At 66.5% G+C, this 454103-nt stretch carries 415 protein-coding genes, 11 tRNA genes and 1 pseudogene (1 of these 427 running past the window's edge); 207 read left to right on the forward strand and 220 right to left on the reverse strand.

The window, feature by feature from the left end:
- Positions 1 to 49 precede the first annotated feature (49 nt).
- Positions 50 to 1030 (reverse strand): helix-turn-helix domain-containing protein, encoded by a 981-nt coding sequence (locus QP552_RS12245; protein ID WP_099553288.1) that lies wholly within the window; start codon positions 1028 to 1030, stop codon positions 50 to 52.
- A 693-nt stretch (positions 1031 to 1723) separates the two neighbouring features.
- On the opposite strand from QP552_RS12245, the gene QP552_RS12250 reads away from it, so the two are divergent.
- From QP552_RS12250 to QP552_RS12310, 13 genes are all read left to right on the forward strand, one after another.
- Entirely contained in the window at positions 1724 to 1927 is a 204-nt protein-coding gene (locus QP552_RS12250; protein WP_099553287.1) for a Flp family type IVb pilin, read from the forward strand.
- A gap of 89 nt (positions 1928 to 2016) precedes the next feature.
- The gene (locus QP552_RS12255) at positions 2017 to 2562 is read left to right on the forward strand and encodes a prepilin peptidase (RefSeq protein ID WP_111111943.1); all 546 of its coding nucleotides are present in this window, start codon (positions 2017 to 2019) and stop codon (positions 2560 to 2562) included.
- A complete protein-coding gene (locus QP552_RS12260; RefSeq protein WP_005413739.1) occupies positions 2559 to 3035 on the forward strand; it encodes a TadE/TadG family type IV pilus assembly protein in 477 nt (158 codons plus the stop codon). The genes QP552_RS12255 and QP552_RS12260 overlap by 4 nt, the downstream gene beginning before the upstream one ends.
- 23 nt (positions 3036 to 3058) lie before the next feature.
- Positions 3059 to 4096, forward strand: a complete 1038-nt coding sequence (cpaB, locus tag QP552_RS12265) for a Flp pilus assembly protein CpaB (RefSeq protein ID WP_286073739.1) — start codon at positions 3059 to 3061, stop codon at positions 4094 to 4096.
- Positions 4097 to 4114: 18 nt separating this feature from the next.
- Positions 4115 to 5470, forward strand: a complete 1356-nt coding sequence (locus tag QP552_RS12270) for a type II and III secretion system protein family protein (RefSeq protein ID WP_111111941.1) — start codon at positions 4115 to 4117, stop codon at positions 5468 to 5470.
- Between the two features lie 28 nt (positions 5471 to 5498).
- Positions 5499 to 6755: a fimbrial protein gene (locus tag QP552_RS12275; protein WP_099484279.1), complete on the forward strand. Its 1257-nt coding sequence runs from the start codon at positions 5499 to 5501 to the stop codon at positions 6753 to 6755.
- Positions 6740 to 8089 (forward strand): CpaF family protein, encoded by a 1350-nt coding sequence (locus QP552_RS12280; RefSeq protein WP_106549495.1) that lies wholly within the window; start codon positions 6740 to 6742, stop codon positions 8087 to 8089. Before QP552_RS12275 ends, QP552_RS12280 begins: the two co-directional genes overlap by 16 nt.
- Positions 8090 to 8091: 2 nt before the next feature.
- Positions 8092 to 9048, forward strand: a complete 957-nt coding sequence (locus QP552_RS12285) for a type II secretion system F family protein (protein ID WP_043035231.1) — start codon at positions 8092 to 8094, stop codon at positions 9046 to 9048.
- Positions 9049 to 9076: 28 nt separating this feature from the next.
- The gene (locus QP552_RS12290) at positions 9077 to 10012 is read left to right on the forward strand and encodes a type II secretion system F family protein (RefSeq protein WP_111111938.1); all 936 of its coding nucleotides are present in this window, start codon (positions 9077 to 9079) and stop codon (positions 10010 to 10012) included.
- Positions 10012 to 10902, forward strand: a complete 891-nt coding sequence (locus tag QP552_RS12295) for a Flp pilus assembly protein TadD (protein WP_111111937.1) — start codon at positions 10012 to 10014, stop codon at positions 10900 to 10902. The genes QP552_RS12290 and QP552_RS12295 overlap by 1 nt, the downstream gene beginning before the upstream one ends.
- Positions 10899 to 11357, forward strand: a complete 459-nt coding sequence (locus QP552_RS12300) for a DUF3613 domain-containing protein (RefSeq protein WP_286073740.1) — start codon at positions 10899 to 10901, stop codon at positions 11355 to 11357. Before QP552_RS12295 ends, QP552_RS12300 begins: the two co-directional genes overlap by 4 nt.
- A gap of 8 nt (positions 11358 to 11365) precedes the next feature.
- Positions 11366 to 13519 carry a TadG family pilus assembly protein gene (locus tag QP552_RS12305; protein ID WP_106549490.1) on the forward strand — a complete coding sequence of 718 codons (2154 nt, stop codon included), beginning with the start codon at positions 11366 to 11368 and terminating at the stop codon, positions 13517 to 13519.
- Between the two features lie 99 nt (positions 13520 to 13618).
- On the forward strand, positions 13619 to 14332 hold the full coding sequence (locus QP552_RS12310; RefSeq protein ID WP_286073741.1) for a DUF2968 domain-containing protein: 714 nt from the start codon (positions 13619 to 13621) through the stop codon (positions 14330 to 14332).
- Positions 14333 to 14410: 78 nt separating this feature from the next.
- Here QP552_RS12310 and QP552_RS12315 read toward each other — a convergent pair whose 3' ends face one another.
- Positions 14411 to 14806: a hypothetical protein gene (locus QP552_RS12315; RefSeq protein ID WP_286075934.1), complete on the reverse strand. Its 396-nt coding sequence runs from the start codon at positions 14804 to 14806 to the stop codon at positions 14411 to 14413.
- 186 nt (positions 14807 to 14992) lie between these two features.
- Here QP552_RS12315 and QP552_RS12320 point away from each other — a divergent pair, with 186 nt between their 5' ends.
- Positions 14993 to 15817, forward strand: a complete 825-nt coding sequence (locus QP552_RS12320; protein WP_286073742.1) for an alpha/beta hydrolase — start codon at positions 14993 to 14995, stop codon at positions 15815 to 15817.
- 122 nt (positions 15818 to 15939) lie between these two features.
- On the opposite strand, the gene QP552_RS12325 is transcribed toward QP552_RS12320, so the two are convergent.
- The 7 genes from QP552_RS12325 to QP552_RS12355 form a co-directional block, all read right to left on the reverse strand.
- On the reverse strand, positions 15940 to 17589 hold the full coding sequence (locus QP552_RS12325) for an MFS transporter (protein ID WP_286073743.1): 1650 nt from the start codon (positions 17587 to 17589) through the stop codon (positions 15940 to 15942).
- Positions 17583 to 18866, reverse strand: coding sequence for an alginate export family protein (locus QP552_RS12330; RefSeq protein ID WP_286073744.1), 1284 nt, complete (start codon positions 18864 to 18866; stop codon positions 17583 to 17585). Before QP552_RS12330 ends, QP552_RS12325 begins: the two co-directional genes overlap by 7 nt.
- The gene (locus QP552_RS12335) at positions 18845 to 20692 is read right to left on the reverse strand and encodes an amidohydrolase (RefSeq protein WP_286075935.1); all 1848 of its coding nucleotides are present in this window, start codon (positions 20690 to 20692) and stop codon (positions 18845 to 18847) included. The genes QP552_RS12330 and QP552_RS12335 overlap by 22 nt, the downstream gene beginning before the upstream one ends.
- A 119-nt stretch (positions 20693 to 20811) precedes the next feature.
- Positions 20812 to 21237 (reverse strand): DoxX family protein, encoded by a 426-nt coding sequence (locus QP552_RS12340; RefSeq protein ID WP_286073745.1) that lies wholly within the window; start codon positions 21235 to 21237, stop codon positions 20812 to 20814.
- 2 nt (positions 21238 to 21239) lie between these two features.
- The gene (locus QP552_RS12345) at positions 21240 to 21896 is read right to left on the reverse strand and encodes a hydrolase (RefSeq protein ID WP_111111929.1); all 657 of its coding nucleotides are present in this window, start codon (positions 21894 to 21896) and stop codon (positions 21240 to 21242) included.
- Positions 21893 to 22336 (reverse strand): AraC family transcriptional regulator, encoded by a 444-nt coding sequence (locus QP552_RS12350; RefSeq protein WP_106549481.1) that lies wholly within the window; start codon positions 22334 to 22336, stop codon positions 21893 to 21895. The genes QP552_RS12345 and QP552_RS12350 overlap by 4 nt, the downstream gene beginning before the upstream one ends.
- 50 nt (positions 22337 to 22386) lie before the next feature.
- Positions 22387 to 22719: a hypothetical protein gene (locus QP552_RS12355; RefSeq protein WP_106549480.1), complete on the reverse strand. Its 333-nt coding sequence runs from the start codon at positions 22717 to 22719 to the stop codon at positions 22387 to 22389.
- Positions 22720 to 22815: 96 nt separating this feature from the next.
- On the opposite strand from QP552_RS12355, the gene QP552_RS12360 reads away from it, so the two are divergent.
- Together QP552_RS12360 and QP552_RS12365 are read left to right on the forward strand one after the other, a co-directional pair.
- On the forward strand, positions 22816 to 25845 hold the full coding sequence (locus tag QP552_RS12360) for a sensor histidine kinase (RefSeq protein WP_286073746.1): 3030 nt from the start codon (positions 22816 to 22818) through the stop codon (positions 25843 to 25845).
- Entirely contained in the window at positions 25838 to 26491 is a 654-nt protein-coding gene (locus tag QP552_RS12365; RefSeq protein ID WP_106549478.1) for a response regulator transcription factor, read from the forward strand. The genes QP552_RS12360 and QP552_RS12365 overlap by 8 nt, the downstream gene beginning before the upstream one ends.
- Before the next feature lie 86 nt (positions 26492 to 26577).
- Here the strand turns inward: QP552_RS12365 and QP552_RS12370 are convergent, their stop codons facing one another.
- The 5 genes from QP552_RS12370 to QP552_RS12390 form a co-directional block, all read right to left on the reverse strand.
- On the reverse strand, positions 26578 to 27894 hold the full coding sequence (locus QP552_RS12370) for an acyl-CoA thioesterase/bile acid-CoA:amino acid N-acyltransferase family protein (protein ID WP_286073747.1): 1317 nt from the start codon (positions 27892 to 27894) through the stop codon (positions 26578 to 26580).
- A 107-nt stretch (positions 27895 to 28001) separates the two neighbouring features.
- Entirely contained in the window at positions 28002 to 28724 is a 723-nt protein-coding gene (locus QP552_RS12375; protein WP_286073748.1) for a LytTR family DNA-binding domain-containing protein, read from the reverse strand.
- The gene (locus QP552_RS12380; protein ID WP_286073749.1) at positions 28721 to 29776 is read right to left on the reverse strand and encodes a histidine kinase; all 1056 of its coding nucleotides are present in this window, start codon (positions 29774 to 29776) and stop codon (positions 28721 to 28723) included. The genes QP552_RS12375 and QP552_RS12380 overlap by 4 nt, the downstream gene beginning before the upstream one ends.
- 155 nt (positions 29777 to 29931) lie before the next feature.
- Positions 29932 to 31389: an amidohydrolase family protein gene (locus QP552_RS12385; protein ID WP_111111922.1), complete on the reverse strand. Its 1458-nt coding sequence runs from the start codon at positions 31387 to 31389 to the stop codon at positions 29932 to 29934.
- 52 nt (positions 31390 to 31441) lie between these two features.
- Positions 31442 to 32143, reverse strand: a complete 702-nt coding sequence (locus tag QP552_RS12390) for an ankyrin repeat domain-containing protein (RefSeq protein WP_111111921.1) — start codon at positions 32141 to 32143, stop codon at positions 31442 to 31444.
- 122 nt (positions 32144 to 32265) lie between these two features.
- On the opposite strand from QP552_RS12390, the gene QP552_RS12395 reads away from it, so the two are divergent.
- Positions 32266 to 33147, forward strand: a complete 882-nt coding sequence (locus tag QP552_RS12395; protein ID WP_106549472.1) for a LysR substrate-binding domain-containing protein — start codon at positions 32266 to 32268, stop codon at positions 33145 to 33147.
- Positions 33148 to 33323: 176 nt separating this feature from the next.
- Positions 33324 to 33761, forward strand: a complete 438-nt coding sequence (locus tag QP552_RS12400) for a DUF3806 domain-containing protein (protein ID WP_111111920.1) — start codon at positions 33324 to 33326, stop codon at positions 33759 to 33761.
- Positions 33762 to 33878: 117 nt separating this feature from the next.
- On the opposite strand, the gene QP552_RS12405 is transcribed toward QP552_RS12400, so the two are convergent.
- Entirely contained in the window at positions 33879 to 35039 is a 1161-nt protein-coding gene (locus tag QP552_RS12405) for an amidohydrolase family protein (RefSeq protein WP_286073750.1), read from the reverse strand.
- A gap of 183 nt (positions 35040 to 35222) precedes the next feature.
- On the opposite strand from QP552_RS12405, the gene QP552_RS12410 reads away from it, so the two are divergent.
- Complete coding sequence (locus QP552_RS12410) at positions 35223 to 35864, forward strand: hypothetical protein (protein WP_286073751.1); 642 nt, start codon at positions 35223 to 35225, stop codon at positions 35862 to 35864.
- Positions 35865 to 35893: 29 nt separating this feature from the next.
- Here QP552_RS12410 and QP552_RS12415 read toward each other — a convergent pair whose 3' ends face one another.
- On the reverse strand, positions 35894 to 36664 hold the full coding sequence (locus QP552_RS12415; RefSeq protein ID WP_286073752.1) for a hypothetical protein: 771 nt from the start codon (positions 36662 to 36664) through the stop codon (positions 35894 to 35896).
- On the reverse strand, positions 36661 to 39387 hold the full coding sequence (locus QP552_RS12420) for a TonB-dependent receptor (RefSeq protein WP_111111917.1): 2727 nt from the start codon (positions 39385 to 39387) through the stop codon (positions 36661 to 36663). The genes QP552_RS12415 and QP552_RS12420 overlap by 4 nt, the downstream gene beginning before the upstream one ends.
- 217 nt (positions 39388 to 39604) lie before the next feature.
- Between QP552_RS12420 and QP552_RS12425 the strand changes: the two genes are divergently transcribed.
- The gene (locus QP552_RS12425; protein WP_111111916.1) at positions 39605 to 40204 is read left to right on the forward strand and encodes a GNAT family protein; all 600 of its coding nucleotides are present in this window, start codon (positions 39605 to 39607) and stop codon (positions 40202 to 40204) included.
- Here QP552_RS12425 and QP552_RS12430 read toward each other — a convergent pair.
- Together QP552_RS12430 and QP552_RS12435 are read right to left on the reverse strand one after the other, a co-directional pair.
- Positions 40201 to 40977 (reverse strand): CDP-diacylglycerol diphosphatase, encoded by a 777-nt coding sequence (locus tag QP552_RS12430; protein ID WP_111111915.1) that lies wholly within the window; start codon positions 40975 to 40977, stop codon positions 40201 to 40203. The two genes, QP552_RS12425 and QP552_RS12430, sit on opposite strands and share 4 nt — an antisense overlap.
- Positions 40978 to 41045: 68 nt before the next feature.
- Positions 41046 to 41702 carry a decarboxylase gene (locus QP552_RS12435; RefSeq protein ID WP_286073753.1) on the reverse strand — a complete coding sequence of 219 codons (657 nt, stop codon included), beginning with the start codon at positions 41700 to 41702 and terminating at the stop codon, positions 41046 to 41048.
- Between the two features lie 170 nt (positions 41703 to 41872).
- Between QP552_RS12435 and QP552_RS12440 the strand changes: the two genes are divergently transcribed.
- On the forward strand, positions 41873 to 42169 hold the full coding sequence (locus QP552_RS12440; protein WP_106549463.1) for a hypothetical protein: 297 nt from the start codon (positions 41873 to 41875) through the stop codon (positions 42167 to 42169).
- A gap of 96 nt (positions 42170 to 42265) precedes the next feature.
- Here QP552_RS12440 and QP552_RS12445 read toward each other — a convergent pair whose 3' ends face one another.
- The 8 genes from QP552_RS12445 to QP552_RS12480 form a co-directional block, all read right to left on the reverse strand.
- Entirely contained in the window at positions 42266 to 43150 is an 885-nt protein-coding gene (locus QP552_RS12445; RefSeq protein ID WP_286073754.1) for a hypothetical protein, read from the reverse strand.
- Between the two features lie 110 nt (positions 43151 to 43260).
- Entirely contained in the window at positions 43261 to 44961 is a 1701-nt protein-coding gene (dld, locus tag QP552_RS12450) for a D-lactate dehydrogenase (RefSeq protein WP_286073755.1), read from the reverse strand.
- On the reverse strand, positions 44958 to 46097 hold the full coding sequence (gene lldD / locus QP552_RS12455) for an FMN-dependent L-lactate dehydrogenase LldD (RefSeq protein ID WP_088026305.1): 1140 nt from the start codon (positions 46095 to 46097) through the stop codon (positions 44958 to 44960). The genes dld and lldD overlap by 4 nt, the downstream gene beginning before the upstream one ends.
- A 4-nt stretch (positions 46098 to 46101) precedes the next feature.
- On the reverse strand, positions 46102 to 46866 hold the full coding sequence (gene lldR / locus QP552_RS12460; RefSeq protein ID WP_111111910.1) for a transcriptional regulator LldR: 765 nt from the start codon (positions 46864 to 46866) through the stop codon (positions 46102 to 46104).
- 53 nt (positions 46867 to 46919) lie between these two features.
- A complete protein-coding gene (lldP, locus tag QP552_RS12465; RefSeq protein ID WP_111111909.1) occupies positions 46920 to 48578 on the reverse strand; it encodes an L-lactate permease in 1659 nt (552 codons plus the stop codon).
- A gap of 232 nt (positions 48579 to 48810) precedes the next feature.
- Positions 48811 to 49263 (reverse strand): MgtC/SapB family protein, encoded by a 453-nt coding sequence (locus tag QP552_RS12470; RefSeq protein WP_111111908.1) that lies wholly within the window; start codon positions 49261 to 49263, stop codon positions 48811 to 48813.
- 126 nt (positions 49264 to 49389) lie between these two features.
- Positions 49390 to 50148, reverse strand: a complete 759-nt coding sequence (locus QP552_RS12475; protein ID WP_106549458.1) for an SDR family NAD(P)-dependent oxidoreductase — start codon at positions 50146 to 50148, stop codon at positions 49390 to 49392.
- Positions 50149 to 50277: 129 nt separating this feature from the next.
- The gene (locus QP552_RS12480) at positions 50278 to 50550 is read right to left on the reverse strand and encodes a hypothetical protein (RefSeq protein WP_146146962.1); all 273 of its coding nucleotides are present in this window, start codon (positions 50548 to 50550) and stop codon (positions 50278 to 50280) included.
- A 45-nt stretch (positions 50551 to 50595) separates the two neighbouring features.
- Between QP552_RS12480 and QP552_RS12485 the strand changes: the two genes are divergently transcribed.
- On the forward strand, positions 50596 to 51549 hold the full coding sequence (locus QP552_RS12485; RefSeq protein WP_099553206.1) for an AraC family transcriptional regulator: 954 nt from the start codon (positions 50596 to 50598) through the stop codon (positions 51547 to 51549).
- 210 nt (positions 51550 to 51759) lie between these two features.
- Here QP552_RS12485 and QP552_RS12490 read toward each other — a convergent pair whose 3' ends face one another.
- The 3 genes from QP552_RS12490 to QP552_RS12500 form a co-directional block, all read right to left on the reverse strand.
- Positions 51760 to 53670 carry a CocE/NonD family hydrolase gene (locus QP552_RS12490; RefSeq protein ID WP_111111907.1) on the reverse strand — a complete coding sequence of 637 codons (1911 nt, stop codon included), beginning with the start codon at positions 53668 to 53670 and terminating at the stop codon, positions 51760 to 51762.
- 222 nt (positions 53671 to 53892) lie between these two features.
- The gene (locus QP552_RS12495; protein WP_111111906.1) at positions 53893 to 54279 is read right to left on the reverse strand and encodes a DUF4440 domain-containing protein; all 387 of its coding nucleotides are present in this window, start codon (positions 54277 to 54279) and stop codon (positions 53893 to 53895) included.
- Positions 54276 to 55637 carry an MFS transporter gene (locus tag QP552_RS12500; protein ID WP_111111905.1) on the reverse strand — a complete coding sequence of 454 codons (1362 nt, stop codon included), beginning with the start codon at positions 55635 to 55637 and terminating at the stop codon, positions 54276 to 54278. The genes QP552_RS12495 and QP552_RS12500 overlap by 4 nt, the downstream gene beginning before the upstream one ends.
- 105 nt (positions 55638 to 55742) lie before the next feature.
- On the opposite strand from QP552_RS12500, the gene QP552_RS12505 reads away from it, so the two are divergent.
- Entirely contained in the window at positions 55743 to 56648 is a 906-nt protein-coding gene (locus QP552_RS12505) for a LysR family transcriptional regulator (protein ID WP_286073756.1), read from the forward strand.
- 132 nt (positions 56649 to 56780) lie between these two features.
- Here the strand turns inward: QP552_RS12505 and QP552_RS12510 are convergent, their stop codons facing one another.
- Positions 56781 to 59576: a glycoside hydrolase family 3 C-terminal domain-containing protein gene (locus tag QP552_RS12510; RefSeq protein ID WP_286073757.1), complete on the reverse strand. Its 2796-nt coding sequence runs from the start codon at positions 59574 to 59576 to the stop codon at positions 56781 to 56783.
- Between the two features lie 336 nt (positions 59577 to 59912).
- Here QP552_RS12510 and QP552_RS12515 point away from each other — a divergent pair, with 336 nt between their 5' ends.
- On the forward strand, positions 59913 to 60347 hold the full coding sequence (locus tag QP552_RS12515) for a glyoxalase (protein WP_106549452.1): 435 nt from the start codon (positions 59913 to 59915) through the stop codon (positions 60345 to 60347).
- A gap of 289 nt (positions 60348 to 60636) precedes the next feature.
- The gene (locus QP552_RS12520) at positions 60637 to 61341 is read left to right on the forward strand and encodes an AraC family transcriptional regulator (RefSeq protein WP_111111902.1); all 705 of its coding nucleotides are present in this window, start codon (positions 60637 to 60639) and stop codon (positions 61339 to 61341) included.
- 9 nt (positions 61342 to 61350) lie between these two features.
- Here the strand turns inward: QP552_RS12520 and QP552_RS12525 are convergent, their stop codons facing one another.
- The gene (locus tag QP552_RS12525) at positions 61351 to 62229 is read right to left on the reverse strand and encodes a sterol desaturase family protein (RefSeq protein WP_286073758.1); all 879 of its coding nucleotides are present in this window, start codon (positions 62227 to 62229) and stop codon (positions 61351 to 61353) included.
- A 141-nt stretch (positions 62230 to 62370) separates the two neighbouring features.
- Here QP552_RS12525 and QP552_RS12530 point away from each other — a divergent pair, with 141 nt between their 5' ends.
- From QP552_RS12530 to QP552_RS12560, 7 genes are all read left to right on the forward strand, one after another.
- Positions 62371 to 63321: a LysR family transcriptional regulator gene (locus QP552_RS12530; protein ID WP_286073759.1), complete on the forward strand. Its 951-nt coding sequence runs from the start codon at positions 62371 to 62373 to the stop codon at positions 63319 to 63321.
- 92 nt (positions 63322 to 63413) lie between these two features.
- On the forward strand, positions 63414 to 64064 hold the full coding sequence (locus QP552_RS12535; RefSeq protein WP_286073760.1) for a DsbA family protein: 651 nt from the start codon (positions 63414 to 63416) through the stop codon (positions 64062 to 64064).
- 35 nt (positions 64065 to 64099) lie between these two features.
- Positions 64100 to 65107, forward strand: a complete 1008-nt coding sequence (locus tag QP552_RS12540; protein ID WP_111111148.1) for a cyclase family protein — start codon at positions 64100 to 64102, stop codon at positions 65105 to 65107.
- Between the two features lie 316 nt (positions 65108 to 65423).
- Positions 65424 to 66038: a translesion DNA synthesis-associated protein ImuA gene (gene imuA, locus QP552_RS12545; RefSeq protein WP_286073761.1), complete on the forward strand. Its 615-nt coding sequence runs from the start codon at positions 65424 to 65426 to the stop codon at positions 66036 to 66038.
- Between the two features lie 9 nt (positions 66039 to 66047).
- Positions 66048 to 67457 carry a DNA polymerase Y family protein gene (locus QP552_RS12550; protein ID WP_286073763.1) on the forward strand — a complete coding sequence of 470 codons (1410 nt, stop codon included), beginning with the start codon at positions 66048 to 66050 and terminating at the stop codon, positions 67455 to 67457.
- A gap of 6 nt (positions 67458 to 67463) precedes the next feature.
- Complete coding sequence (locus QP552_RS12555) at positions 67464 to 70574, forward strand: error-prone DNA polymerase (protein WP_286073764.1); 3111 nt, start codon at positions 67464 to 67466, stop codon at positions 70572 to 70574.
- Positions 70575 to 70940: 366 nt separating this feature from the next.
- Positions 70941 to 71447: a hypothetical protein gene (locus QP552_RS12560; protein WP_286073766.1), complete on the forward strand. Its 507-nt coding sequence runs from the start codon at positions 70941 to 70943 to the stop codon at positions 71445 to 71447.
- 135 nt (positions 71448 to 71582) lie between these two features.
- Here QP552_RS12560 and ptsJ read toward each other — a convergent pair whose 3' ends face one another.
- Positions 71583 to 72869: a transcriptional regulator PtsJ gene (gene ptsJ, locus QP552_RS12565; protein ID WP_286073767.1), complete on the reverse strand. Its 1287-nt coding sequence runs from the start codon at positions 72867 to 72869 to the stop codon at positions 71583 to 71585.
- A 76-nt stretch (positions 72870 to 72945) separates the two neighbouring features.
- Here ptsJ and QP552_RS12570 point away from each other — a divergent pair, with 76 nt between their 5' ends.
- From QP552_RS12570 to QP552_RS12610, 9 genes are all read left to right on the forward strand, one after another.
- A complete protein-coding gene (locus QP552_RS12570; RefSeq protein WP_106550438.1) occupies positions 72946 to 73719 on the forward strand; it encodes a YggS family pyridoxal phosphate-dependent enzyme in 774 nt (257 codons plus the stop codon).
- Complete coding sequence (locus tag QP552_RS12575; RefSeq protein WP_111111160.1) at positions 73716 to 74417, forward strand: glutamine amidotransferase; 702 nt, start codon at positions 73716 to 73718, stop codon at positions 74415 to 74417. Before QP552_RS12570 ends, QP552_RS12575 begins: the two co-directional genes overlap by 4 nt.
- The gene (locus QP552_RS12580; protein ID WP_106550440.1) at positions 74414 to 74638 is read left to right on the forward strand and encodes a hypothetical protein; all 225 of its coding nucleotides are present in this window, start codon (positions 74414 to 74416) and stop codon (positions 74636 to 74638) included. Before QP552_RS12575 ends, QP552_RS12580 begins: the two co-directional genes overlap by 4 nt.
- A gap of 108 nt (positions 74639 to 74746) precedes the next feature.
- On the forward strand, positions 74747 to 75283 hold the full coding sequence (locus QP552_RS12585; RefSeq protein WP_286073770.1) for a hypothetical protein: 537 nt from the start codon (positions 74747 to 74749) through the stop codon (positions 75281 to 75283).
- Positions 75284 to 75485: 202 nt separating this feature from the next.
- Complete coding sequence (locus QP552_RS12590) at positions 75486 to 75995, forward strand: RNA polymerase sigma factor (protein ID WP_106550442.1); 510 nt, start codon at positions 75486 to 75488, stop codon at positions 75993 to 75995.
- Positions 75992 to 76918 carry a FecR domain-containing protein gene (locus tag QP552_RS12595; RefSeq protein WP_286073771.1) on the forward strand — a complete coding sequence of 309 codons (927 nt, stop codon included), beginning with the start codon at positions 75992 to 75994 and terminating at the stop codon, positions 76916 to 76918. Before QP552_RS12590 ends, QP552_RS12595 begins: the two co-directional genes overlap by 4 nt.
- Positions 76919 to 76982: 64 nt before the next feature.
- Entirely contained in the window at positions 76983 to 79454 is a 2472-nt protein-coding gene (locus tag QP552_RS12600; protein WP_286073772.1) for a TonB-dependent receptor, read from the forward strand.
- The gene (locus tag QP552_RS12605) at positions 79441 to 80241 is read left to right on the forward strand and encodes a ChaN family lipoprotein (RefSeq protein WP_286073773.1); all 801 of its coding nucleotides are present in this window, start codon (positions 79441 to 79443) and stop codon (positions 80239 to 80241) included. The genes QP552_RS12600 and QP552_RS12605 overlap by 14 nt, the downstream gene beginning before the upstream one ends.
- Positions 80234 to 80947 carry an energy transducer TonB gene (locus QP552_RS12610; protein WP_106550446.1) on the forward strand — a complete coding sequence of 238 codons (714 nt, stop codon included), beginning with the start codon at positions 80234 to 80236 and terminating at the stop codon, positions 80945 to 80947. The genes QP552_RS12605 and QP552_RS12610 overlap by 8 nt, the downstream gene beginning before the upstream one ends.
- A gap of 216 nt (positions 80948 to 81163) precedes the next feature.
- On the opposite strand, the gene QP552_RS12615 is transcribed toward QP552_RS12610, so the two are convergent.
- The 7 genes from QP552_RS12615 to QP552_RS12645 all read right to left on the reverse strand — a co-directional run bounded on the left by QP552_RS12615 (position 81164) and on the right by QP552_RS12645 (position 90604).
- Positions 81164 to 82066 carry a cation diffusion facilitator family transporter gene (locus QP552_RS12615; protein ID WP_111113394.1) on the reverse strand — a complete coding sequence of 301 codons (903 nt, stop codon included), beginning with the start codon at positions 82064 to 82066 and terminating at the stop codon, positions 81164 to 81166.
- A 28-nt stretch (positions 82067 to 82094) separates the two neighbouring features.
- Positions 82095 to 84383 carry an Orn/Lys/Arg decarboxylase N-terminal domain-containing protein gene (locus QP552_RS12620; protein WP_286073775.1) on the reverse strand — a complete coding sequence of 763 codons (2289 nt, stop codon included), beginning with the start codon at positions 84381 to 84383 and terminating at the stop codon, positions 82095 to 82097.
- A gap of 20 nt (positions 84384 to 84403) precedes the next feature.
- Positions 84404 to 85756: an arginine/agmatine antiporter gene (gene adiC / locus QP552_RS12625; protein ID WP_106550449.1), complete on the reverse strand. Its 1353-nt coding sequence runs from the start codon at positions 85754 to 85756 to the stop codon at positions 84404 to 84406.
- Between the two features lie 76 nt (positions 85757 to 85832).
- On the reverse strand, positions 85833 to 87266 hold the full coding sequence (locus QP552_RS12630; RefSeq protein WP_111113392.1) for a DcaP family trimeric outer membrane transporter: 1434 nt from the start codon (positions 87264 to 87266) through the stop codon (positions 85833 to 85835).
- A 512-nt stretch (positions 87267 to 87778) separates the two neighbouring features.
- Complete coding sequence (dsbG, locus tag QP552_RS12635; protein WP_111113391.1) at positions 87779 to 88621, reverse strand: thiol:disulfide interchange protein DsbG; 843 nt, start codon at positions 88619 to 88621, stop codon at positions 87779 to 87781.
- A gap of 30 nt (positions 88622 to 88651) precedes the next feature.
- Positions 88652 to 89455, reverse strand: a complete 804-nt coding sequence (locus QP552_RS12640) for a TlpA disulfide reductase family protein (protein ID WP_106550452.1) — start codon at positions 89453 to 89455, stop codon at positions 88652 to 88654.
- An 81-nt stretch (positions 89456 to 89536) separates the two neighbouring features.
- Complete coding sequence (locus tag QP552_RS12645; RefSeq protein ID WP_286075937.1) at positions 89537 to 90604, reverse strand: helix-turn-helix domain-containing protein; 1068 nt, start codon at positions 90602 to 90604, stop codon at positions 89537 to 89539.
- A gap of 187 nt (positions 90605 to 90791) precedes the next feature.
- Here QP552_RS12645 and QP552_RS12650 point away from each other — a divergent pair, with 187 nt between their 5' ends.
- The 7 genes from QP552_RS12650 (at position 90792) to QP552_RS12680 (ending at position 92128) form a co-directional block, all read left to right on the forward strand.
- Positions 90792 to 91190 (forward strand): heavy metal-responsive transcriptional regulator, encoded by a 399-nt coding sequence (locus QP552_RS12650; protein WP_099553175.1) that lies wholly within the window; start codon positions 90792 to 90794, stop codon positions 91188 to 91190.
- A 103-nt stretch (positions 91191 to 91293) separates the two neighbouring features.
- Positions 91294 to 91369 (forward strand) — tRNA-Ala (locus tag QP552_RS12655).
- A 54-nt stretch (positions 91370 to 91423) separates the two neighbouring features.
- Positions 91424 to 91499, forward strand: a tRNA-Glu gene (locus QP552_RS12660).
- A 184-nt stretch (positions 91500 to 91683) separates the two neighbouring features.
- Positions 91684 to 91759: transfer RNA gene (locus QP552_RS12665), tRNA-Ala, on the forward strand.
- A 49-nt stretch (positions 91760 to 91808) separates the two neighbouring features.
- A tRNA-Glu gene (locus QP552_RS12670) sits at positions 91809 to 91884 on the forward strand.
- A 45-nt stretch (positions 91885 to 91929) separates the two neighbouring features.
- Positions 91930 to 92005: transfer RNA gene (locus QP552_RS12675), tRNA-Ala, on the forward strand.
- Between the two features lie 47 nt (positions 92006 to 92052).
- A tRNA-Glu gene (locus tag QP552_RS12680) sits at positions 92053 to 92128 on the forward strand.
- Positions 92129 to 92267: 139 nt separating this feature from the next.
- On the opposite strand, the gene QP552_RS12685 is transcribed toward QP552_RS12680, so the two are convergent.
- Positions 92268 to 92684, reverse strand: a complete 417-nt coding sequence (locus QP552_RS12685) for a GNAT family N-acetyltransferase (protein WP_099553174.1) — start codon at positions 92682 to 92684, stop codon at positions 92268 to 92270.
- Between the two features lie 77 nt (positions 92685 to 92761).
- Here QP552_RS12685 and QP552_RS12690 point away from each other — a divergent pair, with 77 nt between their 5' ends.
- Positions 92762 to 93718, forward strand: a complete 957-nt coding sequence (locus tag QP552_RS12690) for an SOS response-associated peptidase family protein (protein ID WP_286073778.1) — start codon at positions 92762 to 92764, stop codon at positions 93716 to 93718.
- 10 nt (positions 93719 to 93728) lie between these two features.
- On the opposite strand, the gene QP552_RS12695 is transcribed toward QP552_RS12690, so the two are convergent.
- Positions 93729 to 94109 carry a response regulator gene (locus tag QP552_RS12695; protein ID WP_049427448.1) on the reverse strand — a complete coding sequence of 127 codons (381 nt, stop codon included), beginning with the start codon at positions 94107 to 94109 and terminating at the stop codon, positions 93729 to 93731.
- A gap of 132 nt (positions 94110 to 94241) precedes the next feature.
- On the opposite strand from QP552_RS12695, the gene QP552_RS12700 reads away from it, so the two are divergent.
- Together QP552_RS12700 and QP552_RS12705 are read left to right on the forward strand one after the other, a co-directional pair.
- Positions 94242 to 94327: transfer RNA gene (locus QP552_RS12700), tRNA-Leu, on the forward strand.
- 201 nt (positions 94328 to 94528) lie between these two features.
- Positions 94529 to 95968 (forward strand): GGDEF domain-containing protein, encoded by a 1440-nt coding sequence (locus QP552_RS12705; RefSeq protein WP_286073779.1) that lies wholly within the window; start codon positions 94529 to 94531, stop codon positions 95966 to 95968.
- Here the strand turns inward: QP552_RS12705 and QP552_RS12710 are convergent.
- Both QP552_RS12710 and QP552_RS12715 read right to left on the reverse strand, forming a co-directional pair.
- Complete coding sequence (locus QP552_RS12710; RefSeq protein WP_286073781.1) at positions 95965 to 97791, reverse strand: methyl-accepting chemotaxis protein; 1827 nt, start codon at positions 97789 to 97791, stop codon at positions 95965 to 95967. The two genes, QP552_RS12705 and QP552_RS12710, sit on opposite strands and share 4 nt — an antisense overlap.
- Positions 97792 to 98046: 255 nt before the next feature.
- Entirely contained in the window at positions 98047 to 98730 is a 684-nt protein-coding gene (locus QP552_RS12715; RefSeq protein ID WP_286073783.1) for a GNAT family N-acetyltransferase, read from the reverse strand.
- Positions 98731 to 98745: 15 nt separating this feature from the next.
- Here QP552_RS12715 and QP552_RS12720 point away from each other — a divergent pair, with 15 nt between their 5' ends.
- On the forward strand, positions 98746 to 99846 hold the full coding sequence (locus QP552_RS12720; protein ID WP_286073784.1) for a DUF5694 domain-containing protein: 1101 nt from the start codon (positions 98746 to 98748) through the stop codon (positions 99844 to 99846).
- A 61-nt stretch (positions 99847 to 99907) separates the two neighbouring features.
- On the forward strand, positions 99908 to 100198 hold the full coding sequence (locus QP552_RS12725) for a putative quinol monooxygenase (protein WP_005410081.1): 291 nt from the start codon (positions 99908 to 99910) through the stop codon (positions 100196 to 100198).
- On the opposite strand, the gene QP552_RS12730 is transcribed toward QP552_RS12725, so the two are convergent.
- From QP552_RS12730 to QP552_RS12775, 10 genes are all read right to left on the reverse strand, one after another.
- Positions 100140 to 100442 (reverse strand): hypothetical protein, encoded by a 303-nt coding sequence (locus tag QP552_RS12730; RefSeq protein ID WP_286073786.1) that lies wholly within the window; start codon positions 100440 to 100442, stop codon positions 100140 to 100142. The two genes, QP552_RS12725 and QP552_RS12730, sit on opposite strands and share 59 nt — an antisense overlap.
- Before the next feature lie 62 nt (positions 100443 to 100504).
- Positions 100505 to 102694: a PAS domain S-box protein gene (locus QP552_RS12735; protein ID WP_286073788.1), complete on the reverse strand. Its 2190-nt coding sequence runs from the start codon at positions 102692 to 102694 to the stop codon at positions 100505 to 100507.
- Positions 102695 to 102902: 208 nt separating this feature from the next.
- Complete coding sequence (locus QP552_RS12740; protein ID WP_286073789.1) at positions 102903 to 105290, reverse strand: Tex family protein; 2388 nt, start codon at positions 105288 to 105290, stop codon at positions 102903 to 102905.
- 207 nt (positions 105291 to 105497) lie between these two features.
- A complete protein-coding gene (locus tag QP552_RS12745) occupies positions 105498 to 105713 on the reverse strand; it encodes a hypothetical protein (RefSeq protein ID WP_005417149.1) in 216 nt (71 codons plus the stop codon).
- Between the two features lie 820 nt (positions 105714 to 106533).
- On the reverse strand, positions 106534 to 106986 hold the full coding sequence (locus QP552_RS12750) for a hypothetical protein (protein ID WP_111113719.1): 453 nt from the start codon (positions 106984 to 106986) through the stop codon (positions 106534 to 106536).
- The gene (locus QP552_RS12755) at positions 106983 to 107186 is read right to left on the reverse strand and encodes a PspC domain-containing protein (protein WP_106551363.1); all 204 of its coding nucleotides are present in this window, start codon (positions 107184 to 107186) and stop codon (positions 106983 to 106985) included. Before QP552_RS12755 ends, QP552_RS12750 begins: the two co-directional genes overlap by 4 nt.
- A 67-nt stretch (positions 107187 to 107253) precedes the next feature.
- Positions 107254 to 107622 (reverse strand): YfeK family protein, encoded by a 369-nt coding sequence (locus QP552_RS12760; RefSeq protein ID WP_111113724.1) that lies wholly within the window; start codon positions 107620 to 107622, stop codon positions 107254 to 107256.
- 33 nt (positions 107623 to 107655) lie between these two features.
- Entirely contained in the window at positions 107656 to 108723 is a 1068-nt protein-coding gene (locus tag QP552_RS12765) for a class III poly(R)-hydroxyalkanoic acid synthase subunit PhaC (protein WP_286073791.1), read from the reverse strand.
- Positions 108720 to 109784: a class III poly(R)-hydroxyalkanoic acid synthase subunit PhaE gene (gene phaE / locus QP552_RS12770; RefSeq protein WP_286073793.1), complete on the reverse strand. Its 1065-nt coding sequence runs from the start codon at positions 109782 to 109784 to the stop codon at positions 108720 to 108722. Before phaE ends, QP552_RS12765 begins: the two co-directional genes overlap by 4 nt.
- A 22-nt stretch (positions 109785 to 109806) precedes the next feature.
- Positions 109807 to 110421, reverse strand: coding sequence for a phosphatidylcholine/phosphatidylserine synthase (locus QP552_RS12775; protein ID WP_049429661.1), 615 nt, complete (start codon positions 110419 to 110421; stop codon positions 109807 to 109809).
- Between the two features lie 350 nt (positions 110422 to 110771).
- Between QP552_RS12775 and QP552_RS12780 the strand changes: the two genes are divergently transcribed.
- Positions 110772 to 111416, forward strand: a complete 645-nt coding sequence (locus QP552_RS12780; RefSeq protein WP_286073794.1) for a class I SAM-dependent methyltransferase — start codon at positions 110772 to 110774, stop codon at positions 111414 to 111416.
- Positions 111417 to 111514: 98 nt separating this feature from the next.
- On the opposite strand, the gene QP552_RS12785 is transcribed toward QP552_RS12780, so the two are convergent.
- From QP552_RS12785 to QP552_RS12805, 5 genes are all read right to left on the reverse strand, one after another.
- A complete protein-coding gene (locus tag QP552_RS12785) occupies positions 111515 to 112879 on the reverse strand; it encodes an MATE family efflux transporter (RefSeq protein ID WP_286073796.1) in 1365 nt (454 codons plus the stop codon).
- Between the two features lie 133 nt (positions 112880 to 113012).
- Positions 113013 to 113639 carry a DUF2239 family protein gene (locus QP552_RS12790; protein ID WP_286073797.1) on the reverse strand — a complete coding sequence of 209 codons (627 nt, stop codon included), beginning with the start codon at positions 113637 to 113639 and terminating at the stop codon, positions 113013 to 113015.
- Between the two features lie 143 nt (positions 113640 to 113782).
- Complete coding sequence (locus QP552_RS12795; RefSeq protein WP_286073799.1) at positions 113783 to 114271, reverse strand: 8-oxo-dGTP diphosphatase; 489 nt, start codon at positions 114269 to 114271, stop codon at positions 113783 to 113785.
- A gap of 42 nt (positions 114272 to 114313) precedes the next feature.
- Entirely contained in the window at positions 114314 to 114823 is a 510-nt protein-coding gene (locus QP552_RS12800; protein WP_286073800.1) for a DUF1249 domain-containing protein, read from the reverse strand.
- 195 nt (positions 114824 to 115018) lie between these two features.
- Positions 115019 to 115840 carry a pyruvate, water dikinase regulatory protein gene (locus QP552_RS12805; protein ID WP_006452040.1) on the reverse strand — a complete coding sequence of 274 codons (822 nt, stop codon included), beginning with the start codon at positions 115838 to 115840 and terminating at the stop codon, positions 115019 to 115021.
- Between the two features lie 144 nt (positions 115841 to 115984).
- Between QP552_RS12805 and ppsA the strand changes: the two genes are divergently transcribed.
- Positions 115985 to 118363, forward strand: a complete 2379-nt coding sequence (gene ppsA, locus QP552_RS12810; protein ID WP_106551416.1) for a phosphoenolpyruvate synthase — start codon at positions 115985 to 115987, stop codon at positions 118361 to 118363.
- A gap of 137 nt (positions 118364 to 118500) precedes the next feature.
- Positions 118501 to 119397 (forward strand): mechanosensitive ion channel domain-containing protein, encoded by an 897-nt coding sequence (locus QP552_RS12815; RefSeq protein WP_111113714.1) that lies wholly within the window; start codon positions 118501 to 118503, stop codon positions 119395 to 119397.
- A gap of 82 nt (positions 119398 to 119479) precedes the next feature.
- On the opposite strand, the gene QP552_RS12820 is transcribed toward QP552_RS12815, so the two are convergent.
- The 5 genes from QP552_RS12820 to QP552_RS12840 form a co-directional block, all read right to left on the reverse strand.
- On the reverse strand, positions 119480 to 120595 hold the full coding sequence (locus tag QP552_RS12820) for an alkene reductase (protein WP_286073801.1): 1116 nt from the start codon (positions 120593 to 120595) through the stop codon (positions 119480 to 119482).
- A 139-nt stretch (positions 120596 to 120734) separates the two neighbouring features.
- Complete coding sequence (locus tag QP552_RS12825; protein ID WP_099551015.1) at positions 120735 to 121610, reverse strand: EcsC family protein; 876 nt, start codon at positions 121608 to 121610, stop codon at positions 120735 to 120737.
- Positions 121611 to 121769: 159 nt separating this feature from the next.
- The gene (gene orn / locus QP552_RS12830) at positions 121770 to 122342 is read right to left on the reverse strand and encodes an oligoribonuclease (protein WP_049444646.1); all 573 of its coding nucleotides are present in this window, start codon (positions 122340 to 122342) and stop codon (positions 121770 to 121772) included.
- Positions 122343 to 122417: 75 nt separating this feature from the next.
- Entirely contained in the window at positions 122418 to 122942 is a 525-nt protein-coding gene (gene tadA, locus QP552_RS12835; protein ID WP_099551013.1) for a tRNA adenosine(34) deaminase TadA, read from the reverse strand.
- Between the two features lie 75 nt (positions 122943 to 123017).
- Entirely contained in the window at positions 123018 to 123377 is a 360-nt protein-coding gene (locus tag QP552_RS12840) for a helix-turn-helix domain-containing protein (RefSeq protein WP_111113711.1), read from the reverse strand.
- 78 nt (positions 123378 to 123455) lie between these two features.
- Here QP552_RS12840 and QP552_RS12845 point away from each other — a divergent pair, with 78 nt between their 5' ends.
- The 3 genes from QP552_RS12845 to QP552_RS12855 all read left to right on the forward strand — a co-directional run bounded on the left by QP552_RS12845 (position 123456) and on the right by QP552_RS12855 (position 124993).
- The gene (locus QP552_RS12845) at positions 123456 to 124223 is read left to right on the forward strand and encodes an NAD(P)H-dependent oxidoreductase (RefSeq protein WP_286073803.1); all 768 of its coding nucleotides are present in this window, start codon (positions 123456 to 123458) and stop codon (positions 124221 to 124223) included.
- 67 nt (positions 124224 to 124290) lie between these two features.
- Complete coding sequence (locus tag QP552_RS12850) at positions 124291 to 124728, forward strand: acetyltransferase (RefSeq protein ID WP_197619816.1); 438 nt, start codon at positions 124291 to 124293, stop codon at positions 124726 to 124728.
- 58 nt (positions 124729 to 124786) lie between these two features.
- Complete coding sequence (locus QP552_RS12855; protein WP_106549104.1) at positions 124787 to 124993, forward strand: hypothetical protein; 207 nt, start codon at positions 124787 to 124789, stop codon at positions 124991 to 124993.
- A gap of 21 nt (positions 124994 to 125014) precedes the next feature.
- Here QP552_RS12855 and QP552_RS12860 read toward each other — a convergent pair whose 3' ends face one another.
- Positions 125015 to 125521, reverse strand: a complete 507-nt coding sequence (locus QP552_RS12860; RefSeq protein WP_286073804.1) for an N-acetyltransferase — start codon at positions 125519 to 125521, stop codon at positions 125015 to 125017.
- A gap of 259 nt (positions 125522 to 125780) precedes the next feature.
- Here QP552_RS12860 and QP552_RS12865 point away from each other — a divergent pair, with 259 nt between their 5' ends.
- Genes QP552_RS12865 through QP552_RS12875 form a run of 3 tightly spaced genes read left to right on the forward strand, consistent with a single transcriptional unit; the run spans position 125781 to position 128471 of the window.
- Positions 125781 to 126452, forward strand: coding sequence for a hypothetical protein (locus QP552_RS12865; RefSeq protein WP_286073805.1), 672 nt, complete (start codon positions 125781 to 125783; stop codon positions 126450 to 126452).
- 40 nt (positions 126453 to 126492) lie between these two features.
- Positions 126493 to 127146: a hypothetical protein gene (locus QP552_RS12870; RefSeq protein ID WP_111113707.1), complete on the forward strand. Its 654-nt coding sequence runs from the start codon at positions 126493 to 126495 to the stop codon at positions 127144 to 127146.
- Positions 127143 to 128471 carry an XVIPCD domain-containing protein gene (locus QP552_RS12875; protein WP_111113706.1) on the forward strand — a complete coding sequence of 443 codons (1329 nt, stop codon included), beginning with the start codon at positions 127143 to 127145 and terminating at the stop codon, positions 128469 to 128471. Before QP552_RS12870 ends, QP552_RS12875 begins: the two co-directional genes overlap by 4 nt.
- Positions 128472 to 128525: 54 nt before the next feature.
- Here the strand turns inward: QP552_RS12875 and QP552_RS12880 are convergent, their stop codons facing one another.
- The 20 genes and pseudogenes from QP552_RS12880 to QP552_RS12975 all read right to left on the reverse strand — a co-directional run bounded on the left by QP552_RS12880 (position 128526) and on the right by QP552_RS12975 (position 147734).
- Positions 128526 to 129803 carry a hypothetical protein gene (locus tag QP552_RS12880; RefSeq protein WP_286073806.1) on the reverse strand — a complete coding sequence of 426 codons (1278 nt, stop codon included), beginning with the start codon at positions 129801 to 129803 and terminating at the stop codon, positions 128526 to 128528.
- A 96-nt stretch (positions 129804 to 129899) separates the two neighbouring features.
- The gene (locus QP552_RS12885; RefSeq protein ID WP_286073807.1) at positions 129900 to 130904 is read right to left on the reverse strand and encodes an XVIPCD domain-containing protein; all 1005 of its coding nucleotides are present in this window, start codon (positions 130902 to 130904) and stop codon (positions 129900 to 129902) included.
- A gap of 57 nt (positions 130905 to 130961) precedes the next feature.
- A complete protein-coding gene (locus QP552_RS12890) occupies positions 130962 to 131498 on the reverse strand; it encodes a hypothetical protein (RefSeq protein WP_286073808.1) in 537 nt (178 codons plus the stop codon).
- Positions 131499 to 131815: 317 nt separating this feature from the next.
- Entirely contained in the window at positions 131816 to 132340 is a 525-nt protein-coding gene (locus tag QP552_RS12895) for a DUF4189 domain-containing protein (protein ID WP_111113704.1), read from the reverse strand.
- 177 nt (positions 132341 to 132517) lie between these two features.
- Positions 132518 to 133060 (reverse strand): DUF4189 domain-containing protein, encoded by a 543-nt coding sequence (locus tag QP552_RS12900; RefSeq protein WP_111113703.1) that lies wholly within the window; start codon positions 133058 to 133060, stop codon positions 132518 to 132520.
- A gap of 32 nt (positions 133061 to 133092) precedes the next feature.
- Positions 133093 to 133638 carry a DUF4189 domain-containing protein gene (locus QP552_RS12905; RefSeq protein ID WP_111113702.1) on the reverse strand — a complete coding sequence of 182 codons (546 nt, stop codon included), beginning with the start codon at positions 133636 to 133638 and terminating at the stop codon, positions 133093 to 133095.
- A gap of 110 nt (positions 133639 to 133748) precedes the next feature.
- Complete coding sequence (locus QP552_RS12910) at positions 133749 to 134267, reverse strand: DUF4189 domain-containing protein (RefSeq protein ID WP_258394105.1); 519 nt, start codon at positions 134265 to 134267, stop codon at positions 133749 to 133751.
- A gap of 14 nt (positions 134268 to 134281) precedes the next feature.
- Positions 134282 to 135439 (reverse strand): type IV secretion system protein, encoded by a 1158-nt coding sequence (locus tag QP552_RS12915; RefSeq protein WP_111113701.1) that lies wholly within the window; start codon positions 135437 to 135439, stop codon positions 134282 to 134284.
- A 74-nt stretch (positions 135440 to 135513) separates the two neighbouring features.
- Positions 135514 to 136341, reverse strand: a complete 828-nt coding sequence (locus QP552_RS12920; RefSeq protein ID WP_146260373.1) for a hypothetical protein — start codon at positions 136339 to 136341, stop codon at positions 135514 to 135516.
- A 24-nt stretch (positions 136342 to 136365) separates the two neighbouring features.
- Positions 136366 to 138813 carry a VirB4 family type IV secretion/conjugal transfer ATPase gene (locus tag QP552_RS12925; protein WP_286073809.1) on the reverse strand — a complete coding sequence of 816 codons (2448 nt, stop codon included), beginning with the start codon at positions 138811 to 138813 and terminating at the stop codon, positions 136366 to 136368.
- A gap of 84 nt (positions 138814 to 138897) precedes the next feature.
- Complete coding sequence (locus tag QP552_RS12930) at positions 138898 to 139206, reverse strand: VirB3 family type IV secretion system protein (protein WP_099550998.1); 309 nt, start codon at positions 139204 to 139206, stop codon at positions 138898 to 138900.
- Positions 139199 to 139621, reverse strand: a complete 423-nt coding sequence (locus QP552_RS12935; RefSeq protein ID WP_111113698.1) for a TrbC/VirB2 family protein — start codon at positions 139619 to 139621, stop codon at positions 139199 to 139201. Before QP552_RS12935 ends, QP552_RS12930 begins: the two co-directional genes overlap by 8 nt.
- A 562-nt stretch (positions 139622 to 140183) precedes the next feature.
- Positions 140184 to 140648, reverse strand: a pseudogene (locus QP552_RS20980) (lytic transglycosylase domain-containing protein); the annotation flags it as partial.
- Between the two features lie 15 nt (positions 140649 to 140663).
- Positions 140664 to 141707 (reverse strand): P-type DNA transfer ATPase VirB11, encoded by a 1044-nt coding sequence (gene virB11 / locus QP552_RS12945; RefSeq protein WP_099550995.1) that lies wholly within the window; start codon positions 141705 to 141707, stop codon positions 140664 to 140666.
- Positions 141708 to 141721: 14 nt separating this feature from the next.
- Positions 141722 to 142975, reverse strand: coding sequence for a TrbI/VirB10 family protein (locus QP552_RS12950; RefSeq protein ID WP_111113696.1), 1254 nt, complete (start codon positions 142973 to 142975; stop codon positions 141722 to 141724).
- On the reverse strand, positions 142972 to 143751 hold the full coding sequence (locus QP552_RS12955; protein ID WP_049402208.1) for a TrbG/VirB9 family P-type conjugative transfer protein: 780 nt from the start codon (positions 143749 to 143751) through the stop codon (positions 142972 to 142974). Before QP552_RS12955 ends, QP552_RS12950 begins: the two co-directional genes overlap by 4 nt.
- A complete protein-coding gene (locus tag QP552_RS12960; protein WP_111113695.1) occupies positions 143748 to 144794 on the reverse strand; it encodes a type IV secretion system protein in 1047 nt (348 codons plus the stop codon). The genes QP552_RS12955 and QP552_RS12960 overlap by 4 nt, the downstream gene beginning before the upstream one ends.
- 89 nt (positions 144795 to 144883) lie before the next feature.
- Complete coding sequence (locus QP552_RS12965) at positions 144884 to 145330, reverse strand: hypothetical protein (protein ID WP_099550992.1); 447 nt, start codon at positions 145328 to 145330, stop codon at positions 144884 to 144886.
- Between the two features lie 430 nt (positions 145331 to 145760).
- On the reverse strand, positions 145761 to 147440 hold the full coding sequence (locus QP552_RS12970; protein ID WP_111111436.1) for a type IV secretory system conjugative DNA transfer family protein: 1680 nt from the start codon (positions 147438 to 147440) through the stop codon (positions 145761 to 145763).
- A 36-nt stretch (positions 147441 to 147476) separates the two neighbouring features.
- Positions 147477 to 147734, reverse strand: a complete 258-nt coding sequence (locus QP552_RS12975) for a hypothetical protein (RefSeq protein ID WP_099550990.1) — start codon at positions 147732 to 147734, stop codon at positions 147477 to 147479.
- A 238-nt stretch (positions 147735 to 147972) separates the two neighbouring features.
- Between QP552_RS12975 and QP552_RS12980 the strand changes: the two genes are divergently transcribed.
- The gene (locus tag QP552_RS12980) at positions 147973 to 149181 is read left to right on the forward strand and encodes an MFS transporter (protein ID WP_106549090.1); all 1209 of its coding nucleotides are present in this window, start codon (positions 147973 to 147975) and stop codon (positions 149179 to 149181) included.
- 16 nt (positions 149182 to 149197) lie between these two features.
- Here QP552_RS12980 and QP552_RS12985 read toward each other — a convergent pair whose 3' ends face one another.
- Positions 149198 to 149677: a MerR family transcriptional regulator gene (locus QP552_RS12985; protein ID WP_111111435.1), complete on the reverse strand. Its 480-nt coding sequence runs from the start codon at positions 149675 to 149677 to the stop codon at positions 149198 to 149200.
- Between the two features lie 89 nt (positions 149678 to 149766).
- Here QP552_RS12985 and QP552_RS12990 point away from each other — a divergent pair, with 89 nt between their 5' ends.
- The 5 genes from QP552_RS12990 (at position 149767) to QP552_RS13010 (ending at position 153076) form a co-directional block, all read left to right on the forward strand.
- Positions 149767 to 151005, forward strand: a complete 1239-nt coding sequence (locus QP552_RS12990; protein ID WP_286073810.1) for an NADH:flavin oxidoreductase/NADH oxidase family protein — start codon at positions 149767 to 149769, stop codon at positions 151003 to 151005.
- A 92-nt stretch (positions 151006 to 151097) separates the two neighbouring features.
- Positions 151098 to 151574: a hypothetical protein gene (locus tag QP552_RS12995; protein ID WP_106549087.1), complete on the forward strand. Its 477-nt coding sequence runs from the start codon at positions 151098 to 151100 to the stop codon at positions 151572 to 151574.
- Between the two features lie 133 nt (positions 151575 to 151707).
- Complete coding sequence (locus QP552_RS13000; RefSeq protein ID WP_111111433.1) at positions 151708 to 152352, forward strand: hypothetical protein; 645 nt, start codon at positions 151708 to 151710, stop codon at positions 152350 to 152352.
- Positions 152353 to 152438: 86 nt separating this feature from the next.
- Positions 152439 to 152708, forward strand: a complete 270-nt coding sequence (locus QP552_RS13005; RefSeq protein ID WP_111111432.1) for a hypothetical protein — start codon at positions 152439 to 152441, stop codon at positions 152706 to 152708.
- A gap of 122 nt (positions 152709 to 152830) precedes the next feature.
- A complete protein-coding gene (locus QP552_RS13010; protein ID WP_111111431.1) occupies positions 152831 to 153076 on the forward strand; it encodes a hypothetical protein in 246 nt (81 codons plus the stop codon).
- Positions 153077 to 153121: 45 nt separating this feature from the next.
- Here QP552_RS13010 and QP552_RS13015 read toward each other — a convergent pair whose 3' ends face one another.
- Positions 153122 to 154651 (reverse strand): FAD-dependent monooxygenase, encoded by a 1530-nt coding sequence (locus QP552_RS13015; protein ID WP_286073811.1) that lies wholly within the window; start codon positions 154649 to 154651, stop codon positions 153122 to 153124.
- An 82-nt stretch (positions 154652 to 154733) separates the two neighbouring features.
- Here QP552_RS13015 and QP552_RS13020 point away from each other — a divergent pair, with 82 nt between their 5' ends.
- Complete coding sequence (locus QP552_RS13020; protein ID WP_111111429.1) at positions 154734 to 155378, forward strand: TetR/AcrR family transcriptional regulator; 645 nt, start codon at positions 154734 to 154736, stop codon at positions 155376 to 155378.
- A gap of 121 nt (positions 155379 to 155499) precedes the next feature.
- Positions 155500 to 157593: a TonB-dependent receptor gene (locus QP552_RS13025; protein ID WP_345782983.1), complete on the forward strand. Its 2094-nt coding sequence runs from the start codon at positions 155500 to 155502 to the stop codon at positions 157591 to 157593.
- Between the two features lie 58 nt (positions 157594 to 157651).
- Here QP552_RS13025 and QP552_RS13030 read toward each other — a convergent pair whose 3' ends face one another.
- Positions 157652 to 157933 (reverse strand): hypothetical protein, encoded by a 282-nt coding sequence (locus QP552_RS13030; protein WP_286073813.1) that lies wholly within the window; start codon positions 157931 to 157933, stop codon positions 157652 to 157654.
- A 210-nt stretch (positions 157934 to 158143) separates the two neighbouring features.
- Between QP552_RS13030 and QP552_RS13035 the strand changes: the two genes are divergently transcribed.
- The 8 genes from QP552_RS13035 to QP552_RS13070 all read left to right on the forward strand — a co-directional run bounded on the left by QP552_RS13035 (position 158144) and on the right by QP552_RS13070 (position 165399).
- Positions 158144 to 158818: a response regulator transcription factor gene (locus QP552_RS13035; protein ID WP_286073814.1), complete on the forward strand. Its 675-nt coding sequence runs from the start codon at positions 158144 to 158146 to the stop codon at positions 158816 to 158818.
- Positions 158818 to 160194 carry a HAMP domain-containing sensor histidine kinase gene (locus QP552_RS13040; protein ID WP_286073815.1) on the forward strand — a complete coding sequence of 459 codons (1377 nt, stop codon included), beginning with the start codon at positions 158818 to 158820 and terminating at the stop codon, positions 160192 to 160194. The genes QP552_RS13035 and QP552_RS13040 overlap by 1 nt, the downstream gene beginning before the upstream one ends.
- 72 nt (positions 160195 to 160266) lie before the next feature.
- The gene (locus QP552_RS13045) at positions 160267 to 160908 is read left to right on the forward strand and encodes a hypothetical protein (RefSeq protein WP_258179457.1); all 642 of its coding nucleotides are present in this window, start codon (positions 160267 to 160269) and stop codon (positions 160906 to 160908) included.
- A 135-nt stretch (positions 160909 to 161043) separates the two neighbouring features.
- Positions 161044 to 162234 carry an efflux RND transporter periplasmic adaptor subunit gene (locus QP552_RS13050; protein ID WP_286073816.1) on the forward strand — a complete coding sequence of 397 codons (1191 nt, stop codon included), beginning with the start codon at positions 161044 to 161046 and terminating at the stop codon, positions 162232 to 162234.
- On the forward strand, positions 162231 to 164192 hold the full coding sequence (locus QP552_RS13055; RefSeq protein WP_286073817.1) for a MacB family efflux pump subunit: 1962 nt from the start codon (positions 162231 to 162233) through the stop codon (positions 164190 to 164192). Before QP552_RS13050 ends, QP552_RS13055 begins: the two co-directional genes overlap by 4 nt.
- Positions 164193 to 164282: 90 nt before the next feature.
- Positions 164283 to 164681 carry a hypothetical protein gene (locus tag QP552_RS13060; protein WP_286073818.1) on the forward strand — a complete coding sequence of 133 codons (399 nt, stop codon included), beginning with the start codon at positions 164283 to 164285 and terminating at the stop codon, positions 164679 to 164681.
- 27 nt (positions 164682 to 164708) lie between these two features.
- Complete coding sequence (locus QP552_RS13065) at positions 164709 to 165086, forward strand: EF-hand domain-containing protein (RefSeq protein WP_286073819.1); 378 nt, start codon at positions 164709 to 164711, stop codon at positions 165084 to 165086.
- A gap of 115 nt (positions 165087 to 165201) precedes the next feature.
- Positions 165202 to 165399, forward strand: a complete 198-nt coding sequence (locus QP552_RS13070; protein WP_080355030.1) for a hypothetical protein — start codon at positions 165202 to 165204, stop codon at positions 165397 to 165399.
- A gap of 69 nt (positions 165400 to 165468) precedes the next feature.
- On the opposite strand, the gene QP552_RS13075 is transcribed toward QP552_RS13070, so the two are convergent.
- The 3 genes from QP552_RS13075 to QP552_RS13085 all read right to left on the reverse strand — a co-directional run bounded on the left by QP552_RS13075 (position 165469) and on the right by QP552_RS13085 (position 168232).
- Positions 165469 to 166791, reverse strand: coding sequence for an XVIPCD domain-containing protein (locus tag QP552_RS13075; RefSeq protein WP_286073820.1), 1323 nt, complete (start codon positions 166789 to 166791; stop codon positions 165469 to 165471).
- A gap of 31 nt (positions 166792 to 166822) precedes the next feature.
- Entirely contained in the window at positions 166823 to 167686 is an 864-nt protein-coding gene (locus QP552_RS13080) for a hypothetical protein (protein ID WP_286073821.1), read from the reverse strand.
- Between the two features lie 198 nt (positions 167687 to 167884).
- The gene (locus tag QP552_RS13085) at positions 167885 to 168232 is read right to left on the reverse strand and encodes a helix-turn-helix domain-containing protein (RefSeq protein WP_049449066.1); all 348 of its coding nucleotides are present in this window, start codon (positions 168230 to 168232) and stop codon (positions 167885 to 167887) included.
- 102 nt (positions 168233 to 168334) lie between these two features.
- Between QP552_RS13085 and QP552_RS13090 the strand changes: the two genes are divergently transcribed.
- The 3 genes from QP552_RS13090 (at position 168335) to QP552_RS13100 (ending at position 172652) form a co-directional block, all read left to right on the forward strand.
- Positions 168335 to 169324 (forward strand): MDR family oxidoreductase, encoded by a 990-nt coding sequence (locus QP552_RS13090; RefSeq protein ID WP_111111420.1) that lies wholly within the window; start codon positions 168335 to 168337, stop codon positions 169322 to 169324.
- 146 nt (positions 169325 to 169470) lie between these two features.
- Entirely contained in the window at positions 169471 to 169791 is a 321-nt protein-coding gene (locus QP552_RS13095; RefSeq protein WP_111111419.1) for a hypothetical protein, read from the forward strand.
- 107 nt (positions 169792 to 169898) lie between these two features.
- Positions 169899 to 172652, forward strand: a complete 2754-nt coding sequence (locus QP552_RS13100) for a UvrD-helicase domain-containing protein (protein ID WP_111111418.1) — start codon at positions 169899 to 169901, stop codon at positions 172650 to 172652.
- Positions 172653 to 173300: 648 nt separating this feature from the next.
- Here the strand turns inward: QP552_RS13100 and QP552_RS13105 are convergent.
- Positions 173301 to 173390, reverse strand: a tRNA-Ser gene (locus tag QP552_RS13105).
- A 124-nt stretch (positions 173391 to 173514) separates the two neighbouring features.
- On the opposite strand from QP552_RS13105, the gene QP552_RS13110 reads away from it, so the two are divergent.
- The gene (locus QP552_RS13110) at positions 173515 to 174588 is read left to right on the forward strand and encodes a DUF4241 domain-containing protein (protein ID WP_286073822.1); all 1074 of its coding nucleotides are present in this window, start codon (positions 173515 to 173517) and stop codon (positions 174586 to 174588) included.
- A 54-nt stretch (positions 174589 to 174642) separates the two neighbouring features.
- Here QP552_RS13110 and QP552_RS13115 read toward each other — a convergent pair whose 3' ends face one another.
- Positions 174643 to 175635 carry a LysR family transcriptional regulator gene (locus QP552_RS13115; RefSeq protein WP_049429058.1) on the reverse strand — a complete coding sequence of 331 codons (993 nt, stop codon included), beginning with the start codon at positions 175633 to 175635 and terminating at the stop codon, positions 174643 to 174645.
- A 127-nt stretch (positions 175636 to 175762) separates the two neighbouring features.
- On the opposite strand from QP552_RS13115, the gene QP552_RS13120 reads away from it, so the two are divergent.
- Together QP552_RS13120 and QP552_RS13125 are read left to right on the forward strand one after the other, a co-directional pair.
- Positions 175763 to 176350, forward strand: a complete 588-nt coding sequence (locus tag QP552_RS13120) for an NAD(P)H-dependent oxidoreductase (protein WP_286073823.1) — start codon at positions 175763 to 175765, stop codon at positions 176348 to 176350.
- 242 nt (positions 176351 to 176592) lie between these two features.
- Positions 176593 to 176943, forward strand: a complete 351-nt coding sequence (locus tag QP552_RS13125; protein WP_111111415.1) for a ligand-binding protein SH3 — start codon at positions 176593 to 176595, stop codon at positions 176941 to 176943.
- A gap of 132 nt (positions 176944 to 177075) precedes the next feature.
- Here the strand turns inward: QP552_RS13125 and serS are convergent, their stop codons facing one another.
- A complete protein-coding gene (serS, locus tag QP552_RS13130) occupies positions 177076 to 178356 on the reverse strand; it encodes a serine--tRNA ligase (protein ID WP_286073824.1) in 1281 nt (426 codons plus the stop codon).
- Between the two features lie 113 nt (positions 178357 to 178469).
- On the opposite strand from serS, the gene QP552_RS13135 reads away from it, so the two are divergent.
- On the forward strand, positions 178470 to 179108 hold the full coding sequence (locus QP552_RS13135; RefSeq protein WP_010480562.1) for an energy transducer TonB: 639 nt from the start codon (positions 178470 to 178472) through the stop codon (positions 179106 to 179108).
- Between the two features lie 119 nt (positions 179109 to 179227).
- Positions 179228 to 179800 (forward strand): energy transducer TonB, encoded by a 573-nt coding sequence (locus tag QP552_RS13140; protein ID WP_286073825.1) that lies wholly within the window; start codon positions 179228 to 179230, stop codon positions 179798 to 179800.
- Between the two features lie 151 nt (positions 179801 to 179951).
- Here QP552_RS13140 and aroA read toward each other — a convergent pair whose 3' ends face one another.
- From aroA to QP552_RS13160, 4 genes are all read right to left on the reverse strand, one after another.
- Positions 179952 to 181259, reverse strand: coding sequence for a 3-phosphoshikimate 1-carboxyvinyltransferase (aroA, locus tag QP552_RS13145; protein ID WP_286073826.1), 1308 nt, complete (start codon positions 181257 to 181259; stop codon positions 179952 to 179954).
- Between the two features lie 76 nt (positions 181260 to 181335).
- Positions 181336 to 182547, reverse strand: a complete 1212-nt coding sequence (gene pheA, locus QP552_RS13150) for a prephenate dehydratase (protein WP_181453941.1) — start codon at positions 182545 to 182547, stop codon at positions 181336 to 181338.
- Positions 182548 to 182592: 45 nt separating this feature from the next.
- The gene (gene serC / locus QP552_RS13155; RefSeq protein ID WP_286073827.1) at positions 182593 to 183678 is read right to left on the reverse strand and encodes a 3-phosphoserine/phosphohydroxythreonine transaminase; all 1086 of its coding nucleotides are present in this window, start codon (positions 183676 to 183678) and stop codon (positions 182593 to 182595) included.
- Positions 183679 to 183895: 217 nt separating this feature from the next.
- Positions 183896 to 184702, reverse strand: a complete 807-nt coding sequence (locus QP552_RS13160; protein ID WP_286073828.1) for an FHA domain-containing protein — start codon at positions 184700 to 184702, stop codon at positions 183896 to 183898.
- Between the two features lie 125 nt (positions 184703 to 184827).
- On the opposite strand from QP552_RS13160, the gene QP552_RS13165 reads away from it, so the two are divergent.
- The 3 genes from QP552_RS13165 (at position 184828) to QP552_RS13175 (ending at position 186926) form a co-directional block, all read left to right on the forward strand.
- On the forward strand, positions 184828 to 185103 hold the full coding sequence (locus tag QP552_RS13165) for a polyhydroxyalkanoic acid system family protein (protein WP_005417302.1): 276 nt from the start codon (positions 184828 to 184830) through the stop codon (positions 185101 to 185103).
- A gap of 80 nt (positions 185104 to 185183) precedes the next feature.
- On the forward strand, positions 185184 to 185675 hold the full coding sequence (locus tag QP552_RS13170; RefSeq protein WP_106549059.1) for a phasin family protein: 492 nt from the start codon (positions 185184 to 185186) through the stop codon (positions 185673 to 185675).
- 237 nt (positions 185676 to 185912) lie between these two features.
- Positions 185913 to 186926 carry a restriction endonuclease gene (locus QP552_RS13175; RefSeq protein WP_286073829.1) on the forward strand — a complete coding sequence of 338 codons (1014 nt, stop codon included), beginning with the start codon at positions 185913 to 185915 and terminating at the stop codon, positions 186924 to 186926.
- Between the two features lie 88 nt (positions 186927 to 187014).
- Here the strand turns inward: QP552_RS13175 and hutC are convergent, their stop codons facing one another.
- Together hutC and QP552_RS13185 are read right to left on the reverse strand one after the other, a co-directional pair.
- On the reverse strand, positions 187015 to 187743 hold the full coding sequence (gene hutC / locus QP552_RS13180; RefSeq protein ID WP_286073830.1) for a histidine utilization repressor: 729 nt from the start codon (positions 187741 to 187743) through the stop codon (positions 187015 to 187017).
- Positions 187744 to 187771: 28 nt separating this feature from the next.
- Positions 187772 to 189142, reverse strand: coding sequence for a formimidoylglutamate deiminase (locus QP552_RS13185; protein WP_286073831.1), 1371 nt, complete (start codon positions 189140 to 189142; stop codon positions 187772 to 187774).
- 67 nt (positions 189143 to 189209) lie between these two features.
- On the opposite strand from QP552_RS13185, the gene hutI reads away from it, so the two are divergent.
- From hutI to QP552_RS13230, 9 genes are all read left to right on the forward strand, one after another.
- Positions 189210 to 190433, forward strand: a complete 1224-nt coding sequence (hutI, locus tag QP552_RS13190) for an imidazolonepropionase (protein ID WP_286073832.1) — start codon at positions 189210 to 189212, stop codon at positions 190431 to 190433.
- A complete protein-coding gene (hutH, locus tag QP552_RS13195; protein WP_286073833.1) occupies positions 190430 to 191971 on the forward strand; it encodes a histidine ammonia-lyase in 1542 nt (513 codons plus the stop codon). The genes hutI and hutH overlap by 4 nt, the downstream gene beginning before the upstream one ends.
- Entirely contained in the window at positions 191968 to 192822 is an 855-nt protein-coding gene (gene hutG / locus QP552_RS13200) for an N-formylglutamate deformylase (protein WP_286073834.1), read from the forward strand. Before hutH ends, hutG begins: the two co-directional genes overlap by 4 nt.
- A complete protein-coding gene (gene hutU, locus QP552_RS13205; protein WP_286073835.1) occupies positions 192819 to 194486 on the forward strand; it encodes a urocanate hydratase in 1668 nt (555 codons plus the stop codon). The genes hutG and hutU overlap by 4 nt, the downstream gene beginning before the upstream one ends.
- A 262-nt stretch (positions 194487 to 194748) precedes the next feature.
- On the forward strand, positions 194749 to 194970 hold the full coding sequence (locus tag QP552_RS13210; protein WP_049443231.1) for a hypothetical protein: 222 nt from the start codon (positions 194749 to 194751) through the stop codon (positions 194968 to 194970).
- 93 nt (positions 194971 to 195063) lie between these two features.
- The gene (locus QP552_RS13215) at positions 195064 to 195720 is read left to right on the forward strand and encodes a hypothetical protein (RefSeq protein WP_143567601.1); all 657 of its coding nucleotides are present in this window, start codon (positions 195064 to 195066) and stop codon (positions 195718 to 195720) included.
- A gap of 273 nt (positions 195721 to 195993) precedes the next feature.
- A complete protein-coding gene (locus QP552_RS13220) occupies positions 195994 to 197430 on the forward strand; it encodes a serine hydrolase domain-containing protein (RefSeq protein ID WP_286073836.1) in 1437 nt (478 codons plus the stop codon).
- A 266-nt stretch (positions 197431 to 197696) separates the two neighbouring features.
- Positions 197697 to 198659 carry a transposase gene (locus tag QP552_RS13225; RefSeq protein WP_286073837.1) on the forward strand — a complete coding sequence of 321 codons (963 nt, stop codon included), beginning with the start codon at positions 197697 to 197699 and terminating at the stop codon, positions 198657 to 198659.
- A gap of 118 nt (positions 198660 to 198777) precedes the next feature.
- On the forward strand, positions 198778 to 200889 hold the full coding sequence (locus QP552_RS13230) for a TonB-dependent receptor (protein WP_286073838.1): 2112 nt from the start codon (positions 198778 to 198780) through the stop codon (positions 200887 to 200889).
- Positions 200890 to 200935: 46 nt separating this feature from the next.
- Here the strand turns inward: QP552_RS13230 and QP552_RS13235 are convergent, their stop codons facing one another.
- The 3 genes from QP552_RS13235 to QP552_RS13245 are packed head-to-tail and all read right to left on the reverse strand — an operon-like array spanning position 200936 to position 203182.
- Entirely contained in the window at positions 200936 to 201454 is a 519-nt protein-coding gene (locus tag QP552_RS13235) for a hypothetical protein (protein WP_111111398.1), read from the reverse strand.
- Between the two features lie 13 nt (positions 201455 to 201467).
- Positions 201468 to 202337, reverse strand: coding sequence for a hypothetical protein (locus QP552_RS13240; protein ID WP_286073839.1), 870 nt, complete (start codon positions 202335 to 202337; stop codon positions 201468 to 201470).
- Positions 202337 to 203182 carry an energy transducer TonB gene (locus tag QP552_RS13245; RefSeq protein ID WP_286073840.1) on the reverse strand — a complete coding sequence of 282 codons (846 nt, stop codon included), beginning with the start codon at positions 203180 to 203182 and terminating at the stop codon, positions 202337 to 202339. Before QP552_RS13245 ends, QP552_RS13240 begins: the two co-directional genes overlap by 1 nt.
- 390 nt (positions 203183 to 203572) lie before the next feature.
- Between QP552_RS13245 and QP552_RS13250 the strand changes: the two genes are divergently transcribed.
- Entirely contained in the window at positions 203573 to 203917 is a 345-nt protein-coding gene (locus QP552_RS13250; RefSeq protein WP_286073841.1) for a hypothetical protein, read from the forward strand.
- Positions 203918 to 203951: 34 nt separating this feature from the next.
- Here QP552_RS13250 and QP552_RS13255 read toward each other — a convergent pair whose 3' ends face one another.
- A complete protein-coding gene (locus QP552_RS13255; RefSeq protein ID WP_286073842.1) occupies positions 203952 to 204527 on the reverse strand; it encodes a TetR/AcrR family transcriptional regulator in 576 nt (191 codons plus the stop codon).
- A gap of 69 nt (positions 204528 to 204596) precedes the next feature.
- Here QP552_RS13255 and QP552_RS13260 point away from each other — a divergent pair, with 69 nt between their 5' ends.
- Positions 204597 to 205142, forward strand: a complete 546-nt coding sequence (locus QP552_RS13260; protein WP_049397600.1) for a thioesterase family protein — start codon at positions 204597 to 204599, stop codon at positions 205140 to 205142.
- Between the two features lie 6 nt (positions 205143 to 205148).
- On the opposite strand, the gene QP552_RS13265 is transcribed toward QP552_RS13260, so the two are convergent.
- Complete coding sequence (locus tag QP552_RS13265; RefSeq protein WP_286073843.1) at positions 205149 to 206282, reverse strand: agmatine deiminase family protein; 1134 nt, start codon at positions 206280 to 206282, stop codon at positions 205149 to 205151.
- A 105-nt stretch (positions 206283 to 206387) separates the two neighbouring features.
- On the opposite strand from QP552_RS13265, the gene QP552_RS13270 reads away from it, so the two are divergent.
- Complete coding sequence (locus QP552_RS13270; RefSeq protein ID WP_286073844.1) at positions 206388 to 207257, forward strand: LysR family transcriptional regulator; 870 nt, start codon at positions 206388 to 206390, stop codon at positions 207255 to 207257.
- On the opposite strand, the gene QP552_RS13275 is transcribed toward QP552_RS13270, so the two are convergent.
- Genes QP552_RS13275 through QP552_RS13290 form a run of 4 tightly spaced genes read right to left on the reverse strand, consistent with a single transcriptional unit; the run spans position 207205 to position 211451 of the window.
- Complete coding sequence (locus tag QP552_RS13275) at positions 207205 to 208011, reverse strand: SGNH/GDSL hydrolase family protein (protein ID WP_111111391.1); 807 nt, start codon at positions 208009 to 208011, stop codon at positions 207205 to 207207. The genes QP552_RS13270 and QP552_RS13275 overlap by 53 nt on opposite strands.
- A 10-nt stretch (positions 208012 to 208021) precedes the next feature.
- Positions 208022 to 209614, reverse strand: a complete 1593-nt coding sequence (locus QP552_RS13280) for an FAD-binding protein (protein WP_286073845.1) — start codon at positions 209612 to 209614, stop codon at positions 208022 to 208024.
- Entirely contained in the window at positions 209614 to 210432 is an 819-nt protein-coding gene (locus QP552_RS13285; protein ID WP_286073846.1) for a hypothetical protein, read from the reverse strand. The genes QP552_RS13280 and QP552_RS13285 overlap by 1 nt, the downstream gene beginning before the upstream one ends.
- A gap of 53 nt (positions 210433 to 210485) precedes the next feature.
- Positions 210486 to 211451: a DUF2268 domain-containing putative Zn-dependent protease gene (locus QP552_RS13290; RefSeq protein ID WP_286073847.1), complete on the reverse strand. Its 966-nt coding sequence runs from the start codon at positions 211449 to 211451 to the stop codon at positions 210486 to 210488.
- 138 nt (positions 211452 to 211589) lie between these two features.
- Between QP552_RS13290 and QP552_RS13295 the strand changes: the two genes are divergently transcribed.
- Positions 211590 to 212573 (forward strand): hypothetical protein, encoded by a 984-nt coding sequence (locus QP552_RS13295; protein ID WP_286073848.1) that lies wholly within the window; start codon positions 211590 to 211592, stop codon positions 212571 to 212573.
- A 15-nt stretch (positions 212574 to 212588) separates the two neighbouring features.
- On the opposite strand, the gene QP552_RS13300 is transcribed toward QP552_RS13295, so the two are convergent.
- The 4 genes from QP552_RS13300 to QP552_RS13315 all read right to left on the reverse strand — a co-directional run bounded on the left by QP552_RS13300 (position 212589) and on the right by QP552_RS13315 (position 217010).
- Complete coding sequence (locus QP552_RS13300; protein ID WP_286073849.1) at positions 212589 to 213476, reverse strand: restriction endonuclease; 888 nt, start codon at positions 213474 to 213476, stop codon at positions 212589 to 212591.
- Positions 213477 to 213525: 49 nt separating this feature from the next.
- Positions 213526 to 213846 (reverse strand): hypothetical protein, encoded by a 321-nt coding sequence (locus QP552_RS13305; RefSeq protein WP_106549037.1) that lies wholly within the window; start codon positions 213844 to 213846, stop codon positions 213526 to 213528.
- Between the two features lie 202 nt (positions 213847 to 214048).
- Complete coding sequence (locus tag QP552_RS13310; RefSeq protein WP_286073850.1) at positions 214049 to 216511, reverse strand: prolyl oligopeptidase family serine peptidase; 2463 nt, start codon at positions 216509 to 216511, stop codon at positions 214049 to 214051.
- A gap of 169 nt (positions 216512 to 216680) precedes the next feature.
- Positions 216681 to 217010 carry a hypothetical protein gene (locus tag QP552_RS13315; RefSeq protein ID WP_049430086.1) on the reverse strand — a complete coding sequence of 110 codons (330 nt, stop codon included), beginning with the start codon at positions 217008 to 217010 and terminating at the stop codon, positions 216681 to 216683.
- A gap of 569 nt (positions 217011 to 217579) precedes the next feature.
- On the opposite strand from QP552_RS13315, the gene QP552_RS13320 reads away from it, so the two are divergent.
- Both QP552_RS13320 and QP552_RS13325 read left to right on the forward strand, forming a co-directional pair.
- Positions 217580 to 218086, forward strand: a complete 507-nt coding sequence (locus QP552_RS13320) for a hypothetical protein (protein WP_258394049.1) — start codon at positions 217580 to 217582, stop codon at positions 218084 to 218086.
- 12 nt (positions 218087 to 218098) lie between these two features.
- Positions 218099 to 219526, forward strand: a complete 1428-nt coding sequence (locus QP552_RS13325; RefSeq protein WP_286073851.1) for an XVIPCD domain-containing protein — start codon at positions 218099 to 218101, stop codon at positions 219524 to 219526.
- An 83-nt stretch (positions 219527 to 219609) separates the two neighbouring features.
- Here the strand turns inward: QP552_RS13325 and QP552_RS13330 are convergent, their stop codons facing one another.
- Entirely contained in the window at positions 219610 to 220218 is a 609-nt protein-coding gene (locus QP552_RS13330) for a hypothetical protein (RefSeq protein WP_111113381.1), read from the reverse strand.
- A 138-nt stretch (positions 220219 to 220356) separates the two neighbouring features.
- On the opposite strand from QP552_RS13330, the gene QP552_RS13335 reads away from it, so the two are divergent.
- On the forward strand, positions 220357 to 221133 hold the full coding sequence (locus tag QP552_RS13335; RefSeq protein WP_286073852.1) for a HipA family kinase: 777 nt from the start codon (positions 220357 to 220359) through the stop codon (positions 221131 to 221133).
- Positions 221111 to 221512, forward strand: coding sequence for a DUF3037 domain-containing protein (locus tag QP552_RS13340; RefSeq protein WP_286073853.1), 402 nt, complete (start codon positions 221111 to 221113; stop codon positions 221510 to 221512). The genes QP552_RS13335 and QP552_RS13340 overlap by 23 nt, the downstream gene beginning before the upstream one ends.
- Positions 221513 to 221739: 227 nt before the next feature.
- Here the strand turns inward: QP552_RS13340 and QP552_RS13345 are convergent, their stop codons facing one another.
- The 3 genes from QP552_RS13345 to QP552_RS13355 all read right to left on the reverse strand — a co-directional run bounded on the left by QP552_RS13345 (position 221740) and on the right by QP552_RS13355 (position 224695).
- Entirely contained in the window at positions 221740 to 223173 is a 1434-nt protein-coding gene (locus tag QP552_RS13345) for a serine hydrolase domain-containing protein (RefSeq protein ID WP_286073854.1), read from the reverse strand.
- A 64-nt stretch (positions 223174 to 223237) separates the two neighbouring features.
- The gene (locus QP552_RS13350) at positions 223238 to 223738 is read right to left on the reverse strand and encodes a DUF4952 domain-containing protein (protein WP_111113378.1); all 501 of its coding nucleotides are present in this window, start codon (positions 223736 to 223738) and stop codon (positions 223238 to 223240) included.
- Positions 223739 to 223789: 51 nt separating this feature from the next.
- A complete protein-coding gene (locus QP552_RS13355) occupies positions 223790 to 224695 on the reverse strand; it encodes a LysR substrate-binding domain-containing protein (RefSeq protein ID WP_111113377.1) in 906 nt (301 codons plus the stop codon).
- A gap of 119 nt (positions 224696 to 224814) precedes the next feature.
- Here QP552_RS13355 and QP552_RS13360 point away from each other — a divergent pair, with 119 nt between their 5' ends.
- The gene (locus QP552_RS13360; protein WP_286073855.1) at positions 224815 to 225804 is read left to right on the forward strand and encodes a zinc-dependent alcohol dehydrogenase family protein; all 990 of its coding nucleotides are present in this window, start codon (positions 224815 to 224817) and stop codon (positions 225802 to 225804) included.
- 733 nt (positions 225805 to 226537) lie between these two features.
- On the opposite strand, the gene QP552_RS13365 is transcribed toward QP552_RS13360, so the two are convergent.
- From QP552_RS13365 to ligA, 8 genes are all read right to left on the reverse strand, one after another.
- Complete coding sequence (locus QP552_RS13365) at positions 226538 to 227020, reverse strand: transposase (protein WP_181358192.1); 483 nt, start codon at positions 227018 to 227020, stop codon at positions 226538 to 226540.
- Between the two features lie 230 nt (positions 227021 to 227250).
- Positions 227251 to 229779, reverse strand: coding sequence for a membrane-bound PQQ-dependent dehydrogenase, glucose/quinate/shikimate family (locus tag QP552_RS13370; protein ID WP_111113375.1), 2529 nt, complete (start codon positions 229777 to 229779; stop codon positions 227251 to 227253).
- A gap of 382 nt (positions 229780 to 230161) precedes the next feature.
- Positions 230162 to 232876, reverse strand: a complete 2715-nt coding sequence (gene gyrA / locus QP552_RS13375; RefSeq protein ID WP_111113374.1) for a DNA gyrase subunit A — start codon at positions 232874 to 232876, stop codon at positions 230162 to 230164.
- A 311-nt stretch (positions 232877 to 233187) separates the two neighbouring features.
- Positions 233188 to 234252, reverse strand: coding sequence for an S-methyl-5-thioribose-1-phosphate isomerase (gene mtnA / locus QP552_RS13380; RefSeq protein ID WP_111113373.1), 1065 nt, complete (start codon positions 234250 to 234252; stop codon positions 233188 to 233190).
- 46 nt (positions 234253 to 234298) lie between these two features.
- On the reverse strand, positions 234299 to 235027 hold the full coding sequence (locus QP552_RS13385) for a DUF3011 domain-containing protein (RefSeq protein ID WP_106551331.1): 729 nt from the start codon (positions 235025 to 235027) through the stop codon (positions 234299 to 234301).
- A gap of 138 nt (positions 235028 to 235165) precedes the next feature.
- Positions 235166 to 236122 (reverse strand): EF-P lysine aminoacylase EpmA, encoded by a 957-nt coding sequence (epmA, locus tag QP552_RS13390; RefSeq protein WP_111113372.1) that lies wholly within the window; start codon positions 236120 to 236122, stop codon positions 235166 to 235168.
- On the reverse strand, positions 236119 to 236604 hold the full coding sequence (locus QP552_RS13395) for a GNAT family N-acetyltransferase (RefSeq protein WP_106551333.1): 486 nt from the start codon (positions 236602 to 236604) through the stop codon (positions 236119 to 236121). The genes epmA and QP552_RS13395 overlap by 4 nt, the downstream gene beginning before the upstream one ends.
- Positions 236605 to 236654: 50 nt before the next feature.
- A complete protein-coding gene (ligA, locus tag QP552_RS13400; protein ID WP_286075940.1) occupies positions 236655 to 239126 on the reverse strand; it encodes an NAD-dependent DNA ligase LigA in 2472 nt (823 codons plus the stop codon).
- Positions 239127 to 239408: 282 nt separating this feature from the next.
- Between ligA and QP552_RS13405 the strand changes: the two genes are divergently transcribed.
- Positions 239409 to 240533: a pyridoxal phosphate-dependent aminotransferase gene (locus QP552_RS13405; RefSeq protein ID WP_286073856.1), complete on the forward strand. Its 1125-nt coding sequence runs from the start codon at positions 239409 to 239411 to the stop codon at positions 240531 to 240533.
- Positions 240534 to 240616: 83 nt separating this feature from the next.
- On the opposite strand, the gene zipA is transcribed toward QP552_RS13405, so the two are convergent.
- From zipA to QP552_RS13440, 7 genes are all read right to left on the reverse strand, one after another.
- The gene (gene zipA, locus QP552_RS13410; RefSeq protein WP_286073857.1) at positions 240617 to 241357 is read right to left on the reverse strand and encodes a cell division protein ZipA; all 741 of its coding nucleotides are present in this window, start codon (positions 241355 to 241357) and stop codon (positions 240617 to 240619) included.
- A gap of 46 nt (positions 241358 to 241403) precedes the next feature.
- Positions 241404 to 244907, reverse strand: coding sequence for a chromosome segregation protein SMC (smc, locus tag QP552_RS13415; RefSeq protein ID WP_111113368.1), 3504 nt, complete (start codon positions 244905 to 244907; stop codon positions 241404 to 241406).
- Positions 244908 to 245167: 260 nt separating this feature from the next.
- The gene (rplI, locus tag QP552_RS13420) at positions 245168 to 245617 is read right to left on the reverse strand and encodes a 50S ribosomal protein L9 (protein ID WP_014647660.1); all 450 of its coding nucleotides are present in this window, start codon (positions 245615 to 245617) and stop codon (positions 245168 to 245170) included.
- A gap of 105 nt (positions 245618 to 245722) precedes the next feature.
- Positions 245723 to 245953, reverse strand: a complete 231-nt coding sequence (rpsR, locus tag QP552_RS13425; protein WP_002804494.1) for a 30S ribosomal protein S18 — start codon at positions 245951 to 245953, stop codon at positions 245723 to 245725.
- Positions 245954 to 245964: 11 nt separating this feature from the next.
- Positions 245965 to 246402, reverse strand: coding sequence for a 30S ribosomal protein S6 (gene rpsF, locus QP552_RS13430; RefSeq protein WP_005410228.1), 438 nt, complete (start codon positions 246400 to 246402; stop codon positions 245965 to 245967).
- Positions 246403 to 246591: 189 nt separating this feature from the next.
- On the reverse strand, positions 246592 to 247134 hold the full coding sequence (locus tag QP552_RS13435) for a CbrC family protein (protein ID WP_111113382.1): 543 nt from the start codon (positions 247132 to 247134) through the stop codon (positions 246592 to 246594).
- Positions 247135 to 247251: 117 nt separating this feature from the next.
- On the reverse strand, positions 247252 to 247590 hold the full coding sequence (locus QP552_RS13440; protein WP_006452998.1) for an iron-sulfur cluster assembly accessory protein: 339 nt from the start codon (positions 247588 to 247590) through the stop codon (positions 247252 to 247254).
- 128 nt (positions 247591 to 247718) lie between these two features.
- Between QP552_RS13440 and asnS the strand changes: the two genes are divergently transcribed.
- From asnS to QP552_RS13495, 11 genes are all read left to right on the forward strand, one after another.
- Complete coding sequence (gene asnS / locus QP552_RS13445; RefSeq protein ID WP_049436745.1) at positions 247719 to 249113, forward strand: asparagine--tRNA ligase; 1395 nt, start codon at positions 247719 to 247721, stop codon at positions 249111 to 249113.
- 33 nt (positions 249114 to 249146) lie between these two features.
- Complete coding sequence (locus QP552_RS13450) at positions 249147 to 249446, forward strand: hypothetical protein (protein WP_005410232.1); 300 nt, start codon at positions 249147 to 249149, stop codon at positions 249444 to 249446.
- Between the two features lie 7 nt (positions 249447 to 249453).
- Positions 249454 to 249768 carry a hypothetical protein gene (locus QP552_RS13455; RefSeq protein ID WP_006453002.1) on the forward strand — a complete coding sequence of 105 codons (315 nt, stop codon included), beginning with the start codon at positions 249454 to 249456 and terminating at the stop codon, positions 249766 to 249768.
- A 7-nt stretch (positions 249769 to 249775) separates the two neighbouring features.
- Complete coding sequence (locus tag QP552_RS13460) at positions 249776 to 250414, forward strand: FMN-binding negative transcriptional regulator (protein WP_111113367.1); 639 nt, start codon at positions 249776 to 249778, stop codon at positions 250412 to 250414.
- A 74-nt stretch (positions 250415 to 250488) separates the two neighbouring features.
- Entirely contained in the window at positions 250489 to 251151 is a 663-nt protein-coding gene (can, locus tag QP552_RS13465; RefSeq protein ID WP_106550249.1) for a carbonate dehydratase, read from the forward strand.
- A gap of 20 nt (positions 251152 to 251171) precedes the next feature.
- A complete protein-coding gene (locus QP552_RS13470; RefSeq protein WP_106550250.1) occupies positions 251172 to 251693 on the forward strand; it encodes a 3-hydroxyanthranilate 3,4-dioxygenase in 522 nt (173 codons plus the stop codon).
- A 169-nt stretch (positions 251694 to 251862) separates the two neighbouring features.
- Positions 251863 to 253137 carry a kynureninase gene (gene kynU, locus QP552_RS13475; protein ID WP_286073858.1) on the forward strand — a complete coding sequence of 425 codons (1275 nt, stop codon included), beginning with the start codon at positions 251863 to 251865 and terminating at the stop codon, positions 253135 to 253137.
- A gap of 31 nt (positions 253138 to 253168) precedes the next feature.
- Positions 253169 to 254536: an NAD(P)/FAD-dependent oxidoreductase gene (locus QP552_RS13480; RefSeq protein WP_106550252.1), complete on the forward strand. Its 1368-nt coding sequence runs from the start codon at positions 253169 to 253171 to the stop codon at positions 254534 to 254536.
- Positions 254536 to 255975: an exodeoxyribonuclease I gene (gene sbcB, locus QP552_RS13485; protein ID WP_111113365.1), complete on the forward strand. Its 1440-nt coding sequence runs from the start codon at positions 254536 to 254538 to the stop codon at positions 255973 to 255975. Before QP552_RS13480 ends, sbcB begins: the two co-directional genes overlap by 1 nt.
- On the forward strand, positions 255972 to 256658 hold the full coding sequence (locus QP552_RS13490; RefSeq protein WP_005410240.1) for a DUF2461 domain-containing protein: 687 nt from the start codon (positions 255972 to 255974) through the stop codon (positions 256656 to 256658). The genes sbcB and QP552_RS13490 overlap by 4 nt, the downstream gene beginning before the upstream one ends.
- 55 nt (positions 256659 to 256713) lie before the next feature.
- Positions 256714 to 257265 (forward strand): DUF2939 domain-containing protein, encoded by a 552-nt coding sequence (locus QP552_RS13495; protein WP_286073859.1) that lies wholly within the window; start codon positions 256714 to 256716, stop codon positions 257263 to 257265.
- An 85-nt stretch (positions 257266 to 257350) separates the two neighbouring features.
- On the opposite strand, the gene QP552_RS13500 is transcribed toward QP552_RS13495, so the two are convergent.
- From QP552_RS13500 to QP552_RS13510, 3 genes are all read right to left on the reverse strand, one after another.
- Positions 257351 to 258295: a 5'-nucleotidase gene (locus tag QP552_RS13500; RefSeq protein ID WP_005410242.1), complete on the reverse strand. Its 945-nt coding sequence runs from the start codon at positions 258293 to 258295 to the stop codon at positions 257351 to 257353.
- A 47-nt stretch (positions 258296 to 258342) separates the two neighbouring features.
- Positions 258343 to 259116, reverse strand: coding sequence for an NAD kinase (locus QP552_RS13505; protein WP_286073860.1), 774 nt, complete (start codon positions 259114 to 259116; stop codon positions 258343 to 258345).
- Between the two features lie 197 nt (positions 259117 to 259313).
- Positions 259314 to 264290: an NAD-glutamate dehydrogenase domain-containing protein gene (locus QP552_RS13510; RefSeq protein ID WP_286073861.1), complete on the reverse strand. Its 4977-nt coding sequence runs from the start codon at positions 264288 to 264290 to the stop codon at positions 259314 to 259316.
- 250 nt (positions 264291 to 264540) lie between these two features.
- Here QP552_RS13510 and QP552_RS13515 point away from each other — a divergent pair, with 250 nt between their 5' ends.
- From QP552_RS13515 to QP552_RS13525, 3 genes are read left to right on the forward strand one after another with little or no spacing between them, the layout of a single operon-like run.
- On the forward strand, positions 264541 to 265197 hold the full coding sequence (locus QP552_RS13515) for a TetR/AcrR family transcriptional regulator (protein ID WP_111113361.1): 657 nt from the start codon (positions 264541 to 264543) through the stop codon (positions 265195 to 265197).
- Complete coding sequence (locus tag QP552_RS13520) at positions 265197 to 266465, forward strand: efflux RND transporter periplasmic adaptor subunit (protein ID WP_111113360.1); 1269 nt, start codon at positions 265197 to 265199, stop codon at positions 266463 to 266465. Before QP552_RS13515 ends, QP552_RS13520 begins: the two co-directional genes overlap by 1 nt.
- Positions 266466 to 266480: 15 nt before the next feature.
- Positions 266481 to 269654, forward strand: coding sequence for a multidrug efflux RND transporter permease subunit (locus tag QP552_RS13525; protein ID WP_049428353.1), 3174 nt, complete (start codon positions 266481 to 266483; stop codon positions 269652 to 269654).
- A gap of 154 nt (positions 269655 to 269808) precedes the next feature.
- Here the strand turns inward: QP552_RS13525 and QP552_RS13530 are convergent, their stop codons facing one another.
- The gene (locus QP552_RS13530) at positions 269809 to 270096 is read right to left on the reverse strand and encodes a hypothetical protein (RefSeq protein ID WP_286073862.1); all 288 of its coding nucleotides are present in this window, start codon (positions 270094 to 270096) and stop codon (positions 269809 to 269811) included.
- A gap of 235 nt (positions 270097 to 270331) precedes the next feature.
- On the reverse strand, positions 270332 to 271480 hold the full coding sequence (locus QP552_RS13535) for an acyl-CoA dehydrogenase family protein (protein WP_286073863.1): 1149 nt from the start codon (positions 271478 to 271480) through the stop codon (positions 270332 to 270334).
- Positions 271481 to 271633: 153 nt separating this feature from the next.
- On the opposite strand from QP552_RS13535, the gene QP552_RS13540 reads away from it, so the two are divergent.
- The 4 genes from QP552_RS13540 to QP552_RS13555 all read left to right on the forward strand — a co-directional run bounded on the left by QP552_RS13540 (position 271634) and on the right by QP552_RS13555 (position 277676).
- On the forward strand, positions 271634 to 272563 hold the full coding sequence (locus QP552_RS13540; protein ID WP_010480432.1) for a metalloregulator ArsR/SmtB family transcription factor: 930 nt from the start codon (positions 271634 to 271636) through the stop codon (positions 272561 to 272563).
- A 13-nt stretch (positions 272564 to 272576) separates the two neighbouring features.
- Positions 272577 to 273668 carry a homocysteine S-methyltransferase family protein gene (locus tag QP552_RS13545; protein ID WP_286073864.1) on the forward strand — a complete coding sequence of 364 codons (1092 nt, stop codon included), beginning with the start codon at positions 272577 to 272579 and terminating at the stop codon, positions 273666 to 273668.
- Positions 273669 to 273725: 57 nt separating this feature from the next.
- Complete coding sequence (gene metH, locus QP552_RS13550; RefSeq protein WP_286073865.1) at positions 273726 to 276410, forward strand: methionine synthase; 2685 nt, start codon at positions 273726 to 273728, stop codon at positions 276408 to 276410.
- Positions 276411 to 276488: 78 nt separating this feature from the next.
- Positions 276489 to 277676 carry an MFS transporter gene (locus tag QP552_RS13555; protein ID WP_286073866.1) on the forward strand — a complete coding sequence of 396 codons (1188 nt, stop codon included), beginning with the start codon at positions 276489 to 276491 and terminating at the stop codon, positions 277674 to 277676.
- A 48-nt stretch (positions 277677 to 277724) separates the two neighbouring features.
- On the opposite strand, the gene QP552_RS13560 is transcribed toward QP552_RS13555, so the two are convergent.
- The 5 genes from QP552_RS13560 to QP552_RS13580 all read right to left on the reverse strand — a co-directional run bounded on the left by QP552_RS13560 (position 277725) and on the right by QP552_RS13580 (position 281682).
- A complete protein-coding gene (locus tag QP552_RS13560) occupies positions 277725 to 278402 on the reverse strand; it encodes a DUF2058 family protein (protein WP_111113356.1) in 678 nt (225 codons plus the stop codon).
- Positions 278403 to 278412: 10 nt separating this feature from the next.
- Positions 278413 to 278655, reverse strand: coding sequence for a SlyX family protein (locus QP552_RS13565; protein ID WP_005410256.1), 243 nt, complete (start codon positions 278653 to 278655; stop codon positions 278413 to 278415).
- A complete protein-coding gene (locus tag QP552_RS13570; RefSeq protein WP_106550264.1) occupies positions 278648 to 279997 on the reverse strand; it encodes a UDP-glucose/GDP-mannose dehydrogenase family protein in 1350 nt (449 codons plus the stop codon). The genes QP552_RS13565 and QP552_RS13570 overlap by 8 nt, the downstream gene beginning before the upstream one ends.
- A gap of 23 nt (positions 279998 to 280020) precedes the next feature.
- Positions 280021 to 280998: an FKBP-type peptidyl-prolyl cis-trans isomerase gene (locus tag QP552_RS13575; protein WP_106550265.1), complete on the reverse strand. Its 978-nt coding sequence runs from the start codon at positions 280996 to 280998 to the stop codon at positions 280021 to 280023.
- Positions 280999 to 281094: 96 nt separating this feature from the next.
- Entirely contained in the window at positions 281095 to 281682 is a 588-nt protein-coding gene (locus QP552_RS13580; protein ID WP_286073867.1) for a glutathione peroxidase, read from the reverse strand.
- Positions 281683 to 282049: 367 nt separating this feature from the next.
- Between QP552_RS13580 and QP552_RS20985 the strand changes: the two genes are divergently transcribed.
- The 7 genes from QP552_RS20985 to QP552_RS13610 all read left to right on the forward strand — a co-directional run bounded on the left by QP552_RS20985 (position 282050) and on the right by QP552_RS13610 (position 286632).
- Positions 282050 to 282289, forward strand: a complete 240-nt coding sequence (locus QP552_RS20985) for a hypothetical protein (protein WP_106550266.1) — start codon at positions 282050 to 282052, stop codon at positions 282287 to 282289.
- Positions 282290 to 282291: 2 nt separating this feature from the next.
- On the forward strand, positions 282292 to 282651 hold the full coding sequence (locus QP552_RS13585) for a GntR family transcriptional regulator (protein WP_005410261.1): 360 nt from the start codon (positions 282292 to 282294) through the stop codon (positions 282649 to 282651).
- Positions 282651 to 283526, forward strand: coding sequence for an ABC transporter ATP-binding protein (locus tag QP552_RS13590; RefSeq protein ID WP_286073868.1), 876 nt, complete (start codon positions 282651 to 282653; stop codon positions 283524 to 283526). Before QP552_RS13585 ends, QP552_RS13590 begins: the two co-directional genes overlap by 1 nt.
- Positions 283523 to 284551 carry an ABC-2 transporter permease gene (locus tag QP552_RS13595; protein WP_286073869.1) on the forward strand — a complete coding sequence of 343 codons (1029 nt, stop codon included), beginning with the start codon at positions 283523 to 283525 and terminating at the stop codon, positions 284549 to 284551. The genes QP552_RS13590 and QP552_RS13595 overlap by 4 nt, the downstream gene beginning before the upstream one ends.
- Positions 284552 to 284576: 25 nt before the next feature.
- A complete protein-coding gene (locus tag QP552_RS13600) occupies positions 284577 to 285464 on the forward strand; it encodes a DUF4097 family beta strand repeat-containing protein (protein WP_286073870.1) in 888 nt (295 codons plus the stop codon).
- A 30-nt stretch (positions 285465 to 285494) separates the two neighbouring features.
- Positions 285495 to 286106, forward strand: a complete 612-nt coding sequence (locus tag QP552_RS13605; RefSeq protein ID WP_106550270.1) for a hypothetical protein — start codon at positions 285495 to 285497, stop codon at positions 286104 to 286106.
- A gap of 100 nt (positions 286107 to 286206) precedes the next feature.
- Positions 286207 to 286632 carry a hypothetical protein gene (locus QP552_RS13610; RefSeq protein ID WP_286073871.1) on the forward strand — a complete coding sequence of 142 codons (426 nt, stop codon included), beginning with the start codon at positions 286207 to 286209 and terminating at the stop codon, positions 286630 to 286632.
- Between the two features lie 126 nt (positions 286633 to 286758).
- On the opposite strand, the gene QP552_RS13615 is transcribed toward QP552_RS13610, so the two are convergent.
- The gene (locus QP552_RS13615; RefSeq protein WP_106550271.1) at positions 286759 to 288198 is read right to left on the reverse strand and encodes a class II fumarate hydratase; all 1440 of its coding nucleotides are present in this window, start codon (positions 288196 to 288198) and stop codon (positions 286759 to 286761) included.
- A 289-nt stretch (positions 288199 to 288487) separates the two neighbouring features.
- Here QP552_RS13615 and purB point away from each other — a divergent pair, with 289 nt between their 5' ends.
- From purB to lpdA, 6 genes are all read left to right on the forward strand, one after another.
- A complete protein-coding gene (gene purB, locus QP552_RS13620) occupies positions 288488 to 289855 on the forward strand; it encodes an adenylosuccinate lyase (protein ID WP_111111846.1) in 1368 nt (455 codons plus the stop codon).
- A 741-nt stretch (positions 289856 to 290596) separates the two neighbouring features.
- Entirely contained in the window at positions 290597 to 292012 is a 1416-nt protein-coding gene (locus QP552_RS13625; RefSeq protein ID WP_286073872.1) for a cupin domain-containing protein, read from the forward strand.
- Positions 292013 to 292020: 8 nt separating this feature from the next.
- Positions 292021 to 292917, forward strand: a complete 897-nt coding sequence (locus QP552_RS13630; protein ID WP_286073873.1) for a GNAT family N-acetyltransferase — start codon at positions 292021 to 292023, stop codon at positions 292915 to 292917.
- A gap of 186 nt (positions 292918 to 293103) precedes the next feature.
- Entirely contained in the window at positions 293104 to 295935 is a 2832-nt protein-coding gene (locus QP552_RS13635) for a 2-oxoglutarate dehydrogenase E1 component (protein WP_111111140.1), read from the forward strand.
- 40 nt (positions 295936 to 295975) lie between these two features.
- Positions 295976 to 297178 (forward strand): dihydrolipoyllysine-residue succinyltransferase, encoded by a 1203-nt coding sequence (gene sucB, locus QP552_RS13640; RefSeq protein ID WP_106550907.1) that lies wholly within the window; start codon positions 295976 to 295978, stop codon positions 297176 to 297178.
- Positions 297179 to 297241: 63 nt separating this feature from the next.
- The gene (gene lpdA / locus QP552_RS13645; RefSeq protein ID WP_008264626.1) at positions 297242 to 298678 is read left to right on the forward strand and encodes a dihydrolipoyl dehydrogenase; all 1437 of its coding nucleotides are present in this window, start codon (positions 297242 to 297244) and stop codon (positions 298676 to 298678) included.
- Between the two features lie 157 nt (positions 298679 to 298835).
- Here lpdA and QP552_RS13650 read toward each other — a convergent pair whose 3' ends face one another.
- The 11 genes from QP552_RS13650 to QP552_RS13700 all read right to left on the reverse strand — a co-directional run bounded on the left by QP552_RS13650 (position 298836) and on the right by QP552_RS13700 (position 312538).
- On the reverse strand, positions 298836 to 299093 hold the full coding sequence (locus QP552_RS13650) for a hypothetical protein (RefSeq protein WP_286073874.1): 258 nt from the start codon (positions 299091 to 299093) through the stop codon (positions 298836 to 298838).
- A complete protein-coding gene (locus QP552_RS13655; protein ID WP_286073875.1) occupies positions 299090 to 299302 on the reverse strand; it encodes a hypothetical protein in 213 nt (70 codons plus the stop codon). The genes QP552_RS13650 and QP552_RS13655 overlap by 4 nt, the downstream gene beginning before the upstream one ends.
- 250 nt (positions 299303 to 299552) lie before the next feature.
- Positions 299553 to 301142 carry an alkaline phosphatase D family protein gene (locus tag QP552_RS13660; RefSeq protein ID WP_286073876.1) on the reverse strand — a complete coding sequence of 530 codons (1590 nt, stop codon included), beginning with the start codon at positions 301140 to 301142 and terminating at the stop codon, positions 299553 to 299555.
- Positions 301142 to 303385: a TonB-dependent receptor gene (locus QP552_RS13665; protein WP_286073877.1), complete on the reverse strand. Its 2244-nt coding sequence runs from the start codon at positions 303383 to 303385 to the stop codon at positions 301142 to 301144. Before QP552_RS13665 ends, QP552_RS13660 begins: the two co-directional genes overlap by 1 nt.
- Before the next feature lie 172 nt (positions 303386 to 303557).
- Positions 303558 to 304988: a replicative DNA helicase gene (locus tag QP552_RS13670; protein ID WP_005410278.1), complete on the reverse strand. Its 1431-nt coding sequence runs from the start codon at positions 304986 to 304988 to the stop codon at positions 303558 to 303560.
- A gap of 347 nt (positions 304989 to 305335) precedes the next feature.
- Positions 305336 to 305896 (reverse strand): NAD(P)H-dependent oxidoreductase, encoded by a 561-nt coding sequence (locus QP552_RS13675; protein WP_099603905.1) that lies wholly within the window; start codon positions 305894 to 305896, stop codon positions 305336 to 305338.
- A 66-nt stretch (positions 305897 to 305962) separates the two neighbouring features.
- Positions 305963 to 307906 (reverse strand): asparagine synthase (glutamine-hydrolyzing), encoded by a 1944-nt coding sequence (asnB, locus tag QP552_RS13680; protein WP_286073878.1) that lies wholly within the window; start codon positions 307904 to 307906, stop codon positions 305963 to 305965.
- A 3-nt stretch (positions 307907 to 307909) separates the two neighbouring features.
- On the reverse strand, positions 307910 to 310189 hold the full coding sequence (locus QP552_RS13685; RefSeq protein ID WP_111111134.1) for a transketolase C-terminal domain-containing protein: 2280 nt from the start codon (positions 310187 to 310189) through the stop codon (positions 307910 to 307912).
- Between the two features lie 77 nt (positions 310190 to 310266).
- Positions 310267 to 310923: a glutathione S-transferase family protein gene (locus QP552_RS13690; RefSeq protein ID WP_111111144.1), complete on the reverse strand. Its 657-nt coding sequence runs from the start codon at positions 310921 to 310923 to the stop codon at positions 310267 to 310269.
- A 105-nt stretch (positions 310924 to 311028) separates the two neighbouring features.
- The gene (locus QP552_RS13695) at positions 311029 to 311571 is read right to left on the reverse strand and encodes a GNAT family N-acetyltransferase (RefSeq protein WP_286073879.1); all 543 of its coding nucleotides are present in this window, start codon (positions 311569 to 311571) and stop codon (positions 311029 to 311031) included.
- Positions 311572 to 311695: 124 nt separating this feature from the next.
- Positions 311696 to 312538 carry a glycine zipper 2TM domain-containing protein gene (locus tag QP552_RS13700; RefSeq protein ID WP_049429434.1) on the reverse strand — a complete coding sequence of 281 codons (843 nt, stop codon included), beginning with the start codon at positions 312536 to 312538 and terminating at the stop codon, positions 311696 to 311698.
- Between the two features lie 163 nt (positions 312539 to 312701).
- Here QP552_RS13700 and QP552_RS13705 point away from each other — a divergent pair, with 163 nt between their 5' ends.
- Both QP552_RS13705 and QP552_RS13710 read left to right on the forward strand, forming a co-directional pair.
- Positions 312702 to 312920: a DUF6116 family protein gene (locus tag QP552_RS13705; RefSeq protein WP_005410285.1), complete on the forward strand. Its 219-nt coding sequence runs from the start codon at positions 312702 to 312704 to the stop codon at positions 312918 to 312920.
- Entirely contained in the window at positions 312917 to 313690 is a 774-nt protein-coding gene (locus QP552_RS13710; protein ID WP_286073880.1) for a TatD family hydrolase, read from the forward strand. The genes QP552_RS13705 and QP552_RS13710 overlap by 4 nt, the downstream gene beginning before the upstream one ends.
- 98 nt (positions 313691 to 313788) lie before the next feature.
- Here the strand turns inward: QP552_RS13710 and QP552_RS13715 are convergent, their stop codons facing one another.
- On the reverse strand, positions 313789 to 314613 hold the full coding sequence (locus QP552_RS13715) for a tRNA threonylcarbamoyladenosine dehydratase (RefSeq protein WP_049429422.1): 825 nt from the start codon (positions 314611 to 314613) through the stop codon (positions 313789 to 313791).
- Between the two features lie 80 nt (positions 314614 to 314693).
- Between QP552_RS13715 and QP552_RS13720 the strand changes: the two genes are divergently transcribed.
- Positions 314694 to 315128: a hypothetical protein gene (locus QP552_RS13720; protein WP_286073881.1), complete on the forward strand. Its 435-nt coding sequence runs from the start codon at positions 314694 to 314696 to the stop codon at positions 315126 to 315128.
- A gap of 136 nt (positions 315129 to 315264) precedes the next feature.
- Positions 315265 to 315759: a glycine zipper 2TM domain-containing protein gene (locus tag QP552_RS13725; RefSeq protein ID WP_005410289.1), complete on the forward strand. Its 495-nt coding sequence runs from the start codon at positions 315265 to 315267 to the stop codon at positions 315757 to 315759.
- A 73-nt stretch (positions 315760 to 315832) separates the two neighbouring features.
- Here the strand turns inward: QP552_RS13725 and QP552_RS13730 are convergent, their stop codons facing one another.
- The gene (locus QP552_RS13730) at positions 315833 to 316042 is read right to left on the reverse strand and encodes a cold-shock protein (protein WP_005410290.1); all 210 of its coding nucleotides are present in this window, start codon (positions 316040 to 316042) and stop codon (positions 315833 to 315835) included.
- A gap of 236 nt (positions 316043 to 316278) precedes the next feature.
- Here QP552_RS13730 and QP552_RS13735 point away from each other — a divergent pair, with 236 nt between their 5' ends.
- From QP552_RS13735 to QP552_RS13750, 4 genes are all read left to right on the forward strand, one after another.
- Positions 316279 to 316764, forward strand: coding sequence for a DUF456 domain-containing protein (locus QP552_RS13735; protein ID WP_106550917.1), 486 nt, complete (start codon positions 316279 to 316281; stop codon positions 316762 to 316764).
- 119 nt (positions 316765 to 316883) lie between these two features.
- Positions 316884 to 318038 carry a phospholipase A gene (locus tag QP552_RS13740; protein WP_106550918.1) on the forward strand — a complete coding sequence of 385 codons (1155 nt, stop codon included), beginning with the start codon at positions 316884 to 316886 and terminating at the stop codon, positions 318036 to 318038.
- The gene (gene arsC, locus QP552_RS13745) at positions 318038 to 318379 is read left to right on the forward strand and encodes an arsenate reductase (glutaredoxin) (RefSeq protein WP_106550919.1); all 342 of its coding nucleotides are present in this window, start codon (positions 318038 to 318040) and stop codon (positions 318377 to 318379) included. The genes QP552_RS13740 and arsC overlap by 1 nt, the downstream gene beginning before the upstream one ends.
- 193 nt (positions 318380 to 318572) lie before the next feature.
- The gene (locus QP552_RS13750; RefSeq protein WP_286073882.1) at positions 318573 to 319517 is read left to right on the forward strand and encodes an IS481 family transposase; all 945 of its coding nucleotides are present in this window, start codon (positions 318573 to 318575) and stop codon (positions 319515 to 319517) included.
- Between the two features lie 126 nt (positions 319518 to 319643).
- On the opposite strand, the gene QP552_RS13755 is transcribed toward QP552_RS13750, so the two are convergent.
- The 3 genes from QP552_RS13755 to QP552_RS13765 form a co-directional block, all read right to left on the reverse strand.
- Positions 319644 to 320279, reverse strand: coding sequence for a glutathione S-transferase family protein (locus tag QP552_RS13755; RefSeq protein WP_049429427.1), 636 nt, complete (start codon positions 320277 to 320279; stop codon positions 319644 to 319646).
- Positions 320280 to 320337: 58 nt separating this feature from the next.
- On the reverse strand, positions 320338 to 320676 hold the full coding sequence (locus QP552_RS13760) for a hypothetical protein (RefSeq protein ID WP_106550988.1): 339 nt from the start codon (positions 320674 to 320676) through the stop codon (positions 320338 to 320340).
- Between the two features lie 122 nt (positions 320677 to 320798).
- Complete coding sequence (locus QP552_RS13765) at positions 320799 to 322316, reverse strand: fumarate hydratase (RefSeq protein WP_049429429.1); 1518 nt, start codon at positions 322314 to 322316, stop codon at positions 320799 to 320801.
- Between the two features lie 158 nt (positions 322317 to 322474).
- Here QP552_RS13765 and QP552_RS13770 point away from each other — a divergent pair, with 158 nt between their 5' ends.
- The 5 genes from QP552_RS13770 to QP552_RS13790 all read left to right on the forward strand — a co-directional run bounded on the left by QP552_RS13770 (position 322475) and on the right by QP552_RS13790 (position 327655).
- Entirely contained in the window at positions 322475 to 323371 is an 897-nt protein-coding gene (locus QP552_RS13770) for an RNA polymerase sigma-70 factor (RefSeq protein ID WP_286073883.1), read from the forward strand.
- 36 nt (positions 323372 to 323407) lie between these two features.
- The gene (locus tag QP552_RS13775; RefSeq protein ID WP_053509636.1) at positions 323408 to 323857 is read left to right on the forward strand and encodes a carboxymuconolactone decarboxylase family protein; all 450 of its coding nucleotides are present in this window, start codon (positions 323408 to 323410) and stop codon (positions 323855 to 323857) included.
- Between the two features lie 362 nt (positions 323858 to 324219).
- Positions 324220 to 326073, forward strand: a complete 1854-nt coding sequence (locus QP552_RS13780) for an ABC transporter ATP-binding protein (protein WP_286073884.1) — start codon at positions 324220 to 324222, stop codon at positions 326071 to 326073.
- Positions 326074 to 326152: 79 nt separating this feature from the next.
- The gene (locus QP552_RS13785; protein WP_006455701.1) at positions 326153 to 326932 is read left to right on the forward strand and encodes a ferredoxin--NADP reductase; all 780 of its coding nucleotides are present in this window, start codon (positions 326153 to 326155) and stop codon (positions 326930 to 326932) included.
- A gap of 198 nt (positions 326933 to 327130) precedes the next feature.
- The gene (locus tag QP552_RS13790) at positions 327131 to 327655 is read left to right on the forward strand and encodes a TlpA disulfide reductase family protein (protein WP_239503958.1); all 525 of its coding nucleotides are present in this window, start codon (positions 327131 to 327133) and stop codon (positions 327653 to 327655) included.
- A gap of 33 nt (positions 327656 to 327688) precedes the next feature.
- On the opposite strand, the gene QP552_RS13795 is transcribed toward QP552_RS13790, so the two are convergent.
- Positions 327689 to 328174 carry a glutathione peroxidase gene (locus QP552_RS13795; protein ID WP_111112308.1) on the reverse strand — a complete coding sequence of 162 codons (486 nt, stop codon included), beginning with the start codon at positions 328172 to 328174 and terminating at the stop codon, positions 327689 to 327691.
- A 168-nt stretch (positions 328175 to 328342) separates the two neighbouring features.
- Between QP552_RS13795 and QP552_RS13800 the strand changes: the two genes are divergently transcribed.
- A complete protein-coding gene (locus tag QP552_RS13800; RefSeq protein WP_106550983.1) occupies positions 328343 to 330511 on the forward strand; it encodes a M3 family metallopeptidase in 2169 nt (722 codons plus the stop codon).
- Between the two features lie 138 nt (positions 330512 to 330649).
- Here the strand turns inward: QP552_RS13800 and cfa are convergent, their stop codons facing one another.
- Genes cfa through QP552_RS13815 form a run of 3 tightly spaced genes read right to left on the reverse strand, consistent with a single transcriptional unit; the run spans position 330650 to position 333006 of the window.
- Positions 330650 to 331765 (reverse strand): cyclopropane fatty acyl phospholipid synthase, encoded by a 1116-nt coding sequence (cfa, locus tag QP552_RS13805; RefSeq protein ID WP_111112309.1) that lies wholly within the window; start codon positions 331763 to 331765, stop codon positions 330650 to 330652.
- Positions 331766 to 331784: 19 nt separating this feature from the next.
- The gene (locus tag QP552_RS13810) at positions 331785 to 332666 is read right to left on the reverse strand and encodes a DUF3298 and DUF4163 domain-containing protein (protein WP_286073885.1); all 882 of its coding nucleotides are present in this window, start codon (positions 332664 to 332666) and stop codon (positions 331785 to 331787) included.
- A gap of 37 nt (positions 332667 to 332703) precedes the next feature.
- Complete coding sequence (locus tag QP552_RS13815; protein WP_005417588.1) at positions 332704 to 333006, reverse strand: GNAT family N-acetyltransferase; 303 nt, start codon at positions 333004 to 333006, stop codon at positions 332704 to 332706.
- A gap of 209 nt (positions 333007 to 333215) precedes the next feature.
- On the opposite strand from QP552_RS13815, the gene QP552_RS13820 reads away from it, so the two are divergent.
- On the forward strand, positions 333216 to 333377 hold the full coding sequence (locus QP552_RS13820) for a hypothetical protein (RefSeq protein WP_005413966.1): 162 nt from the start codon (positions 333216 to 333218) through the stop codon (positions 333375 to 333377).
- A gap of 55 nt (positions 333378 to 333432) precedes the next feature.
- Here the strand turns inward: QP552_RS13820 and QP552_RS13825 are convergent, their stop codons facing one another.
- Entirely contained in the window at positions 333433 to 334059 is a 627-nt protein-coding gene (locus tag QP552_RS13825) for a rhomboid family intramembrane serine protease (RefSeq protein WP_106550980.1), read from the reverse strand.
- A 7-nt stretch (positions 334060 to 334066) separates the two neighbouring features.
- Positions 334067 to 335632 carry an oligopeptide:H+ symporter gene (locus QP552_RS13830; protein WP_286073886.1) on the reverse strand — a complete coding sequence of 522 codons (1566 nt, stop codon included), beginning with the start codon at positions 335630 to 335632 and terminating at the stop codon, positions 334067 to 334069.
- Positions 335633 to 335795: 163 nt separating this feature from the next.
- Here QP552_RS13830 and QP552_RS13835 point away from each other — a divergent pair, with 163 nt between their 5' ends.
- The gene (locus tag QP552_RS13835) at positions 335796 to 336644 is read left to right on the forward strand and encodes an endonuclease/exonuclease/phosphatase family protein (protein ID WP_106550978.1); all 849 of its coding nucleotides are present in this window, start codon (positions 335796 to 335798) and stop codon (positions 336642 to 336644) included.
- Between the two features lie 202 nt (positions 336645 to 336846).
- Here the strand turns inward: QP552_RS13835 and QP552_RS13840 are convergent, their stop codons facing one another.
- Positions 336847 to 337458 (reverse strand): superoxide dismutase, encoded by a 612-nt coding sequence (locus tag QP552_RS13840; protein ID WP_005410310.1) that lies wholly within the window; start codon positions 337456 to 337458, stop codon positions 336847 to 336849.
- A gap of 220 nt (positions 337459 to 337678) precedes the next feature.
- Between QP552_RS13840 and QP552_RS13845 the strand changes: the two genes are divergently transcribed.
- The gene (locus QP552_RS13845) at positions 337679 to 338131 is read left to right on the forward strand and encodes a ribonuclease domain-containing protein (protein ID WP_106550989.1); all 453 of its coding nucleotides are present in this window, start codon (positions 337679 to 337681) and stop codon (positions 338129 to 338131) included.
- Positions 338131 to 338544 carry a barstar family protein gene (locus QP552_RS13850; protein ID WP_049429109.1) on the forward strand — a complete coding sequence of 138 codons (414 nt, stop codon included), beginning with the start codon at positions 338131 to 338133 and terminating at the stop codon, positions 338542 to 338544. The genes QP552_RS13845 and QP552_RS13850 overlap by 1 nt, the downstream gene beginning before the upstream one ends.
- Before the next feature lie 132 nt (positions 338545 to 338676).
- On the opposite strand, the gene QP552_RS13855 is transcribed toward QP552_RS13850, so the two are convergent.
- Both QP552_RS13855 and QP552_RS13860 read right to left on the reverse strand, forming a co-directional pair.
- Positions 338677 to 340440, reverse strand: a complete 1764-nt coding sequence (locus tag QP552_RS13855) for a hypothetical protein (RefSeq protein WP_286073887.1) — start codon at positions 340438 to 340440, stop codon at positions 338677 to 338679.
- Between the two features lie 10 nt (positions 340441 to 340450).
- The gene (locus QP552_RS13860; RefSeq protein ID WP_049429107.1) at positions 340451 to 341050 is read right to left on the reverse strand and encodes an NfuA family Fe-S biogenesis protein; all 600 of its coding nucleotides are present in this window, start codon (positions 341048 to 341050) and stop codon (positions 340451 to 340453) included.
- A gap of 90 nt (positions 341051 to 341140) precedes the next feature.
- On the opposite strand from QP552_RS13860, the gene QP552_RS13865 reads away from it, so the two are divergent.
- The 3 genes from QP552_RS13865 (at position 341141) to zupT (ending at position 342812) form a co-directional block, all read left to right on the forward strand.
- Positions 341141 to 341491, forward strand: coding sequence for a 4a-hydroxytetrahydrobiopterin dehydratase (locus QP552_RS13865; protein WP_005410315.1), 351 nt, complete (start codon positions 341141 to 341143; stop codon positions 341489 to 341491).
- On the forward strand, positions 341488 to 341904 hold the full coding sequence (locus tag QP552_RS13870) for an energy transducer TonB (RefSeq protein ID WP_106550976.1): 417 nt from the start codon (positions 341488 to 341490) through the stop codon (positions 341902 to 341904). Before QP552_RS13865 ends, QP552_RS13870 begins: the two co-directional genes overlap by 4 nt.
- A gap of 98 nt (positions 341905 to 342002) precedes the next feature.
- Positions 342003 to 342812: a zinc transporter ZupT gene (gene zupT / locus QP552_RS13875; RefSeq protein WP_010486740.1), complete on the forward strand. Its 810-nt coding sequence runs from the start codon at positions 342003 to 342005 to the stop codon at positions 342810 to 342812.
- Between the two features lie 615 nt (positions 342813 to 343427).
- On the opposite strand, the gene QP552_RS13880 is transcribed toward zupT, so the two are convergent.
- Positions 343428 to 344402: an RluA family pseudouridine synthase gene (locus QP552_RS13880; protein WP_049433696.1), complete on the reverse strand. Its 975-nt coding sequence runs from the start codon at positions 344400 to 344402 to the stop codon at positions 343428 to 343430.
- 407 nt (positions 344403 to 344809) lie between these two features.
- Here QP552_RS13880 and QP552_RS13885 point away from each other — a divergent pair, with 407 nt between their 5' ends.
- Positions 344810 to 348118, forward strand: coding sequence for an Rne/Rng family ribonuclease (locus tag QP552_RS13885; protein WP_286073888.1), 3309 nt, complete (start codon positions 344810 to 344812; stop codon positions 348116 to 348118).
- Between the two features lie 264 nt (positions 348119 to 348382).
- Here the strand turns inward: QP552_RS13885 and QP552_RS13890 are convergent, their stop codons facing one another.
- The 10 genes from QP552_RS13890 to QP552_RS13935 form a co-directional block, all read right to left on the reverse strand.
- On the reverse strand, positions 348383 to 349267 hold the full coding sequence (locus QP552_RS13890) for an endonuclease/exonuclease/phosphatase family protein (RefSeq protein ID WP_286073889.1): 885 nt from the start codon (positions 349265 to 349267) through the stop codon (positions 348383 to 348385).
- Positions 349268 to 349269: 2 nt separating this feature from the next.
- Complete coding sequence (locus QP552_RS13895) at positions 349270 to 352437, reverse strand: discoidin domain-containing protein (protein ID WP_286073890.1); 3168 nt, start codon at positions 352435 to 352437, stop codon at positions 349270 to 349272.
- Positions 352434 to 353270, reverse strand: a complete 837-nt coding sequence (locus tag QP552_RS13900; RefSeq protein ID WP_049430599.1) for a carbohydrate ABC transporter permease — start codon at positions 353268 to 353270, stop codon at positions 352434 to 352436. Before QP552_RS13900 ends, QP552_RS13895 begins: the two co-directional genes overlap by 4 nt.
- Entirely contained in the window at positions 353267 to 354148 is an 882-nt protein-coding gene (locus tag QP552_RS13905; RefSeq protein ID WP_005410323.1) for a sugar ABC transporter permease, read from the reverse strand. The genes QP552_RS13900 and QP552_RS13905 overlap by 4 nt, the downstream gene beginning before the upstream one ends.
- A complete protein-coding gene (locus QP552_RS13910) occupies positions 354145 to 355485 on the reverse strand; it encodes a sugar ABC transporter substrate-binding protein (protein ID WP_286073891.1) in 1341 nt (446 codons plus the stop codon). Before QP552_RS13910 ends, QP552_RS13905 begins: the two co-directional genes overlap by 4 nt.
- Before the next feature lie 4 nt (positions 355486 to 355489).
- The gene (locus QP552_RS13915) at positions 355490 to 357094 is read right to left on the reverse strand and encodes a glucoamylase family protein (RefSeq protein ID WP_049430595.1); all 1605 of its coding nucleotides are present in this window, start codon (positions 357092 to 357094) and stop codon (positions 355490 to 355492) included.
- Positions 357095 to 357344: 250 nt separating this feature from the next.
- Entirely contained in the window at positions 357345 to 360401 is a 3057-nt protein-coding gene (locus tag QP552_RS13920) for a TonB-dependent receptor (RefSeq protein WP_111112318.1), read from the reverse strand.
- Between the two features lie 76 nt (positions 360402 to 360477).
- Entirely contained in the window at positions 360478 to 361515 is a 1038-nt protein-coding gene (locus tag QP552_RS13925; protein WP_012480808.1) for a LacI family DNA-binding transcriptional regulator, read from the reverse strand.
- A 149-nt stretch (positions 361516 to 361664) separates the two neighbouring features.
- Positions 361665 to 361916, reverse strand: coding sequence for a BolA family protein (locus QP552_RS13930; RefSeq protein WP_049430589.1), 252 nt, complete (start codon positions 361914 to 361916; stop codon positions 361665 to 361667).
- A 20-nt stretch (positions 361917 to 361936) separates the two neighbouring features.
- A complete protein-coding gene (locus QP552_RS13935) occupies positions 361937 to 362236 on the reverse strand; it encodes a YciI family protein (protein ID WP_005410329.1) in 300 nt (99 codons plus the stop codon).
- Positions 362237 to 362610: 374 nt separating this feature from the next.
- Between QP552_RS13935 and QP552_RS13940 the strand changes: the two genes are divergently transcribed.
- From QP552_RS13940 to QP552_RS13950, 3 genes are read left to right on the forward strand one after another with little or no spacing between them, the layout of a single operon-like run.
- The gene (locus QP552_RS13940) at positions 362611 to 363516 is read left to right on the forward strand and encodes a ScpA family protein (protein ID WP_106550038.1); all 906 of its coding nucleotides are present in this window, start codon (positions 362611 to 362613) and stop codon (positions 363514 to 363516) included.
- A 13-nt stretch (positions 363517 to 363529) separates the two neighbouring features.
- The gene (gene scpB, locus QP552_RS13945; RefSeq protein WP_286073892.1) at positions 363530 to 364405 is read left to right on the forward strand and encodes an SMC-Scp complex subunit ScpB; all 876 of its coding nucleotides are present in this window, start codon (positions 363530 to 363532) and stop codon (positions 364403 to 364405) included.
- On the forward strand, positions 364398 to 366032 hold the full coding sequence (locus QP552_RS13950) for a pseudouridine synthase (protein WP_286073893.1): 1635 nt from the start codon (positions 364398 to 364400) through the stop codon (positions 366030 to 366032). The genes scpB and QP552_RS13950 overlap by 8 nt, the downstream gene beginning before the upstream one ends.
- 108 nt (positions 366033 to 366140) lie before the next feature.
- On the opposite strand, the gene QP552_RS13955 is transcribed toward QP552_RS13950, so the two are convergent.
- Positions 366141 to 366929, reverse strand: coding sequence for a helix-turn-helix transcriptional regulator (locus tag QP552_RS13955; RefSeq protein ID WP_111112322.1), 789 nt, complete (start codon positions 366927 to 366929; stop codon positions 366141 to 366143).
- A gap of 90 nt (positions 366930 to 367019) precedes the next feature.
- Between QP552_RS13955 and QP552_RS13960 the strand changes: the two genes are divergently transcribed.
- Positions 367020 to 368150: an MFS transporter gene (locus QP552_RS13960; protein WP_286073894.1), complete on the forward strand. Its 1131-nt coding sequence runs from the start codon at positions 367020 to 367022 to the stop codon at positions 368148 to 368150.
- On the opposite strand, the gene QP552_RS13965 is transcribed toward QP552_RS13960, so the two are convergent.
- From QP552_RS13965 to QP552_RS13975, 3 genes are all read right to left on the reverse strand, one after another.
- A complete protein-coding gene (locus QP552_RS13965; protein ID WP_286073895.1) occupies positions 368137 to 368571 on the reverse strand; it encodes a hypothetical protein in 435 nt (144 codons plus the stop codon). The genes QP552_RS13960 and QP552_RS13965 overlap by 14 nt on opposite strands.
- Before the next feature lie 103 nt (positions 368572 to 368674).
- A complete protein-coding gene (locus QP552_RS13970; protein WP_286073896.1) occupies positions 368675 to 369481 on the reverse strand; it encodes an amidohydrolase in 807 nt (268 codons plus the stop codon).
- 14 nt (positions 369482 to 369495) lie between these two features.
- Positions 369496 to 370644, reverse strand: coding sequence for a pyridoxal phosphate-dependent aminotransferase (locus QP552_RS13975; protein ID WP_286073897.1), 1149 nt, complete (start codon positions 370642 to 370644; stop codon positions 369496 to 369498).
- 180 nt (positions 370645 to 370824) lie between these two features.
- Between QP552_RS13975 and ccmA the strand changes: the two genes are divergently transcribed.
- From ccmA to QP552_RS14030, 11 genes are all read left to right on the forward strand, one after another.
- Positions 370825 to 371454, forward strand: a complete 630-nt coding sequence (ccmA, locus tag QP552_RS13980; protein WP_286073898.1) for a heme ABC exporter ATP-binding protein CcmA — start codon at positions 370825 to 370827, stop codon at positions 371452 to 371454.
- Positions 371451 to 372146: a heme exporter protein CcmB gene (gene ccmB, locus QP552_RS13985; RefSeq protein WP_049430573.1), complete on the forward strand. Its 696-nt coding sequence runs from the start codon at positions 371451 to 371453 to the stop codon at positions 372144 to 372146. Before ccmA ends, ccmB begins: the two co-directional genes overlap by 4 nt.
- Before the next feature lie 43 nt (positions 372147 to 372189).
- On the forward strand, positions 372190 to 372960 hold the full coding sequence (ccmC, locus tag QP552_RS13990; RefSeq protein ID WP_286073899.1) for a heme ABC transporter permease CcmC: 771 nt from the start codon (positions 372190 to 372192) through the stop codon (positions 372958 to 372960).
- On the forward strand, positions 372957 to 373145 hold the full coding sequence (ccmD, locus tag QP552_RS13995) for a heme exporter protein CcmD (protein ID WP_286073900.1): 189 nt from the start codon (positions 372957 to 372959) through the stop codon (positions 373143 to 373145). Before ccmC ends, ccmD begins: the two co-directional genes overlap by 4 nt.
- Entirely contained in the window at positions 373142 to 373603 is a 462-nt protein-coding gene (ccmE, locus tag QP552_RS14000) for a cytochrome c maturation protein CcmE (RefSeq protein ID WP_111202843.1), read from the forward strand. Before ccmD ends, ccmE begins: the two co-directional genes overlap by 4 nt.
- The gene (locus tag QP552_RS14005; RefSeq protein ID WP_286073901.1) at positions 373604 to 375523 is read left to right on the forward strand and encodes a heme lyase CcmF/NrfE family subunit; all 1920 of its coding nucleotides are present in this window, start codon (positions 373604 to 373606) and stop codon (positions 375521 to 375523) included.
- Positions 375524 to 375531: 8 nt separating this feature from the next.
- Positions 375532 to 376149, forward strand: coding sequence for a DsbE family thiol:disulfide interchange protein (locus QP552_RS14010; protein ID WP_049430564.1), 618 nt, complete (start codon positions 375532 to 375534; stop codon positions 376147 to 376149).
- A gap of 4 nt (positions 376150 to 376153) precedes the next feature.
- Complete coding sequence (locus QP552_RS14015; RefSeq protein ID WP_106550050.1) at positions 376154 to 376603, forward strand: cytochrome c-type biogenesis protein; 450 nt, start codon at positions 376154 to 376156, stop codon at positions 376601 to 376603.
- Positions 376597 to 377586, forward strand: coding sequence for a cytochrome C biogenesis protein (locus QP552_RS14020; RefSeq protein WP_286073902.1), 990 nt, complete (start codon positions 376597 to 376599; stop codon positions 377584 to 377586). The genes QP552_RS14015 and QP552_RS14020 overlap by 7 nt, the downstream gene beginning before the upstream one ends.
- A gap of 136 nt (positions 377587 to 377722) precedes the next feature.
- A complete protein-coding gene (locus QP552_RS14025; RefSeq protein WP_106550052.1) occupies positions 377723 to 378835 on the forward strand; it encodes a homoserine O-acetyltransferase in 1113 nt (370 codons plus the stop codon).
- A complete protein-coding gene (locus QP552_RS14030; RefSeq protein WP_286073903.1) occupies positions 378836 to 379180 on the forward strand; it encodes a DUF1294 domain-containing protein in 345 nt (114 codons plus the stop codon).
- Between the two features lie 100 nt (positions 379181 to 379280).
- Here the strand turns inward: QP552_RS14030 and cydC are convergent, their stop codons facing one another.
- Positions 379281 to 380954: a thiol reductant ABC exporter subunit CydC gene (gene cydC, locus QP552_RS14035; protein ID WP_286073904.1), complete on the reverse strand. Its 1674-nt coding sequence runs from the start codon at positions 380952 to 380954 to the stop codon at positions 379281 to 379283.
- Positions 380951 to 382696, reverse strand: a complete 1746-nt coding sequence (gene cydD, locus QP552_RS14040; protein ID WP_286073905.1) for a thiol reductant ABC exporter subunit CydD — start codon at positions 382694 to 382696, stop codon at positions 380951 to 380953. Before cydD ends, cydC begins: the two co-directional genes overlap by 4 nt.
- A 228-nt stretch (positions 382697 to 382924) precedes the next feature.
- Between cydD and QP552_RS14045 the strand changes: the two genes are divergently transcribed.
- The 10 genes from QP552_RS14045 (at position 382925) to pgaD (ending at position 393617) form a co-directional block, all read left to right on the forward strand.
- Positions 382925 to 384514, forward strand: a complete 1590-nt coding sequence (locus tag QP552_RS14045) for a cytochrome ubiquinol oxidase subunit I (protein ID WP_049443555.1) — start codon at positions 382925 to 382927, stop codon at positions 384512 to 384514.
- 15 nt (positions 384515 to 384529) lie between these two features.
- Positions 384530 to 385681 (forward strand): cytochrome d ubiquinol oxidase subunit II, encoded by a 1152-nt coding sequence (cydB, locus tag QP552_RS14050; RefSeq protein WP_106550056.1) that lies wholly within the window; start codon positions 384530 to 384532, stop codon positions 385679 to 385681.
- Between the two features lie 58 nt (positions 385682 to 385739).
- Positions 385740 to 385856 (forward strand): cytochrome bd-I oxidase subunit CydX, encoded by a 117-nt coding sequence (gene cydX / locus QP552_RS14055; RefSeq protein ID WP_005410354.1) that lies wholly within the window; start codon positions 385740 to 385742, stop codon positions 385854 to 385856.
- 55 nt (positions 385857 to 385911) lie between these two features.
- A tRNA-Pro gene (locus QP552_RS14060) sits at positions 385912 to 385988 on the forward strand.
- A 140-nt stretch (positions 385989 to 386128) separates the two neighbouring features.
- Positions 386129 to 386205, forward strand: a tRNA-Pro gene (locus QP552_RS14065).
- A 221-nt stretch (positions 386206 to 386426) separates the two neighbouring features.
- On the forward strand, positions 386427 to 387632 hold the full coding sequence (locus tag QP552_RS14070; protein ID WP_286073906.1) for an MFS transporter: 1206 nt from the start codon (positions 386427 to 386429) through the stop codon (positions 387630 to 387632).
- A gap of 344 nt (positions 387633 to 387976) precedes the next feature.
- Complete coding sequence (pgaA, locus tag QP552_RS14075) at positions 387977 to 390004, forward strand: poly-beta-1,6 N-acetyl-D-glucosamine export porin PgaA (protein ID WP_286073907.1); 2028 nt, start codon at positions 387977 to 387979, stop codon at positions 390002 to 390004.
- A gap of 1 nt (position 390005) precedes the next feature.
- The gene (pgaB, locus tag QP552_RS14080) at positions 390006 to 391892 is read left to right on the forward strand and encodes a poly-beta-1,6-N-acetyl-D-glucosamine N-deacetylase PgaB (protein ID WP_111112337.1); all 1887 of its coding nucleotides are present in this window, start codon (positions 390006 to 390008) and stop codon (positions 391890 to 391892) included.
- Between the two features lies 1 nt (position 391893).
- Complete coding sequence (gene pgaC / locus QP552_RS14085) at positions 391894 to 393150, forward strand: poly-beta-1,6-N-acetyl-D-glucosamine synthase (protein WP_111202860.1); 1257 nt, start codon at positions 391894 to 391896, stop codon at positions 393148 to 393150.
- Positions 393147 to 393617: a poly-beta-1,6-N-acetyl-D-glucosamine biosynthesis protein PgaD gene (gene pgaD, locus QP552_RS14090; protein WP_106550061.1), complete on the forward strand. Its 471-nt coding sequence runs from the start codon at positions 393147 to 393149 to the stop codon at positions 393615 to 393617. Before pgaC ends, pgaD begins: the two co-directional genes overlap by 4 nt.
- Before the next feature lie 135 nt (positions 393618 to 393752).
- On the opposite strand, the gene QP552_RS14095 is transcribed toward pgaD, so the two are convergent.
- The 11 genes from QP552_RS14095 to QP552_RS14145 all read right to left on the reverse strand — a co-directional run bounded on the left by QP552_RS14095 (position 393753) and on the right by QP552_RS14145 (position 405049).
- Positions 393753 to 395024, reverse strand: a complete 1272-nt coding sequence (locus QP552_RS14095) for a glutamate-5-semialdehyde dehydrogenase (RefSeq protein WP_286073908.1) — start codon at positions 395022 to 395024, stop codon at positions 393753 to 393755.
- Positions 395021 to 396178 carry a glutamate 5-kinase gene (proB, locus tag QP552_RS14100; protein ID WP_286073909.1) on the reverse strand — a complete coding sequence of 386 codons (1158 nt, stop codon included), beginning with the start codon at positions 396176 to 396178 and terminating at the stop codon, positions 395021 to 395023. Before proB ends, QP552_RS14095 begins: the two co-directional genes overlap by 4 nt.
- 11 nt (positions 396179 to 396189) lie before the next feature.
- Entirely contained in the window at positions 396190 to 396453 is a 264-nt protein-coding gene (locus tag QP552_RS14105; protein WP_286073910.1) for a YciI family protein, read from the reverse strand.
- A complete protein-coding gene (gene argH / locus QP552_RS14110; protein WP_286073911.1) occupies positions 396453 to 397748 on the reverse strand; it encodes an argininosuccinate lyase in 1296 nt (431 codons plus the stop codon). The genes QP552_RS14105 and argH overlap by 1 nt, the downstream gene beginning before the upstream one ends.
- 20 nt (positions 397749 to 397768) lie before the next feature.
- The gene (gene argC / locus QP552_RS14115) at positions 397769 to 398722 is read right to left on the reverse strand and encodes an N-acetyl-gamma-glutamyl-phosphate reductase (protein WP_286073912.1); all 954 of its coding nucleotides are present in this window, start codon (positions 398720 to 398722) and stop codon (positions 397769 to 397771) included.
- Positions 398719 to 399321, reverse strand: coding sequence for a GNAT family protein (locus QP552_RS14120; protein ID WP_286073913.1), 603 nt, complete (start codon positions 399319 to 399321; stop codon positions 398719 to 398721). Before QP552_RS14120 ends, argC begins: the two co-directional genes overlap by 4 nt.
- A 3-nt stretch (positions 399322 to 399324) precedes the next feature.
- The gene (locus tag QP552_RS14125) at positions 399325 to 400653 is read right to left on the reverse strand and encodes an acetylglutamate kinase (protein WP_286073914.1); all 1329 of its coding nucleotides are present in this window, start codon (positions 400651 to 400653) and stop codon (positions 399325 to 399327) included.
- 25 nt (positions 400654 to 400678) lie between these two features.
- A complete protein-coding gene (locus tag QP552_RS14130; protein WP_286073915.1) occupies positions 400679 to 401767 on the reverse strand; it encodes an acetylornithine deacetylase in 1089 nt (362 codons plus the stop codon).
- Positions 401768 to 401898: 131 nt separating this feature from the next.
- Positions 401899 to 403092, reverse strand: a complete 1194-nt coding sequence (locus QP552_RS14135) for an argininosuccinate synthase (protein ID WP_286073916.1) — start codon at positions 403090 to 403092, stop codon at positions 401899 to 401901.
- 62 nt (positions 403093 to 403154) lie between these two features.
- Complete coding sequence (locus QP552_RS14140) at positions 403155 to 404165, reverse strand: N-acetylornithine carbamoyltransferase (protein WP_286073917.1); 1011 nt, start codon at positions 404163 to 404165, stop codon at positions 403155 to 403157.
- A 320-nt stretch (positions 404166 to 404485) separates the two neighbouring features.
- On the reverse strand, positions 404486 to 405049 hold the full coding sequence (locus QP552_RS14145; protein WP_181358215.1) for a hypothetical protein: 564 nt from the start codon (positions 405047 to 405049) through the stop codon (positions 404486 to 404488).
- A 188-nt stretch (positions 405050 to 405237) separates the two neighbouring features.
- Here QP552_RS14145 and cysS point away from each other — a divergent pair, with 188 nt between their 5' ends.
- The 3 genes from cysS to QP552_RS14160 are packed head-to-tail and all read left to right on the forward strand — an operon-like array spanning position 405238 to position 408366.
- Entirely contained in the window at positions 405238 to 406614 is a 1377-nt protein-coding gene (cysS, locus tag QP552_RS14150) for a cysteine--tRNA ligase (protein ID WP_111202880.1), read from the forward strand.
- 55 nt (positions 406615 to 406669) lie between these two features.
- Complete coding sequence (locus QP552_RS14155) at positions 406670 to 407122, forward strand: SufE family protein (RefSeq protein WP_049435092.1); 453 nt, start codon at positions 406670 to 406672, stop codon at positions 407120 to 407122.
- Positions 407119 to 408366, forward strand: coding sequence for an MFS transporter (locus QP552_RS14160; protein ID WP_005414014.1), 1248 nt, complete (start codon positions 407119 to 407121; stop codon positions 408364 to 408366). Before QP552_RS14155 ends, QP552_RS14160 begins: the two co-directional genes overlap by 4 nt.
- A 646-nt stretch (positions 408367 to 409012) precedes the next feature.
- On the opposite strand, the gene dksA is transcribed toward QP552_RS14160, so the two are convergent.
- Positions 409013 to 410242: an RNA polymerase-binding protein DksA gene (gene dksA / locus QP552_RS14165; RefSeq protein WP_111112348.1), complete on the reverse strand. Its 1230-nt coding sequence runs from the start codon at positions 410240 to 410242 to the stop codon at positions 409013 to 409015.
- 271 nt (positions 410243 to 410513) lie between these two features.
- On the opposite strand from dksA, the gene yidD reads away from it, so the two are divergent.
- The 3 genes from yidD to QP552_RS14180 are packed head-to-tail and all read left to right on the forward strand — an operon-like array spanning position 410514 to position 412964.
- A complete protein-coding gene (gene yidD / locus QP552_RS14170; protein WP_005417723.1) occupies positions 410514 to 410768 on the forward strand; it encodes a membrane protein insertion efficiency factor YidD in 255 nt (84 codons plus the stop codon).
- Position 410769: 1 nt separating this feature from the next.
- A complete protein-coding gene (locus QP552_RS14175; RefSeq protein WP_111112349.1) occupies positions 410770 to 412116 on the forward strand; it encodes a dihydroorotase in 1347 nt (448 codons plus the stop codon).
- A complete protein-coding gene (locus QP552_RS14180; protein ID WP_181453977.1) occupies positions 412116 to 412964 on the forward strand; it encodes a M23 family metallopeptidase in 849 nt (282 codons plus the stop codon). The genes QP552_RS14175 and QP552_RS14180 overlap by 1 nt, the downstream gene beginning before the upstream one ends.
- 160 nt (positions 412965 to 413124) lie before the next feature.
- Here the strand turns inward: QP552_RS14180 and QP552_RS14185 are convergent, their stop codons facing one another.
- The 5 genes from QP552_RS14185 to efp form a co-directional block, all read right to left on the reverse strand.
- Positions 413125 to 413829, reverse strand: a complete 705-nt coding sequence (locus tag QP552_RS14185; protein ID WP_106551228.1) for a squalene/phytoene synthase family protein — start codon at positions 413827 to 413829, stop codon at positions 413125 to 413127.
- 11 nt (positions 413830 to 413840) lie between these two features.
- Positions 413841 to 414536, reverse strand: a complete 696-nt coding sequence (locus tag QP552_RS14190; protein ID WP_286073918.1) for a phosphoglycolate phosphatase — start codon at positions 414534 to 414536, stop codon at positions 413841 to 413843.
- On the reverse strand, positions 414533 to 415249 hold the full coding sequence (ubiG, locus tag QP552_RS14195; protein WP_049429626.1) for a bifunctional 2-polyprenyl-6-hydroxyphenol methylase/3-demethylubiquinol 3-O-methyltransferase UbiG: 717 nt from the start codon (positions 415247 to 415249) through the stop codon (positions 414533 to 414535). The genes QP552_RS14190 and ubiG overlap by 4 nt, the downstream gene beginning before the upstream one ends.
- A gap of 25 nt (positions 415250 to 415274) precedes the next feature.
- A complete protein-coding gene (locus tag QP552_RS14200) occupies positions 415275 to 416618 on the reverse strand; it encodes a TRZ/ATZ family hydrolase (protein ID WP_286073919.1) in 1344 nt (447 codons plus the stop codon).
- Positions 416619 to 416781: 163 nt separating this feature from the next.
- Positions 416782 to 417348 (reverse strand): elongation factor P, encoded by a 567-nt coding sequence (gene efp / locus QP552_RS14205; protein WP_006457340.1) that lies wholly within the window; start codon positions 417346 to 417348, stop codon positions 416782 to 416784.
- A 96-nt stretch (positions 417349 to 417444) separates the two neighbouring features.
- Between efp and epmB the strand changes: the two genes are divergently transcribed.
- Positions 417445 to 418485 carry an EF-P beta-lysylation protein EpmB gene (gene epmB, locus QP552_RS14210; RefSeq protein WP_286073920.1) on the forward strand — a complete coding sequence of 347 codons (1041 nt, stop codon included), beginning with the start codon at positions 417445 to 417447 and terminating at the stop codon, positions 418483 to 418485.
- Positions 418486 to 418553: 68 nt separating this feature from the next.
- Here the strand turns inward: epmB and QP552_RS14215 are convergent, their stop codons facing one another.
- The 3 genes from QP552_RS14215 to QP552_RS14225 are packed head-to-tail and all read right to left on the reverse strand — an operon-like array spanning position 418554 to position 422426.
- A complete protein-coding gene (locus tag QP552_RS14215; RefSeq protein WP_106551232.1) occupies positions 418554 to 420680 on the reverse strand; it encodes a GGDEF domain-containing protein in 2127 nt (708 codons plus the stop codon).
- The gene (locus QP552_RS14220; RefSeq protein WP_111202894.1) at positions 420677 to 421609 is read right to left on the reverse strand and encodes a phosphate/phosphite/phosphonate ABC transporter substrate-binding protein; all 933 of its coding nucleotides are present in this window, start codon (positions 421607 to 421609) and stop codon (positions 420677 to 420679) included. The genes QP552_RS14215 and QP552_RS14220 overlap by 4 nt, the downstream gene beginning before the upstream one ends.
- Before the next feature lie 46 nt (positions 421610 to 421655).
- A complete protein-coding gene (locus QP552_RS14225) occupies positions 421656 to 422426 on the reverse strand; it encodes an RNA methyltransferase (protein ID WP_049426846.1) in 771 nt (256 codons plus the stop codon).
- 120 nt (positions 422427 to 422546) lie between these two features.
- Here QP552_RS14225 and QP552_RS14230 point away from each other — a divergent pair, with 120 nt between their 5' ends.
- Positions 422547 to 423374: an inositol monophosphatase family protein gene (locus QP552_RS14230; protein ID WP_005417749.1), complete on the forward strand. Its 828-nt coding sequence runs from the start codon at positions 422547 to 422549 to the stop codon at positions 423372 to 423374.
- A gap of 669 nt (positions 423375 to 424043) precedes the next feature.
- On the opposite strand, the gene htpX is transcribed toward QP552_RS14230, so the two are convergent.
- Positions 424044 to 424910: a protease HtpX gene (gene htpX, locus QP552_RS14235; RefSeq protein ID WP_106551375.1), complete on the reverse strand. Its 867-nt coding sequence runs from the start codon at positions 424908 to 424910 to the stop codon at positions 424044 to 424046.
- Positions 424911 to 425003: 93 nt separating this feature from the next.
- On the opposite strand from htpX, the gene gluQRS reads away from it, so the two are divergent.
- The 3 genes from gluQRS to phaR all read left to right on the forward strand — a co-directional run bounded on the left by gluQRS (position 425004) and on the right by phaR (position 427413).
- The gene (gene gluQRS / locus QP552_RS14240) at positions 425004 to 425924 is read left to right on the forward strand and encodes a tRNA glutamyl-Q(34) synthetase GluQRS (protein ID WP_286073921.1); all 921 of its coding nucleotides are present in this window, start codon (positions 425004 to 425006) and stop codon (positions 425922 to 425924) included.
- Positions 425925 to 425941: 17 nt separating this feature from the next.
- Positions 425942 to 426682 carry an acetoacetyl-CoA reductase gene (phbB, locus tag QP552_RS14245; protein ID WP_106551377.1) on the forward strand — a complete coding sequence of 247 codons (741 nt, stop codon included), beginning with the start codon at positions 425942 to 425944 and terminating at the stop codon, positions 426680 to 426682.
- Positions 426683 to 426867: 185 nt separating this feature from the next.
- Entirely contained in the window at positions 426868 to 427413 is a 546-nt protein-coding gene (gene phaR / locus QP552_RS14250) for a polyhydroxyalkanoate synthesis repressor PhaR (protein ID WP_286073922.1), read from the forward strand.
- A gap of 73 nt (positions 427414 to 427486) precedes the next feature.
- Here phaR and QP552_RS14255 read toward each other — a convergent pair whose 3' ends face one another.
- The 6 genes from QP552_RS14255 to QP552_RS14280 all read right to left on the reverse strand — a co-directional run bounded on the left by QP552_RS14255 (position 427487) and on the right by QP552_RS14280 (position 435114).
- Complete coding sequence (locus QP552_RS14255) at positions 427487 to 428443, reverse strand: TraB/GumN family protein (protein ID WP_106551378.1); 957 nt, start codon at positions 428441 to 428443, stop codon at positions 427487 to 427489.
- 1 nt (position 428444) lies between these two features.
- Positions 428445 to 429374, reverse strand: a complete 930-nt coding sequence (locus QP552_RS14260; protein ID WP_286073923.1) for a DUF1684 domain-containing protein — start codon at positions 429372 to 429374, stop codon at positions 428445 to 428447.
- An 11-nt stretch (positions 429375 to 429385) separates the two neighbouring features.
- Positions 429386 to 431290: a DNA mismatch repair endonuclease MutL gene (gene mutL / locus QP552_RS14265; RefSeq protein ID WP_111112359.1), complete on the reverse strand. Its 1905-nt coding sequence runs from the start codon at positions 431288 to 431290 to the stop codon at positions 429386 to 429388.
- A gap of 215 nt (positions 431291 to 431505) precedes the next feature.
- Entirely contained in the window at positions 431506 to 433068 is a 1563-nt protein-coding gene (locus QP552_RS14270) for an N-acetylmuramoyl-L-alanine amidase (RefSeq protein WP_111112360.1), read from the reverse strand.
- 82 nt (positions 433069 to 433150) lie between these two features.
- On the reverse strand, positions 433151 to 433633 hold the full coding sequence (gene tsaE, locus QP552_RS14275) for a tRNA (adenosine(37)-N6)-threonylcarbamoyltransferase complex ATPase subunit type 1 TsaE (RefSeq protein ID WP_099497572.1): 483 nt from the start codon (positions 433631 to 433633) through the stop codon (positions 433151 to 433153).
- Positions 433630 to 435114 carry an NAD(P)H-hydrate dehydratase gene (locus QP552_RS14280; protein ID WP_286073924.1) on the reverse strand — a complete coding sequence of 495 codons (1485 nt, stop codon included), beginning with the start codon at positions 435112 to 435114 and terminating at the stop codon, positions 433630 to 433632. The genes tsaE and QP552_RS14280 overlap by 4 nt, the downstream gene beginning before the upstream one ends.
- Before the next feature lie 23 nt (positions 435115 to 435137).
- Between QP552_RS14280 and queG the strand changes: the two genes are divergently transcribed.
- Both queG and xseA read left to right on the forward strand, forming a co-directional pair.
- Positions 435138 to 436208 carry a tRNA epoxyqueuosine(34) reductase QueG gene (gene queG / locus QP552_RS14285; protein WP_111112363.1) on the forward strand — a complete coding sequence of 357 codons (1071 nt, stop codon included), beginning with the start codon at positions 435138 to 435140 and terminating at the stop codon, positions 436206 to 436208.
- 44 nt (positions 436209 to 436252) lie between these two features.
- Positions 436253 to 437584, forward strand: a complete 1332-nt coding sequence (gene xseA / locus QP552_RS14290; protein ID WP_111112364.1) for an exodeoxyribonuclease VII large subunit — start codon at positions 436253 to 436255, stop codon at positions 437582 to 437584.
- 540 nt (positions 437585 to 438124) lie between these two features.
- Here the strand turns inward: xseA and QP552_RS14295 are convergent.
- Both QP552_RS14295 and QP552_RS14300 read right to left on the reverse strand, forming a co-directional pair.
- The gene (locus QP552_RS14295; RefSeq protein WP_100443791.1) at positions 438125 to 439021 is read right to left on the reverse strand and encodes a M48 family metallopeptidase; all 897 of its coding nucleotides are present in this window, start codon (positions 439019 to 439021) and stop codon (positions 438125 to 438127) included.
- 89 nt (positions 439022 to 439110) lie between these two features.
- Positions 439111 to 441003: a formylglycine-generating enzyme family protein gene (locus QP552_RS14300; protein WP_286073925.1), complete on the reverse strand. Its 1893-nt coding sequence runs from the start codon at positions 441001 to 441003 to the stop codon at positions 439111 to 439113.
- An 84-nt stretch (positions 441004 to 441087) separates the two neighbouring features.
- Here QP552_RS14300 and rnd point away from each other — a divergent pair, with 84 nt between their 5' ends.
- A complete protein-coding gene (gene rnd / locus QP552_RS14305) occupies positions 441088 to 442167 on the forward strand; it encodes a ribonuclease D (protein ID WP_286073926.1) in 1080 nt (359 codons plus the stop codon).
- Between the two features lie 150 nt (positions 442168 to 442317).
- Positions 442318 to 444357 (forward strand): DUF4034 domain-containing protein, encoded by a 2040-nt coding sequence (locus tag QP552_RS14310; protein ID WP_258394087.1) that lies wholly within the window; start codon positions 442318 to 442320, stop codon positions 444355 to 444357.
- Between the two features lie 88 nt (positions 444358 to 444445).
- Here the strand turns inward: QP552_RS14310 and QP552_RS14315 are convergent, their stop codons facing one another.
- Both QP552_RS14315 and QP552_RS14320 read right to left on the reverse strand, forming a co-directional pair.
- Positions 444446 to 446776: a TonB-dependent receptor gene (locus QP552_RS14315; protein WP_286073927.1), complete on the reverse strand. Its 2331-nt coding sequence runs from the start codon at positions 446774 to 446776 to the stop codon at positions 444446 to 444448.
- Positions 446777 to 446984: 208 nt separating this feature from the next.
- On the reverse strand, positions 446985 to 447566 hold the full coding sequence (locus QP552_RS14320; protein WP_049437387.1) for a TetR/AcrR family transcriptional regulator: 582 nt from the start codon (positions 447564 to 447566) through the stop codon (positions 446985 to 446987).
- A 101-nt stretch (positions 447567 to 447667) separates the two neighbouring features.
- Between QP552_RS14320 and QP552_RS14325 the strand changes: the two genes are divergently transcribed.
- From QP552_RS14325 to QP552_RS14340, 4 genes are all read left to right on the forward strand, one after another.
- Positions 447668 to 448723, forward strand: coding sequence for a sugar phosphate isomerase/epimerase family protein (locus tag QP552_RS14325; protein ID WP_286073928.1), 1056 nt, complete (start codon positions 447668 to 447670; stop codon positions 448721 to 448723).
- Positions 448724 to 448744: 21 nt separating this feature from the next.
- Complete coding sequence (locus QP552_RS14330) at positions 448745 to 449638, forward strand: alpha/beta hydrolase (protein ID WP_111113473.1); 894 nt, start codon at positions 448745 to 448747, stop codon at positions 449636 to 449638.
- Positions 449628 to 450554 carry an alpha/beta hydrolase gene (locus QP552_RS14335; RefSeq protein ID WP_286073929.1) on the forward strand — a complete coding sequence of 309 codons (927 nt, stop codon included), beginning with the start codon at positions 449628 to 449630 and terminating at the stop codon, positions 450552 to 450554. The genes QP552_RS14330 and QP552_RS14335 overlap by 11 nt, the downstream gene beginning before the upstream one ends.
- A gap of 94 nt (positions 450555 to 450648) precedes the next feature.
- Positions 450649 to 450724 (forward strand) — tRNA-Ala (locus QP552_RS14340).
- 61 nt (positions 450725 to 450785) lie between these two features.
- Here the strand turns inward: QP552_RS14340 and QP552_RS14345 are convergent.
- The 3 genes from QP552_RS14345 to QP552_RS14355 all read right to left on the reverse strand — a co-directional run bounded on the left by QP552_RS14345 (position 450786) and on the right by QP552_RS14355 (position 451818).
- Positions 450786 to 450959 (reverse strand): hypothetical protein, encoded by a 174-nt coding sequence (locus QP552_RS14345; RefSeq protein ID WP_286073930.1) that lies wholly within the window; start codon positions 450957 to 450959, stop codon positions 450786 to 450788.
- 104 nt (positions 450960 to 451063) lie between these two features.
- On the reverse strand, positions 451064 to 451357 hold the full coding sequence (locus tag QP552_RS14350; RefSeq protein ID WP_286073931.1) for a hypothetical protein: 294 nt from the start codon (positions 451355 to 451357) through the stop codon (positions 451064 to 451066).
- Positions 451336 to 451818, reverse strand: a complete 483-nt coding sequence (locus tag QP552_RS14355; protein WP_286073932.1) for a hypothetical protein — start codon at positions 451816 to 451818, stop codon at positions 451336 to 451338. Before QP552_RS14355 ends, QP552_RS14350 begins: the two co-directional genes overlap by 22 nt.
- A gap of 125 nt (positions 451819 to 451943) precedes the next feature.
- Here QP552_RS14355 and QP552_RS14360 point away from each other — a divergent pair, with 125 nt between their 5' ends.
- Positions 451944 to 452429, forward strand: coding sequence for a hypothetical protein (locus QP552_RS14360; RefSeq protein ID WP_286075941.1), 486 nt, complete (start codon positions 451944 to 451946; stop codon positions 452427 to 452429).
- A 6-nt stretch (positions 452430 to 452435) separates the two neighbouring features.
- On the opposite strand, the gene QP552_RS14365 is transcribed toward QP552_RS14360, so the two are convergent.
- Complete coding sequence (locus tag QP552_RS14365; protein ID WP_062606487.1) at positions 452436 to 453197, reverse strand: SDR family oxidoreductase; 762 nt, start codon at positions 453195 to 453197, stop codon at positions 452436 to 452438.
- A 132-nt stretch (positions 453198 to 453329) separates the two neighbouring features.
- On the opposite strand from QP552_RS14365, the gene QP552_RS14370 reads away from it, so the two are divergent.
- A protein-coding gene (locus QP552_RS14370) for a methylated-DNA--[protein]-cysteine S-methyltransferase (protein ID WP_286073933.1) crosses the window boundary here: on the forward strand, positions 453330 to 454103 show its 5' portion. The gene runs 69 nt beyond the window's last position; the window shows 774 of its 843 coding nt (coding positions 1-774); its start codon is at positions 453330 to 453332; its stop codon lies off the right edge, out of view.

Raw genomic sequence — 454103 nt, forward strand, 5'->3', positions numbered from 1 at the left:
CATGGGCAATTCCGGCAGAAACCACCCCGAAACCCTTGCGGCGCTTGATTCAGGCCGGCTGGCCGATCTGCGCGGGAGCGCGCATCAGCGTATCGCGCGGCAGTTCCCCGAAGACCTTGCGGTAATTGTCGGCAAAACGAGAGAGGTCCCAGAGGCCGCAGCTGAGGGCGATCGCCTTCACCGAACGGCGGCTGGAATCGGCCATCGACAGGCTGCGGCAGGCAGCGCACAGCCGCAGCATGGACAGATAACGGTTGGGCGAGGTTCCGAACAGATCCTCGAAGGCATAGCGCAGGCCGCGTTCGCTGACACCCGCCGCGTCGCATATCTCGTTCATGTAGATATTGCGGCGCAGGTTGAGCCGCATGAAGTTCTCCGCCCGCTGCGCGATCAGATAATGCGTGCGCCGCGCGCGGCTGCAACCAGGGCGGTCGGCGGCGCCTGCACCGAGCAGGGCCTGCACGTGCTCGTGCAGCAATCGCTCGGTTTCTTCCGGCTGCAGGCCAGCACCCTGGCCGAGCTGAAGATGCAGCTGCTGATAATGATGGGCGAGTGGTGCCGAATCGTTCGCCAGATTGAACAGTGAAAGCGCCTGGCCCGCGGGCGGCGTGCTGCGCAGGCTCAGCTCGGTCAACTTGCGTTGCACCCGCGCGACCGGCACCAGCATCAGGGTCATGTGCGTACCTGGGCTCAGCGTGAACTCGCTGATGCCCTCGGGCATCACCGTCAGTGCCATCCCCGGTGTAAGCGGCACCCCGTGGCACCAGCTCAGTGTTTCATCGGTCGCGTGCAGATACCCCAGCATCGCCCAGTCGGGTGGCAGCATGAAGCGGCCACGGCAATGGAAGCCGCAACTGATGCTGCAGAACAGGGCTTCCTCATGCACGCGCGAAGCAAAGGCCGCCCGCGGCCCGTTGCCATCGAGCAGCAGCAGTTCGACATCGCACACACGAAGCACGCCACTCAGCGTCGCCAGATCGATCGATCGCAGGCCGCTGTCGTCGCTGTCTTCTACCCCACCATCGACCATGACAGTGTCGTCCCCCCTTTGATCCGCAACACGCTGCGGCCCCCACTGCCTGACAGGGCCACACCATTCCTCCAGGAACCTTCGCCATTGCCGGGATCGCTGCGGCCGGTGCCGCACGACCAACCCGATTGAAAGCAGCAACCTGGAACCGAGTATGCCCGATAATCATCGAAGGTAAACCCGAACCCTGCATTGAAGAAAATAGATACACAGATGAAGAAAATGTGGTCGCCAGTGGCACGATTTTCGCATGCGCCATTTGCGACATCACATTATCTGCACGTCGATGAATCGTTTTGCCGGCGAACGGATATACGTCACAGAAACAGCCTGAAAGTTTAAGGATCGGCGCGTTTCTGCCGAATTTGCATATAGGTTCCGGTTGCAGCCAACCGCCATTCAGGCAAAGTCGATAACACGGTGATCCGGTCGCTTCAAAACGACCACACCTGGGGGAGCGCATGACCACGACCGTATCGCAGAACAGTTCGGCCACCGGCGCAGCGCCGCGTGGTTGCGACGTTGCGGCCGGCATTTCCCCCGGGGCCGATTACCCAGAATGAGCACGGCGGGTCATTCCCGTCATGCCACCCCGCCAGGACGTGCGGGGCCCACGGACGATCCCGGCGGAGCCGGGCCACCGCCCAACAGGTGTCCTGCATCTGCAGACAACAAGTAGAGGGAGACAAGGCCATGAACGCATCCATCCGCAAGTTCCTGAAGGAAGAAGATGGCGTCACCGCGCTCGAGTACGGGCTGCTGGCCGCCGTCATCGCCGGCATCCTGATCGCGGTCGGCAACAAGGAGATCAAGGGGTTCTTCGAGACGCTGTTCAAGAACCTCTCCGACCTTGCCACCAAGGCCTCCGGGTCGACACCTGCGACCGGCGGCGGCTGAGCCTGCGTGCATCGCGCATCCCTGCAGCGGTGCTGGGATGTGCCCGGTGGCAACTGCAGACTGTCCAATGACGGACGACGGAGTGTGCGATGACGTTGCTGGGACTATTGGCCATCGGCGTGTGCCTGCGGATCGCGATCAGCGATCTGTATGCCCGCCGGGTGCCCAATGCCTGGCTGCTGTCTGCATCCGTCATTGCCATCGCATTGATCATCGCGGGGCAGTTCAGTGCGCCGCGCCAGCCGTGGCTTGCCCACGCAGCGGGCGCGGCGCTCGGCCTGGTGGCCCTGCTGCCGTTCTATGCCATCCGCTGGATGGGCGCCGGCGACGTCAAGTTCTTCGCGGTACTGGGCATGATGCTGGGCTGGAAAGCCCTGTTGCCGATCTGGGTGGTGGCCAGTCTCGCGGCCGGCCTGCACGCGGCAGTGATCATTGTTGGCCGCCGCCTGGGCGTGATGCTGCCCATGGGCCTCCAGATGCAGGTCAACCGCGCCAGCAGCCAATGGCAATCGCACCCCGCCCTGCGCGACATGCAGGCCGCCCGCCAGGGACGACACGGCATTCCCTATGCAGCCTACCTGGCCATCGCAGGCATCGGCTGGGTTCTGGCAAGCGTCTATGGAGGTGTGGCATGAACATCCGCAATCCACGGCGTCAACGCGGCGTGGCCAGCATCGAATTCGCCCTGATGCTGATGCTGGGCCTGCTGCCATTGCTGCTGTTCACGTTCTCCGGCGTGATGATCATGGCCGCGCAACAGACATTGGCGACGGCCTCGGCCGAGGGCGCTCGCGCTTCATTGCGTTATGGCAGCGCCAATGAACGGCGTACCGCAGCCTGCGTCGCAGCCCGCAGTTCGATGCAGTGGCTGTTGAAATTCTCTGGACAGGGTGTCGACTGCAGCAATGGCGGCAGCAACGCCATCGTGGTCTCCGCGCAGGCACCCTGCGCGGGCCTGGCCACTGCCCAGTGCATGACGGTGACGGTCAGCTATGACTACGCCAGCCATCCCTTCCTGCCGGGCACCGCCACACTTTACAAGTGGGTGATGCAGGCTCCCATCCGTAGTGTCGCGGTCGCCCAGCTCGACCTCGGCAGCGGCAACTGACGATCGGTACAGGAGACGGTTCCATGCTCAAGTTGACCCGCATCGCTGCCGTCGCCCTGATCGGGCTGGCCGTGCTGCTGGCAGTGATCGCCCTGATGATCGGGCGCAAACCGGCCGCGCCAGCGACGGCCGCCCCTGTCGCGCACAGCGAAGCCCAGGCGATCACCGTGGTCGAAGCCGTGGCCCGGCTGCCTGCCGGTGAACCGATCACCGCCAACAGCCTGCGCCTGGCGCAGCGGACCACGGCGGTAGCCGGTGCCGCCACCAGCATCCCGGCCGTGGTCGGCAAGGTACCGGTGCAGGACATCGCCGAGGGCACCGCCATCAGCAGCAGCGCCCTGGCACAGGGATTCTCGCTGCAGCTGCGTCCGGGCGAACGCGCACTGGCCGTTCCGGTGGACGAACTGGTCGGCGCCGGAAACCGCATCCTGCCGGGTGATTTCGTCGATGTCTTCCTCAACCTGCGCAATGTCCAGCCCAACGCCAGCGGCCCAGCAGAGGCCGCGCAGACCCGCCTGCTGCTGTCACGGCTGCGCGTGCTCAGCTACGGCCAGCAGGACATCGCTCCGGTCACCGGCGATGCCGTCGCCGGCAACGAAGGCGATACCCGCAACGACCCCCGCGCCGCGGACATCACCGGCAATGGCAGCAGCCATGGTTCCGGCAGCGAGGCCACCCAGCCGGCACGCAGCGCGGTGCTGGCAGTGCCGGTGGCCGATGCCAACCGGCTGCTGCTGGGGGCGCAGCAGGGAAAGCTGTTCCTGGCCCTGCGCAACCCGGCTGATACGGGGCAACCTGACCTTGCACTGTTTCCACAGGCGCGTGGCGTGATCGATCCTTTGCGTGGCCTCGATGCCGAACAGCAGCTCGCACTGCAGCGGCCGGAGAACCACGCCTTCGCCGGCATCGATGGTGATGCTCTCGCCGGCCGCGGCAACACCGCGGCCCGAAGCAACCCGGAGGCCCCGGCGCGTGCGCCGGCGGCCCGGCGCAGCGCACCGCGTGCGCCGGGCATCGAGATCATCCGTGGCGACAGCTCCGCCCCCCGTGGTTCCCTTTGACCTGCATCGAGCGCATCCATGACCGAACGCCGCCGCCCACGCCCTTCTCTCCGCCAGCGCTGGCTGGCCCTGCTGCTGGTGCTGCTGGCTCCGGCGACAAGCGTGGCCGCCGACGATCTCGTACTGCAGGCGCGTGAACAGCGCCCATGGACCCTCCCGGCCGATCTGGAACGGGTCGCCATCGCCGACCCGGGCGTCGCCGACATCGTGATGCTGCGTGGGCAGCGCCAGGCGCTGCTGGTCGGAAAGGCGCCGGGTACAACGACGCTCCTGCTGTGGCACCGCAAGCAGGCCGAGCCGCAACGCCTGCAGGTGCGCGTACAGAGTGCCGTGCAGGGCGCTGCAGACGCAGGCTCGAATGGGCTGGTGTTCACCCAGCAGGACAACCAGGGCCTGCTGCAGGGAAACACCGACAGCGTGCTCTCGCACATGCAGGAACAGAAGACCGCCGCCATGGCGCTGGGCAAGGACGGGATGCTTGCCGATGCGTCGACGGTCAGCAGCGGCGGCGTGGTCCAGGTCGAGGTCAAGGTGGTCGAATTCAACAAGACCGCGTTGAAGCAGATCGGCATCAGCTTCCAGAACCGCAATGGCAACTTCGCCTATGGCTTCGCCCGCCCGGGCGGCCAGCTGCCGGGCAATACCGGCATCCTGCCGGGCATGAAGGAAGGCAACTCCGGCAATGAGGCCGAGTCGCCCATTTCTTCGGCCTTCCGCCTGGTGTTCGGCTCGACCAAGGGCCTGTGGAACGCCGATGTCGACCTGCTGCAGAGCAACGGCATGGCACGCGTGCTGGCCGAACCTACCCTGGTCGCATTGTCCGGCCAGAGCGCCAGCTTCCTGGCCGGCGGCGAACTGCCGATCCTGGAGCCGCAGGGACTGGGCACCACCACCATCACCTACAAGCCGTTCGGCATCGGCCTGACCGTGACCCCGACGGTGCTGGCCCCCAACCGCATCGCGCTGAAGGTCGCACCCGAAGCCAGTGATCTGGACTACAGCAATGCCATTGCCCTCAATGGCGTGCAGATCCCATCGATCACCACGCGTCGTGCCGACACCACGGTCGAACTGGGCGACGGCGAGAGCTTCGTGATCGGTGGCCTGGTCAGCTCCAATGTCGTCTCCAACGTCGGCAAGATTCCCCTGCTTGGCGACCTGCCGATCATCGGTTCGTTCTTCCGCAACTTCGACTACAAGCGACAGGACAAGGAGCTGGTGATCATCGTCACGCCGCGGCTGGTGCAACCGCTGGCGCGCAATACCGAGCTGCCGTTGCCTGGCGAACGCGAAGCCAAGCCGAACCTTCCCGAGTGGGGGTCCTGGCTGCTTGGCCCGATCAGCCAGGATCCGGTACCTGGCTTCTCACGCTGATTCCCATGATGCCTGCGATACCACGCCCATGCCCTACGCCACCGCCCAGCCGCTGCATCCGCAAGGACCACCGATGAATCTGGTCCTGTACGGGATGGATCGCGAACTGCTGCCCCGGCTGGCGGCGAAACTGCCGCCGACCACCACCCTGCACTGGCAGGACAGCAGCATGCCGACCTCCGCACAGGACCTGCAGCGCGGGCCACAGAGCCTGGTGCTGCTCGACTTCCGCCCGGAACACGCCGCGGCCTCCAGCCTGCTGGCGCAGCAGCTGCAGCAGACCCAGCCCGACCTGCCCCTGGTCGCGGTCGGCGCCACCAGCGCCGCCCAGGTCGAAGGCGTGGTGATCGCGCTGCGTGCCGGCCTGCGCGATGTGCTGGACCTGGACAGCGACAACATCGGCATCGAGGCGGCATTGCGCCGCGCCCTGTCGCCGCGTCCAGCCGCCACCGCCCAGCATGCGCACAAGGCGCGCCTGATCGTCCTGCTCGGCGTGCGTGCCGGGGTCGGCACCAGCACCCTTGCCGCGCATCTTTCGGTACTGGCCCAGCAGACCCGCGCACTGGCCCAGGGCGAGGCCCTGCAACAGGACGGCCTGTTGATGGAACTGGCGCAGCCGTCCGGCGACCTGGCGCTGTACCTCAACCTGGACAGCCGATTCCACTACGAAGATGCACTGCGCAACGCCAGCCGCATCGACGCCACCCTCGCACGCACCGCGATGGCCCGGCATGACACCGGCCTGGTGCTGCTCGACCGTGCCAGTGGCAATGATGCCGTGCCGCCGTCGGACCCGGGCGCACTGCTGCAGCGCCTGCGCAGCGTGTTCGCCAGCGTGCTGTGCGATGCCGGTGGCTGCCCGCTGCGACAGCTGCCGCCCCTGCTGCTGGACCAGGCCGACGAGATCTGGCTGGTCACGGACGCTTCGATCGCCACGCTGGTATCGCTCGACCAGGCCTTGAAGCACCTGGCCGGCCAGCGTGAACGCGAGAAGCGCCTGCAGCTGGTGATCAACCGCCACGACGACAGCAGCGGCATGAGCCCCGACCAGATCGCGCGCCGATTCGAGGTGCCACTGCTGGCCACGCTGCCCGAGCGCCCGCGCGTGCGCCTGGCCGCCAGCCAGGGGCATCTGCTGCTGCAGGACGCACCGCGCGACCCCTACCTGCGTGCCCTCGCCCCGCTCGTGCCGCGCCTGGATCCGGCTGCCTGCCCGGTCCAGGCCCATGGCCTGCGGGAAAGACTCTCCCTTGCCCTGGGTGGATCGCAATGGAAGACAAGGTAACCCCGTTCCCGCATGCCGCCACCCGCCCGGTGCTGTCCGACAGCGCCCCGGGCCACCTGCCGTTCGCGCAGACCGAGCAGTACCAGAAGGTGCTGTCGGCCGCCCACGAGCATCTGCTCAACAGCATCGAGGACGAGCGCATCGACATCGATTCCTGGGCGCCTGACACCATCGCCCGCTGGGTGCAGGTGCAGACGGTCGGCTTCATCCAGGAATGGCGCATCCCGATCAACGAGGAGGAGATGCAGGTGGTCGCCGAAGGCCTGGTCAAGGAGCTGACCGGCTTCGGCCCGCTCGACGACCTGCTGCACGACCCGACCATCGAAGACATCCTGATCAACGGATTCAAGGATGTGCACGTCTCGCAGGGAGGGCAGCTCAAGCGCGCCACCCAGCGATTCACCGACGACACCCACCTGCTGCGCATCCTGCGCCGCATCCTCGCGCCGCTGGGCCGCCGCCTGGACGACTCCAATCCGATGGTCGACGCGCGCCTGCCCAACGGCGGCCGCCTCAACGCGATCATCTCGCCGCTGGCGGTGGATGGGCCGATGGTCTCCATCCGCAAGTTCCGCAAGGACCCGTTCACCCCCGACGAGCTGCTGGCCAAGGGCACCTTCGATGCGCCGATGCAGGCGCTGCTGAAGGCGATGGTGCTGGGCCGCTGCAACATCCTGGTGTCCGGCGGCACCAGTTCCGGCAAGACCTCGCTGCTGAACGCACTGGCCAGCTACGTGCCGCCGAACGAACGCGTGATCACCGTCGAGGACACCGCCGAGCTGTCACTCAACCATCCGCATGTGGTCCGCCTGGAAAGCCGCATCGGCGGCGCTGAAGGCCATGGTGCGGTGAGCATCCGCGACCTGGTCCGCAACAGCCTGCGCATGCGCCCCGACCGCATCGTGGTCGGCGAGGTGCGTGGCGCCGAAGTACTGGAGATGCTGCAGGCCATGAACACCGGCCATGACGGATCGATGGCGACCATCCACGCCAACTCGCCCCGTGACTGCCTGTACCGCATCGAGATGCTGGCCGGTTTCGCCGGGTTCCAGGGCAGCGAGGACAGCCTGCGCCGGCAGATCGCCAGCGCCATCGACTTCATCGTGCAGATCTCGCGGCTGGGCAGCGGCCGGCGCGTGCTGGTCTCGATCACGGAAATCACCGGTGTCAGCGACAACCTGATCACGACCCAGGAAATGTTCCGTCACGAACTGCAGATCGACGGCAACGGCAAGGAAACCGATCGCTGGATCGGACTGGGCTTCCATCCGCATTCGCACAAGCTGGAACCGTTCCGCCAGCAGTTGCGCGAATCGTTGTACGGAGACTTCTGAACATGGGCACGGGCCTGCTGCTGGGTGTACTGAGCATCATCTCGGTGCTGCTGGCGCTTGCGGTGTGGCTGTGGGGCACCGCCAGCAACCGCGAACAGCGCCAGGCCTCGCTGCAGCACGCCGAGCAGCAGCTGGCTCGCGGAGGTGCCAGCGGCGGCGCGCCGGCCGGGGCATCCGTGGCCGCCGCCAACGATCCGGCGCGTCCGGCAAGTGCCGGGCGCCGGGTGCTGCCGCTGGACGGCCTGCTGCAACGTGCCGGCCTGCAGACGGGCTGGAAGCTGCCCATCATGATGCTGGTGCCGGGACTGGTGCTTTCGGTCGTGGCCATGCTCAGGCTCGGCACGGCGTGGATGTTCCCCCTGACCCTGCTGCTGTACCTGCTGGCCTGCTGGCTATGGGTCATGCGCCGCACCACGAAACTGCGTGCACAGCTGCTGCACCAGCTGCCCGACTTCCTCGACAACCTGGTGCGGCTGACCGCGCTGGGCAACAGCCTGCAGGCGGCCTTCCAGGTCGCGTCGATGCAGACCAGCGCGCCGCTGCGCGGACTGCTGGACACCACCGTGCGCTACGCACGCAGCGGCATGGACTTGGACCGTGCCCTGAGCCTGGCGGCGCAACCCTACCGGATGGACGTGCTCAAGGTACTGTCCGTGGTGATCGGCGTCAGCGTCCGCATCGGCGGGCGCTCCGATCAGATCCTGCAGCGCATGGGCGATTTCATGCGCGACCTGGAGCAGGCCCAGCAGGAACTGGCCGCAACCACGTCGGAAACGCGCATGTCCGCCTGGGTTCTCGGCCTGCTGCCACCGGCCAGCGCAGTGCTGATGGCGATTTCCAGCCCTGAGTTCTTCCAGCCGGTGCTGCACGACCCGCTGGGCCACAAGATCCTGTTGATCGCGCTGGGGCTGGAGCTGTTTGGCGCTTTCCTGCTCTATCGCCTGGCCAAATCGCTATGACCACCGGAATCCACCACGGAGGCGCCCGATGAGTGCCAGCACCTGGTTTGCCCTGTCCCTGCTGGTTCTGGCCGCCGGTGTTGCCCTGCTGGGCATTGCCGGGTGGGTACGCAGCCATCGCGAACAGCGCACCTCGGCCACCTTGAAAACCGCACTGCAACCCCGGGACGAGGCACGCGACACGGAGGTCGCGCGCCGTGATTCGCTGGGTTGGCTGGAACGCTTCGGGCGCGCGCTCAGCGGCGGCCGCCTGGAATCTGCATTGCTGGCCAATGAAGACCGGCTGTTGCTGGACCTGGCGGGCTGGAACACACGCCGTGGCACCGCCATCTATCTTGGCCTGCGCCTGCTGCTGGGCGTGCTGGTGCTGGCGCTGGCCCTGGCGTTCAGCAGCGCCCAGGGGCTGGCCAAGATGATGGTCGTGATCGGTGCGCTCGCAGCTGGCCTGCTGCTGCCGAAGTTCATCCTCTCTTCGTGGGTGAAGCGGCGCCGGCGCGCAGTCGACAACGAGCTGCCCCTGCTGATCGACCTGCTGCGCCTGCTGCAGGGCGTGGGGTTCAGCATGGACCAGAGCCTGCAGACGCTGGGCGACAAGCTTCGCGACGCGTTGCCGGTGCTCGGCGGCGAACTGCAGGAGGCCAACGTCGCGTACACCCATGGCCGTACGCGCGCGCAGTCCCTGCGCCGCCTGAGCGAGGTCTACGCCGATGATGACCTGACCAGCCTGATGCAGTTGATCCTGCAGGTGCACGCACATGGCGGCGCGGTGCAGGAACCGCTGCGGCAGTTCAGCGTCCGGTTGCGGGAACAGCGCCGCAACACCCTGAAGGAAAAGGTCGGCAAGCTCTCGGTGAAGATGACCGTGGTGATGATGCTTACCCTGCTGCCAGCGCTGATGCTGGTACTTGCCGGACCGGCGCTGGTCGCGCTGGCCACCACCATGTCAAAGATGGGATCGCCCTGATGCCTGCCCTGCGCACCTCCTGCCTGTTGCTTGCCCTCGCCGCCGTCGCCAGTGGTTGTGCGTCGACCACGCCGAAGTACCTGCGCGCCCCCAGCCTGGCCGCGCCCGAACCGGCACCGCAGGACAGCCGCAATGCCTACCTGGAATTGATCGGGCGCATGCAGCAGCAGGGTGCCTGGTATGCCTCGCTGGCCCACGTCGATGCCTTCCGCCAGCGCTATGGCGATCCGCCAGCGCTGCGCCTGCTGCAGGCCGACGCCCTGCGCGAGACCGGCCAGGCCGACGCGGCCATCACCCTGTACCGCGAGCTCTCCAATGGCCCGCAGGCCGCTGCAGCCGCGCACGGCCTGGGCCTGATCGCTGCGCGCCGTGACGACGATGGCGGCAGCGAGGAGGCACTGGCCCGGGCCACGCAGCTGCAGCCCCTGAACACCGACTACCTGGGCGATCTTGGCTATGCACGTCTGCGTGCAGGCCAGTTCGAACAGGCGCGTGAACCGTTGGCCAAGGCGCTGGAGCTCTCTCCAGGCAACCCAAAGGCCACGGCCAACCTTGCCCTGTGGGCCGTGCTGCGCGGCGACGCCGCCACCGCAGAGCGCCTCGCCGAGCAGGCCAACCTCAACGAGGACACCCGCCGCAGCATCCAGCAGCAGGCCGCGCAGATCCGTGCTCGCCTGCAGCAGCGCCAGGCCGCCGCGGCGCAGGTTGCCCCTGCGTCCCCGTCCGCCCGCGCCAACCCCGGTGCCACCACCCGCGTGCAGCAAAGCACCACGCGCCTGGCCGCCGAACCACGTCGCGACATCCGTGATGCACGCGACCCACAGCGCCTGCCGCCCTCGATGCTGGAACGTTTCAGCACCTCCGATCAGCCGAACGGGAACACTCCATGAGCGCGATGCCCCTGACCCGACGCCTGTTGCCTGCACTGGCCTGCCTGCTGATGGCCGGCGGCGCGCAGGCGCAGCAGCAACCCCTGACCGGGCAGATGCTCGGCGGCAGCGCACCGGTCGCAGCGGCCCCGCAGCCGCTGCAGTCCGAGGCATTGGCCACGGTGGACCTTGCAGCCCCTGCTCCGTCGGCATCACCGGCCACCGCCCCGGCGATCATTGCCACCGACCACGTCGCACCCGCGCCCCGCCCTGCACGCACGCAGATCGGCGATACCGCGCGCGACCTGTTCCGCCTGCAGGCATCGGGGCAGCAGGCAGGGCAACGCCTGCCGATCCTCGGCGACCAGGCCACGTTGAGCTACGCCCGCTACTTGAAGAGCTTCGAACACGAGATCCCGGACTTTTTCGAAACCGATGTCGCCAAGTCCAAGGGAACATCCTCATCCGGACGCTGAGGTAGGCCATGAAACGCCCACGCCAGTTCAGTTTCAGCCGCCCACGGGGCGGAATGTCGGTCACCATGATGCTGGTCATGCTGGCGCTGCTGGCCATGCTGGGCCTGATCGAGATCGGCTACCTGTTCTGGGCCAAGCGTGACGCACAGAAAGTCGCAGACCTCGCTGCACTGGCCGGTGCACAACGGCTGGAGCTGTGCACGTCTGACAACAGCGACAACAGTGCAGCACGGCAGAGCGCGGTCACCCAGAACAAGTTTGCAGGCACCCTGCAGATCCGCTGCGGCAACTGGAGCGCCGCACGCAGCACCTCGAACCGCTTCGTCACCACCGTCGATGCCAGCAACCCACGCAATGCCGTGCAGGTGGTCGCGCAGCGCAGCGTGCTGCCGTTCTTCGGCCAGAACACCAGCCTGCCCACCGTCAGCGTGGAGGCGGTGGCCCGACGTTCCGAACCGACCGCGGTGTTCGCGGTCGGTTCGCAGCTGCTGCGCACCAATGGCGACTCGGTACTGCTGTCGACCCTGCGCCTGGTCGGCCTGGATGTCACCAATGCCACCGTGCTTTCCTATGACGGCCTGGCCCAGGCCAACATCACCCCGTCGGGCCTGCTGAAGGCGTTGAACATCCCGGTCAGCGCCAACCTCAGCGTGGCCGACTTCAACCGGCTGCTGTCGGTCAACAAGATCTCGCTGGCACAGCTGGTCGATGCCACCGCCACCGTGGTCGGCCGCGATACCACCGTGGGCGTACAGCTGCGCGCGCTGTCCGACCTGGTCGCCACCCAGCTGGACATCAACAAGCTCAACATCGTGCTGGGCAGCCAGTCCGGCGGCGGTGGCCTGTTCGCCGAAGTCGTCTCGCCGGATGGCACCGTCGGCAGCGCGCTGGAAACGAAGGTCAACGTACTCAACCTGATCAGCACCGCCATCTCCATCGCCAATGACGGCAACGGCGTGGCGGTCAAGGGATTGGACCTGCTGGGCATCAACATCCAGGCCGGCGTGGTCGAGCCGCCCTCGATCGCCATCGGTGGTGTTGGTACCCGCGCGTACAACGCGCAGGTGCGGCTGATGGTGGACGTGGACAGCAACAACCTGTTCGCGGTGGGCCCGCTGCTGAACCTGCTCGGCACGCGACTGCACCTGCCACTGCATGTCGATGTCGCCAATGCGATGGGCACGCTGACCGGCATCCAATGCGGCGCCAGCCCACAGAAGGCCACCATCCAGGTCGATTCGTCGGTGCTGCGCGCCTGTGTCGGCAATGTCGACCCGGCGCAACGCTTTTCCAAGAGCAATGTCTGCGACGCCACCCTGAAGAACGAGCAGCTGCTGAAACTGCTGGGGCAACCCTTGATCAATGACAAGATCACCCTGCCCGCCCTGACCAGCTCGCAGAGCCTGACCCTGGCTGCGGGCGAAACCGCCTCGACCCGGATCAATCCACTGGCGGTGGGCAACGCAGTATCGGACCTGGTCAATGAACTGCTGCGCGTGCTGTCGGGCATGCTCAGCTCACCCAAGCAGGGCATGAGCGCCAACGACACCGCCAAGGCACTGGCCGACCGCTACCTGCAGGCCACCTTCCCGCCGAACACCCGCTATGAGGTGGACAAGTTGATTCCACTGCTGCGCGATGGCGACGCGAGCCGGCAACTGGCCCCGCTCAACAGCTGGACCGTACCCGGAGGCCTGCCCTACGCCTGCGGCCTGCTGAACCTGGCCACCTGCCACAAGGACGGTCCGGTCTGGGATGCGTTCAAGGTGACCGTCACCGGCCAGGGACTGGGCGTGCTCGATGGGCTGCTCGGATCGCTGGTCGGCGGCCTGCTGATCAACCGCTGCGACAGCCTGCTCGGCAACCTGATCGACTACAACGGCTGCGTACGCAACAACCTCGCCTCGTACATCCAGACCGCACCGGCCGGCTTCCTCGATGGTACCGGTGGAACCGGCGTCAGCAATCCGGATGGCAGCGTGAGCTGCAGCGGCCTGCTGTGCACGCTGCTCAAGCCGATCCTGGCCGCCCTGCGGCCGGTGCTCAACAGCGTCGGCACCCTGCTGACCAACCTGCTGGCCAGCGTGCTGGGCCTGGAACTCGGCCGCACCGACGTCAACGTGCAGTCGATCCAGTGTAGCGCGGCGCAGCTGGTCTACTGACCCGTGACGGGCGCCCTTGGCGGCGCCCGCGCCCATGCTAGACTCCCGGCGGGGAACCACCTTCATCTCAACCCACACTCATCCGTGGATGGTCTAGACATGCGAGAAACTTCAGGGGGCGCGGTCTTCGCCCGGCACGCGCGCGGCGCGGCACTGCTGGCCGTGGCCATGATGCTGGTGGCACCGGCGGCGATGGCTGCCCGTGGCGACCGTGAGGCAGCCGCAGAGCCGGCCGCACGCAGCGCGCCGGTGGTGCGCAACACCGTTGACGAGCTCAAGCAGCTGATGGATTCGCGCCAGCTGACCGAGCTGCGCACGACCTACAACGGCAACTACGGCGCCAGCCTGCTGTTCAACGCCAACACCCTGACCTACTACGTCGCCCTGTTCCAGGAGAAGAACTTCTGGCGGGTAATCAAGACCGATGCCGTCGACAACGCCGAGCGGGTCTACCGTACCTTTGCCCAGCAGTCCGAACAGCTGGCCCAGGTCTACATCGATACCACCCGCCTGGAAGCCGGCAAGCGCTACACCGAGCGCCTGGTGGCGTACAACGAGGAACGCCTGCGCACCCTGCAGCAGGAAATGGAACAGCAGCAGGCGCAGTCGGCCCAGGTCAGCGCCGCCCTGCAGCAGGCGCAGCAGCAGGCGGTCAGCCTCAGCACCGACGTGCAAAGCACCAACAGCCAGCTGGACGCCCTGCAGCGCCGCATCCAGATCCTGCAGGCCGAACAGGGCAACCCGGAACTGAGCCTGCCCAAGCCGGACAGCGTGCCTTCGCCGGCACCGGCTCCCGCCAGCGACGGTCGCTGAGGCCCGGCCTTCTGCATCCACGCACAACGGCGCCACAGGGCGCCGTTGTCGTTTTCGGCCTTTCGTGAGCCACCACGCTCAGCGGCAAGCGTCGTACACCGCGTCGTCCAGCTGACGGCGTTGCACGAAGTCCAGGCGCTTGCTCCTGGCCAGCACCTCCCCGCGGTGCTGTCGTGCGCGTTCACAGGCCCTGGGGTCCGTATTGATGGGTATCAGCGCGGCCTGCGCCCGCCGCGAGCGCACGGTGCGCGGTGGCGCCAACACCCCGCTGCCCGCCCTGGCCGGCTTTGGCACTGGTCCGCGCGACAGCGATTGCTCCTCCGGCACCTCCCACCGCCATTCCGCATGCCCCTGGCAGGGTGTCTGCTGATAGACCGGATGCGGACCGTCCACGCATTTGTAGACATTGGTCTGCGCGTGGACCGCTGCGGCGAGCAGCAGGCACAACAGTGGGCTGCATCGTACTCTCGACATCGCACGCTCCTGGACAGGACGGCCATCATCGTCAGCGCCGAAGCCGCCGGGTTCCAGAGCGATACGCGTCACACCCCGGTCAATCCAGCACAGCCGTGCAAGCCACTCACCGGGCCGTGCGCTGTACTGCTGACGGTTCCGGCATATCCGCCGGCGCCGTCCCTCCCTTCCGCCAAGGAAACCGCAATGAGCAACTTCGTCACCGTCGCCGACGGCGCGCGCATCTTCTACAAGGACTGGGGAACCGGCCAGCCGATCGTGTTCGCCCACGGCTGGCCGCTGTCCTCCGATGCCTGGGACCCGCAGATGCTGTTCATGGGCCAGAACGGCTACCGCGTGATCGCCCACGATCGCCGCAGCCACGGCCGTTCCAGCCAGACCTGGGACGGCAACAACATGGACACCTACGCCGATGATCTGGCGGCGGTGATCGAGGCGCTGGACCTGAAGGACGCGATCCTGGTCGGCCACTCCACCGGTGGTGGCGAAGTGGCGCACTACATCGGCCGCCATGGCAGCAAGCGCGTGGCCAAGGTGGTACTGGTCGGCGCCGTGCCGCCGTTGATGCTGAAGACCGCCGGCAACCCGGCCGGCACTCCGCTGGAGGTGTTCGACGGCATCCGCAAGGGTACCGGCGGCGACCGCTCGCAGTTCTTCAAGGATCTGACCACGCCGTTCTTCGGCGCCAACCGCGACGGCAACAGCGTCACCCAGGGCATGCGGGATTCGTTCTGGCTGCAGGGCATGCTCGGCGGCGTCAAGGGCCAGTACGACTGCATCCACGAATTCTCGGAAGTCGACTACACCGAAGACCTCAGGAAGATCGACGTGCCGGCACTGGTGCTGCATGGCGATGACGACCAGATCGTGCCGTTCGATGCCTCGGCCAGGTTGTCCTCGCAGATCATCAAGGACGCCGAGCTGAAGGTGTACGCCGGTGCCCCGCACGGCCTGACCGTCACCCACGCCGACCAGTTCAACGCCGACCTGCTCGCGTTCGCACGCAAGTGACGTACCGCGGCGGCGCCCCATAGCGCCGCCGCCCCTTCGGTAGTGCCGGCCGCTGGCCGGCAACACGATCAATTCATCGCGATCTGTGCAGCCGGCCAGCGGCCGGCTCTACCAGGGGCCGCTCAGATATCGCTGTGGTGGTGCGGTACCCCGGTCTTCGGCAGCGGGTCATGCCCACCCACGAAGTGACGCACCACCGGGGCACGCTCACCGCGATGCAACCCACGCAGCACTTCCTGGATTGCCTTGTCATCAGCGGTGATGCGCTCGTGCTGGCGCAGGTGCTCCAGCCACGACGGGGTCACGAAATACTCCAGGTGGATGCCTGGACTGGCCACATCCTCGACCACGCCCCAGACCACCGCACCATCGCGACGACGGATCGTTCCCAACGCGCGCATCTGCGCCTGGAACGCGGCACGATCTGCATCGTCGATGCGGTACTCGATGGTGACCAGCACCGGACCTCGATCGTTTGATACCGGCACCGACAGTTCCGGTGCCGGCCAGTGCCCGGCCGGGCGCAGATTAAGCTCTTCGGTACCGGCGATGCGCACGCGCCACACCAGCAGCCCCCCGATCACCGCGCCTGCGGCAGCCACCAGCAATGCCAGCTCCGGCGAGGTACGCTGTGCGAGCGCGCCCCAGCTCAGTCCGCCGGCCGCCATGCCGGCCGAGAACACCATGATGTACAACGCCAGCGCACGCGCACGTACCCATGCGGGAACTGCCGTCTGCGCGGCAATCTGCAGCGACGACAGCACGGTGATCCAGGCAAAACCGTTGATCAGCATCACCAATGGCAGCACGTACCAGCTGCGGGTCAGCGCCAGCCCGACCAGGCTGAGCGCCAGCGAAAGCGTGGCCAGCAGCACCAGCAGGTCGCGATCCATCTGCGCGCGCAGCTTCGGCAGCAGCAGCGCACCGCCCACTGCACCGATACCGATGCAGCCGAGCAGCATGCCGTACTGCCCCGCTCCACCCTGCATCTGGCCGCGTACCACCACCGGCAGCAGCGCGTTCATCGCCGCGGCGAAGAAGAAGAAGCCCACCGACTTGATCAGTACCGCCTGCAGCCGTCCAGCGCGGCTGGCGTAGCGCAGGCCCGCCTTCAAGCCGGCACCGAAGCCTTCCGGTGGCAGGCTGGACTGCTTCGGATCACGCTTCCAGCCCCACACCACGAACAGCATCGCGGCAAAGGTGATGGCATTGAAGCCGAATGCCCACACCGCGCCCAGCTGCGCCACGATCACGCCCCCAATGGCCGGGCCGATCGAACGCGCGATATTGATGCCGATCGAGTTCAAGGCTACCGCCGAGGCCAGCATCGGCTGCGGCACCAGCTCGGACACGATCGCCGCCTGCGCCGGCATCGCCATTGCCGCACCGCAGCCCATGCAGAAGGTCAACAGCACCAGCAGCTGCGGGGTCAGCATGTCCATCGCCGTCAGTGCGGCCATCACCGCCGCCACCAGCAGCATCCACCCCTGTGTCGCCAACAGGTACTTCCGGCGATCGACAATGTCGGCCAGCGTTCCGGCCGCCAGTGCCAACAGCACGATCGGCACCGTTGTGGCCGACTGCACCAGCGCCACCATCAGCGGCGAACCGGTGCGTTCGGCCATCACCCAGGCGGCGGCCACGTCATTGACCCAGGTGCCGATGTTGCTGGCCAGGATGGCCAGCCAGATCGAACGGAACATCTGGATCTTCAGCGGGGACCAGGCCCCTGCGGCCTGTGCGGGAGGTTGCGACGTGCTTGCGTTCACCATTGCCATGCTCCAACGATCGAGGCGAACAACGTGTCCTGGCCACCGGCCTGCTTCAGAGCAGGACCGGCGTCGACCCAGGCCAGCTGCAGCTGCCATTGCCAGTGTTCGCTGGCCTGCCAGCGCGTTTCGGATTTGTACTGGGTGCCGATGCGGCGCGCACCACCGGCACTGCCCGGCAATGCCACCAGCGGTGCCGGCGTGGTGTAGACCGCATCGGCGCGACGATGCTTCCAGGCCATCTGTACGCCCAGCTCCGTCGTTACCGCGTCGTGCAGGCGCAGCGACAGGGTCGGCTGAACGTCCATCAGGTTGGCCGGCGCCAGCAGGCTCGCTTCGCTGAAGTAGGCCGATTTCGGGAACAACGCGTTGAACGTGCCCAATCGACCATCGTGCAGGTCGCCATCGCCGCTGGCGATGTCGGCCTTCAGCCCCAGGCGCGGCTGCAGCGCCACATCGCTCCAGCGCCAGCCGGTATCGGTCGCCAGCGTCCAGGCGCGGATGTCGAGGTTGCCGGCAGCGGTACGCAGTTCACCGCCCTGCACCACCAGCTCGCTGTTCCAGTCCAGTGAACCGGCCTGGCCGAACCAGCGCGCGCCGAGTGTCTGCCGGCGCTCGTTGCCGGAGCCAGCGGCGAAACGCGCGCCGTCGCGACGGTAGTCGAGCAGGTACAGGTCCCATTGCCCGGGCCAGCGGCCGCGCGCTGTGGTGGCATAGGCCCCCCACAGATGCGCCCCGGACTCACCGCGATCATCGAACGCCCCCGGGCGGTTCTCCACCGGTCGCAGGGCCATCAGGTCAAGCGTGCCGAGCCGCCCCTTCCAGCCCGCCCGCGCGCCATCGAAGGCCAACCGGATGTTCGGGCCATCGCGAACCGACAACAACCGTGAGCTTCCATAGCCGGCCTCCTGCCGTCCCAGCTGCATGTGGAAACCGGCGCGTTGCCAACGCCAGTACGCCTGCTGCACGTCCAGCGCACTGCGGTCGGTCCGGCCTGGGCCGCCCGCCCTGCCATTTTCGCCGTGGACACCCAGCTGCACTTTCGCCTGCCAGTCATCGCAGGCATACGTGGCCGACGCCAACGCACGCAGCAGACCATAGCCATCCTCGCTGCCGCCGATGCCGAACCGGGTCGGGTCGTAATACAACCCGCGCACGCGCAGCGACGCGTCCCACTGCAGCTGGCCGTCGCCCACGTCACTGCAGCGGCCACTGTCACAGGCCAGCGCCAGCGAGGGCGTGGCCAGCAACGCCAGGCTCAGAACGCGAAGCACGAGCATCCCATTGCGCCCCAGAACGCGGTCAGGTCACTGGTCGGCGCCGCGTGCTGCGCGGCATGCCCGTGCGCGCCGTGGGTACTGCAGGCCACGCCGTGATGGTGGCGGTGCGCAGCTGCCAACCCGGTGGCGGCACCGCCGACATGGTAGCCACCGAACCTGTTGACCGGCGACCAGTTGGGCATCGCCGGCGGCAGCTGCGGCGCCAGGCCTGCGTAGTCGCCGTCGGCATGCACGATGCGGCCACCGACCACGGTCAGCATGCTGGTGATGTCGGCGATCTGCGCGTCGTCGACGCGGAAGAAATCGGCCGAGAGCAGGATGAAGTCGGCCAGCTGGCCGGCTTTCAGGGTGCCCTTCACCGCCTCGTCGCCGGAGAACCAGGCGCTGCCCTGGGTCCACAGGCGCAGCGCCTGCTCGCGTTCAAGCAGGTTTTCCTCGCCATACAGGGCCAGGCCACCGACGGTGCGCCCGGTCACCAGCCAGGACAGCGCCACCCATGGGTTGTAGCTGGCCACGCGGGTGGCATCGGTGCCCGCGCCCACCGGTACGCCCTCGGACAGCATCCGCTTCACCGGCGGCGTGTGCCGCGCGGCCTGCACGCCGTAGCGCTCGACGAAGGCTTCACCCTGGTAGGCCATCCGGTGCTGTACCGCGATGCCGCCACCCAGCGCACGGATGCGCTCGATGTTGCGCGGGGTAATGGTCTCGGCATGGTCGATGAACCAGTGCAGCCCATCGAACGGCACCTCACGATTGACCTGTTCGTAGACATCGAGAATGCGGCTGATGCTCTCGTCGTACGTGGCGTGGATGCGGAACGGCCAGCGCTTCTCGACCAGCAGCTTCACCACGTCGTGCAGTTCCGGCTCCAGTTCCGGTGGCAGCTCCGGTCGCGGTTCGTTGAACAGCTCGAAATCGGCGGCCGAGAACACCAGCATCTCCCCGGCACCATTGTGGCGCAGCAGGTCATCGCCCTGCCGCGGCTGCAGGATCTCGCTCCAGCCGCGGAAGTCATCCACTTCCTTGCCCTTGTTCTGGGTGAACAGGTTGTAGGCGATGCGCACCGTCAGCTGATCGTCGCGGTGCAGCTGCTCGATGACCTGGTAGTCCTCGGGATAGTTCTGGAAGCCGCCGCCGGCATCGATCACCGAGGTGATGCCAAGCCGGTTCAGCTCACGCATGAAGTGGCGCGTGGAATTGGCCTGGTACTCGATCGGCAGGCGCGGCCCCTTGGCCAGCGTCGCGTACAGGATCAGCGCGTTCGGCTTGGCCAGCAGCAGCCCGGTCGGGTTGCCCAGCGAGTCACGCACGATCTGACCACCCGGCGGATCGGGAGTGTCCTTGTTGTAACCACAGGCGCGCAGCGCGGCGCGGTTGAGCAGCGCGCGGTCGTACAGGTGCAGCAGGAACACCGGCGTATCCGGTGCGATGTCGTTGAGCTCCTGCAGGGTCGGCAGGCGCTTCTCGTTGAATTGCGCGGCAGTGAAGCCACCGACCACGCGCACCCACTGCGGCGCTGGCGTGCGATCGACCTGCGCCTTCAGCATCGCCATCGCATCGGCCAGCGAGCGCAGGCCATCCCAGCGCAGTTCCAGGTTGTAGTTCAGGCCGCCACGGATCAGATGGGTATGGCTGTCGTTGAGGCCGGGCAGCAGGCGCCGGCCCTGCGCGTCGATCAGGGTCGCTTCGTTGCCCCAGTCGCGCATGATCTCCGCGTCGCTGCCGACGGCGACGATACGCCCTTCCTGTACGGCCAGCGCCTGCGCGTGCGGCTGCTGACGATCAAGCGTGGTGATGCGGGCATTGCGGATGACCAGCGTGCTCATGCGACGCTCCTTGGAAGTGGAATCGAGTGCGGCACCGGCGCGGCCGGCCAGGCCCAGCGCCACGGCAGCGCCGCTGGCCAGCACCACGTTGCGGCGGCCGTGGTCGAGTGGATCGTGACTCATGCGATATCTCCCGGAAGGCGTTGGCCGTCCAGCGCCCAGGCACCGGGACCGGCCAGCGCGAGGGCCAGCAGCACCGTGGTCCACATCAACGGGTACTCGCTGCCGCCGCGCATCCAGAACCAGCCCTTGGGCAGGGCCAACAGTACGGTGAAGCCGATGAAGGCCGCTGCCACGAGCGCGGCGATACGGGTCTGCCAGCCGAGCAGCACGGCCAGGCCGGACGCCACCTGTGTCAACGCCAGCAGCAGCGGCAAGGGCGCTGCCGACGGCAACCCGAAGCCGCGCAGTTCGGTGGCGAACCCGGACAGCCCCGGGCCGCCGAACCAGCCGAACAGCTTGCCCAGCGCGTGGGGCAGCAGGAAACCTCCGGCGGCCACGCGCAGCATCAACAGGGCCAGGTCGAGGCCATGGCCAGCCAGCATGCTCAGTGCCCGCCTTCCTGCGCACCGAACATGCGCTTGGCGTACTGGATGCCGATGCCGTAGCCACCGGCGTGATCGCGTGCGATGCCGGTGGTCAGGTCGTAGGTCTCACTGCGTGCCCAGTCGCGCTGCAGCTCCAGCAGGTACTGCACACTGGTCATCGGTACCGCGCCGGCCTGCACCATGCGGGTGATCGCGCGCTCGTGTGCTTCCTCGCTGACATCACCACAGGCATCGGTGATCACATACACCTCGAAGCCCTGCGCCAGTGCCGACAGGGCCGGGCCGACAATGCAGACGCTGGTCCACAGCCCGGCCATCACCAACCGGCGCTTGCCGATGCGGTTGATCTCGTCGATCACCGGCTGGTCCTCCCAGGTGTTCATCGAGGTGCGGTCGAACACTGGCTGGCCCGGGAAGATCGCCGGCAGCTCCGGGAACATCGGGCCGGAGAACGAGGCTTCCGCCACCGTGGTCAGCAGCACCGGCACGTTGAAGCCCTTGGCGCCCTTGCCGATCAGGGACACGTTGTTGCGCAGCGCGGAGATGTCGATGGTGTGGGTGGCAAACGCCATCTGCGACTGGAAGTCGATCAGCACCAGCGCATGGTCGGTCGGTGACAGCAGGGACGGGGCGGGCGTGGCGGTGGCAAGGTTCATGCGTGGACTCCGTTGGAATCAAGGTCTGGGGGGAGCAGGAGGGCGGCATCACCGGCCAGGTACTGGCCGGGACTGCAGCCCGTCTCTGCGCGGAAGCTGCGGACGAAATGGCTCTGGTCAAAGAAGCCGAGCTGCTGCGCCAGGCAGGACATCGGCAGATGCCGGGCCGACAACAGCTGGCGCGCACGTTCGATTCGGCGGCGGCGTACATAACGCAGCGGGCTGGCACCAGTACCGCTGCGGAACAGGCGCACCAGATGGAAGCGACTGACACAGGCGGCGGCCGCCAGTTCGGTGACCCGCAGCGGCTGCGACAGGTGTTCATCGACATAGCGCAATGCACGCTGCAATGCTGCGACCTGCTGCGGTGCCAGCGACGCAGCGGGGGATTCCTGTGGAGTAACGGTGGCCATCGAGGACGCCGCGAGGGGGTGGCCCATGGTGCGGGGCGCCTGCGCGATGCCCTACCCCCGTCGGTCGAGGCCAGCACCTACCCGAATGGGGGAGGCCGGCGGCCGATCACGCGGCGACCGAACAGCCGTGCGTCCAGCGAATAGGCGCCCGGCCCCAGCACCAGCAGGGCCAGAGGCAGCAACGCCAGTGGCCATGGCCCGGGTAACGTGGACAGACCCGCGGCCGCCATCACTGCCGCAAGTGGCGTCAGCACACCAAGTGCGAGCATCGCCACGGCCAGCAGGCACAAGGCCGACAACCAGCCCCCTGGCATGTCGGGCACGCAAAGTGCGGCCGCCACGCACAGGCGCAGCCACAGCAGGCCGACGCCCGGGCCACGGTCGGGAAACATCACGAACAGGCGCTGCATGGCCGGGCTCCACGGGGCATGCCGGCGTGATACCGGAAGGGGCCGCGTGCCGCCTACCCCGTTCGGGTCACCCTGGCCTGCCCCGCACCTGCCAGAATGCGCACCATGCGTGGCCGCCCCTTCCCGTTCCTGCGTCGCCTGCCGGCGCTGCTGACGTGCCTGCTGTTGATGACCGCCCTGCCCGCGCTCGCCGTGCAGCGTCCGGCGCTGAGCAGCGGGCTGCCCGGCTACGAGCACACCGCATGGCGGGTCGGCCAGGGTGCGCCTGGCGATATATGGGACATTGCGCAGGACCGTGATGGACTGCTGTGGCTGGCGACCGGTTCTGGCCTGTACCGCTTCGACGGCCGCCGTTTTGAACGCCAGGCGCCACCACCGGGCAGCAGCTTCCCGTCCACCAACATGGTCACCCTGGCAGTCGGGCGCGATGACGCAATGTGGATCGGCTACTTCCAGGCCGGCATCAGCCAACTCGCACGCGGCCAACTGCACAACTACGGTCGGCAACAGGGCGTACCGGTCGGCGTGGTGCCGCACTTCAGCCAGGACCGCGAGGGCCGCCTCTGGGCAGCGATCAATGGTGGGCTGCGCTGGTTCGATGGCCGGCGCTGGCAACCCCCGCCAGCCTCCGCCGGGCTGCCGGAACACCGCGTGCAATGGGTGTTGCATGACAGCCGTGGCACGTTCTGGGTACTGGCCGATCTGAAGATATGGATGCGCGGACCGCACCAGGCGGCCTTCATTGATACCGGCATCGCCGTCTCGCAGATGGCAACACTGGTGGAGAACCCGCAGGGTGAAGTGTGGCTGGCCGACCGCGTCCGTGGCGCCTCGCCCCTGGCAAACGCACATGGGCTGCTCGCCGGGCCCGAACGTGAGGCGCGGCGCCTGCCCGATCTGGTCGCTGCACGCATGCAGTTCACCACCGACGGCGCGCTGTGGGCGACGATGAGCCCGCATGGAGGCGTCGCCCGGGTCACCTTCGACGGCACCCGAGCCGTGCGCATGGAGCGCTTCGATTCACCGCACGGCCTGACTGCCACCTCGGCGGTGCCGATCATCGCCGACCGAGAAGGCAACCTCTGGGTAGGTACCAATCTTGGCCTCAACCGTTTCCGCGCGCGCAGCGTGCACACCCTGGCGGTCGGCCCCAGTGATCCCTACCGCTCGCTGGTGCGCACCACTGACGGACGGGTGTACGGCTACGGTGAAGACCTCAAGCCCTACGACCTGCGGCGCTCCCTGCTGGAAGGCAGCGCCGCACAGCTGCAGGCTGCGGCGCGGCAGGCACCTGCGCCGATCTGGCAGTTCGATTGGGTCAATCTTGCGCGCACTGTCGAAGGCCGTACCACGCTGATTCCGCTGCCCGCACCGTTCACCGGGCAACCCTTGCACGCCCTGCTGTTTCCCGACCAGACGCAGGCCTGGGTATGCACGGGCGAACGCGGTGTGCTGCATTACCGGGACGGGCAATGGCAGCGCGCGAGTCGCCTGCCCGAGCAGGCCTGTTCCTCCCTGGCGCTGGACGCCGATGGCCAGCTGCTGCTCGGCTACGCCGATGGTCGCGTGCGCCGGATGGGCACGACGGCCATCGAGACCTTTGGCGTGGCGCAGGGGCTTTCGGTAGGGCCGGTGACCGCCCTGCTGCAGCATCAGGACCTGCTGCTGGTAGCCGGCGAAGCCGGACTCGCCGCACGCATCGGCGAGGGGCCCTTCGTTGCAGTGCGCACCGACATGGCCGGCGTCCTCGAAGGCATCACCGGCATGGTCGCCGATGCGGGCGGGCATCTGTGGCTCAATGGCAGCCGTGGCCTGGTGCGTCTTGAGAGCAGCCTGCTGCGGCGGGCACTGCAGGCAGGGCAGCAGGTGACGCCCCGCCTGTTCGATGCGGTGGACGGCATGCCCGGCATCGCCCTGCAGAGCGGGCCGATCGCCACCGCCACGCTGGCCGACGACGGTCTTCTGTGGCTGGCAACCAACCAGGGCCTGGCCTGGCTGGACACCACGCGTTCGCACGTCAACACGCTGGCACCCAGCGTTCGCATCGGCGACGTGCTGTACGGCAGCGAACAGCAACCACTGCGGGACGGCCTGCGCCTGCCGGCCGGCACCAGCCAGCTGCAGATCGACTACGTGGCCCTTTCACTGGCCCGCCCGGAGCGCAACCGCTATCGCTACCGCTTGTCCGGCGTCGATGACGGCTGGCAGGATGCAGGCAGCAGCACCCGCGCCTATTACACCAATCTGGCGCCGGGAAGCTATCGCTTCGACGTGGAAGCCGCCAATGAGGACGGCATCTGGAGCACGGTCCCGGCCAGCCGCAGCTTCCGCATCGCGCCCACCTTCATCCAGACCGCGTGGTTCAAGCTGCTGTGCGTGGCCGCCGTGCTGGCGCTGCTCGTGCTGGCCGTGCGCATCCGCAGTGGCCAGCTCGCCGCGCTGTTCCGCGCCCGCCTGCAGGAGCGCAATGGCGAACGTGAACGCATTGCACGCGACCTGCACGACACCCTGCTGCAGGGCAGCCAGGGCCTGATCCTGCGCCTGCATGCAATCAGCCAGTCCGCGCAGACGCCAGAAGCAGTGCGCGGCCAGCTGGAGTCGGCGATGCAGCTGGCCGAGCGCAATCTGGCCGAGGGCCGCGAACGCGTCAACGCATTGCGCGACGGCCCGTTCGCCGGTCGCGACCTGGCTTCGGCATTGGCCGATGTGCATGCCGAGTACGCGGGGCATGGCACCAATCCACTGCGCCTTACCGTTGAAGGCGCAACGCCACCACTGCAGGCCGATGCCGCGGAGGAAGTGTTCCTGATTGGTCGCGAGGCCATCCGCAACGCATTGCGCCACGCCAACGCCAGTGCCATTGAAGTGGAACTGTCCTATGGCACGCGCTGCTTCCTGCTGCACGTACGGGATGACGGTGTCGGCATCGCCGATGAAGACGCTGGACACGGCCATTGGGGACTGCAGGGGATGCGTGAGCGTGCGCAGCGGCTCGGGGCCGAGCTGCAGCTGTGGACCCGCCCCGGACTGGGTACCGAAGTAGCGCTGGCGGTTCCCGCACGCCGCCTGTATCACCGCCGCGCGCCCCGGTGGCGCTGGCCCTGGAGCAGACCCGAGCATGACTGAATTCCCTTCCCCGATCGGCGTACTGGTGGTCGACGACCATCCCCTGCTGCGCGACGGACTGGCGGCACTGCTGGGCGCGCAGGCCGATCTGCGCCTGCTTGGCGAGGCCGCCGATGGCGAGGAAGCCATCGCGCGTTACCAGCAGCTGCAGCCGGACGTGGTGCTGATGGACCTGCAGATGCCGCGCCTGGATGGCGTGGAGGCGATCGTGCGGATCCGTGCACTCGACCCACGCGCGCGCATCATCGTGCTGACCACCTACCGCGGCGATGTGCGCGCAGTGCGGGCCCTGCAGGCGGGGGCCAGTGCTTACCTGCTGAAGGACATGCTGCGTCACGAACTGGTCGACACCATCCGCATGGTGGCCGGAGGCCGCCGTGCGCCGATTCCACCAGCGGTGGCCGCCAGCATCGCCGCGCATGTGATCGAAGACCGCCTGTCACCGCGCGAGACCGAGGTACTGCGGCACGTGGCAGGCGGACTGTCGAACAAGCGCATCGGCGAGCGCATGCAGATTTCCGAACAGACCGTGAAGGCGCACATGAAGAGCCTGATGGACAAGCTCGGCGTCGGCGACCGCACGCATGCGGTCACCCAGGCGCTGCGGCGCGGCATCATCAGCCTGGATGATGGAGGGCTGGATTGATACGTGGCCCGCTGTGGTTACCACGCGGTCGGATCCGTTCCTGGATCTGACCCCGCTGTAGGTCCACGCCATGCGTGGATGAGCCGTCACAATGCCTCGGCCAGGAACGCCAGCACCGCCGGCCCCACCTCGCGATCAGCGCGTGCGTGTCCTTCAGGTGTTCCACCCACCTGCAGATACGGTCCCACATCGTGGCGATGGGTGGTCGGCTGCAGGATGGGCGTGATCAGGTGTCCCGCATCGCCGTAGTACAGGAAGCGATCACGTTCACCCCGCCCGAACAGTGCAAGCCTGCGCTGGGCCACCGCCAGCATCACGCCGGAATCGCCAAGGCGGTCATCGCCTCCCCCTACCCACAAGGTGCGCGCAGCGATCCTTTCGATCGGCAGCATGGCGTGCTCCAACGCCCGCTGCCACTGCGGCCCGGGTCGCCCCCAGTCCACATCTTCCCGGTACGGCAGCCAGGGCAACGGCATGCCCTTCCAGCTCAATGGCGAGCGGTCCACGGCGCGGAAGTCCGCAGGCGCGACATCACGGGCAATGCCGCGGAACGGTGCCGGGGTGCCAACCCATGACACTGCAGCACGCAGTTGTGGCATATGCACGGCGATCGCCATGGTCACGATGCCGCCCCATGAACCGCCCATCAGCCCGACCCGCTGAGGGTCCACCCGCGGCTGCTGCTGCAGCCAGAGCACTGCATCACGCACGGTCTCCAACGGCACCTCGATCAGGTCCTTCGGCACCCCCGGCCCCCGGTACCAGGCCACCGACAGCGCAACGTAGCCATGGCTGGCCAACCATGCGGCGTAGGCATCACCTCCGTCGAATCCCCCTTCGGCCCCTCCCAGCGCCACCAGCGCAGGACCGCGCGTTCCTGGTGCGCTTTCCGGCGGCAGATACAGGTGCGCCTCGCGACCGCCCACCTCCACCCGTCGCACCTGCACGCCGGGCAGCATCAGGTGGCGTTGCAGGGTACGCCGTGCCACCACGTTGCCGGCGCGTTCCACTTCCAGTTCGAACGACTGCGGTCGGAAGCCCAGGCCATCGACACTGCGCCGCCACTGCAAGGGCAGCGCGGTGGCCTGCCCGTCCTGTGGCTGCATCGACCAGATCAGGCCACCGGCGTCGATGCCGCGATAGCTGCCCTGTTCCGATCCGCTGCGTGCGATGTCGACGATGCCCTTCGGATCGGCACGCAGCAGGGCCTGCGACTGCCAGCGCTGGCCACGGCTGTCCTGAAGGGACAACCGCAACTGCACCGGCTCGGCGGCCGCCAGGCCTTCGACCGTGATCGAAGGAACGCGGTCGGCGCGCCCCTGGTGATCCTGGACTTCAACGCGCACCTCGGCCATCGCCGGCAGCGCCAATACTCCCAGCAACCAGCCCCAACAATTCCGCATGCCCTGCCCCCGCCTGGAAAACCACAGGGTGCCCCGGCACTGTCCCTCGCGGCGCACGCCGTGCTGCCGATGGCATCAGCCGTGCCAGCGCTGGCACCGGCCGTGACTCAGGCCCGTGCCGCCAGCGCCGTCTCCAATGTGGATCGATAGCTTCGGCTGACCGGCACGCACGCGCCGCCGGCCAGTTCAAGCAACGCATCACCGTTGTGACGTTCGATCAGTGACTGCACGCGCAGCGGATTGACCATCACCGAGCGATGCACGCGCAGCAGTCCGCCATCGGCCAACCGATCGGCCAGCTGTGCCAGCGGTTCGCGCAGGAGATGCAGCTGTGTTCCCACGTGCACGCAGGCATAGTGCCCGGCCATGTCGATGTAATCGATCTGCGCCAGTGGCAGATACTGCACACCGCCCGCTCCGGGCACCGCCAGCGTCCTTGCGCGTTCCGCTCCGGGCTCGACCAACCCGGCCAGCCGGCGCACCCGCCCGATCGCCTCCTGCAGCCGGGGCAGTGCCACCGGCTTGAGCAGGTAGTCGGCCACACCGAGTTCGAAGGCACGCAACGCATGTTGCGGCAGCGCAGTCACGAAGAGGGTGTGCGCGGCCAACGCCGGTTGCTGCTCCGGCAGCTCCCAGCCGCGTCCGTCCGGCAGCACCAGATCCAGCAGCAGCAGGTCGAAGCGCCGCCCCCGCAGGTGCTGGCGAGCCTCGGCCAGGCTGGCCGCCTCGGCGTCAACCCGCACCTCCGGAATGCCCGCCATCAGCGCACGCAGGCGATCACGTGCCAGCGCCACATCGTCTACCAGAAGCACGCTCAACGGGCGCGTCACGCGGCGCGCTCCGGCAGACGCACGCGGGCGCGATAGAACGCCCCTTCGTGCCCACTCTGCAACCGCCCTCCCACCGCCGCCAGGCGACGCTGCAGGGTCATCAGTCCAGTGCCAAGGCCGTCTCCACGTGAGGGCCGCAAGCAGGGATTGCACACGGTCACATCCAGTCCGCCGCCGTCCACTTCAGCCTGAAGATCAATCCGCAAGGGCCCATCACCGGGTTGCCAGCCGCTGTGTACCACCGCGTTCTCGATCAGCGGTTGCAGCAGCAGGCCCGGCACCTGCCACCCCAGCGCGCCAGCACTGGCCTGCAGGCGCAGATGCAGTGCTTCGTCGTGCAGCAGCGAGTGGAGCGCGACATGATCCTGCGCCACTGCCAGCTCGTCGGCCAGGGCACGCTGCGCCGGGCATTGCAGGGTATCGCGCAACAGTGACGACAACTGCACCAGCGCGCTGTCCGCTACCGCCGGCCGCTGCAACGCCAGTCCACCGATGGCATTGAGTGCGTTGAACAGGAAGTGGTGCTGCAGATGCTGCCGCAGCGCTACCTCGCGCGCCAGCTGAAGGGCCTGCGACTGTGCCTTCAGGCGCTGCAGCCACGACAGCCCGTGGCCGACGCCTGCCACGGCGATGAACGTCGGCAGCGCAAACAATGCCGTAATGCCGATTGCGCGTGCCGCCTGGTGCAGCGAGGGCGGCGGTTGCGGTTGCCACAGTTGCAGCAGCAGGTGCCCCAGGCCCCAGCCCAACGCGGTCAGCAGCGGGGTCAGCAGCAGGCCCAGCAGCAGCCAGGCGATCAGATGCCTGCGTCCGGGAAGCGGCCAGCGTGTGCAGGCCGCCCACAACAACGGCGTCGCCAGCATCCACGGCAGTTCGGCGCCCAGAATGAACAACGCCGCCGGAAGCACACCACCGGGTTGCTGGCTCAGATGCACCGCCGGCACTGCAGTTGCGATCAACAGACCCCACAGGCCCAGCATCACCCAGTGCGGGCGTGGCAGCGACAGCGATGCTTCGGGGGCGGGCAGCAGGCAGGCGGGGGCAACGGACATGCGCGGCGTCGAACGGGAACCGGACACCATGCTAGGTGTCCGGCATCGTTCCTTCCCGTGCCGGAAGCAAGGGGATCATCCACGCATGGCGTGGATCTACCGACAGCTGGTCAGTACAGATCCACGCCATGCGTGGATTCCGTCCAACCCCGCAATCAGTCAGCTTTCGCCGCCTCTGCATTCCACGCCGCGACCTTGGCCTTGGTGTCGGCCAGCATGCTGTCCAGCGCGGCGCGGTCATACACGTTGCCGCGCAGGATCACGCTGTCGATTTTTTCCGTGGCGGCAATGTCCTGCAGCGGGTTGGCGGTCAGCAGCACCAGATCGGCGGCCTTGCCCTGCGTGACACCACCGTAGCGGTCCATCTGGCCGAACCAGGCCGGGCCGGAACGGGTTGCGGCCGACAGCGCCTGCGGCGCGCTCAGCCCTTCCTTCACGAACAACTGCAGTTCCTGGTGCAGCGCGATGCCCGGGAAGTTGAACGAATTGAGGAAGCCCGCATCGGTGCCGGCAATGATCGTCACACCCGCTTCCTGCAGCAGCGGCAGCACGGCCGCCACCTGGTTGTACTGCGCGTGGCGCGCTTCGATCTGTGCCGGCGTGGCCTTCGCCGCACGGTCCACGCGCCACTGATAGGTCGCGCGCAGGCCCGGGCCGATGTACGCCAGATAGGGATCGTTGGCGTGGTCGTCCTGGTCGAGGAAGTCGAGGATGCGGCCGCCGTTGAGGGTCGGCGTCACGAACACGCCGCGCTTGGCGAAGTCGCGGTAGGCGTGCATCGCGGTATCGCGGTCGAAGCTGGCGTCGAGGCGGCGGTTGGCTTCGGCGCGGTCGATGCGGCCGGCGCCGAAGTCGGCGGCGATCTGCGCCTCGTCCTTGCTGCCGGCCTTGAACGCGTAGTCCAGGTGCTCGATCGAAGCCAGGCCGGCATCGACTGCCTGTTCCACCGTCAGCGCCATCGGAATATGGCCCGAGGCCTTGAAACCGGCCTTGCGCGCCGCACTGGCCGAGTACAGGAACAGCTCCGGCTTCAGCGTGCTGTCGGTGATCTTCACGAAATCGACCTTGTCGTGCTGCAGTCGCGTGATGGCCTTGTCGACGTCGGCCTCACTGCCCACCTCGATCGTACCCTTCCAGACCGGCTTGATGCCTTCGATCTTCGCACCCGAACTGAGCAGGCGCGGGCCGAACAACGTGCCCTTGGCGATTTCGCCGCGCCACTGCAGCACCTGCCCGGGCAGGTCGCCGGAGCAGTCGCGCACGGTGGTGATGCCGTGCGCGATGTACAGCGGCAGCAGCGCCTTGTTCTCCTCGATCAGCGCCGGGCCGCCGCCGAAGTGCACGTGCATGTCCCACAGACCGGGGATCAGGTACTTGCCCTTGGCGTCGATCTGGCGGGCGGCACTCCACTGGCTGCGCAGCTGCGCGTCCGGGCCGACGGCGACGATGTCCTCGCCACGGATCACCACACTCTGCCCGGCCAGGGTGCTGGCGTGCTCGACATCGACCACGGTGGCGTTGCGGATCAGCAGGTCGGCGCGCTCGGCGGCAGAAGCCGACAGCGGTGCCACCGCAAGAAGGATGGCGAGGGACAACGGACGGGAACGGAACATGGACAGCATCCTGGTGGGCACGACCAGCGTGCGGGGTGGAAGGGGCTCTGTATCAGCGCGTCGCGCCGTGCTGGCGCAGCAGCGTTTCAATGCCGGTATAGCCGCGCTGACGGGCGTGGGCCAGCGGTGTAACGCCATCGCCATCGGCCAGCTCCGGGTCGGCACCGGCCTCCAGCAGGAGCTGCACGATCTGTGCATGGCGCGCACCGCCGTCGCCGAGCAGGATCGCTTCCAGCAGCGCGGTCCAGTGCAGGCGATTGACATGATCCACCGCCACGCCGGCCCGCAGCAGCGTGCGCACGGTGGCGACATGGCCGCGCTCGGCGGCGGGAATCAGCGCGGTGCCGCCATAGCGGTTGGTACTGCGCAGGTCGGCACCATGCGCCAGGGTCATCGCCAGGATCTCGTCCAGGCCACGCGCACCGGCGTACAGGTAGGCGCTGTCCTGCAGCACATCCTTGGCGTTGACGTCGGCACCGGCCTCGATCAACTCGCGCGCGGCATCCACGTTGTTGCCATGGGTCGCCAGCAACAACGCGGAGCGGCCCTGGCCGTCACGCGCCTCCAGATCGGCCCCCTGCTCGATCGCCTCGCGTACGGCATCGGCGTCGCCACGGCTGGCGGCATCGCGCAGGCGCGCACCCCCGTCAGCCTTGGGGGTCGCAGTGCAGGCAGGGGTGACCATGGCCAGAAGGCATAGCAGCAGCATGCGCGCCATGGGTGCGGGCCAGCGAAGGGAACGACGGAAGCGCATGGCAGTGTCTCCTCATGTCCGTCGCCACGGAACGCCGCGTGACGGTAGCAACAGCCGGGCATTGCCGGCCCCTGCCCTGCATGGTAGAAGTCAATCCGGGTATCCAGAAGTGAAATGTTCAAATGCAAGACAGTGCCAAATCGAATAGAACCCTGTTCGAGCTGGACCTGCTTCGGGCGCTGGTGATGGTGGCCGACTGCGGCAGCTTCACCACGGCGGCTACGCGCCTGCATTCAACCCAGTCCACGGTCAGCCAGAAGGTGCGACGGCTGGAAGAGCTGGCCGGGCACCGCCTGCTCGAACGCGGCCACCGCGACGTGCACCCCACCGATGCCGGCCATACCCTGCTCGGTTACGCGCGGCGCATGCTCGATCTAAACGAGGAAATGGCCCAGGCGTTGGCCGGGGCCACGGTTGAAACCGCCGTGCGCATCGGCGTGCCGGAGGACTTCGTCAACGCACAGACCACACGCATGCTGGCTGCCTTCAGCCGCCGCCACCCACAGGTGAAGCTGGAGATCAGCAGCGGGCTGAGCCGTGACCTGGCGCACGGCTTCGACCACGGCGAGCTGGACCTGGTGCTGGTCAAGCAGCGGCGCAACAGCCGCCAGGCCGTGCACTGCCGGCGCGAGCCGATGCACTGGATCGACAGCCTGCGCAGCAGCTGCCTGCTGCAGGACCCGCTGCCACTGGTCACGTTCCCGCCGCGTGGGCTGTACCGCGACGAGATGATCCACGCCGTGGAAGCGCTGGGCCTGCGCTGGCGCATCGCCTTCACCAGTTCGTCGCTGAGCGGCATCCAGGGCGCGGTAGCCGACGGCATCGGCATCAGCCTGCTGCCGCGCCGTGCAGTCACCCGCGAGCACCGCATCATCGATGGCGAGCGCGACCTGCCGGTGATCGACAACTACGAGATCGGCCTGCTGCATCGCCCGGACGCCGATGATGCCGTGCGTGCGCTGGCCAGCGAGCTGTGGCGGCAGGTACAACGCGAACCGGATTGACCACCGCACCTGAGGTGGTGCTGGCCGCTGGCTGGCAACCTCGACAGCCGCATTGTCTGACCCCAACGTGCGTGGATCTCGCGCATTGATCATCGATATCTGATCAATCTTGCCGCACGGCAGGCATGATCGCCTCTTACAGTGCCCATTGTCTCCGTGCCGCACGGCACCTTGCCATGTCCGATGAAACCCCGACCCGCTTCGATCCCCTGCCCGCCGCGCTGCAGGTCCATCTTCAGCACCAGCGTTCGCTGATCGCCGCGCGCGTGGCGGCCGGCTTTCCCACGCTGCCCGTGCAATGGCCACTGGCGGCCACCACGCTGCAACGGGTGATCGACGCCGAGCTGATCGATCGTGACGACTGTGGCGGCTGGGAAGCCTTGGGCGTTGCGTTCGGTGACACCCTGGCCCAGCGCGTGCCGGGCCTGGCCTGGATGCAGGTGACCGATGCCTGGGGCATCGATGCAGTGCTGCGCTATGCCGACAGCAGCCTGCAGATCGGCGCCAGCACGCTGCTGCTCAAGCGCATCGAACAGGGCGAGGTCATCGACATCGCGCATCTGCTGGCATGGCTGGAAGAATTCGTCGCTACCCGCGCTGACGAATACGCCTGAAAAGCCGCCGAGCATGGCTCGGCGCTACAAGGGGATTGGCGCGGCGTGATGGGTAGATCCACGCCATGCGTCGATGAAGGCGACCGCGCGAGGGCTCCATCCACGCATGGCGTGGAACTACAGCCAGCGACCATCAACCACCACGCGGCGCTCCACCGGCACCGCAGCCACCGCGGCCGGGCCGTGGTCGGCGCGCACCACCACGAACGTGGCCGGCAGGCCTTCGGCAATACCGTAGCGCGGCAGACCGATCACCTGCGCGGCATGGGTGGTGATCATGTCCAGCGCCAGCATCAGGTCGTCATCGGTGTAGAAGCCCGAGCGATAGCCGAGCAGCATCGCCCGCTGCAGCAGGTCGCCATTGCCATATGGCCACCAGCAGTCGCGGATGTTGTCGTTGCCGGCGAACACGCGCACACCAGCATCATGCAGCGCGCGCAGCGGTGGGAACGGATGATCGCCGGGTGCATTGCTCATGATTGCCACGCCGGCCGTGGCCAGCGCTTCGCCCACCTGCAGCGCGCGCGCCAGAGACACCTCGCCCATCGAATAGGCATGGCTGACCGCAACGCGCCCCTGCAGACCGGCAGCCCGGGTGCGCGCGGCAATGCGCAGCAACTGGGCCAGGCCGGTCTCGCCCGGCTCATGCAGATGGATGTCCAATTGCACGTCATAGCGCTCGGCCAGGCCGAACAGCACTGCCAACTGGCCTTCGGCATCGCCATCGAGGGTGGTCGGGTCGATCCCCCCCAGCACTTCCACGCCCGCCGCAATCGCCTGCTCCAGCACAGCGGCGGTGCCCGCACAGGACATCACGCCTGCCTGCGGGAACGCCACCAGCTGGATGCGCATGATGTCGGCGCAGCGCAGTGCAGCCTCACGTACCGCTTCAAGGTGGCGCAGGCCGGTGCTGCCATCGATATCGACATGGCAGCGCATCGCCACCGTGCCGAAGCCGCTGCACTGGCGGATCAAGGCCTCGGCGCGATCCACCATCGGTGCTGCGCCGGCCACCGCCGCCTTTTCCACCGCCAGCCGTTCACGCAGGCTGTTCACGGGCTGGTGTGGGTGCCACTGGTCACCGACGAAGCTCTTGTCCAGGTGGATATGGCCATCCACCAGGCCGGGCAGCACCGCGAGACCCTCCAGGTCGATGCAATCCGCCCCATCAGCAGGCCTGGCATCTCCATTGAGGCCGCTGATGCGGCCATCACGGATATGGAAATGCACTGGCGCACCGTTGCGGTCCACACCGCCATGGACGAACTGGAGGGTCATCGGGAACTCCCGGAAAGCCAAGAATGGCGCCATCGTGCGCCTCGGCACAGTCATCGGCCAACGAAATATCTGGATGGCACACATTCACCAGAACGATGATTACACCTGCGACAACCGGTCGCAGCCACGCCGTGCACACCCCTGAACGGGTAACATAGGCGCCTGTTTCCGCTGTGATGCCGCATGGGCCCGTCCGACCGCCACGATCGTCTCCGCCGCTGGCAGGCCGCGTCCCTGCTTGCCGCCGCCCCGATCGCCAGCCTGTCCGCCACCGATGCCGCGGCTGCCGCGCCGCTGCAGTCACCGCCGGGCCAGCAGCGCATCGCCCCGGCAGCGCTGGTCGAGCGCCTGCACCAACGCGTGCTGTCCGGGCAGAGCGCCACCGCCACGCTGGAACACTGGTGTGCCGAACATGGCCTGGCCGAACAGGCCCGTGTACGCGCGGTGCGCATACACGGCCACGACAAGCTGGCCCCGGCCGACGTACTGCAGGCACTGGGTGCGGCACCCGGCGCCGAGCTGCGCTATCGCCGCGTGCAGCTGGTCTGCGGCAGCCGCGTGCTGTCCGAGGCGGACAACTGGTACCTGCCCGGCCATCTCAGCCCGGCCATGAACCAGGTGCTGGACAACACCGATGAACCCTTCGGCCGCGTGGTCAGCCCGCTTGGCTTCCAGCGCCAGACCCTCGCCGACCAGACCTTCTGGCCGCCACGCGGCGAAGGCGACCACGGCGTGATCCTGGAAGTGCGCGCCCTGTTGCGCGACCGCCAGCGGCAGCCTTTCAGCTACGTGATCGAGTCGTATCTGCTGCAGGCGCTGCCGTAACGCGCAGTGATCCCGCGCATGTCCCGCCGCTACTGACCCGTGATGGCGTTGGCGGCCGGGTCCACCGAGAACACGAAACGCCCACCGTGCTGGTCCCTGCCCCACGTCATCGGTGCCGTGGTGAGGCTGTACACCGGACTCGCCTTGTCCAGGCCGAACGCCTCGGACCAGGCGCTGAAATCCTCCTCGGTACGGCTGCGGATCTCGCCGACGCACAGGCTGTAGCCGCAGGCAAAGGACACCAGCGTGCCATCCTTGCCGATGAGCCGGGCCGCAGCGTCCTTGTAGAGACCCGTCAGGTCCTGCACCTCCGGCCGGCGGGACGCATCGCGCTCGAACTGGCCGACCACCTGCGCGAACGCCTTGTCCGAACCCAGCAACGCCTCCCTCTTCTCCGCGGACACCCCGCCATCGGCCATCAGCAGGCGCTCGCCCTCGAGGAAGTGATCCTCGACGTTCGCGGGCCCGCGGGCAGCCGTCGCGCCCGCCGATGCCGATGCCGATGCCGCGCGCGATGCGCCAGCAGTTGCCGCGCGCGGTGCCCCAGCATCGGTCGCTGCATTGGAGTGGGACGGCACGGGCGTGGCCTTGGCCGCTTTCGCCGCATCGTCCGCGCTGGCTGCCTGCCTGCCACTGCAGCCGGCCAGGGCCACCACTGCCATCACACTCCACACTCTCGCATCCATGCGCTTCATCCTCCCGGTAATGGCACAGCATGCCACGCGCGCCGCGGCAGCACCGGTGCGGTGCACAAAGAAAAGCCCGGCATTGCCGGGCCTTTCGTTCGCCTGCCGGTTCAACGGAACCGGTAATCCAGCTGCACCCAGTACTGGCGACCGTACGGGTCGTAGTTGCCGACCGGGTAGAACGGCCAGCCCCCTCCGTTCCGGTCCGCCGGCGGGCGGCTGTCACGCAGGTTGTTGACGATCACGCCCACCGACAGGTTCTCGCCGAACTGGCGGAAGACACTGGCGTTGTAGGTCATGTACGGCGCGATGCGGCCACTGCCATCGGTCTTCGGCAGGGAGCCGAAACGATTGCCGTACAGGGTGGTGGTCCAGTCGCCCTGGTTCCAGGTGATGCTGCCGTTGGCCTTGCTGCGCCACTGGTAGTCATCCAGCGAGTTGCGGATGTCGCGCTCGGGGTCGTCCGAGAACTGCCGGTACTTGTGCTCCAGCACCACCGTGTAGGCCAGGCGCGTGGTGAAGCGGCCATAGCGACCGGCATCGAAACGCCAGTTGCCCTTCAGGTCCAGGCCGCGCACCGACTCAGAGGCGGCGTTGATCGGGTTGATCAGCACACGGGTCACCTGGTCCGGCTGCACCGTGGCATTGGACGGGTTGCGGATCACCCGCGACAGCGCGTCCTGGCACAGCGGTGAACCGATATCACGCGCCTCGCCGCCCAGCGTCTTTCCCAACCGGCAATCAGCCTCGTCACGCAGGATACGGCTGGTATCGAGGCTGGTCACCTCGTTGTCGATGCGGATGTCGTAGTAGTCGGCACTGAAATCCAGGCCAGCCAGCGGCGACCAGACCACGCCGAAACCATAGGACTTGGCCGATTCCGGCTGCAGCTGCGGGTTGGCACGGTTGCTGTAGTCGATCGACAGGCCGTTGTAGTCACAGTTGTCGTACGACTGGCCCGCAGTGCGGCAGCGCCAGTAGTCGGTCATGCCCGGGTTGTAGCCGCGGGTTTCGGTGGCGAACACGTAGTTCATGTCCGGCGCCCGGAAACTGGTCGCCGCCGTACCACGGATCAACAGGCTCTCGATCGGGCGGAACTCGACGCCGAAGCTCCAGGTCGCCTTGCCGATGTGCTCGCCGCCGGCACGATACTGGTCATAGCGACCGGCCAGGGTGGTGGTCAGCGACTGCAGCAACGGCAGCTGCAGCTCCACGCCGGCGGCATAGCGGTCGCGCTCGCCCCCGGCACCGATGCCGGCGCTGGTATTCCAGAACTCGCCGGTGCCCAGGCGCGGGTCCGGGCGGTTGCGGTAACCCTGGCTGCCGGCCTCGACCACCGCAGCCAGCGCGGCGTCGCCACCGGGCAGTGCGAACAACCGGCCGTTGACGCTGGCGCTGAAGGTCTGCAGCCACGCCGCGTTGCGGCTCTCCTGGTAGCCGGACAGGCCCTGGTACTCGTCCGGCGTCAGCGGCTGGAACAGGCGCGCCGGGTCCGGCGCGTAGACCTCCACGCCATTGCGCACGCCCAGCTTCGGGCCCAGCAGGTATTCATTGATGCCGGCCAGCAGCACCGGGCGACGGGTGCGGTTCTCGTAGCGTGAGCGGCTGTAGACCGCTTCATAATCCCAGCCACTGTCACCGATCTGGCCGCGCGCGCCAAGGTTGAACGACCAGGAATTTTCCAGGAAACGGTTGGCATTGCGCGGCAGGCCACCGATTTCCTCGGGTGCAAAGCGGCGGTACCAGCTTTCCAGGTTGCCGGTGGTCTGGTTGTAGAAGTAGTTGCGGGCCGAGGTCCAGGTGGGCGCACGGGTGTTGTTGGTGATGCGTGCGCTGCCCACGGCCAGATCGGCGAACAGGTCGGTGGTCTCGTTGACGTGGAAGGTCAGCAGGCCGTAGCCGTTGAGGTTGCGCTTCTCGGTCTGCACCGTCCAGTAGCTGGCGGCGGCCTCGTTGCTGCCGCAGTACCAGCCCTGGCGCGGGTTGAAGGCGCGGAACACGCTGCCGCCATAGATGTCCGACGCCGCGTCGCAGCCATTCACGCCCGGATCGATGTTGCGGCCGGTGGCAGCGTTGCGGCGATATGCGATCGCGGTTGCCTGCGGCGCCTTGCCGGTCGGATCGTCCTCCAGCGAATCCATGAAGTCGCGCTGGCGGGCATGGATCGCCTTGCGCACGTCGAACTCGAAGCCGAACAGGGCATCCCAGCGCTCGCCGGAACTGCCACCGACCACCTGCGCGCGCTGGTTGTCGCCACCGCCCTGCTGGGTGCCGCCGGCGCGTACGTTCACGTCCACACCTTCAAAGCGGTCCTTGAGGATGATGTTGACCACGCCGGCAATGGCATCAGAGCCGTACACCGCCGACGCGCCGGCAGCCAGCACCTCGATGCGCTCGATCAGGGCACTTGGAATGTTGGCCAGATTGACCACGTTCACCGACCCTTCGTAGGCCAGCGGGTAGTCGGCCTGGCGGCGTCCGTTGACCAGCACCAGCGTGCGGTTCGGGCCAAGGCCGCGCAGGTTGATGGTGTTGGCCGCCGGAGTGAAGGTGTTGCCGAAGTCCTCGCCCTGCACGTTGCCGGTGTTTTCGGTCAGGGCGCTCAGCGCGTCGAACGCATTGCGGTAGCCCTGCGCGTCGATCTGCTCGCGGCTGATCACCGTCACCGGGGACGGCCCCTCGACGCTGGCGCGCGGAATGCGCGAGCCGGTGACCTTCACTTCCTGCAACGAGGTGGGTGCGCTTTCCTGCGCGAAGGCCGGCAACGAGACCAGCATCAGGGACGACAGCGCGAGCACCAGCGGACGCGGGCGCAGCGCCTTGTGAGAGGCGGACATGGGCTTCCTGGGGGAGTTGGGCGGGTGGTACGGGACCGGAGGCCTGCGCGGCACATAACGATCCCGTAACGAAAGTGTCCTGAATGGGTGGTTTCAACGGAAATGACCAGCCCTGATGGGCTTATGCCTGAACCGAATCAGGCCCCGCCCGGCGATCGTCGCGTTTTTGCAATCTTTTGAATGGTCTGGCGGACCGGGCATTGCCATCGTTCCGGGGATGATGACTCCGTACCCCACATCCCTCCTTCCCCCCTTGCGCCCTGTGTCGCGCCGCCACCTGCTGCAGCTGCAGGTGGCACCGGTCACCCTGCGCCCGTTCCAGCGGGCCGACCTGCCGGCCTGGCGCCTGTTCGACGACCGACGCCGGCGCGGTCGGCATCTTCACCCTGGCATCGACGAAGAAGCACGCTTCCTCGCCCACATGCACCGCTCGCGCCTTGAGCAGGACAACGACCAGTTGATGCTGGGCGTTTTCGATGACCAGCACGGCACCGTGCTGGACCAGTTGCACGTCCGCCTGCATTCGCTGCACTCGCGCTGCGCCGAGCTGCTGTCGCTGCAGCATTGGCATGCGCACACCGATGCGATGCTGCAGGCCCTGTGCCCTTTCCTGTTCGAGGATGTCGGCGTGCACCGCCTGTTCGTGATGCTGCCGCCGGACTGCAGCGCCCCCTTTACCCACGCGCTTCGCGCCCGTGGCTTCGAGCAGGAAGGCGTGCTGCGCGACCAGCACCTTGGGCTGGATGGCTGGCAGGATCGCCAGCTGCTGGCGCTGACTGCACCGGTCTGGCGCAGCCGCCAGCAGCCACCGGGTTAGCGGACCCGCTCCAACGCGTCGCCTGCGCCGGTCAACACCGAGCAGGCGTGGTCCTGCAGTTCTTCGGCGCTGGCCTCGTTGCCGGTGCCGGCGTCCACCCGGGTCGCCAGCAGGATGAAGCCCGGGCCAGCCTGCACGTTGTCCCGGCCAGCCACCACCAGGCTCCATTGGCCGACATCGCCCACGCCACTCAGGTCATAGGCGAGCAGGTTGAGCGGATTGGCCGTCAACTCCGCACCCGGCAGCAGCCGGGCCTGGTACTGATGGCCGCGCAGCAGCACCGGCAGTGGTGTCCATTGCGTGCCCAGGGCACCGGCATGTGCGTCGAGGGCCTGCAGCACGTCGGCGCGCAGGCAATCCACATGGATATGCAGCTGGTGCTGCGAGCGGCCATGCGGTGAATTCAGCGCCAGGCTGGCGACGTTGCGCGGCAGCGGTTGGCCCAAGGCCTGCTCGGTATGGCTGCGGGCCTGCCAGGCTGCGGCAAAGTAATTCGGCGCACCGCGCTGGTACAGGGCGATGTTCTCGATCCCGCTGACCTTGTCCAGCGGCATCAGCAGGAACTGGTAGTCACCATGCGCATCCTTGACCAGCACATCGCGGCGGTCCGCTGCTGCTTCCACCCGCAGGCAATCACCCCGCGGGCCTTCGGCGCCACGGCAGTCACGCTCGATCAATCGCCACAGCGCATCGGAATGGGCCGGCGGCGGGGGCGCACTGGCACAGGCGGACAACAGCAGCAGGGACGGCAGTAGGAAGGGGCGCAGGGACACGGCAACGGCTCACGGAACAGGCACGGCAGACGGCGCCGCGACGCATTCTAGCCAGTGCAGTGCTGCAATCAGTAAGTGCCGAACGGCACTTCAACCACGATCGGGGCAGCGCCCTCGCCTGTCTGCAGGGTGTAGCGGTCCAGCGCACCATCGTCGTCGGCATGCGGCTGGCGCTGGAAATGCAGCGGATAGCGGCCGTCACCCAGGCGCACCGCACTGCCATCGGCGTCCAGCGCGGCTCCCTCGGGGATCAGCAGCCCACCCAGGTCGCTGTAGGCGCCCGGCACATCGGCGAAGCTGTAGTCGGCCAGTTCGTCCACCCGCTGCATCGCGTAGACGTGCGGAACATAGGGGCGTGCCGGGCTGCGGCCATTGCTCAGGTCGGTCACCCAGGCCTGCGGCAGGTGGTACTGCTCGCGCAGCGCGGCCACGCCCAGCGATGGACTGGCCACCTGCAGGCAGCACACCGTGCGCTTGCCCTCGCGGTCGAGAACGGCGAAGCGATCACCCCGGCTCGCCGCCTGCGGCAGCATGGCGAAGGCCAGGTTGCGCTGGGCCGGCACATAGCCGGCCTCGGTCTGCAGGTTGCGCCAGGCTCCGAACACCAGGGGGTCGACCGGCACAGATTCCGGTTCGGCAGCGGAGGCGGCAAACGCCATGCCCAGCATCGACAGCGCCAGTGCCATCATCGTCCTGCCCTTGTCGCGGAAACTGCCTGCCGTCATACCGTGTCCAGCACCTGCACCGGAATGGCCCGGCCCGCCCGCTGGCGTGCTGCCAGTCATCCCTCCCACTATGCAATGGCCACGACGTGCCGGCAATGACCATGACGCTGACGCCTTTGCCACATCGGGTGCTATCGTTCCCGCCATCTCCCCTGCGCAGGAGCGCTCGCATGTCCACCTTCCGTCTGTTCCTGTTGCTGCCCGCCTCGGCCCTGCTGCTGTCGGCCTGCGTCAGCACGCCCGGCCCGCAGGTCAAGGGCAGTGGCCACTGCGATGCCAGCCAGCTGGGCTGGGCGATCGGCCAGCCGGCCAACGAACCCAACATCCGCCGCCTGTCTGCCGAAAGCGGTGCCGGCCTGGTCAACCCGATCGGCCCCAGCACCATCACCACCAAGGACATCCGCCAGGACCGCCTGCGCGTGTTCGTGGACAAGGACAACATCATCACCGCCACCCGCTGCGAGTAAGCGCCGCCACGGGGCTTCTGTAGAGTCGAGCCATGCTCGACTGGTCTTCGGATGGGCCGCGCGAAAAGCCAGTCGAGCATGGCTCGACTCTACACTTCAGGGTTCGGTATAGCCGGCGCAGTCCGGCAATGCCTGGTCCGGCTGGAACATGCCCCCGCGGAAACGGAACAGCCGCGTATAGGTGCATGCCGGATCCTGCTCGGCGCGCAGGTCTTTCTTCTTCAGCGGCCCCTTGGCCAGCGAATCCTCGAAACGTGAAACGCCGGCCGGGAACCGGGTTGCCACCGTCTGGTAGCGCAGCACCGGCATCCCCTGCTCTGCAACGTCCAGCGCCAGCTTCGCCGAAAAGCCGTACTCGTCGTGGCAGGCGCCTGCGCGCTGCTTGCTGTCCTGTTCGCTGAAGCAGGCACGGATCATCGCGCTGCCCAGCCATGGCAGGGTCAGCACATCATCGTCCACCTGGATATCGTCCTGCAGATGGCGCACCCGTGCCAACTGCAGCGTGGACGCATCGGCACCGCCACCGGAGTACATGGCGCTGAACGTGACGATACCGCCCACCAGCACGTTCTGGCGGGCGCGCTGCTGCGGGTCGGTCACCGGTTCATCGCTGCCGACACCCGGGGCCAGGCGCACGATCCAGGGCCAGAGTTTCAGCTCGCTTTCCTGCGGCACATCGATGCTGACGTGATAGCTGTGGGGCTTGCCTTGGCCCTGCACCTTTTCCAGCACTTCAAGCATGGTGGGCCGGTCCCCTTCCTCGGAGACCGGCTGCACGCGCACGCACCAGTTGCCGTCCCGGGTGCAGTCATAAAGCCCCGACGGTCCAGTCTCACTCGCGATCAGCACCTGCCCCAGCGGCTCCATCACGTTGCCGGCGGCATCGCGCTGCTGCTGCAGGATCGCGCCTTGGGCCAGCGCCAGCAGCGGGGTCGCCAGCAATGCAGTGCACAGGGTGGCGCGGGCGGCAGCGGTGGGCATGGACGGCTCCTGCGTATGGGCTTCCGATGGTAACCGTTGACCGGGTGGCGTCGAGCCCGCTCGACTGCTTCTCACCACAAACACCAGCTGAGCGCCGGCTCGGCTCTACATCATCCGCAGTCGCAGCCACCCCACCCTTTTTTCTTCGAGGTCTGGCCGATGCCCGGGTTGAACGTATTGCTCGGATCAAGCTGCCGGTAGAAGCCCGCCAGCGCCGGCTTGGCCGGGTAGAGGTGACCGACATTGTGCTCGGCCGGGTACTCGGCACCACGCTGGTCCAGCAAGGCCCACATCGCATGCTCGATCGCCATCGGATCTTCACCCTTGCGCGCAATGTAGTCCTGGTGGAACACGTGGCACAGGAAATGGCCGTAGTACAGCTTGTGCAGCAGGCGGCCATCGATCTCCGCCGGCAGCTGTTCGAACCAGTCGGCATCGTCGCGGCGCAGGGCGATGTCCAGTGCGACGATGTCCTGTACCTGGTCGCGGTGCACTTCACGGTAGCGCACGGCAGCACCGGCCACGGCGAAGCGATGCAGGAACGCCTTGCGGCCTTCCTCTGCCGTGCAGTGGAAATAGCCGCCTTCGTGGCCTGCGAAGAAGTCGCGCAGCCAGGCTTCGGTCTGCGCCGCGTCCTGCGCGGACACCTTCAGCAGCAGGTGATGTTCATAGCGCTGGCGGAACTCGCCCATGCGCTTGGGCAGGTGCGAGGGCAGCAGCCCGGTCAGCCCCTGCATCACGCGGTCGGTCACGCCACGCAGGCCCAGCCGTTCGAACCAGCCATCGACGCGGCTCTTCAGCGCGAACGCGGCCGGCACGCGCGTAGTGCCAAGACGATCGATCAGCAGGAAGCTGTCCTTGCCGTAGCGTTCACCGATGTCATAGGCGTCGCGATGGATGTATTCGCCGGCAATCGGCAGGCGCTCGAAGCCGGTCAGCAGCTGGCGACGGATCGCAGTGAGGCTGTCGGTGCGGTTGCTGCCGATGTAGAACACCTCGGCAGCCTCCTTCTCGAAGGTGTCCAGGCGCACCGCGAACACCGCCAGTTTGCCGGCCGAACCGGCCGCTTCAAAGTGACGGCTGGGATCGGCATTGAAACGCGCCGGGGTCTCGGCGTCGACCCTGCGCACTTCCTCCGCGTAGCGCGGATCGGAGGCCGCACGGCCGTCGCCGTCACCCACCTCCGTCGCCGTGTAGTCGCCGGCCTGCAGGCGCTGCAGGATCTGCTCGGGTGTATCACCCAGCGCGATGTCCAGATGATTGACCAGCTGCAACCGGCCCTCCGCGTCGACCTGCGCGTACAGTGCCAGCTCGGTATAGGCCGGACCACGGCGCACCAGCGCGCCGCCGGAGTTGTTGCAGATGCCGCCGAGTACCGACGCACCGATGCAGGACGAGCCGATCACCGAATGCGGCTCACGACCGAGCGGTGCCAGTGTCTGCTCCAGCCGGTCCAGCGTCGCGCCGGGCAGGCACAGCACCTGGCGCCCTTCGTTCAACAGCTGGATGCCTGTCAGGCGCAGCGTGCTGACCAGCACGATCGGGCGACCGTAGTCGTTGCCATCCGGGGTCGAACCGCCGGTCAGGCCGGTGTTGGCCGCCTGCAGGATGATTGCCGCCCCACCCTGCACCGCCGCCTGCAGCACGCGCCACAGTTCCAGCAGCGTGCCCGGGCGCACCACCGCCAGCACCGGGCCATCGCCGAAGCGGTAGCCGCGACGGAAGCGGCGCGTGGCCTTGTCGCCGGTCAGTACATGGCGGCTGCCGACCGCATCGCGCAACTGCGCGAGCACCGCGTCGTGGCCACTCACGGCAGGCTGACCAGCGAGTCGCGGCCGATATCGGCAATGCGGTGCGCGCCGGTCAGCGTCATCGCCACGCGCATCTCCTTGGCGATCAGGTCCAGCAGGTTGGCCACGCCGGCCTCGCCCTGTGCCGCAAGTGCATAGACAAACGCGCGTCCCAGCAGCACGGTGTCGGCGCCCAGCGCCAGCATGCGCACCACGTCCAGGCCGGTGCGGATGCCGGAGTCGGCGAGTATCTTCAGGTCACCCTGCACCGCATCGGCAATGGCCGGCAGTGCGCGCGCGGTCGACAGCACGCCGTCCAGCTGGCGACCACCGTGGTTGGAGACCACAATGCCATCGGCACCGAACTTCACCGCATCACGCGCGTCGTCCGGATCGAGGATGCCCTTGATCACCATCGGGCCCTTCCAGAACTCGCGGATCCATTCCAGGTCCTTCCATGAAATGGACGGATCGAAGTTGCTGCCCAGCCAGCCGATGTAGTCCTCCAGCCCGGTCGGGTTGCCACGATAGGTGGAGATGTTGCCCAGGTCATGCGGGCGCCCGAACAGGCCCACGTCCCACGCCCAGTGGGGATGGGTGATGGCCTGTCCGATACGGCGCAGCGAGGCGTTCGGGCCGCTCATGCCGGAGTGTGCATCGCGGTAGCGCGCACCCGGCACCGGCATGTCAACGGTGAACACCAGGGTGGTCACGCCGGCGGCCTGCGCGCGCTCAAGTGCATTGCGCATGAAGCCACGATCGCGCAGCACATACAGCTGGAACCACATCGGCCGCTGGATGGCGGGGGCCACTTCCTCGATCGGGCACACCGACACCGTGGACAGGGTGAACGGGATGCCCCGGCTGTCGGCCGCGCGCGCCGCCTGTACTTCACCGCGCCGCGCGTACATGCCGGTCAGCCCGACCGGTGCCAGCGCCACCGGCATCGCCAGTTTTTCGCCGAACAGTTCGGTTTCCAGGCTCAGGTCGGACATGTTGCGCAGGATGCGCTGGCGCAGCGCGATGTCGGACAGGTCGGAAACGTTGCGCTTCAGCGTGTGCTCGGCATACGCGCCGCCATCGATGTAGTGGAACAGGAACGGCGGCAGCCGGCGTTGCGCTGCGGCACGGTAATCGGTGGAGGCGGAGATGATCATGGGGTCAACCGTGTGGGGAAGGTAGACGCGAGGCCCGCGCACGCCGGGCTTCGTTGTCATCGAGGGTGCGCAGCGTGGTGTGCACGAACTCGAGGTGGGCATGCGCGGCGGCGCGCGCGCGTTCGGGGTCGCCGGCCAGCACCGCATCCATCATCTCGCGGTGCTGGTCGGACAGCGGCGAGAAGGTCCTCGCCGAGGTGTAGAGCTTTTCGCGGCTCTGCGAGATGTTGGTCTGCAGCAGCTCGAACAGGCCTCGCATCACCTGCAGCAGCACCAGGTTGTGCGAGGCCTCGGCGATGGACAGGTGGAAGGCTGCGTCAGCCTCGGCCTCGCCGGTGGGATCATCCTTGCCGTGCGCATCCATCATGGTCTGGAACGCCTGCGCGATGCGCGCGCGGTCCTCGTCGGTGGCGCGCAATGCAGCATGCCAGGCGGTGGCGCCTTCCAGTGCGTGGCGGATCTCCAGCACGTCGAAGCGGTATTCCGGGTCGCCCTGGAACAGCGGCAGGTACGGCGCCAGCGGTTCGTCCAGCGCCTGCCGCGCACGTGCCGCCGGCTCGGCCACGTAGGTGCCACCGCCGACCCTTGCGCTCAGCAGGCCCTGGCTGGCCAGCTGCGCGATGGCCTCGCGCAGCGCGGTGCGCGAGACCCCCAGCTGCACCGCCAGGGTGCGCTCGGCCGGCAGCCGGTCACCCGGCTGCAGCCGCTGTTCCTGCACCAGGCCGCGCAGCTGTGCGGCCACCTTGTCCGAAATACGTTGCGTGCTCATGGCGCCATTGTGGCCCGAAGCACGCAACGAAGGGTCAGTCGGCCTGGCATGGCTCAGGGAATCATCCAGGTCAGCCAGTAGGCCTGGGCCAGGGTGATCAGGCCGACCATCGTGGTGAAGATCAGGCTGTGCTTCACCGTGAATCGGAACAGGTCCGATTCCTTGCCGGCCAGGCCGACCGCCGCACAGGCAATGGCGATCGACTGCGGCGAGATCATCTTGCCGGTGACACCGCCGGTGGTGTTGGCCGCGACCAGCAGCACGTCGGACACGCCGATCTGCTGTGCGGTGGTGGCCTGCAGTGCCGAGAACAGCGCATTGGACGAGGTATCCGAACCGGTCAGGAACACGCCCAGCCAGCCCAGGAACGGCGAGAAGAACGGGAACGCATCGCCGGTGTGCGCCAGAGCCAGGGCCAGGGTGGCCGACAGGCCCGAATAGTTGGCGATGAAGGCGAAGGCCAGCACCATGCCGATCGAGTAGATCGGCATGCGCAGCTCTCGCACGGTTTCGCCAAAGGTCTGCAGCGCCGAACGAGCCGGCATCCGCAGGGCGATAATGGCGATCACCGCAGCAAGAATGATCGAGGTACCGGTGGCCGAGAACCAGTCGAATTTGTAGATTGCATCGTAGCTGAGCGGCGCATCCACGATTGGCGGCATCTTCTGCACCATCTGGTCCAGGCCCGGCACCGGGATCTTCAGCACCCAGCCTTCCAATGGACCGCCCGCCGCGAACAGCGACTTGAACGGCTTGATGCTCCACAGGGTGACCATTGCAGTGAGGATCAGGAACGGCGACCACGCCTTGGCGATCTGGCCAACGCTGTAGCGCGGCGCTTCCAGTGCCTGGGCGGCCGCCTCGGCGCTGGTTTCGGTATCAAAGCGGAAGATCCGCACCGGCTTCCAGCGGCGCAGGAACAGGGTCAGGCACACCAGCGACGCCAGCGACGCGGTGATGTCCGGCAGTTCCGGGCCGATGAAATTGGAGGTCAGGTACTGGGCGATGGCGAACGAGCCACCCGCAACCAGCACCGCCGGCCAGGTTTCCTTGATGCCGCGCCAGCCATCCATGATCGCCATGATCCAGAACAGCACGATGATGGTCAGGAACGGCAGCTGGCGACCCGCCATCTGGCCGATCTCGAACGCATCGAGCCCGGTGACCTGCCCGGCCACGATGATCGGAATGCCCATCGCACCGAAGGCCACCGGCGCGGTGTTGACGATCAGGCACAGGCCGGCCGCGTACAGCGGCTTGAAGCCCAACCCGACCAGCAGCGCCGCAGTGATCGCCACCGGCGCACCGAAACCGGCTGCACCTTCAAGGAACGCACCGAAGGCGAAGCCGACCATCAGCATCTGCAGGCGCTGGTCTTCAGTGACCGACAGGATGGAGGCACGGATGATGTCGAACTGTCCGGTCTTGACCGAGACCTTGTAGAGGAACACTGCGCCGATGATGATCCAGGCAATCGGCCACAACCCATAGACAAAGCCGAAGCCGGCCGCACCCAGCGCCTGGGTCAGCGGCATGCGGTAGAACAGCAGCGCCACGCCAAGTGCGATGGCCACGGTGATGGTGCCGGCCAGCCAGCCCTTCATGCGCAGCACAGCCAGGGCAACGAAGAAGAACGCGATCGGCAGCAGCGCGATCAGGCTCGACAACCACAGGTTGCCGGCGGGGTCGTACAGGTGTTGCCAGGGCTGCATGGAAGCTCTCGACTGGGGGCGGGATGTGCTCCACCGCAGGCGGTGGGTCGCCGTGCCTTTCGATCATTGGTCGTACCAATATCGATCTTGATCAGGCCACGTGGAGCGGATTTAACCGCCACACTGACGAAGCGCCTATTAGACCATAGGGCTAGATCACATATTGGTCATACCACTGCAGCTGCCCGTGGTAGTGCCGCCCGCTGGCCGGCAACCTCGTCCGCCCCCTCCCCTACGAGATCTTCTTCTCCAACCGCCGCATCACCGCCAGCACCAGCACGCACAGCACACTGACGCCAATCGCAATCACGTATTTGCCGATACCCACGGCAATGCCGATGGCCGCCGCCATGATCAGCGAGCTGGCCGTGGTCAGCCCGCTGACCTGGTCCTCGCGCGAGCCGCGCAGGATGGTGCCGGCAGCAACGAAGCCAACGCAGGCCACCACGGCCTCGATGAGGCGTACCGGGTCGACCTGCAGCAGGTCGCGGTAACGCTCCTGCTGGAAATGTTCGGCCACCGAGTCGCCGAGGCCAACGATCAGCGCAGCGGCCCCGGCGATCAGCATGTGCGTGCGCAGGCCTGCGGCGTGCTTGCCCATTTCGCGCTCAACCCCGAGCACGCCGCCGAACAGCATCGCTGCAGCCACGCGCAGCAGGATCGAGACATCCTGGGTGAGTTCCATGGGAAAGCTCCGGGATTTTCCCGGAGCGTCGCGTGGCGATCGTGGGACGGGGGTGAAGGCGATGGCACGCCTTCTTCACCCCACGCACTCATCCACGCATGGCGTGGATCCATTGACCGCATTCGCTCACTGCGCCAGGTAGCCACCATCGATGGCGTAATAGGTACCGGTCGCGAACGAAGCGTCGTCACTGGCCAGCCAGGCCACCAGTGCTGCCACTTCTTCGGCCGTACCCAGCCGCTTCAGTGCGTGCCGCCCCTCCAGCGTGGCACGTACCTTTGGATCCATTTTCTCCAGCAGCGGCGTGCTGATGAAGCCCGGGCCAACCGCGTTGACGCGGATGCCATCTGCTGCATGCTCCCAGGCTGCGGTCTGGGTCAGGCCAACCACGCCGTGCTTGGCTGCAACATACGCGGTGGAACCGGCATAGCCCACCTGGCCCAGGATCGAGGCCATGTTGATGATGCTGCCACCCGTGCCGGCCGCACGCATGGCCTGGATCTGCGCACGCTGGCACAGGAACACGCTTGTGAGGTTGACGTCGATCACGCGCTGCCATCCTTCCACCGGATAGTCACCGCTGCTGGCCGCCGGCCCACTGATGCCCGCGTTGTTGACCGCGACATGCACGCCGCCCAGCTCCTTTACCGTACGCTGCACCGCCGCCTCGACGGCGGCATCGTCAGTCACGTCCAGCGCGATGCCGATGGCCTGCGCACCGCTGCCCTGCAGCCGTGCCACCGTGGCATCCACCGCGTCCTGCTTCAGGTCCCATACCGAAACGCGCGCACCGGATGCGGCAAGGGTCTGCGCGACCGCCAGGCCGATGCCGGATACGCCGCCGGTCACGATCGCGGTCTTGCCGGTGAGCTGGTAATCGATCATCTGCATTCTCCATCTGTGGGGGTATCAATGCGGCGTGTCGCCGCTACCCCCCTCACGCTACCCCTTCATCCGTGATGACCCGGCAGAGAGCGCGTCCACGGGTGATCGTTCCACCCATAAAACCTCAACTCAAGTTGATGTATGGAATTGTGTACGGATATGCATGCAAAACGCCGCCGTATGTTCCACGGAAAATTCAACTTGGCCATATTGATCAATCGTTTTGACCATCTCGAAATCAAATGCCGGTGAATCAAGGCGACAATGGGAAACGTTTCCAGTTTCTTCGACACACTCATTCCAATCTGGCGTTTCCCCAGCCATCCAGCGTGCCATCGCCACCGCATCGCAGCGGGTCCGCACAGGCCACGACCGGAACTGCATCTGCAATGCAGAGCGCATGGGCGAGGTACTGCCAGCGTCCACCTCCTGCGCACGTGCCAAGCAATGTCCCGATACTTCACTTTTGCCGATTACCGCCGCTTCGGCCACCGCCACGGCTTTGATTACCGCGCCGACCCGGAACACCTGCGCGACGACCAGTGGGCGGGCCATGGCGAAGTCAACGAGCAGTTCCTGCGCGGTGGCATGAGCCTGATCGCATCCGACGTCCACAATCGCTTTCCATACGTCGCCACTGCCCAGCAGAGTCCCGGGCTGGCCATCCGCGTGATGCTGCAGGGGCAGGTGGATGTACGCATTCCCCGGCGCAGCGGCTTCACCCTGCGCGCGGGTACTGCGATGACCGCGCACCACCGCGAACAGGTCGAAATGACCGGTGCACATCCCGGCGAAACGCGCATGCGCGGCGTCAGCGTGATGGTACCGGCGGAGATCGATCCGGACCTGTTCCAGCTGCCGCAGCTGCACACGGCGCTCAGCACTCACCTGGAATGCCGCCACTGGGCGATTCCGCACACCCTGCTGCCGGTGCTGGGCCAGTTGTTCGACAGTCCCTGGCAGGACGGCATCGATGCGCTGTGGCGCGAGGGCGTAGCCCTGCAGCTGCTCGCCGTTGGCCTGCAGGCCGAGGACCTGCAGACCGAGCAGGTGCGCACCCTGCGTGCCGGCCAGCGCGAACGGCTGGAGCGTGTGCGCGCCTACCTGCATGATGACCCCAGCCATGCCCACAGCCTGGTCGAGCTGGCGCAGCTGGCGTGCATGAGCCCAAGTTCGCTGCGCCGTCATTTCGCCCAGCAGTACGGAAGCTCGGTGTTCGACTACCTGCACGAACAGCGCATGCGCCATGCCGAGCAGGGCCTGCGCGAGGACGGCTGGACGGTCGAGCAGGCCGCTGCCGCCAGTGGTTACCGCCACCCCAGCAACTTCGCCGCTGCATTCCGCAAGCGCTTCGGCCTGGTGCCCAGCCGCTGGCGCACCGGTCCTTCGAAGGTGGGCTGAAGGCATCTGCCCTGGTAGGTATCGACCTTGGTCGACCGGCATGCCATGGCCCAGCCCTGGTAGGTGTCGTCCTTGGTCGACACGCTCTCGCGCCATCGAGGATGCCGGCCAGCGGCCGGCACTACCAACGCCGCCGGGCATGGCCCGGCGCTACCGACACCGCACATGCCTGGGTAGCGCCGGGCCATGCCCGGCGTCACCCTGGGCGCCTCAGTACACCGGCAGATCGATGTAGCTGGCCTGCGCCCCACTGTGCCAGACCCGCTGCGTGGCCTTCTGGTAATCCCCCGGTTTGGCCAGGTAGATGTTCGGCACGTAGGTCTGTGGGTTGCGGTCGTACAGCGGGAACAGGCTGGACTGCACCTGCACCATCACCCGGTGCCCTTTCTGGAAGGTGTGGTTGGCGTTGGGCAGGTCGAAGCGGTACGGCAGCACCTGGTTGGCCGCCAGCGGCTTCGGATCGCTGAAGCTCTCGCGGTAGCGGCCGCGGAAGATCGCCAGTGACACCGGCAGCTCATAGCCGCCCATCTCCGGCGCCGAGGCCTCCTGGTCCGGATACACATCGATCAGCTTCACCACCCAGTCGCTGTCGGTGCCGCTGGTCGAGGCCTGCAGGTGCACTACCGGCGCGCCGCCGATGCGCAGTGGCGCGGTCAACGGTTCGGTGATGAACGTCAGCACGTCCGGGCGGCCATCGACAAAGCGCTGATCCTTGACCAGCCAGGTCGTCCACATGTCACGGTCACCGAAGCGCACCGGGCGCGGCACGAACGGCACCGGCTTGGCCGGGTCGGACACGTACTCCTCGAAGTCGCCCTCGCCCGCTGCCGGCGCCTGGAAGGCCAGCTTGCCGCCGGCCCGCAGGTACAGCGGTTTGCTGCTCGCGGCACAGCCCTTGTCGCAGCTGCGCGGCCAGCCCTTCAGGCGATCCCAGTGATTTTCGCCGGTGTTGTAGATCAGCACCGGCGGCGTGTCGGCCTTCGGCGCACCGTCCACCAGGTACTGGTCGAAGAACGGCTTGAGCACATCGCGACGGAACTGCAGCGCGGTGTCGCCGTCGAACTTCAGCGCGCCCAGTTCGCTGCCACTGTAATTCACCTGGCTGTGCCGCCACGGGCCCATCACCAGGTAGTTGCGGTTGTTGCCGCTGTCGCGCCCTTCCATCGCCTGGTAGGCATGGTTGGCACCCCACATGTCCTCCTGGTCCCACAGGCCCTGCAGCCACATGGTCGGAACCTTCAACGGCGTCTTCGCCATCACCGCGTCCAGCGCCTGGCCCTGCCAGAAGCCGTCATAGGCCGGGTGCTCGACCAGCTTCTTCCACCAGGTCAGCTGGTCCACGCCGGTGAAACGCGCGTAGTCGCCAGCCGAACCGATGCGCAGGAAGGTGCTGTAGTCGTCGTAACCGAGGCTGGGCAGTGGCGTGCCCTTGCCGCGCTTCTCGGTCTGCATCGCGAAATAGTTGAAGTTGACCTGGCGGAACGCACCGTAGTTGAGCCAGTCGTCGCCCATCCAGCCATCGACCATCGGGCTCTGCGGTGCGGCCACCTTCAGCGCCGGATGCGGGTCGGTCAGCGCCATCACCACGGTGAAGCCTTCATACGACGAGCCGAGCATGCCGACCTTGCCATTGCTCTCCGGCACGTTCTTCACCAGCCAGTCGATGGTGTCCCAGGCGTCGGTGGAGTGATCCACCCTGGTGTTGTTCAACGGCCCGCGCAGCGGCCGGGTCATCACGTAATCGCCTTCGGAGCCGTACTTGCCACGAATGTCCTGGAACACGCGGATGTAACCGCCGTCGACGAACACCTCGTCGCCCTGCGGCAGCAGATCGCGCATGCGCGGCGAATCACTGCGGTTGGCGCGACCGGCAGCGTCGTAAGGAGTGCGGGTCAGCAGGATCGGAGCATTGCGGGCACCCTTGGGCACCACGATCACCGTATACAGCCTGGTGCCATCACGCATCGGCACCATCACCACGCGCTTGTCGTAGTCGCGGCCGACATCCGGCGCAACGAAGGGCTTGCCGCTGATGTCCGGGGTCATCGGCGGGGTATCGGCGGCCAGCACGCTGCTGGACAGGCAAAGGGCGATGGCTACTGCAACGGTACGCACACGCATGGACAACCCCTTCCGGCAGGAAAGCCCCAAGCCTACTCCCGCCGGGTGCCAGGGAGTGTGGGTGGGCTTTGCATTCTGCGGCGGATGCGGGCAGGACTGATGGCACATGTGCTGCCCGACGGGCACGCATCGATCTGGCCGTTGTAGAGCCGAGCCCACGCTCGGCTGGGGCCACCGCAACCTCCCCGAAGAGCAGCCGAGCGTGGGCTCGGCTCTACAACATCAGGCAGCCGTCACCTCATGCAGCGCCAGCCAGCGCCAACGGCCATCTTCCTGCCGCAGCACGGCCAGTGCTTCACGCCAGGCCATCACACCTTCAGCAACGCCCTGCCCTTCACGGTAGCGCAGCATCGCCAACGGTGCCGGCACCGCAATGAACTGCAGGGCATCGATTTCGATACGCAAGCCCGGGCGGGCGCCATGGGCACCGGCGAACATGCTGGCAAGGGCTTTGCGGTCCAGGCGCTGCCCGGCAATACCGGCCATGCTGAAGTCGGCGCAGAAATGATCCATCAGCGCATCCAGCGTGCTGGCGGCCGCTTCCGCACGGAACCAGGCCTGCAGCTTGGCGATCAGATCATGGAACTCGTTCTCTGCGGTCATAGTCATTGCGTTGTCTCGGGTTGGGAAAGAGAAATCGACTGCGAGCGGCGCAACAGCGCCATCGGCAACAGCGTCAATGCGGCGGCCAGACCCAGCGCCACGCTGCTGGCGCGTGCCGGCAGCCACTGCATGGCCAGCGCCAGCAGCAGCGCGATGGCGGCGGTGCCCAGGCAGAAGCTGAGCTGGCGGTTGAGGTTCCATAGCGCGCTGGCGTCGCCCAGCGCCTCGCCCTCGACACCATTGAACGCCAACGTCTGCGCGGTGCTGCTGCACAGGCTGCCACCGGCGCCCATCAGTGCGAACAACAACGCAGCCAAGGTAAAGGCCGGCTGTGGCAGCAGTGCCATCAACAGCAGGCCGCTGGCCTGAAGCATCATGCCCGCGCGGAGTACCGTGGCCGGGCCGAAACGGGCCAGCAGGCGCTTGCTGGCCGTGATCGCGATGGCCGAGGCCAACGCCCACGGCAGCATCAGTGCGCCGATGCGCGCGGCGCTGTAACCGGCCTGGTGCAGCTGCAGCGTGCTGACCAGCTGGCTGCCGATGAACACGCCCGGCACTGCCAGATACACCAGCATTGCCAGCCGCAGCCCGCGATGGGACAGCAGCGACCAGCGCAGCAACGGATGCGCCTGCTGCCGTGCGTGCCGCAGGTGAACCGCCGCCAGCAGCAATGCAATCAGCAGCAGTACGGCACCGGCGGCCCGATGGGCGGGCTCGCCCAACCAGGTGAGCGCCAGCAGCAGCGCACCCAGCGCCATCATCGCCGTGGAGAGCGCATAGGCCTGCAGGCGCGGCGCACTGCGCTCACCATCGGCCGGCATCCAGGCCAGCACCAGGCCCATCGCCACCACCGCCAGCGGCAGGCTGGCCCAGAGCACACCGCGCCAGGACAGCCACTGCACCAGCAACCCGCCCAGCGCCGGCGCCAGTGCCGGCACCAGCAGCGCCACAAGCAGGATGCGGCGGGTCAGTGCACCCCGCTGATCCGCCGTACATTGCCGGTAAGCTGCGGCCTGCGCCACCGGAATCAGCAGTCCGCCGGCCAGCCCCTGCAGCAGGCGCCAGCCGAGCAGCCAGCCGATGCCCGGCGCAGTACCGGCCAGCATGGCGGCGACGGCGAACACCAGCAGCGCCACCAGCAGCAGGCGGCGCTCTCCGCAGCGCGCGGCCAGCCACGGCGCCAGCGGAATCACCACGCTCAGGCCCAGCATGTAGGAAGTTCCAACCCAGGCCAGGCTGCCGATGTCGGCGTGCAGGTCCGCTGCCAGTGCCGGATACGCCACCGTGGCGATGAACATGTTGACCAGGTCCAGGGCGAACACCAGCAGGAAGATCACCTCATGGCGCAGGCGGGGGGACGACATCGGCGACGCTCCAGCGGGGAAGCGGGCAGCATGCCGTGCGGGCCTTGTTGGAAAAACACGACGGCAGCTGCAACACTGTCAAATCTTTTTTGACAAAAGGCCGCCATGGTCAGCCTCGATCGCTTCGACATCTTCCGCGCCGTGGTCGAGGCGGGCAGCCTGACTGCTGCAGCCGATCGCCTCGGCCTCAGCCGCGCGGTGGTCAGCTTCAACCTGAAGCGGCTGGAGCAGGAGCTGGGCGTGACCCTGCTGCTGCGCAGTACCCGCCACTTGGCCCTGACCGAAGCCGGCGAGCAGTTCCTGCAGCACTGCGTGCAGGCGCTGGACGCTGCCCAGGCGGCGATCGATGCCGCGCGCCGCGACCAACACCAGCTGCAGGGCGTGCTGCGCCTGACCACCACGCCGGAGTACGCGCAGCTGCGCTTGATTCCGGCACTGGAGGCGTTCCGTGCGCGGCACCCGGCCCTGCAGTTGCACCTTTCAACCTCTCCGGCGCCAGCGGACCTGATTCCCGAACGCTTCGACCTGGCGATCCGCCTCGGCCGCCTGCCGAACTCGGGCCTGCATGCCAGCGAACTGGAGCGCCACCCGCTGTGCGCGGTGGCGGCTCCGTCGCTGCTGGCACGCCTGCCCTCCGCCGATGCTGCCGATGACCCCGTACAGCTGGGCACCCTGCCCCGCCTCGGTTATCCGCGCCTGTCCGACGTACCGGTGGTGGCTCCGGATGGCAGCGATGCGCTGTTCGCCACCAACCCCGGCAATGCAGTCGTGCGCGTGGATGGCGCCAGCAGCCTGCGCGCGTTCGCCGTGGCCGGCGCCGGGGTTACCGTGCTGCCCCGCTGGCTGATCGAGGACGACCTGGCCCACGACCGCCTGCGGCAAGTGCTGCGCCATCATCGCTTCCCGCAGCAGAGCGTGTACGCGGTCTATCCGCACAGCACGCAGCCCTCACCGAAGGTGCGGCAGCTGATTGATTTCCTGCGCGGGTGGTCTGGCAGCGCGCCGGTGTGACTTCCGCGCTCGCCGGGCATGGCCCGGCGCTACCCGATCACCACAGCCCTGGTAGCGCCGGGCCACGCCCGGCGAGCGCAGCGGTACCCCACAAACAAACACGGCCCCTTGCGGGGCCGTGTCTCCATGCACTCAGCGCAGCACCTGCTCCACCAGCTGCACGTCCACGCTCTGCAGCGGTTCGGCGGCATTGCGCGACAGCTGCACCTGGTAGGTGCCGCCGTCGATCTTCCACTGGCGGGCCTGCGCATCGTAGTGGGCCAGGGTCTTCGGCTCGGCTTCGATGCGGATGCGGCGCTGTTCGCCCGGCTGCAGGTTCACCTTGTCGTAGCCGATCAGGCGGATCGGCGTGGTGCTGCCGGCCGGCAGCTTCAGGTACAGCTGGGCCACGTCGGCACCGGCGCGCTTTCCGGTGTTGCGGATGTCGACGCTGGCGACCAGGCGCGAACCTTCCACGCTCACCTTGAGGTTTTCATAGGCGAACGAGGTGTAGGACAGGCCATGACCGAACGCGAAGGTGGGCGTCAGGCCCTTGGCCGCCATCCACTTGTAGCCGACATTGGCGCCTTCGATATCGAAATCGAACACATCACCGAACGGCTTGGCCGGCTTGAAGCCGAGACCGTCGATGTGCGGGCGCGGCAGCTGCGATTCGTCCACCACCCAGGTCACCGGCAGGCGGCCGGACGGGTTGACCTGGCCGGTCAGCAGCGCGGCAATGCCTTCGCCACCGCGGATGCCCGGGTACCAGGCCTGCAGCATCGCCGGCACCTGCGCCAGCCACGGCGTGCGCACCGGGCCGTTGGTTTCCAGCACCAGCACCGTCTTCGGGTTGGCCTTGGCCACCGCCGAGATCAGCGCGTCCTGGTTGTCCGGCAGCTGCATGTCCGGCAGGTCCACCGATTCGGCGGCCCACTGGGTGGCGAACACGATGGCCACGTCGGCCTGGGCCGCGGCCTTGGCCGCTGCGGCGGCGTTGGTGCCGTCCACGTACTTGATGGTCGCGTCCGGACGCGCTGCACGCAGCGATTCCAGCGGCGAGGACGGGTGGAAGATCACCGGGCCCGGCCAGGTGGTCGGCAGCACGCCCGGCACCGCATTGGTGCCCTTGGCGGTCACGCCCACCATCGACGAACCACCACCACCGATCACGCCCTTGTCGGCGTGGCCACCGATGATGACGATGCGCTTCACGCTGTCGGCCAGCGGCAGCAGGTTGCCTTCGTTGCGCAGCAGCACGCTACCCTCTTCCACCGTGCGCTGGGCGACGGCGAAGCCAGCTTCGGCATCGACCTTCTGGTGCTGCGGCGGGTTGTCGAAGTTGCCGTGCAGGAACATCGTGCGCAGGATGCGCGCGACCATGTCGTTCAGGCGTGCCTGCGGCACCACGCCTCCGTGCACGGCCAGGCGCAGCGGCTCATCGAAGAACACGGCCGCATCGAACACTTCACCGGCCGACTGCTGGTCCAGGCCGGCCAGCGCCGCCTTCGAACCACTGTGCACGCCGCCCCAGTCGGACATCACGAAACCAGGGAACTTCCATTCCTGCTTCAGCACCTGGTTCATCAGGTAGCCGTTCTCGCAGCCGTAAGTGCCGTTGATCTTGTTGTATGAGCACATCGCTACGCCCGGGCGACCGGCGTCCAGCGCGATCTCGAACGCCAGCAGGTCCGACTCGTGCATGGCCTGTTCGCCGATGCGTACGTCGTGGAAGTTGCGGCGGGTCTCCATGTCGTTCAGCGCGAAGTGCTTCATCGAGGAGATCACGTGCTGGCTCTGCACGCCCTGGATCAGCGCGCCCACCATCGAACCGGCCAGCAGCGGATCTTCACCGGCATATTCGAAATTGCGGCCGTTGCGCGGGTCACGCTGCAGGTTGACGCTGCCCGACAGCAGGATGTTGAAGCGCTGCTGCCACGCTTCTCGGCCCATCGTCGCGCCACCTGCGAAGGCCACTTCGCGGTTCCAGCTGGAGGCGGTGGACGGGCCCGACGGCATGGCGGTGGCGAAGTCACCCGGGCGGATGCCACCGGGATTGGTCACGCCCACGCCGGCATCGGCCGACTGCTGCGACGGGATGCCCAGGCGCGCCACGCCCGGCACGAAGCCCGCCGAACCGACCGCACCTTCCGGCAGCGGGCCGCCGTCCTTGCCCAGCCCGAAGTAGCTGTGCAGCATCTGGAACTTCTCATCCTCGGTCATCGCCTTCAGCAACAGCGCAGCGCGCGCATCGGCGTTGAGGGTGGTGTCCATCCACGGCGTGTCGCCATGTTTGTCGGCGGCATAGGCCAGGGTCAGCAGGGTGGCACGCAGGCTGCTGCCTTCCACTTTGAACGGTGCACTGCTGGCCGCCTGGAAGCCATCGCTGAAGTAGCTGGCATCAGCTTCCAGCGCGACACGCGCCGGATCGAAGCCGGCGGCCTTGGCCGATTCACCGGCTACCGCGCCGAGCAGCACCGCCGGTGCACCCAACCGCGAACGGGTGACCAGTGCCGGCAACCGGGCGGCGCCCGCGCCGGCGTCGGTATAGACCGCGACGGTGTGGCGGCCATCGTCCAGGCGCAGGTAGTTCAGCCCCGTCTGGTCCGGACCAGACTCGGCGGCGATCGGCAGCCGGGTCAGCACGGCCTGGCCGCGCTGGGTCTGGCCATCGTCCTTGCCGGCGGCGATGAAGCGGTACTCATAGCCCAGGCCATCGGCCAGCACCTGCAGCGGGTCGACCTGGCCGATGCCGCGCTGCACCTGGCGCACACTCACCGCGTCCACCTTCAGGCTCTTCAGCTGCGCGGCCAATGCCGGCATCGCTTCGGCGGTCGGGGCCTGTTCCAGAGTCAGCACGGTGAACGCGGCGGGGTCGGCCCACGCCGGTGCGGCGAGCGCGGCAGACAGGGCGAGGGAGAGGGCAAGCGGCTTTGTAAACGTTTTCATCGGCAGGCGTAATTCCGTTGCCAAGGCAATCGGTCCAGGGAAAGTGCCGCCGAAGGGTGCAGCGTTCATGCCGCGCAGGGGTTGCCAGGCAACGTCCCGCAGGCCGAAGGACGGGCCGGTCTGCGCGCGGGACCCTCCTCCCGGCGTGACAACCTGCCTGCCCGGGCCGCGCAGGGCGACCCAATCGTGTGAAGATTGTGCGAGGGCGTTCACACCTGTCAACAGGACCTAAGTCACAGGCGCATCCCGCGGCCGGTTATCAGGCCATCACCGGCGGTCATCAGCGGGCCCTGCAGGGCTGCCGATAATGGAGGTCCCTGGCCACGAACCGAGCCCATGACCGTACATCGCGACTTCGACCATCTCTGGCGCGACCGCTGTGACACCTCCAGCCAGCGCGCGCCGCGCGTGCTGATCCGCGTGTTCGTGGCCCCCGGTGAGCTGGAGCGCAGTGTGGCCTTCTACGAGCAGCTGCAGGGCCTGGTGGCCGATGCCGGGTTTCCATTCCCGGAGGCCGGGCTGCGCCTGGCGATGGTCGGCGCCTTCCTGCTGATCGAGGGCAGCGAGACTGCGCTGGCGCCGTTCACCTCGACCACCGGCACGCTGCTGGTCGATGACGTTCGGCCCTATCACGACAAACTGGTCGCGGCCGGTGCCGAGATCATCTTCCCGTTGCAGGTGGTGCCGACCGGGGCGGCGTTCAATGCGGTGCATCCCGATGGCACGGTGGTCGAGTACGTGCATCACCGGCCGGATCCGCAGGGGCGGTGAGGGCGCGGCCGGGCGGCGCCCGGCACCCGCAGAGGCGACATCAACGTCAAAAGCCAGAGCAACAGCAAAAGCTGGGTTCCTGCAGGCAGGCGGGGTGGGTCCGGCTGCGGGGGACGCTGCAAGTACGTCCATGTAAGCTCGGTCGCGCCATCCATGGCGCTCACGCCCCCGCAACCGGACCCACCCCGCCTTCGACAGTTTCTCGCGACCTGCAGTAGATCCACGCCATGCGTGGATGCTCTTCGTTTCATTGTCGAAATATTCGATTTCGATGGAGATTCATCCACGCATGGCGTGGATCTACAATCCCTCCATGTCCTCCCCTGCCCTGCCCTGGAATGGCACGTTGCTGCTGGATGCTCACGTGGCCGTGCTGCAGGGCCATGCCGGTGACAGCGATGTACATGCGCACTACGCACACCAGCTGCTGTTGAGCGAGGATGTTCCCTGGCAGGTCGAAATCGACGGTGTGCGCCAGCAGGGCCAGCGGCTGTGGCTGCCTTCGTTCCAGCCGCACGCGATCCTGTCGGCGCCGGAGGCGGGCTGCACGGTGTTCCTTGAGCCGGCACATGCCGACCTCGAACAGATCCAGCAGCACCTGCACGCGCTGCCCGGCACTGCGATGGAACTGCAGGACTGGCTGCCACGATTGAGCCGCGCGCAGCCATTGGACCGGCGGGTGCAGGCAGCGCTGGCCCGCATCGCCCAGCACCTTCCCGGCCCGGTGCCGGCCGCCGACATCGCCGAGGCGGCGCATCTGTCCACCAGCCAGCTGCACCGGCGTTTCCAGGCCGATCTGGCAGTGACCCTGCGCGGCTGGGTGCTGTGGCGGCGCTTGCGTGCCGCGCTCGCGCACCACCTGCAGGGGCACAGCCTGACCGACAGTGCACATGCCGCCGGCTTCGCCGACCTGGCCCATCTGTCGCGCAGCCTGCGCCGCATGTTCGGCATCGGTGCCGCACAGCTGCAGGGCCTGCAGCTTCACGCGGCCTGACATGTTCGATCATTCGCGCCTGCGCAGGCCTTCGGGCAGCTCCGGCACCTCGCCATGTGGCAGTTCGCGGAAGGGCGCCAGCAGCTGCCCGGGGTAATCGCGCGGATAGTCCGGCTGGCTGCCGATGCCGAGGTCGTGCTGACGCAGCCGATAGCCCGGCGCATCGAAGGCGGTCCCCAGCAGGTGATCCCAGACGGTCAGGAACAGGCCGAAGTTGACGTCGCCGGCGGTGCCGTAGCGCATGTGATGGAAACGGTGCAGCGGCGCCCACGCCATCACCCGGCCCAGCAGGCCTGGGCGCATGTCCACGTTGGAGTGCTGCAGCAGCAGCTGGATGGCGATGGCGAATGCCAGCACCGCCGCCACCGGCATCGGCAGGCCCAACAGCAGCAGCGGCAGCACGCCGCCCACCGCTTCGGCGGCCTGGTGCAATGGGTGTTTCATCAGCCCGTTGAAACCGTACATGCGGGTCACGCTGTGATGCACGGCATGCAGGCGCCACAACCAGCCAATGCGATGGCTTGCGTAGTGCACCAGCGTGATGCCGAGATCGGCAGCGATGATGGCAACCAGTACCTGCACCGCGAACGGCCACTGCACCGGCCACAGCTGCCACGGAATGATCGCCGCCAACAGCGGTACCGCGGCGATCGACAGCAGGTTCAGGCCTTCGTTGACCAGCGCATGCAGGGTGTCACGTACACGGTCACCGTGGTCGTGGTTGAACGCAGGGTCATACGGCCAGGCACGTTCGGCGATGAACGAAGCCGCGATGGCGACCGCCAGCAAGGCCAGAAGCCACAGCGGGTCACCGTGACGGTGCCCCACCCAGACGATGGCGGCAGAGACGAAACCAAGCAGGAACAACGGGGCATACAGGCGGAGCATCCAGTGCTTCATGGGCAACCCGGAAAATGAGGGGCCTGCATGCTGGCGTGGCGTGTGGGCTGCTGGCTTGAACAAACGGCGCAAGCGCGTGCCGAGGGTGGATGCCGGGCTTGGCCGGCACCGCGTTTCCTGCATCCACGCATGGCGTGGATCTACAATGGCACCCTCATCGCGCCCGGGACCGGCATGGACTCCTTCAACCTGATGCGCGCCTTCCGCCGCATCGTCGAACGCGGCGGGCTGGCCCGCGCTGCCGAAGACCTGGGCATGTCGCCTGCCGGGCTGAGCAAGCAGCTGCGCACGCTGGAAACCCACCTGGGCGTGGTGCTGCTGCAACGGACCACGCGGCGCATGAGCCTGACCGAGACCGGCCATGCCTATTACCGCGAATGCTGCCGCCTGCTCGACGAACTGGACGCATTGGAACGCGGCATCGCCGAGCAGCGTGGCGAGGTGGCCGGGCGCCTGCGCGTCAATGCGCCGCAGTCGTTCGCGCTGAGTACGCTGTCGCCGCTGCTGCCACGGTTCCTGCAGCAGCATCCGCAGCTGTCGCTGGACCTGGTGATGGAAGACCGCCTGCTCGATGCGGTTGGCGAAGGTTTCGATGTATCGCTGCGGCTGCGTGCCGAGCTGGATGATTCACGGCTGGTGGCACGCCGCCTGGCCTCGCTGCAGCAGATGCTGTGCGCGGCGCCGTCCTACCTGCAGCAGCACCCTGCACCACAGGCAGTGGACGATCTTCAGGCGCACAGCGTGCTGGCCTACAGCCTGTCCGACTCGCCCGGCAGCTGGCCGCTGCTCGGTCCCGATGGCCAGGTGACGATCACCCTGCCGGCGCGCGTGACCGTCAACAACAGCCTGCTGCTGCGCGATCTGCTGGTGGCCGGCATGGGCATCGGCGCGCTGCCTTCGTTCCTGGCCGCTCCGGCACTGGCGCGGGGCGAACTACACCAGGTGCTGCCCGACCACCGCTATCCACCGCGCTTCGTGCATGCGGTCTACCCCACCTCGCGCCACCTGCAGCCCAAGGTGCGTGCCTTCATCGATTTCCTGCACGCCGAGCTGCCCGGTTGCGCCGGTCTGGATTCGTAACCGCCAGCGAAAACTGAGCTGCCCGCGGCCTGCTGTTTCAGCCCTGCCGCGCCACCTAATCTGCCGCCTCCCCTCTCACCGATGGCAGGCAGATGTCTTCCGTTCCTTCCCCCGCCACCGCCGCGCCGGTGGTCGATTTCTTCCATGACGTGGTCTGCGGCTGGTGCTTCGTGCTGGCCCCGCGCCTGCAGCAGGTCTCGGCCGAACTCGGCATCCAGGTGCGCCACCGCAGCTTCGTGCTGCAGGACTCGCGCGCGCAGATGGTCGAGGTGTTCGGCTCGATGGAGCGCGCCAAGGCGATCATCCTGCGCCACTGGACCGACTGCGCTGCGCATGAAGACACCGCGCGCATCGATATCGAAGGCATGCGCGCACAGGATTTCGAATATCCCTCCGGCTGGCTCGGCGCACTGGCCTGCCAGGCCGCCGAGTTGATGGGCGGCAACAACGCCCATGGCGCGATGTTCGATGCCGTGCAGTGGGCGCACCTGCACCAGCACCGCAACATCGGTGATGCCGAAGTACTGCTGGATATCGCCGAATCGCTGGGCCACCCACGTGGCGCCTTCGCTGACCACATGCATAGCGACGCAGTGCGCCAGCGCGTGCAGGCCGATCGTGCCGAAGCCGCTGCCCTCGGCATCCGTTCCATACCCACCGTGATCGGCGGCAACGGCCTGCGCCTGCAGACCCTGCCGCTGCCACACCTGCGCCAGGCCCTGGCGCCCCTGGTCGCGGCCTGAGCCGCACCCTCCCCCACCCTGCAAGGAGACTCCCCATGACCCCACGTACCCTGGCCACCGCGCTGACCCTGCTGCTGGCCGGCACCGCCGCTTCCACCACCGTGTCCGCGCACGAACGCGTTCCCTCCGGCCAGCAGGTCGGCACCAGCCCCTGGGGGCCGAAGGACGAGATCGGCCGCCTCAACCTGATCACCGAGGCCTCGCGTGCGGCAATCCTGTCGCGGGTCAGCGGCGGCAAGGCCTATGACCTGGCCACCGACTACTACGTCGGCATGCCCAGCTGGCAGGATGCCGGCGACCCGCACTACCAGTTCTGGATGACCCACACCCCGCGCGGCACGGTGATGGACGACCCGATGGGCGTGGGCGAGACCATGAACCTCACCCGCAGCTACACCGGCACCGCGTTCTCGATGTACAGCCACACCGGCACCCACATCGATGCACTGAACCACTTCGGCATCCATGGAAAGATCTGGAACGGCTTCGAGGCCGACAAGCACCTCGGCGACCGCGGCTGGAATGTCACCGGCATCGAGAAATTCCCGCCGCTGATCGCGCGTGGCGTGCTGATCGACGTGGCCGCCGCCAAGGGAGTGGACATGCTGCCGGACAGCTACCGCGTCACCCGCCAGGACCTGAAGGATGCGCTGGCACGCCAGAAGGTGAAACTGCAGCAGGGTGACGTGGTGCTGATCCGCACCGGCCGCATGCGCCTGTTCGAGCAGCCCAAGGCGTACATGGCCAACCCACCGGGCATGGGCCTGGACGCGGCGCGCTTCCTGGTCGAGGACAGCGGCGCGATGATCGTCGGTGCCGACAACCTCAGCTTCGAGACCTTCCCCTCGGAGGTGTCCGACGACTACGTGCCGCTGCACACCTACCTGCTGGCCCAGCAGGGCGCGCCGATCATCGAGCTGGTGGCACTGGACGAACTGGCCCGCGACAAGGTCTACGAGTTCGCCTTCATCGGCGGCCCGCTGAAGATCCGCGGCGGCGATGCCGCACCGCTGCGACCGGTGGCGTTGCCGGTGCGCCCGTAACCGGGGGCATACCCGGATAGCGTCGAACCATGCCGGGTGGGTGCCGACCTTGGTCGGCACCGCGCTTTACCGCTATCCACGCCTGGCGTGGATCTACCTATCAGCCCGGTAGATCCACGCCGTGCGTGGATGCTTTACCCCTTCAGCAACCTGAAACCCGACCCGCCGATTTCATTAGTAATTCTACTCACAACGCGAGTAGCATATGCGGTCTCAGCCCCTGATACCGGCCTGTCGATACTCGCTCCATGCCTGCCGTTTCCGCCCGTTCCTGCCGCTTCCAGCCTGCCCGGCACCTCCCCTGGAGGACCGGCTGATGGGTGCCGTCGTCGCCCTCGACCGGCTACTGGACGGCCGCCAGCTGTGGCGCGGCCCGGCCCGTCAGGGGCCCGCCAGCGACCATCTGGCCAGCGGTCATCCGGCACTGGATGCGCGCCTGCCCGGTGGCGGCTGGCCGGCCAGCGGGCTGTGCGAGGTACTGCAGGGCGCGCCCGGGGTGGGCGAGCTGGCGCTGGTCTGGCCGGCACTGGCGAAACTGAGCCAGCGCGACCGCCCGATCGTGCTGGTTGCCCCGCCCTATCGCCCGCATGCCCCGGCCTGGGCCGCAGCCGGGCTGGACCTGGCCCAGCTGCAGATCATCCATGCCGCGCCGAAGCAGGCGCTGTGGGCCACCGAACAATGCCTGCGCTCGGCCGCCTGCGCGGCGGTGCTGTGCTGGCCACACCAGGCCGACGACCGCGCCCTGCGCCGCCTGCAGGTGGCCGCCGACAGCGGCCAGTGCCTGGGCTTCGTGTTCCGCGAGGCGCTGGCGGCGCGCAATCCCTCCCCGGCCAGCCTGCGCCTGCAGCTCGACCATGGCCAGGTACGGGTGCTGAAGTGCCGTGGCGGCCTGCCGCCGGCGCAGCCGTTGCCGCTGGCCATCGCCCACTGAGGCCGCGCCATGCACTGGGCCTGCCTGTTGTTGCCGCAGCTGGCGCTGGACAGCGTGCTGCGCCTGCAGCCGGACCCGCAGCGGCCATTGGTGCTGCTGCAGGGGCCGGCACAGCGTCGCGTGCTGCGTGCGGTCAGCCCGGCCGCCCGCGCAGCGGGGCTGCGCCCGGGCATGCTGCTGTCGGCCGCGCAGGTACTGGTGCAGGACATGCACCTGCACGACTACGACCCGAACGCCGAACAGCACACCCGGCAGCTGCTGGCCAGTTGGGCCTACGCCTACAGCTCGCAGGTCAGCCTCGATTTCCCGCACGCGCTGGTCATGGAAATCGGCGCCAGCCGCGCCCTGTTCGGTGACTGGCTGACGATCGAGAAGCGCCTGCGCAACGAACTGCATGAACTCGGTTTCCGCCATCGCCTGGTGGCTGCACCCACCGCGCATGCTGCACGCGTGCTGGCCAACGTCCACGACGGCCTCGGCATCGATGCACAGCAGCTGCCGGCGGCGCTGGCACAACTGCCGTTGCCGCGCTGCGGCCTGCCCAGCGAAGCGGTGACCGTACTGGGCCGCTCCGGGCTGCGCACGCTGGGTGTGGTGCTCGAACTGCCGCGCGACAGCCTGGCCCGGCGCTTCGCCCCCGAGGTACTGCAGCAGCTGGATGCATTGCGTGGGCTGCCCACCGCGCCACTGCGCTACTACCAGCCACCGGACCGGTTCGATGCGCGCATCGAATTCGAATACGAGATCGAATCCAGCCAGGCCCTGTTGTTCCCGCTGCGTCGCCTGCTGCTGGACCTGGCCGCCTTCCTGTGCTCGCGCGATGGCGGCGTGCAACGCTTCGACCTGCATTTCGAGCATGACCTGCTGCCGGCCAGCGTGCTGACCATCGGCCTGCTGGCACCCGAACGCGATCCCACGCTGCTGTTCGAGATCGCGCGCAATCGCATGGAGGCCTTCGCCCTGCCCGCTGGCAGCCGCGCACTGCGCCTGCAGGCCGAGCAGCTGCCGCCGTTCGTGCCCGCCGCACGCGACCTGTTCGATACCCGGCCGGCGCAGGCGATGCCCTGGAGCCAGCTGCGTGAGCGCCTGCGCGCACGGCTGGGCGATGACGCCGTGCAGCCGCTGGCAGTACAGGCCGACCATCGCCCTGAACGCGCCAGTGGTATCCAGCCCCCGACCAAACCGCCCGCTTACTGGCCACTGCGCCCAGGCTGGCTGCTGGACACCCCGCAACCACTGCGTGATCCGCGCCTGCGCATCATCGCCGGGCCGGAGCGGATCGAATCGGGCTGGTGGGACCAGGCCGACGCGCGCCGCGACTATTACGTGGTGGAAACCGCGCACGGCCAGCGTGGCTGGGCGTTCCGCACACGCAATGACCCGCATGCGCCGTGGATGCTGCATGGCTGGTTCGGCTGAGCCGCGATGCACAGCGAACTGCCCGGCTACGCCGAACTGCACTGCCTGTCGGCCTTCAGCTTCCAGCGCGGCGCCTCGATCGCCGAAGAACTGTTCGCGCGCGCCGCCGGCCAGGGCTACCGCGCGTTGGCGATTACCGACGAATGTTCGCTGGCCGGCATCGTGCGCGCCTGGCAGGCGGCGAAGACGCATGGCGTGGCGCTGATCATTGGCGCCGAATTCCAGGTTGAGGACGGACCCAAGCTGGCCCTGCTGTGCACCGACCAGGCCGCCTATGCGGGGCTCTGCCAGCTGATCACCACCTGCCGGCGGCGTGCGGCCAAGGGCGAGTACCGCTGCCTGCGCGAGGATCTGCTCGGCCTGCCCCGGAGCCTGCTGTGCCTGTGGCTGGACAGGCAACCGGCCGCTACTGACCTGGAACTGCTGCGTGCCGGCTTCGATGATCGCCTGTGGCTGGCGGTGGAGCTGCATCACGAACACGACGATGCACGCCGCCTGCAGCAGCTGCAGTCCTTCGGCGAACGCCATCGCCTGCCGCTGGTCGCCAGTGGCGATGTGCACATGCACGTGCGACGCCGTCGTGCCCTGCAGGACACGCTGACCGCGATCCGCCACCGTTGCAGCGTGGCTGAAGCCGGCTGGCGCCTGTTTCCCAATGGCGAGCGCCACCTGCGCCCGCGCACCGCACTGGCCCAGCTGTATCCCGCCGAACTGCTGGCCGAGACCCTGCGCATCGCCGAGCGCTGCCACTTCACCCTCGAGCAGCTGCAGTACACCTACCCGCGCGAACTGGTGCCGGAGGGCCACGACCCGGACAGCTGGCTGCGCGTGCTGGTCGAGCGCGGCATCCCGTGGCGCTGGAAAGACGGCATCAAACCGGCGCAACGCACGCAGATAGAACACGAACTGGCGCTGATCAAGCAGAAGAACTACGCCTCCTATTTCCTCACCGTGCAGGACATCGTGCGCTTCGCCCGCAGCCAGGACATCCTCTGCCAGGGCCGCGGCTCGGCGGCCAACTCGGCGGTGTGCTTCGTGCTGGGCGTGACCGAGATCGACCCGGCGCGCAGCAACCTGCTGTTCGAGCGCTTCATCTCCGCCGAGCGCGACGAGCCGCCGGATATCGACATCGACTTCGAGCACGAGCGCCGCGAAGAAGTGCTGCAGTACGTGTTCAAGCGCTATGGCCGCGAGCGCGCGGCATTGACTGCAGTGGCAATCAGCTACCGTGGCCGCAGCGCGATCCGCGACGTGGCCCGCGCGCTTGGCCTGCCGATGGACCAGGTCAACGAACTGGGGGCGGCGATGGACCATTGGGGCGGCCATGTACCGCTGCCTGAGACCCTGCGCGAGCGCGGCTTCGATCCGGACACGCCATTGATGCAGCGCCTGCTGGCACTGACCACCGAACTGATCGACTTCCCGCGCCACCTGTCGCAGCACCCGGGCGGTTTCGTGATCTCCGAGCACCCGCTGTCGACCCTGGTGCCGGTGGAAAACGCGGCGATGGCCGACCGCACCGTCGTCCAGTGGGACAAAGACGATCTGGATGCCACCGGCCTGATGAAGGTCGACTGCCTGGCGCTGGGCATGCTCACCGCCATCCGCAAGTGCCTGGCGATGCTGAAGCAGCATGGCCTGCACAGTGGACGCATGGATGCGATCCCTGCCAAGGATACGAAGACCTACGACATGATCTGCGCCGCCGACACCATCGGCGTGTTCCAGATCGAATCGCGTGCGCAGATGGCGATGCTGCCACGCCTGCAGCCGCGCAACTTCTACGATCTGGTGATCGAAGTGGCGATCGTGCGCCCCGGCCCGATCCAGGGCGACATGGTGCATCCCTATCTGGAACGGCGGAGGATCCTGCGCGAGCAAGGCCCGGATGCACTGAACGACCCGGACAATCCGCTCTATCCAGCGCAACTGGAGCGCGTGTTCGCACGCACGTTGGGCGTACCACTGTTCCAGGAGCAGGTGATGCAGCTGGCAGTGGAAGCAGCAGGTTACACACCTGGCCAAGCCGATGCCCTGCGCCGCTCGATGGCGGCATGGAAGCGTCGTGGCGGCCTGGAACCGCATCGCGAGAAGTTGCTGGCCGGCATGTTGAAGAATGGCTTCAGCCGTGAGTACGGCGAACACCTGTTCGAGCAGATCAAGGGCTTCGGTGATTACGGTTTCCCGGAAAGCCATGCTGCCAGCTTCGCCCTGCTGACCTATAACAGCTGCTGGCTGAAGTGCCACCACCCGGCTGCGTTCACCGCCAGCCTGATCAACAGCCAGCCACTGGGGTTCTACAGCCCCGACCAGCTGCTGCAGGACGCACGCCGCCATGGCATCCGCGTGCTGCCGGTGGACGTGCGCCACAGCGACTGGGACTGCACCCTGGATTTCAGCAAGGGCGCGGCGGCGATCCGGCTCGGCCTGCGCCTGATTGATGGCTGCAACGAACCCGCCGTGCAGGCCATCATGCACGAGCGAGCACGGCGACCGTTCGACGATGTCGGCGACCTGTGCCAGCGCACCGCTCTGGACCGCCGCCATCAGGGCCTGCTGGCCGATGCCGGTGCGCTGCGCGGGCTCAGTGGCCATCGCCATCGTGCGCGCTGGGATATCTCCGGCGTGGAGAACCGGTTGCCCTTGTTCGATCAGGCGCGTGCCACTGCCGAGGCCCGCGTGCCGTTGCCGCTGCCCAGCGCATGGGAGGACATGCAGGCCGATTACCGCAGTACCGGCACCACCCTTGGCCGCCACCCGATCTCGTTCCTGCGTGCACAGCTGCGCAGCCGTGGCTGCCTGGATGCCGCGCAGCTGGCCGGTCACGGCCATGGCCGCCGCGTACGCATCGCCGGCCTGGTACGCATGCGCCAGCGCCCACAGACCGCCAGTGGGGTGACTTTCCTCACCCTCGAGGACGAGACCGGCATGGTCAATGCGGTGGTCTGGCGCCACCTGGCCGATCGCCAGCACCGGGTGCTGGTCGACACCCAGCTGATGCAGATCGATGGCCGCCTGGAGCGCGTTGATGGCGTGCAGCATGTCATCGTGCAGCGCATGCACTGCCTGGATGAGCTGCTGCAGGGACTGCGCAGCCACAGCCGCGATTTCCACTGATACCGGGAATGACGGCGTAACGGCTGCTGGGTGATGGCGACCGGATGACTGCGGCTGCGTGTTGACGCCTGGGTGTTGACGCCTGCGTGTTGTCGCCTGGGTGATGGCTACTGAATGATGGCTACTGAATGATGGCTACTGAATGATGGCTACTGAATGATGGCTACTGAATGATGGCTACTGAATGATGGCTACTGGGTAGAGTCGACTGTTAGTCGACTAGCGCGCGTCAGCGCGGGAACTTCCGCGACCTGATCGAACAGCAGTCGACTAACAGTCGACTCTACCCAGCCGACTCTACCGGCCGGCTCTACCCATCCCCTTTTGCATCCGCTATCGTCGGCCTATCCAAGGAAGGACGACCCGATGCCCCGTGTGCTGCTGCTGACCACCCTGGTGGTCTCGACCCTTGCCCTGCTCGTTTCCGGCTGGACCGCCTGGAGCCTGCATCGCAGCCAATCGCCAGAGCGGATCATCGAAGCGCGCGGCCTGGTCATCCACGATGACAGCGGCCAGCCGCGGGTGATCCTCGGCGCACCGGTTCCCGATCCCCTCAGCCAGGGCCGCCCCGTCGGACCGCGTGCCACGGCACTGTCCGGCCTGATCCTGCTTGGCCCCGATGGTTCCGAGCGCGGTGGCTATGGCACCAGCGACCGCGGCGGCGAAGCCCTGCTCACGCTGGACGATGCCACCGGCACCACCGAAGTCTTCAAGGTCGTCGCCAACCCGGACCGTGGCGCCAGCCTGATGGTCAAGCACCAGAACAACACCGGCGCCATGCTCACATCCTGGCAGGGCAAGCCGGAGCTGATGTTCGTCGATGACAGTGGCCAGTCCTACTACGTGCGCCCGGGCGCGAACGCCGCGCCCTGATCGGCTTCTGTAGGGTCGAACCATGCTCGACTTTGCTTCTCTGTAGAGCCGAGCCATGCTCGGCTTTGCTTCACCTTTGTAGAGCCGAGCCATGCTCGGCTCCTGTTGGTAGAAGCAGTCGAGCATGGCCCGGCGCTACACCCCACACACCGCCGCAAGGTCATCGGCCAGCTGCCGCAGCTGCGCCGTCCCCAGCGCCGCGCAGGTGATGCGCAGGCCATGCCCCGGTGCTGCCACCGCGAACACTTCGCCCGCGCGCACATGCCATCCGCGCGAAGCCAGCGCCAGCACCTGCGGATGGCTGTCGGCCTGCAGCGGCAGCCACAGGTTCAATCCTTCCATCGGCTGTGGCGTCGGCACGCCACGCGCACGCAGCAGTTCCTGCAGCGACTGCAGGCGTTGCTGGTAACGCTCCCCCGCCGAGGCGATCTTCGCCCGCTGCGATGCCGACTCCAGCACCGACGTCGCCGCATCCTGCAGCAGGTGGCTGACCCAGCCGGTACCGGACGCCAACCGCAACCGCAACCGCATCGCGGTCTCTTCATCGCAGGCCAGCCAGGCCAGCCGCAGGTCCGGGCCAAGCGGTTTGGACAGCGAACGCAGCAGCGCCCAGCGCCGGCCATCCAGCGGCAGCACCGAGTGATAGGCCTGCTGCGAGAGCAGCGCGTAGTGATCGTCGATCAACACCGCCACCTGCGGATAGGCGGACAGCAGCTGGCGCAATGCGCGTGCCCGCTTCGCATCCAGGCTGGCACCGGTCGGATTGTGCGCCCGTGGGGTCAACAGCACCGCGCGTGCGCCGCTCTCCAGTGCCTGCCGCAGCGATTCGACCTGCATGCCGTGTTCATCCACCGCCACCGGCAACGCCGCGTGGCCCACAGCATTGAGCACATTGAGGCTGCCGAGGAAGCATGGATCCTCCACCGCGATGCGATCGCCCGGCAGCAGCCACGCCGCCAGCAGGCGTTCGATGCCATCGACCGCGCCATGGGTCAGCTCCAGCGCATAGCCTTCGGGGCAATCCACATCCAGCGAGGCCCGCGCCAGCGCCTGCAACCGCGGATCGACCGTGCCCACGCCATACAGCCGTGGCGCGGCCGGCGCCAGGCGCAGACTGGGCAACAGGCGCGGATCCGGATTGCCACCGGCCAGGTCATGCAGGGCCAGCCCGGGCACACTGCCCTCGCGCGCCAGCGTCGGCGGCAGGCCACGCACCACCGTGCCGCGCCGGCCTGCGGTGCTGGCCAGGCCCGCCGCATCCAATCGCTTGTAGGCGGCGGCCACGGTATTGCGATTGACCCCCAGCTGATCGGCCAGCTCGCGCACCGGCGGCAGCACGCTGCCGGCCGGCAGACGGCCCTTGCCGATGCCATCGCGGATGCTGTCGAAGATCGACTCGGCGCTATGCCCGGTGATTTTCATTTTGTCCTATGCCAAAATAATTCTTGTCCTGTGCCAGTGTATCCCACCCTGGCCGCCCTGCATTGGAGGTGCCCGCATGCCCCTTGCCGCCGCCGACTGGCCCGTCGCCCAGTCCGTTGAACAGATCGCCGCCAACCTGGTCACAGTGCGCCAACGCATTGCCGATGCCTGTGCCCGCGTCGGCCGGGATCCGGCCAGCGTCCGCCTGCTGCCGGTCAGCAAGACCGTGGATGACGCCCGCATCCGCATGGCGGTGGCCGCCGGCTGCCACGAACTGGGCGAGAACAAGGTGCAGGAGGCACAGCGCAAGGCCGAGACAATGGCCGACCTGGGCGTGCACTGGTCGGTGATCGGCCATCTGCAGACCAACAAGGCACGCTACGTGGCGCGCTTTGCCAGCGAGTTCCAGGCGCTGGACAGCCTGCGCGTAGCCGAGGCGCTGCAGCAGCGCCTGCAGCTGGAAGACCGCACGCTGGATGTGTTCGTGCAGGTCAACACCTCCGCCGAACCCAGCAAGTACGGCCTGGAACCCGATGCCGTCGGGGCCTTCGTGCAGCAGCTGCCAGTCTTCGACCGGCTACGCGTGCGTGGCCTGATGACCCTGGCCATCTTCACTCCCGAAGTCGAACGTGTGCGGGCGTGCTTCGTGCGCCTGCGTGAACTGCGCGATCAGCTGCAACGCAGCGCCCCACCCGGCCTCGACCTGTCGCAGCTGTCGATGGGCATGTCCGGGGACTTCGAAGTGGCCATCGAGGAAGGCGCCACCGTAGTCCGCGTCGGCCAGGCCATCTTCGGCGCCCGCGCCACTCCGGACAGCTTCTACTGGCCGAACAACGGAGCCCCGGCATGAAGAACGCGGTTGTCCTGCAACACGTTGCCTTTGAAGACCTCGGCACCCTGCAGCCACTGCTGATGGCGCAGGGCTGGCAACTGCAGGTGCTGCAGGCTGGTGTAGATGCACTCGATCCGGCCGAAGCGGCTGACCTGCTGGTGGTGCTGGGGGGGCCGATCAGCGTCAACGATGTTGATCTTTACCCGTTCCTCAACGACAGCATCGCGCTGCTGAAGGCGCGGTTGCAGCAGCAGCGGCCCACGCTGGGCATCTGCCTCGGCGCGCAGCTGATGGCGCGTGCGCTGGGTGCCAGCGTTGTCCCCAGTGGCGGCAAGGAGATCGGTTTCGCGCCGCTGCTGCTCACCGATGAGGGCCAGCGCTCGCCGCTGCAGGCACTGCAGGGCATTCCAGTGCTGCACTGGCACGGCGAGGCGTTCGAACTTCCAGTCGATGCACGCCGCCTGGCCAGCACGCCGGCCTGCCGCCACCAGGCATTCGCCATCGGCAGCTACGCACTGGCCCTGCAATGCCATCCGGAACTGGATGCCCGCCAGTTCGAGCGTTGGCTGATCGGCCACACGCTGGAGCTGGCCCAGGCCCGCATCGACCCCAACGACCTGCGCGCGCAGGCACGCCGCTATGGCGCACCACTGGCCGCAGCCGCTACCGCGATGTTCGACCAATGGCTGCAGGATCTGCCGGAGATACGGCGATGAACTACCGGTTGCAGATCCACCGCGACGGCGCCTACTGGGGCCACTTCGACTGCAGCGGGCCTGATGCCCTGCAGCGCATGGACAGCATCGCCGCACAGCTGCCTGCCCACCAGGGCTTCCAGTTGAAGCGGCAGAAGGGGGTCGGCGAAGAGCGCATCCTGTCCAGCAATGCCGACGGACTGCGTGTGCTGGCCGCGCAGATCCAGTACCGCGACATTTGACCCGACGATGGTAGTGCCGGCCGCTGGCCGGCAAATCTGTTCTCCCGCCTGATGCCGGCCAGCGGCCGGCACTACCCCGGCTGTTCGCCCGCATGCGAAGCTTCACGCATGCTGACCCTGCAACGCGGCAACCACCACGGGCTGCTTGTCGCCCCGCGCTGGCCCTCCACCCATATCCAGATCGAAGCAGAGGTGCTGCAACGATTGCTCGACGCGCAGGCACGCCTGCCTGCTGGACTGCGCCTGCTGCTCACACGCGGCTTCGAATCCCGCCACGGTCGCCTCGGCGGGTTCCGCCGCGCGGTACGGCGGCTCGGCATCGTGGTGTTCCGCACCTGCTACCCGCGGCGCCGCGATGAAGTCGATGCCATCTTCGGTGCCAACGGTCACGACATCGATGGCCGTCACGTCGATGTTTCCATGGTGCTGCGCGGCCAGCGTCTACGGCTGCTGCCACTAGGCGTTTTCACGCCAACCGGCTGGCAGGCGCGCCGCGTCGCCCGCCATGCCGAGGCGATCGCTCGGGTGAAGCACAGCCTGCAGCAGTGCGGCTTCCAGCTGCACCACAACCCGACCGAAGCACTGCAGATCCATTGTGACTACCGCGGGAGCAACCAGCGGGGCGGCGGTAGAGTCGACTGTTAGTCGACTACCGCGCGAAACGCGGGATTCTGCAGTTGTTACGGAAGGAGCGGTCGATCAGAAAAGCAGTCGACTGACAGTCGACTCTACAGTCCGCCCGTCGACGCACATCGACCATGGATGCAAATGATTCTCTTTTGCTGTAAGGTGCAGCCGCTGCCCTTGCCGCCGCGGGCTGTTCCCTTTCCCAGTTGTCGCCCGCCCCGTGTCCACGCCTGTCGAACCGACGGATGTCGCGCATCTGTGCGCGGCCCATTACCGGCCGCTGCACGCCCATGTCCGCCGTAAACTCCCGCAACGCAGCGACGCCGATGACGTCGTCCAGGAAACCTGGCTGCGTGTCGTCAAAGTCGCCGCCAGCGGTCTGCTGAGCAATGGCCGTGCGTACCTGTACCGCGTTGCCCACAACCTGATCGCCGACCACTATCGGCAACGCCAGCGTCGTCGCGAAGAGGCGCTGGAGGACGCGCAGCTGCATGCCATCGCAGATCCCGCGCCCCTGCCGGAACAGCGCCTGCTTGATGCCGAACAGCTGCGCCATCTCGATGCCATCATCGCCGCTTTGCCGCCGCGCTCGCGCCAGGTCTTCCTGCTGGCCCGCGTGGAACAGATGGCATTGGCTGAAATCGGCCGCCAGCTCGGCATCAGCCGGCAGACCGCGCATGGCCATCTGCTGCGCGCCCTGGTCGCCCTGCAGCAGGTACCCGGCACATGAGCCAGGAGGCCATTGCGCGCGAAGCTGCCCGCTGGTGGCTGGATGGGCACGACGGCGACCGCGACGAGAACGCCTTCGAGCAGTGGTGCCGGGCCGATCCACGCCATGCCGCGCAGTACCTGCACCTGCAGCAGCTGTGGCAGGCCGGTGCGACGATGCCCAGCCTGCAGCGGCAGCTGCAACGACGGCAGCGTCGGCGCCTGGGTGAAGCCGGCCTCGCGGTGCTGCTGCTGTGCGCGCTCGGCCTTTACAGCCGCCATGCCTCGCCGCCCGCCGCGCAGGTACTGCGTACCGCGTCCGGTGAGATCCGCGACGAGGCCCTGCCGGACGGCTCGCACGTGCTGCTGTCCCCGGGCAGCGAAGTGCACGTCCGCATCGACGCACAACGCCGCCAGCTGCAGCTGGACCGCGGCCAGGCCTGGTTCCAGGTCACTGCCGATGCGCAACGACCGTTCCAGGTGCATACACCGCATGGCACGGTCACCGCGTTGGGCACGGCGTTCGACCTTGCCGTGCAGGACGACAGCAGCGTGGTGACGGTCACCGAACATCGCGTCAGCGTGGAGTCCGGCAGCGCCACCCGCCAAGCGTCCGAAGGACAACAGATGCGCTTCGACGGGCAGGCATCCACCACGCTGCTCCCAGCGGATGCTGCTGCGATGGCCTGGCGCGAGCGACGGCTGCACTGGGTCTCCGCACCGCTGATCGAGGTCACCCAGGGCCTGGACCGCTGGCATGGTGGGCGCACCTGGATCATCGGGGCGCGACTGCGGCAACAGCCGGTCACCCTGCTGGGAAGTGCAGACGGCGCCGCCGGCAACCGCGACCAGTTGGCCACACAGCTGCAGGTGCGCGTGCTTCGCCTTGGCAATGGCGTACAGGTGTGGATGCCGCCGCGCGGGGATCATCGCGATGGACCCTGACAACCCGCCCATGGCTGCGTCTACCCAGGATGACGACGTTCTGCGTCAGCCCCTGGAGCCCCCGATGCTGTGCCCCCGCCCCCTTGTCCTTGCCCTGTCGCTGGCCTGCGCCAGCACCGTTCCACTGCTGCCCACCAGTGCCCATGCGCAGGCCGCCACGCGCACCTATGACCTGCCCGCCCAGCCACTGCCTGCCGCGCTGGACGCCTACAGCCGGCTGACCGGTATCGACCTGGTCGTCGGCGCGGCGCTTCCCGCCGGTCATGCCGCACCCGCCCTGCGCGGCGATTTTGACGATGTGCAGGCGCTGTCACGCCTGCTGGCCGGTAGTGGCCTGCGCCCACGCTTCATCGATGCGCGTCGCGCCACCCTGGAACCGGCGCCGGCCGAGCGCAGTGACGGCAGCCGCCGCACCGGGCCCCTGCGGGTGCAGGGCGATACCGCGCAGGGCCACGCACCAGGCGCCGGCGCCAGCCAGTACGTGCCGGCCACCCGCGATGGCTTCGCACCCACGGTCGGCAGCGAGCGCGTGGCGATGGCCGAACGCCAGGACGGCAACAGCCTGCTGCGCTCGATGCCCGGTACCCACAGCTTCCATTCGCGTAGCCAACCGGGCCTGCAGGTCAACATCCGTGGCATGACCGGTGCCGGGCGGGTCAACACCATGATCGACGGTGTCACCCAGACCTTCCGCAACAATGCCGGCCATGGCTCGGGTGGTCCCTTCGCCTACGTCGATCCGTTCCTGCTGGCCGGTGTGGACGTGCAGCGCGGTGCGGTTGCCGGCGGTGATGGCGCTGGCACGCTGGCCGGCAGTGCCAACTTCCGCACGCTCGATATCGACGATCTGCTCGGCGAGGACCGCGACTGGGGCCTGCGTGCAGGCTACCGCCACGGCAACAACGGCTATGGCAGCGGCCGTACCTTCGCCGGCGCCTGGCGCCACAGCGAGGACGGCGGCGACCGCCAGTTCGGCCTGCTGGCCGCTGCCAGCAGCAGCCGCAGCAGCGAATACGCCACCGCCCGAGGGCAGAAGAACGACGCCGATCCTGGCAGCCAGCAGCCCAGCAGCTGGCTGCTGAAAGCGCGCCTGCAGCCCAGCGACCAGCATCGGCTCGACCTGAGCCACATGCGTTACGAAAACGACTTCTACCACAACTACCCGTGGCAGATTTCCGCGCGCAACCAGCGCGCCAGCTATCACTACACGCCCTACACGCCGTGGATCGACCTGCGTGCGACGTTCGCCAGCAACAAGACCCGGCTGTTCTACCCGCCTGTGGAGGATTCGAACTACATCGGTCGCCGCACCCACAGCAGCCTGAGCAGCTGGACGCTCGACAACACCAGCCGCTTCGATATCGGCGCAGTGCAGGCGCGCTGGAACACCGGCATCAAGCACCAGTCGGACATCTACGTGGCTGACACCCCTATCCTGCGCGGTGCCAACCCGCAGGGCCGCAGCCAGCTGGACAGCGTGTTCAGCACCCTGGAACTGCAGTACGACATCTACGCGCTGACTGCTGGCCTGCGCCAGGATCGCTATGGCATCCGTGGCCATATCCCGGTGTGCTCCGATGTGCCGGGCCAATGCACGGAGATCAATGGCGGCGACATCGACGTGCGCCGCAGCGAGCGCGCACTCAGCCCCAGCCTGGCGGTTTCACTGCAGGCCACCGACTGGCTGCAGCTGTTCGCTGAAGTCTCGCGCACCTCGCGGCCGCCACGCGTCCAGGAGATGTTCTTCGAGAAGATCCCGCTGGAGGACGCCAGCGTCGCCGACGGTATCGGTGCCAATCCGTTCCTGCGCCGCGAGCGCTCACGCAACCTGCAGTTCGGTGCCAACCTCAGCACCGATTCGCTGCTGGTCGACGGTGACCTGGCGCAGCTGCGCATCACCCGTTTCGACAACCGCATCCGCGACTACATCAAGCCGCAGTACCTGCTGATCGTGCATCCGCCGGAACTGGAGCCGTTCGTGGTGCCGATCGACAGCGATCCGCAGCTTAATGCCTGGACCGATGTGCTGGATGCAGACGACTTCACCACCACCACGCGCTGGATGAACCACCCGGGCGTTGTACGCATGCGCGGCATCGAGCTGGAAGCGCACTACGCCAGCGAGCACTACCACGCCACGCTCAGCTGGACCCGCTCGCGCACCAGCGCACCGGCCATCGAGTTCGTCAACCTGGAAGACATCACCGCCCTGCCCGACCGCTACTGGACGCTGAACGTGGGCGGCCGCTGGTGGCAGCAGCGCGTGCAGGCCGGCCTGCGCGCCGAATACTCCGGGCCCACCGAGGAAGGCTACGACTTCTTCCAGACCCGCAAGACCGGCGGCACCGGTGTGCTGCTCGACTTCTACGCCAGCTTCAAGCCACAGGCCAATACCACGCTGTGGCTGAACATCGAAAACCTGCAGAACAAGTCCTATGACAACAATGCCTCGATCGACAGTATCTTCAGCCCGATCCTGGACCGCGGCAACGGCCGTGGCCGCACCGTCTCGATGGGCATCAATGTGGCGTTCTAGCCGTCGCTGGTTGCCACTGTGCCTGCTGGCGCTGGCGGGCATGGCCGGCGCGCAGCCGATGCCCGGCACGGTGACCGACCTGGCCAGCGGCCAGCATCTGGACGAGACCGCATTCGTGCAGCGTGCGGCCAATGCGCAGCGGCTGCTGCTGGGTGAACGCCATGACCTCGCCGGAGACCATGCGGCCCAGCGCTGGCTGCTGCACGCCCTGCAACAGGTGCGCCCGCAAGGCGCGCTGGTGATGGAGATGATCGCCAGCGAGCGCCAGCCACGCCTGCAACGTGTGCAGCGCTGGCTGGCCAAGGACAACCACGCCGAGGGGGCTCGCCTGCAGGAACTGCTGGACTGGGATGCGCGCTGGCCGTGGATGGCCTATGGCGGACTGGTGCAGGATGCAACTGATGCGGGCGTTCCACTGTTCGGTGGCAATCTGTCGCGCACCGAGGTCAACGCGTTGCTGGCCTCTACCGGAACCGTTCAGTTCCCGGTGACCGCTGCAAAGCAACGCCTGTCTGCAGTGGTGCTGGCCCAGCACGCAGACGCCGCGCCGATGCTGGACGGCATGCTGGCCGTGCAGCAGGCCCGCGACAGGCGCATGGCGCAGGTCCTTGCCGATGCACCCACGCCGGCATTGCTGCTGGCCGGGCGCTGGCACGTGCTGCGGGGCACCGGCGTGCCGGGCTACCTGTCGGCAGATGCTCCGGCGCTGGTGATCGTGCTGGCCTCGCCCGGCGAAGTCGTTGATGCGTCCGACGCCGATCTGCTGTGGGTGCTGGGCGATGAGTGAGCGCGGCCAACACTGGCGGGCGGTCGTGATCAGCGTCGGTCTGCATCTGCTGCCCCTGCTGCTGTTGGTGCACTGGGTCGCCGCGCCGCCGTCACTGCCGCCGCCAGAACAGGATGTGCGCATCAGCCTGCGCCTGCTGGCACCGGCCACGCCGCCACAGCCGGTGGAGGAACGCCAGGCCGATACCGCCAGCCAGGCGCAGCAGGCTCGTGCATCGCAACCGATGAAGTCGCCCCCGCCACCGACGCCCACCGCAGCGCGCGAGGGCGAGTTGGCCGCCAGCGAGACGGGGGGGACGGGCCGAAAGCCGTTGCCGGTCGCCCCGCCTGCGGCCGCGACCGATGCAAGTCCCGCACCGGCATCGATCACGGCCGCGCCGCCCGCTCCGGACGCGCCACCGGCGGACTTCCAGGCCGGCGCCGCCAGCGACCAGTGGGAAGCCCGCCTGATGGCGCGGCTGGAACGTTACCGCTATTACCCCGCCGCCGCGCGCTCGCGCCGGCAGCAGGGCACTGCCTGGGTCAGGGCCAGCATCGACCGCGAAGGTCGCCTGCTGGCCCTGCGGCTGGAGCAGTCCAGTGGCCAGCCGATGCTTGATGACGCAGCCCTGCAGACCTTTCGTCGCGCCCAGCCACTACCGCCCATTCCCGATGAATTGAAGGCACCGCAGGAGCTGGTGGTGCCGGTGGAGTACTACCTGCGCTAGGCGCTGTGGACCTGCGAGGCAGTCTGCGACCTCAACCCGGGTTGAGGTCAAATACACCCCGCGCAACAGAGCAGTCCGCCATGCGCAACGATCGCAGCGTGCTGTATCGCCGGGCCGATACTGGGCTGCTGCATGCGAACGGCAGCCGGGCTTGGGCTCGGCTCTACAGGGGAACGGAACCTGGCCGGGCGAGGCCCCGGCGCCAAAGAAGCAGGGCTACGTCCACGCCGGGTCGGCGGTGAAATCGATGGTCAGCCAGAACGTGCTGCCACGGGCATCCAGGCGTACCGCGATCTCGTCGCGCATCGCATCGACCACGCCCACCGAACCCAACGGCGTCGCCGGGTCAGCCAGCACATGGATCTCGATGAACCGCATGCGCCCCATCTTCGCCACATGGCTGGTGAATCCGGCATAGCCGTGCTCGGCCACGAACGCCTGCATCACCTGCTGCACGCGCCGGTCCAGATCGTCCGGGGCCACCTGCAGCACCTCGCGCATGGCTTTCCAGGCGCTGCGCGCCGGCACCGGCAGCACCGCCAGGCTGATCAATGCCAGCACGATCGAATCAAGGTACGGCACCCAGTGGTGCCACTCGCCGCCGTGCAACGCCAGTGCCAGTACGAAGGCCAGCACCACCGCCAGGCTCATCAGCCCGCCCAGCAGCCAGCCACGCACGTCCAGCCACAGCAACGCCGAGCGCAGGCGCCGCGCACGCTGCGCGACGAACGCCGCCATCGCCAGGTTGCTGGCGCTCAGCAATGCCGCCCACCACAGCGCGGGCCCGAATTTCACTTCGTGCCCGCCGGTGGTCAAGCCGATCACCGCGTTGGCCAGCGCATACACGCAGGCCAGCGACAGGATCACCCCGCCGAGTGCCTCGACCATCGGCTCCAGGTGCCAGTAGCCGTACTGGAAGCGCGGGCTCTGTTCCCGCGCCACCAGCCGCAGCACCGACAACGACACCAGGGTCAGGGCAACGTCGACCAGGCTGTACACGCCGTCGAACAGGATGGCTTGCGATCCGACCAGCAGGCCACCGCTGAAGCCGACCGCGCTGACCGCGATGGTGACCCCGATCGAGAACTTCAGGATGCGTTGCTCGCGCGCGGTATCCATCGTTCGCCGAAGGGCCGACCGTCGCCGGTCAGGCCTTCAGGACCTCCACCTTGTACGAGGTCACGTCGCCGTCGTGCTCGATGATCAGCCCGTGCACGTCCGACTCGAAGCCCGGGAAGCGGGCATTCTGCTCGCGGGCGATGCGCAGCGACTGGATGATCGGCTCGTCGCTGTCGCCGAATCGCTCGCCCGGCATGATGGTCGGAATGCCCGGCGGGTACGGCACCAGCATGGTCGCCGCGACGCGGCCACTGAGCTGCTCGATGTCGACCCGCTCGATCTCGCCCTTGACCAGGTGGTTGTAGGCATCGGCCGGGGTCATCACCGGCGTCGGCAGGTCCACGTACATCTCGCGCATCACCTTGGCCACCGAGAATTCCTGGTTGAACGCATGCAGCGCGTCGCACAGGTCGCGCAGGCCCCAGCCGGCATAGGCATTGGGATAGTCGGCGGCCAGCGACGGCAGCGCCTGGCTCAGCGGCGCATTGCGGTCGTACAGCTCCTTGAACGCCATCAGTTCGGTGACCAGCGTGCTCCACTTGCCCTTGGTGATGCCCATCGAGAACAGGAACAGCACCGAGTACAGATTGGTCTTCTCCACGGTGATGCCGCGGCCCCACAGGAACTTGCTCAGTACCGCTGCCGGGATGCCCAGCTTGCCCATGCTGCCGTCCATCGCCAGGCCCGGGGTCAGCAGGGTCACCTTGATCGGGTCGATCAGCACATAGTCGTCGACCAGGTTCTCGAAGCCGTGCCAGTGCGCATCCGGCTGCAGGTACCACTCCTCGCGCTTGGCCACCAGCGGTGCCGGCACATCGCCCTTGCCCAGGCTGCGCTCGACCTTGGTGGGCTGCCACACGCTGAACCACCAGTCGTCGCGGCCGAGGTCGTCACGCACGTGCAGCATCGCGCGACGGAACGCGATCGCCTCGTCATGCATTTCCTGCACCAGCGAACGACCGGCGTCGCCTTCCATCATCTTCGAGGCCACGTCGCAGGCCGCGATCACCCCGTAATGCGGGCTGGTCGAGGTGTGCATCATGAACGACTCGTTGAAGCGCTCGGCATCCAGGTCACGCTGCGCCGAGTTGCGCACGTGGATCATCGAGGCCTGCGAGAAGGCGGCAAGCAGCTTGTGGGTGGAATGCGTGGTGAAGATGATCGCATCCTGCTCGCGCGGCTTGCCCTTGGCCATGCCGTAGTGGTTCTCGTAGAACGGATGGAACGCGGCATAGGCGTACCAGGCTTCGTCGAAGTGCAGGAAATCGACCGCGCTGCCGATCTCGTCGGCGATCTTCTCGGCGTTGTAGCACAGGCCGTCATAGGTCGAGTTGGTGACCACCGCGATGCGCGGCTTGGAGCCGGCCTGGTAGGCCTTGCTGGCCAGCGGGTTGGCGGCGATGCGCTGCTGCAGCGATTCCGGCGTGAACTGGTCCAGGCTGATCGGACCGATGATGCCGTGCGCGTTGCGGCTGGGGGTGAAGTACACCGGCACCGCGCCGGTCATGATCAGCGCGTGCAGCAGCGACTTGTGGCAGTTGCGGTCGACGAACACCACGTCGCCGCGCGCCACTGTGCCGTGCCAGACGATCTTGTTGGCGGTGGAGGTGCCGTTGGTGACGAAGAAGGTATGGTCGGCACCGAAGTTGCGCGCCGCTTCTTCCTCGGCATCCTTGATCGGGCCGGTATGGTCGAGCAGCGAGCCCAGCTCCGGCACCGAGATCGACAGGTCGCTGCGCAGGGTGTTCTCACCGTAGAACTGGTGGAATGCGCGACCGACCGGCGACTTGGTGAACGCCACGCCGCCGGCATGGCCCGGCGTGTGCCAGGAATAGTTCGACTCGGCCGCATGATGGATCAGCGCCTTGAAGAACGGCGGCAGCAGGTTCTTCATGTAGTCTTCGGCCGCGCGCATCACCTGCCGCGAGATGAAGCTCTTGGTGTCTTCGAACAGGAAGATGAAGCCGTGGATGTACTTGAGCAGCTTGCTCGGCACCTTCTCGATGGTGCGCCGCTCGCCGTACAGGAACACCGGCAGGTTGGCGCGGCGCGCGCTCTGCTCGCGCAGGAAGGCAGTCAGGCGCTGGAACTCGCCATCCACTTCTTCGCTGCCGTCGATCGAGATCAGCACCGCCGACGCCGCCACGTAGGTACGGGCACCGGCGCGGGCATCATCCAGGTTCAGGCCACACAGCACGCGCTGGTCGTTGCTGCGCAGCTCTTCCACCAGGGCGCGGATCAGGATGCCGCCGATGCGCGGCGACTCGTAGTCGTTGTCGATGACAATGACCGGATAGTCCAGGGACTTGAAGTACACGTTGATTCTCCTTGTCTAACTCAGGAACGCTGGGCGCCGGCGCTGATCGCCGAAGCCTCGCGGGCGCGCTGCCGCTGCTGGCGGCGCTCCTCGCTGAAGAAGGGATAGAACACGGTGATGAACAGCACGAACAGGAACGCGTACTGCACGATGGTTCCCGACGAGCCGTAGATCGCCCACAAGCAGTACACGACGGTCAGGCTGGTCAGGGTCCAGAACGCACCGGTATGGATGATCGTGTGCGAGCGTTCGACCACGAAGTAGCAGGCCACGCACGAGTAGATATAGGGCAGCAGGGTCAGCACCACCGCCGCCGATGTGATCACGTCGAACTGCGCAGACGCAGTTTCCGAGGTGGAGGTGACCAGCACCGCCAGGGTCATCAGCACGGCCACGATCAGCACGCCCTTGACCGGCACGTCATCCTTGTTGGTCTTGCTGAAGATGCTCGGGAACAGGCCATCGTCGGAAGCTGCCTTGGCGCTCTGCGCGGTCAGCAGGATCCAGCCGCCCAGCGAACCGGCGGCACCGATGAAGGCACACAGGCTGACCAGCGCACCGCCCCAACCGCCCACTGCCTTGGCCGCGGCCAGCGCGAACGGCGCATCGGAGGTCTGCAGCTCGCCGTTGGGCACCATGCCCATGATCACCGAGGAACTGGCAATGTAGGCGATGGCGGCCAGGAACACGCCGGCCAGGGTGGCACGGGCCACGTTCTTTTCCGGGTTCTCGACCACACCTGCGGTCACCGAGGCCGACTCGACACCAATGAAGGCCCACAGAGTCAGTGCCGCGGCGCTGGAGATCGCGCCGAAGTTGGATTCACCGGACACGTTGTACGCGCCCTTGAAGATGTCGGCATCGAAGAAGAACCAGCCGAAGATGGCGATGCCCAGGATCGGCACCAGCGCGAAGCTGGTAGTGACCGTCTGCACCCGGCTGACGAAGGCCGGGCCGATCATGTTGGCGAAGCTCAGCGCCCACACCAGCACCAGCACCGCGATGCAGCGCACCAGCGGCTCGGACAGGATCGGGAAGAAGTAGCTGAAGTAGCCGACCGCCGCGATCGGGATGGCGACGTTGCCGATCCAGTTGGCGAACCAGTAGATGGTGTTGGTCTGGAAGCCCATGTACGGGCCGAACCAGTCACGCGCGTATGCGTACGGACCGCCCGCCTTCGGTGCCAGCTTGCCCAGCTTGGCGAACACGAACGCCAGCAGCAGCGCACCCGCAGTGGTGATCAGCCAGCCCCAGATCGAAGCGGTACCGATCTTGGCCAGGCTGGAGGGCAGCAGGAACACGCCTGAGCCCATCATGTTGCCGGCGACGAGGAAGGTGGCTCCGACCACCCCGATTTTCTTTGCTTCTGCCATGACAATCTCCTGTACTGGCATGAGCCCGGTGCGGCCGGGCGTGGGGACGGTTGCGCTGGCGTAACGCCGCTGGCGCTTACTTGATGAAGTTGTATTGCAGGCTGCCCTGCACCCGGACCGTGTCGCCGCGCGCGCCGCTCTGCTGTTCCAGGCGGCCGTAGAGCAGCTCCATGCCCATCGTCCACGACGGCGCCGGGCTCCAGATCAGGTTGAATACGCCGTAGCGGCTCTGCCGGAATGCGTCGGCGGCCAATGCGGCGTTACGCTCCAGGGTCAGCTGGCCGAAGATCAGGTTCGAACGCCACAGCTCCGACCAGTAGTGGGTGTAACCCACGAATCCACCGTGCAGGTCCAGCGCATCCAGGCGCCCATCGGCACCGACCACGGCGTCCAGCCCGGAGCCGGTCAAGTCGGCGGTGTAGCGGCTGAGGCCGCGCCCGCCGAGTGCACCAAACAGCAGCAGGTCGCGCTCGCCCACCGAGGCCGAGCCGCTCAGCTGCAGGCCGCCGGCCATGCGCCGGTCGCGCTCGCCCTCGCCGTCATAGGCCAGGCTGCGCGCCACCGCGCCCAGCTGGAGATGGCCCCAGTCACGCTCCATGCGCGCGGTCACGGTTACGTCCGGCAGACGGTTCACCGCAGCCCGCTCATCACTGGCACCGGCAAGTTCAGTCTTCGGATCCTCGGCCGCCACGGTCAGCGTGTTGCCCTTGCCCATCGCGAAGCTGTGGTGGATGCCGGCCACCAGCAGATAGCCGGCGCCGCCGGGCCCGGCGAAGTCCAGCGTGTCGGGCAGGCTGTCCGGGTCCATGAAGCTGGAGTAGCCATAACCGGCGTAGGTATTACCGAGCTGTCCATAGGCATGCCGCAGGCGGAATTCATAGCCGTCGCTGCTGCCGAAGAAGTCGTTCTCCAGATAGAAGCGCAGGTTGCCGTGCGTGGTCGGGCGCCGCGCCTCGAAGCTGAAGCGGGTCTGCTTGGCATGGATGTTGAAGTTGGAGACATCGCGGTGGCTGCCGCCCACCGGCATCGACGAGGGAATGAACTGGTCCTCGTCGCCGGCCGCGCGCGAATCGGCGATGGCATCCAGCTTGGCGTAGCCGCCGATGCGGATCACCGTATCGGTGCCGGGGATGGCAAAGAACCCCTTCAGATCGGGATCGGTCGGGCCGGCCGCACTGTCCGGTCGCGATGCGGCAGTGGACGGATCAGCGACCGAATCGCGCTGCGGCAGTACCGGCTGCGCAACACCCGGCACCTGGGTGCGATGGATCACATCGGAAGGGGCGGCGGAGGCAATCGGCGCCGTTGCAGGCACGGCTGTTGCCTGCGCAGGCGCAGCATCGCGCTGCTCCAGCCGGTCCAGCCGTTGCTGCATGCCTTCCAGCGCCTGGCGCATTGCGGCGATCTCACGCCGCAATGCCTGGGCATCCTCCGCATCACGCTGTTGGGCGTACGCCGGCGTGATCGCCAGTGCCCCCAGACACGCCAGACTCAGTACCGCCAAACGCATTGCATCCTCCCCGGACGAACACTCGCATCACGGTTCCGGAGCGCACGCATGCGCCGCCCTGGCTTCGCGTTGCCGTTGCTGGAAATGCGGGTACTGCGTCGACGACATCGGCCAGCCTGCGCGTGGCAGGCAACAGGACGATGACACTGCCCCGCCTGCACCCATGTCGACTCCATCAAGGCCGCGCTGCCAGAGAGGTGGCGACCGCAGCGGTCTGGGTAACAAGCAGGGAGTGAGAGTGTCGTGAATGGCTGTGCCGTGCTGCCCGCATCGGGGCAGCCTCGGCGCGGCATCCATGGCGCGTTGACGCTGTATTCCATGCGTCAAAGGCTAGTCCACCTGTCGTTTTTGGCCTTGATTGGAATCAAGGCGCGATGCTTGATCTCAGTCACGATTCAGACGTGACCTCGAACAGGTCATGCGCAAGCGGTTGTGTTCGCCTGGGCACAGAACGCGACAGGCCCGCATGTCGCCATGCGGGCCTGTGGACTACGTCATCATTCCGGTACGGATCAACGCGGACCGAGCACCGTCGTCAGGTCGTCGCCCTGTGGCAGTCCGGCGCGGCGCTGCACCTGGCCCTGCGCATCCTGGAACAGGATGCCCGGCGTGCCCTGGAACCCCATCTCCAGCATCAGGACCTGGTTGGCATCAAGCTTGCCTGCGATCTCGCGGCTGATGCTCGGCAGCGCCTTGATACCGCCACGGTCGAACTGGTGTTCGTTCTCCAGCAGCGCCGCGCTCGGATCACGTGCGGCGAGGATGGCGGCGGCCTTGGCCGGGCTGTCCTCGCGGATCACGCCCACCATGATGTGGCGCAGCTGCACCTTGCCGGCGTCGACCCACGGACGGGCCGCCTCCCAGAACTTGTGGCAATACGGGCAATTGGCATCGCTGAAGGTATAGACCACGCGCGGCGCGTCGGCCTTGCCGTCACGCACCCAGGCGCTGGCTTCGAGCTTGGTCCACATCTTGGCCGACATCGGCGCGGCCACCAGCTTCTCCACCGCCTCGGCCGCCACATCATTGCCTTCGGCATCGAACAGGCTGCCCACCAGCACATGCTTGCCATCGGCCGTGACATAGGCTGCGGCCGGCTGCTGACCACCCACCACACCCGCAAAACCACGCAGGCCACCCGGCGCATCGAATTCGGCCACGACCTCAAAGCCGTGCTTTTCGATGCCCTTCAGCACTGCAGGACGGTCGCCTTTGGCGGCAGAGGCCGAGGCACTCGTCGCCGGTGCCGCAGCGACCTTGCCCGGCGGCGTCTGTGCCTGGCTGCAGGCGGCCAATGCCAGCAGGACCGGCAGCAACAGCACCGCCGGGGCGGTGCGCAGGGAAGTCGACAACATGGGAACTCCGTAGTGAGATGCCCGCGCAGGCTACCGCAGCCGGCGCAGTTTGTGTTCAAGACCCGCCGTGGTCAGCTCGCCCAGGTGCAGTTCACGCAGGCGCCCATCGGCATCGAAGAAGAGTGTCGAGGGGTAGGCCTGCACACCCAGTGCTGTTGAAGCGGCCGCGTCATCGTCCAGCAACACGTTGTCCAGCATCAGTCGCTCATCGGCAAGAAAAGCCCGGACCTCATCCAGGGTTTCGCCCTGATTGAGGAATACGAACTGCACGTTGCCATGTGCCTGCTGTGCTGCTGCGAGCACCGGCATCTCCCGTCGGCAGGGGCCGCACCATGTGGCCCACAGGTTCAGCACCACCGGCCTGCCCCGGAACTGCTGCAGATCAACCGCTCCGCCCTGCAGGTCCGCGACCTGCAGCGTCGGCAATGGCATCTGCCGCTCCTGCCAGGCCGACAGCAGCTGACCACCAGCGGCCCAGAGCAGCACACCCACCAGTGCGCTTGTCAGTACCGGTGCACGCAACTGACGCCACGGCCGCAGACGCCATGATCCCCACGCCAGCCCGGCCACCAGCACCACCGTCAGGTGATAGCCACCATCGGTGACCTGCAGAATGCTCCAGGGCTCCGATCGATAGAGCGCGAAATTCAGCGCAACAAAACTGATACGACCACACAGCAGGCCGATCAGCAGCATGTCCAGCACCATGCTTGCTGCCGACGGCAGCGGCATTCCCACTGCCCTGCGCGGCCAAAGACGGGCAACGATCATGGCCAGCAACGTGCACATGAGGATCAACACCACCGGCATCGGTACCGGTCCAACACTCGACATCAGCCCACCTGTTCAAGTTCCACTTGCCTGCATGGTCAAAGCGTCGCGCCCAGGTTGCAAGCGCTCGCCCGCCACCTGTCATCAGGCCGCACTCCGCCCCAACTGCATGCCGGGGGGCGTCTGCAGGCCACGCAGGCTTCCGGCCACCGACGGCATCAACGGTCGCTCCCGCCGCTTGCAGTTGACGTGGCGACGATAGTTGGCCGGTGTCATGCCCACGATGCGGAGGAACAGGCGCCGGAACGCGCTCTGATCAGCGTAGCCCACACCCCAGGCCACCTCTTCGATGCCTGCGCCTTGCTGCAGCAGGGTCTGCGCCTTGGCAATGCGCAGCCGCTGGCAGTATTCGATCGGCCGCAGACCGGTCGCCCGGAGGAAGCGCCGCTGCAAGGTTCGCGGTTCCAATCCGGAAACTTCGCAGATTGCGGCAAGCGTGGCCCCTCGTGCCGCAGTGGTATGCAGCCAGCGCTGGGCCTTCAGTACGTCGCGGTCACCGTGGGCGAAGTTGGCACTGAAACGCTCAAGATCCTGCTGGATCCCCGCGGGCACGACGATCCCGAGCTGTTGCGCGACCGCGCTCGCCACGCCCTGCCCGTGCAGCCGGTACAGCAGACGCAGGCCGAGGAACCGCCAGGCCTGCGATCCACCAACGGTCAGCAGATCACCATCGTCGACCAGCGCCCGCTCACTGGGGACCCAGCTCACCGCCTGCGCCTGCAACCCTGGATGTCGCCCCAGATCGGGGCCGCTGACCGTTCTTCCGGCCAGCAGTCCCGCACGGGCCAGCACACCGACCCCATCGCTGGCGGCAGCCAGCAGGCTGCCACCGTCATAGTGGGCCCGCAACCAGTCCAGCACGACCTCCTCGGCGCGCAGGCAGGCTCCAGGGCTGATCTGGCCGGGAACCGCGATTACCGCAGGAATGGCGGCGTCAAGCATTTCGGCACCCGCGATGCGATGTACACCGGTCTGGCTGGCGGGCACGATCCAGCGGGTGACAAGCACACGCTTGAACGGTCGGCGCTGCTGCTGGGCCAGGCGGTTGGCGACATGGGCCATTTCGGCCAGCACCGAGGCGGCGGAGGGGTCCCCTCCCGGGTACTCGACCACCGCAACCTCGACGAATGCTTCGTTCCTGACTCCCTCCACAGACCACCTCCTCGGTTCGTTGCAGGCCATCGAACGGCCGGTTCAGGCGAAGGGTAGGAACAGGCCCATCTGCGGGGCTATGAAGAAAGTTGCAAAGTGGGCTGAATGCGCGCGCCGGGCTGAAGCCTTGACTCTAGACCAGACTCCAGGCTTCACAATGATCGGCAGGATCCGCTGGAAAACTGCCATGAACATTGGACAACTGGCCCGCCAGGCAGGCGTGCCGATCGATACGGTCCGCTATTACGAGCGGCAGCAGCTGCTGCCGACAGCGGCGCGCTCGGCTGGCGGCTACCGCATCTTCGGCGAGCCGGACCTGCGCCGGTTGCGCTTCATCCGCCGCGCCAAAGCGCTGGGCTTCAGCCTCGAGGAAATCGGCGAACTGCTGGCGCTCAGCGATCACCACCGGCAGGACATGGGAAGCGTGCGCGACACCGCCCAGGCCCGCCTGCAGGACATTGCACAACGGATGGCCGAACTGCAGCGCATGCATACCGCGCTTTCGCAGCTGGTCGATGCATGCCCCGGTCACGGCACGCTCGACCAATGCCCGATCCTGGCGGCGCTGACCGACGACAACGCATAGACATCCCTGGCGCAGATCGGCATTGCAACGCACGTGAAGAAAAGTGCAACAAATGCTTGCCAACCCCCTGGGGCAAGGCTATTATTTCGCTCCTCAGCGACGTGGGGCCATAGCTCAGCTGGGAGAGCGCCTGCATGGCATGCAGGAGGTCAGCGGTTCGATCCCGCTTGGCTCCACCAATCTTTCGGCATTAGGCCGTCGAAAGGTCGCTAAAGAACATTGATGAGAATTGCGTCCCCATCGTCTAGAGGCCTAGGACATCACCCTTTCACGGTGGCGACCGGGGTTCGAATCCCCGTGGGGACGCCACTCATCACGAACAACGAGGACCCGGCCGATAACCGGGTCTTTTTTGTTCACCGCCTACCGGCATTCAGGTTGTGGCGTTGCGGTTCCCCTGCCCTTGTGGCGACGGTTGAACCGGAACGAAAAAAGTTAAAAAAAAGCTTCCACAAACGTGAACACGCAGGTATGATAGGCGGCTCGGTAACACGGGGCCATAGCTCAGCTGGGAGAGCGCCTGCATGGCATGCAGGAGGTCAGCGGTTCGATCCCGCTTGGCTCCACCACTTTCGACATTAGGCCGTCGAAGGTTCTACAACTTGAAGTTTTTCGTGCGTCCCCATCGTCTAGAGGCCTAGGACATCACCCTTTCACGGTGGCGACCGGGGTTCGAATCCCCGTGGGGACGCCAGTTTCAAAACGGACTCTGCTCCCGGCAGATCATCCGGAGTTTCATGGGGCCATAGCTCAGCTGGGAGAGCGCCTGCATGGCATGCAGGAGGTCAGCGGTTCGATCCCGCTTGGCTCCACCACTTCGACATTAGGCCGTCGAAGCATCTACAACTTGAAGTTTTCGTGCGTCCCCATCGTCTAGAGGCCTAGGACATCACCCTTTCACGGTGGCGACCGGGGTTCGAATCCCCGTGGGGACGCCAATTCTTGAAAACCCTGGCTTCGGCCGGGGTTTTTCTTTGCCTGCGACTCCCCGGAACGCCCTATCCACGCATGGCGTGGACCTACCGGACTCTGCAGTAGACCCACGCCATGCGTGGATGGCATCACCTCCGCCGCACCTCAGAACCGGCGATACATCCCGATCGACGCCGGTGCTGTCGGCGCAAAACCAAACTGCGCATACAACCGGTGCGCTTCACCATCGGCCAGCAGGCTGACGTATGCCGATGGCGGCAGATTCGCCTGCATCCACCCATCCAGGCGCCGCATCACTTCCTTGCCAAGGCCCTGACCCTGCAGGCGCGGCAGCACCGCAATATCGCAGACCTGCAGGTGGCACCCACCATCGCCGACGATGCGGCCCATCGCTACCAGCTCATTGCCCTGGTAGGCACACACGCCATACAGGGTGTTGGGCAGCGCCCGCGTCGCCGCCTCGTGGCTCTTGGCACTGAGGCCGGCCAGCACGCGCAGCCGGCAGTAGTCTTCAACCGTGGGCACAGCCTCGCGGAACTGGCAGCTGACGGAATCATTCATGCGGTATCTCCCTGTAGGTCGGGCTATCCTGCCGCATCCACGTCGCAGCGACTGCGACCCAGGCCTGCAGAGTTCCCATGTGCTATTCCGCCCTGATCCGCGCCGACTACGCCACGCTGGTCCGCGAGTTCGGTGCCATCCTGTCGCTGGAGGAGTTCGCCGAACTGTACGCGCACGACCCCGGCAAGAAGCGACCGAAAACTACGAAAGCAATGGATGACGGTTTTGCCGGCGCGCGCACCGGTCAGGGCCGCGACATCGTCGCGAAGATCCAGCACTGGCATGCACTGGAACGCCAGGATCTGGAGACGGAGCTGGTCCGCCAACGCGAGCGCCGCGATATTGCCCATGCAACACTCGCCACCCGCCCCACCCAGAAGGCACGCAACGATCTGCGCGTGGCCGGCAACCGCATCGAGCGCGCCCAAGCCCGGCTCGAAGACCTGCACCGGGTCCAACTGCTGCCGCGCGACAACCGCATTTTCCCCGGTACCTACGCGCCGGTGATGGTCAGCGAGAACGGCCGCCGGGTGATCAAGCCGATGCGCTACCAGTGCCGGCTGCCCGACAAACCGGCACGCAACGACGTGCTCTATCCCGGCACCTACAACGCACGACGTGACAGCCTGGAAGGCTATTGGCGCGGCGCGTTCGGCCTTCGCCACGGCGTTGTGGTAGTGCGGGCGTTCTATGAGCACGTGCCACGCCACGCCATCGCAGGGCGCGCGCTTGGCGCCGCGGAAAAGGAACAGGATGTGGTGCTGGAGTTTCGCCCCGACCCGCCCCGCGACCTGCTTCTGGCCTGCCTTTGGGCGGAATGGGAGGGACCGGAAGGACGCCTGCTCTCGTTCGCCACGATCACCGATACCCCGCCACCCGATGTCGCCGCGGCCGGTCACGATCGCGGCGTGATACCGATCCGCAGGGAGTATCTCGATGCGTGGCTCAATCCCGATCCGGACAACCTGGCCGGGCAGTACCGCATCCTCGACGACCGCGAGGACATCCGCTACGTGTACGAGGAGGCCGGCTGAAGCGCCATTCTCACGCCGTTGCGCTGGAACGGCCCACCGCACGGGTCAGCGCCCGGGTCAGATCCGCCGACAGATACGGCTTGACCAGCAGTATTCCGGCCAGCATCGACTCGGGCAGCTGCTCAGCCAGCATCCCGGTGGCGAGCACGAACGGTACGCCACGCGCCGACAATGCTGCCGCCACTGGCTCGCTGGTCTCGTTGCGGGCCAGGCGATAGTCCAGCAGGGCCACATCCGGGGCCGAGTCTTCCAGCATGCGCAATGCTTCAGCCACGCTCGCCGCCAACCCGACCACGGTCGCGCCGGCATGCACCAGCTGCATCTGCAGCAGGGCCGCACTCATCTCGTCGTTCTCGACCACCAGCACCCTCAGGTCCTGCAACACTGTCATCGGCTATGGCTCCTGGAGGCATTCAAGCCGGCGCAGTATAGCCATCACAGAGCCGATGCCGACAGGAAACGCCCCGATCTGCCTTGCCCCTATGAAAGCCCTGCCCTCCTCGGTTACACTCACGCGCTGCCTGCCGGTGTGGCGGAATGGTATACGCAGCTGACTCAAAATCAGCCGGGGGTGACCCCATGAAGGTTCGAGTCCTTTCACCGGCACCACAGCATCAAAGGCCAGGTCCACGACCTGGCCTTTTGCTTTTCCAGGCGATGCATGCCCCTGTGGCCGCTCCGGCGTCACTGCATTGACGCATAACTGCGACCGCTGACAGCGTTGTCGCTAGACGCAGCGCACACTTTTCTTGCCAGCCTCACGTACATCTGCCTATCGTGATCCCGCCGGATCCGGGGGCGGGGGAATGCATGACGCTGCGTGCTGCACTGTTTTTTCTGGTCACGCACGCACTCGTCATTGCCTTGGTCGGCCCGCAGGACCCTGTCGGCTCCTACCTGTTGCTGATCACCGCCCCCCTGCTGGCCGCACTGGCCTGCGTGCGGCGCGCTCGTGCCAGCCAGGCGGCCTGCAAGTGGCGGCTGCTCGGCGCGGCCGTCGGCCTGTTCTCACTTGCCCTGCTTGCCCTGCTGTACCGCAATGTGGCCGGCCTCGCCCCTGCGCAGATGACCGCCTCAACACTGATCCTGTACGTGTTCTACCGGATCCCCCTGACCTACGTAGCTGCAAGCCCGGGCGGCGGGAACCGCTTCATCCGTGCGGTGGACCTTGCGATCATTGCCCTGCTTTGGCTGCTGTACTACCTGCATACGCGCGCCATGGCGCCTCTCAACACCGCGCTGTGGACGCAGTGCCTGAACACCATGAGCAGCGTGCAGAACAGCCTGGTGTTCTGCTTCGCGCTGATCCGTTTCCTGGCCGAGGACAATCCCGACCGCCGCGATTTCTTCCGCACACTTGCGATCTATGCGCTGGGCTACTTCCTGCTGGCGCTCTACATCAACACCTACCAGCCGCAGACACCTGACGGCAGCTGGGGCGACCTGCTGATCAGCGGGCTGTTCGTGCTGCTGGCCGTCCTGGCCGGCAGCCACCGCCGCCACCCGGCAGTGGAGGTATCCCGCAGCCTGCGGCGCATCGTCGATGCCGGCGTACCACTGATGCTGCCCTTGCTGCTGATGATGGTGGCGCTGCTGGTCGCGCGCCTGCAGCCAAGCCTGGCCACGGTAGGTTTCATCGGTGCGATGCTGGGTTACGCCCTGCGCAGCGTGCTGAGCCAGATCGAGATCCAGCGCCAGCGCGATGAACTGGAAACGCTGGCGCGGCGCGATCCACTGACCGGGCTGGGCAACCGGCGCAGTTTCGATGAGTCGCTGGATGGCGCCCACCGCCGCGCGCGCCGCCAAGGCCAGGGCCTGGCGGTACTGATGATCGACATCGACCACTTCAAGCGGCTGAACGACACCTACGGGCACCCGGAAGGCGATCGGCGCCTGCGTGCCGTCGCCGGCATCCTCGACGGCTGCCTGCAGCGCGGTGACGACCTGCTGGCCCGCTACGGCGGCGAGGAGTTCATTGCAGCCCTGCCATCGCCCGAGGCGATGCACGCGCTGCATCTGGGCGAACGCCTGCGTGCCGCGGTCGAAAGCGCCGCACTGCCCGCTGCCGAGGGCCATGTGACCATCAGCGTGGGCGTGGCCTGGCAGTCCGCCAGCGATGAGTACGCGCCCGGAGACCTGGTCGGCCGTGCCGACCAGGCCCTGTACCGGGCCAAGCATGCCGGGCGCAACCGTGTGCACCTTGCCTCGGCCATGCAACCCTCTGGCGAACCAGTCGGCCCGCACGCCTAGACGACCCGCAGGGCTGCCCCTCCATGCAGATGCCCTGCCCCGTCCTGCACCCGGAAACCGGCGACGGTCTGCAGCAGCTGTGCCGACTGCTCTTCCATGCTGCGCGCCGCCGCCGACGCCTCCTCGACCAGGGCAGCATTCTGCTGCGTGCCCTGGTCGATCAGGTCAACCGCATGGTTCATCTGCTGGATGTCGTCGCTCTGCTGCTGCGAGGCAGTGCTGATCTCGGTCATCAGATCGCTGACCCGGCGGACGTTGGTCACGATCTCGTCCATGGTACGGCCCGCGCTTTCCACCTGGGCGGTGCCGGCCCCGACGTTGGCCACCGACTCATCGATCAGATGCTTGATCTCCTTGGCGGCACTGGCCGAGCGCTGGGACAGCTCGCGGATCTCGGTGGCGACCACGGCAAATCCACGGCCATGTTCACCCGCGCGCGCGGCTTCCACCGCTGCATTCAACGCCAGGATGTTGGTCTGGAACGCGATGCCGTCAATCACGCCGATGATGTCGACGATGCGCCGCGAAGACGCGTTGATGACCGCCATCGTCTCGACCACTTCATGCACCACACTGCCGCCGCGCGCAGCGACATCGGCGGCTCCGCCGGCCAGCTGGCTCGCCTGGCGCGCGTTGGTGGCGGTGCGCTGCACGGTCTCGGCCAACCCCTTCATCGACACCGCGGTTTCCTCCAGCGAGGCCGCCTGCTGCTCGGTGCGCTGCGACAGGTCGCTGTTGCCTTGCGCGATCTCGGTCGCACCCACCGCAATGGTGTCGGCAGCGAACTTGATCTGGCCGATGATCGCGGCCATCGCCTCGACCAGCGAATTCACGCCCTCGCACAGTTCGGCGATGGAACCCTGCTTGTCGGCCATCGCCACGCGCCGGGTCAGATCACCCTGCTTCGCGGCGGCCACCACCTCGCGGGTCTGCGCCACGGCGCGCTGCATGGCCTGGTTTTCATGCACCTGTGCGGTGATGTCGGTGGCGTACTTGACGACCTTGAACGGCTTGCCGTTGAGGTCGAGGATGGGGTTGTAGGAGGCCTGGATCCAGACCTCGCGGCCGCCCTTGCCCAGGCGCCGGTATTGCCCGGCATCGTATTCGCCGCGCCCGAGCTTTTCCCAGAACTGGCGATACTCGGCACTGCTGCAATGCTCGGGCTCGACGAACAGCGAGTGATGCTGCCCGCGTACTTCATCGAGGCTGTAGCCGGTGGTGGCGAGGAAATTGTCATTGGCCGACAGAATGCGCCCGTCCATGCTGAATTCGATCACCGCCTGCGACTTGCCGATCGCTGCCAGCTGCCCGGCCGAATCGGCCGCCTGCAGCTTCTGCGCGGTGATGTCGGTGGCGAACTTGACCACCTTGTACGGCCGTCCCTGCCGGTCCAGTACCGGGTTGTAGGAGGCCTGGATCCAGATCTCGCGCTGGCCCTTGCCGAAGCGGCGGTATTGCCCGGCGTCATACTCACCACGTCCCAGCCGCGCCCAGAAGTCGCGGTACTCGGCGCTGCGCGCATGCTCCGGATCGACGAACAGAGCGTGGTGCTTGCCCTGGATTTCCTCCAGCCGATAGCCCATCGCCTGCAGGAAATTGTCGTTGGCCTGCAGGATGGTGCCGTCGAGCGCGAACTCGATGACGGCCTGCACGCGGTGCAGCGCCGCGACCTGCGCCTCGAGTTCTGCACGGTCGGTCGCTGCCGGTTCGGTGCCGGTGCGGTGCTGCGGGGCCAGGACGCCCAGCAGGGCACGCCACGGCGACCAACGGGTATGCAGCTCGGCCGGCGCCTGCGCGCCCGCCGTGAAGCCTGGAATGAGCATTGTCTGATCCTCGGTGTCCGACAAAGGGTTGCGACCCGACGGGCGGGATGCCCGGCGGCAACTTCAGTTGCTAAGGACTACAGGTGCCGGCAGGCACCTCTCGAGCGGCTGGCAAGAACGTCTGGTGCGGGTGCGATCGGCATCTGGGAGCGGCGGAACACACAGCGCGGGCCGCCCATCGGGGGCAGCCTGGGGTCCTGCAGCGGGCGACTGGAGCGGGATCCAGAGGGGATATCGGCGATGCCGTCGGCCGCTTTAGCGGGATTCCGCGACGTCCGTCGCAACTCCGTGCATTGCAGCAGGAACGCGATAGATGATCGTCGTGTACTTCACGCCCTGCTCACGTGCTACAGGCTGTCCCCCGAGGGACTCGGCAAGCGAACGGCTGGACCGGTTCTGCTCGGCCACCGGATAGCGGAACGCCGCGCATGACAGCCGCTGCGACGCCGAGGACCACACCGCCGCCACCGCTTCCCGCCCGTAGCCATGGCCATGCATTGCTTCAGCGATCCAGATACCCAGTTCGGGCTCTGCATCACCGGTGCGATGCAGGCCGGCCAGTCCCAGGAACACGCCATCCTCGCGCCTGCGGATCACGAACGTAATGTCGGTCCCATCGGCAATGGCAGGCACCCACGCCTGCCAGACGGCGGCAAATGCCTCGTGCGACGGCGGCGGCTCGAAGGCCATGTAGCGGGTCAGCCCGGGGGTGATGCCCGCAAACGCCTCGTCAGCGTCACCGGACGTAAATGGCCGCAGGCTCAGCCGCGGACTGTCGATGCTCCAGTGATCGGATGTCATGTTCTGCATTGCCTGGGCAAGGAATAGAGCATCGCTCGGCAGATGGATGCAACTCAAGGCAAAAAGGTTTGCATGACCAACGGGGGGGGCACTGCCGGGCGAAAATGGCGAGCATGCAGCGATCCGCAGGATGTTCATTTACAAGGAGATCGTATGTTCGCTCGCCTGACCAGCGTCCTCATCTTCGGCCTGTGCAGCGCCGGCGCGCTTGCCGCCGATGCCACCTATCGGCCGGCGTTTCATCCCGATCAGCTGAAGGGGCCGCCCGCAGGCCGCCCCAACGAGGTGCTGGTACTGGGCAGCCCACATCTGTCCGGCCTGCCGAAGGCCTTCACACCGGACATTCTGCAGCCGTTGCTGGAGCCTCTGCTCGAGCGCCTGCAGGCATGGCAGCCCAATGCAATCGCCGTGGAGAACCTGTCCGGCCTGCAGTGCGACTTCATGCGCCGCAACCCCACCCGCTACGCTGACAGCGTCGAGACCTACTGCATCGACCCGGCACCGGCCCAGGCCGCGACCGGCCTGGACGTTCCCAGCGCCAATGCCGAGATGGAGCGCCTGCTCGCGCAATGGCCGAAAGCCCCGACGCCGGCCGAGCGCCGCCGCCTTGCGGCCGTGTTCCTGGCCGCAGGCGAGAACGGTTCGGCTCTGGTGCAATGGCTGCGCCTGCCCATCGACGAACGTCGCGCCGCCGACAGCCTGACGCCGGAGCTGGTGCAGTTCCTCGACAAGCGCATTACCAGGCGCGACGAAGCCGGCATGATCGCCGGCGTCCTCGCTGCACGCCTGGGCCTGGAACGGCTGTGGTCGGTCGATGACCACACCGCCGACGCGCCCACTGCAAAGGACAAGGAGAAGGCCTATGGCGCGGCCCTGCAGGCGGCCTGGGACAACCCGGCAACCACGGCGCGGTTCGCCGCCGACGAACCGCTGCACGCCAATCTGGCCAAACCCGATGGAATGCTTGCGCTCTATCGCGACTACAACGCACCGGAAACGGCGATGACCGTCTACCACAGCGACTTCGGCGCCGCCCTGGTCGAGCCGTCACCCGAGGCCTTCGGACGCAATTACCTCGGCTACTGGGAAACCCGCAACCTGCGCATGGTCGCCAACATGCGCGACGTGCTCGGCCAACACCCGGGCACCCGCATGCTCACCATTGTCGGTGCCTCGCACAAGGGCTACTACGAGGCCTACCTCAACCAGATGCACGATGTGCAGCTGGTCAGTGCGGACGTAGTATTGCGTTGATGGGATGGGTGCCGGCCACCTGCCGGCACTATCCTGCAGGGCCCCATCCGCAGGTGCCTGCATGCTCAAGGTCATCGCCGAAGACTTCATCCATCCCGATGCCGTGGACACCGTGCTTCCGCTGTACCGGGAACTGGTCGCGTGCACGCAGCGCGAGCCGCTCTGCCTTGGCTATGAACTGTTCGTGGACCAGAAGGATCCCGGGCATTTCGTCTTCATCGAGCAATGGCCGGACCGCGCCGCCCTGGACATCCATTGCGCCAGCGAGCATTTCCAGCGGCTGGTGCCGCAGATCAATGCCTTCCAGCGCGCGCCATGCCGGTTCCTGCTGATGGATGCTGCGCCTCTGTAGCGCCGGCATCAAGGCGACCGTGATCCCGGCGACTGTGCCGCCACAGCATCAGGCTGGCCGCCATCGTGCACGCCAGGGTCAGGGCCAGCAGCGCCACCACGCTTCCCTGCAGCACCGGCAGCATTGCCTGGGCCAGACGATCATCACGCACCTCCTCCAGCCGCAGCCAGGCGGCCAGGGTCAGGCACCAACCGACCATGGCCGGGGCGAAGGTGCGCACCGTCATCGGGTTCCAGACATGCATGGGATCACCTGTACGAGAGGAGGTGGGCGGAGTATTCGCGCCCGCCTTCTCACTGGATGAGATCAACCCTCGGCCGCGTCGATGTCATCGCCTGGTAGCTCGCTGGCTTCGCCCTGCACCTGCACGTTGTTGCGGCCCATCGCCTTGGCCCGGTAACACTGGGCATCGGCCGCGGCCACCGCCTGGTCCACGCTCATCCCGCCGGCCAGCGGCGCGATGCCGATGCTGGCCCCTACCCGCAACCGGTTCTGGTCCCACGGAATCGACAGCGACGCCAGGGTGTGCAGCAGCTCACCGCCAATGCGGGCTGCGCGACGCGGCGTACAGCCGGACAGGATCACCGCGAACTCATCGCCGCCCAGCCGCGCCACCACATCCGAATCGCGCACCCCGTGACGAAGAACGCTGGCCACCGCCCACAGCACCGCATCGCCAGCCAGATGGCCCCAGGTATCGTTGATCGGCTTGAACCGGTCCAGATCGATGTACATCAGCGACGCGGCCTGGCCGGTACGTTCAACGCGGGTGATCGCCTGCTGCAGATGCACCTCGAAGCCACGGCGGTTGCTCAGTTCGGTCAGCGGATCGATCTCGGCCAGATGACGTGCCTCGCGCTGGCGGGCACGCTGCTGGGTATCGTCGCGCAGCACCCAGACCGCGCCGCGAACGTGGCCCTCGTCATCGCGCAACCAGGCGCGGGTGAGGTCCACCGGCACCGTGGCGGTACCCAGGCGCAGCAGCAGGTCGGCATGCAGGTCCACCGCGTTGCTTTCCGGATCCAGCAGTACCGACACGTCCAGCACCGAACCCGGCGCGTACTCGGTGGTCAGCGCCAGCACATCCTGCACCTTGTGCCCGGCCAGCGACAACGCGCCATCACCGGCCAACGTGCGTACGGCGGCGGCATTGGCGTAGTCGATACGGCCATCGAGGCTGACGCTCAGCACCAGGTCGGCTACTGCGTCGAGGGTGATGCGGCTGCGCTGCTCGCTTTCGAACAGCCGCTGCTCGCTGCTGCGCTGGGCGGTGATGTCCTGGATCTGCGACACGAAATGCAACGGCTCGCCATGCTCGTTGCGCACCAGCGAGACCGACAACCGGGCCCAGATCACCTTGCCGTCGCGATCAAGATAGCGTTTCTCCAGGTGATAGTGGCTGCGTCGCCCAGCCAGAAGGTCCTGCACCAGCGACAGGTCGGTCTGCAGGTCATCGGGATGGGTCAGGCGCTGGAAATCCACCTGCAGCAGCTCTTCCCGCGGATAGCCGAGGATCCGGCACAGCGCATCGTTGACGTCCAGCCATCGCCCTTCCAGCGACACCAGCGCCATGCCCAGCGCAGCCGAGGTGAACGCACCAGCGAACTTCTCCGCGGACAAGCGTGCCTCGGCCCGCGCCTGCAGGATCTCGGTGATGTCGATGGCCATGCCGACATAGCCGATGCGTGCACCGTCGGCACCGTCCATGCGGCTGATCGACAGGCGTACCTGGCGTGGCTGGCCGTCCTTGCGCAGCAGCGTCCATTGCCGCGAATAGGTCTGGCCATCGGCACGCGCACTGAGTGCCTCGAACACGCCTGGCAGATGGCCATCGGCATCGGCCAGCGGTCGCAGCCAGGCGTTCAGTTCCTGCGGATCGTGGAAGGCATCCAGCCGGCGCTGGCCAACCACCTCGGCCGCGCTGTAGCCCAGCAGACGTTGCGCGCCGGTATTGAACAGGGTGATGGTGCCATCGGTATCGGTGGCGATCACCGCCACCTCATCGGAGGCATCGACCACAGCCTGCAGGCGTTGACGGGTCTCGGCCGCATCATGGCGGGCCTGCTGCAGTTCGGTCACGTCGGCATGCGCGCCGGCCATCCACAGCGGCCGGCCCTGCCCGTCCCATTCGAAGACGCGGCCACGGTCCTGGATCCATATCCACTGGCCGTTCTTGTGGCGCATCCGCAGCAGGCACGCGTAGTTGTCGGTGCGTCCCTCGAAATGCTCGTCCAGTGCCGCGTCGGACAGCGCTATGTCATCGGGATGGACCAGCTTCAGGAAGGTCTTCTGGCAGATCGGCTCCAGCTCTTCCAGGCGGTAACCGACAATCTCGGCCCAGCGCGCATTGACCCGCATCTCGCCGGTCTGCACGTTCCATTCCCAGGTGCCCGCAGCGGTGCCATCGATGATCATCGCCAGCCGCCGACGCTCTTCGGCCAGCTCCTGCAGGCGACGCTCCAGCAACCCGTTGCCGTTGGTACCCTGGCCCGCCATCAACGCTCCCTCCGGCCCGCGCAGGCAGGCGTTGGCCGCAGCAATGCGCTGCAGCGTGCAACGAAGACGACGGGTCGTGCTGGCGTCATGGCCCTCCCCAGCGACAGCGGGGGGGCCGAACGCCTCCCCTCCAGCGCAAGTGTGCGCAATCACGGGGAAAACCGACAAGTCCCCCGCCGCGGATCAACCGTGACGTGGGGCACGAACCTCAGCCGCGCTTGGCCCGGGCGAAGGCCTCGGCCAAGGCGTTGTTGGCCGGCGGCGCCGACTGGGCGGGCCGTCCGCTGTTGCCCTGGCCACGGTTCGGCCCGCGGTTCTGCCCGCCTGCGTCGCGGCGCGGCCCCTGGCCCTGCCCGCGCTCCTCGCGCTGGCCCGGGCGGCTGGTGGCCTGCCCCGGGGTGTCGTCCAGGCGCCGGGTCAGCGCGATGCGCTTGCGCGGTACATCCACTTCCAGCACCTTCACCTTGACGATGTCGCCAGCCTTGACCACGTCGCGCGGGTCCTTCACGAAGGTGTCGGACAGCGCCGAAATGTGGATCAGGCCGTCCTGGTGCACGCCGATATCGACGAAGGCACCGAAGGCCGCCACGTTGCTGACCACGCCTTCCAGCACCATGCCCTCGCGCAGGTCCTTGATGTCCTCCACGCCTTCGGCGAAGCGCGCGGCCTTGAACTCCGGACGCGGGTCGCGGCCCGGCTTCTCCAGTTCCTTCAGGATGTCGCGCACGGTCGGCACGCCGAAGGTGTCATCGGTGAACTGCTCGGCCTTCAGTCCGCGCAGGAAGCTGCCATCGCCGATCAGCGCCTTGATCGGGCGCGCGGTGCTGGCGACGATGCGCTCAACCACCGGATAGGCTTCCGGGTGCACCGCCGAGGCATCCAGCGGCTGGTCACCGTCAGCGATGCGCAGGAAGCCGGCGCACTGTTCGAAGGTCTTCTCGCCCAGGCGCGCGACCTTCAGCAGGTCCTTGCGGCGCTTGAACGGGCCGTTGTCGTCACGATGCCGCACGATGTTCTCGGCCACCGTGGCCGACAGGCCGGACACGCGCGACAGCAGCGCGGCCGAGGCGGTGTTCACGTACACGCCCACGGCATTCACGCAGTCCTCCACGCGTGCGTCCAGCGCCCGCGCCAGGCGGTACTGGTCCACATCATGCTGGTACTGGCCCACGCCGATCGCCTTGGGCTCGATCTTGACCAGCTCGGCCAGGGGGTCCTGCAGGCGGCGGGCAATCGACACCGCGCCACGCAGCGACACGTCCAGGCCGGGGAATTCCTTGGCCGCGAACTCGGAGGCCGAGTACACCGAGGCGCCGGCCTCGCTGACCACCACCTTCTGCAGCTTCGGGTTGCCAGCGGCCTTGATCGCTTCACCGGCCAGCTTGTCGGTCTCGCGGCTGGCGGTGCCGTTGCCGATCGCGATCAGCTCGACGTTGTGCTTCGCGCACAGCTGCTTGATCGTCTGCAGCGACTGGTCCCACTGGCGGCGTGGCTCGTGCGGGTAGATGGTGTCGGTGGCCACCAGCTTGCCTGTGGCATCGACCACGGCGATCTTGCAGCCGGTGCGGATGCCCGGGTCCAGCCCGAGCACGGTCTTCGGGCCCGCCGGTGCGGCCAGCAGCAGATCCTTCAGGTTGTCGCCGAACACCGCAATGGCTTCGGCTTCGGCCTTTTCGCGGGCCTGGTTGAACAGGTCCAGCAGCAGATGGGTGTGCAGCTTGGCGCGCCAGGTCAGGCGACAGGCGTCCAGCAGCCAGCGATCGGCGGCACGCCCCTGGTCGGCAATGCCGGCCCTGCGCGCCACGCGTCCTTCGGCGTACTGGTGACCGGCTTCGGCATCGCTGCCCGGGTCCAGCTCCAGGAACAGGATCTCTTCGCGGCGAGCACGGAACAGCGCCAGCAGCCGGTGCGAGGGGATCTTCGCCAGCGATTCGGCGTGCTCGAAATAGTCGCGGTACTTGGCGCCTTCGGTTTCCTTGCCCTCGGCCACACGGGCACGGATCACGCCGGTGTCGCCCAGCCAGGTGCGCAGCTCGCCGACCAGCGCGGCGTCTTCGCCCCAGCGCTCCATCAGGATCGCGCGCGCGCCTTCCAGCGCGGCCTTGGTGTCGGCCACGCCCTTGTCGGCATCGACGAAGGTGGCGGCGAAGACCTGCGGATCCTGCGTCGGGTCGGCCAGCAGGCCATCGGCCAGCGGCTCCAGGCCGGCCTCGCGGGCGATCTGCGCGCGGGTGCGGCGCTTGGGCTTGTACGGCAGGTACAGATCTTCCAGGCGGCTCTTGGTATCGGCCGCCAGAATGTCGTTGCGCAGTTCGTCGCTGAGCTTGCCCTGTTCGCCGATGCTTGCCAGCACCGCCGCGCGGCGTTCCTCCAGCTCACGCAGATAGGTCAGGCGTACTTCCAGGTTGCGCAGCTGGGTGTCATCCAGGCCCCCGGTCACTTCCTTGCGGTAGCGCGCGATGAACGGAACGCTGGCGCCCTCATCGAGCAGGCCGACGGCGGCACGTACCTGGGCGGACTGGGCACCGATCTCGTCGGCGATGGTCTGGGCGATCTGCTGGGCGAGCGCGCTCTGGGCGTTCTTGGCGTCGTGCATTGCTTCAGGTCTGTGCCGCGTTACGGGAAGACCCCATTCTGGCAATCGACGACGCAGCCGGACAAGGCATTGACAGGGGGCAAGGTTCAGCGGCGAGGCCGGATTGGACGCCGGCATCCTGGCGGAGAGAGGGCTCGGACTGGCCCGGGGCTGGGATGCCGGCGCGGGCGCGCGATGGTGGGCGCGCCCTGCCGCGTGTTGCGAAGGTCAGCGGTAGTGGCGGGCGGCGCGCTGCATGACGATGTCGTCACGCATGCCTTCCAGGGCCATCAGGCGGACCTTGCCGACACCCTGCAGTTCCATGAACCGCTCCGTGTAGAACTCCGGCCCCAGCGCGGTGTCGGCGCGGGATTTGCTGAAGCCGTAGGGCACCACGCCCTTCTCGCCATCCTTGCTACCACCGACATAAAGAACGATTGCCATGTGATGTCTTCCTCCAAATTGCTACTGCGTACTGCACTCGATGAGCGATGCTGCGAGCTCATCGAGGGAGAGCTTACCGCGTCGAACCTGACTGGAACGTCACGAAGGCTAATGACGATCGGTTGCATGCAGATGACTGCGGGATCGCAGCAGAATGCTTACGGATCTTTAACTTTTGGCTAACGAATCGCGGGGATTCAAGCCAACGGCGCAGCCCCTCGTGGGTGGCCGCGTAACGCGGGTCATGTGATTGGGGCGGGCGGGGTGGGCGCGCGGGACACGCCGTAAACCCGTCCCTGGGGGCTCGATGGCGCCATCCATGGCGCCAACGGTCCCACGAACCCACCCCGCCCGCCCCGGACAGTTTTTCGGGCACGTTCACCCACGGAAAAGAAAAAGAAGATCAAAAGCAGAAGCAGCCTGGCTGGCCGCTTTTTGTAGAGCCGAAGGCAGCGGCAGGAGCCGCTGCCAACGTCGCGCATGGCGACGGCCCGAAGGGTGCCGGTCAGGACGACCGGCATAGCCCACGCTCGGCTGCTTTCTGGCCCGGTCGCGAAGCCGAGCGCAGGCTCGGCTCTACACGAGCAAGCGCAGCGCGCGACCCGCTTCTGCTGTTCTTTTCTCTTCCGTGGCTGGACGCGGCCGGGAACTGTCAGGGGTCGGGCGGGGTGGGTTCGCGGGACCGTTGGCGCCATGGATGGCGCCATCGAGCCCCCAGGGACGGGTTTACGGCGTGTCCCGCGAACCCACCCCGCCCGACCCGATCACATGAAACGCATTCCGCGACCAAGCCACGAGGGGCTGCGCCGTTGGCCGGAAACTACGGCCACCAGCCGTGCCCGAACCGGGCGTAATGATCCGCCGCACGCTCGAACGGGTTGCGCGCACTCACCCCGCCACACAGCAGGTACACCGGCAGGTACAGCGGCCCCAGCACCATGTACTGGTAGACGTGTGCACGTTCGTGGTCATCCAGCCGGATCAATGGCTCCACGCCCCATCCCGCCTGATGCGCATAGGTCCGGCAGCAAATGCCCAGGTCGTGCCCGGTGTGCAGGATCACATTGCCCAGCGTGATCGCCCCGCCCGGCCCCCATGGCCAGCGGTCGAACACCAGTGCGCGGTCGCGTCCGCTCCAGCGCAGTGTCGCGCCCCCCAGCATCCCGGTCAGGCCGGCGATCAGGCCGATCAGGGAATTGGGCGATGTCCATACTGCGCCCAGTATCTGCAACGCGCACAGCCAGATCGGCCGGGGTTCCGCGGCCGTCTTCAATCGGCCTCGTTCGGCATCAGCAGCCACAGGATCAGGTAGACCAGGATGCCGGGAAAAGCTGCAGAGGCCAGCGACAGCAGCACGTAGATCACCCGCAGCAGCGTGGCGTTCCAGCCGAAGCGATGGGCGATGCCCCCCATAACGCCGGCAATCATGCGGTCGTTCAATGAACGCGACAGCGTCTTGGGCGTGGTGTTCATGGCGGTGTCTCCTCAGCTTGCGGGCAGAGCCAGTCGAGCATCGCTCGACTCTACACCGCCCCCATGTCTACGGCGTGCGTTGGCGCAGGGCCTGCAGGCGTGCGCCGAACCAGGCGGCCGCGGTCTGTTCAGGCTGTCCCGGGCACTGGATGCGATACGGCTTGCCGCTCATGCTGCTCTGGCTGGCGGCTCGCTCGATGAACTGCTCGGCACTGTCCACCTGGTTCTTCTTCAGCAGGTAATCGTACTTGCGCTGCAGGTGTGCGCGCGCGTCACCGCCGTCATACCAGCTGCCATTGCGCTGGAACCGGCACTGCGAGTCATCGAGGCTGGAGATCAGCTGGGCGATCTCGCGCTGTGCATCCGCACTGGGTGCGGCGTGGGCAAGCGGCGCTGCCAGCAGTGCCGCAAGAATCAACAGAATCCGGTACGTCATCATCCCCCCAGGTCAGTCGAGCATGGCTCGACGCTACAGGTCCCGTGCCTTCAGCCAACCATCGATCGTGGCCGGCACTTCGCGCTGCGCTCGGCCGGACACGTAGATGCCGATGTGGCCACCGCGGAAACTGGATTCGGTGTAGTCGGTCGTGCCCAGCCGGCCACGCATCGCACGCGAGGCATCCGGCGGCACCAGATGATCCTGCTCGGCGTAGATGTTCAGCACCGGCAGGGTCACTTTCGAGAGATCCACCGCTTCCTCGCCGATCCGCACCGTGCCCTTCACCAGCCCGTTGCCCTGGTAGAACTGCTTGATGAAGTCACGGAACGCTTCACCGGCCAGGTCCGGCGAGTCGAAGATCCACTTCTCCATGCGCAGGAAATCCTCCAGCGCCGCCTTGTCATCGAGGATGTCGAGCAGGCCGACATACTTCTGCACGTTCAGGCGAAATGGCTTGAGCATCAGGTAGCTGGCATTCATCAGGTCGGCCGGGATGTTGCCCAGCGTGTCGACCAGCAGATCCACATCCACCTGCCGTGCCCAGTGCGAGAGCATGTTGTCGGCGGTCTGGAAATCAACCGGGGTGACCATGGTGATCAGCTTGCCCAGCTTCTGCCGGCGCAGTGCCGCATAGCACAGCGCGAACACGCCCCCCTGGCAGATGCCGAGCAGGTCCACCGGGCCACCGCTGCGCGCGCGCAGCGCATCCACCGCGCCATCGATGTAGCGCAGCAGGTAGTCCTCCAGGGTCTGGAAGCGCTCGGAGCGGTCCGGGTAGCCCCAGTCCAGCACATAGACGTCCTGGCCCAGCGCCAGCAGCTTCTGTACCAGCGAGCGGTCGGCCTGCAGGTCCACCATGTACGGCCTGTTGACCAGCGCATAGACAATCAGCAGCGGCGTGCGGCGGGTGGGTGCCTGCTCGCCGACGAAGCGGTACAGCACCACCTTGCCGTCGCGCCAGACTTCTTCGCGGGCGGTCACGCCATAGTCCACGTCTTCCACCTGCGGCAGCAGCTTCAGCCCTTCCATCAGCTTGCGCTGCATGGCGAGGGTTTCCTGCATCAGGTCATCGGCGTTGAAGCCCAGCGGTCCTTTCATCGGTCACGCGCCCGTGAGGTGGTGCGTGCGGCAGCCTTCTTCGCCGGTGCTTTCTTCGCGGCCGGCTTCTTCGCCGGCGCGGCCTTCTTCACGGCTTTGCGTGCGACCGGCTTCACCTTCGCAGGTGCCGGCTGCGACACCGGATCCACCGCGGCGGTCCCCGCCAGCACCGCCACCTGTGCCTGCAGGCGGCGAAGGCTGCGCTCCAGTTCGGCAATGCGGCGATGCGCAGCGTCCATCTCGCTGCGGGTCGGCAAGCCGATACGTTCACTCATCTGTTCCACCTCGCGCTGCAGGCCGGCGCGCAGGCGCATCTGTGCGTTGCCCAGCGAGGCATACACCTGCTGGAACGGCTCGGACATCGCGACCTTGGCGTAGGCTTCCTCCGCCACCTCAATCCACAGGTCGAACATCGCGCGGGCGCTGGTCAGCTGGCTGCCCGGTTGTTCGTGCTCCGCCAGGCGCTGCTCGAACAACGCGAAGGCTTCGTCCAGCGCCTGCTTGATCTGCTCGACGTAAGCACGCGAATGCTGCTGGTACTCCTCCTGCGCACGCAGCAGGGCCTGCCAGCGTGCCTGGTGCTCGCGGCCGGGCCCGAACGCCGGGCTCTGCAGCCACGGGCCGGCCTGCAGCTGGAACTGCTGCAGCCACGCGGCGAACTCGGGTACGGCGGCGCCGGCCTGGGTGCTGCCCCGTGCGCCCTGCAGCATCCACTGCAGCATCCCGTCGCCCTGCCCCTGCACCGCCTCGCGCCAGGCCTGGGCCACATCGGCACTGCTGGCATCGCGGCCAGCAAAGCGCGCCGCCACTTCCTGCATCGTGCCGTACCAGCTACCCGCCTGCTCGCGGAAACGGCGCACGGCGTCCTCCGGTGCACCCTGCCCCTGTTCGGGCAACAGCTGGCCCCACCAGTCGAACAGGCGCTGCCAGCTGCCGGGATCATCGCCGGCCGGTGCACCGGGCGTGGTCGCATGGCGCAGGGCATCGCCCCAGGCACCGAAGTACTGCCGGGCAAGGGTCTCGAAATCGCTGCTGCCGGCGTCGTGGGCCGAGCTGGTCATCGCAGGCCTCCGCAGGGCTGGCTCATGGCTTGGGAATGCGCAGGGTCTTGCTGATCATCAGCGACCCGGACAGGGCGAACAGCAGCACCATCGGGTGCAGCTGCCAGGGGCCGATCTGCCACTGGCCAAACCAGAGGTCCTGGCCGATGGCATCGGTACCGGCGGCGATCGCCAGCACGATCACCAGCACCAGGCTGGTCGGGATCGGAGTGCCCTCGAAATACTTGACCTTGCCCTCGTCGCCGGCCAGCGCCTCGGCGGTGACGTTGTAGCGCGCCAGGCGGCTGACGCCGCAGCAGACGAAGTAGCTCAGCACCAGCCAGTCCCAGCCGCCCTGCATGCCGCACGCATAGGCCAGCGCCGCCGGCGCCACGCCGAAGGAGATCACGTCCGACAGCGAGTCCAGCTCGCGGCCCAGGGTGGAGCTGGATTTGCGCCAGCGCGCGATGCGCCCGTCAAGGGCGTCGAAAATGAAGGCCAGCGGGATCAGCGCCATGCCGAACAGCAGGTAGCCGCGCTCGCCGTCCTGCAGGAAACGCATCGCGGCGAACACCGCACCGGTGCCGCAGAAAGCATTGGCCAGGGTGAACCAGTCGGCCAGCTGGAATTCGCGCAGCATCGAGAAGTGACGTTTCATGGGGTCTCACGGAGCATCAAGGCCCACAGGTTACCGCGAGCGCCGCCATGGGTGACAGCGCCTGCCAGGCCGATTCTTCACCATGCGCTCACCCATCCTCACCAGCGGTGAATTTTTCGCCACCCATCTTGACAGCCTAGGGGGGTGGCGCCTGTCGCGGCTTATCCACAAAGTTGCCCACGCGTAATCCACACCCCCTGTGGACAACCAGATCTCACCGACTGCGACACTGGACATTTCCTCATCACCCTGCAGCGGGGTTTCCCTACTTCCCAAGCCGCAAGGTCAGCGCTATGGTCACCGGCGGACCCGCCGCCGCCGCGTCCGAATCTCTTCGATGGACGACGACGATGCTGGATGCTTCCACCCTGGCCGCACAGCTGCGGCAGCCCCATGGCGACGCCGCGCTGGCGGTGGCCGACTCGATGAACCGCAGCAACAGCGCCCTGAACCTGGCCGCGATCGGGCTGCTGGCGGTGGCGGCCGGCGAGCGCATCCTCGAGATCGGCCCCGGCAATGCGGCCTTCGCGCCACAGCTGTTGCAGGCGCCGGGCAGCCAGTACCTGGGCGTTGAACTGTCCGCCGCCATGGTCGAGGCCGGCAACCGGCGGCTGGCCAGTGCCGGCATGGGCGACCGGGCCGCGATGCGGCTGGGCGATGCCCATGCGCTGCCGGTGGACGAGGCATCCGTGGATGCCGCACTGGCGGTCAACACCCTGTACTTCTGGCCCAACCTGGCCCCGGTGCTGGACGAGCTTGCGCGCGTACTGCGCCGGGGAGGCCGGCTGTGCCTGGCGTTCGGCGATGCGGTCTTCATGCGCAGCCTGCCGTTTGCCGCCGATTTCCAGCTGCACGAACTGGACGCAGTTGAGCTGGCGATGCGCGTATCGGGATTCAACATCTCGGCCTGGCGCAGCCATCGCGAAACCGCCGCCGGCAATGACGGGCAGACGCGGGAGAAGCATTTCCACCTGCTGTTGGCACATCGGCGCTGATTGCCGCCGGGCATGGCCCGGCGCTACCCGACCCGCATCGGCGTGGATTTTCGCCGGATGCGATCCGACCGAGCGGTAGAGCCGGCCGCTGGCCGGCACTACCCAGCTTGAGTCCGTCGCCGCCATCGCGCGAAACAGAGCGCCTGCAACACCAGCATCGCCACCAGTCCCAGCGGCCACGCCCACCACAGGCCGGTCAGCCCGTGCCGCGCCTGCAGCCACATCGCCAACGGCAGCTCCAGCAGCAGCACCGCTGTCATTCCCAGCAACGCCGGCAGCAGCACAGTCCCGCTGCCGCGCATCACGCCGACCAGCACCGTGGTGCCGCCCATCGCCAGCACGCCCCACGCCACCGTGCGCAGCTGCAGTGCCGCCAGTTCGCGCACCTCCGGCGCCGCCAGGATCAGGCCGGTCAGCCACGGCGCCAGCGCCATCACCAGCAGCACCACGACTGTCAGCATCGCCAGGCCCAGCATCACGCCGGTGCGGGCAATGGCGGGCAATCGTGCCGCACGCCCTGCCCCCATCGCATGCGCGGCGAGGATGGTGGCGGTGATGCCCAGCGACATGGCCGGCAGCTGCACCCAGCTCATCAACTGGTTGACCGCACCGTAGGCCGCCGTGGCGGTGTAGCCATAGCGATTGATCCAGCCGAGCAACACGATCTCGGCAATGGCCAGGCTGAGCATCTGCAGCGAGGACGGCACGCCGATGCGCAGCATCGAACGAATGATCGCGCCATCGAAACGGATGGCCCGCAGCAGCTCATGGCCGGGTGCCAGCGGATGCCCCAGGCGATGCCAGCGCCACAGCAACCAGACCAACGCAAGCAGCGAGGCTGATGCCGCCGACACCGCGGCACTGGCCGCGCCCAGCTGCGGCAGGCCGCCCCAGCCGAGGATCAGCAGTGGCGTGCACAGCAGGCCGAGCACGGTCGCCAGCAGCAGCGCGTGCAGCGGCGTCTTTGCGTCACCCACCGCGCGGCTCACGGCCGTCGCCAGCCACAACAGGAAGAACACCGGCGCACTCAGCAGCAGCACCCGCGCATAGACGATGGCCTCGCCGAGGACCGGCGCCGGCGTCCCCAGTGCCGCCAGCGTCTGCGGCGCGAACACGCCGCCCACGCCCATCACCAGCAGCGACAGCAGCAGGGCAATCGCCACCGCGCTGCCGGCCACGGCGCGTGCCCGCTGCGGTTGGCCTGCGCCCCAGGCCTGGCCGATCAGCACCATTGCGCCCGTCGCCAGGCCCATCACCAGGGCCATCAGCAGGAAGAACACCGGGAAGAACGCAGCGGCGGCAGCCACCGCCTGCGTGCCAAGCAGATGGCCGAGGTAGACGTTGTCCAGCGTGCCGGCGGCCAGCTGCAGTGCATTGGTCATCAGCATGGGCAGCAGCAGGGCCAGGTAGGTGCGCGACAGCGGCGGCGCAACCGGAGGTGTCGCGTGTGCGGAAAGGCTCATGGGGTTTCTCTGGGCAAGGCGCTGCCCTGCCCGGCGTTTCCGCCAGCAAAGCAAGCACGAGGTAAGCGGGCAGTCGCCCGCGATCAAGCGGCGCCGTCGTTCATCCACGGCGCCCTGGGTCGAACGTCAGTACTTAAACAGGTGGGATATCGAAGGCCAGCCGCAGGGCGTGATCGCGCACGTCCCCGGGCCAGCGGTACAACGCCGCTTCCAGGCCCGCGCGGTCATGCGCGAACAGGAGGCGGATGGCTTCCTCGAAGCCGGGCAGATCACCGGCAATGGCCTGCAGGAAGTGATAGGCACGCTCGGTATCGCGGCGCTGCCGGTCCTTGTCTGCACCCGCTCGGCAGGCCGCTTCCACCAGCCTGCGCAGGACCACGGAGGCCCCACCCGGCTGTTCGGCCAGCCATGCCCAATGGCGCGGCAGCAACGTCACTTCGCGCGCAACCACGCCCAGTTTCGGCCGACCGCGGCCACGTGGGGGTGACGGTGCATCTCCGGTTTCTTCGGCGTGGGTTTCAACGTCCGTCTGCAGCGGCGCCGGAAACGCCTCGGCGACACGCGCCACAAGTTCCGCGTCGCTGCCGCGCGTATCGAAATCACGGGTGCGGCCGGTGGCATTGTCGAACACCAGCAACGGACCTGCGGCGTTGTCGGCGCGCAGCTGTTTGAGGGCCAGCGCGGCCACTTCCGGCGTACCGGAAACGACCAGGCGATGGCCGTCGAAACAGCTGAAGGGGGGCAGTCGGGACGCAGGCATGGCATTGGCATCGGGGGCGATGCGCAAATATTGCCCGGGTAATTTGCGCTCGTCAATATCACCCGGGTATTAATAGGCCAGAAGAGCGTTCCAACCAAGGTTGGCACCCACCGGAATGGTTGGCGCCCACCCGATCCGCCGGCTCACAGGCGGCTGTAGGACCAACTGACCATGCGCCCGTCCTTGTACGGCATCACCCCGTGGAACGGGCGCGGGTCGGTGTCGAACACCAGCGGCAGGAAGTTGTGGTCGCCCTCCCACATCGGCAGCGTGTCCAGCTTGTCCAGGTCCACCCACTCCAGCGTGCCTTCGTGGTTGCCGCCGTGCGGCGTGCCCTCGAAGCTGTCGATGACGAACACGAAGCCCAGCCAGTCCTCGCCGTGCTTGCCGAAACCCGGCCAGCTGATGGTGCCGCGCAGGCGCATTTCCGTGCAGTCGATGCCGGCCTCTTCCTGGATCTCGCGGCGCATGCTGGCGGCCACGTCCTCGTCCGCTTCGATCTTGCCGCCCAGCCCGTTGTACTTGCCCAGGTGATGGTCACCGGGGCGGGTATTGCGATGGATCATCAGCACCTGGCGACGATCAGGCGACAGCACGTAGCCCAGGGTGGCGACGATCGGGGTATACGGCATGGGGCAGCATCCAGCGGCAGGTCAGCCGTGGATTATGGCCGATCAGCGCACCAGCGACAGGCGGCGTTCGGTGGGTGTGCCTGCGCCATCGGGATCACGGCGCAGGGTGGGCACGCCGTGGCCGCGCTCGGCCAGGTATTCCAGCCACTTGCCGAGGAAAGTATTCATCCGCATGCGGTGGCTGATCAGCTCCGCCGGCGGCGGGTACAGGCCCATGGTGTCCTGCCAGCGGCGGCCGACGTAACAATGGGTGGTCTCGGCCTGGCGCGCGTCACGGTACAGGCGCACATAGGCCGACGGATCGGGCTCGCCGGTGACCGGATCGGCCAGGTCGTAGGTCAGGCGCAGCTCCACCGTGTAGCGGTGGCACTCGATCACGTCCAGGCGCACGTCCAGGCCGTCGCCGATCGAGGAGATGTAGCTGCCCGCCGCCAGTCCGGCCGGTTCGAACAGGCGCACCAGATGGCGGTAGTTTTCCGCGTACAGGCCCATGAGCCAGCTCAACCGGCTCAGGCGGGGAATGCGTTCGGTACGGGGCAAGGCTCGGGCCATGGGTCGATCCTACACGTTGGTGCTTCAACGTGGGGGCGCGCATGCGCAAGCCAACCCCGGGGGTAGTGCCGGCCGCTGGCCGGCAACACTGCGTCGTGGCCGAGGGTTCATCGATCAGCCGGCCAGCGGCCGGCACTACAGGGCGCAGCATCCACTGGTGGCGCCGGGCCATGCCCGGCGAACGTGGCGCGCGCCTCAATACAGCTCGCGCTGCAGCCCCAGCGTGGCCAGCACCTTGCTGGAGATCTCCTCGATCGAGGTATGGGTGGTGCTCAGGGTCGGGATCCGCTCCATCTGGAACATCACCTCGGCCGCGGCCACTTCGCGCTTGCAGGTGTCCAGGTTGGCATAGCGCGAATTCGGACGGCGCTCCTGGCGGATCTGCTGCAGGCGGTCCGGGTCGATGGTCAGGCCGAACAGCTTGCGCCGGTAGTTGCGCAGGCGCGGCGGCAGGCGGTCGCTTTCCAGGTCCTCGTCGGTCAGCGGGTAGTTGGCCGCGCGCACCCCGTAATGCAGGGCCAGGTAGATGCAGGTGGGCGTCTTGCCGGCACGCGACACCGCCACCAGGATCACGTCGGCGTCGTCATAGTTCACCGCAATGCCGTCGTCGTGGGTCAGCGCGAAGTTCATCGCATTGATGCGGCGGTGATAGGTGTCGAAATCGACCATGCCGTGGGCCTGGCCAACCCGGGCCAGGCGCGGGCTGGCCAGTTCACGCTCCAGCGGCTCGATGAACGGTGCGAACACATCCAGCATCAGTGCCCCGCTGTCGGCCAGGATCAGGCTCAGGCTCTGGTCCACGCAGGAGTTCACCACGATCGGCCGGACCTGGTACCGCTCCCCCGCCGCCTGGATCCGGGCACAGGCTTCACGCGCTTTTTCGGGGTCGTCGACAAACGACATCCGGTCGGTAATGAAGCTGAACCCGGAGAACTGGGTCAGGAGGCTATGCCCAATGGTTTCAGCGGTGATACCGGTTCCATCGGAAACGTAGAACACCGGACGGATGGTCGACATGCGCGCTTTTACCCCCTACGAAGCTTAAAAAGGCCGCCAGCACAAGCTTGTGCCGACGGTGCTCTGCCCGGCATCATATCGGCTTCTTCCTACGGACGCGGCCACTCAGCCCGCCTCGGGCGATGGCCAAACGGAGCATCGCGCTTGAACGAGAACATCCTGTGGTTGCACGAACTGCGTCTGGCCGATCTGGCCCGCGTAGGCGGCAAGAATTCGTCGCTGGGCGAGATGATCGGCAACCTGGCCGGTCTGGGCGTTTCGGTGCCGGGCGGTTATGCCACCACCGCTGAAGCCTTCAAGGACTTCATCGCGCACAACGATCTGTCCAAGCGCATCTTCGACAAGCTGGCCACGCTGGACGTCGAGGACGTCAACGCGCTGACCGCGGCCGGCAAGGAAATCCGCACCTGGGTGATCGATGCCCCGCTGCAGCCGCAGCTGGACCAGGACATCCGCACCGCCTACGCCAAGCTGAGCGCCGACAACGGCGGTGGCGACGTGGCCGTTGCCGTGCGTTCGTCAGCCACCGCCGAGGATCTGCCGGATGCGTCCTTCGCCGGCCAGCAGGAGACCTTCCTCAACGTCACCGGTGCCGACGACGTCGTGCACAAGGTCAAGGAAGTGTTCGCCTCGTTGTACAACGACCGTGCCATCGCCTACCGCGTGCACCACGGCTTCAAGCACGAGGACGTGTTCCTGTCCGCCGGCGTGCAGCTGATGGTGCGTTCGGGCGTCGGTTCCTCCGGCGTGCTGTTCACCCTGGATACCGAGTCCGGCTTCCGCGACGTGGTGTTCGTCACCTCCTCGTTCGGCCTGGGCGAAATGGTCGTGCAGGGTGCGGTGAACCCGGACGAGTACTACGTCTACAAGCCCACCCTGCAGGCCGGCAAGCCGGCGATCCTGCGCCGCTCGCTCGGCAGCAAGGCGATCCGCATGGTGTATTCGGATGTCCCCGGTGAGCGCGTGAAGATCGAGGACACCCCGGTCGAACTGCGCAACACCTTCTCGATCAGCGACGAAGACGTGCAGGAGCTGTCCAAGCAGGCCCTGGTCATCGAAAAGCACTACGGCCGCCCGATGGACATCGAGTGGGCCAAGGACGGTGTCAGCGGCAAGCTGTTCATCGTGCAGGCGCGCCCGGAAACGGTGAAGTCGCGCAGCCACGCCACCCAGATCGAGCGCTTCGCGCTGACCGAAAAGGGCGGCAACGTGCTGGCCGAAGGCCGCGCCGTCGGCGCCAAGATCGGTTCGGGCGTGGCCCGCGTGGTGAAGACACTGGATGACATGAACCGCGTGCAGCCGGGCGACGTGCTGATCGCCGACATGACCGACCCGGACTGGGAACCGGTGATGAAGCGCGCTTCAGCCATCGTCACCAACCGTGGTGGCCGTACCTGCCACGCGGCGATCATCGCGCGCGAGCTGGGCGTGCCGGCCGTGGTCGGTTCGGGCAATGCCACCAAGGTCATCGAAGATGGCCAGCTGGTCACCGTCAGCTGCGCTGAAGGCGATACCGGCTTCATCTACGAAGGCAAGCTCGGCTTCGAGCGCACCACCACCGATCTGGGCAACATGCCGCCGGCACCGCTGAAGATCATGATGAACGTGGCCAACCCGGAACGTGCCTTCGACTTCGGCCAGCTGCCGAACGCCGGCATCGGCCTGGCCCGCCTGGAAATGATCATCGCCAGCCACATCGGCATCCATCCGAATGCGCTGCTGGAATACGACCGCCAGGACGCCGCGACCAAGAAGAAGATCGACGAGAAGATCGCCGGTTACGGTGATCCGGTCAGCTTCTACGTGGACCGCCTGGCCGAAGGCATCGCCACCCTCACCGCCTCGGTTGCACCGAACGCCGTGATCGTGCGCCTGTCGGACTTCAAGTCCAACGAGTACGCCAACCTGATCGGCGGCAGCAACTACGAGCCGCACGAAGAGAACCCGATGATCGGCTTCCGCGGCGCCAGCCGTTACGTCGACCCGAGCTTCTCGGCCGCCTTCGCGCTGGAGTGCAAGGCCGTGCTGCGCGTGCGCAACGAAATGGGCCTGGACAACCTGTGGGTCATGATTCCGTTCGTGCGCACCCTGGAAGAAGGCCGCAAGGTCATCGAGGTGCTGGAACAGAACGGCCTGAAGCAGGGCGAGAACGGCCTGAAGATCATCATGATGTGCGAAGTGCCGTCCAACGCACTGCTCGCCGATGAGTTCCTGGAGATCTTCGACGGCTTCTCGATTGGCTCCAACGACCTGACCCAGCTGAGCCTGGGCCTGGACCGCGATTCGTCGATCGTCGCGCACCTGTTCGACGAACGTAACCCGGCGGTGAAGAAGCTGCTGTCGATGGCGATCAAGTCGGCACGCGCCAAGGGCAAGTACGTCGGCATCTGCGGCCAGGGCCCGTCCGATCACCCGGATCTGGCCGAGTGGCTGATGCAGGAAGGCATCGAGTCGGTGTCGCTGAACCCGGACACCGTCGTCGATACCTGGCTGCGCCTGGCCAAGCTGAAGGCCAACGGCTGATGCACTGACCGCCGCAGGCTGACGTCGTGTTCATCGGCGTCAGCCCATACTGCTGCTGCACGCAAGCCCCGCCTCTGCGGGGCTTCGTGTTTCTGGCGTGCACGCACGCCCTGCCCTTCGCAGCAAAGGATGTCCGCATGATCGCCGCCGCAGCACCCGCCACTCCCGTCGCAACGCCCTGGTTCCACTCACTCGACTGGGAACGCCTGCTGGAAACCTATGGAGTGCCGTTGCTTGCTGCCATCGTGGTGCTGCTGGTCGGCATGTGGGTGGCACGTCGTCTGTCCAACGCGATGCCGCGCGCGACCGCGCGCATGGGCGTGGACCCGATGCTGGGCAGTTTCCTGCGCAACGTGGTCTACGCCGCATCACTGGTGATTGTGGTGGTACTCGCCATCGGCACGCTGGGCGTGCAGATCACCCCGCTGCTGGCCGTGCTCGGTACCGCTGGCCTGGCGGTCGGTCTGGCACTGAAGGATTCGCTGTCCAACATCGCCTCGGGCGTGATGCTGGTGACGCTGCGCCCGTTCCGTGTCGGCGACGTAGTTACCGTGGCCGGGCAGACCGGCACGGTCCGCGAAGTGCGCATCTTCCAGACCGTGCTTACCGGTGCCGACAACCAGCACACGACCATCCCGAACACGCTGATCACCGCCGCGCCGATCATCAACCTGACCGCCGAACCGACGCGCCGCGTCGAACTGGTGATCGGCATCGGTTACGAGGACAACATCCAGCTGGCACGCGATACCGCGCTGGCACTGATGAAGGCCGACCCACGCGTGCTGCAGACGCCGGCCCCGGACGTGGTGGTATACGAACTCGGCGCGCACGCGATCAACCTCGGCATCCGCTGCTACGTGAAGTCGCCCGACTGGTTCGGCACCAAGGTGACGCTGCTGGAGCAGCTGAAGCTTGGCTATGACAAGGCCGGCATCAACATTCCGTACCCGCAGCAGGACATGCACCTGTACCTGCATGGCAAGGATGGCGGCGTGGTCGAGGCGGATGCGCTGGTGCGCGACAAGCCCTGATCCATCCCCGGGATGCCGGCCAGCGGCCGGCACTACCGACGCCGACTGGGTAGGTGCCGACCGTTGGTCGGCACTGGCTCTTTCAGGCCCCGGCAACCTCTTCCAGTACCGGGTAATCGGTGAAGCCCTCCCCTCCACCGCCGAAGAACGTGGCGCGATCCGGTGGATTGAGCGCCGCACCCGTACGCAGGCGCTCAGGCAGATCCGGATTGGCGATGAACGGCCGGCCGAACCCGATCAGGTCGGCCCAGCCTTCGGCCAGCGCCTGATCGGCGCGCTCGGCGGTGTACTTGCCGGCATAGATCAACGTGCCCGGGTAGACCATGCGCAGCGCCTGCTTGAACGCCACCGGCATCACCGGCGCATCCTCCCAATCGGCTTCAGCAATGTGCAGGTAGCCCACGCCCAGCTCGCCGAGCAGGTGTGCAGCGGCCAGATAGGTCGCCTGCGGCGTATCGTCCACCGCGCCCTGCAGCGTGGTCAGCGGCGCCAGGCGCACGCCAACGCGATCACCGCCGGCCACTGCCACTACCGCCTGCACCACCTCGCGCAGGAAACGCAGCCGATTCTGCAGCGAACCGCCATAGCCATCGGTACGCTGGTTGGCCTGCGAATCGATGAACTGGTTGATCAGGTAGCCGTTGGCGCCATGCAGTTCGACGCCGTCGAAGCCTGCCTCCAGCGCATTGCGCGCGGCCTGCGCGTAATCGGCGACGATGCCCGGGATCTCGTCCCCGCGCAGCGCGCGCGGCATCGAATGCTGGATCATCTCGCCCACGCCCGCTTCCGGGCCTGCGCCCGTGGGGTCGACGAACACCTTCACGCCTTCGGCCAGCAACGCCGACGACGACACCGGCGCTGCGCCATCGGGCTGCAGGACCACATGCGAGACGCGGCCGACGTGCCACAACTGCGCGTAGATGCGGCCACCGGCGGCGTGCACGGCATCGGTCACCTGCCGCCAGCCCTGCACCTGCTCGGCACTGTGGATGCCCGGGGTCCAGGCATAGCCCTGGCCCTGCGCGCTGATCTGGGTACCTTCGCTGACGATCAGGCCGGCACCGGCACGCTGCGCGTAGTAGGTCGCCATCTCGGCGGTGGCAACGTTGCCTGCAGCCGCACGCGAGCGGGTCATCGGCGGCATCACGATGCGGTTGGGCAGGGTCAGCGGGCCCAGACGGTGGGAGGTGAACAACATGGCGGACATCTCTTGCGGGGGGAGTGCCGGCAAGAATGGGGACCGCCTGCGAAAGGCAACAGGCGTGTTGTGGCAAAACAGTTGTGCCCGGCAGGCAAGGATGGCCTTGCATGAAGGCTCATCCATGCACGGCGTGGATCTACTCCAGGCTGGGCTCGATCCTGATCGCGCCGTGCGCCACCCGGTCATAGCAGGTGCGCACCACGTCTTCCCCGTACTTCAGCTCCAGCCGGCGCACGATGAAGTGGCCACGCGCCATGTCCTGGTAGTAGTCGGTGAACATGGTATTGAGCGTTGCACCGGCAGCGGCGCCGACAATCGGCACCGCCTGCGCGGCGAACTTCTCGGTGACCACCACGCCGAAACGCGCCGCCACCTTCTCCACCATCTTCGCCAGCAGCTTGCCGGCTTCCTTCGGTGCCACGCCCAGGGTCAGGTCGCGACCGGTCACCACGCGCCCGGCCAGTTCGGCCGACAGGTGGCGCATCACGTCGGTGGTGAAGCCGCGGGCCAGGTAGTAGCCGGTCTCGCTGGCGTCATCGCGCGGCGAGTTGCCACCCAGCGCGAACACCTCCAGGCATGCCTGGCGGGTGCTGAACTCGGACAGGTCGAAGCCCTCGCTGCGGGCCACGTCGGCCACCGCGCGCATCATGATGGTGGTCGACACCGGCAGCTCGATGAACAAGGCCGCGAAGCCGAACGCCCCGCCGACCGCGCCGGAGGTGGCCGCCGCCAGTTTGTGCCAACGGGTTGAAGCGCCTTTGCCCGGCGTGTTGTCCATGCTCCACAGCGCGGCCTGCGCGGACTTGGACAGCGCCGCCTGCACGGCACCATGGATGCGATTGGAGACCGAGCTGGGCAGCGCCTTCACCGCGAACTCCAGCGGCGTGCCGACCAGGTTGGCCATGCGCGCGGTCAGGGTCGGCGCTTCCAGCAGGGCCACCGCCCGCTGCAGGTCGGACCAGTCGCGGGCGTCATGGGCAATGTCGCGGGGGAGCAGGATGGGCTCGTTCATGGCGCCGATCTTAGCGCCAGGGAGTTGAACGGAGGGTAGTGCCGGCCGCTGGCCGGCAACCCGATACACCTCACGAAAGCCGCCGAATTGCCGGCCAGCGGCCGGCACTACCCGTTCGCGTGTCATCCGGTAGCGCCGGGCCATGCCCGGCGCCGTTGTTCAGGCCGTGGGCAAGCCCGACAGCGCCCCCATGAACTGGCGGTAGTGGCGCAGCTCGGCGATGGAGTCGTGCACATCGCTCAGCGCGGTGTGGTTGCTGTTCTTGCCGACGCCGGCAGCCACGGTCGGCGCCCAGCGCTTGGCCAGCTCCTTCACCGTGGACACGTCCAGGTTGCGGTAGTGGAAGTACTTCTCCAGGCGCGGCATCTGGCGGTGCAGGAAGCGACGGTCCTGGCAGATCGAGTTGCCGCACATCGGCGACAGGCCGGCCGGAATCCACTGGGCCAGGAAGTTCACCGTCTGCGCCTCGGCCTGGCCAAGGGTGGTGGTGCTGTCCACCACGCGCTGCCACAGGCCCGAACGACGATGCTGGTTACGGTTCCACTCATCCATCGCCTCCAGCGTTTCCAGCGGATGATGGATAGCGAATTCCGGACCTTCGGCCAGCACGTTGAGCTGGGCGTCGGTGACCACGGTGGCGATCTCGATGATCGAATCGTTGTCGGTGTCCAACCCGGTCATTTCCAGGTCGATCCAGATCAGTCGTTCGTTGGCCGCGCCGGTGTCCGCCATTGTGTCGCCTCGTTGCTGGGCAGGCGCGCGGCCTACCGGTGAAGGAAAGAGGCGCCCATCATACCCGTTCGCCCCTCAGCCCTCGCCGACGTGGTCTTCCAGCAGCAGCGGCGGCTTGCCGCGCTTGGCACGGAAGTAATTGGTCAGGCGCGTGCTGGCTTCCTTGGCCAGCACCCCGCCGTGGATCTCGACCCGGTGGTTGTGGCGGGCATCACCGAGCAGGTCGAACACGCTGCCGCACGCACCAGTCTTTGGATCGCTGGCGCCGTAGACCAAGCGCGATACCCGTGCATGCACGACCGCCATCGCGCACATCGCGCACGGCTCCAGGGTCACGTACAGGGTGCTGCCCAGCAGGCGATGGTTGGCCAGTAGCTTCCCCCCTGCCCGCATGGCCACGATCTCGGCATGCGCGCTGGGATCGTGCGAGGCGATATTGAGGTTCCAGCCCTCGCCCAGCAGCTGGCCATCGGCGCTTACCAGCACCGCACCAACCGGGATCTCGTCGAACTCACGCTGTGCGCGCTCGGCCAAGGCCAGTGCATGGCGCATCCAGTGTTCATCGGCGTCGTGCACCGGTACACCCAGGACATCGGTCATGGCGGTTCTCGCTTTTCAACTGGGCCAGGATGGCCGCCGGGGCCGCATTGTACGCCCCGGGTCGTGCAGGCGCCGCTAACGTGCGTCGAAGCGCTCACGGGCGGCGTCCAGCACAGGAAAGTTGTGCTCGGCCCAGCGGTCCAGGGCAGCCAGCGTGTCGACCAGGCCGCGCGCAACCTCGGTCAACCGGTACTCCACATGCAACGGCTTGCTGCCCCGGTCGCAACGCTCGACCAGGCCATTGCGCTCCAGCTGCCGCAGGGTCTGGGTCAGCACCTTCTGCGAGATGCCTTCGATCTTCCGCAGCAACGCGCCGTTGCGAAGCGGGCCCTGCGCCAATGCCGGCAGCAGCAGCATCACCCACTTGCCTGAAATCAGCGCAAGCGCATCGCGTGCGGAGCAGTCGGCGGCATACACGTCTCCGCGATAGGCCATGGTTACCTCAAGGTGCGTAATTGCCGGGGCAGGTCGGCATCACGAGGATGGTCGCACACTCCACGAGCCCCTCGACCCATGCGCGCCCTGATCCTGCTTGCCCACCCCGAGCCCCGCTCGTTCAATGCACATCTGGCCACGCAGGCCGCCGAGCAGCTGCGGCATGAGAACCTGCAGGTGGACGTGGTCGACCTGTATGCGGAAGGCTTCGACCCGCTGGAAGCGGCTGACCACCATCCGCATCGCCTGCATCCCGACCACTTCGACGCCCAACGCGAACAGCGGCACAGCGCCGAGCAGGGCCAGCTGCCCGTCGAGGTGCAGCGCCATCTGCAGCTGCTGCGTGCCACCGACCTGCTGATCCTGCAGTTTCCGCTGTGGTGGTTCGCGGCTCCGGCCATGCTGAAGGGCTGGCTGGACCGCGTGCTCGTCTACGGGCCGATGTACAACAGCCGGCAGCGCCACGAGCACGGCGTGATGCAGGGCAAGCGCGCGTTGCTGAGCGTCACCACCGGCTCGTCGGCGCGGGCATGCGCGGTGGACGGCCGCGAGGGCGACACCCGGTTGCTGCTGTGGTCGTTGATGTACAGCCTGCGCTACGTCGGCTTCGAAGTGATGGAACCGTTCGTGGTGCATGGCGTGCGTTCCGGGCTGCCAGCGGATCGCGTGCAGGCGCACGACAAAGCAATAGCGGCGGCCACCAGCGACTACCGCGAGCGGCTGGCACGCTGGCAACGATGGCCGACCGTGCCCTTCAACGACAGCGATGATTTCGAGGATGGGGTGGTGCTGCGCGCCGACGCAGCTGCGCACAGCCCCTTCATCCGCCACCGCGACGCGGGATGAATCTTCGCCTGCAGGCGTTACCGGAAAGCCTCATACTTCGCACTCCCCGAAGCACCTTGGTGAACCCATGACCACCCTGCGCCCCTCGCGCGCCGACGAAGGCGCCGCCCTCGTCGACCTCTGGCGTCGTGCCGTCGACGCCACCCACGACTTCCTCAGTGCCGAAGACCGCCAGGCCATCGATGCCGAAGTGGCCGGTTTCCTGCCGCAGGCGCCGATGACCGTTGCTGTCGACGCACAGGATCGCCCCCTCGGATTCATGCTGATCGACGGCACCCACATGGAAGCGCTGTTCATCGATCCGGACGTGCGTGGCACCGGAGTTGGTCGCCAACTGCTGCAGCACGCGTTGACCCTGTGCCCACAGCTGAGCACCGACGTCAACGCACAGAACGCGCAGGCCGTGGGCTTCTATCTGCGCATGGGCTTCGTCGAAACCGGTCGCTCACCGCTCGATTCGCAGGGGCGTGCGTATCCACTGATCCATCTTCGGCATAACGGCTGACATCTGTCGGCCGCAACCGCGTGCTAGCGTGGCTGCCTTCGATCAAGGAACGCCGTGCATGGATGGTGCAAAAGCCCTGTTGACCCTGTTTGCGCTGGGCATCAGCCTGGTCTGGATCCTGGTGCCATTTGCCATCTTCGCCGTGCGCAGCCTGCTGCGTGAGGTACTGGCGGAACAACGTCGCACCAATGAACTGCTTGAACACATCGGCGGTTATCGCATTCCAAAGCCACAACCCGAACCCACCGTCTGGCGCGCGCCCTGACGGGCACGCGCTCGCCGTGGATCAGGCCGTCGCCTCGAAGGCCGGCGAATACTGCACCTCGCCCTGCGCCAGCGGAGGCTGCAGGCAGAGCGCCTGGAAGTACTCCGCAGGCACACCCGGCAGCACCAGGCCTGGCTCGGCACGGAAGCCGAAGCGGCCGTAATACGCCGGCTCGCCCAGCAGCACGCAACCCTGTGCGCCCAATCCACGCAGCGCGTCGAGTGCCGCGCGCATCAGCGCCGCGCCAATGCCCTGCCCCTGCCACGACGGCAGCACTGAGATCGGGCCAAGGCCGAACCAGCCTGTACTTCCATCGCTGATGGTGACCGGCGACAGCGCAATGTGTCCGACCACCTGGCCTTGGGCTTCGGCGACCAGCGAAATGCTCAGCTCCCCACGCGAACGCAGCGCATCGACGATGAACTGCTCGGTGTGGCTGCTGTGCGGGGCTTGGCGGAAGGCAGCTTCAGTGAGCGCATGGATCACGGCGTGGTCGGCAGAGGATTCGGGGCGGATCGTGTAGTTCATGGTGGAAGACTTCGCTTGGTGATGATCGCGTGAATTAATGATCGATGTCACAGAACGGCGGCAGAATGTTGAATGCGGTACGCAGTCGTTCCGATGCCGGCAAATCGACTGTGCCGCAAGCGCTTCCACACCACCGCCCAATCCTGAATGCGTCAAATTTCTGGCACTTATGCCCACTCGCTGCTGGCGCCGGGTTTCCCGGGCACCCCATAATCGGGAAACCTGTCACCAGGGAAGGATATATGGACATGGATGCACGATGCAGGAACACGCTTTGAGCACGGCAACGCCATCGCGCAGCGCACGATGCTGGCTGCCGGCGCCCCTGCTGCTGGCACTGGCGGCGTGCTCGCCTTACTCAGACGCAGAGCGCGATGTCGCCGCGGGTGGACGCGGCCTGGCCAAGCTCAATCCCGCACCGAAGCAGGCCTATGAGCTGGTGCTGACACTGAAGGACGCGCCGGGTCCGTTCGCGATCGTTGAGGGCGTGGCCCAGTACGACGTCAGCAACTACGCAGATTGTGGTCGGATCCTGCCTGCGACCGGCACTGCAGGGCGCATCACCAGCCAGGAACCCGTCGAGCTACGCAAGGTCGGTGAGAACGAATACCGCGGCACGTTCTACCTGGACCGTATGCAGGACGAGGACTACTACGGGCGCGGCGTCTGCCATTGGACGCTAACTGGCGCCGGTACGATGTTGCGCGCTACGAACGGCGAGGCGGATACGCGATTCCTGACGTATTTCAAGAAGGAACGCATGAACGCTGGATCGCCGTTGACTCTCTACTACCCGAAGGTCGCCTATCCTCGCGCCGAACTTGCCGCCAACTATCCTGCAAGTGGCAAGGAAGATCCTTCAGCGTACAAAGAAGAGCTGCGCGGCGCGCTGTTCTCAACCACCACCACTGTGCAGAAACTCGCGCCATGAGCTGCCAGTTCAACCATCCCTACCCCCAAGGAGGCCGACATTGCGCCACAAGATGATCCCGTGCCTTGCTCTGCTTCTATTGACCGCCTGCAACCCGGAGACCGCCATGAACCAGGAACGTGCCGCTGCCGAAGCCGATGTCGCCCAGGGTGGGCGCGGCCTCGCCAAGCTCAACCCCAGCCCGCGCAAGGCCTATGAACTGGTGCTGCGCCTGAAGGATGCCCCCGGTGATTTCGCGGTGGTCGAAGGTGTCGCGCAGTACGACGTGACCAACGAAGACCAGTGCGGCCACATCGAACCCGCCACCGGCACTGCCGCCCGCATTACCAGCCAGGAACCGGTGGAGCTGCGCAGGGTCGCTGAGGGCGAGTATCGCGGCACCGTGTACCTCGACCGGATGCTGGATGAGGACTACTACGGTCGTGGCGTCTGCAAGTGGGAATTCAGCGGCGCCGGCGCGATGCTGAAAGCCACCGGCGCCGAGGGTGAAACCCGCTTCCTGTCGTTCATTGAGGCAGCGCCCTTCGTCAAAGGCGAGACCGAGACTCGCCACTATCCTCGCGCAGACTATCCGCGCGTAAATGAGATTCCTGATTACGGCGCAAGCGGCCAGGAAGATCCCACCAAGTTCCGCCCAGAACTGCGGAATGCGCTGTTCTCCACTTCGCTTGAAGCCAGCGAGGTCCGCCAATGAGCCTCAACAGCCAAGACTACGCTGCGCTATCCGAAGATGCATACAAGGATTATGCGGTCGGTCGTCGTGCACCTGGTCAAGAAGAGATCGTCCCGATCAACGGGCACAAGTACAGGATTCTCGAGCACGTTGATAATCGACTGAACGGTTATCAGGGAACGATCTACCAGCGAGTCGACACCAATGAAATTGTCGTCGCACATCGCGGAACCGAACAGATCGCACGCGATGCGATTCTGACCGATGGTGGCATGGTCGTTGCCCGCACCAATGTGCAGGCTCCGGATGCCATCGCGCTGACTCAACGCGCCATCGCTTACGCCAAGAAGGAGGGGCAGGATCTCGGGCAGCGTCCACCAGAAGTCACCGTCACCGGCCACTCCCTCGGCGGCGCCCTGGCCCAGATCACCTCGCACCATTTCAACGTCAAGGGCGAGACCTTCAATGCCTATGGCGCGGTCAGCCTCAGCTACCGCATCCCCGAAGGCGGCAACACCATGATCAACCACGTCATGGCCTCCGATCCGGTCAGCGCCGCGTCGCCGCATTTCGGCCAGGTCCGCATCTATGCGAAGCCGGATGAAATCAAGACACTCGCCGCAAACGGCTTCAGCAACCATCCGATGCGCGCCCTGATCCCGGACAGCCCGCTGATTGCAGCAGGCAGCTCGTTCGGTGCGCACAAACTGGGCAACTTCCTCGACCAGGGCTCTGTGCTCAAGCACCCGGAAACGCAGAAGCTGGCCAAGGACAACGCCAAGATGATCGAGGAGTACCGCGACGACGTGGAATCACTGCGCCGTGGCGTTACCCGTGCAGCGCGTGGCATCCCGGGCGGCGCCATCGATCTGTACGACCACATCCGCGGCCCACTGCAGCCCGGTGAACCGGCACGCCGCGAAGCGGAGAAGAACGGCCATCACACCAGCATGCTGCGCATGGACGATGCCAACCACCTGGGCAACCCGTTGTTCAACGACGCGATCCGCGGCGTGCATGCGCAGGACGTGCGTGTCGGGCGCGTGCCGGACGTGATGAGCACGCAGCTGGCTGGCAGCCTCGCCGCCGAGATGCATGCCGCTGGCGGCAAGCGGATCGACGAGGTGGTCATGAATGCCGATGCCTCGCGCAGCTTCGCGGTGCAGGGCCAGGGCGGCGACCCGGCACACCTGCGCGTGTCGGTGGACACGGCCATGGCGATGAACACGCCGCTGGAGCAGAGCAGCCAGCGCATCGACCAGCAGGCCGCCGGTCAGCGCCATGCACTTGAGCGTGACCAGCAACTGGAACAGCAGCAGAACCAGACCCGCAGCATGCAGGCCTGATGGACTGCACGGGAGCCGGTCATTCCGGCTCCCGCTGCACGTCGGCACTCCGGCTCAGGGACCGGAGGCAGCCATCGGCGCGGAGGTACCGGCCGTCACAAATAGATCCGGACCGGAATCTGGGAAGCCGCCACAGGCCCGATCCCCCGGTGCCACCGGGTCGCAGGGCCACTGGCTACGCGAAACCTTTTCGCGCAGCTCGAAGCGATCTCCGGTCCAGACCACGAATGCCAGGTGCTCACGGTTCCAGTCACTGAACGCACGCGGGCCACCCTTCTGGGCGGTCTCCGGGTACTGCACGAACCAACGCATGGCCGGGCCATACTGCAGCTTGCTTTGATCCAGCGTGATCCGGCCTTCGCGCGCCAACTGGCGTGCGCGATCGGCTTCCGTCAACGGCGGCATGGCCGGCATCGCCTCGGCGGTAACATCCCGCGGTGCGGCATCGCCACGCACCTGGTACACACGCTGGGCCACATAGGCCTCGCGGCAATCCCCCGCTGGCAGGCGTACCGGCTCCGCGCCGTACTCGTCGCGGTTGGCGACCCGGTCGCTGCAGGTGAACGGCGCCGACACCAGGTAGAACGTGCTGTCGGCGTCACGCCCTTCCAGCGAACGCACCCAGATGTCACCCATCCGCACGATGAAATCAGGGCGCTGGCCGTAGCCCGGCACCGCCTTGAACCAGGCCTTCTGCTGCACCTCTCGCTCGCGCCAGCCGCGTGGCAGGTGGATATCATGCGCGGGCAGCGCGACCAGCAGCGTGGCCAGATGCGCCGGCATCGCGCCCTGGCAGGCGCCGATCAGCAGGTCGCCCTGGGTCGCGAGTCGCCCGGCCAGATCCACCGGGCAGCGGGCACCGAGTGCACGCTCGGTGGCCTGTTCGGGCGGCAACGGCACGATGGCCAATGCGGGCGGCGCAGGTGCTACCGCCGGAACGGCTGGCTCGACGGTGGCAGGCGGTGCAGCCACAGGCGCCGCCGCTGCCGGCGCAACGGGCGCAACCGGCGCAGGCACCAGGTCCGCGGCCGGCGCCGGCTGCGCGCCCACCCCAGGTGTCGCAGGAGGTGTCACGGCAACCGGTACTTCGGGAGCCGGCGCCGCGACAACGGCTTCGGCCGTCATGGGTGCTGCAACGGGCGCCGCCCCTGCGGGCGAGGCAACGGGCGCCTCGGCAGCGAGGGGCGCCTCCGCGACGGGTACCGATGCCTCCTGAGCCTGCGCCGACGCTGCGGCTAGTCCAAGTGAAAGCAGCCAGAGCTGCGGCAGGCGGTGCGCGGATGCATTGCAGCGGGCAGCAGCGTGCCGGGCATTCAAGGGAACGATTCGCATGTGGTGTCCTTACGTTGGTTTTCCATGTCGGCGCCACAGGGCGCCACGCGTCGTACGTAACTCACCGGCGGGCCCCCTGCCCGCCGGCATCAGGTGTTACATGGATCGAGAACGCTGCTCCTGCTCGCGGGCGAGCGCGGCCGTCGGGTCCTGCTGCGTAACACTGGCCGCCAGCTGCTGACTACTCTGCGCCAGTGGCTGCTGTGCGGCCTGCTCGCGGTCTACGGACGCACGCAGCATGGCCGGATCACCCAGCGCGCCCTGCACCGCAAACAGCGTGCGGCCGTCGTTGCCGGCCAGCAGATGATCGATGCGCGACAACCCCACCTTCTGCGCGCCCAACGCCAATGCGCCAGCGGTATTGTCGAGTTCCTGCGCACTGCGCAGCCCGCTCTGCGGTCCCAGCTGCTGCAGATGCCTGCGCGCATCCTCGAACAACGCATTGCCGGGCTCACCGGCATGCGACATGTCGCGTGCAACGGTCTGCGCCGGCGCACCGACTTCGCCACGATCCAGGCGCGCCATCACGTCCGGCGTCAACTTCTGTTGCCAGATCTCGAAACGTTGCCGGCGTGCCTCGATGCCATTGAGCGCGCCATTGAGCGCATGCGTTGCCTCGCGCACGTCCTGGCGCGCCGCCTCCGGCACCCGTGTCTGCCATTGCCATACAGCAATACGACCTGCGTGCTCAGGCTGCGCGGCCAGTTCCGGGTGATTCACCAGGTCCAGATCCAGCGCCTTGCCGGCACGCTCGTAATTCTCCTTGCCGACCAACGGCAGATAGCCGCGGCCGTGGTACTTCAGCGCGTCACCAGGCGCGTCGTTGCCCATGCGCCCGCCGTACATCAGCTCGGCCAGGTTTTCCGGCCGGCCACGCAGCGCTTCCTGGCGGGCGCTCTCCAGCACAGCGTTGCCATTGCGCCACGCAGCCTCCACCGGGATCTGCGAGATTCCCCGGGTGAAGTTGAAACTCTCGTTGAGCCGGCTCAAGCCGCGCGACTCGTGCCCTGCCTGGGCCATGAAATTGGCCAGTTCAAGCGGGGAGTCGATGCCGGCTTTGGTCGCCTGCCGCAACAGCTGCGACTCTCTATCGGTCGACACAGTGCAACTCCTGAATCTTCATCAGCGCGGATTCCCTTCCGCCGGTTGGAGCTTGGCTCATGGAAGCGACACCTCGGCGACACTGGACGGGTCGAAGTCCTCGAACCGCACCCTGCCCAGCTCCGCCACCGAGTAATCCCGGATGTTGGTCGCTTCGGTCTCGATATCCACGACCTTGCGTCTCACCCCGTCCACCCAGCAGGCCTTGTCCGCGGGCGCATAGCGGAACCGGTAGGTGCTGCTCCAGCGCTCGCGGCTACCGCCGTTGGTGATCACGCTGAAGGTGCCCTTCTCGACCATTGCATACGCAAAAGGGTCGCCGGCCAGGCCACCTCGGGTGGAACACGGCACCAGCGTGTCGTTGCGCGCGGCCAGCTGCCAGCGCCCGCGCCCATCACCGCGCAGCAACAGCAGCACCCGGTTTGGCCCGTGCTGGCCGGGCACCAGCCCTTCCGGCGTCGGCTGGTCGATGACCAGCAGCTGATACTCGATGCCATCGCCGTTGAGCTCGCCCCTGACAGCTTCCAGCAGGTTCGCACCGGACGGAACGAATGCCAGGGCATCGTCCATGTGTGCGCCAACCCTGTCTTCCATCCCCTCCCACTCCTTCAATGTGGTCATGCCGATGCCCGCCTCCCTGCCCAGCCGGAACGCGTTCCGGCTTATCCGCGCCTGCGCGGACAGGGATCATAGCCTTGCGTACGGCAAGACCGCGATGATGGCGAGCGTCACCCGATGCAGGGGCTGACAGCGTCCTCATTGGACGGAAGAACTCCTGCATTCGGCGGCACTGGCGCGTCATTTTCATGACGCGCGGGGAGCTTACCGCGAGGCGTTCTGCCGCGTCGAAGTGCGAGGAAATCGAAAAGCGGAATTGATCACAGAAAACGGGGCTTAGCGTGAATGGCGCCTTACCTGATGAACAGATCCGCCGTACAGGCCGTTCTGGCGATCCCGCATTGACCCTGCGGCAGCTGCTTCCATGCAGCCTTCGCGCTGCATTGCTGCATCGCGACAACGACCGCTCCCTGTTCGGACATGGCGGTGGCGACGCTGGTGGTTTCAGTGCCCAGACCCGCGTGGGCGACCGCCACGCATTGCGCCTGGAACAGGGTCGCCAACCTACATTCGCCTTTCCCGAACTCCTTGCACTCCTTCATGGATGCACGCTTTGCCTTGCCCCGCGAGCGCATCGAGTTGCTGATGAAGGTATCGCCGCGGGTATCCATCGCCACGCCGCGCACGGTCTGCGCCCAGTTGGGGCGATTGTTGTACGGGGATCCTGAGCTGCTCACCGGAATGGGCGCACAACCCTGTACACCCTGGCCACCGATCGGATACATGCCCTGCGGGCAGTTGCCTTCGGCGAGCGCAGTGAACGGCAGCAGGCCTGCAATCAGCAGACACGGAAGAAAAGCGAGGTGGATCCGTTTCATGGGGAGACTCATTCCTTTGCTGCCCATTGTGGGAGATGGGACGGCCTGAGCAGACGATCGTTGCCCACAGCCGATGCTGGAGCCAAGAGAACAAACGGAGCTGCACCCAAACACATGAAGCTCTTCGCCGCCATCTCGAGTTGCACTGGCTGCCAGTCCGACAATCCGATCAACGGGTCAGAATGACTCATAGACCGGCTTCGTACAGTCCTCGTATGCAACCTGACACGCCTTTCCACCGGTGTCGACGCACGACTGCTGGGCAAACTTCCGCGCTTCGGCGGAGTCCTTGGCGCTGGCAAGACCGGCGCGGGAAGCCCCGCCCTGGCTATTGGGAACCAACCATGCAACGCACTGGTTTCTATACGTGTAGATGACTCGGCAATCGGAAGCACCGCGCCTACCGCAGTCTGCCAGAGCAAACTGCTCCGCGTTCTCCTTGCTCGGCCGGCCCGTTGCAACACCCGCATCTGCGGTCGCGTCGGACGACGCAATCGCCCCCCAGGTCTTATGCCACTGACCCGCGGGCCCGGGTTCGCGGGCAGTCGCCCCTGCCCCAGGAATCGGGGCACACCCACCAACCCCTTGATCGCCGATGGGGTACTGGCCGGACGGGCATCGGCCCTCGGCATTGGCGTTGCTGGCAACAAGTAATGCAGCGAACAGCAGAGCAGAAATCACGAAAGCTGAATCACCACGCAGAGATTTGAAGTCGGCCATTGCCTTGAATCTCCGTGTGATGTCACAACCGATCAGTCTTGCTGGAAGAACGGCTTGGTACAGTCAGAATGGAAAACGGAGCAAGCCTGACTTCCCAAATCCTTGCAGTCCTTGGTTGCCCGCTCCTGCGCCTGTTCTTTCGTCGCCCCGGTGTTGAATCTCATGCCATTGTCCGGTCGTGCAGCCCGGACAACCGCATAGCACTGGTTGTAGTAGGTAAAAACGACTGTGCAGTCGGTAGCTCCGCCCTGCCGGCATCGCTCGACGGCTTGGCGCTCTGCCGAAGCCTTGGCCTGATGCCCAGTGGCAGAACCTGCATCTCCTCCAGGCGAGCTGGCGACTGCACCCCATGTCTTGACCCAGTACCCGGGATTCTCCTGCGGGGCGCTCTGAGCCGCGCCGGGTATGGGTGCGCAGCCTCCAACGCCTTGGCCACCAATCGGGTACTGGCCCCCAGGGCAACGGCCTTCGGCATTGGCATTTTCAGTAACGACGAGCACGGCAAACGTCAGCGTCAAAACCCTAAAGAATGTTACCCAAATGCTTGAAGCCGGCCATTGCCAAGACTTTTGGGACATCACCGTTGATCACTCTGTGGTCTGATGCTCCGCACCCGTCATCTTCCTTGAAGCCTTCCGCAGTGCTTCAAGCGACATCCAAAGAACGGGAGGCAATATGATTCGCCATATCAGCCCTCCTGAAAGAAGGGCTTGGTGCAGTCCGAGTGGACGAACGTGCACTCCTTGCTTCCCGAATTCCGACAATCCTGCGTCGCCCTTTCCAGCGCCTGTTCCTTGGTAGCACCCGCGTTGAACATCGTTCCATTGTCCGGCCGGCCGGTTCTGATGGACGCATAGCACTGGTTGTAATAGGTGTACAGAACCTTGCAATCGGTTGCTCCCCAGTGACCGCAGCGCTCGATCGCCTGTCGCTCGGCCGAGGCCTTGGCCTGATGGCCAGTCGATGCACCCGCATCGCCATTCATGGATCCCGCAACGGCTCCCCACGTCTTAACCCAGTGCCCGGGATTCTCATCAGGCGCGCTCCGGCCTGCACCAGGGATGGGAGCACAGCCGCCCACCCCCTGATCGCCGATCGGATACTGGCCCGGCGGGCAGCGACCTTCTGCTAACGCAGAATTGATGTATGCAGAACCCATAAACACGAAGGACAAGCAAAGATATTTCAGAAAACCGTTGGCGCTCATCGTCAGTCCAGCCTCTAATTTCCTTGATTGGCGTTCGCCGCGCCACGTTGACCAGGTGTGGTTCCTCCCGCCCCGCCCGTGCCGTCAAACACTCGGCCCAGACTGTTCTGAGGATTTGCTGCATTGTGGCCCGACGCGGCCTCTGGAGCCGCCGGCGGCGGAGCCGACATGCCCGGCGGACGACCATCAGCACTTGGCGAGGCACTGGCGCCACCACCTATCTGCGAATATGCCATGAAGGTGCCCAAGGTACCCTGGAAGAACATCGCTGCCATTGGGGGTGTAGTCAGGATCAACGCGGTGAGGATCAGGCCCATGCCTCCCTGCTGCATTGCCTGGCTGGTCATGCCGTCGGACATGCTTTCCTTGAGGATGAACTCCTGCACCAGCGCCGTGGTCCAGAAGGTGGCCGCTACACGTACCACCATGTCGAGCGCGATGGAGACCATCGCTGCAAGTACGGCCATCGAGAACATCGTGCCGATACCGTAGAACAGCCAGCGCTGGAACAGCTGCTTGGTCTGCTCGAACAACAGGCAGAGGATGAACAATGGGCCGAAGCCGATGAACAACGCCATGGCGATTTCATAAAGCATCAGCATTGCACCAGCGGTGATGGCCGGACCTGCGGTGCCCATCCCGATGAAGAACAGTGCCCGCTTCTTGTCCTCCAGCAGCTCCCCGTCATTCATGATCTGAATGGCGTCGATACTGGAAAGCGCGACCTGCATCCATGCCAGGCTCTTGTCGATCTGATCCTCGGGCGATTCGTTCGAACCCGTCACGACCTTCGTGATTTCTTCCTTGACGTCGTGGGTGAGGAAGCTCTGCAGATTGGTGCCGAACGCGCCCATGGTGGTGGCCGCGCTGACGATCAACGCCGCACGCGCCATATTGGTCACCAATACCATCATTGAGTCCCGGCTGCGGCCGGTCACGATGCGGAAGCCCTGCACCAGCACCCACAGGGTCATGAGCGTGAGGGCGATGCCGCCGACCCACTGCATCATTTCCCCCATCATGTCGATGCCAAACTTGTTTATCTTGCTTCGCAGGAAGTCGAAGATGAACTTGAAGAACACGAAATCCCCGATCGACTGGACACGTGCCACGTGACCCATCAAATCCTGGAATCCGCCATTGAAGTCAAAACTGGCAATCGACCTGATCATTTCCGCAATCCCTTGATGTATCCCTACCGGACAACCTCATGAGGCAAGTGCTTATACCCCTGCCCCGAACGACGTCAGTCGATGTGCAAAGCACCTTTCAACGCAGCGGTCTTGACCAGCTGCGAGATGACGCCCGGCTTGCCCTTCAATGCCACGCGCGCCAACACGCGCTGATTGGCCTTCATTGATTCCTCATAGGCGTCGTAGGACCGCATGCGCGCCTCCCACTCCTGCTGCAGCTTGGCAATGTCGTTTGCCGTACGCAGGGAGTCACTGTTCACTGCGGACATCGTGCCGGCCAGGTTTCCGTCCCCGCCAAAACGCCAACCCATGATCTCACCAAGCGTCGAATTGATGCTGGGGATGGTCTTCTCAAGAAACTCAACCGTTTCGTTGCGCTTGCGGTTTTCCATCATCTGGATGTTCACGCAAAGCTGCTGCTGCTGCGCATACAGGTCGCCAGAGGTGTCGAGGACGAACTTCTTCAGCAGGCTTCCTGCACTGAAGCCTGCTGAAGTACGGCAGACGTCTGCAACCATGTAGTCATCTGGAACACGCTCGAGCGTTGCCCCGGGTGGCAGCCCAAAATTGTTGATCAGACCCTGGATCTGGACCAGCGCGTCCTGATATTCCTGGAACGTCCTTTTCCAGCGAGTCACCTGAGCCGCGTACTCCAGCCCATCAGCCTTGATCTGCGCCTTTCCTTGAGCAACGTCCTTCAGCGCCTGCATCAGGTTGCTGAGGTCGAAAACAGGGTAACCACCGGCTGATACCGACGTCGTGGAGAACATGACCATGCTCCCCAGCAGGATGGCTGCCAGGCGCTTCTGACGCAGACCGCGTTGGCGCTTGTTATTACGGGATGTCATGTTCATGTTCTTCTCCAATGGAATGGATTTCATTCAGCGCTGTTTGATCGAAGGCTTTCAAGCCGCATCGGTTTCGGCAGAGACCTTGGCTTTACCAGAGCCCTTTCGGTTCTTGTAGAAGTCCTCCAGCCACTGTTCCGGCGTGAGCTCGTCCACAGTGATCCGATTGCGGACCGCAGCCGTCTGCAGCACCCGATGCATGATGTCGATGTTGTCGGTCGAGGCCGAGATCACCGACAGGATGTCGTCCATGCCGCGCAGGTTGAGCTGGCAGACACTGGAAGCATGGCCCTGCTTGACCAGGAAGCAGCGCGAGCGCTCGTCCAGCGCGGTGACCACCTTGAACTCCGCCTCGGTCAACTTCAGGCCATCCATGTAGTCACTCTTGCTGGCGTTCGGGTTCGGCAGCAGGATGAGCGTGGCGGTCTGCTCGATCAGGGCAGCGGAGATGTCACTCTTCAGCGCATCTTCCGGGCTCTGGGTGGCGAAGATTCCCAGGCCGTTCTGCTTACGGATGGTCTTCTGCTTGTTCTTCGCGAACTCCTTCAGGCCACCCTCGCCGTCCAGGATCTTCCAGAATTCGTCCATCACATAGATCAGCGGACGACCGTCGATCAGCGACTCCAGGCGGTGCAGCAGGTAATTGATGACCGGCACGCGCACTTCGGGGTTGTCGATGATGTCGGTGTAGTCGAAGCCGATGATGTTGGCCTTGCTCAGATCCACCGTATCGATCGGATTGTCGAAGACCCAACCCAGCGAATTGCCCGAGGTCCAACGACGCATGCGCGCATAGAGGCCGTCGTCGCCCATGTTGGGCAGGCTCTTCTGGAAGTTGGTCATGCTGCGCAGGTGCATCGGCGTATCGAGCATGCTCTCCACCGCGCGGTAGATGTCCTCTTCCTCGCGGGCGCTGTACTCGCGCTTGCCAGCCAGCACCTTGATCAGGTCGGCCAGGAACTGCACGTTGGATTCGTTGTTCTCGCACTGGAACGGATTGAAGCCGGTCGGCGCACCATTCTCCAGGGCCAGGTAGTTGCCACCACAGGCGCGCACGAAGATCTCGGCGCCGCGGTCCTTGTCGAAGAAGAAGATGGTCGGCGACGGTTCGTACTTCTGCACCTGGCTGAGCAGGAAGTTGATCAGCGCGGTCTTACCGGTACCGGACTTGCCGATCACCATGGTATTGGCGATCGCCTTCTCACCCAGCGAATTCTCGGATGGATGGGTCGCGTGGAAATTGAAGTAGTACGGCTGGCCGTTGGTGGTCTGCAGCGTGGTCACGCAGTCGCCCCACGGGTTGTTGTGCTGCTTGCCGGTGGCGAAGTTGTGCAGCGGCGACAGCCCGAGGAAGTTCAGCGAGCTGACGTTGGCCAGCCGCGTGCGGAAGCGCCAGTTGGCCGGCAGCTGCGAATAGAACGACGAGGTGACCGCCAGATCTTCCTTGGTCGACACGAATCCGGCGTTGGACAGCTCGGCACGGGTCGAGGCCACGTTCTGCGACAGCTTGGCCTGGCTGTCACCGTAGACCGCCATGATGAAGTGGTACTCGCCCAGCACGAAGTTGCCTGACGACAGATGATCCATCGCCTGGTCGAGTTCAACGATCTGGCTGACCGCCTTGTCGCCCGAGGAGATCATCATACCCTTGGTCCGGTCCAGCACCTTCAAGGCATCCTGGCGCCCCATCGGGCTGAACGAATGGGTGATGACGTACTCGTAGTCCAGGTACTTCAGACCATTGAGGATTCCCGGATAGGTTCCCTCGGCATACTCCTTGATATTCAGGATCGCGCCGAAATGATTGACGCCATTGGGCGTATTGATCACGAAATCGCCGGTCTTGGCCGAGAACATGTGCCGGCTGACCGGAAGATAGTCTTTCACTGGCGCCGACAGTACCGGCACCGGCTCATCGATGCGGTTGATCAGGTAGCCGAACAGCTCCAGCGTTTCGGAAAACACCACGCCGTTCTTGGCTTCGTACATGCCGAGCCGGTACGGCGCGTAGTCGCGGATCACCGCCTCGACGTTGCCGGCCAGCTCCATCAGCTTCTCGACAGCCTGCTCCTGCTCGGCGCGCAGCTTGTCCACGTTCGCAGACTTCTCCACGAAGCGTTTGCCCGCCACCACCGGACGATAGATCATCGTCAGGTACAGCTCGTTCTGCATGATGCGCTGCGAGGACAGCATGCCCATGTACTGGTCGGACACATCCTGGTTGAAGCGCTGCTTGTAGTGGCTCTTTCCCTTCAGGGTGCGACGACGGCGGATGTCATGCACCCAGAAGGCGACGTTGACGAAATCCGGCGCGCGCAGCGTCTGCAGCAACCGGTTGAAGGTGTTGTGCCGATGCTCAAGCTCCCATTCTTCGCGCCCCACGAACGGCAGCCCTTCCAGGTGCCAGGTCAACAGGTAGTCGCCGCCCGTGGTCTTCACCACATTCGGAGCCACGTGCGACGACAGGGGGATGAATTCGCTGATGGAGGTATCTGGGTTGAACATACGACTGCTTCCAAAAGGTACTGCCGGCAAAGATTCGGAGTTGGCCAGGCGGGCGCTCATCGCCCGCGTGGCCGGATCCAGCCCTCAATCCCTGGGGGCCGGCTTGCTGCGGTAGTGATTCGGGTTGAACACCCACATGCCATCGTGCTCCTGCACGTTGCGCGTCTTGAGCTTGAACATCAGCCGCAGCCCCAGCAGGCGGAAGATCATCTCGTCACGCTTGGCCATCTGCCGCATGATGAAGATCGCCACCGGGATGGACAGCAGAAACCAGAAATTCGTGTACATGCTCAGCAGCAACAACCCACCCGCCACCATGAAAAATGGCAGGTAGGGAACGCCCAGGAACATCGCTGGGCGCGTGCAGCCCCGGAACAGGACGTTCTTATGCACTGTAGTACTGGACGGCGTGCTTGATCATTTCAAACGCCATGCCAGCGCCGTCGCCGCCACCGCCGACGTTGTCGCAGTTGCCAGCTTCCTTGCCGAGCAGCATGCGCGCGATCTGGCCCGCCGCGCCGATCAGCACACCGCCGATCAGGATCGGGGCCACGTCACCGATACGCTTGTGGGCAAACGCGATCTGGTAACCGGCGAAGATCACGGCGATCGTGACCACGGCGATCGAGGCCATGTTCAGCAGGCCGTTGATGTTGGAGAAGAAGCCGCAGACCTTGCCATCGGTACCACCGAAGTCGGTGCCGGCCAGGGCCTGGGGAGCGAACACAGCACCTGCGAATGCGACCGCCATCAGCATGGTCTTCAGCGTGCGCTGGGCCTGGACGAGGTCGAGATTGAATCGCTTCATGGATTGATTTCCTTGTTGATGGACTAACACAACTGAATCGACCAGCCGGGGGACCGGTCGCACCACGACTTCGTCAGAACACGAAGGCCGCATCCCCTGCGGGAATCTGCTGCACCGGGGCACGTGGTGCCGGTGCGTTGTAGAAATTCTGGGCATCCGCTGCCGGCGCGTTGCGCTCGTTCCAGGGTCGCAGCATCACCGGCGCATCCGACCCGGCAGCCATCCCGGGAAGCTGCTGCGGCATGGCTGACCTGCCCTGCGCCGCTGCGGGTTGCGGATACTGCTGTGGGGCCTGCTGCGGCATGCCGTTCGCGCCCTGCGCCTGCGGTTGCATCATCCGATCGACCGAGCCCAGCACTACGCGCGATACCGCCTGGTCGGCGATGTTCAGCAGGCTGCCGCGGGCCATCGCACCGGTTGATGGGTAGACGGTGTAGGCCCGGGCCGGGTCATTGGACGGTACGTACACCGGCGCACTGGCCTGGGCGACGATGCGCGCCTGGGCCGGCGAGACTGTCTGCGGATGATGTTCGACCTTCACTACCCGACGCTCGCCACGACTGACCACGTCGATCGGCGCGACGCCATTGGAGGCGACCTGCTGGCCACGACGGATGGAGTCGTAGACCTTCTGCACGTAGCCGTGGCGGAAACCGGTCTCGAAGTTGCCCGAGTAGTAGCAGCTGAACGACTTTCCCCAGTCCTTACCCGAGCGGTTGTAGCACTCGGCGAGGATGCGGGAGCCCGCCTGCAGGTTCGGGCACTGCTGGAACGCCTTCTCGTACGAATCCAGACCATACTTGGCCAGGTTGTAGCGATTGACCTGGGCCAGGCCAATGGAGAAGTTGTAGCCCTTCTCCTCCAGCATGCGAACGGTGGCCAGCGCCTCGTCGAGGGCCTTGGGCTGGCGCACCAGGGCGCCGCCGACCACGCCGATGGCATAGGGGTTGCGCGACGATTCCACGTTGATGACGTGCTGCATCACGTCCATCGAGACGGCCATTTCCGGGCACGCCATCATTTCCAGTCCTGGCAGCATTGGTCAGCCCTCCTGCCCCTGGGCACGCCCAGGATTGAAATCAATACCGGTGATATAGCGCGAGCCTGCGTGCGCCTTGATATGCACGACGATGTCGATGGTCATCATCAGCAGTCGCTTGATGACGTTGAACTCCAGGCCCGACCCTTCAGTCGATGCCTTCACCATCAGCGCCAGCTGATCCCAGGTCTGCTCCGGGCTACCGGCATGGCAACTGGTGATCGAACCCGGATGGCCCGATGCGCAGTTGCGGATGAAGTAGAACGCCTCGTCACCGCGCAGCTCGGCGAGGATGATGCGTTCGGGTTTCATGCGCAGGCAGGCTTCCATGCAACTCTTTGCGCTGACATTGCTGGTGCTCTGCCCGCCCTTGGAGTACAGCAGGTGAACCACATTGGGTTGGGTCAGAAACAGCTCGCGTGCGTCCTCGATCGTGACCAGGCGCTCGCTGTCCGGGATATGATTGACCAGCGCTTTCATGAAGGTGGTCTTGCCGCTACCGGTCGCACCGGATACCACGATGTTCTTGCGGTACATCACCGCACGACGGAAGAACTCTGCGTACTCGCGCTGCTGCCGCAGCTCCAGCAACTCGCGATCCTGCTCGCTCAGACTGCCATCCTGTTCCAGGATCTGGTTGAAGAAGCCATCCTCGTGGTACTGGGTGAGCGACTTGGTGTGCTTGGACGGCAGGCGGATCGTGATCGAAACCTTGCCGGCATCACAGGCCGGTGGAATCACGAACTGCGCACGCTGGCCGGTCGGGAAGGTCAGCGAGACGACCGGATCGGCATCGGTGATGCGCTGGCCCGTGTTGCTCTCATTGACGACGGCGGTGCAGAACTGCCGGGCCCGCTCGAAGGTCAGGCCCGGCACATCCACCCGCTGCCACCCGGCCCGGGTTTCCAGGTACAGCTCACCGGGACGGTTGATGCAGATTTCCGTCACTTCCGGGGATGTCATGTACTCGGCGATGCCCAGCACTTCGTACTGATAGCGCAGGAAATCGCTGGAGACGAGGGCGAGGGGTGACACTTCGGCGTCCATGGTTGTTCTTCGGGTTACCGGCGCGGGTTGAGCACGTTGGTGAAGTCAACGTCCTTGGCGACGTAGACGTTCACGATGGTGCCCTGGTTGATGGTGACGGTCGGCGGGCGGTTCGAACTGGTCAGGGCTTCGTTGGCGAGACGCTCCATCGTGCGCGCGGTGGCGCTTTCATAGGGCGAACGAACGGCGAAACCGTTGCTGGAAACCGTCGTGGACTCCGGGCCATGTTCGGCTGCGGCGTACTTGAAGGCGTCGGCGATCAGGCTGATCATCAGTGCAGACGCAATGCGGCTGCCCCAGTGCGCGCTGTACTGGCCTGGATGACCGGCACCGCCCAGCTGATCCACGCCCGGGCTGGACATGGCTACGTCGATGCCATTTGGCGTGGTGATGCGATCCCAGATCACTTCCACGCGCTTGCCCTTGGGACCGCCGCCGTACGCACCGTAGATCTTGGAGCCCTTCGGCAGCAGCAGGCTGCGGCCGTTGATCGAGTAGACCGGCTCGGTCAACAGGCACGACGTATAACCTGCAAGATCGGTGATGATGCGGGTCTCCAGCACGCAACGCAGATAGGTGCCACGCACCAGCAGTGCATCGGGGCTTCGGATGTAGGACGCATTGGACACATCATCCACGTCGGGCCCGCGGCGCACCTTGGCCGGCGGAGCGTTGCCGCTCTGCGCCTGTATCGCAGCCAGCGTGGCCTGCATGTAGGGATCGTCGTTGTCCCCTGCTGCGGCCTGGCCACCAGCGTCGCCCGTGCCCACGCCTGCGCCACCACTACCGGCAATGCGGCGATCCAGCAGACTCGGGCCGCGCTCGATCTCGCGCTCGGGTGCGGCACGCGGAATGTAGGTCGGGCCCATCGTTTCCTGCGGCGGCGGCGGCAGCATCGGAATGGGCTCGGCGGCCTCCCGGGCGGCCTCGCGAATCGCGGAGGGCGCCATGGTCGGCAGATCGGGGGTGCTCGAACGTGCGACCTGCGGCGGCGCCTTGGCGTCGTCAGCATCGTCCTTGCCCTTGCGCAGCAGCAGGAAGCCCATGGCCAGCAACAACACCAGGATGCCGCCGAGGAACAACAGCGCCTTGCGGTTCAAGCGCTGCTCTTCCGCAGAGCGAAGCTGCGGAGCACTGGCATCCAGGTCCGGGGTTGCCTCGGCCTGCGCATGCCCGTAATAGGGGTTCGTCGGTGGCTCCTGAGCCGCATGGCCCTGCCCGTACGGAGACGGATTTGGATCGTTGCCGGGAGTGTTCTGCTGGCTCATTTCTTCACGTTCCTTCGCAGGCCGACGACGAAGTCGCCGTGGCGGATGACCAGGTACGGGTAGGTCCCGTGCACGATCAGCGTATTGCCCTCAACCGTGGTGTTGACCACGAAATCCTCGCCGTACTCCTTCTCGCGACCGAACACGGCCGGGAAGATACCGGTCTTGTACTCGGGCGAGTTGGGCAGTTTCAGATAGGTGAAACGGCCATCGTCGTAGGCGTTGACCGGGATCAGCCACCCCATCTTCTTCGCCTTGCTGGTCGAATAGGAGTAGTTGAAGTTGTACTGGCGGTCCTTGGCCAGCTCGGTACTCAGCAGCGGCTGCGCCTCTTCCTCGACCGCTGCCTGGGCAGGCCCGAAGACAGTGTCGTTCGGATAGACGAAGGCGATCTTGTACTGCACGCCGGCGCGACGCGCCTGCTCAAGCTGGCGCCAGTCGGTGGCAACGACCTTCAGCTCGAAAATGTACGAATGGGTCTCGGTACGCACCATCATGTTGGTGTCGACATCGACGTTCTTCGGCTTGAGGTAGAACACGTTCTCGCGCCGGGTCAGTTCCCAGCCGCTGCTGAAGCCGGTGCTGTAGTCGAGGATCTTCTCGTTCGGGCTCAGCTCGATCTGGGTGGTGAGGCCCAGGCCGGTGCGAACCGGGTAGATGCGGTCCTTCTCGTACTCGTAGTGGTCAACTGCCTGTGCCATCGCCGCGCTGGAGAACACCAGCGACAGCAACGACAGCAGCGCCCACGCGCTTCCCCTGACTTTTCGACTACTCATCGGTTGCTTGCTCCATCAGCATTTCCGGTGGAATGGTTCGGTGCCGGCATCATTGCCGGCTGCCCCGGCGCGCCCTGCCCCGGCATCGGCTGCCCCTGGACCGGCTGCCCCTGCATGGGCGCACCCTGCATCGACTGCATCTGTCCATTGGCCGGCACTGCGACAGGCTGACCGGTGGCGGGGTCGATCATGGTGGCGGCGGCCGGATTGTTCGGGTCGTACATGCCCTGCGCCTGCTGCGCAGCGAGTTGTGCCTGCTGCGCAGCATCCTGGGCCTGCTGCTGCATGGCGCCGTCATCCGGCACTGGCACGCCACGCGCATAGTCGTTGTCGACACGGTACTCGGTGACCTGGAACGCCAATGGGTTGAGCACCCGGTCCTGTTCGGACAGCGCGAGATTCTGGTTGTACTGGAATCGCATGGTGACCAGCTGGTTGTCCAGATAGGTCGATGCACCCGTGCGCTTGTCGAGCAGGCTGCGCTGGATGCGCACGGACGCGCCGCGGAAGCTGCCGTTCGCCTGCGCACCCAGCGGGGTGATGCTGAGGATCTTGACCCTGATCGCCTTGCCCCGTCCGTACATTACGAAGGGATTCTGCGGATTGTTGCCGGCATAGCGCTGCTTCATGCTTGCGCCGACGGGATCGCTGGACATGACGAACACCAGCTCCCAGTCGCGCAGCCCCATCACCGCGGAGTCGTACGACTCGCGCGCCAGCACGTACTGGGCGACATTGCTGCGGTTGACCGCTTCATTGGTGGTGATCGTCTCGCCCTGGAACGTGCCGCGCAGGCGCGCCACCGTGGCGGTACCCGTATAGGCATCGGCCATCACCAGGAACGGCACCTTCTCCTTCAGCGGCAGCATGTAGTAGTAGCCACCAGCCAGTGCCAGCGACATCAGCAATGAGCCGGTGGCCACCCACCACGCACGTCGTTCGCTGCGACGCGCCATGTCGGCCACGGTGATCTCGTAGCTGACCGCCTTGGCGACCGACTGCTCGACCTTGGGACTATTGCCGGGATCCTTCTTGCGGAACATGGATTCTTCCGTACTGCTGAAACATCAATGGGCGTGGAGCCCCTGCGACAGGCGCGGGGAGCGGCACGTTCGATGGTTTCGAGGTGGACTCAGGTGCCGCTGTTGGAATCAGCGCCCTGCGCCGACGCGGTGGGCGTCGAGCCAGCGCTCTGCACAACGATCTGGTTGCCTACGATGGAGACGGAGATACCCTGCGCCGCATACGCTGCGGTGAGGTCGATCACGGCCTGCTGCGCATTGGTGGTGTCGATGTTCGAGACCGCGCCGTACAGGGTGAAATCCGAGCTGAGGCGATAGTCCAGCGTGCGTCCGGAATCCTTGGCCCAACGCTCGAGCATGGCTTTGAGCGTGCCATCCATCGGCGAGGCCTGGTAGACGTAACTGGAATACAGCGGAATCTCGGTTGTGGCCGCGGCGAAGCGGTTGACCGGCTTCCAGCGGCCTCCGAAATCGGGGGCGGGCTTGGTGGCACACCCTGCCACCATCAGCGCCGCGACTGCGGCGATGGACATTTTCGCGATAAACGCCTGATTCATACGGGCTTCACTTTGACGTACGAAAAAGCAGTTTCGAACGTTGGTTCCCTGGCCGTCCGGCGCTGCATGGCGCACGCCGGAATCGGAGGGACGCACTGACATGCAGCACACCCACTCCGGCTCCCCTGCAGCCCGAAGGCTGCCAACCAGGTTGCAGGCCGAGCGACGGAGCTTCCCCGTCACGCACCTGCACACCCATACCAACGTCGAAACCATCCTTGTTTCCATGGCACAAACTCCTGGCCACCCTGCTTCAAAACTTTGACATCCAGCACACATCTCTGGATGCCGCACACAGGGTTACACAACTGCGCGTCAATTCCATGTCAGGAAAACCTGAAAATCTATCGAAACGTGTTGTTTTTTTGACGGAGCGCACCATTTCACGTCAGTGAATGTGAATTCACTTCACATTTTTATGTTTGTGAAATCAGACTTTCAGCATCGGAACATCGACCTTCGGCAGCAGCCGCGAGGTGAAGTAGCGGTCCTTGTAGTAGCGGATCTTGTCGCATTTCACAGGATGCGGTATGCCCTCATAGAGGAACACTTCCTTGTCCGGCCCCATCGCCTTCAGCTCCTGCGGCAGCATCAGTGCACGCCGTTCTTCGGTGAAGCTGTGGGTCTTCTCGCGGGCGTGGGTGACGTTCTTCTTGCGGATGGTGGTGTAGCCCAGCATGTCCGAATAGTCGTTGGCGTCCTGCTGCTCGCGTGGCGCGTACAGGATCTGCAGCGCGTGGTTGGTGATGATCGTTCGCGAGACTTCCCGGCCATAGGTGGCATCGAGCTGGGACATGCTCTGGATGATCGGCAGCAGGCGGATGTTGTAGCCGGCCATGTAGGACACCGCCGAGGCGATGATCTCGACCTTGCCGATCGAGGTGAATTCGTCCATCAGCAGCAGGCACTGGTACTTCAGGTCCGGGTTGGACTTGGGCAGTTCCTTGGTGTTGAGGTTGATCAGCTGGCTGAAGAACAGATTGATGATCAGGCGGCTCTCGGCCAGCTTGTTCGGTTGGATGCCGATGTAGATGGTCATCTTCTTCTTGCGGACGTCGGTCAGCAGGAAGTCGTTGCTGCTGGTGGCCTTGTCCAGCACCGGGTTGATCCAGGGGTTGAGCGGTTCCTTGAAGGTGCCCAGGATCGAGGCGAAGGTCTCATCGGCCTGGGACAGCATGTTGGCGAACGCCGAGCGCGCGTTGGCGCTGAGGAACGAACGCTCCGACAAGGCCTTGAGGTACTTCTTCAGATCGGTGCCGTCGCCGGATGACAACCGGTAGACAGAACCCAGCGTCGGCGTACCCGAGCCGCCCGGGAAGCCGCTGCTGCGCTCGTCGTCCCAGTTCTCGAACAGGTACAGGGTGAAGGCCATGAACGCGTTGCGCGCCTGGCTGACCCAGAATTTCTGGTCCTCGGCGCCGTCGGGATACAGCATCGCCGCGATGCTCATCAGGTCCGACACCCGGAACGCCGGGTCATCGGAGACATAGCTGAGTGGGTTCCAGCGATGCGTGCGCCGATCCTCGGCGAAGGGATTGAACAGGTAGATCTCCTGGCCCTGGCTGGCGCGCCAGCCGCTGGTCAGGTCGAAGTTCTCCTGCTTGATGTCCAGCACCACCAGTGATTCGCCGTACTCGAGCAGGTTCGGGATGACCACACCGACGCCCTTGCCCGAGCGGGTGGGCGCGGCCAGGATCACGAACTGCTGGCCGTCCAGCCGGACCAGCTTGCCGCCGTGGCTGCCGACCACGATGCTCTGGCCGGTCTTCTTGAACATGCCGTGCTTGGACAGGTCGGCGCCGGTGGCAAAGCGCGCGTCGCCGTGCAACGAGCGCTTGTCCTTCTTCAACAGCAGCACCAGGCCGGTCACCAGCAGGACCAGCAGCGGCAGGCCGAAGCCCACGTAGCCGGCCCACTTGATCTTGCCCACGAACGGGGCAACCTGCGGCTGGTCAATGGCGTGGTAGTACTGGTAGTACGTGTTCCAGGTGAACAGCTTGGTGTCCAACCCGAGGAACAGCAGGGTCAGGTAGCCGGAAAACACGAAACCAAGCAGCAGGGTCGCCAGCGTGATGATGGCGATGAGCGAATACTTCTTACTGGGCAACACCCGGATCCTCCATGATGCGCACGAGGGCGCGACGGCCTAGCGGCGGCGCCAGCGCGACGCCTTCTTCCGCAGGTGGTTTTCGTTCTCCAGCCCGGGCTCCTCGCCCTCTTCACGCACCCGCTGCAACAGCAGCTGGCGCGCTTCGGCCAGTGATACAAGGTCGGTCAGACGATCCCCATCGTCGGCGACGACCGCATGGCCGACCACATCGCCCGGAGCGTACACCGGCTCGTAGGACACCGCTACCAGCTGGTAGCGACCACGCGTCTCCAGCACATGCCTGAATTCCTGCATCGATTTCCTCCTTGTCCAAGCGCTCCACGATCCCCTGCGTGCACCATCATGCCGCTCCGCATGTCGTCATCACATGCAGGACGCCAGACTCAGTGCGCCACGCCTCCTGCAGCGCCGGGCCCACCCTCGTCTGGCCACAATCCCATCGATCAAACGCTGATTTGCCCCCCGGCATGGCTGCCCCTGTTGCGGTGCAGCAGTACAATGTCCGGCTCCCCTGCCCCTTCGCGCCCTCCGCATGAGCCCCAACTCTTCCCTGGCTGCGCGGCTGACGCCCCGTCAGCGCACCCTGATCATCCTCGCCCTGTCACTGGGCGGCTTTGCCATCGGCACCAGCGAATTCGCCAGCATGGGCCTGATGCTGGAGATCAGCCGTGGCCTGTCGATCTCCGAAACCCAGGTCGGCCACCTCATCAGCGCCTATGCCATCGGCGTGGTCGTCGGTGCGCCGATCCTCGCCTTCGTCGGCGCCAGCTTCCCGCGCCGCAAGCTGCTGCTGGCGCTGATGGGCTTCTATGCCATCGGCAACCTCGCCAGTGCGCTGGCGCCGAACTACGGCACGATGCTGGTGGCCCGTTTCGTCGCCGGCCTGCCGCACGGCGCCTACTTCGGCGTGGCGATGCTGGTGGCCGCGGCGATCAGCCCCGCCGGCCAGCGTGGCCAGGCGATGTCGCGCGTGCTGCTGGGCCTGTCGATCGCGATCCTGGTCGGCAATCCGCTGACCACCTGGCTGGGCCAGCAGCTGAGCTGGCGCACCGCCTTCGCCCTGGTCAGCGTGCTGGCCGTCGCCACCGTGGCGATGATCGCGCGCTTCCTGCTGCCGGATCCGGATGAAGTTCGCACCTCGCCGATGCGCGAACTGCGCGCCTTCAATACCACGCAGGTGTGGCTGGCGCTGGCCATCGGCGCGGTCGGTTTCGCCGGCATGTTCTGCGTGTTCACCTACCTGGCACCCACCCTGGTGCAGGTCACCGGTGTAGCCGAATCCTGGATGCCACTGGCGGTGGGCGTGTTCGGCATCGGCGCGATCATCGGCAACATCGCCGGTGGATGGCTGGTCGACAAGTTCCACTTCAAGGCCGCCGCCGTGGTGCTGCTGTGGTCCATCGTGATGCTGCTGCTGTACCCGCTGGCCGCGCAGTCGGTGTGGACGATCGGCCCGATGATCATCACCGTCGGCACCATGGGCGCACTGGCGGCGGTACTGCAGACGCGCCTGATGGACGTGGCCGGCGAAGCGCAGACCCTGGCCGCCGCCTCCAACCATGCCGCCTTCAATACCGCCAATGCGCTCGGCCCGTGGCTGGGCGGCATGGCAATCAGCGCTGGCTTCAGCCCGGCCAGCACCGGCTATGTCGGTGCCGCCACCGCCATCGGCGGCCTGTTGCTGTGGTGCGTGGCGGTGATGCTGGACAGGAAGCGCAAGGCCACCGCCGGCAGCCACTGAACACGGCGCCGGGTCGTCAGCCGCTGCCCACGCGGCGGCGGCGCCCCGGCCGCAGCATTGCCACGTCACCGGCTGCAAGCGTCGGGCGCGCCAGCTCGCCACGGTTCACACGGTCCAATACCCGCCGCGAGTTGGCCGCGCAATCAATCCCGTCCGGCCGCGCCTGGATGTCCTCGATCAGGGCAACCAGGTGCACCCGGCTCTGTGCCAGCCGCAACTGCAGCGCTTCGATGTCGGCCACCTTCTGCTGCAGCATCGTGATCAGCGCATCGTGCTGCCACCGGCCCATGTCTGGCGGCAGCAAGGCGCGTATCTCCTCCAAGCTGAAGCCGGCACGCTGCGCACCGGTAATCAGTTCCAGCAGCAGCACCGCCTGCTCCGGGTAGTCCCGGTAGCCATTGGGCTGCCGCGGTACCTGCAGCAACCCCGCATCCTCGTAGAAGCGGATGCGCGACGCTGCCAGGCCCGTGCGCCGGGCCAGCTCACCGATTTTCATCTGCCTGAATCCTCGACATCGCGGCCCGTTGACCTTCAATCAAACTTGAAGGTTAGCGTAGCGCCATTCCCCTGTCCTGGAGCTGTCCGATGTCGCTGTTCTCGCCCCTGGCACTGCCTTCCGGTGCCGTCATCCGCAACCGCATCGCCAAGGCGGCGATGGAGGAAAACATGGCCGACGCCAACCATGCACCCTCCGCCGCACTGCTCGAGCTGTACCAGCGTTGGGCCGACGGCGACGCCGGGCTGATCATCACCGGCAACGTGATGGTTGATGGCCGCGCCATGACCGGCCCCGGCGGCGTGGTGCTGGAAGATGATCGCCATCTCGACCGCTTCAGCGCCTGGGCGGAGACAGCACGCTCGCGGGGGGCGCAGATGTGGATGCAGATCAACCATCCCGGTCGGCAGATGCCGGCCGCGCTTGGCCAACCGGCGCTGGCACCTTCGGCGGTGCCACTGGACATGGGCGCGCTGTCCAAGCAATTCGCGCCGCCAAAGGCGATGAGCGAAGCCGACATTGAAGAAGTGATCGCCCGCTTCATCCGCAGTGCCGAGCTGGCCGAACGCGCCGGTTTCAGCGGCGTGGAGATCCATGCCGCGCACGGCTACCTGCTCAGCCAGTTCCTGTCGCCGCTGTCGAACCGTCGCGAGGATCGCTGGGGCGGCAGCCTGGACAACCGTGCGCGCCTGCTGCTGGAGATCGTGCAGGGCGTACGCGCCAGCGTGGCGCCTACGTTCGCAGTGGCGGTGAAGCTCAACTCCGCCGACTTCCAGCGCGGTGGTTTCTCGCCCGAGGACGCGCGCGCCGTGGTGGAGATGCTGGCACCCCTCGGCGTGGATCTGGTCGAACTGTCCGGCGGCAGCTATGAAGCACCGGCCATGACCGGCGCCGCGCGCGACGAACGCAGCGTGGCCCGCGAAGCGTACTTCCTCGAATTCGCACGCGAGATCGCCACGGTGGCGACGATGCCGCTGATGGTCACCGGCGGCATCCGCCGCCGCGAGGTGGCAGAACAGGTACTGGCCAGCGGCGTTGCGATGGTCGGCATCGCCACCGCGCTGGCGATCGAGCCGGATCTGCCGCAGCACTGGCAACAGGGCCGCGACCCGGTGCCGGCGTTGCGCAACATCAACTGGCGCAGCAAGCCGCTGGCGGCCAGCGCGCACATGGCGGCAGTGAAATACCAACTGGGTCGGCTCAGCCAGCGCCGCCCCACTGCACCCGGCGTCTCGCCGGCGTGGGCGCTGCTGCTGGCGCAGGCCGCCGGCAAATGCCGGGCTCGCCGCTACCGGCGCTGGATCCGTGCTCGCGCTGGTGGATACTGAGCGGGCGGGCTTCTCATCACTGAAGCGATGCTCCACCATCTGCATGGCCGGCGGCAGTCCGTCGCCGGTCGCAGCAGGCAGAAGGAACCTCCGTGGCAGCAGGACCGACCAAGAACCGCGAAAAGCTGCTCGATGATCTGCTCTCGCTGGGCCGCAACTGGGCACTGGCGATCGCCATCGCCGGTGCCGGCGCAGCGGTCCATTACAGCGAGTCGGTGTACGAAGCAGGCATCTGGCGCGGCCTGCTGCCCACGATCTGCTTCCTCGTCGCAATCATCTGGATCGTGCTCAGCATCATCCGCTTCGACCTGACCATCCAGCAGCATTTCCAGCGGAAGCTGTCGCGCTGGCTCAGCCGTCTGCTGTATGTCGTGCTGCTCGGCACCGGCGTCACTGCCGTGTTCTTCGTCACCGAGCTGGCGGCCAACAACCACATCGCGCGGATGTGCGACTCGGTGGCCAACGAACCGGCCAGCCGCATCCACAGATCCGCAGAATGCCAGCGGTTGTACCAGCATCGGGCGGCCTACCGGCAGCGGCTGGAATCGGCCGAGGGCGAGTTCGACTGAGCAGATGCATGGGCGAAGGCGCGCGAAGACGCACATAGAGGTCCAGCGAGGGCGGATTCGGAATAGTTGTATGGACTTCATTGCAACGCGACGCCACGCTTTCTTGCCGGAAAGCCGTGATCGAACACAGTCCATGAAGTTGCCCACCGCCCACTCCCGCCTCTCCGCCCGGCCCCGGAAAATCGGCAGCGAAGTACGTATCTTCAGGCGCTATCACCAGTACGCCATCGTTGCCGCTGGAGCCGGACCACTGGCAATACTCCTGGTCGCCGTCGCGCCCGAACTTGGACCTCTTCCGGCACTGGGCGCAGCAGCGCTTTTCACGTTGTCGCCGCTGATCCTCGCTTTCGTTGTCTATTCCCCACGACGGGACCAGGTGGCACTGGAACATGATCGTCTGGTATTCCAGCACCGTGCTCCTCTCCCGTTCAAGCAGATCCGGTCCTACAACCTGGACGATCATGTCGATCTGACCCTGATCGATGGACCGAGCGTGCTGCTCCAGCGCACACGGGCATCGATGCATGAGTTCTCAACCTTCCGGGACGCGCTTGCAGAGGCTCTCGCGAAGCGGCCCGCCAACGCTGCCGCCGCTCCGCAACGGCGCCACTTCTTCGGTGCCTGGCCCGCACGCGTTTGGGGTGCGGTCCTGTTACTGGCGACGGCGGCACTGGTGATCACGGGCGAACTGCATGGCTGGCCGTTGTACAAGGCGCCGATGCTCGGAATCGTGCCCGTGGTGGGCATTGGGCTATTGCTGTCGCGCCGCCGTCACTGATCACGCCATCGGCGAAGAACACATGGCATGGATATGCATTCGGGCACAGTACGCGCGCCGCTCATGCCTGGACCCATCCCGCCACCATGCTCCACGCGCCCGCCCCCGCACGTCACGATGCCATCGCCCTGCAGGCGGGCGTGCTCGGCAGTGTGCTGGGTGTGGCACTGTTCAAGGCGATCGCGCTGTCGGTGCTGGCAACGGGATCATTGATGGTGATCGGGCTGTGGCTGCTGACCTGCGCGCTCCTCGGCGCCTGGGCACTGGCCGCCTATCTGGCCTGCCTTGCGCTGAGCCGGCGCGTGTTCGCGTTGATGCTGGCGTTGTACGCGGTGGTGGTGATCTGCATCGCCTGAACACGGCAATCCCCTACCATGACGCACTTGTTACAACATAACAAGTGCATTGGGTTGGATTGCGTGTGCCCTGGGTCACGGATTTGAATCGCATGGCCAGCCCGGCGCTACCCGAGACCCCCATGAACCTACAGCCGCTGATCCGCGCCTCCCTCACCGCCATTGCCCTGGCCTCGCTCGGCGCGTGTGCCACCTATGACGACAGCAACATGCATCAGGCCTGCCAGGAGTCACCGCACCTGAAGGATCTGCCGCGCGAAGTGGCGGCCCGCGAGAGTCGTTGCAACAAGAGCATGGAAGTGTGGTCGAGCGAGCGCAAGGGCAGTGACAAGCCGATCGACCTGAGCGGCAAGAAGAAGGATCTGTAACCGCGCCAGGCGCAGCCCGCAGTGGCTGCGCCTTCGGCATGGGAATCATGCTGTCGACAGCGGCCCGAACCAGCGCTGCAACGCTGGGCCCAGCCCCGCCTCGTCTCCTCCCGCGTCGCAGGCCCAGGCGACGATGCCATCCGGACGCACCAGCGCGGCACCCAGCCTGAGCGCGTCGTCCATTCGGGGCGTGGCGCAGCGTAGACGGGGCGGCCATTCACCATCGCCATGGCACCCCTGCGGTCGTGCGTCGAACACCAGCAGTGCGCCCTGCCCCGTCCTCAGTGCTTCGCCCAAGCGCCGGCCATCGATCAGCGCGAAATCAGGCGCGCTGCGGCCAACCAGCGGATGCCCCGCGCCCAGGTCGAGCTGCTGCGAAACACCCCATACCCGCTCGGCCAGATATGTTGCGCCATCCCGCGTACCGGCCAGATCGGCGAGGACCGCCGCCAGCGCGCGCGAACCCGCCCCCGGACGCATCAACGCAACCTGCGCGCGCGACCAGTCCAGCACCCGCGCCCCGACCGGGTGTCGCTCGGCGCCATAACTGTCCAGCAGTGCAGTATCGGCCTTGCCGTGCAGCACGGCGGCCAGCTTCCAGCCGAGGCTCATCGCATCGCCAATGCCCAGATTCAGGCCCTGTCCGCCCAGTGGCGAATGCACATGCGCAGCGTCGCCCGCCAGCAGGACACGCCCCTTGCGATAGGCGCCGGCCTGGCGCGCGCCATCGGTCCAGGTGCTGTGCAGATGCAGGGCCGTGATCGTTGCATTGCGACCGGACACGCGCCGCAGCAGGGCCTGCGCAGCGTCCAGATCGAGCTGCGTGCGATGACCGGCACCTCCGTCGAAATCGGCCAGCGCCAGCACGCCCGGCAGATTGAAATTGCACATGCCCTGCTCGGTGTACTGCCGGCCCGGTGTCAGCACCGACGGATCTTCCAGTTCAACCAGCAGCGAATGGCCGGTGAATTCCGGATCGGTGCCGACAAAGCTGAAACCGCACTGCTTCCGCACGGTGCTGCGGCCACCGTCGCAGCCGACCAGCCAACGACCGCGCACGGCTCCGTCGGCAGTCTCAATGACCACCTCCGTCTCGCCGGCCTGTACCGCCTCTACCGCTCGCCCGCGTTCGATACAGACACCCAGCGCGCTCGCACGTTCGGTGAGGACCCTTTCCAGCGCCTGCAGCTCAACCGCCATCTGGGTGCCGACCGGCGTCGGCAGGCGCCAGTTCCAGCGCCCGGTGTCCACGCTGTCCAATGCGAACGGAATACCCGCAAAGTGCCCACCCAGCGCACGCGGCTGTGCCAGCCAATGGGCGGTGCCGGGCGGCGGCGCGCCCTTGTCGGGCTTGAGCACCTGCGCCGCGGCGACCGCGTCCAACAGGCCGCGCCGATCCAGTGCCTCCAGCGTGGGGGTGTTCAGGCCGCGCAGCCCGCATGGCAGGCGCTTCAACGGCGAGTCGGCGGACTCGGCCCTTTCCAGCACAAGCACCGAACACCCGGCCTGGGCCAGCTCGCAGGACAGGAACAGGCCAACCGGGCCAGCACCGGCAATGACGACGTCGTACAGCATGGGGATTCCTCGTGAGCGCCGGGCCGGCGCTCTGGCAAGCCGAATGCTACACTCGGTGTACGTTTTTACAAGTGAACCGCCCATGACCCCGCTCCCAGGCCGCCGCGAGCAGCGCAAAGCCGAGACCCGACAAGCGATTTCCGACGTCGCCACCGGGCTGATCATCGCGCGCGGCTTCGAGGCCGTGTCCATGTCCGAGATCGCCGAGGCCGCGGGGGTATCACGCAAGACGGTCTTCAATTACTTCGCGAGCAAGGAAGACCTGGTCTTCGACCGCGACGAGGAAGCACGTGCGTTGCTGCGCGAGGGCATGGCGGCGCGCACCGGCATGACCCCGCTGGCGGCCTTCCAGTCACTCGCGCGCGAGTTGCTGGAGGCGGGCCATCCACTGCTGCGCATCAATGCTGGCGCCGCTGCATTCTGGGCAACCGTCGCTGACAGCCCGGTACTGACCGCGCATGCCCGGCGCCTGCAGGCGCAGCTGACGGACGATCTGGCGAAATGGATGGCCGAGGCGATCGGACGACCGGAGAGCGACGCCGAAGCGCGCCTGGGCGCCGCCATGCTGCTGGCCTCGATGGTGGCGGCCTATGAGAAAGGACTGGCGAGCCAGCTGCAGGGCGAAGACCCGCGCGAGGCCATGCTGCAGCTGATCGTGCGCGGTGGCACCGGAGTACTGGCGGCCTTGGCAGGCACCCCATATACCGATCCCGGCGCGCGTCCATAGCGCATTCGGGGGATAGGTCACGAAGCATTGCAAATGCTAATCTTTCGCATTTGCAGATACGTAAACACCCCCCATGCCCCTTCCCACGGCCCTTAAACACACCCTGTGCCTGACACTGACCCTGCCCCTGGCATCCCTCGCCCAGGCTGCCGACGCCTCGACGACCTCGCCCAGGGACCTGGACAAGGTCGAAGTCCGCGGACGTGCACAGACGCTGTATCGGGTGGACGATGCCGCAGTCGGCACCCGCACGGATACGCCGCTGGAGCTGGTCCCGCAGTCGATCCAGGTCATCCCGCGTGACCTGATCGACGACCAGGCCGCGCGCCAGGTGACCGATCTCTATCGCAGCATCAGTGGCATCAGCTATTTCAGCTATGCCGGGGTGACCCTGCGCGGCTTCCGCCAGGAGAACGTGCTGTATGACGGTCTGCGCGGCGATCCCTATGCAGGCTTCTCGGTGCCGCAGCTGTTCAACATCGAGCGCGTGGAAGTGCTGAAGGGCCCGGCGGGAGCGCTGTATGGCGGCGGAGATGCCGGTGGCGTGATCAACTATGTGACCCGCAAGCCCAAAGCCGCTGCCGAGCGCCGCATCGAGGTCCAGCTGGGCGACAAGGACTTCCGGGCCGGATCGATCGAGGGTACCGGGCCGTTGAATGCCGCCGGCAGCGTGCGCTATCGCGCCGGGCTCTATGCCGACAGTGAAAAGGGCGTGCGCTGGAACACCGACAGCGAGAGCGTTATCGGCGATGCCTCATTGGCCCTCGACGTCGGCCAGACCGGCGAACTGGTGCTGCAGTTCACCGACATCACCCAGAACCTTGGCGGCAACCGCCTGCGCGGCGTACCGGTCAACGATGCGGGCACTTTCCTGACCGACCGCCGCTGGAACCACAACGAGGCCAGCGACTTTCTCGACATGCGCGCCAAGGTGGCACTGGCACAGTATCGCTTCGCGCCGCTCGATACCCTGGACGTGGACTTCGCCGCTCGCTGGTTCAGCAACAACGAACACCAGATGTACCACGAGCCGATGGGCCTGATCGATCGCGACCGCGATGGCGTGGCCGAATGGATGACCCGCCAGCTGCGCAACCAGATCCGTGACAACGAAGCGTTCACTGCCAACGGCAATGCAGTCTGGCGGGTTACCACCGGCGCGGTGGAGCACAAGGTGCTGTTCGGCGCCGATGTATACCAGCTGGATGCGGATTTCACTGCACAAACCGCCAACAGCGCTGACCTTGCGCGCGGTGCGGGACCGGTGCGCGGCATCGACCTGTTCAATCCGGTGTACGGCGCCAGCACCTGGCATGACTACAACCTGGGCGCACTGCCCTGGCGCAGCACGTCCACCCGCAGCAAACGCTATGGCGGTTACCTGCAGGATGAGCTGGCGCTGGGCCCGCGCTGGCATGTGCTGGCCGGGCTGCGCTGGGATGGCTTCAAGGATGAGGATCGCATCGCGGGCAGCAGCGTGGATGGCAACGACCTCAGCTGGCGGCTGGGCAGCACGTTCACCGTGCGCGAAGGCCTGAATGTCTACGCCAACGTCGCCAGTGGTTTCGTGCCGCAGAGTGCCGCCAACCAGAATCCGGCCGCCGGCGGACCCTTCGATGCCGAGCGCAGCAAGCAGTGGGAAGTGGGCATGAAGTCCCTGCTGGCCGAGCGCGTGACGCTGAACATGGCGGCCTACCGGATCGACCGCAGCAACATCGTGCAGGCCACCGGCGAAGTGATCGGTGGCGTGAACCAGCTGGCCGCGCTGGGCCTGGTGCGCAGTACCGGGATGGAGCTGGACCTGCTGGCCGACCTCACCGAGCGCTGGGTGCTGAACCTGACCTACGCCTACAACGATGCGCGGGTGAAGGACGCCGGCCCGAACGGCATCACCAACGCCTCCGGCGACCGCTTCGCCAATGCGCCCCGCAACAAGCTGGGCCTGTGGACCCGCTACGACCTGCCGGCAATCAACTCCGCCATCGGCTTCGGGGCAGACCATGTGGGCGAGCGTGTCAGCCTGGATGGGCAGACGGTGAAGGCCTACACGGTGTTCGACATGAGCTGGAAAACGACGTGGAAGCAGTGGCAGTTCCAGGCCAACGTGAAGAACCTGTTCGACAAGGTGTATGCGGCAAGTGGCTTCATCGAACGCAACGGGCATTTCCCCGGCGAGCCACGACGGGTGTATGTGCAGGCGGCCTACAGCTTCTGAGGCAGGGCTGCGAACCATGATGACAGGGGGAGGTGGCTGCCCACCTCCCCTGCTGGCGTCAGTGCGAGCAGGCCACCAGCATCGAGCGGATGGCCATCTGGGTGGAGGTGAAGCCGTTCTTGTTGCCCACCGCGATCGCGTTGCCGTCGTCGCCATCCTTGCTGAAGACCACATAGCCACCGGGGCACATCTGCCCGGCCTTCTCGTAGCAGCCACTCCAGGAACTGGAGCCGCTGCAATCGATGGAGACGCCACGCCGGCCATCGGGGGTGACGGTCATCCTGGCGGTGGTGCAGCCGCTCAGCGCGGCCACGAACAACAACGGAACGAACAACTTCATGGGTACTCCAAGGGTTGGGGATCGGCGGGAGGGCGCCAAGGCTGGAGTGCCCGGATTGCGCGAACCTTGCGCCGATGCCATTTTTCATGCGGCACAAGGGACCTGCGGGGCATCCTGAAGGCACGCCATGTTCACGCAATGTTCCTGTAATACGGTGCCGGCGCGTGCCGAACTGCCCGGCCACGCCCCCTTCCTGCGCAAGCCCTGCCGATGCACATCCTGCTGATCGAAGACGAAGCCGAACTGGCCGCCACCCTGAAGTCCGCCCTGCAGCGCGAGCGCTATGTGGTGGACCTGGCCAACACCCTGGCGCTGGCCCGCGAAGCGGCCCTGTACGGATCGCACGACCTGGTGCTGCTGGACCGCACGCTGCCCGACGGCGACGGCCTGGGATTGATTTCACTGCTGCGCGATCGCAACCCCGGGGTGCCGATCATCGTACTGAGCGCGCTGGGGCAGCTGCCGGACCGCATCGCCGGCCTGGATGAGGGCGCGGACGACTATCTGGCCAAGCCCTTCGCACTGGAGGAACTGTTCGCCCGCATCCGCGCTGCGGGGCGCCGGCCGGGCGTCATGCAGGTAGAGCCGATAAGCATCGGCCGGCTCCTGTTCGATCCCGCCTCGGGCGAGGCCAGCGTGGGCGGGCAACGGCTGGAGCTGCCGCGCCGCGAAATCCGTGTACTGACCGCGCTGGCCCGGCGGCTGGGCCGCACCGTGCTGCGCGAGTCGATTGAAATGGCGGTGTATGGATTCGATGACGGCATCCATTCCAACACGCTCGATTCGCATGTTTCGCGCCTTCGCCGCAAGCTGGCCGATGCCGAGGCAGGAGTAGAGATACACGCCATCCGGGGCGTCGGCTATCTGATGCGGGAAGCCAAGTAATGGCGCGTCGTCCATCGCTGAAGCGCCCGTTGATCGTCAAAACGCTGATCTATCAGCTGCTGGCGTTGCTGGTGGCGTTCTTCGCGCTGCTGATGGTGCTGATACGTGCCGACAGCGGTGGCTACTACAGCATCCAGACCTTCGCGCCGGTGGCCGCCGAGGCGGTGCACCGCGACCGGAATGGCGAGCTGTACGTGCAGCACACGCCGGAGCTGACCGAACTGCTGAAAACCGTTCCCGGCGCATGGTTCATCGCCGAGGATGAGCACGGCCACCACGTTACGTTCGGACCTGTGCCGTCGGCCTATGCCTCATTGGTAGGTGCACTGGATGGGATCCCCTTTGGCGACCTGCGTGGGCGCGATCGCAGCGATGGCCTGGCCGTCGTGGTCCGCCAGCACAGTGGCCCGGCCGGCAAGCTGACCATCATGGCCCACGGCGAAACCGACACGCTGACCTGGCAGATGGCGCTGGCGGCACACATCATCACCCTGCCGATCTTCCTGCTGCTGGGCCTGGCCACCATCGTCCTGACACCGGTCATCGTGAGACGGGCCCTGGCCGGGGTGGAGCGCATCGCGCAGGAAGCCCGCAACATCTCCGCCAGCCGCCGCGGTGTCCGCCTGACAGAAACCGCTGTACCGGTAGAGATCGCTCCGTTGGTGACAGCGGTGAATGAAGCGCTGGGCCGGCTGGACGAAGGGCACGAACGGCAACGCCGCTTCATTGCCGCCGCCGCACATGAGCTGCGCACACCCATTGCGATTCTGAGGGTAAAGGTCGATGCGGCCGACGATGCCACCTCGCGCAGCCTGGCCGTGGAAGTGGCACGGTTGGCGACGCTGGCAGAGCAGCTGCTGGATCTGCACCGCATGGACGAAGACGGGCCGAAGGAGACCATCAACCTGGCGCGGGTGGCCAAACGGGTGGTCGCTGATCTGGCGCCACTGTTGATCCAGTCGGACAAGGCCGTAGCCGTGGCGGTGGAACCTCACTTCCCGGTGCTGGGCGAGACCGGCGCGGTGGAACGTGTGATCTCCAACCTGGTACTGAATGCTGCCGAGCATGGCGGGCGCCAGATCGTCGTACGCGTGCAGGGCAGCTGCCTGGAGGTTGAGGACGACGGCCCCGGCATACCGCTCGACCAGCGCGAGCGCGTCTTCGAACCCTTCCAGCGGCTGCGGCCACGACAGACAGGCGCGGGCCTGGGGCTGAACCTCGTACGTCAGGTGATCGACCGTCATGGCGGCCGCGTCACGATTCTGGATGCTCCTGGCGGTGGTGCTTTGATCCGTGTTGAGTTTCCACTGCATCCGGGCGTGACCCACTCGCCACCCGCAGAGAACCGGGAACGTCGCATGCACGAGGATAACTGACGCCTGTCCGTGCGTGGACGGCCGCGAGGACAGGCAAGGTTGCGGCAATGTTCGCTGCACAGCATCGGGGGAGTGGCAGCTGCCGTGCCACCGCATTCCGATCTGACAGGAAGCCTGCATGTGACCCAGGGAGCTCCTCCACCCTCCTCTTCCACCCGCGCCGTGCCACCGCCGAATTCGCCAGACATCACGGCTGCTGCATGGAATCGCCGCCCACGCAATGGCCGCGCGCTCGGCCTGGAACATTGGCCGCGTTGGCTGCGGGCAATTCCCGACGTCGAGCGCGCTGGCGCATTGATGCGGCTGTTCGGCGCCTTGTTTCTGCTGCTTCCCGGCATTGCGCTGGTGGCTTCTACGTATCGGCACGCCAGTGCAGCGGCGGCCGCCGCCGTGTTCCTGTTCGTCACAGTGCATGCTGCGTTGCATGGGTTGGCGACGTGGCGAGCGGCAACCACGCACTCGATTCCGCCGATAGTGCGCTTTCTGGATGGCCATGCCGCCGGGATAATGATCGCCAGTTCGCTTCTGATCGCCATCGGTGCAGGGATGGCGAAGCTGCCTGTTTCACCGTTCTTCTGGCTGCTGGCCGGCACGGTGAGTCAACTCTTCGGTGCGCGAATGGCAGGCCAGCGGCTGCGCAACGCGTTACTGGTGCTCGGTAGCGCCTTGCAGTTCATCGCCATGGCACTGCTCGCCCTTCTTGCCGCAGGCTGACACAGCGATAGACCCGCAAGGTTCACGCAACCCAGCGCATCGAGACTCGACGGCCATCCACGTCTGTCACGACAGACGTGCGCTTCTTCTGTCGCGAGGACCACCAATGAACCGTCTCTTCTGGATGCTGCTCCGATGAGCGCCGTACCGCGCAAGCGTCGCCGTGCGCTCATCGTTGCTGCCACCCTGCTGTGCAGCGCACTGATTCTGTTTGCATGGTTGCGGCCCGCGCCACCACCGCAACTTCAGGTTGCGCCGGTCGGTCGCGGCAACATCGAACAGGTGGTGGAAGCCACCGGAACATTGAAGCCCTCACGACTGGTAAGCGTTGGCGCCCAGGTTTCCGGCCGCATCGATACCCTGCACGTAAAGCTGGGAGACAAGGTGAAAGCAGGCGATCCCATCGCCGATATCGACTCACGTACCCAGCGCAATGCATTGCTGAGCGCGCAGGCCGCACAGCGCACTGCCCGCGCCAACCGCGATGCGCTGGCCACCGACCTGCGCCAGTTCGAGCTGGCACTGCATCGGCAGCAGCAACTGGTGGCCTCGCAACTGGTGGCCCGCGCCGACTTCGATGCAGCCAAGGCCAAGGTCGATGCCACCCGGGAACAGATTGCTGCCCTGGACGGTGAGGTTGTGCGGCGACAGACCGATGTGGATATCGCACAAACCAATCTGGAGTACACCCGCATCACCGCTCCCACCGACGGCACCGTGCTGGCCGTGGTCGCGCGCCAGGGGCAGACCGTGAACGCAGTACAGAGTGCACCGACCATCGTGATGCTGGGCAACCAGGACGTGATGACGGTATACGCGGAAATCTCCGAGGCCGACGTCGTTCACACCTCGGTTGGCCAGGAAGCATTCTTCACCATCCTGGGTGATGCCGGCCGCCGCTACAGCAGCACGTTGCGCGATATCGCACCAGCCCCGGAATCGATCACCAATGAAGACAGCTCCAGCCTGGCTTCACCGGCAGCGTCGGGCGGCAGCCGCGCGGCCATGTACTACAACGGCCAGTTCGACGTGAACAACGCCGACGGACGCCTGCGCAGCTACATGACCGCGCAGGTTCGCATCGTGCTGGGCCGCGCCAACGACGTACTGACCATTCCTTCGGCCGCATTGGGCGCGCGCGCCGCCGATGGCAGCTACAGCGTGCGGGTACGTGGCGCCGACGGCCATGCCAGCACCCGGCGCATCACCACCGGGTTGGACGATCAGATCCAGGTGGAAGTGCGCAGCGGGCTGAAGGAAGGCGAACAGGTCGTGCTGGCGCAGGCCAGCGACGAAGCCACCATCGCACCCGTGCAGCCGAAATGAGTACGACCACGACCGAGCCACTGCTGCGCGTTCGCGGCGTACGCCGCGAGTTTGCTGCAGGCGAGCAGACATTGGTGGTACTCGACGGCATCGACCTGGACATCCATGCAGGTGAACTGGTGGCCATCGTCGGCCAGTCCGGCTCGGGCAAGTCCACGCTGATGAACATACTGGGCTGCCTGGATCGCCCTTCTACTGGCATCTATCAGATCGACGGGCGCGAGACTGCGCAGATGTCGCCCGATGAACTGGCCGAGCTGCGCCGGGAGCATTTCGGCTTCATCTTCCAGCGCTATCACCTGCTGACCGACCTGACTGCACTGGGCAATGTGGAAGTGCCCGCGATCTACGCCGGCATGCCTGCCGAGGCACGCCATGCGCGCGCGGCCACGCTGCTGTCGCGGCTTGGCCTGGGCGAGCGCATGCAGCATCTTCCTGGTGAACTGTCGGGTGGCCAGCAGCAGCGCGTCTCGATTGCGCGCGCACTGATGAATGGCGGCGAGGTGATCTTCGCCGACGAACCCACAGGTGCGCTGGACACACATTCGGGCAAGGAAGTGATGAAGATCCTCGGCGAACTGCATGCCGAGGGCCATACCGTGGTGCTGGTAACGCATGACATGGCCGTAGCTGAACATGCGCAGCGCATCATCGAGATACGCGATGGTCGGATTGTGGATGATCGTGCAACCGGTACTGATTCGGCAGCGGGCGTGGCGACGCCCGCCGTGCCCCAGCGCACGACGGGCGGCTGGCAGGTCTGGCGGGACCGGTTCGCTGAAGCCTTCCGCATGGCCCTGCGCGCAATGAATGCGCATCGCATGCGTACCTTCCTGACCATGCTCGGCATCATCATCGGCATTGCATCGGTCGTGTCGGTGGTAGCGCTGGGCACCGGCGCACGGCAGGCCATCCTGTCCAACATCGCCTCCCTGGGCACCAACACCATCGAGATCTATCCCGGATCCGGCTTTGGCGACCTGCACTCGGCGCGCGTGGAAACGCTCACCCCCGGCGACAGCGTGGCCCTGGCCCGGCAGCCGTTCGTCGACAGCGCCACGCCCGGCGTTGCCACCACCGGCACCGCGTTGCGCGGCAACCGCTCGGCCAGCGTACAGGTGCAGGGCGTAAGCGAGCAGTACTTCCGCGTGCATGGCCTGAAGCTTGGCGAAGGCGCCTTCTTCGGCCCACCGGGTGTGAGCGGCTACCAGCAGGTCGTGGTGATCGACGCCAATACCCGCGCCCGCTTTTTCGCTGCTGCGGACAATCCCATCGGCCAGACCCTGCTGCTGGGCAACATGCCTGTGCGTATCGTGGCCGTGGTGAAGAAGGATGCCGGTGCTGCCGGCGATGCGTCACTGCTGCGGGTATGGCTGCCCTACACCACCGCCATGGCACGCATGCTGGGGCAGAGCCACGTGTCCAGCATCACCGTACGCGTTTCCGATGCGATCAGCATGGAAGCGGCCGAGCAGGCCATCGCACGATTGCTGACGCGGCGCCATGGCAGCACCGACTTCTACATGAGCAACAACGCGCAGATCCGTGAATCCATCGAACAGACCACCGGCATCCTGACCATGATGATCAGCTCCATCGCGGCCATCGCATTGGTGGTCGGCGGGATCGGCGTGATGAACATCATGCTGGTATCGGTAACCGAGCGCACCCGCGAGATAGGCGTGCGCATGGCGGTGGGCGCGCGCCGCAGCGACATCCTGCAGCAGTTCCTGATCGAATCGGTGCTGGTCTGCCTGCTCGGTGGCGTGCTCGGCATCGGCGTGGCCCTGGCACTGGGCGCGGCCCTGGAACTGGCCGACGCGGGTTTCAGCCTGGTGTTCTCCGTCCATTCGATTCTGGCCGCATTCGCCTGTTCCAGCTTGATTGGTATTGGCTTCGGCTTCCTGCCCGCACGCCGCGCTGCCCGGCTGGACCCGGTGGAAGCACTGGTTCGATAGCCACGGCATCTGCCAGCAGTGACGGCAGGTTCGCGCAATGTCTGCGATGTGTACTGCAGCTACCAACAATGTCCGCACAGGAGCTGGACGATGTTTCTGAAACCAGGAAGAACCGCACTACTGCTGGCAGCAACCGTACAACTGCTTGTGCTGTTGCCCTACTCCAGCGACGCCCATGCGCAACGAGGCGATCGCTACGCCCCGCAGTGGAACCAGGACTACCGTGATCGCGATCGTGATGCCTGGGAGCGTCGTGAACGTGAACGCGAACGTGAGCGGGAACGCGAGCGCCGGCACGACGCAAAGGCCACCGGCGTGGTGGTGGGCGTGGTGGGCGCGGCGGTGGTGGCCGGCGTGATCGCCGCAGCCGCCAAGCGTGAGCGCGAGACCCGCAAACGCGCCGACTACTGCATGAACCGCTACGGCAACTACGACCGCCGCAACGATACCTATCGCGGCGCCGACGGCTACACCTATCCCTGCCGCTGATTGACCCTCAACAAGGACAAACACCCCATGACCAGAACTGCTCTGTTGATTGCCCTGTGCGCTACCCCATTGCTTGCCGGGGCCGCACCGGCCGACCCGAGACAGGCCTACATCGATTCCACGTTCACCGCGATGGATGCCAACAAGGATGGACGCGTCGACAAGGCCGAGTACACGAAGTTCCAGCAGGGACGCTTCAGCAAGCAGGCGGATTCGATCGACGCTGCGTTCACTGCCATGGACACCAACAAGGACGGAAGGATCAGCAAAGAGGAGGCCACCGTGGTGCCGGAGATCGCGAAGTACTTTGCGGGCCTGGACACCGATGGTGATGGCTATCTGTCGCTGAAGGAAATGCAGCAGGCCATGGTGGCCGCACAGACTTCAGACGCGCCAACAAGGTGAATCCGGGGCGGGGCGCTGAAGATGGATGCCCATCCGGACGCAGCGCGGGTTGAATACACCCTCTTCCCACGATAGCCTCCGAGTTGCCCAAGGAGGGCTATCAACGGAGTGAAGCATGAAGATTGGATTCAAGCTGTCTGTTGCTATTGCGGCTGCTGCACTGACCCTGGGAATCGGCAGTGCCTCCGCGCAGTCCCGCTGTACCCCGTGCTACACCGCCTACGACGCCTGTCTGGCGGCGGGTAATGGCGAGAACGTCTGCTATCCGGCGTTCGCCCGTTGCCTGAGAAACAGCGGCTGCACCATCCCGTAAGTCACGCGTTGCCGTGATGCGTGCCGGCCCCCATCCGGGGGCTGGCATTGGCGGCCCGGCGCTGTGGTTTCACCCCATCCGCATCGCAGGGCTCTCGCGGTCCTGCACGTCAATGTCCTGCTGGCGCTGCACAGCCGCCGGTTGGCGGTCCAGGCTGACGGCCTCGATCTGCTGCAGTGACTGCACAACCGGGGTCTGCACCGCCACGTCAGTGGGCATCGAGGCGTGCAGGTGTGCGGGATCGTTCATCCCGCCCTGCACCACGAACACGTTCCGCCCTGCGGGGCTGTCGGCGGTCTGGGCGCTCAGCAGCACATGGTCGGCACGTTCAAGCTGATTGCGGCGGGCCAATGCCATCACGCTCGCCACAAGACGCTCGCTGTCCTCATCATGGGTACGCCCGGCGCTGGCATCGATCGCGGCCACGCCTTCGCGTACCTGCTGCATCAGTGCGTACTCACGGTGGCCAGGACCAATGTCGGCCAGGCGGGTCGGTGCCAGTGAGGGATCAGGCATGTCGTCCACTGCTGCGGTAAGCGGGCTGCGGGTTATGGTCCGATACGGGTCGTCCGGGTGGAACCGGGTACGTTTTTCCTGTCGCTCCAGGCGGACGTCGCGAGCGTCGTTGAGTTCGGCGATGCGGGCGGGGTCGGTAATCTCGCGCAGCGACATCTGGCCGCCACCCGCGCTGACACTGGCCCACTTCCTGTCCGCTTCGAAGTACATCGCGTAGTAGCTGTTGCCACCGATCACGTTCGGATCGACCGCTGAGCGGCCTTCCAGGGCCTGGGTGGCTTCCAGCACGCTCAACCGGGTCAGGTACTGGCCACCCTTCGTCCATCCCATCTGGCTGATGGCATCGACGCTGGTGTTGCCTACGCGGGGCCCCCCGGCATAGTCGTTGTTGAGCATGTTGGTCCAGATCTGTTCCAGCTTCGCGGGGCCGCTCTTCTGTTCGGCCGCTTCCAGCAGCACGCGCGGGGTCCAGCAATTGGGGTCCAGTTCATGCCGTTCAAACGCACGGTCGTGCGCCAGCATCACATCCTTGCCGGGAAGATTCAGTGCCAGGTCTGGGCGGCGTTCGTTCATCCACTGCCGCCGCAGTTCAAGATCTCTTTCGAGCAGGGTCTGCCCGAAGGACTCCCATTGCCGCTCGGTCAACTGTGCATTCGAGAAACGGGATCCCTCTTCCTGCTGGGTCTTCGCGTAGCTCTGTGCATAGCTGTTCGCTACGCGCCCCGGCAGGCTGTCATTGCGTACAACACCCAGTGCCAGTGTCCCGTACCCATCGGCGCCCGGCAGCTGCGACAGGTAGTTCCAGTAAAGCTCGCGGTTGCCATCTCTGGCATAGCTGCCAAGGATTCTGAGATCGTGTTCGGTCAATCCACTCATGCCTTGCCCCTTCTCTTCCCTGAATCACCGGTCACTTGGACCGGGTACGTGCGATGACTTCCCTGACGGCCTCTTCCATGCGTTTCCAGTCCTTCAGAAACGCTCTCTTGTAGTCCAGGCTGATGGACAGCCTGTTGTCGATGTCCACGAAATAGTGAACGCAGCCCGCTGCCACTTCTCCCGGCTCGCTGATCACCTCGTCCCCCTCCAGCCGCACGCCATCGCGTCGGAATTCCTCGCCGTCACATTTGATGAACGAGCTGATGCGGCCATCGCCCTGGCGTGCGATGTACCAGTCTCTCTCATAGGCCGGATTGCGGACAGGCGGCTTCCCGTACCGCGCCTCATGCATCTTCGCGTACACCACCATCTTCGCTTCATCGATTGCATAGGGCGTCAGACCCAAGGTCTCCGGCTGTGCAACGCGTTGATCGAGACGGTCCCTGGGATCCTCCCTTTCCACAGAGCCCTCCTCCGTGATGGCTTCATTTGACGACAGCCTTGAGAGCAGTGTTTCGACGGGAACCCGATCAACGTAGTTGATCCGAATGGGAATCTCCTTCCGGAAATCATTCGTACGCGGATTGGCCCGGGCACCCGGCGCCGTCGGCTTCATGTCCGGCCACTCGATGACCAGCGTCACACCCTCGCCCGGCCACGGCGCGATCTGGCTGTCCAGGTAGTTGGCCGGAATGCGGAAGGTGTTCGGCCCGAGCTTCACGTCCACAGGCGCGTCGGTATAGGTGTGGCCGTTGATCGTGCGGCCGGTCTGGGTTGCGCCGGACATGGCGGGATTCCTTTCGTGTTCGGTGGACGGCGGCCGTGCACACGCGCCGGCACTCATTACGACGGCAAGTGCCAGCGCCAGGCAACGGCGGGGGGACATCACGTGCATGGGCATTCCATTGCAGGGTTCCGGCGCCACTATAGGGAAGTGGGCGTCAACGGAACAGGAACCGCATCACCGCCCTTCACGGAGCGAGGCAGCGCTCCACATGCGCTGCCTGCAGTACTGCGGCTATTGCCGCGGCCTCCGGAATGCTGCAGGGGTTCAAGAGCCATGGCGACGACGCTCGGCTCGCCGCTTCACGCCTCAGCCGTCGCTGTCCGTGCCTTTATGGCCGCGATAGGTTTCACCCCACTCCCGCATGGCCAGCAGCACGGGCACCAGCGTGCGCCCGAATTCGGAAAGCTCGTATTCCACCTTCGGTGGCACCTCGGGATAGACATGGCGGATCACCACCCCGTCAGCCTCCAGTTCCCGCAGCTGGCTGGTCAGCATGGACTGGGTGGCGTTGGGCACACGCCGCGTCAGCTCCATGAAGCGTCGCTTGCCTGTCATCAGGTGAAACAGAATGATCGGCTTCCACACGCCGCCCATCACCGACAGCGTGACTTCCACGGCGCAACCGCTCTTGCCGTCCCATCGTCTGCTACGCATGCATACTCCGGAAAACCATAGTACCTACGGAAAATCATCGTTCTTGTTGCGATAACGGTGCGAGCCTAGCATGGGCTCATCCACTGAACGTGAGACCGCACCATGAGTTTCAAGGCACTGCTGACCCGCAAGACCAACGACGGCGTATCCACGGAGCTGGTCGATTTCGATGAAGCCAACCTGATGGATGGCGACGTGCTGGTGCAGGTCGAGTACTCCACGCTGAACTACAAGGACGCGCTGGCCCTCACCGGCACGCGCCCGGTGATCCGGACGTTCCCGTTGATCCCTGGCATCGACCTGGCTGGCGTTGTACTGGAATCGGGCAATGCCGGTTTCCAACCCGGTGACCGCGTGGTGTTGAACGGCTGGGATCTCAGCATGGGCCACCACGGCGGCCTCGCCCAGCGTGCCCGTGTTCGCGGCGAATGGCTCAACAGGATTCCCGCCAACCTGAGCACCCGCGACGCCATGGCCATCGGCACAGCAGGCTATACCGCGATGCTGTGCGTGCTGGCACTGGAAGATGCCGGCGTAACGCCCGGGAAGGGCGATGTACTGGTCACCGGCGCCAACGGCGGCGTCGGCTCGATTGCGGTGGCGATCCTGTCCAAGCTGGGCTATCGCGTAGTGGCTGCCACCGGGCGACCTGAACACGCCGAGTATCTGCACAGCCTGGGCGCCGCCGAGATCATCGACCGCGCGCAGCTTTCAGCCCCGCGCGACCGGCCGGTGAGTGCCGAGCGCTGGGCCGGCGTGGTCGATGTGGCGGGCGGTCCCACCCTCGTCAACGCCATTGCCGAGACGAAATACCGTGGCGCAGTGGCCGCCTGCGGGCTGGCGCAGAGTGACGAGCTGCATGGCTCGGTGCTGCCCTTCATTCTTCGCAACGTGACGCTTGCCGGCGTGGATTCGGTGAATGCGCCGCAGGCCGTCCGCCAGCGTGCATGGGACCGACTTGCCACCGACCTGGACCCGCAGAAGCTGGAAAGCACCGTGCAGTTGATCGGGCTTGCCGAGGTGCTGGATGTCTACGACCAGATCATCCCAGGCAAGGTACGTGGGCGGATTGTGGTGGATGTGAATGCGTGAGCAGATCGTCTGGATCAACTGCATTTGATGCAGTTTCCATGCTGCGGCGAATGGTGAACACGCAGTGAAACGACGCGGGCGGCGGTGGCCTCAAGCCAACGCCGCTCGCATACGCTCGGGTTCCCATCGCCGCCTGGACACCTGACATGCCAATGACCGCATTCGCGCTTGCCGCTGCGCTTTCGGGCCTGCCCGACATCATCTGGGAGCGCGAGCGCGCCGAGGATGCGCACCAGCTCACGCTGTGCCAGATCCATCGTGATGCATTGAAGCAGAACGAGGGCAAGGACGATGCCTATTCGCGCGCCAAGGCGGTCTGCGATCTGCTGGCACGCGAGTACAAGGACAAGTGGGATTTCGATGCGCAGGATGCCTTGGCCGCTTCGGCGGTGGATCTGGATGAGCTGATCCGGCGCGGTGATGTGGTCGAAGTCCCGCCGACGAAGCAGGATCGCGCCTACGAGTGATGCCGTGCCCGCGGGCAAGGCCGCACGCATCGTCAAGGCCCCTTATCATGTGGGCTTGGGGGCTCAAAAAGCCCTATTGACGCTTGCAAGGCAGTATCTGGATGTCTATGGAATGGTGCCCCTCGGGCTGGGGCCGACGCGTGACCCGTTCGCCCCATTGGTCGCTGCGGCTTGATGGCGAGTGCGTTGAACTCAGTGTCTCCGGCCAGCAGTACCGGTTGCGCGTGGATGATGACCAGCAGGTGCAGATCCATCCAGGGGTCTTCTGGTCACGGGTCGAGCTGCAGACCGGCGATGCCGCCGGGCTGTGCGTAGACGGGCTCCCCAACGGACAAGCGTCCCGGCTTGCTGCGGCCCTGCAGCACCTGCACTTTGCGCGCACCGCGCGTGGGCGCAAGGCCTTGTTCGATACGATTCTGGAGCAGATCCAATCGTGGCTGGCCGAGGCCGACGCCCTCACTGACCGGGGCACCGCCGGCCGCCGCTGGATCACCCACGAACAGCAGCACATCCTGCTGGCCGAGCGCCCCGCCCTGCCCTTGTCGCCGGCCGAGCTGGAACGGCTGTTCCTTGATGAGGATGTGCACGACGACCTGCACTCCCATAGCCATCGTGCCGCATTGGATGCCCTGCACGACTGGCAGCTGGATTGGCCCGCCGTATGGGGGGACGCCAATGCGACCATGGCGACGCGGGAGCTGGTGCTGGCCAAGGCCTTCCTGGACCGGGTCGAGAGCAGACCGCTGACCGAGGAACAGGCCCGCGCCGTCATCTGCTTCGACAACCGGGTCCAGGTCGTGGCCGCGGCCGGTTCCGGCAAGACCTCCACCATGGTCGCCAAGGCCGCGTATGCCATTGACCGCGGCTTTGTCGAACCCGAACGCATCGTGATGCTCGCCTTCAACAAGGATGCTGCCAAGGAGCTGGAGGAGCGCGCGCAGCGATCCTTCGATCGGCTCGGCATGGGCGACACCGTGGTTGAGTCGCGGACCTTCCACGCCCTGGGCCTGGCCATCATCGCCAAAGCCACGGGGCGCAAGCCCGATATCCCGGAATGGGCCACTGACGCCACATTGGGCTTCAACAAGCTGGCCGAACTGGTGGATGACCTGAAGGACCGCTCGACCCACTTCCGCACCCAATGGGACATGTTCCGCCTGGTGTTCGGGCGCGACCTGCCGCCATTCGGTGCGGAAATGGAGGCCGACGGCTACGACCGCGATGGCACGCCCTACATCCGCGCCCTGCAGGGTGAGCGGGTGAAGAGCCTGGAAGAGTGCGTCATCGCCGACTGGCTCTTCTACAACGGCGTGACGTACGACTACGAGCGGCGCTACGAATTCGATACGGCCACCGACACCCATCGCCAGTATCGCCCCGACTTCTATTACCCGGATGCCGGGCTGTATCACGAGCACTTTGCGCTGGATGGCGATGGCCAGCCGCCGGCGCACTTCGCCCATTACGCCGAAGGTATGCACTGGAAGCGCCAGCAGCACGCGGCACGCGGCACCGCCCTTGTCGAGACCACCTCGTTCGGTCTTCGCAGTGGACATGCCCTGCAGGATCTTGCGGAGAGGCTTGACGGGTCCGGTGTCGAACTCGACCCCAACCCCGACCGCGAGCTACCCGAGCAGGGCGCAAAGCCCATGCCGGACGCGGACCTGATCGGGCTGATGCGCACATTCATTGCCCACGCAAAGAGCAACTGCCTGACGCTGGATGACATGGCCGAGCGCCTGCGGCAGATGCCCGAAGATCAGTTCAAGGAACGGCATCGGCGCTTCCTGGAGATTGCCAGCCCTGTTTTCCAGGCTTGGGACAACGCACTGGCTGACGAGCACGGCATCGATTTCGAAGACATGCTCAACATGGCGGCCGGACTGCTGGAACAGGGCCGCTATGAATCGCCCTACGAACTGGTGATGGCCGACGAATTCCAGGATGCCTCGCGCGCCCGCGCCCGTCTCTGCCGAGCATTGGTCAGTAAACCAGGGCGCTACCTGTTTGCGGTAGGCGATGACTGGCAGTCGATCAATCGCTTCGCCGGCGCCGACGTTTCAGTGATGACCGGATTCCGCGAGTGGATGGGACAGGGCCAGGTGCTGAAACTGGAGCAGACATTCCGCTGCCCGCAGGCGCTCTGCGATGCGTCCGGCCGCTTCATCAGCCGCAATCCGGTGCAGATCGCCAAGGCGGTTCGTTCTGCGACGCCGGCGGTGGGCCCGGTGCTGCAGGCGTTCCAGATGAATCGGCGTGAGGAAGTGCAGGATGGTGTTCGCCAATACCTCGCCAGGCTGCATCAGCAGTTGTCGTCCGGGGCGGTGCCGCAAGGACGCAACGGACGCGTGACGGTCTTCATCCTGGGGCGCTACCGCGCCGATCGCAGTGCGGTGCCACCGGATTGGAAGACCGCCTTCGGCAGCACGATGGACGTCGAGTTTCTGACCGCACATCGATCGAAGGGGCGCGAGGCGGATTATGTGATTCTGCCAGGGATGATCCACCGAGGCTTCCCCAGCCTGCGGTCGGACGACCCGGTGCTTTCGCTGGCGATGCCGGATGGAGACAGCTACCCACTGAGCGAAGAACGGCGGTTGTTCTATGTCGCACTGACGCGTGCGCGGAGGTCGGTTGCGATGTTCACGCTGCGGGGCAAGCACTCGCCGTTCCTGGATGAGCTGGTGCGGGACGGCGCGGTGGAAGTGACCACGATTTCAGGTGCGGCCATCAACGAAGAGCGCTGCCCGGTGTGCAAGGTGGGCGTGTTCGTGGACCGCAATGGACCGCATGGGGCTTTCCGGTCGTGCTCGAGCTATCCGTTGTGCCACAACAAGCCGAAAGGTGCGCGTCGGGGATGAATGCATCCCGCTTCCCCCACATATGTCTGCCTGCAACAGGGCACACAAGCACCGTCTCGGTTTCGCCCCCGGCATGACGCGCGCCATGGCGTCTCCGGAAATGAAAAAGCCCCGGCAGGACCGAGGCTTCTGTCTGGATGGTGACGAGGCTGCAGGGTATCGCAAGGTCCCCACACGTCCTCGCCGCATCTTATTACGGGATAATGCAGCCGTTCAGACGCAGGCATTGCATATAGTTCCGGGTACAGATACTCAAGTCTGTACCTGACGCCTCGCATGCAATGTACTGGACCTCGCAGACGGAACAAGGGCCAGGGGCTTTCGCCGTGGCGCTGCCGATTCCAAAGGTCAACGCACAGGCCGCAACAGCAACAGAAAGCTTGAATCCAATCTTCATGCCATGACTCCGTTGGTCGCCCTCCTTGGGCATCCGAAGCCTAGCGCGGGTGTCTGGCACATTCAAATTGCCTGGCGCCAACGTCAGCGCTTGTGCACCTGGAACGATTACCGTCCTTGAATGAAGCAATTCCCTGCTGCCAGAGGACTGCACCGGTTTACTCGTTCACCTGACCCTCGTGACCGGATGGCTGGTCAGCAAGGGCCGTAGACACAAAAAAGCCCCTGTTCCCAGAGGCTCTTTTAAACAGCTGGCGGAGAGAGTGGGATTCGAACCCACGGAAGGTTTAACCCTTCGCCGGTTTTCAAGACCGGTGCCTTAAACCGCTCGGCCATCTCTCCAATCGGGTCCCGGTCGCCCGGGCAGCGGCGTATTCTCGCACGTGAAGGCCATTTGCCCAAGACCACCCTTGCTCCCGCCCTTCGCATCCGGCACGGTGGGGGCTCGACTGCAATCGGAGCCCCCATGGCCCACCTCGATCTGGCCAACCTGCGCACCACCCTGCTGGACGATACCCAGCTGGCCGCAGTGGCCCTGCACCGCACCTTCGCCGGCTACCTGCCGGTCAGCAGCGGGCATCTGGTGGTCTGCGATCCGCTGGTCCAGGCCGAGGCGCCGGCGCTGGCCGACTACACCGCTCCGGTGGGTCGGCATCCGGTGGAGATCATCGTGCACAGCGGCCGCCCTGCACTGGCCGTGGTCTGGTTCAAGCCCCGCCAAGCCCTCACAGCATCTGCCCTGCACTGGCAGATGGCACGCTGGACCACGCAGGACCTGTCCGGCCTGGATGAGGACAGCTTCATCGGCTATCCGGTCGACGCCGGCATCGGCTGTTTCATGGACACCGACACCCAGCAGGCACTGCTGGCCCTGATCGAACAGGCCGATGGCGACGAAGACAATGCGTGGTCGGATGCCCTGATCGACCACGACGGCCTGGATGAAGGCGCCGAGTACCGCCCTTGGGGCGAGGACTCGCCACACGGCCTGGTCGTATTCACCAGCGGCTGGGGCGACGGCGTCTATCCGAGCTACTGGGCGCTGGATACGTCCGGCATTCCGGTAGCACTGGTCACCGATTTCCTGAGCATCCAGGGCGGTGACGGGCGCGACGAGCGCGAGATCGCCGACCAGGCCTATCGCGACAGCCTGCCCGCGGCGGAATCCGAGGCACTGGCACGACTGGTGGCCGCGGTGGAGCGCGACGACGCGGATGCGCTGCGCGACCTGTTGAAGGATGCGCCGCAGCGCGCCAATCAGATCGAACCGGGCTGCGGCGGCACCGCGGTGTTCGAGGCGATCCGGCTGGACCGCCCGGAGGCGTTGCGGGTGCTGCTGCAGGGCGGCGTCTTGCCGGCGATGCCGGAGCGCCTGCACATGAGCAAAGTGACCAGCTACTTGGACTATGCGCGCTTCCTGAAGAAGCCGCGCAGCGCGGAGCTGATGGCAGTACTGGAAGCGCCGGTGGTGGCTGCCGCCCCCACGCCGATGCCGGCACCGCAGCGCAGCTTCTGGGACCGGTTGTTCGGGCGGAAGTGATCGACCCCGGAAACAGCAACGCCGGGCATGGCCCGGCGCTACCGTTCAGCTCTCTCAGCCCGCATCCACCGCCAGCGCGCCCAGAGCACTGGCCTTGATGCGCTCCTTGGCCTTCTCACAGGCTCCATCGCAATGCAGGCGTGAGGCCTCCAGCTGCGGCGGCAGATGTTCGGCCAGGAAGTCGATGAAAACACGCACCGCCGGCAGCAGGCCACGGCGCGAGGCGAACACGGCATGGCACACGCCCTGCGGCAGCGACCAGTCCGGCAGCACCACTTCCAGTTCGCCATTGCGCACGGCGTCGGCGCATACGGTTTCCGGCAGCATGGTGATGCCGAAGCCATCCTTCACCATGCTCTGCAGCAGCGGGAAGTCGAAACCGGCTACCCGCGGCTGCAGGTCGACCCGGCGCACTTCGCCTTCCGGACCATGCAGTTCCCAGCGCTGGCGTGCTTCGTCTTCGCTGATGCTGAGGGTGACGTGCTGGGTCAGTTCTTCCGGGTCCTTGGGGCGTCCGGCACGGTCCAGGTACTTCGGGCTGGCCACCAGCAGTTCCTGCACCTGGCCGAAGCTGCGCATCACCAGGCTGCCGTCGTCGTCCAGGCGCGAACGCACGCGCAGGGCCACGTCGTAGCCTTCATTGATGATGTCCACGCGGCGGTTGCTGATGTTCAGCTGCAGGCGCACCTTCGGGTACTGCTCGAGGAACTTGGGCAGCAGCTTGGGCAACTGCATCTGCGCCAGCGACACCGGCACGCTGGCGCGCACCACGCCGCGCGGTTCCGCGCTGAGGCGGTCGACAACTTCGCGGGCGGCCTGCGCCTCGGCCAGCATCGTCTGCGCGTGGCGGTGCACGCTGGTGCCGACGTCGGTGACCGCGAAACGGCGCGTGGAGCGCTGCAGCAGGCGCACGCCCAGGTCGGTCTCCAGCTGGCTGATACGGCGGCTCAGGCGCGACTTGGGGATGCCCAGCGCGCGCTCGGCGGCGGCAAATCCGCCGTGGTCGACCACCATCGCAAAGTAGTACAGATCATTCAGGTCATGCATGCCCGAGTTCCATATCTAGAACAATACGTGGCATTCAATCACCTTTATCCCGCCTTTGCAACAACCTATCGTTCTCTCCGTCGGCGGGGCCTACCCGCTTCTTCCTTCCAGAACATAGGTGACTGCCATGAAGCTTCTGCATCTCGACGCCAGCGTGCTTGGCGAGAACTCCGTCTCCCGCCACCTGACCGCCGCCGTGGTGGCCCGGTTCAAGCAGCAGGTCGAAGGCCTGCAGATCGATTATCGCGATCTTGACGCCAATCCGGTACCGCATCTGCGCAGCAGCTCGCTGGCCAAGGCCGACTCGGCCGAAGCCGCCGATGCTGAACAGGTGCTCGAGCAGTTCCTGGCTGCGGACATCGTGGTGATCGGCGCGCCGATGTACAACTTCAGCATCCCGTCCACCCTGAAGGCCTGGATCGACCGCGTGGCCGTGGCCGGGCGCACCTTCAAGTACACCGAGAATGGCCCGATCGGCCTGGCCGGCGGCAAGCGCGTGATCGTGGTCAGCAGCCGCGGCGGCATCTATACCGATTCGCCGGCCGACTTCCAGGAGCCGTTCCTGCGCCAGACGTTCGCCTTCTGGGGCATCAACGACATCGAGTTCGTGCGCGCCGAGGGCATCGCCTACTCGCCGCAGCACCGTGAAGACGCCATCGCTGGCGCGCTGGCGGCTCTGCCGTCGCACGAAGCGGCTGAAGCCGCCGCTGCATAAGCGTTCCAACGTTCGGCGCCGCTCTCTCCTCGTCGAGGCGCTGAACGCGGGTCGGGATCCCCTCCCCCATCCCGGCCCACCCTGGCGGCCCCGCTGTGCGGGGCCGCTTTTTTGTGGCGCCTGGCCTGAGGGCCTGCGCTATCCACGCACGGCGTGGATCTACTGATGCACGCGCGGTAGATCCACGCCATGCGTGGATGCGGCGCCGTGCGCGGGGTTCAACAGGGCGTTAGGCTGGGGCCATGAACTACATCGTGACGACTGCGCACCGCAGCGAATTTCCGCACCCGATCACCCTGCGCCGCGGACAGGCACTGGTGGTGGGCGAACGCTATGAAGGCCCGGAGGGCTGGGAGGACTGGTTCCTGTGCGAAGCCGAGGGGCAACAGCCCGGATTCGTGCCGGCACCGGTGATCGGTCGCACTGCGCAGGGTGACGCGTTTGCCACGGAGGATTACTGCGCGCGGGAGCTGGATGTGGATCCCGGCCAGCTGCTGCGTGGGCAGCGCACGCTCAATGGCTGGGCGTGGTGCGTGCCGGAGACGGGCGAGCCGGGATGGGTGCCGTTGGAGAAGGTGCGGGTTGTGGAGTGATTGTGGGGTTCATCCACGCATCGCGTGGATGTAGCCCTACGGCGTCCGGTGTGAATCCACCGATGCTTCGGTAGATCCACGCCACGCGTGGATGAACCGCCGAGGACGCCGGGCATGGCCCGGCGCTACCGGTCAGGCGATGGTTTCCAGGCCGCCCATGTACGGGCGCAGCGCTTCCGGCACGGTGATGCTGCCGTCGGCATTCTGGTAGTTCTCCATCACCGCGATCATCGCGCGGCCGACGGCCACGCCCGAGCCGTTCAGGGTGTGCGCCAGTTCCGGCTTGCCGGTGGACGGGTTGCGCCAGCGCGCCTGCATGCGGCGGGCCTGGAAGTCACCACAGTTCGAGCACGAGGAGATCTCGCGGTAGGTCTCCTGCGACGGCAGCCAGACTTCCAGATCGTAGGTCTTGATGGCCGAGAAGCCCATGTCGCCGGTGCACAGCAGCACCTTGCGGTACGGCAGGCCCAGCTTTTCCAGCACCACTTCGGCGCAGCGGGTCATGCGCTGGTGTTCGGCGTCGCTGTCTTCCGGGCGGCTGATCGAGACCAGCTCGACCTTCTCGAACTGGTGCTGGCGGATCATGCCGCGCACATCGCGGCCGCCGCTGCCCGCCTCGGCGCGGAAGCACATCGAGTGGGCGGTCATGCGCAGCGGCAGGCGCTCGGCCTCGACGATCTCGTCGCGCACGATGTTGGTCAGCGGCACTTCCGAGGTCGGAATCAGGTAACGCGTGGAGTCACCCACGGCGGTCTTGAACAGGTCGTCCTCGAACTTCGGCAGCTGGCTGGTGCCACGCAGCGAATCGGCGTTGACCAGCAGCGGCACGTTGGTTTCTTCATAGCCGTGCTCACCGGTGTGCAGGTCGACCATGAACTGGGCCAGCGCACGGTGCAGGCGCGCGATCGGGCCGCGCAGCACGGTGAAGCGCGAGCCGGACAGCTTGGCCGCGGTCTCGCCGTCCAGCCAGCCGTTGCGGGCGCCCAGTTCGACGTGGTCGAGCACCTTGAAGTCGAACTGGCGCGGGGTGCCCCAGCGCGCCTGCTCGACGTTGTCGTTCTCGTCGGCACCGGCCGGCACGTCATCGGCCGGCAGGTTCGGAATGCCCATCGAGATCGTTTCGATCTTCTCGCGCAGCTCGTCCAGCGCCACTTCCGAGGCCTTCAGCTCGTCAGCGAAGGCTGCGACCTCGGCCATGATGGTCGAGACGTCCTCGCCCTTGGCCTTGGCCTGGCCGATGGCCTTGGAACGGCTGTTGCGCAGGCTCTGCAGCTCCTGGGTCCGCACCTGGATGCGCTTGCGATCGGCCTCCAGGGACTCCAGGGCAGACACGTCGAGCTCGAAGCCGCGACTGGTGCGCAGGCGTTCGGCGAGGTCGGCGGGCTGGTGGCGGAGCAGGGCTGGATCAAGCATGGCAGGTGTCGTGGTGGGTATCAGGGATGGGATTATCGCCTGTTATACGGATTTCTGCCGCCCGGTTCATTCCCGCCGTGGCAGAATCGAGCCATTCCGTACTGGTCCGGTCCATGTCTGCACCCCGCTCGTCGTCCGCCAAGTCGTTCACTGTGCATATCCCGCGCAACGCCCTGAAGATCGCTGGCATCGCCTTCGGCGTGGGCGTACTGCTGTTCGTGCTGGTCTGGCTGACCGGTCGCGACAAGGAGTTCTTCCGCGCCGATCCTGCCGCCCAGACGCCGCAGGAAACCGCCCAGATCGAGCCCCTGCCGGAGCCGTTGGCCGCTGCGGCCGGTTCCAGCGACATGCCCGATGCCAAGCCGGCCCCGGTAGAGGAAGAAGCACCAAAGCTGGTCGAAACGGCCCCACCGCCGCCTGCCCCCATCGCTGAAGCAGCCCCGGCCGCACCGGGCCCTGCGCCGGCGGCCACCGGCAACAGCCAGCCGATGCCGATTGCCGGCCAGTCGCCGCCGCCCGCCTACCCGGCCGCTGCGCTGCGCGCTGGCGAGACCGGCACCGTGGTGGTGCGGGTGGACGTGGACGCCACCGGCTATCCGAACAATGCCACGGTGATCCAGCGCAGCGGCTCACGCGAGCTCGACCGTGCCGCCACCGACGCCGTGCGCCGCTGGCGCTTCACTCCGGCGCAGAGCAACGGCCAGGCCGTCCCTGGCAGCATTGAAGTGCCGTTCGACTTCAAGACGCAGTAACTGAACGCTTCCCGGCAGGCAAACTGAACCCTGCCGGTGGCGTTGACGCAACGCTGACACTTCTCGTCCGTGGCTCGCGCAACACTTCCCACGTCGTCCATTGACGGAAGGAGTTAGCGATGACTGCCACCACCCACGAAGACCTTCATTCGCCGCATCTGCAGGAGGATTCCAGCCTGCAGCACAAACCCACGTCGCCCTGGATGTGGATCGCGCTGATCGTGGCGATGTTTGCTGCCGCCCTGCTCTGGCTGCGTCATTCAAACCAGGAAGACGTGGCACCGGCGCCAGTTGGTGAGCGCATGCTGCCCGCCCCTGAGCAGGCAGTGGTGACGGATGCGGCAGCCCCTGCCGCGCGCCAGGCATCCCCGGCTACTGCTTCGCGGAAGGCCGCGCCGGTAGTGCGAAATCGTGAGGCCCGCCCGCTGGCCAGCAACCGCATGCCCACCTACCCCGCCGCTGCGCTGCGTAGTGGCGTGCAGGGCAGCGTGATCGCCAGCCTGAGTGTCGATACCCGCGGCAACGTCGCCAATGCCGCGATCGTTTCGCGCAGCGGCGAGCGCAGTCGCGATCTGGACCGCGCAGTGCTGAGCACTGTGCAGAACTGGAAGTTCCAGCCGGCGATGCACGAAGGCCGTGCCATCACCAGCGTGGTGCGGGTCCCGGTGGATTTCCGTACCGAGCAGCGTTGATCGCGGACGAGGGGTTCGTGATGTTTAGACGGAGGCTTCGGCCTCCGTCCTTTTATGCGGAAAAGCGTGCCAACCAAGGTCGGCAGCTACCGCGGAATGCGATCCGCCGGGCATGGCCCGGCGCTACCCACACCGTGTCCGACGGCGCCGGTCAGGCCAGGTTGAACCCGGCGCTGCGCGCAAGGCCGTCGAAGTCCGGGAACGACGTGGCGACGTTGGCGATATCGTTGATGCGTACTTCGCCATCGCTGATCTGGCCGGCAATAGCGAACGCCATGGCGATGCGATGGTCACCGTGGCTTTCGATGGTGCCGCTGCCCAGGCGCACGCCGCCGTGCAGGGTGGCACCGTCTTCGGTTTCGTCCACCTGCATGCCCAGCGCGCGCAGGCCGGTGGCCATCGCAGCGAGACGATCGGATTCCTTCACCCGCAGCTCGGCCGCACCGCTCACCACGGTCTGGCCTTGTGCGGCCGCAGCCGCCACGAACAGCGCCGGGAACTCGTCGATCATGTCCGGCACCAGCGCTTCCGGGATACGTGCACCCTTCAACTGAGCGTAGCGCACCACCAGATCAGCGACGGGCTCACCGCCCTGCTCGGCCGGATTCTCTTCGGTGATGTCCGCGCCCATCAGGCGCAACGCATGCAGCAGGCCGGTGCGACGCGGGTTCAGGCCGACCTGCTTCAGGCGCAGCTCGGAACCGGGAATGATGCTGGCGGCCACGAGGTAGAACGCCGCAGACGAGAAGTCGGCCGGCACCACGATGTCCGTGGCGCGCAGGCGCTGGCCGCCACGCAGGCGCGCCTTGCCCGGCGAGAATTCGATGTCCACGCCGAACGCCGACAGCATGCGTTCGGTGTAGTCACGCGTCGGGTGCGGTTCGGTCACCCGGGTTTCGCCCTGCGCGTACAGGCCGGCCAACAGCACCGCCGACTTGATCTGTGCACTGGCCACCGGCGAGGCGAAGTCGATGCCGTGCAGCGACTGGCCGCCATGCACGTGCAGCGGCGGCGTGCCGTCGTCCTGGGTGTCGATCTTCGCGCCCATCTGCGACAGCGGGCCGGTGACGCGGCGCATCGGGCGGCCCGACAACGACTCATCGCCGATCAGTGTGCAATCGAAGGCCTGGCCTGCCAGCAGGCCGGCGAGCAGGCGCATGCCGGTACCGGCGTTGCCGCAGTCCAGCGGTGCGCTGGGTGCCTGCAGGCCGTCGATGCCGACGCCATGCACGATGCGCTGCGACGGGCTGGGCGTTTCCATACGCACGCCGAGCTGGCTGAAGATGCGCGCGGTGGCGCGGGTGTCTTCGCCTTCCAGGAAGCCTTCGATATGCGAGGTACCATCGGCGAGCGCGGCGAACATCACCGAGCGGTGCGAGACCGACTTGTCGCCGGGAATGGTCAGGCTGCCCTGCAGCGGCTGGCCCTTGCGGGCAATCCAGTGTTGCGCGTTGCTCATCGTTCGATCATTCCGTAAACACCGGCAGTGCCGGCGATGCATCAGGGAGCGGCGGCCGTTGCCGCCGCAGCAGCACTCAGGGCACGGCCACCGGGTAGGAGCCAAGCACCTTGATCTGCGCCGAGTGCGCTTCCAGTTCGGCCAGGGCAGCCTGCATCGGCGCGTCGTCGATGTGGCCGGCCAGGTCGATGAAGAAGCCGTATTCCCACTTGCCGTGGTGCGACGGGCGCGACTCGATGCGGTTCATGCTGATGCCGTGGCGGGCGAACGGGCTGAGCACGTCGAACAGCGCACCAGGCTTGTCATGGATGAACACCAGCACCGAGGTACGGTCGTGGCCGGAGGTCGGGAAGATGTTGCGGCCCACCACCAGGAAACGGGTGGTGTTGTCGGCATCGTTCTGGATGGGCTTGGTGACCACCTTCTTCAGGCCGTACACATGGCCGGCGCTCTCGCCGCCGATGGCCGCCGCGTCGTCGGCGTTGCGCGCACGGCGCGCACCCTCGGCATTGCTCGACACCGGGATCTTTTCGGCCTTCGGCAGGTTGGCACGCAGCCACGCCGAGGTCTGCATGAACGACTGCGGGTGCGCGTAGATGCGCTCGATGTCCTCGATGCGGCCGCTGCGCGACATCAGGTACTGCTGCACGCGCAGTTCCACTTCGCCACAGATCTTCAGGTTCGAGGTCAGGAACATGTCCAGGGTGATCTGGATGGTGCCCTGCCCTGAATTCTCCACCGGCACCACGCCGAAATCGGCGTTGCCCGCTTCCACTTCCTGGAACACTTCCTCGATGCTGGCCATCGGCAGGCCCAGCGCGGAGCGGCCGAAGTGCTTGAGCACGGCCTGCTGGCTGAAGGTGCCTTCCGGGCCGAGGTAGCCGATCTTCAGCGGCTCCTGCTGGGCCAGGCAGGCCGACATGATCTCGCGGTAGACGTGCACCAGCAGCTCGTCGCTGAGCGGGCCTTCGTTGCGGTCCACCACCATGCGCAGCACCTGCGCTTCGCGTTCGGGGCGGTAGTAGTCCACGGCGGCGGCCAGCTTGCCCTTGGCCTTGCCGACCTGGTGGGCGAAACGCGCGCGCTCGGCGATCAGGTTCTGGATGTCGCGGTCGATCTGGTCGATCTTGGAGCGCACATCGGCCAGCGCCAGCGGCGCCAGGGTGGGCGCCGGGTTCGACGCGGCCTTGGACGTGCTCTTGCCCTTGGCCTTGGTGGAGGCGCTGTCCTTGGCCGGTTCGGCCTTCTTCGGCGCCTTCTTGCTGGATTTGCTGCTTGCCATCGGAATTCCCTGTTGCGGGGCACGCACCCGACGGTGCGCGCCATTCATTGCTCAACCGTGACGCTGCTGGAAATCGGCCATGAAGGCGACCAGCGCCTCGGCCCCGGCCAGCGGCATGGCGTTGTACAGCGAGGCCCGGATACCGCCGACCACCTTGTGGCCCTTCAGCGCCAGCAGGCCGGCGGCCTTGGCCTCGGCCACGAAGCGGGCGTCGAGATCGGCATCTGGCAGGAAGAACGGGATGTTCATCCGCGAACGGGCCGCATGTGCGACCTCATTGCGGTAGAAGCCGCCGGAGCCGTCGATGGCGCCGTACACCAGCGCGGCCTTGGCGGCATTGCGCTTGGCGAACTCGGTCACGCCGCCTTCGGCCAGCATCCACTTGAACACCAGGCCGGCCAGGTACCAGTTCCAGGTCGGCGGCGTGTTGAGCATCGAATCGCGGGCAACGTGCGAACGGTAATCGAAGATGTCCGCGCGCGGCTGGCCACTGCGTTCGAGCAGGTCGCGGCGGATGATCATCACCGCGATGCCGACCGGGCCGAGGTTCTTCTGCGCACCGGCGTAGATCACGCCGTAGCGGCGCACATCCAGCGGCTCGCTGGCGATGGACGAACTGAAATCGGCGATCAGCGGGACGTTGCCGGTGTCGGGCACATCACGGAACTCGACGCCGTGGATGGTCTCGTTGGCGGTGATGTGCACGTAGGCCGCATCGGGCGAAAGCTGCCAGTCGGCGCGCGGCGGCAGCGTGCGGTAGCCATCGGCCTCGCTGCTGGCGGCGATGTTGACGTCGACGTAGACCCCGGCCTGCTTGACCGCGGTCTTGCCCCAGTGGCCACTGACCACATAGTCGGCACGCTGGCCGGGGCTGGCGAAGTTGAGCGGGATCAGCGCCTGCTGGGTGGTGGCACCACCGGACAGGAACAGCACCGCATAGTCGTCGGGGATGTCGAGCAGGCGCCGCAGGTCGGCCTCGGCCTCGGCGGCCACGGACATGAATTCCGCGCCGCGATGGCTCATTTCCACGATCGAAGCACCGGACCCGTGCCAGTCCAGCATTTCCGCCTGCGCCTGGCGCAGGACCGATTCCGGCAAGGTTGCAGGGCCGGCACTGAAGTTGAACGCGCGCGTCATGTCACACCTGTGGGGCAAGACCCCTAGTATGCCGCAGTGCACCAGCCTTGCGGCCTTGTGGCGCAAGGGAAATTTGGTTTCATTGGAATCCATCTGCCAGCAGCAATGCTCCGGTAGCCGCCGATCTTGGTCGGCGTACGCCGTCAGGCGTCATGCCCGCCGGAGGAGCGTGCCGACCAAGGTCGGCACCCACCAGAGCGGACCCAGCGGATGCGGATCAGCGCGCGCCGAACCAGAGCAGCAGGCTGAGCACTGCCGCCAGCAACAAGGCGCTGGCCAGCAGCCACGGCCAGCGCCGGACCCTGCGCGGTGTCACCGGCAGCACCGGCGCCTGTTCCGCGTCCTCGCTGGACTCGTCCTCGGCCGGCAGCGGGCGCCGACGTGGATCATGCGGCACTTCCAGCACGAAACGGTGCTGGCCATCGAACACCACCTGGTCGCCGGCCTGCAGCCAGCAGTGGCGCACGGCCACGCCGTTGACCCGGGTGCCGTCGGCACTGCCGAGGTCGCGCAGCAGCACACGATCACCGTGCACTTCCACGCGGGCGTGCTGTTCGGCGAAGGCCGGATCGTCGATGGCGATGTCGGCCTCACTGCCGCGACCGACCAGGCGGGCCCGCGACAGGGTGAAACTGCGGCCATGATGCAGGCCACCCACACCACGCAGCAGGCGCTGCTGCTCGTCGCTGCCGTCATCGTTCTTCGGTGCGGGCGCCTGCAGCAGGCTCTCGACCTCACCCTGCAGCACCATCTCCACGCCGTCCACATACACCGCATCTCCCGCACGCAGCAGGGCCATGCGGCGCACCGGTCGACCATTCACGTGGATGCCACGGATACCGTTGCCGACCTGCAGCCAGAGGCCGCGATCGTCCATGCAGAACTGCGCCAGCAGCAGGGCGCCGTGGCCGGCGTCGCCGAGCCGCACACTGCCGTTGGCCTGGCGCACGATGCGTTGCACCCCGGGCCGCAGTGGCTGGTCGGGCTGTTGTTGTTGACTGAAGTGAACAAGCAGGTTCTGCACGCGGCGCAGCCTAGCAGGTTGGCCGCCAACGAAGAAGAACCTGCGATGAGTGCTTGGCGCGACGGCCCTCGATGCGCACAATGCTCGCCCTCATTGATCATCCCCGCCCTGCGCCAGGAGCCTGCATGTCCACCATCGATGTCCGCCACGCCCACGCCCTGCCCGACGCACAGGCACGCGCCGCGATCGAACAGGTCGCCGCCAAGCTGTCCGAGCGCTTCGGCCTGAAGTCGTCCTGGACCGCCGACGTGCTGAACTTTTCCGGCAGCGGCGTGGATGGTGCGATCGAGCTGCAGCCGGGCGCCGTGCGCGTGACCGCCAAGCTGGGCTTCCTGCTGTCGGCGATGAAAGGCATGGTGGAAGGCGAGATCCAGCGCGTGCTGAAGGAAAAGCTGGGCTGAACCCCGGCGCCGGCCGTCACGGCCGTGCAACGCCAACGCGCGCTACTCTCGGGCCAGGCCCAACTCCCACGGGAAGTGCGATGAACCAGTACGAAAACGATGACCGCCGCAACGACGACGCCTCGTTCGGTGACCAGGCCGAGCGCTTCTCGCGCAAGCTCAGCGACTCGGCCCAGCAGGTCTGGCTGGCTGGCCTGGGGGCCTTGGGCCGCGCACAGGCCGAGGGCAGCCGCTTCTTCGATGGCCTGGTGAAGGAAGGCGAAGCCTGGGAAGCCCGCCGCCGTGAACGCAATGGCGAACAGGGTCCGGGCTGGCGCGACAACGTGGAAACCTCACTGGATGAGGCCCGCGAGAAGGCCTCCGGCACCTGGAACAAGGTCGAAAAGGCCTTCGATGACCAGGTGCAGGGCGTGCTCAAGCGCCTGCACGTGCCCACTGCCGACGAGGTGACCGCGCTGGAAGCCCGTATCGATGCCCTGCACGCGCGGCTGGCCAAGCTGGAAAACCGTGCGGCCTCGGGCGCCGATGCCCCCGCACCGGGCAGCCATCAGTCGCCGGACAGCGTGCCCTGAACATCGATTGTTGCAATGCAATAAATTTTGTTTGACAATCGCGAGCAACCCGCCAATCGCTTCGGCTGCCGTTTGTTCCCTCCCCTCACGGCTTCAGGATTGGCGGGTTTTTCGTGCCTGCCGTATGCCGATCTGAGCGTTCCATCACGCTTCCTGTCAGGAACGTCCTGACCCAGCCGGATAGTGCGACCTTTACACTGTCGTCTTCCGCATTCGCCCCTTCCGCGCACCTCCTGCATGCTTCCTTGGATCCTGGCCCTGCTGTCGGCCCTGCTTACCTGTTCCCTGGCCGTTGTCTATCTGTGGTGGATCAAGCGGCGGCAGAAGGAGATGCAACTGGGCCTGCAGGCGCTGGCCGGCATGCATTGGCGCGAGTTCTCGGTGCTGGTCAAGCGCATGCTGCGCGAACAGCGCGGCCTGCGTGAACTCAGCGATACCACCGAAGAATCACGCGAGCCCAGCAGCGACTTCCTGCTCAGCGATGGCCCCAACACCTGGCTGGTGTCGTGCAAGCACGGCCTGGCCTATCGCATTGGTACCGCCGCGGTGAACGAGCTGGGCGCCGCCGCGCGCCTGGCCGGCGCCAAGGGTGGCGTGCTGCTGACCGAAGGCCGGATCGAACGCGATGGCCGCAGCGCCGCCGAGAAGCAGGCGGTGGAAGTCCTTGATGGCCCCCGCCTGTGGCCGTTGCTGCAACCCTACCTGCCGGCGGACATCGAATCGCGCGTGCGCACCCGTGCCCGGCATGAAGCGCTGCGCCGCATCGCTATCGCCGCGCTGGGTTCGGTGACGCTGGGCCTGCTGGTCGGGCTCGGCCTGCAGGGCCTGCATGTGGAGGACACCGCGCCCGTTGCCGCAGCGCCGGTGGAGACTGCCCCGTTGCCAGCGGACGCCCCCGCAGCCGACGCAGCACCCGAAGCGAGCGAGGCTGCACCGCCCATCACTGCGGCGCCCTCGCCGACGGCGGCGGCCACCGATGAACGCAGCAATCCCAATCCGGACGCGGCCACCCTGGAGCGCTTCCAGGCCGATCTGGCCCGCGCCCTGGCCGGCAAGCCTGGTATCGCCAGCGGTGTCTGGCTGACCCGGCAGACCCTGGCGATCAACCGCACCGGTGAACTGGAAGCCGTGTGGCCACGCGTGTGCGAGGAAGTGCTGCGCTATCCCGCGCTGCGCAACGTGCGCATCCAGCTCAATGCCCGCCCCGGCGTGAATGAGCCGGTACGCTGGCGGCAATGCGCCACGTATTGATCGGGACCAACATCCACGCATGGCGTGGATCTACTGAATTCCGATGCACGAGTCTTTGGTAGATCCACGCCATGCGTGGATGGAATCCCTATCGCGCGCCCGGCGCGAAGCGCGCCACCAGGTCCCAGGCATCCCCCAGGAACACCTGCCGCACGCGGGTGATCGGCTGTTCGCCGCGCCAGGTCAGGCGCTCGATCACCAGGCAGGCGGTGCCCGGCTTCACCTCCAGCAGCTTGGCCGTGGCGGTGTCCGCGCCCCATGCACTGATGCGGTGCTGGGCACGGGTCCACGACACGTTCTGCAGCAGCCAGCTGCCCGGCGCGGTGGTGTTGAAATCGACCTCCAGCACCTCGGGCACGCCCACCGGGCTGATCAGTCGATGCTCAAGTGCCAACGGACGGCCATCGGCCAGATGCAGGCAGCGCATCGCCAGCAGCTGCTGCTGGCCGGCCAGCTCCACCTCACCGGCATTGCTGCTTTCGGCCAGGCGCAGCTCGCGCTGCAGCAGCCGGTAGCCGTACAGGTGGCCGCGCGAGCCGACCTCCATGGCGATATCCGGAATTTCCAGCGCCACCTGCTCCAGGTGCGGCGGCTGCCGCGCTACGAACGAACCCGCACGACGGCGGCGCTCGATCATGCCGCTCTCGGCCAGCGCGGTCAGCACCTTGTTCACCGTCATCCGCGAGCAGCCGTACTGTTCCATCAGCTCGTGCTCGTAGGGAATACGGAAGCCCGGCGCCCACTCCCCGCTGAGGATGCGGCTTTCCAGATCGCTGCGGATACGCTGGTTGAGCGTGGCGGACTTGCTGGCCTTCACGTAATGGGGTCTCGGTGGCGGGAGGCGATCAGCCCAGCACGCCCTTCAGGGCGGCGGCGAAGGCGGTGGTGATCGCCTCGCGCTGCAGGTGGCGGCCCTCGGCCACGCACTGGCGGCCATGCCGCCAGACCGATCGCAGCGCGCCATTACGTGCGGCGAACACCCAGCTGTCAAGCCATGCGTCATCCTGCCGCGCCTGCAACGCCGGGTGCGCGGCGTCCAGTTCAACCAGATCGGCGCTGGCGCCGACCTGCAGCCCGGCGGCCACGCCCAGCGCCTGCGCGCCGCCGTGCAGTGCACCTTCAAACAGGAAACGACCGGTGCTGCGGCGGGCATCCGGGGCCAGCACGTTGCGCCCGCGCAGGGTCAGGCGCTGGCCGTATTCGAGCAGGCGCAGCTCTTCGGCAGCATCGATCAGCACATTTGAATCGGAGCCGACGCCGAAGCGCCCGCCCTCACGTGCGAAAGCCTGCATCGGGAACAGGCCGTCGCCCAGGTTCGCCTCGGTGATCGGGCACAGCCCGGCCACGGCACCGCTGGCCACGATGGCCGCGCGCTCGTCATCGGTGATGTGGGTGGCGTGCACCAGGCACCAGCGCGCATCCACCGGCGCATGGTTGTACAGCCACTGCACCGGGCGCTGGCCGCTCCAGGACAGGCAGGCCTCGACTTCGCGCACCTGCTCGGCGATATGGATGTGCACCGGGCCATCGGTGAGCGGCAGCAGCGCGCCCAGTTCCTCGCCGGTGACCGCGCGCAGGCTGTGCGGGGCGATGCCGAGCACCGCGTCGGGCAGCGCGGCCAACGCCGGCTTCGCCGCGTCCAGCAGCTGCGCGAAGCCCTCGACATCATGGATCAGGCGGCGCTGCGCCGGATTCGGCGGCGCGCCACCGAAATCGGCATGCGCATAGAACACCGGCAGCAGGGTCAGGCCGATGCCGGTCTGATCGGCGGCGGCAGCGATGCGCGCGCTCATCTCGGCGCGATCGGCATACGGCTGGCCGTCGGCATCGTGATGCAGGTAATGGAACTCGCCGACGCGGGTGAAGCCGCTTTCCAGCATTTCCATGTAGGCCTGGGCGGCGATGGCCTGCACCGCGTCGGGGCGCAGGTGGGCCAGGAAGCGGTACATCAGCTCACGCCAGCTCCAGAAGCTGTCACCGTCGCCGCCGCCGATCTCGGTCAGGCCGGCCATGCCGCGCTGGAACGCGTGGCTGTGCAGGTTGGGCAGGCCCGGCACCAGGATGCCGACGCGGGTGTCACCGTCCCGCGCGCCCTGCCCCGTGCTGATCGCCGTGATGCGGCCGTCCTGGACCTGCAGCCGGACATCGCGGGCCCAGCCCTGGGCCAGCAAGGCGTGGGTGGCATGGAAACTGAGCTGGGAACGCGAATCGGACATGGCTGGACAACCCGAAATGGACGCCTATATTGTATAGACATATAAGCACAGCCGCGTTGTGGATGCCATGCACGTCGATACCCTCTGGTCCAACGTTCACCTGATCACCCTCGACGGCAAGGGCCTGGGTGTCATCCGCGATGGCGTACTGGCCTGCGCGGACGGGCGCATCGTCCACGTCGGCACTGCTGGCAGCGATGCGCACCTGCAGCCGACCACCCGCATCGACGGTGAAGGTCGCTGGATCTCGCCGGGCCTGATCGACTGCCACACCCACCTGGTCTACGCCGGCAACCGCGCCAACGAATTCGAGCAGCGCCTGCAGGGCGTCAGCTATGCCGAGATCGCCCGCGCCGGCGGTGGCATCGTCTCCACCGTGCGCGCCACCCGCGCTGCCACGCCCGAGCAGCTGGCCAACGAGAGCCGGCCACGCCTGCTGGCGATGCGCGCCGAAGGCGTGACCACGATCGAGATCAAGTCCGGCTACGGCCTGACCCTGGCCGACGAGCGCAAGCAGCTGCAGGTCGCGCGCGCACTGGGCGAGGAATGCCGGGTCAATGTGGTCACCACCTTCCTCGGCGCGCACGCGATTCCGCCGGGCCGCGAAGCGCAGGAATACACCGACGAGGTGTGCAACGTGATGATTCCGGCCATTGCTGCCGAAGGCCTGGCCGAAGCGGTGGACGTGTTTTGCGAGAACATCGCGTTTTCCCCGGCGCAGGCGCGACAGGTGTTCGAGGCAGCGCGTACGAACGGGCTGGCGGTGAAGATCCACGCCGAACAGCTGAGCAACCAGCACGGCGCAGAACTGGCGGCCGGCTTCGGTGCGCTCTCCGCCGACCATATCGAACATCTGGATGACACCGGCATCGCCGCGATGGCCGCCGCCGGCACCGTCGCCGTGCTGCTGCCGGGCGCGTTCTATTTCACCCGCGATACCACCCTGCCCCCGATCGCTGCATTGCGCGCGGCCGGCGTGCCGCTGGCACTGGCCACCGACAGCAACCCGGGCACCTCGCCGCTGACCAGCCCGCTGCTGGCGATGAACATGGGCGCCACCCTGTTCCGCCTGACCGTGGACGAGTGCATCGCCGGCTTCACCCGTGAAGCGGCGCGCGCGCTGGGCCATGGCGAGCGCATCGGCCGCCTCGCTGTCGGCATGGACTGCGACCTGGCGATCTGGGACATCGACGCCCCCGCCGATCTGGTCTATCGCATTGGATTCAACCCGCTGCACGCGCGCGTGATGCGCGGGCAGCCCGACCTGCCTGCCTCCTGGAGCAACACATGAGCAACACCCTGGTTCTTCGCCCCGGCCATGTCACTCTCGCCCAGTGGCGGCAGGTCTATCGCGGTGCGCCGCTGTCGCTGGACCCGGCCGCGCTGCCGGTGGTGCGCGCCAGCGCCGCAGCCGTTGCTGCCATCGTCGCCAAGGGCGCGCCGGTGTATGGCATCAACACCGGCTTCGGCAAGCTGGCCAGCGTGCGCATCGAGCGCGAAGACCTGGCCACTCTGCAGCGCAATATCGTGCTCTCGCACGCTGCCGGCGTGGGCGAGCCGATGCCGGCCAGCGTGGTTCGGCTGATGATGGCGCTGAAGCTGGTCAGCCTTGCGCAGGGCGCTTCGGGTATCCGCGAGGAAACCCTGCTGCTGCTCGAAGCGATGCTGGTCAAGGGCGTGCTGCCGGTGGTGCCGGCGCAGGGTTCGGTCGGCGCCTCCGGCGACCTCGCGCCGCTCTCGCATCTGGCCAGCGTGATGCTGGGCGTGGGCGAAGCGTTCATTGGTGACCAACGCCTGCCCGCAACCGACGCACTGGCGCGTGCCGGCCTGCAGCCTATCGAACTGGGCGCGAAGGAAGGCCTGGCGCTGCTCAACGGCACCCAGTTCTCCACCGCCTATGCGCTGGCCGGCCTGTTCGAGATCGAGACCGTGTTCCAGGCTGCCCTGGTGACCGGAGCACTGTCGGTGGAAGCGGCCAAGGGCTCGGACACCCCGTTCGACCCGCGCATCCATGCCATCCGTGGCCAACGCGGGCAGATAGCAACCGCCGCCACGCTGCGCACCCTGATGCAGGGTTCGGACATCCGCGAATCGCACCGCGACAACGATGTGCGCGTGCAGGACCCGTACTGCCTGCGCTGCCAGCCACAGGTGATGGGCGCGGCGCTGGACATCCTGCGCCAGGCCGCTACCACGCTGGAAATTGAAGCCAACGGCGTGTCCGACAATCCGCTGGTGTTCACCGAAACCGGCGAAGCCCTGTCCGGCGGCAACTTCCACGCCGAGCCGGTGGCCTTCGCTGCTGACATGCTGGCGATGGCCGTGTGCGAGATCGGCTCGATCAGCGAGCGCCGCCTGGCGATGCTGGTCGACCCGGCGCTGTCCGGCCTGCCGGCGTTCCTGACCCCGCGCCCCGGCCTGAATTCCGGCTTCATGATTCCGCAGGTGACTGCCGCCGCGCTGGTCTCGGAAAACAAGCAGCGCGCCTACCCGGCCAGCGTCGATTCGATCCCGACCTCGGCCAACCAGGAAGACCATGTGTCGATGGCCGCGCACGGTGCGCGTCGCCTGATGCAGATGGCCGAGAACGCCGCCAACGTGATCGGCATCGAGCTGCTGGCCGCCGCGCAGGGCTGTGATTTCCATGCCCCGCTGCGCTCCAGCGCCGCGCTGGAAACCGTGCGCGCCACCCTGCGTGCCCAGGTGCCGACGCTGGAAGAAGACCGCTACTTCCACCCGGACATGGTGACCGCCACCAACCTGGTGCGCAGCGGCGCGCTGGCACGTGGCCTGACCGACCTCTTGCCGACCGTGGAACCGCAGGCATGAACGCACATCCCGAATGGCTGACGGTGCATGAAGGCGATGCCCCGTTGATCGTCAGCTTCCCGCATACCGGCAGCGAACTGCCGCACGACCTGATCGGCGACTACCACTCGCCGTGGCTGGCCCGTCGCGACGCCGACTGGTGGGTGCACGAGCTGTACGACTTCGTGCGTGGCATGGGCGCGACCACGGTGCGCTCGGCGATCTCGCGTTCGGTGATCGACCTCAACCGTGACCCCAGCGGGGTCTCGCTGTACCCGGGCCAGAACACCACCGGCCTGTGCCCGCTGACCACCTTCGACAACCAGCCGCTCTATCACGCTGGATGCGAGCCGGATGACGCCGAGATCGCGCGTCGCCGCGACACGTATTTCCTGCCCTACCACGATGCGCTGGCTTCGCAGATCACCCGCCTGCGTGCACGCCACGGCACCGTGGTGGTGTACGACGCGCACTCGATCCGCTCACACATTCCGCACCTGTTCGAGGGCGAGCTGCCGCAGTTCAACCTCGGTACCGCCGGCCCGTCCGGCGCACCAGACACCTCCTGCGACAACGCCTTGAGCGACGTGGTGGAGAACCTGCTGAAGATCAGCGGCATGAGCCAGGTGCGCAACGGCCGCTTCAAGGGCGGCTGGATCACCCGCCACTACAGCAACGTCGCCGGCGGCGTGCACAGCCTGCAGATGGAGCTGGCCTGCCGCGGCTACATGCACGAACCGTTGCCCGACCAGGTGGACGAGCACAGCTGGCCCACCCCGCTCGACCCCGACCACGCCGCACCGCTGCGCCACACCCTGGCGCAGGTGCTCAACGCCTGCCTTGAATTCGCTACGAACCGGAGCGCCGCATGACCCGCAACGACCCGTCCCGCACCATCGCCGCGCCGACCGGCACCACGCTCAACGCCAAGAGCTGGCTGACCGAAGCGCCGCTGCGCATGCTGATGAACAACCTGCACCCGGACGTGGCCGAGCGGCCGCAGGAACTGGTGGTGTACGGCGGCATCGGCCGCGCCGCGCGTGACTGGGAGAGCTTCGACGCCATCGTCGAAACGCTCAAGCGCCTGGACGACGACCAGACCCTGCTGGTGCAGTCGGGCAAGCCGGTAGGCGTGTTCCGCACCCACGCCGATGCACCGCGCGTGCTGATCGCCAATTCCAACCTGGTGCCGCGCTGGGCCAACTGGGACCACTTCAACGAGCTGGACAAGAAGGGCCTGGCCATGTACGGCCAGATGACCGCCGGCAGCTGGATCTACATCGGCGCGCAGGGCATCGTGCAGGGCACCTACGAGACCTTCGTGGAAATGGGTCGCCAGCACTTCGGCGGCGACCTGACCGGCAAGTGGCTGTTCACCGGTGGCCTCGGCGGCATGGGTGGCGCACAGCCGCTGGCCGCAGTGATGGCCGGCGCTTCCTGCCTGGCCGTCGAGTGCCGCAAGAGCAGCATCGACATGCGCCTGCGCACCGGCTACCTGGACACCTGGACCGACAACCTGGACGAAGCGCTGCGCCTGATCGAGGAGTCGTGCAAGGCCGGCACCCCGAAGTCGGTAGGCCTGCTGGGCAATGTGGCCGACGTGCTGGCCGAATTGCTCAAGCGCGGCGTGAAGCCGGACCTGCTGACCGACCAGACCTCCGCGCACGACCCGGTGAACGGCTACCTGCCGCAGGGCTGGACCGTCGAGCAATGGGACGAGAAACGTGTCTCTGCACCGAAGGAAGTGGAAAAGGCAGCGCGCGCTTCGATGGCCAACCACATCCGCGCCATGCTCGGCTTCCACGCACTGGGCGTGCCCACCGTTGATTACGGCAACAACCTGCGGCAGATGGCGCTGGAAGAAGGCGTAGAAAACGCGTTCGACTTCCCCGGTTTCGTGCCGGCCTACATCCGCCCGCTGTTCTGCCGTGGCATCGGCCCGTTCCGCTGGGCGGCACTGAGCGGTGATCCGGAAGACATCGCCAAGACCGATGCCAAGGTGAAGGAACTCATTCCGGACAACCCGCACCTGCACCGCTGGCTGGACATGGCCGCCGAGAAGATCAAGTTCCAGGGCCTGCCGGCACGCATCTGCTGGGTCGGCCTGGGTGATCGTGATCGACTGGGCCTGGCCTTCAACGAGATGGTCGCCAACGGTGAACTGAAGGCGCCGGTGGTGATCGGTCGCGACCATCTGGACAGCGGCAGCGTCGCCTCGCCGAACCGCGAAACCGAGGCGATGGCCGATGGCTCCGATGCGGTCTCCGACTGGCCGTTGCTGAATGCCCTGCTCAACACCGCCAGCGGCGCGACCTGGGTGTCGCTGCACCACGGTGGCGGCGTCGGCATGGGCTTCTCGCAGCACGCCGGCATGGTGATCGTGTGCGACGGCACCGAGGCAGCGGCGAAGCGGATTGGCCGCGTACTGTGGAACGACCCGGCCACCGGCGTGATGCGCCATGCCGATGCGGGTTATGAGATCGCGGTGGAATGCGCGAAGGAGAAGGGGCTGGACCTGCCGGGAATTCTGGGCTAATACGGGGTTGCCGGCCAGCGGCCGGCACGCACATCATCCGGTGCCATCAGGGCAATGCGCGGCAGTGTCCCCGATCCGCCGGCGTGCATGCCATGGAAGAGGCTTGCGCCAGCTTCAGTGGCATCGCACCTAAAGTTGCGCGGTGCCCTGCCGTTACCGGAGATCAACAAGGAATGTTGCCCTCCGGCCTGTTTACTCGGGCCAGCGCCCCTGTGGGCTCATTCCTTTCTGATGAACTCTTCTGCTGAAAGGAATCCACTGTATGGCTCACGAAATCACCATGGATCTTGCCACCAAGTTCGTACTGCACAAGGACGTCGAACTTGCCGTCAGGAAAGATGGAAAGCTGCTCGGTACCGCCCTGATCAGCAAAGGCAACATCGAATGGGTGCCCGCAGGCAATTCGGTGAACAAGAAGCGGCTGAGCTGGGCCAGGTTTGCCGAGCTGATGCAGGACCAGGGCAAGGATGTGAAGATCAAGTAGATCGATCGCGGATTGCCACATCGCCCTGCGACGGAGTCTCAGTGCCAGGACTTCGTCTGAATCCCGTTCTGCACCATCGAGATGTTCTCTCCAATGAGCGTTCTTCAACGTCTGCTACTTGTCGCCACCTGCATTGCGGTCACCGGGCCTGCGAGCGCAGCAAACCAGATCAGCACAAAGCTCCCATACGAGACCCGGATCAGCCCGCTCGTTATTCTGGATGCGAACAATGAGGGTTCCTGCGCACTGCCCTCGCCGGATGGGCGTCGCCGCACTCCCTACTTCCCTGATCTCAGGCAGCGTTGCAGCATCCTTGCACAAGCCCTGTTTGCGTCACTCACTACCCGCGGCTTCGACGCAAAAATGGAATCCTTCACGCCTGATGCACCCATCGGCTACAAGGAGTATTACGCCGCGTTCGCTGAGTGGAAGCGAGGCGTAATTGAAAAGTACCCCGATCGGTACGTGCTGACTTACCACGGACTGGTGGACGAGAGAAAGCAAAGCTACCTGGTGATGAATCTGTCCGGACCAGGCGACGGCGAACGCCCGCTGCTTGGCACGATTGAGCTCAGCAAGGACCAGATGTGGACCGTTACCAAGCTCGGCGATATGAACTTCATTGGCCCGACCCCGTTGCCGCGCCTCATCGAGCTGCTGAGCAACACCCTGGAGGAGCGCTGTCCGACCCGCGGGTTCATGCGCAACTGCTATGGCCGTGGCTGGCTCATGGACAAGAGCCCCAGGTAAGGCCTCAGCCACAATCGATAGGGTGTCGGCCACCGGCCGGCATCACCGCCATCAGGAAATACAGGAAACCACGCACAGCACGCCTTTCATGACCGCTACGGACCTGCGTGCAACGCTCGACTGCCGCCACGCCTTCTATCCGGGCATACCCGCATGATCCCGTGTGGCACGAAGCCCATCCGCTCATGCATGCGTGATCCATCGAACAGGGCCCGCTTGACCCCACCTGCAGCCGTGACCAACATGCGCCATCTCCGCTGACGGATCACCGCGATGTACCGCACCCTTGCTGCTGCATTGCTCTGCGCCCTGTTCGCTGCTCCACCCGCTTCTGCGCGTGGGCTTCCCGTCGGCCTCTCTTCACAGCTCGAAGCCCAACTGCAGACCAACCGCGAGCGCTACGGCATCGCCGGGCAAGCGGTGCTGGTCGCCCACAACGGCCATGTGCTCTACCAGGGCGCCAGCGGCGAGCGTGACCCGGCCACCCACGCGCCGGCTACCATCGATTCCATTTTCACAGCGCAGTCGATGGCCAAGCTGCTGACCAGCACGCTGGTGATGCAGTTGGTCGACCAGGGCAAGGTGGATCTGGATGCAGCGGCCAGCCGCTATGTGCCGGACCTGCCGGCTGCCTGGCGGACGATCCCGGTGCGCGACTTCCTCAACCACAGTTCGGGCATCGGCGAGTACTACGACCGTGTCGACAACCGTTGGATCAGCAAGGGCTACAGTGGCGTCGCGCCGGATCTTGCGGCAGCCCTGAAGGTCGCCGCGGCCGCGCCGATGCAGTTCGCCACCGGCAGCCGTGTGCAGTACACGCAGGCCAACTACCTGGTGCTGACGGCGTTGCTGGAAGCGCACTATCGCAAGCCCTTCCCGGCCATCGCGCGCGAGCGCATCCTGCGGCCGCTGAAGATGGCCAGCACCTCGTGGGGCGTGGCCAGCGTGCCGGCGCAGCGTGCGGCGGTGGCCTACATCGGCAAGGACGGCACCTTGCAGCCGGCCAACGAAGATCCGTGGCCGCACTACGGCTGGGGCCATGCCGACCTGCAGACCACCGTAGGCGACATGAACCGCTTCCTGCAGGCGCTGGCCACCGGCAAGCTGCTGCGCACGGCCACCCTGGAAAAGCTCTGGCAGCCGCAGACGCTGAGCGGCGGCGGCCGCAATTACTACTCCACCGGTTGGGATACTGTGCGCAGTGACGGCTACACCCAGGTCGGCCACGATGGCGGCACCCGCGTACGTGCGCGGCTGGCCTACAAGGACACCCTGGACAGTGGCTACTGGGTGTTCGTGTACCTGACCAATGGCAGTGCGCGCAATGTGTGGTCGAGCACGCTGGTGGAAAGCACGATGGCGGTGGCCGCGCCGAAGGAATTCCCGCATGCGGTGTTGTCCGAACGCTTGATTGCCTATGCGCTGGATGATGATGCGGGCGCTGCACCAGCCCTGCGCGCATGGTTGCGCGACAGCAGCGGCATTGCGACCGATGAACTGGAGCGTGCGATCAATGCCGATGGCTATGCCATCCGCGAGAACCTTGGTGCACGCAGGGCGTTGAAGGTGTTCACGCTCAACACCGAGCTGTATCCGGATTCGGCCAACGTCTGGGACAGCCTGGCCGAGTGCCATGCCGCGCTGGGTGATGCCGAGACTGCAAAGGCGCTGTACGCGAAGGCGAAGGCGCTGGCGAAACCGTCTTTGTAGAGCCGAGCCGATGCTCGGCTCCGTAAAAAGCAGCCGAGCATGGGCTTGTATGTTCCTCCCGGCTCCTACGAGGTATGTAGGAACCAGGGTGGAGGGACCGTCAACATGATATCTGCGGGTACCAGCCGACAGACGAGCCGAGCGATCCCCATCCCGCACCTTAACGTCGATAAAGGATCTAGCGGCCTTTGAGGACCGCCGATGTAGGCAAGCCAACGTGGTGCGGTACCACCCCAGCCCCTCAACAATAGCTGGGAGTTGCGCAGATGTCAGATCGTTTGGCTGTCGGTATCGATGCCGACTCAAAGAGCCTTGTGGTGGCACGCCATGGCACCAAGGGCAGCACTCGAATCGCCAATTCAGCATCGGCCATCGATAGGTGGCTGTCTGGCCTGCCGACCAGGTCTCGCATTGGGGTGGAGGCGACCAATCGCTACCATGAGCTTGTGGCTCAATCTGCCCAGAAGGCCGGCCACGCCGTCTTTGTGCTTAATCCGCGCGACATCAAGCATTACGCCAAAGGGGTGGCTTGCCGCGGCAAGACCGACTCTGGCGACGCACAGGTTATCGCGCGCTACATCGCGAAGGAGGCCGACAATCTGCACGAGCATGTCGCCCGTTCGCCTGCGCAGGAGCGGCTGCATGTACTGCTCCAGCAACGTGACAGCCTGGTCCGGAGCAAGGCGAAGCTCACTCTATCGCTGGGTCCGGATGCACCACGGTCTGCCAGCTTCGCGCATATTTTCAGCGCTCTGAAAGAGGCCATCGCCTCGCTGGACCAGCAGATCCAGCAGCTGTGCCGCACGGGTGAACAGTGCGACCTGTATCGGCGGATCATGACCATCCCGGGGATCGGACCGACGGTGGCCGCCTTCATCACCCATCACATCACACGCTGGCCCTTGGCCAGCGCAGATGCCTGGATTGCCTGCACCGGCCTGGATCCGCGACCCAACGAGTCCGGCGCCCGCATCGGCAGACGGCGTCTGTCCAAGCGTGGCAGCGCCAGCCTGCGCCAGATTCTTTACATGGCAGCCATGGGCCTGACCCGCTCGAAAGGGGGCAAACCTCTTTACACCGCCATCCGCGAGCGCGGCCATAGCAGCACCGCCAGCTTCAACATCCTGGCCAGAAAGCTGGCCAAGATTGCGTGGGGCGTCTTCAAAAGTGGTCGGGATTTCGATCCAGCCATGCTGAAAGTGGGTCAAGCCTGCTTCCAGCGGGCTTGACCGCGAACATAGGATCTCGGCTCTACAGGCGCACCAGCCCCCATACGCCGGTGATGGGTGACGTACCGTCCGCGACCTGTTAACTTGCGCGCCACTTTCGTGGTTTACAGCATTCCGTATGTCGCTCCCGTCTCACCGCCCCACCCCGTCCCTGCTGTTCCTGGCTGTTTCCCTCGGCCTGGCTTCCACCGCCGCCGCCGCCCCGCAGGCCACCACCCTCGATGCCGTACGGGTCACCGCTGCCGCCGATGCCAGTGCGCAGGCGCGCGAGGCGCTGAAGCGCGTGCCCGGCGCCAGCAACGTCATCGACGTGGCCAAGGCCGGCAGCCGCCTGTCCAGCAGCGCCGATGTGCTGGCCTACCAGCCCGGTATCAGCGCGCAGTCGCCGGGCAACGAGGGCACCAAGGTGTCCATCCGCGGCTCGGGCATCAATCGCGGGCCGGGCGCGCATGCCTCGGGCATCGCCGTGTCGATCGACGGTCTGCCGCTGACCGGACCCGGCGGCACGCCCTACGAACTGCTGGAACCGCTGTGGCTGTCGCGCGTGGAGGTGCTGCGCGGGGCCAATGGTTTCGAACGTGGCGCGCTGGCACTCGGCGGTGCCATCGATTACGTCAGCCGCAACGGCCGTGATTCGGCTGGCGTGCAATTGCATTACGAGGCCGGCAGCCGTGGCTACCAGAAGCGCGGTCTCAGCTGGGGCGGTGTCAGCGGCGACGTCGATTACTTCCTGGCCTACACCGATACCGAATTCGACGGCTACCAGCGCCATGCGCGCGGCGACGGTAAAGGTGCGATGGCGAACATCGGCTGGCAGATCACGCCCGACCTGCAGACGCGCTTCTTCGTGCGCTATCGCGAAACCAACCACGAAACACCCGGACGCCTGACCCGCGACCAGATCCGCAATGACCCGCACGCGGCGAACGCAGCCAACCTGGCCATCGATGCGCGCCGCCCGCAACCCGGCAGCACCTGGGTGGGCAATGTCACCACGCTGCAGATCGATGAGGACTCCTCATTGCAGGCCGGGCTGGTCTATCACAAGTACCCGATGGACTTGAACGAGAGCCTGTACCGCCAGCAACTGGACTACGCCAACCTCAACGCCACGCTGGACTATCGCCACCGCCACCGGCTGTTCGGGCTGGACAGTGAAACCACCGTCGGCCTGCGCGTCACCCACGACCTGGACGCCGACGTGCGCGAGTCGCTGCGCTTTGCCAGCAACGGCTATGCCGCCGGCACGCGCACGCGTGATTTCCGCCACCACGGCACCGACAGCACGCTGCACGTCAGCAATACCCTCACCTTCAACGACCGCCTGCGCATGCAGACCGGGCTGGCGCTGATCAACACCCGCCGCGACGTGCAGGTGACCTGGCCAAACAGCGGCGGTCGACTGCGCGATCATGACTGGGACTACGCGCCGCGGCTGGGCTTCACCTGGCAGTACAGCCCGCACACGCAATGGTTCGGCAACCTCAGCCGCTCGGTGGAGGCGCCGCATCCGTGGTCGATGATCTGGGGTTCCAACCAGTACTTCGGGCCGGGCAATGGCCCCTCCACCGGCCGCCAGCGCGCGCCGGTACCGATGCAGAACCAGACCGCCACCACGCTGGAACTGGGTGCGCGCGGCGACGCTGTGCTGGGGCGCTGGGAACTGACCGGCTACTACGCGCACATCAACCACGAGCTGCTGAGCGTGGAGCTGCAACCGGTACCGAACCTGTTCATCGCAGAGAACAACGCCAGCCCCACCGTGCACCGTGGCATCGAAGCCGGCTTGGACAGCACGCTGTGGCAGGCCGCGCCGGGGCGCCTGTCCTTGCGCCAAGCGTACACCTTCAGTGATTTCCGTTACCGCCACGACGCGCGCTTCGGCAGCAACCGCCTGCCGGGCCTGCCGCGCCACAGCTACCAGGCCGAGCTGCGTTTCGATCACGCCTCCGGCCTCTATGCTGCACTGAACGCCGAATACGCCTCGCGCATCGCAGTGGACTACGCCAACAGCTACTGGGCCGACAGCCATGTGATCTTCGGCAGCCGCATCGGCTACGACGCACCCGGTGGCCGCTGGCAGGCGTGGGCGGAGATGCGCAACATCGGCAACCGCCACTATGCCGCCACGGTCACGCCGGGCTACGACGACGCCGGCAAGGATGTCGCGCGCTCGACGCCAGGCGAAGGCCGTGGCGTCTATGCCGGCGTGCGCTGGCGCTTTGACTGATCGCCTCAGGCGGTGCCGGATGTGATCCGGCGCCGTCATTCCAGGGTCAGCCGATAGGCCAGGCCGGCAGGCGTTCGCTGCGCTTCCAGATGGAGGGCGCGAAACCAATCAACACCAGCGCCGCCAGCCACTTCGGTGAGGTATTGAGCAGTGTCGAGGTGAGCGAGCCATCGACGGGGGCGGCCATTTCCTGCCACGGGTTGTAGCCCAGGTAGACGACGCTGCCAGCCCACCACAGCAACGCCGCACCGACACCCACCAGCAGCAGGGACAGCGTGCGGCAGGTCCAGCGCTGCGACGTGGTGCCCCATTCCCGCGACGCCGCGATCAGCAGGCCCACCACCAGCAGCGACACCAGTGCAACCAGCCCGATATCGACCTTGTGCCCGATACGCTCATAGCTGCAGGCGCGGCATTGGGCCTCCTCCGCGGCGGTAGCGGCTTCGGCGGTATCGGCCTGCCCGGCTGCAGGCTGCGCCAGTGCTGCAAACGGCATCAGTACTGCCAGCAGCGTCACCATGATCCAACGAAACAACGTCCTGTTCCTGCGTGCAGCGACATCCATGCGCTCTTCCTCGTCAGTGGTTGTACGTCCAGGGCCGCAGTACGCGGCCGTCCCATACGCCGCCAAGACCTCGTTCCGGGGGTTCGGCCATCCAGCGTCCTTGTTCGCGATGCAGTACGACAAGCTCCCGGTAGACGAAATCGCCGGAACACGAATCCCAGGCGACCGCGATCATAGCCCACTGCCCATCGACGCTGAAAACGGGCCGGGTCAGATAGGCGAAGTGGTCGTATGTCCGAGTCGGCCCATGCTCCGTTGCCCCGCATCCCTGCTCCCGCAGCGCTCGAAGCCCCGCGCTGTCCATCCGCTGCGCACCGGCCAATGCGGCCACAGGCACTGGCGTGGGACGGCGATTGGCGGGAACCAGGTCCGCCTGCAGCCGCAACCGCAGCGCATGGATGTCCGGCGGCCACCGGTCATCCAGCGGCAGGACCAGATCGTCCACCTCCTGGCAGGTGGAGGCACTGCTGCCCGGCCAGCAATAGGGCAAGGTCTGCTCCATCACGTAGATGTCCTCCGCCACCGGGTCGGTCAACTGCGGCTGCTCCTGCGGGCACCATCGATCGACGCGCGTGGACGACGTCTGAGGTGCGCTGGGCACCGCGCTCAGCGAGGTTGGCAGAACTGGCGTTGGCTGCGGCAATGCGGGTGGAAGGGGAAATGGCGGCCTCTGCCGGATCGCCAGCGCCATCGCCTCAGCCTGCATCTGCGCCGTTCCCAGGTTGACCGGTGGCGGACCGATCGCCTGCTGCCACCTCGGGCGCAGGCTGCAGATCCCGGCCATGAGAGCCAAAGCCGACAGCGCCGCCGCCAGCGATGCAATGCGCCGCCAGGCGATCCGTTGTTGGCAGTCACGGCCTGGCTTGAAAGACGTATCTGTCATCACGGCTCCGGCAACGCGGGCCACAGGCCGTGTCCAAAGCTCATATGGCGGACAGGCTCCACTCGAATGCGCTCCCATCCGCCCTTCCTGCGGTGCAGAAGGTAGAGGCCACGCATACCCGTTCCGCCGCTGCACAGATCCGAGGCGATCGATGCCATTGCCCAGTTCCCGTCCAGGCTGAACACAGGACGCTGCAGATAGACAACGCCCAGATCCGGATTGCCCGGTCCGCCCATGCATCCCTCGATACCGCGCGCGCGTCGTTGCTGAAGCTCGTCCCACGTCATCCGCTGCGCCCGCACGTGTGCAAGCTCAAACGCGAGGTCGGGTACCCGTACAGCCCGACGGTTCACAACCTGCAGCATCGACTCCAGATGCTGCTGAAGTTGAAAGGACGCCGCGCTGTCATCATCGCGCCACTCGAAGACGCTGTGACGAACCTGGCAGACAGGGGCGGGATCTCCTTCACCGCAGGTAGGCGCAGTCCATTCCATCACGGCAAATGGCATGTCGGGCTCCCAGCCGCGCGGCTCGAAGTGTGCTGGCTCGACGTCTTCCAGCGGCACCGCCGCGGTCGCGAACCCACTGTTACCGGTCAGCATCGGGAAGGAGACTGCCTTGATTGGAGTCGGTGGTACGGGCGGATTTCCTGGTGGTGTCGGTCGCAGGTCGATGAGCTCTGCCATCACCTCGGCCTGCATCCGTGCCGTTCCCAGATTGATCGGAGGCGGGCCGACATCCTGCCGCCACTGCGGGCGCACGCTGGCCATCAGCGCTAAGACTGCAACCATCGATAGAACGACCGTTGTGGCCAGGACGCGTTTCGGTGCAATGCGCTGTCGCATGAAGATCCTGGAAAAGTGAAGCACAGGGGAAATCGCCCGGAACTGCAGTACTACCCGTCCAGCACTACCGCCATCGGGCAGCGCAGGCGCCGGTCAACGCGACGATCAGGGCCACCTGCGTGCGCGGCCAGCCGCACGCACGACTTCACCGCCACGGCTCCTGGGCAGCTTCAATGCACTGATGGAAAAATGGCGCGAGTTCTTCATGCCGCCACCCGTAGACGGGAGGCATCGCGGCCAGGGAGCTCAGAAACCTGATACTGCATGCGGACGTCCTTGCCGGGCACGCGTAGGCGGTGGTGGGTGGATTCTAGCGCGACGGGGCCGCGGGTCCATCACTCACGGGCCGGACTGGCGCCGGTCTTGTACTCGCGCGCTGGCGGCTGGACTATGATTCTCCACCAGAAAAATATTCGCGACGGCATGCAGGCCTCCCAGTTCACCCGCGCCACCGCGCTCGTGATGTTCGTTCCAATGATTGGCCTCGCCGCTTGGGGTTCGTGGTTTGGTAGCCGCTGCTTCAGCGATGGCTGCCTCGGCGTCCTGGTGGCCTGGCTTGCCGCCGTGGTCACCTTTGCGGTGCAGGCGTTGCTGGTGCTCCCGGCGAATGCCTGGGCCCTCAAGCGGCAGGGAGCGCCCGCCTCCCGCAGCTACCTTCGTTGGTTGGGCGCGTCGGCCGTCGCAGCCTTCCTGCCCATCGTGCTCGGCTGGGGTTACCTGGTGATCTTCAGATGACCTGCCGCGCGTCTCCCGCACACGAATAGCCGGATCAGGGCGGCGCGGTCGCCTTCAGCAACTGCGCTGCGACCTGGTCGAACGGGGCGATGTCCTGCAGTGCGCGGCACATCGCCACGGCGCCTTCCACGCTGGCGATCACCAGGCTGGCCAGTCCATCCGCCGCCGCAGGATCGTGGCCGTCGGCAATGAAGGCTGCGGCGAGATGCCCCTGCCAGCGCGCGAACACTTCGGCAGCGGCAACACGTGGCTGGCTGGTCACGGCTTCCACCGGCTCTTCCACTGCCGCGGCCAGCACCGGACAGCCCGCGCGGAACCCGGAGCGCAGCAGGCGCTCGCGCCACATTGCCAGGAACTGCCGCAGGCCCAGCACGGCCCCGCCCTTCAACAGCTCGACGAGAAGCGCCTCGACCTTGTCGCCGGCCATGTAGGTGGCGCGCGCCAGCAGTTCCTGCTTGCCGCCCGGGAAGTGGTGGTAGGTCGAGCCCAGCGGCGCCTCGGCCAGCTTGGTCACCTCACGGATGCTGGTGGCATTGAGGCCTACCCGCGCCAGCATCTGTGCTGCGGCATCAATCACCCGTTGCGGGGCATCAGAGGGTCGTGGGCTCACGGCGATCGCCTTGCTAAGACAGTCGTCATAGATTAGCGTACCGGCCGTTCTATAACAGTCGTCATAGCCATGAATCTCTGGTTCCGCCTGCTCCACCTGCTGCTGTGCAGCCTGTTCCGGCCAAAGCTGGAAGCCCCCTTCGGTGTGTCACGCCTGCAGTTCCGGGTGCTGCCCAACGACCTGGACAGCAACCTGCACATGACCAACGGCCGCTACTGGAACATCTTCGACCTGGGCCGGCTGGACCTGATCCTGCGCATGGGCCTGGGCCGCGTGGCGCTGCGCGAGAAGTGGGCACCGATCGTCGGTGCCGGCACCATCCAGTTCCGTCGCGAGCTGAAGCCGTTCCAGCGCTTCACCCTGGAAACGCGCCTGGTGGGCTGGGTCGGCTCGCGCGGCATCATGGAGCAGCGCGTGCTGATCGGGCCCGAGCAGAAGATCGCCACGCGTGCGCTGCTGGTCACCGGCATCTACGACCGCCGCGCGCGGCAGTTCCTGGGCATGCCGAAGATGATGGAGGCGATCGGCGTGGTCGCCCCGCCCTCGCCGCCACTCAGTGCGGCCGCCGAGGCGTTGCTGGCGGCCGATGCCGCGTTGAAGCAGGACGACGCCTGAGACGCGTCACCCGACCCTCGGCATGTTCTTGGTCACGCAATGGATGCCACCACCGCCGCCGGCAATCGCGTCGATGTCCACCTGCTCGATTTCCCGGCCGGGGTACAGCTCCTCCAGCAGTTCACGGCAGTAGCCATCGGCTGCGTCGTCACCGAACTGCGGCGCGACCACCGCACCATTGATCGGCAGGTAGTTGATGTAGCCCATCGCCAGGTCGTCGTTGTCGCGGGTATGCACGTTGTCGCGCCCGTCCAGCGGCGGCGGCAGCGTGTGCACCTGCAGGCGACGACCATCGGCATCGGTGGCCCCGCGCAGGATCTGAAGATGTTCGCGGGTCAGGTCGTAATCGTAGGACTCCGGATCATTGTCCAGGTTGGCGATCACCACGCCCGGACGCACGAAGCGCGCATAGAAATCCACGTGTGCGTCGGTGATGTCCTCGCCGGCGATGCCGGGCAGCCAGATCACCTTGCGCAGGCCGAGGTGGTGCTTCAGCTCGGCCTCGATATCCGCGCGCGACCAGTCAGGATTGCGATTGCGGTTCACCCAGCAGCTTTCGGTAAGGATGGCCGTGCCATGGCCATCGACTTCGATGCCGCCGCCCTCGCCCACCAGATCGCTTTCCAGCAGCGTGGCACCGGTCACCTGCGCCAGCCACGGCGCCACCGCACCATCGTTGCGTGCGCTCTGCTTGCCACCCCAGCCGTTGAAGTTGAAATCAACCAGGCCCAGCCCGCCCTTGCCATCGGTGACGAAGCAGCCGCCGTAGTCGCGCACCCAGATGTCATCCAGCGGCACCTCGAGGAACTCGATGTTGTCGCGGCCGCAGCGATCCTGCGCCAGCTTCCGCTGCGCCGGGCGGCACAGCACGCTGACCGGCTGGTAGCGGGCGATGGTGCGGGCCAAGCGGGCGACGGCGGTGTTCACCGCGTCGGCCTGCGCACCCCAGACCCGCGGTTGCGCAGCAAAGGCCAGGAAGACGCGCTCCTGCGGGCCGTGCTCGTCGGGCATCCGCCAGATACCCGCGCCCGGCCCCGCTGCAGCCACGCGGCCCGGCAGCCCTGCCAGGCCGAGGGCGGCCAAGCCGCCAAGACCAGCGGCGCCGGCCAGTTGGGTGAGGAAGTGACGACGGCTGTTCATGACAGGCTCCATGGCCGGTGTGGGATGGACACCATGCTGCGCTTGCAGAAACATAAGAACAAACGATAGATTCAGCCAACAATTGAACAGCTCTACTTATCAGTAATGCTCAAGCACTGGCCACCGCTGAACGCCCTGCGTGGTTTCGAGGCCGCCGCGCGGCTGGGCAGCTTCCACCGCGCGGCTGAGGAACTGCACCTGACCCAATCGGCCATCAGCCAGCAGATCCGTGGCCTGGAGGCCTCGTTGCAGCAGCCGTTGTTTTTCCGGCAGGGCCGCAGCGTCACCCTCACCGACGCCGGCATCGACCTGCTGGAAACCACGCAGGCACTGCTGCGGCAGCTGGCCAGTGGTATCCGCCGGCTCGATCAGTACCGCAAGCCGAATCAACTGATCGTCAACACCAGCCCGGCCTTTGCCCGCCATTGGCTGGTGCCACGCCTGGCCGGGTTCCATCGCCTGCATCCCGGTGCCGACCTGTGGCTGCTGACCAGCGAGGACGCGCCGGACATGACCACGCAGACGCTGGACGTGGCGGTACGCGACGACCTGGACTCACAGGCGCAGTGCCAGCACCGCGTGCTGCTGCAGGATCGCCTCTTTCCGGCCTGCCATCCCGACCTGCTGGCCACGCCCGTGCATGAACGCCTGACCCTGCATGGCGAGCGCGAAATGGATTGGAGCCAATGGCAGGTCCAAGGCGGTGCGGATGTCGGCCAGCACCGCGAAGGCATGAATTTCTCGGAGCCCGGGCAGTTGCTGGATGCTGCATGCCAGGGCCTGGGCATTGCCCTGGTCAGCGAGTTGCTGGCGGCTCGCGCCTGCGATCAAGGCCTGCTGCTACCGCTGGATGAGGCGCGCGTGCGCGGCCCGCGCTGGAGCTGGCTGGTCCACCAGGACAGCGCTGCCGATCCGCTGGTGATCAGTTTCTGCGACTGGCTGCTGGCGAGCCTGCCTGATCCAGCGCGCGCTTGACCGCCGCCTCGGCCAGCGGCGCCATCACCGCATAGCCCTTCGCGGTGGGATGCACGCCGTCCTCGGCCAACTGCGGATCGAGGCCGCCGGCGGCATTGGCCATCGGCATGTAGTAATCCAGATAGACCAGCTGCTTCGCGTCGGCGTAGTGCTTCAACGCCGTATTCAATGCGCGCACCTTGGGCGCAGGCGTGATGCCCGGCATCCACGGGTACTCGCTCACCGGCAGCACAGAGGCCAGCACCACGGCGATGCCATGTGCAAGGGCCAGGTCCACCATCGCGTGCAGGTTGTCTTCGATCATCGCCTGCGTGGAGGGGCCGGTGTTGCCGGCGATGTCGTTGGTGCCGGCCAGGATCACCACCACCTGCGGCCTCAACGCCAGTACATCCTGCGGGAAACGCACCAGCATCTGCGCGGTGGTCTGGCCGCTGATGCCACGATTGAGCCACCCCTTGCCGGGGAAGAATCCAGGGCTGCCTTCCCTGCCCCAGCCTTCGGTGATGGAATCGCCGAAGAACACTACGCGAGCCTGCCCGGGTACTGCGGCAGGCAACTGAGCGTTGGCATCGCGATAGCGCTGCAGTTGCCCGAAATCAGCAACGGTTCGCTGCAGGTACTGCAGTTCGTCCTGGCTGAGTTGCTCGACGGGCGTGGCCAGCAGTCCCGATACCGCTGGAACCTCACCCGCCTCCACACTTGTGCAGACAACAAGCAAGCCGAACAGAAGGCTGCAGCGCGTTGCACTTCGCATGTCTTTTCCTTCAAAGTAGTGGCGGTCGGATCGGGAGGGGAACACGCCCGAGGCCCGCCCGCCCTGTATCCCGGCCGGACAGACCGACCCGGTGGGGAAACGCATTTTCGGTATCCGTCTTCAATCCACCCCGGACGATGATCAGATCGAACGTCTCGGGGCCGGAGGCGAACTGCAGCTTACCGCCTCGATGACCCGGGGAGGTGCCATTGACACTGAAATCCGTCGCCGGCCCAGACCTGAGAATCAAGCGGGGCCGGCCGTTGGCGGCTTCGCGCCTCAGTATGCGATGGAGCAGGATCAGCAGGAACCTGTTCAGCGCGTATGCCTTGCTGAAGTGCCCCGAATGGGTGACCAGCATCACCTCGTCAACATCCTTGCGCAGCATCTTCAGTACGGCCTTGCTCACAGCCGAACCGACCTTCCTTGAATTCAGAAGCTTCCTGGCGACAAGGGCAAAGCGCCTGTCCAGACGTTTGTAGATCGTTGGCGAGGAACTCCAGGTGGCTGCCATCGTCGCGTGCATGTCCGCCGTTGCCAGCTCGCGCAGCGCCTGGCTGATCTCGACGGACCCGGCCACCTTCGACGCCGCAATGATACGGTTCCAAGCATCAAGCGGATGAGCAACCTTCAACAGGCAGCGTAGTGCATCCTGCAGAGCACCGTCGCCGGAACCCAGGATGGCCACACGTGGACGCCAATGCTTGTCCCCCGGGGGAGGCTTGAACCCCAGACGAGGCTTCATGACCTCGTCGCAGTCCCAGAATCCCGTGTTCGAGTAGGCCGATGGGCACTCCAGGCCCTCGGCATACTGGTTCTTCTCTTTCGCGTAGCCCATGGCGTAAATCACGAAGCGGAAGTGGTGCGCCTCGGTGTTCGATGCGGCGGTGATGTACAGGGCAGGCAACGGGCGCGCTTTCAGTGGAATCGCATGAACACTCGCCGGCCCGATTGTCATCTGCTTCAAACGTTCCTTGGACCGCTGCTCAAGCGTTGCTCCCCTGATGAAACAGGAATCACTCCGGATGTGAGATTGCGAACCCCAGTTCGCCGCATGCTGGATCCAGCCAGCCACCTCGGTTGCGTAGGCAGCATCGAGCACGCCACCCACCACTGCCGCCGGCAACGGCTTAGTCATATGAAGCTGCAGCCCCACACTCGCAGCGCCAAACGCAGCTGACCGCAGCGGGTAACGGTGGTCGGCATGATTGCTGTGCGGCCATTCGTACATGGCCGCACTGACATATCTGGCGGCGGGTGAACGCAGTACTCCGCCCACGCCAGCCTGTGAGTCGGTGTCCATGAGAACGAAGCGCAACTCGAGCCGTTCGGCCTCAAGCGCCGCGGCCAGGCCCGCTGCCCCGGCACCGCAGATGAGCAGGTCGAAGGATGGTCCGGGATCTGTCTTCACTGCGTCGGCGCCGACTGCACCCAGCGCGTGAAGTTGCTGGATCAGCATCTGTGCCCTCACGATCTGGTCGCGGATGCTGATGTTGGAGAACCGATAGCTCAGGTCGAACTGTCGCGGCGCGATCTTCAGCGCAAGCAGGGTCAGCACATCCAGTTCGTTGTCAGGTGCGGAAACGGGGATGATGGCGCTCATCACAGGTTCTCCAGGATATCGGCCAGCAACTGCGGATCGGCTGAAAACAGAACCGGGTGACCAAGCACTTCCATCACGCCGCCACGCCCCGGCCCTGGTCCATCGCGATCATCAGGGCCATCTGGTCCTTCACCGTCTCCCCCGCCTCCGGAACCGCCACCGGAATCTCCGCGGTCGCGCCGGCCATCTGCGTTGGTACGCGGAGGATCGTAAGAATAGGGCGACAAGGCGCCGCCCTCCCGATCGTCGGCATCGTCCCAATAGGCGCGCCTCGCCGCAGGGCCATCGAGCGGAGGAATGCGCCCTTCTTCATCCAAGATTGGATTCAATTCGCCGTTCACCCAGTCGTACAGGGTCAACCTACGCGGCTCGCGAATATCATAGAGAGTGGACGTGCTGTTGCCCAAAAGCGCGCGCACGCTGCGGCCAAGTACCTGCCGCCGCCCGCTGAAGAGCTCGGTCACGCCGTTGAAGCCCACATGGACCAGGACCATCCGCGTTTCGTCCGGCGCACCGCCAGACGTCCGTTGACCGCGTATCGAGCCGAGCACCCGCCGCAACAGATGATCCTCGCCATCCAGCACCACCCGCACACTGCAGCGCACCCGTCTCCCGGTTCCGGGTTCCGAATAGTCGAGGTACCCGCCCGGTCTTACGCCGTAGAGCCTCGACAAGTAGACACGCGCAAGCTCTCGAAACTCCCCTGGTGAGAACCGGCTTGAAAGGTGCCATCGGTCCGGGAACTGGCGCCCCCGCACACCCAGCAGGTGCATCAGGTCTTCCACAAACGGATTTTCGTTTGGATCAAAACGGTACATTGCCAGTGCCCTCACGCGTTCCTGCGATCATGGTTTCACTCCTGTGGAACAGCTCAGCGTGCCGCCGTACGCGCCGCCACGCCGGTCACCTTCGCTGGCATCCACATCCCCGGCGTCCAGCCACTGGCGGCCAGGATCGTCTTCGGATTGTCCTGCTGGATCAGCGCACGCACCGCGTCACGTTTGTCCTTGGCCTGCAGGTAATAGGCCTTGGCAATGCGGTAGCCCACCCAGTACCCCAGGTCGTAGGGGTCCTGCGAGCCCGGCTTGTAGTTGTACAACCACGGTGACAGGTCGGTGCTGTCCAGATCCAGCGCGAACGCACTTTCGATATGCACTTCCCGGCCGCGTGTCCACGCCGCATGGCGTCCATTTCCGACGTTGCCGGAAATCAGTTCGGTGATGAATTCGGCGATGCCTTCGCCCAACGACACGCGCAGCACTGTCGCGCGCGGGTCACCCGGCTCGAAGTCGGTCAGGCCGGTCTGCTGGATGTGCACGTATTCGTGTGCGATCACATGCACGAAGCGATCCTGCACATTGGCATTCATGAAGTCGGCCGCGCACAACGCTTCCAGGCCGATGATCACCCCGCTCTTCGAAGTCAGCCCCACTGGGCGGCCGCGGCCCACCGCGATGGTCACCGGCGGGAACCGGGTCTGCGGGTAGATCGCCTGCAGGTTGGCGAACACCTGTACCAGCCGTTGCTTCACCGCCGGCAGCTCGGCCAGGCAGTTCCGGCCCTGCGCGTACAGCTCCGGCTGGCTGGCGATGGACTCGGCAATGCGCTCCGCGGTGACCCGGCGCGCCTTGGCCAGCTCCCCCAGACCAGCCGTGCCTTCGGCCATGTATCCACGCAACTGCGCAACACTGGGTTTGCCGCCGGCGCTGTCGTAAAGCGCATAGAAACGACTGACATCCTCGGTGAGGATCTGCGGCCCTGCCGGTACCGCTGCGGTGGCCACGCCTACCGCCCCGGCACAGGCCAGGGCCAACAGGCCGCGCAGGATCATGAACATCGCTCCGTCCTTGGTGGAGTGCATGCGAAGCGCGCAATCTATCACTCCGCCCGGCCCACTGCAGCAGGCGGATGCGGGCGCCCCGGCGCTGTGCCAGACTCGCTTCGGCACCTGCCATGGAAGATGGAGCACCGCACGATGATGATCGTTCCCGCGTACTGGGCCGAAGCCCGCCTGCAGGCCCGTTTCCGCGGCCGGCCGGTGGTCGTGCGCCGCTTCGGCTGGTCAGACGAAGGCCCTGCCGAGGCCCAGGGTCACGCCGACCGCCGTGCCAACGAAGCACTCAACGCCATTCTTGCCGGGCAGGCGCTGCCGCGCCGCGAAGTACGCAGCAATTACGGCGTGGAAGGTGTACCGATCCGCGAGCAGATCGTGCAGCGCGACGGCGATGTCATCATCACCCGCAACAGCTACGGTGCGCTGTGCCTGAACACACCGGACGTGCTGTTCGCCGACATCGACCATGCGCAGCCACCGGCAGGTTGCGTGATGCCTGCAATCATCGCGGCAGTGCTGCTGTTCGCCGGCGCCATCATCGGCACCCTGCTCTGGCACTGGCTGGTGGGACTGGTACTGGGGGTGGCAGCGGTACTGCTGGTCAACACCGCGATGCTGATGCAGCGCAAGCGGCGCCTGGCCGCGGCCGGTGGCGCCGAAGGCGTGGCCCTGCAGCGGGTTGCGGCCTTCAGCGAACAGCATCCGGACTGGCATCTGCGCGCCTACCGCACGCCGGCCGGACTGCGCGTGCTGGCCATGCATGCCACGTTCCCGCCCGAGGACGAGCAGCTGCAGGCGTTCTTCAAGGCACTGGGCACCGACGCCCTGTACGCGCGCATGTGCCGGTTGCAGCACTGCTTCCGTGCGCGGCTGACACCGAAGCCGTGGCGTGTCGGCCTGAGGTACCGCATCCGTCCGCCGGTGGCGGCGTGGTCAGCCGAGCAGGCCAACAACCCGGATCGCCTGGCCTGGATTGCCGAGTACGAAAAGAAGAGTGCCGGCTTCGCCGCGTGCGCCTACCTGCGCAGTTTCGGTGATACCACGCGCATCCATGCCAAGGCCGAGCACGTGCGCGAACTGCACGACCGGCTGGCGCACGCGCAGGACCGCCTGCCGCTGGCGTGAGGGAGGATGCTTGGGTCAGTCATCTCCCGCGAGGAACCAGACAGGCTTCAGCGGGAGACGCCGACGCGCTTCATCATCGAGCTGCTGGTAGTGCTTGGTCCAAAGCTCGACCAACGCATTCCCACCGATCAGCGTCACCCGGCGGTGGCTCTGCCGTGCCTCCAGATCAGCGTCCCGGGTGAACCCAGAGAGCGCGACAAACAGACCTACGTCCCCCTCCCCCAATACGGCCATGAAACTGCGAACTCCCATTACATCGATTCTTGGCGAGTTGGCATTTCGCTTGACCTGCACCTTGATCCTTGGAGGACGGGTTCCCAAGGGATCATTGAACGCGATGATATCCACTCCGCCATCCTTGCCCGGCGGGGCGACCCACCCCACGTGGTAGCCCATGGCACGCAACAGACAGGCAACCAACTCCTGGAACTCATAGGGCGGCATGCCCGCCAGATGCAGGGAAATTTCACTCCAGGCTTGTTCCTCAGCCTGCTCAAGCGTAAGTCCCGCGGCGTTCTCGACAATTGCATCGTCAAGCGCATCAGCAGCCGCAGTGCTCTGGGCATGCTTCCACTGTCGATAGAGAAGCACGGCTTGTCCATAGAATTCAGCAGGATCCTGGTGCTTCTGCAACGCTGCGATTCCTTCCGCAGTGACCGTCCAGGTACCTTTCTCTTTCACCAGCCAGCCGGCCTTGACTGTATCAACGGTTGCAAAGCGGACGATCTTATCGAAGCGCCGCCCCCCCGAAGCGTATTCCCCTGCCTCGTACTCACTCAGCGTGAACTCGCCTTCAAGCTGATGAAGCGCTTCATTGGCCTGCATACCTTCCGGCCGCTGCAGCAGCAGCTCGAACAACCTGCGCATGAACTGCCCAGTTCGCGCCTTGGTGATTTCCGCCATGCTCAATCATCCGACTATCCATTGATAGCCAGATTATAGGCAGTTCAACTCAGTCAGCGCCCTGCACGAACGGCTGCCCTGCCAGGGTAGTGCCCAGCCGCACCGCGACCTGCTGTCCGCCCTTCTCGAAGGTCGTCGCGCACTGCTTCCCGCCTTTCTGGCACCCCACTTCCGGGAAGCCCTCCAGTGATTCCGGCGCACCCTCCACCGGCTTCACCTGCCAACCGGCCGCGTCCAGCAGGCGCTTGGCCTTGGCGTAAGGCATGCCGGCGATGATCCCCAGCTGCGCCAGTTCGGCGGGCAGCGGCTGAGCACCCGCGGTTGAGACCAGGAACAACGACAACGTTGCAGCAAGAAGGATGGCTTTCATTGCACCGACCCGGGACGGACTTACAGGTTCAGCCTAGACCATTTGCATGGCATGCGAATGTGCCGGTAACACGTCGTTACCGAGTCTCCACAGTTGATTGCAAAGCACTTGCAGTTGTTTGCAGGCGAACGGGCAGCCGAGCGAGGGCTCGGCGCTACAGCAGGATGCAGGAAGGCCACCCGGAGGTGGCCTTCCTGTTCCCTTACTTGGCGTTCTTCACATAGGTGTCGAACCAGTTCAACATCTCCGACACCAGCTGCTCGTTCGACTCCAGCGCGGTGTACCAGTGCGGCTCGTTCGGCAACATCACCAGGCGGGTGGTGCCGCCGTTGCCGCGGATCGCCTGGTACAGCTTGCGCGACTGGAACGGCTCAGTGCCTGGATTGGCGTCGTCCTCACCGTGGACCAGCAGCAGCGGCAGCTTGATCTTGTCGGCGTAGAAGAACGGCGACGCCTTCAGGTACACGTCCTGCGCCTGCCACACCGAGCGGCGTTCGTTCTGGAAGCCGAACGGGGTGAAGGTCTTGTTGTACGAGCCACTGGTTGCCACGCCGGCCTTGAACAGATTGGTGTGCGCGATCAGGTTGGCGGTCATCAGGCCGCCGTGGCTGTGGCCTGTCACGCCGATGCGGTTGCGGTCGACCACGCCCATGTCCACGGCCTTGTCCACTGCGGCCTTTGCGTCGGCTTCCAGCTGCTCCAGGTAGGTGTCATAGGCGTTCTTCGGGTCGCCCACGATCGGGAACGAGGCGTTGTCGATGATCGCGTAACCGGCCAGCAGCATCAGGCGATACGGCTGCAGGCGCGTGAAGGTCTGCTGCGAACCCGATACCTGGCCCGCCTGTGCGGCGTTGGCGAAGTCGGCCGGGTACGCATACAGGATCGCCGGCACGCGCTGGCCTTCCTTGTAGCCCGGCGGCGTGTACAGGGTGAAGGACAGATCCACGCCGTCGGCGCGCTTGTAGGTCACCAGCTGCTTCTTGATCTGGCGCACTTCCGGGGTCGGGTCGACCAGCCGGGTCAGCGCAGTCGCGGTGGAGGCGAACTGCGCCTCGCCGGTCCTGGCGTCGGCCACCGCCTCACCCTGCTGGCGGATGAAGGCGTTCGGCGGATCGATCACCGACTGGTGCCAGGTCAGGTAACGGCCCGGCGTGTTGCTGAAGCCGAGGAACTGTTCGTAGGCATCGGCGCTGCTGCGGAACAGGCGCTCGCTCTTCAGCGAGCCCAGGTCCAGGCGGTCCAGGAATGGGCGGTCGCCCTGCGGCGAAGCGCCACGGCCGCTGAGGAACACGTGGTTGCCATCGCGGCGCACCACCTGCGCACCATTGGGCAGGCGGGTGAAGACCAGGTTGCCCGGGTTGCCGTACAGCTCGTCGCTGGACATGTCCCACAGCAGGCGGCCTTCCTTCTTCGGCTGGTCGACATCGACCACGCGGGTCTGCATCCAGTGGCGGTTCTCGTCGTTCTCGAACTGGAACGCCACGGCCGGATCGGCGGTCCATGCGTAGCCTTCAAAGCGCTGCGCGGTGCGGGTGATTTCCACCGGCTTGCCGTTGAACGGCGCCTTCAGCATCAGCACGCGGTCGCGGTGCGGCACGTTGACCTTCCAGTCGCCCTTGTCCAGTGCCTCGGCATAGACCAGGGTGGCCGGATCGGTGGCACGCCAGTCGAAACCACGCGGGCCTTCCGGCACGCCGTGCACCGGCACGCGGTCGGCCAGCGGCAGGCTGGCGATCGGCGTGGACTTGCCGCTGGCGATATCCAGCACGGCCACGTCGTTGGCGAAGCGCTGGTAGGTCACCGCATGCGAATACGGTGCCTTGATCGACTCGGTCAGCACATGCACGCCATCGGGCGCGGCGCTGACGTCGTTGAACAATGCAGGCTGCCCTACCGGGCGCACGCTGCCGGCGGCGGTGTCGACCACGGCCAGCTGCGAGGCACCGTAGTAAGCGAACAGCTTCTCGTCATGCACGCTGGTCAGCGTGTCGCGCGCCTCATAGGTGCTGCTCTCGCCGCTGCTGCCCAGCGACTCCTGCGCATCCGGGCCGGTCGGCACGCCACCGTCGGACGGCGCCGGGCCCTGGTTGGCCGGCACCAGCTTCACCAGCAGCTTCTGGCTGCCGCCCAGCCACTGCACGGTGTTGCCGAAGATCGGGTTCAGCTGCACGTTCGGGATCTGCTTCACCTGCCCGGTGGCGGCGTCGCCCACCCACAGCTGCACGCTGGTATCGACCGCATTCTGGAACGCGAAATGGCTGCCATCGGCCGACCACAGCGCGCCGGTGGCGCAACCCTGCGGCAGGTTGACCTTGGTCTCCTTGGCGCTGGCGATATCGACCAGGGTGAAGTCGGCCACGCAGGCCGGAATGCCGTAGCCACCCGGGGTGTCATGGCGGCTGCGGTTCTTCGGCTCCAGGCGCACGCCGGCCAGCTTCAGGTACGGCTGGGCAACGCGGCTGATCGACGGATAGGTCTGCGCGGTGGTCAGCAGCAGGCGCTGGCCGCCCGGGGCCACGTTCGGCGCCGGCGGCGGCGGTGCCTTCAGCACCTTGAGCAGGTGTTCCGGCGGCTTCGCGTAGTCGGCAAGGGCCGGGCCAGCGGCCAGCAGGCCGACGGTGGCAACGGCAACGGCCGCCGCCAGAGAGGTTCGACGGATGAGCATCCTTATCCCCTGGGGTGTGATTGGGCGCCCGAAGACGGGCAAGGGCCCGAATCTAGCACCGCAGGGGTTGTCGTGAATGGGCCGGAAGGGCTAGTGGCCGGATGGGGCAAAGTGAGCCGCGCCAAGCGCTGCCGCTGGTGGGGCAGCACCTGCCGGGCAGGGCCCGGCGCTACTGTTGGGCGTGCAGGTCCCAGGTGGCCAGATAATCCGGGTCGATCACGATCATGCCACTGTTGCTCATCCGGTACTCGCCCGGCTGGGCCGGCAGGTACTGGTCGAGCATCGGCGGCAGGTAACGCTCGTGGCCATCATTCTCATCGGCCAGCACCACGCCTTCATCGGCGCTGATGCGCAGTACCGTTCCTGCGTACTGCTCCAGCCCCTGCACCTGGCCGTCGCCGCCGTAGCGGGTTACCCCGACAAGCACCAGCTTGCCGATCATTTCTTCGACCTTGGCGTCGTCCAGGGCCGGCAGCATTCTTTCGTATTGGTCGCTCATCGGTGCACCTCCAAAGCCTGCAGGATCATCATGGACACGCCAGCCTCCTCGCTGCGACCGCCGTCGGCGACGCAGAGAGCAATCTGGCGTGCATATGTGTGTGTTGCAGGGCCGGCACGAGAATGCCGGATCCGCGTCGGGTGAACGGTGGCAGGTACTGTGGGTGGCGGCCATCCGTGCCGGCAGAGTGGCCGTATCAGACCAGGATCAACACCACGCGTTGCATTGCATGCGGGATAAAGCGTGACAGCTGCGCAGTTGTTGCATGACGGCCTCCTGTTGAAGGTCACACGCGAGATTGAAGCTCCACGGACCTGATGCTGACATCGCGCGCGGCAGGGTCAAGTGAAGAATACGCACCCGTTCACCTTTTGTATCGTATCGGGGGCCTCGCTTGCGCTTAACCTCTGCTTCACCCCGCGCCCCCTAGGGTCAGCCTTCATCTGCAAGGAACGCACATGCCCCGGTACGCATTCATACGACCGTGCACCATCGCATTGTCTGTGGCCACGCTCTGCACCAGCGCACATGCCGCCGACCGCACGCCAACTTCTCAAGGAACCGACACCATGGCCCCCGCCGTATCCGAGACCACTTCGCCCTCCCCGCTCAATGCCGAGCAACTGTTGTCGCGCCTGCTGGACCTGATCAAGGCAACGACGTCCACGCGCGAACTGACCGTCGAGCGCTTGTCCGCCGCAATGCAGGCACCGGCGCAGACCTTCGGCCCCGGCCACTTCGGCTATGGCGGCACGCTGACGCCGGAATGGGGCTATGGTCTGGAAGTGAAGCAGGATGGTGCAGCCGGCACGCGATTGGACCTGAACTTCATCAATACCAGCAGCGACCGCAAGGCCTCGGCTGCGGCGATCTGCCACGTCGACTTCAACCACTTCGCCTCGGCACTGGATGCCGCCGGCTTCAAGCGCGAGACGGTGCGCGGCGAACACGGCCGGGTGATCTACGACCGCTTCGATCGACCGCAGCTGAGCATCAAGGTCGACACGATGCCCGAGAACCCCCACGCCCTCGGCGACGCCACGCATGCCTGCGTGCGTCTTGTCACCGTGCAGTAAGGGGAGCCATCAATGACGACCCTTTCCGCAGAGACGGAACGCCTGCTGGGCGAGTTCGCCGGCAAGACCGACGTCACCAGCGACCAGATCGACAACCTGCGCAGCGTCATCGCGGGTTCGCCCGTGCTGGCAAAGCAGGTGGACGCAGCCATCGCGGCAGGCTATCTGGAACGCTTCGAACTGTTGCCCGCCACAAGCAATGCGGGTGGCACCTACGAGACCGGCACGAAATCCATCAACCTGCCCGCCAGCAGCCTGTCGACCCCGGCGACGCCGGACAGGTTCGACGCGGCCGAGGTTGCCTTTGTGCTCGGCCACGAGATCCAGCACGGCTTCAACGATGCAGATGTCGAGCGTGCCTACGTGCAGTTCGACGCCGACGTGGAGCAGATCGCAGGCCGTACCACGAGCCATGATTACACCGAGGCGATCGGTACCCTGCTCGCGGCCAACCGCCGCGATGAGGCCTCTTCGAACATCGCAGGCTGGAATGCGCTGGTCAGCCAGGTACGCGCCAGCAACCCGGACGCTACCCTGCGCGACCTGTATGAAGCCAGCACCCGCTCAACAGACGTCATCCAGTCGCGACCCGGCCCGCCGATCACCTATGCACCGCACCCGGACCTGACCCTCAATGCGGACCTGACCATCTCCCCCACCGCAGCCAACATCGAGGGAATGGCCAGGCACTATTACGATCAGGGCGTCAGCACCGGCCTGGGCCATCATGGAAATTCGGACTACCAGAATTTCTATGGCGTCCAGGCGATCGAACTGGTCAGCGCATACGAGGCCGCGAATCCAGCGCCCGACGGTGTCAGCCGCATGGAAGTGAACATGAAGAAGCTGGGCCTGGACGAGCGCCTGCTGGAGCAGAACGGGCTCAACCTCGGCGAGGGCTCGCCCCCACGCCAGCCCTACTTCGATACCAGCACCTCGCCGTCGACGCTGCACTACTTCGACCACACCGAGGGCACACACGTCCATGTGCCCATCACCGCACAGCATGCGGTAGCGGGCGCTGGCGTGCAGATGCCGCTCATGGATGGTCGCGACCGCTCCCTGCACGAGCAGATCCGCAGCAAGGTGGCGGAGCTGGATACTGCCAATGGGCGCAGTTTCGATGCCTCCAGCGAACGCCTGAGCGCCAGCCTGCTGGTGCTGGCCCGTGAGAACGGGCTGGACCGTGTCGACCACGTGGTACTCAGCCGTCAAACCGATGCATTGGGCGCTGCGCAGAGCGTCTTTGTTGTGAAGGGGCCACTGGATGATCCCGCCTCGCTGCGCGCGTCATCACCCACCGCCGAGGCTGTGCAACGCCCCGTACAGGACAGCCTGGATACGCTTGTCATGGTCAACCAGCGGCAGGCCGACCAGGCCTCGCAGGAACAATCCCGCACGCAGGCGCAGGAACAGCAGCGTGGTGCGCTGTCGCACTGATCGCGCGCTTCCCGCATTCTGCAGGTCGCCACAGCGAGGGCGACCTGCATTTCCCGGCGCCGGGTACCATCTGGACGCTTCCGTCAGCGCTTCAACAGCGCATGTGGGGCCCAGTCGAAACCGCTGGCATGTAGCGCGAAATAGCGGGTCGGCAGATTCACGGACACTTCCGCCAGCCCCTTGATGAGGGCGTCATCGCCGATGCCATTGGCGGCCGCATCTTCGTCCGTGGTGTGCAGTTGCTCGCCCTCGCCGTAGACCAGCACGTACTCATGCTCGATCTCTCCGGCCCACATACTGCACGAATAGAACATCACCGCCTGCCCGAGCTGGGCGGCCACCGACTGCAGCCAGCGGCGGAATCCATCAGGCGGGCATTGATCTTCCATGCCCCGTTCGGCCAGATAGGCAAGCAGCCCTGCAGACACGTCCAGATCCAGCGCTGCGGCCTGTTCGGGAATCAATTCATTCCAGGAAAGGCCGCCCTTCATTCCATAGCCGCCCGGATGGCCTACGCGCCGAAGCACCAACAAGCCATCCGGGCCTGCATCGTGCATCCATTCCCGCCTGTACCAAGCATCATCCGGCACCTGGCGCACGACATGGGCCAGGTGAGCGAGCGGCGAGGCAGCCGCCCAGTCGACGGCGTGCATGGTGGCGGCAGTGAAGATCGAATGTGCGCCCCAGCTCATGCGTGGCCACCATCGTCGATCTGGGAAAGGTTGTTGCGGGTGCTTGGGGCCATACGGGGATCGTACCGGACGACAGGGCCCACGTCCGCCTGCAACGTTCCGGCACTGCCTATCGCCTGGCCACGCTAGAATGCGTCCATGCGCACCGTCCAAGCCCTCCGCTACATCACCCCCTTGCGGGAAGGTGGCTCCCTGCCCGCCGTGGTCGAGACCGACGACGACGGCATGGCCGTGCTCAAGTTCCGTGGCGCCGGCCAGGGCCCGAAGGCGCTGATCGCCGAGCTGATCGCAGGCGAAATGGCGCGCACGCTCGGCCTGCCGATTCCGGAAATCCTGTTCGTCGAACTGGACCGCGAGTTCGCCCGCACCGAGCCGGACCCGGAGATCCAGGAACTGATCCGTGCCAGCGAAGGCCTGAACCTGGGCCTGGACTACCTGCCGGGCGCAATCAACTACGACCCGGCTGCGATGCCGGTGGATGCCGACCTGGCTTCGCGCATCGTCTGGTTCGATGCGTTCACCAGCAATGTCGATCGCACCACGCGCAACCCCAACCTGATGGTGTGGCACCGCAAGCTGTACCTGATCGACCATGGCGCGGCGATGTACTTCCATCACGATTGGGCCAACGCCGGCGATGCCTGCGAGAAGCCGTTCGTGCTGATCCGCGACCATGTGCTGCTGTCGTTCGCCAACCGCATCGCCGAGGTGGATGCCGAGCTGGCCGCACGCCTGACCGATGCCGAGATCGAGCGGATCGTCGGCCTGGTGCCGGACAGCTGGCTGGTGAACGAGCCCTCGTTCGACAGCCCGCAGGCCTATCGGCAGGGCTACATCGACTATCTCAAGCACCGCCTGAAGGTGCGTGCGGTATTCGTGCAGGAGGCCATCCGTGCCCACACTGCACACGTATGACTACGCGGTCATCCGCGTGGTGCCGCGGGTGGAACGCGAAGAATTCATCAACGTCGGGGTGATCGTGTCCTGCCCCGGTGCACGGCATCTGGAAGCAGCCATCGAGATTGATCCGGCGCGCCTGCAGGCGTTCGCGCCGGCACTGGACCAGGACGCGCTGCAACCGTGGCTGGATGCGATCGTGGCGATCTGCCGCGGTGACGCCACGGCCGGACCGATCGCGCAGCTGCCCGCGCGCGCACGGTTCCACTTCCTCACCGCAAAGCGAAGCTCGATCGTGCAGATGTCGAGCACGCATGTGGGCCGCACCGCCAATCCGGCGGGTGTGGTGGAGCATCTGATGACGAAGATGGTGCGGGTACCGGCCCCGACCGGATGACGTCAGCTGGGTGATGTCGATTGGGTGATGTCGATTGGGTGATGTCGATTGGGTGGCGTCGGCTGGGTGACGTCGACTGGGTGACGTCGACTGGGTGACGTCGACTGGAAAACGTCGACTGGGTAGAGTCGACTGTTAGTCGACTGCCGTTTGCGGAAGGATCGAAGAGCCCGCGCTTCGCGCGATAGTCGACCAACAGTCGACTCTACATCCATCGCCCCCCATGCTCACTGCAACGGCAACCGCCGCGCGATGTAATTGACCACGTTGCCGATCGCATCCGGATCAACATTGGCCAGGCCAACGATCACATAACCCTGCGCGGGCATCACCACGATGGCACTGTTCGACCCCGGCGCACCGCCTTCGTGGCCGTATTGGTGTTCCCTGCCCTCGCCCTGCACCACGAAGCCAAAGCCATACCAGCGCTTGTGGTTCTGCGCCGTGATGGCCTGCTGCAGCAATGCCGGCGAGACCAGCTTTCCGCCGCGCAATGCCTCGGCGAACTTCAGCATGTCGGCGGCCGTGCTGTAGCCGCCACCGGCGGACATGCCGCGCCAGGGTAGCGACTTCGTTTCACGCACCCATTGCCCGTCCTTCTTCGTGTAGGCGACGGCACGCTGTGGCACCTTCACCGTTTCCGGTTCGAAGCCGGTGCCGGTCATGCCAGCCGGTCGCAGGATGTGCTGCTCCACATAGGCATAGTACGACTGCCCTGAAACGGCCTCGATGATGCGCCCAAGCACGATGAAGCCATAGTTCGAGTAGCTGTCCTGGCTGCCGGGCGTGAACTGCGGTGCATCCTTGGCGAAGCGCTGCACGTAGTCATCCAGCGTCTTCAGCGAGGCCGAGTACTGGTCGAAATCATCGCCGAAAAAATCGCCAAGGCCGCTGGTGTGGGTCAATAACTGGCGGACGGTCACCTCAGCGGCGACGGCCTTGTTCGGGTAGTCCGGCAGGTGCTTGCCGATCGTATCGTCCAGCCCCAGCTTGCCGGCCTGCACCAGCTGCAGGATGGCCACTGAGGTGAACATCTTGTTGGACGACGCCAGCCGGAAGCGCGTATCCGCCCGCACCGGAATACCGCTTTCGCGATCTGCCTGCCCGCCCCGCCAATCCAGCAGCACCTGGCCGTTGCACGCCACCAGCAGCGCTCCCGACAGCGCGTCCTGTGCGCGCAGCGCGTCCAGCTTCGTCCTGGCGTCAGCCATCAGGACCGGCAACGCAACACGCTCCGGCTTGTGCTTGTCCGGTACTTCGGTGCCTTCGATCTGGAACAGCTTCAGGTGTGCTGGATGGTCCGGGTCCATCTCCGCCGTCACCCACATCGCACGCTCGTTCAGCTGGCCCATCACCAGCAGCTTCGCGTGACCAGCCGTACCCTCGCGCGTTTCCAGCACGCGCAGCGGGCCGGTACTCTCGCGGAACTCGAGATAGTCCTTGGGAGCACTGCCTTTCTTCTTCGCATACTTGTCGGCGAAAGCCTGCAACGCATCGAGGCTGCCTGCGTTGAAGGCCGCAAGCCAGTCATCGATGGCGTCCTGCGCATGCGGGTGTGCAGGTTCAGAGGTGGTTGCGCCAATCGCAGGAAAAACCGGCGTGCCCATCAGAAGCGGACAGGCCAGCGCAGCGCACAGCAGCAGACGCCCAACCGCCTTCATCGCAGTTCCTTTGCACGGATCCCTGCACGCATCCTAGAGCACGCACCCGCCTACCACACCCTCGCTACGGGCTCTGCCGGAACACCTCCACCGTTACGTTGAATGCTTCGATGCGGCGCCACTCGCTGCGCTGATGCGGAAGCGATTCCACGCCCATCCCGATCTGGTACCTCACCGTGTCTGGACCTTCGCGCCAGGAATACGGCCCGCCATTGCTCCAGCCACAGCAGGTGTAACGCAGCATCGGCATTCCGAATGTCGTGTGCAGATACGCTTCGACCTGCTCGGCGCGTGCGCCGGCGACGCGGTAGTGGGCCTCCATGGGCTTGATGTAGGACGCGTCGTCCTGGCTGCAGCCCACGTACTCCAACCCAGCCGGCTTCCGCCCCATCGCCTGCAGGAAATCCTGGCAAGGGGTGTCTGGTCGCGCCAGGCCGTCGGCACGTCCCTGCAGCTCCCACTCGGCCAGCGCCTGCGCAGGGGGCTGCTCCATGATCCCGCTGCTGCCGGACAATGCCGCCAGCAGCAGGAAGCCAACGGTAAGCTCGGGCAGCAGAAGAGACATCACAGGGCGATCCTTCGCAGACGGTCGAGGAAATGCTAACCGATGCCCGCGCTATCGCCGCGCCATGCTCTGCTCGCTGAAGCGCGCCACGCAGAAATCCAGGAAGCTGCGCAGCTTGGGCGTCAGCTGGCGATCACGCGGGTACAGCAGGTTGATCCAGGTCGACACCGGCACGAATGCCGGCAGCACCTCCACCAGTTCGCCGCGCGCGAGTGCGGCGGCCAGCATCTCGTGCGGCTGCAGGATCAGCCCCAGCCCACCCACTGCGGCAGTCAACAACGGCTCGGCCTGGTTCACCATGAAACGGCTGGACACCGGCACGCTCAACACGCTGCCATCGGCATCACGGAAGCTCCAGCGGGTGCGGATGATCGAATGCGCGAAGCCCAGGCACTCGTGCCGGCTCAGGTCACTCGGGTGGGTAATCGGCGGTCGCGACGCCAGGTAGGCCGGCGATGCGCACAGCACCAGCGGATACGGCCCCAACCGCCGTGCCACCAGTCCGCTGTCGGCCAGGTCACCGGTGCGGAACACCAGGTCGTAGCCGTCTTCGACGATGTTGACCAGGCTGTTGGACAGATTCAGATCGACCTGCACGTCCGGATATTCCTGCATGTAGGCCACCACCGCCGGGCCCAGCGCATGCACGCCGAAGGTGACCGGTGCGCTGATGCGCAGGCGCCCCATCGGCCGTCCGCGCGCCACCTCGGCCAGCTGCTCGGCGCCCTCCACCTCTTCCAGGATCACCCGCGCCCGCGCCAGGAACGCCTGGCCGAAGTCGGTCAGGCTCTGCTTGCGCGTGGTGCGGTTGAGCAGGCGCACGCCCAGGTGCTGCTCCAGCGCCTGGATGTGCTTGCCAACCAGCTGTGGCGACAGGTCCAAGGCGTCGGCGGCGGCAGCGAAGGAGCCGACCTCGGCCACTTTGGCGAAGGTCCGGAGCGGAACGATAAGGTCCATTGCAAACGAATGTTTTCCAATGAAACGCCAAATTACCCCTTATTCTGGATGCAGACCACGCGCATAGTGCCCGCCACGTCCCCGCCGGCCCGAGCGCCGGCCCTTCCCTGGAGCCCCCCATGAGTCAGGTTGTCCGCATCCACGAATATGGCAACGCCGATGTGCTGCGCATCGACGAGATCGACATTCCCGCACCTGCCGCCGACGAGGTGCAGATCCGGGTCAAGGCGATCGGCCTGAACCGCGCCGAGGTGATGTTCCGCAACGGCGCGTACCTGCAGCAGGCACAGTTCCCAAGCCGCCTGGGCTACGAAGCGGCCGGCGTGGTCGCGTCGGTGGGCAGCGCGGTCGACGGATTCGCCGTCGGTGATGCGGTCAGCGTGGTGCCGCCGCTGGATATCGCCCGCTGGGGCACCTACGGCGAGCTGGCCAATGTGCCGGCGCGGCTGGTGGTCAAGCATCCGCAGGCGCTGGACTTTGAAACCGCGGCGGCCGTGTGGATGCAGTACGTCACTGCCTGGGGGGCGCTGCTGGAGCAGGCGCATCTGGCTGCCGGGGATTTCGTCATCATCACCGCCGCCAGCAGCAGCGTCGGCTTGGCCGCCATCCAGATCGCCAACGCCGTGGGCGCCACGCCGATCGCGGTCACCCGCGGCCCGGGCAAGCGCCAGGCGCTGCTCGATGCCGGCGCCGCCCATGTCATCGCCATCCAGGAACAGGATCTGGTCGCCGAAGTGGCCCGCATCACCGGCGTCGCCGGTGCCCGCGTGGTGTTCGATCCGATCGGCGGCCCGCAGTTCAACGCGTTGACCGAAGCGATGGCGCGCGGCGGCATCCTGCTGGAATACGGCGCACTGAGCAGCGAGCCGACCCCGTTCCCGTTGTTCAACGTGCTGGGCAAGTCGCTGACGCTGAAGGGCTACCTGTATTCGGAAATCGTCTCCGACGATGCCGCGTTGGCGCGTGCCAAGGCCTTCATCGTCGACGGCCTGGACAAGGGCGTGCTGGTGCCGATGATCGCAAAGGTGTTCCCGTTCGCGCAGATCCAGGACGCGCATCGTTATCTGGAATCGAACGAGCAGATCGGCAAGGTAGTGGTGACGGTGTAACCCGTCAGCAGACCGGCGAGGTAGAGTCGACTGTTAGTCGACTATCGCGCGAAGCGCGGGCTTTCCAGCGCAGGCGAGAAGAGCAGTCGACTAACAGTCGACTCTACCCAGTCGGTTCGGCCCAGTCGGCCGTAGAAGCAAGCAGTCGCGTGGAATCGCGCGAACCCGCCAGTAAACCGACGAGGTAGAGTCGACTGTTAGTCGACTATCGCGCGAAGCGCGGGCTTTCCAGCGCGGGCGAGAAGAGCCGTCGACTAACAGTCGACTCTACCCAGTCGACTCTACCCAGCCGGTTCGGCCCAGTCGGCCGTAGGAGCACGCAGTCGCGTGGAATCGCGCGAACCCGCCAGTAAACCGACGAGGTAGAGTCGACTGTTAGTCGACTATCGCGCGAAGCGCGGGCTTTCCAGCGCGGGCGAGAAGAGCAGTCGACTAACAGTCGACTCTACCCAGTCGACTCTACCCAGTCGGTTCGGCCCAGTCGGCCGTAGAAGCACGCAGTCGCGTGGAATCGCGCGAACCCGCCAGTAAACCGACGAGGTAGAGTCGACTGTCAGTCGACTATCGCGCGAAGCGCGGGCTTTCCAGCGCGGGCGAGAAGAGCAGTCGACTAACATTCGACTCTACCCAGTCGACTCTACCCAGCCGGTTCGGCCCAGTCGGCCGTAGAAGCACGCAGTCGCGTGGAATCGCGCGAACCCGCCAGTAGACCGACGAGGTAGAGTTGGCCGTATCAGAATTCATCCTCGTGGACCGACTCCAGCTCGCTCAGCGGCCAGCGACACCACCCGTACGGATGGTCACCGACCTGCGCGGCAAGACCCGATCGAACCGGATTTGCCAGAATGTAGCCGGCGTGCCGCTGCAGGGACGCGTCACTGCGGATCGCATGATCGTGATAACCCGCCTGCCATATTGCACCCTGGCTCCCTCGCCGCCGGTTGATCAGAAAACTGCTGCGCGCCTTGAAGCGCTGCACGCAGTAGCCCAGCGAATGGCCACGTAGTTGAGCCAGCCAGTGGATATGATCCGGCATGATGACCCAGGCAAGCGACGCAGTCAGGCCTTCCCGGTCCATCGATCCGAGGAGCTGCATGGCAAGGTCGGCATTGGCAGGGCAATCGAAGACGCGATGGCGGTTCCGGCACACCATGGTGATGGTGTAGACGTTGCCGACGATGGATCGCCGGCCGGCAAGCAGTTGAGGGCTGGGCATGAGTTCGAGAATGCTCGCCAGGATGGATTCCCGACATCGGTTCACTACCAATGTCAGGATCAGAGATCATCTCGATACAGCGTCCGGGGACGTGGAGTCGCACGGGTAGCGTCGACTGCTGGTCGACTGTCGCGCGAAGTGCGGGCTTTCCAGCGCAATCGCGAAGAGCAGTCGACTAACAGTCGACTCTACCCAGTCGGCTCAACCCGGTCGGCTCTACTCTTCAGGCTCTATCTGGGCAGCGCAAACGCCATCACGTAATCACCCTTCGGGGTTTCCATGAAATGATGGCCGCCGGCCATGATCACCACGTACTGGCGGCCACCCTGTTCGTACACCATGGGGTTGGCCTGCCCGCCCGCCGGCAGCTTGGCGTGCCACAGCTCCTTGCCGGTTTTCAGATCAATCGCGCGTAGCAGATCATCGGTGGCGGCGGCGATGAAGATCAGACCGCTGGCAGTCACCACCGAACCGCCATTGTTCGGTGTGCCGATCTCGATCGGCAGGCCTGAGCGGATGCCGAACGGTCCGTTGCCGCGTGCACTGCCAAACGGACGATCCCACAGCAGCTTGCCGGTGCGCAGATCGATGGCGCGGATGCCGCCGTAGGGCGGTTGCTTGCACAGCAGGCCGGTGAACGGCAGCCGCCAGCCGGCATTGACCTGGATGCCATACGGCGTGCCCACCTGCGGATCACCTGCACCCTCGCCACCGCCCTTGTCCGCGCGGATCTTCTCGCGCGGCAGCCAGCCCAACCGGTCGGCTTCGGCACGCGGCACCAGCCGGTTGTAGTTGGGCATGTCGTTGTAGTTGGCCACGATCACGCCACGGCGCGTATCGATGGAGACGCTGCCCCAGTCCGAACCGCCGTTGTAGCCGGGATACTCGATGGAGTGGCGGTCACTGCTCGGCGGCGTGTAGAAGCCTTCGTAGTAGGCCTTGCGGAACTGGATGCGGCAGACCAGCTGGTCGATCGGGGTGAGCCCCCACATGTCGCGCTCGGTCAGGTCATGCTCGCGGCGCAGCGTGTGGTACAGCGAGAACAGCTGCGTAGGTGAGCGCTGCTCGGGCTCGACACCGCCCACAGGCACCTTGCGCTCTTCCGCTGCACTCAGCAGCTGGCCGTTGCGGCGGTCGAGGATGTAGAGGTCGCCCTGCTTGGTCGGCAGCAGGATCGCCGGTACCTTGCCCGCCGCGGTCGGGTAGTCGATCAGGCTGGCCTGTGAACCCAGGTCGTAATCCCACACATCCTTGCGCACGGCCTGGAAGTGCCAGGCCGGTTTGCCGGTGGCCACGTCGATCGCCACCAGCGAGGTCGAATAGCGGTTCTGGTTTTCCGTGCGCGAGCCGCTCCAGTAATCGCCGGCGGAATTGCCCAGCGGCAGGTAGACCAGGCCCAGCGCTTCATCGCCGGTGGCAGTGGTCCACATGTTCGGCGTGCCGCGCGTGTAGGTCAGTTCGCGCGGAGGCAGCCCACTGCGCTCGGGCTGGTCCATGTCCCAGGCCCAACGCAGCTTGCCGGTGACCGCGTCGTAAGCCTGGATCACCCCCGACGGCGCATCGCGGCGCTGGCCATCCAGCACCTGGTGGCCGGTGACGATCACACCGCGCACGATCGCCGGCGGCGAGGTGATCGACACATAGCCCGGCGGCACCTCGCCCATGCCCAGGGTGATGTCGACCTGGCCGTTGTTGCCGAAGTTGGCGCAGGGGCGTCCGCTGTCCGCATCCACCGCGATGATGCGGCCATCCAGCGTGCCTTCGATGATGCGCGCCCAACAGGCCGGCCGGCTGCCCGGCGCGGCGCTGCGGGTGACCGTGGGCGGCGGCTCGGGCAGCGCCAGATCGGCAGCAACATCGGCCAGCACCGCATCGGCCACGGTCGGCGCGCTCGATTGTTCGTAGTAGCTCACGCCACGACAGGCAGCGGTATAGGGAATCGAAGCGTCCTTCACCTTCGGATCAAACCGCCACAGCTCCCTGCCGCTGCTGGCGTCCAGTGCGATCAAGCGGTTGCGCGCGGTGCACAGGTACAGACGGTCGCCGATCTTCAGCGGCGTGGTTTCCGCGCCCCAGCGCTTCTTCGGCAGGTCGCCAGTGCGGAACTGCCAGGCCAGCTGCAGCGTGGCAACGTTGGCCGGCGTGATCTGCTGCAGCGGCGAATAACGGGTGGCGGCATTGCTGCGGCCCCACGCAGGCCAGTCACCGTCGGCAGGCTGGTCGGCGGGCTGCAGACCGGTGGTATCACGCGTGGGTTCCAGTCCGGCGCTAGCCGCGCCTTCCGGGAACGGCTGGTGCCCGTCCACTTCGCCATGCGGCGCAAAGGCGAGGCCGAACGCGGCGACGAACACCAGCATCAGCAGGCCAGCCACGCTGCGCGAGAGGCGTTTGGACACTGGTTCACGCAGGGTCGGTGCCAACAGCGCCATCACGATGCCGAGGGCCGTAACCAGACCCAGGCGCGGCACCCAACGCCAGTAGTCGCTGCCCGATTCCCACCAGGTCCACAGCAGCGTGCCGATGAACACCAGCGCGTACAGCAGCGCGCCACTGCGGCGGTTGCCGAACAGCAGGATGCCGCTGGCCAGCAGGCCGAATCCTGCGATGGCGTAGTACGCCGACCCCCCAAGGCTGAGCAGCCATGCGCCGAGCCCGCCGATGACCAGGCCGAGCACGACCAGCAACAGCGACAGCACGGTCACCAGCGGATGGCGCGGGGTGCGGACAGGAGCAGGATCGGACTGCGGCGTGGCGGACATCGTCGATCTCCGGGGGCAGCATGCGCCCTTATCCCACCGCACATGTGAAGCGCGCGCGTATTTTCCGGGTGGAATTGACGGGGCGATCGTCGACTGGGGAATTGTCGACTGGGGAATTGTCGACTGGGTAGAGTCGACTGTTAGTCGACTATCGCGCGCAGCGCGGGCTTTTCATCGCCATGTGCAGAGCAGTCGACTAACAGTCGACTCTACCACCGCGATCGGATGGTTCGCAGCGATCGGATGGTCCTCAGCGATCGGATGGTCCGCAGCGCTCGGAGAATCCAGCACGACCGGAAGATCCGCCACGACCGGAAGATCCGCAGAAACGACGACGCCGGCCCAGGGCCGGCGTCGTCGGGTACTTCTCATCGCGGCGGGATCACTCCTGCGCGGCGTCCTCGCTGCTGGCCGCAGCCGGGGCGCCTTCGGCCGCGGCCGGGGTGGCAGCCGCCACCTCGTCCTCGTCCTCTTCGATGGAGGCATCCATGCGTTCCACCGCCTGCAGCTTCTCGTCCTTGGACAGGCGGATCAGGGTGACGCCCTGGGTGTTGCGGCCGACGCGGCTGATTTCCGAGCCACGGGTACGCACCAGGGTGCCGCCATCGGAGATCAGCAGCACTTCGTCGTCCGAACCCATCAGCACCGCAGCGACCAGCTTGCCGTTGCGCTCAGTGGTCTGGATGCCGATCACGCCCTGCGTGCCACGGCCCTTGCGCGGGTAATCCGGCAGCGGGGTGCGCTTGCCGTAACCGTTCTCGGTCGCGGTGAGGATGTACTGCACGCTGGCGTCGTCGGCGCCGTCGATCACCGCATCGCCATTGGCGGCGGCTTCCTCGACACCGTTGTCGTCCTCGTTCTCGTCCTCGATGCCACCAGCACTTTCGGCCACGATCAGGCTGACCACTTCCTCGCCAGCCGGCATCTTGATGCCACGCACGCCGGTCGCGGTACGGCCCATCGAGCGGACCTTGTCCTCGCCGAAGCGCACGGTCTTGCCGTTGGAGGCGAACAGCAGGATGTCGCGCTCACCGTCGGTCAGGCCCACGCCGACCAGCGCATCGCCCTCGTCGAGGTTGATCGCGATCTTGCCGCGGGCCAGACGGAAGGCGAACTCGCCCAGCGGGGTCTTCTTCACCGTGCCGTTCTTCGTAGCGAAGAACACGAACTGGCCATCGGCGTACTCGCGCACCGGCAGCACGGCCTGCACGCGTTCGCCCGGCTCCAGCGGAATCCAGTTGATGATCGGACGGCCGCGGGCGTTGGAACCGGCTTCGGGCAGCTGGTAGACCGGCAGCCAGAACACCTTGCCCGAACTGGTGAAGGTCAGCAGCGTGTCATGCGTGTTGACCAGCCACAGCTGTTCGATGAAATCCTCTTCCTTGGTCGCCGCCGCACTGCGGCCACGGCCACCACGGCGCTGCGCGCGGTACACGCTCACCGGCTGGCGCTTCACGTAACCGGCATGCGAAACGGTGACCACCACGTCTTCCGGCGCGATCAGGTCGAGGATGTCCAGGTCTTCTTCGCTGTGGCGGATCTCGGTACGACGCTCGTCGCCGAACTCGGCCTTGACGCTGATCAGTTCCTCGCGGATCACCTGCAGCAGGCGGTCGGGATCTTCCAGGATGTGGATCAGCCCGGCGATCACTTCCAGCAGCTGCTTGTACTCGTCGGTCAGGCGGTCCTGCTCCAGCCCGGTCAGGCGGTGCAGGCGCATTTCCAGGATCTGGGTGGCCTGGATCTCGGTCAGCTGGTAGCCGCCCTCGATCAGGCCCACGCCCTTGGGCAGGTCTTCCGGGCGCGAGGCTTCGGCACCGGCAGCACCCAGCATCGCACCGACCAGGCCCGGCTCCCACACGCGTGCCAGCATGCGCTCGCGGGCTTCGTTCGGGTTCGGCGAGGTCTTGATCAGTTCGATCATCTCGTCGATGTTGGCCAGCGCGACGGTCAGGCCTTCCAGCACGTGGGCACGGGCGCGCGCCTTGCGCAGCTCGAACACGGTGCGGCGGGTGACCACTTCGCGACGGTGGCGGACGAAGGCCTCCAGCATCTGCTTGAGGTTCATCAACTGCGGGCGGCCATCGACCAGCGCCACCATGTTGATGCCGAACACCGATTCCATCTGCGTCTGCTGGTACAGGTTGTTCAGCACAACCTCGGCAGATTCACCGCGCTTGATCTCGATGTAGATGCGCATGCCGTCCTTGTCGGACTCATCGCGCAGCTCGCTGATGCCTTCGATCTTCTTTTCCTTGACCAGTTCGGCGATCTTCTCGATCAGACGCGCCTTGTTCACCTGGTAAGGAATTTCAGTGACGATGATCGATTCGCGGCCGTTGTCGGCCACCTCGATATCGGCCTTGGCACGGATGCGCACGCGGCCACGGCCGGTACGGTAGCCGGCAACGATGCCGGCGGTGCCGTTGATGATGCCGGCGGTCGGGAAATCCGGGCCCGGGATGTACTCCATCAGGCCGTCGACGTCGATTTCCGGGTTGTCGATCAGCGCGATGCAGGCGTTGATCGATTCGCTCAGGTTGTGCGGCGGGATGTTGGTCGCCATGCCCACCGCGATACCGGCCGAACCGTTGACCAGCAGGTTCGGGAACCGGGTCGGCATGACCGTCGGCTCCAGTTCCTTTTCGTCGTAGTTGGGCTGGAAGTCGACGGTTTCCTTGTCGATGTCGGCCATCAGCTCATGCGCGAGGCGCGACATGCGCGCTTCGGTGTATCGCATTGCCGCGGCGGAGTCGCCATCGATGGAGCCGAAGTTACCCTGGCCATCGACCAGCATGTAGCGCAGCGAGAACGGCTGTGCCAGGCGCACCAGCGTGTCGTACACCGACTGATCGCCATGCGGGTGGTACTTACCGATGACGTCACCGACGATACGCGCCGACTTGAAGTAGGGCTTGTTGCTGTGCGCGTTCAGTTCATTCATCGCGAACAGCACGCGGCGATGCACCGGCTTGAGGCCGTCGCGCGCATCCGGCAGCGCACGGCCCACGATCACGCTCATGGCGTAATCGAGGTAGCTCTTGCGCATCTCGTCTTCCAGGTTGACCTGGATGATTTCCTTGGCGGTTTCTGCCATTCGGGTTCCGTTGTCTGGTAGCGGTCCAGTCCGGCGCAGCCCTCTGCGGGAGAGGGTCGTGCCGGAACCTCGATTCAACCTGCGGATACTACCACAACAGGCCGTTTTCCGCCTCCCTTTACGGGGATTTTACCTGCACAAATCAGGAACTTAGGGGACTGCCGGGCGCGGAAAGATGATCCATCCACGCATGGCGTGGACCTACCGGCCTGGCCCGCCCGGTAGATCCACGCCATGCGTGGATGCGGGCGAACAAGGGGTCAGAGCCCTTTCCTGCGGAAAGGGATCCGACCCCGCGGAACCCGCCCGCCTCAACCGCCGAAGGCGGCGCGCATGTTCCCGGTGGTCGGGTTCAGGATCACGCCGCGTTCGGTCACGATGGCGTCGATCAGCTCGCCCGGGGTGACGTCGAACACCGGGTTCCAGGCAGCGATGCCCTCGGCCACGGTGCGGGTGCCGCCCACGCCGTACAGCTCGCCCGGATCGCGCTGCTCGATCTCGATCTGGCTGCCATCAACGGTGTCCATGTCCACCGTCGAGGACGGCGCCACGACCATGAACTTCACCCCGTGGTGGCGCGCGGCGATGGCCAGCTGGTAGGTGCCGATCTTGTTGGCGGTATCGCCGTTGGCGCAGATGCGGTCGGCACCCACGATCACCCACTGCACGGCACCGGTCTTCATCAGGTGCGAGGCAGCCGAATCGGCGATCAGGGTGGCGTCGATACCATCCTGCTGCAGCTCCCACACGGTCAGGCGCGCGCCCTGCAGCCACGGCCGGGTCTCGCCGGCGAACACGCGGGCGATGCGGTGCTGGGCCATGCCGGCACGGATCACGCCCAACGCGGTGCCGAAGCCGGCGGTGGCCAGCGAGCCGGTGTTGCAATGGGTCAGCACGCCGCTACCGGTCTCGATCAGGCCGGCACCCAGCGCGCCCATGTGGCGGTTCGCCGCCAGGTCTTCCTCGGCGATGGCCTGCGCCTCCGCTTCCAGCGCGGCCTTCCAGTCAGCGCCGGCAGCATTCAGGCAGCGGCGCATGCGGGCCAGCGCCCAGGCCAGGTTCACCGCAGTCGGGCGCGAGGCGTTCAGGCGCTGCAGCGCCGGCTCCAGCTGCTGCAGTGCGTGCGCGCCATCGGTGGCCTGCACCTCGCGCGCCGCCAGCACCACGCCCCAGGCGGCGGCGATGCCGATGGCCGGCGCACCACGCACGGTCAACGCGTGGATGGCCGCAGCCACTTCGTCACTGTCATGGCAGACCACATGCTCGACCACGAACGGCAGCTTGCGCTGGTCCAGCAGTTGCAGGGCATCGCCGGTCCACAGGATCGGGCGGATGTGGTCGTAACGGGCGTAGTCGATGTCGGAGGCAGTGTTCATGAGCCCATTGTAGGGCCACGCCCCCGGGGTTGGAGCCCGCCCGGGCTCAATTCACCGAGAATTCTGCGCGGCAGCCGCCGTCCACCCAGATGCCGTTGCGACTCCAGCCCCAGGTGCTGCCCTCCTCGCACGGCGTGCTGGACAGCTGCTCGAAGACGGCCGCGCCGACCGAGATGCTGGCGCCACAGAAGCGGCGCTTCTTCGACTTCGATTCGCAGGTCAGGCGACGTGGCACGTCGACGAAACGCCCCTCGTCGTCCGCCACTTCGAAGTCGCCCTGGCAGCCGCGGCTGGTCCACACCTCATTGCGCTTGTAACCCCAGCCCTGCCCTTCCCGGCACGGCAGCGCCGACAGCTGCCGCAGCAGGCGCACCGGCGCGCCATCCAGGCGCACCGGGCAACTCTGCGGACGGCCATTGGATTCACAACGCACCACGCGACGGACCAGGCGCTTGCCCTCGCTGGCTGCCGGCGCGGCGCCTGCAGCGCGGCGCGCGCGGAACTCGGCGCGGCAGCCCAGCGTGACCCACACGCCACTGCGGTCGGTGCCCCATTCGCTGCCACGGATGCAGCTGCTGTTGGAGAGCTGGCGCACCAGGTCGATGCCGTTGCTGACATCGATATCGCAATGCACCCAGCCCATGTCGCGTGATTCACAGGTCACCACTTCACCGTCGTAGCCGGCCTGCTGGGCAGATGCCGATGACGGCAGCCAGGCACCCCAGAGCGCGATGGAGTACACCGGTGCAGCGACAACCGCAAACCACTTGACCAAAGCCTTCCCCAGCAGGAATGGATGAACTGCGTGCCAGTGTCCGGCATCTGCCGTGATAAGAGCATCATCCTGCTTACCGAAGCAAGCGCGGAAACGCGGAATTCCGTTCAGTCTTCGATGTTCAGGAACGCATGTCGCTCATGCGTGGGCAAAGTCGTAGGCCAGCACGTCGGCGATGCGCGGCGTACGGTTCATCGCCATCAGCAGGCGATCCACACCCACCGCCACGCCCGCGCACGCCGGCATCGATGGCAGCGCTGCCAGCAGCGCCTCGTCCAGCGCCGGCTGCACCTGGCCACGTTCATGGCGCCGCTGCAGGTCACGCTGGAAGCGCGCGCGCTGCTCGTGGGCGTCGTTCAGTTCGTGATAGCCGTTGGCCAGCTCCACCGCGCCCAGGTACAACTCGAAACGCTCCGCCAGAGGCGGTGTACCGGCACGGATGCGCGCAAGCGCCGCCTGGCTGGCTGGCCAGTCATGGACCACGGTCATCACCGTGTCATCGAAGTGCGGCTGGATGCGATGGGTCATCAACAGGTCCAGCCAGTCGTCGCGGGTCAACCCGACCGGATCGATGTGCACATCACCCAGCGAGGCCCGCAATGCAGCCTCATCGGCCTCGAACGGGTCCACGCCCACGTACTGCTGGAACAGCTCGCGGTAGCTCAGCACGCGCAGGCTCGCACTGCGCCCGACCAGCGCCAGCGCCTGGGTGACCAGCTCGGCGGTTTCCTGCACCAGGCGATGATGATCCCAGCCAACCCGGTACCACTCCAGCATGGTGAATTCCGGATTGTGGCGGCCACCGGCCTCGCCGTTGCGGAACACCCGACCCAGCTCATAGCAGTCGCCGACACCGGCGGCCAGCAGGCGCTTGAGCGGATATTCCGGCGAGGTGCGCAGCCAACGGCGACGGCCACCCGCATCGACATGCCCACTGAAATCGGTATGGAAGCTGTCGATGTTCGGCTCGGTATTGCCGGCCACCGACAGGATCGGCGTTTCCACCTCCAGCACATCGCGTTCGGCGAAGAAGCGGCGGACCAGCGCATTGAGCGCGGCGCGCTGCTGCAGCGCGCGCAGCAGGGCCTCGCTCACAGGATGCCCTCCGGGCGCGGGTGGTCCAGCGGCAGGGTCAGCAGATCGCGGGTGTCATCGATGTAACCGCTCGCCAGGTAGAGGCGACGGGCCAGCTCATTGTGGTGGTTCACTTCCAGGCGCAGGCGGCTGACGCCACGGCCGCGCGCACGTTGCTCGCAGATCGCCAGCGCCTGCTTGCCGCGGCCACGACCGCGCGCCCGGTGGGCCAGGTACAGCTCGTCCAGCAGCATGAAGTGGCCGCCCTGTTCCAGGCTGAAGCCCATCGCGATCACCGCATAGCCGACCACCTCAGCCGCCTCGTCCAGCCACAGCAGCACTTCACCGTTGCGCGGATCAGCCAGCAACGCATCCACGCCGCGACGCACGCGCGCGTCGTCGAAGTCGATCCGGTCTTCGGCGTAGAACTCGCGCATCAATGCGATCAGCAGCTCCTCGTCAGCACGGGTGGCCAGGCGGAAATCCAGCGGGGCGGTCTGCATCGGTGTTCCTTTGTGTTTCATGCCGGGTACGGGGGCACCCGGCGGGATCATCATTCGTGTTCAGCAAGATAGGCCAGCAGGCGGTCCTCGTCCCACACCGGCACGCCCAGCGACTGTGCCTTGTCCAGCTTGGAGCCTGCCTCGGTGCCGGCCACCACGAAACTGGTCTTTTTCGACACGCTGCCGGACACCTTGGCACCGAGGGCTTCCAGGCGCTCCTTGGCGGCATCGCGGGTAAGCTGGGCCAGGGTGCCGGTCAGTACCACGGTCTGCCCATCCAGCGGACCGGCCACGATCTCGGCCAGCGCCGGCGCCTTGGCCAGGATCTGCCGCATCGCGTTCTCGGCGGCCAACAGCATCGCACCATGGCCATCGGCGTCCAGCCACTCGGCCAGACCACGCGCCGTGTCATCGGGCAGCCCGGCGTTGACGAACTGGCCATGCTCGGCGTCGAGCACCGCCTGTGCACCGGGCAACGCGGCGACCAGTTTTTCCGCGCGCAGGCGGGTAATGCCGGGGATCTCCGACTCAACCAGCAGCTGCGCCAGATCCAGGCCCTCGCGCAGCTTCGCGCTGGGCGCGTGCACATCACTGATGCGGACCTGGCCGACCTGCAACAGGTCATCGATGGCCTGCTGGTTGCCCTGCTGTTCGAAGAAGTGGCCCAGCGAGCGCGCCACTTCGCCACCGATGTCCGGCACGCGCTTGAACAGCGGCCACGGCAGGTGGCGGATCAGTTCCAGGTCACCGAACCACTGCGCCAGCGCCTTGGCCGTGCTCTCGCCCACATGCTCGATGCCGAGTGCGAACAGCAGGCGTTCCAGCGTGGCGGCTCGGCTGGCGTCGATCGCTGCGATCAGGTTGTCGGCCCACTTGGTGGCGATCTTCTTCGTGTTCCATTCGAAGCTGGCCGGCTGCGCCAGCGCCTGCGCGCGCCAGCCCGGATCGTTGCCGTCCAGCTTGAGCGCCGCATTGAGCACCGCACCACTGCCCTCGGCGGGCAGGTGCAGCTTCAGCGCCGCCGCCAGCGCCGACGGATCCTCTGCATCCAGCACCAGCTTCAGGTGCAGCAGCGTATCGCGGTTGAGCCGGTAGAGGTCGGCCACGCTCTTGACGATGCCGGCATCGACCAGGGTTTCAATGTACTTGTCGCCCAGGCCGTCGATGTCCATCGCGCGGCGCGAGGCAAAGTGGGCGATCGCTTCCTTGCGCTGCGCCGGGCAGGACAGCTCGCCCGAGCAGCGCCATGCGGCTGCACCTTCCTCGCGCACGATTTCCGAGCCACACACCGGGCAGCGCGTCGGCATTTTCCACGGCGAGGTGCCCTGCGGGCGGCGATCGAGGATGACGCTGACCACCTCGGGAATGACATCGCCCGCACGACGCACGATCACGCTGTCGCCGACGCGCACGTCCAGGCGTGCGATCTGGTCGGCGTTGTGCAGAGTGGCGTTGGAGACGATCACGCCGGCCACGGCCACCGGCGCAAGACGTGCGACCGGCGTAGCGGCACCGGTGCGACCGATCTGGATCTCGATCGCCTCCACCGTCGTGCTCTGCTCCTGCGCCGGGAATTTGTGCGCGATGGCCCAGCGCGGTGCGCGCGAGACGAAGCCCATCGCCTGCTGGCCGGCGCGGTCATCCAGCTTGTAGACCACGCCATCGATATCGAACGGCAGGCCGTCGCGGCGCTCACCGATATCTCGGTAGTACCCCAGCAGGCCGTCGGTCCCTTCCACCACCTTGCACAGGGCGCTGACCGGGAAACCCCAGGCGCCGAGCTGGGCCAGCGTGCCCGAATGGGTGTCTGGCAGCTCGCCACCCTGCACCTCGCCGGTGCCGTAGGCGAAGAAGCTCAGCCTGCGCTGCGCACTGATCTTCGGATCGAGCTGGCGCAGCGAACCGGCCGCGGCGTTGCGCGGATTGGCCAGCACCTTGCCACCGTGCTGACGTGCACGTTCGTTGTAGGCCTCGAAATCGGCGCGCGCCATGTAGACCTCGCCACGCACTTCCAGCACGTCTGGCCAGTCCTTGCCGTGCAGGCGCTTGGGAATGTCACCGATCTCGCGCAGGTTGGCGGTCACGTCCTCGCCGGTACTGCCATCGCCACGAGTCGCGCCGAGCACGAAATGACCCTCCTCGTAGCGGAGGCTGATCGCCAGGCCGTCCATCTTCGGCTCGGCCGAGAACTGCAGGCTGCGGCGCCCCAGACGCTCGTCGATGCGGCGTACGAAGTCGGCCACTTCCTCGTCGCTGAAGGCGTTGGACAGCGACAGCATCGGCACCGCATGGCGCACCTCCGGAAAGCGGCCGGAAGGACGGGCACCGACCTGCTGGGTCGGGCTGTCCGCACGGGCCAGTTCCGGATGATCGCGCTCCAGCGCTTCCAGCTCGCGCACCATCCGGTCGTAGTCGATGTCGGGGATCTCCGGCGCGTCCAGCTCGTGGTAGGCGCGGTTGGCCTGGGCGATCTGCCGGCGAAGATCTTCGGCGCGTTCGGCGGGGCTGGGGCTCATCGGGATCCGGTGGTTCTGGGATGGCCGGGGATTCTACCGCGCCCGGCCGTCAGGCCTGGTAACGCCTCCGCCTTTGTAGCGTCGAGCCATGCTCGACTGCCGCTCCCCCGCTCTGGTAGCTGCCAACCTTCGCCCCCGCTCCGGTAGGAGCCAGCCTTCGCCCCGTTCCGGTAGGTGCCAACCTTGGTTGGCACGTCTGCAGTCGAGCACGGCTCGACGCTACAGAATCAGCTTGCCGCCAGTCCCCTCCAGCGCTAGCGTGCGTCGCCTCTCATCGGAATTCCGCCCATGACCCCGCCCGCCTCCCGCCGTCACTTCCTGCAGCTGGCCGGTGCCGGCCTCGCCATGGCCGGCACCGGCCTTCCCCGCCTTGCCCAGGCCCAGCCGGCCTCGGCCGCTGCGCCCGCACCTCGCGAAGGTGCTGTACTGCTGAACTTCAACGAATGCCCGTATGGCCCGTCGCCCGCAGCCCAGCAGGCCGCGCGGGACAGCATCGCAAGCAGCGGACGCTATCGTTTCGAGCTCGCCGGGCAAGTGCGCGACACCTTCATCGAACAGGCAGGACTGCCGGCCGACCATGTGCGCCTCTATCCCGGCTCCAGTGAACCGTTGAATCGCGCCGCCACCGTGTGGACGGGCCCGCAGGCGGGCCTGGTGGTAGCCGACCCGACCTTCGAGACGCTGGGCGAGGTGGCTGCGGCCCACGGCGCCCACGTGCAGAAAGTGCCATTGCGCGACGACGGTGCACATGACCTGCGCGCGATGGTGGCTGCGGCGCACGCGCAACCGACCGGACTGCTGTATGTGTGCAACCCGAACAACCCGACCGGCTCGGTCAGCCCTCCTGATCAGCTTGCCTGGCTGCTGGCCCACAAGCCTGCCGCCACCCGCGTGCTGGTCGACGAGGCCTACCTGCAGTACAGCGAGCAGCCGAGCCTGATCGCGCAGGTGACGCAGCGCGATGACCTGATCGTGCTGCGCACGTTCTCCAAGCTGTACGGCATGGCCGGCCTGCGCCTGGGCGTGGCGGCCGCACATCCCGACCGCCTGCGCGAACTGGCCCGCCTGGGCGACAACCCGTTACCGGTGCCGGCCCTGGCCGCGGCACTGGCAAGCCTGCGCGACCCGCAGCTGATCCCGCAGCGGCGCCTGCAGAATACCAAGGCGCGCCAGGCCACCATCGCGTGGTTGGGCAAGCGTGGTTTCAGCTGCGTTCCGTCGGAAGCAAACTGCTTCGTGGTGGATGTGCAGCGCGACGGTGCTGCCTTTGCCAAGGCGATGGCGGACAACGGCGTTGTCATCGGCCGCAGCTGGCCGATCTGGCCGCAGCGCGTGCGGGTAACGGTGGGCACCGAGGAGGAGATGGCCGCGTTCCGCCGCGCGTTCGCGAAGGTGGCCGGCGTCCCGGCGTAGACCGCATCCACGCATGGCGTGGATCTACCGGAAGTTGCCGACGGTGGGTGCCGACCGTTGGTCGGCACACCGAAAAAAAGCATTTACCAGCGCGGGGTCTTGGTCAGCGGCGGCGCCTGGTGCTGGCGATCATAGGCGCGCAGCTCGTCACGGATATGCGCGATGCGCTGGCGCCCCAGAGCGTTGCGGCTGTCATCCAGCACAACGCCGTCCAGCAGCTCGGCCATGCGCTGCACCGTCGGCAGCATCTTCTCCCAGGCGTCCAGCGCGGTCAGCGGCGCCGGCAGGGTCAGGAAGAAGGCGATGGCCGGGGTTTCCATCGCGCGGATGTTGGCCATGTCGAAGCTGCCCGGCTTCATGATGCTGGCCATCGAGAAGATCGGACCGCGCTCCGGGTGGCCTTCCACCAGGCGGTGGAACACGTTCATGTGGCCGAACACCAGGCCGGTCTTCTCCGCCGCCACCACGATGTCTTCGCCACGCAGCTGCTCGCCGGCGCGAGCGGCCACGAACAGCGAGACGATCTTGTCGAAGTCCTGGGTGGCGCGCTTGCCAAGGTCGCTGGCCACGCCGGCGTCGGTGTCGGCCAGGCCAAGCTCGGCCTGCTCGCCTTCCGGGCCCATGCCCGGTTCCACGCGGCCATCGGCCACGGTGACGCCATCATCGCCCAGCACCGGCTCGCGACGCTCGCCGCTGGTCGGTTCCGCGCTTTCCACGCGGCGCCCCTGGGGCTTCTTCTTCGGACGGCCAAACAGGAAGATCGCGGCGATCAACAGCAGGCCGGCGGCCAGGATGCCGATGCGCAACAGTGCCGTGTCGGACATTCGATAGGTTCTCCGGCTAGTTCATTCAGGTAATTAGGATGGCACGTCAGGCCGCGCCCGCCAATCGTGCGGCTTCTTCCAGGTCCACGCTGACAAGGCGGCTGACGCCTGGTTCGCGCATGGTCACGCCCGACAGCTGGTGCGCCGCTTCCATCGTCGCCTTGTTGTGGCTGACGAACAGGAACTGCACCTTCTCGCTCATTTCCTTGACCATGTTGGCCAGGCGACCGACGTTGGCTTCGTCCAGCGGTGCGTCCACCTCGTCCAGCAGGCAGAACGGTGCCGGGTTCAGCTGGAAGATGGCGAACACCAGCGCCACTGCAGTCATCGCCTTCTCGCCACCGGACAGCAGCGAGATGCTGGACACCCGCTTGCCCGGCGGACGCGCCATGATGGTCACGCCGGTGTCGAGCAGGTCTTCACCGGTCAGCTCCAGGTAGGCGTGGCCGCCACCGAACAGTCGCGGGTACAGCGCCTGCACGCCGGCATTGACGCGGTCAAAAGTGTCCTTGAAGCGGCCGCGGGTCTCGCGGTCGATCTTGCGGATGGCATCTTCCAGGGTTTCCAGCGCGGTGGTCAGGTCGGTGTGCTGCGAATCCAGGTAGTCCGAGCGCTGCGACGCCTCGCCGTACTCGTGGATGGCCGCCAGATTGACCGGCTCCAGCCGGCGCATGCGGCCATCGATCTGGTGCACGGCCTGCTCCCAGTCGCCCAGGCGAGCATCTTCGGGCAGCGCATTGAGCACGTCCTGCAGTACGAAACCGGCCTTCTCCACCGCACCCTGCAGAGTGTCCGCGCTGAGCACCAGCGCTTGCTGATCCAGCTTGCGCTGCGAGATGCGCTCGCGCTGGGCCAATGCCTGTTCGTCGCGCTGGTGGCGGGTCTGTTCGTAATTGCGCAGCTCGGCGTCGATACCGTCCAGCAGCGTGCGCGCCTCGGTCAGCACGCGATCGGCACGCACGCGCTCTTCCAGCGCGTTCTGATGCTCGGCCTGCAGTGATTCGACCGGCGAATCACCCTCGTCCAGCTGCGAATGCAGTTCACCCAGGCGCGAATCCAGTTGTCCGCGCTGGGTACCCATGCGTTCCAGTGCCTGGCTCAACGAGGCCAGCTGCGCCCGCTGTGATTCCAGTGTCAGCGCCAGCGAGTGCGAACGCTCGCGCACCGCACGTGCGGCGTCGCGGGCCAGGTCGCGGGCCTCGGTCAGCTGGCGGCGCTCGCCCTCCAGCCGCTGCCGGGTCGATTCCAGGTCGCCCATGCTGCTGACCGCGTTCTCCAATCGCGAACGCGCTTCACGCGCCTGTTCGTTGTTGGCCTCCAGCGCATCCTGCAGCTGCTTCAGCTCACCTTCGATGCGATCGATGCGCGTGCGTGCGGCCTCCACCTTGCCCTGCTGGCCCTGCAGCTGCCCGGCCAGTTCGGATACCGCACGATGGGCCTGGTACAGCGCACGCTGCGCGTCTTCGCGCTGCTGTTCGGCGGCCTGCAACTGCTCGCGGAAGCCTGCCAGTTGTTCTTCCAGCTCGGCTTCGCGGTCCTGCAGCTGCTCGATCTGCTCGCGCAGCTCATTGATCTCGCGTTCGCGCAGCAGCGCGCCCTGCTGTGCCGCGCCGGAACGCGACACACGCAACCAGCCCTCGCCCAGGCGCTCACCGCCCTGGGTGATGATCGAATCGCCCTCGGGCAGGCCGGCCTGCAGCGCCTTGGCTTCGGCCAGATCCTTGGCACCGTGCAGGTGCGCCAGCAGGCGACGGATCGCTGCCGGACCACGCACGCGTGCAGCCAGCGAGGTCGGTGCAGCCTTGAAGTCGGCACCGGCGTTGGCGACCAGCGCAATGTGGCCATCGCCCAGTTCGCCCAGCGCGTCGACCAGGCTGGCCGGGTCATCGACCAGCACGCCTTCGATCAATTGGCCGAGCGCGCTTTCCACCGCGTTTTCCCAGCCGGCATCGACATCCAGGCGTTCGCCGACACGCGCCGCCGAGTCCAGCCCACGCGCCTTCAGCCAGGCCACGGCCGCGCCCTGCTCCTGGCCCAGTGCGGCCTGCTGCAGGGCTTCCAGCGAGGCCAGGCGGCCACGCAGGCCGTTGACCTGCTTGCGCAGTTCCGCCAGTTCGTTCTGGCCATTGCGCTGCTGCTCCTGCACGGCGGTCACGCCCTGCTTGCGCAGCTCGACGTCTTCGCTCAGCTCATCCAGCGCGGTCTTCTGCGTGTCGTGCTGCAGGTGCAGCTGCTCGAAGGCTTCTTCCAGTGCGTCCACGTCCAGCCCGGCGCGCTCGGCGGCCAGGGCTTCACGACGCCGGTCGGCATCGAGGATCTGCTTGTCCAGGTAATCCACGCGCGTGCGCTCGACATCGCCGGCGCGCGAGGCTTCCGAACTCTGCGAGGAGTGCTGTTCCCAGCGCTGCTGCCAGCTGGCCAGCCGGTCTTCAGCCTCGCGCAGGCTTTCCTGCTTGATCTCGTTTTCTTCCTGCAGTTCTTCCAGCTGCGGAGTGGCGGCCTCCACTGCCTCGCGCAGCACCATCAGCTTGGCTTCGTCGCCACTGATGTGCTGCCCCAGCTCGGCCAGGGCCTGCTGGGTTTCATCGCGTGCCTTGTGCAGGCGCTGCGACAACTCGCGCTGGTGCTGGATCTGCTGCTCCAGGCGGGCCAGCGTGCTGCCGACCTGGTAGACCGCCGCCTGCGCAGTGTTGAGCGCATCGGCGGCTTCTTCGCGTCGAACGCGCGAGGTCTCGATGCGGGCCTCGGCATCACGCTGGTCGGCGATCAGCTGCTGCAGCTTGGTCTCTTCCTGCGACAGGCCTTCGCGCAGCTTGGACAGACGTCCGTCGAGACCACGGAATTCCAGTGCCTTCCATTCGGCATCCTTGACCCGGCGCTCTTCCTGCAGCGCCTGGTACTGCTCGGCCTGCTTGGCCTGGCGCTTGAGATGCTCGAGCTGCTTGCTGATCTCGTCGCGCAGGTCACCCAGGCGGTCCAGGTTTTCGCGGGTGTGGCGGATGCGGGTCTCGGTCTCCTTGCGGCGCTCCTTGTACTTGGAGATGCCGGCCGCCTCTTCCAGGTAGACGCGCAGGTCTTCCGGGCGTGCCTCGATGATCTGGCTGATCATGCCCTGTTCGATGATCGAGTAGCTGCGCGGGCCCAGGCCGGTGCCGAGGAACAGATCGGTGATGTCGCGGCGGCGGCACTTGGTGCCGTTGAGGTAGTAATTGCTGGTGCCGTCGCGGCTGACCGTGCGCTTGACCGAGATTTCGTTGAACGAGGCGTACTCGCCCGAGATCGTGTGGTCGGAGTTGTCGAAGATCAGCTCGACGGTGGCCTGCGAGACCGGCTTGCGGGCGTTGGAACCGGAAAAGATCACGTCGGTCAGCGAGTCGCCGCGCAGGCGGCTGGCCGAGCTCTCGCCCATGACCCAGCGCACGGCGTCGATGATGTTCGACTTGCCGCAGCCATTGGGCCCCACCACGCCGGTCATGTTGGTCGGCAGGTGCAGGGTGGTCGGATCGACGAACGACTTGAAGCCGGACAGCTTGATCGTGGAAAGACGCATAGGGGTTCCGGACTGGGGCCGGCAAGCGGCCTGCGTTTACCCTCCAAGTCATTGATCCTGTTGGGATCGATGGCCGTGGAACGGGTGTGACGCCCTGAGTATACCGATGTGGCCGTGTTCTACGAATGGGCGTGGAACATTGTCCAGCCCTGCCCCGTCGGCCCGGCCGGCCTCGACACCCTGGAGCGGGAGCCATAAAACAAAACGGGCACCCTTGCGGGCGCCCGTTCTGCGGTGATGCCAGGCCTTGCGGCGTGGGATCAGGCTTCGGCGACGACGACGACCTTGACGGTGGTCTCGACGTCGGCGTGCAGGTGGATCAGCACGTCGTATTCGCCGATGTTGCGGAAGGCGCCTTCGCCCAGGATGACTTCGCTCTTGCTGACCGGCAGGCCGGCAGCGGTGAAGGCATCGGCGATTTCGCGGGCGCCGACCGAGCCGTACAGCTTGCCTTCGGTCGAAGCGTTGGCCGGGATGGTCACGCTCGCGCCGTCCAGCTTGGCCTTGCGGGCGTCAGCATCGGCGTGGATGGCCTGGGCCTTGGCTTCGTATTCGGCGCGCTTGGCTTCGAACTCGGCCTTGTTGCTCTCGGTGGCCGGAACGGCCTTGCCCTGCGGCACGAGGAAGTTACGGCCGTAGCCCGGCTTCACGTCGACCAGGTCGCCCAGGTTGCCGAGGTTGGTGACTTTCTGCAGGAGGATCAGCTGCATGGTATTGCTCCAGATAAGTTATTCGTTAGCGAGGCGGTGCCCCGCAACAAAGGCTGTCCGAATAGCTGGCACAGCGGGGGCGGCACCGGGCCGCCCCGCCGGGCATCAGACGTCGTGGTTGTCGGTGTACGGGATCAGGGCCAGGAAGCGAGCGCGCTTGACGGCGGTCGCCAGCTGGCGCTGGTACTTCGACTTGGTACCGGTGACGCGGCTCGGCACGATCTTGCCGTTCTCGGTCAGGTACTGGCGCAGGGTGTTGAGATCCTTGTAGTCGATCTCCTTCACACCTTCAGCAGTGAACTTGCAGAACTTGCGGCGACGGAAGAACTTGGACATTGGAAGGCTCCTTAGGCGGCGGAAGCGGCGTCGTCGCCGGCTTCGTTGTCAGCGGTGTTGTTGGACTCGCCTTCTTCGTCGTCACGACGACGGCGCTCACCGCGCTCCGGCTTGTCACCCTTCTCGTCCTTGCTCTTCATGATCAGCGACTGCTCGGTGTCAGCCTCGTCACGCTTGATGACCAGGTTGCGCAGCACGGCGTCGTTGAAGCGGAAGCTTTCGGTCAGTTCGTTCAGAACGGCCTGGTCGGCTTCGATGTTCATCAGCACGTAGTGGGCCTTCACCAGGTTCTGGATCGGGTACGCCAGCTGGCGGCGGCCCCAGTCTTCCAGACGGTGGATGGTGCCGTTGCCGTTCTCGACCAGCGACTTGTAGCGCTCGATCATGGCCGGGACCTGCTCGCTCTGGTCCGGGTGGACCATGAACACGATTTCGTAATGACGACTCATGTTTTTTTCTACCTTTCGGATGTGGCCTTGCGGCCGGACAGCCCCCCGCCGTTGATACCGCGGTGGGGCAAGGATTCCCGCCGGGCAGGCAGGAAGCCGCGCATTATGGCCCAGATGCAGGCACCGGGCAACCGGCGGGGCCCAGGCAACCTGAACCCGGTAGCGCCGGGCCATGCCCGGCGGGCGTATTCAGCCCAGATCGACGTGAAGGCGGTGCTGGCCGCAGGCCAGGCACTGGAACAGGCAGCCCACCATCATCCCGTCCCGGCTCAGGTGCTCCAGCACCCAGTCCGCGTCGCGCGGATTGACCTCGGCTACGTCCGGCCGGACCTGGTCGAGGATGGGCAGCAGGTCTTCGCTGCCGGCGAAGCCGAGGAAGGCGCAGGGCCGCTCACAGTGGCTCAGCCAGACCGACTGCTGCCAGGACAAGTAGCCCGGCGTACGCTCGCAGATTTCCAGCAGCAGTTCACGGGCGATGGTCGGCGGCGGGTCGGCCGGGTCCGGCGACACCCCCTCGATATCGCTCCAGCCGGTGAATTCGCCATCGAAGCGCGCAGACGCGCTGCCATCGGCAATGCACCACGGGCACAGGTAACCGGGTTTCCGGGCGGTGTAGAACGGCCCGCGGTAGCGGAGCGCCCGGGGCTGGCCACAGCAGTCGCAGACGCCATCAGCGTCCTCGAAGGACAGCGCGTAGGCGTTCGGGTAAAAGGTGAAAACCGGTCGTTCCATCCGTGGAGGTCCCTTCTGGTGCAGCGTACCGAACAAGGTCGGCATCTACCCTGCCTGCCCCATGGAGCATACCCCCGGTAGCGCCGGGCCACGCCCGGCGGATGCCAGAACCGGCCCTCAGGCCTTGTCGGCGTCGGTGGTGAAGCTCTCGCCGCAGCCACACTCGGCGGTGGCATTGGGGTTGCTGAACGTGAAGGTCTCGCTCAGGCCATGCTTGCCGAAGTCGATCACGGTGCCGTCCACCAGCGCCAGGCTCTTGGCGTCGACATAGATCTTCACGCCGTCCTGGTCGAACACGGTGTCGCCCTCGCGCTCGTCGCGGGCCAGGTCGGTCACGTGGCCCCAGCCGGAGCAACCGGTCTTGGTCACGCCGAAACGCAGGCCCAGCGCACCGGGGGTCTGGGCGACAAAGCGCTGCACGCGCTCGAAGGCAATGGGGGTCAGGCTGACGGCCATGGGTCTACTCCAGAGGTACGGGGACATTATAAGGAGCCGTTGCCACGAAAAATGCCTCGCAAGCGGAACGCTGCAACCGGTAAACTCCCGTGTTCACAGATCGAGTCGATCAGCAGAGGATTCAAGTCATGACGGTGGTCAGCGTTGAACATGCGCTTGCCGGGAAGATCCCGGAAGGCGGCGAAGTCACGGTACGCGGATGGGTGCGCACGGTGCGCGGTTCAGCGAATCTGGCCTTCGTGAATGTGAGCGACGGCTCCTGCTTCGCCCCGATCCAGGTCGTGGCCAACGACACCCTGGCCAACTTCGACGAGATCAAGCGCCTGACCAGCGGCTGCTCGGTCATCGCCACCGGTACTCTGGTGAAGTCGCAGGGCAAGGGCCAGTCGTTCGAGATCCAGGCCAGTGCGCTGGAAGTGGTCGGCTGGGTCGAAGACCCGCTGACCTACCCGATCCAGCCCAAGCCGATGTCGCCGGAGTTCCTGCGCGAAGTGGCGCACCTGCGCCCGCGCACCAACCTGTTCGGTGCGGTCACCCGCATCCGCAACTGCCTGGCCCAGGCCGTGCACCGTTTCTTCCACGAGAACGGCTTCAACTGGATCAGCACCCCGATCATCACCACCTCCGACGCCGAAGGCGCCGGCCAGATGTTCCGCGTGTCCACCCTGGACATGGTGAACCTGCCGCGCGATGAGAAGGGCGCGATCGATTTCAGCCGCGACTTCTTCGGCAAGGAAACCTTCCTGACCGTGTCCGGCCAGCTGAACGTCGAGGCCTACTGCCTGGCACTGAGCAAGGTCTACACCTTCGGCCCGACTTTCCGCGCCGAGAACAGCCACACCACCCGCCACCTGGCGGAGTTCTGGATGATCGAGCCGGAAATCGCCTTCGCCGACCTGGCCGAAGACGCACGCCTGGCCGAAGAGTTCCTGAAGTACCTGTTCCGTGCCGTGCTGAACGAGCGCAGCGACGACCTGGCCTTCATCGCCGAGCGCGTGGACAAGAACGCGATCACCAAGCTGGAAGACTTCATCAACGCACCGTTCGAGCGCATCGACTACACCGATGCGGTCAGCCTGCTGCAGAAGTCCGGCAGGAAGTTCGACTTCCCGGTCGAATGGGGCCTGGACCTGCAGACCGAGCACGAGCGCTGGCTGACCGAGGAACACGTCGGCCGCCCGGTGGTGGTGACCAACTATCCGGAGCACATCAAGGCCTTCTACATGCGCCTGAACGACGACGGCAAGACCGTTGCCGCGATGGACGTGCTGGCCCCGGGCATCGGCGAGATCATCGGCGGCAGCCAGCGCGAAGAGCGCCTGGACGTGCTGGACGCGCGCATGGCCCAGTTCGGCCTGGATCGCGAGCATTACAGCTGGTACCGCGATTTCCGCCGCTACGGTTCGGTGCCGCACGCCGGCTTCGGACTCGGCTTCGAACGCCTGGTGGTGTACGTCTGCGGCCTGTCCAACATCCGCGATGCGATCCCCTACCCGCGCGCCCCGGGCAGCGCGGACTTCTAAGCCACTGCACACGACCACGGAGGTACTGCCCCCATGACCCTGTTCTTCGCCCTCTGTTTCGTCGGCGTCGCAGTGGCCGGGTTCAGTGCCTTCGTGATCTTCTGGCCGCTGACCCTGGTGCACGTGCGCGACCGCCATCCGGCGCTCGCCGCGCGCTTCGGCAGCGGCGCCTTCCTCAAGCCCGATGCCCTGGCCTGGCTGCTGCGACGCGATTACCGCCAGCAGCCTGACCGCTCACTGTCCGGGCTGGCGACGCCGGCCTGGGTATCGCTGCTGACCCTGCTGGCCGGACTGGGCATGGCTGCCCTGCTCTGGCTGGCCTCGCTCTGGTAATACGCTCATGAATGACATCACCGCCTCGCGCGACAGCTGGTGGCTGGCCAGCCTCGGCAACACCCTGATCTGGGCGCGCCTGCGCGTTCGCCCTGCCGGCACCGCCGAAGTGCTCGACAGCGATGGCAACACGCTGAGCTATGACAGCGAGGACACCGCACGTTCGCAGCTGTTCGACGCCGAATTCGTCGAGTACGACGGCCTGGACGAGGAAGATGCGCTGGTGCGCGGCTTCAGCCTGCACGAAGTGCAGCCGCCGCAGGCCGACAGCGACGAGGGTCTGCGTGGCCGCATGATCCAGTCGCTGGGCGGGCGCGCCTGACCCCAGCATGTTCACCCCGCGCGCCTTCGCCGAGACCGACCTGCTCTGGCTGGATCGCCTGCTGGCGCGTGACCCGTTCGTCACCGTGCTCACCGTCGGCAATGACGGCCTGCCCGAGCTGACCCGGATGCCGGTGCTGTACCAGCGTGACGGGCAACAGATCGAGCTGCGCGGCCACTGGGCCCGCGCCAACCCGCAGTCGCGCCACAGCGGCGCGGCCAAGGTGCTGGTCGACGGCCCGCATGGCTACGTCTCGGCCAGCTGGTATCCGGACAAGGAGCCTGCCGCGCGGGTACCCACCTGGAACTACGCCGCCGCCGAACTGCGTGGCCAGCTGCAGACCTTCGACGACACCGATTCGCTGGCTGGACTGGTCGGCGCGATCAGCGACCGCTTCGAGGCCAGCGTCGGCCAGGCCTGGCAGTTCGATGCCACGCGCGCCGAGCATGGCCCCGAGCTGCGCGCCATCGTCGGCTTCCGTTTCCAGGTCGAACACGTGCAGCTGAAGCTGAAACTCAGCCAGAACCATCCCGACGCCAACCAGCAGGCGGTGATCGCCGCGCTGGACGCACTGGCCACCCCTTCTTCCCACGAGCTTGCGCAGTGGATGCGCTGGCACCGTGAGCAGGCCGCTACCGGCGGCTGATCACCTCAGATTCCCGCGACGACGCGACCGGATCGGCCGCGCCTTGCCCCCACCCGACGCCAGGGATACCGCACATGAAAGACATCCACCGCCTGCTGCAGAACAACCGCGACTGGGCCGACCGCATCGCCCAGGAAGATCCGGAGTTCTTCCACCAGCTGGCCAAGCAGCAGCATCCGGAGTACCTGTGGATCGGCTGCTCCGACTCGCGCGTGCCCGCCAACCAGATCATCGGCATGGCGCCGGGCGAAGTCTTCGTGCATCGCAACGTCGCCAACGTGGTGGCACACAGCGACCTGAACTGCCTGAGCGTGGTGCAGTACGCGGTGGACCAGCTGAAGGTGAAGCACATCCTGATCGTCGGCCACTACGGCTGCGGCGGCGTGCACGCCTGCCTGCACAACACCCGCGTCGGCCTGGCCGACAACTGGCTGCGCCATGTCGGTGACGTGGTGCAGAAGCACCAGGGCATCCTCGATGCGATCGAGGATGACGAGCTGAAGCACGCGCGCCTGTGCGAACTGAACGTGATCGAGCAGGTCGCCAACCTGTGCCGTTCGACCATCGTCGAGGACGCCTGGGCGCGTGGCCAGAAGCTGATGGTGCACGGCTGGGTCTACAGCCTGAAGAACGGCCGGGTCAGCGAAATGGGCATCGATGTCGGTGCACCGGAAGAGCTGAAGCCTGCCTATGAAAAGGCGCTGTCCTATGTGCCCCGCCAGGGCCGGCGCGACTGACCTCACTACGGACCACGACCATGCTCGCCTCGCCGATCAACCTGCACGCCTGGATCGAAGAACACCGCCACCTGCTGAAGCCGCCGGTGGGCAACAAGATGATCGACAACGGCGACTTCATCGTGATGGTGGTGGGCGGGCCGAACTCGCGCACCGACTACCACTACGACGAAGGCCCGGAATGGTTCTACCAGCTCGAGGGCGAGATGGTGCTGAAGGTGCAGGAGGACGGCGCGGTGCGCGACATCCCGATCCGTGCCGGCGAGATCTTCCTGCTGCCGGCCAGGGTGCCGCACTCGCCGCGGCGCCCGCCCGGCGGGGTCGGCCTGGTGGTCGAACGCAAGCGCCTGCCGCACGAGATGGACGGCGTGATCTGGCACTGCGAGCGCTGCAACCACAAGCTGCACGAAGAGTTCTTCCCGTTGCAGAACATCGAAACCGATCTACCCAAGGTGTTCGCGCGCTATCACGCCAGCCTGGAGCTGCGTACCTGCAGCGAGTGCGGGCACGTGGACCCGTTGCCGGTGCCGGCGGCGGGTTGAAAGGCCGGTGGGCATGGCGATTGCTGATACCTCCGCCGGGCATGGCCCGGCGCTACTGATGCGCGTGATCCCCAGGTAGCGCCGGGCCATGCCCGGCGAGCGCGCCGCGCGGCATCACGCCGGCCCCAAGCGCTACACTGGCAGCCCCGTTGCAGCCTGTTGCCCGACCATGTCCGACCTGCTCAGCCGCACCCACGCCATTGCCCTGGACGCCGCCGATCCGCTGCGCCCGCTGCGTAACGAATTCCTGATTCCGCACCATGGCGGTGGCGAGCAGACCTACTTCGTCGGCAACTCGCTGGGCCTGCAGCCGCGCGGCGCACAGGCCGCGGTGCAGGAAGTGATGAAGCAGTGGGGCGAGCTGGCGGTGGAAGGCCACTTCACCGGCCCGACGCAGTGGCTGTCCTACCACCGCCTGGTGAGTGCGCAGCTGGCCCGCGTGGTCGGTGCACTGCCCAGCGAAGTGGTGGCGATGAATACGCTGAGCGTGAACCTGCACCTGATGATGGTCAGCTTCTACCGGCCGACCGCGCAGCGCCCGGTGATCCTGATGGAAGCCGGTGCGTTCCCGACCGACCGCCACGCGGTGGAAGCGCAGATCCGTTTCCATGGGTTCGATCCGGCCGAGTGCCTGGTGGAAGTGCAGCCGGACGAAGCCAACGGAACGATCTCGCTCACTGCCATCGAGCGCGCCATCGCCGAACACGGCCCGCGCCTGGCGCTGGTGCTGTGGCCTGGCGTGCAGTACCGCACCGGCCAGGCCTTCGACCTTGATGCCATCACCCGTGCTGCCCGCCTGCAGGGCGCGCGCATCGGCTTCGACCTGGCGCACTCGGTGGGCAACCTGCCGCTGCGCCTGCATGACATCGCACCCGACTTCGCAGTGTGGTGCCACTACAAATACCTCAACAGCGGCCCGGGTGCGGTGGCCGGCGCGTTCGTGCACGAGCGCCATCACCGCGACACCACGCTGCCGCGCTTTGCCGGCTGGTGGGGCCATGAGGAATCCACCCGCTTCCAGATGGCACCGCAGTTCACCCCCGCCATCGGTGCCGAAGGCTGGCAGCTCAGCAATCCGCCGATCCTCGGCCTGGCGCCGCTGCGCGCTTCGCTGGACCTGTTCGAGCGCGCCGGCATGGAGGCGCTGCGCAGCAAGTCGCTGGCGTTGACCGGCATGCTCGAAGCGCTTGTACGTGCACGCCTGTCCGGCGTGCTCGACATCATCACCCCGGCCGAGCCGCAGCGCCGTGGCTGCCAGCTGTCATTGCGCGTGATCGGTGGCCGCGAGCGCGGCCGTGCGCTGTTCGAGCACCTGCGCAGCATCGGCGTGCTCGGCGACTGGCGCGAGCCGGACGTGATCCGCATTTCGCCCACCCCGCTCTACAACCGCTACCTGGACGTGCACCATTTCGTCGAGGAAGTGGAAGCCTGGGCCGGCCTCTGAGCCGGCCCCTCCCCTACTGCTGGACAGTTCGTTGATCGCACACGCTTCCCGCTCGTTGAGCATTATCGGTGCCGGCCTCGCCGGGTCACTGCTGGCCATCCTGCTGTCACGCCAGGGCTGGCGCATCACCCTGTACGAACGCCGCGGCGATCCGCGCGTGGCCGACTACGAGAGCGGCCGCTCGATCAACCTGGCGCTGGCCGAACGTGGGCGCAACGCGCTGCGCCAGGCCGGTGTGGAAGACGAGGTCATGGCGCGCGCAGTGATGATGCGCGGACGCATGGTGCATCCGCGCGAAGGCGAACCGCAGCTGCAGCGCTATGGCCGCGACGACAGCGAGGTGATCTGGTCGATCCATCGCAGCGACCTGAACACCACGCTGCTGGAACTGGCCGAACAGGCTGGCGCGACCGTGCACTTCCACCGCCGCCTGCACACCGTCGATTTCGATGCCGGCTACGCACGCTTCATCGATGACCGCGACGACAGCCCGCACGACATCCGCTTCGACACCCTGATCGGCGCCGATGGTGCAGGCTCGGCGCTGCGCGCGGCGATGAACCGGCGGGCGCCGCTGGGCGAGGACATCGCGTTCCTCGACCACTCCTACAAGGAGCTGGAAATTCCGCCGGCCGTCGATGGCAGCTTCCGCATCGAACGCAACGCGCTGCATATCTGGCCGCGCGGCCACTACATGTGCATCGCCCTGCCCAACCACGAAGGCACCTTCACCGTCACCCTGTTCCTGCCCAACCAGGGCGATCCCAGCTTTGCCACCGTCAACACGGGCGTACAGGCCGAAGCGTTGTTCGCGCGCGAGTTCGCCGACACCCTGCCGCTGATCCCGAACCTGCGCGCGGACTGGGAACAGCACCCGCCCGGCCTGCTCGGCACGCTGACGCTCGATCGCTGGCACCAGCAGGGCCGCGCGGTCCTGATCGGCGACGCCGCACATGCGATGGTGCCGTTCCACGGGCAAGGCATGAACTGTGCGTTCGAGGATTGCGTGGCTTTGGCCCGCCACCTGATGGAAGCGGACGACCTGGAAGGCGCATTCGCCGCATTCGAGGCCGAGCGCAAGCCGAACGCACGCGCGATCCAGCAGATGGCACTGGAGAACTACCTGGAAATGCGCGACCGCGTGGCCGATCCCGCCTTCCTGCTGCAGCGTGAACTGGAACAGGAACTGCAGCGGCGCTGGCCGACCCGCTTCGTGCCGCACTACACGATGGTCACCTTCCTGCACACGCCGTACGCGGAGGCCCTGCGCCGCACCGAGCTTCAGCGCGACATGCTGGTGGCGGCCACGGCCGGCCACGATTCACTGGACAACATCGACTGGGCCGCACTGGAAGCGCAGATCCATGCGCAGCTGCCGGTCCTGGAGGGCGCGCACTGATGGCTGACAGCTTCCTGTTCTACGACCTGGAAACCTTCGGCCAGGACCCGCGGCGCACGCGCATCTCGCAGTACGCCGCGATCCGTACCGACGCCGATCTGAACGAGATCGACACCCCGGTCAGCTTCTTCGTGCGCCCGGCCGACGATCTGCTGCCCTCGCCGATGGCCACCCTGGTCACCGGCATCACCCCGCAGCAGGCCCTGGCCGAGGGCATCAGCGAGGCCGAAGCCTTCGACCGCATCAACGAGCAGCTGTCGCGTCCCGGCACCTGCGCACTGGGCTACAACACGCTGCGCTTCGACGACGAGTTCGTCCGCTACGGCCTGTTCCGCAACTTCCATGACCCGTACGAGCGCGAGTGGCGCAACGGCAATTCGCGCTGGGACCTGCTGGACATGCTGCGGCTGATGCGCGCGATGCGTCCGGACGGCATCCAGTGGCCGCTGCGCGAGGACGGTGCCACCTCGTTCAAGCTCGAGCACCTGGCCGAAGCCAACAACGTGCGCGAGGGTGATGCGCACGAAGCGCTGTCCGACGTGCGCGCCACGATCGGCATGGCACGGCTGTTCAAGCAGTCACAGCCGCGCCTGTGGGACTACGCTCTGAAGCTGCGCGACAAGCGTTTCGTCGGCAGCCTGCTGGATGTAACCGCGATGAAGCCGGTGCTGCACATTTCCATGCGCTACCCGGCCAGCCGCCTGTGCGCGGCGCCGGTGCTGCCGCTGGCCGTGCACCCGACGATCAGCAACCGGGTGATCGTGTTCGACCTGGACGGCGACATCGACGACCTGCTGGCACTGCCGGCCGACGTGATCGCACAGCGCCTGTACATGCGCGCCAGCGAGCTGCCCGAGGGCGTTGCACGGGTGCCGCTGAAGGAGGTGCACCTCAACAAGGTGCCGGCGCTGATCGCCTGGAACCACCTGCGTGCCGACGACCACGAGCGCCTGGGCCTGGACGTGGCGGCCATCGAAGCCAAGATCGAGCGCCTGCGCGAATTCGCCCCGCAGTTGGCCGAGAAGGCGCGCCAGGTCTACAACCAGCCGCGCGTGGCCACCGTGGCTGATGTCGATGCATCGCTGTACGACGGATTCCTGGGCAACGGTGACAAGCCGCTGCTGGCCCTGGCCCGTACCACCGCGCCGGATCAGCTGGCCGCGCTGGAAGGGCGCTTCCGTGACCCGCGCCTGCCCGAGCTGCTGTTCCGCTACCGTGCGCGCAACCATCCCGGCAGCCTCGCGCCGGCTGAACGCCAGCGCTGGCAGGATTACCGCCGCCAGCGCCTGCTCGGAGACGGGGGCCTGGGCGAACTCAACCTGCCCCAGTACCAGCAGCAGCTGGATGCACTGGCCGCCGAAGCGCCCGATGACACCCGGCGCCAGGCCCTGCTGCAGTCGTTGCGTGATTGGGGCCAGCACCTGCAGGAGACGCTGTGAGCACTTATTTCTCGGACGCCAGCTTCAAGTTCCTGCGCAGCCTTGCGCGGCACAACGACAAGGCCTGGTTCAACGATCACCGCCAGCAGTACGAAGACCACGTGCGGCAGCCGTTCCTGCGCCTGCTGGGCGACCTGCAGCCGGCGCTGGCCGAGGTCAGCGAGCACTTCCGCGCCGATACCCGCGGCGTCGGTGGCTCGCTGTTCCGCATCCATCGTGACGCGCGTTTCTCCAACGACAAGTCGCCGTACAAGACCTGGCAGGGTGCACGCCTGTTCCATGAGCGCCGCCGCGAAGTAGCCGCGCCCTCGTTCTACGTGCACCTGCAGCCGGGCGAGAGCTTCGTCGGCGCTGGCCTGTGGCATCCAGAACCCGAGACGCAGCGCCGCGTGCGCCACTTCATCCTCGACAACCCGGGCAGCTGGAAGGCCGCCGCGCATGCCCCGGCGCTGCGCAAGCGCTTCGACTTCGAGGAGAGCGAGAAGCTGGTGCGCCCGCCACGTGGCTTCCCGGCCGACTTCGAGTTCATTGACGACCTCAAGCACCGCAACTGGGTGATGTGGCGCTCGCTGGACGATGCCACCATGACCGGCCCGCGCCTGCTGTCCACGCTGGGCAAGGACCTGGCTGGGCTCGGCCCGTTCGTCGACTACCTGTGCGCGGCGCTGGACCTGGAGTTCTGAGCCGCATCACCTGCCGTTCACCACTGGCTGCCTCACTTGCGGCAGTCTGGACAGCATGAAGAAGCTCACTGCACTGGCTGTGCTGCTGGTCCTGGCCTTGGCTGCGTGGTGGTTCGGCGGCCCCTACATGACCGTGCACGGCCTGTCCAAGGCCATCGAAGAACGTGACACGGCGCGACTGGAACGCTACGTCGATTTCCCGCGCGTGCGCAGCAGCCTGCGCGCGCAGCTCAATGACTATCTGGTGCGCCAGGCCGGCCCGGATGTAGCGGCCAGCCCGTTCGGCGCCCTGCTCTACGGCCTGGGCGACCAGCTCGGCGGTGCAGCGGTGGAGACCATGGTGACCCCGACCGGCATCGGCGCGATGCTGCAGGGCCATGTGCTGTGGAAGCGCGGCCGCAATGAACTGCAGGGCGGCGATGCCTTCGGCGCGACCGAACCGGCGCGTCCTTTGAAGAACGCCGAGCATCACTTTGAAGCGCTGGACCGCTTCGTGATCGACGTCGATCGCGGCCCCGGCCAGCCGCCGTTGAAGGTGGTGCTGGAACCGCAGGGCCTGCGCTGGAAGGTGGTGGATCTGCAGTTGGGGATGTCGGCCACACCGTGACCGATTGCCGTGGCGCCCACCGGGCATGGCCCGGCGCTACCACCGACGGCCCCATCCGGTAGCGCCGGGCCATGCCCGGCGACGATCAACCTTCGTTGGCGACGCCATGCGGCACATGGCCGGCGGCCACGTGTTCGCGCGCACTGTCGATGTTGTGCTGCGAATCGTCGAAGAAGATGTCGGCCCCGAAGGCCTGCAGGAAGGGGCCCTTGTGGCGCCCACCAAGGAACAGCGCTTCGTCCAGGCGCACGCCCCATTCGCGCAGGGTGCGGATCACCCGCTCGTGCGCCGGCGCCGAGCGCGCGGTCACCAATGCGGTGCGGATCGGCGCGCTTTCGCCGGCCGGGAAGACTTCCTGCAGCGTATGCAGGGCCGACAGGAAACCGCGGAACGGCCCACCGCTGAGCGGCTCGCGGGCGCGTTCGCGCTCGTGCCGGCCAAACGCCTCCACACCCTGCTCGCGCGAGATGCGCTCGCTCTCGTCACCGAAGATCACCGCATCACCGTCGAAGGCGATGCGCAGCTGCCCGGCCGGACGGCCGGTATCGATCTGGTCGGCCGCAGCGGCTGCAGTCTCGCCAGGCGGCTTGGGCAGGATGGTGGCCGCAGCAATGCCATGGCGCAGCGCGCTGCGCACCGACTCCGGGTTGGCCGACAGGAACAGGTCGGTGCCGAACGGTTTCACGTACGGCCAGGTCGGCTCGCCGGCGGTGAACGTGGCGCGGATGATGCCCAGGCCGTAGTGCTGGATCGAATTGAAGATGCGCAGGCCGGTATCGGCCGAGTTGCGCGACAGCAGGATCACCTCGACCCGCGGGTTCTCCGGGCTGGCGCCCTGGTTCAGCGCCAGCAGCTTGCGTACCACCGGGAAGGCCACGCCGGGGCCGAGGATGTCGTCCTCGTGCTGGCGCTGGAATTCGGCGTACGCCGCCACGCCATCGCTCTCGAACAGCGCGTGGCTTTCCTCGAGGTCGAACAGGGCGCGCGAGGTCACCGCGACGGTCAGCAAACGGGGGGAGTTGTCGCCCATCGGTGGGGGTCCTTCAAGCGGTCGGCACGGCCGGCCGCCCATTGTCCTCAAAAAACGAACTGTTCGCTCAGTATCCGGTCTTCCAGGTTGTGCTCCGGGTCGAACAGCAGGGTCACCCGGCGGTCCTTCGACTCCCGGATGGTCACCTCGACCACATCGCGGGTCTCGTGCGAATCGGCGGTCACGCTGACCGGACGCTTGTACGGGTCCAGCACACGGAAGCGTACTTCGGTGTCGGCCTTGAGGATGGCCCCGCGCCAGCGCCTTGGCCGGTAAGGCGCCAACGGCGTCAGCGCGATGGTGTGCGAACCCAGCGGCAGCACCGGGCCATGCGCGGAATAGTTGTAGGCGGTGCTGCCGGCCGGGGTGGCCACCAGTACGCCGTCACCGATCAGTTCGGCCACGCGCTCCTGGCCGTTCAGGTCGATGCCGATATGCGCGGCCTGCCGGGTCTGGCGCAGCAGCGAAACATCGTTGTAGGCCAGCGAACCGGTACTGGTGCCGGACTCGGTCAGCGCCACCATTTCCAGCGGGCGCAGATGGGCCGGCTCGGCGCGGGCGATGCGGGCATGCACGTCTTCGTCGCCACGGTACTGGTTCATCAGGAAACCGACCGTGCCCAGCTTCATGCCGAACACCGGCTTGCCCAGGTGCCCATGCCGATGCAGGGTCTGCAGCATGAAGCCATCGCCGCCCAGCGGGCACAGCACGTCGGCCTGCTCGGGCGCGAAGTCGCCATAGCGCGAGACCATGGCCGCGCGGGCCATCTGCGCGGGCCCGGTGCTGCTGGCCAGGAAAGCGATGCGGGGGGTGTCGCTCATCGGTGGATCCGGGGGGAACTGGTCAAGAGCATAACCGAGCACCGCTGCGCTCGCCGGGCATGGCCCGGCGCTACCCTCGCCCGGTGCGTCGGTAGCGCCGGGCCATGCCCGGCGAACGTGCCCAGAAACAGAACGGCCCCGCTTTCGCGGGGCCGTTCCGGTTCATGCATGCCAGGCGTGGCCCGGCACTACATCACTTACGCGCCGTGTGCCGCCAGCTGGCCCAGGCGCTGCACCGCGACCGAGACGGTCGGGTAGTCCAGGGTCTTCTGCTCGGCCAGCTCGGCCAGCATCGCCAGGGTGAAGCGCAGGCTGTTGTCGTCACGGCCCATCCAGGCTGCGACCTTGGCCTCCGCGCTGCTGCCCTTGGTGCCCAGCACCTGACCGGCCAGGTTGCGGTGGTTGGCCGCCAGTTCGTCACGCAGCACGCCACGTGCCACGGCATGCCAACGACCGTTGACCTCCAGCGCGTCGACCTGCTCGAACAGCCACGGCAGCTGCAGGGCATCGCCCAGGCGGAAGTGGACCTTGGACACGTCCACCGGCTTCAGCTTGCGGGTGCGGGCCAGTTCGATGATGTCGAACGCCGGCTCCAGGAAGTGCAGTTCGGCCAGCTGCTGCGCCAGCGCGGACGGCAGGCCCTTTTCCTTCCACTCGGCCACCAGGGCTTCGTAGGTCGGACGCTGCGAATCCGGCAGCACGCCCGAGGCGACGCGGATGTCGTTGAACGGGCCCTGGTAGCGGTTGACCGCTTCGGTGATGCCCGGCATCGCACCCGGGCGCGACAGCAGCCAGCGCACGAACGAACGCTGCAGCTTCCAGATCACTTCCAGTGCGTCGATCTGCACCGACTCCGGCACCTTGCCGTCGAGCGCATCGATCTGCGCCCACAGCGCGCGTGCATCCAGCGTTTCGCGGCTGATGGTGTAGGCCTTGGCGACCTCGGCGATGGAACGGCCGGTGTCTTCCTGCATACGCATCAGGAAGGTGGCGCCCATGCGGTTGATGGTCTGGTTGGTCACGGCCGTGGCGATGATTTCGCGCTTCAGGCGGTGACGCTCCATCGCGTCGGCGTACTTCTTCTGCAGCGGGGTCGGGAAGTAGCGCTGCAGTTCCTTGGACAGGTACGGATCTTCCGGGATGTCCGAATCCAGCAGCTGGGCAAACGCCACCAGCTTGGAGTAGGACAGCAGCACCGACAGTTCCGGACGGGTCAGGCCCTGGCCGCGTGCCTTGCGCTGGGACAGCTCGGCGTCGGACGGCAGGAACTCGATCTGACGATCGAGCAGGCCCTGCTGTTCCAGGGTACGGATGAAGTGCTGCTTGGAACCCAGGCGCTTGACCGCCATCCGCTCCATCAGGCTCAGCGCCTGGTTCTGGCGGTAGTTGTCGTTGAGCACCAGCTCGGCGACTTCATCGGTCATCGAGGCCAGCAGCTTGTTGCGCTGCTCGACGGTCAGCTTCTTGGCCCGCACCACATCGTTGAGCAGGATCTTGATGTTGACTTCATGGTCGGAGGTGTCCACACCGGCCGAGTTGTCGATGAAGTCGGTGTTGAGCAGCACACCTGCCTGGGCAGCTTCGATGCGGCCCAGCTGGGTCATGCCCAGGTTGCCGCCCTCGCCCACCACCTTGCAGCGCAGCTCGCCACCGTTCACGCGCAGCGCGTTGTTGGCGCGGTCGCCGACATCGCTGTGCTGCTCGCTGGCAGCCTTGACGTAGGTACCGATGCCGCCGTTCCACAGCAGGTCGACCGGTGCCTTCAGGATCGCGCTCATCAGATCGTTCGGCGACAGCGCCTTGACGTTGTCGTCCAGGCCCAGCGCTTCACGCACCTGCGGGGTGATCTCGATCGACTTCAGGCTGCGCGGGTAGATGCCACCGCCCTTGCTGATCAGCTTGGCGTCGTAGTCCGCCCAGCTCGAACGCGGCACGGTGAACAGCCGCTCACGTTCGACGAACGTGGTGGCCGCATCCGGGTTCGGGTCCAGGAAGATGTGGCGGTGGTCGAACGCAGCCACCAGGCGGATGTGGCGCGACAACAGCATGCCGTTGCCGAACACGTCGCCGGACATGTCGCCGACGCCGACCGCGGTGAAGTCCTGGGTCTGGCTGTCACGGCCCAGCGCACGGAAGTGACGCTTGACCGACTCCCACGCACCGCGTGCGGTGATGCCCATGCCCTTGTGGTCGTAACCCACCGAACCGCCGGAGGCGAACGCATCGCCCATCCAGAAGCCGTGCGCGATGGCCAGGCCGTTGGCGATGTCGGAGAAGGTCGCGGTGCCCTTGTCGGCGGCCACCACCAGGTACGGATCGTCCATGTCGTGGCGCACGACATCCACCGGCGGCACGATCTTGTTGTTGACGATGTTGTCGGTGATGTCCAGCAGGCCCTGGATGAACAGCTTGTAGCAGGCCACGCCGTTGGCGAAGACTGCATCGCGATCGCCGTTCACCGGCGGCATCTTGGCGAAGAAGCCACCCTTCGCGCCGACCGGCACGATGACGGTGTTCTTGACCATCTGCGCCTTGACCAGGCCGAGCACTTCGGTACGGAAGTCTTCACGACGATCCGACCAGCGCAGGCCGCCACGGGCCACGGCACCGAAACGCAGGTGGGTACCTTCCACGCGCGGGCCGTAGACGAAGATTTCGCGGTACGGGCGCGGCTTCGGCAGGTCCGGCACCAGCGCCGAATCGAACTTGAAGCTGATGACATGGCCGTGCTGGCCGTTGGCATCGGTCTGGTAGTAGCTGGTACGCAGGGTCGCGTCGATCACGCCCATGAACGAACGCAGGATGCGGTCCTCGTCCAGGCTGGACACGCGGTCCATCAGCTTCAGCAGCGCATCGCGCGCGGCCTGCATCTGCGCGTCGCGGTCACCCTTGCGGGCGTCGACCACGGTCTTGAGCACCTTCAGGGTGGCGTCGTCGCCGGCAGCCAGCACATCGAGGTGGGCCTTCAGCTGGGCCTGGCCGGCAGCGATGTCGTCCTTGCTTTCATGGCCGGTGGCCGGATCGAAGCGGGCCTCGAACAGTTCGACCAGCAGGCGGGCCAGCAGCGGGTAGCGCGCGAAGGTGCCTTCCACGTAGGCCTGCGAGAACGGCACGCCGGTCTGCAGCAGGTACTTGCAGTAACCGCGCAGCATGGCGACCTGGCGCCAGTGCAGGCCAGCGGCCAGCACCAGGCGGTTGAAGCCGTCGTTCTCGGCATCGCCGTGCCAGACGCGGGCGAAGGTTTCGCCGAAGGCTTCATCGACGCTGGCGGCATCGATCGCACCGGCAGTCGATTCGACCTCGAAGTCCTGCACGTACACCGGCGCGTTGTCGACCGACAGGCGGTACGGACGCTCGGCGATCACGCGCAGGCCCATGTTTTCCATCATCGGCAGCGCATCCGACAGCGGAATGTCGTCCAGCTGGCGGTACAGCTTCAGGCGCAGGCCATCACCGCTTTCACGCGGCACGGCCTGCAGGCTCAGGCGCAGGTCGTCCGGGCCGGTCAGCGCGTCCAGCTGGCTGACATCGTTGGCGGCAACGGCGGTGCTGTTGTCTTCGATGTAACCAGCCGGCAGCGCCTTGCCGATGCGGGCAGCAATGCGCAGGCCTTCGGTCTCGCCGTGGCGGGACACCAGCGCTTCGCGCAGGTCGTCCTGCCAGTTGCGCAGCACCTGGGCCAGCTTCTGCTCCAGTTCGGCGGTATCGACGTCGAGCATTTCACCCGGCTTCGGGCGCACGATCAAGTGCACCTGGGCCAGCGGCGATTCGCCCAGCACCACCGAGCTGTCCACGTACTCACCGTGCAGCGCTTCCTTCAGCATCGCTTCGATGCGCAGGCGCACGTCGGTGTTGAAGCGCTCGCGCGGCAGGTAGACCAGCGCGGAAATGAAACGGCTGTACTTGTCACGGCGCAGGAACAGGCGGCTGCGCACGCGCTCCTGCAGGCCCAGCACGCCCATCGCGGTGCGGAACAGTTCGTCCTCGCTGGACTGGAACAGCTCTTCGCGCGGCAGGGTTTCCAGGATGTGGCGCAGGGCCTTGCCACTGTGGCTGGCCGGGGCCAGGCCCGACTGCTTCATCACGTGCTCGTGGCGCTGGCGCACCAACGGGATTTCCCACGGGCGGCGGTTGTAGGCGCTGGAGGTGAACAGGCCGAGGAAGCGCTGCTCGCCGGTGATCTTGCCCTTGGCGTCGAATTCCAGCACGCCGATGTAGTCCATGTAGCCGGCGCGGTGCACGCGCGAACGGGCATTGGTCTTGGTCAGGATCAGCGCGTCCTTCAGGCCGGACGTGGCGTTCAGGCCCTGCGCGGCCAGGGTCTTGACCGGACGGGCGGCGGACTTGTCCTTGCCGCGCATCAGGCCCAGGCCGGTGTCGTTCAGCGGCGCCAGCACGTCTTCCTTGCCCTGCTTCTCGACGCGGTACTCGCGGTAGCCGAAGAAGGTGAAGTGGTTGTCGGCGGCCCAGCGCAGGAATTCCTGTGCTTCCTTGCGCGAGGCATCGTCGACCGGCAGCTGGCGCTTGCCCAGGTCGTCGGCCAGCGCCAGCGCCTTGTCCTTCATCGGCTGCCAGTCGCGCACGATCGCGCGCACTTCGTCCAGCGCCTTGTTGATGGCCTGTTCGATGGCGGCCATGGCTTCGGCCGGCTGGCGGTCGATCTCCAGCAGCATCACCGACTCGGCATCACCCTCGCCGACCTTGACCAGCTTGCCGGCCTTGTCGCGGGTGAAGCGCAGCACCGGGTGGCCCAGCACGTGGACGCCCACGCCCTGTTCGGCCAGCGACATGGTGACGGTATCGACGAGGAACGGCATGTCGTCGTTGACGATCTGCAGCACCGTGTGCGGCGATTCCCAACCATTGGCCTTCGCGGTCGGATTGAACACGCGGACGTTGGCCTTGCCGGCCTTGCGGGCACGGGCGAATTCCAGCGTCTCAGCCGCGAGAGCGGCCCACTCTTCAGCGCTGTGGTGCGGGAACTCGTCCGACTCCATGCGCTTGTAGAAGTCAGTGGCGAACGCCACTGCTTCGGCCTGTGCGGCCGCGGGGTAGCGCTTGCGCAATGCCGTGTACACCGGCTCCAGGGAGAAACCAGCGGTCACTGCGACCTCCGACTCTGCTGGTTTGGTCTTGTTTTTCACGGTCTTGGCTGCGGTTTTTTGCGGTTTCATGGCAGAGCGATGCGCTTGCTCAGTTGGGAAAATGAAATTGTAGCCCTACCGCACGAAAAGGCCTTGCTGCAGGACGGAATAAGCAGATTCGGGTTTGCTGCGGTTTAGACGCCTATTCAGTTCGCACCGGTATGGTGCTGGCACCTGTTTCAGCACTGCCGACAGGATCGGCAAAACGTGTTACCGGAAGACACACGCGGCGACGCCGATGCGATTCCACAATCCTGAACTGGACGGTATAGTCCACCGCGTGAACCCGGCCTACCTCCCCGTTGCCCTCGATGCACGCGATGAGCGTGTGTTCGACGCCGTACGCGAACTGCTGGCCCAGCAGGGCATGCAGATGAGCATGGAGGCGGTGGCCCAGCACGCCGGCTGCTCCAAGCAGACCCTGTACTCGCGCTATGGCAGCAAGCAGGATCTGTTGCGCCGGGTGATGCAGCGCCATGTCGGCCACGCCACCGGCGCCATGGTCCGTGCACTCCGCACTGACGACCTGCGTGCCAGCCTGCTCCAGTTCGCCACCGACTTCCTGGAGCATTTCAACCAACCGCACGTAGGACAGGCCTGCCGGCTGATCGCTGCCGACGCGGCCCAGTTTCCCGATGAGGCGCGTACGCTGTACCGGCATGGGGCCGGCGCGCTGACGCTTCATCTTGCTGAATGGATTGAAACCGTTTGCATGCGTGGCCAGCTCCGGCATGACGACCCGCACTTCATGGCCGAACTGCTGCTGAGCATGATCGCCGGTCAGGATTTCGACAAACAGCGCTTCCATACCCCCCATCGTGATGACGCGCTGCTGCGTCGGCGCTGGGCAGAGTTCTCCGTCGACAGCTTCCTGCGCGCATTCGCGCCACAGCCGTTGCCGGCCCCGCCTACAAACCAACCCCGGAGTTCCTCCTGATGACCGCCCCACTCCGCACCCTTGCCTTGACGTGCGCCGTTGCTGTCGCGCTGGCTGCCTGCAAGAAGCCGGAACAGCAGATGCCCCCGCCGCCGGAGGTGGGCGTGATCGACGCCAAGCCGCAGACCCTGCCGCTGCAGCGCGAGCTGGTCGGCCGCCTGTCGCCGTTCCGCAGCGCCGACGTGCGCGCGCGCGTGCCGGGCGTGCTGCTCAAGCGCGTCTACCAGGAAGGCTCGCAGGTGAAGCAGGGCCAGACCCTGTTCCTGATCGACCCGGCGCCGCTGCGCGCCTCGCTCAACGCCTCCGAAGCTCAGCTGGCCTCGGCCCGCGCCACCTACGCCAATGCCAAGGTGGCCGCTGATCGTGCCCGCTCCCTGGCGCCGCAGCAGTTCGTCTCCAAGTCCGACCTGGACAACGCTGAATCGGCCGAACGCACCGCGCTGGCTGCGGTCAAGCAGGCCGAGGCAACGGTAACTTCCTCGCGGATCAACCTGGGCTACACCGAAGTGACCGCACCGATCAGCGGCGTGGCCAACAAGCAGCAGGTCACCGAAGGCGCGCTGGTCGGCCAGGGCGATGTGACCCTGCTGACCACCGTCGACCAGCTCGACCCGCTGTACGTGAACTTCTCGCTGAGCGTGGACGAACTGAGCCAGCTGCGCGCGCAGCAGGCCAAGGGCGCGCTGGCGCTGTCCGGCGATGGCAAGGCCACGGTCAGCGTCAAGCTGGCCGATGGCAGCACCTACAGCGAGCCGGGCACCCTGGACTTCTCCTCGACCACGGTCGACCCGGCCACCGGCGCGGTGTCGCTTCGTGCGCTGCTGCCAAACCCACAGCAGATCCTGCTGCCGGGAGCCTTCGTCAGCTTCCAGGCCAACCTGGGCGAGCGCAACAACGCCTTCCTGGTGCCGCAGCAGGCGCTGCTGCGTGACACCACCGGCGGCTACGTGATGGTGGTCGGCGCCGATGGCAAGGTGGTGCGCAAGAACGTCAAGACCGACGGCGCGCAGAACGGCAACTGGCTGGTCAGCGACGGCCTGGCCGCCGGTGACAAGGTGATCGTGGCCGGTGTGCAGAAGGTCAAGGAAGGTGCACCGGCGGTCGCCAAGCCGTGGACCCCGGGGCAGGACGCCAACGGCAAGCCCGCCGCGGGCGGCGCCGCGCCGGCAGGTGCAGCACCGGCCGCAGGCAAGGCACCGGCCGACGCGGCCAAGCCCGCCCAGGCCGATGCGGCCAAGCCGGCCGCCACCGATTCGAACAAGCAGTAACGGGAACCTTCCGTCATGCCTAAATTTTTCATCGAACATCCAGTCTTCGCCTGGGTGGTTGCGATCCTGATCTCGCTCAGCGGCGTGATCGCGATCCTCAACCTGGGCGTGGAGTCCTATCCCAACATCGCCCCGCCACAGGTGACCGTCTCGGCCACCTACCCGGGCGCCAGTGCGGACACCACTGAAAAATCGGTCACCCAGGTGATCGAGCAGCAGCTGACCGGTATCGATCACCTGCTGTACTTCAGTTCCTCGTCCGCCTCCAACGGCCGTGCGCAGATCACCCTGACCTTCGAGACCGGTACCGATCCGGACATCGCCCAGGTGCAGGTGCAGAACAAGGTCTCGCTGGCCACGCCCCGACTGCCATCGGAAGTGACCCAGCAGGGCGTGGTCGTGGCCAAGGCCAACGCCGGCTTCCTGATGGTGATCGCGCTGCAGTCCGATACGCCAGCCATCAACCGTGACGCCCTGAACGACATCGTCGGTTCGCGCGTGCTCGACCAGGTCTCGCGCATCCCCGGCGTCGGCAGCACCCAGCAGTTCGGTTCCGAGTACGCCATGAACATCTGGCTCAACCCGGAAAAGATGCAGGGCTACGGCCTGTCGGCCAGCCAGGTGCTGGCGGCGGTGCGTGCGCAGAACGTGCAGTTCGCCGCCGGTGCGCTGGGTTCGGACCCGTCGCCGGAGGGCCAGCACTTCACCGCCACGGTCTCGGCCGAAGGCCGCTTCAGCTCGCCGCAGGAGTTCGAGAACATCATCCTGCGCGCAAACGCTGACGGCTCGCGCGTGCTGCTGAAGGACATCGCCCGCGTTGCCTTCGGTGCCAACAACTACGGCTTCGATACCCAGTACAACGGCAAGCCGACCGGTGCCTTCGCCATCCAGCTGCTGCCGGGCGCCAACGCCCTGAACGTGGCCGATGCGGTGCGCGCCAAGATGGACGAACTGCAGCCGAGCTTCCCGGCCGGCGTCACCTGGTTCTCGCCGTACGACAGCACCACCTTCGTCAAGATCTCGATCCAGGAAGTGGTCAAGACACTGTTTGAAGCAGTGTTCCTGGTGTTCCTGGTGATGCTGATCTTCCTGCAGAACTTCCGCGCCACCCTGATCCCGACCCTGGTCATCCCGGTGGCCCTGCTCGGTACCTTCCTGGGCATGTGGATGATCGGCTTCACGATCAACCAGCTGACCCTGTTCGCGATGGTGCTGGCAATCGGCATCGTGGTCGATGACGCGATCGTGGTGATCGAGAACGTCGAACGCATCATGACCGAGGAAGGCCTGGCGCCGAAGCCGGCCACGCAGAAGGCGATGACCCAGATCACCGGCGCGGTGGTGGCGATCACCGTCGTGCTGGCCGCGGTGTTCATTCCGTCCGCCCTGCAGGGCGGCGCGGCAGGTGAGATCTACAAGCAATTCGCGCTGACCATCGCCATTTCGATGGCATTCTCGGCGTTCCTGGCGCTGGGCTTCACCCCGGCGCTGTGCGCGACCTTCCTGAAGCCGACGCACAACGACAACCCGAACATCGTCTACCGCACCTTCAACAAGTACTACGACAAGATCAGCCACACCTATGTGGGCCACATCACCTCGGCGGTGCGCCATGCGCCGCGCTGGATGATCCTGTTCGTGGTGCTGACCGCACTGTGCGGCTTCCTGTTCACCCGCATGCCGGGCAGCTTCCTGCCGGAAGAAGACCAGGGCTATGCGCTGGCGATCGTGCAGCTGCCGCCGGGCTCGACCAAGGGCCAGACCAACGAAGTGTTCGCGCAGATGCGTGGCATCCTGGAAAAGCAGGATGGCTATGAAGGCATGCTGCAGGTCGCCGGTTTCAGCTTCGTCGGTTCCGGCGAGAACGTGGGCATGGGCTTCATCCGCCTGAAGCCGTGGGAGGAACGCAAGTTCACCGCGCCGGAGTTCATCCAGAACATGAACGGCGCGTTCTACGGCATCAAGGAAGCGCAGATCTTCGTGGTCAACCTGCCCACCGTGCAGGGCCTTGGCCAGTTCGGTGGTTTCGACATGTGGCTGCAGGACCGTAGCGGTGCCGGTTACGAGCAGCTGACCCAGGCCCGCAACATCCTGCTCGGCCAGGCAGCGCAGAAGCCGGACCACCTGGTCGGCGTGCGTCCGAACGGCCTGGAAAACGCGCCGCAGCTGCAGCTGCACGTGGACCGCGTGCAGGCGCAGTCGATGGGCATGTCGGTGTCGGACGTGTACAGCACCATCCAGCTGATGCTGGCCCCGGTGTACGTGAACGACTTCTTCTACGAAGGCCGCATCAAGCGCGTCACCATGCAGGCCGATGGCCCCTACCGCACCGGCCAGGAGTCGCTGAAGAGCTTCTACAGCCCGTCCAGCCTGACCACCAATGCCGACGGCACCAACGCGATGATCCCGCTCAACACGGTGGTCAAGTCCGAATGGGTATCCGCACCGCCGTCGCTGAGCCGCTACAACGGTTACTCGGCGATCAACATCGTCGGTTCGCAGGCGCCGGGCACCAGCTCGGGTGAAGCGATGCAGACCATGGAAGGCATCGTCAACGACGACCTGCCGGCCGGCTTCGGCTACGACTGGTCCGGCATGTCCTACCAGGAAATCCTGGCCGGCAACGCCGCGACCCTGCTGCTGGTGCTGTCGATCGTGGTGGTGTTCCTGTGCCTGGCCGCGCTGTATGAAAGCTGGTCGATCCCGGTGGCGGTGCTGCTGGTGGTGCCGCTGGGCGTGCTGGGTGCACTCGGCCTGTCGATGCTGCGTGGCCTGCCCAACGATCTGTTCTTCAAGATCGGCCTGATCACCGTGATCGGCCTGGCGGCGAAGAACGCGATCCTGATCGTGGAGTTCGCGGTGGAGCAGCGTGCAGCCGGCAAGAACCTGCGCGATGCCACCATCGAGGCGGCCCGCCTGCGTTTCCGCCCGATCCTGATGACCTCGTTTGCGTTCATCATGGGCGTGATCCCGATGGCGATCTCCACCGGCGCCGGCGCCAACTCCCGCCACGCCATCGGTACCGGCGTGATCGGCGGCATGCTGTTCGCCACCCTGCTCGGCCTGCTGATGATCCCGGTGTTCTTCGTGGTCGTGCGCCGCATGCTGGGCGACAAGCTGGATGAACCGTCCAAGGAGTTCATGGAACGCCAGCGTGACGCGGATGCTGCACACCGTCCGGATCGTTGATCTGGTGGTGGGCTGAAACGAGAAAGGCCCCGGAGCGATCCGGGGCCTTTTTTCTTGCCGCTTTTGAATCCATGCCAACCAAGGTTGGCATCTACCAGAGCAAGAGCATGCCCGGTAGCCGCCAACCTTGGTTGGCGCTCTCCAGGGAAACGTCTCAGCGCAGCAGCGCAACCACTATGCACACCGCCACCAGAGCCAGCGCGGCCCACTGCATCGGCACGAAGAAGAAGTGATGGGATGCGGCCACACCCTTCTGCCGGGGTGCACGGTTGAGCCACAGGCCCAGCAGCACGTTCACTACCGCGCCAACACCTCCACCCAGGAGAACCTGCTGCAACGGAATGTTGCCTTTGGGGCCATCATGCGGAAAGAAGTACGCCAGCAGCAGAATTGCTGCGATCGGCGTCACCAGCGTCATGAAGCCCCAACCGCGATAGATCATAGTGCAGACCCTTGAAAAAAACGGCCTGCATTGTAGCGGGGCTTTGGAAGGCCCCCAGAGAATGAAATTGATGGCGGTGCGTGGGTGGCCGCTCTGCAAAGCCGAGCCCATGCTCGGCTGCTTGTTTAGGAGCCGAGCATGGGCTCGGCTCTACAGACGGCCAGAGAACAGCGCATCCATGCATGGCGTGAATCTACTGGCCGCGCCGCCGTTGCAGCGGCGCGGCCCTTGCCACTCAGCGAAGCCCGGTCTCGTTGCGGGCGATCACCAGGCGCTGGATTTCCGAAGTGCCTTCATAGATCTCGGTGATCTTGGCATCACGGAAGTAGCGCTCCAGCGGCATTTCCTTTGAATAGCCCATACCGCCATGGATCTGCACCGCCTGGTGGGTGATCCACATCGCGGCTTCAGAAGCGGTCAGCTTGGCCACCGCCGCTTCGGTGCTGAAGCGCTTGCCCTGGCCCTTCACCCACGCCGCGCGCAGGGTCAGCAGCAGCGCCGCGTCCAGCTTGCACTTCATGTCGGCAATCTTGGCCTGGGTCATCTGGAAGGTACCGATGGCCGCACCGAACGCCTTGCGCTCCTTCACGTACTCCAGGGTCGCTTCATAGGCGGCACGGGCGATGCCGATGGCCTGCGAGGCGATGCCGATACGGCCAGCATCAAGCACGCTCATGGCGATCTTGAAGCCCTCGCCTTCCTGGCCCAGCACATCCTCAGGCTGCGCTATGTAGTCGTTGAACTCGATCTCGCAGGTGGCCGAGGCACGAATGCCCAGCTTCGGCTCGGTCTTGCCGCGACCGAAACCCGCCTTGTCGGTATCGATGATGAAGGCGGTGATGCCGCGCGCGCCCTTGTCCGGCTCGCTCATCGCGAACAGCACGATGTACTTGGCCACCGGGCCGGAGGTGATCCAGCTCTTCTTGCCGTTGATCACGAAGGTGCCATCGGCCTGCTTCACCGCGCGGCAACGCATGGCCGTGGCGTCCGAGCCCGACTGCGGCTCGGTCAGCGCGAACGCGCCGATGGCCTCGCCCTCGGCGATCGCACGCACGTAGGTCTGCTTCTGCGCTTCGGTACCGTGGGTGAGGATGCCGTTGCAGAACAGCGAATTGTTGACCGACATGATGGTCGAATGGGCTGCGTCGGCGGCGGCGACCTCCACCATCGCCAGCACGTACGCAACCGGGTCCATGCCCGCACCACCGTATTCGGTGGGCACTTCGATACCCATCAGGCCGTTCTCGCCCAGCAGGCGGATGTTGTCCAGCGGGAACTCGCCGGTACGGTCATGGTGCTCTGCGCTGGGGGCGATCTTTTCCTGCGCGATGCGCCGCGCCACGTCCTGCAACATCAACTGCTCTTCAGTAAAGCTGAAATCCACAACACCCTCCCGGGTACATGATGTTATGGGCCGCGCACGGCGTGCCCAGGTGCACCGATTGTACCGGGGCCCGGCGGCTTCCGTACGCCAGCGACTTGACCGCGGCAGGCCTTCTCAGCGAATATATCTCTATATCGCGATAGGTAGATATTTATGGATCTTGAAGACTGGTCGACCCGCCTGAAGGTGTTCGCCGATGCCACCCGCGTGCGCCTGCTGGCGCTGCTGGAGCAGGAAGAACTGACCGTGGCCGAACTGTCGGCGATCACCCGGCTGGCCCAGCCGCGCGTGTCCACCCATCTGGCGCGACTGAAGGAAGCCGGCCTGGTTCGCGACCGCCGCGCCGGCGTGTCGGCCTATTACCGCTTCGACGAGGCCCAGCTGGACCCGGCGCAGCGTGCATTGTGGCATGCCTTGAGCAACGGAAGCGACGACCCTCTGCTGCGCCAGGATGCCGAGCGCGTGGCGGCGGTGCTGGCCCACCGTGCCTCCGACCAGAACTGGGCCGACAGCGTGGCCGGCGACATGGAACGCCACTACTCTCCCGGACGGACCTGGGAGGCGCTGGCGCGTACCGCGCTGCCGCTGCTGGAAACCGGCGACGTGCTGGATATCGCCTCCGGCGACGGTGTGCTGGCCGAACTGGTGGCCCCGCATGCCAAGCGCTACATCTGCATCGACACCAGCGCGCGCGTGGTCGCCGCGGCCAGCGAGCGGCTGCGTCGCCTGCCCAACGTCGAAGTCCGCGAAGGTGACATGCATGCCCTGCCGTTCAAGGATGGCAGCTTCGACCTGGTGGTGCTGATGCACGCGCTGACCTATGCCAGCAAGCCGGCGCAGGCCGTGACCGAAGCCGCGCGCGTGCTGCGCCCGGGAGGCCGCCTCCTGCTGTGCAGCCTGGCCCGTCATGAGCACAAGGCGGCGGTGGAGGCCTATGGCCACGTCAACCTCGGCTTCAGCGACAAGGAACTGCGCAGGTTCGTCGACAAGGCCGGCCTGCAGGTCTCGAGCCTGGAGACGGTCACCCGCGAAAAGCGCCCGCCGCACTTCGAAGTGATTTCGCTGATCGCCAACAAGCCCTGAGCCGGAAACCGCCATGCCCGCCCTGCCCTGGTTGCATCCTGATCGTGCCAACGCCCTGCTCGACGCCCTGCGCGAGCGGATCCTGATCATCGACGGTGCGATGGGTACGATGATCCAGCGCTACGGCCTGCAGGAAGACGACTACCGCGGCGAGCGCTTCGCCGGTGGCTACGACCACGCACACGGCCCGGGCTGTGACCATGCGGCGCCGGAAGGGCATGACCTGAAGGGCAACAACGATCTGCTGCTGCTGACCCGGCCGCAGATCGTCGCCGACATCCACACCGCCTACCTGGAAGCGGGCGCGGATCTGGTCGAGACCAACACCTTCAACGCCACTTCGGTCAGCCAGGCCGACTACCACCTCGAACACCTCGTGTACGAGTTGAACAAGGCCGGTGCCGCTGTCGCGCGAACCTGCTGTGATGCAGTGGCTGCGGCCACGCCGGGCAAGCCGCGCTTCGTGATCGGGGTGATCGGGCCGACCAGCCGCACCGCCTCGATCAGCCCCGATGTCAACGACCCGGGCTTCCGCAACACCAGCTTCGACGAGCTGCGCGACACCTACCGCGAAGCCATCGACGGCCTGATCGATGGCGGCGCCGACACCATCATGGTCGAGACCATCTTCGACACGCTCAACGCCAAGGCGGCGCTGTATGCGCTGGAGGAAGCGTTCGATGCGCGCGGCGCGCGCTTGCCGGTGATGATCTCCGGCACCATCACCGACGCGTCCGGACGTACCCTGTCCGGGCAGACAGCAGAAGCCTTCCATGCCTCACTCGCCCATGCACGGCCGTTGTCGATCGGACTGAACTGCGCGCTGGGCGCCGATGCGATGCGCCCGCACGTGGAAACCCTTGCACAGGTCGCCGACTGTTACGTCAGCGCACACCCCAATGCCGGCCTGCCCAATGCCTTCGGCGAGTACGACGAAACGCCGGAGGACATGGCCAGCACCCTGCGGGGCTTCGCCGCCGATGGCCTGTTGAACCTGGTTGGCGGCTGCTGCGGCTCCACCCCCGACCATATCCGCGCGATTGCCAATGCCGTGGCCGGGCTGTCGCCGCGCGCGCTGCCCGGAACCCGGGAGCAGGCCGCATGAACGTTGCCGCCACCGTCCCGCACTTCCCGCCCTACTGCTGTTGAGCCGACGCCTGCCATGACGCCTGTCCGCCCTACCCGCCTGTCCGGCCTGGAACCCCTGGTCATCACCCCGGACCTGCTGTTCATCAACGTCGGCGAACGCACCAACGTCACCGGCAGCGCGCAGTTCCGCAAGCTGGTCAAGGAAGGCCGCTACGAGGAGGCGGTGGACGTGGCCCGCCAGCAGGTGGCGAGCGGCGCGCAGATCCTCGACGTCAACATGGACGAGGGCCTGATCGATTCGGAAGCGGCGATGACCCGCTACCTCAACCTGATCATGTCCGAGCCGGACATCGCGCGCATCCCGGTGATGGTCGACTCCTCCAAGTGGAGCGTGATCGAGGCCGGCCTGAAATGCCTGCAAGGCAAGAGCGTGGTCAACTCGATCTCGCTGAAGGAGGGCGAGGCGTTGTTCCGCGAGCATGCACGCAAGGTGCTGCGCTATGGCGCCGCTGCGGTGGTGATGGCCTTCGATGAAAGCGGCCAGGCCGATACCTGCGCGCGCAAGGTCGAGATCTGCACCCGCGCCTACCGCATCCTGGTCGACGAGATCGGCTTCCCGCCGCAGGACATCATCTTCGATCCGAACATCTTCGCCGTCGCCACCGGCATCGAAGAGCACGACAACTATGCGGTGGACTTCATCGAAGCCACCCGCATCATCAAGCAGACGCTGCCGCACTGCCATGTGTCCGGTGGCGTCTCCAACGTATCCTTCTCGTTCCGTGGCAACGAGACCGTGCGCCAGGCCATCCATTCGGTGTTCCTGTACCACGCGATCGCCGCCGGCATGGACATGGGCATCGTCAACGCCGGTGCCATGCCGATCTACGACGAGCTGGAGCCGGAACTGCGCGAGCGCGTGGAGGATGTGATCCTCAACCGCCGCAGCGACGCCACCGAGCGCCTGCTGGAGATCGCCGAGCGCTACAAGGGCAAGAAGGGCGCGGCGAAAACCGAAGACCTGGCCTGGCGCGAGAAGCCGGTGGCGCAGCGCCTGGCGCACGCGCTGGTGCACGGCCTGGATGCCTTCGTAGAGGAAGACACCGAGCTCGCCCGCCAGGCCTCCAGCCGCCCGCTGGACGTGATCGAAGGCCCGCTGATGGACGGCATGAACGTGGTCGGCGACCTGTTCGGCGCCGGCAAGATGTTCCTGCCGCAGGTGGTGAAGTCCGCGCGCGTGATGAAGAAGGCGGTGGCCTACCTGCTGCCGTACATCGAAGCGGAAAAGGCGCGCAGCGGCGACACCGCCAAGAGCAATGGCCGCATCATCATGGCCACGGTGAAGGGCGATGTGCATGACATCGGCAAGAACATCGTTGGCGTGGTCCTGGCCTGCAACAACTTCGAGGTGGTCGATCTCGGCGTGATGGTACCGGCACAGAAGATCCTCGATGCCGCGCGCGAACACAACGCCGACCTGATCGGCCTGTCCGGCCTGATCACCCCATCACTGGAGGAGATGAGCCACGTGGCCCGCGAGATGCAGCGCCAGGGCTTCGACCTGCCGTTGCTGATCGGAGGAGCAACCACCTCGCGCGCGCACACCGCACTGAAGATCGACCCGCATTACCACGCGCCGACGGTCTGGGTGAAGGATGCCTCGCGCGCGGTCGGCGTGGCCCAGTCACTGATCTCGCGTGACCTGCGCGAGGCCTTCGTTGCCGCCAACGAGGCCGACTATGCCGAGATCCGCGCCCGCCACCGCAACCGTGGCGACGCCAAGCGCCTGGTCACGCTGGAACATGCACGCGGGCAGAAATTCCAAGGGGAATGGGACAGCTACACGCCGCCGGCACCGAAACAGCCGGGCCTGCACGTATTCGATGACTATCCGCTGGCCGAGCTGGTCGATTACATCGACTGGACGCCGTTCTTCCAGGCCTGGGAGCTTGCCGGCAAGTTCCCGGCCATCCTCACCGACGAAATCGTCGGCACCCAGGCCAGCGATCTATACAAGGACGCACGCGCGATGCTCGACCGCATCGTCGGCGAGAAGTGGCTGACCGCCAAGGCGGTGTTCGGCCTGTGGCCGGCCAACAGCATCGGTGACGATGTGCGCGTGCAGCACCCGCAGGGCGAAACCACGCTGCACTTCCTGCGCCAGCAGGTGGACAAGCCGGCCGAGCGCCCGGATTTCTGCCTGGCTGATTTCATTGCACCAGCCGACAGCGGAAAACAGGATTGGATCGGCGCGTTCGCGGTCACCGCCGGCATTGGCATCGACGCGCATGTCGCGCGTTTCGAAGCCGAGCATGACGACTACAACGCGATCCTGCTGAAGGCCCTGGCCGATCGCTTCGCCGAAGCGCTGGCCGAGCGCCTGCACCAGCGCGTGCGCACCGGATTCTGGGGCTACGACCACGCCGAGACACTGGACAACGAGGCCCTGATCGATGAGCAGTACCGTGGCATCCGCCCGGCCCCCGGCTATCCGGCATGCCCCGAGCACAGCGAGAAACGCCGGTTGTTCGACCTGCTGCAGGCCGAAACCAACGCCAGCATGGAACTGACCGAGAGCTTCGCGATGCTGCCGACCGCCGCAGTGTCGGGTTACTACTTCAGCCACCCGCAGAGCCAGTACTTCGTGGTCGGCCGCCTCAGCCGCGAGCAGGTCAGCGACTACGCCCGGCGCAAGGGCGTGGACCGCGCCCAGGCCGAGCGCTGGCTGGCTTCCAACCTCGACTACGATCCCGAATGACACGGTAGCGCCGGGCCATGCCCGGCGCCATCCCTCTCCGCCGGGCGTGGCCCGGCGCTACCCTGCGTTGTTCTCGCGATGACCGTTCCTGCTGCCCGCCTCTCCAGCTTCTATCTGTTCTACTACGCGGCACTCGGTGCGTTCACTCCGTACTGGAGCCTGTTCCTCACTGCACGCGGGATGAGCGTGACCGCCATCAGCGTGATGATGGGACTGTGGTATGCCACGCGCGTGGTCGCACCCAGTGCCTGGACCTCGCTGGCGGCCACCTCACCGCGGCCGATCCGCCTGTTGCGCATCGGCTGCGTGCTGACCCTGATCAGCTTCACCGCATTCCTGCTGCCCCTGCCGCAGCCGTGGATGTATCCAGCGATGATCGTGTTCTGCTTCTTCTACAACGCGGTGATGCCGCAGTTCGAGTCGATCACCCTCACCCATCTCGGCAGCGACAGCCATCGCTACGGCCTGATCCGGGTCTGGGGTTCGCTCGGCTTCATCGCCATCGTCACCCTGTTCGGCTGGCTGATCGAAGGTGACGGCACTACCAGCCGCGCGGGGCTGCTGCCGTGGATGATGCTGCCGCTGTTCGTCCTGCTGGTTGCCTCGGCCTTCAGCAACCACTACGCACGCGACATCGGCAGGACCGGCGGCGATGCCAGCGGCTTCTGGCAGATCGTGCGGCGCCCGCCGGTGCTGGCGTTCTTCCTCGCCGCTTTCATGGAGCAGCTCTCGTTCGGCCCGTACTACACGTTCTTCTCGGTCTACATGGACCACCACGGCTATCGCACGTCCACGCTCGGCCTGCTCTGGACCATCGGCGTGGTGTTCGAAGTGGGCGTGTTCTTCACCATCGGCCGTTTCTTCCGCCGCTATGACGCCAGCTGGATGCTGCTGATCGCCCTGGTCAGCTCCTGCCTGCGCTGGGCGGTGACCGCGCTGTTCCCGGAAAACCTGCCGGTGATGCTGCTTGCGCAGACCGCGCACGCGCTGGGCTTTGCCGCGTTCTTCGCGGCGGCGATGCAGATGCTGGCGACCTACTTCCCGGGTCGCCTCAACGGCCATGGCCAGGGCCTGCTGTACGGATTCTCGTCCGGTGTCGGCGGCGTGCTGGGCGCGCTCATCGCCGGCCAATTGTGGAAGATCGACGAGGGGCGCACGGCCTTCCTCGCCGGTAGCGGGTTCGCTCTGGTCGGCGCCCTGCTGTGCTTCTTCGCGCTGAGCCTGCCGTTGATCCGTGCACGCCGCAGTGCTGCGCGCGCCCGGTAACGAAAACGCCGGGCAATGCCCGGCGTTCTCATCGTGCAGCAGGTGCGGTTACCAGACCAGGTCGTCCGGTACCTGGTACTGCGGATCCGCGTAGGGATCTTCCTCAGCCGGTGCGTTCGGGTCGACCTTCAGTGCCACCGATGCGGCAAACACCGCTTCGGACTGTGCCAGCACTTCGGCGGTCACCAGCAGGTAACGGCCATTGAGCTGGACCACGCCCAGTTCACCGGCATTGAGCGCGGTCAGCTGTTCGGCGGTCACGTAGATGCGCTTGATCTTGCCGCCATACGGGAAGTGGCGGGCAATGTCTGCCGCCTCGGCATTGAGGCTCTTGTCCTTCAGCAGTTCTTCCAGCTTGGCCTTCGCCTCGCGGCGCACGCGTGCCTCTTCCTGCTTCAGGCGCTCGGTCTCGATGCGCTCTTCCTTCTCGCGCTGCGCACGGATGGCATAGGCCTTGGCCAGATCCATTTCTTCGGCGCTGCGCGGCTTGCGCGGGCCATGCGGGCCCTGGCCACGCGCAGGGCCACCGGGCTTGCCCGGACCGCCCGGCCCACGGCGCTCGCCAGGCTTGTGCTCGCCCCGGCCTGCGCCCTGCGGCTTTCCATTGCCATTGCCACCCTTGCCCTGCGGGCGGCCATCACGGCGGGGGCCATCATTCTTGCGCTCGGGCTTGGGCGCCGGCTTGAAGCCCAGGCCCATCAGCTGGTCGCGGAGGGTATCGCTCATAGGATTCGGATCAGTAGTGCGGCGGCGGCGGTTCGCTCGCCGGATCGGAAGAATTCAGTGCATTGCGGACCTTGCCCAGGTCCTCCAGCAGCACGCGCAGCACGTCGGCGTTGCGCATGCCCTGCATGCGGGCATCGGCCAGCGCATCGCTCAACTCGGCAAGCGCCTGTTCCTGGAAGGACACGCGCATTTCCAGTTCGACCAGGCGCGCTTCCAGCGCCTGCTCGCGTTCGGTCGGCAGCAGGTCAGACATGCAGCGAACGCCCCCGGCCAATGCCGTAGTACGCCAGGCCAGCAGCTTCCACTTCGGCCGGATCGTACAGATTGCGCCCGTCGAACACTGCCGCGTCCTTCAGCTGCTCGCGCAGCTTCTGGAAATCGGGGCTGCGGAACTGCTTCCACTCGGTGACCACCACCAGCGCGTCGGCCCCTTCGAGGGCTTCATCGGCACTGCTGCAGAACACCAGGTCATCGCGCTCGCCGAAGATGCGCTGCGACTCATGCATCGCTTCCGGGTCGTAGGCACGCACCGTGGCACCGCCCTCCCACAGCTGCGCCAGCAGGCGACGGCTGGAGGCTTCACGCATGTCGTCGGTGTTCGGCTTGAAGGCCAGGCCCCACACGGCAAACGTCCTGCCGCGCACGCCTTCGTCCTCGCCCTTGTCGTAATGACGCTGGATGAGGGCGAACAGGTGGCCCTTCTGCGCATCATTGACCGCTTCCACGGCGTTCAGCAGCTTCGGCTCAAGACCATGCTGCTGCGCGGTGCGGGCCAGCGCCTGCACGTCCTTGGGGAAGCACGAGCCACCGTAACCGGCGCCCGGGTAGATGAAGTGCCAGCCGATGCGCGGGTCCGAACCGATGCCCTGGCGGACCTGCTCGACGTCGGCACCGACACGCTCGGCGATGTTGGCGATTTCGTTCATGAACGAAATCTTGGTCGCCAGCATCGCGTTCGCCGCGTACTTGGTCAGCTCGGCCGAGCGCACGTCCATTTCCACCACGCGGTCGTGGTTGCGGTTGAACGGCGCATACAGGCGACGCATCACCGCCACCGACTCCTCGCTGGTCGCACCAATGATGATGCGGTCCGGGCGCATGCAGTCGGCGACCGCGTCGCCTTCCTTCAGGAATTCCGGGTTGGACACCACGTCGAAGGCGATGTCCGCGCCACGCGCGGCAAGTTCCTCGGCAATGGCGGCACGCACCTTGTCGGCGGTGCCCACCGGCACCGTCGACTTGTTGACCACCACGGTCGGCACGCTCATGTGCCGGCCAATGGTACGGGCCACGGCCAGTACGTACTGCAGGTCAGCGCTGCCGTCCTCGTCCGGCGGGGTACCGACGGCGATGAACACCACCTGGCCATGCGCGATCGCGGACGCGGCATCGGTGGTGAATGCCAGCCGCGACGCGGCGTGGTTGGCCTTCACCATCGGCTCCAGGCCGGGCTCATAGATCGGGATGATGCCCTGGTTGAGGCCATCCACCTTGGCCTGGTCGATATCGACGCAGACCACCTGATGACCGACATCGGCCAGGCAGGTACCGGTCACCAGACCTACATAACCGGTACCGAAAATCGCAACGCGCATGTCCGTGCAGGCTCCGTGGTGGCTTACGGCAGGACGCCCAGCAGCTCGACGTCGAACGTCAGAGTCGCGTTCGGGCCGATCGGGCCACCCGGGGTGCCATTCTCGCCATAAGCCAGATTGCCCGGGATCCAGAAGCGGTACTTCGAACCGACCGGCATCAGCGCAACGCCCTCGGTCCAGCCCTTGATCACCTGGTCCAGGCCGAACTCGGCCGGCTGGCGACCATAGGAACTGTCGAACACGGTGCCGTTGAGCAGCTTGCCTTCATAGTTCACGCGCACCTTGCTGCTCGGCAGCGGGCGCTCGCCGCTGCCCGGGCGGATGATCTGGTACTGCAGGCCCGAGGCCGTCGTCACGACGCCCGGCTGGGTCTTGTTCTTGGCCAGGAAGGCATTGCCTTCTTCGCGGTTGGTCTGCGCGGCAGCGGCAGCCTTGGCCTGCATTTCAGCCTGCTTGCTGCCCATGAAGGCCTGGATGGTGGCGGTCGCGTCGGCTTCCGTCATCTTCGGCTGGCCCTTGGTCAGGCCGGTGCTGATCGCGTCAAACAGCGAGGCAACATCGATGTCGTCCTTCAGCTGCGCCAACGACGGGCCCACAGAGTAGGAACCGATCATCTGCGACACCTTGACGCGGTCGACCTTCGGCGGCTGCGAACCCGGCGCCATGCCCGGCACCTGCTGGCCGCTGCGGGCCATCACGACCTGGCGCAGGGCCGCGTCGGTGGCCTTGGCCTGTTCCTGGGTGATCTGCGGCTGCAGGCCTTCGAACGAACGCTCCACGGCGGTGCGCAGCGCGGCCACGTCGATCTCATCGGCGATCGGGGTGAACGACTTGGCCACGTCCAGGCCGATGGCGTAGCCGAGCTTCTGCTTCGGGGAATTCAAGGTTGCGGTCTCCTTGGCGGCTGCGGGGGCAGCCGGTTGTTGCGACAGAGCGACACCCGAAGTGCCCATCGCCAGAATCAGAACCGACGCCGCGGCGCCGCGCATTCCCATCTTCATTCGCTGCATTCCTGGAAGTGTCTGGGCGCCGACGTCGGCGCGAAAAGAAACATTGTCGCACGCATGCCGTCGATGTCGAGGCATCCGTGCCGGATATCAATGTGCGGCGGCTGCAGCCAGCGCCTTGTCGATGGCCGCGGTCAGCTGCGGATCATCCGGTGTCACCTTGCTGGCGAACTGGGCGATGACCCTGCCATCGCGGCCGACCAGGTACTTGTGGAAATTCCAGCCCGGTGCCACGCCGGTGGCCGCCGTCAACCGTTGATAGAGCGGCGTCGCCTCCGCACCGACCACATGCACCTTCTCGAACATCGGGAACTTGACCCCGTAAGTGAGCGTGCAGAAATCCTGGATCTGCTTCTCGTCGCCCGGTTCCTGCCCCTTGAAATCATTGGAGGGGAAACCGAGCACCGCGAAACCACGGCCTGCGTAGCGCTTCTGCAGCGCCTCCAGTCCTTCGTACTGCGGGGTGTAGCCGCACTTGCTGGCGGTATTGACCACCAGCAGCACCTGGCCGTGATAGCGCTGCTGCAGGTTGACCTGCTGCTTACTGGCCAGCGGCCGGTAGTCCAGGTCGAGCAGGTCGGCGGCCAGGGCGCTGGCGGAACCGGCGACACCGGCCACCATCAGGGCCAGCAGGGACAGGCCGCGCAGGCGGCGCGGAGTAACGGTCGACAGGGGCATCAGGAGCGGTCCGCGGTAGCCAGTCACAGGGCCCGGCCAGCAGCGGCCGGGAATCGGCCGAACTATAGCACCGGGCTTCAATGGCCCAGATGGCAGGGGGCGGCCCAGGCTTTGCGCGGCGTGGCGGCTACGCCCTTCGCCGGTCTCCATTGGCGAAGTGATGACATGGTATGGACATCGCTGAATGGAAGGCAGGCCTGGATTGGCCCATGCGACACTTTTATTTCCCTTTATAATCAATTGCATAAAGTGCTATTTCAACGATCTGACCGCCCCTGCCATCAGTTGGGGCCGGCAGGGGGTTGCACATGGGCGTGCCGGTGTTATAGTTGCATACAACACCAGTCACCTGAGACAGGGGGAAGCCATGAACATCCGGATCCGTCGCAACCTCGCCGCACCCGCGGCCGCTGCCGTTTCGACCCTGATCGTGCTGGCCTGGTTGGCCGCGCCCAGCCTCCCCGACTCCGCTGACAGTGCGCAGGACGCGACCGCCTCGCCGGCAGGGAACGCCACTGCCCCCTCCCCCCCTCCCCCGCGTCGGCTGCACAGCTCCCTGTCCATGCCGTATTTCTCGTTCGCCCAGCCGCTGACCCCACGGAGCTGAATATGAGCGACATCCAGTGGAGCGACGGCGCTCCCATCTACCGTCAGTTGAAGGAGCGCGTGATCGCCATGATGCTCGACGGAATCCTCAAGCCGGGCGATGCCCTGCCTTCGGTGCGCCAGGTGGCCGCCGATTACCAGCTCAACCCCATCACCGTTTCGCGCGCTTACCAGGAACTGGCCGATGAAGGCCTGGTTGAAAAGCGCCGCGGCCTGGGCATGTTCATGACCGAGCAGGCCGCCACGCAGCTGCGCAGCAGCGAGCGCGAGCGCTTCCTCAATGAAGAATGGCCGGCCGTGCTGGAGCGCATCCAGCGCCTGGGCCTGAGCCTCGACGAATTGCTGCCCCAGGGGAAAGTCTGATGAATAGCACCGCAAGCGAATCGGTCATCACCGCCCGCGGCCTGCGCAAGGCCTACAAGTCCACCGTTGCCCTCGACAATGCCAGCTTCAGCATTCCGAGCGGGCGCATCGTCGGCCTGATCGGCCCCAACGGTGCCGGCAAGACCACGGCATTGAAGGCACTGCTCGGCCTGACCTCGGTGGAAGGTGAGCTGAGCGTGCTTGGCCGCGATCCACGGCTGCACCGCGACGAGCTGATGAACGACATCTGCTTCATCGCCGATGTCGCCGTGCTGCCGCGCTGGCTGAAGGTGCGCGAGGCGATCGACTTCGTCGCCGGCGTGCATCCGCGCTTCGACCGCGCCCGCTGCGAACGCTTCCTCGCCAATACCAAGCTGCAGCCGAAGCAGCGCGTGCGCGAACTGTCCAAGGGCATGATCGTGCAGCTGCACCTGGCACTGGTGATGGCCATCGATGCCCGCGTCCTGGTGCTGGACGAGCCCACCCTGGGCCTGGACATCCTGTACCGCAAGGAGTTCTACCAGCGCCTGCTGGAAGACTACTTCGACGAGCAGAAGACCATCATCGTCACCACCCACCAGGTGGAAGAGATCGAGCACATCCTCAGCGACGTCATGTTCATCCGCGACGGCCGCATCGTGCTCGACGCGGAAATGGACGAAGTCGGCCAGCGCTACACCGAACTGCTGGTCAACGCCGACCAGCTGGAGACCGCACGCGCCCTGAAGCCGATCGACGAACGCAGCCTGGCGTTCGGCAAGACCGTGATGCTGTTCGACGGCGTACCGCGCGCCCAGCTTTCTACTCTTGGCGAGACCCGCAGCCCGGGCCTGGCCGACCTGTTCGTCGCCGTCATGAAGGGGACCTACGCATGAATGCCGTCAACCACCCCGTCAGCCCCCTCGGCACCCTGCGCTGGCTGCTCAAGCGCGAGTACTGGGAAAACCGCGGCGGTTTCCTGTATGCCCCGCTGATCGCCGGCCTGATCTCGCTGGTGATGAGTACTGTCGGCATCGCCTTCGGCCTGTTCGCTCTGAACCGCGCGGCGCGCAACGGCGCACTGCATGTCGATGGCGAAAGCGTGAACGTCAACGGCCTGGACCTGGCCCTGCTGACCCGCAACATCAACGGCAAGGACCTGGCCGACCTGGGCAACGGGCTCGACCTGACCCTGGTGCTCAGCTCGGCATGGCCGTTCCTGGTGCTGGCCTTCGTGGTGTTCTTCTACTGCCTGGGCGCCCTGTACGACGACCGTCGCGACCGCAGCATCCTGTTCTGGAAGTCGTTGCCGCTGTCGGACACCCAGACCGTGCTGTCCAAGGTGATCAGCGCGCTGATCGTTGCGCCGCTGATCGCGGTGGTCGCCGGCATCATCACCATGTTCGGCTTCATGCTGATCATCAGCATCGTCGCGCTGATGCACGGTGGCAGCCCGATGGCGCTGATCTGGGGGCCCGCCAGCCCGTTGACCCTGGCCACTGGCCACCTGAGCTGGATTCCGGTCTACGCGCTGTGGGCCCTGCCCACCGCCGGCTGGCTGCTGCTGTGCTCGGCCTGGGCCAAGAGCAAGCCGTTCCTGTGGGCGGTGATGCTGCCGCTGTTTGCCGGCGTCATCGTCAGCACCACCAAGATCATGCCGCTGTTCGGCCTGACCACCGGCTGGTTCTGGCAGAACATCGTCGGCCGCCTGCTGCTGGGCGGCGTGCCCGGCATGGACCTGCTGTATCGCCTCAGCGCAGGTGAAGGGTCGCGCCGCGACCTGGATTCGGTGGTCAGCCTGATGTCCCCCGCCTCGCAGCTGAAGTCGCTGGCGATGCCGGAACTGTGGATCGGCGCGGCCGTCGGTGCAGTGTTCATCTTCCTCGCCATCCGCCTGCGCAAGCGCGCCGGCGAGATCTGATTCCATCCACCCGGAGGCACCACCCATGCGTTCCCTGCTCGCCTGTTCCGCGTTGTTGCTGTTGCCGCTGTCGGCACTCGCTGCCGATGCCCCGAACTGCAAGTTCACTGCTGCGCGCACGTTGAAGCTGGATACGGCCGGTGCCAAGGCGGTGGTGATCGAGGTGAACCAGCACGACCTGAAGGTCGTCGCCAGCAAGGGCGGTGGCCAGCTGGATGGCCGCGCCTGCGCCTCCAGCCAGGAATGGCTGGACCAGCTGGTGCTGGACCAGCGCAGGGAAGGCGACAAGCTGGTCGTCAGCCTGCGCCGCGACGGCCGCCATAGTGGCATCAGCCTGGGCAACAGCTACGCCTGGCTGGACATCCACGGCGGCGTGCCGGACAACCTGCCGCTGCAGCTCAAGGTCGGCTCCGGCGATGCCAGCGTAGAGAACGCACAGTCGCTGAGCGTGGATGTCGGCTCCGGTGATGCGGTCGCCCGCGGTACGCGCGGCAGCATCCACGCCGCGGTGGGCTCGGGCGACCTGAACATCGACGGTGGCAGTTCGCTGAACCTGCTGTCGCTGGGTTCGGGTGACGTCAATGCCCGCAACATCGGCGGCGACGCGGTCACCGGCACGGTCGGTTCGGGTGACCTGAAGATCACCGATGTGCGTGGCAACGCACGTCTGGATACGGTCGGCTCGGGCGACATCGAGTTCAAGCGCGTGCAGGGCAGCGTCGAAGTCGGCGTGGTCGGCTCCGGTGGCGTCGACCTGGCCGACATCGGCGGCAACGTGCATGTGCGCAGCCACGGCTCGGGCGACATCCAGGTGGACGGCGTACGCGGCAGCCTGACCGTCGATCACAGCGGCAGCGGCGATGTCGAACACCGCAACGTCAGCGGCCGGGTCACCCTGCCGCGCAGCAAGTAAACCTCTTCCAGACACGTCCAGGGGAACATCATGAATCTGTTGCGCCTGCTGCCCGCCACCCTGCTGTGCCTGCCGCTGATCGCCTGCGGCGGCACTTCCTCCGCCCCCGACAAGACCGTCGGCAAGAGCGTCGCCGAAGCCACCAGCGGCGTCGGCCAGACCGTCAAGGAAGCCATGGACGATGCCCGCAAGGACATCGCCCAGGGCAACATCAAGATCTCGGCCGACAAGCAGCCGCGTGCGGAGATCACGCCCGACGGCCGCCTGCTGATCGCCGGCAAGGAGGTCGCGGCCAACGACACCCAGCGCCGCCACCTGCAGGAGTACCGCGGCCACGTGGTCGCCATCGCAATGGACGGCATGGACGTCGGCCTGGCCGGTGCCAAGCTCGGTGCCAATGCGGCAGGCGAAGCGCTGAAGGGCATCTTCAGCGGCGACAGTGAAGGTGTGGAGAAGCGCATCAACGCCGAAGCCGCCAAGATCGAGGTCCAGGCCAAGCGCATCTGTGATCGCCTGCCGGCGATGCTGGCCAGCCAGCAGGCACTGGCGCGCGAGCTGCCGGCGTTCAAGCCCTACGCGACGATGGACCAGAGCGACGTGGACGACTGCGGCAAGAACAACTCGGTCACGTTCTCCAACTGAGACAAATCGACGCACCCGACCGGCAGCGGCCTTCCGTTGCCGGTCCGGCTGCGGCGGCGGGCTTACAATGGGGACCCCGGATGCCCCCGAACCGAACGCCATGAAGAAGTTGTTCCTGCTGCTGGCCGCCCTGCTCTGCCTGGGCCTGATCGGCTGCGACAAGGATTACCGCAACCACCGCGCCGAGCGCGGCAAGCCCAAGATTTCCGTCAGCGAAGGCATGGTGACCGTGCGCCGCCCGCCCGCACCGAACATCATCATCCTCGGCGATGGCACGATGAAGGTGGACGAGATCCAGATTCCGCTGGACGACGGACAGAAGCAGATGCTGCAGACGATGTTCGGCAAGCTGCAGGTGCTGCGCCAGAACACGCTGGTGGCTGCACCGGCCGACCCGAACATGCAGCCGGTGAAGATCCAGCCGCCGGAAGGCATGGAGGTTATCCCGGCCGACCTGATCCAGCGCATCCCCGAGTTCAAGGATTACACCGACACCTTCGGCAACATCGTCGCCGACCGTCGCTGAAGCAGAAACGCCGCCCAAGGGCGGCGTTTCTCATTGTTCTGGTAGCGCCGGGCCACGCCCGGCGAATGTAGCGTTCGGTCCGCCTGCATTCCGCCAGGCACGGCCCGGCGCTACCGAACCGGCCGATCAACCGCCGGCGCCACCACCGCCAGCCTGGATGCCGCCAGCGGTCAGCGCGGTCGGGTCCAGCAGGCGACGCAGCTCGGCCTCGTCGAGGCCGCTGTCTTCCAGCGCCACATCCAGCACCGGGCGCTGTTCCTTGTAGGCGCGCTTGGCGATGGCTGCGGCCTTCTCATAGCCGATGATCGGGTTCAGCGCGGTGACCAGGATCGGGTTGCGCGCCAGCGCCTCGGCCACGCGGTCCTCGCGCACCTTCAATCCGGCGATGGCACTGTCGGCCAGCAGGGTGGACACATTGGCCAGCAGGCCGATGCCATCGAGCAGGTTCACCGCGATCAGCGGCAGGGTGACGTTGAGCTGGAAGTTACCGGTCTGACCGGCCACGGTGATCGCGGTGTGGTGGCCGATCACCTGCGCACAGGCCATCACGGTCGCTTCCGGAATCACCGGGTTGACCTTGCCCGGCATGATCGAGCTGCCCGGCTGCAGTGCCGGCAGTTCGATCTCGCCCAGCCCGGCCAGCGGACCGGCATTCATCCAGCGAAGATCATTCGCGATCTTGATCAGGGCCACGGCCAGTGCATTGAGCTGGCCGGACAGTTCCACCGCGTCATCCTGCGCCGCCAGCCCTTCGAACTTGTTCTCTGCGCTGTCGAACTTGATCGAGGTCTGCTGCTTGAGCGCCTTGGCCACCTGCGCGCCGAAACGCGGGTCTGCGTTGATGCCGGTGCCGATGGCAGTACCACCCAGCGGCAGGCGGCGCACGCGCTTGAGGCTGTCCTCGATGCGCTCCTGCGCCGAGGCCAGCTGTGCCGACCACGCGCCGAATTCCTGCTCGAAGGTCAGCGGCATCGCATCCATCAGGTGGGTGCGACCGGTCTTGACCACCTTGCGCAGGCTGCGGCCCTTCTTGTCCAGGGTCTTGCGCAGGTGCACCAGCGCCGGCAGCAGCTGTTCGTGCGTGGCCAGCACCGCCGACACGCGCAGCGCAGTCGGGATCACGTCGTTGGAGCTCTGCCCCTGGTTGACGTGGTCGTTGGGGTGCACCACGGTCTTGCCTGCCTTGCCGGCACGGTTGGCCAGGGTGGCAATGACCTCGTTGGCATTCATGTTCGACGACGTGCCCGAGCCGGTCTGGTAGACGTCGATCGGGAAATGCGCGTCCCAGTCACCGGCAGCCACTTCGGCGGCGGCGGTCTGGATGGCCTTGGCCACGGTCTTGGGCAGGTGGCCCAGCTCGGCATTGACGCCGGCAGCGGCGCCCTTGACCAGGCCCAGCGCGCGGATGAAACCGCGCGGCATGCGCTGGCCCGAGACCGGGAAATTCTGCACGGCACGCTGGGTCTGCGCGCCCCACAGGGCATCGGCAGGCACCTGCAGCTCGCCCATGCTGTCATGTTCGATCCGGAACCCGGTGGTTCCACCCTTGCTTGCAGCTTTGCTCATTGCATCGACTCCGCACTACTTCAGTTGGGGAAAGGGAAGCGGCGGCTGGCAGGGTGTCGCTTCCCGGGCTGGCGGCTGCGCCAACGATACTCCCTTGCCTGCAGCATGGGATGACGAGTGCGGGCCAGATCGTTCCGTCCGCAGGGCCGTTTACACGGGTAGCGCCGGGCCGTGCCCGGCGAGCGCGCAGCGCGGCCGCCATCCGCCGGGCATGGCCCGGCGCTACCGAGCATGCAAAGGCCCCGCGTCGTAGAATATCGGCCCCGCCGCTCGTCCCCGCCCTGCCGACATGTCCGATTCCGCCCTGCTCGCCCTGTCCCCGCTCGATGGCCGCTACGCCGGCAAGGTCGACGCCCTGCGCCCGATCTTCTCCGAATATGGCCTGATCAAGGCCCGCATCGTGGTCGAGGTGGAATGGCTGCTGGCCCTGGCCGCCGAACCGGGCATCGTCGAGCTGGCGCCGTTCTCCGACGCCGCCATCGCCCGCCTGCGCGCCCTGGCCGCCAACTTCAGCCCGGCCCAGGCCGCGCGCGTGAAGGAGATCGAGCGCACCACCAACCATGACGTCAAGGCGGTGGAGTACTTCATCAAGGAACAGCTGAAGGACGACGCCGAGCTGGCTCCGGCGCTGGAATTCGTGCATTTCGCCTGCACCAGCGAAGACATCAACAACCTCAGCTACGGCCTGATGCTGGAACAGGCCCGCCGCGAAGTGCTGCTGCCGACCCTGGACGGCATCGCCACCACCCTGCGCACCCTGGCCCACGCCCAGGCCGGCCAGCCGATGCTGTCGCGCACCCACGGCCAGACCGCTTCGCCGACCACCCTGGGCAAGGAACTGGCCAACGTGGTCGCCCGTCTGGAGCGCCAGCGCAGGCAGATCGCCGCAGTCGAGCTGACCGGCAAGATCAACGGCGCGGTCGGCAACTACAACGCACACGTGGCCAGCTACCCGGACGTGGACTGGCCGGCCTTCGCCGAGCGCTTCGTGACCGGCCTGGGCCTGGTGTTCAACCCGTACACCACCCAGATCGAGCCGCACGACAACGTCGCCGAGATCGGCGATGCCGCCCGCCGCGCCAACATCATCCTGATCGACCTGGCCCGCGACATCTGGGGCTACATCTCGCTGGGCTACTTCAAGCAGCGCCTGAAGGAAGGCGAAGTCGGCTCGTCGACGATGCCGCACAAGGTCAACCCGATCGACTTCGAGAATGCGGAAGGCAACTTCGGCATCGCCAACGCGCTGTTCGAGCACTTCAGCGCGAAGCTGCCGATCAGCCGCTGGCAGCGTGACCTGACCGATTCCACCGTGCTGCGCGCACTGGGCACCGCGTTCGGCCACAGCCAGGTGGCGCTGGATTCGCTGGCCAAGGGCCTGGGCAAGCTGGAAGTGAACCCGCAGCGCCTGGATGCCGATCTGGACGCGGCCTGGGAAGTGCTGGCCGAAGCCGTGCAGACGGTGATGCGCCGCCACGGCCTGCCGAACCCGTACGAGCAGCTGAAGGCGCTGACCCGCGGCCAGGGCATTACTGCCGAGTCGATGCGTGCGTTCGTACAGGGGCTGGAGCTGCCGACCGATGCCAAGCAGCGCCTGCTGGAGATGACCCCGGGCAGCTACACCGGCCTGGCCGAGTCGCTGGCGAAGAAGATTTAAGGGGTTTCCTTTGCGGCGGCGGCCGCGGGCGCTGCCTGCGGCAGGCAACAGCAACAGCAACAGCAACGTCAAAAGCGGCTCTGTTTTTTTGCCGTGCTTGGCGGGGCGGGTTGGGTTCGCGGGGGACGCCGTGAATCCGTCCCTGGAGGCTTGGCAGCCGCATCCATGCGGCTGACACCCCCGCGAACCCAACCCGCCCCACCTCTGACAGATTCCGGTGACGGATGAGTAGATCCACGCCATGCGTGGATGACGTTATCGGGACGGAATTGAGAGGGACGCGGCTTCGCCGCGTCCCTCTTTGTTTGTGGGGGCGTTGTAGAGCCGAGCCCATACTCGGCTGCTTTTCGCGTGGGCAACAGCAAGCCGAGCGTGGGCTCGGCTCTACATGAGCAAGCGCAGCGCGCGACCCGCTGTTGCATTTGATCTTCTTCTTCCATTCCGTGGCGGATCGCGCAGGAAACTGTCAGGGGCCGGGCGGGTGGGCTGCGCGGGGGCGTGAGCCGCATGGATGCGGCGATCGAGCTTACATGGACGTACTTGCAGCGTCCCCCGCGCAGCCCACCCGCCCGGCCAAGCGCGGCTTTTGATTGTGAACCACCCCGCCACGAGGGGCTCCGCCGTTGGCCGGAACCCCGCGACAAACCACCACACGTGCGCAATCCCAACGAACGTCGGACAATGGCCCCCTTGGCGGCCCGCCGCGCCGCCCCTCCCGCTTTCCGCTGCAAGGATTCCCCCATGGCCGCCCGCAAGTCCTCCGCTCCGCTCATCGAAGTCACCGCCCGCCCCGGCCAGCCGCTGGGCATGGCGCCGGCCACCTTCCTGCGCGACTTCTGGCAGAAACGCCCGCTGCTGATCCGCAACGCCTTCCCCGATTTCCAGACCCCGGTGCAGCCGGAAGACCTCGCGGGCCTGGCCTGCGAGGAAGGCGTGCTGGCTCGCCTGATCGAGCACGACAAGGCCCACGACGGCTGGCGCGTGCGCAGCGGCCCGTTCCAGGAAGACATCTTCCCCGCCCTGCCCGACCACGACTGGACCCTGCTGGTGCAGGACGTGGACAAGTGGGACAAGGACGTGCGCGCCCTGATCGAGCATTTCCGCTTCCTGCCGCGCTGGCGCATGGATGACGTGATGATCAGCTTCGCCGCCACCGGTGGCTCGGTCGGCGCCCATGTCGACCAGTACGACGTGTTCCTGCTGCAGGCCCAAGGCCACCGCCGCTGGCAGATCGATGCCAGCGAATCGATCAAGGGCAAGCAGCCGCCGCTGGGCTTCCGCCCGGACGTGGAACTGAAGCTGCTCAAAGTGTTCAAACCCACCCATGACTGGGTGTTGGCGCCGGGCGACATGCTGTACCTGCCGCCGAACGTGCCGCACCACGGGGTGGCCGAAGATCCATGCCTGACCTTCTCGTTCGGCATGCGCGCACCGGCCTCGGCCGAGCTGATCAGCGACTACCTGGATACCCTGATCGCCGATGCCGACGAGAACATCCGCTACCAGGATGCCGACCTGAAGGTGCCGGCCGACCCGAACGAAATCGACACGGTGGCGATGGCGCGGGTGATCACCGCGCTCAACGCCATCCGCATGAACGACCCCGACAAGCTGGGCGACTGGTTCGGCCGCTTCATCACCACCTACCGCGCCGCCGGCGAAGTGATGGCCCACCAGGCCGCACCGGCACAGGAGGAAGTCGTCGAAGCACTGGCGTCCGGCCTGCTGCTGCAGCGCCACCCGTGGGCGCGCCTGGCCTGGCGCCGGGCCAAGCGTGGCGCCAGCCTGTATGTCAGCGGCCAGGACTTCGCGTTGCCGGTGAAGGACGCACAGCGCCTGGCCGGTGCCGAGCAGCTCGACGCCGCCGCCTATCGCGGCCTGTCCGACAAGGGCCGCGCGGTGGTCCAGCAGCTGCTGGTCGGTGGCGTGTTCCAGCTGATCGATCCGAACGAGGTGTATGACGCTGAAGACGAGGACGACGGCGAGGACGCCGTGGTGCTCGGCGAAGTGGTCGAGGGCCGTGACCGTGTCGACGCGATCGACGCCGAGGCAGTGTCCGACGATGTCCACACCGTGACCGTGCACGACGACGGTATCGAGGTCATCGTCAACTTCGAGGATCACGACGAAGACGACAGCGACGACGGTCGCGCCTGAGACCGGCCATGGTCCGGGTCCAGCAGGTCAGCCACGCCGACGCCCACGTCGCCATCCACGACGTGCGGCAGCGGGTGTTCGTGCAGGAACAGGGCATCGCCGCCGAGCTGGAACGCGATGCGCTGGACCCGGTCAGTGCCCATGTACTGGCGCTGGACGCCGACGGCGTACCGGTCGGCACCGGCCGGCTGGCCCCGGATGGACGCATCGGCCGCATGGCGGTGCTGGCAAGCCATCGCAACCAGGGTGTCGGCGAGGCCCTGCTGGCGGCGCTGGTCGAGGCCGGACGTCGGCTCGGCCTGGCCGAGCTGCATCTGCACGCGCAGCTGCCGGCCCGTGACTTCTATGCCCGCCAGGGCTTCCTGCCCGAGGGCGAGGTGTTCGAGGAGGCCAGCATCGGCCACCAGCAGATGCGCCGCCGGCTGGGCGCAGCCAATGCCATCGACAGCCGCGAGCAGGCGGTGGCGATCACCACCGCCATCATCCACCGCGCCCGTCGCCAGCTGTGGCTGCACAGCCGCCAGCTGGACCCCGGCCTGCTGGACGCGCCGCCGGTACAGGCCACCCTGCGCCGCTTCGTCACCGCCCGCCACGACAAGCAGCTGCGGGTGATCGTGCACGACGCGGCGGCGATCGCCTCGGCCGGTGCGCCGCTGCTGGCCTTGGCCCAGCGCCTGCCCAGTGTGATCCAGTTCCGCGAGGTCACCGACCCGGTGGACCGTGCGCTGGCCTCGGCCTGCCTGCTCAACGATGCAGGCGACTTCTACTTTCGTCTGATCGGTCATCGCCTCGACGGCGAGGCCGGCATCGCGCTGCCTGCACGTTCGCAGCCGTTCGAGCAGCAATTGCAGCGCGTCTGGGACCGTTCGCGCGATTGCAGCGAACTGCGTGCGCTGGGCATCTGAGCGGGCACCGCCCACTCAACCTGTCTGGAAGCGGCACCGGGGGACCCGGGATGCCTGTGGTGGTGCCCCTTCGTGTCCGGATGGGGGTACAATTTGGCTGTTTGAACGCGCCCGCGCAGGGCTATTCATCTTCCTGCCGGGTCCTTCTGAAGCCATACCCCACAAAGCGAATCAACACCCTCCATCGTGGACAATCAACTGAAGCAGTTTGCGCAATCTTCGCAGCTCGCCGGCGGCAACGCCTCCTATGTCGAGGACCTGTACGAGCAGTACCTGGTCTCCCCGGACAGTGTCGATCCCAAATGGAAGACCTACTTCGACGGCTTCAAGGGCCGCGAAGCAGGCGACATTCCGCACTCGGCCGTCATCTCCCACATTGCGGACGCGGCCAAGGAAGCGCTGAAGGCCGGCACCGGCAACGGTGCGGGCGACGAGCGTGAGCGCAATGTCGGTCGTCTGATCACCGCCTACCGCTCGCGCGGCCACCTGGACGCCCGCCTGGACCCGCTGGGCCTGGCCGCGCCGGTCAACACCCCGGACCTGGGCCTGCCGTTCCACAGCCTGTCCGATGGCGACCTCAACAGCGAGTTCAGCACCGGCGGCGTCGGTGGCCAGCCGCGCATGAAGCTGCGCGACCTGCTGGCGCGCCTGAAGGCGACCTACACCGGCTCGATCGGTGCGGAGTTCATGCACATCTCCGAGGTCGAGCAGCGCCAGTGGATCTACAAGAAGCTGGAAGCGGCCGGTGGCAACTACCAGCTGGACGCTGACACCCAGCGCCGCACCCTGGAGCGCCTGACCGCGGCCGAAGGCCTGGAGCGCTACCTGCACACCAAGTACGTCGGCCAGAAGCGCTTCTCGCTGGAAGGCGGCGACTCGCTGATCCCGATGATGGACACCATCATCCGCAGCGCCGGCAAGGATGGCGTCAAGGACGTGGTGATCGGCATGGCCCATCGCGGCCGCCTGAACGTGCTGGTCAACACCCTGGGCAAGAACCCGCGCAAGCTGTTCGACGAATTCGAAGGCAAGTTCGAGCACGACGAGCACGCTTCTGCCGGCGACGTGAAGTACCACATGGGCTTCTCCGCCGACGTGGCGACCGACGGTGGCCCGGTGCACCTGGCGCTGGCCTTCAACCCGTCGCACCTGGAAATCGCCGACCCGGTCGTGGCCGGTTCCGTGCGTTCGCGCCAGGAGCGCCGCAAGGACACCGCCCGCAAGCAGGTCATGCCGATCCTGATCCACGGCGACGCGGCCTTCTCCGGCCAGGGCGTGGTCATGGAGCTGTTCCAGATGTCGCAGGCCCGCGGCTTCGCCGTCGGCGGCACCGTGCACATCGTGGTCAACAACCAGGTTGGTTTCACCACTTCCAACCCGCTGGATACGCGCTCCACGCGCTATGCCACCGACGTGGCGAAGATGATCGCCGCCCCGGTGCTGCACGTGAACGGTGATGATCCGGAAGCCGTCGTGTTCGCCGCGCAGCTGGCCTTCGAGTTCCGCCAGAAGTTCGCCAAGGACGTGGTCATCGACCTGATGTGCTACCGCCGTTGGGGCCACAACGAGGCCGACGAGCCGGCGATCACCCAGCCGCTGATGTACCAGGTGATCCGCAAGCACGCCACCACCCGCGAGATGTACGCCGAGCAGCTGGAAAAGGCAGGCGTGATCGCCGCCGGCGCCGGCAAGGCGATGGTCGATGCCTACCGCGAGAAGCTGGATGCCGGTGAAGTGACCACCGAGCTGGCCAAGGTCGAGAAGACCCCGCCGACCAGCCCGCTGTTCGTCGATTGGCCGAAGCTGCTGGAAGGCAAGCTGTCCGATCCGATCTCGACCAAGGTCGAAAAGAACAAGCTGGTCGAGCTGGCCAAGCTGATCAACACCATTCCCGAAGACGTGCAGCTGCACTCGCGCGTGGCCAAGGTCTACGACGACCGCCGCAAGATGGCCACCGGCGAGATCCCGGGCGACTGGGGCTTTGCCGAGAACCTGGCCTACGCCACCCTGCTCGACGAAGGCAATGCACTGCGCCTGGTCGGCCAGGACGTGGGCCGCGGTACGTTCACCCACCGCCACGCGATCCTGCACGACCAGAAGACCGACAACTACTACATGCCGCTGCGGCAGCTGGTGGATTCGCCGGAGAAGGCCACCGTCATCGATTCGCTGCTGAGCGAAGAAGCGGTGATGGCCTACGAGTACGGCTTCTCCACCACCGATCCGAACACGCTGTGCATCTGGGAAGGCCAGTTCGGCGACTTCGCCAACGGCGCCCAGGTCGTCATCGACCAGTTCATCGCCGCTGGTGAAGCCAAGTGGGGCCGCATTTCCGGCCTGACCCTGCTGCTGCCGCATGGCTATGAAGGGCAAGGCCCGGAACACAGCTCGGCGCGCCTGGAGCGCTTCCTGCAGCTGTGCGCGCTGGAGAACATGCTGGTCGTGGTTCCGTCCACCCCGGCACAGGCCTTCCACATGCTGCGCCGCCAGCAGCACCTCACCACCCGCAAGCCGCTGGTGGTGATGTCGCCGAAGTCGCTGCTGCGCCACAAGCTGGCCGTGTCGACCCTGGACGAACTGGCCAACGGCGAGTTCCAGCACCTGATCGGCGACGCCAACGCGGACGCCAAGAAGGTCAAGCGTGTGGTGCTGTGCTCGGGCAAGGTCTACTACGACCTGCTGGAAGACCAGACCAAGCGTGGCCAGGACGACGTGGCGATCATCCGCGTGGAGCAGCTGTATCCGTTCCCGCGTGCGCTGCTGGCTGCCGAACTGAAGAAGTACGGCAAGGCCACCGACGTGGTGTGGACGCAGGAAGAACCGCAGAACCAGGGTGCGTGGTACCAGATCCGCCACCACCTGCAGTTCTGCCTGGCCGATGGCCAGAACCTGCACTACGCCGGTCGCGCACGTTCGGCTTCGCCGGCTGCCGGTCACATGGCTGACCACGTCCGCGAACAGCAGCAGCTGGTCGCCGACGCACTGGTCAACCCGTTCAACGACACGTTCGCTGAATAATCCTCCCCCTATTTAGAAGACAAACCAGGAAGCTCCCGCAATGGCCACCGAAGTCAAAGCCCCGGTACTGCCCGAATCCGTCGCCGACGGCACCATCGCCACCTGGCACAAGAAGGTGGGCGACGCCGTCAAGCGCGACGAAAACCTGCTTGACCTGGAAACCGACAAGGTCGTCCTGGAAGTGCCGTCGCCGGTCGATGGCGTGATCAAGGAAATCAAGTTCGCCGAAGGTTCGACCGTGACCTCCAGCCAGGTCGTGGCGATCATCGAAGAAGGCGCCGTGGCTGCTGCCCCGGCTCCGGCTGCTGAAGCCGCTCCGGCTGCCGCCGCTGCCCCGGCTGCTGCTGCTCCGGCGGCTGCCGCCGCCCCGGCCCCGGCTGCCAAGTCGGCTGCCGATGCCCTGCCGCCGGGCGCCCGCTTCACCGCCATCACCGAAGGCGTGAACCCGGCCGACGTCGACGGCACCGGCCGTCGCGGCGCTGTCACCAAGGAAGACATCGTCAACTTCGCCCGCAACGGCGGCGCTGGCAAGGCCGGTGGCGCACGTCCGGAAGAACGCGTGCCGATGACCCGCATCCGCAAGCGCATCGCCGAGCGCCTGATGGAGTCGAAGAACTCCACCGCCATGCTGACCACCTTCAACGAAGTCGACCTGTCCAAGGTGTCGGCGGCGCGCAAGGAACTGCAGGACGAGTTCGTCAAGGCCCACGGCATCAAGCTGGGCTTCATGAGCTTCTTCGTGAAGGCCGCGGCCAACGCGCTGCAGCGCTTCCCGCTGGTCAACGCCTCGATCGACGGCGACGACATCATCTACCACGGCTACTCGGACATCTCGATCGCCGTGTCGACCGAGAAGGGCCTGGTCACGCCGGTCCTGCGCAACGTCGAGCGCATGTCGTTCGCCGACATCGAGAAGACCATCGCCGACTACGCCAAGAAGGCGCGTGACGGCAAGCTGGGCCTGGATGAACTGCAGGGCGGCACCTTCACCGTGACCAACGGCGGCACCTTCGGTTCGCTGCTGTCGACCCCGATCATCAACCCGCCGCAGAGCGCCATCCTGGGCATGCACGCCATCAAGGAGCGTCCGATCGCCCAGAACGGCCAGGTCGTGATCGCGCCGATGATGTACCTGGCGCTGTCGTACGACCACCGCATCATCGATGGCAAGGATTCGGTGCAGTTCCTGGTGGACATCAAGAACCAGCTGGAAAACCCGGGCCGCATGCTGTTCGGCCTGTAAGAAACCTCCCGCCCCTCCGCGCCTGCGCGGAGGGGTTCTGGTAATGCATCAAGGAATAATTCAATGGCTGAACAATTCGACGTCGTCGTCATCGGTGCCGGCCCGGCCGGTTACCACGCTGCCATCCGCGCGGCCCAGCTGGGCCTGAAGACCGCCTGCATCGACGCAGCGCTGGGCAAGGACGGCAAGCCGGCCCTCGGCGGCACCTGCCTGCGCGTGGGCTGCATCCCGTCCAAGGCGCTGCTGGATTCCTCGCGCCAGTTCTGGAACATGGGCCACATCTTTGGCGACCACGGCATCAGCTTCAAGGATGCCAAGATCGACGTCGAGGCGATGGTTGGCCGCAAGGACAAGATCGTCAAGCAGTTCACCGGCGGCATCGGCATGCTGTTCAAGGCCAACAAGGTCGCCGCCTACTACGGCTTCGGCGAGCTGCAGCCGGGCAACGTGGTCAAGGTCACCCAGCATGACGGTTCCATCGTCGAGCTGAAGGGCACCAACGTCATCATCGCCGCCGGTTCGGATTCGATCGAACTGCCGTTCGCCAAGTTCGACGGCGAGACCATCGTCGACAACGTCGGCGGCCTGGACTTCACCGAAGTGCCGAACCGCCTGGCGGTGATCGGCGCCGGCGTGATCGGCCTGGAACTGGGCAGCGTGTGGAAGCGCCTGGGCGCTGAAGTCACCATCCTGGAAGCACTGCCGGAGTTCCTGGCCGTGGCCGACGCCGAAGTGGCCAAGACCGCTGCCAAGGAATTCAAGAAGCAGGGCCTGGACATCCGCCTCGGCGCCAAGGTCTCCAAGACCGAAATCACCGGCAAGGGCAAGAAGAAGGAAGTCGTTGTCACCTACACCGACAGCGAAGGCGAAAAGACCCTGACCGTGGACAAGCTGCTGGTGGCCGTTGGCCGTCGCGCCGCCACCAAGGGCCTGCTGGCTGAAGGCACCGGCGTCAAGATCAACGAGCGTGGCCAGATCGAAGTCGACGCGCACTGCCATACCGGCGTCAACGGCGTGTGGGCAGTCGGCGACTGCGTGCGCGGCCCGATGCTGGCGCACAAGGGCTTCGAGGAAGGCATCGCGGTGGCTGAGCTGATCGCCGGCCTGCCGGGCCACGTCAACTTCGACACCATCCCGTGGGTCATCTACACCGAGCCGGAACTGGCCTGGGTCGGCAAGACCGAAGCCCAGCTGAAGGCCGAAGGCATCCCGTACAAGGCCGGCAGCTTCCCGTTCGCCGCCAACGGTCGTGCCGTGGCGATGATCGAACCGGCTGGCTTCGTGAAGATCCTGGCCCACGCCGAAACCGATCGCATCCTCGGCATGCACCTGGTCGGCGCCAACGTCTCCGAGCTGGTGCACGAAGGTGTGCTGACCATGGAGTTCAGCGGCTCGGCCGATGACCTGGCCCGCATCTGCCACGCCCACCCGTCGCTGTCGGAAGTGATCCACGACGCGGCGATGGCGGTCAGCAAGCGCGCCATCCACAAGGCGAACTGATCGTTCGCTGGTAGTGCCGGCCGCTGGCCGGCATGGCTGGATACAGAAAACCCCGCCTCGGCGGGGTTTTTTGTTGCCCTTCTTCATGTAGAGCCGAGCCTAGGCTTGGCTGCGCACTTGGCGGTCCGTGAAGGCACAGCCGAGCATGGGCTCGGCGCTACACCTTTCCAGCCGGCTTCTTCGGTGGATCGTCGCAGACCCTGTGCTGCACCACCGTCTCGCCAACCTTCCATTCCTTCGTGACCCGGCAGCGCTCCTTGGTCTCGGGTACCGTCGAAGCCTTTGCTCCCGCAGCATTCGCTTCATCAGCACCCGCTGCCTGCTGCCGCTCCAGCCACGCCGACGGTGGCGCGGGCGGTGCGGCCAGCACCGGGCCTGACAACAGGGCCAGACCGACCAGCAGCACCATCCTCATGCGGCCACCGCCCGGCCACCCAGCAACCGCGCCGGCAGCATGAACAGCGCGCGCAGGAGCGCGAACAGTGCCGAGAAGGTGATGCCGACCAGGCGGAACGGCAGGCTCAGCAGCCAGACGAACGGCCAGGCGATCAGGGCGAGGATCGCCAGCGGCCAGCACAGCACGAACAGCAGGCACCACACACCGAGCGCGAACAGGGTCTTCATCACGGTCTCCTTGGGGCGGCACCCTGCCGCCTGCGACCACCTTGGCGCCCTGCCCCGGCGGCCGCAAATGGTTTGCGACGAAACCCGGCTGGTGGCGATGAAACCGGTCGATCTGCGCCCTGCCTCTGCCCAGTAGCGCCGGGCCATGCCCGGCGGGTGGCCTGAGTGTGCGGACCAAGGTCCGCACCCACCGAGGAGGTCCGCACCCACCGAGGAGGTCCGCACCCGCCGAAGGGGTGCCCACCCGCCATTACACCGGCACGGCCCCCGGGCGGCCGTGGGTGACCTGGAAGCGCGCCGCAGTACGCACCGGCGCATCCGCGCGCAGCACGCTGTCGGCGAAGCGCAGCTCGGCGTCCACGGTCTGGCGGTTCAGCTGCAGCTTCCACCAGCCGCGGCGGTCGCCGTCGAAGTAACGGATGTGCGGGTTCTGCGGTATTGATGGCCCGTAATACGGTCCATACGGTGTGTCGTCGCCGCCGCTGCTGATCGCCGGAGCGATGAATTCGGTGGCGACGACCGGCGCACTGGCGGCATCGAAGTCCAGCTTCAGGTCGTTGACGAAGGTGGAATGCCAGTCCCCGCCCAGCACGATGGCATTACCCTGCCCACCCGCCTGCATCGCCTGCAGCAGGCGGTTGCGTGCCGCCGGATAACCATCCCAGGCATCGTTCCAGAAACGTTCGCGTGGCGTGCCGCCGTCCAGCCGCAGCTGCGCCATCAGCAGCTGCTGCACCACCACGTTCCAGCGCGTGCTGCGTGCGGCCGCCATCGACTGCGCGAACCAGGCTTCCTGGCCCACGCCCAGCATGCTCATGCGCGGGTCCAGGGCCGCCTCGCAGCGCGGCGACTCGCCCACCCCACAGGGATTGGCCGGGCGGAACTGGCGGCAGTCGAGCAGGGTCAGCTGTGCCAGGTCGCCGTAACGCAGGCGCCGATGCACGCGCAGGCCACCATTGCCGGCGGGCGTGCTGCGCATCGGCAGGTGCTCGTAGAACGCGCGGTAGGCCGCCGCGCGGCGAACGATGAAGTCCTCCGTCGAGACGCCAGGCTTCTCCGGATGGATGCCGGAGTAATCGTTCTGCACTTCGTGGTCGTCCCAGATCACCGCGAACGCGTGTGCGGCGTGCGCGGCCTGCAGATCGGGATCGAGCTTGTACAGCGCATACTGGTCGCGATAGCGCTCCAGGCTGACGGTCTCGCCGCTGAAGCGCCCGGCATCCAGCGTGCGTCCGCGCGCGTTCTGCAGCGGGCTGTACTCGTACAGGTAGTCACCGGCATGCAGCACCAGGTCGACGTCGCTCTGCGCAATGTCACGCAGCACCGGGTAGTAGCCGCTGTTCCAGGCCTGGCAGGTGCACAGCGCCAGCCGCAGCTGCTGCAGCTGCGTGTCCAGCAGCGGCGCGGTGCGGAAATGACCGACTGCGCTTTCCTCATCGCCATCGCAGGCGAAACGATAGCAGTAGTCACGGCCCGGGCGCAGGCCGTTGACCTCCACATGCACCGAATGGGCCAGCTCCGGCACCGCGGCAGCGACGCCACGCTGCACCAGCCGGCGCATGCCCGGGTCTTCGGCCACGAACCAGCGCACCGGCACCGCCCGCGACGGCATGCCGCCGCCGTTGAGCGGGTCCGGCGCCAGACGCGTCCACAGTACGGCCCCCTGCGGATCCGGATCGCCGGCAGCGACGCCCAGGGTGAACGGATCACGTCCCAACCGCGGGCGTGGGCCGGCCGTAGCCAGCCCCGGCATCGCCGCCAGTGCGATCGCTGCCCCCGTGCCCTGCCACGCCATGCGCAACAGGCGACGACGGCTTTCCGGATCAACAGGCCCGCGCATCAGAAGTGCACGGTGGCGGTGGCCATCACCTGCCGCGGCGCACCGACCTGCATGGTCGCCAGGCTGCGGGTCGGGTCGGCGGCGTAGGTGCCGTTGGTGTTGATCGAGGACAGGTAACGCTTGTCGGTCAGGTTGGTCAGGTTCAGCGCCACGGTCAGGTTCTGTGCCGGGCCGAGCTTGCCGACGTCATAGGCCACCGAAGCGTTGACCAGCCAGTAGCTGGGCACCGACACATCGTTGGTATAGGTCACGTAACGCTTGCCGACATGGTTGGCGGCCAGGCGCAGGTCCCACGGGCCCGGCGTCCAGGCCAGGGTGCTGGCGAACATCCATTCCGGGGTGTCGACGGTCTTCTTGCCGCGGGTCGGCACCACGCCGTTGTTCACGTAGTCGTTGTCGTAGGTGCTGTCATTCCACGACAGCGCGTTGGACCAGGTCAGGTCCTGCATCGGCTTCAGCTGCAGGGTCGCCTCGGCGCCGCGGCTGGTCACCGAACCGACGTTCGAGAACAGCGCCGGGCAACCGAGGATGCCCACGCACTGCGCGATGGCCAGCAGGCGGTTGTCGAACTTCACGTCGTACACCGCCACCGAGGCTTCATAGCCCTGGCCGTAGCCGCGCCAGCCCAGCTCGATGGTGCGCGACTGTTCCGGCTTCAGGTTCTTCGCGCTGGCATCGAATGCGGCCTGCGGCACGTTGAACGGGCTGCCCACGCCCAGTGCATAGGCCGCGATGTTCTTGGCGAACGAACCGAAGATCTCGTTGCCTTCGTTGAGCTTGAAGTTGAAGCCGGCCTGCGGCAGGAACCCCTTCTTCGAGGTCAGGCTGCTGTTGTTGGCGTAGCTGCCCAGCGGCGTGCGCACGCTGGTGCGGGTGTTCGGCGACTTTGCACCGATGTCGATGGTCAGGCGGTCATCGAACAGGCGGAAGCGGTCCTGCACGTAGAACTGGCGGGTGATGGTGGTGTAGCGCTGGTGCCACACGCGCTGGTCCGGATTGCGCAGGAAGAAATCGTCGGTGATCGGGCCGTCGATGTAATAGAAGTTGCGCTGCACGCTGTGGCCGTTGTCTTCGTACCACAGGCCCGCTTCCAGTTCATGGCCCGCCACGTTCCAGGTGAACGCCGAGGTCACGCCCGTGCGGTCGATCGCATACTCGGTGGTGCGGATCGAGATCGGGATCTCGCGGCTGGTGCCCGGGTTGGACGGATTGGACGGGCTGAACCAGTGGCCCTGGCCACGGTTGCTGTGGTTGTAGACGTTCACCTTCAGGCGCATCGACTCGTTCAGGCCGAAATCGCCGGCAATGCTGGACAGGTCGTCATTGCGCAGGCCGTGGCCGGAGTAATACGCGTCCCACGGGCTGTTGACGCCGCCGCTGAACTTGCCGCGTGCGGCAGCCACCGCGCGATCCCAGTCCGGGGCGTAGTTGTCCCAGTCCCAGCCGAGGCGATCGATCATCTCCAGCGACAGGTCCTGGTAGTCGGCCTCGACGCGGCGCGATGCGTTGAACAGTGCGGTGATCCTGCTGTCCGCGCCGAAGTTGTAGGTGGCCTTGCCGTTGAACTGCTTCAGTTCCTGCGAGCCCTTGCCCTTCCACTTGTCGCCTTCGGAATACACGCCGGACAGGTAGGCGGCGAAACCCTGGTGTTCACCGGTCTCCAGGCGCGCATAGCTGCGGCGCGCACTGTCGCTGCCGAAGCTCTGTGCCAGCACCACGCCATACTCGGTGGATGGATCGATCGAATAGAACTGGAACACACCGCCGAGGTTGCTGGTGGACGGCGTACCCAGCGCACCGATGCCGGTGGAGACTTCGGCACCGCCGAGATTTTCGCTGATCACCGCGCGGCTGATGTGCAGGCCATTGCTGTTGCCGTAGGCCATGTTGCCCAGCGGAATGCCATCGAGCGTGTAGCCCAGGCGGTTCTGGTTGAAGCCGCGCAGGCTGATGGTGGTGGACCACTCGTAGGCGCCGGTGGCATCGGCCGATTCGAAATGCACGCCCGGCTTGGTCGCCAGCAGCTTCAGCGGGTTGGCACCGGGCGGCAGCACCTTCATGTCCTCGGCGGTCACGCGCTGGACCTGGCGCGCTTCGCCGCGGCCGATCACCGAGATCGAATCAAGCGTGGTGGCCGACGGTGCGTCGGTGGCGGGGGCGGTTTCAGCGGCGGCAAGCGACGGCAGCGAAGCACAGACCAGCAAGGCCAGCAGATTGCGGCGGAGCGGAGCGTGGGACGGCATGGGGGCGGATTCCTTGGGCACGCTGGACGCCGAAGGGCGGCGTCGAAGGGCAGCAGCGGCGGAATCGTAGAAGCGTCGCGTTACATGTCATTTACACGCCACATACGGAAGATGGGCGTTTCGAATGGTTTGCAGGCCGGGTGGTGGTGCCGGCCGGCGGCCGGCACGGTCGTTACTCGAACGAACCGACCGAGTCGTGGGCCAGGTTGTCGAAGCGGGTGTATTCGCCGAAGAACTTCAGCTTGCACGAACCGGTCGGGCCACCACGGTGCTTGCCGATGATGATCTCGGCAAGGCCCTTGTCCGGCGAATTTTCCTTGTTGTAGTAATCATCGCGGTAGATGAAGACGATCATGTCCGCATCCTGCTCGATTGCGCCCGATTCGCGAAGGTCGGCCATCACCGGGCGCTTGTCGGTACGTGTTTCCAGCGAGCGGTTGAGCTGCGACAGCGCGATCACCGGCACGTGCAGTTCCTTGGCCAGGCCCTTCAGCGAACGCGAGATTTCCGAGATTTCGGTCGCGCGGTTCTCGCTGTTGCCCGGCACGCTCATCAGCTGCAGGTAGTCGATCACCACCAGGCCCAGGTCGTGCTCGCGCTTGAGGCGGCGGCACTTGGAACGCAGCACTTCCGGCGACACACCCGGCGTATCGTCGATGAAGATCTTGGTTTCCTTCAGCATCTTGATCGCGCTGGTGACGCGGCTCCAATCCTCGTCTTCCAGCTGGCCAGTACGCAGGCGCTGCGCGTTGATGCGGCCGTTGGAGGAGATCAGGCGCATCGCCAGCTGCGAGGCCGACATTTCCATCGAGAACACCGCCACGCCCTTCTTCGACTTGATCGCCGCGTACTCGGCGATGTTCAGTGCGAACGTGGTCTTGCCCATGGCCGGGCGCGCGGCGAGGATGATCAGGTCGGTCGGCTGCAGGCCGGCGGTCATCGCATCGAAGTCGTTGTAGCCGGTCGGCAGGCCGGTGATGTTGCCGCCGTTCTCGAAGCGGTTGCGCAGCTCCTCGAAGGCATCCTTCAGCGCACCCGGCATGGCCACGAAGTCGGTACGTCCGCGTGCCCCCTGCTCGGCGATGGCGAACACGCTCTTTTCCGCCGATGCCAGAAGCTCGCTGCTGTCACGGCCTTCGGGCTGGAAGCCATCGTTGACGATGTCGGTGCCGACCTGGATCAGCTGCCGCAGCACCGCCTTGTCACGCACGATCTCGGCATAGGCCACGATGTTGGCCGCCGATGGCGTAGTGCTCGCCAGCTCGATCAGGTAGGCGCCATCGCCCACCAGCTCCAGCTTGCCCTGCGATTCGAACCACTCGCCCAGGGTCACCGCGTCGAACGGCCGCTCACGCTCGGACAGCTCGCGGATCGCGCGGTAGATCATCTGGTGGTCGCGGCGGTAGAAATCGCCCTCGGTCAGCTGATCGTTGACCCGGTCATAGGCCTCCGGCGCCAGCATCAGGCCACCCAGCACCGCCTGCTCGGCTTCCACCGAATGCGGCGGCACGCGCAGCTGGTCGATACGCGATTCGTCGCGATCGCGATCGAAGCCATCACCGCGCTCTCTGCGGTTGGAACGGAAGCCGGAACGAGCGGACATGCTGCGGTGTTTCCTGCAAAAGTGGGCCGGACGAGTGTAGGCATGCGCCGACCCCGGCAGCCATGGACAAGCCTGTGGATAAGCCGTGGAGTAACGGGGGATATCCGCCAGTGCCTGGCCACTCTGGCGCGGGGGCGTCGCAGTGCCTGCGACGGGCGCCGTTGCGACGCCCGAGCGGGGCATTATCGCAGATCAGGCGGCCCGGGTCGGATTCCGTGCAGCGTACGCGCTCTGGCCCGCTCAGCGGGACGTGGGGCCAGGGCCCGTCGCTGCGCGCCGGGATCCGACCCCGGGCGTGGTTGGGGTCGGATCCCTCTGCGAAGCAGAGGGCTCTGACCCCATCGGCCTCAATCGCCCTTGACGTGCACCGCAATCAGCGCCAGGAACCGGTCCACGTAGCCCTGCAGGAACTTCTGCGTGCCCTCGTTGTGGATCGTGCCGTCGGCATCGATCAGGCCGTCCTTGAAGTGGATGAACGCTTCGGGCTGGCCGAGCACATGCATGTCCAGGAAGGCCAGGCTGATGCGCAGGTGCTGCTGGGCCACGGCGGTACCGATCTGGCCGATGGAGGCGCCGATCACCGCCGCCGGCTTGCCGGCAAACGCACTGTCACCGTAGGGGCGCGAGCCGATGTCGATGGCGTTCTTCAGCACGCCCGGTACCGACCGGTTGTATTCGGGGGTCACGAACAGCACCGCGTCGGCGGCACGCACCTGATCCTTCAGCCGGGTGCCCTGCGGCGGGTACTGGCCATCGAAATCCTGGTCGTACAGCGGGAGATCGCCGATCTGCACGTACTGGAAGCGCGCGCGGTCGCCAGCGATCTTCTCCAGCGCATGGGCCAGCTTGCGGTTGCAGGAATCCTTGCGCAGGCTGCCGACGAACACGGCGATGGTGGGGACGGACATCGGGACATACTCCTCACGGTGCGGGAGGCCCAGCCTAGACGCCGGGCCCGTGCCGTCCGGTGAAGATCAGCCGCCGGTCACGCCGGCCCGCACCTGCCGCCAATGCGCCTGCCAGGCCTGGAACATCAGCACGTTCCACAGGTGGGTATGCCACTTGCGCTGCCCCCCCAGGAACTGCTGCCACAGCGGCTGCACCGCCGACGCCGACAGCACTCCCTCGCGCTCCAGGCGTGCCGGCTGCAGCAGGTCTTCGGCCCACGGCCGCAGGTCGCCCTTCAGCCAATCGCTGACCGGCGCACCGAACCCGCGCTTGGGCCGGTGCACCATCGACTGCGGCACGTAGCGGCCAAGAACCCGCTTGAGCAGCACCTTGCTGGTGGTTTCGCTGCGCTTGAAGCCCAGCGGCAGCGACCAGGCGAACTCGGCCACGCGCCAGTCCAGCAGCGGCGCGCGTGCCTCCAGGCTGACTGCCATCGAGGTGCGGTCGACCTTGCACAGCAGGTCATCCGGCAGGTAGGTCACGTAATCGGCCAGCATCATCGCGTCGGCCGGTGTGCCGGCGCCGTGCAACGGATCGGCCAGGTCGTAGAAGCTGCCGGCAGCCTGCGCGCCCGGCACTGCCGCCGCCGGATCGCGCCAGCGCGAGATGCGGTTGCGGTACACGTCGCCGATGCCACGCGCACCGGACTCGGCCAGCAGCGCGGCCAGTCCGCCGGTCCGCGAGGCCTCGCCCTGCTGCTGCGCGCGCGCGCCCATCCAGCGCCGGAGCGGGCCCGGCACGCGGCCCAGCATCTGCCAGTTGCGCAGCGCGCGCACGTAGCGGGTGTAGCCGAAGAACAGCTCATCACCGCCGTCACCAGACAACGCCACGGTCACGCCCTGACGCGCCAGGCGCGCGACCAGCGCGGTCGGCACCTGCGAAGCGTCGGCGAAAGGTTCGTCGAACATTGCCGGCAGCTGCGGCACGACTGCCAGTGCATCCGCGCCGCTGACGTAGAGCTCGGTGTGGTCGCAACCCAGATGCGTGGCCAGTTCCCTGGCCAGCGGTGCCTCGTCGTGGCCCGAATCGGTGAAGCCGATGCTGAAGCTGTGCACCGGCTGCCCGCTCTGCGCCTGCATCAGCGCCGCCACCAGCGACGAATCGGTACCGCCGGACAGGAACACGCCCACCGGCACGTCGGCCACCATGCGCAGCGCGACCGCATCGCGCAGCAGCGTGTCCAGCTGTTCCTCGGCCTCCTCGATGCGACCCTGGAACGGGGCCGCCAGTGCGACCTGCATGCGCGCACGCGCATCCCAGTAGGGGCGCTGTGCCTGCTCCGGGCGGTGCGCGGCCGCACCCGCCGCTACGGCTTCGGCGTCCAGCCGCAGCACGCGCCCGGGCATCAGCTTGTAGCAGCGCTGGTGGATGCTGTGCGGCGCAGGAATGTAATCCAGCCGCAGCAGCAGGGTCAGCGCATCCCGGTCGATGTCGTTGTCGAACGCCGGGTGCTGCCACAGCGCCTTCAGTTCAGAGCCGAACACCAGCGTGTCACCGGCCCAGCCGTAGTACAGCGGCTTCTTGCCGACGCGGTCGCGGGCCAGCCACAGGCACTGCTGCTGGCGGTCCCACAAGGCGATGGCGAACATGCCGTTGCAGCGCTGCAGGGTGTCCTCGATACCCCACTGCAGGATCGCTGCCAGCAGCACCTCGGTATCCGAATGGCCACGGAAGGTGTGCCCCAGCGGCTCCAGTTCGGCACGCAGGGCAGCGAAGTTGTAGACCTCGCCGTTGTAGGCCATCACGTAACGGCCATCGGCCGAGGCCATCGGCTGGTGCCCCAGCGGCGACAGGTCGAGGATGCTCAGGCGGCGATGCGCCAGCGCGATTCCGGCCGTGGCGTCGACCCAGCTGCCGCCATCATCCGGCCCGCGGTGGTGCAGTGCCTCGCCCATGGCCAGGACCTGCGCCTGCAGCACCTCGGCCGACGCCACCGGCGCCGGCAACAACATTCCCGCCAATCCACACATGCATCAGGGTTCCTGCGCCAGTTCAAGGGCGGCGCCAATCACTGCATTGTCGCTTGGAAGCCCGAACATTGCTGCCCCCGCCAGCGGGGTATAGGTATCGGCACCGCAGACCCGGCGCAGCGGCAGGTGGCCGAAACCGGCCTCGACCAGTGCGGTGACCACTCCCTCGCCTACTCCGCCGCTGTGGCGTCCTTCGTCCAGTACCAGCACACGCCGCGCACTGGCGGCCTGGGCGGCAATGAAGCCGGCATCCAGTGGCACCAGCCAGCGCAGGTCCACCACCCGCACCTGCCAGCCCATCTGCTGCTCGATCGCCGGCGCCGCGCGCAGCGCCATCGGCACGCCGTTGCCGTAGGTGTAGATCACCAGGTCGCCAGCCTCCGGCCCATAGACACGGCCTTCGCCCGGCACCAGCGCCTGGCCCTGGGCCGGGTAGTCGAACAGCCATTGGCCATCGCCGGGTGCGTGCAGGTCCTTGCTCATGTACAGGGCGATCGGCTCCAGGAACACGGCCACCCGCCCATCCACCCGCGCCAGCGCCGCCAGCGTGCGCAGCATCATCACGGCATCGTCGCCGCGCGATGGGCAGCCGACCACCAGCCCGGGGATGTCGCGCAGCGCGGTGATCGAGTTGTCGTTGTGGAAATGGCCGCCGAAACCCTTCTGGTAGCCCAGCCCGGCCACCCGCACCAGCATCGGGTTGCGGTACTGGTCGTTGGAGAAGAACTGCAGCGAACAGGCCTCGCCACGCAGCTGGTCGATGGCGTTGTGCAGGTAGGCCAGGTACTGGATTTCCGGAATCGGCAGCATGCCCATGTTGGCCAGGCCCTGTGCCATGCCCAGGATCATGGTCTCGTCCAGCAGGGTGTTGAACACCCGGCGCGGCCCGAAGCGGCGCAGCAGATCCTTGGTGACGGTGTAGACACCGCCCTTCTGCGCCACGTCCTCGCCGAACAACAGGCTCTGCGGATACTTGGCCAGCAGTTCCTGCAGGCCATGGTTGATCTGGATCGCGAGATGCCGCGGCGCCTGTCGTTCGGGCAATGCCTCGGCACCGCCATAGAGTGCCTCGCGCGCTTCGGCAGCGACTTCGCGCTGCGCTTCTGCCTGCACCGCTGCGGGCGTGTACGGTGCCAGCGGCGCCATCACCTCCCGCAGCGACTGCAGCTTCGCACTGCTTTCGGCATCGGCGGCGGCGGCCATGCAGCGCGCGCGCATCGTTTCGTAGGCCACTTCGATGGCGGCCGCATCCATCCACCCGGATTCCAGCGCGATCTGCGCCGAACGCAGCAGCGGGTCCTGGGCTTCGGCTGCACACAGCTCCGGCAGCGCGCGCCATTCCACTTCAAAGTCGGTACCGGCATGGCCCATCAGGCGCGTTGTGCGCAGATGCAGGAAGGTCGGCCGCCGGGTGCGTCGGCAGTGCTCCACCGCGGCCTGTACCTGCGCGTGGCCGATGGCCAGATCCAGGCCATCGGCAAAGAAATAGTCCAGCCCCGGCTGGCGGCTGAAGCGCTCGGCGATCCAGCCCTCCGGGGTCTTCACTGAAATACCCAGGCCGTTGTCCTCGCAGACGAACAGGATCGGCGCCGGCAGTTTCTGGTAGGCCGACCACATCGCGGTATTGAAGGCGGTCTGCGCGGTGGCGTGGTTGGCCGAAGCATCGCCGAACGAGCACAGCACGATGCTGTCGGGCGGAACCGGCAGTGCCTGCCCCAAGCGCTTGCCACTCTCGATGGCCAGCGCGGTGCCCAGCGCCTTGGGCAGGTGCGAGGCGATCGTCGAGGTCTGTGGCAGCACCCACAACGGCTTGCTGCCCCACACCTTGTGGCGGCCACCGCTGGCCGGATCCTCGGCACTGGCAGCGAACGAGAGCGCGGCATCGCGCAGCGGGTCGATGCCCGGCACCTGCCGCGAACGCTCGGCCATGAAGGCACCGGAACGATAGTGCAGGAACGCCGGATCGGTGTGCCTGCAGGCCCGCGCCAGCAGCGCGTTGCCTTCATGACCGGAAGAACCGATGGTGTAGAAGACCTTGTTCTGCACGCGCAGTACGCGTGCCATCAGGTCCAGCTGGCGGCTGGCCAGCTGCGAATCGAACAGATCATCGAACGCGGCGGCGGTGAGCGTACTGCCCGGCAGGATCGGTGCATCCGCCGCCGGTCGCGGGCGCGGCGTACCGCGCCAACCGCGCACCGCCTCGAGGAAATTGACGTCGCACACATCGGCGCGGTTGAGCACGCGCATGCGGGCGGGGATCGGATCTGGAACCACAGCGAACATCGAACACCCTCCGTGTCGTTGTTGCATTCCGCCGGGCGCGGCCCGGCGCTACCCTGTGGGGGTCACCTCAGTGAGAATCACGCCGCCTCGAACCGTGTGCGCACTTCGGCGGTCACCGCTGGCATCGGCAGGAAGCGCGGCTGCGCACGCACGCGCTGCAGCCAGGCACGCACTTCCGGGAACGGTTCCAGGCTGATGCCGCCCTCGCCCGCCACATCGGTATAGGCAAACAGGGCGATATCGGCGATGCCGTACTCGCTGCCGGTGAACCATTGCGCCTGGCGCAGGTGCTGCTCCATCACTGCCAGCGCGGCGCCGGCACGCTCGTGCAGGCGCGGCAGTTCAGTGCGACGCGGCGAATCAGGCGCCGTCCAGCCGCGGATGAAGCGCGCCACCGCCACGCACGGCTCATGCGTGTACTGCTCGAAGAACATCCAGCTCAATGCCTGTGCGCGCTCCCAGCCATCGCTGGGCAGGTACGGCGTGCCTTCGGCCAGCCAGAACAGGATCGCGTTGGATTCTGTCAGCACGCGACCATCGTCGCGGACGATCAGCGGGACCTTCGCGTTCGGATTCAATGCCAGGAATTCAGGGGTGTGGGTCTGGCCGTGGGCACTGTCCACTTCCACCCAGCGATAGCGGCTGCCGAGCTGCTCCAGCAGCAGGCGCACCTTGTGGCAATTGCCCGAGACCGACATGCCATGCACGGTCAACGGAACGCGCTCTTCCACCATTGCCTGCTCCATCGGATCCGGCCGGCGGCCGGCTGCGTGCAGTCTGGCAAGTGCGCCGGTGAATGCCAAGCGCGGGTGCAGCATGCCGGCACTACCGGGCAGCGCTCAGCGCGCGCGTTGCCGCCACTGCTCGCGCGACTGGCCCCAGATCTGCATGGGCTTGTCGTTGTACGGCGGCGGCAATTCGCCCATCCGCAGCAACGTGCTGCCCAGCTTGCGCGCGACCGCCCGCGAGTTGTCGTTGTTCTCGGCGATGGTATGGATCACCTCGTCCCAACCCAGCGTGTCGAAGGCCCAGTCGATCGCCGCGACGGCCGCTTCCGGCGCATAGCCCCGGCCCCAGCTGGCGTGGCGGATGCCCCAGCCGACCTCGGTACCCGGCCAGTCCTGCGGTTGCCAGGGGCCCATCCGCCCGATCCATTCCCCGCTGGATTTTTCGATCACGCTGAACATCGAGAAGCCGAACAGCTGCCAGGCGCCGGCCAGGCTGCAGAAACCGCGCCATGCCACCGACGCCGGTTGCACGCCACCCAGGGTGCACATCGTTTCCTCGTCGGCGCAGAACGCCAGGTAAGGTTCGTAGTCCTCGCGCAGCAGCGGGCGCAGGATCAGGCGCTCTGTTTCGATGCGCAGGTCGAAGATGCTCATGCCGACTCCATGTCGAAGGGGCCACCATGATGGTGGATTCCGCGTCCACACGGATGAATGCCCGCACTCGCAAAAGAACGGGCCGGCATGAGCCGGCCCGTCGGGTACAGCAGGGTGTTCTGGATTACTGGCGCGTGGCCGCAGTGGCGCCGGCAGCGGCGGTCTGCGTGACCAGCTGGCCATCGACCACAGGCAGGCGATCGCTGGCCGGCTTGTTGTCCATGCGCACGGTCTTCTCGGCGCCGTCGTAGCGGTAGGTCACGTTGTAGCCCTTCACCACGTCATTGGTGCCCATGGCGATGCGGTTGCCCGGCTTGCTGGCCATGCGCATGGTGCCGGTGGTGCCGTCCTCGTTGCGGTAGGTCACGTTGTAGCCGGTAACACGGCTCGACTCGGAGGTGGCGGTCTCGGTGTGGCACTGGCGCTCGGTACGGTTGACCACGCGGCCACCCACGTGGCGCTTGTCGATCTGGTTGCCGATGAAGCCACCGGCCACGGCACCGGCCGCGGTCGCGGCCTTCTTGCCGTTGCCACCGCCAACCTGGTTACCGAGCAGGCCACCGACCACCGCGCCGACCACGGTGCCGCCGACGTTGCCGTCACGCTCCGGCAGGCGCTCCTGCACGGTCACGTCCTGGCAGACCTCGTGCGGGGTCTGGGTGGTGGAGGTCTCGCGCACGGCATCGGTGCCGATCACGGTGGCGTAGGCCTTCTGCTTCTCGGTGATCGGGTCGACCTTCAGTACGTCGGCATATTCCAGCCCGCGCGGTGCAGACGGGTCGAGCTTGTCACCACGTGCGCCATCGTCAACGGCGTTGCCGTCAACCAGGCGTGATTCACCGTTGGGGGTTCCGGCGCTGATGGAATCAGGCGACTTGTCGCCGCTCTTCATGAAGGCGGCGGTGGCGATGCCACCGACTAGCAGCGCGCCCGCTGCGACCAGGACAGTTGTAGTTGTGCTTTTCATGACCTGCTCCTTGCGGACCATCCGCAACGTTCTCGGGCCAGATTGCAGCATGCACTGCCTGAACGGAATCTCCACATTTCCTGCTCATTCCTGTAACCCATTCAGCATCGGGAAATGCTGGGCCCGTGGTAGCGTTTGCATATTCCCCAGGAGGATCCACGCCATGGCCAACCCGATGCTGCTGCCGGTACTGCAATGGGCCCGCCGGCTGCGCTACCCCACCCTGTTCAAGCTCACCGCCGGCCTGTTCGTGCTGACCCTGTTCATCCCCGACCCGATCCCGTTCGTCGACGAACTGGTACTGGGCTTCGGTACCCTGCTGCTGGCCAACTGGAAGAGCCGCAATACAGTCCCGGCCCCGCCGCCGCTGGAACAGCGTTGACCCCGCTGGTCGACAGCCACTGCCATCTGGATGCCAGTGAATTCGATGCTGACCGCACGGCGGTGATCGAGCGCGCAGGCGCCGCAGGCGTGCGCGAGCAGGTGGTACCGGCCGTCACTGCCGCCAGCTGGCCGAAGCTGCGCGAGGTCTGCCGGCAGGCACCGGGGCTGTACCCGGCCTACGGCCTGCATCCGATGTTCCTGGCCGAGCACCGGCCCGACCATCTGCCGCTGCTGCGCGAGTGGATCGAGCGCGAACGACCGTGTGCGATCGGCGAATGCGGGCTGGATTTCTTCGTCGAGGGATTGGATGCAGAGGCACAGCAGGCGTACTTCATCGGCCAGCTGGAACTGGCTCGCGAGTTCGAGCTGCCGGTGATCGTGCACGCGCGACGCGCGGTGGATGCGGTCATTGCCGCGATCCGTCGCATCGGCGGCCTGCGTGGCGTGGTGCACAGCTTTTCCGGCAGCCCGGAACAGGCCGCGCAACTGCATCGGCAAGGCTTCCTGCTTGGTCTTGGCGGTCCACTGACCTACGAACGCGCGCAACGGCTGCAGCGCCTGGTGCGCGGGATGCCGCTGGAACAGCTGCTGCTGGAAACCGATGCACCGGATCAGCCCGATGCCGGCATCCGCGGCCAGCGCAACGAACCGGCGCGGTTGGCGGTCATCGCCCGCCACGTGGCCGCACTGCGCGGGATGGACGTTGAAGCCGTGGCACATGCCACGACGGAGAACGCGCGCCGACTGTTTGCTTTGCCGGCGTTGTAACGGGCAGCGGACCGGACGCCGGGCATGGCCCGGCGCTACCAATCCAACGCTGGAATGAGTGAATCAATGCAGGTGCCGACCTCGGTCGGCACGATCCATCAGGCCTCGCTGGCCTCAGCCACCCCGGCCTTCACCTTCTTCGGCTCCAGCAGCATTTCCAGCGCCTTGCCCACCGCAGCGAACGCGAACGCGCCGGTGATGTGCGTTGCCGCACCGAGGCCTGCGCCGCAGTCCAGTTTCAGTGCCGCATCCGCACCCAGGTTCGGACGAATGCCGCAGACGCTGCCATCGGCCTGCGGATACTTCACGTTTTCCAGCGAGTACACCGCCGGCACGCCAAAATAGCGCTTGGCGTTCTTCGGGAAATTGAACTCGCTGCGCAGCTTCTTGCGGATCAGCGCCAGCATGGCGTCATGCTCGGTGCGCGAGACATCGCGGATCCGCACCAGGGTCGGATCGGTGCGGCCACCGGCAGCCCCCACGGTCAGCAGCGGCAGCTTGCGGCGACGGCACCAGGCGATCGTCTCGACCTTGACCCGGAAGCTGTCGCAGGCATCGATCACCAGGTCGAATCCACGGTCCAGCAACTCGGCCATGTTGGACACGGTCAGGAACGCCTGCACGGCATCGACCTCGATGTCCGGGTTGATCGCGCGGCAGCGCTCTGCCATTGCCTCGGCCTTGTTGCGGCCGTAGTTGCCTTCCATCGCCGGCAGCTGGCGATTGGTGTTGGACACGCAGATGTCATCGGCATCGATCAGGGTCAGGTGGCCGACCGCCGAGCGCGCCAGCGCTTCCACCACCCACGAGCCGACCCCGCCCATGCCCACCACCGCCACGCGGCTGCCCTGCAGGCGCTCGAGCGCGCCTACGCCATACAGCCGTTCGATGCCGGCGAAGCGTTGTTTGACCTGTTCGTTCATCCGGCTATTTTAACGTGCAGGCGCCAGCGCCTACAGCGCGCCGGCATCGAACCCACCGTTGCACGCCCGGAGAGCCCGCCATGAACGCCAGCCCGCCCCGCCGCCCGTCCACTGCCCATCGCTACCTGTTCGTGCTGTGCCTGGGCCTGCTGATCGGTCTGGTTGCCACGGTCATGGTCGGCCGCGCCCTGCAGGCGCGCCGCGACCCGTTCCCGGACAGCCTGATGCAGGTGATGCAGCGGCAATCGCAGCTGCTGCAGCAGGCCCAGCAGCAGAACCGCTGCAGCCTGGCCGACAGCGTGCCGCGGCTGCAGGCCCTGCGCCTTCTGTCCAACGACCTCGACCTGGCCTTTCCCGGACTGAAGGACAATGGCCGGTTCCAGCAGCACGCCAGCCAGCTGCGTGGCAACCTCAACGCGGCACTGGCGGCGCCGCCCAGTGACTGCACCGCCTTGGCAAAGGTGGTGGAAACCGTGCAGGCCGACTGCCGAGCCTGCCACCAGGACTTCCGCTGACGCGCATTCATCCTGCAGCCGGGCAAGGCACGCCTGGTTGGCACCTTGTTCACGTTCGAAAGGAGAGGATTCGTCCACCCTGCTGCATGACGCAGTACCACCCAACGCACCCGCCTTCACGGCCAGGAGACGCCCCATGAAGATCCAGCTCATTGCCGCCAGCGCCATCGCTACCCTCGCCCTGGCTGGCTGTGCCACCTCGCCCGGCTACGGTGGCGGTGGTTACAACAACGGCTACAACAATGGCGGCTACGGCAACAACGGCGGATACAACCAGGGCCGTTGCGCCGACTGCGGCATCGTCACCCGCATCAACACCGTGCCGTCGGGCCGCACCGCGCCCAGCGCGACCGGCGCCATCCTCGGCGGCATCGTCGGTGCCGTGGCCGGCCATGAGATCTCCGATCACACCGGCGGCAGCCGTGGCAACAAGAACATCGCCGCGGCCGCAGGCGCGGTCGGCGGTGCGCTGGCGGGCAACCAGATCCAGAAGAACGTCACCAGCGATACCTACGACATCAGCGTGCGCATGGATGATGGCCGCACCATCGTGGTCAACCAGCGCGACCTCGGCGGCATCCGCGAAAACACCTATGTGCGCGTAGTCAACGGCAAGGTCATCCTGCGCTGACCTGCACCGGGCCGACGGCAAAGAAAAAGGCCCGCTTGCGCGGGCCTTTTTCATGTGACGGCTTGCAGCGCGATCAGGTCGGCTGCACGGCGTCGGCCTGCAGGCCCTTCTGGCCCTGCACGACGGTGAAGGTGACCTTCTGGCCTTCCTTCAGGCTCTTGAAGCCCTGGGTCTGGATGGCACGGAAGTGCACGAACACGTCTTCGCCGTTTTCACGGCTGATGAAGCCGAAGCCCTTTGCATCGTTGAACCACTTGACGGTACCGGTCTCGCGATCAGACATCTCACTAACTCCCTGGTGACTCTCTCTTGTTGTAGGAAACGCCTGGTGGGCGGCTGACAAGCAAGGGGGAAGCGAGGTGCATCGATGCAGCGGATCGGGAAGATCTTGCTTCATCAGGCCACGATCCACGGTGACCTTGCCAAGCTCAGCGACTGCAACTTAACCCGCCCAAAACGAAAAAGCAACTGGCAAAATCTTTCACTGTCAACCCCAAAACGGCCACCATACGGGACAGCATGGGACTCTCATTCATCTTATATCTGCTAGCGGTCATTTTTGTCCTTGTCGGCATCGCCGGAATCATCCTGCCGGCCCTGCCCGGCATCCCGCTGGTGTTCATCGGACTGCTGCTGGCAGCGTGGGCGGACGGCTTCGCCCACGTCGGTTGGCCGACCCTGGTTGTGCTGGGGGTACTGACCCTGCTCTCGTTGCTGGTGGACGTGCTGGCCACCGTGGTGGGGGCGCAACGGGTCGGTGCCAGCCGCAAGGCACTGTGGGGAACTTTCGTCGGCAGCATCGTCGGCCTGTTCTTCATGCCGATCGGCCTGTTCGCCGGCCCGTTGATCGGCGCCCTGCTGGGCGAGTACTGGCACACCCGCGAACTGGGGCGCTCGACCAAGGTGGGCCTGGCCACATGGCTTGGCATCCTGCTCGGTCTGGCGCTGAAGCTGGCGGTGGTGATCGCGATGCTGGGGCTGTTTGCGTTCGCCTGGTTCCTGTGACCAGCCTCTCCTTCACGCCACGCGCACGCGGTGGCCGTGCATAAACCGTGGGGGCTGGCCGTGATCCGGTGCAGCCGCCACACTGTGCGATTCCCGTATTCACCGAAGGGCCTGCTGCAATGACCCTGTCTCCGCTGCTTCCCCGCTTCGCGCCGCTGGCGCTGGCATTGGCCAGTGCGCCACTGGCCGCGCAGGAGTTCGCGCCCAGTGCCGAAGCCTCGCCGGCCGCGTGCGCGGCAATTACCACCGATGCTGCCCGCCTGGCCTGTTATGACCGCCAGTTCGGGCGTACCCCGCAGGCCACCGCCGAGGCCGACGCTGCGGCCGAGGCAGCCGCGCAGGCCCGTCGCGAAGAACGCCAGACCGCACGCGTCAGCCAGGGCGAAGAGAAACTGCGCGAGCGGGTCAGTGACCTGTTCCGTCCAGCGGCCCCTGACAGCGCACTGGCCAATGCCGGCCGTGGCTCGCTGCTGGACAGCCGCTGGGAGCTGGCCGAGGACTCCAAGCTCGGCCCGTTCCAGCTGCGCGCCTACAAGCCGGTGTACCTGTTGCCGGCGTTCTGGACCAGCGACCGCAACACCACGCCGCACTCGCCGAACCCGGCCAACACGGTCACCACGCCGCAGGTGCTGGACAGTGCCGAACTGAAGTTCCAGATCAGCTTCAAGACCAAGATCGCCGAGAACCTGTTCGGCGATAACGGCGACATCTGGGCCGGCTACACTCAGAGCTCGCGCTGGCAGGCCTACAACGGCGAGGATTCGCGCCCGTTCCGCGAAACCAACTATGAGCCGGAAGTGATGATGGTGTTCCGCAATGGCTACTCGATCGGTGGCTGGCGCGGGCGCATGACCGGCATCGCGCTGAACCACCAGTCCAATGGCCGCGCCGACCCGCTGTCGCGCAGCTGGAACCGGGTGATGCTCAACATCGGCCTGGACCGTGAGAACTGGGCGCTGGTGCTGCGCCCCTGGTACCGCATTCCCGAGACCCGCAGCGACGACAACAACCCGGACATCGAGGATTACATGGGCCGCGGTGATGCGACCCTGACCTGGAACCGCAACGGCCATGAGGTCTCGCTGATGGCGCGCCACTCGCTGCGCACCGGCAGCCGCTCGCACGGTGCCCTGCAGCTGGATTACGGCTTCCCGATCAGCAACCTGCTGCGCGGCCATGTACAGGTGTTCGACGGCTACGGCGAAAGCCTGATCGACTACAACCACAAGGCCACCTACGTGGGCGTGGGCGTGTCCCTGCTGGAGTGGTTCTGATGCACGTGACGATCTGGCACAACCCGGCCTGCAGCAACTCGCGCGGCGCACTGAAGCTGATACGTGATGCTGGCTTCGAGCCGGTGGTGGTCGACTACCTGGACAGCCCGCCGGACGTCGCCATGCTGCGCCAGGTGCTGGCCGAATCCGGGCTGGACGCGCAGGCGCTGGTGCGCAGCAAGGAAGCGCAGTTCACCGAACTGGGCCTGGAAGATGCGGACGAGGCCACGCTGCTGGCGGCGATGGCCGAACACCCGCGGCTGATCAACCGCCCCGTGGTGCGCACCTCCAAGGGCACACGCCTGTGCCGTCCACCGGAAACGGTGCTGGAGATCCTGTAACCCGCCGCGACGTAGCGGAGCCTGTTGGTAGAGTCGACTGTTAGTCGACTTCCCCCATCCTTCATATGCATCCGCGGAAACGCCCGCACTGCGTGCGATAGTCGACTAACTGTGATCTCTCTGTAGGTTGTTCATCCGGGACATCTTTGGAAAATGGTGGTTACCACACCTCTCCAGACCCCAAAGAGCCCGGATGAACCCCCATAAAAATGCCCGTTTGACCGTCCATAGTCGAGCACTTCTTGTTCGCCGCATCCTCCACGAGGGCCTGCGCCCAGAGGAAGCAGCCCAAGCATGCGGCGTAAGTGTGCGTACGGCCTACAAATGGCTGGCCCGATTCCGGGAATTGGGGGTGTCAGGACTGGAAAACCGCAGCTCACGCCCTCACCGGACACCACATGCCACATCTGCACCGGTGGTCGAGCAGATCAAGGAGTGTCGCCGTAAACGGCAGACCTATCTGACCATCTCCAAAGCCTTGGGGATCGGCCACAGCACCATTTCCAGGCTGATGCGCGCCCACGGCCTCAATCGTTTGTGCCGGCTGGATCCGCCTAAGGAGGTCATCCGATACGAATACGATCAGCCCGGAGGGCTGCTACACCTGGACATCAAGAAGCTGGGCAACTTCCAGCGGCCGGGCCATAGAACCGACGCCAAGCGCCGAGGAAATGCCGGTGGCGGAGGCTGGGGCTACGTGCACGTGGCTATCGACGATCACTCCCGCATCGCCTACAGCAGCGTTCACCCCGACGAACAAAAGGACACGGCCTGCCAAGCACTGCTTGGTGCCTTGGAGTACTACGCCAGCCTGGGAATCACCTTCAAACGAATTCTGACCGACAACGGGGCGTGCTATCGCTCCACTGCATTCGCCAAGCTACTTAAGTCCCTTGGGATCAAGCACATGCGGACCAAACCGTACACCCCGCGCACCAACGGCAAAGCGGAGCGCTTCATCCAAACCAGCCTGCGTGAATGGGCCTACGCCCGCGAATACGCCTCCTCGGACCAGCGCAATTCCGTGCTGACCCAATGGCTGCACCACTACAACTGGCACCGCCCTCACATGGGGATCGGTGGCCGGCCACCTATTTCCAGAGTCCTGCTGAACAACGTGGTGGGTTTACACAGTTAGTCGACTTCCCCCATCCTTCATATGCATCCGCGGAAACGCCCGCACTGCGTGCGATAGTCGACTAACAGTCGACTCTACACAGTCGACTCTACCCAAACGGGGTCCTAGCCCTCCTCCCCGGCTGGCTTACAGCCAGTCGGTGATGCCTTCGCGGCGGTACACCTCCGCGAACGCCGGGCGCGCCTTCATCGACGCAGCGTGCGCCTTCAGTACTGGCCAGGTGTCGCTGGGTTTGGGCATGTTGCGCGACCAGCGCATCAGCATCACCAGCATGTAATCGACCACGCAGGGCGTGGCGCCCAGCAGGTACGGACCATGAGACTGCAGGTGCGTGGCGACATGCTGCCAGGCCGCTTCAAGGCGCTGACGTGCCATCTCGCGGCTGGCCTCGACGTTCGCCTCGCCCGCCACCTCGTTCGGATAGAACCAGGCACGGTAGGCCGGCTGCAGCGTATTGGCGCACCAGAACATCCAACGATAGGCATCGGCGCGCTGCGGTGTACCTACCGCGGGCAGCAGGCCGGCGTCCGGATGGCGATCGGCCAGGTACAGCGCGATGGCCGCCGCTTCAGTCAGTACCAGGCCATCGATCAGCAGTGTCGGCACCACACCGGCCGGATTGAGCGCCAGGTACTGCGCCGACTTGTGCTCGCGCGTGTCGAAATCCAGCAGCACCAGTTCATGCTCGATGCCCAGCTCGATCAGCAGCCAGTGCACGACGAGGGCGGCGGTACTGGTCGAACCATACAGCGTGGTGCTCATGCGGAAGATCCTGTGCAGGTGGATCAGCCGATTATGCGCCCACGCGCGCGATCGTTGCTCAGCCGCAGCGGCTCATGCAGGAATCCCGGCGTTCGCCACAGGACATCATCGGTGCGCGCATCGTGCAGTCATGCGCCTTCAGTTCGCAGGCACGGCGCAGGTCCGGGTTGTCCACGTCCTTGCAGCGCTTGTCCGGCGCCGGCACCACCTGCTGCTCGCAATTGCTCTGGCGGCTGCCGAGGGAGTCATTCTGCGCCATGCAGCTGCGATAGCCGGCCTGGCACTGCACGCGGCATTGCGCCGATGCGGGGAAATCCGCGCCTTCGTACGACGCAGGGGTGCTGCAGCCGGCCAGGGCCAGCAGCACGCCTACCACGATGAATCGATGCAGGGCCATGGACACGTCCTGTGCGAGCGTGCGCCGACCGTAGCAGAGCAACCGCTACACGAGCGTTAATCCTTCGGCCCACACAACAACGGCGCCACACGGGCGCCGTTGCCTGGTCCGCGGCGGAAGGCTTACTCCACCACCACCGGAATCTTGCCGATGCGGGCCTGCCATTCGCGCGGGCCGGTCTTGTGCACCGACTCGCCGGTGGAATCAACCGCCACGGTCACCGGCATGTCCTGCACGGTGAACTCGTAGATCGCTTCCATGCCCAGGTCGGCGAAACCGACCACCTTGGCCGCCTTGATCGCCTTGGACACCAGGTAGGCCGAACCACCGACGGCCATCAGGTAGGCCGACTTGTTGTCACGGATCGCCTCGATGGCCGCCGGGCCACGCTCGGCCTTGCCGACCATGCCCAGCAGGCCGGTCTGCTCCAGCACCTGGCGGGTGAACTTGTCCATGCGGGTGGCGGTGGTCGGACCGGCCGGGCCCACCACTTCATCGCGCACCGGATCGACCGGGCCGACGTAGTAGATGAAGCGACCCTTCAGGTCGACCGGCAGTTCCTCGCCCTTGTTGAGCATGTCGACCATGCGCTTGTGCGCGGCGTCGCGGCCGGTCAGCAGCTTGCCGTTGAGCAGCAGGGTCTGGCCGGGCTTCCAGCTGGCCACGTCTTCCGGGGTGATCGTGTCCAGGTCCACGCGGGTGCCCTTGGACGCGTCGTAGGTCAGCTTCGGCCAGTCTTCCAGCGACGGCGGGTCCAGCATCACCGGGCCACTGCCATCCAGCGTGAAATGCGCATGGCGGGTCGCAGCGCAGTTCGGAATCATCGCCACCGGCAGGTTGGCCGCGTGGGTCGGGTAATCGTTGATCTTGATGTCGAGCACGGTGGTCAGGCCGCCCAGGCCCTGTGCGCCGATGCCCAGCGCGTTGACCTTCTCGTACAGCTCCAGGCGCAGCTCTTCAATGCGGTTGGAGGCACCACGGGCCTGCAGCTCGGTGATGTCGATCGGCTCCATCAGCGCTTCCTTGGCCAGCAGCATCGCCTTCTCGGCGGTGCCACCGATGCCGATGCCAAGCATGCCCGGCGGGCACCAGCCGGCGCCCATGGTCGGCACGGTCTTCAACACCCAGTCGACGATCGAGTCGGACGGGTTGAGCATGGCGAACTTCGTCTTCGCTTCCGAGCCACCGCCCTTGGCGGCGACGATCACGTCGACCGTGTTGCCCGGTACCACCTTGACGTTGACCACGCCCGGGGTGTTGTCCCTGGTGTTGATGCGCTTGCCGGCCGGATCGGCCAGCACCGAGGCGCGCAGCTTGTTGTCCGGGTGCATGTAGGCGCGGCGCACGCCTTCATTGGCCATGTCTTCCACGCCCATGGTGGCGTCGTCCCAGCGCACGTCCATGCCGATTTCCAGGAACACGGTGACGATGCCGGTGTCCTGGCAGATCGGACGGTGGCCTTCGGCGCACATCCGCGAATTGATCAGGATCTGGGCCATCGCTTCCTTCGCGGCCGGCGACTCCTCGCGCTCATAGGCGGCGGCGAGGTTCTTGATGTAGTCGACCGGGTGGTAGTACGAGATGTACTGCAGCGCGTCGGCGATGGACTGGATGAGGTCTTCCTGCTTGATCGATGTCACGGCTTGCTCGCTTGCTCAAGGCTGGCGGGGGTAATCCGCCCATTTTACCCCCTCCCCCGGCCGCAGGTAGAGTCAGGGGTCAGATCCCTTTCCCAGGGACAGGGATCTGACCCCACCTCCCCTGTCACGCCACGCGCCGCTGCGGCGTCCTTGCCCACATGAACGCCGAAACCGCTTTCCAGACCCACCGCCCGCGCCTGATAGCGCTGGCCTACCGCCTGCTCGGCAGCCGCGCCGACGCCGAAGACGTGGTCCAGGATGCCTGGCTGCGCTGGTCCGGCGCCGATCCGGCCGGGGTCCGCGATGCCGAGGCCTGGCTGGTCACCACCACCACACGACTCGGCCTGGACCGCCTTCGTGCCGCCAAGCGTGAGCGCGCGCACTACGTCGGCCCGTGGCTGGCCGAGCCGCTGGCAGTCACGCTGGAGCCCGATCCTGCGCCCGGCCCGGCCCAGCTGCACGCGCTGGCCGACGATGTCTCGGTCGCTTTCCTGACCCTGCTTGAGCAGCTGGGCCCTGAAGAGCGCGCCGCTTTCCTGCTGAAGGAAGCCTTCGACCACGACTATCGCGAGATCGCCGACCTGATCGGCCACAGCGAGGCCAACTGCCGGCAGCTGGTGCACCGCGCGAAACAGCGCCTGCAGTCCGGGCGGCCCCGCTTCAACGCCGACGCCAGCCAGCACCGGCAGTTGCTGGCGCGCTTCATGGATGCTTCGCAACGTGGTGACAGCGAGGCGATCCAGGCCCTGCTGCACACCAACGCGTTGCTGGTGTCCGACGGCGGCGGCGTGGTCACCGCGGCGGTGCGTCCACTGCTGGGCGCCGAGCGCATCGGCCGCCTGTTCTGGGCGATCGCACGTCGTGGCACGGTGCATCCAGCGCAGCTGGGCTACGTCAACGGCGAGCCGGCGATCCTGCGCTTCCACGGCGAGCACCTGCACTCGGTCACCACCATCGAAGTGGTCGATGGCCGTATTGCCAATGTGTACAGCGTGCTGAATCCGGAAAAGCTGCCGGATGTTGTCACGCGCGGCGACGGTACGGCGTCCTGGTAGTGAAAGGCGGCCGCTGTGGCCGCCGTGGAGCCGAAAATGTCCGACCACGCCTCTCCCCGCGTTCCGTACACCCGCCTGGCCGCCGAGGCCTTCAAGGGCCTGCTGGCCACCAGCAAGGCGGTGCATGACAGCTCGATCGACCCGACCCTGATGGAACTGTTGTTCCTGCGCGTGTCGCAGCTCAACGGCTGTGGCTACTGCATGGACATGCACGGCACCGCGCTGCGCAAGGGCGGCATCGAGCCGCGCAAGCTGGACACGCTTCCGGCCTGGCATGAAAGCCGCTTCTTCGATGCACGCGAGCGCGCGGCGCTGGGCTGGGCCGAGGCGCTGACCCGGCTGACCGACGGCGCGCCCTCGCAGGCGGCGTTCGATGCACTGGCGCCGCACTTCGATGAGAAGGGCATCAGCGACCTGAGCATGGGCATCGCCGTGATCAATGCCTGGAACCGGCTGGGTGCAGGGCTGCTGCCCCCGCTGCCGTAAGAGGGTTTTGTTGGCCGGGCTGCCGCCCGGCACCCGCAGAAGCAACGGCCGAAACAACAGCAACGTCAGAAGCTGGTTTCCTGAGGGATGGCGAGGTGGATCCGGTTACGGGAGACGCCGTAAACCCGTCCTTGGGGGCTTGGCCGCGGCATCCATGCCGCGGACACCCCCGCAACCGGACCCACCCCGCCCTCGACAGGCTTCTACTGCTGTTGGTAGGTTTGACCCTGGTCGACACGGTAGATCCACGCCATGCGTGGATGCAGCAGGGTCAGATCCCTTTGCAGGGCAAAGGGATCTGACCCCGGGCCGCACGCCTGCACTGACCCCCTCTGCACGGCCGGGGCGCGCACAATAAACGGATGCCTGCTGCCTCCGAAAAGAAACCCAGCCTGCGCCAGCGCTTCAGGGCGATGCGCAACCTGCCGCCGTTCCTGCGCATGGTCTGGAAGACCAGCCCCGCGCTTACCCTGGCCAGCCTTGGGCTGCGCCTGATCCGTGCACTGCTGCCGGTGGCGATGCTCTACGTCGGCAAGCTGATCATCGACAGCGCGCTGCACCTGAGCCAGCACGATGCCGGCTTCCCGCCACTGGCCGAAGCGTTGTCCAGCGGCCTGCTCAACCCGCTGCTGGGCCTGCTGGCGCTGGAGTTCGGCCTGGCCATCGCCTCGGACCTGCTGGGCCGCCTGGTCAGCTACGCCGATGCCCTGCTCTCGGAGTTGTTCGCCAACGTCACCAGCATCCGGCTGATGGAACACGCTGCGACACTGGATCTGGAGGACTTCGAGGACCCGGACCTGCAGGACAAGCTGGACCGTGCGCGGCGCCAGACCATGGGCCGGATGAACCTGATGAGCCAGCTGTTCGGCCAGGTGCAGGATGCGATCACCGTGGCCAGCCTCGCCGTCGGCCTGCTGGTCTACGCGCCGTGGCTGATCCTGCTGCTGGCGCTGGCGCTGGTGCCGGCCTTCATCGGCGAATCGCACTTCAACGCGGCCGGCTACAGCCTCAACTTCCAGTGGACGCCCGAGCGCCGCCAGCTCGACTACCTGCGCCAGTTGGGTGCCAGCGTGGAAACGGCCAAGGAAGTGAAGATCTACAACCTGCACCGCTTCCTGGTGGAGCGCTACCGGCGGCTGTCGGTGGCGTTGTTCCAGGCCAACCGGGCGCTGGCCCGCCGCCGCGCGTTCTGGGGCACGCTGCTGGCTGCACTGGGCACGCTGGGGTATTACACCGCCTACGCCTACATCGCCTGGCGCACGGTGCGCGGCGACTTCTCGATCGGCGACCTGACTTTCCTCGCCGGCAGCTTCCTGCGCCTGCGCCAGCTGCTGGAAGGCCTGCTGATCGGCTTTTCGCAGGTGGCCAGCCAGGCGCTGTACCTGGACGACCTGTTCTCGTTCTTCCAGATCCAGCCGGAAATCCATTCGCGCGAAGGAGCCGTCCGCGTGCCGCAGCCCATCCAGCAGGGCTTCGTGTTCGAGAACGTCGGCTTCCGTTACCCCGATGCCGAGCAATGGGCGGTGCGCCACCTCGATTTCCAGCTGCAGGCCGGCGAGGTGCTGGCCCTGGTCGGCGAGAACGGCGCCGGCAAGACCACGCTGGTGAAGCTGCTGGCGCGCCTGTACGAGCCGGACGAAGGCCGCATCCTGCTCGATGGCCGCGACCTGCGCGACTACGACCTGGACGACCTGCGCGCCAACCTCGGGGTGATCTTCCAGGACTTCGTGCGCTACAACCTCAGCGCCGGCGAGAACATCGGCGTCGGCCAGGTCGAGGCGATGGATGACCAGGCGCGCATCGCCGATGCCGCGCGGCGAGGCATGGCCGAGGAAGTGATCGACGACCTGCCCGGCGGCTACAACCAGCTGATCGGCCGCCGCTTCAAGCAGGGCGTGGACCTGTCCGGTGGCCAGTGGCAGAAGATCGCCATTGCCCGCGCGTGGATGCGCAATGCGCAGGTGATGATCCTGGATGAGCCAACCGCAGCGCTCGATGCACGCAGCGAGTTCGAAGTGTTCCAGCGGTTCAGGGAGCTGGCGGATAATCGTACGGCAGTGCTGATTTCCCACCGTTTCTCTTCGGTACGCATGGCCGATCGCATCCTGGTGTTGGCCGATGGCCGCATCGAGGCCAGCGGCACCCATGAGCAGCTGATGGCCCAGGGAGGACGGTACGCCGAGCTGTTCGAGCTGCAGGCAGCGGGTTACCGCTGAGAACGCCTCTCGTTTCGCCTAATGAGAACCTGTCTCATTTGAGATAGAATCACCCCGACGACTTTCGATAGATACGCCCATGTCCTCCGCTTTCGGCGCCGAAACGGTGCTTGAGGTCCGCCACTGGACCGACGCCTACTTCAGCTTCACCCTCACCCGCGACAGCGGCTTCCGCTTCGAGAACGGCCAGTTCGTGATGATCGGCCTGGAAACCGAGGCGCGGCCGCTGCTGCGCGCCTATTCCATCGCCAGCGCCAACTGGGAAGAGCATCTGGAGTTCTTCAGCATCAAGGTGCAGGACGGCCCGCTGACCTCGCGCCTGCAGCACATCAAGCCGGGCGACAAGGTGCTGGTTGGCAAGAAACCCACCGGCACCCTGCTGATCAGCGACCTGCACCCGGGCAAGAACCTGTACCTGCTGGGCACCGGTACCGGCATGGCGCCGTGGCTGTCGGTGATCAAGGACCCGGAAACCTACGAGCGTTTCGAGAAGGTGATCCTCTGCCACGGCGTGCGCTACGAAAAGGACCTGGCCTACCGCGATTATTTCGAGAAGGAGCTGCGTGAGCACGAGTTCCTCGGCGAGATGATCGGCGACAAGCTGCTGTACTACCCGGCCGTCACCCGCGAGCCGTTCGCCAACCAGGGCCGCCTGACCTCGCTGATGGAAAGCGGTGAAATGCAGCGCACCCTCGGCCTGCCGGAACTGAGCCCGGAAAACGACCGCGCGATGATCTGCGGCAGCCCGCAGATGCTGGCCGACCTGCGCAGCGTGCTTGATGCGCGCGGCTTCCAGGTCTCGCCGCGCATCGGCCAGCCGGGCCACTACGTGTTCGAGCGCGCGTTCGTCGAGAAGTAACGCGTTGCATCCGTAGAGCCGAGCCCACGCTCGGCTTGAATGGCGCCGGGCCTGCGCCCGGCCCACCCGGGCGTGGCCATCGCGGGGCCGAGGGGATTCGCGCGCTTCCCGCAATTGCGTATGCTCCGAGCTCGGCAGGCAGTGAGCCCGCCCCTACCTGGAACAGCGATGATCAGGACGCTTCGTCGTGTATTGGTATTGGCCGCCGCACTGCTGGCGGCAAGTGGTGTCGCCACCGCCGCGCCCGTCGACCCGGCTTCGCGCCCGCGCCCGAACGAGGTACCACCGCAGATCCTGGGCAAGGATCGCGACGGCAACCTGGTCGATCTCGGCACCCAGCGAGGCAAAGTGGTCATCGTGACATTCTGGGCGTCCTGGTGTGGCCCGTGCCGCAAGGAACTGCCCATGCTGGGCAACCTGCAGCGAGTGGTCGGGCGCGACGCCCTGCGGGTGTATGCGGTCAACTTCAAGGAACCGCGTCGCGACTTCATCAGCGTGATACGCAACCGAAATGCGCCGGTGCTGGACTACATTCACGACGCCAAGGGCGAGGTCAGCGACCAGTACGGCATCCAGACCATCCCGCACATGTTCATCATCGGACAGGACGGCCGGATTGCCCATATCCACCGCGGCTACTCCGAAGAAAGCCTGCCCAAGGTGATTGACGCCATCCTGGCCCAGCTCCCTGAAGAGGTGCGCAACCGTCCGCCGCAGGGATGATCCGCCCTCCAGCGGGAGAACAGGCCCGCATGCTCAGGGCTGCAATGCCTTCTCGACATCCCCGCGCAGGCTTTCCGGCTTGTCGGTGGGTGCATAGCGCCCCAGCACCTGCCCCTGACGTCCGATCAGGAACTTGCTGAAGTTCCATTTGATCGCGCTCAGGCCCAGCAGCCCGGTCTTCTCGGCCTTCAGCCACTTCCACAGCGGATGCGCGCCGTCGCCGTTCACCTGGATCTTCTCCGAGAGCGGGAAGTCCACTGCATAGGTCAGCGAGCAGAAACTCCGGATCTCCTCGGCATTGCCTGGTTCCTGGTGACCGAACTGGTCACAGGGGAAGCCGATCACCACCAGGCCCCTCGGGCCGTACTCGCGCCACAGCGCCTCCAGCCCCTCGTACTGCGGGGTGAAACCACACTTGCTGGCCACATTGACCAGCAGCAGCGCCTTGCCGCGGTACCGCTCCAAGGCCTGCGGCTGGCCGTCCAGGTCGTTGAAGCTGAAATCGTAGGCGGTGGTCATGCTGGCGGGCCTTGGGCGGTGGGGGGCTTCGGCCCATGGTAGCGGGCCAGCCACCGGTGCGGTGGCTCCACGGCATCGCGGCGACGTGAACATGCCTTTTGACACAAGTGGGCGCACGGCCGGCCGGGTTACCCTCGGGCCCTTGTTTGCCTTACCGGAGTTCCTACCTTGACCACTCGCCTTGCCCTTGCCGTGGCCATGTCCCTCGGCCTTGCCCTGCCCGCCTTCTCGGCCGGCGCCGCCACCCCGGCCGCCAGCACCGCCGCCCAGCAGGCCAACCCGTTCTTTGCCGAAAGCCCGCTGCCGCTGCACTTCCCGCAGTTCGACAAGATCAAGGACAGCGACTTCGCCCCGGCCTTCGACGCCGGCATGGCGCAGCAGCTGAAGGAAGTGGAGGCCATCGCCAACAACAAGGCCAAGCCGACCTTCGACAACACCATCATCGCCCTGGAAAAGAGCGGTGACATCCTCGACCGCGCGACCACCGTGTTCTTCAGCCTGGTGGGCGCCGATACCAACGACACCCGCAAGAAGCTGCAGGCCGACTACTCGGCGAAGTTCGCCGCGCACAGCGATGCGATCGCGCTGAACGGCAAGCTGTTCGCCCGCATCCAGGCGCTGTACGACACCCGCAGCCAGCTGGGCCTGGACGCCGAAGGCGTGCGCCTGGTCGAGAAGTACTACGACAACTACGTGCGCGCAGGCGCCAAGCTGTCCGAGGCCGACAAGGCCAAGCTGAAGGAGATGAACGCCGAGCTGGCCAACCTGGGCACCAAGTTCAGCCAGAACGTGCAGTCGGAAGTGAACGCTTCGGCGATCACCGTCGATGACGTCAAGGAACTGGACGGCCTGTCCAAGGAGCAGATCGCCGCCGCCGCCGAAGCCGCCAAGGCCCGCGGCCAGGACGGCAAGTACGTGATCACCCTGCTCAACACCACCGGCCAGCCGCCGCTGACCAACCTGGCCAACCGCGCCCTGCGCCAGAAGATCTACGAAGCGTCGGTCAGCCGCGGCAGCCGCGGCGGTGAGTTCGACAACACCGCGCTGGTCTCGCGCATCATGCAGCTGCGTGCCGACAAGGCCAAGCTGATGGGCTTCCCGAACTTCGCCGCCTACAACCTGACCAACCAGACCGCCAAGACGCCCGAAGCGGTCAACGCGATGCTGGGCAAGCTGGCTCCGGCCGCCGTGGCCAACGCCAAGCGCGAAGCCGCCGACCTGCAGGCGATGATCGACAAGGAACAGAAGGCCGCGCGCAAGCCGACCTTCCAGCTGGAACCGTGGGACTGGGCCTTCTACAGCGAGAAGGTGCGCCAGGCCAAGTACAACTTCGACGAGTCGCAGCTGAAGCCGTACTTCGAAATGAAGAACGTGCTTGAGAACGGCGTGTTCTACGCCGCTGGCCAGGAATTCGGCCTGACCTTCAAGCAGCGCACCGACCTGCCGGTCTACCACGATGACGTCACTGTCTACGACGTGTTCGATGCCGATGGCAGCCAGCTGGCGATCTTCATCTTCGACCCGTATGCGCGTGCCTCCAAGCGCGGTGGCGCGTGGATGAACTCCTACGTCTCGCAGTCCAAGCTGACCGGCTTCAAGCCGGTGGTCGCCAACCACCTGAACATCCCGAAGCCGCCGGCCGGCCAGCCGACCCTGCTGACCTGGGACGAGGTGAACACCACCTTCCACGAGTTCGGCCACGCCCTGCACGGCATGTTCTCCAACGTGAAGTACCCGTACTTCTCGGGCACCTCGGTGCCGCGTGACTTCGTCGAGTTCCCCTCGCAGGTCAACGAGATGTGGTCGGACAATCCGGTCATCCTGAAGAACTACGCCAAGCACTACCAGAATGGCTCGGCGATGCCGCAGGCACTGCTGGACAAGGTGCTGGCCGCGGCCAAGTTCAACCAGGGCTTCGCCACCACCGAGTACCTGGGTGCGGCCATGCTTGATCAGCGCTGGCACCAGATCGGCGCCGACCAGGTGCCGGCCGCCAAGGACGTGATGGCCTTCGAGCGCGCCGCGCTGGAGAAGGACGGCATCTACTACGCGCCGGTTCCGCCGCGCTACAAGACCCCGTACTTCAGCCACATCATGGGCGGCTATTCGGCCGGCTACTACGCCTACATCTGGTCGGAAGTGCTCGACGCCAACACCCAGAAGTGGTTCAAGGACAACGGCGGCCTGAGCCGCAAGAACGGCGACCACTTCCGCGCCACCCTGCTGTCCAAGGGCGGCAGCGTGGATGCGATGCAGCTGTTCCGCGATTTCGCCGGCCACGAGCCGCAGATCGAACCGCTGCTGGAAAAGCGTGGCCTGACCGGCGCCGGCAACTGATCGCTGGTGCGTTAGCCTGAAACGAAAACCGCCCGGGAAACCGGGCGGTTTTTTTGTTGGGTCATCCACGCATGGCGTGGATCTACCCTCATTACGCAGACCCGGTAGATCCACGCCATGCGTGGATGCTCTTCCAGATCAACGCGGCGCCACGTACCCGCCCGGCACGCCTTCCGGCGACAGCACCAACTGCCACAGCTGCGCGTGCCGGCAACGGAAGGTGGCCATCGATCCGGCCAGGTAGAAGCGCCACATGCGGCGGAAATGCTCGTCGTAACGGGCATCCAGCCGCGGCCACGCGGCTTCCACGTTGCGTCGCCAGGCCTGCAGGGTCAGGTCGTAGTCGGTGCCGAAGTTGTGCCAGTCCTCCAGCACGAAGCGCCCTTCGAACGCCTTGCTGATCTGCACCGCCGACGGCAGCATTGAATTGGGGAAGATGTAGCGCGCGATCCACGGATCGGTGCGATGCCGCGAGATGTTGGTACCGATGGTGTGCAGCAGCAGCAACCCGCGCGACGACAGGCAGCGCCGGGCCACCTCGAAGAAGCTGGCGTAGTTCTTGTCGCCGACATGCTCGAACATGCCGATCGAAAAAATCGCATCGAACGGTTCGTCCAGTTCGCGATAGTCCTGCAGGCGGATCTCGATCGGCAGGCCCGCGCACAGGTTCCGCGCGAACTCGGCCTGCTCCTGCGAAATCGTCACGCCGACGCCGCTGACACCGTAGCGCTCAGCGGCGAACTTCAGGGCCTCGCCCCAACCGCAGCCAATGTCCAGCACGCGCTGCCCCGGGCGCAGGCCCAGCTTGCGGCAGACCAGGTCGAGCTTGGCTTCCTGTGCGGCGTCAAGGTCACCGGCATTGCGCCAGTAGCCGCAGCTGTACACCAGGCGCTGGCCGAGCATGGCCTGGTAGAGATCGTTGCCGAGGTCATAGTGGCGGCGGCCGACTTCATAGCTGCCCTGCCCGGCCTGCAGGTTGAACAGCCGCGCCTTCAGCGCATCGGCCACTTCGCGCCAACCGTGCACCCGTTCGTCCAGGTGCGCCTGCATCAGGTGGACAAGGAATTCATCGAGGACGTTGGCATCCCACCAACCCTCCATGTAGCTCTCGCCGAGACCCAGCGAGCCGTGGCCCATGACCCGCGCGAAGAAGCGCGGGTCATGCACCTGGATGTCCTGTGGCTGGGTACCGCCGATGCGGACCCCGGCTTCCTGCAGCAGGCCGGCGACCCGCTCCTGCAACCCTGTATCCACGCCACCTCCTCGACTGCGGTCAACCGCGTGCGAACAGCTCCACGTAGTCCTTGGCCACGTGCGGCAACAGCACCGCCGCCGGTACATCGGCAGTCTGGGTGCCGTCCGAGTATGGACCCACCTGGTACGGCGGGAACACAAAGCGCAGCGCGGTGATCTGCCCCTTGTCGTCGGTCAGCGGCTGGAACTGGCTGAAATTGTCGGCCTGCGGGCCGGTACCGTCGGCGATCATGCGCGATGCGTTGCGCAGCGATTCCTGCAGCTGGGCCGGGTCCATGTCCTCGCCGCTGAGGCGGGTGGCCACGCGTTCGCGCAGCTGGTCGGCGACGAAATCGCTGATCGCCTTCCAGCCCTTGGCATCGGCCACCAGCTTCTCGGCGCTGAGCATCTGCTGGTGCTGCGGCAGCCATACGAAGCGGGCCACCAGCGGCTCGCCGTGGGCGCCACCGGTGTAGCGGCTGCCATCGGCACTGACCACCACCAGCTGCGGGGTTTCCAGCAGCTTCTCGAAACTCAGCGACAACTCGTACGGCATGGTCGGCTTGTCGTTGCCAAGCCCGTCCAGCGCCTGCTGCAGGTCACTGCGCGCGCTGGTGGCATAGTCCTGCAGCGCGCGCGCCAGGCCCGGGTAGCGGTCGATGCCGGCCGGGTAACTGATGCCCACCACTTCGCGCTCGTTGTTCTCGATCACGTCGCGCAGGTCCAGCGGCGCGTCCGTGGCCGGCGTTTCACCCGCAGCGGTGGCCTCGGCGGCGGGGGCCGCATCGGTCGCCGGTGCCGGCTCGCTCCCACGCTGGCAACCGGCCAGCAACAGCACGCCCACCACGCCGGCCAGCACGCTGCCGCGCAATGGCCGGTTGTTTCCAATCTTCATCGGGATCCCCTGTTCATGTTTGTACATCATCGCCTGCCATGGCTGAAGCGTGGCCCGCTGGCATTCAGCCAACGAGCAGGTCGTGATACTCCTCGTGCCGCTGCAGGAAGGCTTCGGCATACGAACATGCCGGCACCACCTTGTACTTCTGCTCGCGGGCAAAGCGCAGCGCCACGCGGGTCAGCTCACCGGCGATGCCACGGCCGGCAATCGGCTCGGGCACTTCGGTGTGGGTGATGACCATGCGCTTGCGTTTGATCTGGTAATCGAGCACCGCCAGCTGTCCGCGCACACGGGCGGTGAAGCGATGGTTGGCCAGGTCGTGTTCGACCTCGTAGGCCAGACCGGGGGGCGTGACCGAAGCCATGGAACTGTCTCCTGCGGCGACTGCGTGGATGGTGCGCAGCCGGGCGCCATGATCGCGTGAAGCCTGAACAGGGGCAAGTCCAATCCATTCACGTCAGATTTCGACCCTCAAGCTGGAGGGCGGACGGCCGCTATCGCCTGTGGAGGGGTACGGCCAGGCTGGCACGGCCCTTGCGACCGTTGACCATGCGCATCACCGCGGAGGCCCCGATGCACCCCAGCGATTCCCATTCCGATACCGACCGCGCCCTGCTGGAGGGCCTGCTGCAACTGGCGGTGGAAGGGCAGACCGAAGACCAGGATTTCCAGCGCATCGGCGAAGAAGTGTTCGCCCGCCTGCTGGACACCTACGGCCAGCAGACCCGCGCCTGACCAGGAACGGGGGCCCTGCCCCGGGGTCGGATCCAGCGGATCCGACCCCTGCCCCTCAACCGCCGCCCAGGCGGAAGGTCGGGTTGGAGAGTTCGCGCAGGAAGTGGGTGAAGATGCTCGGCTGCATGGCCAGCATGAAGATCACGCCGAACGCTGCACCGGCCAGGTGCGCGCTGTGGTTGATGCGATCACCACCACGCTTGTCCATCCAGATGCTGTAGCCCACGTAGAACGCGGCATAGACAATCGCCGGTGCCGGGATGAAGAACACCAGGATGATCGACCACGGCTTGATCAGGATGAAGGCGAACAGCACCGCCGACACCGCTCCGGACGCGCCGAGGCTGAGGTAGTTCGGGTTCTTCTGGTTCTTCAGGTAGCTGGGCAGGATCGAGACCAGCAGCGCACCGATGTAGAACGCCGGGTAGGTCAGGTAGCTGCCGGTCAGCTGCACCATCACGTTCTCGATGAATCCCCCGAAGAAGAACAGGGTGATCATGTTGAAGATCAGGTGCGACCAGTCGGCGTGGATGAAGCCATAGGTCACCAGCCGGTCGTACTGCCGGTGACGGTCGATGGCCGGCGGCCACAGGATCAGCCGGTCGGCCAGCTTGCGGTTGTTGAACGCCATCCACGACAGGATGGCGGTGACGGCGATCAACAGCAGATTGACGGGGGTCATGTCAGGCTCAGGCGCTACGGTAGTTGTCGACCATACGATAGCGTTTCGCGTACCAACCGAAGGCCAACGCCGCGACGAAGGCGAAACCGGCGAAGAAGAACATCAGGAATGCCGCCTCGCTCAGGCCCGTACTGGCAATCTTGTGGGTCACCGCGTCATTGCGCACGGCGGCATTGGACAGCAGCACCCACAGGTTGCCGATGGTGGTGGTCAGGTTCCAGAAACTCATCACCACGCCCTTCATCGCCTGCGGCGCCTGGCTGTAGGCGAACTCCAGGCCGGTGGCCGAGACCAGCACCTCACCGAAGGTCAGCAGCGCGTACGGCAGCATCTGCCAGAAGATCGACATGGCGTTGCCACCGTCCATCACCACCTGGATACCGCCGACCACGATCCAGGCCAGGCCGCTGAAGGCGATACCGGCGGTCATGCGGCGCAGCGCGGTCGGCTCGAAGCCGAAGCGGCGCAGGGCCGGGTACAGCACCAGGTTGTTGAACGGGATCAGGATCATCACCAGCAGCGGGTTCAGCGCCTGCATCTGCGAGGCGGTGAACCAGCTCGGCATCTGCATCTGCTGGCCCTGCAGGACCCAGGTCGAGGCCTTCTGGTCGAACAGCGAGAAGAACGGCGTGGTCAGGGCGAAGATCACCAGCACGCGCAGCACCGAGCGCACGCCCTCAACCGCTTCGGCCGGATGCTGGCCACGGGCGCGATCCAGCTGCAGCCAGGTGCCACCACCGATACCGGCCAGGATCGATACCAGCGCCAGGCACAGGCAGATGACGATGCCCAGCGAGCCCACCAGGCCGAACGACGCCACTGCCAGCACCAGGCCGAGCACCGCGATCACCAGGCCCGGACGGCCCTGGCCCGCCACGCGCGCGGTCAGCGCGGTGCGCACCACGTTGGCGAACGAATGCGGATCCTTCGGCGGCAGCGGCACCAGCACGTAGCGCTTGCGGCCCAGCCAGAACACGAAGGTGGCAACGAACATCAGGATGCCCGGAATACCGAACGCCCACTGCGGGCCCCAGTTCTTCAGCACCAGCGGGATCAGCAGCGAGGCGAACAGCGAGCCGAAGTTGATGATCCAGTAGAAGGCGTCGAACACGATCTTGGCCAGGTGCTTGTTGCTCTGGTCGAACTGGTCGCCCATGAACGAGGCCACCAGCGGCTTGATGCCACCGGCACCGAGCGCGATCAGGCCCAGGCCGAGGAAGAAGCCCTCGCGGCTGTTCTCGAACAGGGCAAGGCACAGGTGGCCGGCGCAGTAGACCAGGCTGAACCAGAGGATGGTGTGGTACTTGCCGAAGAACCTGTCGGCCAGCCAGCCACCGAGCAGCGGGAAGAAGTACACGCCGATCATGAAGCTGTGCATGATGTCCTTGGCTTCACCGGCACGGCCTTCCGCAGTGATTTCCTGCAGCAGCAGCGAGGTGATCAGGAACTGCACCAGGATGTTGCGCATCCCGTAGAAACTGAACCGCTCGCAGGCCTCATTGCCGATGATGTACGGGATCTGGCGCGGCATCTTTCCCTGGCCGGCGATGGGGGCAACTGCGTCGTGGCTCATCCTGTAAGGCAATCCTGCAAAGCGAAAGGCGCAAGGTTACCGGAACCGGGGCTTGCGAAGCACGCTGCAGGGCTGCATGACAACGGTGCCAATCCATGGCAGGCAGCGACACTACGTGCCGGAAGTCACGGCACCTGCACGACAAAAGCGTAAACTTATCGTTATGCGCCCCCTCGCCCACGCCCGTCTCCTGCTCGGAAGCCTCGTGCTGGTGCTGGCGTTGCACGCGCAGGCCCGGCCGCAGGTACCGGCCACTGCGACCGGTGACACCGGACCTCGCCAGCTGACCGTGGCCGCCCTGGAACTGCCCAGTCGCGATGACGCGCAATGGAAGCAGCGCCGCGAACAGGTGGCGCAGCTGCTCACCGAGCTGCAGCCTGACGTGATCTCGGTGCAGCAGGTACTGCAGCAGCAGGGCCGCAACCCGGCCTGCTGGCTGGCCAGCCGGCTGCGCTACAGCTGCGACTTCGTTACTGCCGACCCGCCCAGCCAGCCGCTGCGGCATGGCAATGCCATGCTGACCCGGCTGCCGGTCAGCGAGGACGGGGTCACCCTGCTGCACCCACCCGGCACCTTCAGTGCGGCCGGCATGATGCGGCTGAAGCTGGGCGAGGCGCTGGTCAACATCTATGTGGCGCGGCTGCGCCCGGACCCGGACGAGACCACCGCGCGCCAGCACCAGACCAGCGACCTGATGACCTGGATCGGCGCCACTGCCGAGGGCATGCCCAGCCTGATCGCCGGTGATTTCTCCGCCAACACCGTGGAGCTTGTACGCAGTACCCCCGGCTTCCAGCCGGCGCGGCGCAATCCCGGCGGCCGCGCCGAGGCCGCTGCGGCCAGCGGCGGCGGCGCCAGTGGTCACGGCCTGGACGTGCTGTTCCAGGTCAAGCACTTCGGCGGCATCCGCCAGCAGCCGATCCTGCTGCCCGCCGACGGCGATCTGCCCGGCCTGCGCCTGGGCGTGATGGCCACCCTGCGCCTGCAGGGTGATACGGCCACGACCGAATAGTCCCGCCTCCGGCCCCGGTGGGCACCGGTTGTGGGTGCCGACGGTGGGTGCCGACCTTGGTCGGCACATCCCTGCCGCGCGCGCAGATACCTCCGTGCCGACCAAGGTCGGCCCCCATCAGGTCCTACCCGACGTCCAGAATCCGGGAAACAAAAAAGGCCGGGGTTTCCCCCGGCCTCTTCGTTTCATCCCATTACGGCAATCAGGCGATCGCTTCCTGGTAACGGCGCTCGACTTCGTTCCAGTCGATGACGTTGAAGAACGCGCCGATGTATTCCGGACGGCGGTTCTGGTACTTCAGGTAGTACGCGTGTTCCCACACGTCCAGGCCCAGGATCGGCGTGTTGCCTTCCATCAGCGGGCTGTCCTGGTTGCCGGTGCTCTCGACCACGACCTTCTTGTCCGGGGTCACGCTCAGCCATGCCCAGCCGCTGCCGAAACGGGTCAGCGCGGCCTTGGTGAAGGCGTCCTTGAACTTGTCGAAACCGCCCAGGTCCTTGTCGATGGCCTTGGCCACGTCACCCACCGGGTTGCCGCCCGCGTTCGGCGCCATCACGGTCCAGAACAGCGAGTGGTTGGCATGGCCGCCACCGTTGTTGCGCACCGGGCCCTGCAGGTTCTCCGGCAGCGACTTGAGCTTCTTCACCAGTTCTTCGACCGGCAGGTCAGCGTACTCGGTGCCTTCCAGCGCCGCGTTGACGTTGTTGATGTAGGTCTGGTGATGCTTGGTGTGATGGATTTCCATCGTCGCCGCATCGATATGCGGTTCCAGCGCGTCGTAGGCGTAGGACAGCTTGGGCAGGGTGTAGGCCATGATGCATCTCCTGATTGCGAGGGCACCCGACGGTGTCGGGCGTTGCGCGGTGAATGATGGGGACAGACCGCCAGATTACCAAGGGGGATGTAAAGGAAATTGCGTCCTGCCAGTGAGCACGACGGCAATTGTTACGCAGCGGTGACGCACCGCGCTCCTCATGCACCGTGCAGCGCAGGAGCGCTACAGTGCCTGCCACCACCTCTGCCCGCCCCTGCCCATGCGCAACCCCCGGCTGCTGATCACCGCCATCGCCCTGCTGCTGCTCGGCCTGGTCGTCAACCATTTCATGCAGCGCCCACCGGCGCCGCAGTTCGCACCGGACCTGCAGGGCACACCCGCCGCGCGTGCGCCGGCCGCTGCCGGTGCAGACAATGACAGCGGCCTGCCCGCCTTCCTGCCCGCCGAAGCCCGGCAGACCATCGCCCTGATCCAGCGCGGCGGGCCGTTCCCGCACCGCCAGGACGGCAGCACCTTCGGCAACCGCGAACAACAGCTGCCGCAGCGCCCGCGCGGTTACTACCGCGAATACACCGTGGACACCCCCGGCGCACGCACCCGTGGCACGCGCCGCATCGTCACCGGCGGTGATCCGGCGGAGGCGTGGTACTACACCGACGACCACTACGAATCATTCCGCAGCTTCACCGTACCGGCCCAGGGAGCGCAGTGATGAGCCATGACGATTTCGGCCTCGGCCTGCATGACATCAACAACGCTGGCGTCTACGCCATCGACAGCGACGACATCAGCGCATTGGCCGCCGCGATGCGCGACGCCGGCCTGAAGGTGATCCGCATCGATCTGGAAGGCGTGGCCGACAAGCGCACCTTGCTGGCACGGCTGGCGGCGCAGCTGGATTTCCCGGCGGGCTTCGGCGGCAACTGGGATGCGCTGTCGGACAACCTGCGCGACCTGCAATGGCTGCCGGCCAACGGCTACGCACTGTTCCTGGCCGACGTGGATGCACTGCGTGCCGCCACCCAGAAGGACTTCGACACCCTGCTGGACGTGATGGATGAAGCCAGCCGCGACTGGGTCGGCCGCGATGTGCCGTTCTGGGTGTTCCTGTCGCAGAGTGCGTGACGGTAGCGCCGGGCCGCGCCCGGCGAGTGCGCATCGCTGCGTGCACACCACCGCCGGGCATGGCCCGGCGCTACCCGCAACGAATCGGTAGATCCACGCCACGCGTGGATGAGAGTTGACCCAGCATCGCCGCTAGCGGCTTCCGTTGTCTTCCTGCAGCTCTTTCTTGAACGGGATGTCCGGCGGCGGTCGTGCCACGGCCGGCTGGTCCTGCATGTTCGGATTGGTGAGGCCACAGCCACCACCCGCCTGCAGGATCGAGATCACACAGGAGATCTTCGTACCGGTGCCCGGCAACGGAATCTCCATCGACTTGATGCCCTTGCGCACCCATTCGGCCAGCAGTGATTCCTGCGGCACCCAGTACTTGTCGAACGAGGTCGGCGTGTAATCGTACGGCGGCCGCTTCAACCAGGTACCGGACTGCGCGATGCGCTCCTTGCTCCAGCCATCGTTGGCGCCACCGGGGGCGCCACGCTCGGCGTGCCCGTCACCCTGCTGCCCCGGCACGCGCACGCTGCCATCGGCATTGAACAGGCCATTGCCCTTGCCGGCGGTACTGGCCTGGCTTGCGCCGCTGCTGGCGCCGTCGTGGTTGCGGCTCGACGCGCCCCAGTCGTCGCCCTTGGCAGGCGTGGCCCAGTTGCCCGGGTTGGGAGCCGGACGCGCGCCGGCCTGGGCCGGTGTCGTGCTGGAGGCGGACGACCGTGGCGTACTGCTGCTGGCCTGGCTTGCAGTGCCGGCCGCAGGCGCCGCCGTTGCCGCTGGCGCGCTGCCGCTGGACGTTGAAGGCGCCGCCGCGGGTGCCGACGCAACTTCGCGCTCGCGCACCTGCAGGTCACGGCCCGCCGGCGCACGCACGGTCGGCTCACGCCCGGCCACAGCAGCCATCCGTACCTGCGGATCGACCACGGCCTGCACTTCGCGCTCGCGCACCTGCACGTCGCGCTGCGGCACACGGACCTGTACATCGGCCGTGCGCAGCGGCTGCGATACCGCCGGTGCATCAACGGTACTGACTTCGCGTTCCTGCACCGGAATGTCACGCAACTGCGGTGTCCGCACCGCGATCTGCGGTGCACGCAAGGTGGTTGGGGTGGGCGGTGCCTGCACCGGCTGCACGTTGCGCTCGCGCACCGACGGCGTGACGTCGCGCGGCACGATGCTGACCTCGGTGCGCGGCACGCTGACCGGTGGCACCACGAAATCCGTACTGGCCTCGGCCACTTCGGTGGCCTGCACCGGTGACGGTGGCGGTGCCGCGACCGGCGCTGGCTCGGATTCGGCGGGCGGCGGTGGCACGCTGGCCGTTGCAGCCGGAGCGGGAGCGGACGCAGCTGCCGACGCGGACGCAGGACGCGGCTCAGGCGCCGTTGCGGCCCCTGCGTTCTGGCCAGCTGCAACCTGGCCCGGCGGTGCAGCCGCCGCCGCGTCGGCACCCGGCTGATCGCCGCCGCCTTCCTGGGTGGCGCGACCGACGAACTCCACCTGCACGCGCTCGCCCTCGGCGCCTTCTTCTTCCGGTGCCGTGGTGCGGATCACTGCCACCCATAGCAGCAGCATGAAGAACAGCAGGTGCAGCAGCGCACTGGCCAATGCCGAGATCCAGCGCATCCAGCGCTGGTCGCGCGGCGCAGCATCCCAGTCCTGCCAGAACAGACGGCGCAGTGCTTGCCAGGGTGACAACCGGGGCAATTGCCCAGGCGGCCCTGGCAGCGGTCGTGGCAGCAGCACCGCGATCAACTCGCTGGCATGCAGCGGCCGCGGCAACGGACCGAGCGAGCGCAGCCACAGCGCCCAGCCATACGGCAGGCGCGTGGTTTTCTCAAGGACGGCCCTGGGCTGCTGGCGGGCCAGCAGCAGGTCGATGAATTGCTCGGCCCGGGTCAGAGGCACGCGTCAGCGATCAGGCGGCGTTGCCGCGAGGGATATACGGCGCGTGGCCACTGTCGTGGTCGGTCGCGTCGCGCACGGCGGTCACGCCCGGCACGCGGCCCATCAGGGTCTTTTCAATGCCCTGCTTGAGGGTCACGTCGGCCATGCCGCAGCCCTGGCAGCCACCACCGAAGCGCAGCAGCACCACGCCTTCGGCCGAGACTTCCTGCACGGCCACCTTGCCACCATGCGAGGCCAGCTGCGGATTGATTTCGTTTTCCACCACCCAGTGCACGCGCTCGACCAGCGAGGCGGCATCGCCGGGTGCTTCGCCCTTGATGCGCGGCGCCTTGATGGTCAGCTGCTGGGTACCGGCACTGCCGGCGACGATGTCGATCTCGGCGCCATCGAGCCAGCCGACGCTGCTGGCATCGACATACAGGGTGAAGCCATCGCAGTCCACCGCCCACTCGTCACCGAGCAGGTCGGCCGGCTCGGCGAACTCCAGCCGGGCGTCGGCGCGCGGAGTGCCAGGATCGACCGCGCTGAGACGCACGCCCATGCCGGGCACGCCCTCGCGTTCGATCAGCTTGCGGAAATGGGTCTGGGCAGTGTCGGAGATCTGGATCATCAGGCTATTCTAGCCAAGTAAGCGTCAGCCGCTCATTCGGTTTATACACCGTCCGGCGCATTGTTCAGTCAACACGAGGTGGAGATTCCCATGGCCGACCTGATTCCACTGGCCCAGGCCCGTTGCGTGCCGCGCAAAGGCAGCGACCACAAGCTGGGCGAGGCCCGCCTGGCCGAACTGCTGCCGCAGATTCCCGGCTGGGAGCTGAGCGAGGGCGGACAGGCCCTGACGCGCACCTTCCGCTTCAAGGATTACTACGCCACCATGGCCTTCGTGAACGCGCTGGCCTGGATTGCCCACCGCGAGGACCACCATCCGGACCTGGGCGTGCACTACGACCGCGCGGTCGTGCGCTTTTCCACCCACGACGTGGGCGGCCTGAGCGAGAACGACTTCATCTGCGCTGCAAAGACTTCGGCCCTGACGGAGCAACTGCCATGAACGTACGTTTGCTGAGCCTGTCCCTGATCGCTGCGACCGGCCTGGCCGGCTGTGGCCCGTCCGAGCCGCCGGCACCGCCACCGCCGCCGCCGACCGAAGTGGCTGCAGTGAAGACGCCGCCGCCGCAGTACCCGCTTGAGCTGGCGTGCATGGGCGTGGGCGGCACCAGCACCTTCAAGGTCACCATCGGCACCGACGGCAAGCCGAGCGACGTGGCCCTGTTGACCGGCGCCGGCAACCCGCAGCTGGACGAGCTGGCCAAGACCGCCGTGCAGGGCTGGCAGTTCAACGCGGCCACCCGCAACGGCCAGCCGGTGCCGGCCACCATCCAAGTGCCGGTCAGCTTCAACCCACCGCAGCCGAAGCCGGACCAGTGCTTCGCCATCGAAGAACGCCTGCGCCGCGGCGGCTGATCGCCCGCGCCCCGACGAGGCCAGCCGACGCCCGCCTCGCCCTCGCCGCCCCGGCCTTGCCCGGGGCGGCTGTCTGTTGACCAGGACCGCGTCGGTACATGCTGCAGATTCCCCCCGAAAACATCTGGATCGCGCTGGCGGTCACCCTTGCGGCCGGCCTCGCTACCGCCATCGGCAGCCTGCTGGTGCTGTTCTCGCGCCGCCCCAATCCGCGCCTGCTGGCGTTCGGCCTGGCCTTCGCCGGCGGCGCGATGGTCTATGTGTCGCTGTCGGAAATCCTCAACAAGTCGATCGCATCGTTCGCCCTGGCCTATGGCGAGCGCACCGGCTTCACCTACGGCACCCTGGCGTTCCTGCTGGGCGTGATCGTGATCGTGCTGATCGACCACTTCATTCCCAACCCGCATGACAGCCTGGACAAACAGGATCCTGCGTTCCGCGAGAACAGCCGCGAGTACCTGAAGCGGGTCGCACTGCTGACCTCGGTCGCGATCACCGCGCACAATTTCCCGGAAGGGCTGGCGACCTTCTTCGCCACCCTGGAAAGCCCGTCGGTGGGCATGCCGCTGGCCTTCGCCATCGCCATCCACAACATTCCCGAGGGCATCGCAATCGCGGTGCCGGTGTACTTCGCCACCCAGAACAAGTTCTATGCGTTCAGTGCCAGCCTGCTGTCCGGCCTGGCCGAGCCGGTGGGCGCGGCGCTGGGCTACTGGCTGCTGTCAGGATCGCTGTCGCACGCTACGTTTGGCTGGGTGTTCGGACTGATCGCCGGCGTGATGGTGTTCCTGGCGCTGGATGAGCTGCTGCCTGCGGCCAAGCGATATGCCAAGGGCCACGAAACCGTGTACGGCCTGGTGGCGGGCATGGGCACGCTGGCGATCAGCCTGGTGTTGTTCAAGTGGTGAAGGGGTTGCGGCCAACGGGCTGAGCCCCCTCGCGGCTGGCGGAGCGACATTCCGGGTTGGGCCGGGCGAGGTGGGTTTGCGGGGGACGCCGTAAACCCATCCTTGGGGGCTTGGGCGCGCCATCCATGGCGCTTACACCCCCGCAAACCCACCTCGCCCGGCCTCTGACAGGCTATAGGCGTGCCAGCCGCGCGATGAAAGAATGAAAAAGCGAAGCCCGCGCTGCGCGCGTGAGTCGAGCGTGGCTCGACTCTACAAGGGCCGCGTGCGGGTATGGGTCTACGCTGCGGCTGTCAGGTCCGCCTTGTAGCGAGCCGAGCACCGCAGGTCCGGCGAGGGCGAAGAGGCGCGGGTGTCTGAGCGCAGCGAGTTCCGCGCCGCCCCTCGGCGGACCGAGGAGCCCAGGGTACCGGCGCGCAGCGCCGGCTCGCGGATGGCGGCGTGTTTCTTTGGTTACTTTCTTGATGGCACACATCCATGTGCGCCACCCTGCGGGCCGGCTGCGCCGTTCCGCGTTGCTCCTGCAGCGCGGTGCACGAGCAAAGAAAGTGACAAGCCCACTCATCGCAGGGAAGCGACGGCGCCGACCAAGCACCCGGCGCCGCCGAACCGCCGTCAGCGCAGGCGGTCCAGCGCCTCGACCAGCTCATCCGCCAGCGGTGCGTTCAGCACATACGGGCTCTTGCCGTCGTCCAGCGCGAACTCCAGCGAGGCCGCGTGCAGGAACAGGCGCTTCAGCCCGATCTGCTCACGAAGCCGTTTGTTGACCGCAGGATCGCCGTATTTGTCGTCACCGGCCACCGGATGCCCCAGGTGCTGGGCATGCACGCGGATCTGGTGGGTACGGCCGGTCTCGATGCGTACCTCGCAGTAGGAATGGCCGCCGCGGCGCTCCAGCACCCGGAAGTGGCTGATCGATTCCTTGCCGATCGCGTTGACCTGCACGTGACGCTCGCCACCCTGGCGCAGGCCGACATGCAGCGGCGCATCGACCGTCATCACGCCGTCGGGCATGCGCCCGGCCAGCAGGGTCAGGTAGCGCTTGCGGATGCCGGCACCGTGGTCTTCACGCAGCAGGGCCTGCAGTTCGCTCAGCGCCGAGCGCTTCTTGGCCACGATCAGCAGGCCCGAGGTGTCGCGGTCCAGCCGGTGGACCAGCTCCAGGGTCTGCCCCGGGCGCAGCGCGCGCAGGGTCTCGATGGCGCCGAAGCTGATGCCGCTGCCACCGTGGCTGGCCACGCCGGTGGGCTTGTTCAGGGCCAGCAGGCGGGCGTCCTCGAAGACGATGGCCTGCTCCAGGCGGCGCATGAACGCCTCCGGAGGACCGGCCTTGTCTCCCTCTTCACTGAGACGGACCGGCGGCACACGCACCTCGTCACCCGCCTCCAGCTTGCGTTCGGCCTTGGCACGGCCGCCATTCACCCGTACCTGGCCGCTGCGCACCAGCTTGTAGACCAGGCTGCGCGGGGCGCCCTTCAGCTGGCCAAGCAGGAAGTTGTCCAGGCGCTGGCCGGCGCGGTCGGCGGGAACGGTGATCATGCGCACGGAAGGCTTGTCGCCAGCGGGTTTGGTCGGGTCTTGGGCGGTCATCAGGCTGTTTATTCTGTTACACTCGGGGGGCGAGATAAGGGATTGATTTCGTTGGAAGTTACTCAGGGCCAGAAGCCCAGCTTCCGACGAATCCGGCACAGTGCGCGACCACCGCCCGCGGGGCGGCCATGTTAGCGGCTCACCGGCCTTCCCGGCCATCGCCGGATGCCTGACACGCAACCGTGCTGAACATGTCCCGCGTGGCGCTCCAGCCTGGCTGACAGCTGCCTGCGGCCTGTAACACCCCAAAACCCATAAGAGTGAAGCGCTCCCGCGGCCTGCCGTGGTGTCGTAGCGCTGGAAACCCAAGCCGCCCTCCCCGCGCTTGCGCGAATGGGCGGCGAACCGTGTCCAGAGGCGAAACCCCATGGCGTTCCGCGCGGTAGCCGCTTGCGAGGAACGCAACAATGAAGCGAATGCTGATCAACGCCACGCAGGCTGAAGAGCTGCGTGTTGCCATCGTGGATGGCCAGTCGTTGTATGACATCGACATCGAACAGCCGTCGAAGGAACAGAAGAAGTCCAACATCTACAAGGGCCGGATCTTCCGCATCGAGCCCTCGCTGGAAGCGGCCTTCGTCGAATACGGTGGTGGCCGCCATGGCTTCCTGCCGCTGAAGGAAATCTCCCGCGACTACTTCCAGGCCGGTGTCGACCACAACAAGGCCGGCATCCGCGAACTGCTGAAGGAAGGCCAGGAGATCGTCGTCCAGGTCGACAAGGAAGAGCGTGGCAACAAGGGCGCCGCCCTGACCACGTTCATCTCGCTGGCCGGCCGCTACATGGTGCTGATGCCGAACTCGCCCAGCGCCGGCGGTGTCTCCCGTCGCATCGAGGGCGAAGACCGTGCCGCACTGAAGGACGCCCTGGACAAGCTGAACATCCCTGATGACATGGGCGTGATCATCCGTACCGCCGGCGTCGGCCGCGATGCGGAAGAGCTGCAGTGGGATCTGGACTATCTGCTCAACGTCTGGCGCGCCATCGCCGAGGCCGCGCTGAGCAAGCCGGCCCCGTTCCTGATCTACCAGGAATCGCGCCTGATCGTGCGCGCCCTGCGTGACTACCTGCGCGCCGACATCGGCGAGATCCTGGTGGACACCGAGGAGATGTACGAGCACGCCCGCGAGTTCATGCAGCAGGTGATGCCGCAGACCCTGCGCAAGCTCAAGCACTACAAGGACGACATCCCGCTGTTCAACCGGTTCCAGATCGAGTCGCAGATCGAAGGCGCCTACGAGCGCAACGTGCGCCTGCCGTCGGGCGGCTCGATCGTGGTCGACCAGACCGAAGCGCTGACCGCGGTCGACGTGAACTCCTCGCGCGCCACCAAGGGCAGCGACATCGAGGACACCGCGTTCCAGACCAACCTGGAAGCGGCCGAGGAAGTGGCCCGCCAGCTGCGCCTGCGTGACCTGGGCGGCCTGGTGGTGATCGACTTCATCGACATGGCCTCCAACAAGCACCAGCGTGAGGTCGAGAACCGCCTGGCCAACGCGCTGAAGTACGACCGCGCGCGCGTCCAGGTCGGCCGCATCTCGCGCTTCGGCCTGCTGGAAATGAGCCGCCAGCGCCTGCGCCCGAGCCTGGGTGAATCCAGCCAGATCGTCTGCCCGCGTTGTGACGGCCACGGCCGCATGCGCAGCGTCGAATCGCTGTCGCTGTCGATCATCCGCGTGGCTGAAGAGCATGCGATGAAGGAGAACACCGGGCAGGTGCTGGTGCAGGCCCCGGTGGAGATCGCCAATTACCTGCTGAACGAGAAGCGCAGCGCCCTGCGCGAGATCGAGCAGCGCCACGAGGCGCCGATCGTGATCGTCGCCGACGAGCAGCTGCACACCCCGCACTACACCGTCACCCGCCTGCGCGAGAACGAGCTGGGTGAAGAGAGCAACAAGCCCAGCTACCAGCGCGGCACCCCGCGCAAGCTGCCGGTGCACGCGCTGACCAAGGGCCAGCTGAACATCCCGCCGCCGGCGGTGACCCAGGTCAAGCACACCTCCCCAGCCCCGGTGCGCGAGGAAGTGGAACCGGCCGCAGTGGCCCCGGCTCCGGTCGCTGCAGCGCCTGTTGCGCCGGCCCCGGCGGGCGGCGTGATCGGTTGGCTCAAGCGCGTGTTCGGTGGCGAACCGGCGCCGGCACCGGCACCGGCGGCTCCGGCCGCCCGCCAGCAGCAGGATGGCGGCCGCAAGGATCGCAACAAGGATCGCAACAAGGACCGCAAGGACCGTCGCGACGAAAACCGTGGCAACGGTGGCAACGGCAACGCGCAGCAGCAGAAGGATGGCGGCAACCGCAAGGACCGTGGTGAGCAGCGCAACAAGGACGGCCGCAACGGCAACAACGGCAATGCCCAGCAGCAGCCGCAGCAGGGCAAGCAGAAGGAACCGCAGCAGAAGGATGGCCAGCAGCAGCCGCAGCAGCAGAACAAGCCGCGCAACGAGCAGCAGGGCCAGAACCAGAACCAGAACCAGAACCAGCAGCAGCCGAAGCTGAAGCAGCCCAAGCAGCCGCGTCCGCAGCAGCAGGACGGTGACAAGCCGGCCGAGAAGCCGCAGCGCAACGCCGCCGATGCACCGGCCGAAGCCGTGACCGCGGCAGCAGCCGTGGCCGCCACCGCCGTCGCCGCCAATGTGGTGACCGCGCAGGAAGCTACTGCCCCGGTTGCGCCGCTGGCCGCCGCTCCGGTGGACGCCGCAGCACCGGTCGAGACCGCTGCCAACGCTGCCAGCGAGGCCGAGGTGATTGCGGTTGCCGGTGAAGAGGCTGCAACCGACGCCAATGGCGAGCAGGCAGGCGAAGGCGCGACCCGCCGTCGCCGTGGCCGTCGTGGTGGCCGTCGTCGTCGTCGCGGTGGCGCCGAGAACGCCGCCGGCAACGATTCCCTGGGTGATGACCAGGACGATGGTGATGACGGTGATGACGCCGATGGCGCCGAGCCGAACATCGACAGCACTGCCGGCACTGCGCCGGTCGCTGCTGCACAGCCGGCCCGTTCGCAACCGGAGTTCGACTTCGATGACGAAGCCGAGCCGGTCGCTGTCGAAGCCGAGAAGCCGGCCCGCGCTGCCGCCGCTGTTGTCGCCGCGCCGGTCGCGGTGGTGAGCAGCGCCGTGGTCGAGGCTACCGCACCGATCACCGCCGAAGTGCCGGCGCCGGTCGAAACCGCAGCGAAGGCAGAGCCGGTGTCCTCGCCGGTGCAGACCAGCATGCTCGACGCCATCGATGCAGCAACCCCGGCGCAGCCGGTGGCCGCTGCTGCTCCGGCGGTCGAAGCAAAGCCGGTCGCGGTTGAAGCAGCCCCGGTGATTGAGGTTGGCCCGGTGATCGAAGCGAAGCCGGCGGCAGTCGAGGCTGCACCGGTGGCTGAAGCCAGGCCCGCCGTTACCGAGGTTGCTCCGGTGGTTGAAGCCAAGCCGGAGATCGTTGAAGCCGCCCCGGTAGTCGAAGCCCAGCCGCTAGTTGCCGTTGAGGTCGCTCCGGTGGTTGAAGCGAAGCCGGTCGTGGAGCCCGTCGTGGTCGCCGAACAGCCGGTCGCCCCGGTAGTGGTGGAAGCCGCTCCGGTCGAAGCCGCTGCCCCGGTCGCCGAAGCGGTGGTGACGCCGTCGATCGATCCGGTCGCCGATGGCCACACCGACGCTGCCGCCCAGGCCGCCGAAGCCAAGGCCGACGAAGAAGATGAAGAGGCCGCCAAGCGCACGCCGCCGGCGAACTGATCATTCTTTGATCGCGTGAAACGAAACGGCGGGGATCGATGATCCCCGCCGTTTCTGTTTGTGCCGCGCCGTGGTGGTTGCCGACCTTGGTCGGCGGCGTTGATTCAACGCACGCGGATACGTCCGTGCAAACCAAGGCTGGCACCTACCAATGCAGGGACACGGACGCCGCCGGCAGCACGGGCACCGCAGTGGCGGTTGCCGACCTTGGTCGGTGCCGTTGTTCGCGCCAACCAGGGTTGGCACCTGCCGAAGCAGGTGTGCTCAGGGTTTCGGCGCGAACTGCAGGCGGGTCCACACGCCGTAGTGGTCCGAGGCCCAGCGACCGCTGTCGTCGGGCTGGTCGAACAGGATCTTCGCCTCGCGCGCAACCATCTCGTCCTGCTGGAAGAAGATGTGGTCGATCCGTGAGGGCGCCTGGTAATAGTGGCGGTTGAGCGTACTGACCCCGGCAAGGTCGGTGTTCACGTGCACGCTGCCGTAGCTGTCGCCGTAGTGGCTGCGCAGCTCGCTCAGGTCGCCGGCATCCACCAGTGCATTGAAGTCGCCAGCAATCACCACTGGTGCACCGGCCGACGTTGCAGCGATGAAGCGCAGCAGGTCCTCGACCTGGCTGCGGCGGATGCGTTGCCCGTTCTCGTCACTGCGCTCGTTGAGATGCGTGGCGTAGACATTCACCGGCGTACCGTCGACGTCGATGCGCAGGTGGGCAACCGTGCGGTAGTCATCCAACGGCTGCAGCAGATGATCGCCGTGGGCAAGAATCGGCCGCCGGGTCAGCAATGCATTGCCGTAGCGTTTGGGCGCGCCGACCGGATCGGTGGACACGAACACGTACTTGTAGCCGAGTTGGTTGGCCAGCCATTGCGCCTGGTTTCGCACGTTGCGGCGCTGGATCACCTCCTGCAGGGCAACCGCATCCGGCTGCAGGCGCTTGAGCTCGGCCAGGATGGTGCGGCGGCGGCTTGGCCAGTCCTCGCGGTCATGATGCAGGTTGAAGGTGACCATGCTCATGCCTGGCGCGGTGGCAACGTCAGCCGCTGCCGCGGCGGCCGGCTCGGCCGCCATCACCGCGCCCGGCAATGCCAATGCAATTGCCAGCCCCAGGGCACGCACGGTCGTGCGCACCCTTGCCCCCTGCTGCTTCATCGTTACTGCCCCTTGCGCTCGGCGCGGCGCACCGCGCTCGGTACATCGATCTCGACCCGCGCCGGCAGCTGGTGCACGTGCAGTTCCCTGTTGACCCATTCGGCCGCTTCACCGTTGATGGTCGCCTCGCCCGGATCACCGGCGTACGGCCACGGCAACACCACGCCACCGACCGGTGGCAGCAGGCCCGGCTGTACCTCCAGCACCAGCTGCTTGTCGCTGCGCTGCAGGCGGTAGTTGAGCTGGCCCTGCGGCGTGCGCAGGCCCTGAACGGCGATGCCCTCGCCCTGCAGCCACGCGCTCGGCACGCCAGCGGCCAGCACCAGCGCATCGTCCATGTCGCGGTTGTAAGCGAACATGTCCAGCGCCGAACGCACGAAATCCGAGGCCACCCACGCGTGCGGCAGGTCACCGACGAAGAACGGCTTGCGCGGGGTGCGCGAGACCACTTCGGCCCACTGGTTCCAGGCCTGCGGCGCACGGTCCTTGAAGAAGAATTCGGTGGCCTGCCAGGCGCGGTCACGCCAGCCCAGGCGCACGAACGCCGCCACGTTGCGCCACTCGTACGGGGTGTAGTCCTTCCACTCCCGCTTGCCATCGCGACGGGCCACGAACTCCTTCCAGTAGCGCTCGAAGGTCGCCTCCAGCGCCTGCTGCGGCAGTCGGCCCTGCTCGCCGCCCGGCGCCAGTGCGATGGTGGTCGAGGTCGCATCGAAATCGCCCAGCTCGGCCGAGCCCGGCAGGTAGTCGATCTTGTGCTGCTGCATCGCCGACAGCAGCGAAGCCTGCAGGTCACCACGGAACTGGTCACGCGATTCAGCGATCTGCATCGCCTCGACCTTGCCCAGCTGGGTCGCAAGCAGCGCCGCATCCTTGTAGCCGCGCAGCGCCCAGAAGTTGTCCCAGTACGAATGCATCGGCTTGGCCGAATAGCCTTCGTGGCTGATCGAGGCCGGCATCATCCCGTAGAAGGCCGGGTTGCGCGCGCGGTTCTCTTCGGTGCGCTCGCTGGCGCGCAGCTGCTCCATGTAGGTGTAAGCGCCCTGCACGTGCGGCCACATCAGCTCGGTGAAAGTGCTGTCGCCGGTATAGCGCCCGTACTCGGCGATGCTGTAGATCAGCTCACCGTGGCTGTCGTTCTCCGGCACCGGGTCGCTGCCGCGCGCGTCGACGCAGCACGGTACCTTGCCGTTCTCGAACTGGTACGGCGCATACCAGTTGATGTAGTCACGCACCGCATCGCTGCGCCCCATGCGCAGCAGGCCCTCGGAAATCATCGCGCCATCGCGGATCCAGCTGCGGGCATAGGAACGCGTGCCCGGCTGCAGGCGCGGCCCGACGCGCGAGATCAGCATGTGCGCGACTGCCGTGCGCAGGGTGTCGACCAGCGGCTGGCCCGCAGCGGGTACCTGCAGCGAGACCACGCCCAGCTTCTGCCGCCACTGCTCGGCCACCTGCGCCTGCGCCTTGGCCACGTCCAGCGCCTTCGGCGCCCAGCCACCGGTCTGCGGCAGTACCACCGCTACCTCGCGGCTCTGGCCGGGCTCGAGCTTGATCGTGTAGATCAACGCGCCCGACGCCATGCCGGTGCTGTCCTTCACTGCGGTGGCCGCCGGGTACTTGCCGTCCGCCAGATGCATCGCATCGAGCTTGCCATCGAACGTGCTGGCAAAGCGCGCATCCGGAACCTGCAGCGGGTAGATGCGCGGCTCACCGTTGACCCTCACCAGCTGCTCGCCGACATCCAGTGCATCGATGCGGCTGAAGCCACCGACGGTATTGAGGAACTGCGTGGGCGGATTGACCTGCCACGGCCGGATCGCCAGTGCCAGGGTGTATTCGTGCGCCACCTTGTCCGGATTGCTCAGCCGGTAGCGGCCGATCAGCTGCGCACGCTCCGGCGTTCCCTGCACGAAACCGGTCACCGCCAGGCCGGCCTTTTCATGCACCCAATCGACATTGGCGATCGGCAGGTAGTGATCCTGCAGCGACTGGGTGATCGCGACCTTTGACCAGTCCAGCAGCTTGCCATCGAGGCGGATGAACGGCTCGATGCTGAAGCTGCCCTTGGCCGGCTCCAACGCGCCATCCTCGCTGATCAGCGCCTGTTCCTGGCCGCCATCAAGGCCGAGCAGGGTCCAGTACGGCTGTTCGCCCACATAGGCACGCGGCAGCGAGCCACGCGGCAGATCGGCGGCCACCGAGGACAGGAAGGCATTGGGCGTGGCCGCGAACGCCAGCGGCTTCAGTGCGATGTCACGGATGCCGTAGCGCCAGTTCGGGCCATCCTGCAGATCGAAGCGCACGTAGCGTGCATCGGTATCCGGCAGCGCCAGCCAGTCACGGCCACCCGCGCCACTGGTCACCTCGCGCACGGTGCGCCAGTCGCGGCCATCTTCCGAGGTACGCACGGTATAGCGGCGCGCTTCCAGGTTCGGCAGCCAGTCGATCACCGCACCGCCGATCTCGCGGCTCTTGTGCAGGTCCAGGCTGATGGTCTGCTGCTTGACGCCACCGCTGATCCAGAACGTATCGCTCTTGCCATCGATCATGCGGTCCTGCAGCGCGGTGGCGGTATCGGCGATCACCGACGGCACCAGCGCCGAATCATCCTGCGGCGGCAGGCCCTGCAGGGTCAGCTTGTCGAAGCACACCGTGCCGCGGCCGCCGACCTTGCTGTAGATGGTGAATTCAACCGCGGCGCTGCGTGCCATCTCCTTCTCGGGCGACGGCCCCCATGCCTTGTCGATCTGCCGACGCCGGTACTCGACCGGCGTCCACGCCTTGGGGAAGCTGTAACCGGGCCGGTTGACCCACCAGACGTTGTCGCCGCTGGCATCGATCAGCTTGAACTGCAGGTCGTTGCCCGGTGAATCACCGCGCAGCTGGAAGCCGAAGCGGTAATTGACCGGGTACTCGACGTTCAGCGCGCGACGGATGCCAACATAGCCGGAGACATCGTGGAAATCGTAGTCCAGGCACAGCGCGCGGCCACCGCCGGCGCCGCTGACCGGACGCAGCGAACCGCTGACCTGGTCGGACAGCACCAGCTTCCAGGCCGCGATGTCGTCGAAGTCGTCCAGCACCTTCGGTGCCGGCAGCGCCGGAGGTGCGGCGATCGCCAGGGAGGTCCACAACAGGCCCAGTCCAACGGCGATCGCTCGCTTCATCCCTTGACGCTCCCCAGCAACAGACCTTGGATGTAGTACCGCTGCAGCACCAGGAACAGCGCCAGCACCGGGACCACGGTGACCACCGCGCCGGCCATCATCATTTCCACGTCCATGATGTGCTCGCGCGAGAGGGTGGCCAGCGCCACCGGCAAAGTGTAGTGCTCCTGGTCGGTCAGCACGATCAACGGCCACATGAAATCGTTCCATGCCCCCATGAAGGTGAAGATCGCCAGGGTCACCAGCACCGGCTTGAGCATCGGCAGCACGATCTGGAAGAAAATGCGCAGCTCCCCTGCCCCGTCGATGCGTGCCGCCTCCAGCAGTTCGTCCGGAATCGAACGCGCGTACTGGCGCACCAGGAAGATGCCGAACACGCTGGCCAGCGCCGGCACGATCACGCCGCCGAAGCTGTTGACCAGCCCCAGCTGCTTCATCAGCAGGAACAGCGGCAGCATGGCCACCTGCGCTGGAATCACCAGTGCCGCCATCAGCACCTGGAACAGGCGCTCGCGGCCGACGAAGTTCAGCTTGGCGAACGCATAGCCGGCCATGGTGTTGAGCAGCAGCGAACCGACCGTGATGCCGAGCGACACCAGCAGGCTGTTGGCGAAGTTGCCGCCCATGCCGGTGCGCGCGAACAGCTCATGGTAGTTGTGCGTGGTGACGCTGGAAGGCAGCAGCGGTGGCGGGAAATGGCTGGCCTCGCCCTGCGGCATGAACGAGACCGACACCATCCACAGCAGCGGCGCCAGGCTGACCAGGGCCAGCACCAGCAACGCGCCATTGATCATCCACGGGTACCAGCGCGACTGGCCGATTTCACGACTCATACCAACTGCCTCTTGCGGCCGAAACGCAGCATCACGGTGGTCACCGCCAGGATGATCAGGAACAGCAGGAACGCCACAGCCGAGGCGCGTCCCAGGTTCCACCACTTGAAGCCTTCCTCGAACATGAAATACAGCACGCTGACGGTGCTCTGCAGTGGGTCGCCGCGGGTCATCACGTACGGTTCGGCGAACAGCTGGAAGTAGCCGGACACGGTAATCACCCCGACCACCAGCAGCACCGGGCCGAGCATCGGCAGGGTGATGTGCAGGAACTGCTTCCAGCGCGAGGCGCCATCGATGCGCGCGGCCTCGTACAGGTCATGCGGGATCGCCTGCAGGCCGGCCAGGAAGATCACCATGTTGTAGCCGAAGTTCTTCCATACCGCGAACAGCATGATGGTCGGCATCGCCCAGTTGGGATCACCCAGCCAGTCGATCGGGCTGATGCCCAGATGACCCAGCCCGTAGTTCACCAGGCCGTAGCTGGTATGGAACAGGTAGCGCCAGATCACCGCCACCGCCACCAGCGTGGTCACCACCGGGGCGAACAGCGCAGTGCGGAACAGCGCCTTGAAGCGCGCCGCCGGTGCGTTGAGCAGCATCGCCGCGCCCAGCGACACGCCGATCGATAACGGCACGCCGATCAGCACGAAGTAGGTGGTATTCCACAGCGACTTCCAGAACATCGGCGTCTGCAGCAGGTCGATGTAGTTGCCCAGCCCGACAAAGCGCAGGTTGCTGCTGTCGGCCAGCGCATACAGGTCGAAGTCGGTCACGCTCAGCGCCAGCGCCGAGGCCACCGGCAGGCCGAAGAACACGCCCAGCACGATCAGCGAGGGGCCGGCGAAGATCCAGCCGGCAAGCGAAGTACGTTTCATTGCGCGCTCCCGGCGGCGACGGCGCTGCTGGATCGCGGCGACGGCACGCGCTGCTGCAGGCGTTGTTGTTCATGCATCCAGCGGCGCTTGGCCAGCACCTTGTCCACGCGCTGGTCGAGCTCTTCCACGGCCTTGTCCTGTGGCAGGCCACCGCGCACCACCTTCTCGGTGACGATGCGCATTTCCTGCACGATGCGCTCCCATTCGAGCACCTTCGGCGTCGGCTTGACCCGCTCCAGCTGGTCACGGAACGCTGCGGCCAGTGGATCGTTGGCCAGCGACGGCGCGCTCCAGGTGCTGCGACGTGGCGGCAGGTCGCCGATGATCGAATGGAAACGTGCCTGGATCTGCGGGCGCGACAGGAACTCGATCAGCTTCCACGACGCTTCCTTCTGCTGCGACTTGCGGAAGATCACCAGGCTGGTGCCTCCGGCGATGCCGGCACCCGGGCCGTCCGGCCCCGGCAGCGCGGCCGTGCCCCACTGCCCTTCCAGTTCCTTGGGCTGCAGCTTCTTGAACTCGCGGATGTTCCAGGGGCCGGAGATGTAGAACACATTGAAGCCACGGAAGAACTCGTCCCAGACGTTGGAGATCTGCGTCTCGGACATCTTCGGCGCCCAGCCCTGCTCGAACATGTTGGCGTAGAAGGCCAGCGTGCGGCGGAAGCCCGGGCTGGCGAAGTTGCCGCGGGTGTCGTCTTCGCGCAGCAGCGGGTCGGGCTGCTGCAGCGCCAGCGACAGCTGCTGCTCGAACTCGTTGATCGGCATCAGCACCGCATAGCGGTTCGGGCCCTGCATGCGCTTGATCGCCGCCATCTGCTCGTCCCATTCCTGCCACGTGCGCGGCGGGTGGTCGTAGCCGGCCTTGGCCAGCAGGTCCTTGCGGTAGTAGATCAGGCGCGTATCGACATACCACGGCACGCCGACCAGCTCGCCGTGGATCACGTTGGTATCCCAGATGCCCTGGAAATAATCCTTCTCATCGACCACGGCCGAATGATCGACGAACGGCTGCAACGGGGTCAGCGCATCGAGCTCGGCAAACTCCGGTACCCAGGTGTTGCCGAGCTGGCAGACATCCGGCAGGCCATCGGCGGCGAACGCGGTCAGCAGCTTCTCGTGCGCGGCGGTCCACGGGATGTTCTGCACGTCCACCTTGATGCCGGGGTTTTCGGCTTCGAACTCATGGATCAGCTCGCTGACCACCTCGGCTTCGCGGCCCATCGCCCAGAAGCGCACGGTGGTGGTGCCCGGTTCGGTGCGGGCGCAGCCGGCCACGGCCAGTGCGGCCAGGGCAGGCAGCGCCCAGCGGCGCAGGCGGTCGATCCAGTTCGGCATCGGGTTACTTGCCCTGGCCTGTGGTGCGGTTGGCATTGTTCTTCTGTTCCTGCGCGGCAGCCGCGCGTGATTCGGCGATACCTACCGCGCGTGCTGCCGCGGCCTTTTCGTCTTTCTGCAGTTCCAGCGGCTGGAACGACCCCTCCGGCGCCAGCCAGCCACCGCTGAATCCGGCCCGCTCCAGCCCCTTGCGGATGTACGGGTTCTTCTTCATCACTTCCCAGACGAAGTCGTTGCGGTAGTTGGCGATCATGGTCAGGATCGGCCCCTGGTCGATGGCGATGTAATCGCTGGCGACCCAGCCGCGATCAGGCACCACGCGGCCGGTCTTGATCGGGATGTCGTAGTTGAAGCTGGGGTTGAACGAATCCAGGAAGCCGTAGCTGGAATAGATGTAATCGCCGTAGCGCTTGTGCATCTCCAGCGTGGCCGGGATCACCTGTTCCGGTGCGAACACCACCGACGCGATCGCGGCAGTCGGCGCGATGGTGCCGTCATCGAAGTTCTCGCGCAGGCCGGCGCCGCGCGAAGAGTAATGGCGGAACTGGCGCTGCTCGCCACGATACTCCTGCGTGGTGTTCTGCGGGCCATCGCTGGCGGTCAGGCCCCACACGTTCTCGCCGTAATCCTTCCACTGCATCGGATTGGCGATGGCGTACTCGCGCTGGGCCAGCGCGGCCGAGCGGCTGTTGAGGAAGTAGGTGCTGCCGCGCTCGCGCATGTACGCGTCCTGGATGTCGCGGAAGTCGATCCAGACGTGGCTGTACTGGTGGCCGAACAGCGGGCCGAAGGACAGGTATTCCTGGCCCTGGTAGACACCCCAGTCGTTGTCATAGGTACGCGTCCAGACCGTCCACGCGTCCGGGCTGACCGGGTGCGTCGGCGAACCCAGGGCGAGGATGTAGACCATCATCGCCTCGTTGTAGCCCATCCAGTCATGGTCGATGAAGCCACTCTCGGGGAACCAGCCCATCGAGATCAGCGGCGCACGCTGCTGCAGCCAGGGCCAGTCGACCTTCTTGTACAGGGTGTCGGCGATCTGGCGGATCTCCTTCTCGCGCGGATCGTCGCCGTCGTAGTACGACTGCGCGAACAGCACGCCCATCATCAGCAGCGCGGTGTCCACCGAAGACAGTTCAACCCAGCTGTCGTAGCGACGGCCCTCCTGCATGTCCAGGAAGTGGTAGTAGAAGCCCTTGTAGCCGGCTTTGCCGGTGCGCTGCGGGCCCATCGGCACGTCGCGGAAAAACTTCAGCGTGGTCAGGGTGCGGTCGATCGCCTGGTTGCGGCTGACCCAGCCGTTCTCGATGCCGATCGGATAGGCAGTCAGCGCGAAACCGACCGAGGCGATGCTGGCGAACGGCCGCGACGGGTAGCGGTCCGGGGTCAGCCCGTTGATCTCGTTGGTGGTGTCCCAGAAGAACTGGAAGGTGCGGCGCTCGATGTCATCGAACAGCGGCGGCAGCTCAGGTTTCATCGGCCGCGGCGGCGCGTCGGCCTCGATCAGGATCACCGGCGGGCGCGGCTTGGCAGGCTCCTGCTGGGCCGGCTGGCAGGCGGCCACGGCCAGGCTCAACGCTGCGGCGGACAACAGATGGCGTGCCTGCATGGCGCGGTTCCTCCGGTGGTCTGATCGATGGGAAAGCATAACGTCCAATGATCTGAAATCGTTTACAAGGTGCGTTCTTAAAAAACCACGGAAATCGTGGCCTGACACCGCGATCATTGCCCACGCCGCTGCCCCCTGCCCGGCAGTGGCGTGGGCAATGGACCGGCACGAAGCCGGCCATTGCCATGTATCCCTTCAGCCGATGCCGCCGGCGGACCGGCGGCATCGGGTCGTGCATCTACACCCGGACTTAGAAGCGGAAGCCCACTTCGGCCTTGATCTGACGCGGCGTACCGATGATTTCGCCGGTCTCGTTGTAGCTGGCCTGCAGCTTGCCGTTGGTCTTGACGTAGTTGTAGGTGGAGAAGTTGTCGAAGTTGAACACGTTGATGATGTCGATACGTGCGTACAGCTCGGTATCGCCCGGCATCTTGAACGTCTTCGTCGCCTGCAGGTCGACCGAACGGTAGCCGAAGATCTTGCCACCCACCAGGAACTTGCCGGTGGCGTTGGGCACGGCCGCCTGCGGCGTCGGCAGGGTGTAACCGCTGGCCTGCATCACCGGGTACCAGTCGTTGACGGCGGTCGGGGTTGCCAGGGTGATCTTGCCGCCGAAGGTGATGCCCCAGAAGCCCGCATACGAACCGGTCACCACCAGGCGGTGGCGCGGCGCGCCGTTGGAACGGATGGTCGGGTAGTCACCGATCAGGCCGCGGTCAAAGGCGTACTTCTCGTTGATGTCGCGGTTGTGGCGCGCGGTCGTCCAGGTGTAGGCGATCGAGGTGCCCCAGCCGCTTTCCTTGGTGAACGGCTTCTGCGCCGACAGCAGCACCTGGGTCGCACGGGTCTTGATGCCCTGCTGGCCGATGATCAGGCTGCCGAAGCCCGGCACGTTGCAGCTCCAGGCCTGGCTCAGGCCCGGGTCGGTGCCGCCGCACAGGCGCGGGTCATCGAAGAACTGGCCGGTCGGGTAACGGTTGCCCAGGGTGAAGGCGAAGCCGTCGTAGCTCAGGGTGCGAGCAATGGTGGCATCGGTCAGCCACTCGCCGATCCGGTTGCTCATGCCCAGGCTGAACTGGTCCGAGTACGGCGCCTTCAGCTTGTTGTTCAGCAGGTCCACTTCCAGGCCGGCATTGCTGGTCGCGCCGACCAGCGACTGCAGGTTGCCGATGCCGTTGAGCAGGTTCGGGTTCCAGTCATAGCAGGCGGCCTGGCCGTTGATGCAGGTGTTGGTGGCCGGGTTGCGGAAGTAGATGGTCGGCTGCGGCAGGGCCAGCTTGGTGGTTTCCAGCTGCAGGTTGTCGAACAGGTCGCGGTCGTAGGAACGGCCGGCACCACCGTGGATCACGTGCTGCTCGTCGGCGTTGATGTCATACGAGAAGCCCAGGCGCGGCTGCCAGGCATCCTTGAACGCCTTGCGGTTGTGACCGTTGCTGATGTAGTCGCTGATGTCCAGGCCACCCAGTGCCAGCGAATCGGCGTAGGTCTGGCCGGCAGGCGCACGCGGATCCTGCGAATAGATGGCGTCGACCACCTGCTGCGGGGTGACGAAGTTCAGGTAGGTCGGGGTCTTTTCGTAGTCCCAGCGCAGGCCGATGTTCAACTGCAGGTGGTCGTTGACCTGCCAGTCGTCCTGGATGAACACGCCGTACTGCTTGGACTTCGAACGCACTTCGCCGGACACGCCCGACACGCCGGTCACCGGCTTGACGAACTGCGCCTTGTACGGAATCGAATCCGGGAAGTCCGGATCGCCCAGGGAATAGGTGAAGGTCGGGTTGATCTGCGCCGCATCGGAAGCGTACAGGTCGATCTGCTTGTACTTCACGCCCATCTTGATGGTGTGGTCGCCGGCCCACTGGATGCCATCCAGGGTCAGGTTGTCTTCGATCGACCAGCCCTTCTGGCCCTTCACCTGCGAATCCAGTGCCGATGCACCGCCGATCTTCACCACGGTGCGGTCTTCGGGACCGTCCGGTGCGGTGTAGGTGATGCCGTTGGCCAGGGTCAGCGGGGTCGGGTTGTTGAACGAATCCTCGTGGGTGAGCATCAGTTCGTTGTAGTAACGCTCACCGCTGTGGTTCCAGCGCAGGGCGTAGCGACGGTCGGTATTGACCACTTCGCGCCCGGCCTGCGGCGAGGTCTGGCCACTGAACTGCGACTGGGTTTCGTCGCGGTCCTGGAAGGTCAGCTCGATGCGGTCATTGTCGGTCGGCTCGAAGTCGATCTTGGCGAAGATCAGATCCTGCTGGAACGGCTGGCTGGCCGGGCCAAGGCCGGCGGCGCCGGCGGCCGGCAGCAGGCCGGCAGCAGCGGTGACCGCACCATCCGGCGCAATGGTCACCGGCAGGTCGAAGCGCTTGGCTTCGTAGGTCACGAAGAAGTGGGCCTTGTCCTGGATGATCGGGCCACCCAGCGCGAAGCCGTATTCCTTCTCGGCCGAATCTTCCTTGCCCTTGTTCGGCTGGCGTTCGGCCGGGGTCATCGCGCGCATGCTGTCGTTGGTGTAACGATAGAAGGCTTCACCCTTGAACTCGTTGGTACCCGACTTGGTCGCAGCGGTGACGGCAGCACTGGACACCTGGCCGTACTCGGCCTTGTAGTTGCCGCTGATGACCTTGTACTCGCCAATGGCCAGCTGCGGGAACGGGTTGCCGGCACTGCCGGACTGGCCGGCCACGCCGCCACCCTTCACGTAGCTCTTCTGGCCCACGCCGTCGATGTACACATTGGTGCCATCGGCATTGGTGGCACCGCCGCGCAGCGAGGTGTTGCCCTTGGCGTCACGGGTGAAGATCAGGCCCGGCACCGCGTCGGCGAACTCCAGGAAGTTACGCGAGACCTGCGGCGTGGTCTGGATCTGCTGCAGGCTGACGGTCTTGCCGACTTCCGACGTGCGCACTTCCTGCAACAGGGTCGGCGCGACGACGTTGACGGTGTCCAGGTTGGTCGCCGCGGTCGAACCCGGCGTGCTGCTGGCGGCACCGGCAAAGTTCAGGGTGGCGGTCGAGGCCACGGTGACGGTGACCTTCTGGGTCTGGCCGTTGGCGACCACGTCGTAGGTGCCCGGGTCCAGGCCCATCAGCGAGTAGCTGCCATCGGCGCGCACGGTACCGCGACGGACGGTACCAGTAGCCACGTTGGTGGCGGTGACTTCAGTGCCCGCCTGGGCGCCGGCAACCTGGCCGCGCAGGCTGGCGTTGGCCGACTGCGCCATGACGTTCGGAGCAGCGGCCAGCATCAGGCAGCTGACCAGTGCGGTGCTCAGCAGCCGGCGCGCCGGCGTGCGGAAGGTGGTATGCATCATCAACTCAATCTCCGGGTGGCGGTGACCGCTCGCGCGGTCCCTGCGATCAATCAAAAAAGAAGGAACGCCTCTGGCTTCAACGGCCCGATGGCGGAGTGGTGGAATCGCGAACTATCAAGCGGGGAACCAGGGTCTGCTTGTCCCCTGTCCCATCCGTGGAGGTGCCGTCCATCAACTGCATCAGGCGCGTCATGGCCCGATCACCGAGCTCGGCGATGCTGACCTGCATGGTGGTCAGCGACGGGTGGACGAAACGCGCCAGTGGAATGTCATCGAAACCCGCCAGGGCGACATCGGACGGCACATGGACCCCTGCCTGCGTGAAGGCGTACAGGCAACCCAGGGCCATCATGTCGTTGGCGGCGAACACGGCATCGGGCAGCGCTCCGGCTGCCAGCAACTCCTGACCGGCGCGATGGCCGGAAGCTTCGTCGAAATCACCGGGCAGCTCGATGCCTTCGGCGTCACTGCCGAAAGCCGCCAGCGCGTCACGGAAGCCGCGCAGGCGCTCGCGCGCGTCGAAGTTGAGGTCCGGGCCAGAAATGAAAGCGATACGGCGGTGACCGGCGTCGAGCAGATGGCGGGTCATCGCCATCGCACCGGCATGGTCATCGATGCTCAGCACCGGGTGGTCCTGCCCGGGCAGATAGGTGTTGATCAACACCGTCGGCAACGACTGCGGCAGGTTGTCGGTCAGGAAGCCGGGGCTCTCCGCATAGGGCGAAAGCACCAGCAGGCCGTCGACGCGGCCGCGCATGGCACGCAGGGCCGCGCCCTGCTGTTCCTGGTCACCGTGGTAGCTGGACACCAGCAGGTGCTGGCGGCGGTTGCGGGCGACGTTGTCGATGCCGCGCATCAGCTCGGAGAAGAATTCGCCGTACAGGTCAGGCAGCACCACGCCCACCGTATTGGTGCGGCGGCTGCTCAGGCTGCGGGCGGCGGCGTGCGGGGTGTAACGCAGCCGCGCGGCCACCTCCAGCACAAGCTGGCGGACCGGTTCGGCGACATTTTCATGCCCGTTGAGCGCGCGGGAAACCGTGGCCACGGAGACCCGGGCTTCGCGTGCGACGTCTTTGATTGTGATAGCTGCCTTGTTCACGAAGCCGCCCTCCACGGCTTGGACCTACCAGCATTGGCGCGGAATGTAAGCGTTTCCATCTGGGCTTGTAAACAGTCCGTTAGGCGAATGTCCTGAAATGGACATGGAAATCTGTCTGTGGCAGGCCCGCAGAGAGACCCGCCGGGACAGCGTGGGACAAGGGCTCAGCCCTGTTCTGACGGGGTCAATGCGCGAATGGACAGCGCGTGGATGTCGGTCTCCATCATCGCCCCCAGCGCGGCATAGACAGCGCGATGCCGGGCCAGCGGACCCAGTCCCGCGAAGCGTTCGCTGACGATATGCAGGTTGAAGTGACCGCGGCCATCGCGTGCACCGGCGTGGCCGGCATGCCGATGGCTGTCGTCTTCGATTTCCAGCACGCTGGGGGCCAGCGCCTGTTGCAGTGCGTCACGCATCCGCTCGATCCGCTCCGCGTTCACGGCAGGACCTTGCGGAACGGACGCACCTGCACATGGGTGTAGACGCCCGCGGCTACGTAAGGGTCGGCATCGGCCCAGGCCTGGGCCTGCACGAGCGACTCGAACTGCGCGATCACCACCGAACCACTGAAACCTGCCGGGCCCGGGTCCTCGCTGTCCACTGCCGGGCACGGCCCGGCCAGCAGCAGGCGGCCTTCGTCGCGCAGCGCGTGCAGGCGCGCCAGGTGTTCCGGCCGCGCCTGCAGCCGCTGCGCCAGCACATCCTGGCCGTCATAGCCTTCAATCACATACCACACGGCATTTCCTCGCTTGCGTTGTCGGGTGCGCAGATTCTAGCCAATGCGGCCCCCGCCCCGGCCCGGCTGGACACTGGCGCGACAAAGGCTTACCCTAGGCTCCATTGCACGTGGCTGGATGCAGCAGCCCGTCGGTTTTTGCGGCCAACGCAGCCCCCGACGACCGTCCCGCTGCTTCAAACCGGACCACCCGGCCGGGCCACGTAGACGACCTCCCCGTAGTTCCGTCGCTGCCGTTTCCTGCGGCGCGTCCTGCTGTTTTACCTGTGTGGAATCGCGCCGATCCCGGCGTGTCTGGTGCCCTGGGGCTCCGTGGCGTTGGCCCGGCGAACCCGGTGCCGCGACTGGTCCGTTGCAATCCTGATGTCCATTAGATGACTTCCGAACTCGCGCTCGACGCGAACCCGCCAACCCGGCCGCCCGCCCCCCAGCAGCAAGAAATGCCGCTGGCCGTGGTGCATGGGCAACCGGTCCTGCAGATCCCGCAGGACCTGTACATTCCGCCGGACGCGCTGGAAGTCATCCTGGATGCCTTCGAAGGCCCGCTGGACCTGCTGCTGTACCTGATCCGCCGCCAGAACCTGGACGTACTGGACATTCCCGTGGCCGAGATCACCCGGCAGTACGTGGAATACATCACCGTGATGCGCGAGCTGCGCTTCGAGCTGGCCGCCGAGTACCTGGTGATGGCCGCGATCCTGGCCGAGGTGAAGTCGCGCATGCTGCTGCCGCGCCCGGTCAGCGAGGAAGGCGATGAGGCCGACCCGCGCGCCGAGCTGGTGCGCCGGCTGCAGGAGTACGAACGTTTCAAGCAGGCCGCCGAGGACATCGATGCCCTGCCCCGCCAGGACCGCGACACCAGCCTGGCCCATGCCTTCATGCCCGAACGCGCTGCGGTGAAGCTGCCGCCGCCGGTGGACCTGAAGGAGATGCTGCTGGCCCTGCACGACGTGCTCAAGCGCGCCGAGCTGTTCAGCGGCCACGCCATCAAGCGCGAGGCGCTGAGTGTCCGCCAGCGCATGGGCGAGGTGCTGGGCCGTCTGGAAGACGGCAAGTTCTATCGTTTTGAAGGGCTGTTCACTGCTGAAGAAGGCAAGCTGGGCGTGCTGGTCACGTTCCTGGCGGTGCTGGAACTGGCCAAGGAACAGTTGCTGGACATCGTCCAGGAAGAACCGCTGGCGCCGATCTACGTGAAGTCGCTGGCGGCCGGCAATACCAATGCCCCGCTGCAGTTCAGCAGCGAGTTCGACGACAACGACGCCGCCAACGAGAACGAGTGAGCGCTGACTGCCGATGGACCAAACGCTGATCAACCGCATTGTCGAGGGTGCCCTGCTGGCCTCCAGCCAGCCGCTCACCCTGGCCCAGCTGAAAGACCTGTTCCCGGAAGAGGAGCCGGCACCGCCGGGCAGCATCGAACGTGCGCTTGAGCGCCTGCGCGAAGCCTGCGAAGGCCGTGGCGTGGAACTGGTCGAGGTCGCCTCCGGCTTCCGCTACCAGGTGACCGGCGAAGTGCATGGCTGGATCAGCCGGCTGTGGACCGAACGCAAGACCCGCTATACCCGTGCCACCCTGGAAACCCTGGCGCTGATTGCCTACCGGCAGCCGATCACCCGTGGCGAGATCGAGCAGGTGCGCGGCGTGGCGGTCAGCAGCAACATCATCCAGGCACTGGAAGAGCGCGAGTGGATCCGCGTGGTCGGCCACCGCGACGTACCCGGCAAGCCTGCCCTGTTCGGCACCACCAAGGGCTTCCTGGACTACTTCGGCCTGAAGCGCCTGGACGAGCTGCCGCCGCTGTCGGAACTGAAGGACCTGGGCGAGCTGGAACCGCAGCTGGCCCTGGACCGCGATGCACCGGCCGCCGCCAGTGCAGATGGTCCGGACATTTCGGCTGGCGCCGATGGCGCTGCCGCGAACGATGACACCGGCCTGGCCGGCAGCGACACCCCCGATTCCGCCGATGCAGCGTCTGCGTCGGCTTCCGATGAGCAAGCACCTTCGCCCCTCGATGATGGGCACCCCGATTCCGCGCCGGGCGAGCGCGCGGTGACCCTGAACGAACGCGAAGACAACGCCGTCGCGATGACGACCGTGGCTGTTGACCAAGCCGATTCCGAACCAGAGGCCGACCTCGAAACCGTCGGCCGGAGCAAAACTGATGAGTGACACCCCCCGTAACAAGCTCTCGCTCAAGCGTGAAGCCACCTCCGAACAGTTCAAGCTGGAAGAGCGCCTGCACAAGGTGCTGGCCCAGGCCGGCCTGGGTTCGCGCCGCGCGCTGGAACAGCGCATCGCCGAAGGCCTGGTCAAGGTCAACGGTGAAGTCGCGCAGACCGGCATGTCGGTCAAGAGCGGCGACAAGATCGAGCTGGATGGCCGCGGCTTCGTCGCCACCGCCCTGGCCGAACCGTCGCGCGTGCTGGTCTACAACAAGCCGGAAGGCGAAGTGACCACCCGCGAAGACCCCGAAGGCCGCCCGACCGTGTTCGAATCGCTGCCGCCGCTGAAGGGCGCGCGCTGGATCGCGATCGGCCGCCTGGACATCAACACCACCGGCCTGCTGCTGGCCACCACCGACGGTGAACTGGCCAACGCCATGATGCACCCGTCGTTCGAGGTCGAGCGCGAGTACGTGGTGCGCGTGCGTGCCCCGGAAGGCGAGGAGAAGGTCTCCGACGCCATCGTCGACCGCCTCGCCCGCGGCGTGGCACTGGAAGACGGCCCGGCCAAGTTCGACGAGATCGAACGCATCGGCGGCACCGACTCGCACGACTGGTTCCGCGTCGTGGTGAAGGAAGGCCGCAACCGCGAAGTGCGCCGCCTGTGGGAATCGCAGGGCTGCCAGGTCAGCCGCCTGAAGCGCACCCGCTACGGCAAGGTGAGCCTGCCGCGCGAACTGGCCCGTGGCCATTCGGTGGAACTGGGCACCACCCAGGTGGAAGCCCTGCGTGCGCAGCTGAAGCTGGAAGAAGGCGCGCCGTCGGCACTGACCCTGCAGCCGGTGATCGGCCAGCGTCGCGCCGCCAAGACCACCGTGCGCGTGCGCGAAGGTGGCCGTGGCAATGCCTACGTCAACGGCCATAACACGGCCGACGAAGGCCGCGAGCTGCGTCGTTTCGACAACGTGCGCGAAGACCGCGGCCGTGGCCGCGGCGGCAAGGGCGGCGGTTTCAAGGGTGGCCTGACGGTCAGCGGTGAAGCAGCAGCCAAGCAGTCGCAGAAGCCGTTCAAGCAGCGCACCCAGAAGAACGACCGTTCGCTGCCGGAAGGCAACCCGGCCGCATTCCGCACCTGGTACGTGCCGGATGGCGTGAGCACCGGCCCGAGCGGCCATCGCAATGCGGGCCCGGGCGCACGTGGCCCGGGTGCCCGTGGTCCGGGCGCAGGCGGCCAGGGCCGTCCGTACGGCAAGCCGAAGGGTCCGGGCGCTGGCGCCGGTGGCGGCCAGGGCCGTGGCGGTTTTGGTGGTGAAGGCCGTGGCGGCGCAGGCGGCCAGGGTCGTCCGGCCGGTGGCGGCAACCGCTCGCAGGGCCAGGGCAACAAGCATCCGTACGGCCATCCGGGCAATGCCCCGAGCTTCCCGTCCGACCACGCCACCCCGGGCTTCAACCCGTATGGCAGCCCGAAGCCGGCACACGGCGCCCGTCCGGGCGGTCGCGGTCCGGGCGGTGGCAACCGTGGCCCGGGCGGCAATCGCGGACCCGGCGGTCCGGGTGGCAACCGTGGCCCGGGTGGCCCCGGCGGCAACCGCGGTCCGGGCGGCCCGCGCCGCAGCGGCCCGCGCGGCGGCTGATCGCTGGCCACACTGAAATGAAAAACCCCGGCTCCGGCCGGGGTTTTTCGTTGGAAAAGGGGACGGAGGGGATTAAGTCGTTTTTGCCTCAAAGGGGGCGAAAGCGACTTAATCCCCTCCGTCCCCTTTTGCATGGCGCTGGAAGGCGGCGGGCGTGGTGCCGGTCATGCTGCGGAAAAAGGCGATGAACGGGCTCTCGGCGGAAAAGCCGGTGTCCTGCGCCACATGCGCGACGCGATGGCCCAACAACAGCAACTCCATGGCCCGCATCAGGCGCCATTGTTGGCGCCAGGCCTGGTAGCCCATGCCGGTATCACGCTGCATCAACCGGCCGACCGTGCGCACGCTCAGGCCCGCGCGCGCGGCCAGCTCACCCAGTTCGGGCGGCAACTGCTCGGCCAGCGGCAGGCAGCGCGCAATCCGCGGGTCGCGTGGCAGCGGCAGGTCCATCGGCGCCACCGGGGCGGCGGCGATCTCCAGCATGCACAACGCCAGTTGGTGGTGCGCGCGCGGTGCCCGCCAGTCATGGTCGAACGGCGCCTGCGCGATCGGCTCCAGCAATGCCTGCAGCAGGGGACCCACGCCAATGATCGCCGGCTGCCGGGGCAGCTGGGCCGACAGGGTGGCGTCGAAGTACAACGAACGGTAGTCGACCGCCTGGCGCATCTGCGCGCGATGGCGCAGCCCGCCCGGAATCCACGCCGCGCGGGCGGGCGGCAGCAGGCTGATGCGATCACCGAAGGTCAGCCGCGTACAGCCCTGCCGGGTGTACAGCAATTGCGCGCGTGCATGCTGGTGCCAACCCGAGTCGTGATCCGCCAGTGAGGCCGCGATCCCCAGCACCGGAGCGCTCCAGGCATCGGCGTCGAAGTACGCGTCCGGCTGCAGCCAGGCCATGTCTGATTTCATACATTCAATGACAGGATAGATAGAGTGCGCCATTGCAGGCATCACCACAATGCGCGGCCCTGTTCCTGGAGCGCCCGCATGTCGCGTCGCCTGTTGTTGCTCACCATCGCGCTGCTGATGTTCCCCCAGCTTGCGCAGACCCTGTACAGCCCTGCCCTGGCCGACCTCGCCGGGCGCTTCGCACTGCCCCCCGCCGCCGCCAGCCAGGCCATGAGCCTGTACCTGTTCGGTTTCGCCGCCGGTGTCCTGCTATGGGGGCGGCTGGCCGACCATATCGGCCGTCGTCCCGCCCTGCTCTGCGGTCTGGCTGTGTTCGCACTGGCGGCCTGCGGCGGCCTGCTGGCCAGCACGTTCGGCCACGTCCTGCTGGCCCAGGCACTGGCCGCGCTGGGTGCGGCGGCGGCCTCGGTGGTAACCCAGACCGTACTGCGCGACCACCTGAAGGGGCCCGCATTGGCGCAGGCGTTCTCATGGATCGGCATGGCGTTGGCCTTGAGCCCGGCGATCGGGCTGGCACTGGGCGTGCTGCTGGTGGACCGCCATGGCTATGCCGGCGTGCAGGCCGGCCTGCTGCTGATCGTCATCCTGCTGATGCTCGGATGCGCATCCGGCCTGCAGGAGAGCCGCCCTGCCGAAGTCGTGCACACACCCCTGCTGCCACTGTTGCGGCAGCTGCTGCGTGATCGCTGGATCTGGTCACAGGCGCTGCTGGTGATGGCGTTCAACGTGGCCATGTACAGCTGGTACGCGCTGGGCCCGTTCGTATTCGAACGCCTGCACTGGCCGCTGGCCTGGTTCGGTGCCAGCGGCGCGGTGCTGGCACTGGGCTCGGCGCTGGGCGCATGGGGCAATGGTCGCCTGCTGCGCGCAGGCATTACCTCGGCCACGCGCATCCGGCTCGCCGCAGGGCTGGTGCTGGCCGGTGGGCTGTTGGCTGCATTGCTGCGCAATCAACCGGCACTGGTCGCGGCGATGGTACCGGTGGTGGCCGGGTTCGGCCTGGCCATCCCCAATGTGCTGGGCCAGGCCCTGCGCGGATATCCGCACTGCCTGGGCAGCGCGGGCGCCCTGTTCGGCCTGCTCTACTACCTGCTGATCGGCGCAGCGATGGCCGTGGTCGGTGCACTGCAACTGCTGGCACCGACCCTCATCCTGTGCGGCCTGCTGGCCCTGTGGCTGCAGCGGCCGGCACGGCTCAGCGCCGGCTGATGGTGAAGGCGGAGCCGTCCACGCCCAGGTCCCAGCCCTTGCCGGTGCCGGACAGGGCCAGCGAGATGTCGCCCTTGGTCATCACCTGCGCATTGCTGGACTTCACGGCGCCCGCATGCGCGCCCACCGAGGCGTAGGTGCCCAGCAACTCGTTGACGCTCACGGCGCCAGTGAAGCTGCCACGGCCATTGGTGATCTTCGACTTGCCCACGGTCAGGCCGCCGCCCTTCACTTCGATGCGCACCGGCAGACGGGTGCCGTTGCTGCAGCTCACGGTGCCATTCCCGGAGGCGGTCTTGTAGATCAGTGACCAACCGGACAGGTTGTAACGCAGCTCGCAATCGAGGTTGCCGGCAGCGTGTGCGGCCGGCGCCAACGATGCGGCGGACAGGGCCAGCAGCAGGGCGAAGGACTTGTTCATGGCAGGACTTCCAGTTCGGTCGGACTGCCGGCGAATCTAGCAGCGCGCGCGTGCACGTTGGATGCAGGCGCGCGCGCTGGTGCGGCAGTGTTCAGTCCGTCGCTCAGGCCTGCTCGTCCAGGTGGAAGGCATCGGCATCGAGCATCGCCGGGAAACGCGCGCGGTGCGCGGCCAGCGCCTCGGCCGAGATGGTGGTGGTGACCACCTGTTCGCGCTCGCGGATCTCCACCTGCGGCTGGCCAAGGAAATCCAGCACTGCGCTGTCGCCGGCGTAGTGCAGCTGGTTGCCATCGACGCCGATGCGGTTCACCGCTGCTACGAAGCACAGGTTCTCGATCGCCCGCGCACGCAGCAGGGTCTTCCACGCATAAGCGCGCGCCGACGGCCAGTTGGCGACGAAGATCTGCAGGTCGAAGTCCAATTGCCCGGGACGCTCGACGTTGTAGCGGTTGCGGCAGAACACCGGGAAACGCAGGTCGTAGCAGACCTGCGGATTGATCCGCCAGCCCTTCCATTCCACGCTCAGGCGCTCACGGCCAGCGGCATAACGCTCGTGCTCGCCGCCGTAGCGGAACAGGTGGCGCTTGTCGTAGTACTGCAGCCCGCCATCAGGTGTGGCGAACAGCAGGCGGTTGTAGACGCCCTCGCCGTCGCGCAGCTGCACGCTGCCGATCACCGCCGCGTCCAGCACCTTCGCCTGTTCGCGCACCCAGGCCACGGTCGGGCCGTCCATGCCTTCGGCCTGGGCGATGGCGTCGTTGGAGAAGCCACTGGTGAATGTCTCCGGCAGGATCACCAGATCGGTGGTGCCGGCCAGCGGTGCCATCAGCGCGCCGTAGTAGGCGCGGTTGCCCGCCGGGTCATGCCAACGGGTGTCGCCCTGGACGAGGGAAATGCGCAGGTCCTGCATGGTCACTGCTCCGCTCACAGCAGGCGCAGGCGTTCGATCGCCGCGTCCATGGTCGCTTCGTTCTTGGCGAAGCACAGGCGCACCAGGCGCTGGCCGGCCGGCGGATTCTCGTAGAACGGCGACAGCGGGATGGCAGTCACGCCCTTCTCGATGGTCAGCCACTTCACGAACTCGTGGTCCGGCAGGTCACTGATGGCCGAGTAGTCGACCAGCTGAAAATAGCCGCCCGGCACCGGCAGCGCCTTCAGGCGGGTGCTGGCCAGCTGCTCGCGGAAACGGTCGCGCTTGGCCTGGTAGAACGCGCCCAGCTCCAGATGGTGTTCGGGCTCGTCGCGGATCATCGCGGCGAAACCGTACTGCGCCGGGCCGAAGCTGGTGAAGGTGTTGTACTGGTGCACCTTGCGGAACTCGGCGGTCAGCGCCGGCGGCGCGATTGCATAGCCGATCTTCCAGCCGGTGCAGTGGTAGGTCTTGCCGAAGCTGGAAATGACGAACGCGCGCTCGCGCAGTTCCGGGTAGCGCAGCGCCGATTCATGGCGACGGCCGTCATAGATGATGTGCTCGTACACCTCATCGGAGATCAGGTAGATCTGCGTGCCGCGCAGCAGTTCGCCCAGCGCCTGCATGTCCTGCGCCGACAGCATCGCGCCGGACGGATTGTGCGGGGTGTTGACGATCAGCATGCGGGTACGCGGGGTGATCGCTGCACGCACGCGGTCCCAGTCGACCGCGAACGTCTGCGGATCGAGCGACACATGCACGGCCTTGGCGCCAGCCAGGTCGATCGCCGGCTCGTAGCAGTCGTAGGCCGGGTCGAGCACGATCACTTCCTCGCCCGCACGCACCACGGCGTGGATGGCGTTGAAGATGGCCTCGGTACCGCCGCTGGTGACAGTGATCTCGCTGTCCGCATCGACCTGCGCGCCATAGCAGTCCAGCGCCTTCTGCGCGATGGCCTGGCGCAGCGGCGCCACGCCGGTCATCGGCGGGTACTGGTTGAACCCGGCGGCCATCGCCCTGGCGGTCTCATCGATCAGGCGCTGCGGCGCGGAAAAGTCCGGGAAACCCTGGCCCAGGTTGACCGCGCCGTGTTCGGCGGCGAGCTGGGACATCACGGTGAAGATCGTGGTACCGACCTTGGGCAGCTTGGTGTTGGGTTGCATCGGCCTGGGGAGTATGGGGAGACGGACCCCTGAGTTTACGCAATCCCTGCTTCGGTAGTGCCGGCCGCTGGCCGGCAACCCCAACGGGCAGATGGCGAAATTGCCGGCCAGCGGCCGGCACTACCACCAGCATTCACCGCTACAATTGCCGCCGCACTCCGGCATGAAGACCCCTGGCCCTTGAACACCCCTGCATTGCTGGCCGCCAGCGGCCTGAGCTTCACCCGCAATGACGAGCCGGTGTTCGGCCCGCTGGACTTCCATGTGGACGCCGGCGAAGCCCTGCTGGTGCAGGGCGGCAATGGCGCCGGCAAGACCACGCTGCTGCGCGTGCTGGCCGGCCTGGCCCGGCCCGGCGCCGGCCAGGTGCGGATCGACGGCAAGCCGGCCAGCAATGCCGAGCGTGCACGCTACGTGGCCTACCTCAGCCACCTGCCGGCCTTGAAGCCGGACCTGGATACGCTGGAGAACCTGCATTTCCTGTGTGGCCTGCACGGCCGCCGTGCGCGGCAGATGCCGGGCAACGCGCTGGCCATCGTCGGCCTGGCCGGCTACGAGGACACTCTGGTACGCCACCTGTCGGCCGGGCAGAAGCGCCGGCTGGCACTGGCGCGCATCTGGCTGTCGCCGGCGCCGCTGTGGCTGCTCGACGAACCCTATGCCAACCTCGACCTGGAGGGCATCACCCTGGTCAACCGGATGATCTCGGCGCACCTGCGCGCCGGTGGCGCGGCACTGGTCACCACCCACGGCGCCTATGCCGCACCGCCGGTGCGTACCCGCCAGCTCGACCTCGGCGGTGCCGCATGATCGCGCCGGGCACCGAACCGGGCCTGTGGCAGACCGCGGGTGCGCTGCTCAAGCGCGACCTGCGCCTGCTCTGGCGCCGTCGCGGCGATGCGCTGCAGCCGCTGCTGTTCGCGGTGCTGGTGGTGGTGCTGTTCGCGCTGGCCCAGGGCCGCGAACCGAAACTGCTGAGCGCCACCGCTGGCGCGGTGCTGTGGCTGGCGGTGCTGCTGGCCGGGCAGCTGTCGCTGGATTCGCTGTTCCGTTCCGATGCCGAGGATGGTTCGCTGGAGCAATGGCTGCTGGCGCCGGTGCCGCTGGCGTGGCTGGTGCTGGTGCGCGTGCTGCTGCACTGGGCCACCACCGCCCTGCCGCTGATCATCGTCAGCCCGTTGCTGGCGGAAATGCTGCATCTGCCGCATGACCAGCTGCCGATGTTGCTGGCATCGTTGCTGCTGGGAACACCGTTGCTGAGCCTGATCGGTGGCGTGGTCGCAGCACTGACCGTAGGCATCCGACGCTCTGGTATTCTCGTGGCGTTGCTGTCGTTGCCGCTGTACGTGCCGGTGCTGGTGTTCGGCGCAGGCAGTCTGGCGGCAGCCGGACGCGGACAGGATCCGGTCGGTGCGCTGCTGATGCTGGGCGCCGGCCTGCTGGTCGCACTGGTGCTGGCACCACTGGCCACTGCTGCTGCAATACGCATTTCTCTGAGTTGACCGAGCTGAGAGCCAATCCACCCCTGCTGGATAGCCGCCACGCATGAATCCGATTGTCCGCTGGTTCCACCAACTCGGTTCACCGCCCACGTTCGACCGTTTCGCTGCCCGCTGGTCGCGGGTGTTCTACCTCGCCGCGGTGCCGGTGCTGCTGGTCGGCATGTGGCAGGCGCTGCTGGTGGTGCCGCCGGAAGCCAAGCAGCTGGACAGCTTCCGCATCCTCTACATCCACGTGCCCAGTGCCTGGATGAGCCTGTTCGTGTTCGCGCTGATGGCGCTGTATGCGGCCATCGCGCTGATCTGGCGGATCAAGGTCTGCGAGATCCTGGCCATGGCCTGTGCGCCGATGGGCGCCGGCTTCACCCTGATCACCCTGCTGACCGGCAGCATCTGGGGCAAGGGCACCTGGGGCACCTGGTGGGACTGGGACCCGCGCATGACCAGTGAGCTGGTGCTGCTGTTCCTGTACCTGGGCGTGATCGGCCTGTACCACGCCATCGAGGACCGCCGCAGCGCCGCGCGCGCGGCCGGCCTGCTGGCCATCGTCGGCGTCAGCCTGCTGCCGGTGATCCGCTATTCGGTGGACTGGTGGGGTGGCCTGCATCAGCGCCAGTCGATCAACGTATTCGGTGAATCGGCGATCAGCAGCGCGATGATCGCGCCGCTGTGGTGGATGGTGATCGGCACCAAGTTCTGGTTCGCCGGTTCGGTGCTGGCCAAGGCACGCGCCGACAACCTCGACCGCGAGGCCGGCAAGGCCTGGGTCGCTAACCGCGTGGATGCCGCACGCCCGACCGGGGAGGCCCAGCCGTGACCCACCTGCCTTATGTGATCGGCGCCTACGCCGTGTTCGTGCTGGTGCTCGGCGCAGATGCCATCGGGTCGTGGCTGCGCCTGCGCGTGGCGCGCCGGCTCGCTCTGGCCCGCCAGCAGCGCCAGCAGACGCGCGCCGGCAAGCGGGATGCGGCGGCCTCGCTACCGACGGAGCTGGAACGATGACGCCGGTGCAGCGTCGCCGCCTGGCCTGGGTGCTGCTGGCCCTGCTCGCCTCCGGCCTGGCCACCGCACTGGTGGCGATGGCGCTGGAGCGCAACATCGCCTACCTGTACACGCCCGCAGAAGTACTGCGTGGCGATGTCGATGCGCAGTCGCGCTTCCGCTTGGGCGGCATGGTGGTGAAGGGTTCTTTCAATCGGCCGGTCGGCTCGTTGGAGGCACGCTTTGAAGTGACCGACGGCGATGCACAGCTGGCGGTGACCACCTCGCGGATCCTGCCGGACATGTTTGCCGAAGGCACCGCCGTGGTCGCCAGTGGCCGCCTGCAGGACGGTGTCTTCGTCGCCGACGAAGTGCTGGCCAAGCACGATGAAAAGTACGTGCCGAAGGAAGTGGCGGACAAGATGGGCGATGCCCATCGCAGGCACGACGTGCCGGTGACGGCACCCGAGGTGCGCTGAGTGCTGCCCGAACTGGGTCAGATCCTGCTGTTGTGTGCGTTGCTGGCCTCGCTGCTGCAGGCTGGCCTGCCGCTGGTGGGCGCGCATCGCAACAACACGGCGTGGATGGCGGTGGCACGACCGACCGCCTTCGCGCAGCTGCTGCTGCTCGCCGGTGCGTTCGCGGCGCTCACCGCCGCGTTCGTGCAGCAGGACTTCTCGGTGCGCTACGTGGCCGAGAACTCCAATTCGCTGCTGCCGATGATCTACCGCTATTCGGCGGTATGGGGCGCGCATGAGGGCTCGCTGCTGATGTGGGCGCTGGTGCTGGCATTGTGGACCGGCGCGGTGGCGCTGTTCTCCCGGCACCTGCCCGCACCGGTGCAGGCGCGCGTACTGGCGGTGATGGGCATCGTCAGCGTCGGCTTCCTCGCCTTCCTGATCTTCACCTCCAACCCGTTCCTCCGCCTGAACCCGGCGCCGCTGGAAGGGCGCGATCTCAACCCGCTGCTGCAGGACCCGGGCCTGATCATCCATCCACCGATGCTCTATATCGGTTATGTCGGCTTCGCGGTGCCGTTCGCGTTCGCGGTGGCCGCGCTGCTGGAAGGTCGCGTGGATGCGCGCTGGCTGCGCTGGACGCGGCCCTGGACCAACGTTGCGTGGGGCTTCCTGACCCTGGGCATCGCCCTGGGCAGCTGGTGGGCCTACTACGAGCTGGGCTGGGGTGGCTGGTGGTTCTGGGACCCGGTGGAGAACGCCAGCTTCATGCCATGGCTGGCCGGTGCGGCACTGATCCATTCGCAGGCCGTCACTGAAAAGCGCGGCACCTTCGGCAGCTGGACCCTGCTGCTGGCAATCGCCGCCTTCGCACTGTCGCTGCTGGGCACCTTCCTGGTGCGCTCCGGCGTGCTGACCAGCGTGCATTCGTTCGCCGCCGATCCGTCGCGCGGCCTGTTCATCCTGGTGTTCCTGTCGGTACTGGTCGGCGGCAGCCTGCTGCTGTACGCGCTGCGTGCCAACCAGCTCAGCGTGGACGCCGACGATCCGCGCCGTGGCTTCACCGCCACCTCGCGCGAGACCCTGCTGCTGGCCAACAACCTGCTGCTGGCCACCGCCTGCGCGATGGTCCTGCTCGGCACACTGTATCCACTGCTGGCCGATGCGCTGTCGCTGGGCAAGATTTCGGTCGGGCCGCCCTACTTCGGCAGCCTGTTCCTGCTGCTGATGGCCCCGATGGTGCTGCTGCTGCCGTTCGGCCCGCTGGTGAAGTGGCAACGCGACCAACCTTCGCGTGCATTCGCGCTGCTGGCGCCGTGGCTGGGGCTGGCCGTGCTGCTGGGCGCCCTGGCCTGGTGGCAGGCGCCGCAGAACGGCTGGAAGGCCGGCCTTGGCGTCGCCGCGGCAGCCTGGGTTGGAATCGGCACCGCGCGCTTCGTCTGGCAGCGCCTGCGCGGCAACGGCCGCTTCACCGCCGAAATGCTCGGCATGATCGTCGCCCACGCCGGCATCGCCGTGTTCCTGGCCGGCGCACTGCTGGTGGAAGCCTTGAACGTACAGCGCGAAGTAGCGCTGGCGCCGGGCCAGCAGCTGGTGGTCGGTCGCTACGAAGTCCGCTTCGAAGGCGTGGACCATCGCGAAGGGCCGAATTTCATCGCTGATCGAGGCCATCTGCGGGTGTTCCGCAACGGCCGCGAGCAGGCCCTGCTGCATCCCGAGAAGCGCCAGTACGCCAGTGGCGGCCAGGTGATGACCGAGGCCGGCATCGATGCACGCTTCGACGGTGATGTCTACGTGGCATTGGGCGAGCCGCTGGGCAACAATGCATGGGCGGTACGGGTGCACATCAAGCCGTTCGTGCGCTGGATCTGGCTGGGCGCGCTGCTGATGGCCCTGGGCGGATTCATCACCGCCGCCGACCGCCGTTTCCGTCGTCCGTAGGAGTTCCCATGTCCGAGTCCCCCGCCCCTCGCCCTTCCCGCCCGCTGCCGCCGGTAGCCATCGTGATAGGCGTGCTGTTCTTCTTCGGCCTGCTTGGGCTGATGATCTACGGGGTGATGAAATCGGGCGATCCGCAGCGCGACGTGCTGCCCTCGGCGCTGATCGACAAGCCGGCGCCGGCGTTCGCGCTGCCGGTGCTGCACGACCCGGAAATGATCGTGCACAGCGACGACCTGCGCGGTGCGCCCTACCTGCTGAACGTATGGGGCAGCTGGTGCGCGGCCTGCCGCGAGGAACACCCGGTGCTGACCCGCTTCGCCGAGAGCAAGCGCGTGCGCGTGATCGGCTACAACTGGAAGGATGACCCCACCGACGCGCTGCACTGGCTGGAACAGCTGGGCAACCCGTTCATGGTGGTGCTCAGCGATGTCGAAGGCCGCACCGCGATCGACTGGGGCGTGACCGCCGCACCGGAAACCTTCCTGGTAGACGGTAGTGGCATCGTGCGCTGGAAATACAGCGGCGCGATGACCCAGCGCGTGGTCGACGAGAAGCTGATCCCGGCGCTGGAGAAGATCGAGAAGGCCCAGGGCAATGCCGGCAACACCCTGCACACGGCGCCTTGAGCCCATGCGCTGGCTGCTGGCGCTGCTGCTCCTGATGCTGCCACTGGCCGTGCCGGCCCAGCAGCCGCTGCACGATCCGCAGCCGCTGCAGTTCCGCGATGGCGCCGAGGAACGCCGCTTCCATGACCTGGCCGCGCAGCTGCGCTGCGTGCAGTGCCAGAACCAGTCGCTGGCCGATTCCAACGCACAGATCGCCCAGGACCTGCGCCGCGAGGTGCTGCAGCTGATGCAGCAGGGCCACGACGATGCGCAGATCAAGCAGTTCCTGGTCGCGCGCTATGGTGAGTTCGTTCTCTACCAGCCACCGCTGCAACCAGGCACCTGGCTGTTGTGGGGGGGCCCGCTTCTGGTACTGGGTGCGGGCGCACTGGTGGTGCTGGGGATCGTCCGCCGTCGTGGACGCACGGTCGGCGCCGCGCCGGCCGGCAAGGCCGATGAAGGAGATGGATGGTGAGCCACTGGCTGCCGATGCTGGCCGGCCTGGTCGCTGCGCTGGTGGCAGCGCTGGTGCTGTGGCCGCTGCGCCACCACGGTCGCCGCGGTTTCGCGGTGGGCGTGATTGCACTTGGCGTGGCTGGCGCCTGTCTTTACCTGCTGGTGGGCGATCCGCGCGCCGCACAGGTGCAGCCGGCGCCGTCGGTGGCGACGCTGCGCGATGGCGTGCAGGCCCTGCAGGATGCGTTGGAGCGTGACCCACAGCGGGCCGATGGCTGGACCCTGCTGGGTCGTTCGCAGGCCGAACTGGGCAATGCCTCAGCTGCGGCGGGCGCGTTCGCGCGGGCCGCAGCATTGGCACCGGATGATCCGGGCGTACTGGTGGAAGCCGCGCAGGCACGTGCGCAGGCCGACGCCGGCAAACAATTCGATGACACCGCAATGGCCTGGTTGCAGCAGGCGCGCACGCTGGCACCCGATGCCGAGCGCGCAAGCTGGCTGCTCGGCATCGCCCTGCGCCAGCGGGGCCGGAATGCCGAAGCCGCCGACGTCTGGAGCAGCCTGCTGCCGCGACTGGAACCGGGCGCCGCGCAGGCACTGCAGGCACAGATCGCCATCGCCCGCGAAGCTGCCGGCCAGGCACCTGATGCTGCCGCTGCGACGCCGCAGGCGCTGCTGCAGGTGCGCGTGCAGCTGCCTGCACTGAAGGCGAACGAGTGGCCAGCCAGCACCCAGGTGTTCGTGCTGGCCCGTGCCGTCGGCGGCCCGCCGATGCCAGTGGCCGCTCGCAAGCTGCCGCTGGCCGGCTTCCCGGCCACGGTCGGGCTGGGCGACGGTGACAGTCCAATGCCGACCGCACCGCTGTCGGCACATCGCGAAGTGGAAGTGCTGGCACGCATCTCGCGTACCGGTAGCGCCAACCGCAGCGAGGGCGACCTGCAGAGCGTGCCGGTGAAGGTGAGCCTGCCGCATGACGGCGTGGTTGAGCTGCGGTTTCCCTGACCTGTAGCGCCGAGCCCATGCTCGGCAGCCGAACATGGGCTCGGCGCTACAGTAGATCCACGCCATGCGTGGATACGGCCACCGATGGAAACCAGCATGTCGCCAGCTGCACATCCGGCCCCGCTAGAATGCCCGCATGACTGAATTCATCCCGCCCGGCACCCGTTTCCATGCCCTGCCCTCGCCGTTCCCGTTCAAGCGCGGTGGCGCCCTGCACGGCGCCCGCGTGGCCTATGAAACCTGGGGAACGCTGGCTGCCGACGCAGGCAACGCGATCCTGATCGTGACCGGTCTTTCGCCGGATGCGCACGCAGCGGCCAACGACGCCAATCCGGCACCGGGCTGGTGGGAAGGCATGGTTGGTCCCGGCAAGCCGATCGATACCAACCGCTGGTTCGTGGTGTGCGTGAACTCGCTGGGCAGCTGCAAAGGCTCCACCGGCCCCGCCTCGCTCAATCCGGCCACGGGCGAACCGTATCGCCTCGACTTCCCCGAGCTGTCGATTGAAGACGGCGCACGCGCCGCCATCGAGGTCGTGCATGCGCTGGGCATCGAGCAGCTGGCCTGCGTGATCGGCAATTCGATGGGCGGCATGACCGCCCTGGCCGTGCTGATGCTGCATCCGGGAATCGCGCGCAGCCACGTCAACATTTCCGGCAGCGCGCAGGCGTTGCCGTTCTCGATCGCGATCCGCTCGCTGCAGCGCGAAGCGATCCGCCTTGATCCGCGCTGGAACGGCGGCCACTACGACGACGACGCGTATCCCGAGTCCGGCATGCGCATGGCGCGCAAGCTGGGCGTGATCACCTATCGCTCGGCACTGGAATGGGACGGCCGTTTCGGCCGCGTGCGGCTGGATTCGGACCAGACCGATGATGATCCGTTCGGCCTGGAATTCCAGGTGGAAAGCTATCTGGAAGGGCACGCGCGGCGCTTCGTGCGTTTCTTCGACCCGAACTGCTATCTGTACCTGAGCCGATCGATGGACTGGTTCGACCTGGCCGAGTACGCCGATGGCGATGTGCTGGCGGGGCTGGCGAAGATCCGGGTGGAGAAGGCGCTGGCCATCGGCGCCAACACCGACATCCTGTTCCCGGTGCAGCAGCAGCAACAGGTCGCCGACGGCCTGCGTGCCGGAGGCGCTGAAGCGCATTTCATCGGATTGGAGTCACCGCAGGGCCACGACGCCTTCCTGGTCGACTTCGATCGTTTCGGCCCGGCCGTGCGCGGCTTCCTCGACGCGCTGTAAGTGGGCTGGCGGCGCAACCTGGCGCTGGCCGCGTTCGGCGCGTTGATCGCGCTGATGATCAGCGACGTGCTGCCGCTGTGGCTGGGCGGCTGGTGCCTGCTGGCCAGCGCGGTGTCCTTCGGCCTGTACGGTCACGACAAGCGCGCGGCGCAGCGAAAGCAGTGGCGGATTCCCGAACGTACCCTGCAGCTGCTGGCGTTCGCCGGCGGCTGGCCCGGCGCGCTGCTGGGCCAGGCCGTGTTCCGCCACAAGCACCGCAAGGCCACGTTCCAGTGGGCGTTCTGGCTGTGCGTACTGGCAAACGTGGCCTCGATCGCGGTGATGCTGCGCGAGTTCTCGCGATAGCCAACCTGTAGGGCCGGGCCCATGCTCGGCTGCCTCTTTACGAAGCCGAGCATGGGCTCGGCTCTACAGTGGATCCACGCCACGCGTGGATGTGCATCGGTCAAAGTTCGCGGACCAGGGCGCCATCACGCAACCGGTACTGCGCATCCACCACGCCTTCGGGCAGATCATCGTGGGTGATCATCAGCAGGCTGCGCCCGTCCAGCAACCCGGAAAGATCCTGCAGCAGCGCACGTGCGGTATCCACGTCCAGGCCTTCGGTGGGTTCGTCCAGCAACAGGATCGGCGCATTGCGCAGCAACGCGCGCGCCAGTGCCAGGCGCCGCGCCTGGCCGGCCGACATCGTCGCGCCGTTCTCGCCCACCCAGGTCTGCAGGCCACCGTTCCGCTCGGCCCATTCACCCAGGCGCACGCGGCGCAGCACCGCCCACAAGGCGGCGTCGCTGGCATCGGGATCACCCAATCGCAGGTTCTCGGCCACGCTGCCGGCAAACACCGGCGCGTTCTGCGGCAGCCACGCCAGTTGCTGGTGCCAATCAGCCTGACAGAAATCACGCAGGTCGCGGCCGCCGTAGGTCAGTCGTCCCTGCTGAGGATCCCATAGCCGCAGCAGCAGGCTGGACAGGGTGGTCTTGCCACTGCCGCTGTCGCCGCGGATGGCGATTCGTTCGCCCGGCGCGAGGGTCAACTGCAGGCCGGACAACACCGGTCGCGCCGCGCCCGGCCACTGGAAATGCACGTCATCCCAATGCACGCGCGCGGCCTGCGGCACTGCCTGCGGCGCCTGCGGATCCTCCACCGTCGGCGGTTGCTCGACGATGGCCTGCAGGCGATCGGCGGCGATGCGCCCGGCCTGCAGCGACTGCCAGGCCAGGCCCATGCCCGCCCACAGTTCGATCAGTGCCACGGTGAGGAACACCAGGCCCGCCGCCATTTCCGGCGCGATGCGCTGCTGTTCGGCCGCGAGGAGCGCCAGCGCCAGCATCGCCACCAGCCCCAGCCCCGCGACCACGCCATGCAGGGTCGAGGCTGCGATCAGGCGCCAGCGCCGACGACGATCACGCGCGGCCAGCTGCTTGGCCGCCACGCGCACCTTCAGCTGCCAGGCCGCATCGGCATGCAGCGCGGCCAGATCGCCCGCACCCTCCAACCCTTCAAAGGCGGCGGTGCGCAGTGCAGCACGATGCGCGGCACGGTCGGCCTCTTCATCGTCGCGGCCGCGCACACCCAGCCACGGCACGCCGAAGGCGATCAGCAGCGCCAGCACCGCCAGCAGCACCGCTGCGGACGGCAGTATCAGCGCCGCCGATGCAACCGCCACCAGCGACAGCGCGCCCAACGCCACCAGTGGCCCGATCGCACGCACCAGCAGGCCATCCACTTCACCGATGTCACCGAGCAGGCGCGCCAGAAGTTCGCCGGTGCGCGTAGCCCCCAACCGTGCGGGTGCCAGCGGCAACGCGCGGCGGAAGAACCACACGCGCAGGTCGCGGGCGATGCGCAGGGTGGCATCGTGGCCGACCAGCTTCTCGAAGTAGCGCGACACGATGCGTGCCATCGTCAGCCCGCGGATACCCGCGGACGGCGAGAAGAAGTTGAAGCCCTGGCCGAGGCCGGCCGCACCAGCCAATGCGGCGGCGGTGAGGAAGCCACCGGACAGGCCCAGCAATGCAGTGCCGGCCAGCATGGTGGTCCACAACAGCAGGATCGTCAGCAGCAGCCGCGGCCGATGACGCAGGAACACCGCACGCAGCGAATCAGGCGAGCGGCTCATGCGCGCACCGCCTGCGCCGGTTCCACCAGGCGACCTTCCGGCAACAGCAGGCAACGGTCGGCCCAGGCGATCACCGCCGGGCTGTGGGTGGCGACCACCACGCTGCGGCCTCGTGCATAGGCCGCCAGGCTGCGCAGCAGGGCCGCTTCGGTATCGGCATCGAGAAACGCGGTGGGTTCGTCCAGCAACAGCACCTGCGGGTCGCGCAGCAACAACCGGGCCAGGCCGATACGACGGGCTTCGCCGCCGGACAGGCCGAAGCCACGCTCACCGATCACGGTCTCCAGACCCTGCGGCAGGCGCTGTGCGAACTGAAGCACCTGCGCGGCCTCGGCCACCGCACGCAGGCGCGCATCGCTGGCACCCGGATCGGCCAGGCGCAGGTTATCGGCAATGCTGCCGTGGAACAGGTATGGGCGCTGGCTGGCATAGGCCACCTGCACGCCAGGACGCAGCTGCAGTTTGCCGGCGCGCGGTGGCAGCCAACCGGCCAGCGCTTCCAGCAAGGTGCTTTTGCCGGACCCGCTGGGACCGACCAGGGCCAGGCGCTGGCCCGGCTCCAGCAGCACGTCCAGATCGTGCAGCACATCGTGCGGCGCGCCCAACGGGCGAAGAACCAGGCCCTGTGCCTGCAGCGGCGGCAATGCAGCTTCGGCCGGCTCCACCGCCAGCGGTGCGATCTCGTTCTCGATCAGGCCCTGCTCCTCGGGCAGAGACTGCAGCAGCCGTTCCACCTCGGCAGCAGCGGCCAGTGCGTTGGCACGATCGTGGTAGTGCGCCGCCAGGCGCCGCAGCGGCGCGTAGAACTCCGGCGCCAGCAGCAGGCAGAACAGGCCCGCGCCCAGCGTCGGCACCATCGAGTGCAGCGACATCATGCCCAGGTAGCTCAGGCCCAGGTACAACGCGACCATCGCCACGCTCACCGAGGCGAAGAATTCCAGCACCGTGGACGACAGGAAGGCGATGCGCAGCACCTTCAGGGTGCGCACGCGCACCCCTTCGGCGGCGGCCTCGATACCCTCCAGCTCGGCCTCGCCACGGCCATACAGGCGCAGCAGGCCCAGGCCCTTGATGCGATCAGCGAAGTGGCCGCTCATCCGCGCCAGTTCGCCCAGCTGGGCACGACCGGCGGCTTCGGCGCCCCAGCCCACCAGCATCATGAAGAACGGCACCAGTGGCGCGGTGAACAGCAGGATCAGCGCTACCACCCAATCAACCCAGGCCACCGCGGCCAGGATCAGCAGTGGCACCATCACCACTTCGGTGCGCACCGGCAGGAAGCCACTGTAATAGTTCTCGATCGCATCGCCGTGATGCAGCATCAGTTCGCCCAGCTCACCGGTGCGGCGTTGCCGCAGCCACAGCGGGCCATGCCCGAGCAGTCGCGCGAACACGCGCTCGCGCAGGGCCAGCCGCGCGGCATCGGCCACATCACCGGCAGCAGCCTGGGTGGCGCTGCCGAGCAGCGTGCGCAGCACCAGGACCAGCGCCAGCCCACCCAGCACCGGCAGGCCCGATGCCAATGGCGCGCGCTCCACCAGCACCTGCTGCACCAGCCAGGCAATGGCGGCAGCCTGGCCGATCAACAGCGCTCCGGACAGGCTGATGCACAGCGCCGCCAGGCGCTGGCGGCCTCGAGCGGCGCGCGCCAGGTCAGCCAGCCAGGCCGTGCGTACGCGCCGCTGGCGGGCGGTTTCAGCTTCCGGGGAAAGGCCGTCAGGGGTCGTTTCGGCAGCGCTCAAGGGGTCTTCACGGGCATCGGGGGAGACACGGCATTGTAGGCGCAGGCAACAGCCCGCCCCTGCGGCCGGCGGTCGCAGTCTTCATCAGGTTCGCATACGATCCCTTCGCATACCTGTTCATACATTGATCTGGATCAAGGCTGTTTGAAGTAGTCGGTCACATCATTCACGTCGTAGACCACCCTTCCCGCCACCTGCAACGGCACTATCCAACGAGGTAGCCAGGCCATGATTGATCAGACAGTCGTAGAACTGTCGCGGCTGCAATTCGCGCTGACCGCGATGTACCACTTCCTATTCGTACCGCTCACCCTCGGCCTGTCCTTCATGGTGGCCATCATGGAGAGCGTGTACGTGATGACCGGCAAGGAGATCTGGCGCAGGATGACCCTGTTCTGGGGCGTCCTGTTCGGCATCAACTTCGCCATGGGCGTTGCCACCGGCATCGTCATGGAATTCCAGTTCGGCATGAACTGGTCCTACTACAGCCACTACGTGGGTGACATCTTCGGTGCGCCGCTGGCGATCGAAGGCCTGATGGCATTCTTCCTGGAAGCCACCTTCGTCGGCCTGTTCTTCTTCGGCTGGAACCGCCTGAGCAAGGTCAAGCACCTGATGGTGACCTGGCTGATGGCACTGGGCACCAACCTGTCGGCGATCTGGATCCTGATCGCCAACGGCTGGATGCAGAACCCGACCGGTGCGGTGTTCAACCCGGAAACCATGCGCATGGAAGTCGTCGACTTCATGGCCGTGGTGTTCAACCCGGTGGCGCAGGCCAAGTTCGTGCATACCGTCAGCGCCGGCTACGTGACCGGTGCGGTGTTCGTGATGGCGATCAGTGCCCTGTTCCTGCTGCGCAACAAGCACAAGGACCTGGCCCGTCGTTCGTTCGCGGTGGCGGCTGCGTTCGGCCTGTTGTCCTCGCTGTCGGTGGTGGTGCTGGGTGACGAGAGCGGTTACGCCGCCAGCGAACACCAGAAGATGAAGCTGGCCGCGATCGAAGCGATGTGGGAGACCGAGCGTGCGCCGGCCGACTTCACCGCCTTCGGCATCCCGAACCAGGAAACCCACCAGAACGACTACGCGGTGAAGATCCCGTACCTGATGGGCCTGATCGCCACCCGATCGTTGAACCAGCCGATTCCGGGCATCCTGGAACTGGTCGAGCGTGCCGAACACCGCGTGCGCGGCGGCCAGCTGGCCTACGGTGCATTGGAACGCCTGCGCGCCAACAAGAACGACGTTGAAGCACGCGAGATGTTCGACCGCCACTGGCAGGATCTGGGCCACGGCCTGCTGCTCAAGCGCTACCGCGACGACATCCTCAACGCCACCCCGCAGGAAATCTCGCAGGCGGCCATGGACACCGTGCCGCGCGTGATGCCGCTGTTCTGGACCTTCCGCGTGATGGCCGGCCTCGGCTTCTACCTGATCGCCTTCTTCGCGCTGGCCTTCTACTACTCCTGCCGCAACAACTTCCAGGACAAGCGCTGGTTCCTGCGCCTGGCCCTGTGGACGCTGCCGGCGCCCTGGATCGCGATCGAGTGCGGCTGGTTCGTGGCCGAGTACGGTCGCCAGCCGTGGGCGGTGGATGGCGTGCTGCCGACCTTCTATGCGGCATCGGGCCTGGCCCTGCATGAAATCGTGCTGACCCTGGCCGGCTTCACCGCGATCTACACCGCGCTGATCGTGGTCGAGATCAAGCTGATGCTCAAGGCGATCCGCAAGGGTCCGGACGAGGTGCTGCCGTCGCTGCAGTCGCCCCAGCCGCATGCTTCCCACAATGCCTCGGCGCCGGCCGCCGGCCAGGCCTGAGGCAGGAGAACCAAGATGGATTTCATTCTTCTGGACTACACCACGCTGCGCGTGATCTGGTGGCTGCTGCTCGGCATCCTGCTGATCGGTTTCGCCGTGATGGATGGTTTCGACCTGGGCGTAGGCACGCTGCTGCCCTTCGTGGCCCGCAACGATGCCGAGCGCCGGCTGGTGATCAACACCATCGGCCCGGTGTGGGAAGGCAACCAGGTGTGGCTGGTACTCGGTGGCGGTGCGATCTTCGCCGCCTGGCCGCCGCTGTATGCGGTCAGCTTCTCCGGGTTCTACCTGGCGATGTTCGTGATCCTGTTCGCGCTGATCCTGCGTCCGGTCGGCTTCAAGTTCCGCAGCAAGATGCCCAGCGAGCGCTGGCGCAACACCTGGGACTGGGCGCTGTTCATCGGTGGCTTCATCCCGGCACTGATCATGGGCGTGGCGGTGGGCAACGTGGTGCTGGGCGTGCCGTTCCACTTCGATGACAGCATGCGCATCTTCTACACCGGCTCGTTCTTCGGCCTGCTGATGCCCTTCGCGCTGCTGGCCGGCCTGCTCAGCGTGTCGATGCTGGTCGCCCATGGTGCCGCCATGCTGGTGCTGAAGACCGACGGCCCGGTGGCCGATCGTGCGGCCCGCTTCGGCAGCATCGCCGCGATCATCGCCTTCGTGCTGTTCGCCGTGGGCGGCGCCTGGGTGGCCTTCGGCCTGCCGGGTTACCAGATCACCTCGCAGGTGGTTACCGATGGCGCCACCAATCCGCTGCTGAAGACCGCCGAACTCGGCGCTGCCGGTGGCTGGATGCGCAACTACAGCGCGATGCCGGCCACGATCCTGGCCCCGCTGCTTGGCCTGGCCGGCCTGCTGGCCAGTGCGGTGCTGCTGCGAGCCCGTCGTGGTGGCCTGGCCTTCATCGCCTCCGGTGCGGCCATCGCCGGCATCATCCTGACCGTCGGCTTCGCCATCTTCCCGTTCCTGCTGCCGTCCTCGAGCCAGCCCACCTCCAGCCTGACCGTGTGGGATGCCTCGTCCAGCCACCTGACCCTGTGGATCATGCTGCTGGCCACGGCGGTGTTCCTGCCGATCATCATCGGTTACACCACCTGGGTGTACCGCGTGCTGAAGGGCAAGACCACCACCGAAGAGATGGGCAACAACCCGAACGCGTATTGATTGCTTGCACGTGTGCCGGCCAACGGTCGGCACCTACCCGGAATGAAGGAGACTGATCATGTGGTATTTCGCCTGGATTCTCGGTGCCGGCCTCGCCTCGACGGTGGCCATCCTCAACGGCATGTGGTTCGAAGCCCGCGAGCAGAACCGCATCGAGAAGGAAAATCGTCGCTGAGCTGTAAAAAAACCTTGCCGCCTTGGCCTTCACACGGTATCTTAGGCGGCTCCTTCGGGGTGTAGCTCAGTCTGGTAGAGCGCTACGTTCGGGACGTAGAGGTCGCAGGTTCGAATCCTGTCTCCCCGACCACTCAAGTGGTCGCATTGAAGCCTGGTGAAGTCGTCCAGGCTTTTTTGTTCCCTGAAGTGGCACTGCTTCGGCAGTGTGAAGAAAACAGCATTTACCCCTTGCCGCCATCGGGGTGAATCGCTAGAATAGGCGGCTCCCTTCGGGGTGTAGCTCAGTCTGGTAGAGCGCTACGTTCGGGACGTAGAGGTCGCAGGTTCGAATCCTGTCTCCCCGACCACTTCGGTGGTCACCAAGAAGCCTGGAAGACACCACTGTCCTCCGGGTTTTTTTGTATCAAGCGCCAGCCCACCCGCATGACGGGACCTTGCCGGGCGGCGCACGTACAATGGCCGCGCTGCCGGCCCGCCTGCAGCCCCTCCCCCACCTGCCGCTTCGGCGTAGACCGATGCCGGCGCTGCATGCCATTGCCGCGGCATGCGACACCTGCAAGGACCACCGATGAGTTCCTCCACTTCCGATTCGCCGTCGCTGCTGCACGGTCGTGTCCTCGCTTTCGCCGCCATCCTGCTGGCGGCGATCAACCTGCGCACCGCCGTCACTTCGATCACCCCGCTGCTCGACGTACTGGGCCAGCAGTTCGGCTTCGGCACCACCATGACCGGTGTGCTGGGCATGTTGCCGACCGCCTCGTTCGCGTTGTTCGGCGTGGCCACGCCGGCACTGGCACGGCGCCTCGGCCTGGAGCGCACCACCCTGCTGGCGATGGTGATGGCGATGGCCGGCCTGCTGCTGCGCTCCAGCGCCGGCAATGTCGGCACGCTGCTGCTGGGGTCGGTGCTGGCGCTGGCCGGCATGGGCATCGGCAACGTGGTGGTACCGCCGCTGGTGAAGCGCTACTTCGCCAACAAGGTCGGCACCATGAGCACGCTCTACATCAGCGTGCTGCAGCTGGGCACGATGCTGCCGGCGCTGCTGGCGGTGCCAATGGCAAACGCCGCTGGCTGGCGCGTGTCGCTGGGCATGTGGGCGCTGCTCGCGCTGGCCGCGGCACTGCCGTGGCTGGTGCTGGCCAGGCGCGCACCGAAGCCGCAGGCCGACGCCACCGACCCGACCGCGCAGCCGCATGGGAAAGTCTGGCGCACGTCGCTGGGCTGGAGCATGACGCTGATGTTCGGCATGACCTCGCTGATGACCTATTCGATGTTCACCTGGCTGCCACGCATCGTGGTCGAGGCCGGTGGCACGCCGGCCTTCGGTGGCGTGATGGTGGCGGTGTTCTCGGCATTGGGGCTGCTGCCTTCACTGGTCATCCCGTCGATGGCGGTTCGCATGCAGAACCCGTTCCCGCTGGTGCTGATCGGCTTCTTCTCGTTCGTGATCGCCTTCACCGGCCTGCTGCTGGCACCGATGAAGGCCCCGCTGCTGTGGGCCTGCCTGCTCGGCGTCGGTCCGTCCACCTTCCCGCTGGCGCTGACCCTGATCAACCTGCGCACGCGCACCCCCACCGGCTCGGCGGCGCTGTCCGGCTTCATGCAGGGCGTGGGCTACAGCTTCAGCTGCCTGGGGCCGTTCCTGGTCGGCTGGCTGCATACGGTCAGCAACGGCTGGACGCTCCCGTTCAGCTTCCTGTTCGGCTGCGCCACCCTGATGCTGTGCGCCTCCTGGGTGGCCTGCAAGCCACGCAAGCTGGAAGACCTCTGGTAAGCCATCGAGGGGCCGCACGCCGGCCCCGCCTGCCGCTCGTCAGCCATTCCAGGAAAATTGACGCCGGACTGACAATTCCGGGCGGATAGTGCCCACGAATGCCCATCCTTGCCGCGTGCCGGCATTGGGCATGGGGGCGGCCTGGCCGCCCAGGCCACCACTCGGTGTGCGGGGGATTCTCGCTTCAGACAAGACATTGCAGGTCGCTGTCCGGGTTGTACCCGTCCTTGCTGGGCGGGAGTGCACGAAGGGAGTGACGCAGGGCACGGCCACCCCAAAAGCTGGCATGTGATGTGCGTCACATTTTTCACGGTTGTCTGGTCAGGAAGCCAAGGGGGTCCCCAATGGTTGTCCACCGCCGGCTGGCGCTTTGCGTCGGCCTCGCCTGCACTGCCCTGGCCTGGGCCAGCGGCGCTGCCCCGCCCGATCGCGAGGCGGCCCTGGCCGAGATCGGCCGCTACCGCGACCAGGCCCGATGGCTGGATGCGCTGGGCGCCATCGAGCGTGCCAGCCGGCAACAGCCCAACGACGATCTGCTGTTCAAGCTGCGCGTGCTGACCCTGGGCGACATCGGCAATGCATGGCGCGCATGGGAGCTGTACCAGCAGCGTCCACAGCTGTTCGACGCTGCCCAGAAGCAACGCCTGGAAGGCGACTACCTGGCCAAGCTGGTGGTGTGGAGCCTGGCCTACAGCAGCAGCGAGGACAGCCGCCTGGAAGAGGCTGAATCGACCCTGGCACGCATGCAGCGCTACCTCGGCAGCGAAGGCACGCCGCCCGCTCAGGCCCCGCTGCGGATCCGCATGGACCGGCTGATCCTGCTCAACCGCCTGGGCCGCCATGCGCAGGTGCGCGAGGAAGCACGGGCCCTGCAGGCCGAAGGCCACACTCTGCCCGACTACGTGCTGCCCGCAGTAGGCGATTCGTTGATGGGCACCCTGCACCCGGAGGAAGCGATTCCGGTGCTGCAGGCAGCCGTCGCTGGCGATCCCTCGCGCGATGCCTCGCACTCGGAGCTGGCGTACGCCTATCTGGAAAGCGAACAGCAGGAAAAGGCCATCGACCTGCTGCAGGCATGGCGCGACAAGGAACCCGCGTGGCGCTGGAGCAACGGCAAGTCGCCGTACGCGAACTGGTCGCGCTACGAGGCCGACCTGAACCTGGCAATGGTGCGCGCCTACAGCGGCGACCTGCGCACCGCACAGCACGACCTGGAATCGATGGTCGACATCGCACCGGGCAACGGCGGCCTGCAAAGCGCACTGGGCAGCGTGTACATGATGCGCGGATGGCCACGCATGGCCCTGCAGCGCCAGCAGATGGCACATGCGCTGGACCCACGCGACATCGAGCCACGGCTCGGCATGGAAGAGGCGTACGTAGCGCTGCAACGCGATGATCTGGCGCGGCCGCTGCACGACGATCTGGTGGCACGCTACCCGACCCAACCCGCCGTCGAGCGCATGGACCAGGCCTGGCGCGTACATCGCGGTTGGCAGCTGAAGGCATGGACCGACATTGGCCGCAGCTCCGGCGGTGGCGGCACATCGCCGCTGGGCAACAACGACCGTCACTACGGCATGGAAGTGCAGACGCCGGTGCTCGATGACCGCTGGCGGTTGTTCGCCTTCGCCGACAGGCGCTCGGTCGATTTCCAGGACCAGCGCATCGACCCGCTGTGGCTGGGTGCAGGCGTGCGCTACCGCTTCGGCCGACTGGATGCCGAAGCCGCCGCGCTGCGTGCCAACGACCACGTCGGCGATACCGGCCTGCGTCTCGGAGTCGGCTGGCAGTTCAACGATTACTGGCATGCCGGGCTGGTGGCCGCACGCAATGATCCGGAAGCCTCGATGCAGGCGCGCGTGGCCGGCATCACCGCTGACAGCGTGAGCGCGCAGGTCGACTACCGGCGCAGCGAGCTGACTCACTGGATGTTCGGCGCCAGCCGCTTCCGCTACGACGACGGCAACCACCGCGAACTGTTCAGCACCAGCGTTGAACAGCGCCTGCTGACCCGCCCGCGCTGGCTGATCGATGGCCTCGCCAGTGCCTACACCAGCCGCGGCAGCCGAGACGACGCGCCCTACTTCAACCCGAAGCGCGACCGCATGGTCGAGATCGGAATGCGCATCGACCAGCAGTTGTGGCGGCACTACGAGCGCCACTTCCGGCACCGGCTGACGGTCTCGCTGGGTGACTACTGGCAGGACGGCTTCGGCAGCGCGCTGGTCCCTTCGGTGTCCTACATGCACGAATGGCAGCTGGGCCAGGGCCGCGTGTTCGAGTACGGCGTGCGCTGGTCGCGGCCGGTCTACGACGGCCACCGCGAGCGTCATATCGGCTTCGAAGCCGCACTGCGCTGGGGAGAGTGACATGGCCCGCATCCTGCGACTGATCGTGCTCCTGCTGCTGTCCGCCGCGCCGCCGGCGTTCGCGCAGCAGGCCCTGCATCTCGATGCCATTGACAACGGCCTGCTGATCCTCAGCTACCACGACATTCGCGACCAGGTCGCGGCCAAGGGCGACGCCGATACCTACGCGGTGAGCACGCAGAACTTCGCCGCGCACCTGGACTGGCTGGGTGCGCACGGCTATCACCCGGTGTCGCTGTCGCAGGTGATCGACGCCTCACAGGGGCGCGCCACGCTGCCGCCAAAGCCCGTGCTGCTGACCTTCGATGACGGCCTGCGCAGCGTCTACGACAAGGCGTTCCCGCTGCTGCAGGCCTACCGCTACCCGGCGCTGGTGGCGGTGATCACCGATTACGTGGACATGGCACCGGGGCGCACCATCGACTATGGCTACCGGCCGTTCGGCCACGACGACTTCGTTACCTGGGCGCAGCTGAAGCAGATGCACGACAGCGGCCTGATCGAAGTGGCCAGCCATACCGACGACCTGCATCACGGTGTGCTTGCCAATCCGCAGGGCAATTCGACGCCAGCGGTGGTCACCCGCATCTACCGTCCAGCCACGCACAGCTACGAGAGCGAGGCGCAGTACGAGCAGCGCCTGCGCGCCGACCTCGGCCGTAGCGTGCAGCGCATCCAGCAGCACCTGGGCATACGCCCGCGCGCCATCGTCTGGCCCTATGCCGCCTACAACCAGCTGAGCAACGACATCGCCGAGCAGCTGGGCATGCCGGTATCCTTCGATCTGGAAGGCCGCAGCACGCCGGTGGCCAGCGACCTGCACGGGCTGGCGCGCTTCCTGGTCAGCGACAACCCGACCGTGGAGGGCCTGGCCTACGAGCTGCGCCGCGACGTTGCGCTCGACGGCATCCGCGCGTTGCAGGTCGACCTGGATGATGTATACGACCCGGACCCGGCACAGCAGGCGCGCAACCTCGATGCGCTGATCGAGCGGGTCAAGCGCATCTCGCCCACCCACGTCTACCTGCAGGCTTTCGCCGACCCCGACGGCAACAACACCGCCGACGCGCTGTACTTCCCCAACCGGCACATGCCGATGCGCGCGGATCTGTTCAGCCGGGTCGCCTGGCAGCTGAAGTCGCGCGCGGGGGTGAAGGTCTACGCCTGGCTGCCGGTGCTCGGGTTCGAGCTGCCCGATCCGGTGCAGCGGAAGGCACTGGCGATCCACAACGGCGATGCCGACGGCATGTACCGGCTGGACTTCACCAACCCGAAGGCACGCCAGATCATGCTCGACATCTACGAGGATCTGGCCGTCAACTCGTACTTCGAAGGCCTGCTCTTCCATGATGATGGTTACCTGCGCGACACGGAACTGCCGGCGCTGGCGGCCGGTGACGATGGCAGCGCACGCACCCGGGCGCTGATCGACTTCACCCTGGCCCTGCGCGACAGTGCGCAGCGTTGGCGACCGAAGCTGGCGACAGTGCGCAACCTGTATGCCGAGCCGGTGTTGCGCCCGCAGAGCGAGGCCTGGTTTGCACAGCGCCTGGACCTGTTCAACAAGGCTTACGACCAGACCGCGCTGATGGCGATGCCATGGATGGAAGGCAGCAGGCACCCGGAACGCTGGCTGGACCAGCTGCTGGCCGCGGTGCGCGCGCACGATCCCCAGCTGCAGCACACCCTGTTCGAACTGCAGACCGTGGATTGGCGCAGCGGCCAGCCGATTCCCGCCGAACGCCTGCGCGCGCAGATCCGCCAGCTGCAGGCGCAGGGCGTCCACCATTTCGCCTGGTACCCGGATGACTTCATCGCCGGCCAGCCTTCCACCCATGATGCCCGCGCGGCGATGTCCGCCGGCAACTTCCCGTACCCGGAGAAGTGACATGGACATGCATCCGCTGCTGCAGGTCCTGTTCCAGTTCGCCTTCTACTACCCGATGGTGATGGCGTTCTTCTGGATGTCGGGCGGTCTGTACTACTACTTCCGGCGCGAACGCCATTCGCGCCCGCGCAATGATCCTCCGTTGATGGTCGATCCACCGTTCGCAAGCCTGCTGATTCCCTGCCACAACGAATCGGAGAACCTGGACGACACCCTGGGGGCCGCGCTGGCACAGCGCTATCCGGCCGACTACGAGGTGATCGCCATCGATGATGGCAGCAGTGACGACACCGGCGCCCGGCTCGACGTGCTGGCGGCGAAGCATCCACGGCTGCGCGTGCTGCACCTGGACCGCAACCTCGGCAAGGCCAATGCGCTGCGCATGGGGGCGCTGGCGGCACGCTCGGAGTACCTGGTGTGCATCGATGGCGATGCCATGCTGGAGGAACACGCCCTGCACTGGATGGTCTGGCACCTGGTCAGTGGCAACCGGGTCGGCGCGGTCACCGGTAACCCACGCATCCGCAACCGTTCCACCCTGCTCGGGCGCCTGCAGGTGGCCGAGTTCTCTTCGATCATCGGCATGATCAAGCGCGCGCAACGTGTCTACGGGCGCATCTTCACGATCTCCGGGGTCATCGCCGGCTTCCGCCGTACCGCCCTGCACGAGGTCGGCTGGTGGTCGGATGACATGGTGACCGAGGACATCGACATCAGCTGGCGCCTGCAGCGTGCGCATTGGGACATCCGCTACGAACCCAACGCGCTGTGCTTCATCCTGATGCCGGAAACGCTGAAGGGCCTGTGGCGGCAACGGCTGCGCTGGGCGCAGGGCGGCGTGGAAGTGATGCTGCGGCATGCGCGTTCACTGCTGAACTGGAAGGAGCGGCGCATGTGGGGCGTGCTGCTGGAGTATGTGCTGAGCGTGATCTGGGCCTACACCATGCTGTTCATCGTGGTGTTGTGGGTGCTGGGCAAGCTCATCGACATGCCGCCGCAGCTGTATATCGCCAGCCTGCTGCCGCAATGGCATGGCGTGATCCTGGCCCTGGTCTGCCTGCTGCAGTTCGCCAGCAGCCTGATCATCGACCGTCGTTACGAAACACAGATTGGACGCAACTACTTCTGGGTCATCTGGTACCCGATGGCGTACTGGCTGATCAGCCTTTCCACCACCCTGGTGGCGCTTCCCAAGACTCTGCTGCGCCGTCGCAGCAAGCGCGCTACCTGGACCAGCCCTGACCGGGGAATCCGATGAACGCACAACACCCGTCCAACCGCTTCGACTCGCGGATGATCCGCAAGCCACATCATCAACCGCGCTTCCAGCGCACCGCCTGGGGCTTCGTCACCCTGGCGTTCTGGGGGTTCTACTTCTACCTGTGGGCACCGTTGGTGACCCTGCTCTCGTGGCTGATCGGCGGGCAGATGGCCTGGCAGCAGCTGTACGAACGCAAGAACCAGTTCGACCCCTATGTGCTGGTCGCGCTGCCGCTGATGCTGCTGTGCGCAAGCGTGCTGCTGATCGGTTGGGCCGAATACAACCGTGCGCGTTTCCGTGGCCACGAACGGCGCCTGCCACGGCCACTGGCCAGCCTCAATGAAGTAGCCGCCGATCTCGGCGCCAGCACCGGCTTGGCCGAGCGGTTGCTGGGCTGCAAGTCCGCTACGCTGCACATGGATGAGCATGCGCGGCCGGTGGGCATCCGCCGCGAGGTGGTGTGACGCCCCGGTAGTCGCCGACCTTGGTCGGCATTTGCCTTGGTGGATGCCGACCTTGGCCGGCACCAGGGGTTGGTGGGTGCCAACCTTGGTCGGCACCGCGGCCTCCCGCGCAGAGCATCCACGCATGGCGTGGATCTACTTGCGCGTCTGCCCTTCGCCACGCACCACGAAACGCTCGACGGTGAGCGCCTCCAATCCCATCGGGCCGTAGGCATGCAGGCGCGTGGTGGAGATGCCGATTTCGCTGCCCAGGCCAAGCTGGCCGCCATCGGAAAAGCGCGATGAGGCATTCACCATCACCACCGCCGAGCGCAGCGCGTTGACGAAGCGTTCGGCATTGCCGGTATCTTCGGTGGCGATCACTTCGGTATGGTCAGAGGTGTAGGCGCGAATGTGCGTGATGGCCGCATCGAGATCGTCGACCACGCGCACCGCAAGTACCAGGTCGAGGAACTCGGCGGCGTAGTCCTCTTCGGTGGCTTCCGCGCTGCCCGGCAGCAGCGGCTGTGCGTTCGTATCGGCGCGCAGCTCCACGCCGCGCTCGCCGAGTACCTGCGCCACGCGCGGCAGGAAGGTTTCGGCCACATCACGGTGCACCAGCAGGGTCTCCAGCGAATTGCACGCCGCAGGACGACTGCACTTGCCATCCACCAGCAGATCGAGGGCCTTGTCCAGATCGGCGCTGGCATCGACGAACAGGTGGCAGACGCCCTTGTAGTGCTTGATCACCGGCACCCGCGCATGTTCGGCGACGAAACGGATCAGGCCTTCGCCACCGCGCGGAATCGCCAGGTCGATCAGCTCGTGCAGCTGCAGCAGTTCCAGCATCGCTTCGCGGCGCAGGTCGGTCAGCACCGTCACTGCTGCCGGTGGCACGCCGTTGGCCTTGAGCGCCCCCGCCAGCGCCTGTGCGATGGCGGTGTTGGAATGGATCGCTTCGGAGCCACCGCGCAGGATCACGCCATTGCCAGCCTTCAGGCACAGCGCGGCCGCTTCGGCGGTCACGTTCGGGCGCGCCTCGTAGATCATCGCGATCACGCCCAGCGGCACGCGCACCTTCTGCACGCGGATCCCGTTCGGGCGCACGTCGTCGCGGGTCACCTGGCCGACCGGATCTGGCAATCCGGCCACTTCGCGCACGGCCTCGGCCATCGCGAACAGGCGCGGCGGATCCAGTGCCAGGCGATCGAGCATGGCGCTGCCCACGCCTTTCCCGCGTGCAGCGGCAAGGTCGCGCGCGTTACCGGCCAGGATCAGCCCGGCATTCACTTCCAGTGCCTGTGCCATCGCCAGCAGCAGCGCGCGCCGGGCGTCACTGTCGAGACCGGCGACCACCTGGGCCGCGTCACGGCAGGCCCGCGCCTGCGCTTCGATGTCACTCATCGGAATATCCTTCAATGCGGTCATGGCAGCACCAGGTCGTCACGATGGACGACGCTGCCACCGTAGTTGTAGCCGAGCACGGCCTGGATGTCGCGCGAATGGCGGCCAGCGATGCGGCGCACGTCGTCGGCCGCGTACTGGCTGACCCCGCGGGCGATGCATACGCGCCCCTGCGATGCGTCCCAGCACACCTGCACCATGTCGCCACGGCGGAACGTCCCTTCCGCACCGGTGATGCCGCCAGGCAACAGCGAAGCGCCCTTCTCGCGCATCGCCTGTGCAGCACCGGCATCGATCAGGATCGCGCCTTCGGCCAGCGGTGCGTGCCGCAGCCAGTGCTTGCGTGCGGCCTCGCGGCTGCGCGCGGCGTGGATGCGGGTGCCGAACAGGCGATCCTGTGCCAGCGCGCGCACCACCTCCCCACTGCGTCCATTGAACAGGTAGGTCTCGATGCCGAGGCGACCCGCCTTGGCCGCCGCTTCCAGCTTGGTGCGCATGCCACCGGTACCGGCACGTGATCCCGCGCCCCCCGCCATCGCCAGCACGTCATCATTCAGTTCCGCAACGTCGTGCAGCGGCCGTGCGTCGGCATGCGAGCGCGGGTCGGCGCTGTACAGGCCGTCGATGTCGGTGGCAATGAACAGCGCATCGGCATCGACCAGCGCCGCCACCGTCGCCGCCAGATTATCGTTGTCGCCAAGCTTGAGTTCGTCCACCGACACGGTGTCGTTCTCGTTGACCACCGGCAACGCGCCCAGCCGCAGCAGTTCGTTGAGGGTGGCGCGGGCGTTGAGGTAACGGCGGCGGTTGCGCAGGTCGTCATGGGTCAGCAGCACCTGCGCCACCGGGCGCTCGAAGAAGCGCTGCCAGAGGCCGATCAACTGGGCCTGGCCAAGCGCCGCCAAGGCCTGCCGCGCCGCCATCGCTGCGCCTGGCTCATCGGCGCGCGGCAGGATCGCGCGTCCGGCCGCCACTGCACCGGATGACACAATCACCACCTCGCGCCCGGCCAGCACGTTGGCCGAGACGAACTGTGCCAGGCCCAGCGCATGCCGCGGCGACAGGCCACCACCGTCGGCCGCCAGCAGGCTGCTGCCGACTTTCAGCACCGCACGCCGCCACGGCGGCAGCGCCTGTTGCGGGAACGGCGAAGCGGCGTTGGCAGCGTGCAGGGTCATCGGTCAGGGCCTCAGCGGGTGTTCCATTCGTGCACGGTCAGGTCGGAGGCCTGCATCGTCACCAGCGGATCGGTGGCGACGATGGCCTGTGCCTGCGCCAGGCTGTCCACGTTGCACAGCACGTAGGCGCCACCGCTGCCATCGGCGAAGCCGCCGGTCAGCTGCAGCTTGCCCTGCGCCTGCAACGCATCGAGAAAATCGCGATGCGGCTGCACCGCCGCGACGTTGAAGTCGGTGCGGCGCATGGCCAGCACCAGGTAGACAGTGCCCGCCATCAGGACAGCGCCTGCCAGCGTGCGCGCAGTTCGTCCAGGCGCAGATCAGCGGCCGAACCCGGCGACACGCGTGCGGCCAGGCTGCCTTCCGGCGTGCGCCCCTGCCCTGCCCTGTCGGCACCGGCCGCAGCGGCCTTGTAGGCCTCGCGGAAAGGCACGCCGGCCACGGCCGCTTCCACGGCGACGTCGGTGGCATACATGCCTGAATCAATCGCCGCGCGCAGCTTGTCGTCACGCCATTCCAGGTTGGCCAGCAGCGCCGGCAGCAGTTCCAGCGCAGCCAGGCCACGGCCGAAGCCGTGGAAAATGGCGCCTTTGGACGACTGCAGGTCGCGGTGGTAGCCCGACGGCAGCGACAGCAACTGCTCGATCTCGGTACGCGCGGCGGCCACGCTGGCGTGGGTGGCACGCATCAGCTCGATCACATCCGGGTTGCGCTTGTTGGGCATGATCGAGCTGCCGGTGGTGTACTGCGCCGGCAAGGCGACGAAACCGAACTCGGCGCTGGTGAACAGCGACAGATCCCAGGCGATGCGGCGCAGGTCCAGCGTGGCACCACCCAGTGCTTCCAGTGCAGCCAGCTCGAACTTGCCGCGCGACAGCTGCGCGTAGATCGGCGAGATCTGCATGCGCGCGAAGCCGAGCGCGGCGGTGGTGTGTTCGCGGTCCAGCGGCAGGTTCACGCCGTAGCCGGCGGCAGTGCCGAGCGGGTTGGCATCGACCAGTGCATGGGTGTCACGGGCGCGGATGGCATTGTCGATGAAGGCCTCGGCCCAGCCCGCCCACCACATGCCGGCCGAGGACACCACGGCGCGCTGGATGTGGGTGTAGCCGGGAATCGGCAGGTCCTTTTCGGCCTGCGCACGGTCCAGCGCGACCTTGGCCACTTCGGCGCTGAGCCGGGCCACGCGCTGCAGCTTCTCTTTCAGCCACAGGCGGGTGGCGACCAGGATCTGGTCGTTGCGACTGCGGCCGGTGTGGATCTTGCGGCCGGCATCGCCGAGGCGTTCGGTCAGGCGCGCTTCGATCGCCGAGTGGCCATCTTCGTACTGGGTATCCAGCACGAAGCGGCCTTCGCGGAAGTCCTGCGCCAGCACCTCCAGTTCGCGCAGCAGGCCAGCCAGCTCATCGGCACTGAGGATGCCGATGTGCTGCAGGCCCTGCGCATGCGCGGCGCTGGCGGCGATGTCGTGCAGGAAGAACTCGCGGTCGAGGATCACGTCGTCGCCGGCGAGGAAGGTCTGGATCTGTGCGTCGACGGCGACGCCGGGCTTCTGCCAAAGAAGGTCTGCCATGGGGGCTCCGGAATACGTGTTCAGTGCGGGATCGACGTCAGTTCGTCGATGCCCAGCGCAAGGTTGAGGTTCTGCATGGCCTGGGTGGCCGCGCCCTTCAGCAGGTTGTCCAGCGTCGCCACCACCACCACGCGCTTGCCGCCCGGGGCCAGGGTGAAGCCTCCGACCTGGGCGCCGTGGCGACCGGCAATGCGGCTGACCCACGGCGCTTCATCCACCACCTCGATCAGCGGTTCACCGGCATAGGCCTGCAGGAAGCGCTCGACGATCTGCTCGCGGGTCTGCACCCGGTTCAACCACAGGTTGGCGGTCAGCGTGATGCCACGGAAGTGCGGCGCGACGTGCGGCATGAATTCGACGGCCACACCCAGCTGCACCGACACTTCGCGCTCGTGCACGTGGTTGGTCAGCGCGTAGGGCATCAGGTTGTCGGCCAGCAGTTCAACGTTGTTCTTGTCCGACGGCGTGGTACCGGCACCGGAGTAGCCGGAGACACCGAAGCACTGCGGCGGACCGGCCAGCAGGTCCAGCAGCGGATGCACCGCCAGCTGCATCGCGGTGGCATAGCAGCCCGGGTTGCTGATGTGCTTCTGGCCGTTGTAGCGGCCGCGGGTCAGTTCCGGCAGGCCGTAATACCAGCTGTTGTCGAAGCGGTAGTCGGCCGAGAGGTCGACGATGACGGTGTCCGGTTTCGCGGCTTCAAGCGCGGCCACGAACGGTGCGGCCAGGCCGTTCGGCAGGGCCAGGATCACCGCGTCCACGCCCTTGGCCGCCACTGCATCGGCGTCCAGGTTTTCGTACTGCAGCTCGCCCTGGAATTCCGGGTGATGGTCGGACAGGCGCTGCCCGGCGCGCTCGCGCGAAGAGACGAAAGTCAGTTTCAGCCGCGGATGGGCGGCCACCAGCTTGATCAGCTCGGCGCCGGTATGGCCGCGGGCACCGACGATGCCAAGGGTGAAGGTCGAATCGTTCATGCGTGACTGTCCAGGCGGTACTGCAGGTGGCGCTTCACGCCCTGCCATTCCGCGTCGATGATGGAGAAGATGACGGTGTCGCGCGGCGTGCCGTCGGCGTGCCGCTTGTGGTTGCGCAGCACGCCATCCTGCTTGGCGCCGAGGCGGGCAATGGCGGTGCGTGAAGTGGCGTTGAACCAACTGGTTTCCAGTACCACGCTGATGCAGCCCATCGTTTCAAAGGCGTGCTGCAGCAACAACAGCTTGGCTTCGGTATTGGCACCGGTGCGCTGCACGCGCGGCGTGTACCAGGTGTAGCCGAGGCTGAGTTTCGGCACGCTCGCGTCCATGTCGTAGAAGCGCGTGCTGCCGATGATCTCACCGGCGGCATCGCGGATCACGAACGGAAGCACCTTGCCTTCGGCCTGCGCCTGCAGCGCGGCCTGCACATAGGCCTCGGCCCGCTCCGGCGGCGGCACCTGCGTGTACCAGAGCTGGTCCAGCCCGCTGCCGTCCAGCGCAGCGCGCAGGCCCGGCACATGTTCCATCTGCAGCGGCTGCAGCATCACGTGCTGGCCGCGCAGGGTGGGTACCGAATTCCAGGCGTCGGGGTTGCTCATCGCTCAGCCCTGCAGGCTTGGTGTGCGCTTGGCGCAGTGGTCGACATAGGTGCGGATGCGATCGATGCCATCGGCACCGAACCAGAACACCTTCCACTGATCCTGCTTGTAGCAGCCATCGGACTCGGCGTAATAGAAGTGATTGATCGGGTTGCCATGGCGCGAGCGCCAGAACAGCTGCGGGGTTTCCTCCAGCATCACGTTCCAGACTGCACGGCCCAAGCCTTCACCCTGCGCGTCGTCCAGCACGGCGAACTTGTCCAGGTACACGCCTTCGGCCTCGTCGGTGAGGATCACCGCGGTGCGGTAGTTCTCGCTGACATAGGCGCGCAGCAGTCTGGTCTTCTCGAAGTAGTCCGGCACCAGGGTGCGGCCGAAGCTGGATTCGATCAGGCCCTTCAGGCGCGGCAGGTCCAGTTCGTTCCAGGCGGTGGCGCGCAGCACCTTCTCGCCCTTGCGCACCAGCGTGCCCGAGCCCTTGTGGGTGAACAGTTCCTTGGCCAGGTCGGCCGGGCGGGTGATCGACACCGACGATTCCAGCGGCAGCCGGTCGAGCAGGTCCTTGATCTGTTCGATCTTCACTTTCATGCCGCCGTGGATCCACGGCTGCGCGATCAGGTGGTCGTACTCGGTGGACAGGTTGATCGAATCGATCACGTTGCCCGCCTCGTCCAGCAGGCCGCCGGTACCGGTCAGGAAGATGATCTTGTACGGCTGCAGTTCCTGCACCAGCTCGTTGGCGGCGAAGTCGGCGTTGACGTTGAGGATCTGGCCACCGGCGGTTTCACCCAGGCTGGTGATGACCGGGATCGAGCCTGCACGCAGGCTGGCCTCGATCGGCGCCAGGTTGACCTTCTTCACTTCGCCGACCAGGCCGTAGGTATCCACGTCCAGGTACTCGGCCTCGAACACGCCACCGGTGATCGAGGTGGCGCGCGCGCCGTTCTGCTGCAGCGCCTCGACCAGCCGCAGGTTGGACTGCTGGAACACCCGGCGCACGATCGCCAGCGCTTCCGGCGAGGTCACGCGCAGGCCGGCCACGGTCTGCTTCTCGATGCCGGCCGCCGACAGCTCGGCATCCAGCTGCGGGCCGGCGCCGTGCAGCACGATCGGGGTCAGCCCGACTTCCTGCAGGAACGACAGCGAGGAGGTCAGTGCGTCGAGGTCATCGCGCAGCACTGCGCCGCCGACCTTGACCACGGCGAAGCGCTTGGCATCCAGCTGCGAAAAGCGCTTGAGGTACTGGCTGATCTCCTTCGCGCTGGCCATGCTGGAAAGCAGGCGCACGATGGTCTGGCGGGTCTGGCGGTGGGGCTGGAGGGCAGGAGACATTTCGGTTTCGTCGGAAAGGGAAGAATCAGGCGCCGGCGGCGATGATGCGGTGCACGGCGTCGGTGTAGCGCTGCAGCTGGTCCAGCGTCACGAACTCGTCGGCGGTGTGGGCCTGGGCGATGTCACCCGGGCCGAACACCAGCGTGGTGTAGCCAGCGGCCGAGAACAGCGAGGCTTCGGTCCAGAAGTCCACCGCGTTGCCGATCGGCAGGTCCAGCGCATCGGCCACGTCGCGCGCCAGCAGGCGGCGGTTCTCGGCTTCGGCGATGTCGCCGGCCGGCAGGCTGGGGCCACGGAAGGTTTCGGTGAATACCGCCGCTTCCGGTTCGGCGAAACCGGCGAAGGTGGCCAGCAACGCGTCGATGTTCATCGACGGCAGCGGCCGGAAACCGAAGCGCACTTCGGCGGCAGGCGCGATCATGTTGGCCTTGATGCCGCCTTCAACGCGGCCGATGTTGAAGCGCAGGCCGGTCAGTCCGCCAAAGCGCGCCGACGCCAACGATTCCACATGGTCCAGCGCACGGTTGCCCCAGCGCATCGCCTGGTGCAGCGCGCTGGCAGCGGCATCCTGCTTGCCCGAGGCATGCCCGGCGCGGCCGGCGAACTGCATCAGCACCGAGCTGATGCCGCGATGCGCCAGCACCGCTTCGCTCATGGTCGGCTCGGCCACAAGCACCGCTTCGTACGGAATGCCACGGGCCAGGAACGCGGCGATGCAGCGCGGATCGTTGGCTTCCTCGTCGCTGGAGAACAGGAACGCGGCGTCACCATCGCTGGCATTGGCTGCGGCCACCAGCGCGGCCGCCGCGCCCTTGATGTCGCACACGCCCAGGCCGACCACGCGGTCGTCCAGGCGCCGCATCACGTGCGGGTCGGCACTCCAGTACGGCGAGTCCGGCACGGTGTCCAGGTGCACGTTGAACAGGTACTTCGGCGTACCACGCACCGCGTACAGGCTGACCGCGCCCGCGCCATGGTCGATCACCTCGACATTGAAGCCGGGCAGGTTGTCGCGCAGGTAATCGAAGATGCCGCCGGTGGTGATCGCACGCGGCGGGTTGCGGGTGTCGAAGGACACCAGGGCCTGCAGGTGATCGAGCGTCTGTTCAAGCATGAATCAACAATCCTGTGGGATTCCGCCGGGCATGGCCCGGCGCTACCGTGATGCGTCTGTTGGAGAGCCCCTTCTTGTTGGAGGGGGCGCGCCAACGGCGCAGGGTTAAGGCGGAATGCGTGGTCAACCGCTCAGCGGTTGACTTGCGCATACAGGGTGGAGCTCATGCCGAACAGCTTGATGAAGCCCTCCGCCTCTTCCACGCCCCAGTCGGCCGACTGCGCGTAGGTGGCACCCTTGGTGTTGAGCAGGTGCGGCGACTTCACCGCCACGGCATCGACGCGGCCACCGCGGGTTTCCAGCACCACTTCACCGTTGACCTTGGCCTGCGAGGACTTCAGGAAGGCCTCGATGTCGGTCTTCAGCGGGTCGTGGTAGAAGCCTTCGTACACCAGCTCCACCCACTTGCGCGCCACGTCCGGCTTGAAACGGTTCTGCTGCTTGGTCAGCACGGCATCTTCCAGCGCGCGGTGTGCGGCCAGCAGCGAGACCAGGCCCGGGGCCTCGAACACGATGCGGCCCTTCAGGCCGATCACGGTGTCGCCGGTGTACACGCCACGACCAACGCCATACGGGGCGAACAGCTTGTTGAGCTGGGCCAGGATCTGGTCGCCCGGCAGCGCCTTGCCGTTCAGTTCAACGGCTTCGCCTTCGACGAACTTCAGGGTGACGGTCAACGCCTGTTCCGGCCACTCGCTGCGCGGCGAGCACCAGCCACGCGCACCCTCGCCCGGGGCTTCCCAACGGTCGATCTCGCCACCGGACATGGTCAGGCCCAGCAGGTTCTCGTTGATGGTGTAGGCCTGCTGCTTGGCACGCACGCCGAAGCCGCGCTCTTCCAGGTACTTCTGCTCGTAGGCGCGGGTCTGGGTGTGTTCCTTCTGGATCTCGCGGATCGGCGCGATGATCTGGTAGTCACCCAGCGCCTTCACGGCCAGGTCGAAACGGACCTGGTCGTTGCCCATGCCGGTGCAGCCGTGGGCGATGATGTTGGTGCCCAGCTCGGCGGCACGCTTCAGCGCGGCATCGACGATCAGGTAGCGGTCGGACACCAGCAGCGGGTACTGGCCCTGGTAGCCTTCGCCGGCCCACACGAACGGCTTCACGAAGCCTTCCCAGATGGCCGGGCCGCCATTGACGGTGACATGGCTGGCCACGCCCAGTTCGGCAGCGCGCTTCTCGATGAAATCGCGCTCTTCATCATCCACGCCGCCGGTGTCGGCGAACACGGTATGCACGTTGTAGCCACGCTCCTGCAGGTACGGCACGCAGAAGCTGGTATCCAGGCCGCCGGAGAAGGCGAGAACGACGTCTTTGTTGCTCATGGGGAGGGTATGTCCTGGTAGCGCCGGGCCGTGCCCGGCGGAAATGATTGAATCGGAAAAAATCAGCGCCCGGCAACGGCGGCCATGATCGCCTTCTGCACGTGCAGTCGGTTCTCGGCTTCGTTGATGGCAATGCACTGCGGCGAATCCATCACGCCGTCGGTGGCCTTCACGTTGCGGCGCAGCGGCAGGCAGTGGCTGAACACACCGTTGTTGGTCAGCGCCATCTTCCGCTCGTCCACGATGAAGTGCTTGAACTGGTCGCGGATCGGCTTTTCCGGCTCCCAGTTGCCGAAGAACGGCAGCGCGCCCCAGCTTTTGGCGTAGACCACATCGGCGCCAGCGTAGGCGCTGTCGATGTCATGGCTGATCTTCAGCGAACCGCCGCTCTCGGCCACGTTCTGCTCGGCCCAGCCCATGTAGCGGTCGTCGAGGATGTAGTCGGCGGTCGGGCACAGCAGGGTCACGTCCATGCCCATGCGGGTGGCGATGGTCAGCGCCGAGTTGGCCACGGCGGTGTTCAGCGGCTTGGGGTGGTAGGTCCAGGTCAGCACGTACTTCTTGCCACGCAGGTCCTGGGTGCCGAAGTGCTCCTGCAGGGCCATCACGTGCGCCAGCTCCTGGCACGGGTGGGTGATGGTCTCCATGTTGATGACCGGCACCGGCGAATACCTGGCGAAGCTGTTGAGGACGATGTCCTGGCGGTCGTAGGCCCAATCCTGGAACTTCGGGAACGCACGCACCGCGATGATGTCGCAGTAGCGGCCCAGCACCTTCGCCACTTCAGCGATGTGCTCTTCGGTGTCGCCGTCCATCACCGTACCGAGGTTGAACTCGATCGGCCACGCATCCTTGCCCGGCTGCAGCACCACCGCGTGGGCGCCGAGCTGGAACGCGCCCAGTTCGAAGCTGGTGCGGGTGCGCATGGACGGGTTGAAGAACACCAGCGCGATCGACTTGCCCTTGAGCTGGTCGCCGAGCTTGTTGCGCTTGAACAGCGCGGCCTGGGTCAGCAGCGCGTCAAGTTCGCTGCGGCTCCAGTCCTGGGTGTTCAGGAAGTGCTTGGGGGACATCATCTTTCCTTGCGTAGCGGCGCCGGGTTCGACGCGGTGGAAGGGAAAAACAGGAACCAAAGGTGGATCGAAAAGGTTGCAGTTGAAGCTTTCAGAACGCGGAAACGAAAAAACCCAGCCGGCGGGCTGGGTTTTTTTTCGGACGAACAGCAGAAAGCTCCGGTTACCCAGCGAGGATGTGGGGTTCCGGTCGACGCGCACGCGAGGTCATGCCCGACGCCTGTCGGGCTGCGCTGCTGTCGTGCTGGAAGTCGGTGAGCTTCATGGCCGCCAATCTTTGCATGCGGCCGGGGCCGGCGCAAGGGGCCGGGGTCCCAGAATCAGGGATTGCCGGCGGCGCCCTGCTCGGGGCCGACCCAGGGGGTGATCGAGACCCGGATCTTCAGCCGGTTGCCGGGGTCTTCCGGCAGGCGCGAGCGGTACTTGGTGCCCTTGTAGACGTAGTCCACGTCGTAGGCGATGGGGCGGCGGAATTCACGCCCGACCGGCACGATGCGGCAGTCACGGGTCAGCATCGGGCCATTGTTGGCTGGCGCCGGGGCCGGCGTCTCGGTCGCGGCCTCTTCGGGGATCTCCTCGTCACTGCGCTTGAACATCGAGCGCACCGAATCCCAGAAGCGGCCGATCCGGCCCTTGTCCTCGACAGGCTCTTCCCCGGTCACGTTGACAGGGGCAAGGGTACGGGTCGAGATCGGCTCGCAGTGCTCCTCGGTACGGGTCGCGCGCAGGGTCTGGAACACCGGTTCGACGTTCAGCACCTGCGCATAGTCGAACTTCACGTTCTCGACGATCACCACACGGTTGCGCGGCTCGGCGTCCTGCGCCTGGGCCACGGCGGCCGTCGCCGACAGGCAGGCCAGGGTCAGCAACACGGTGGATTTCAGTGGCGACGGGAGCAAGGACACGGCAATAGTGTAGGCAGTGACGAGCGCAAGGGGCTGAACATTACCCGTCCACGCTGCTCCTGCCCACCCCACCTTGGGTGAAGCCGGCGTCCACCGGTGGCAACCGGTGCACCCAAAGGGGGCCGACACGTTCTAAAATCACAGGCTTGTCCCCCAGCCACACCCCCATGACCCTGCGCCTGCACAACAACCTGACTCGCCAGCTCGAACCGTTCACCCCGCTCGATCCGGCCTGTCCGACCCTGTATGTGTGCGGCCCCACGGTCTACAACTACGTGCACATCGGCAACGCCCGTGGCCCGGTGGTGTTCGGGGTGCTGGCCGACCTGCTGCGGCGGCGTTTCGGCGCACTGCGCTACGCCCGCAACATCACCGACGTGGACGACAAGATCAACACCGCCGCGCGCGAGCAGGGGGTGCCGATCAGCACCATCACCGACAAGTTCGCCGCCGCCTACCGTGAAGACATGGCCGCGCTGGGCGTGGTGCCGCCGGACATCGAGCCGGAGGTGACCGCGCACATGCCGCAGATCATCACCATGATCGAGCAGCTGATCGCCAACGGCCATGCCTATGCCGCCGAGGGCCATGTGCTGTTTGCGGTGGCCAGCTTCGACGGCTACGGCAAGCTCTCGCGCCGTGATCCGGAGGAGATGCTGGCCGGCGCCCGTGTCGATGTCGCCCCCTACAAGCGCGATCCGGGCGATTTCGTGCTGTGGAAGCCATCCACCGACGACCTGCCCGGCTGGGAATCGCCCTGGGGCCGTGGCCGCCCGGGCTGGCACATCGAATGCTCGGCGATGGCCGCCGCCCATCTGGGCGAGACCATCGACATCCATGCCGGCGGTGTCGACCTGCAGTTCCCGCACCACGAGAACGAGATCGCGCAGAGCGAATGCGCGCATGGCGGCAAGATCTTCGCCCGTTACTGGCTGCACAACGGCATGCTCAACTTCGGCGGCGCCAAGATGAGCAAGTCGCTGGGCAACATCGAGCGCGTGCATGACCTGGTGCGCCAGCATCCGCCGGAGGCCCTGCGCCTGGCCCTGCTGTCGGCCCATTACCGGCAGCCGCTGGACTGGTCCGATGGCCTGATCGAGCAGTCGGTGCGCACCCTGGACCGCCTGTACGGCACCCTGCGCGAGCTGGCGTCGATCGAAGCCAGCGCGGTGATCCCGGCCACCGTCGAGGCGACCCTGGATGACGACCTGAACACCCCGCAGGCGCTGGCCGAAGTGGCCCGCATCGCCGCCGACGCGCGTCGTGCCACCGATCCGGCCGAACAGGCGCGCCTGAAGGGCGAGCTGCTCGGTGCGGGCCTGGCACTGGGCCTGCTGCAGGCCGATCCGGCGCAGTGGTTCGGTACCGCCGCCGGCGATGATGGTGACGATGCGCGCATCCAGGGCCTGATCGACGAGCGCGCTGCGGCCAAGAAGGCGCGTGACTTCGCCCGTGCCGACGCCATCCGCGACCAGCTGGCCGCCGAAGGCATCGTGCTGGACGACACTCCGCAGGGCGTTCGCTGGTCGCGCAAGCGCGGCTGACCCGCCCCTGCCCCGTGGCCGGTCCGCCGGCCACGCCCCCACTGTAGAGACTGTTGTGACCGACTCCCCGTTCCCGCTTGAACCCACCGCCGCCGAGGCCCAGGCCGCCATCGCCGAGGAATTCGGCTTCTTCGGCGACTGGTCCGAGCGCTATCAGTACCTGATCGATCTCGGCCGCAAGCTGCCCGCCTTCCCGGACGAATGGAAGACCGAAGAGCACCGCCTGCTCGGCTGCCAGTCGATGGTCTGGATCGTGCCGGAAGGCAACGCACAGTCGCTGCGCTTCCACGCCATCAGTGATTCGGCCATCGTCTCCGGCCTGATCTTCCTGGCCCTGCGCGTGTACTCCGGGCGCTCGGCGCAGGAGATCCTGGATACCGAGCCCAGCTACATCCAGGACATCGGTCTGGCCCGTCACCTCTCCCCCACCCGCAGCAACGGCGTGGCGGCCATGCTGGCCTTCATCCGCGAGACCGCGCAGGCCCAGCTGCAGCGCGACCCGTCGTGAGCGAGCCCGCCACAGCCGAAGACACCGCGCTGGGCCTGCTGTCCCGGCCCGGTTTCGCCAAGCTGCTGGCCTACCGCATCTTCGCGATGCTGTCCTACCAGGTGGTCGCGGTCACCGTCGGCTGGCACATCTACGAAGTCACCCGCAATCCGTTCTCGCTGGGCCTGGTCGGCCTGGCCGAGGTGCTGCCGTTCTTCTGCGTGGCGCCGTTCGCCGGCTATCTGGTCGACCACCTGCCACGGCGCCGGCTGGGCATGGTGGCCTGTTCCGGGCTGATCGCCACGGCGCTGGTGCTGACCGGTGTCGCCACGGGCTGGCTGCCGTTTGAAGGGGTATGGCCGATCTATGCGGCCATCGCCCTGACCGGCATGGTCCGTGCGTTCCTGTCGCCGATCTACAACGCACTGTTTGCCCGCGTGCTGGCCCGCGACCAGTTCGCGCGTGGCGCCGGACTCGGCGCGGTGGTGTTCCAGGCCGGCATGGTCGCCGGCCCGGCGCTGGGCGGCGTGCTGGTCGGCTTCGGCGGCAAGGGCCTGTCCTATGCCGTGGCGACTGCCTTCGCGCTGGTGGCGATGGCCTGCCTGGCCACGCTGAAAGTGGAAGAGCCAGTGCACACCGGTCCGGCCGCGCCGATCTTCAAGAGCATCGCCGAAGGCGCGCGCTTCGTGGTCGGCAACCGGATCATGGTCGGTGCGATGGCGCTGGACATGTTCTCGGTGCTGCTGGGCGGCGTGGTGGCGATGCTGCCCGCCTTCCTGCACGAAATCCTGCACCACGGCCCGGAAGGCCTGGGCATCCTGCGCGCGATGCCGGCGCTGGGTTCGGTGTGCGTGGGCCTGTGGCTGGCGCGCCACCCGCTGCACCGCAATGCCGGCCGCGTGCTGCTGTTCGCGGTGGCGGGGTTCGGCCTGTGCGTGATCGGCTTCGGGCTGTCGCAGCACTTCTGGCTGTCGGCGCTGATCCTGCTGTTCTACGGGGCGTTCGATGGCGTGTCGGTGGTGATCCGCTCGACCATCCTGCAGCTGGCCACGCCGGAGGAAATGCGCGGGCGGGTATCGTCGATCAACGGCATTTTCATCAGTTCGTCCAACGAGCTGGGCGCGTTCTATGCCGGCACCATGGCCCGCCTGCTCGGCCTGGTACCGGCCGTGGTGCTGGGTGGGTTCGCGGTGCTGAGCGTGGCCGGGATCACCGCGTGGAAGAACCCGACGCTGCGGAAACTGAATCTGCGTGATCTGCAGTAGCGTCGGCTCGTCGTTTCCGCGACAGCCGCTTTACGTGCGCCGACGCATTGGTAGCGCCGGGCCATGCCCGGCGGCCCTTTTCCGCGACCGCGGCGGGGTGTCACTTTCTTTGCGCGCGCATAGAAAGTAACCAAAGAAACGCGCCGCCATCCGCGAGCCGGTGCTTCGCACCGGTGCCCTGCGCACCTCGGTGAATCAGGGGACGGCGCCGAACTCGCTGCGCTCAAACAGCGGCGCCTCTTCGCCCCTGATTCCCCTGCGGTGCTCGGCTCGCCACAAGGCGGACCCAACACAGCCGCGAGCGCACGCATGACCGCTCCTGGTAGAGCCAAGCCATGCTTGGCTGTTCTTGCTCTTGCTCTTCCCTACCCTCCGGCTTCGGCCTGAGCCGAGCGTGGGCTCGGCTCTACATCAGCCGCGCACGCAGGGAAGCGTCGAGAGCCTGCGGGTGGGTCCGGGCAGGACCGTCCGCGGCATGGATGCCGCGGACGAGCTTACAGGGATGTACTTGCAGCGTGTCCTGCCCGGACCCACCCGCAGGCTCACCCCGATACCCGGAAGGCGCTGCTCTTCGCAGCCAACCCGAACCCAACAAAAAAACCCGGCCGAAGCCGGGTTTTCTGCATGACCAGACAACGATCAGGAATCAGTCGCCCTGCTGCTTCTGCAGGTGCTCCCAACGCTCCTGGGCGTCGATGGTGCGCTCGGCGGTCAGGCGCGCCTCCAGGCGCTCCAGGCCGATCTCTTCGCCGGTGTCGACGCAGTAGCCGTAGTCGCCTGCTTCCAGGCGCTTGAGGGTGCTGTCGATCTTGCCGATCAGCTTGCGGTAGCGGTCGCGGGTACGCAGTTCCAGCGAGTTCTCGGTCTCGCGGGTCGCGCGCTCGGCTTCGTCGCCGATGTCACGCACTTCTTCGCGCAGGTTCTCGATGGTCTGCTTGGACTCTTCCACCAGGTCCGCACGCCAGTTCTGCAGGCGCTGGCGGAAGTATTCCTGCTGCAGCGAGCTCATGTATTCCTCTTCCGAGGACGGCTTGTAGCCAGCCGGCAGGATCGGGCGGCCAGTGGCCTCGTCGGTCTTGTATTCGACCACCTTGTACTTGCTGCGCGGGGCCGGTGCAGCCGAGCGGGCGGCGACGGCCACGGCAACCTTGCCGACAGGGCGCGACACGGTCTTCGGGGCGGAATCGGATTTCACGGCGGTTTTGGCAGGCGATTTCGAAACGGGCACGGGATTCTTGGATTGCGGGGCCTTCGAAGCGGCAGGAGCGGCGGCCGGGGCCGGCTTTGAGGCCGGTTGGGCTGCCGCCACTGCCACGGTCTTGGCCGGGACAGGCTTGGCCGGAGCCGGCTTGGCAGCAGGCTTCGGTGCGGACTTCACTACTGGGGCCGGGGTCGGCTTCGCGGCCGGCGCGGCAACATTCTTGGCAACCTTCTTTACAGCGGCAGGCGTGGCGACCGGTTTAGCCGCAGCGACCTTCTTTGCTACGGGCTTGGCGACCGGCTTGACCGCAGCCTTCGTCACCGCCGCCTTCGGCGCCGGCTTGGCTGCTGCCTTCTTCGCCACCGGCTTGGCGGCGGCCTTCTTGACCGGCGCGGCCTTGCTGGCGGCCTTCTTCACCACCGGCACCTTCTTGCTGGCAGCGGCGGGCTTGGCCTTGGCAGGCGCAGCGGCCTTCTTCGCCACCGGCTTGGTTGCCTTGACCGGCGTTTTCTTTGCGGTGGCCTTCCTGGCCGCCGGTTGCGAGGACGCTGCCTTGGTCGCCGGCTTGCTCGCCGGTTTCTTGGCAACGGGCTTTGCCGCCAACTTCTTCACAACAGGCTTGGCGGTTTTCTTGGCGGCCGTTGCGGCCTTCTTTGCAGTTTTTTTAGCAGCCACGAAACGCTCTTCCTTGGATTCCCCGGGGCCCGGGAAAGCGGGCCTTTATAGCCTACCCGACCCGCAGCAGCAACCTCGGCACCCTGCTCCATTCAGTCCTGGAGTCAAGGTGCCCAAGGGGCAGTCCGACGAACACGGACCGCCTTGCGCGGTACGGAACCTGGCCAGCACCCGCGGGTGCTGGTACCGGTCGCAGGCCATCGGCGACATGCGACCAACGGCCCATCCTGCACAAATGCGGCCTTCATGCCAACTGGCATAAGATGACTGGGTGATCTCGCGCCTGCTCATTGCCCTGCTGCGCTTCTACAAGCGCTTCATCAGCCCCCTGCTGGGGCCGCGTTGCCGTTTCGTGCCGAGCTGTTCTGAATACGCGATGGACGCCATCTCCCGACACGGTCCGCTGCGCGGCAGCTGGCTGGCTGCGCGCCGGCTGGGCCGCTGCCATCCGTTCCATCCCGGCGGCTTCGACCCGGTGCCCGAATCCACCCACGCCCCCTCTTGCCGTTGCACAGGAAAACACTGACATGTCCTCCACCCTCATCACCAACGCCCGGATGGTCAACGAAGGCCGCACCTTCGACGGCGACCTGCGCATCGAGAACGGCCGCATCGCGCAGATCGGCAGCGGGTTGACGCCGCGCGACGGCGAACAGGTGGTGGACGCGGCCGGGCGCTGGCTGCTGCCCGGCATGATCGACGACCAGGTGCACTTCCGCGAACCGGGCCTGACCCACAAGGGCGACATCGCCAGCGAATCGGCGGCGGCCGTGGCCGGTGGCCTGACCAGCTTCATGGACATGCCCAACACCAACCCGCCGACCCTGGATTCGACCATCCTGGAAGCCAAGTACGAACTGGCGCGCGGCCGCGCCTGGGCCAACTACGGCTTCTACCACGGCGCCAGCAATGACAACCTGGAAGCGATCCGTGCGCTGGACCCGAAGAAGGCCCCGGGCGTGAAGGTGTTCATGGGTGCGTCCACCGGCAACATGCTGGTGGACAACCCGGAAACGCTGGACGCGATCTTCCGCGAATGCCCGACCCCGATCATCACGCACTGCGAAGACACACCGATGATCGATGCCAACCTGAAGGCCTTCCAGGAAAAGTACGGCGACGCGCTGACCCCGGACATGCACCCGGACATCCGTTCGCGCGAAGCGTGCATCAAGTCGACCCGCCTGGCGATGTCGCTGGCACGCAAGCACGGCACGCGCCTGCACGTGCTGCACATTTCCACCGCCGACGAACTGGCGCTGTTCGAGAAAGGCCCGCTGATCCGCGCCGACGGCAGCCGCAAGCAGATCACCGCCGAAACCTGCGTGCACTTCCTGCACTTCGCGCGCCCGGACTACGCGACCAAGGGCAACCTGATCAAGTGCAACCCGGCGATCAAGGAAGTGTCCGACCGCGAAGCGATCACCGCCGCGCTGGCCGACGACGTGCTGGACGTGCTGGCCACCGACCACGCGCCGCACACCTGGGAAGAGAAGCAGAAGCCCTACGCGCAGGCGCCGTCGGGCCTGCCGCTGGTGCAATACGCACTGGTGGCCGCGCTGGAGCGCGTGCACGAAGGCAAGCTGACCCGCGAGCAGGTGGTGCAGAAGTTCGCGCATGCGCCGGCACAGCTGTTCGACGTGGAAGAGCGCGGCTTCCTGCGCGAAGGCTACTTCGCCGACCTGGTGCTGGTGGAGGACGTGCCGTTCACCGTCAAGCGCGAAGACGTGCTGTCCAAGTGTGGCTGGTCGCCGTTTGAAGGCACCACCTTCCGTTCGCGCGTGGCCTCGACCTGGGTCAACGGCCAGCTGGTGTGGGACGGCAGCAAGCTGGTCGGCGAACCGGCCGGCCAGCGCATGACCTACGACCGCTGATGCGCGCGGCTCTCCTGACCGGGGCGCTGCTGCTGGCGGCGCCCCTGCTCTGCACATCTTCGGCCAACGCGCAGGATGGCATAGGCAGCCTGATCGACAGCCGCGTGGTGTTTCCGGCCAGCGCGTCGCAGGGCGCGCTGGTGATCGGCAAAGTACCCGCTGGCAGCCGCGTACAGTACGCCGGCCGCCAGCTGCGGGTGAGCGGCTATGGCAGCGTGGTGTTCGGCATCGGCCGCGACGAGAAGGGCCCGTTGCGCGTGCAGGTGCAGCGCGCCGACGGCGGCAGCGAAACCGTGACCATCGCGGTGACGCCGCGCGACTGGCCGACCGAGCGGGTCAACGGCGTGCCGCCGAAGACGGTCAACCCGCCGCCGGCGATTGCCGAGCGGATCAAGCGCGAACAGGCGCAGGTGACTGCCGCCCGCGCCCGCGATGACGACCGTACCGACTTCACCCAGACCTTCATCTGGCCGGTGCAGGGCCGTATCAGTGGCCGCTTCGGCAATGCGCGTGTCTACAACGGCCAGCCCGGCGCCGGTCATTCCGGGATGGACATCGCGGTGCCGACCGGCACTCCGGTGAAGGCACCGGCCGCCGGCATCGTCACCTTCGCCGGCCCGGACCTATACCTGACCGGCGGCACGCTGCTGCTCGACCACGGTTTCGGGGTCAGTTCCAACTTCCTGCACCTGTCACGCATCGACGTGAAGGTCGGTGATCGCGTCGAGCAGGGCCAGGTGATCGCCGCCGTCGGCGCCACCGGCCGCGCCACCGGCCCACACCTGCACTGGGGCATGAACTGGTTCGACACCCGCATCGACCCGCTGCTGGTGCTGGAGCGCAAATAACGGTGGGTGCCGACCTTGGTCGGCACGATTGCGCGCGAACCCGGCATTCATCCACGCATGGCGTGGATCTACTGCCGGCAATGTCCTTAGGTGGGTGCCGACCTTGGTCGGCACAACCTCACAGAGCGTGCGGACCAAGGTCCGCACCCACCAGAATCAATCAGCCGCGCGCCGCCCACCACACGCGCAACAGCGTGCGCACCGGAGTGGCTTCAATCGGCTTGCCTGCGGCCTGCGCGGCCACGCGTGCGCGAGCAAGGCTGGACCACACGCGGCGCGGGCGCGGGCCGGGCACGCGGCTGCCCCACCCCTTCAGCAGGTACTGCGCCCAGCGCTGCGCGGCCGTGCTGGAATCCTCATCCAGCAGGCTGCGTGGTACACCGGCCACGCCGGCATCCTGCAGGCGCTGGGCCAGGGTCTGCAGCTGCACCGCGCGACCGGCGCCGGTGCGCGGCTTGTCGTTGAACAGCGCCGCTTCCACCGCGGCAACCGCGTCGGCGTAGTTGGCCAGCGCGCGCTCGGCGCTGGCCGCATCCAGCGCGACCGTGCGCGCTTCAACCAGATCCGGCAGAGCCTCGGCCAGCTGCGCCCACGGCGCACGCACCGGCTCCAGCAGGCGGCCCAACGGGTGACGCGACCGGTGCGCAGCCCAGCTGCGCAGTTCCTCGCCCCACCATGCCAGCTTGGCATCGGCTGGCAGCGGGTCGCCACTGGTGTTGAGCATGTCGTCGAATTCCTGCAGCAGCGCGAACCACGCCACTGCAAGCTCGCGTTGCGATTCGGCCACGAACGGGGCGGCCACCGACCATTCCGGCCAACGGCTGCGCCACTTGTCGAGGAAACTGTCCAGCGCGGTACTGCTCACTACGTCATTCCTTACGGCTGGGCCGGGGTTGCCGGCCGGGTCGGCCAGAGGCTGGCCAGTTGCAGAAGCCCGGCGTTCTCGACCAGCACGTCGGCCTGCCAGGCCAGCGGGTCGTCACTGTGCAGGCGATAGCCCCACAGCGCCGCCACCGACGGCATCGCTGCGGCCCGCGCAGCGATGATGTCGCGCTCGTCGTCGCCCACGTACACGCAGTCTTCGGCGGCAACGGCAATCGCCTGCGCGGCGTGCAGCAGGGGCAGCGGATGCGGCTTGCGCTCGGCCAGGCTGTCACCGCCGACCAGCACCGCACAGCGTTGCTGCCAGCGGTACTGCGGCACGATCAGCCGCGCCAGGTACTCCGGCTTGTTGGTGACAATGCCCCACACCGTACCGGCGGCATCCAGTGCAGCAAGCATGTCTGCAACGCCATCGAACAGTACCGCGTGCTGGCCGATCAACGCCTCGTAGCGCTGCAGGAACTCCGGAATCAGTGCATCACGCGCCGCCGTGTCCAGTTCGGGGAAGGCTGCCGAGACCATCGCACGCGAGCCCTTCGACACCACCGGGCGCAACAACGCCGGATCGATCGGTGCACGGCCACGCTCGGCCAGCATCGCATCGCAGGTGGCAACGAAGTCCGGTGCACTGTCCAGCAGCGTGCCATCCAGGTCGAACAGCACCGCACGCGGGAAACCGGTGGAGGTCATGCCGGCTTGACCGCGTAGGCCAGGTAGTTGATGTCGGTGCGGCTGCTCAGGCGGGCGTGGTTGCGCCACGGCTCGTAGGCCATGCCGCTGACATCCACCAGCTGCATGTCGGCCTCGCGCAGCCAGCGCGCCAGCTCGGCCGGCTTGATGAATTCCTGGTAGTGATGCGTGCCCTTGGGCAGCAGCCGCGCCACGTACTCGGCGCCGACAATCGCCACCGCGAATGCGGCCGCGGTGCGGTTGATGGTCGACAGGAACAGGTGACCGCCCGGCTTCAGCAGGCGCTTGCAGGCTTCGATGATCGCGCCCGGATCCGGCACGTGCTCGAGCATTTCCATGCAGGTGACCACATCGAAACTGCCCGGCTGCTCGGCAGCCAGGTCCTCGGCGGCCTGGACGCGATAATCGACCTTGGCACCGCTTTCCAGCGCGTGCAGGCGCGCGACCTTGACCAGTTCCGGGGCAAGATCAATCGCGGTGACGTCGGCACCGGACTGCGCCAGCGCCTCGCTCAGCAGGCCGCCACCGCAGCCGATGTCCAGCACGCGTGCACCGCGCAGCGGCACGCGGTCGGCCACGTACTTCAGCCGCACCGGGTTCAGCGCATGCAGCGGCTTCTGCGGGCCGTCAGCGTCCCACCAGCGGTTGGCCAGCGCGGCGAACTTGTCCAGCTCGGCCTGATCGAAATTGGAGGAAGCGTGGGGAGCAGTCATGGGGAAGTCCTTGCAGCGCCAGGGTTCAGGCGCGGATATGACGGATACGCTCGCGCCACTGGCGCGCGTTGGCGATGATGCCCGGCAGGTCCATGCCGACCAGCTCGCGCTGCACCAGCTTCGGCTTGCCGGCAATCCAGACATCGCTGACCTGCTGGCGGCCGGTGGCGTACACCAGCTGCGACAGCACGTTGTGCAGCGGCTGGGTTTCCAGCGCGGACAGATCGACACAGACCAGGTCGGCCTGCTTGCCGACTTCGATCGAACCGATGCGGTCGCCGAAGCCCAGCGCGCGGGCGCCGCCCAGCGTGGAGGCGCGCAACGTGGTGGCTGCATCCAGCGCGGTGGCATCGTCGGCCACGGCCTTGGCCAGGATCGCCGCGGTGCGGTTTTCGCTGAACATGTCCAGGTCGTTGTTGCTGGCGCAGCCATCGGTGCCGATGGCCAGGTTCACGCCGGCGCGCTGCAGGGCGCAGGCCGGGCAGAAACCGGAGGCCAGCTTCAGGTTCGATTCCGGGCAGTGCACCACGCTGACGCCTCGTTCGGCGCACAGGTGGATTTCCGCGTCGGTCAGCTGGGTCATGTGCACCGCGATCAGGCGGTCGTTGACCAGGCCGAGCCGATCCAGCCGCGCCAGCGGGCGCTGGCCGTGCAGCTTGATCGAATCGGTGATTTCCTGCGCGGTCTCGTGGGTGTGCAGGTGGACCTGCATGTCGAGCTGGTCGGACAGCATCCGCACCCGCTCGAAATTGGCATCGTTGACGGTGTACGGCGCGTGCGGCGCGAACGCGGTGCCGATCAGCGGATCCGTGCGCCACTGGTCATGCAGTTCACCGGCCTTGGCGAAGTACTCGTCGTCGGTCCTGGCCCAGGCGGTGGGGAAATCGATGATGACCGCGCCGACCAGCGCGCGGAATCCATGCTTCTTGTAGACCGCGGCCTGCACGTCGCCGAAGAAGTAGTTCTCGTTGGCGCAGGTGGTGCCGCCGCGCAGCATCTCGGCGATGGCCAGGGTGGTGCCGTCGGCGACGAATTCGGGGCCGATCACCGCCGCTTCCACCGGCCAGATGTGCTGCTGCAGCCAGGTCATCAGCGGCAGGTCGTCGGCGACGCCGCGCAGCAGGGTCATCGGATTGTGCGTGTGCGCGTTGACCAGGCCCGGCATCAGCGCCGCTTCGGGGCGGCTGACCACCTGCGCGGCACGGAAGCGCGCACGTGCCTCGGCACGCGGCAGGATGGCGACGATCTCGCTGCCACGCACGGCAACGGCATGGTCTTCCAGCACCACCGCATGCGGCTCGATCGGAACGACATAACCGGCTTCGATGAGCAGGTCGCAGGCTTCGGGGAGGTGCGGGCTATCGCTCATGCGGGCTCACTGGCTATTGGAGAAGGGCCTGGCGGGAGGCGGTAGCGCCGGGCCATGCCCGGCGGCTGTCCGTTGCGGCGTCATGGACGCCGGCAACGGGTTCCGGGTTATGCCCGGAAAGCCGAGCATGGCTCGGCTCTACAGGTAATCCGGCTGCGCCGGATTACTTGACGCGTGCGGAGTATTCGCCCGAACGGGTATCAACCTTGATGATTTCATCCTGGTTGACGAACAGCGGCACGCGGACCACGGCGCCGGTTTCCAGGGTGGCCGGCTTGCCGCCGCCGCCCGAGGTGTCGCCACGGACGCCCGGATCGGTTTCGGTGATCTTCAGCTCGACGAAGTTCGGCGGCTGCACGAAGATCGGCTCACCGTTCCACAGGGTGACCACGCAGGACTCTTCGCCCTTCAGCCACTTCTCCGCGCCGCCCATGCCGGCCTTGGTGGCCTGGACCTGCTCGAAGGATTCCGGGTCCATGAAGTGCCAGTACTCGCCATCGCTGTACATGAAGTTCATGTCGGTGTCGACGACGTCGGCTGCATCCAGCGAGTCGGTCGACTTCATGGTCACTTCCTGGGTACGGCCGTCCTTGATCAGGCGGTACTTCACGCGGGTGAAGGCCTGGCCCTTGCCCGGCTTGACGTATTCGGTGTCGATGATGACGGCCGGTTGGTTGTTGACCAGGATCTTCATCCCGTTCTTGACGTCGTTCATGCCGTAGCTGGCCATGCGTAAACTCCTGAGTGGCAAAAACGCCGCGGGTGCGGCGAGCCGTTAGAATGGAAAGCCCACCGGATGCCGGTGGGCGACTGTTTTTCTGCCCCCATGATAACCGCAGGCCCCCTCTCCATGCAGCTTTCCGCCTTCCCCCGGCCCCAGTCGCCAGGCGCGCCCGCGCGCTGGCAACAGCTCTGGCGCCAGGCACTGCGCGACCCGCAGGCCCTGCTGGCCCGGCTGCAGCTGGACCCGGCCGCGCTGGGCGTCTCGGAAGCGGCCATGGCCCAGTTCGCGCTGCGCGTGCCGGAGGGGTTCGTGGCACGCATGCGCAAGGGTGATCCGGCCGATCCGCTGCTGCGCCAGGTGCTGCCGATCGACGAGGAAATGCGTCCCGCGCCCGGGTTCAGCTTCGATGCGGTGGGCGATGGCGCGGCCAAGAAGGCCACCGGCGTCATCCAGAAGTACCGTGGCCGCGCCCTGCTGGTCGCCACCGGCAGCTGCGCGATCAACTGCCGCTACTGCTTCCGCCGCCACTTCGACTATGGCGCGGAGAACGCCGCCAAGGGTGGCTGGCAGGAGGCCGTAGCCGCCATCGCCGCCGACCCGGACATCGACGAGGTGATCCTGTCCGGCGGCGATCCACTCTCTCTGGCCACGCACAAGCTGGTCGAGCTGACCGATGCCCTGCGCGCGATTCCGCACATCCGCCGCCTGCGCATCCACAGCCGCCTGCCGATCGTGCTGCCCGAGCGCGTGGACGAGGAGCTGCTGGCCTGGCTGGGCGGCCTGCCGTGGCCGCTGGCCATCGTGGTCCACGCCAACCACGCCAACGAATTCGACGCCAGCGTGGACGCCGCGATGGCGCGCCTGCGCGGCACCGGCGCCCAGCTGCTGAACCAGGCGGTGCTGCTGCGCGGGGTCAACGACAGCGTGCAGGCCCTGCAGGACCTGAGCGAACGCAGTTTCGCTGCCGGCGTGCTGCCCTACTACCTGCACCAGCTGGACCGGGTCGAAGGCGTGGCCCACTTCGAAGTGGACGACACCCAGGCCAAGGCATTGATTGCCGGGTTGACCGCGCACCTGTCCGGTTACCTGGTTCCCAAGCTGGTGCGCGAACTGCCGGGCGATCCGAGCAAGCGCCCGCTGTAATCCGGGGGCGGGGGTCAGATCCCTTTTCCTGCGGAAAAGGGATCTGACCCCAGGACAACGGCAGCAGGTCAGAGCCCCGACTCGATCATCCGTACCACTTCGGTGGCGGTGACCGGGTGGCTCAGCCAGTAGCCCTGCCCCAGATCGCAGCCGCGCTGCGCCAGCAGTTCGAACTGTGCCTGCTGCTCGATGCCCTCGGCCACCACCGTGATGCCCAGCGCGTGGGCCATGGCGATGATCGCCGTGGTCAACGCGAGGTCATCGGGATCGCGCTGCATGTCGGCCACGAAGCTCTTGTCGATCTTCACGCCGTCCACCGGCACCTGGCGCAGGTGGCTCAGGCCGGAGAAGCCGGTGCCGAAATCGTCCAGCCATACCTTCACGCCGGTGCGATGCAGCTTGTCCAGCAGCTGCGCGGCGACCATCTCGTCACCGATCACCGCGGTCTCGGTCAGCTCCAGATGCAGGCGCGACGCTGGCAGCCCGGATTCATGCAGGCATTGCGCGACCAGCGCCGGCAGCTCGCCGCCGCGCAGCTGCCGCGGTGACACGTTGACCGATACGAACAGGTCGTCGCCTGCCACGCCACGTGGCCATTGCGAGGCCTCCATGCAGGCCGCACGCAGCACCTTCGGGCCGATGATTTCGATCAGCCCGCTCTGCTCGGCCACTTCGATGAACACCGACGGTGGAATCGTGCCCAGCGTCGGATGCTGCCAGCGCAGCAGCACTTCGACGCCGACCATGCGACGGTCGCGCATGCGGAAGATCGGCTGGTAGGCCAGGCGCAGTTCGCCGCGCTCCCAGGCCCCGCGCAGCTCCTGCTCCATGTGTACACGACGCTCCACCGCATGGTCCATCGCCCGGCTGTAGTAGCGGTAGCAGTTCTTGCCCGCCATCTTCGCCTGGTACATGGCGATGTCGCCGTTCTTCAGCAGCGTCGTCGCGTCGGCCGCATCATCGGGGAACAGGGTCACGCCGATCGAGGTACCGAGGAACAGCTCCCGGCCCTGCACCACCAGCGGCCTGCCCAGCTCACGCACCAGCACCTCGGCCAGCAGCCGCGCGTTGGCGGCCACGTCACCGTCGCCGACCAGAATCACGAATTCATCGCCACCGAAGCGGGCCAGCAGGGCCTCGTCACCGCCCGCTTCCGCGACCGCGCGACCGATGCGCTGTGCGAACTGCAGCAACGCCTCGTCACCGGCCTCATGGCCAAGCGTGTCGTTGACCCGCTTGAAATCGTCGATGTCGGCAAACAGCAGTCCCAACCGGTGATTGGCGGCACGCGCCGCCATCAGCCGATGATCCAGCGCTTCGCGGAACGCCAGCCGGTTGGTCAGCCCGGTCAAGGCATCGGTATAGGCCATGTGCCGCACTTCACGGTCATGGCGGGCGATCGCATCGCGCATGCGGGCGAAGCCGCGCACCAGCTCACCTACTTCGTCGTCACGGGTGTTCTCGGCCAGGGGTGTCTGATAGTCCCCCGCCTCGATGCGACGCGCGGCCGCGGCCAGGTCGCGGATCGGCGCGACCAGCGTGCGCTGCACGTACAGGATCACCACCACGCCAATCACCACCAGCAACCCCAGCATCAGCAGCAGCCATCCCAGGTGGCGGCTGCCAACCAGCTGCAGGCGCTCGCCGAGGGTGGCATTGGCCGCCTGTTCGCGCTGCTGCACCTCGTCCAGCGCCATGCCGACGCGGACGCCGCCGATGCGCTGGTTGCCGACCATGATCGGCATCGTGTTGTCCAGCACCTTCGGCGATTCCTGCACCAGCAATGCCTGCGCCGCCGCAGCCTTGGGCGCCAGGGGATCGGCCATCGGCTGGCCGAATCCCGAGACCTCGACCGAGCCGTCGTGCACCAGCCGGCCACGCTCGTCGAACACCAGTACATAACGCACCACCGGCTGTCGCGCGGTGCTGCGCACGAGTACGCCGACCTGGTCCAGGTCGCGGTAGTACAGCGGGTTGGCCAGCGCATCGGACAACTCGCGCGCCATCGCCTCGCCGCGGCTGCGCACGCTGCGGTCGAACAATTCATGGATGACACCACCGCTGAGGGTGCGCACCTCGCTCTGCATCGCCGTCTGGCGCCCCAGCAGCACCGCCAGGATCGCGACCACCACGACCATCGCTCCGCCCATCGCCAGCAGGAACCGGGCCTGCATCCCCGAGCCGAGCCACTTCATTCCACTTCCATCCGCACGCGCGTCAATCCTTGTTTCAATTCATCCAACCGCTGCTGCGCATGCGCATCGACACGGTGGAAACCGGAAGTGCCAAAAAACCGATGCAACGCGCCCTGTGCCTGCGGGTCGCTGGCTGCCTGGAGCAGGACTTCCTGCAGGCGATCGCGCACCCGGGCATCGAGGTCGGCGCGGACCATCTCCACCGCACGCGGGTATGGTTCGGTGCGCAACAGTTCGCGGAAATCGCGCCGGAATGCAGCCGGCACCCGCCGCTCGTCATTCCAGTCCACGCTGCTCACCGCCCCCACATCCGCCATCCCCTTGTGCACGTACGTCGCGATGTTCAACTCGCTGCGCGCGAACACATACCCCACGCTGTCGCGCCCTGGCACGTCCCAGACCCCGGCCAGGATCTGTGGCGACAGGCCATGGTTCAGCAGGGTCATCACCGGCACCAGGTAGGCGCTGGTGGACGCCGTGTTCTGCAGGGCCAGGCGATGGCCGCGCAGATCCTGCACCCGCTGGATGGGACTGTCGCTGCGCACGAAGAACACCGTCTGGTACTCGCGCACCCCGTTGCGTTCGGTCAGCAGCAAGGGGCGAGCGCCGCTGCGCTGGCCCAACGCCACTGCCGTACCGGAGGTTTCCGTGACCCAGTCGACCCGTCCCCGCCGCAGATAGCTCGCCATCTGCTGCGGGTCGCGGGCCATCAGTATCCGCCCCTCCTGGATGCCCACGTCATGCATGCGAGCCACAACGTAGTCCAGCAAGGGCTGCAGCTGCTCGTAGTGGGCCTTTGGATCATCGCTGATCCGGCCCAGCACCAGCACCGGGTCCGGTGCTGCACGCACCGTCCCGGCCAGCAGGACCATGGCCAGGCTCAGCAGTCCCCCCTGCATTGCCTTTCGCAGACCCGACACAGGCTTCATCCCCCCTGGGTATCCAGACAGACTACCCGAAAAAATGAGAACCTCGTCAGCTGTCCTTGCCGCCTGCCTGGGCCAGTCGCGCCATGCGCTGGGTGTCGGCGAGGATGCCGCGCAGCAGGCGCACTTCTTGTTCGGTGGGCTCGCTGCGCAGGAACAGGCGGCGCAGCTTGCGCATCGCCGACTCGGGGGCGCGGCCCTTGTGGAAATCGATCTCGTCCAGCGTGTCACCCAGCTGGGCGAAGAAGCTCTCCATCTGCTCGTGGCTGGCCGCCTGTTCGCGGAAGCCGGGTTCGGTTTCTGCAACCGGCTGCGCCCCAAGCAGTTGCATGCGCGTTTCGTACGCCAGCACCTGCACGGCGGCGGCCAGGTTGAGCGAACTGAACTCCGGGTCTGACGGGATGTGCACCGCGGCGTGGCAGAGCTGCAGCTCCTCGTTGGTCAAGCCGGTGCGCTCGCGGCCGAACACCAGTGCCACCTCGGCACCTTCGCCCGCCTTGGCCACCGCACGGGCGGCAGCATCGGCCGGCAGGTACTCCTCCAGCTGGACGCGGCGGGCACGGGCCGTGCAGCCCAGTACCAGGCGGCAGTCAGCCACGGCCTCGGCCAGGGTAGCCACCACCGGGGCGTCCCCCAGCACGTCTTCGGCACCGGCCGAGCGGCGGAAGGCCTCTTCGTCGAGCGGCTTTTCGGGGGCGACCAGCACCAGGCGGGCCAGGCCCATGGTCTTCAGGGCGCGGGCGGCAGCCCCCATGTTGCCGGGGTGCTGGGTACCGACCAGGACGAATCGGAGGCGGGTTGCGGCAGGAAACTGGGACATGAACAGGGAAAAGGTCGAGCTGGACGATGACCAATGGTAAACTGTGCGGCCGGCCACTGCGCCGGACCCGCTCTTTTCCCCCGCCAGTCCATCTCTTCTGCCTTTCCGGGAGCCCACGCCATGCAGAAACCCGCCGTCACCGTCATGGTCAAGGCCGCCCGCCTCGCCGGCAACGTCCTGTTGCGCAACATCAACAAGCTCGAGGCACTGAATGTGGTGCAGAAGGGCCGGATGGACTACGCCAGCGAAGTGGATGCGGACGCGGAAAAGGTCATCGTCAAGGAACTCAAGCGCGCCTACCCGGACTACGGCATCTTCGGTGAAGAAGGTGGCGTGCAGGGCGAGCGCCGCCAGATGTGGGTCATCGACCCGCTGGATGGCACCAGCAACTACCTGCGCGGCGTGCCGCACTACTGCGTGTCGATCGCCTTGGTCGAGAACGGCGAGCCGACCGACGCGGTCATCTTCGACCCGCTGCGCAATGAGCTGTTCACCGCCAGCCGCGGCGCCGGTGCCGTGCTGAACGACCGCCGCATCCGCGTGGCCGACCGCAAGGACCTGGAAGGCACCATGATCCACACCGGCTTCGCCCCGCGCGAGCGCAGCCGCGCCAGTGCCCAGCTGAAGGCGGTCGACGCCCTGCTGGTGCACGGCGAGGACATTCGCCGCACCGGTTCGGCCGCGCTGGACCTGGCCTACGTGGCATGCGGCCGTGCCGACGCCTACTTCGAGGCCGGTGTGAAGGCGTGGGACATCGCCGCCGGCCTGCTGCTGGTCCGCGAAGCGGGCGGCAAGGTCTGCGATTTCAAGGGTGCCACCCTGGGCCGCATGGACAACCGCGGTCCGGAGACCCACCAGATCGTGGCCGGCAACCTGAAGGTGGCCGAGTCGCTGCAGAAGGTGCTGGTGAACACTGGCTACGCGGCGGAGTTCGACGCGAAGTTCTGAGGTTCCGCGTAACGCGGTTCATGGAGACGGCACCTGCGAAGGTGCCGTTTTCGTATCCGCGATGATCGTGCTTGTCACTTTCTTTGCTCGTGCAAAGAAAGTAACCAAAGAAACACGCCGCCAGGGCGCGAGCCGACGCTACGCATCGGTGCCCTGCGCTCCTCGGCCCGCCGAGGGACGGTGCGGGAACTCGCTACGCTCAGACACCCGCACCTCTTCGCCCTCGCCGGACCTGCGGTGCCCGGCTCGCTCAAGGCGGACCCAAGGTCAAATGCCACAGCTGCACCCGGTAGATCCACGCCACGCGTGGATGCTGTTGCCGTTGATCTTGACCTTGCAGTCCGCCTTGAGCGAGCCGAGCATCGCAGGTGAAGCAGGGGCGAAGAGGCGCCGATGTCCTGTAGAGCCGACTGTTAGTCGGCTGACTTCTGCGCGCCGTCCCCTGATTCGCCGAGAAGCACAGGGCACCGGCGTGCGCAGCATGTCGGCTCGCGGTCGGCGGAGCGTTTCTTTGGTTACTTTCTTTGCGCGCAAAGAAAGTGACACCCCTCCGCGGTCGCGGAAACGATACGCCGGGCATGGCCCGGCGCTACCGATGCATGCATCCCCGTAAACAAAAACGCCCGGCGCGAGGCCAGGCGTTCCTGTACTACCTTGAAAGCCGAGGCTTTACGCCACCGTAGAAGCCCGCAGCGCAGCAATGCGCTCTTCCAGCGGCGGATGGCTCATGAACAGCTTCTTCGCGGTCGAACCAGCAATACCGAATGCAGCAATCTGCGTCGGCAGCGTGCTCTGGCCGTGGTTGAGCTGCAGGCGCTCCAGCGCGGCGATCATCTTCTGGCGACCAGCCAGCGAGGCACCACCGGCATCGGCACGGAATTCGCGGTGGCGCGAGAACCACATCGCGATCATCGTGGCGAACAGGCCGAACACCATCTCCAGCACGAACACGATGATGTAGTAGGCGAAGCCACGGCCACCGCCTTCGCGGTTGCCCGACAGCGCGCTGTCGATGATGCCGCCGACCACGCGGGCCAACACGATCACGAAGGTGTTCAGCACGCCCTGCAGCAGCGCCATGGTGATCATGTCACCGTTGGCGACGTGGGCGATCTCGTGGCCCAGCACCGCTTCGGCCTCGTCCTCGCTCATGTTGTGCAGCAGGCCAGTGGACACCGCCACCAGCGCGTTGTTGCGGTTGGCGCCGGTGGCGAAGGCATTGATTTCCGGACCTTCATACACCGCCACCTCCGGCATGCCGATACCGGCCGCCTTGGCCTGGCGCTCGACCGTGGCCAGCAGCCAGCGTTCGGTCTGGTTGCGCGGCTCGGTAATCACCACGGCACCGGTGGAACGCTTGGCCATCCACTTGGACAGCAGCAGCGAGATGAAGGAACCACCGAAACCGAAGATGCCGGCCATGATCAGCAGACCGCTCATCTTGCTCGGGTCGGTTCCCGCCAGCGACATTACGATGCTGGCGAGGATCAGGACCGCGAAGTTGGTCGCCAGGAACAGGGCAATGCGGGTAAACATGGGAAAATCCGGCTCGGAAGGGGTCGATACCGGTCAATTTGCGGTGTGGTCAGCTTGAATTCAAGCGCCAACCTGACCGACGATTCAGCCAGCATGACCTCCCCCATTCCCTGCGGCCGCTTCGCGCCCTCGCCGACCGGCCTGCTCCACCCCGGATCCCTGCTCGCCGCCTTCGGCAGCTGGCTGCTTGCACGCCATCACGGTGGCCTGTGGCGGCTGCGCATCGAAGACGTCGACCCACCACGCACCGTGCCCGGTGCCGCCGAGGCACAGCTGCAGGCGCTGGCAGCATTCGGCCTGGCCCACGATGGCGCCATCGTCTGGCAGAGCGCGCGCGGCGACGCCTATCAGGCCGCGCTGGACGTGCTGCTGGCCAGCGACCAGGCCTTCGTCTGCCACTGCAGCCGCAGCGACCTGGCGGCCAGCGCTGGCATCCACCATCGTTGCGTCGCCCGGCAACCTCGGCCGGACCCCGCCGTCCGCTTCCGTGTCCCACGCGACAGCATCGTGCGCTTCACCGATGGCCTGCGTGGACCGCAGCAGCAGGATGTGCACGCCGAGGTCGGCGACTTCGTGCTGCGCCGTGCAGATGGCTGCTGGGCCTACCAGTTGGCAGTCGTGGTCGATGACGCCGCACAGGGCGTGACCGAAGTGGTGCGCGGTGCCGACCTGCTCGACTCCACCGCGCGGCAGATCCTGCTGCAACAGGCATTGGGGCTGGCCGTGCCGCACTACTGGCACCTGCCGCTGCTGCTGGATGCGCCGGGCCACAAACTGTCGAAGTCGCTGGCATCGCTGCCCGTGGACAGCACACGGCCGGTGCCGGTGCTGCGCGCACTCTGGCAGCTGCTGGGCCAAGCGCCTGCCGCACTGGAAAACAAGCACGATCTGGACACCCTGCTGGCGGCCGCCCGGCAAGCCTTCGACCCAGCGCGGCTGCCTCGTACCGACATCCTGCTGCCACCCGGCGCACTTTCCGCGCCGATGTTGCAGAATCACCCCTCCCCCACCTGATTTCCGGACAGCATTCCATGACATCTCGCGTCGCACTGGTCACCGGCGGAACCGGCGGCATCGGCACCGCCATCTGCCAGCGCCTGGCCGACCAGGGCCACCGGGTCGCCACCAATTACCGCGACGAGGCCAAAGCCCGCACCTGGCAGCAGGCGATGGCCGAACGCGGTTACAGCGTGTCGATCTTCCCGGGTGATGTCTCCGATCCGGACAGTGCCGAAGCACTGGTGCGTGCAGTCGAGGCCGAACTGGGCCCGGTCGAGATCCTGGTCAACAATGCCGGCATCACCCGCGACACCACCTTCCATCGCATGCGCGCGGACCAGTGGCACGATGTGATCAACACCAACCTCAATTCGGTGTTCAACGTCACCCGCCCGGTCATCGAGGGCATGCGCCGGCGGGGCTGGGGCCGGGTCATCCAGATCAGCTCGATCAACGGCCTGAAGGGCCAGTACGGCCAGGCCAACTACGCGGCCGCCAAGGCCGGCATGCATGGTTTCACCATCTCGCTGGCCCGCGAGAACGCCGGCTTCGGCATTACCGTCAACACCATTTCGCCCGGCTACGTGGCCACCGACATGGTGATGGCGGTGCCGGAAGAAGTGCGCGCCAAGATCGTCGCCGACATTCCCACCGGGCGCCTCGGCAAGCCGGAGGAAATCGCTTACGGCGTGTCCTTCCTGGTGGCGGAGGAAGCCTCGTGGATCACCGGCAGCAACCTGGACATCAATGGCGGCCACCATATGGGTTGGTAAGCCGCGCCGGCGGCCGCAGCGGCACACACCCGCCGCCCCTGCCGATGGTCATGCTGCGCAGCACGCAAACCCTTGTTGCGCAACATGATCCCCTGTGAAAGCCAAGCCTGGCGGGGGCTGAGGCGGTTGCAACGGCTGCTGCACTGCGCCATGCTGCGCATCTACTGTGACGAGTGACCGCTTCAATGGCTGCGACCCGCATCATCAAGAAGTATCCGAACCGCCGTCTCTACGACACCGAGATCTCCAGCTACATCACCATCGAGGACGTGCGCCAGCTGATCCTGGACGGTGAAGACTTCGAAGTCCGTGACGCCAAGAGCGGCGACGACCTCACCCGTTCGGTCCTGCTGCAGATCATCGCCGACCAGGAACAGGACGGCGAACCGATGCTGTCCACCCAGCTGCTGAGCCAGCTGATCCGCTTCTATGGCGACTCCCTGCAGGGCTTCATGGGCAACTACCTGGAGCGCAGCATGCAGGTCTTCCTCGACCAGCAGCAGCAGTTCCGCCAGCAGATGGGCAACCTGCTGGGCCAGACCCCGTGGGCGATGATGAACCAGCTGACCGAGCGCAACCTGGAGCTGTGGCAGGAATTCCAGCGCAGCATGGGCACCGGTTTCGGTGGTCCGCGGCCGGGTGGCACGGGTACCGGCACCGGCACCGGTACCGGCAACAAGCCCAACGAACCCGGCACCGGTACTGGCACCGGCGGCAAGACCCGCCGCTGAGCCGCTGTACCGTCGGATACGAAAACGGCGCGCCCGATGGCGCGCCGTTTTGTTTTGTGCCCCCGGCGGAGCATCAACGTTTCGCTTTGCACCCCGTGCATACGCGTTCGACCTTGTAGCCCTTCGCCTTCAGCTTCTCGACCACGCCGTCACTGCCCAGCAGGTGCAGCGTACCGACCACCACCAGCGTGCCACCCTGCCCGGCCTGCAGGTACGGCAGCAGCTTCGGTACCCACGCATCGTTGCGCCCGGTGTTGATGCGCTGGTAAAGCTGCGGGTACTGCTGGCGCATTTCCGCGGCCATCTTCGTCCACAACACGCGCTCATCGCCGCGCCGCCATGCGTCGTGCAGCTGGCGTGCCTGCTCATCGCCCTTGCCTGCCTGGTCCAGCGCCTCGGACAGCATCTGCCGCTGCTCCTGCACGGTCATGCCGTCGAGCATGCCGATCTGGGTATCGATGTCTTCCAACCCCGCGGTCTTGCGGCCGGTCTTCTGCGCGCGCTCCATGAAATGACGGTCCAGGCCCAGCGCCGGGTCCAGGCCCATCTTCTGCATCTGCCCGACCGAAATGCTCAGGCCGACGAACCAGGGCTTCATGCCCTGCATCTGTGCCAGCGGAAGCTTGTTCCCGGATGCAAACGCCTGCAGCTTCTGCCAGGTGGCCGCGTCAAGATCGCGCTTGAGCTCGCTGCCATCGGTGCGCACTGCAGCCTGCACCATGCGGCTGGCCAGCTGCGGCGACTGCATGTCCTCCGGCGACAGTTCGAACACGACCCGCTGCGAAGCCTCGAAGGCCTGCTCGACATCGGGCGACAGCGGGTAGTCCTGCGGCTTCAACAGGTGGAATGATCCAAGCAGGTATACGCGTGAATCACCCGGGCCGGTCACCTTCCACAGCAGTGGCACCGGCGGCTTGGCTGCCGCCGCGGCAGCGGCGTCGGCGGCCGGTGCATTGCGCGCCGGTGCCAGCGGTGCGATTGCAAACGCTGCCATCAGCAGCGTTGCACGGAACAGTCGCTTCAACGGCATCTCAGCCTTCTCCTTCAGACAGGTGGTAGGCCTTCTCGCCCGCTTCCACGCGCAGGTCCAGCCGGTTTTCCGGCGGCGCCAGCGGGCACGTGGCATAGGCGGTGAATGCGCACGGCGGGTTGTAGGCATGGTTGAAATCGATGCGTACCGTGCCGTCGGCAGCGGGCGCATCGGTATCCAGATAGCGCCCGGCCGGATAACTGCCGCGGCCACTGGTGCGGTCGGCAAAGATCAGGAACAGCGGCTGCCCGGTGGCTCCGATCGCCTCCAGCCGCCATGTACGGCCGTCGCGTTCGAATTCGACCGCGCCCGCATTGGGCATCTCGGTGGTCAGGCCGGTGATGTCGACAATGGGCAGGGTCTTGCCCGCCGGATGCGGGATGAAACGTGCCTGCACCTGCCAGTCCGGACCACCCGGCCAGTACTCCAGCCCGGCGAAATCACGGCGCGCCGGCGCATCGGCATGCTTGACCCGCAGCGCATCGCGCGGCCCGCGCCGGATGATGCTGAGCTGGCCCTTGCCATCGTCGAAGGCCAACAGGGTTGGCTGCGGATCCTTGTCGGTGTCGATGCGGATACGGGCGCGCACCGGCTGGCCATCATGGCTGACATCCACACCGGCTTCGGGCGTGAACCACCACTGGCTGCCCTCGCGACGCAGCAGGCCCAGCTTGTCCGGGCCGACCGTCAGCCGGATGCCATTGGTGGCGCCGCTGCCGACGAAGTGTGATTTGTTCTGCAGCCAATGCAGGCCGACCAGGGCCGTCCAGCCATCGGGCCGGGTCAGGTCCTGGTAACGGGCCACCCGCCATTGCTGCTGCGCGGCCGCATAGGCCGGATCTTCAGCGACCTTCGGCGCCGGCGGTGTCGCCGGGCTGCACGCGGCCAACAGCAAGGCGGCCAGCAGGCCGCCCATTCCCCGATAACGCATCGATGCTCCCCTCAACGTCCGCGCAGGAACCAGCGGTCGATCTCCGCCAGCGAAAAACGGGCCCAGGTCGGCCGGCCGTGGTTGCACTGGCCGGACCGCTCGGTGATTTCCATGTCGCGCAGCAGCGCGTTCATTTCCGGCACGGTCAGGCGCCGGTTGGCACGCACCGCACCGTGGCAGGCCATGGTCGACAACAGTTCGTCGCGTGCGCTGGCCACGCGGCGGCTCTGGCCATGCTCGCGCAGGTCGGTCAGCACATCGCGCAGCAGCCCCTCCGGCTCGGCATGCGCCAACAGCGCTGGAATGCTGCGCACGTGCAGCGATCCGGGACCGGCACGGGTCACCTCGAAGCCGAGCGCCGCCAACGTTTCGGCTTCACTTTCGGCAGTGTCGGCCTCGCGCTCGCCCACTGCCAGCGTGATCGGCACCAGCAGCGGCTGCGACTGCAGGCCGATACCGTCGTGTGCGTTCTTCAGGCGCTCGTAGCCGATGCGCTCGTGCGCAGCATGCATGTCGACCACGATCAGGCCTTCTGCGTTCTCGGCCAGGATGTAAATGCCATGCAGCTGCGCGATCGCATAGCCCAGCGGCGGCACACCGGCATCGGCACTGGTGACCGGCAGTCCGTTCTCGGTGGGCATCGGCGGCAGCGCCGCCCCGCGTTCGGCACCGGCCGGCGTGGCATACAGCGCGGCGTAGGCCGCCGGCGCATCAGCCACCTGCAGCCCAAGGGGCTGCTGCGGGCGCCAGCCGGAAAAACCACCACCACCGCCGCCTGATCCGGCACCCGGCGCAGGCCCACGCACCAGCCCGAAACCCGACGCGCCCGCGCTCGATGCCATCGATGCAGCAGCGGCGCCCACCGGATGCACCGGACCCGCACCGATCTCCTGCACCGACATGCCGGCGCGGGTATCAGCCAGCGCGTCCTTCAGTGTGCGGTAGACGAAGTCGTGCACCAGCCGCGAATCACGGAAGCGCACTTCATGCTTGGCGGGGTGCACGTTGACATCGACGCGGGTCGGGTCCAGCTCCAGAAAAAGCACATAAGCCGGCTGCCGGCCGTGGTACAGCACATCGCCGTACGCCATCTTCACCGCATGGGCGACACTTCGATCGCGCACCGAACGGCCGTTGACGTACAGGTACTGCTGATCAGCGCTGGCCCGCGAGTAATGCGGCTGCGCGATCCAGCCATGCAGGCGCAGGCCCGCACCGCTGTGGTCCACGCGCACGGCCTGGTTGGCGAAGTCCTCGCCCAGCGTTTCGGCCAGCCGCGCATCGGAATACAGGTCGCCTGGCTTGTAGCGGCGCGAGGCCTTGCCGTTGTGCGACACGCGCAGCTCGACATCCGGTCGCGCCAACGCCAGCGAACGCAACCATTCTTCGATATGGCCCAGTTCGGTACGCTCGGCGCGCAGGAACTTGCGTCGCGCAGGTACGTTGTAGAACAGCTCGCGCACTTCCACCGTGGTACCCGGTGCATGCGCACGTGGCGTGACGTCGCCGATCTTGCCGCCTTCGATCTGCAGCGCCGAACCGTGTTCGTCATGTGCGCGACGCGAGGACAGGGTGAAGCGGCTGACCGAGGCGATCGAGGGCAGTGCTTCGCCACGGAAACCGAGCGTGGCCACCGATTCAAGGTCGTCGAGGTCGGCGATCTTGCTGGTGGCATGCCGCGATACCGCCAGTGGCAGCTGTTCCGGTGCGATGCCACTGCCGTTGTCGCGGATGCGGATCAGGCGGACACCGCCCTCTTCCAGGTCGATGTCGACACGGCTGGCGCCGGCATCGATCGCGTTCTCGACCAGTTCCTTGACCACTGATGCAGGACGTTCGACCACTTCGCCGGCGGCGATCTGGTTGATCAGGATTTCCGGCAACGGCCGGATCGGACGCGGGCCGGGCGCACTCATGGGAGAGGATGGGCAGCAGACTTCATGGGTCGATGATAGCGGAGCCGCCCCATGTAGAGTCGACTGTCAGTCGACTGTCCTTCGCCGGGCACCGCCCCCCGCGCTGCGCGGTAGAGTCGACTGTCAGTCGACTGCCCTTCGCCGAGCGGCAAAAACCCCGCGCTGCGCGCGTAGTCGACTAACAGGCGACTCTACCGCGCCCTGCGGGAAGCGGGTTATTTGCTGCCGCCGGCCATGGTGCCGGCAGCGTCGATCTCGGCCTGGGCGCGGGCCGCGTACAGCGTGCCCGGCGGTGGCTGGCGGCTGAAGAAGGTGTGCACACCATCGAGCACGGCACCGGCGATCTTTCGCTGGTAGGCCGGGTCGATCAGCCGGCGCTCTTCGTCCGGGTTGGAGATGAACGCGGTTTCCACCAGCATCGCCGGCATGTCCGAGGTGCGCAGCACGGCGAAGTTGGCGCGTTCGATGTTCGGCTTGTGGTTGTTGCCGATCCGCTTCAGGCCGCCCAGCACGTGGCCGGCGGCATCTTCAGACGCCTTCATGTAACCGCTCTGGGCCAGGTCCAGCAGCACGTTGGCGAGCGTGCCCTCGGTCTGCTGCAGGCGTACGCCACCCACCAGATCGGCCGCGTTTTCCTTGTCTGCCAGCCAACGGGCGCGCTGCGAAGAAGCACCCTTGGTCGACAGTACATAGACCGACGAGCCGGTGGCCGAACGGTTTTCAGCGGCATCGGCGTGGATCGAAATGAAGATGTCGGCCTTGTTCGCACGCGCCTTCTGCGCGCGCATCGGCAGCGGGATGAACACGTCGCTGTCGCGGGTCAGGTACGCCTTCAGGCCCGGCGTGGCATTGACCTGGCGGGCAAGCTCACGGGCCACCGCGAGGGTGACATCCTTTTCGCGCTTGCCGGTCGGGCCGATCGCGCCCGGATCCTGGCCACCGTGACCGGGATCGATGGCGACCACCAGATGACGCATGCCGGCCTGCATGCGGATGCGCGAGGCATCACTGGGCATGGCCGGACGCGGCGGTTCCACCGACGTCGGTGCCGGTGCCGGTACGGTCGCCGGTGGCGTGGTCACCACGGCGGCGGTGCGCTGGCCGGCGAGGATCGCGGCCGGCGAGGAAGAAGGCGAGCTGCTGGCCACGGTACCGGCAGCCGCAACCTGGGCCGGTGCGGTGGACGGCGCCGGGGTCGGCGTGGCCGGTGCGGCGGCGGTGGCACTGGCCTGCTGCCGCACCTGCGCGGTCAGCAGCGCGGTCGCACGCGCGGCATCGGTACGCGACTGCGCGCTTTCGGCCGGGGTCGGCGCGGGCGTGGCCACCGGTGCCTGCGGCTGCACCGCCGGCGTCACTGCAGGACGGCTGGCGGCCACGGCCGGGCCATCGCCCGGCCATTCGATCACCAGCTTGGATTCATTGCCCTCGCGCTGCATCTGCGGGCGGAACGGCGCCACCGATTCAGCGAGGTCGAAAACAACACGGAAGGTCCCCGGCACCGGCTGTCCGGTACGTACCGCCGTAACCACGCCCTGCGCGGCCGGCATCTTCAGGTTGCGTATGGCACTGGAGTCCGGGAAATCGACCACCAGGCGGTTCGGTCCGGCCAGCGACAGGGTCTTGTAACCGCCACTGCCGACCAGCGAAATCTCGGCACGGGTGCCGGTGGCGCCCGTATTAAGCAGGACCTGGCGGACTTCACCGGCCCACGCACTGACGCTCGCCAGACCCAGTCCGACGGCGGCACAGATGGCGATGAGACGGTTCCCCGGGCGCATGGCTCAGGATTCAATCACCGCGCTGAACGGAATGCAACACCTTTTTCCTTAATAATCCGTAACCTGCCGGTGTTTGTTCTCGTCAGCCGACAGAAATGGCCTGCAAGTCGCCCCCTTGAGGGAGCCGTTTCAGCCATTCATTCCCTACGTCGCTGGCCCCAGTGAGACGCACGCGGCGTCCCTGACCCTCGATTTCCAGCGCTACCACCAGGTCGGTCGGTGGCAACGCGCCGGCGCCCCGCTCGGGCCATTCGACCAGCCACAGCACCGCGCTGCCCTCATCCAGGCCAAGGAAATCCAGTTCGCCGGCCTGGCCGATGCGATACAGGTCCAGGTGCCAGGCCTCGCCGCCACTGGCCAGCGGATAGCGCTCGACCAGGGTATAGGTCGGGCTGCGGATGGCACCCTGCACACCCAGCGCGCGCAGCAGTGCACGGGCCGTGGTGGACTTGCCGGCACCGAGGTCGCCGCGCAGCTCGATCAGCGCCTGCGGCGGCCGGGTCGCCGCCAGCCACTGCCCGAGCAGTTCGGTTGCGTCGCTGTCGGCAAGGAAGAAATCAGTCATGAAGAGCGTTCCGGGTTGGCCAGTCGCCGCAGCGGCACCAGCAGATCAGTGGGAAGCAGGCCGCGTGCGCCGTCGGCGGCCGCAGCGTCGCCAGCGAGCGCATGCAGCAGGGCACCAGCGGCGGCAGCGTCGAAGGCGGCCAGCCCCTGCGCGCGCAGGCTGGCAATGATGCCGGTGAGCAGGTCGCCCATGCCTCCCACGGCCATGCCGGGATTGCCTGCAGCGATCAGCCGTGGCGCCTGCCCGGGCGCCGTCACGATGCTGCCCGCGCCCTTCAGCACCACCACGGCATGGAAGCGTTCGGCCAACGCCTGCGCACAGCGGTAGCGATCGGCCTGGATGTCAGCGGTACTGCAGCCGAGCAGGCGCGCGGCCTCGCCCGGGTGTGGCGTAAGGATGGCGTCCGGTAGCGCGCGCGGATCCTGCGCCAGCAGATTCAGTGCATCGGCATCAACCACCAGCGGTTTGTCGCCGGCCAGCACCCGCGCAAACAGTGCGTGCGCCCATTCGTCCTGGCCCAGGCCGGGGCCGATCGCCACCACCCTGGCCTTGTCCAGCAGCGCCGGCAGCACATCGCCATCTTCAAGCGCATGGGTCATGGCCTCGGGCAGCCGAGCCAGCAACGGGCCGACGTGATCGCGCCGGGTGCCCAGGCTCAACAACCCCGCACCGGCACGCAGTGCCGCTTCGGCTGCCATTGCGATGGCCCCGCCGCTGCCATGGTTGCCGCCGACGCACAGCACGTGCCCGGATTCGCCCTTGTGGGTATTGGCGCGGCGTGGTGGCAGCAGTGCCGGCAAACGCGCCTGTGTCCAGTGCTCCGCGGCGGGCGATGCGCCCTGCCATGCAGCCGCTGGCAGCTGCAGCGGTGCCAGCGCCTTCTGCCCGCAATGATCCAGCGCATCCCCGGTATACAGGCCGCGATGCGCCACGATGAACTGCAGGGTCAGTGCGGCGTTCACCGCCACACCCGGCACCGCGCCGCGGTCGGCATCCACGCCACTGGGGACGTCCAGCGCCAGCACCGGTGCTGCCTGCGCATTGACGGCGGCGATCAGCGCCTGCGCCGCGCCTTCGGGCGCGCGGTCGAAGCCCAGCCCGAACAGGGCATCGACCCAGATATCCGCCTCGGGCAAGGCCCCATCGAATTCCATGACAATGCCGCCGTCGGACTTGAAATCCGATGCTGCACGCTGTGCCAGCACGGTTGACGGTGGCTTGCCCGGCAAGGCGATCACCGTCACCACGCGCCCCGCCTGCCGTGCATGGCGGGCCAGCACCAGGCCGTCGCCGCCGTTATTGCCCGCTCCGACCACCACGCCGATCCGCCGCACCTGCGGCCAGTGCTGCAGCAGGCACTGCCAGGCAGCCTGGCCGGCCTGCGCCATCAGGCCCCAGCCGCCATCGGCAGCCAGTGCCGAGGCCTGCGCATCAAGCGCACGCGCAGCGACGGAATCAAACAGATCGGCAAGGTTGGCCATGCAGGGATTTTATACTGGTGCACATGTCCCCCGCCCCCACCCCTGTCGATCCGGCCCAGGCCGTGCAGCGCATCCGCGAACTGGCGCGTGCGCATGGCTTCCAGCGCTGCGGTATCGCCGGCATCGAGCTGGGCGAGGATGAGGCGCACCTGGCCGACTGGCTGGGCCAGGGCCTGTACGGCACGATGGACTGGATGGCGCGCCACGGCACCCTGCGCGCGCGTCCCGCCGAGCTGCTGCCCGGCACGGTGCGGGTGATCTCGGTAGGCATGGACTACAGCCACAAGGACGACACCGAAGCCTGGGCCACCCTGGCCGATCCCGGCCGCGCCTACGTGGCGCGCTACGCGCTGGGCCGCGACTACCACAAGCTGATGCGCAACCGGCTGCAGAAGCTGGCCACGCAGATCAACGACGAAGTGGCGCCCCTGGGTTACCGCGTGTTCGTCGATTCAGCCCCCGTGCTGGAACGCGCACTGGCGCGCAACGCCGGGCTGGGCTGGATCGGCAAGCACACCTGCCTGATCGATCGCCACGGCGGTTCGTGGTTCTTCATCGGCGAGATCTACATCGATATCCCGCTGCCGATCGATACGCCAGCCACGGCACACTGCGGCACCTGCACGCGCTGCATCGATGTCTGCCCGACCCAGGCCATCACCGGCCCGCAGCGTCTGGATGCGCGGCGCTGCATTTCCTACCTGACCATCGAGCACGACGGCGCCATCCCCGAAGACATGCGGCCATTGATGGGCAACCGCATCTACGGCTGCGACGACTGCCAGCTGGTCTGCCCCTGGAACAAGTTCGCCAAGCGCACCGACGAAGCCGACTTCCGCGCACGCAACAACCTCGACACTGCCCGCCTGGACCAGCTGTTCGCCTGGGACGAAGCCGAGTTCCTGCACCGCACCGAAGGCAGCCCGATCCGACGCAGCGGCCACGAGCGCTGGCTGCGCAACATCGCCGTGGCACTGGGCAATGCGCCGACCACGGCCGAAACGCTGGCCGCACTGCACACTCGTGCCGACGATCCCTCCCCCCTGGTGCGCGAACATGTGCAGTGGGCGCTGGGCCAGCACGCACCGCGCTGACGTGCGATCCTGAGCACCCGTTCCACCTGCCGCACGCCGTTCCCATGCAGCCACGCAACAACGACATCCTCACCCCCAGCCAGCTCAACACCCTGGCCCGTGACCTGCTGGAAGGCAGCTTCCCGGCGATCTGGGTCGAGGCCGAACTGGGCAGCGTGGCGCGCCCCGCCTCCGGGCATCTCTACTTCACCCTGAAGGATGCCCGCGCCCAGCTGCGGGCGGCGATGTTCCGGATGAAGGCGCAGTACCTGAAGTTCGTGCCGCGCGAAGGCATGCGCGTGCTGGTGCGCGGCAAGGTGACCCTGTACGACGCTCGTGGCGAGTACCAGATGGTGCTGGACCACATGGAGGAAGCCGGCGAAGGCGCACTGCGCCGCGCGTTCGAGGAGCTGAAAGCACGGCTGGAGGCCGAGGGCCTGTTCGACCCGGCACGCAAACGGCCGATGCCGGCCCACGTGCAGCGCCTGGCGGTGATCACCTCGCCCACCGGCGCCGCCGTGCGCGATGTGCTGAGCGTGCTGGCCCGCCGCTTCCCACTGCTGGAAGTGGACCTGCTGCCGACCCTGGTACAGGGCAGCACGGCCGCCGCGCAGATCACCCGCCTGCTGCAGGCCGCCGATGCCAGTGGCCGCTACGACGTGATCCTGCTGACCCGCGGTGGCGGTTCGCTGGAAGACCTGTGGGCGTTCAACGATGAAGCGCTGGCCCGCGCGATTGCGGCCAGCCACACGCCGGTCGTCTCGGCCGTTGGCCATGAAACCGACTTCAGCCTGAGCGACTTCGCCGCCGACCTGCGCGCGCCGACACCGTCGGTGGCCGCCGAACTTCTGGTGCCGGACCAGCGCGAACTGGCACTGCGCCTGCGCCGTACGGCGGCACGCATGGTGCAGCTGCAACGGCACGCGATGCAGCAGGCGATGCAGCGTGCCGACCGTGCACTGCTGCGCCTGAACGCGCAGAGCCCACAGGCGCGACTGGATCTGCTGCGTCGCCGCCAGCTGGACCTGGGGCGACGCCTGCATGCGGCATTCAACCAGCAGCAGGAGCGTCGTGCCGCGCGCCTGCGTCATGCAGCGGCGGTGTTGCGCGGGCACCATCCGCAGCGCCAGCTCGACACGATGCAGCGCCGCCTCGCCGCCCTGCGCGGGCGTCCGCAGGCTGCAATGCAACGCCTGCTGGAACGCGATGCACTGCGCCTGCGCGGGCTGGCGCGTTCGCTGGAGGCGGTCAGCCCGCTGGCCACCGTGGCCCGTGGCTACAGCATCCTCACCCGCAGCGACGATGGCACCCTGGTGCGGAAGGTCGACCAGGTGCAGCCTGGCGATGCGCTGCAGGCACGCGTCGGCGACGGCGTGATCGACGTGCAGGTCAAGTAGAGGGTTGTTCGGCAGGGCTGCGCCCTGCACCTGCAGAGGCTTCAAGCCAAGGCAACGTCAACGTCAAAAGCGAGCATTCCGTGGGATGGCGGGGCGGTGTCGGAGTGCGGGGACGCTGCAAGTACATCCCTGTAAGCTTGGCAGCCGCATCCATGCGGCTGACACCCCGCACTCCGACACCGCCCCACCTCTGACAGTTTTCCGCGATCGGGTAGATCCACGCCATGCGTGGATGAATCTCCATCGAAATCGAATATTTCGAATTGAGATCGAAAAGCATCCACGCATGGCGTGGTTCTACCGTGTCGACCAAGGTCGAAACCTACCAACAGCAGCAGAAATCTGTCGAAGGCGGGGTGGGTCCGGTTGCGGGAGTGTCCGCGGCATGGATGCCGCGGCCAAGCCCCCATGGACGGGTTTACGGCGTCTCCCGCAACCGGACCCAGCCCGCCACCCCACGGAATGCACGCTGTTGCTGTTGCTGTTGCTGTTGCTCTGGCTTCGGCAGGTGCAGGGCTGCAAGCCCTGCCGACCAACCCCCTACTTTGCCTGCTCGCAGAACTTCTGCCGGTACTCGAGCGCCTTCGGCATCAGCGCCTGCAGGTTCTGGATGCGGGTGCCCGGGTTCGGGTGGGTGGAGGCGAACTCCGGCGGCGCCTGGCCGCCACTGGCCTGGCCCATGCGCTGCCACAGCGGCACCGCCTCGCGGGGGTCGAAGCATGCCGCTGCGGCCAGCATCAGCCCCACTTCATCCGCCTGCGTCTCGTGGCTGCGCGCATAGGGCAGCAGATACCCATAGCCCATCGCCGACATCATCATCTGTTGCTGCTGCGCATCCATGCCACTGGCGGCGCCGGCCACCTGCCCGATCTGGGTCAGCTTCTGCTGGGCCATGCGCTGTGCACCATGGCGCAGCAGCGCGTGGGCGATCTCATGGCCCATCACCACCGCCATCGCATCGCGGGTGCGCGCTACCGGCACCAGCCCGGTGTAGACCGCCATCTTGCCGCCCGGCAGGCAGAACGCATTGGCCTGCTCGGACGGGATCACGTTCACTTCCCACTGGAAATCCCGCGCGAAATGCGCCGGCTGCACGCCATGCTCCTGCGCCAGCGCCGTCTCCACCACGTCCACCTTGGCGATCAACCGCTGGGCGATGTCGCGCACATCGCGCGCGATCGGTGCATTGGGGTCCATCGGCCGTTCCTGCGACAGGATCTGCTGGTAGGCCTGCAGCCCCAGCGCGGTTTCCTGGCGCGCGTCCAGGCTGCTGTCGATCATCACCTTCTCGCCGGTGTACGGATCGACCGTGCGGTTGGAGAACCAGTAGAACAGCGCATAGCCGGCGGCCAGCAGCAGCACCCACCAGCGGATGTTGCCGAACAGGCCACGCCGCTGCGGGCCTTGCGACGAGCGGGAGAAGGGATCGTTGCGCATCGGGGGGACTTCCTGCTGGCCCCGCCGGCCGGCGGGCACGGCGCAATCTTAGTGCGCCGTTGCCCGCAGCGGGTGAAGCCGGGTGCCGCTCAGATGCCGCGCACCAGGCGGAAGCCGATGCGGGCGTTGGTGGTATCCGAATCCTGGGACTGCCGCCAGGCCGCACGGGTCTGCTCGGGGGCATTGGCCCAGTTGCCACCGCGGATCACCCGCGACCGACAGCCCGGGTTGAACCAGGCGACGCCGTCGGACGGTGCGCGGCGATAGCTGGCATGCCAGCAGTCGGCCACCCATTCACTGAGGTTGCCGCCCATGTCGTGCAGCCCGAAGGCATTGGCCTGGAAGCTGGCCACCGGCGCCGGCCCCCACCAGCCATCGCCGTACCCGATAAACGCGTTGTGCCAGTGCCGGCCCGAAGGCGAAACGTCCTTGCTGCCGGTGAAGTTGCCGCTGCCCGGCGGCGGCACGCCGGCATCGCCCCACGGATAGCGGCCACTGCTGCCAGCGCGCAGCGCGTACTCGAACTCGGCTTCGCTGGGCAGCCGGTAGCTGCGGCCGGTCTGCTCGGACAGCCACGCCGCATAGTTCTCGGCATCACGCACACTGACGTGCATCACCGGCGAGTTGCCCAGCGCGCGGCCACCGTCGTAGTCCGAGCGCCAGTCCACGCCACTGCGGCGGATGAAATTGCCGCTGCGTTCGTCGTAGACCACCGAATGGCCGCGCCGGGTCGCGCGTGGACGCGCATTGGACGCTTTCACGTAGCGCTCGAAATCGCTGACGGTGATCTCGGTGATCGCCATGGCAAAGCCGCGATCAAAGCGCACGTAGTGCGACGGACGCTCGGCATCACTCGAGCCCGGCTCGGCATCGCCCGCGCCCATCTGGAAACCACCGTGGGGCACCACCACCATCTGTGGCCCGCGCCCGCCATCGCGCATGGCGTCGCTGAACACCTGTCCCGGGCGGAAGCTGCCGTAATGGGTGGCCAGGTCGATGCGCTCGCGCAACTGCCCCACCACGGCGTCACCCGGCAGGGCGATGCGCAGCGCTTCGGCCAGTTTCTCGCGCGCCGGTTTCAGGCCCTGTGGCGTAGCGAGGTCGCGCAGGCCGTCATCACGCAGCTGCAGCAGCGTGGCGGCGCGGATCTGCTCGATGCGCTCGAACGCGTCGGCAATCGTCGGCGACGAATCGCGCACTTTGCTGGCTTCGGCCAGCCAGGTACCTGCGCTGGCGAAATCGCGCGCCCGCGCGGCATCCTCGGCCCGGCGGATCAACCCGCTCTCGGCTGCAGCCAGGCCCTGCCGTGCGCGGCTGTTGTCTTCATCCAGCGCCAGCGCCTCACGGAAATTGCCGATGGCACCGTCGCCATCCTCACCGATCCGGTCCGAGCGCAGGTCCTCCTCGCCGGCGCGGTTGTAGGCCACCACGCGCTGCGCCAGCTCCACCCGCGCCTGCAGCGCACGCACCTTCTCATCCTTCGGCGCCAGGGTCAGCAACACCAGTGCCTGGCGGCTGGCCTCGGCCAGTGCCTCGCGCTGCTTCAGCGGCCGCACCAGCAGGGCATCGGCCAGCTGCTGCAGTCGCTGCCGGGCACGCTGCAGGCCCAGCCGGGCCTGACGGTCATCCGGGTCTTCTTCCTGCACCGCCAGCCACAGCGGAATGGCAGCGTCCGCATCTTCATAGAGCCGCCCTTCGGCGAACGCCTGCTCTGCGGCGCGGCGCAACTGGGCCAGGCTGCGGCCCTGGCGATCCACCCGTGGCGGCGTCCACTGCTGTACGTCCTCGGCGGCATCTTCACCGGCGATGGTCACGCTGCCCTGCCCGGCCTGCCGACTGGCATCGGTGCCGGTGTCGGCCCCTTCGGCCGCGGGCGCCTCTCTGCTGGCGGCCCTGTCCGCCGGCGCGGACGGCGACGGCGTGCAGCCGGCCAGGGCCACGGCCAGGGCGGTGCACAGCACGGGCGACAACGGAAAACGCAAGCAGAGCCTCCTTCGGCACGGACGCGGACCGACGTTAGGCTATTCTCCCCTGCCTGAGCAAACCCGAGTAGTAGGCCCTGACCCGTGGCAACCTGGATCACCACCCCCGCCGAGCTGGATGCGTACTTCCAGCAGCGCCCGACCCGCATCGGCCTGGACACCGAATTCATCCGTGAACGCACGTTCTGGCCGCAGCTGGCACTGGTGCAGATGGCCGTTGGGCAGGACATCCTGCTGATCGACCCGCTGATTCCCGGCATGACCGAGGCGCTGGCGCCGTGGCTGGCCGATGAATCCATCACCAAGGTGATGCACAGCGCCAGCGAAGACCTGGTTGCCTTCAAGTGGGCCTGCGGCGTCCTGCCGCGACCGCTGTTCGACACCCAGATCGGGGCATCGCTGGCCGGCATCGGCGGCGGCATGGGCTACCAGAAGCTGGTGGCGGAGATCACTGGCGTGGCGCTGGCCAAGGGCGAGACCCGCTCGGACTGGATGCGCCGCCCGCTGTCCGAGTCGCAGCTGCAGTACGCCGCCGATGACGTCGAGCATCTGTTCGCACTGCACGACGCCATCAATGCCAGGCTGCAGGCGCTCGGCCGCCAGCAGTGGCTGCACGACGATGGCGAGCGGCTGCTGGCCAGCGTCGCCAACGATGAAGACCGCTGGCCGCACCTGGCGATGCGCTCGGCACAGTTCCTTGATGCTGCCGCCCAGCACCGCCTGCTGCGCCTGCTGCGCTGGCGCGACGTGCAGGCACGCAACAGCGACCGCCCGCGAAGCTGGATCCTGGACAACGAACTGGCCGCCACCCTCGCGCGCACGCCACCGGCCGACGAGGCTGCGCTGGGCAAGCTGTTCGAGCAGTTCCCGAAGGCACCGCGCAAGCTGGCCGGCGCTGTCTGGCAGGCGCTGTCCACGCCGTTTGCCGATGAAGCCGACGCGCCGCTGGCGCTGCCGGCCAACGACAGCAACAAGCAGGCCCTGAAGAAGCTGCAGGATGCGGTGGCCGAGCGCAGCCGTGAGCTGGGGCTGCCGGATGGCATTCTCGCCTCGCGCAAGCATCTGGAAAGCTATCTGGAACGTCGCCAGTGGCCGGCCGCACTGGCCGGCTGGCGCCAGCAGGAACTGGAGTCGCGGCTGCAGGCACTGTTGCCCGCGCACTGAGATCAACCGGCGCCGGGCAAACCGGCGCCGGCACCGCAGACATGAGCATCTGCCACGCTTGCCGGCGCGCGCGTGGACCTGTCCAATAGCGTCCCCGCTATTGTTGGATTGCATCAGATGACAAATGGACTTGCGAAAGGCGGTCTTTCCATGGACGACCTGGCCTGGCGCGCGCAGGCGCGCAGCGCACTGCAGGAACAGGACTACGCAGCGCTGGATGCACTGCTGGCACCACACGAACAGGCCTGGCTGAACGGCGCTCGGCCACTGCCCGGCATCCGCTGGCGCCTGCGCAACCTGCAGGACACAGCGCTGCCCCTGGATGAGCGCCTGCAGCAGGCGCAACGGTGGGTTGCCGCCGATCCGCACAGCTATTACGCACGCCTGCGCCTGGGTGCCTGCTGGGAATCGGCCGCTGGCGCCCTGCGCAGCGCCGACGTGGCCGCACTGGTGGAAGACAGCCAGTGGCTGGCCGCACAGCAGGCGCGCGACCACGCCGTGCATGCCTATCTGCAGGCGATCGCGCTGTCGCAGCGACCGGCGCTGGCGCTGGATGGCATCAAGCGCATCACCAGCTACCTGCGTGAACCAAACTGGTTGCGCGCGCTCCAGGCAGGGCAATCGCCGGAGTCCGATGAAGCCGCCCTGGCCGAGCACTATCCGCAGGCGTGGCCGCAGGCATTGCAGTTGCTGTCGCGCTTCGGTGCGCCCCTGCAGAACCTGCCGGAATGCCTGCCGCCGCTGTTGCGCGATCGCAGCGAGGACGATTTCGATGCCCCTCTCGCGTACTGGATGCGCCTGGTGCTGGAACAGCGTCCAGACGACCTGGGGACGCTGGAAGACACCCTCTACTACCTGTACCCGCGCTGGGGCGGCAGCCACGAGGCGATGGAGGATTTCATCGAAGGCAGCTGGTGCCGCGGCCTGGAGCTGGCACAGCGCAACGCATTGCGCTGGTGCAAGGAACAGGACTGGATGGGCGAGCTGCCGCGCCGCGGTGATGCCGAAGCGGTGGCCGTGCACGAGCGTGCGTATGCGCAGATCCTGGACTGGCACCTGGAGGGCTACGTGCGCGCTGAAGTCCTGATCCAGCGCGCCGCACTCCGCTTTCATCTCGGGCGCATCGAGGAGATCGAAGACCAGGTGCAATGGGATGCCGTTTGCATGCAGGCCGCGCTTGAGGACCTGCAGCATGCGTGGGCACTGGATCGTGACATGGTCCTGCACGGTGGTTTCAGCAGCCTGGAGGCCTGCACCTGGTTCGCCCATGTTGACGGCGCCGAAGCGCTGTTCGCGCAGGTCGTGGACTACGCAGCGCGCGAAGGCGATTCGGCGCTCGGCCTGCTCTGGGCGGCTACCGCCATCGAGCATGGGATGCTCGGCCAGACCGCCGATCCGGCACGTGCGCAGCCCATGCTGCAGCGCGCCCTGAAACTGGCGGCGCAGCAGAAGACGTCCACGGTCACCTTTGCGTCCAACCTGTTCTGCGATGTCTCGCAGGACGCGGGCCTGTCGTTGTTGCAGCGCATGGCCGACGACGGCGACGCCGGTGCGATGGCCGCGCTGTGCGACCTGTACAAGGGCCGGCTGGGCGGCCGCGACCAGCCGGACTTCGTTGATGCCCAGAAGGCCCTGTACTGGCAGGAGCGTGCCGTCGAAGGCGGCGACCTGATCGCCACGTACAACCTTGGCGTGCGCCTGGTTGCCGCTGGTGGCGCTGACAACGAAGCGCGTGCGCGCGAACTGTACCTGCGCTGCCTGCGCGAAGCCGACGCCGGTGAACGCGTGTGGGGCCCGACCTGCCGCAACCTGGCCTGCCTGGCCTTCGATGGCCAGAACGACGCGCACAAGCGCGAAGCGGTCGAACGCGCCCTGATTCCGCTGTGGTGGCGCGGTGAGGACAACGACAAGCTGTGGGCCGCCGGCTACCTGGCCGACATCTACCACTTCGGCAACGGCGTGCCGGCCAACGCCTTCCTGGCCCTGACCTGGCTGCAGCGCGCCAGCGAGATCGATACGGAGTACGTGGATGTGGTGCGCATGGCGCCGCTGATCAACGGCGAAGGCCGCTGGTTCGGCGCCAGCCGCGCGCGCAAGCAGCAGGCGCAGGACCGCCAGCAGGTGGACAGCGCCACCTGGGCCCTGACCTTCGGCCAGCGCAGCCAGGACAGCGACCTTACCGCAGTCTGAAACAACGAAAAGGGCGGCCCGGAACTCCGGGCCGCCCTTTGCATTCCAGCGGTGCGATGACGGGAAAACCCGCCACCGCGCCAGAGCCTTACCAGTTCATGTTCAGCGAGACACCCACGGTGCGCGGTTCGTTGTAGACCGCGGCCATGTAATTCTCGATCACGCCCTTGAGGTTCTTCTCGTTGGTGATGTTGCGCGCGAACAGCGCCACTTCGTAGGCACCGTAGTTGCCCGAGTAGCCGATCTTCAGGCCGCCCTCGAAGTCACCCTTGGAGTTGAACTCCTTGCTGTCGTACAGCACGAAGCTGGTGTAACCCTGCTTGTTCCAGTCGGTGGAGACGAACATGGTGCCGGCGTCGCTGACCGGGAAGTCGTAACGGGCGGCCAGGTTGACGTTGTACTTCGGTGCGTTCGGCAGCGGGTTGCCGTCGATCTGCGCGAAGGTGTTGGCGCCGACCTTGATGGTCGGGTCATTCACCGTGCAGACCACCTGGCCGTTGAGGCCGCAGACCTGCGCGTACACGCGCTTGTCCTTGATCTCGCTGTGCAGCAGGCTCAGGCCAGCGCTCAGGGTCAGGTTCGGGATCGGGCGCAGTTCCATGTCCGCTTCGAAGCCGTAGGCCTTGGCCTTGTCGGCGTTGAACAGCACGCCGTTGCCGTCCGAGTCGTTGCCGTTGAGCTGGATGTCGTTGACGGTGTAGGTAAACGCGGTGGCGTTCAGGCGCAGGCGGTTGTCCCACAGGCTGCTCTTCACGCCTGCTTCCCAGGACAGGATCGTCTCGGAATCGGCGGTGGTGAAATCGGCATTGAACACCGCCGAACGGCCCTGGATGGTCGGGCCGCGGAAGCCGCGCGCGACCTTGGCGTAGACGCTCACGTTCGGGGTGAACTGATACATCGCGCTCAGATCCCAGCTCGGCGTGGTATCGGACATCTTGACGTCGGTGCGGCCCTTGTAGGTGACCACGCCGGCAGCGGTATCAGCGGTCTTCAGCAGGCGGGTGTGCTTCTCGTCCTTGGTCTGGCGCAGGCCAGCGGTGACGGTGAACTTGTCGGTGAAGGCGTAGCTGATCTGGCCGAAACCGGCCCACGAGGTGTTCTTGTTGCGCAGGCGCACCCAGTTGTTCGGGTTACGCGCCGCGCCCTGCAGGAACCACGCGCGCTGGTAGAAGTCGGTGGTGTCGCTGCCGTTGAAGTAGAACGCACCGGCCTGCCACTGCAGCGCGCTGTCGTCATGGCTGGCCAGGCGGAATTCCTGGGTCCACTGGTCCAGGTCGCGGATGCGGCCCATCGACTGGCCGTAGCCGTTCGGCACGCCGTTCACCGGGAAGTTCGCCGCTGCGCCACCGTCGGTGTCGCCACGGCTGTAACCGGAGGTGGTCTCGTAGGCGGTGATCGAGGTGAAGTCGATCGCACCGAGGTCGTAGCGTGCCTTCACCGAGCCGCCGTAGGTCTTGTACGCCTGCGGGTTGTTGTCGGCTTCGTCGTAGGCAACCTTGTCGCGCGGCACGTCGGTCTTGTTCGAGCCCTTGGTCAGCGCACCGCGCAGGAACAGGGTCGAGGTGCCTTCGTAATCGCGGGCGTGGGCCGAGGCCAGGATCGAGAACTGGTCGCTCGGCGTCAGCAGCAGCTGCGCGCGCACGTTGCGGTCATCGAAGCCGCCCATGGCGTTTTTCTTCGGGCTGACCGTGCCATCGGCGCTCGGGCCCTTGTAGGTGTTGTCGACGTAGTCGTCGCGGTGCTGGTACAGGGCCGACACGCGGAACGAGGCGACGTCGTTGATCGGGCCGCCGAAGCCGCCGTCGATCGACACGCTGTTGTAGGTGGCGTAGCTGGCACTGACGCGGCCGGTGTAGTCCTGGGTCGGCTTCAGGGTGTCGAACTTGACAATGCCGGCGGTGGTGTTGCGGCCGAACAGCGAACCCTGCGGGCCGCGCAGCACTTCCACCTGGTCCACGTCATAGACCGGGTTGGACTTCAGCACCACGTGCTCCAGCACCACGTCGTCCTGGATGATCGACACCGGCTGCGAGGCACCCAGGTAGAAGTCGATGTTGCCCAGGCCGCGGATGTAGAAGCGCGGGAAGATGCGGCCGGTGGTGGTTTCCGCATACAGGCTCGGCACGCGGCCGGACAGCGCCAGCAGGGTGTCGTCGCCGCCGGCGGTGAAGTCGCGCATGCGCTCGCCCTGCACCACACCGACCGAGACCGGCACTTCCTGCAGGTTCTGCTCGCGGTGTTCGGCGGTCACGGTGATCGTGTCCAGCCCGGTCGGGGTCGGCGCGCTGTCCTGCGCGGCGGCACCGAAGCTGCCGACCAGGGCCAGACCGGCACAGGCCAGTGCCAGCGGGTGGCGGCGGAAGGAAACAAGGGAAGACGACAGACCCGACAGGCGGCGGGAATCGGTATGGGAGGGCATGCAATGCTCTGAGGAGGCGTCCGTGCGGCCTGCGCGAGCCGGGCGGCAAAAAGGGGGAAAACTGCGCAAGCGGCCATTATCCCCCAAATTGTTACGATTTCGTTGCGCGGCACCCAAACCCGGCGAAACAAGCGGTTTCGGCACAGTCAGCCAGCACCGCCTGGGGTCAGATCCGTTTCCCAAGGGAGAACGGATCTGACCCCGGATCTCAGGGCAACGGGGTCAACGCGACATCGACCATCGCCAGCAGGCGCTCGCGGCTGATGCCGTCGCGCGCCTGCACCGAGATGCCATGCAGCACCGTGGCGAAGTGGTCACCCAGCGCCTGCACCGCCGCGTCGTCGGCCAGCTCACCCTCGGCCTGCGCCTGCTGCAGCCGCGCGATGATCGCCGCCGTGCGCTGGCGACGATGGCTGGCCAACCAGTCCCGCACACCCTCGCCATCAGGCGAAACGCTGCTGGCCGAGGACACCACCAGGCAGCCATGCGGACGCCCACGGCGGGTGTAGGTCAGCACCGCCTCGCGCAGCATGGACCCGATCGCCTCGCGCAGCGTGGCCTGCTCCAGCGCGCGCGGCGCGAAACCACCCTCACCCTCTTCGTACAGCGCAACGGCTTCGCGGAACAGCTGCTCCTTGCTGCCGAACGCGGCGTAGATGCGTGCAGAGGCAATGCCCAGCGTTTCGACCAGTGCCGACATCGACGTGCCTTCGTAGCCGTGCTGCCAGAACAGCAGCATCGCCTTGCGCAACGCCTGGTCCCTGTCGAATTCGCGCGGTCGCCCTGCCATCTGCCTGCCTGCTCCAGTGAGGCGCGCAGTGTAACGCGGGTGTTGACCATCGCGAGGGCCGCGCCTATTCTTTGTCGACCGACAAACAATTGGAGTAACACATGCAGACCCTCAAGGGCCCCAGCCTGCACCTGGCGCAGTTCGCCGGCGACCAGGCCCCGTTCAACTCACTTGCCAGCATTGCCGAGTGGGCCGCTGGCCACGGTTTCAAGGCACTGCAGATCCCGGCCTGGGATGCACGCTTGTTCGACCTGGCCACCGCCGCCGACAGCCAGGACTACTGCGACGACATCCGCGGCACCCTGGCCGAGCACGGCCTGCAGGTCAGCGAGCTCACCACCCACATCCTCGGCCAGCTGGTGGCCGTGCATCCGGCCTACGATGAACTCTGCGATGGCTTCGCGCCGGAAGCACTGCGCGGCAACCCGAAGGCGCGCAGCGAATGGGCGCAGCAGCAACTGCACCTGGCCGCCCGTGCCTCCCGCCGGCTGGGCCTGCAGGACATGGGCACCTTCTCCGGCTCATTCGCCTGGCCCTACCTGTTCCCGTTCCCGCAGCGCCCGCCGGGCCTGATCGATGCCGCCTTCGACGAACTGGCGCGCCGCTGGCGGCCGATCCTCGATACCTGCGAGGACAACGGCATCAACCTCTGTTACGAGATCCATCCCAGCGAAGACCTGCATGACGGCACCAGCTTCGAGCGCTTCTTCGAGCGCGTCGGCCAGCACCAGCGCTGCCGCATCCTGTTCGATCCCAGCCACTTCGTGCTGCAGCAGCTGGACTACCTGGAGTACCTGGACATCTATCACCCGCTGATCCGCATGTTCCATGTCAAGGATGCGGAGTTCCGTCCCAGCGGCCGCCAGGGCATCTATGGCGGCTACGCCGACTGGACCGATCGGGCCGGTCGCTTCCGCTCGCTGGGCGATGGCCAGGTCGACTTCAAGTCGATCTTCTCCAAGCTGGCCCAGTACGACTACCAGGGGTGGGCGACGCTGGAGTGGGAGTGCTGCCTGAAGGACCAGGAAGCCGGTGCACGCGAAGGCGCTGCATTCATCCGCGACCACATCATTCCGGTCACCGACAAGATCTTCGACGACTTCGCCGGTGCACCAATCAGCACCGCACAGATGCAGCACATGCTCGGCATCGCCTGAGCCACAACAGAGCACTCCCCCATGACCACTTCTCTTCCCGCTGGCGCTGCCGGCGACGACGCCCTGCACCACCACTACCTGCGCATTGATGGCCAGCGCGTGCATTGCGTGTCCGCAGGCCACGGCGAACCGGTGCTGCTGATTCCCGGCTGGCCACAGACTTGGTACGCCTGGCGCCACGTACTCCACGCCCTGGCCGAGGCCGGTTTCGAAGCCATCGCGGTCGATCCGCCGGGCATCGGCGAATCCGACCGCCCTGCCCACGGCTACGACACCGGCAGTGCCGCCGCCGTCCTGCACCAGACCATGCGGGCGCTGGGCCACGAGCGCTACCAGGTGGTCGGCCATGACATCGGCATGTGGATCGCCTATGCGCTGGCCAGCGACCAACCGCAGGCGGTGCGCCAGTTGGCCGTGACCGAAGCGGTGATTCCCGGCCTGGCGCCGGAACCAGGCATCTTCGCCGCACCGGCCGACAACATCTTCCTCTGGCATTTCATGTTCAACCAGGTGGCCGACCTGCCCGAGGCACTCATCAGCGGTCGCGAGCGCGCCTACCTGGAATTCATGTTCGACCGCTGGTCATATCGCCGCGACGCGGTGGCTGCCGATACCTACATCGCCGCCTACAGCCGCCCCGGCGCACTGCGGGCCGGCTTCGCCTGGTACCGCGCGATTCCGGAAACCATCCGCCAGAACAAGGAACGCGCTCAGCGCCGGCTGGCGATGCCGGTGCTGGCCATCGGCGCCGAGCACGCCACCGCCGATGCGCCGATGCTGACCCTGCAACCGCATGCCGACAACGTGCGCGGCAGCATCGTGCCGGGCTGCGGCCACTTCATCATGGAAGAAGCGCCGCAGGCGTTCCTGGCGCAGCTGCTGCCGTTCCTGCAGGAGGCGCGCCATGCAGCTTGAACCCGCGCTGCAGCAGTTCGTCGATGCCGTTGCGGCCCATCCACTGCCGGACGACCTGCGCGAGCTGCGTGCGATCAGCGAGAGCGCGCTGCCTCAGCTGCAGGGCGCGCCGCAGCCGGTTGCGCATGTGATCGAGCATGCGGTGATCGCACGCGACGGCCACGCGTTGGAAGTGCGCCTTTACACACCGGAAGGGCTGCCCGATGGACCGGCACCGGCGTTGTTGTTCGCGCATGGCGGCGGATGGTTCCAGTGTTCGCTGGCGGTCTATGACGGCCCCTGCCGCGCGCTGGCCAATGCCAGCGGCTGCGTGATTGTCGCCGTGGGCTACCGGCTGGCGCCGGAACACCCGTTCCCGGTTCCACTGCATGACGTTGCCGACGCCTGGTCGTGGTTGCAGGACAACGCCAAGCGCCTCGGGCTGGACCCGCAGCGGTTGGCGATCGGTGGCGACAGCGCCGGTGGCAATCTGGCCGCCGCGTGCTGCCTGCAGCTGCGCGATCTCGGCCTGCCGCAACCGCGCCACCAGTTGCTGCTGTACCCGGCACTCGATGCCGGGATGGGCAGCGATTCCTACCGCGACTACGCCACTGGCTACTACCTCAGCGCCGAACTGATGCAGCGTTGCTGGCAGGCCTATCTCGGTGATCCGGCCACACCGCCGGCACAGGCCTCGCCGGCCCATGCAACGGATCTGCATGGGCTGGCACCAGCCTCGGTACTCAGCTGCGAGCACGACCCGCTGCGTGATGAGGCCGAACAGTACGCACGGCGGCTGCAGGCGGCAGGTGTCGACTGCACGCTCGAGCGGCTGCCGGGGATGATCCACGCCTGCATCCACCTGCACGCGGTCAGTGCCAGCACCGACGTGGCAGCACATCGTGCCGGCGCGCTGCTGCGCCGGGCCCTGTCCTGAACCGGTCAGGGGCGGCAGCCGACGCGGCGCGACCACCGTCCCGGCCCGGCGCTTGGCAAGCCCGGCAGGCAGCGCTACACTGAAACCCTGCCGTGGGGCCATAGCTCAGCTGGGAGAGCGCGTCGTTCGCAATGACGAGGTCAGGAGTTCGATCCTCCTTGGCTCCACCACTATTCAGAAGAACCCGTAGATCCCCGTGATCTGCGGGTTTTTCTTTTCAGCGCCCACGGTTCAGGCCGGATCCAGGCCCCCGTCCTTGCGCCGCGGACTGCGCGAATGCGCATCACGCACCTGTTCATCACGCTGCGCCGGCCGGCGCTTTGCGACGTCATCCTGCTTCCGGTCCTGACGGCTTTCCTGCACACCCTGCTTCGGGTCGCTCTGGTCGTTGTCGCGCTCACTCATCGCTCGCTCCTGCACTGGCACATGCCAGCCCTGGCTCCACGCTAGAGGCTGCCGGGTAATCCGCAGGTCAGCCCGGCGCGAACGCTGCGTGCAGCCGGCCCTCCTCAGCCTCCCGCGCAGCTGCGCACAGGGAACATGCAGCCGCACGCGCTGCACGGTGCTTCTCCAAAGGCTAATCCCAGCAGCCGCACCGCCTGGTGATCACCGTCGCGCAGGGCCTGCTGCAGCAACCACTGCTCTACTGCGTTCAGCGGCGATCCCGCCTGCAACGGAGTACGGATCGTGGGCGCCCCATGCACCGGATCCTCATGGCAGAGATAGGGCGCTTCTTCGTCGAACTCGGCATACAGGTCGGCACCACAGCGATCGCACTCGCCTACCAATTCGCCTTCTTCCAATCGGTCCAGATGCAGGGACCACACCTTTTCCCCTTCAGCCCGAGCCAGGCCTGGCGCAACGCGCGCCGTGCGAAGAGCTGTGCATCCGCGTCGATCACCGGCAGAGTCAGCCGGGCCTCCACCACGTCGATCAATGCCCCGATCGTCGACGAATGCGGGTGCAATCCCGGATCCTCCGGCACCGAACCGGCCACGATGGCTCCGGCCAGCAACAGGGCGTCATCCGCATCCAAACGAGCGTCCTGCAGGGCGATGCCCAGCAACACAGGCAGCGCCGCATGACTCGCTGGGTACACCGTGCCCTGGTGGCACAGATGTGACCACAGCTCGCCCCAGTCCTCCTGGTGTTCCGCGTTCTGCAGGGCGACCATCAGCTCGCCGGCATCACCAGCGCTGCCATACGCCGCCTGCAGTGAAGGCCAGTCGATGTTGCTCGCATCGGCAGCGTGGAGCTGTTGCATGTACGATCCTGATCGCGAACGAAGTGCAGAGCATGACCGACATCGATGTGGCAACCAATGTATACGGGTTGCCGCGGGCATGCGGCACGTCCAGTTTCCAATGCATTATGCCTTCCGGGTACGCCATGCCCTTGTCTCCCCTGCACGCGGCGCACGCCGTACCGATGAACCTCAACCCTGCCGACGGCAGCATCCAGCTCGGCAACCTGCCGACGCTGATCGGCCCCACCCTGTCACGGGATGAGGCGCGCATCGCCTTCGCCACGCTGATGCATGGCGAGCGCGATGTCGGCACCGGCTATCACTGGCTGAGCCTGCACCGGCTCAGCCTGGCCGGCGCGCCGGCCGGCATCAGCCTGTGCTTCCATGGGCAACAGCTCGACATGGTGACGATGGGTGTCGATCTGCCCGGTGCAGCGCTGGAAAACGGCTGGCCGACCCAGGCCGCGATCGATGCCGAAGTGGCCTTCATGCGCCGCACGCTGGGCGCGGCACTGGGCTGCAAGCTGGCGGGTGGCCGCGCGCGGTTCGACTGGGGCGAAGCCTGGGCCCTGTTCGATCCGAAGGGCTTCATGGCCAGCAGCGGCCTCCGCTACGTACCATGCTCGTAACCCCACTCAGGTCCGCGTGATCGACACCCCACCCTCCACGCGCATCGCGGTACCGGTAACGAAACTGCTTTCATCGCTGGCCAGGAAAAGCGCCGCGTTGGCGATCTCCTCCGGCTCGGCCATGCGCTTCAGTGCGTGCAGCGAGCGCACGAAGTCGCGGGCATCGCCGGTCGGTGCCGCCTGACGGCCCATTTCGGTATCGGTGCCACCAGGCAGCAGCACGTTGCTGCGTACGCCGCGCGCGCCATACTCCGCCGCGATCACCTGGCTCAGGCCGATCAGCCCGGCCTTGCTCGACGCATAGGCCGCCATGCCCGGGAAGCCCACGGTATGGCCGACGAAGGTGCCAACGAACACCAGCGAGCCGCCGCCGCGCGCCAGCAGTGCCGGCAACTGCGCGCGTGCAGCATGGAAGGCGGCATCCAGGTTGGTCGCCATCACCTCGCGCCAGGCGTCCACCGGGAACTCCGCCGCAGGCACGCCCGGGCCGAGCATGCCGGCATTGTTGAGGGCGATGTCCAGGCCGCCGAATGAGTGCTGGGCCAGATCGACCAGCGCCTGCGCCGTGCCCGGGTCGGCGACGTCGGCGGCATGCACCACGGCGTCGCCACCGGCGGCGCGAATCTGTTCGGCCAGCGCCTGCAGCGGCTCCGGCCGCCGTGCGTTGAGCACCAGCTTTGCCCCTTCGGCAGCGAAGCGCAGCGCGCTGGCGCGGCCGATGCCGGCGCTGGCTCCGGTGATGAGTGCGATCTTGTTGTTCAGGCGCATGGTCGTGGCATCCGTTGTGAAGTGGCCGCAACGATGCCCTGCCTCTGGACTGCCAACACTCCGTTTCCGGGCCTCGCTGGCAAGTGCAGGAAACGGAGTTTTCGTGGCTGCGGCACGTGCCAGAATCCGCCCATGGACAGCTCCGCCTCCCCCACCACCGACGCCCGCGTCGAACGGGTCTGCCGCCACCTGCAGGCCAGCCTCGACGAACCCTCGCTGCAGGAACTGGCCGACATCGCAGGCTGCAGCCCGACCCGCCTGCATCGCCTGTTCAAGCAGGCAACCGGGCTGACCCCGAAGCAGTACGCTGCGGCACTGCGCGCCGACCGCCTGCGCACTGGGCTGCAACAGCAGGAACGCATCACCGATGCCTTCCACGATGCCGGCTTCGGTTCCAGTGGGCGCTTCTACGAGAACGCACCGAAATTGCTGGGCATGACCCCGAAGCAATGGCGCGCAGGGGGGCGCGGCGAAGTCATCCACTTCGCGCTTGCCGAAAGCTCATTGGGCAGCGTGCTGGTGGCCAGCAGTGCCACCGGCGTGGTCGCGATCCTGCTCGGCGACGATCCGGAAGCGCTGCTGCAATCGCTGCAGCACCGCTTCCGCCAGGCCAAGCTGGTCGGTGCCGACAGCGGTTATGAACAACTGGTGGCACAGGTGGTAGGTCTGGTCGAGGACCCGACGCGGGGCGCCACATTGCCGCTGGATATCCGCGGCACCGCCTTCCAGCAGCGCGTGTGGCAGGCGTTGCAGCAGATCCCACGTGGGCAGACCGCCTCGTATGCCGACATCGCCACGCGCATCGGCGCCCCGCGATCAAGCCGCGCGGTGGCTCGCGCCTGCGCCAGCAATCCACTGGCGGTGGCCGTCCCTTGCCACCGCGTCGTACGCCGCGACGGCGACCTG

It is taken from the genome of Stenotrophomonas sp. 59 (genome assembly GCF_030291095.1).
Taxonomy (GTDB): Bacteria; Pseudomonadota; Gammaproteobacteria; order Xanthomonadales; family Xanthomonadaceae; genus Stenotrophomonas; species Stenotrophomonas maltophilia_Q.

What these genes read in the sequence shown, in the direction of transcription:
- can (WP_106550249.1), top strand. Translation starts at nt 250,489, where the DNA reads ATGAAAGACATCCACCGCCTGCTGCAGAACAACCGCGACTGGGCCGAC.
- QP552_RS12760 (WP_111113724.1), bottom strand. Translation starts at nt 107,622, where the DNA reads ATGACGTACCGGATTCTGTTGATTCTTGCGGCACTGCTGGCAGCGCCG.
- QP552_RS13580 (WP_286073867.1), bottom strand. Translation starts at nt 281,682, where the DNA reads ATGCCCCTGTCGACCGTTACTCCGCGCCGCCTGCGCGGCCTGTCCCTG.
- QP552_RS13845 (WP_106550989.1), top strand. Translation starts at nt 337,679, where the DNA reads ATGCGCAACCCCCGGCTGCTGATCACCGCCATCGCCCTGCTGCTGCTC.
- QP552_RS13955 (WP_111112322.1), bottom strand. Translation starts at nt 366,929, where the DNA reads ATGGCCTGGCTGCAGCCGGACGCGTACTTCGACGCCGATGCCTGGAGC.
- QP552_RS12330 (WP_286073744.1), bottom strand. Translation starts at nt 18,866, where the DNA reads ATGCTCGTGCTTCGCGTTCTGAGCCTGGCGTTGCTGGCCACGCCCTCG.
- QP552_RS13720 (WP_286073881.1), top strand. Translation starts at nt 314,694, where the DNA reads ATGAACGCCAGCCCGCCCCGCCGCCCGTCCACTGCCCATCGCTACCTG.
- QP552_RS13240 (WP_286073839.1), bottom strand. Translation starts at nt 202,337, where the DNA reads ATGACAGATACGTCTTTCAAGCCAGGCCGTGACTGCCAACAACGGATC.
- QP552_RS14270 (WP_111112360.1), bottom strand. Translation starts at nt 433,068, where the DNA reads ATGCGCCCGGGGAACCGTCTCATCGCCATCTGTGCCGCCGTCGGACTG.
- QP552_RS13310 (WP_286073850.1), bottom strand. Translation starts at nt 216,511, where the DNA reads ATGCTCATCCGTCGAACCTCTCTGGCGGCGGCCGTTGCCGTTGCCACC.
- QP552_RS13085 (WP_049449066.1), bottom strand. Translation starts at nt 168,232, where the DNA reads ATGCGTAGCAGACGATGGGACGGCAAGAGCGGTTGCGCCGTGGAAGTC.
- QP552_RS12840 (WP_111113711.1), bottom strand. Translation starts at nt 123,377, where the DNA reads ATGGCCTATCGCGGAGACGTGTATGCCGCCGACTGCTCCGCACGCGAT.
- QP552_RS12580 (WP_106550440.1), top strand. Translation starts at nt 74,414, where the DNA reads ATGAACTACCGGTTGCAGATCCACCGCGACGGCGCCTACTGGGGCCAC.
- QP552_RS12315 (WP_286075934.1), bottom strand. Translation starts at nt 14,806, where the DNA reads ATGTCGAGAGTACGATGCAGCCCACTGTTGTGCCTGCTGCTCGCCGCA.
- zupT (WP_010486740.1), top strand. Translation starts at nt 342,003, where the DNA reads ATGCTGCAGATTCCCCCCGAAAACATCTGGATCGCGCTGGCGGTCACC.
- hutU (WP_286073835.1), top strand. Translation starts at nt 192,819, where the DNA reads ATGACCCGCAACGACCCGTCCCGCACCATCGCCGCGCCGACCGGCACC.
- QP552_RS13295 (WP_286073848.1), top strand. Translation starts at nt 211,590, where the DNA reads ATGATGATCGTTCCCGCGTACTGGGCCGAAGCCCGCCTGCAGGCCCGT.
- QP552_RS13890 (WP_286073889.1), bottom strand. Translation starts at nt 349,267, where the DNA reads ATGAAGCAGCAGGGGGCAAGGGTGCGCACGACCGTGCGTGCCCTGGGG.
- QP552_RS14175 (WP_111112349.1), top strand. Translation starts at nt 410,770, where the DNA reads ATGTCCTCCACCCTCATCACCAACGCCCGGATGGTCAACGAAGGCCGC.
- QP552_RS12255 (WP_111111943.1), top strand. Translation starts at nt 2,017, where the DNA reads ATGACGTTGCTGGGACTATTGGCCATCGGCGTGTGCCTGCGGATCGCG.
- QP552_RS13575 (WP_106550265.1), bottom strand. Translation starts at nt 280,998, where the DNA reads ATGAAGATGGGAATGCGCGGCGCCGCGGCGTCGGTTCTGATTCTGGCG.
- QP552_RS13565 (WP_005410256.1), bottom strand. Translation starts at nt 278,655, where the DNA reads ATGTCTGACCTGCTGCCGACCGAACGCGAGCAGGCGCTGGAAGCGCGC.
- QP552_RS12605 (WP_286073773.1), top strand. Translation starts at nt 79,441, where the DNA reads ATGTGGCGTTCTAGCCGTCGCTGGTTGCCACTGTGCCTGCTGGCGCTG.
- serC (WP_286073827.1), bottom strand. Translation starts at nt 183,678, where the DNA reads ATGACGCGCGCGTTCAACTTCAGTGCCGGCCCTGCAACCTTGCCGGAA.
- QP552_RS13120 (WP_286073823.1), top strand. Translation starts at nt 175,763, where the DNA reads ATGAAGCTTCTGCATCTCGACGCCAGCGTGCTTGGCGAGAACTCCGTC.
- QP552_RS12290 (WP_111111938.1), top strand. Translation starts at nt 9,077, where the DNA reads ATGAGTGCCAGCACCTGGTTTGCCCTGTCCCTGCTGGTTCTGGCCGCC.
- QP552_RS13530 (WP_286073862.1), bottom strand. Translation starts at nt 270,096, where the DNA reads ATGATCTATCGCGGTTGGGGCTTCATGACGCTGGTGACGCCGATCGCA.
- lldP (WP_111111909.1), bottom strand. Translation starts at nt 48,578, where the DNA reads ATGCAGCCCTGGCAACACCTGTACGACCCCGCCGGCAACCTGTGGTTG.
- ccmC (WP_286073899.1), top strand. Translation starts at nt 372,190, where the DNA reads ATGAATCCGATTGTCCGCTGGTTCCACCAACTCGGTTCACCGCCCACG.
- QP552_RS12725 (WP_005410081.1), top strand. Translation starts at nt 99,908, where the DNA reads ATGCTCAAGGTCATCGCCGAAGACTTCATCCATCCCGATGCCGTGGAC.
- QP552_RS12275 (WP_099484279.1), top strand. Translation starts at nt 5,499, where the DNA reads ATGCCCTACGCCACCGCCCAGCCGCTGCATCCGCAAGGACCACCGATG.
- QP552_RS12385 (WP_111111922.1), bottom strand. Translation starts at nt 31,389, where the DNA reads ATGTTCCGTTCCCGTCCGTTGTCCCTCGCCATCCTTCTTGCGGTGGCA.
- QP552_RS13775 (WP_053509636.1), top strand. Translation starts at nt 323,408, where the DNA reads ATGTCCGACCACGCCTCTCCCCGCGTTCCGTACACCCGCCTGGCCGCC.
- QP552_RS13070 (WP_080355030.1), top strand. Translation starts at nt 165,202, where the DNA reads ATGAAGATTGGATTCAAGCTGTCTGTTGCTATTGCGGCTGCTGCACTG.
- QP552_RS13245 (WP_286073840.1), bottom strand. Translation starts at nt 203,182, where the DNA reads ATGCGACAGCGCATTGCACCGAAACGCGTCCTGGCCACAACGGTCGTT.
- QP552_RS14320 (WP_049437387.1), bottom strand. Translation starts at nt 447,566, where the DNA reads ATGGCAGGGCGACCGCGCGAATTCGACAGGGACCAGGCGTTGCGCAAG.
- QP552_RS12325 (WP_286073743.1), bottom strand. Translation starts at nt 17,589, where the DNA reads ATGGTGAACGCAAGCACGTCGCAACCTCCCGCACAGGCCGCAGGGGCC.
- imuA (WP_286073761.1), top strand. Translation starts at nt 65,424, where the DNA reads ATGGGTGCCGTCGTCGCCCTCGACCGGCTACTGGACGGCCGCCAGCTG.
- QP552_RS13365 (WP_181358192.1), bottom strand. Translation starts at nt 227,020, where the DNA reads ATGCCCAGCCCTCAACTGCTTGCCGGCCGGCGATCCATCGTCGGCAAC.
- QP552_RS13610 (WP_286073871.1), top strand. Translation starts at nt 286,207, where the DNA reads ATGAAGAAGTTGTTCCTGCTGCTGGCCGCCCTGCTCTGCCTGGGCCTG.
- virB11 (WP_099550995.1), bottom strand. Translation starts at nt 141,707, where the DNA reads ATGGACGCCGAAGTGTCACCCCTCGCCCTCGTCTCCAGCGATTTCCTG.
- QP552_RS12715 (WP_286073783.1), bottom strand. Translation starts at nt 98,730, where the DNA reads ATGAACATCCTGCGGATCGCTGCATGCTCGCCATTTTCGCCCGGCAGT.
- QP552_RS12300 (WP_286073740.1), top strand. Translation starts at nt 10,899, where the DNA reads ATGAGCGCGATGCCCCTGACCCGACGCCTGTTGCCTGCACTGGCCTGC.
- QP552_RS13690 (WP_111111144.1), bottom strand. Translation starts at nt 310,923, where the DNA reads ATGGTGGAAGAGCGCGTTCCGTTGACCGTGCATGGCATGTCGGTCTCG.
- QP552_RS13600 (WP_286073870.1), top strand. Translation starts at nt 284,577, where the DNA reads ATGCGTTCCCTGCTCGCCTGTTCCGCGTTGTTGCTGTTGCCGCTGTCG.
- QP552_RS13730 (WP_005410290.1), bottom strand. Translation starts at nt 316,042, where the DNA reads ATGTCTGATCGCGAGACCGGTACCGTCAAGTGGTTCAACGATGCAAAG.
- cpaB (WP_286073739.1), top strand. Translation starts at nt 3,059, where the DNA reads ATGCTCAAGTTGACCCGCATCGCTGCCGTCGCCCTGATCGGGCTGGCC.
- QP552_RS13095 (WP_111111419.1), top strand. Translation starts at nt 169,471, where the DNA reads ATGCCAATGACCGCATTCGCGCTTGCCGCTGCGCTTTCGGGCCTGCCC.
- QP552_RS12480 (WP_146146962.1), bottom strand. Translation starts at nt 50,550, where the DNA reads ATGCGCTCTGCATTGCAGATGCAGTTCCGGTCGTGGCCTGTGCGGACC.
- QP552_RS12440 (WP_106549463.1), top strand. Translation starts at nt 41,873, where the DNA reads ATGTCCACCTTCCGTCTGTTCCTGTTGCTGCCCGCCTCGGCCCTGCTG.
- QP552_RS14280 (WP_286073924.1), bottom strand. Translation starts at nt 435,114, where the DNA reads ATGGCCAACCTTGCCGATCTGTTTGATTCCGTCGCTGCGCGTGCGCTT.
- ccmB (WP_049430573.1), top strand. Translation starts at nt 371,451, where the DNA reads ATGATCGCGCCGGGCACCGAACCGGGCCTGTGGCAGACCGCGGGTGCG.
- QP552_RS12820 (WP_286073801.1), bottom strand. Translation starts at nt 120,595, where the DNA reads ATGTTGTTCACCTCCCACCGTCTGGGCCCGCTGACCCTGCCCAACCGC.
- sucB (WP_106550907.1), top strand. Translation starts at nt 295,976, where the DNA reads ATGGCCACCGAAGTCAAAGCCCCGGTACTGCCCGAATCCGTCGCCGAC.
- QP552_RS14200 (WP_286073919.1), bottom strand. Translation starts at nt 416,618, where the DNA reads ATGAGCGATAGCCCGCACCTCCCCGAAGCCTGCGACCTGCTCATCGAA.
- QP552_RS13840 (WP_005410310.1), bottom strand. Translation starts at nt 337,458, where the DNA reads ATGGCCTACACCCTGCCCAAGCTGTCCTACGCCTACGACGCGCTGGAA.
- QP552_RS13695 (WP_286073879.1), bottom strand. Translation starts at nt 311,571, where the DNA reads ATGAGCATCTTCGACCTGCGCATCGAAACAGAGCGCCTGATCCTGCGC.
- QP552_RS13060 (WP_286073818.1), top strand. Translation starts at nt 164,283, where the DNA reads ATGTTTCTGAAACCAGGAAGAACCGCACTACTGCTGGCAGCAACCGTA.
- QP552_RS12535 (WP_286073760.1), top strand. Translation starts at nt 63,414, where the DNA reads ATGTCTTCCGTTCCTTCCCCCGCCACCGCCGCGCCGGTGGTCGATTTC.
- QP552_RS12960 (WP_111113695.1), bottom strand. Translation starts at nt 144,794, where the DNA reads ATGTTCCGCAAGAAGGATCCCGGCAATAGTCCCAAGGTCGAGCAGTCG.
- QP552_RS13125 (WP_111111415.1), top strand. Translation starts at nt 176,593, where the DNA reads ATGAACTACATCGTGACGACTGCGCACCGCAGCGAATTTCCGCACCCG.
- QP552_RS13625 (WP_286073872.1), top strand. Translation starts at nt 290,597, where the DNA reads ATGGCCGCCCGCAAGTCCTCCGCTCCGCTCATCGAAGTCACCGCCCGC.
- QP552_RS12745 (WP_005417149.1), bottom strand. Translation starts at nt 105,713, where the DNA reads ATGGCAATCGTTCTTTATGTCGGTGGTAGCAAGGATGGCGAGAAGGGC.
- QP552_RS12370 (WP_286073747.1), bottom strand. Translation starts at nt 27,894, where the DNA reads ATGCGGAATTGTTGGGGCTGGTTGCTGGGAGTATTGGCGCTGCCGGCG.
- QP552_RS12350 (WP_106549481.1), bottom strand. Translation starts at nt 22,336, where the DNA reads ATGGGCCACCCCCTCGCGGCGTCCTCGATGGCCACCGTTACTCCACAG.
- QP552_RS13585 (WP_005410261.1), top strand. Translation starts at nt 282,292, where the DNA reads ATGAGCGACATCCAGTGGAGCGACGGCGCTCCCATCTACCGTCAGTTG.
- QP552_RS12525 (WP_286073758.1), bottom strand. Translation starts at nt 62,229, where the DNA reads ATGCTCCGCCTGTATGCCCCGTTGTTCCTGCTTGGTTTCGTCTCTGCC.
- epmB (WP_286073920.1), top strand. Translation starts at nt 417,445, where the DNA reads ATGATAACCGCAGGCCCCCTCTCCATGCAGCTTTCCGCCTTCCCCCGG.
- QP552_RS12380 (WP_286073749.1), bottom strand. Translation starts at nt 29,776, where the DNA reads ATGTCCGTTGCCCCCGCCTGCCTGCTGCCCGCCCCCGAAGCATCGCTG.
- QP552_RS13825 (WP_106550980.1), bottom strand. Translation starts at nt 334,059, where the DNA reads ATGACCCCCGTCAATCTGCTGTTGATCGCCGTCACCGCCATCCTGTCG.
- QP552_RS13865 (WP_005410315.1), top strand. Translation starts at nt 341,141, where the DNA reads ATGGCCGACCTGATTCCACTGGCCCAGGCCCGTTGCGTGCCGCGCAAA.
- QP552_RS13300 (WP_286073849.1), bottom strand. Translation starts at nt 213,476, where the DNA reads ATGGCGGAAATCACCAAGGCGCGAACTGGGCAGTTCATGCGCAGGTTG.
- rpsF (WP_005410228.1), bottom strand. Translation starts at nt 246,402, where the DNA reads ATGAGTCGTCATTACGAAATCGTGTTCATGGTCCACCCGGACCAGAGC.
- asnB (WP_286073878.1), bottom strand. Translation starts at nt 307,906, where the DNA reads ATGTGTGGATTGGCGGGAATGTTGTTGCCGGCGCCGGTGGCGTCGGCC.
- QP552_RS13260 (WP_049397600.1), top strand. Translation starts at nt 204,597, where the DNA reads ATGAATCTCTGGTTCCGCCTGCTCCACCTGCTGCTGTGCAGCCTGTTC.
- QP552_RS13355 (WP_111113377.1), bottom strand. Translation starts at nt 224,695, where the DNA reads ATGGACCTTATCGTTCCGCTCCGGACCTTCGCCAAAGTGGCCGAGGTC.
- QP552_RS14095 (WP_286073908.1), bottom strand. Translation starts at nt 395,024, where the DNA reads ATGACCGCATTGAAGGATATTCCGATGAGTGACATCGAAGCGCAGGCG.
- QP552_RS12550 (WP_286073763.1), top strand. Translation starts at nt 66,048, where the DNA reads ATGCACTGGGCCTGCCTGTTGTTGCCGCAGCTGGCGCTGGACAGCGTG.
- QP552_RS13090 (WP_111111420.1), top strand. Translation starts at nt 168,335, where the DNA reads ATGAGTTTCAAGGCACTGCTGACCCGCAAGACCAACGACGGCGTATCC.
- QP552_RS12985 (WP_111111435.1), bottom strand. Translation starts at nt 149,677, where the DNA reads ATGAAAATCGGTGAGCTGGCCCGGCGCACGGGCCTGGCAGCGTCGCGC.
- QP552_RS13470 (WP_106550250.1), top strand. Translation starts at nt 251,172, where the DNA reads ATGCTCGCCTCGCCGATCAACCTGCACGCCTGGATCGAAGAACACCGC.
- QP552_RS12495 (WP_111111906.1), bottom strand. Translation starts at nt 54,279, where the DNA reads ATGACTATGACCGCAGAGAACGAGTTCCATGATCTGATCGCCAAGCTG.
- lpdA (WP_008264626.1), top strand. Translation starts at nt 297,242, where the DNA reads ATGGCTGAACAATTCGACGTCGTCGTCATCGGTGCCGGCCCGGCCGGT.
- QP552_RS13975 (WP_286073897.1), bottom strand. Translation starts at nt 370,644, where the DNA reads ATGCAACCCAACACCAAGCTGCCCAAGGTCGGTACCACGATCTTCACC.
- QP552_RS12875 (WP_111113706.1), top strand. Translation starts at nt 127,143, where the DNA reads ATGAGCCTCAACAGCCAAGACTACGCTGCGCTATCCGAAGATGCATAC.
- QP552_RS12335 (WP_286075935.1), bottom strand. Translation starts at nt 20,692, where the DNA reads ATGAGCACGCTGGTCATCCGCAATGCCCGCATCACCACGCTTGATCGT.
- hutG (WP_286073834.1), top strand. Translation starts at nt 191,968, where the DNA reads ATGAACGCACATCCCGAATGGCTGACGGTGCATGAAGGCGATGCCCCG.
- QP552_RS13570 (WP_106550264.1), bottom strand. Translation starts at nt 279,997, where the DNA reads ATGCGCGTTGCGATTTTCGGTACCGGTTATGTAGGTCTGGTGACCGGT.
- QP552_RS13185 (WP_286073831.1), bottom strand. Translation starts at nt 189,142, where the DNA reads ATGTCCGATTCGCGTTCCCAGCTCAGTTTCCATGCCACCCACGCCTTG.
- serS (WP_286073824.1), bottom strand. Translation starts at nt 178,356, where the DNA reads ATGCTTGATCCAGCCCTGCTCCGCCACCAGCCCGCCGACCTCGCCGAA.
- QP552_RS12475 (WP_106549458.1), bottom strand. Translation starts at nt 50,148, where the DNA reads ATGATCGATTACCAGCTCACCGGCAAGACCGCGATCGTGACCGGCGGC.
- phaE (WP_286073793.1), bottom strand. Translation starts at nt 109,784, where the DNA reads ATGACCAGCTCGGCCCACGACGCCGGCAGCAGCGATTTCGAGACCCTT.
- QP552_RS13930 (WP_049430589.1), bottom strand. Translation starts at nt 361,916, where the DNA reads ATGCGTGACGCACTGCAACAGGCGCTGGCCCCCAGCGTGCTGGAAATC.
- QP552_RS12735 (WP_286073788.1), bottom strand. Translation starts at nt 102,694, where the DNA reads ATGGCGGGCCAGGGTACCAACGGCAACGGGTTGCTGGAGCGTCGCCTG.
- QP552_RS12600 (WP_286073772.1), top strand. Translation starts at nt 76,983, where the DNA reads ATGCTGTGCCCCCGCCCCCTTGTCCTTGCCCTGTCGCTGGCCTGCGCC.
- QP552_RS13280 (WP_286073845.1), bottom strand. Translation starts at nt 209,614, where the DNA reads ATGAGCGCCATCATCCCCGTTTCCGCACCTGACAACGAACTGGATGTG.
- QP552_RS13900 (WP_049430599.1), bottom strand. Translation starts at nt 353,270, where the DNA reads ATGAGTCGTGAAATCGGCCAGTCGCGCTGGTACCCGTGGATGATCAAT.
- QP552_RS14015 (WP_106550050.1), top strand. Translation starts at nt 376,154, where the DNA reads ATGCGCTGGCTGCTGGCGCTGCTGCTCCTGATGCTGCCACTGGCCGTG.
- QP552_RS13590 (WP_286073868.1), top strand. Translation starts at nt 282,651, where the DNA reads ATGAATAGCACCGCAAGCGAATCGGTCATCACCGCCCGCGGCCTGCGC.
- QP552_RS12720 (WP_286073784.1), top strand. Translation starts at nt 98,746, where the DNA reads ATGTTCGCTCGCCTGACCAGCGTCCTCATCTTCGGCCTGTGCAGCGCC.
- QP552_RS20985 (WP_106550266.1), top strand. Translation starts at nt 282,050, where the DNA reads ATGAACATCCGGATCCGTCGCAACCTCGCCGCACCCGCGGCCGCTGCC.
- QP552_RS13675 (WP_099603905.1), bottom strand. Translation starts at nt 305,896, where the DNA reads ATGTCCGTCCCCACCATCGCCGTGTTCGTCGGCAGCCTGCGCAAGGAT.
- QP552_RS13265 (WP_286073843.1), bottom strand. Translation starts at nt 206,282, where the DNA reads ATGAACAGCCGTCGTCACTTCCTCACCCAACTGGCCGGCGCCGCTGGT.
- QP552_RS13850 (WP_049429109.1), top strand. Translation starts at nt 338,131, where the DNA reads ATGAGCCATGACGATTTCGGCCTCGGCCTGCATGACATCAACAACGCT.
- QP552_RS14215 (WP_106551232.1), bottom strand. Translation starts at nt 420,680, where the DNA reads ATGAAGTGGCTCGGCTCGGGGATGCAGGCCCGGTTCCTGCTGGCGATG.
- QP552_RS13810 (WP_286073885.1), bottom strand. Translation starts at nt 332,666, where the DNA reads ATGTACAAACATGAACAGGGGATCCCGATGAAGATTGGAAACAACCGG.
- arsC (WP_106550919.1), top strand. Translation starts at nt 318,038, where the DNA reads ATGCACGTGACGATCTGGCACAACCCGGCCTGCAGCAACTCGCGCGGC.
- QP552_RS12775 (WP_049429661.1), bottom strand. Translation starts at nt 110,421, where the DNA reads ATGAAACGTCACTTCTCGATGCTGCGCGAATTCCAGCTGGCCGACTGG.
- QP552_RS12815 (WP_111113714.1), top strand. Translation starts at nt 118,501, where the DNA reads ATGATCGCCGCCGCAGCACCCGCCACTCCCGTCGCAACGCCCTGGTTC.
- argH (WP_286073911.1), bottom strand. Translation starts at nt 397,748, where the DNA reads ATGGCAGACCTTCTTTGGCAGAAGCCCGGCGTCGCCGTCGACGCACAG.
- QP552_RS13080 (WP_286073821.1), bottom strand. Translation starts at nt 167,686, where the DNA reads ATGCACGTGATGTCCCCCCGCCGTTGCCTGGCGCTGGCACTTGCCGTC.
- QP552_RS14070 (WP_286073906.1), top strand. Translation starts at nt 386,427, where the DNA reads ATGAGTTCCTCCACTTCCGATTCGCCGTCGCTGCTGCACGGTCGTGTC.
- QP552_RS12845 (WP_286073803.1), top strand. Translation starts at nt 123,456, where the DNA reads ATGCGCGCCCTGATCCTGCTTGCCCACCCCGAGCCCCGCTCGTTCAAT.
- QP552_RS14120 (WP_286073913.1), bottom strand. Translation starts at nt 399,321, where the DNA reads ATGAGCAACCCCGACGCCTGGAATTCGGTACCCACCCTGCGCGGCCAG.
- QP552_RS13250 (WP_286073841.1), top strand. Translation starts at nt 203,573, where the DNA reads ATGATTCTCCACCAGAAAAATATTCGCGACGGCATGCAGGCCTCCCAG.
- QP552_RS12865 (WP_286073805.1), top strand. Translation starts at nt 125,781, where the DNA reads ATGCAGGAACACGCTTTGAGCACGGCAACGCCATCGCGCAGCGCACGA.
- QP552_RS13225 (WP_286073837.1), top strand. Translation starts at nt 197,697, where the DNA reads ATGTCAGATCGTTTGGCTGTCGGTATCGATGCCGACTCAAAGAGCCTT.
- QP552_RS13940 (WP_106550038.1), top strand. Translation starts at nt 362,611, where the DNA reads ATGACTTCCGAACTCGCGCTCGACGCGAACCCGCCAACCCGGCCGCCC.
- QP552_RS12355 (WP_106549480.1), bottom strand. Translation starts at nt 22,719, where the DNA reads ATGCAGCGCCTGTTCGTGATGTTTCCCGACCGTGGCCCGGGCGTCGGC.
- QP552_RS12260 (WP_005413739.1), top strand. Translation starts at nt 2,559, where the DNA reads ATGAACATCCGCAATCCACGGCGTCAACGCGGCGTGGCCAGCATCGAA.
- QP552_RS12790 (WP_286073797.1), bottom strand. Translation starts at nt 113,639, where the DNA reads ATGCCTGCGTCCCGACTGCCCCCCTTCAGCTGTTTCGACGGCCATCGC.
- QP552_RS13785 (WP_006455701.1), top strand. Translation starts at nt 326,153, where the DNA reads ATGTCCTCCGCTTTCGGCGCCGAAACGGTGCTTGAGGTCCGCCACTGG.
- QP552_RS13075 (WP_286073820.1), bottom strand. Translation starts at nt 166,791, where the DNA reads ATGAGTGGATTGACCGAACACGATCTCAGAATCCTTGGCAGCTATGCC.
- QP552_RS13685 (WP_111111134.1), bottom strand. Translation starts at nt 310,189, where the DNA reads ATGTTCGCTGTGGTTCCAGATCCGATCCCCGCCCGCATGCGCGTGCTC.
- QP552_RS13020 (WP_111111429.1), top strand. Translation starts at nt 154,734, where the DNA reads ATGACCCCGCTCCCAGGCCGCCGCGAGCAGCGCAAAGCCGAGACCCGA.
- QP552_RS13065 (WP_286073819.1), top strand. Translation starts at nt 164,709, where the DNA reads ATGACCAGAACTGCTCTGTTGATTGCCCTGTGCGCTACCCCATTGCTT.
- QP552_RS13460 (WP_111113367.1), top strand. Translation starts at nt 249,776, where the DNA reads ATGTTCACCCCGCGCGCCTTCGCCGAGACCGACCTGCTCTGGCTGGAT.
- QP552_RS13705 (WP_005410285.1), top strand. Translation starts at nt 312,702, where the DNA reads ATGGCCAACCCGATGCTGCTGCCGGTACTGCAATGGGCCCGCCGGCTG.
- QP552_RS12955 (WP_049402208.1), bottom strand. Translation starts at nt 143,751, where the DNA reads ATGAGTAGTCGAAAAGTCAGGGGAAGCGCGTGGGCGCTGCTGTCGTTG.
- QP552_RS12900 (WP_111113703.1), bottom strand. Translation starts at nt 133,060, where the DNA reads ATGGCCGACTTCAAATCTCTGCGTGGTGATTCAGCTTTCGTGATTTCT.
- QP552_RS13500 (WP_005410242.1), bottom strand. Translation starts at nt 258,295, where the DNA reads ATGGGCGACAACTCCCCCCGTTTGCTGACCGTCGCGGTGACCTCGCGC.
- QP552_RS12895 (WP_111113704.1), bottom strand. Translation starts at nt 132,340, where the DNA reads ATGAAACGGATCCACCTCGCTTTTCTTCCGTGTCTGCTGATTGCAGGC.
- QP552_RS13815 (WP_005417588.1), bottom strand. Translation starts at nt 333,006, where the DNA reads ATGGCTTCGGTCACGCCCCCCGGTCTGGCCTACGAGGTCGAACACGAC.
- aroA (WP_286073826.1), bottom strand. Translation starts at nt 181,259, where the DNA reads ATGAGCAACGCGCAACACTGGATTGCCCGCAAGGGCCAGCCGCTGCAG.
- QP552_RS13210 (WP_049443231.1), top strand. Translation starts at nt 194,749, where the DNA reads ATGGCTCACGAAATCACCATGGATCTTGCCACCAAGTTCGTACTGCAC.
- QP552_RS13605 (WP_106550270.1), top strand. Translation starts at nt 285,495, where the DNA reads ATGAATCTGTTGCGCCTGCTGCCCGCCACCCTGCTGTGCCTGCCGCTG.
- QP552_RS13835 (WP_106550978.1), top strand. Translation starts at nt 335,796, where the DNA reads ATGCGCCCCCTCGCCCACGCCCGTCTCCTGCTCGGAAGCCTCGTGCTG.
- QP552_RS12540 (WP_111111148.1), top strand. Translation starts at nt 64,100, where the DNA reads ATGACCCCACGTACCCTGGCCACCGCGCTGACCCTGCTGCTGGCCGGC.
- QP552_RS13140 (WP_286073825.1), top strand. Translation starts at nt 179,228, where the DNA reads ATGACTGCCACCACCCACGAAGACCTTCATTCGCCGCATCTGCAGGAG.
- QP552_RS13330 (WP_111113381.1), bottom strand. Translation starts at nt 220,218, where the DNA reads ATGAGCTGGGGCGCACATTCGATCTTCACTGCCGCCACCATGCACGCC.
- QP552_RS12245 (WP_099553288.1), bottom strand. Translation starts at nt 1,030, where the DNA reads ATGGTCGATGGTGGGGTAGAAGACAGCGACGACAGCGGCCTGCGATCG.
- QP552_RS13350 (WP_111113378.1), bottom strand. Translation starts at nt 223,738, where the DNA reads ATGTCTCTTCTGCTGCCCGAGCTTACCGTTGGCTTCCTGCTGCTGGCG.
- QP552_RS13115 (WP_049429058.1), bottom strand. Translation starts at nt 175,635, where the DNA reads ATGCATGACCTGAATGATCTGTACTACTTTGCGATGGTGGTCGACCAC.
- QP552_RS13395 (WP_106551333.1), bottom strand. Translation starts at nt 236,604, where the DNA reads ATGCAGACCGCCCCGCTGGATTTCCGCCTGGCCACCCGTGCTGACGAG.
- QP552_RS12935 (WP_111113698.1), bottom strand. Translation starts at nt 139,621, where the DNA reads ATGAAGCGATTCAATCTCGACCTCGTCCAGGCCCAGCGCACGCTGAAG.
- QP552_RS12880 (WP_286073806.1), bottom strand. Translation starts at nt 129,803, where the DNA reads ATGCGAATCGTTCCCTTGAATGCCCGGCACGCTGCTGCCCGCTGCAAT.
- QP552_RS13595 (WP_286073869.1), top strand. Translation starts at nt 283,523, where the DNA reads ATGAATGCCGTCAACCACCCCGTCAGCCCCCTCGGCACCCTGCGCTGG.
- QP552_RS12755 (WP_106551363.1), bottom strand. Translation starts at nt 107,186, where the DNA reads ATGAACACCACGCCCAAGACGCTGTCGCGTTCATTGAACGACCGCATG.
- QP552_RS13540 (WP_010480432.1), top strand. Translation starts at nt 271,634, where the DNA reads ATGGATCTTGAAGACTGGTCGACCCGCCTGAAGGTGTTCGCCGATGCC.
- QP552_RS13755 (WP_049429427.1), bottom strand. Translation starts at nt 320,279, where the DNA reads ATGAGCACCACGCTGTATGGTTCGACCAGTACCGCCGCCCTCGTCGTG.
- metH (WP_286073865.1), top strand. Translation starts at nt 273,726, where the DNA reads ATGACGCCTGTCCGCCCTACCCGCCTGTCCGGCCTGGAACCCCTGGTC.
- proB (WP_286073909.1), bottom strand. Translation starts at nt 396,178, where the DNA reads ATGACCCTGCACGCTGCCAACGCCGCTTCGCCGTTCCCGCAACAGGCG.
- QP552_RS12405 (WP_286073750.1), bottom strand. Translation starts at nt 35,039, where the DNA reads ATGACCCTCCAGTTCGTCCATGGCGGTGTGGACCGCAACGGTGCGCCA.
- cydB (WP_106550056.1), top strand. Translation starts at nt 384,530, where the DNA reads ATGGATTTCATTCTTCTGGACTACACCACGCTGCGCGTGATCTGGTGG.
- QP552_RS12470 (WP_111111908.1), bottom strand. Translation starts at nt 49,263, where the DNA reads ATGGAACTCACCCAGGATGTCTCGATCCTGCTGCGCGTGGCTGCAGCG.
- QP552_RS12320 (WP_286073742.1), top strand. Translation starts at nt 14,993, where the DNA reads ATGAGCAACTTCGTCACCGTCGCCGACGGCGCGCGCATCTTCTACAAG.
- QP552_RS13545 (WP_286073864.1), top strand. Translation starts at nt 272,577, where the DNA reads ATGCCCGCCCTGCCCTGGTTGCATCCTGATCGTGCCAACGCCCTGCTC.
- QP552_RS13055 (WP_286073817.1), top strand. Translation starts at nt 162,231, where the DNA reads ATGAGTACGACCACGACCGAGCCACTGCTGCGCGTTCGCGGCGTACGC.
- cydX (WP_005410354.1), top strand. Translation starts at nt 385,740, where the DNA reads ATGTGGTATTTCGCCTGGATTCTCGGTGCCGGCCTCGCCTCGACGGTG.
- pgaA (WP_286073907.1), top strand. Translation starts at nt 387,977, where the DNA reads ATGGTTGTCCACCGCCGGCTGGCGCTTTGCGTCGGCCTCGCCTGCACT.
- QP552_RS12365 (WP_106549478.1), top strand. Translation starts at nt 25,838, where the DNA reads ATGACTGAATTCCCTTCCCCGATCGGCGTACTGGTGGTCGACGACCAT.
- QP552_RS13050 (WP_286073816.1), top strand. Translation starts at nt 161,044, where the DNA reads ATGAGCGCCGTACCGCGCAAGCGTCGCCGTGCGCTCATCGTTGCTGCC.
- QP552_RS12860 (WP_286073804.1), bottom strand. Translation starts at nt 125,521, where the DNA reads ATGAACTACACGATCCGCCCCGAATCCTCTGCCGACCACGCCGTGATC.
- QP552_RS12630 (WP_111113392.1), bottom strand. Translation starts at nt 87,266, where the DNA reads ATGCGTTTGGCGGTACTGAGTCTGGCGTGTCTGGGGGCACTGGCGATC.
- QP552_RS14335 (WP_286073929.1), top strand. Translation starts at nt 449,628, where the DNA reads ATGCAGCTTGAACCCGCGCTGCAGCAGTTCGTCGATGCCGTTGCGGCC.
- argC (WP_286073912.1), bottom strand. Translation starts at nt 398,722, where the DNA reads ATGAACGATTCGACCTTCACCCTTGGCATCGTCGGTGCCCGCGGCCAT.
- QP552_RS14225 (WP_049426846.1), bottom strand. Translation starts at nt 422,426, where the DNA reads ATGTCCCAGTTTCCTGCCGCAACCCGCCTCCGATTCGTCCTGGTCGGT.
- ccmE (WP_111202843.1), top strand. Translation starts at nt 373,142, where the DNA reads ATGACGCCGGTGCAGCGTCGCCGCCTGGCCTGGGTGCTGCTGGCCCTG.
- QP552_RS14190 (WP_286073918.1), bottom strand. Translation starts at nt 414,536, where the DNA reads ATGACCTCCACCGGTTTCCCGCGTGCGGTGCTGTTCGACCTGGATGGC.
- rplI (WP_014647660.1), bottom strand. Translation starts at nt 245,617, where the DNA reads ATGCAGCTGATCCTCCTGCAGAAAGTCACCAACCTCGGCAACCTGGGC.
- QP552_RS12420 (WP_111111917.1), bottom strand. Translation starts at nt 39,387, where the DNA reads ATGTCCGCCTCTCACAAGGCGCTGCGCCCGCGTCCGCTGGTGCTCGCG.
- QP552_RS12400 (WP_111111920.1), top strand. Translation starts at nt 33,324, where the DNA reads ATGTCCGATGAAACCCCGACCCGCTTCGATCCCCTGCCCGCCGCGCTG.
- QP552_RS12410 (WP_286073751.1), top strand. Translation starts at nt 35,223, where the DNA reads ATGGGCCCGTCCGACCGCCACGATCGTCTCCGCCGCTGGCAGGCCGCG.
- QP552_RS12695 (WP_049427448.1), bottom strand. Translation starts at nt 94,109, where the DNA reads ATGACAGTGTTGCAGGACCTGAGGGTGCTGGTGGTCGAGAACGACGAG.
- QP552_RS12890 (WP_286073808.1), bottom strand. Translation starts at nt 131,498, where the DNA reads ATGGAAGACAGGGTTGGCGCACACATGGACGATGCCCTGGCATTCGTT.
- tsaE (WP_099497572.1), bottom strand. Translation starts at nt 433,633, where the DNA reads ATGACTGATTTCTTCCTTGCCGACAGCGACGCAACCGAACTGCTCGGG.
- QP552_RS14220 (WP_111202894.1), bottom strand. Translation starts at nt 421,609, where the DNA reads ATGAAGCCTGTGTCGGGTCTGCGAAAGGCAATGCAGGGGGGACTGCTG.
- QP552_RS14140 (WP_286073917.1), bottom strand. Translation starts at nt 404,165, where the DNA reads ATGTCCCCCAAGCACTTCCTGAACACCCAGGACTGGAGCCGCAGCGAA.
- QP552_RS14130 (WP_286073915.1), bottom strand. Translation starts at nt 401,767, where the DNA reads ATGCTTGAACAGACGCTCGATCACCTGCAGGCCCTGGTGTCCTTCGAC.
- efp (WP_006457340.1), bottom strand. Translation starts at nt 417,348, where the DNA reads ATGGCCAGCTACGGCATGAACGACGTCAAGAACGGGATGAAGATCCTG.
- QP552_RS13520 (WP_111113360.1), top strand. Translation starts at nt 265,197, where the DNA reads ATGACCGCCCCACTCCGCACCCTTGCCTTGACGTGCGCCGTTGCTGTC.
- QP552_RS12390 (WP_111111921.1), bottom strand. Translation starts at nt 32,143, where the DNA reads ATGCGCTTCCGTCGTTCCCTTCGCTGGCCCGCACCCATGGCGCGCATG.
- orn (WP_049444646.1), bottom strand. Translation starts at nt 122,342, where the DNA reads ATGGCGGACACCGGCGCGGCCAACGAACGACTGATCTGGATCGACCTG.
- QP552_RS12980 (WP_106549090.1), top strand. Translation starts at nt 147,973, where the DNA reads ATGAGCCCCAACTCTTCCCTGGCTGCGCGGCTGACGCCCCGTCAGCGC.
- mutL (WP_111112359.1), bottom strand. Translation starts at nt 431,290, where the DNA reads ATGAGTGCGCCCGGCCCGCGTCCGATCCGGCCGTTGCCGGAAATCCTG.
- QP552_RS13915 (WP_049430595.1), bottom strand. Translation starts at nt 357,094, where the DNA reads ATGCAGGCACGCCATCTGTTGTCCGCCGCAGCGTTGAGCCTGGCCGTG.
- QP552_RS13435 (WP_111113382.1), bottom strand. Translation starts at nt 247,134, where the DNA reads ATGGAACGACCGGTTTTCACCTTTTACCCGAACGCCTACGCGCTGTCC.
- QP552_RS12765 (WP_286073791.1), bottom strand. Translation starts at nt 108,723, where the DNA reads ATGAAAGGACCGCTGGGCTTCAACGCCGATGACCTGATGCAGGAAACC.
- QP552_RS13320 (WP_258394049.1), top strand. Translation starts at nt 217,580, where the DNA reads ATGGCCCCCGCCGTATCCGAGACCACTTCGCCCTCCCCGCTCAATGCC.
- QP552_RS12360 (WP_286073746.1), top strand. Translation starts at nt 22,816, where the DNA reads ATGCGCACCATGCGTGGCCGCCCCTTCCCGTTCCTGCGTCGCCTGCCG.
- QP552_RS13035 (WP_286073814.1), top strand. Translation starts at nt 158,144, where the DNA reads ATGCACATCCTGCTGATCGAAGACGAAGCCGAACTGGCCGCCACCCTG.
- QP552_RS12295 (WP_111111937.1), top strand. Translation starts at nt 10,012, where the DNA reads ATGCCTGCCCTGCGCACCTCCTGCCTGTTGCTTGCCCTCGCCGCCGTC.
- QP552_RS12975 (WP_099550990.1), bottom strand. Translation starts at nt 147,734, where the DNA reads ATGCAGGAATTCAGGCATGTGCTGGAGACGCGTGGTCGCTACCAGCTG.
- htpX (WP_106551375.1), bottom strand. Translation starts at nt 424,910, where the DNA reads ATGTTTACCCGCATTGCCCTGTTCCTGGCGACCAACTTCGCGGTCCTG.
- sbcB (WP_111113365.1), top strand. Translation starts at nt 254,536, where the DNA reads ATGGCTGACAGCTTCCTGTTCTACGACCTGGAAACCTTCGGCCAGGAC.
- QP552_RS13345 (WP_286073854.1), bottom strand. Translation starts at nt 223,173, where the DNA reads ATGAAGGCGGTTGGGCGTCTGCTGCTGTGCGCTGCGCTGGCCTGTCCG.
- QP552_RS12785 (WP_286073796.1), bottom strand. Translation starts at nt 112,879, where the DNA reads ATGAGCCTTTCCGCACACGCGACACCTCCGGTTGCGCCGCCGCTGTCG.
- QP552_RS13100 (WP_111111418.1), top strand. Translation starts at nt 169,899, where the DNA reads ATGGAATGGTGCCCCTCGGGCTGGGGCCGACGCGTGACCCGTTCGCCC.
- QP552_RS13165 (WP_005417302.1), top strand. Translation starts at nt 184,828, where the DNA reads ATGTCCACCATCGATGTCCGCCACGCCCACGCCCTGCCCGACGCACAG.
- QP552_RS13235 (WP_111111398.1), bottom strand. Translation starts at nt 201,454, where the DNA reads ATGGATGTCGCTGCACGCAGGAACAGGACGTTGTTTCGTTGGATCATG.
- QP552_RS12825 (WP_099551015.1), bottom strand. Translation starts at nt 121,610, where the DNA reads ATGAACGAGCCCATCCTGCTCCCCCGCGACATTGCCCATGACGCCCGC.
- QP552_RS12850 (WP_197619816.1), top strand. Translation starts at nt 124,291, where the DNA reads ATGACCACCCTGCGCCCCTCGCGCGCCGACGAAGGCGCCGCCCTCGTC.
- QP552_RS13335 (WP_286073852.1), top strand. Translation starts at nt 220,357, where the DNA reads ATGCGCACCGTCCAAGCCCTCCGCTACATCACCCCCTTGCGGGAAGGT.
- QP552_RS13650 (WP_286073874.1), bottom strand. Translation starts at nt 299,093, where the DNA reads ATGAGGATGGTGCTGCTGGTCGGTCTGGCCCTGTTGTCAGGCCCGGTG.
- zipA (WP_286073857.1), bottom strand. Translation starts at nt 241,357, where the DNA reads ATGTCCGACACGGCACTGTTGCGCATCGGCATCCTGGCCGCCGGCCTG.
- QP552_RS13740 (WP_106550918.1), top strand. Translation starts at nt 316,884, where the DNA reads ATGACCCTGTCTCCGCTGCTTCCCCGCTTCGCGCCGCTGGCGCTGGCA.
- QP552_RS13030 (WP_286073813.1), bottom strand. Translation starts at nt 157,933, where the DNA reads ATGAAGTTGTTCGTTCCGTTGTTGTTCGTGGCCGCGCTGAGCGGCTGC.
- cydC (WP_286073904.1), bottom strand. Translation starts at nt 380,954, where the DNA reads ATGAGCCGCTCGCCTGATTCGCTGCGTGCGGTGTTCCTGCGTCATCGG.
- QP552_RS12990 (WP_286073810.1), top strand. Translation starts at nt 149,767, where the DNA reads ATGTCGCTGTTCTCGCCCCTGGCACTGCCTTCCGGTGCCGTCATCCGC.
- QP552_RS12270 (WP_111111941.1), top strand. Translation starts at nt 4,115, where the DNA reads ATGACCGAACGCCGCCGCCCACGCCCTTCTCTCCGCCAGCGCTGGCTG.
- QP552_RS13455 (WP_006453002.1), top strand. Translation starts at nt 249,454, where the DNA reads ATGAATGACATCACCGCCTCGCGCGACAGCTGGTGGCTGGCCAGCCTC.
- QP552_RS13700 (WP_049429434.1), bottom strand. Translation starts at nt 312,538, where the DNA reads ATGAAAAGCACAACTACAACTGTCCTGGTCGCAGCGGGCGCGCTGCTA.
- kynU (WP_286073858.1), top strand. Translation starts at nt 251,863, where the DNA reads ATGTCCGACCTGCTCAGCCGCACCCACGCCATTGCCCTGGACGCCGCC.
- QP552_RS14230 (WP_005417749.1), top strand. Translation starts at nt 422,547, where the DNA reads ATGCAGAAACCCGCCGTCACCGTCATGGTCAAGGCCGCCCGCCTCGCC.
- QP552_RS13880 (WP_049433696.1), bottom strand. Translation starts at nt 344,402, where the DNA reads ATGACCGCCCAAGACCCGACCAAACCCGCTGGCGACAAGCCTTCCGTG.
- QP552_RS13920 (WP_111112318.1), bottom strand. Translation starts at nt 360,401, where the DNA reads ATGATGCATACCACCTTCCGCACGCCGGCGCGCCGGCTGCTGAGCACC.
- QP552_RS13005 (WP_111111432.1), top strand. Translation starts at nt 152,439, where the DNA reads ATGCTCCACGCGCCCGCCCCCGCACGTCACGATGCCATCGCCCTGCAG.
- hutH (WP_286073833.1), top strand. Translation starts at nt 190,430, where the DNA reads ATGAGCAACACCCTGGTTCTTCGCCCCGGCCATGTCACTCTCGCCCAG.
- QP552_RS13770 (WP_286073883.1), top strand. Translation starts at nt 322,475, where the DNA reads ATGAACGCCGAAACCGCTTTCCAGACCCACCGCCCGCGCCTGATAGCG.
- lldR (WP_111111910.1), bottom strand. Translation starts at nt 46,866, where the DNA reads ATGAGCACGCAACGTATTTCGGACAAGGTGGCCGCACAGCTGCGCGGC.
- QP552_RS12425 (WP_111111916.1), top strand. Translation starts at nt 39,605, where the DNA reads ATGATGACTCCGTACCCCACATCCCTCCTTCCCCCCTTGCGCCCTGTG.
- QP552_RS13175 (WP_286073829.1), top strand. Translation starts at nt 185,913, where the DNA reads ATGCTTCCTTGGATCCTGGCCCTGCTGTCGGCCCTGCTTACCTGTTCC.
- QP552_RS13370 (WP_111113375.1), bottom strand. Translation starts at nt 229,779, where the DNA reads ATGTCCGCCACGCCGCAGTCCGATCCTGCTCCTGTCCGCACCCCGCGC.
- QP552_RS13290 (WP_286073847.1), bottom strand. Translation starts at nt 211,451, where the DNA reads ATGTTCATGATCCTGCGCGGCCTGTTGGCCCTGGCCTGTGCCGGGGCG.
- QP552_RS13560 (WP_111113356.1), bottom strand. Translation starts at nt 278,402, where the DNA reads ATGAGCGATACCCTCCGCGACCAGCTGATGGGCCTGGGCTTCAAGCCG.
- cysS (WP_111202880.1), top strand. Translation starts at nt 405,238, where the DNA reads ATGACCCTGCGCCTGCACAACAACCTGACTCGCCAGCTCGAACCGTTC.
- QP552_RS12950 (WP_111113696.1), bottom strand. Translation starts at nt 142,975, where the DNA reads ATGAGCCAGCAGAACACTCCCGGCAACGATCCAAATCCGTCTCCGTAC.
- asnS (WP_049436745.1), top strand. Translation starts at nt 247,719, where the DNA reads ATGACGGTGGTCAGCGTTGAACATGCGCTTGCCGGGAAGATCCCGGAA.
- QP552_RS13960 (WP_286073894.1), top strand. Translation starts at nt 367,020, where the DNA reads ATGTCGCGTCGCCTGTTGTTGCTCACCATCGCGCTGCTGATGTTCCCC.
- QP552_RS14295 (WP_100443791.1), bottom strand. Translation starts at nt 439,021, where the DNA reads ATGCGCAACGATCCCTTCTCCCGCTCGTCGCAAGGCCCGCAGCGGCGT.
- QP552_RS12500 (WP_111111905.1), bottom strand. Translation starts at nt 55,637, where the DNA reads ATGTCGTCCCCCCGCCTGCGCCATGAGGTGATCTTCCTGCTGGTGTTC.
- QP552_RS12805 (WP_006452040.1), bottom strand. Translation starts at nt 115,840, where the DNA reads ATGTCGACCATCCGTCCGGTGTTCTACGTTTCCGATGGAACCGGTATC.
- queG (WP_111112363.1), top strand. Translation starts at nt 435,138, where the DNA reads ATGTCCCCCGCCCCCACCCCTGTCGATCCGGCCCAGGCCGTGCAGCGC.
- QP552_RS12280 (WP_106549495.1), top strand. Translation starts at nt 6,740, where the DNA reads ATGGAAGACAAGGTAACCCCGTTCCCGCATGCCGCCACCCGCCCGGTG.
- QP552_RS12310 (WP_286073741.1), top strand. Translation starts at nt 13,619, where the DNA reads ATGCGAGAAACTTCAGGGGGCGCGGTCTTCGCCCGGCACGCGCGCGGC.
- QP552_RS12910 (WP_258394105.1), bottom strand. Translation starts at nt 134,267, where the DNA reads ATGAGCGCCAACGGTTTTCTGAAATATCTTTGCTTGTCCTTCGTGTTT.
- QP552_RS13440 (WP_006452998.1), bottom strand. Translation starts at nt 247,590, where the DNA reads ATGGCCGTCAGCCTGACCCCCATTGCCTTCGAGCGCGTGCAGCGCTTT.
- QP552_RS13110 (WP_286073822.1), top strand. Translation starts at nt 173,515, where the DNA reads ATGGCCCACCTCGATCTGGCCAACCTGCGCACCACCCTGCTGGACGAT.
- xseA (WP_111112364.1), top strand. Translation starts at nt 436,253, where the DNA reads ATGCAGCCACGCAACAACGACATCCTCACCCCCAGCCAGCTCAACACC.
- QP552_RS13325 (WP_286073851.1), top strand. Translation starts at nt 218,099, where the DNA reads ATGACGACCCTTTCCGCAGAGACGGAACGCCTGCTGGGCGAGTTCGCC.
- QP552_RS13305 (WP_106549037.1), bottom strand. Translation starts at nt 213,846, where the DNA reads ATGAAAGCCATCCTTCTTGCTGCAACGTTGTCGTTGTTCCTGGTCTCA.
- smc (WP_111113368.1), bottom strand. Translation starts at nt 244,907, where the DNA reads ATGCGTCTTTCCACGATCAAGCTGTCCGGCTTCAAGTCGTTCGTCGAT.
- QP552_RS14125 (WP_286073914.1), bottom strand. Translation starts at nt 400,653, where the DNA reads ATGTCTCCTGCCCTCCAGCCCCACCGCCAGACCCGCCAGACCATCGTG.
- QP552_RS12615 (WP_111113394.1), bottom strand. Translation starts at nt 82,066, where the DNA reads ATGGATACCGCGCGCGAGCAACGCATCCTGAAGTTCTCGATCGGGGTC.
- QP552_RS13220 (WP_286073836.1), top strand. Translation starts at nt 195,994, where the DNA reads ATGTACCGCACCCTTGCTGCTGCATTGCTCTGCGCCCTGTTCGCTGCT.
- QP552_RS12595 (WP_286073771.1), top strand. Translation starts at nt 75,992, where the DNA reads ATGAGCCAGGAGGCCATTGCGCGCGAAGCTGCCCGCTGGTGGCTGGAT.
- QP552_RS12510 (WP_286073757.1), bottom strand. Translation starts at nt 59,576, where the DNA reads ATGAAAACGTTTACAAAGCCGCTTGCCCTCTCCCTCGCCCTGTCTGCC.
- QP552_RS14020 (WP_286073902.1), top strand. Translation starts at nt 376,597, where the DNA reads ATGGTGAGCCACTGGCTGCCGATGCTGGCCGGCCTGGTCGCTGCGCTG.
- QP552_RS14355 (WP_286073932.1), bottom strand. Translation starts at nt 451,818, where the DNA reads ATGCAACAGCTCCACGCTGCCGATGCGAGCAACATCGACTGGCCTTCA.
- QP552_RS12795 (WP_286073799.1), bottom strand. Translation starts at nt 114,271, where the DNA reads ATGCCGTATACCCCGATCGTCGCCACCCTGGGCTACGTGCTGTCGCCT.
- QP552_RS12925 (WP_286073809.1), bottom strand. Translation starts at nt 138,813, where the DNA reads ATGTTCAACCCAGATACCTCCATCAGCGAATTCATCCCCCTGTCGTCG.
- QP552_RS13510 (WP_286073861.1), bottom strand. Translation starts at nt 264,290, where the DNA reads ATGAAACCGCAAAAAACCGCAGCCAAGACCGTGAAAAACAAGACCAAA.
- QP552_RS12610 (WP_106550446.1), top strand. Translation starts at nt 80,234, where the DNA reads ATGAGTGAGCGCGGCCAACACTGGCGGGCGGTCGTGATCAGCGTCGGT.
- QP552_RS12855 (WP_106549104.1), top strand. Translation starts at nt 124,787, where the DNA reads ATGGATGGTGCAAAAGCCCTGTTGACCCTGTTTGCGCTGGGCATCAGC.
- QP552_RS14255 (WP_106551378.1), bottom strand. Translation starts at nt 428,443, where the DNA reads ATGCCGTTGAAGCGACTGTTCCGTGCAACGCTGCTGATGGCAGCGTTT.
- gyrA (WP_111113374.1), bottom strand. Translation starts at nt 232,876, where the DNA reads ATGGCAGAAACCGCCAAGGAAATCATCCAGGTCAACCTGGAAGACGAG.
- dsbG (WP_111113391.1), bottom strand. Translation starts at nt 88,621, where the DNA reads ATGTTGTCGACTTCCCTGCGCACCGCCCCGGCGGTGCTGTTGCTGCCG.
- QP552_RS12575 (WP_111111160.1), top strand. Translation starts at nt 73,716, where the DNA reads ATGAAGAACGCGGTTGTCCTGCAACACGTTGCCTTTGAAGACCTCGGC.
- QP552_RS12915 (WP_111113701.1), bottom strand. Translation starts at nt 135,439, where the DNA reads ATGATCAGGTCGATTGCCAGTTTTGACTTCAATGGCGGATTCCAGGAT.
- QP552_RS12445 (WP_286073754.1), bottom strand. Translation starts at nt 43,150, where the DNA reads ATGCCCACCGCTGCCGCCCGCGCCACCCTGTGCACTGCATTGCTGGCG.
- QP552_RS12305 (WP_106549490.1), top strand. Translation starts at nt 11,366, where the DNA reads ATGAAACGCCCACGCCAGTTCAGTTTCAGCCGCCCACGGGGCGGAATG.
- hutI (WP_286073832.1), top strand. Translation starts at nt 189,210, where the DNA reads ATGCACGTCGATACCCTCTGGTCCAACGTTCACCTGATCACCCTCGAC.
- mtnA (WP_111113373.1), bottom strand. Translation starts at nt 234,252, where the DNA reads ATGAACACTGCCTCCGACATCGACTACGCCCGTTACGACCACATCCGC.
- QP552_RS13965 (WP_286073895.1), bottom strand. Translation starts at nt 368,571, where the DNA reads ATGAACAAGTCCTTCGCCCTGCTGCTGGCCCTGTCCGCCGCATCGTTG.
- QP552_RS13010 (WP_111111431.1), top strand. Translation starts at nt 152,831, where the DNA reads ATGAACCTACAGCCGCTGATCCGCGCCTCCCTCACCGCCATTGCCCTG.
- QP552_RS13135 (WP_010480562.1), top strand. Translation starts at nt 178,470, where the DNA reads ATGTCTGCACCCCGCTCGTCGTCCGCCAAGTCGTTCACTGTGCATATC.
- QP552_RS13040 (WP_286073815.1), top strand. Translation starts at nt 158,818, where the DNA reads ATGGCGCGTCGTCCATCGCTGAAGCGCCCGTTGATCGTCAAAACGCTG.
- QP552_RS12710 (WP_286073781.1), bottom strand. Translation starts at nt 97,791, where the DNA reads ATGCTCATTCCAGGCTTCACGGCGGGCGCGCAGGCGCCGGCCGAGCTG.
- QP552_RS13525 (WP_049428353.1), top strand. Translation starts at nt 266,481, where the DNA reads ATGCCTAAATTTTTCATCGAACATCCAGTCTTCGCCTGGGTGGTTGCG.
- QP552_RS13905 (WP_005410323.1), bottom strand. Translation starts at nt 354,148, where the DNA reads ATGAAACGTACTTCGCTTGCCGGCTGGATCTTCGCCGGCCCCTCGCTG.
- QP552_RS13360 (WP_286073855.1), top strand. Translation starts at nt 224,815, where the DNA reads ATGAGTCAGGTTGTCCGCATCCACGAATATGGCAACGCCGATGTGCTG.
- QP552_RS13910 (WP_286073891.1), bottom strand. Translation starts at nt 355,485, where the DNA reads ATGCCGAACTGGATCGACCGCCTGCGCCGCTGGGCGCTGCCTGCCCTG.
- ptsJ (WP_286073767.1), bottom strand. Translation starts at nt 72,869, where the DNA reads ATGAAAATCACCGGGCATAGCGCCGAGTCGATCTTCGACAGCATCCGC.
- QP552_RS13885 (WP_286073888.1), top strand. Translation starts at nt 344,810, where the DNA reads ATGAAGCGAATGCTGATCAACGCCACGCAGGCTGAAGAGCTGCGTGTT.
- QP552_RS13970 (WP_286073896.1), bottom strand. Translation starts at nt 369,481, where the DNA reads ATGCAGGACCTGCGCATTTCCCTCGTCCAGGGCGACACCCGTTGGCAT.
- QP552_RS14310 (WP_258394087.1), top strand. Translation starts at nt 442,318, where the DNA reads ATGGACGACCTGGCCTGGCGCGCGCAGGCGCGCAGCGCACTGCAGGAA.
- QP552_RS12530 (WP_286073759.1), top strand. Translation starts at nt 62,371, where the DNA reads ATGGCGTGGATCTACAATGGCACCCTCATCGCGCCCGGGACCGGCATG.
- QP552_RS12485 (WP_099553206.1), top strand. Translation starts at nt 50,596, where the DNA reads ATGTCCCGATACTTCACTTTTGCCGATTACCGCCGCTTCGGCCACCGC.
- QP552_RS14325 (WP_286073928.1), top strand. Translation starts at nt 447,668, where the DNA reads ATGCAGACCCTCAAGGGCCCCAGCCTGCACCTGGCGCAGTTCGCCGGC.
- QP552_RS13670 (WP_005410278.1), bottom strand. Translation starts at nt 304,988, where the DNA reads ATGTCCGCTCGTTCCGGCTTCCGTTCCAACCGCAGAGAGCGCGGTGAT.
- QP552_RS13860 (WP_049429107.1), bottom strand. Translation starts at nt 341,050, where the DNA reads ATGATCCAGATCTCCGACACTGCCCAGACCCATTTCCGCAAGCTGATC.
- QP552_RS14105 (WP_286073910.1), bottom strand. Translation starts at nt 396,453, where the DNA reads ATGGCGGGCACTGTCTACCTGGTGCTGGCCATGCGCCGCACCGACTTC.
- QP552_RS12800 (WP_286073800.1), bottom strand. Translation starts at nt 114,823, where the DNA reads ATGGCCCGAGCCTTGCCCCGTACCGAACGCATTCCCCGCCTGAGCCGG.
- QP552_RS12730 (WP_286073786.1), bottom strand. Translation starts at nt 100,442, where the DNA reads ATGCATGTCTGGAACCCGATGACGGTGCGCACCTTCGCCCCGGCCATG.
- QP552_RS12395 (WP_106549472.1), top strand. Translation starts at nt 32,266, where the DNA reads ATGCAAGACAGTGCCAAATCGAATAGAACCCTGTTCGAGCTGGACCTG.
- pgaD (WP_106550061.1), top strand. Translation starts at nt 393,147, where the DNA reads ATGAACGCACAACACCCGTCCAACCGCTTCGACTCGCGGATGATCCGC.
- pgaB (WP_111112337.1), top strand. Translation starts at nt 390,006, where the DNA reads ATGGCCCGCATCCTGCGACTGATCGTGCTCCTGCTGCTGTCCGCCGCG.
- QP552_RS13275 (WP_111111391.1), bottom strand. Translation starts at nt 208,011, where the DNA reads ATGCGAAGTGCAACGCGCTGCAGCCTTCTGTTCGGCTTGCTTGTTGTC.
- QP552_RS13000 (WP_111111433.1), top strand. Translation starts at nt 151,708, where the DNA reads ATGAAGTTGCCCACCGCCCACTCCCGCCTCTCCGCCCGGCCCCGGAAA.
- QP552_RS13615 (WP_106550271.1), bottom strand. Translation starts at nt 288,198, where the DNA reads ATGAGCAAAGCTGCAAGCAAGGGTGGAACCACCGGGTTCCGGATCGAA.
- QP552_RS13230 (WP_286073838.1), top strand. Translation starts at nt 198,778, where the DNA reads ATGTCGCTCCCGTCTCACCGCCCCACCCCGTCCCTGCTGTTCCTGGCT.
- QP552_RS12920 (WP_146260373.1), bottom strand. Translation starts at nt 136,341, where the DNA reads ATGAAATCCATTCCATTGGAGAAGAACATGAACATGACATCCCGTAAT.
- QP552_RS13170 (WP_106549059.1), top strand. Translation starts at nt 185,184, where the DNA reads ATGAACCAGTACGAAAACGATGACCGCCGCAACGACGACGCCTCGTTC.
- QP552_RS14360 (WP_286075941.1), top strand. Translation starts at nt 451,944, where the DNA reads ATGCCCTTGTCTCCCCTGCACGCGGCGCACGCCGTACCGATGAACCTC.
- QP552_RS13450 (WP_005410232.1), top strand. Translation starts at nt 249,147, where the DNA reads ATGACCCTGTTCTTCGCCCTCTGTTTCGTCGGCGTCGCAGTGGCCGGG.
- QP552_RS12570 (WP_106550438.1), top strand. Translation starts at nt 72,946, where the DNA reads ATGCCCCTTGCCGCCGCCGACTGGCCCGTCGCCCAGTCCGTTGAACAG.
- purB (WP_111111846.1), top strand. Translation starts at nt 288,488, where the DNA reads ATGTCCGATTCCGCCCTGCTCGCCCTGTCCCCGCTCGATGGCCGCTAC.
- QP552_RS13660 (WP_286073876.1), bottom strand. Translation starts at nt 301,142, where the DNA reads ATGCGCGGGCCTGTTGATCCGGAAAGCCGTCGTCGCCTGTTGCGCATG.
- QP552_RS12965 (WP_099550992.1), bottom strand. Translation starts at nt 145,330, where the DNA reads ATGAATCAGGCGTTTATCGCGAAAATGTCCATCGCCGCAGTCGCGGCG.
- QP552_RS13015 (WP_286073811.1), bottom strand. Translation starts at nt 154,651, where the DNA reads ATGCTGTACGACGTCGTCATTGCCGGTGCTGGCCCGGTTGGCCTGTTC.
- QP552_RS12345 (WP_111111929.1), bottom strand. Translation starts at nt 21,896, where the DNA reads ATGAACCTTGCCACCGCCACGCCCGCCCCGTCCCTGCTGTCACCGACC.
- QP552_RS14315 (WP_286073927.1), bottom strand. Translation starts at nt 446,776, where the DNA reads ATGCCCTCCCATACCGATTCCCGCCGCCTGTCGGGTCTGTCGTCTTCC.
- QP552_RS12780 (WP_286073794.1), top strand. Translation starts at nt 110,772, where the DNA reads ATGCTGGATGCTTCCACCCTGGCCGCACAGCTGCGGCAGCCCCATGGC.
- QP552_RS12650 (WP_099553175.1), top strand. Translation starts at nt 90,792, where the DNA reads ATGAACATTGGACAACTGGCCCGCCAGGCAGGCGTGCCGATCGATACG.
- ubiG (WP_049429626.1), bottom strand. Translation starts at nt 415,249, where the DNA reads ATGACTGCTCCCCACGCTTCCTCCAATTTCGATCAGGCCGAGCTGGAC.
- phbB (WP_106551377.1), top strand. Translation starts at nt 425,942, where the DNA reads ATGACATCTCGCGTCGCACTGGTCACCGGCGGAACCGGCGGCATCGGC.
- QP552_RS13780 (WP_286073884.1), top strand. Translation starts at nt 324,220, where the DNA reads ATGCCTGCTGCCTCCGAAAAGAAACCCAGCCTGCGCCAGCGCTTCAGG.
- QP552_RS14025 (WP_106550052.1), top strand. Translation starts at nt 377,723, where the DNA reads ATGACTGAATTCATCCCGCCCGGCACCCGTTTCCATGCCCTGCCCTCG.
- QP552_RS12705 (WP_286073779.1), top strand. Translation starts at nt 94,529, where the DNA reads ATGACGCTGCGTGCTGCACTGTTTTTTCTGGTCACGCACGCACTCGTC.
- QP552_RS13270 (WP_286073844.1), top strand. Translation starts at nt 206,388, where the DNA reads ATGCTCAAGCACTGGCCACCGCTGAACGCCCTGCGTGGTTTCGAGGCC.
- gluQRS (WP_286073921.1), top strand. Translation starts at nt 425,004, where the DNA reads ATGACCTCCCCCATTCCCTGCGGCCGCTTCGCGCCCTCGCCGACCGGC.
- QP552_RS12640 (WP_106550452.1), bottom strand. Translation starts at nt 89,455, where the DNA reads ATGTCGAGTGTTGGACCGGTACCGATGCCGGTGGTGTTGATCCTCATG.
- QP552_RS12905 (WP_111113702.1), bottom strand. Translation starts at nt 133,638, where the DNA reads ATGTCCCAAAAGTCTTGGCAATGGCCGGCTTCAAGCATTTGGGTAACA.
- QP552_RS12505 (WP_286073756.1), top strand. Translation starts at nt 55,743, where the DNA reads ATGGTCAGCCTCGATCGCTTCGACATCTTCCGCGCCGTGGTCGAGGCG.
- QP552_RS13760 (WP_106550988.1), bottom strand. Translation starts at nt 320,676, where the DNA reads ATGGCCCTGCATCGATTCATCGTGGTAGGCGTGCTGCTGGCCCTGGCC.
- QP552_RS13495 (WP_286073859.1), top strand. Translation starts at nt 256,714, where the DNA reads ATGAAGAAGCTCACTGCACTGGCTGTGCTGCTGGTCCTGGCCTTGGCT.
- QP552_RS12560 (WP_286073766.1), top strand. Translation starts at nt 70,941, where the DNA reads ATGCCCCGTGTGCTGCTGCTGACCACCCTGGTGGTCTCGACCCTTGCC.
- QP552_RS13735 (WP_106550917.1), top strand. Translation starts at nt 316,279, where the DNA reads ATGGGACTCTCATTCATCTTATATCTGCTAGCGGTCATTTTTGTCCTT.
- lldD (WP_088026305.1), bottom strand. Translation starts at nt 46,097, where the DNA reads ATGATCATCTCCGCCTCCACCGATTACCGTGCCGCAGCGCAACGCCGG.
- QP552_RS14260 (WP_286073923.1), bottom strand. Translation starts at nt 429,374, where the DNA reads ATGCGTTATCGGGGAATGGGCGGCCTGCTGGCCGCCTTGCTGTTGGCC.
- pgaC (WP_111202860.1), top strand. Translation starts at nt 391,894, where the DNA reads ATGGACATGCATCCGCTGCTGCAGGTCCTGTTCCAGTTCGCCTTCTAC.
- QP552_RS14180 (WP_181453977.1), top strand. Translation starts at nt 412,116, where the DNA reads ATGCGCGCGGCTCTCCTGACCGGGGCGCTGCTGCTGGCGGCGCCCCTG.
- tadA (WP_099551013.1), bottom strand. Translation starts at nt 122,942, where the DNA reads ATGACCGATGTCCTGGGTGTACCGGTGCACGACGCCGATGAACACTGG.
- QP552_RS12490 (WP_111111907.1), bottom strand. Translation starts at nt 53,670, where the DNA reads ATGCGTGTGCGTACCGTTGCAGTAGCCATCGCCCTTTGCCTGTCCAGC.
- QP552_RS12690 (WP_286073778.1), top strand. Translation starts at nt 92,762, where the DNA reads ATGTGCTATTCCGCCCTGATCCGCGCCGACTACGCCACGCTGGTCCGC.
- QP552_RS13820 (WP_005413966.1), top strand. Translation starts at nt 333,216, where the DNA reads ATGCACCCCAGCGATTCCCATTCCGATACCGACCGCGCCCTGCTGGAG.
- QP552_RS12740 (WP_286073789.1), bottom strand. Translation starts at nt 105,290, where the DNA reads ATGCACGACGCCAAGAACGCCCAGAGCGCGCTCGCCCAGCAGATCGCC.
- QP552_RS13830 (WP_286073886.1), bottom strand. Translation starts at nt 335,632, where the DNA reads ATGAGCCACGACGCAGTTGCCCCCATCGCCGGCCAGGGAAAGATGCCG.
- QP552_RS14135 (WP_286073916.1), bottom strand. Translation starts at nt 403,092, where the DNA reads ATGAGCAACAAAGACGTCGTTCTCGCCTTCTCCGGCGGCCTGGATACC.
- QP552_RS13215 (WP_143567601.1), top strand. Translation starts at nt 195,064, where the DNA reads ATGAGCGTTCTTCAACGTCTGCTACTTGTCGCCACCTGCATTGCGGTC.
- QP552_RS14010 (WP_049430564.1), top strand. Translation starts at nt 375,532, where the DNA reads ATGTCCGAGTCCCCCGCCCCTCGCCCTTCCCGCCCGCTGCCGCCGGTA.
- QP552_RS13750 (WP_286073882.1), top strand. Translation starts at nt 318,573, where the DNA reads ATGAACCCCCATAAAAATGCCCGTTTGACCGTCCATAGTCGAGCACTT.
- QP552_RS12685 (WP_099553174.1), bottom strand. Translation starts at nt 92,684, where the DNA reads ATGAATGATTCCGTCAGCTGCCAGTTCCGCGAGGCTGTGCCCACGGTT.
- QP552_RS13505 (WP_286073860.1), bottom strand. Translation starts at nt 259,116, where the DNA reads ATGAGCGACACCCCCCGCATCGCTTTCCTGGCCAGCAGCACCGGGCCC.
- scpB (WP_286073892.1), top strand. Translation starts at nt 363,530, where the DNA reads ATGGACCAAACGCTGATCAACCGCATTGTCGAGGGTGCCCTGCTGGCC.
- QP552_RS13895 (WP_286073890.1), bottom strand. Translation starts at nt 352,437, where the DNA reads ATGAAGCGAGCGATCGCCGTTGGACTGGGCCTGTTGTGGACCTCCCTG.
- QP552_RS13950 (WP_286073893.1), top strand. Translation starts at nt 364,398, where the DNA reads ATGAGTGACACCCCCCGTAACAAGCTCTCGCTCAAGCGTGAAGCCACC.
- QP552_RS12555 (WP_286073764.1), top strand. Translation starts at nt 67,464, where the DNA reads ATGCACAGCGAACTGCCCGGCTACGCCGAACTGCACTGCCTGTCGGCC.
- QP552_RS13870 (WP_106550976.1), top strand. Translation starts at nt 341,488, where the DNA reads ATGAACGTACGTTTGCTGAGCCTGTCCCTGATCGCTGCGACCGGCCTG.
- QP552_RS13795 (WP_111112308.1), bottom strand. Translation starts at nt 328,174, where the DNA reads ATGACCACCGCCTACGATTTCAGCTTCAACGACCTGGACGGCCAGCCG.
- QP552_RS12340 (WP_286073745.1), bottom strand. Translation starts at nt 21,237, where the DNA reads ATGCTGGCTGGCCATGGCCTCGACCTGGCCCTGTTGATGCTGCGCGTG.
- QP552_RS13315 (WP_049430086.1), bottom strand. Translation starts at nt 217,010, where the DNA reads ATGAGCGACCAATACGAAAGAATGCTGCCGGCCCTGGACGACGCCAAG.
- QP552_RS12285 (WP_043035231.1), top strand. Translation starts at nt 8,092, where the DNA reads ATGGGCACGGGCCTGCTGCTGGGTGTACTGAGCATCATCTCGGTGCTG.
- QP552_RS12250 (WP_099553287.1), top strand. Translation starts at nt 1,724, where the DNA reads ATGAACGCATCCATCCGCAAGTTCCTGAAGGAAGAAGATGGCGTCACC.
- QP552_RS14365 (WP_062606487.1), bottom strand. Translation starts at nt 453,197, where the DNA reads ATGCGCCTGAACAACAAGATCGCACTCATCACCGGAGCCAGCGCCGGC.
- QP552_RS13405 (WP_286073856.1), top strand. Translation starts at nt 239,409, where the DNA reads ATGACCCCGCCCGCCTCCCGCCGTCACTTCCTGCAGCTGGCCGGTGCC.
- QP552_RS12520 (WP_111111902.1), top strand. Translation starts at nt 60,637, where the DNA reads ATGGCGTGGATCTACAATCCCTCCATGTCCTCCCCTGCCCTGCCCTGG.
- QP552_RS13630 (WP_286073873.1), top strand. Translation starts at nt 292,021, where the DNA reads ATGGTCCGGGTCCAGCAGGTCAGCCACGCCGACGCCCACGTCGCCATC.
- QP552_RS12515 (WP_106549452.1), top strand. Translation starts at nt 59,913, where the DNA reads ATGACCGTACATCGCGACTTCGACCATCTCTGGCGCGACCGCTGTGAC.
- QP552_RS13665 (WP_286073877.1), bottom strand. Translation starts at nt 303,385, where the DNA reads ATGCCGTCCCACGCTCCGCTCCGCCGCAATCTGCTGGCCTTGCTGGTC.
- rpsR (WP_002804494.1), bottom strand. Translation starts at nt 245,953, where the DNA reads ATGTCCAAGTTCTTCCGTCGCCGCAAGTTCTGCAAGTTCACTGCTGAA.
- QP552_RS13285 (WP_286073846.1), bottom strand. Translation starts at nt 210,432, where the DNA reads ATGTACCGTTTTGATCCAAACGAAAATCCGTTTGTGGAAGACCTGATG.
- adiC (WP_106550449.1), bottom strand. Translation starts at nt 85,756, where the DNA reads ATGGCAGAAGCAAAGAAAATCGGGGTGGTCGGAGCCACCTTCCTCGTC.
- phaR (WP_286073922.1), top strand. Translation starts at nt 426,868, where the DNA reads ATGGCTGCGACCCGCATCATCAAGAAGTATCCGAACCGCCGTCTCTAC.
- QP552_RS14345 (WP_286073930.1), bottom strand. Translation starts at nt 450,959, where the DNA reads ATGAGTGAGCGCGACAACGACCAGAGCGACCCGAAGCAGGGTGTGCAG.
- QP552_RS13725 (WP_005410289.1), top strand. Translation starts at nt 315,265, where the DNA reads ATGAAGATCCAGCTCATTGCCGCCAGCGCCATCGCTACCCTCGCCCTG.
- QP552_RS12435 (WP_286073753.1), bottom strand. Translation starts at nt 41,702, where the DNA reads ATGACGGCAGGCAGTTTCCGCGACAAGGGCAGGACGATGATGGCACTG.
- QP552_RS13655 (WP_286073875.1), bottom strand. Translation starts at nt 299,302, where the DNA reads ATGAAGACCCTGTTCGCGCTCGGTGTGTGGTGCCTGCTGTTCGTGCTG.
- QP552_RS12585 (WP_286073770.1), top strand. Translation starts at nt 74,747, where the DNA reads ATGCTGACCCTGCAACGCGGCAACCACCACGGGCTGCTTGTCGCCCCG.
- QP552_RS14330 (WP_111113473.1), top strand. Translation starts at nt 448,745, where the DNA reads ATGACCACTTCTCTTCCCGCTGGCGCTGCCGGCGACGACGCCCTGCAC.
- QP552_RS14045 (WP_049443555.1), top strand. Translation starts at nt 382,925, where the DNA reads ATGATTGATCAGACAGTCGTAGAACTGTCGCGGCTGCAATTCGCGCTG.
- QP552_RS13555 (WP_286073866.1), top strand. Translation starts at nt 276,489, where the DNA reads ATGACCGTTCCTGCTGCCCGCCTCTCCAGCTTCTATCTGTTCTACTAC.
- QP552_RS13715 (WP_049429422.1), bottom strand. Translation starts at nt 314,613, where the DNA reads ATGAACGAACAGGTCAAACAACGCTTCGCCGGCATCGAACGGCTGTAT.